General features: G+C 64.6%; 455 protein-coding genes, 3 tRNA genes and 1 pseudogene (2 of these 459 running past the window's edge). 211 read left to right on the top strand and 248 right to left on the bottom strand.

Annotated features, from left to right (window positions below; translation table 11 throughout):
* From FHY55_RS07400 to FHY55_RS07385, 4 genes are all read right to left on the bottom strand, one after another.
* Nucleotides 1–350, bottom strand: the 5' portion of a protein-coding gene (locus FHY55_RS07400) for a DUF2339 domain-containing protein (RefSeq protein ID WP_140013576.1). 2,485 nt of this gene lie to the left of the window's left edge; only the first 350 of its 2,835 coding nucleotides appear in the window; the start codon lies at nt 348–350; its stop codon lies beyond the left edge, outside the window.
* A gap of 66 nt (nt 351–416) precedes the next feature.
* Nucleotides 417–1,424 carry a YcjF family protein gene (locus tag FHY55_RS07395; RefSeq protein WP_140013575.1) on the bottom strand — a complete coding sequence of 336 codons (1,008 nt, stop codon included), beginning with the start codon at nt 1,422–1,424 and terminating at the stop codon, nt 417–419.
* Nucleotides 1,421–2,836, bottom strand: a complete 1,416-nt coding sequence (locus FHY55_RS07390; protein WP_140013574.1) for a YcjX family protein — start codon at nt 2,834–2,836, stop codon at nt 1,421–1,423. The genes FHY55_RS07395 and FHY55_RS07390 overlap by 4 nt, the downstream gene beginning before the upstream one ends.
* 88 nt (nt 2,837–2,924) lie before the next feature.
* Complete coding sequence (locus tag FHY55_RS07385; protein WP_140013573.1) at nt 2,925–3,296, bottom strand: hypothetical protein; 372 nt, start codon at nt 3,294–3,296, stop codon at nt 2,925–2,927.
* Nucleotides 3,297–3,373: 77 nt separating this feature from the next.
* Between FHY55_RS07385 and FHY55_RS07380 the strand changes: the two genes are divergently transcribed.
* A complete protein-coding gene (locus FHY55_RS07380) occupies nt 3,374–4,138 on the top strand; it encodes an alpha/beta fold hydrolase (protein ID WP_140013572.1) in 765 nt (254 codons plus the stop codon).
* Between the two features lie 24 nt (nt 4,139–4,162).
* On the opposite strand, the gene FHY55_RS07375 is transcribed toward FHY55_RS07380, so the two are convergent.
* The 3 genes from FHY55_RS07375 to FHY55_RS07365 form a co-directional block, all read right to left on the bottom strand.
* Nucleotides 4,163–4,342, bottom strand: coding sequence for a CTP synthetase (locus FHY55_RS07375; protein WP_140013571.1), 180 nt, complete (start codon nt 4,340–4,342; stop codon nt 4,163–4,165).
* 84 nt (nt 4,343–4,426) lie between these two features.
* Nucleotides 4,427–4,711, bottom strand: coding sequence for a hypothetical protein (locus FHY55_RS07370; protein ID WP_140013570.1), 285 nt, complete (start codon nt 4,709–4,711; stop codon nt 4,427–4,429).
* Between the two features lie 43 nt (nt 4,712–4,754).
* Complete coding sequence (locus FHY55_RS07365; RefSeq protein ID WP_140013569.1) at nt 4,755–4,937, bottom strand: hypothetical protein; 183 nt, start codon at nt 4,935–4,937, stop codon at nt 4,755–4,757.
* 639 nt (nt 4,938–5,576) lie between these two features.
* On the opposite strand from FHY55_RS07365, the gene FHY55_RS07360 reads away from it, so the two are divergent.
* Nucleotides 5,577–5,693 carry an entericidin, EcnA/B family gene (locus FHY55_RS07360; RefSeq protein ID WP_140013568.1) on the top strand — a complete coding sequence of 39 codons (117 nt, stop codon included), beginning with the start codon at nt 5,577–5,579 and terminating at the stop codon, nt 5,691–5,693.
* A gap of 131 nt (nt 5,694–5,824) precedes the next feature.
* On the opposite strand, the gene FHY55_RS20960 is transcribed toward FHY55_RS07360, so the two are convergent.
* The 3 genes from FHY55_RS20960 to lepA form a co-directional block, all read right to left on the bottom strand.
* Entirely contained in the window at nt 5,825–6,568 is a 744-nt protein-coding gene (locus tag FHY55_RS20960) for a DUF3800 domain-containing protein (protein ID WP_168222955.1), read from the bottom strand.
* Nucleotides 6,569–6,588: 20 nt separating this feature from the next.
* Nucleotides 6,589–6,786 (bottom strand): DUF2442 domain-containing protein, encoded by a 198-nt coding sequence (locus tag FHY55_RS07350; RefSeq protein ID WP_140013566.1) that lies wholly within the window; start codon nt 6,784–6,786, stop codon nt 6,589–6,591.
* 133 nt (nt 6,787–6,919) lie between these two features.
* On the bottom strand, nt 6,920–8,719 hold the full coding sequence (lepA, locus tag FHY55_RS07345; protein WP_140013565.1) for a translation elongation factor 4: 1,800 nt from the start codon (nt 8,717–8,719) through the stop codon (nt 6,920–6,922).
* Nucleotides 8,720–8,997: 278 nt separating this feature from the next.
* Here lepA and FHY55_RS07340 point away from each other — a divergent pair, with 278 nt between their 5' ends.
* The gene (locus tag FHY55_RS07340) at nt 8,998–9,315 is read left to right on the top strand and encodes a hypothetical protein (protein ID WP_254695446.1); all 318 of its coding nucleotides are present in this window, start codon (nt 8,998–9,000) and stop codon (nt 9,313–9,315) included.
* Here the strand turns inward: FHY55_RS07340 and FHY55_RS07335 are convergent, their stop codons facing one another.
* Complete coding sequence (locus FHY55_RS07335; protein ID WP_140013564.1) at nt 9,316–9,774, bottom strand: low molecular weight protein-tyrosine-phosphatase; 459 nt, start codon at nt 9,772–9,774, stop codon at nt 9,316–9,318. It lies immediately after the preceding gene.
* A gap of 30 nt (nt 9,775–9,804) precedes the next feature.
* On the opposite strand from FHY55_RS07335, the gene FHY55_RS07330 reads away from it, so the two are divergent.
* Both FHY55_RS07330 and FHY55_RS07325 read left to right on the top strand, forming a co-directional pair.
* Nucleotides 9,805–10,506, top strand: coding sequence for an NAD-dependent deacylase (locus FHY55_RS07330; RefSeq protein ID WP_140013563.1), 702 nt, complete (start codon nt 9,805–9,807; stop codon nt 10,504–10,506).
* Between the two features lie 90 nt (nt 10,507–10,596).
* Nucleotides 10,597–11,292: a nitroreductase family protein gene (locus FHY55_RS07325; RefSeq protein ID WP_140013562.1), complete on the top strand. Its 696-nt coding sequence runs from the start codon at nt 10,597–10,599 to the stop codon at nt 11,290–11,292.
* A 9-nt stretch (nt 11,293–11,301) separates the two neighbouring features.
* On the opposite strand, the gene FHY55_RS07320 is transcribed toward FHY55_RS07325, so the two are convergent.
* From FHY55_RS07320 to FHY55_RS07300, 5 genes are all read right to left on the bottom strand, one after another.
* On the bottom strand, nt 11,302–11,763 hold the full coding sequence (locus tag FHY55_RS07320) for a copper chaperone PCu(A)C (RefSeq protein ID WP_140013561.1): 462 nt from the start codon (nt 11,761–11,763) through the stop codon (nt 11,302–11,304).
* 39 nt (nt 11,764–11,802) lie between these two features.
* Nucleotides 11,803–12,150 carry a hypothetical protein gene (locus FHY55_RS07315; protein WP_140013560.1) on the bottom strand — a complete coding sequence of 116 codons (348 nt, stop codon included), beginning with the start codon at nt 12,148–12,150 and terminating at the stop codon, nt 11,803–11,805.
* Nucleotides 12,151–12,254: 104 nt separating this feature from the next.
* Nucleotides 12,255–12,545 (bottom strand): 50S ribosomal protein L28, encoded by a 291-nt coding sequence (gene rpmB / locus FHY55_RS07310; RefSeq protein WP_140013559.1) that lies wholly within the window; start codon nt 12,543–12,545, stop codon nt 12,255–12,257.
* A 107-nt stretch (nt 12,546–12,652) separates the two neighbouring features.
* On the bottom strand, nt 12,653–13,765 hold the full coding sequence (locus FHY55_RS07305) for a DUF2235 domain-containing protein (RefSeq protein ID WP_140013558.1): 1,113 nt from the start codon (nt 13,763–13,765) through the stop codon (nt 12,653–12,655).
* Complete coding sequence (locus tag FHY55_RS07300) at nt 13,752–16,043, bottom strand: xanthine dehydrogenase family protein molybdopterin-binding subunit (protein WP_140013557.1); 2,292 nt, start codon at nt 16,041–16,043, stop codon at nt 13,752–13,754. Before FHY55_RS07300 ends, FHY55_RS07305 begins: the two co-directional genes overlap by 14 nt.
* Before the next feature lie 136 nt (nt 16,044–16,179).
* Between FHY55_RS07300 and FHY55_RS07295 the strand changes: the two genes are divergently transcribed.
* Nucleotides 16,180–19,290 carry a valine--tRNA ligase gene (locus tag FHY55_RS07295; RefSeq protein WP_140016036.1) on the top strand — a complete coding sequence of 1,037 codons (3,111 nt, stop codon included), beginning with the start codon at nt 16,180–16,182 and terminating at the stop codon, nt 19,288–19,290.
* 29 nt (nt 19,291–19,319) lie between these two features.
* On the opposite strand, the gene FHY55_RS07290 is transcribed toward FHY55_RS07295, so the two are convergent.
* Entirely contained in the window at nt 19,320–20,591 is a 1,272-nt protein-coding gene (locus tag FHY55_RS07290) for an MFS transporter (RefSeq protein ID WP_140013556.1), read from the bottom strand.
* A 173-nt stretch (nt 20,592–20,764) separates the two neighbouring features.
* Between FHY55_RS07290 and thrS the strand changes: the two genes are divergently transcribed.
* From thrS to FHY55_RS07265, 5 genes are all read left to right on the top strand, one after another.
* Entirely contained in the window at nt 20,765–22,747 is a 1,983-nt protein-coding gene (thrS, locus tag FHY55_RS07285; RefSeq protein WP_140013555.1) for a threonine--tRNA ligase, read from the top strand.
* A gap of 334 nt (nt 22,748–23,081) precedes the next feature.
* Nucleotides 23,082–23,381: a DUF2282 domain-containing protein gene (locus tag FHY55_RS07280; protein WP_140013554.1), complete on the top strand. Its 300-nt coding sequence runs from the start codon at nt 23,082–23,084 to the stop codon at nt 23,379–23,381.
* 60 nt (nt 23,382–23,441) lie between these two features.
* On the top strand, nt 23,442–24,290 hold the full coding sequence (locus FHY55_RS07275; protein ID WP_140013553.1) for a DUF692 domain-containing protein: 849 nt from the start codon (nt 23,442–23,444) through the stop codon (nt 24,288–24,290).
* Nucleotides 24,287–24,988 carry a DNA-binding domain-containing protein gene (locus FHY55_RS07270; RefSeq protein ID WP_140013552.1) on the top strand — a complete coding sequence of 234 codons (702 nt, stop codon included), beginning with the start codon at nt 24,287–24,289 and terminating at the stop codon, nt 24,986–24,988. Before FHY55_RS07275 ends, FHY55_RS07270 begins: the two co-directional genes overlap by 4 nt.
* Nucleotides 24,985–25,551: a DoxX family protein gene (locus FHY55_RS07265; RefSeq protein WP_140013551.1), complete on the top strand. Its 567-nt coding sequence runs from the start codon at nt 24,985–24,987 to the stop codon at nt 25,549–25,551. Before FHY55_RS07270 ends, FHY55_RS07265 begins: the two co-directional genes overlap by 4 nt.
* Nucleotides 25,552–25,691: 140 nt before the next feature.
* On the opposite strand, the gene FHY55_RS07260 is transcribed toward FHY55_RS07265, so the two are convergent.
* Complete coding sequence (locus tag FHY55_RS07260; RefSeq protein ID WP_140013550.1) at nt 25,692–26,006, bottom strand: arsenate reductase family protein; 315 nt, start codon at nt 26,004–26,006, stop codon at nt 25,692–25,694.
* Nucleotides 26,007–26,209: 203 nt separating this feature from the next.
* Between FHY55_RS07260 and FHY55_RS07255 the strand changes: the two genes are divergently transcribed.
* Nucleotides 26,210–26,416 carry a cold-shock protein gene (locus tag FHY55_RS07255; protein WP_140013549.1) on the top strand — a complete coding sequence of 69 codons (207 nt, stop codon included), beginning with the start codon at nt 26,210–26,212 and terminating at the stop codon, nt 26,414–26,416.
* A 91-nt stretch (nt 26,417–26,507) separates the two neighbouring features.
* Here the strand turns inward: FHY55_RS07255 and FHY55_RS07250 are convergent, their stop codons facing one another.
* From FHY55_RS07250 to FHY55_RS07225, 6 genes are all read right to left on the bottom strand, one after another.
* Nucleotides 26,508–26,807: a hypothetical protein gene (locus FHY55_RS07250; protein WP_254695445.1), complete on the bottom strand. Its 300-nt coding sequence runs from the start codon at nt 26,805–26,807 to the stop codon at nt 26,508–26,510.
* A 111-nt stretch (nt 26,808–26,918) separates the two neighbouring features.
* A complete protein-coding gene (gene modC / locus FHY55_RS07245) occupies nt 26,919–27,989 on the bottom strand; it encodes a molybdenum ABC transporter ATP-binding protein (protein ID WP_140016035.1) in 1,071 nt (356 codons plus the stop codon).
* Nucleotides 27,986–28,678, bottom strand: a complete 693-nt coding sequence (modB, locus tag FHY55_RS07240) for a molybdate ABC transporter permease subunit (protein ID WP_140013548.1) — start codon at nt 28,676–28,678, stop codon at nt 27,986–27,988. Before modB ends, modC begins: the two co-directional genes overlap by 4 nt.
* Nucleotides 28,675–29,379, bottom strand: coding sequence for a molybdate ABC transporter substrate-binding protein (gene modA / locus FHY55_RS07235; protein WP_140013547.1), 705 nt, complete (start codon nt 29,377–29,379; stop codon nt 28,675–28,677). Before modA ends, modB begins: the two co-directional genes overlap by 4 nt.
* 60 nt (nt 29,380–29,439) lie before the next feature.
* Nucleotides 29,440–29,916, bottom strand: coding sequence for a dihydrofolate reductase (locus FHY55_RS07230; RefSeq protein ID WP_140013546.1), 477 nt, complete (start codon nt 29,914–29,916; stop codon nt 29,440–29,442).
* Entirely contained in the window at nt 29,916–30,749 is an 834-nt protein-coding gene (locus FHY55_RS07225; RefSeq protein WP_140013545.1) for a thymidylate synthase, read from the bottom strand. The genes FHY55_RS07230 and FHY55_RS07225 overlap by 1 nt, the downstream gene beginning before the upstream one ends.
* A 214-nt stretch (nt 30,750–30,963) precedes the next feature.
* On the opposite strand from FHY55_RS07225, the gene FHY55_RS07220 reads away from it, so the two are divergent.
* From FHY55_RS07220 to FHY55_RS07200, 5 genes are read left to right on the top strand one after another with little or no spacing between them, the layout of a single operon-like run.
* Nucleotides 30,964–31,941 carry a hypothetical protein gene (locus tag FHY55_RS07220; RefSeq protein ID WP_140013544.1) on the top strand — a complete coding sequence of 326 codons (978 nt, stop codon included), beginning with the start codon at nt 30,964–30,966 and terminating at the stop codon, nt 31,939–31,941.
* A 3-nt stretch (nt 31,942–31,944) separates the two neighbouring features.
* Nucleotides 31,945–33,336: a surface lipoprotein assembly modifier gene (locus tag FHY55_RS07215; protein WP_140013543.1), complete on the top strand. Its 1,392-nt coding sequence runs from the start codon at nt 31,945–31,947 to the stop codon at nt 33,334–33,336.
* Nucleotides 33,336–34,235: a DUF817 domain-containing protein gene (locus tag FHY55_RS07210; RefSeq protein WP_254695444.1), complete on the top strand. Its 900-nt coding sequence runs from the start codon at nt 33,336–33,338 to the stop codon at nt 34,233–34,235. Before FHY55_RS07215 ends, FHY55_RS07210 begins: the two co-directional genes overlap by 1 nt.
* Nucleotides 34,232–34,828 carry a DUF1287 domain-containing protein gene (locus FHY55_RS07205; protein ID WP_140013542.1) on the top strand — a complete coding sequence of 199 codons (597 nt, stop codon included), beginning with the start codon at nt 34,232–34,234 and terminating at the stop codon, nt 34,826–34,828. Before FHY55_RS07210 ends, FHY55_RS07205 begins: the two co-directional genes overlap by 4 nt.
* Nucleotides 34,825–35,613, top strand: a complete 789-nt coding sequence (locus FHY55_RS07200) for a DUF1194 domain-containing protein (protein ID WP_254695443.1) — start codon at nt 34,825–34,827, stop codon at nt 35,611–35,613. The genes FHY55_RS07205 and FHY55_RS07200 overlap by 4 nt, the downstream gene beginning before the upstream one ends.
* 522 nt (nt 35,614–36,135) lie before the next feature.
* Here the strand turns inward: FHY55_RS07200 and FHY55_RS07190 are convergent.
* From FHY55_RS07190 to FHY55_RS07180, 3 genes are all read right to left on the bottom strand, one after another.
* Nucleotides 36,136–36,633, bottom strand: coding sequence for a MarR family winged helix-turn-helix transcriptional regulator (locus FHY55_RS07190; RefSeq protein WP_140013541.1), 498 nt, complete (start codon nt 36,631–36,633; stop codon nt 36,136–36,138).
* 125 nt (nt 36,634–36,758) lie between these two features.
* The gene (locus FHY55_RS07185) at nt 36,759–37,025 is read right to left on the bottom strand and encodes a succinate dehydrogenase assembly factor 2 (RefSeq protein ID WP_140013540.1); all 267 of its coding nucleotides are present in this window, start codon (nt 37,023–37,025) and stop codon (nt 36,759–36,761) included.
* Nucleotides 37,022–37,429 (bottom strand): helix-turn-helix transcriptional regulator, encoded by a 408-nt coding sequence (locus FHY55_RS07180; RefSeq protein ID WP_140013539.1) that lies wholly within the window; start codon nt 37,427–37,429, stop codon nt 37,022–37,024. Before FHY55_RS07180 ends, FHY55_RS07185 begins: the two co-directional genes overlap by 4 nt.
* Nucleotides 37,430–37,525: 96 nt before the next feature.
* On the opposite strand from FHY55_RS07180, the gene FHY55_RS07175 reads away from it, so the two are divergent.
* Nucleotides 37,526–38,728 (top strand): pyridoxal phosphate-dependent aminotransferase, encoded by a 1,203-nt coding sequence (locus FHY55_RS07175; protein WP_140013538.1) that lies wholly within the window; start codon nt 37,526–37,528, stop codon nt 38,726–38,728.
* Between the two features lie 132 nt (nt 38,729–38,860).
* Here the strand turns inward: FHY55_RS07175 and FHY55_RS07170 are convergent, their stop codons facing one another.
* Nucleotides 38,861–39,472: a hypothetical protein gene (locus FHY55_RS07170; protein WP_140013537.1), complete on the bottom strand. Its 612-nt coding sequence runs from the start codon at nt 39,470–39,472 to the stop codon at nt 38,861–38,863.
* 107 nt (nt 39,473–39,579) lie between these two features.
* Here FHY55_RS07170 and FHY55_RS07165 point away from each other — a divergent pair, with 107 nt between their 5' ends.
* Nucleotides 39,580–39,882 carry an ATPase, T2SS/T4P/T4SS family gene (locus FHY55_RS07165; protein WP_168222954.1) on the top strand — a complete coding sequence of 101 codons (303 nt, stop codon included), beginning with the start codon at nt 39,580–39,582 and terminating at the stop codon, nt 39,880–39,882.
* 51 nt (nt 39,883–39,933) lie between these two features.
* Here FHY55_RS07165 and FHY55_RS07160 read toward each other — a convergent pair whose 3' ends face one another.
* Together FHY55_RS07160 and FHY55_RS07155 are read right to left on the bottom strand one after the other, a co-directional pair.
* Nucleotides 39,934–40,500 carry a hypothetical protein gene (locus FHY55_RS07160; RefSeq protein WP_140013535.1) on the bottom strand — a complete coding sequence of 189 codons (567 nt, stop codon included), beginning with the start codon at nt 40,498–40,500 and terminating at the stop codon, nt 39,934–39,936.
* Nucleotides 40,488–41,417, bottom strand: a complete 930-nt coding sequence (locus tag FHY55_RS07155) for an RHS repeat-associated core domain-containing protein (RefSeq protein ID WP_168222953.1) — start codon at nt 41,415–41,417, stop codon at nt 40,488–40,490. Before FHY55_RS07155 ends, FHY55_RS07160 begins: the two co-directional genes overlap by 13 nt.
* A 270-nt stretch (nt 41,418–41,687) precedes the next feature.
* Here FHY55_RS07155 and FHY55_RS07150 point away from each other — a divergent pair, with 270 nt between their 5' ends.
* Entirely contained in the window at nt 41,688–42,101 is a 414-nt protein-coding gene (locus FHY55_RS07150) for a hypothetical protein (protein ID WP_140013533.1), read from the top strand.
* 80 nt (nt 42,102–42,181) lie between these two features.
* The gene (locus FHY55_RS20465; RefSeq protein ID WP_168222952.1) at nt 42,182–42,337 is read left to right on the top strand and encodes a hypothetical protein; all 156 of its coding nucleotides are present in this window, start codon (nt 42,182–42,184) and stop codon (nt 42,335–42,337) included.
* A gap of 307 nt (nt 42,338–42,644) precedes the next feature.
* Here FHY55_RS20465 and FHY55_RS07145 read toward each other — a convergent pair whose 3' ends face one another.
* The 5 genes from FHY55_RS07145 to ppk2 all read right to left on the bottom strand — a co-directional run bounded on the left by FHY55_RS07145 (nt 42,645) and on the right by ppk2 (nt 47,883).
* Nucleotides 42,645–43,565 carry a DUF4123 domain-containing protein gene (locus tag FHY55_RS07145; RefSeq protein WP_140013532.1) on the bottom strand — a complete coding sequence of 307 codons (921 nt, stop codon included), beginning with the start codon at nt 43,563–43,565 and terminating at the stop codon, nt 42,645–42,647.
* 67 nt (nt 43,566–43,632) lie between these two features.
* Complete coding sequence (locus tag FHY55_RS07140; RefSeq protein ID WP_254695442.1) at nt 43,633–45,006, bottom strand: MATE family efflux transporter; 1,374 nt, start codon at nt 45,004–45,006, stop codon at nt 43,633–43,635.
* A gap of 120 nt (nt 45,007–45,126) precedes the next feature.
* On the bottom strand, nt 45,127–46,149 hold the full coding sequence (locus FHY55_RS07135; RefSeq protein WP_168222951.1) for a nickel/cobalt transporter: 1,023 nt from the start codon (nt 46,147–46,149) through the stop codon (nt 45,127–45,129).
* Complete coding sequence (locus tag FHY55_RS07130; RefSeq protein ID WP_168222950.1) at nt 46,131–46,790, bottom strand: DUF1007 family protein; 660 nt, start codon at nt 46,788–46,790, stop codon at nt 46,131–46,133. Before FHY55_RS07130 ends, FHY55_RS07135 begins: the two co-directional genes overlap by 19 nt.
* A gap of 181 nt (nt 46,791–46,971) precedes the next feature.
* Nucleotides 46,972–47,883 carry a polyphosphate kinase 2 gene (gene ppk2, locus FHY55_RS07125; RefSeq protein ID WP_140013529.1) on the bottom strand — a complete coding sequence of 304 codons (912 nt, stop codon included), beginning with the start codon at nt 47,881–47,883 and terminating at the stop codon, nt 46,972–46,974.
* A gap of 213 nt (nt 47,884–48,096) precedes the next feature.
* On the opposite strand from ppk2, the gene FHY55_RS07120 reads away from it, so the two are divergent.
* The 3 genes from FHY55_RS07120 to FHY55_RS07110 are packed head-to-tail and all read left to right on the top strand — an operon-like array spanning nt 48,097 to nt 49,123.
* Nucleotides 48,097–48,345 (top strand): hypothetical protein, encoded by a 249-nt coding sequence (locus FHY55_RS07120; RefSeq protein ID WP_140013528.1) that lies wholly within the window; start codon nt 48,097–48,099, stop codon nt 48,343–48,345.
* Nucleotides 48,342–48,722: a type II toxin-antitoxin system death-on-curing family toxin gene (locus FHY55_RS07115; RefSeq protein ID WP_140013527.1), complete on the top strand. Its 381-nt coding sequence runs from the start codon at nt 48,342–48,344 to the stop codon at nt 48,720–48,722. The genes FHY55_RS07120 and FHY55_RS07115 overlap by 4 nt, the downstream gene beginning before the upstream one ends.
* Entirely contained in the window at nt 48,719–49,123 is a 405-nt protein-coding gene (locus FHY55_RS07110) for a hypothetical protein (RefSeq protein WP_140013526.1), read from the top strand. Before FHY55_RS07115 ends, FHY55_RS07110 begins: the two co-directional genes overlap by 4 nt.
* Before the next feature lie 36 nt (nt 49,124–49,159).
* On the opposite strand, the gene FHY55_RS07105 is transcribed toward FHY55_RS07110, so the two are convergent.
* Nucleotides 49,160–49,741: a hypothetical protein gene (locus FHY55_RS07105; RefSeq protein WP_140013525.1), complete on the bottom strand. Its 582-nt coding sequence runs from the start codon at nt 49,739–49,741 to the stop codon at nt 49,160–49,162.
* 141 nt (nt 49,742–49,882) lie between these two features.
* Here FHY55_RS07105 and FHY55_RS07100 point away from each other — a divergent pair, with 141 nt between their 5' ends.
* The 3 genes from FHY55_RS07100 to FHY55_RS07090 all read left to right on the top strand — a co-directional run bounded on the left by FHY55_RS07100 (nt 49,883) and on the right by FHY55_RS07090 (nt 53,857).
* Nucleotides 49,883–51,838, top strand: coding sequence for a DNA topoisomerase IV subunit B (locus tag FHY55_RS07100; protein ID WP_140013524.1), 1,956 nt, complete (start codon nt 49,883–49,885; stop codon nt 51,836–51,838).
* Entirely contained in the window at nt 51,835–52,752 is a 918-nt protein-coding gene (locus tag FHY55_RS07095; protein ID WP_140013523.1) for an abortive infection family protein, read from the top strand. Before FHY55_RS07100 ends, FHY55_RS07095 begins: the two co-directional genes overlap by 4 nt.
* 421 nt (nt 52,753–53,173) lie before the next feature.
* Nucleotides 53,174–53,857, top strand: coding sequence for a hypothetical protein (locus tag FHY55_RS07090; protein ID WP_140013522.1), 684 nt, complete (start codon nt 53,174–53,176; stop codon nt 53,855–53,857).
* A gap of 66 nt (nt 53,858–53,923) precedes the next feature.
* Here FHY55_RS07090 and FHY55_RS07085 read toward each other — a convergent pair whose 3' ends face one another.
* The 3 genes from FHY55_RS07085 to FHY55_RS07075 form a co-directional block, all read right to left on the bottom strand.
* Nucleotides 53,924–54,130, bottom strand: coding sequence for a CsbD family protein (locus FHY55_RS07085; protein ID WP_140013521.1), 207 nt, complete (start codon nt 54,128–54,130; stop codon nt 53,924–53,926).
* A 150-nt stretch (nt 54,131–54,280) separates the two neighbouring features.
* On the bottom strand, nt 54,281–54,571 hold the full coding sequence (locus tag FHY55_RS07080) for a hypothetical protein (RefSeq protein ID WP_140013520.1): 291 nt from the start codon (nt 54,569–54,571) through the stop codon (nt 54,281–54,283).
* Nucleotides 54,572–54,709: 138 nt separating this feature from the next.
* Nucleotides 54,710–55,105 (bottom strand): cytochrome c, encoded by a 396-nt coding sequence (locus FHY55_RS07075; RefSeq protein ID WP_140013519.1) that lies wholly within the window; start codon nt 55,103–55,105, stop codon nt 54,710–54,712.
* Between the two features lie 222 nt (nt 55,106–55,327).
* Between FHY55_RS07075 and FHY55_RS07070 the strand changes: the two genes are divergently transcribed.
* Nucleotides 55,328–56,014, top strand: coding sequence for a hypothetical protein (locus tag FHY55_RS07070; protein WP_140013518.1), 687 nt, complete (start codon nt 55,328–55,330; stop codon nt 56,012–56,014).
* 104 nt (nt 56,015–56,118) lie between these two features.
* Nucleotides 56,119–56,559 carry a DMT family transporter gene (locus FHY55_RS07065; protein WP_140013517.1) on the top strand — a complete coding sequence of 147 codons (441 nt, stop codon included), beginning with the start codon at nt 56,119–56,121 and terminating at the stop codon, nt 56,557–56,559.
* Here FHY55_RS07065 and FHY55_RS07060 read toward each other — a convergent pair.
* The 6 genes from FHY55_RS07060 to FHY55_RS20460 all read right to left on the bottom strand — a co-directional run bounded on the left by FHY55_RS07060 (nt 56,556) and on the right by FHY55_RS20460 (nt 61,921).
* Nucleotides 56,556–57,356 carry a hypothetical protein gene (locus FHY55_RS07060; protein ID WP_140013516.1) on the bottom strand — a complete coding sequence of 267 codons (801 nt, stop codon included), beginning with the start codon at nt 57,354–57,356 and terminating at the stop codon, nt 56,556–56,558. The genes FHY55_RS07065 and FHY55_RS07060 overlap by 4 nt on opposite strands.
* A 133-nt stretch (nt 57,357–57,489) precedes the next feature.
* Nucleotides 57,490–58,170, bottom strand: a complete 681-nt coding sequence (locus FHY55_RS07055) for an ABC transporter ATP-binding protein (protein WP_140013515.1) — start codon at nt 58,168–58,170, stop codon at nt 57,490–57,492.
* A complete protein-coding gene (locus FHY55_RS07050; protein WP_140016031.1) occupies nt 58,163–59,410 on the bottom strand; it encodes an ABC transporter permease in 1,248 nt (415 codons plus the stop codon). The genes FHY55_RS07055 and FHY55_RS07050 overlap by 8 nt, the downstream gene beginning before the upstream one ends.
* Nucleotides 59,411–59,531: 121 nt before the next feature.
* On the bottom strand, nt 59,532–60,362 hold the full coding sequence (locus FHY55_RS07045; protein WP_140013514.1) for a hypothetical protein: 831 nt from the start codon (nt 60,360–60,362) through the stop codon (nt 59,532–59,534).
* Between the two features lie 10 nt (nt 60,363–60,372).
* Entirely contained in the window at nt 60,373–61,713 is a 1,341-nt protein-coding gene (proS, locus tag FHY55_RS07040; protein WP_140013513.1) for a proline--tRNA ligase, read from the bottom strand.
* Nucleotides 61,714–61,771: 58 nt separating this feature from the next.
* A complete protein-coding gene (locus FHY55_RS20460; RefSeq protein WP_168222949.1) occupies nt 61,772–61,921 on the bottom strand; it encodes a hypothetical protein in 150 nt (49 codons plus the stop codon).
* Nucleotides 61,922–62,118: 197 nt separating this feature from the next.
* Between FHY55_RS20460 and FHY55_RS07035 the strand changes: the two genes are divergently transcribed.
* The 7 genes from FHY55_RS07035 to FHY55_RS07005 all read left to right on the top strand — a co-directional run bounded on the left by FHY55_RS07035 (nt 62,119) and on the right by FHY55_RS07005 (nt 70,495).
* Nucleotides 62,119–62,421: a hypothetical protein gene (locus tag FHY55_RS07035; protein WP_140013512.1), complete on the top strand. Its 303-nt coding sequence runs from the start codon at nt 62,119–62,121 to the stop codon at nt 62,419–62,421.
* Entirely contained in the window at nt 62,414–64,207 is a 1,794-nt protein-coding gene (locus FHY55_RS07030) for a methyl-accepting chemotaxis protein (protein WP_140013511.1), read from the top strand. The genes FHY55_RS07035 and FHY55_RS07030 overlap by 8 nt, the downstream gene beginning before the upstream one ends.
* Before the next feature lie 153 nt (nt 64,208–64,360).
* Complete coding sequence (locus FHY55_RS07025) at nt 64,361–65,488, top strand: AI-2E family transporter (protein ID WP_140013510.1); 1,128 nt, start codon at nt 64,361–64,363, stop codon at nt 65,486–65,488.
* A 3-nt stretch (nt 65,489–65,491) separates the two neighbouring features.
* On the top strand, nt 65,492–66,166 hold the full coding sequence (locus FHY55_RS07020) for a DnaA/Hda family protein (RefSeq protein WP_140013509.1): 675 nt from the start codon (nt 65,492–65,494) through the stop codon (nt 66,164–66,166).
* 49 nt (nt 66,167–66,215) lie between these two features.
* Nucleotides 66,216–68,390 (top strand): RNA degradosome polyphosphate kinase, encoded by a 2,175-nt coding sequence (locus tag FHY55_RS07015; RefSeq protein ID WP_140013508.1) that lies wholly within the window; start codon nt 66,216–66,218, stop codon nt 68,388–68,390.
* 55 nt (nt 68,391–68,445) lie between these two features.
* The gene (locus FHY55_RS07010) at nt 68,446–69,987 is read left to right on the top strand and encodes a Ppx/GppA family phosphatase (RefSeq protein ID WP_140013507.1); all 1,542 of its coding nucleotides are present in this window, start codon (nt 68,446–68,448) and stop codon (nt 69,985–69,987) included.
* Nucleotides 69,980–70,495 carry a hypothetical protein gene (locus FHY55_RS07005; protein ID WP_140013506.1) on the top strand — a complete coding sequence of 172 codons (516 nt, stop codon included), beginning with the start codon at nt 69,980–69,982 and terminating at the stop codon, nt 70,493–70,495. The genes FHY55_RS07010 and FHY55_RS07005 overlap by 8 nt, the downstream gene beginning before the upstream one ends.
* A 50-nt stretch (nt 70,496–70,545) precedes the next feature.
* On the opposite strand, the gene FHY55_RS07000 is transcribed toward FHY55_RS07005, so the two are convergent.
* The 6 genes from FHY55_RS07000 to scpA form a co-directional block, all read right to left on the bottom strand.
* Nucleotides 70,546–70,947, bottom strand: coding sequence for a hypothetical protein (locus FHY55_RS07000; RefSeq protein WP_140013505.1), 402 nt, complete (start codon nt 70,945–70,947; stop codon nt 70,546–70,548).
* 37 nt (nt 70,948–70,984) lie between these two features.
* Nucleotides 70,985–72,022 (bottom strand): endonuclease/exonuclease/phosphatase family protein, encoded by a 1,038-nt coding sequence (locus tag FHY55_RS06995; protein ID WP_140013504.1) that lies wholly within the window; start codon nt 72,020–72,022, stop codon nt 70,985–70,987.
* Nucleotides 72,019–72,693, bottom strand: coding sequence for a molecular chaperone DjiA (locus tag FHY55_RS06990; protein WP_140013503.1), 675 nt, complete (start codon nt 72,691–72,693; stop codon nt 72,019–72,021). Before FHY55_RS06990 ends, FHY55_RS06995 begins: the two co-directional genes overlap by 4 nt.
* Nucleotides 72,694–72,724: 31 nt before the next feature.
* Complete coding sequence (locus FHY55_RS06985; protein ID WP_140013502.1) at nt 72,725–73,201, bottom strand: GNAT family N-acetyltransferase; 477 nt, start codon at nt 73,199–73,201, stop codon at nt 72,725–72,727.
* Nucleotides 73,189–73,788: a VOC family protein gene (locus FHY55_RS06980; RefSeq protein WP_140013501.1), complete on the bottom strand. Its 600-nt coding sequence runs from the start codon at nt 73,786–73,788 to the stop codon at nt 73,189–73,191. Before FHY55_RS06980 ends, FHY55_RS06985 begins: the two co-directional genes overlap by 13 nt.
* Nucleotides 73,789–73,964: 176 nt before the next feature.
* On the bottom strand, nt 73,965–76,091 hold the full coding sequence (gene scpA, locus FHY55_RS06975) for a methylmalonyl-CoA mutase (RefSeq protein WP_140013500.1): 2,127 nt from the start codon (nt 76,089–76,091) through the stop codon (nt 73,965–73,967).
* A 111-nt stretch (nt 76,092–76,202) separates the two neighbouring features.
* Between scpA and FHY55_RS06970 the strand changes: the two genes are divergently transcribed.
* On the top strand, nt 76,203–76,697 hold the full coding sequence (locus FHY55_RS06970; RefSeq protein WP_140013499.1) for a DUF4174 domain-containing protein: 495 nt from the start codon (nt 76,203–76,205) through the stop codon (nt 76,695–76,697).
* Between the two features lie 202 nt (nt 76,698–76,899).
* Here the strand turns inward: FHY55_RS06970 and FHY55_RS06965 are convergent, their stop codons facing one another.
* The 8 genes from FHY55_RS06965 to FHY55_RS06935 form a co-directional block, all read right to left on the bottom strand.
* Nucleotides 76,900–77,289, bottom strand: coding sequence for a hypothetical protein (locus FHY55_RS06965; RefSeq protein ID WP_140013498.1), 390 nt, complete (start codon nt 77,287–77,289; stop codon nt 76,900–76,902).
* Nucleotides 77,286–79,286 (bottom strand): acetyl/propionyl/methylcrotonyl-CoA carboxylase subunit alpha, encoded by a 2,001-nt coding sequence (locus FHY55_RS06960; RefSeq protein ID WP_140013497.1) that lies wholly within the window; start codon nt 79,284–79,286, stop codon nt 77,286–77,288. Before FHY55_RS06960 ends, FHY55_RS06965 begins: the two co-directional genes overlap by 4 nt.
* Before the next feature lie 153 nt (nt 79,287–79,439).
* Entirely contained in the window at nt 79,440–79,625 is a 186-nt protein-coding gene (locus FHY55_RS06955; protein ID WP_140013496.1) for a YMGG-like glycine zipper-containing protein, read from the bottom strand.
* Nucleotides 79,626–79,757: 132 nt separating this feature from the next.
* Complete coding sequence (locus tag FHY55_RS06950) at nt 79,758–79,958, bottom strand: YMGG-like glycine zipper-containing protein (RefSeq protein ID WP_140013495.1); 201 nt, start codon at nt 79,956–79,958, stop codon at nt 79,758–79,760.
* Between the two features lie 334 nt (nt 79,959–80,292).
* A complete protein-coding gene (locus tag FHY55_RS06945; protein WP_140013494.1) occupies nt 80,293–80,652 on the bottom strand; it encodes a hypothetical protein in 360 nt (119 codons plus the stop codon).
* A 66-nt stretch (nt 80,653–80,718) separates the two neighbouring features.
* The gene (locus tag FHY55_RS20865) at nt 80,719–80,844 is read right to left on the bottom strand and encodes a hypothetical protein (RefSeq protein ID WP_256377575.1); all 126 of its coding nucleotides are present in this window, start codon (nt 80,842–80,844) and stop codon (nt 80,719–80,721) included.
* A 220-nt stretch (nt 80,845–81,064) separates the two neighbouring features.
* A complete protein-coding gene (locus FHY55_RS06940) occupies nt 81,065–81,439 on the bottom strand; it encodes a DUF6497 family protein (protein WP_140013493.1) in 375 nt (124 codons plus the stop codon).
* A 215-nt stretch (nt 81,440–81,654) separates the two neighbouring features.
* A complete protein-coding gene (locus tag FHY55_RS06935; RefSeq protein ID WP_140013492.1) occupies nt 81,655–83,187 on the bottom strand; it encodes an acyl-CoA carboxylase subunit beta in 1,533 nt (510 codons plus the stop codon).
* A gap of 190 nt (nt 83,188–83,377) precedes the next feature.
* On the opposite strand from FHY55_RS06935, the gene FHY55_RS06930 reads away from it, so the two are divergent.
* Complete coding sequence (locus FHY55_RS06930; protein ID WP_140013491.1) at nt 83,378–84,610, top strand: multidrug effflux MFS transporter; 1,233 nt, start codon at nt 83,378–83,380, stop codon at nt 84,608–84,610.
* A 48-nt stretch (nt 84,611–84,658) separates the two neighbouring features.
* The gene (locus tag FHY55_RS06925) at nt 84,659–86,047 is read left to right on the top strand and encodes a short-chain fatty acyl-CoA regulator family protein (RefSeq protein ID WP_140013490.1); all 1,389 of its coding nucleotides are present in this window, start codon (nt 84,659–84,661) and stop codon (nt 86,045–86,047) included.
* A gap of 25 nt (nt 86,048–86,072) precedes the next feature.
* Here FHY55_RS06925 and FHY55_RS06920 read toward each other — a convergent pair whose 3' ends face one another.
* Entirely contained in the window at nt 86,073–86,318 is a 246-nt protein-coding gene (locus tag FHY55_RS06920; protein WP_140013489.1) for a YdcH family protein, read from the bottom strand.
* Between the two features lie 131 nt (nt 86,319–86,449).
* Between FHY55_RS06920 and FHY55_RS06915 the strand changes: the two genes are divergently transcribed.
* Nucleotides 86,450–87,685, top strand: coding sequence for an aspartate kinase (locus tag FHY55_RS06915; RefSeq protein ID WP_140013488.1), 1,236 nt, complete (start codon nt 86,450–86,452; stop codon nt 87,683–87,685).
* 153 nt (nt 87,686–87,838) lie between these two features.
* The gene (gene ptsP / locus FHY55_RS06910; protein WP_140013487.1) at nt 87,839–90,097 is read left to right on the top strand and encodes a phosphoenolpyruvate--protein phosphotransferase; all 2,259 of its coding nucleotides are present in this window, start codon (nt 87,839–87,841) and stop codon (nt 90,095–90,097) included.
* A 37-nt stretch (nt 90,098–90,134) separates the two neighbouring features.
* Here the strand turns inward: ptsP and FHY55_RS06905 are convergent, their stop codons facing one another.
* Nucleotides 90,135–90,617 carry a GNAT family N-acetyltransferase gene (locus tag FHY55_RS06905; RefSeq protein ID WP_254695441.1) on the bottom strand — a complete coding sequence of 161 codons (483 nt, stop codon included), beginning with the start codon at nt 90,615–90,617 and terminating at the stop codon, nt 90,135–90,137.
* 74 nt (nt 90,618–90,691) lie between these two features.
* Here FHY55_RS06905 and FHY55_RS06900 point away from each other — a divergent pair, with 74 nt between their 5' ends.
* Entirely contained in the window at nt 90,692–91,276 is a 585-nt protein-coding gene (locus FHY55_RS06900; RefSeq protein ID WP_140013486.1) for a flavin reductase family protein, read from the top strand.
* 509 nt (nt 91,277–91,785) lie between these two features.
* On the opposite strand, the gene kynU is transcribed toward FHY55_RS06900, so the two are convergent.
* From kynU to FHY55_RS06885, 3 genes are all read right to left on the bottom strand, one after another.
* Nucleotides 91,786–93,006 carry a kynureninase gene (kynU, locus tag FHY55_RS06895; protein ID WP_140013485.1) on the bottom strand — a complete coding sequence of 407 codons (1,221 nt, stop codon included), beginning with the start codon at nt 93,004–93,006 and terminating at the stop codon, nt 91,786–91,788.
* A gap of 36 nt (nt 93,007–93,042) precedes the next feature.
* Complete coding sequence (locus tag FHY55_RS06890) at nt 93,043–94,632, bottom strand: SulP family inorganic anion transporter (protein WP_254695497.1); 1,590 nt, start codon at nt 94,630–94,632, stop codon at nt 93,043–93,045.
* 157 nt (nt 94,633–94,789) lie between these two features.
* Complete coding sequence (locus FHY55_RS06885) at nt 94,790–95,581, bottom strand: fatty acid desaturase (RefSeq protein ID WP_140013483.1); 792 nt, start codon at nt 95,579–95,581, stop codon at nt 94,790–94,792.
* Between the two features lie 154 nt (nt 95,582–95,735).
* Between FHY55_RS06885 and FHY55_RS06880 the strand changes: the two genes are divergently transcribed.
* Nucleotides 95,736–96,605, top strand: coding sequence for an S-methyl-5'-thioadenosine phosphorylase (locus FHY55_RS06880; RefSeq protein WP_140013482.1), 870 nt, complete (start codon nt 95,736–95,738; stop codon nt 96,603–96,605).
* 21 nt (nt 96,606–96,626) lie between these two features.
* On the opposite strand, the gene FHY55_RS06875 is transcribed toward FHY55_RS06880, so the two are convergent.
* From FHY55_RS06875 to FHY55_RS06835, 9 genes are all read right to left on the bottom strand, one after another.
* Entirely contained in the window at nt 96,627–97,772 is a 1,146-nt protein-coding gene (locus FHY55_RS06875) for an iron-containing alcohol dehydrogenase (protein WP_140013481.1), read from the bottom strand.
* Entirely contained in the window at nt 97,769–99,148 is a 1,380-nt protein-coding gene (locus tag FHY55_RS06870; RefSeq protein WP_140013480.1) for an aldehyde dehydrogenase family protein, read from the bottom strand. The genes FHY55_RS06875 and FHY55_RS06870 overlap by 4 nt, the downstream gene beginning before the upstream one ends.
* Before the next feature lie 10 nt (nt 99,149–99,158).
* Entirely contained in the window at nt 99,159–99,572 is a 414-nt protein-coding gene (locus tag FHY55_RS06865; protein ID WP_140013479.1) for a type II toxin-antitoxin system VapC family toxin, read from the bottom strand.
* Nucleotides 99,565–99,972 carry a hypothetical protein gene (locus tag FHY55_RS06860; protein WP_140013478.1) on the bottom strand — a complete coding sequence of 136 codons (408 nt, stop codon included), beginning with the start codon at nt 99,970–99,972 and terminating at the stop codon, nt 99,565–99,567. Before FHY55_RS06860 ends, FHY55_RS06865 begins: the two co-directional genes overlap by 8 nt.
* A 64-nt stretch (nt 99,973–100,036) precedes the next feature.
* Nucleotides 100,037–101,401: a glutamine synthetase family protein gene (locus FHY55_RS06855; RefSeq protein WP_140013477.1), complete on the bottom strand. Its 1,365-nt coding sequence runs from the start codon at nt 101,399–101,401 to the stop codon at nt 100,037–100,039.
* 67 nt (nt 101,402–101,468) lie between these two features.
* Nucleotides 101,469–102,506 carry a TRAP transporter substrate-binding protein gene (locus FHY55_RS06850; RefSeq protein ID WP_140013476.1) on the bottom strand — a complete coding sequence of 346 codons (1,038 nt, stop codon included), beginning with the start codon at nt 102,504–102,506 and terminating at the stop codon, nt 101,469–101,471.
* Between the two features lie 43 nt (nt 102,507–102,549).
* On the bottom strand, nt 102,550–103,878 hold the full coding sequence (locus FHY55_RS06845; protein WP_140013475.1) for a TRAP transporter large permease subunit: 1,329 nt from the start codon (nt 103,876–103,878) through the stop codon (nt 102,550–102,552).
* Nucleotides 103,868–104,413, bottom strand: a complete 546-nt coding sequence (locus tag FHY55_RS06840) for a TRAP transporter small permease subunit (protein WP_140013474.1) — start codon at nt 104,411–104,413, stop codon at nt 103,868–103,870. The genes FHY55_RS06845 and FHY55_RS06840 overlap by 11 nt, the downstream gene beginning before the upstream one ends.
* Nucleotides 104,410–105,168 (bottom strand): N-formylglutamate amidohydrolase, encoded by a 759-nt coding sequence (locus tag FHY55_RS06835; RefSeq protein WP_254695440.1) that lies wholly within the window; start codon nt 105,166–105,168, stop codon nt 104,410–104,412. The genes FHY55_RS06840 and FHY55_RS06835 overlap by 4 nt, the downstream gene beginning before the upstream one ends.
* Nucleotides 105,169–105,262: 94 nt before the next feature.
* Between FHY55_RS06835 and FHY55_RS06830 the strand changes: the two genes are divergently transcribed.
* The 4 genes from FHY55_RS06830 (at nt 105,263) to FHY55_RS06815 (ending at nt 109,497) form a co-directional block, all read left to right on the top strand.
* Nucleotides 105,263–106,141 (top strand): MurR/RpiR family transcriptional regulator, encoded by an 879-nt coding sequence (locus FHY55_RS06830; protein ID WP_254695439.1) that lies wholly within the window; start codon nt 105,263–105,265, stop codon nt 106,139–106,141.
* A 206-nt stretch (nt 106,142–106,347) separates the two neighbouring features.
* Nucleotides 106,348–107,358 carry a TRAP transporter substrate-binding protein gene (locus FHY55_RS06825; protein WP_140013473.1) on the top strand — a complete coding sequence of 337 codons (1,011 nt, stop codon included), beginning with the start codon at nt 106,348–106,350 and terminating at the stop codon, nt 107,356–107,358.
* Nucleotides 107,359–107,423: 65 nt separating this feature from the next.
* Entirely contained in the window at nt 107,424–107,936 is a 513-nt protein-coding gene (locus FHY55_RS06820; RefSeq protein ID WP_140013472.1) for a TRAP transporter small permease, read from the top strand.
* A gap of 268 nt (nt 107,937–108,204) precedes the next feature.
* Nucleotides 108,205–109,497 (top strand): TRAP transporter large permease, encoded by a 1,293-nt coding sequence (locus FHY55_RS06815; protein ID WP_140013471.1) that lies wholly within the window; start codon nt 108,205–108,207, stop codon nt 109,495–109,497.
* A 51-nt stretch (nt 109,498–109,548) separates the two neighbouring features.
* Here the strand turns inward: FHY55_RS06815 and FHY55_RS06810 are convergent, their stop codons facing one another.
* Complete coding sequence (locus FHY55_RS06810) at nt 109,549–112,812, bottom strand: L-glutamate gamma-semialdehyde dehydrogenase (RefSeq protein WP_140013470.1); 3,264 nt, start codon at nt 112,810–112,812, stop codon at nt 109,549–109,551.
* A gap of 75 nt (nt 112,813–112,887) precedes the next feature.
* Here FHY55_RS06810 and FHY55_RS06805 point away from each other — a divergent pair, with 75 nt between their 5' ends.
* Both FHY55_RS06805 and FHY55_RS06800 read left to right on the top strand, forming a co-directional pair.
* Nucleotides 112,888–113,358 carry an Lrp/AsnC family transcriptional regulator gene (locus FHY55_RS06805; protein WP_140013469.1) on the top strand — a complete coding sequence of 157 codons (471 nt, stop codon included), beginning with the start codon at nt 112,888–112,890 and terminating at the stop codon, nt 113,356–113,358.
* Between the two features lie 122 nt (nt 113,359–113,480).
* Nucleotides 113,481–114,035, top strand: coding sequence for a thioredoxin family protein (locus FHY55_RS06800; RefSeq protein ID WP_140013468.1), 555 nt, complete (start codon nt 113,481–113,483; stop codon nt 114,033–114,035).
* A gap of 19 nt (nt 114,036–114,054) precedes the next feature.
* Here the strand turns inward: FHY55_RS06800 and FHY55_RS06795 are convergent, their stop codons facing one another.
* Nucleotides 114,055–114,624, bottom strand: coding sequence for a hypothetical protein (locus FHY55_RS06795; protein ID WP_140013467.1), 570 nt, complete (start codon nt 114,622–114,624; stop codon nt 114,055–114,057).
* Between the two features lie 387 nt (nt 114,625–115,011).
* On the opposite strand from FHY55_RS06795, the gene FHY55_RS06790 reads away from it, so the two are divergent.
* From FHY55_RS06790 to msrB, 4 genes are all read left to right on the top strand, one after another.
* Nucleotides 115,012–115,554 carry a sigma-70 family RNA polymerase sigma factor gene (locus FHY55_RS06790; protein WP_140013466.1) on the top strand — a complete coding sequence of 181 codons (543 nt, stop codon included), beginning with the start codon at nt 115,012–115,014 and terminating at the stop codon, nt 115,552–115,554.
* The gene (locus tag FHY55_RS06785) at nt 115,551–116,231 is read left to right on the top strand and encodes an anti-sigma factor domain-containing protein (RefSeq protein ID WP_140013465.1); all 681 of its coding nucleotides are present in this window, start codon (nt 115,551–115,553) and stop codon (nt 116,229–116,231) included. The genes FHY55_RS06790 and FHY55_RS06785 overlap by 4 nt, the downstream gene beginning before the upstream one ends.
* A 147-nt stretch (nt 116,232–116,378) precedes the next feature.
* Nucleotides 116,379–116,930 (top strand): fasciclin domain-containing protein, encoded by a 552-nt coding sequence (locus tag FHY55_RS06780; protein WP_140013464.1) that lies wholly within the window; start codon nt 116,379–116,381, stop codon nt 116,928–116,930.
* Nucleotides 116,931–117,076: 146 nt separating this feature from the next.
* Nucleotides 117,077–117,556 (top strand): peptide-methionine (R)-S-oxide reductase MsrB, encoded by a 480-nt coding sequence (gene msrB, locus FHY55_RS06775; RefSeq protein ID WP_140013463.1) that lies wholly within the window; start codon nt 117,077–117,079, stop codon nt 117,554–117,556.
* 145 nt (nt 117,557–117,701) lie between these two features.
* Here the strand turns inward: msrB and FHY55_RS06770 are convergent, their stop codons facing one another.
* The 4 genes from FHY55_RS06770 to FHY55_RS06755 are packed head-to-tail and all read right to left on the bottom strand — an operon-like array spanning nt 117,702 to nt 120,261.
* Nucleotides 117,702–118,421, bottom strand: coding sequence for a nitroreductase (locus tag FHY55_RS06770; RefSeq protein WP_371707475.1), 720 nt, complete (start codon nt 118,419–118,421; stop codon nt 117,702–117,704).
* Nucleotides 118,399–118,959, bottom strand: a complete 561-nt coding sequence (locus FHY55_RS06765) for a biotin transporter BioY (RefSeq protein ID WP_140013462.1) — start codon at nt 118,957–118,959, stop codon at nt 118,399–118,401. The genes FHY55_RS06770 and FHY55_RS06765 overlap by 23 nt, the downstream gene beginning before the upstream one ends.
* Nucleotides 118,956–119,573, bottom strand: coding sequence for an energy-coupling factor transporter transmembrane protein EcfT (locus FHY55_RS06760; protein WP_140013461.1), 618 nt, complete (start codon nt 119,571–119,573; stop codon nt 118,956–118,958). Before FHY55_RS06760 ends, FHY55_RS06765 begins: the two co-directional genes overlap by 4 nt.
* Nucleotides 119,548–120,261 carry an energy-coupling factor ABC transporter ATP-binding protein gene (locus tag FHY55_RS06755; protein ID WP_140013460.1) on the bottom strand — a complete coding sequence of 238 codons (714 nt, stop codon included), beginning with the start codon at nt 120,259–120,261 and terminating at the stop codon, nt 119,548–119,550. Before FHY55_RS06755 ends, FHY55_RS06760 begins: the two co-directional genes overlap by 26 nt.
* A gap of 319 nt (nt 120,262–120,580) precedes the next feature.
* Here FHY55_RS06755 and hemP point away from each other — a divergent pair, with 319 nt between their 5' ends.
* The 6 genes and pseudogenes from hemP to FHY55_RS06725 all read left to right on the top strand — a co-directional run bounded on the left by hemP (nt 120,581) and on the right by FHY55_RS06725 (nt 125,047).
* A complete protein-coding gene (gene hemP / locus FHY55_RS06750) occupies nt 120,581–120,733 on the top strand; it encodes a hemin uptake protein HemP (RefSeq protein ID WP_140013459.1) in 153 nt (50 codons plus the stop codon).
* Nucleotides 120,730–121,182, top strand: coding sequence for a hypothetical protein (locus FHY55_RS06745; protein WP_140013458.1), 453 nt, complete (start codon nt 120,730–120,732; stop codon nt 121,180–121,182). Before hemP ends, FHY55_RS06745 begins: the two co-directional genes overlap by 4 nt.
* Before the next feature lie 37 nt (nt 121,183–121,219).
* Nucleotides 121,220–122,476: an imelysin family protein gene (locus FHY55_RS06740; RefSeq protein ID WP_140013457.1), complete on the top strand. Its 1,257-nt coding sequence runs from the start codon at nt 121,220–121,222 to the stop codon at nt 122,474–122,476.
* A gap of 124 nt (nt 122,477–122,600) precedes the next feature.
* Nucleotides 122,601–122,874: pseudogene (locus tag FHY55_RS06735) on the top strand (bacterioferritin-associated ferredoxin); the annotation flags it as partial.
* On the top strand, nt 122,843–123,328 hold the full coding sequence (gene bfr / locus FHY55_RS06730; protein ID WP_140013455.1) for a bacterioferritin: 486 nt from the start codon (nt 122,843–122,845) through the stop codon (nt 123,326–123,328). The pseudogene FHY55_RS06735 and the gene bfr, both read left to right, overlap by 32 nt.
* Nucleotides 123,329–123,535: 207 nt before the next feature.
* Nucleotides 123,536–125,047 (top strand): di-heme oxidoredictase family protein, encoded by a 1,512-nt coding sequence (locus FHY55_RS06725; RefSeq protein WP_140013454.1) that lies wholly within the window; start codon nt 123,536–123,538, stop codon nt 125,045–125,047.
* Between the two features lie 64 nt (nt 125,048–125,111).
* Here the strand turns inward: FHY55_RS06725 and FHY55_RS06720 are convergent, their stop codons facing one another.
* On the bottom strand, nt 125,112–125,921 hold the full coding sequence (locus FHY55_RS06720; protein ID WP_140013453.1) for a DUF6635 family protein: 810 nt from the start codon (nt 125,919–125,921) through the stop codon (nt 125,112–125,114).
* 89 nt (nt 125,922–126,010) lie between these two features.
* Here FHY55_RS06720 and FHY55_RS06715 point away from each other — a divergent pair, with 89 nt between their 5' ends.
* On the top strand, nt 126,011–126,841 hold the full coding sequence (locus tag FHY55_RS06715) for a DUF3883 domain-containing protein (protein WP_140013452.1): 831 nt from the start codon (nt 126,011–126,013) through the stop codon (nt 126,839–126,841).
* A gap of 25 nt (nt 126,842–126,866) precedes the next feature.
* Here the strand turns inward: FHY55_RS06715 and FHY55_RS06710 are convergent, their stop codons facing one another.
* Genes FHY55_RS06710 through FHY55_RS06700 form a run of 3 tightly spaced genes read right to left on the bottom strand, consistent with a single transcriptional unit; the run spans nt 126,867 to nt 128,392 of the window.
* Nucleotides 126,867–127,301 carry an ion channel gene (locus tag FHY55_RS06710; RefSeq protein ID WP_140013451.1) on the bottom strand — a complete coding sequence of 145 codons (435 nt, stop codon included), beginning with the start codon at nt 127,299–127,301 and terminating at the stop codon, nt 126,867–126,869.
* Nucleotides 127,295–127,951 carry a trimeric intracellular cation channel family protein gene (locus tag FHY55_RS06705; RefSeq protein ID WP_140013450.1) on the bottom strand — a complete coding sequence of 219 codons (657 nt, stop codon included), beginning with the start codon at nt 127,949–127,951 and terminating at the stop codon, nt 127,295–127,297. Before FHY55_RS06705 ends, FHY55_RS06710 begins: the two co-directional genes overlap by 7 nt.
* 15 nt (nt 127,952–127,966) lie before the next feature.
* Entirely contained in the window at nt 127,967–128,392 is a 426-nt protein-coding gene (locus FHY55_RS06700; protein WP_254695438.1) for a hypothetical protein, read from the bottom strand.
* A 105-nt stretch (nt 128,393–128,497) separates the two neighbouring features.
* On the opposite strand from FHY55_RS06700, the gene FHY55_RS06695 reads away from it, so the two are divergent.
* Together FHY55_RS06695 and FHY55_RS06690 are read left to right on the top strand one after the other, a co-directional pair.
* Nucleotides 128,498–129,118, top strand: a complete 621-nt coding sequence (locus FHY55_RS06695; protein WP_140013449.1) for a LysE family translocator — start codon at nt 128,498–128,500, stop codon at nt 129,116–129,118.
* On the top strand, nt 129,115–130,389 hold the full coding sequence (locus FHY55_RS06690) for an SDR family oxidoreductase (protein ID WP_168222947.1): 1,275 nt from the start codon (nt 129,115–129,117) through the stop codon (nt 130,387–130,389). Before FHY55_RS06695 ends, FHY55_RS06690 begins: the two co-directional genes overlap by 4 nt.
* Before the next feature lie 3 nt (nt 130,390–130,392).
* Here FHY55_RS06690 and hemF read toward each other — a convergent pair whose 3' ends face one another.
* Nucleotides 130,393–131,271 (bottom strand): oxygen-dependent coproporphyrinogen oxidase, encoded by an 879-nt coding sequence (gene hemF / locus FHY55_RS06685; protein ID WP_140013447.1) that lies wholly within the window; start codon nt 131,269–131,271, stop codon nt 130,393–130,395.
* 82 nt (nt 131,272–131,353) lie between these two features.
* Between hemF and FHY55_RS06680 the strand changes: the two genes are divergently transcribed.
* Nucleotides 131,354–131,740 carry a hypothetical protein gene (locus FHY55_RS06680; RefSeq protein WP_140013446.1) on the top strand — a complete coding sequence of 129 codons (387 nt, stop codon included), beginning with the start codon at nt 131,354–131,356 and terminating at the stop codon, nt 131,738–131,740.
* 27 nt (nt 131,741–131,767) lie between these two features.
* Here the strand turns inward: FHY55_RS06680 and FHY55_RS06675 are convergent, their stop codons facing one another.
* From FHY55_RS06675 to FHY55_RS06665, 3 genes are all read right to left on the bottom strand, one after another.
* Entirely contained in the window at nt 131,768–132,721 is a 954-nt protein-coding gene (locus FHY55_RS06675; RefSeq protein WP_140013445.1) for a LysR substrate-binding domain-containing protein, read from the bottom strand.
* A gap of 1,047 nt (nt 132,722–133,768) precedes the next feature.
* A complete protein-coding gene (locus tag FHY55_RS20955) occupies nt 133,769–133,834 on the bottom strand; it encodes a hypothetical protein (protein WP_371707715.1) in 66 nt (21 codons plus the stop codon).
* Nucleotides 133,835–134,493: 659 nt separating this feature from the next.
* Complete coding sequence (locus FHY55_RS06665; RefSeq protein ID WP_140013443.1) at nt 134,494–134,982, bottom strand: LysM peptidoglycan-binding domain-containing protein; 489 nt, start codon at nt 134,980–134,982, stop codon at nt 134,494–134,496.
* Between the two features lie 151 nt (nt 134,983–135,133).
* Between FHY55_RS06665 and FHY55_RS06660 the strand changes: the two genes are divergently transcribed.
* Genes FHY55_RS06660 through FHY55_RS06650 form a run of 3 tightly spaced genes read left to right on the top strand, consistent with a single transcriptional unit; the run spans nt 135,134 to nt 136,586 of the window.
* Nucleotides 135,134–135,607, top strand: coding sequence for a DUF2269 domain-containing protein (locus FHY55_RS06660; RefSeq protein WP_140013442.1), 474 nt, complete (start codon nt 135,134–135,136; stop codon nt 135,605–135,607).
* A gap of 60 nt (nt 135,608–135,667) precedes the next feature.
* Nucleotides 135,668–136,051, top strand: coding sequence for an HdeA/HdeB family chaperone (locus FHY55_RS06655; protein WP_140013441.1), 384 nt, complete (start codon nt 135,668–135,670; stop codon nt 136,049–136,051).
* Nucleotides 136,052–136,055: 4 nt separating this feature from the next.
* Entirely contained in the window at nt 136,056–136,586 is a 531-nt protein-coding gene (locus tag FHY55_RS06650; RefSeq protein ID WP_140013440.1) for an adenine phosphoribosyltransferase, read from the top strand.
* A 118-nt stretch (nt 136,587–136,704) separates the two neighbouring features.
* Here the strand turns inward: FHY55_RS06650 and FHY55_RS06645 are convergent, their stop codons facing one another.
* The 12 genes from FHY55_RS06645 to coxB all read right to left on the bottom strand — a co-directional run bounded on the left by FHY55_RS06645 (nt 136,705) and on the right by coxB (nt 147,974).
* Nucleotides 136,705–137,931 (bottom strand): Hsp70 family protein, encoded by a 1,227-nt coding sequence (locus FHY55_RS06645; RefSeq protein WP_140013439.1) that lies wholly within the window; start codon nt 137,929–137,931, stop codon nt 136,705–136,707.
* A gap of 174 nt (nt 137,932–138,105) precedes the next feature.
* Nucleotides 138,106–139,524 carry an FAD-binding oxidoreductase gene (locus FHY55_RS06640; RefSeq protein WP_140013438.1) on the bottom strand — a complete coding sequence of 473 codons (1,419 nt, stop codon included), beginning with the start codon at nt 139,522–139,524 and terminating at the stop codon, nt 138,106–138,108.
* 31 nt (nt 139,525–139,555) lie between these two features.
* Nucleotides 139,556–140,383, bottom strand: coding sequence for an MBL fold metallo-hydrolase (locus FHY55_RS06635; RefSeq protein WP_140013437.1), 828 nt, complete (start codon nt 140,381–140,383; stop codon nt 139,556–139,558).
* A 65-nt stretch (nt 140,384–140,448) separates the two neighbouring features.
* Nucleotides 140,449–141,036 carry a GNAT family N-acetyltransferase gene (locus FHY55_RS06630; RefSeq protein ID WP_140013436.1) on the bottom strand — a complete coding sequence of 196 codons (588 nt, stop codon included), beginning with the start codon at nt 141,034–141,036 and terminating at the stop codon, nt 140,449–140,451.
* Nucleotides 141,036–142,265: a M16 family metallopeptidase gene (locus FHY55_RS06625; RefSeq protein ID WP_371707713.1), complete on the bottom strand. Its 1,230-nt coding sequence runs from the start codon at nt 142,263–142,265 to the stop codon at nt 141,036–141,038. The genes FHY55_RS06630 and FHY55_RS06625 overlap by 1 nt, the downstream gene beginning before the upstream one ends.
* Nucleotides 142,266–142,294: 29 nt before the next feature.
* Nucleotides 142,295–143,683: a threonine synthase gene (gene thrC, locus FHY55_RS06620; protein WP_140013434.1), complete on the bottom strand. Its 1,389-nt coding sequence runs from the start codon at nt 143,681–143,683 to the stop codon at nt 142,295–142,297.
* 10 nt (nt 143,684–143,693) lie between these two features.
* Nucleotides 143,694–144,356, bottom strand: coding sequence for an SURF1 family protein (locus tag FHY55_RS06615; protein WP_140013433.1), 663 nt, complete (start codon nt 144,354–144,356; stop codon nt 143,694–143,696).
* An 83-nt stretch (nt 144,357–144,439) separates the two neighbouring features.
* Nucleotides 144,440–145,261 (bottom strand): cytochrome c oxidase subunit 3, encoded by an 822-nt coding sequence (locus tag FHY55_RS06610; RefSeq protein ID WP_140013432.1) that lies wholly within the window; start codon nt 145,259–145,261, stop codon nt 144,440–144,442.
* A gap of 32 nt (nt 145,262–145,293) precedes the next feature.
* Nucleotides 145,294–145,896, bottom strand: a complete 603-nt coding sequence (locus tag FHY55_RS06605) for a cytochrome c oxidase assembly protein (RefSeq protein ID WP_140013431.1) — start codon at nt 145,894–145,896, stop codon at nt 145,294–145,296.
* A complete protein-coding gene (locus FHY55_RS06600; RefSeq protein ID WP_140013430.1) occupies nt 145,896–146,090 on the bottom strand; it encodes a hypothetical protein in 195 nt (64 codons plus the stop codon). Before FHY55_RS06600 ends, FHY55_RS06605 begins: the two co-directional genes overlap by 1 nt.
* Nucleotides 146,087–147,025 (bottom strand): heme o synthase, encoded by a 939-nt coding sequence (cyoE, locus tag FHY55_RS06595; RefSeq protein WP_254695437.1) that lies wholly within the window; start codon nt 147,023–147,025, stop codon nt 146,087–146,089. Before cyoE ends, FHY55_RS06600 begins: the two co-directional genes overlap by 4 nt.
* 85 nt (nt 147,026–147,110) lie before the next feature.
* Nucleotides 147,111–147,974: a cytochrome c oxidase subunit II gene (coxB, locus tag FHY55_RS06590; RefSeq protein ID WP_140013428.1), complete on the bottom strand. Its 864-nt coding sequence runs from the start codon at nt 147,972–147,974 to the stop codon at nt 147,111–147,113.
* A 163-nt stretch (nt 147,975–148,137) separates the two neighbouring features.
* Between coxB and tldD the strand changes: the two genes are divergently transcribed.
* The 11 genes from tldD (at nt 148,138) to FHY55_RS06535 (ending at nt 159,858) form a co-directional block, all read left to right on the top strand.
* Nucleotides 148,138–149,556, top strand: coding sequence for a metalloprotease TldD (gene tldD, locus FHY55_RS06585; protein ID WP_140013427.1), 1,419 nt, complete (start codon nt 148,138–148,140; stop codon nt 149,554–149,556).
* Between the two features lie 310 nt (nt 149,557–149,866).
* On the top strand, nt 149,867–150,958 hold the full coding sequence (gene dprA, locus FHY55_RS06580) for a DNA-processing protein DprA (RefSeq protein WP_371707710.1): 1,092 nt from the start codon (nt 149,867–149,869) through the stop codon (nt 150,956–150,958).
* Between the two features lie 131 nt (nt 150,959–151,089).
* Nucleotides 151,090–153,702 carry a type I DNA topoisomerase gene (gene topA, locus FHY55_RS06575; protein ID WP_140013426.1) on the top strand — a complete coding sequence of 871 codons (2,613 nt, stop codon included), beginning with the start codon at nt 151,090–151,092 and terminating at the stop codon, nt 153,700–153,702.
* A gap of 86 nt (nt 153,703–153,788) precedes the next feature.
* Complete coding sequence (locus FHY55_RS06570) at nt 153,789–154,055, top strand: hypothetical protein (RefSeq protein ID WP_140013425.1); 267 nt, start codon at nt 153,789–153,791, stop codon at nt 154,053–154,055.
* A gap of 148 nt (nt 154,056–154,203) precedes the next feature.
* Nucleotides 154,204–154,908, top strand: coding sequence for a CoA transferase subunit A (locus FHY55_RS06565; protein ID WP_140013424.1), 705 nt, complete (start codon nt 154,204–154,206; stop codon nt 154,906–154,908).
* A complete protein-coding gene (locus tag FHY55_RS06560; protein WP_140013423.1) occupies nt 154,908–155,549 on the top strand; it encodes a 3-oxoacid CoA-transferase subunit B in 642 nt (213 codons plus the stop codon). The genes FHY55_RS06565 and FHY55_RS06560 overlap by 1 nt, the downstream gene beginning before the upstream one ends.
* A gap of 183 nt (nt 155,550–155,732) precedes the next feature.
* On the top strand, nt 155,733–156,740 hold the full coding sequence (locus tag FHY55_RS06555) for a lysylphosphatidylglycerol synthase transmembrane domain-containing protein (RefSeq protein ID WP_140013422.1): 1,008 nt from the start codon (nt 155,733–155,735) through the stop codon (nt 156,738–156,740).
* On the top strand, nt 156,737–158,029 hold the full coding sequence (locus tag FHY55_RS06550) for an FAD-binding oxidoreductase (protein ID WP_140013421.1): 1,293 nt from the start codon (nt 156,737–156,739) through the stop codon (nt 158,027–158,029). The genes FHY55_RS06555 and FHY55_RS06550 overlap by 4 nt, the downstream gene beginning before the upstream one ends.
* Nucleotides 158,026–158,769 (top strand): SDR family NAD(P)-dependent oxidoreductase, encoded by a 744-nt coding sequence (locus FHY55_RS06545; RefSeq protein ID WP_140013420.1) that lies wholly within the window; start codon nt 158,026–158,028, stop codon nt 158,767–158,769. The genes FHY55_RS06550 and FHY55_RS06545 overlap by 4 nt, the downstream gene beginning before the upstream one ends.
* Before the next feature lie 70 nt (nt 158,770–158,839).
* Nucleotides 158,840–159,682: an SHOCT domain-containing protein gene (locus FHY55_RS06540; RefSeq protein WP_140013419.1), complete on the top strand. Its 843-nt coding sequence runs from the start codon at nt 158,840–158,842 to the stop codon at nt 159,680–159,682.
* Nucleotides 159,679–159,858 carry a VOC family protein gene (locus FHY55_RS06535; RefSeq protein WP_371707708.1) on the top strand — a complete coding sequence of 60 codons (180 nt, stop codon included), beginning with the start codon at nt 159,679–159,681 and terminating at the stop codon, nt 159,856–159,858. Before FHY55_RS06540 ends, FHY55_RS06535 begins: the two co-directional genes overlap by 4 nt.
* Nucleotides 159,859–159,954: 96 nt before the next feature.
* Here FHY55_RS06535 and FHY55_RS06530 read toward each other — a convergent pair whose 3' ends face one another.
* Both FHY55_RS06530 and FHY55_RS06525 read right to left on the bottom strand, forming a co-directional pair.
* Nucleotides 159,955–161,391: a UbiA family prenyltransferase gene (locus FHY55_RS06530; protein ID WP_140013418.1), complete on the bottom strand. Its 1,437-nt coding sequence runs from the start codon at nt 161,389–161,391 to the stop codon at nt 159,955–159,957.
* Between the two features lie 5 nt (nt 161,392–161,396).
* The gene (locus FHY55_RS06525) at nt 161,397–162,275 is read right to left on the bottom strand and encodes a lytic transglycosylase domain-containing protein (RefSeq protein ID WP_140013417.1); all 879 of its coding nucleotides are present in this window, start codon (nt 162,273–162,275) and stop codon (nt 161,397–161,399) included.
* Between the two features lie 372 nt (nt 162,276–162,647).
* Here FHY55_RS06525 and FHY55_RS06520 point away from each other — a divergent pair, with 372 nt between their 5' ends.
* The 3 genes from FHY55_RS06520 (at nt 162,648) to cpaB (ending at nt 164,307) form a co-directional block, all read left to right on the top strand.
* A complete protein-coding gene (locus tag FHY55_RS06520; RefSeq protein ID WP_140013416.1) occupies nt 162,648–162,839 on the top strand; it encodes a Flp family type IVb pilin in 192 nt (63 codons plus the stop codon).
* Nucleotides 162,840–163,059: 220 nt separating this feature from the next.
* On the top strand, nt 163,060–163,245 hold the full coding sequence (locus tag FHY55_RS06515) for a hypothetical protein (RefSeq protein ID WP_140013415.1): 186 nt from the start codon (nt 163,060–163,062) through the stop codon (nt 163,243–163,245).
* Nucleotides 163,246–163,473: 228 nt separating this feature from the next.
* Nucleotides 163,474–164,307, top strand: coding sequence for a Flp pilus assembly protein CpaB (cpaB, locus tag FHY55_RS06510; RefSeq protein ID WP_140013414.1), 834 nt, complete (start codon nt 163,474–163,476; stop codon nt 164,305–164,307).
* A 444-nt stretch (nt 164,308–164,751) separates the two neighbouring features.
* Here cpaB and FHY55_RS06505 read toward each other — a convergent pair whose 3' ends face one another.
* Nucleotides 164,752–165,102: a helix-turn-helix transcriptional regulator gene (locus FHY55_RS06505; protein WP_007803330.1), complete on the bottom strand. Its 351-nt coding sequence runs from the start codon at nt 165,100–165,102 to the stop codon at nt 164,752–164,754.
* Between the two features lie 63 nt (nt 165,103–165,165).
* On the opposite strand from FHY55_RS06505, the gene FHY55_RS06500 reads away from it, so the two are divergent.
* From FHY55_RS06500 to FHY55_RS06470, 7 genes are all read left to right on the top strand, one after another.
* Entirely contained in the window at nt 165,166–166,017 is an 852-nt protein-coding gene (locus FHY55_RS06500) for a cation diffusion facilitator family transporter (protein ID WP_007803328.1), read from the top strand.
* A gap of 415 nt (nt 166,018–166,432) precedes the next feature.
* Nucleotides 166,433–167,884, top strand: coding sequence for a type II and III secretion system protein family protein (locus tag FHY55_RS06495; RefSeq protein ID WP_140013413.1), 1,452 nt, complete (start codon nt 166,433–166,435; stop codon nt 167,882–167,884).
* Between the two features lie 5 nt (nt 167,885–167,889).
* Nucleotides 167,890–168,534: an OmpA family protein gene (locus FHY55_RS06490; protein WP_140013412.1), complete on the top strand. Its 645-nt coding sequence runs from the start codon at nt 167,890–167,892 to the stop codon at nt 168,532–168,534.
* Between the two features lie 390 nt (nt 168,535–168,924).
* Nucleotides 168,925–170,178: an AAA family ATPase gene (locus FHY55_RS06485; protein WP_140013411.1), complete on the top strand. Its 1,254-nt coding sequence runs from the start codon at nt 168,925–168,927 to the stop codon at nt 170,176–170,178.
* A gap of 26 nt (nt 170,179–170,204) precedes the next feature.
* A complete protein-coding gene (locus FHY55_RS06480) occupies nt 170,205–171,659 on the top strand; it encodes a CpaF family protein (RefSeq protein ID WP_140013410.1) in 1,455 nt (484 codons plus the stop codon).
* Nucleotides 171,660–171,674: 15 nt separating this feature from the next.
* The gene (locus FHY55_RS06475; RefSeq protein WP_140013409.1) at nt 171,675–172,643 is read left to right on the top strand and encodes a type II secretion system F family protein; all 969 of its coding nucleotides are present in this window, start codon (nt 171,675–171,677) and stop codon (nt 172,641–172,643) included.
* A 10-nt stretch (nt 172,644–172,653) separates the two neighbouring features.
* On the top strand, nt 172,654–173,649 hold the full coding sequence (locus FHY55_RS06470) for a type II secretion system F family protein (protein WP_140013408.1): 996 nt from the start codon (nt 172,654–172,656) through the stop codon (nt 173,647–173,649).
* Nucleotides 173,650–173,794: 145 nt separating this feature from the next.
* Here FHY55_RS06470 and FHY55_RS06465 read toward each other — a convergent pair whose 3' ends face one another.
* Nucleotides 173,795–175,141 (bottom strand): reverse transcriptase domain-containing protein, encoded by a 1,347-nt coding sequence (locus tag FHY55_RS06465; protein WP_140013407.1) that lies wholly within the window; start codon nt 175,139–175,141, stop codon nt 173,795–173,797.
* A 1,040-nt stretch (nt 175,142–176,181) separates the two neighbouring features.
* On the opposite strand from FHY55_RS06465, the gene FHY55_RS06455 reads away from it, so the two are divergent.
* Genes FHY55_RS06455 through FHY55_RS06445 form a run of 3 tightly spaced genes read left to right on the top strand, consistent with a single transcriptional unit; the run spans nt 176,182 to nt 178,150 of the window.
* On the top strand, nt 176,182–176,748 hold the full coding sequence (locus tag FHY55_RS06455; protein WP_371707706.1) for a tetratricopeptide repeat protein: 567 nt from the start codon (nt 176,182–176,184) through the stop codon (nt 176,746–176,748).
* A gap of 31 nt (nt 176,749–176,779) precedes the next feature.
* Nucleotides 176,780–177,637, top strand: coding sequence for a lipopolysaccharide assembly protein LapB (locus FHY55_RS06450; RefSeq protein ID WP_140013405.1), 858 nt, complete (start codon nt 176,780–176,782; stop codon nt 177,635–177,637).
* Between the two features lie 15 nt (nt 177,638–177,652).
* Nucleotides 177,653–178,150: a prepilin peptidase gene (locus FHY55_RS06445; protein ID WP_140013404.1), complete on the top strand. Its 498-nt coding sequence runs from the start codon at nt 177,653–177,655 to the stop codon at nt 178,148–178,150.
* A 6-nt stretch (nt 178,151–178,156) separates the two neighbouring features.
* Here FHY55_RS06445 and FHY55_RS06440 read toward each other — a convergent pair whose 3' ends face one another.
* Nucleotides 178,157–179,776 carry a hypothetical protein gene (locus tag FHY55_RS06440; RefSeq protein ID WP_140013403.1) on the bottom strand — a complete coding sequence of 540 codons (1,620 nt, stop codon included), beginning with the start codon at nt 179,774–179,776 and terminating at the stop codon, nt 178,157–178,159.
* 139 nt (nt 179,777–179,915) lie between these two features.
* Between FHY55_RS06440 and FHY55_RS06435 the strand changes: the two genes are divergently transcribed.
* Nucleotides 179,916–181,226 (top strand): ATPase, encoded by a 1,311-nt coding sequence (locus FHY55_RS06435; RefSeq protein ID WP_140013402.1) that lies wholly within the window; start codon nt 179,916–179,918, stop codon nt 181,224–181,226.
* Between the two features lie 57 nt (nt 181,227–181,283).
* On the opposite strand, the gene FHY55_RS06430 is transcribed toward FHY55_RS06435, so the two are convergent.
* Nucleotides 181,284–182,186 (bottom strand): hypothetical protein, encoded by a 903-nt coding sequence (locus FHY55_RS06430; RefSeq protein WP_140013401.1) that lies wholly within the window; start codon nt 182,184–182,186, stop codon nt 181,284–181,286.
* A 71-nt stretch (nt 182,187–182,257) separates the two neighbouring features.
* The gene (locus FHY55_RS06425) at nt 182,258–183,772 is read right to left on the bottom strand and encodes an MDR family MFS transporter (RefSeq protein ID WP_140013400.1); all 1,515 of its coding nucleotides are present in this window, start codon (nt 183,770–183,772) and stop codon (nt 182,258–182,260) included.
* Between the two features lie 104 nt (nt 183,773–183,876).
* On the opposite strand from FHY55_RS06425, the gene FHY55_RS06420 reads away from it, so the two are divergent.
* From FHY55_RS06420 to FHY55_RS06405, 4 genes are read left to right on the top strand one after another with little or no spacing between them, the layout of a single operon-like run.
* Nucleotides 183,877–184,488: a MarR family winged helix-turn-helix transcriptional regulator gene (locus tag FHY55_RS06420; protein WP_254695435.1), complete on the top strand. Its 612-nt coding sequence runs from the start codon at nt 183,877–183,879 to the stop codon at nt 184,486–184,488.
* Nucleotides 184,489–184,494: 6 nt separating this feature from the next.
* Nucleotides 184,495–186,894, top strand: coding sequence for a ligase-associated DNA damage response DEXH box helicase (locus FHY55_RS06415; RefSeq protein WP_140013398.1), 2,400 nt, complete (start codon nt 184,495–184,497; stop codon nt 186,892–186,894).
* Between the two features lie 39 nt (nt 186,895–186,933).
* A complete protein-coding gene (gene pdeM / locus FHY55_RS06410; protein ID WP_140013397.1) occupies nt 186,934–187,590 on the top strand; it encodes a ligase-associated DNA damage response endonuclease PdeM in 657 nt (218 codons plus the stop codon).
* Between the two features lie 55 nt (nt 187,591–187,645).
* Entirely contained in the window at nt 187,646–187,870 is a 225-nt protein-coding gene (locus FHY55_RS06405) for a hypothetical protein (RefSeq protein WP_140013396.1), read from the top strand.
* On the opposite strand, the gene folD is transcribed toward FHY55_RS06405, so the two are convergent.
* The 13 genes from folD to tolQ form a co-directional block, all read right to left on the bottom strand.
* On the bottom strand, nt 187,859–188,758 hold the full coding sequence (gene folD, locus FHY55_RS06400) for a bifunctional methylenetetrahydrofolate dehydrogenase/methenyltetrahydrofolate cyclohydrolase FolD (protein WP_140013395.1): 900 nt from the start codon (nt 188,756–188,758) through the stop codon (nt 187,859–187,861). The genes FHY55_RS06405 and folD overlap by 12 nt on opposite strands.
* Before the next feature lie 54 nt (nt 188,759–188,812).
* Entirely contained in the window at nt 188,813–189,124 is a 312-nt protein-coding gene (locus FHY55_RS06395) for a chorismate mutase (RefSeq protein WP_254695434.1), read from the bottom strand.
* Complete coding sequence (locus FHY55_RS06390) at nt 189,124–190,800, bottom strand: formate--tetrahydrofolate ligase (protein WP_140013393.1); 1,677 nt, start codon at nt 190,798–190,800, stop codon at nt 189,124–189,126. The genes FHY55_RS06395 and FHY55_RS06390 overlap by 1 nt, the downstream gene beginning before the upstream one ends.
* Nucleotides 190,801–190,992: 192 nt before the next feature.
* Entirely contained in the window at nt 190,993–191,577 is a 585-nt protein-coding gene (locus tag FHY55_RS06385; protein ID WP_140013392.1) for an MOSC domain-containing protein, read from the bottom strand.
* A gap of 175 nt (nt 191,578–191,752) precedes the next feature.
* Nucleotides 191,753–193,675: an ATP-dependent zinc metalloprotease FtsH gene (gene ftsH / locus FHY55_RS06380; protein WP_140013391.1), complete on the bottom strand. Its 1,923-nt coding sequence runs from the start codon at nt 193,673–193,675 to the stop codon at nt 191,753–191,755.
* Nucleotides 193,676–193,753: 78 nt separating this feature from the next.
* A complete protein-coding gene (gene tilS, locus FHY55_RS06375) occupies nt 193,754–194,998 on the bottom strand; it encodes a tRNA lysidine(34) synthetase TilS (protein WP_140013390.1) in 1,245 nt (414 codons plus the stop codon).
* The gene (gene ybgF, locus FHY55_RS06370) at nt 194,995–195,861 is read right to left on the bottom strand and encodes a tol-pal system protein YbgF (protein WP_140013389.1); all 867 of its coding nucleotides are present in this window, start codon (nt 195,859–195,861) and stop codon (nt 194,995–194,997) included. Before ybgF ends, tilS begins: the two co-directional genes overlap by 4 nt.
* Before the next feature lies 1 nt (nt 195,862).
* On the bottom strand, nt 195,863–196,384 hold the full coding sequence (gene pal, locus FHY55_RS06365) for a peptidoglycan-associated lipoprotein Pal (RefSeq protein ID WP_140013388.1): 522 nt from the start codon (nt 196,382–196,384) through the stop codon (nt 195,863–195,865).
* 115 nt (nt 196,385–196,499) lie between these two features.
* Nucleotides 196,500–197,822 (bottom strand): Tol-Pal system beta propeller repeat protein TolB, encoded by a 1,323-nt coding sequence (gene tolB / locus FHY55_RS06360; RefSeq protein ID WP_140013387.1) that lies wholly within the window; start codon nt 197,820–197,822, stop codon nt 196,500–196,502.
* Between the two features lie 144 nt (nt 197,823–197,966).
* Nucleotides 197,967–198,356 carry a hypothetical protein gene (locus FHY55_RS06355; RefSeq protein ID WP_140013386.1) on the bottom strand — a complete coding sequence of 130 codons (390 nt, stop codon included), beginning with the start codon at nt 198,354–198,356 and terminating at the stop codon, nt 197,967–197,969.
* On the bottom strand, nt 198,353–199,537 hold the full coding sequence (locus FHY55_RS06350; protein WP_140013385.1) for a hypothetical protein: 1,185 nt from the start codon (nt 199,535–199,537) through the stop codon (nt 198,353–198,355). The genes FHY55_RS06355 and FHY55_RS06350 overlap by 4 nt, the downstream gene beginning before the upstream one ends.
* 8 nt (nt 199,538–199,545) lie before the next feature.
* Complete coding sequence (gene tolR, locus FHY55_RS06345; protein WP_140013384.1) at nt 199,546–200,022, bottom strand: protein TolR; 477 nt, start codon at nt 200,020–200,022, stop codon at nt 199,546–199,548.
* A 1-nt stretch (nt 200,023) separates the two neighbouring features.
* Complete coding sequence (gene tolQ / locus FHY55_RS06340; RefSeq protein ID WP_140013383.1) at nt 200,024–200,719, bottom strand: protein TolQ; 696 nt, start codon at nt 200,717–200,719, stop codon at nt 200,024–200,026.
* Nucleotides 200,720–201,052: 333 nt separating this feature from the next.
* Here tolQ and FHY55_RS06335 point away from each other — a divergent pair, with 333 nt between their 5' ends.
* Complete coding sequence (locus FHY55_RS06335) at nt 201,053–202,030, top strand: AraC family transcriptional regulator (protein WP_140013382.1); 978 nt, start codon at nt 201,053–201,055, stop codon at nt 202,028–202,030.
* 75 nt (nt 202,031–202,105) lie between these two features.
* Here the strand turns inward: FHY55_RS06335 and FHY55_RS06330 are convergent, their stop codons facing one another.
* Nucleotides 202,106–202,819 (bottom strand): hypothetical protein, encoded by a 714-nt coding sequence (locus tag FHY55_RS06330; RefSeq protein WP_140013381.1) that lies wholly within the window; start codon nt 202,817–202,819, stop codon nt 202,106–202,108.
* 5 nt (nt 202,820–202,824) lie between these two features.
* Between FHY55_RS06330 and FHY55_RS06325 the strand changes: the two genes are divergently transcribed.
* A complete protein-coding gene (locus FHY55_RS06325; protein ID WP_140013380.1) occupies nt 202,825–203,634 on the top strand; it encodes a division plane positioning ATPase MipZ in 810 nt (269 codons plus the stop codon).
* Between the two features lie 49 nt (nt 203,635–203,683).
* On the opposite strand, the gene FHY55_RS06320 is transcribed toward FHY55_RS06325, so the two are convergent.
* Both FHY55_RS06320 and FHY55_RS06315 read right to left on the bottom strand, forming a co-directional pair.
* On the bottom strand, nt 203,684–204,865 hold the full coding sequence (locus tag FHY55_RS06320; RefSeq protein ID WP_140013379.1) for a hypothetical protein: 1,182 nt from the start codon (nt 204,863–204,865) through the stop codon (nt 203,684–203,686).
* Nucleotides 204,866–204,989: 124 nt separating this feature from the next.
* Nucleotides 204,990–205,391, bottom strand: a complete 402-nt coding sequence (locus FHY55_RS06315; RefSeq protein WP_254695493.1) for an Lrp/AsnC family transcriptional regulator — start codon at nt 205,389–205,391, stop codon at nt 204,990–204,992.
* A 196-nt stretch (nt 205,392–205,587) separates the two neighbouring features.
* Here FHY55_RS06315 and ald point away from each other — a divergent pair, with 196 nt between their 5' ends.
* Nucleotides 205,588–206,706, top strand: a complete 1,119-nt coding sequence (gene ald / locus FHY55_RS06310; protein ID WP_140013378.1) for an alanine dehydrogenase — start codon at nt 205,588–205,590, stop codon at nt 206,704–206,706.
* A gap of 25 nt (nt 206,707–206,731) precedes the next feature.
* Here ald and FHY55_RS06305 read toward each other — a convergent pair whose 3' ends face one another.
* Entirely contained in the window at nt 206,732–207,580 is an 849-nt protein-coding gene (locus FHY55_RS06305; protein WP_254695433.1) for a helix-turn-helix domain-containing protein, read from the bottom strand.
* 91 nt (nt 207,581–207,671) lie between these two features.
* On the opposite strand from FHY55_RS06305, the gene pobA reads away from it, so the two are divergent.
* The gene (gene pobA / locus FHY55_RS06300; protein ID WP_140013376.1) at nt 207,672–208,841 is read left to right on the top strand and encodes a 4-hydroxybenzoate 3-monooxygenase; all 1,170 of its coding nucleotides are present in this window, start codon (nt 207,672–207,674) and stop codon (nt 208,839–208,841) included.
* Between the two features lie 48 nt (nt 208,842–208,889).
* On the opposite strand, the gene cueR is transcribed toward pobA, so the two are convergent.
* The 5 genes from cueR to FHY55_RS06275 all read right to left on the bottom strand — a co-directional run bounded on the left by cueR (nt 208,890) and on the right by FHY55_RS06275 (nt 214,153).
* Nucleotides 208,890–209,273, bottom strand: a complete 384-nt coding sequence (cueR, locus tag FHY55_RS06295) for a Cu(I)-responsive transcriptional regulator (protein ID WP_140013375.1) — start codon at nt 209,271–209,273, stop codon at nt 208,890–208,892.
* Complete coding sequence (locus tag FHY55_RS06290; RefSeq protein ID WP_254695432.1) at nt 209,270–211,798, bottom strand: heavy metal translocating P-type ATPase; 2,529 nt, start codon at nt 211,796–211,798, stop codon at nt 209,270–209,272. The genes cueR and FHY55_RS06290 overlap by 4 nt, the downstream gene beginning before the upstream one ends.
* 70 nt (nt 211,799–211,868) lie before the next feature.
* Complete coding sequence (gene uraH / locus FHY55_RS06285) at nt 211,869–212,222, bottom strand: hydroxyisourate hydrolase (protein WP_140013374.1); 354 nt, start codon at nt 212,220–212,222, stop codon at nt 211,869–211,871.
* A 416-nt stretch (nt 212,223–212,638) separates the two neighbouring features.
* On the bottom strand, nt 212,639–213,613 hold the full coding sequence (locus FHY55_RS06280) for a type I glyceraldehyde-3-phosphate dehydrogenase (protein WP_140013373.1): 975 nt from the start codon (nt 213,611–213,613) through the stop codon (nt 212,639–212,641).
* Nucleotides 213,614–213,685: 72 nt separating this feature from the next.
* Nucleotides 213,686–214,153: a GNAT family N-acetyltransferase gene (locus tag FHY55_RS06275; RefSeq protein WP_140013372.1), complete on the bottom strand. Its 468-nt coding sequence runs from the start codon at nt 214,151–214,153 to the stop codon at nt 213,686–213,688.
* A gap of 146 nt (nt 214,154–214,299) precedes the next feature.
* Here FHY55_RS06275 and FHY55_RS06270 point away from each other — a divergent pair, with 146 nt between their 5' ends.
* On the top strand, nt 214,300–214,764 hold the full coding sequence (locus tag FHY55_RS06270) for an Rrf2 family transcriptional regulator (protein ID WP_140013371.1): 465 nt from the start codon (nt 214,300–214,302) through the stop codon (nt 214,762–214,764).
* 4 nt (nt 214,765–214,768) lie between these two features.
* Nucleotides 214,769–215,647 (top strand): NAD(P)/FAD-dependent oxidoreductase, encoded by an 879-nt coding sequence (locus FHY55_RS06265; protein WP_140013370.1) that lies wholly within the window; start codon nt 214,769–214,771, stop codon nt 215,645–215,647.
* A gap of 33 nt (nt 215,648–215,680) precedes the next feature.
* Here FHY55_RS06265 and FHY55_RS06260 read toward each other — a convergent pair whose 3' ends face one another.
* The 8 genes from FHY55_RS06260 to urtA all read right to left on the bottom strand — a co-directional run bounded on the left by FHY55_RS06260 (nt 215,681) and on the right by urtA (nt 225,007).
* A complete protein-coding gene (locus tag FHY55_RS06260; RefSeq protein ID WP_140013369.1) occupies nt 215,681–216,514 on the bottom strand; it encodes a bifunctional allantoicase/(S)-ureidoglycine aminohydrolase in 834 nt (277 codons plus the stop codon).
* Nucleotides 216,515–216,583: 69 nt separating this feature from the next.
* Nucleotides 216,584–217,357 (bottom strand): pyrroline-5-carboxylate reductase, encoded by a 774-nt coding sequence (locus FHY55_RS20860; RefSeq protein ID WP_140013368.1) that lies wholly within the window; start codon nt 217,355–217,357, stop codon nt 216,584–216,586.
* 328 nt (nt 217,358–217,685) lie between these two features.
* Entirely contained in the window at nt 217,686–218,387 is a 702-nt protein-coding gene (locus FHY55_RS06250) for an imm11 family protein (protein ID WP_140013367.1), read from the bottom strand.
* Between the two features lie 276 nt (nt 218,388–218,663).
* Nucleotides 218,664–219,359, bottom strand: coding sequence for an urea ABC transporter ATP-binding subunit UrtE (gene urtE / locus FHY55_RS06245; protein ID WP_140016021.1), 696 nt, complete (start codon nt 219,357–219,359; stop codon nt 218,664–218,666).
* A gap of 16 nt (nt 219,360–219,375) precedes the next feature.
* Nucleotides 219,376–220,116: an urea ABC transporter ATP-binding protein UrtD gene (urtD, locus tag FHY55_RS06240; RefSeq protein WP_140013366.1), complete on the bottom strand. Its 741-nt coding sequence runs from the start codon at nt 220,114–220,116 to the stop codon at nt 219,376–219,378.
* A complete protein-coding gene (gene urtC / locus FHY55_RS06235; RefSeq protein ID WP_140013365.1) occupies nt 220,113–221,339 on the bottom strand; it encodes an urea ABC transporter permease subunit UrtC in 1,227 nt (408 codons plus the stop codon). The genes urtD and urtC overlap by 4 nt, the downstream gene beginning before the upstream one ends.
* A 262-nt stretch (nt 221,340–221,601) precedes the next feature.
* Nucleotides 221,602–223,599 (bottom strand): urea ABC transporter permease subunit UrtB, encoded by a 1,998-nt coding sequence (gene urtB, locus FHY55_RS06230; protein WP_140013364.1) that lies wholly within the window; start codon nt 223,597–223,599, stop codon nt 221,602–221,604.
* 118 nt (nt 223,600–223,717) lie between these two features.
* Nucleotides 223,718–225,007 carry an urea ABC transporter substrate-binding protein gene (urtA, locus tag FHY55_RS06225; protein WP_140013363.1) on the bottom strand — a complete coding sequence of 430 codons (1,290 nt, stop codon included), beginning with the start codon at nt 225,005–225,007 and terminating at the stop codon, nt 223,718–223,720.
* A 352-nt stretch (nt 225,008–225,359) separates the two neighbouring features.
* On the opposite strand from urtA, the gene FHY55_RS06220 reads away from it, so the two are divergent.
* The 9 genes from FHY55_RS06220 (at nt 225,360) to ureC (ending at nt 231,058) form a co-directional block, all read left to right on the top strand.
* Complete coding sequence (locus FHY55_RS06220) at nt 225,360–226,217, top strand: urease accessory protein UreD (RefSeq protein WP_140013362.1); 858 nt, start codon at nt 225,360–225,362, stop codon at nt 226,215–226,217.
* A gap of 4 nt (nt 226,218–226,221) precedes the next feature.
* Nucleotides 226,222–226,524 carry an urease subunit gamma gene (locus FHY55_RS06215; protein WP_140013361.1) on the top strand — a complete coding sequence of 101 codons (303 nt, stop codon included), beginning with the start codon at nt 226,222–226,224 and terminating at the stop codon, nt 226,522–226,524.
* Between the two features lie 13 nt (nt 226,525–226,537).
* On the top strand, nt 226,538–226,699 hold the full coding sequence (locus tag FHY55_RS20455) for a hypothetical protein (RefSeq protein ID WP_168222946.1): 162 nt from the start codon (nt 226,538–226,540) through the stop codon (nt 226,697–226,699).
* Nucleotides 226,696–227,004 (top strand): urease subunit beta, encoded by a 309-nt coding sequence (locus FHY55_RS06210; RefSeq protein WP_140013360.1) that lies wholly within the window; start codon nt 226,696–226,698, stop codon nt 227,002–227,004. Before FHY55_RS20455 ends, FHY55_RS06210 begins: the two co-directional genes overlap by 4 nt.
* The gene (locus tag FHY55_RS06205; protein WP_140013359.1) at nt 227,001–227,294 is read left to right on the top strand and encodes an antifreeze protein; all 294 of its coding nucleotides are present in this window, start codon (nt 227,001–227,003) and stop codon (nt 227,292–227,294) included. The genes FHY55_RS06210 and FHY55_RS06205 overlap by 4 nt, the downstream gene beginning before the upstream one ends.
* A gap of 41 nt (nt 227,295–227,335) precedes the next feature.
* The gene (locus FHY55_RS06200; RefSeq protein ID WP_140013358.1) at nt 227,336–228,151 is read left to right on the top strand and encodes a cyclase family protein; all 816 of its coding nucleotides are present in this window, start codon (nt 227,336–227,338) and stop codon (nt 228,149–228,151) included.
* Nucleotides 228,151–228,555, top strand: coding sequence for a carboxymuconolactone decarboxylase family protein (locus FHY55_RS06195; RefSeq protein ID WP_140013357.1), 405 nt, complete (start codon nt 228,151–228,153; stop codon nt 228,553–228,555). Before FHY55_RS06200 ends, FHY55_RS06195 begins: the two co-directional genes overlap by 1 nt.
* On the top strand, nt 228,539–229,024 hold the full coding sequence (locus FHY55_RS06190) for a GFA family protein (protein WP_140013356.1): 486 nt from the start codon (nt 228,539–228,541) through the stop codon (nt 229,022–229,024). Before FHY55_RS06195 ends, FHY55_RS06190 begins: the two co-directional genes overlap by 17 nt.
* 324 nt (nt 229,025–229,348) lie before the next feature.
* Nucleotides 229,349–231,058, top strand: a complete 1,710-nt coding sequence (gene ureC / locus FHY55_RS06185) for an urease subunit alpha (protein WP_140013355.1) — start codon at nt 229,349–229,351, stop codon at nt 231,056–231,058.
* Nucleotides 231,059–231,204: 146 nt separating this feature from the next.
* Here ureC and FHY55_RS06180 read toward each other — a convergent pair whose 3' ends face one another.
* Nucleotides 231,205–231,570 carry a hypothetical protein gene (locus FHY55_RS06180; RefSeq protein ID WP_140013354.1) on the bottom strand — a complete coding sequence of 122 codons (366 nt, stop codon included), beginning with the start codon at nt 231,568–231,570 and terminating at the stop codon, nt 231,205–231,207.
* A gap of 172 nt (nt 231,571–231,742) precedes the next feature.
* Between FHY55_RS06180 and FHY55_RS06175 the strand changes: the two genes are divergently transcribed.
* From FHY55_RS06175 to FHY55_RS06135, 10 genes are all read left to right on the top strand, one after another.
* Nucleotides 231,743–231,967 (top strand): DUF1127 domain-containing protein, encoded by a 225-nt coding sequence (locus FHY55_RS06175; protein ID WP_140013353.1) that lies wholly within the window; start codon nt 231,743–231,745, stop codon nt 231,965–231,967.
* Between the two features lie 66 nt (nt 231,968–232,033).
* Entirely contained in the window at nt 232,034–232,648 is a 615-nt protein-coding gene (locus FHY55_RS06170) for a hypothetical protein (protein WP_140013352.1), read from the top strand.
* The gene (locus tag FHY55_RS06165; RefSeq protein ID WP_140013351.1) at nt 232,645–233,259 is read left to right on the top strand and encodes a hypothetical protein; all 615 of its coding nucleotides are present in this window, start codon (nt 232,645–232,647) and stop codon (nt 233,257–233,259) included. Before FHY55_RS06170 ends, FHY55_RS06165 begins: the two co-directional genes overlap by 4 nt.
* A 53-nt stretch (nt 233,260–233,312) precedes the next feature.
* Nucleotides 233,313–233,891 carry an urease accessory protein UreE gene (locus FHY55_RS06160; RefSeq protein WP_140013350.1) on the top strand — a complete coding sequence of 193 codons (579 nt, stop codon included), beginning with the start codon at nt 233,313–233,315 and terminating at the stop codon, nt 233,889–233,891.
* On the top strand, nt 233,851–234,549 hold the full coding sequence (locus tag FHY55_RS06155; protein WP_254695431.1) for an urease accessory protein UreF: 699 nt from the start codon (nt 233,851–233,853) through the stop codon (nt 234,547–234,549). The genes FHY55_RS06160 and FHY55_RS06155 overlap by 41 nt, the downstream gene beginning before the upstream one ends.
* 204 nt (nt 234,550–234,753) lie before the next feature.
* Entirely contained in the window at nt 234,754–234,924 is a 171-nt protein-coding gene (locus tag FHY55_RS20450; protein WP_168222945.1) for a hypothetical protein, read from the top strand.
* Entirely contained in the window at nt 234,921–235,550 is a 630-nt protein-coding gene (gene ureG, locus FHY55_RS06150) for an urease accessory protein UreG (protein WP_140013348.1), read from the top strand. The genes FHY55_RS20450 and ureG overlap by 4 nt, the downstream gene beginning before the upstream one ends.
* On the top strand, nt 235,547–237,055 hold the full coding sequence (locus FHY55_RS06145) for a malonyl-CoA synthase (protein WP_140013347.1): 1,509 nt from the start codon (nt 235,547–235,549) through the stop codon (nt 237,053–237,055). The genes ureG and FHY55_RS06145 overlap by 4 nt, the downstream gene beginning before the upstream one ends.
* Complete coding sequence (locus FHY55_RS06140) at nt 237,052–237,534, top strand: PaaI family thioesterase (protein ID WP_140013346.1); 483 nt, start codon at nt 237,052–237,054, stop codon at nt 237,532–237,534. The genes FHY55_RS06145 and FHY55_RS06140 overlap by 4 nt, the downstream gene beginning before the upstream one ends.
* A 458-nt stretch (nt 237,535–237,992) precedes the next feature.
* Nucleotides 237,993–238,511, top strand: a complete 519-nt coding sequence (locus FHY55_RS06135; RefSeq protein ID WP_140013345.1) for a GNAT family N-acetyltransferase — start codon at nt 237,993–237,995, stop codon at nt 238,509–238,511.
* Nucleotides 238,512–238,641: 130 nt separating this feature from the next.
* On the opposite strand, the gene FHY55_RS06130 is transcribed toward FHY55_RS06135, so the two are convergent.
* Nucleotides 238,642–238,821 carry a zinc-finger domain-containing protein gene (locus FHY55_RS06130; protein ID WP_140013344.1) on the bottom strand — a complete coding sequence of 60 codons (180 nt, stop codon included), beginning with the start codon at nt 238,819–238,821 and terminating at the stop codon, nt 238,642–238,644.
* A gap of 67 nt (nt 238,822–238,888) precedes the next feature.
* On the opposite strand from FHY55_RS06130, the gene FHY55_RS06125 reads away from it, so the two are divergent.
* Nucleotides 238,889–239,707 (top strand): RimK family alpha-L-glutamate ligase, encoded by an 819-nt coding sequence (locus tag FHY55_RS06125; protein ID WP_140013343.1) that lies wholly within the window; start codon nt 238,889–238,891, stop codon nt 239,705–239,707.
* A gap of 75 nt (nt 239,708–239,782) precedes the next feature.
* Here FHY55_RS06125 and FHY55_RS06120 read toward each other — a convergent pair whose 3' ends face one another.
* Nucleotides 239,783–240,157 carry an HIT domain-containing protein gene (locus FHY55_RS06120; protein WP_140013342.1) on the bottom strand — a complete coding sequence of 125 codons (375 nt, stop codon included), beginning with the start codon at nt 240,155–240,157 and terminating at the stop codon, nt 239,783–239,785.
* Between the two features lie 14 nt (nt 240,158–240,171).
* The gene (locus FHY55_RS06115) at nt 240,172–241,749 is read right to left on the bottom strand and encodes a DUF5928 domain-containing protein (RefSeq protein ID WP_140013341.1); all 1,578 of its coding nucleotides are present in this window, start codon (nt 241,747–241,749) and stop codon (nt 240,172–240,174) included.
* A 150-nt stretch (nt 241,750–241,899) separates the two neighbouring features.
* On the opposite strand from FHY55_RS06115, the gene FHY55_RS06110 reads away from it, so the two are divergent.
* The gene (locus tag FHY55_RS06110) at nt 241,900–242,718 is read left to right on the top strand and encodes a sulfotransferase family protein (protein ID WP_140013340.1); all 819 of its coding nucleotides are present in this window, start codon (nt 241,900–241,902) and stop codon (nt 242,716–242,718) included.
* Between the two features lie 323 nt (nt 242,719–243,041).
* Here the strand turns inward: FHY55_RS06110 and FHY55_RS06105 are convergent, their stop codons facing one another.
* Genes FHY55_RS06105 through nth form a run of 3 tightly spaced genes read right to left on the bottom strand, consistent with a single transcriptional unit; the run spans nt 243,042 to nt 245,076 of the window.
* The gene (locus FHY55_RS06105) at nt 243,042–244,037 is read right to left on the bottom strand and encodes an adenosine kinase (protein ID WP_140013339.1); all 996 of its coding nucleotides are present in this window, start codon (nt 244,035–244,037) and stop codon (nt 243,042–243,044) included.
* Nucleotides 244,034–244,432 carry a RidA family protein gene (locus FHY55_RS06100; RefSeq protein WP_254695430.1) on the bottom strand — a complete coding sequence of 133 codons (399 nt, stop codon included), beginning with the start codon at nt 244,430–244,432 and terminating at the stop codon, nt 244,034–244,036. Before FHY55_RS06100 ends, FHY55_RS06105 begins: the two co-directional genes overlap by 4 nt.
* Nucleotides 244,429–245,076 carry an endonuclease III gene (gene nth, locus FHY55_RS06095; RefSeq protein ID WP_140013338.1) on the bottom strand — a complete coding sequence of 216 codons (648 nt, stop codon included), beginning with the start codon at nt 245,074–245,076 and terminating at the stop codon, nt 244,429–244,431. The genes FHY55_RS06100 and nth overlap by 4 nt, the downstream gene beginning before the upstream one ends.
* Before the next feature lie 94 nt (nt 245,077–245,170).
* Between nth and FHY55_RS06090 the strand changes: the two genes are divergently transcribed.
* From FHY55_RS06090 to FHY55_RS06080, 3 genes are all read left to right on the top strand, one after another.
* Entirely contained in the window at nt 245,171–246,037 is an 867-nt protein-coding gene (locus FHY55_RS06090) for a bifunctional helix-turn-helix domain-containing protein/methylated-DNA--[protein]-cysteine S-methyltransferase (protein WP_140013337.1), read from the top strand.
* A 243-nt stretch (nt 246,038–246,280) separates the two neighbouring features.
* Nucleotides 246,281–246,916: an OmpA family protein gene (locus tag FHY55_RS06085; protein WP_140013336.1), complete on the top strand. Its 636-nt coding sequence runs from the start codon at nt 246,281–246,283 to the stop codon at nt 246,914–246,916.
* 129 nt (nt 246,917–247,045) lie between these two features.
* Nucleotides 247,046–247,816, top strand: a complete 771-nt coding sequence (locus FHY55_RS06080; protein WP_140013335.1) for a FadR/GntR family transcriptional regulator — start codon at nt 247,046–247,048, stop codon at nt 247,814–247,816.
* A 57-nt stretch (nt 247,817–247,873) separates the two neighbouring features.
* Here FHY55_RS06080 and FHY55_RS06075 read toward each other — a convergent pair whose 3' ends face one another.
* From FHY55_RS06075 to FHY55_RS06065, 4 genes are all read right to left on the bottom strand, one after another.
* Nucleotides 247,874–248,863 (bottom strand): P1 family peptidase, encoded by a 990-nt coding sequence (locus FHY55_RS06075; RefSeq protein WP_140013334.1) that lies wholly within the window; start codon nt 248,861–248,863, stop codon nt 247,874–247,876.
* A 115-nt stretch (nt 248,864–248,978) separates the two neighbouring features.
* The gene (locus FHY55_RS06070; protein WP_140013333.1) at nt 248,979–249,404 is read right to left on the bottom strand and encodes a hypothetical protein; all 426 of its coding nucleotides are present in this window, start codon (nt 249,402–249,404) and stop codon (nt 248,979–248,981) included.
* Nucleotides 249,405–249,412: 8 nt separating this feature from the next.
* Complete coding sequence (locus FHY55_RS20855) at nt 249,413–249,544, bottom strand: hypothetical protein (RefSeq protein WP_256377574.1); 132 nt, start codon at nt 249,542–249,544, stop codon at nt 249,413–249,415.
* Entirely contained in the window at nt 249,541–250,266 is a 726-nt protein-coding gene (locus FHY55_RS06065; protein ID WP_140013332.1) for a glucose 1-dehydrogenase, read from the bottom strand. Before FHY55_RS06065 ends, FHY55_RS20855 begins: the two co-directional genes overlap by 4 nt.
* A gap of 292 nt (nt 250,267–250,558) precedes the next feature.
* On the opposite strand from FHY55_RS06065, the gene FHY55_RS06060 reads away from it, so the two are divergent.
* Nucleotides 250,559–251,110 (top strand): hypothetical protein, encoded by a 552-nt coding sequence (locus FHY55_RS06060; protein ID WP_140013331.1) that lies wholly within the window; start codon nt 250,559–250,561, stop codon nt 251,108–251,110.
* A gap of 25 nt (nt 251,111–251,135) precedes the next feature.
* Here the strand turns inward: FHY55_RS06060 and FHY55_RS06055 are convergent, their stop codons facing one another.
* The 5 genes from FHY55_RS06055 to FHY55_RS06035 form a co-directional block, all read right to left on the bottom strand.
* Nucleotides 251,136–251,882, bottom strand: coding sequence for an SDR family NAD(P)-dependent oxidoreductase (locus FHY55_RS06055; RefSeq protein WP_140013330.1), 747 nt, complete (start codon nt 251,880–251,882; stop codon nt 251,136–251,138).
* The gene (locus tag FHY55_RS06050) at nt 251,875–253,326 is read right to left on the bottom strand and encodes an aldehyde dehydrogenase family protein (protein ID WP_140013329.1); all 1,452 of its coding nucleotides are present in this window, start codon (nt 253,324–253,326) and stop codon (nt 251,875–251,877) included. The genes FHY55_RS06055 and FHY55_RS06050 overlap by 8 nt, the downstream gene beginning before the upstream one ends.
* A 104-nt stretch (nt 253,327–253,430) precedes the next feature.
* Entirely contained in the window at nt 253,431–254,966 is a 1,536-nt protein-coding gene (locus FHY55_RS06045; RefSeq protein WP_140013328.1) for an ABC transporter ATP-binding protein, read from the bottom strand.
* A complete protein-coding gene (locus FHY55_RS06040) occupies nt 254,963–255,784 on the bottom strand; it encodes an ABC transporter permease (RefSeq protein ID WP_140013327.1) in 822 nt (273 codons plus the stop codon). Before FHY55_RS06040 ends, FHY55_RS06045 begins: the two co-directional genes overlap by 4 nt.
* Before the next feature lie 394 nt (nt 255,785–256,178).
* Nucleotides 256,179–257,126 carry an ABC transporter permease gene (locus tag FHY55_RS06035; RefSeq protein WP_140013326.1) on the bottom strand — a complete coding sequence of 316 codons (948 nt, stop codon included), beginning with the start codon at nt 257,124–257,126 and terminating at the stop codon, nt 256,179–256,181.
* A gap of 84 nt (nt 257,127–257,210) precedes the next feature.
* Here FHY55_RS06035 and FHY55_RS06030 point away from each other — a divergent pair, with 84 nt between their 5' ends.
* From FHY55_RS06030 to FHY55_RS06020, 3 genes are all read left to right on the top strand, one after another.
* Entirely contained in the window at nt 257,211–257,663 is a 453-nt protein-coding gene (locus FHY55_RS06030; RefSeq protein WP_140013325.1) for an NUDIX hydrolase, read from the top strand.
* Nucleotides 257,664–257,957: 294 nt separating this feature from the next.
* Nucleotides 257,958–258,314 (top strand): cupin domain-containing protein, encoded by a 357-nt coding sequence (locus FHY55_RS06025; RefSeq protein WP_140013324.1) that lies wholly within the window; start codon nt 257,958–257,960, stop codon nt 258,312–258,314.
* A gap of 15 nt (nt 258,315–258,329) precedes the next feature.
* Nucleotides 258,330–259,895: a 2-isopropylmalate synthase gene (locus tag FHY55_RS06020; RefSeq protein ID WP_140013323.1), complete on the top strand. Its 1,566-nt coding sequence runs from the start codon at nt 258,330–258,332 to the stop codon at nt 259,893–259,895.
* A 29-nt stretch (nt 259,896–259,924) separates the two neighbouring features.
* Here the strand turns inward: FHY55_RS06020 and FHY55_RS06015 are convergent, their stop codons facing one another.
* Complete coding sequence (locus FHY55_RS06015) at nt 259,925–260,944, bottom strand: ATP-grasp fold amidoligase family protein (protein ID WP_210410542.1); 1,020 nt, start codon at nt 260,942–260,944, stop codon at nt 259,925–259,927.
* Nucleotides 260,945–260,983: 39 nt separating this feature from the next.
* Nucleotides 260,984–261,673, bottom strand: coding sequence for a DUF2161 domain-containing phosphodiesterase (locus FHY55_RS06010; RefSeq protein WP_140013321.1), 690 nt, complete (start codon nt 261,671–261,673; stop codon nt 260,984–260,986).
* A gap of 213 nt (nt 261,674–261,886) precedes the next feature.
* Between FHY55_RS06010 and FHY55_RS06005 the strand changes: the two genes are divergently transcribed.
* The 6 genes from FHY55_RS06005 (at nt 261,887) to FHY55_RS05980 (ending at nt 268,539) form a co-directional block, all read left to right on the top strand.
* A complete protein-coding gene (locus FHY55_RS06005) occupies nt 261,887–262,924 on the top strand; it encodes a rod shape-determining protein (protein WP_140013320.1) in 1,038 nt (345 codons plus the stop codon).
* A gap of 41 nt (nt 262,925–262,965) precedes the next feature.
* Nucleotides 262,966–263,883 carry a rod shape-determining protein MreC gene (mreC, locus tag FHY55_RS06000; protein ID WP_140013319.1) on the top strand — a complete coding sequence of 306 codons (918 nt, stop codon included), beginning with the start codon at nt 262,966–262,968 and terminating at the stop codon, nt 263,881–263,883.
* On the top strand, nt 263,876–264,415 hold the full coding sequence (locus FHY55_RS05995; RefSeq protein ID WP_140013318.1) for a rod shape-determining protein MreD: 540 nt from the start codon (nt 263,876–263,878) through the stop codon (nt 264,413–264,415). Before mreC ends, FHY55_RS05995 begins: the two co-directional genes overlap by 8 nt.
* Nucleotides 264,412–266,328: a penicillin-binding protein 2 gene (mrdA, locus tag FHY55_RS05990; protein WP_140013317.1), complete on the top strand. Its 1,917-nt coding sequence runs from the start codon at nt 264,412–264,414 to the stop codon at nt 266,326–266,328. The genes FHY55_RS05995 and mrdA overlap by 4 nt, the downstream gene beginning before the upstream one ends.
* A gap of 13 nt (nt 266,329–266,341) precedes the next feature.
* Nucleotides 266,342–267,490 (top strand): rod shape-determining protein RodA, encoded by a 1,149-nt coding sequence (rodA, locus tag FHY55_RS05985; protein ID WP_140013316.1) that lies wholly within the window; start codon nt 266,342–266,344, stop codon nt 267,488–267,490.
* Nucleotides 267,491–267,600: 110 nt separating this feature from the next.
* Nucleotides 267,601–268,539, top strand: a complete 939-nt coding sequence (locus tag FHY55_RS05980; protein WP_140013315.1) for a glyoxylate/hydroxypyruvate reductase A — start codon at nt 267,601–267,603, stop codon at nt 268,537–268,539.
* Nucleotides 268,540–268,634: 95 nt separating this feature from the next.
* Here FHY55_RS05980 and FHY55_RS05975 read toward each other — a convergent pair whose 3' ends face one another.
* The 6 genes from FHY55_RS05975 to FHY55_RS20445 form a co-directional block, all read right to left on the bottom strand.
* Nucleotides 268,635–270,167, bottom strand: coding sequence for an AAA family ATPase (locus FHY55_RS05975; protein ID WP_140013314.1), 1,533 nt, complete (start codon nt 270,165–270,167; stop codon nt 268,635–268,637).
* A gap of 135 nt (nt 270,168–270,302) precedes the next feature.
* Nucleotides 270,303–270,941, bottom strand: coding sequence for an acyl-homoserine-lactone synthase (locus tag FHY55_RS05970; RefSeq protein WP_140013313.1), 639 nt, complete (start codon nt 270,939–270,941; stop codon nt 270,303–270,305).
* 117 nt (nt 270,942–271,058) lie between these two features.
* Nucleotides 271,059–271,775, bottom strand: a complete 717-nt coding sequence (locus tag FHY55_RS05965; RefSeq protein ID WP_140013312.1) for a LuxR family transcriptional regulator — start codon at nt 271,773–271,775, stop codon at nt 271,059–271,061.
* A gap of 418 nt (nt 271,776–272,193) precedes the next feature.
* Nucleotides 272,194–273,492, bottom strand: coding sequence for a crotonyl-CoA carboxylase/reductase (gene ccrA / locus FHY55_RS05955; RefSeq protein ID WP_140013310.1), 1,299 nt, complete (start codon nt 273,490–273,492; stop codon nt 272,194–272,196).
* Between the two features lie 108 nt (nt 273,493–273,600).
* Nucleotides 273,601–275,055 (bottom strand): 1-acyl-sn-glycerol-3-phosphate acyltransferase, encoded by a 1,455-nt coding sequence (locus tag FHY55_RS05950; protein ID WP_140013309.1) that lies wholly within the window; start codon nt 275,053–275,055, stop codon nt 273,601–273,603.
* Nucleotides 275,052–275,222, bottom strand: coding sequence for a hypothetical protein (locus tag FHY55_RS20445; protein WP_168222944.1), 171 nt, complete (start codon nt 275,220–275,222; stop codon nt 275,052–275,054). The genes FHY55_RS05950 and FHY55_RS20445 overlap by 4 nt, the downstream gene beginning before the upstream one ends.
* Before the next feature lie 21 nt (nt 275,223–275,243).
* Between FHY55_RS20445 and FHY55_RS05945 the strand changes: the two genes are divergently transcribed.
* The 4 genes from FHY55_RS05945 to FHY55_RS05930 all read left to right on the top strand — a co-directional run bounded on the left by FHY55_RS05945 (nt 275,244) and on the right by FHY55_RS05930 (nt 279,496).
* Nucleotides 275,244–277,211 carry a protein meaA gene (locus FHY55_RS05945; RefSeq protein WP_140013308.1) on the top strand — a complete coding sequence of 656 codons (1,968 nt, stop codon included), beginning with the start codon at nt 275,244–275,246 and terminating at the stop codon, nt 277,209–277,211.
* Nucleotides 277,212–277,397: 186 nt separating this feature from the next.
* Nucleotides 277,398–277,733, top strand: a complete 336-nt coding sequence (locus tag FHY55_RS05940; RefSeq protein ID WP_140013307.1) for an H-NS family nucleoid-associated regulatory protein — start codon at nt 277,398–277,400, stop codon at nt 277,731–277,733.
* A 59-nt stretch (nt 277,734–277,792) separates the two neighbouring features.
* Entirely contained in the window at nt 277,793–278,500 is a 708-nt protein-coding gene (gene deoD, locus FHY55_RS05935; protein ID WP_140013306.1) for a purine-nucleoside phosphorylase, read from the top strand.
* A 12-nt stretch (nt 278,501–278,512) separates the two neighbouring features.
* Complete coding sequence (locus FHY55_RS05930) at nt 278,513–279,496, top strand: aldo/keto reductase (RefSeq protein ID WP_140013305.1); 984 nt, start codon at nt 278,513–278,515, stop codon at nt 279,494–279,496.
* 27 nt (nt 279,497–279,523) lie between these two features.
* On the opposite strand, the gene FHY55_RS05925 is transcribed toward FHY55_RS05930, so the two are convergent.
* The gene (locus tag FHY55_RS05925; protein ID WP_140013304.1) at nt 279,524–280,372 is read right to left on the bottom strand and encodes an urea carboxylase-associated family protein; all 849 of its coding nucleotides are present in this window, start codon (nt 280,370–280,372) and stop codon (nt 279,524–279,526) included.
* A gap of 208 nt (nt 280,373–280,580) precedes the next feature.
* Here FHY55_RS05925 and FHY55_RS05920 point away from each other — a divergent pair, with 208 nt between their 5' ends.
* Nucleotides 280,581–281,105 carry a hypothetical protein gene (locus tag FHY55_RS05920; RefSeq protein ID WP_210410541.1) on the top strand — a complete coding sequence of 175 codons (525 nt, stop codon included), beginning with the start codon at nt 280,581–280,583 and terminating at the stop codon, nt 281,103–281,105.
* A 9-nt stretch (nt 281,106–281,114) separates the two neighbouring features.
* Here the strand turns inward: FHY55_RS05920 and FHY55_RS05915 are convergent, their stop codons facing one another.
* From FHY55_RS05915 to FHY55_RS05855, 13 genes are all read right to left on the bottom strand, one after another.
* Nucleotides 281,115–281,762, bottom strand: a complete 648-nt coding sequence (locus FHY55_RS05915; protein WP_140013302.1) for a hypothetical protein — start codon at nt 281,760–281,762, stop codon at nt 281,115–281,117.
* Between the two features lie 95 nt (nt 281,763–281,857).
* Complete coding sequence (locus tag FHY55_RS05910) at nt 281,858–282,637, bottom strand: succinate dehydrogenase iron-sulfur subunit (protein WP_140013301.1); 780 nt, start codon at nt 282,635–282,637, stop codon at nt 281,858–281,860.
* Nucleotides 282,638–282,648: 11 nt separating this feature from the next.
* A complete protein-coding gene (locus FHY55_RS05905; protein WP_140013300.1) occupies nt 282,649–282,966 on the bottom strand; it encodes a hypothetical protein in 318 nt (105 codons plus the stop codon).
* Nucleotides 282,963–283,778 carry a sulfotransferase domain-containing protein gene (locus tag FHY55_RS05900; RefSeq protein ID WP_140013299.1) on the bottom strand — a complete coding sequence of 272 codons (816 nt, stop codon included), beginning with the start codon at nt 283,776–283,778 and terminating at the stop codon, nt 282,963–282,965. Before FHY55_RS05900 ends, FHY55_RS05905 begins: the two co-directional genes overlap by 4 nt.
* Complete coding sequence (locus FHY55_RS05895) at nt 283,778–284,533, bottom strand: hypothetical protein (protein ID WP_140013298.1); 756 nt, start codon at nt 284,531–284,533, stop codon at nt 283,778–283,780. Before FHY55_RS05895 ends, FHY55_RS05900 begins: the two co-directional genes overlap by 1 nt.
* A gap of 42 nt (nt 284,534–284,575) precedes the next feature.
* Nucleotides 284,576–286,381: a succinate dehydrogenase flavoprotein subunit gene (gene sdhA / locus FHY55_RS05890; RefSeq protein WP_140013297.1), complete on the bottom strand. Its 1,806-nt coding sequence runs from the start codon at nt 286,379–286,381 to the stop codon at nt 284,576–284,578.
* Between the two features lie 50 nt (nt 286,382–286,431).
* Nucleotides 286,432–287,016 (bottom strand): hypothetical protein, encoded by a 585-nt coding sequence (locus FHY55_RS05885; RefSeq protein WP_140013296.1) that lies wholly within the window; start codon nt 287,014–287,016, stop codon nt 286,432–286,434.
* A 9-nt stretch (nt 287,017–287,025) separates the two neighbouring features.
* Complete coding sequence (gene sdhD, locus FHY55_RS05880; protein ID WP_140013295.1) at nt 287,026–287,397, bottom strand: succinate dehydrogenase, hydrophobic membrane anchor protein; 372 nt, start codon at nt 287,395–287,397, stop codon at nt 287,026–287,028.
* A 12-nt stretch (nt 287,398–287,409) separates the two neighbouring features.
* The gene (gene sdhC, locus FHY55_RS05875; protein WP_140013294.1) at nt 287,410–287,796 is read right to left on the bottom strand and encodes a succinate dehydrogenase, cytochrome b556 subunit; all 387 of its coding nucleotides are present in this window, start codon (nt 287,794–287,796) and stop codon (nt 287,410–287,412) included.
* Between the two features lie 280 nt (nt 287,797–288,076).
* The gene (locus FHY55_RS05870) at nt 288,077–289,111 is read right to left on the bottom strand and encodes a MaoC family dehydratase (protein WP_140013293.1); all 1,035 of its coding nucleotides are present in this window, start codon (nt 289,109–289,111) and stop codon (nt 288,077–288,079) included.
* Entirely contained in the window at nt 289,111–289,314 is a 204-nt protein-coding gene (locus FHY55_RS05865) for a DUF1737 domain-containing protein (RefSeq protein ID WP_140013292.1), read from the bottom strand. Before FHY55_RS05865 ends, FHY55_RS05870 begins: the two co-directional genes overlap by 1 nt.
* Nucleotides 289,315–289,318: 4 nt before the next feature.
* Nucleotides 289,319–289,879, bottom strand: a complete 561-nt coding sequence (locus FHY55_RS05860; protein WP_140013291.1) for an NnrU family protein — start codon at nt 289,877–289,879, stop codon at nt 289,319–289,321.
* Between the two features lie 42 nt (nt 289,880–289,921).
* Nucleotides 289,922–290,788, bottom strand: coding sequence for a CoA ester lyase (locus tag FHY55_RS05855; protein WP_140013290.1), 867 nt, complete (start codon nt 290,786–290,788; stop codon nt 289,922–289,924).
* Between the two features lie 332 nt (nt 290,789–291,120).
* Between FHY55_RS05855 and FHY55_RS05850 the strand changes: the two genes are divergently transcribed.
* A complete protein-coding gene (locus tag FHY55_RS05850; RefSeq protein WP_140013289.1) occupies nt 291,121–291,429 on the top strand; it encodes a hypothetical protein in 309 nt (102 codons plus the stop codon).
* Nucleotides 291,430–291,450: 21 nt separating this feature from the next.
* Here FHY55_RS05850 and FHY55_RS05845 read toward each other — a convergent pair whose 3' ends face one another.
* The gene (locus FHY55_RS05845; protein WP_140013288.1) at nt 291,451–292,203 is read right to left on the bottom strand and encodes a sulfite exporter TauE/SafE family protein; all 753 of its coding nucleotides are present in this window, start codon (nt 292,201–292,203) and stop codon (nt 291,451–291,453) included.
* A gap of 146 nt (nt 292,204–292,349) precedes the next feature.
* Between FHY55_RS05845 and mdh the strand changes: the two genes are divergently transcribed.
* Both mdh and FHY55_RS05835 read left to right on the top strand, forming a co-directional pair.
* Entirely contained in the window at nt 292,350–293,312 is a 963-nt protein-coding gene (gene mdh, locus FHY55_RS05840) for a malate dehydrogenase (protein ID WP_140013287.1), read from the top strand.
* Nucleotides 293,305–294,150 carry a putative nucleotide-diphospho-sugar transferase gene (locus FHY55_RS05835; RefSeq protein ID WP_140013286.1) on the top strand — a complete coding sequence of 282 codons (846 nt, stop codon included), beginning with the start codon at nt 293,305–293,307 and terminating at the stop codon, nt 294,148–294,150. Before mdh ends, FHY55_RS05835 begins: the two co-directional genes overlap by 8 nt.
* Before the next feature lie 6 nt (nt 294,151–294,156).
* Here the strand turns inward: FHY55_RS05835 and FHY55_RS05830 are convergent, their stop codons facing one another.
* Nucleotides 294,157–295,305, bottom strand: a complete 1,149-nt coding sequence (locus FHY55_RS05830; protein WP_140013285.1) for a glycosyltransferase family 2 protein — start codon at nt 295,303–295,305, stop codon at nt 294,157–294,159.
* Between the two features lie 161 nt (nt 295,306–295,466).
* Here FHY55_RS05830 and sucC point away from each other — a divergent pair, with 161 nt between their 5' ends.
* The 11 genes from sucC (at nt 295,467) to FHY55_RS05775 (ending at nt 307,359) form a co-directional block, all read left to right on the top strand.
* On the top strand, nt 295,467–296,660 hold the full coding sequence (gene sucC / locus FHY55_RS05825) for an ADP-forming succinate--CoA ligase subunit beta (RefSeq protein WP_140013284.1): 1,194 nt from the start codon (nt 295,467–295,469) through the stop codon (nt 296,658–296,660).
* Nucleotides 296,661–296,666: 6 nt separating this feature from the next.
* Nucleotides 296,667–297,269, top strand: a complete 603-nt coding sequence (locus FHY55_RS05820) for a hypothetical protein (protein ID WP_140013283.1) — start codon at nt 296,667–296,669, stop codon at nt 297,267–297,269.
* Nucleotides 297,269–297,781: a hypothetical protein gene (locus tag FHY55_RS05815; RefSeq protein WP_140013282.1), complete on the top strand. Its 513-nt coding sequence runs from the start codon at nt 297,269–297,271 to the stop codon at nt 297,779–297,781. The genes FHY55_RS05820 and FHY55_RS05815 overlap by 1 nt, the downstream gene beginning before the upstream one ends.
* Nucleotides 297,782–297,784: 3 nt before the next feature.
* Nucleotides 297,785–298,342 (top strand): hypothetical protein, encoded by a 558-nt coding sequence (locus FHY55_RS05810; protein ID WP_140013281.1) that lies wholly within the window; start codon nt 297,785–297,787, stop codon nt 298,340–298,342.
* Nucleotides 298,343–298,405: 63 nt separating this feature from the next.
* A complete protein-coding gene (sucD, locus tag FHY55_RS05805) occupies nt 298,406–299,287 on the top strand; it encodes a succinate--CoA ligase subunit alpha (protein ID WP_140013280.1) in 882 nt (293 codons plus the stop codon).
* A gap of 75 nt (nt 299,288–299,362) precedes the next feature.
* Entirely contained in the window at nt 299,363–302,329 is a 2,967-nt protein-coding gene (locus FHY55_RS05800; RefSeq protein WP_140013279.1) for a 2-oxoglutarate dehydrogenase E1 component, read from the top strand.
* A gap of 3 nt (nt 302,330–302,332) precedes the next feature.
* Entirely contained in the window at nt 302,333–303,895 is a 1,563-nt protein-coding gene (gene odhB, locus FHY55_RS05795) for a 2-oxoglutarate dehydrogenase complex dihydrolipoyllysine-residue succinyltransferase (protein ID WP_140013278.1), read from the top strand.
* 256 nt (nt 303,896–304,151) lie between these two features.
* Nucleotides 304,152–304,580 carry a hypothetical protein gene (locus FHY55_RS05790; protein WP_140013277.1) on the top strand — a complete coding sequence of 143 codons (429 nt, stop codon included), beginning with the start codon at nt 304,152–304,154 and terminating at the stop codon, nt 304,578–304,580.
* Nucleotides 304,577–304,948 (top strand): DUF4440 domain-containing protein, encoded by a 372-nt coding sequence (locus FHY55_RS05785; protein WP_168222943.1) that lies wholly within the window; start codon nt 304,577–304,579, stop codon nt 304,946–304,948. The genes FHY55_RS05790 and FHY55_RS05785 overlap by 4 nt, the downstream gene beginning before the upstream one ends.
* Nucleotides 304,949–304,969: 21 nt before the next feature.
* A complete protein-coding gene (gene lpdA / locus FHY55_RS05780; protein ID WP_140013275.1) occupies nt 304,970–306,364 on the top strand; it encodes a dihydrolipoyl dehydrogenase in 1,395 nt (464 codons plus the stop codon).
* 149 nt (nt 306,365–306,513) lie between these two features.
* Complete coding sequence (locus FHY55_RS05775) at nt 306,514–307,359, top strand: TerB family tellurite resistance protein (RefSeq protein WP_140013274.1); 846 nt, start codon at nt 306,514–306,516, stop codon at nt 307,357–307,359.
* Between the two features lie 15 nt (nt 307,360–307,374).
* Here FHY55_RS05775 and FHY55_RS05770 read toward each other — a convergent pair whose 3' ends face one another.
* Nucleotides 307,375–308,064 carry a GntR family transcriptional regulator gene (locus tag FHY55_RS05770; protein WP_140013273.1) on the bottom strand — a complete coding sequence of 230 codons (690 nt, stop codon included), beginning with the start codon at nt 308,062–308,064 and terminating at the stop codon, nt 307,375–307,377.
* Between the two features lie 45 nt (nt 308,065–308,109).
* Nucleotides 308,110–308,814 carry a M48 family metallopeptidase gene (locus FHY55_RS05765; RefSeq protein WP_140013272.1) on the bottom strand — a complete coding sequence of 235 codons (705 nt, stop codon included), beginning with the start codon at nt 308,812–308,814 and terminating at the stop codon, nt 308,110–308,112.
* Nucleotides 308,815–308,944: 130 nt separating this feature from the next.
* Here FHY55_RS05765 and FHY55_RS05760 point away from each other — a divergent pair, with 130 nt between their 5' ends.
* The 4 genes from FHY55_RS05760 (at nt 308,945) to FHY55_RS05745 (ending at nt 312,740) form a co-directional block, all read left to right on the top strand.
* Entirely contained in the window at nt 308,945–309,277 is a 333-nt protein-coding gene (locus tag FHY55_RS05760; RefSeq protein WP_140013271.1) for a TIGR02300 family protein, read from the top strand.
* A 79-nt stretch (nt 309,278–309,356) separates the two neighbouring features.
* Nucleotides 309,357–309,432: transfer RNA gene (locus tag FHY55_RS05755), tRNA-Ala, on the top strand.
* A gap of 202 nt (nt 309,433–309,634) precedes the next feature.
* Nucleotides 309,635–311,122 carry a site-specific integrase gene (locus FHY55_RS05750; RefSeq protein WP_168222942.1) on the top strand — a complete coding sequence of 496 codons (1,488 nt, stop codon included), beginning with the start codon at nt 309,635–309,637 and terminating at the stop codon, nt 311,120–311,122.
* 298 nt (nt 311,123–311,420) lie between these two features.
* Complete coding sequence (locus FHY55_RS05745; protein WP_140013269.1) at nt 311,421–312,740, top strand: hypothetical protein; 1,320 nt, start codon at nt 311,421–311,423, stop codon at nt 312,738–312,740.
* A 342-nt stretch (nt 312,741–313,082) separates the two neighbouring features.
* On the opposite strand, the gene FHY55_RS05740 is transcribed toward FHY55_RS05745, so the two are convergent.
* From FHY55_RS05740 to FHY55_RS05725, 4 genes are all read right to left on the bottom strand, one after another.
* A complete protein-coding gene (locus tag FHY55_RS05740; RefSeq protein WP_140016019.1) occupies nt 313,083–313,748 on the bottom strand; it encodes a recombinase family protein in 666 nt (221 codons plus the stop codon).
* Between the two features lie 97 nt (nt 313,749–313,845).
* Nucleotides 313,846–314,343, bottom strand: coding sequence for a hypothetical protein (locus tag FHY55_RS05735; RefSeq protein WP_140013268.1), 498 nt, complete (start codon nt 314,341–314,343; stop codon nt 313,846–313,848).
* A 172-nt stretch (nt 314,344–314,515) separates the two neighbouring features.
* A complete protein-coding gene (locus FHY55_RS05730; RefSeq protein WP_254695429.1) occupies nt 314,516–314,935 on the bottom strand; it encodes a hypothetical protein in 420 nt (139 codons plus the stop codon).
* A gap of 5 nt (nt 314,936–314,940) precedes the next feature.
* A complete protein-coding gene (locus FHY55_RS05725; RefSeq protein ID WP_140013267.1) occupies nt 314,941–316,857 on the bottom strand; it encodes an ATP-dependent endonuclease in 1,917 nt (638 codons plus the stop codon).
* 873 nt (nt 316,858–317,730) lie between these two features.
* Between FHY55_RS05725 and FHY55_RS05720 the strand changes: the two genes are divergently transcribed.
* The 4 genes from FHY55_RS05720 to FHY55_RS05705 all read left to right on the top strand — a co-directional run bounded on the left by FHY55_RS05720 (nt 317,731) and on the right by FHY55_RS05705 (nt 322,046).
* Nucleotides 317,731–318,762 carry a UDP-glucuronic acid decarboxylase family protein gene (locus tag FHY55_RS05720; protein WP_371707413.1) on the top strand — a complete coding sequence of 344 codons (1,032 nt, stop codon included), beginning with the start codon at nt 317,731–317,733 and terminating at the stop codon, nt 318,760–318,762.
* 37 nt (nt 318,763–318,799) lie between these two features.
* On the top strand, nt 318,800–320,578 hold the full coding sequence (locus FHY55_RS05715; protein ID WP_140013266.1) for a glycosyltransferase family 2 protein: 1,779 nt from the start codon (nt 318,800–318,802) through the stop codon (nt 320,576–320,578).
* Between the two features lie 52 nt (nt 320,579–320,630).
* The gene (locus FHY55_RS05710; RefSeq protein WP_140013265.1) at nt 320,631–321,521 is read left to right on the top strand and encodes a glycoside hydrolase family 26 protein; all 891 of its coding nucleotides are present in this window, start codon (nt 320,631–320,633) and stop codon (nt 321,519–321,521) included.
* Nucleotides 321,522–321,752: 231 nt separating this feature from the next.
* Complete coding sequence (locus FHY55_RS05705) at nt 321,753–322,046, top strand: hypothetical protein (RefSeq protein ID WP_210410540.1); 294 nt, start codon at nt 321,753–321,755, stop codon at nt 322,044–322,046.
* Between the two features lie 152 nt (nt 322,047–322,198).
* Here FHY55_RS05705 and rpiB read toward each other — a convergent pair whose 3' ends face one another.
* The 4 genes from rpiB to choX all read right to left on the bottom strand — a co-directional run bounded on the left by rpiB (nt 322,199) and on the right by choX (nt 325,657).
* Nucleotides 322,199–322,648, bottom strand: a complete 450-nt coding sequence (gene rpiB / locus FHY55_RS05700) for a ribose 5-phosphate isomerase B (protein ID WP_140013263.1) — start codon at nt 322,646–322,648, stop codon at nt 322,199–322,201.
* Between the two features lie 102 nt (nt 322,649–322,750).
* Nucleotides 322,751–323,788, bottom strand: coding sequence for a choline ABC transporter ATP-binding protein (choV, locus tag FHY55_RS05695; protein WP_140013262.1), 1,038 nt, complete (start codon nt 323,786–323,788; stop codon nt 322,751–322,753).
* A complete protein-coding gene (choW, locus tag FHY55_RS05690; RefSeq protein ID WP_140013261.1) occupies nt 323,785–324,624 on the bottom strand; it encodes a choline ABC transporter permease subunit in 840 nt (279 codons plus the stop codon). The genes choV and choW overlap by 4 nt, the downstream gene beginning before the upstream one ends.
* Nucleotides 324,625–324,736: 112 nt before the next feature.
* Nucleotides 324,737–325,657: a choline ABC transporter substrate-binding protein gene (gene choX, locus FHY55_RS05685; protein ID WP_140013260.1), complete on the bottom strand. Its 921-nt coding sequence runs from the start codon at nt 325,655–325,657 to the stop codon at nt 324,737–324,739.
* 99 nt (nt 325,658–325,756) lie between these two features.
* Between choX and betI the strand changes: the two genes are divergently transcribed.
* From betI to FHY55_RS05650, 7 genes are all read left to right on the top strand, one after another.
* Complete coding sequence (gene betI, locus FHY55_RS05680) at nt 325,757–326,329, top strand: transcriptional regulator BetI (RefSeq protein ID WP_140013259.1); 573 nt, start codon at nt 325,757–325,759, stop codon at nt 326,327–326,329.
* Nucleotides 326,326–327,834 (top strand): choline-sulfatase, encoded by a 1,509-nt coding sequence (gene betC, locus FHY55_RS05675; RefSeq protein WP_140013258.1) that lies wholly within the window; start codon nt 326,326–326,328, stop codon nt 327,832–327,834. The genes betI and betC overlap by 4 nt, the downstream gene beginning before the upstream one ends.
* A 7-nt stretch (nt 327,835–327,841) precedes the next feature.
* Complete coding sequence (gene betB, locus FHY55_RS05670) at nt 327,842–329,299, top strand: betaine-aldehyde dehydrogenase (protein WP_140013257.1); 1,458 nt, start codon at nt 327,842–327,844, stop codon at nt 329,297–329,299.
* Nucleotides 329,299–330,957, top strand: a complete 1,659-nt coding sequence (gene betA / locus FHY55_RS05665) for a choline dehydrogenase (protein ID WP_140013256.1) — start codon at nt 329,299–329,301, stop codon at nt 330,955–330,957. Before betB ends, betA begins: the two co-directional genes overlap by 1 nt.
* Before the next feature lie 32 nt (nt 330,958–330,989).
* Nucleotides 330,990–332,615 carry an acyl-CoA dehydrogenase family protein gene (locus tag FHY55_RS05660; RefSeq protein WP_140013255.1) on the top strand — a complete coding sequence of 542 codons (1,626 nt, stop codon included), beginning with the start codon at nt 330,990–330,992 and terminating at the stop codon, nt 332,613–332,615.
* A gap of 266 nt (nt 332,616–332,881) precedes the next feature.
* Complete coding sequence (locus FHY55_RS05655; protein ID WP_140013254.1) at nt 332,882–334,567, top strand: autotransporter assembly complex family protein; 1,686 nt, start codon at nt 332,882–332,884, stop codon at nt 334,565–334,567.
* A gap of 1 nt (nt 334,568) precedes the next feature.
* The gene (locus FHY55_RS05650) at nt 334,569–339,008 is read left to right on the top strand and encodes a translocation/assembly module TamB domain-containing protein (protein ID WP_140013253.1); all 4,440 of its coding nucleotides are present in this window, start codon (nt 334,569–334,571) and stop codon (nt 339,006–339,008) included.
* 114 nt (nt 339,009–339,122) lie between these two features.
* Here FHY55_RS05650 and FHY55_RS05645 read toward each other — a convergent pair whose 3' ends face one another.
* Together FHY55_RS05645 and FHY55_RS05640 are read right to left on the bottom strand one after the other, a co-directional pair.
* Nucleotides 339,123–341,636 (bottom strand): FAD-dependent oxidoreductase, encoded by a 2,514-nt coding sequence (locus tag FHY55_RS05645; protein ID WP_140013252.1) that lies wholly within the window; start codon nt 341,634–341,636, stop codon nt 339,123–339,125.
* A gap of 174 nt (nt 341,637–341,810) precedes the next feature.
* Entirely contained in the window at nt 341,811–342,797 is a 987-nt protein-coding gene (locus FHY55_RS05640) for a D-glycerate dehydrogenase (RefSeq protein WP_140016016.1), read from the bottom strand.
* Nucleotides 342,798–342,900: 103 nt separating this feature from the next.
* On the opposite strand from FHY55_RS05640, the gene FHY55_RS05635 reads away from it, so the two are divergent.
* The gene (locus FHY55_RS05635) at nt 342,901–343,434 is read left to right on the top strand and encodes an SH3 domain-containing protein (RefSeq protein ID WP_140016015.1); all 534 of its coding nucleotides are present in this window, start codon (nt 342,901–342,903) and stop codon (nt 343,432–343,434) included.
* A 10-nt stretch (nt 343,435–343,444) separates the two neighbouring features.
* Here FHY55_RS05635 and FHY55_RS05630 read toward each other — a convergent pair whose 3' ends face one another.
* The 3 genes from FHY55_RS05630 to hisC are packed head-to-tail and all read right to left on the bottom strand — an operon-like array spanning nt 343,445 to nt 346,385.
* Nucleotides 343,445–344,398, bottom strand: coding sequence for an extensin family protein (locus FHY55_RS05630; protein WP_140013251.1), 954 nt, complete (start codon nt 344,396–344,398; stop codon nt 343,445–343,447).
* Nucleotides 344,395–345,306, bottom strand: a complete 912-nt coding sequence (locus FHY55_RS05625) for a prephenate/arogenate dehydrogenase family protein (RefSeq protein WP_140013250.1) — start codon at nt 345,304–345,306, stop codon at nt 344,395–344,397. The genes FHY55_RS05630 and FHY55_RS05625 overlap by 4 nt, the downstream gene beginning before the upstream one ends.
* Nucleotides 345,303–346,385, bottom strand: a complete 1,083-nt coding sequence (hisC, locus tag FHY55_RS05620; protein WP_140013249.1) for a histidinol-phosphate transaminase — start codon at nt 346,383–346,385, stop codon at nt 345,303–345,305. The genes FHY55_RS05625 and hisC overlap by 4 nt, the downstream gene beginning before the upstream one ends.
* 237 nt (nt 346,386–346,622) lie before the next feature.
* Between hisC and FHY55_RS05615 the strand changes: the two genes are divergently transcribed.
* A complete protein-coding gene (locus tag FHY55_RS05615; protein WP_140013248.1) occupies nt 346,623–348,065 on the top strand; it encodes a hypothetical protein in 1,443 nt (480 codons plus the stop codon).
* Between the two features lie 31 nt (nt 348,066–348,096).
* On the opposite strand, the gene FHY55_RS05610 is transcribed toward FHY55_RS05615, so the two are convergent.
* Together FHY55_RS05610 and FHY55_RS05605 are read right to left on the bottom strand one after the other, a co-directional pair.
* Nucleotides 348,097–348,615, bottom strand: a complete 519-nt coding sequence (locus FHY55_RS05610) for a TIGR00645 family protein (protein ID WP_371707703.1) — start codon at nt 348,613–348,615, stop codon at nt 348,097–348,099.
* A gap of 224 nt (nt 348,616–348,839) precedes the next feature.
* Nucleotides 348,840–350,255 carry a homospermidine synthase gene (locus tag FHY55_RS05605; RefSeq protein ID WP_371707405.1) on the bottom strand — a complete coding sequence of 472 codons (1,416 nt, stop codon included), beginning with the start codon at nt 350,253–350,255 and terminating at the stop codon, nt 348,840–348,842.
* Nucleotides 350,256–350,475: 220 nt separating this feature from the next.
* Here FHY55_RS05605 and FHY55_RS05600 point away from each other — a divergent pair, with 220 nt between their 5' ends.
* The 6 genes from FHY55_RS05600 to FHY55_RS05575 all read left to right on the top strand — a co-directional run bounded on the left by FHY55_RS05600 (nt 350,476) and on the right by FHY55_RS05575 (nt 355,769).
* Complete coding sequence (locus tag FHY55_RS05600; RefSeq protein ID WP_140013245.1) at nt 350,476–351,333, top strand: DUF4394 domain-containing protein; 858 nt, start codon at nt 350,476–350,478, stop codon at nt 351,331–351,333.
* A gap of 110 nt (nt 351,334–351,443) precedes the next feature.
* Nucleotides 351,444–352,496, top strand: coding sequence for a DUF4123 domain-containing protein (locus tag FHY55_RS05595; RefSeq protein ID WP_168222941.1), 1,053 nt, complete (start codon nt 351,444–351,446; stop codon nt 352,494–352,496).
* Entirely contained in the window at nt 352,493–353,464 is a 972-nt protein-coding gene (locus FHY55_RS05590) for a hypothetical protein (protein WP_140013243.1), read from the top strand. The genes FHY55_RS05595 and FHY55_RS05590 overlap by 4 nt, the downstream gene beginning before the upstream one ends.
* A gap of 1 nt (nt 353,465) precedes the next feature.
* Nucleotides 353,466–353,840: a hypothetical protein gene (locus FHY55_RS05585; protein WP_140013242.1), complete on the top strand. Its 375-nt coding sequence runs from the start codon at nt 353,466–353,468 to the stop codon at nt 353,838–353,840.
* A 285-nt stretch (nt 353,841–354,125) separates the two neighbouring features.
* On the top strand, nt 354,126–354,818 hold the full coding sequence (locus FHY55_RS05580; protein ID WP_140013241.1) for a hypothetical protein: 693 nt from the start codon (nt 354,126–354,128) through the stop codon (nt 354,816–354,818).
* 48 nt (nt 354,819–354,866) lie between these two features.
* Complete coding sequence (locus FHY55_RS05575) at nt 354,867–355,769, top strand: hypothetical protein (RefSeq protein ID WP_140013240.1); 903 nt, start codon at nt 354,867–354,869, stop codon at nt 355,767–355,769.
* A gap of 114 nt (nt 355,770–355,883) precedes the next feature.
* On the opposite strand, the gene rpsD is transcribed toward FHY55_RS05575, so the two are convergent.
* From rpsD to FHY55_RS05560, 3 genes are all read right to left on the bottom strand, one after another.
* A complete protein-coding gene (gene rpsD, locus FHY55_RS05570; RefSeq protein WP_140013239.1) occupies nt 355,884–356,504 on the bottom strand; it encodes a 30S ribosomal protein S4 in 621 nt (206 codons plus the stop codon).
* A gap of 175 nt (nt 356,505–356,679) precedes the next feature.
* On the bottom strand, nt 356,680–357,807 hold the full coding sequence (locus FHY55_RS05565; RefSeq protein WP_140013238.1) for a Hint domain-containing protein: 1,128 nt from the start codon (nt 357,805–357,807) through the stop codon (nt 356,680–356,682).
* 132 nt (nt 357,808–357,939) lie between these two features.
* The gene (locus FHY55_RS05560; RefSeq protein WP_140013237.1) at nt 357,940–358,854 is read right to left on the bottom strand and encodes a lipid A-modifier LpxR family protein; all 915 of its coding nucleotides are present in this window, start codon (nt 358,852–358,854) and stop codon (nt 357,940–357,942) included.
* Nucleotides 358,855–359,005: 151 nt separating this feature from the next.
* Here FHY55_RS05560 and FHY55_RS05555 point away from each other — a divergent pair, with 151 nt between their 5' ends.
* Complete coding sequence (locus FHY55_RS05555) at nt 359,006–360,112, top strand: CaiB/BaiF CoA-transferase family protein (protein ID WP_140013236.1); 1,107 nt, start codon at nt 359,006–359,008, stop codon at nt 360,110–360,112.
* Nucleotides 360,113–360,236: 124 nt separating this feature from the next.
* Here the strand turns inward: FHY55_RS05555 and FHY55_RS05550 are convergent, their stop codons facing one another.
* The 4 genes from FHY55_RS05550 to FHY55_RS05535 all read right to left on the bottom strand — a co-directional run bounded on the left by FHY55_RS05550 (nt 360,237) and on the right by FHY55_RS05535 (nt 366,320).
* Nucleotides 360,237–361,640, bottom strand: coding sequence for an aspartate aminotransferase family protein (locus tag FHY55_RS05550; RefSeq protein ID WP_254695428.1), 1,404 nt, complete (start codon nt 361,638–361,640; stop codon nt 360,237–360,239).
* Between the two features lie 59 nt (nt 361,641–361,699).
* Nucleotides 361,700–362,398: a hypothetical protein gene (locus FHY55_RS05545; protein WP_140013235.1), complete on the bottom strand. Its 699-nt coding sequence runs from the start codon at nt 362,396–362,398 to the stop codon at nt 361,700–361,702.
* A gap of 101 nt (nt 362,399–362,499) precedes the next feature.
* Nucleotides 362,500–365,667 (bottom strand): chemotaxis protein CheB, encoded by a 3,168-nt coding sequence (locus tag FHY55_RS05540; protein ID WP_168222939.1) that lies wholly within the window; start codon nt 365,665–365,667, stop codon nt 362,500–362,502.
* A 179-nt stretch (nt 365,668–365,846) separates the two neighbouring features.
* Nucleotides 365,847–366,320 (bottom strand): Rrf2 family transcriptional regulator, encoded by a 474-nt coding sequence (locus FHY55_RS05535; protein WP_140013233.1) that lies wholly within the window; start codon nt 366,318–366,320, stop codon nt 365,847–365,849.
* A gap of 200 nt (nt 366,321–366,520) precedes the next feature.
* On the opposite strand from FHY55_RS05535, the gene FHY55_RS05530 reads away from it, so the two are divergent.
* Entirely contained in the window at nt 366,521–366,787 is a 267-nt protein-coding gene (locus tag FHY55_RS05530) for a hypothetical protein (RefSeq protein WP_140013232.1), read from the top strand.
* 75 nt (nt 366,788–366,862) lie between these two features.
* Here FHY55_RS05530 and FHY55_RS05525 read toward each other — a convergent pair whose 3' ends face one another.
* The 15 genes from FHY55_RS05525 to FHY55_RS20435 form a co-directional block, all read right to left on the bottom strand.
* The gene (locus tag FHY55_RS05525; protein WP_140013231.1) at nt 366,863–367,048 is read right to left on the bottom strand and encodes a DNA gyrase inhibitor YacG; all 186 of its coding nucleotides are present in this window, start codon (nt 367,046–367,048) and stop codon (nt 366,863–366,865) included.
* Nucleotides 367,045–368,073: a ribonuclease E/G gene (locus tag FHY55_RS05520; protein ID WP_140013230.1), complete on the bottom strand. Its 1,029-nt coding sequence runs from the start codon at nt 368,071–368,073 to the stop codon at nt 367,045–367,047. Before FHY55_RS05520 ends, FHY55_RS05525 begins: the two co-directional genes overlap by 4 nt.
* The gene (locus FHY55_RS05515; RefSeq protein ID WP_140013229.1) at nt 368,070–368,648 is read right to left on the bottom strand and encodes a nucleoside triphosphate pyrophosphatase; all 579 of its coding nucleotides are present in this window, start codon (nt 368,646–368,648) and stop codon (nt 368,070–368,072) included. The genes FHY55_RS05520 and FHY55_RS05515 overlap by 4 nt, the downstream gene beginning before the upstream one ends.
* Before the next feature lies 1 nt (nt 368,649).
* Nucleotides 368,650–368,868, bottom strand: a complete 219-nt coding sequence (gene infA, locus FHY55_RS05510) for a translation initiation factor IF-1 (protein WP_074254530.1) — start codon at nt 368,866–368,868, stop codon at nt 368,650–368,652.
* 124 nt (nt 368,869–368,992) lie between these two features.
* Nucleotides 368,993–369,388, bottom strand: a complete 396-nt coding sequence (locus FHY55_RS05505) for a low molecular weight phosphatase family protein (RefSeq protein WP_254695491.1) — start codon at nt 369,386–369,388, stop codon at nt 368,993–368,995.
* A gap of 65 nt (nt 369,389–369,453) precedes the next feature.
* The gene (locus FHY55_RS05500; RefSeq protein WP_140013227.1) at nt 369,454–369,933 is read right to left on the bottom strand and encodes a UPF0262 family protein; all 480 of its coding nucleotides are present in this window, start codon (nt 369,931–369,933) and stop codon (nt 369,454–369,456) included.
* A gap of 69 nt (nt 369,934–370,002) precedes the next feature.
* Nucleotides 370,003–370,695 carry a DUF4272 domain-containing protein gene (locus tag FHY55_RS05495; protein ID WP_140013226.1) on the bottom strand — a complete coding sequence of 231 codons (693 nt, stop codon included), beginning with the start codon at nt 370,693–370,695 and terminating at the stop codon, nt 370,003–370,005.
* A complete protein-coding gene (gene hisD, locus FHY55_RS05490; RefSeq protein ID WP_140013225.1) occupies nt 370,692–371,993 on the bottom strand; it encodes a histidinol dehydrogenase in 1,302 nt (433 codons plus the stop codon). The genes FHY55_RS05495 and hisD overlap by 4 nt, the downstream gene beginning before the upstream one ends.
* Nucleotides 371,994–372,014: 21 nt before the next feature.
* The gene (locus FHY55_RS05485; protein ID WP_168222938.1) at nt 372,015–372,533 is read right to left on the bottom strand and encodes a GNAT family N-acetyltransferase; all 519 of its coding nucleotides are present in this window, start codon (nt 372,531–372,533) and stop codon (nt 372,015–372,017) included.
* Nucleotides 372,530–373,012 carry a DUF2948 family protein gene (locus FHY55_RS05480; RefSeq protein ID WP_254695427.1) on the bottom strand — a complete coding sequence of 161 codons (483 nt, stop codon included), beginning with the start codon at nt 373,010–373,012 and terminating at the stop codon, nt 372,530–372,532. Before FHY55_RS05480 ends, FHY55_RS05485 begins: the two co-directional genes overlap by 4 nt.
* Nucleotides 373,013–373,218: 206 nt before the next feature.
* On the bottom strand, nt 373,219–374,241 hold the full coding sequence (locus tag FHY55_RS05475; RefSeq protein ID WP_140013223.1) for an acyltransferase: 1,023 nt from the start codon (nt 374,239–374,241) through the stop codon (nt 373,219–373,221).
* Nucleotides 374,242–374,392: 151 nt separating this feature from the next.
* Complete coding sequence (gene murA, locus FHY55_RS05470; protein WP_140013222.1) at nt 374,393–375,667, bottom strand: UDP-N-acetylglucosamine 1-carboxyvinyltransferase; 1,275 nt, start codon at nt 375,665–375,667, stop codon at nt 374,393–374,395.
* Nucleotides 375,660–375,830 carry a hypothetical protein gene (locus tag FHY55_RS20440; protein ID WP_168222937.1) on the bottom strand — a complete coding sequence of 57 codons (171 nt, stop codon included), beginning with the start codon at nt 375,828–375,830 and terminating at the stop codon, nt 375,660–375,662. Before FHY55_RS20440 ends, murA begins: the two co-directional genes overlap by 8 nt.
* Before the next feature lie 9 nt (nt 375,831–375,839).
* Nucleotides 375,840–376,841: an HEXXH motif-containing putative peptide modification protein gene (locus tag FHY55_RS05465; RefSeq protein ID WP_140013221.1), complete on the bottom strand. Its 1,002-nt coding sequence runs from the start codon at nt 376,839–376,841 to the stop codon at nt 375,840–375,842.
* A gap of 21 nt (nt 376,842–376,862) precedes the next feature.
* Nucleotides 376,863–377,036, bottom strand: coding sequence for a hypothetical protein (locus FHY55_RS20435; RefSeq protein ID WP_168222936.1), 174 nt, complete (start codon nt 377,034–377,036; stop codon nt 376,863–376,865).
* Between the two features lie 81 nt (nt 377,037–377,117).
* Here FHY55_RS20435 and FHY55_RS05460 point away from each other — a divergent pair, with 81 nt between their 5' ends.
* From FHY55_RS05460 to FHY55_RS05450, 3 genes are all read left to right on the top strand, one after another.
* Entirely contained in the window at nt 377,118–378,089 is a 972-nt protein-coding gene (locus tag FHY55_RS05460) for a hypothetical protein (RefSeq protein ID WP_140013220.1), read from the top strand.
* Between the two features lie 111 nt (nt 378,090–378,200).
* Nucleotides 378,201–378,275 (top strand) — tRNA-Thr (locus tag FHY55_RS05455).
* Nucleotides 378,276–378,628: 353 nt separating this feature from the next.
* Complete coding sequence (locus FHY55_RS05450) at nt 378,629–379,123, top strand: fasciclin domain-containing protein (protein ID WP_140013219.1); 495 nt, start codon at nt 378,629–378,631, stop codon at nt 379,121–379,123.
* Nucleotides 379,124–379,191: 68 nt separating this feature from the next.
* Here FHY55_RS05450 and fdhF read toward each other — a convergent pair whose 3' ends face one another.
* Entirely contained in the window at nt 379,192–381,990 is a 2,799-nt protein-coding gene (fdhF, locus tag FHY55_RS05445; RefSeq protein ID WP_210410539.1) for a formate dehydrogenase subunit alpha, read from the bottom strand.
* 259 nt (nt 381,991–382,249) lie between these two features.
* On the bottom strand, nt 382,250–383,926 hold the full coding sequence (locus tag FHY55_RS05440; protein ID WP_140013217.1) for an NAD(P)H-dependent oxidoreductase subunit E: 1,677 nt from the start codon (nt 383,924–383,926) through the stop codon (nt 382,250–382,252).
* Nucleotides 383,927–384,128: 202 nt separating this feature from the next.
* Here FHY55_RS05440 and FHY55_RS05435 point away from each other — a divergent pair, with 202 nt between their 5' ends.
* Nucleotides 384,129–385,586, top strand: coding sequence for a type VI secretion system contractile sheath domain-containing protein (locus tag FHY55_RS05435; protein ID WP_140013216.1), 1,458 nt, complete (start codon nt 384,129–384,131; stop codon nt 385,584–385,586).
* A gap of 36 nt (nt 385,587–385,622) precedes the next feature.
* Here the strand turns inward: FHY55_RS05435 and FHY55_RS05430 are convergent, their stop codons facing one another.
* From FHY55_RS05430 to FHY55_RS05420, 3 genes are all read right to left on the bottom strand, one after another.
* Nucleotides 385,623–386,363 (bottom strand): class I SAM-dependent methyltransferase, encoded by a 741-nt coding sequence (locus FHY55_RS05430; RefSeq protein ID WP_140013215.1) that lies wholly within the window; start codon nt 386,361–386,363, stop codon nt 385,623–385,625.
* The gene (locus FHY55_RS05425) at nt 386,360–388,237 is read right to left on the bottom strand and encodes an acyl-CoA synthetase (RefSeq protein WP_140013214.1); all 1,878 of its coding nucleotides are present in this window, start codon (nt 388,235–388,237) and stop codon (nt 386,360–386,362) included. The genes FHY55_RS05430 and FHY55_RS05425 overlap by 4 nt, the downstream gene beginning before the upstream one ends.
* A gap of 133 nt (nt 388,238–388,370) precedes the next feature.
* Nucleotides 388,371–388,865 carry an Lrp/AsnC family transcriptional regulator gene (locus tag FHY55_RS05420; RefSeq protein WP_254695426.1) on the bottom strand — a complete coding sequence of 165 codons (495 nt, stop codon included), beginning with the start codon at nt 388,863–388,865 and terminating at the stop codon, nt 388,371–388,373.
* Nucleotides 388,866–388,932: 67 nt separating this feature from the next.
* Between FHY55_RS05420 and FHY55_RS05415 the strand changes: the two genes are divergently transcribed.
* Together FHY55_RS05415 and FHY55_RS20730 are read left to right on the top strand one after the other, a co-directional pair.
* Nucleotides 388,933–389,568, top strand: coding sequence for a DMT family transporter (locus FHY55_RS05415; RefSeq protein ID WP_254695425.1), 636 nt, complete (start codon nt 388,933–388,935; stop codon nt 389,566–389,568).
* The gene (locus FHY55_RS20730) at nt 389,528–389,809 is read left to right on the top strand and encodes an EamA family transporter (protein ID WP_254695424.1); all 282 of its coding nucleotides are present in this window, start codon (nt 389,528–389,530) and stop codon (nt 389,807–389,809) included. Before FHY55_RS05415 ends, FHY55_RS20730 begins: the two co-directional genes overlap by 41 nt.
* Nucleotides 389,810–389,839: 30 nt before the next feature.
* Here the strand turns inward: FHY55_RS20730 and FHY55_RS05410 are convergent, their stop codons facing one another.
* Entirely contained in the window at nt 389,840–391,633 is a 1,794-nt protein-coding gene (locus tag FHY55_RS05410; protein ID WP_140013213.1) for an ABC transporter transmembrane domain-containing protein, read from the bottom strand.
* Nucleotides 391,634–391,801: 168 nt separating this feature from the next.
* Between FHY55_RS05410 and FHY55_RS05405 the strand changes: the two genes are divergently transcribed.
* The gene (locus FHY55_RS05405; protein ID WP_140016011.1) at nt 391,802–392,656 is read left to right on the top strand and encodes a GH25 family lysozyme; all 855 of its coding nucleotides are present in this window, start codon (nt 391,802–391,804) and stop codon (nt 392,654–392,656) included.
* A gap of 73 nt (nt 392,657–392,729) precedes the next feature.
* Here FHY55_RS05405 and FHY55_RS05400 read toward each other — a convergent pair.
* From FHY55_RS05400 to FHY55_RS05370, 7 genes are all read right to left on the bottom strand, one after another.
* A tRNA-Gly gene (locus tag FHY55_RS05400) sits at nt 392,730–392,803 on the bottom strand.
* 104 nt (nt 392,804–392,907) lie between these two features.
* Entirely contained in the window at nt 392,908–393,861 is a 954-nt protein-coding gene (locus FHY55_RS05395; protein WP_140013212.1) for a LysR family transcriptional regulator, read from the bottom strand.
* Nucleotides 393,858–394,838 (bottom strand): ABC transporter ATP-binding protein, encoded by a 981-nt coding sequence (locus tag FHY55_RS05390; protein ID WP_168222935.1) that lies wholly within the window; start codon nt 394,836–394,838, stop codon nt 393,858–393,860. The genes FHY55_RS05395 and FHY55_RS05390 overlap by 4 nt, the downstream gene beginning before the upstream one ends.
* The gene (locus tag FHY55_RS05385; protein ID WP_140013211.1) at nt 394,828–395,838 is read right to left on the bottom strand and encodes an ABC transporter ATP-binding protein; all 1,011 of its coding nucleotides are present in this window, start codon (nt 395,836–395,838) and stop codon (nt 394,828–394,830) included. The genes FHY55_RS05390 and FHY55_RS05385 overlap by 11 nt, the downstream gene beginning before the upstream one ends.
* Nucleotides 395,835–396,734, bottom strand: coding sequence for an ABC transporter permease (locus tag FHY55_RS05380; RefSeq protein ID WP_140013210.1), 900 nt, complete (start codon nt 396,732–396,734; stop codon nt 395,835–395,837). Before FHY55_RS05380 ends, FHY55_RS05385 begins: the two co-directional genes overlap by 4 nt.
* Nucleotides 396,735–396,744: 10 nt before the next feature.
* Nucleotides 396,745–397,755: an ABC transporter permease gene (locus FHY55_RS05375; protein ID WP_140013209.1), complete on the bottom strand. Its 1,011-nt coding sequence runs from the start codon at nt 397,753–397,755 to the stop codon at nt 396,745–396,747.
* A gap of 68 nt (nt 397,756–397,823) precedes the next feature.
* Nucleotides 397,824–399,395: an ABC transporter substrate-binding protein gene (locus FHY55_RS05370; protein ID WP_140013208.1), complete on the bottom strand. Its 1,572-nt coding sequence runs from the start codon at nt 399,393–399,395 to the stop codon at nt 397,824–397,826.
* Between the two features lie 395 nt (nt 399,396–399,790).
* Here FHY55_RS05370 and FHY55_RS05365 point away from each other — a divergent pair, with 395 nt between their 5' ends.
* The 5 genes from FHY55_RS05365 to FHY55_RS05345 all read left to right on the top strand — a co-directional run bounded on the left by FHY55_RS05365 (nt 399,791) and on the right by FHY55_RS05345 (nt 406,033).
* Nucleotides 399,791–400,909: a DUF917 domain-containing protein gene (locus FHY55_RS05365; protein WP_140013207.1), complete on the top strand. Its 1,119-nt coding sequence runs from the start codon at nt 399,791–399,793 to the stop codon at nt 400,907–400,909.
* The gene (locus tag FHY55_RS05360) at nt 400,909–402,465 is read left to right on the top strand and encodes a hydantoinase/oxoprolinase N-terminal domain-containing protein (RefSeq protein ID WP_140013206.1); all 1,557 of its coding nucleotides are present in this window, start codon (nt 400,909–400,911) and stop codon (nt 402,463–402,465) included. The genes FHY55_RS05365 and FHY55_RS05360 overlap by 1 nt, the downstream gene beginning before the upstream one ends.
* Nucleotides 402,462–403,145 (top strand): AroM family protein, encoded by a 684-nt coding sequence (locus tag FHY55_RS05355; protein ID WP_140013205.1) that lies wholly within the window; start codon nt 402,462–402,464, stop codon nt 403,143–403,145. Before FHY55_RS05360 ends, FHY55_RS05355 begins: the two co-directional genes overlap by 4 nt.
* 38 nt (nt 403,146–403,183) lie before the next feature.
* On the top strand, nt 403,184–403,855 hold the full coding sequence (locus tag FHY55_RS05350) for a flavin reductase family protein (RefSeq protein ID WP_140013204.1): 672 nt from the start codon (nt 403,184–403,186) through the stop codon (nt 403,853–403,855).
* A gap of 180 nt (nt 403,856–404,035) precedes the next feature.
* Nucleotides 404,036–406,033, top strand: a complete 1,998-nt coding sequence (locus FHY55_RS05345) for a TonB-dependent hemoglobin/transferrin/lactoferrin family receptor (RefSeq protein WP_140013203.1) — start codon at nt 404,036–404,038, stop codon at nt 406,031–406,033.
* Between the two features lie 82 nt (nt 406,034–406,115).
* Here the strand turns inward: FHY55_RS05345 and FHY55_RS05340 are convergent, their stop codons facing one another.
* From FHY55_RS05340 to FHY55_RS05325, 4 genes are read right to left on the bottom strand one after another with little or no spacing between them, the layout of a single operon-like run.
* Nucleotides 406,116–406,430, bottom strand: a complete 315-nt coding sequence (locus FHY55_RS05340) for an antibiotic biosynthesis monooxygenase (RefSeq protein ID WP_140013202.1) — start codon at nt 406,428–406,430, stop codon at nt 406,116–406,118.
* A gap of 32 nt (nt 406,431–406,462) precedes the next feature.
* Nucleotides 406,463–407,248: a heme ABC transporter ATP-binding protein gene (locus FHY55_RS05335; protein ID WP_140013201.1), complete on the bottom strand. Its 786-nt coding sequence runs from the start codon at nt 407,246–407,248 to the stop codon at nt 406,463–406,465.
* 4 nt (nt 407,249–407,252) lie between these two features.
* A complete protein-coding gene (locus FHY55_RS05330; RefSeq protein ID WP_168222934.1) occupies nt 407,253–408,350 on the bottom strand; it encodes an iron ABC transporter permease in 1,098 nt (365 codons plus the stop codon).
* A 46-nt stretch (nt 408,351–408,396) separates the two neighbouring features.
* A complete protein-coding gene (locus FHY55_RS05325; RefSeq protein ID WP_140013200.1) occupies nt 408,397–409,308 on the bottom strand; it encodes a hemin ABC transporter substrate-binding protein in 912 nt (303 codons plus the stop codon).
* 351 nt (nt 409,309–409,659) lie between these two features.
* On the opposite strand from FHY55_RS05325, the gene FHY55_RS05320 reads away from it, so the two are divergent.
* On the top strand, nt 409,660–410,391 hold the full coding sequence (locus tag FHY55_RS05320) for a SapC family protein (protein ID WP_140013199.1): 732 nt from the start codon (nt 409,660–409,662) through the stop codon (nt 410,389–410,391).
* Nucleotides 410,392–410,397: 6 nt separating this feature from the next.
* Here the strand turns inward: FHY55_RS05320 and FHY55_RS05315 are convergent, their stop codons facing one another.
* From FHY55_RS05315 to FHY55_RS05275, 9 genes are all read right to left on the bottom strand, one after another.
* Entirely contained in the window at nt 410,398–411,219 is an 822-nt protein-coding gene (locus FHY55_RS05315; RefSeq protein ID WP_140013198.1) for a TolB family protein, read from the bottom strand.
* Nucleotides 411,219–412,805 (bottom strand): glycoside hydrolase family 43 protein, encoded by a 1,587-nt coding sequence (locus tag FHY55_RS05310; RefSeq protein WP_140013197.1) that lies wholly within the window; start codon nt 412,803–412,805, stop codon nt 411,219–411,221. Before FHY55_RS05310 ends, FHY55_RS05315 begins: the two co-directional genes overlap by 1 nt.
* Nucleotides 412,802–413,854, bottom strand: coding sequence for an L-glyceraldehyde 3-phosphate reductase (mgrA, locus tag FHY55_RS05305; RefSeq protein ID WP_140013196.1), 1,053 nt, complete (start codon nt 413,852–413,854; stop codon nt 412,802–412,804). The genes FHY55_RS05310 and mgrA overlap by 4 nt, the downstream gene beginning before the upstream one ends.
* Entirely contained in the window at nt 413,851–414,972 is a 1,122-nt protein-coding gene (locus FHY55_RS05300; RefSeq protein WP_140013195.1) for a Gfo/Idh/MocA family protein, read from the bottom strand. The genes mgrA and FHY55_RS05300 overlap by 4 nt, the downstream gene beginning before the upstream one ends.
* 3 nt (nt 414,973–414,975) lie before the next feature.
* Nucleotides 414,976–415,725 (bottom strand): sugar phosphate isomerase/epimerase, encoded by a 750-nt coding sequence (locus tag FHY55_RS05295; protein WP_140013194.1) that lies wholly within the window; start codon nt 415,723–415,725, stop codon nt 414,976–414,978.
* A 22-nt stretch (nt 415,726–415,747) separates the two neighbouring features.
* Entirely contained in the window at nt 415,748–416,824 is a 1,077-nt protein-coding gene (locus FHY55_RS05290) for an ABC transporter ATP-binding protein (protein WP_140013193.1), read from the bottom strand.
* A gap of 3 nt (nt 416,825–416,827) precedes the next feature.
* Nucleotides 416,828–417,769, bottom strand: a complete 942-nt coding sequence (locus FHY55_RS05285) for a carbohydrate ABC transporter permease (protein WP_140013192.1) — start codon at nt 417,767–417,769, stop codon at nt 416,828–416,830.
* Nucleotides 417,762–418,652: a carbohydrate ABC transporter permease gene (locus tag FHY55_RS05280; protein WP_140013191.1), complete on the bottom strand. Its 891-nt coding sequence runs from the start codon at nt 418,650–418,652 to the stop codon at nt 417,762–417,764. The genes FHY55_RS05285 and FHY55_RS05280 overlap by 8 nt, the downstream gene beginning before the upstream one ends.
* Nucleotides 418,653–418,731: 79 nt before the next feature.
* On the bottom strand, nt 418,732–419,964 hold the full coding sequence (locus tag FHY55_RS05275; protein WP_140013190.1) for an ABC transporter substrate-binding protein: 1,233 nt from the start codon (nt 419,962–419,964) through the stop codon (nt 418,732–418,734).
* 203 nt (nt 419,965–420,167) lie between these two features.
* On the opposite strand from FHY55_RS05275, the gene FHY55_RS05270 reads away from it, so the two are divergent.
* Nucleotides 420,168–421,211 carry a LacI family DNA-binding transcriptional regulator gene (locus tag FHY55_RS05270; RefSeq protein WP_140013189.1) on the top strand — a complete coding sequence of 348 codons (1,044 nt, stop codon included), beginning with the start codon at nt 420,168–420,170 and terminating at the stop codon, nt 421,209–421,211.
* A 23-nt stretch (nt 421,212–421,234) separates the two neighbouring features.
* Here FHY55_RS05270 and FHY55_RS05265 read toward each other — a convergent pair whose 3' ends face one another.
* On the bottom strand, nt 421,235–422,587 hold the full coding sequence (locus FHY55_RS05265; protein WP_140013188.1) for an NAD(P)H-dependent oxidoreductase: 1,353 nt from the start codon (nt 422,585–422,587) through the stop codon (nt 421,235–421,237).
* 251 nt (nt 422,588–422,838) lie between these two features.
* Here FHY55_RS05265 and FHY55_RS05260 point away from each other — a divergent pair, with 251 nt between their 5' ends.
* From FHY55_RS05260 to FHY55_RS05245, 4 genes are read left to right on the top strand one after another with little or no spacing between them, the layout of a single operon-like run.
* Entirely contained in the window at nt 422,839–423,615 is a 777-nt protein-coding gene (locus tag FHY55_RS05260; RefSeq protein ID WP_254695489.1) for a transketolase, read from the top strand.
* Nucleotides 423,612–424,655, top strand: a complete 1,044-nt coding sequence (locus tag FHY55_RS05255) for a transketolase family protein (RefSeq protein WP_140013186.1) — start codon at nt 423,612–423,614, stop codon at nt 424,653–424,655. Before FHY55_RS05260 ends, FHY55_RS05255 begins: the two co-directional genes overlap by 4 nt.
* On the top strand, nt 424,648–425,550 hold the full coding sequence (locus FHY55_RS05250) for an NAD(P)-dependent oxidoreductase (RefSeq protein ID WP_140013185.1): 903 nt from the start codon (nt 424,648–424,650) through the stop codon (nt 425,548–425,550). The genes FHY55_RS05255 and FHY55_RS05250 overlap by 8 nt, the downstream gene beginning before the upstream one ends.
* Before the next feature lie 6 nt (nt 425,551–425,556).
* A complete protein-coding gene (locus tag FHY55_RS05245; protein WP_140013184.1) occupies nt 425,557–426,315 on the top strand; it encodes a glucose 1-dehydrogenase in 759 nt (252 codons plus the stop codon).
* Nucleotides 426,316–426,398: 83 nt separating this feature from the next.
* Here FHY55_RS05245 and FHY55_RS05240 read toward each other — a convergent pair whose 3' ends face one another.
* Genes FHY55_RS05240 through FHY55_RS05230 form a run of 3 tightly spaced genes read right to left on the bottom strand, consistent with a single transcriptional unit; the run spans nt 426,399 to nt 428,964 of the window.
* On the bottom strand, nt 426,399–427,355 hold the full coding sequence (locus tag FHY55_RS05240) for a LysR substrate-binding domain-containing protein (RefSeq protein WP_140013183.1): 957 nt from the start codon (nt 427,353–427,355) through the stop codon (nt 426,399–426,401).
* Between the two features lie 10 nt (nt 427,356–427,365).
* A complete protein-coding gene (locus tag FHY55_RS05235; RefSeq protein WP_140013182.1) occupies nt 427,366–428,211 on the bottom strand; it encodes a fumarylacetoacetate hydrolase family protein in 846 nt (281 codons plus the stop codon).
* Nucleotides 428,212–428,253: 42 nt separating this feature from the next.
* Nucleotides 428,254–428,964, bottom strand: a complete 711-nt coding sequence (locus FHY55_RS05230; protein WP_140013181.1) for a GntR family transcriptional regulator — start codon at nt 428,962–428,964, stop codon at nt 428,254–428,256.
* Between the two features lie 246 nt (nt 428,965–429,210).
* Here FHY55_RS05230 and FHY55_RS05225 point away from each other — a divergent pair, with 246 nt between their 5' ends.
* The 10 genes from FHY55_RS05225 (at nt 429,211) to FHY55_RS05180 (ending at nt 440,113) form a co-directional block, all read left to right on the top strand.
* Complete coding sequence (locus tag FHY55_RS05225) at nt 429,211–430,227, top strand: TRAP transporter substrate-binding protein (RefSeq protein WP_140013180.1); 1,017 nt, start codon at nt 429,211–429,213, stop codon at nt 430,225–430,227.
* Between the two features lie 125 nt (nt 430,228–430,352).
* A complete protein-coding gene (locus FHY55_RS05220; RefSeq protein ID WP_254695423.1) occupies nt 430,353–431,165 on the top strand; it encodes a TRAP transporter small permease subunit in 813 nt (270 codons plus the stop codon).
* Nucleotides 431,166–431,168: 3 nt separating this feature from the next.
* On the top strand, nt 431,169–432,761 hold the full coding sequence (locus FHY55_RS05215) for a TRAP transporter large permease subunit (protein WP_140013179.1): 1,593 nt from the start codon (nt 431,169–431,171) through the stop codon (nt 432,759–432,761).
* 77 nt (nt 432,762–432,838) lie between these two features.
* Nucleotides 432,839–433,927 (top strand): mandelate racemase/muconate lactonizing enzyme family protein, encoded by a 1,089-nt coding sequence (locus FHY55_RS05210; protein ID WP_140013178.1) that lies wholly within the window; start codon nt 432,839–432,841, stop codon nt 433,925–433,927.
* Between the two features lie 12 nt (nt 433,928–433,939).
* Nucleotides 433,940–434,881, top strand: coding sequence for a phytanoyl-CoA dioxygenase family protein (locus FHY55_RS05205; RefSeq protein WP_140013177.1), 942 nt, complete (start codon nt 433,940–433,942; stop codon nt 434,879–434,881).
* A gap of 46 nt (nt 434,882–434,927) precedes the next feature.
* The gene (locus FHY55_RS05200) at nt 434,928–436,421 is read left to right on the top strand and encodes a UxaA family hydrolase (protein WP_140013176.1); all 1,494 of its coding nucleotides are present in this window, start codon (nt 434,928–434,930) and stop codon (nt 436,419–436,421) included.
* A gap of 136 nt (nt 436,422–436,557) precedes the next feature.
* Entirely contained in the window at nt 436,558–437,574 is a 1,017-nt protein-coding gene (locus tag FHY55_RS05195) for a Gfo/Idh/MocA family protein (protein ID WP_254695422.1), read from the top strand.
* Nucleotide 437,575: 1 nt separating this feature from the next.
* Nucleotides 437,576–438,469, top strand: a complete 894-nt coding sequence (locus FHY55_RS05190; RefSeq protein WP_140013174.1) for an NAD(P)-dependent oxidoreductase — start codon at nt 437,576–437,578, stop codon at nt 438,467–438,469.
* Nucleotides 438,466–439,185, top strand: coding sequence for an SDR family oxidoreductase (locus FHY55_RS05185; protein ID WP_140013173.1), 720 nt, complete (start codon nt 438,466–438,468; stop codon nt 439,183–439,185). The genes FHY55_RS05190 and FHY55_RS05185 overlap by 4 nt, the downstream gene beginning before the upstream one ends.
* 10 nt (nt 439,186–439,195) lie before the next feature.
* On the top strand, nt 439,196–440,113 hold the full coding sequence (locus FHY55_RS05180) for a DMT family transporter (RefSeq protein ID WP_140013172.1): 918 nt from the start codon (nt 439,196–439,198) through the stop codon (nt 440,111–440,113).
* 7 nt (nt 440,114–440,120) lie between these two features.
* Here the strand turns inward: FHY55_RS05180 and FHY55_RS05175 are convergent, their stop codons facing one another.
* Nucleotides 440,121–440,855 carry an SDR family oxidoreductase gene (locus FHY55_RS05175; protein ID WP_140013171.1) on the bottom strand — a complete coding sequence of 245 codons (735 nt, stop codon included), beginning with the start codon at nt 440,853–440,855 and terminating at the stop codon, nt 440,121–440,123.
* 72 nt (nt 440,856–440,927) lie between these two features.
* Nucleotides 440,928–442,709 (bottom strand): IlvD/Edd family dehydratase, encoded by a 1,782-nt coding sequence (locus tag FHY55_RS05170; protein ID WP_140013170.1) that lies wholly within the window; start codon nt 442,707–442,709, stop codon nt 440,928–440,930.
* A gap of 111 nt (nt 442,710–442,820) precedes the next feature.
* Between FHY55_RS05170 and FHY55_RS05165 the strand changes: the two genes are divergently transcribed.
* Genes FHY55_RS05165 through FHY55_RS05150 form a run of 4 tightly spaced genes read left to right on the top strand, consistent with a single transcriptional unit; the run spans nt 442,821 to nt 445,025 of the window.
* Nucleotides 442,821–443,306, top strand: a complete 486-nt coding sequence (locus FHY55_RS05165) for a hypothetical protein (protein WP_140013169.1) — start codon at nt 442,821–442,823, stop codon at nt 443,304–443,306.
* Nucleotides 443,303–444,007 carry an AzlC family ABC transporter permease gene (locus FHY55_RS05160; protein ID WP_140013168.1) on the top strand — a complete coding sequence of 235 codons (705 nt, stop codon included), beginning with the start codon at nt 443,303–443,305 and terminating at the stop codon, nt 444,005–444,007. The genes FHY55_RS05165 and FHY55_RS05160 overlap by 4 nt, the downstream gene beginning before the upstream one ends.
* Nucleotides 444,004–444,330 (top strand): AzlD domain-containing protein, encoded by a 327-nt coding sequence (locus FHY55_RS05155; RefSeq protein ID WP_140013167.1) that lies wholly within the window; start codon nt 444,004–444,006, stop codon nt 444,328–444,330. The genes FHY55_RS05160 and FHY55_RS05155 overlap by 4 nt, the downstream gene beginning before the upstream one ends.
* Nucleotides 444,331–444,335: 5 nt before the next feature.
* The gene (locus FHY55_RS05150) at nt 444,336–445,025 is read left to right on the top strand and encodes an RraA family protein (protein WP_140013166.1); all 690 of its coding nucleotides are present in this window, start codon (nt 444,336–444,338) and stop codon (nt 445,023–445,025) included.
* A gap of 27 nt (nt 445,026–445,052) precedes the next feature.
* Here FHY55_RS05150 and FHY55_RS05145 read toward each other — a convergent pair whose 3' ends face one another.
* On the bottom strand, nt 445,053–445,283 hold the 3' portion of the coding sequence (locus FHY55_RS05145; protein ID WP_140013165.1) for an error-prone DNA polymerase. 2,748 nt of this gene lie beyond the right edge of the window; the window shows 231 of its 2,979 coding nt (coding positions 2,749–2,979); its start codon lies off the right edge, out of view; the stop codon is at nt 445,053–445,055.

Raw genomic sequence — 445,283 nt, 5'->3', positions numbered from 1 at the left:
TTGTCTCTGGAGGGCTCATAGCCCTCTTCCCACGGCATCTTGGGCCGCTCCGCCGCTGCCGCGCCCTCCGTTCCCGGGCCATCGCCTTGCTGCGCCCCCGCCCCGGGGGCCAGAGCCTCCCGCGCCGTTATGCGCGCCGCGTCTTCAGGGTCTTCGGCCTCTGCCGCGGCGGTTTGCATCGGCGCGGCCTCTTTTGGCGGAGCCTGCTGCGCCCCGCGCTTCAGCCCTTCAACCTCCCGCGCAAGCCTGTCGAGGGTGCGGTGAAGCCGCCCCAGCCCGGATTGAACCGCGATCAGCCAGATCACCAGACCGATGACGACAAGCGCCAACAACGCAACAACAACTTCCACAATCCGCCCTCACTGTCCCCGGTCGGGCAACAGTAACCCTTTGTTTCCCCGCAGGGAACCCGCGCGTCAGCTGTCCTCGGCGCTTTCGCCCCGCCCAAACAGCCCGGTCAGCGCCCGCCGCACCAGCCCCGTCACGCTCGGGCGCCGGCCCTCGCCAAAGGGCAGCGGGCGGCACACCTCCATCGCGGCCACGCCCACCCGTGCCGTGAGCGCGCCGTTGATGACCCCTTCGCCAAAGCGGCGTGACAGCTTGCTGAGCACCCCGCCGCCCGCGACCGAGCCAATCAGATCATCGCCCACCGCCACCGCACCGGTGGCGACCAGATGCGCCAGCACCGTGCGCGTCAGCCGCCACGAGCCGAACACCCCGGCGCGGCCGCCGTAAACCTCGGCAATTCGCCGGATCATCCGCATGTTCGAGGTCAGCGCAGTAAACACATCAGCCAGCGCCAGCGGCACGATCGCGGTGACGGTCGCCACCTGCCGCGCGGCGGCCTCCACCTCGGCCTGCGCGGCCATGTCGAGCGGCACCAACAGCTCGCGCTCGGCCAGCGAAAGCAGCGCATCGGCGTCAAAGGCATCGCCCCGCCGCTCGGCCAGCCTGTCGCGGCCCCATTTCGTGTCATCCCGCAGCGCATAGAGCTTGTCGAGCCGGTCCACCACCGCGCGCGCCTCTCTCAACTCGCCGCTCACCAAGGCCCCCGCCGCCGCCTTCTGAATGCCGTCCAGCCGCGCCAGCCGGGCAAAGGCCGCCAATTCGCGCAGCGCCATGATTGCCAGCGCAATGAGCGTCACCGCAATCAACGCCGTGGCGACGTAGCCCAGCACCGGCGCGCGCTCCAGCAGCCGCATCACGAAGTCCCATGCCGCGACCGACACCACCAGAGAGACCACGCCCACAAGCCCGGCCCAGAACAGCCTTGCAATCCGGCTCTTTGGCCGGGCCGAGGCCGCCGCCAGCCGCTGCATCGCCGCCCGCTCCTGCGGGATCATGTCGGGCACCGGCGGTGCCTTGTCCGGCCCCGGCGCGTCGTCTTCCACTTCAAAGACCAGCGGCCCTGATTTTTCGCTCATCGCAGCCTGTCTCCGATCAGGAACTCCGCCGCCCGGTCCAGCCGGATGTGCGGCGGCCCCTCGCCGGGGCTCAGTGAAACTTCGGCGGGGGCAAATTTCATCACTGCATAATCCCCGTCCAGCCAGCTCTCGCGCCCGCCCCGCGCGGCGCCCAGCAGTCGGCCCGGATCTTCCGGCAACGCGCCGGGATACATCGCCGCCTTCTTCCCGGTCTCCATCAGTGTGCCGCGCACCAGATCAATCTCGCGGCCCTCGTGGCTGCGCGTCTCCTCGGTCGTCGCCCTCAGCGCGGCAATGCTCATCGCCTGCGTCTTCGCCCCGGCAAAATCCGCCCGGTCCTTCGCCTCGCGCACCAGCGCCTCGGTGATCGCCGTCAGATTGCCGTGCTGCTTGTGATGCAAATGGTCGGCCTTTGTGGCGGCAAACAGGATCTTTTCCACCCGATGCCCGCCCAGCAGCCGCGTCAGCCAGCCGTTCCGCCCCGGCTTGAACGCGCCCAGAATATCGGCCATCGCCTGCCGCAAATCCTCCAGCGCCTTCGGCCCCGCGTGAATGGCCCCCAGCACATCCACCAACACCACCTGCCGGTCGATCTCGGCAAAATGATCGCGGAAGAACGGCTTCACCACCGCGCGTTTGTAGGCCTCGAACCGCCGCGCCAACTCGCGCCTGAGCGAGCCCCTAGGCGCCTCGCCCGGCGGCAACGGCGCAAAGGTCAGCGCCGGGCTGCCCTCTAGCTCACCCGGCAGCAAAAAGCGCCCCGGCGTGCAGTCTGAATAGCCCGCCTCCCGCGCCGCCTTCAGATAGTCGGCAAAGAGGTCCGAAAGCCGCTTGGCCACCGGTTCCTCCAGCTTCGCCGCGCCGTCCACAGCCTCCAGCGCCGCCACGAACTCCGCCCCCTGCTCTCGCGCCCGCGCCTTCTCCAGCGCCTGCGCCGCCCATTCGTCATAGCCGAGATCCAGCAGCCCAAGGTCGAGCAGCCACTCCCCCGGATAATCCACGATATCCAGGTGCACCACCTGCGGCCCGCGCAAGCCGCCCAGCAGCCCGCCCGGCTGCACCTTCAGGCTCAAGCGCAACTCGCTCACTGCCCGCGTGCTCTCGGGCCAATGCGGCTCGGGGCCAACCATGGCGGCAAGGTGGTCTTCATAGGCAAAGCGCGGCACCGTGTCGTCCGGCTGGGGCTGCAAATAGGCCGCGCTGATCGCGCCATCGGCGGCGGCGCGCAGCCCGCCCATCCGCGCGCGATCCATCAGGTTGGCCACCAGCGAGGTGATGAACACCGTCTTGCCCGCGCGGCTGAGGCCCGTCACCCCAAGCCGGATGCGCGGCTCCAGAAAGCCCCCGGTGACAACATGGCCCACCGTCTCGACGCTCCGCGTCACCCCATCCGCAATGGTGGAAAATACCACGCCTGCCCCTTTCACTCCGTTACCGGATACTTAGGGCAGCGCAGCCGACATGTGTAGGGTGGGCAATCTGCCCACCACCGGAGGCGCCTCAAATCCGCCCGCTCTCCCAGAGCCACCAGATCGCCAGGCCGGCAATGAGCAGAAAGTTGAACGCCAGCCACCCCAGAATGCCCAGCACCACACCCTTGCGCCGATCCGCCGGGTCAACCTCTTCGAGGAACCGGCGCACCACCTTCTCGGCCTTCGCCACCCGCGCGGCGTCATACTGAAAGGCGAACTTCGGCACCTCTATCCGCGTCGCGGTCTCGGCGATATAGGCCGCCTCACGCCGCACCTTCTTGGGCATCAGCCGCCCGCCCTTGCGCAGCTTCTCCGCCAGCGTCTCGCCGCGCCGAATGCCCAGCCGCTCGGCCATCATCTGCGCCAAGCCATCGGCCACCTGTTTCACCGGATGTTCCATGCGGAGGCTTCTAGCCGCCTGCGCGCGCGCCGAAAACCCCGCTTGAGCAGGCCCCGCGCCCGCGCTATGCCCGCCCCATGCTGGCCATCACCCGATACGAGGGCGACACCTCCGCCCCCACCCTGCTCATCGCCCACGGCCTCTTCGGCTCTGCGCGCAACTGGAATGTCATCGCCAAGCGGCTCTCGGGCCCGCGCCCGGTGATCTCCGTCGACATGCGCAACCACGGCGAAAGCCCGTGGTTTGACAGCCACAGCTACGCCGACCTCGCCGGTGATCTTGCCGAGGTAATCGAGGCCGAGGGCGCGCCGGTGGACCTGCTCGGCCACTCCATGGGTGGCAAGAGCGCGATGGTGCTGGCGCTCGCCCGCCCCGAGCTGATCCGCCGCCTCGTGGTGGCCGATATCGCACCCGTCGCCTACAGCCACACCCAGGGCCACCTGGTCGAGGCCATGCGCGGGCTCGACCTCACCGGCCTCACCTCCCGCTCGGAGGCCGACAAGCGCCTCGCGGCCAGCATCAACACCGCCTCCGTGCGCGCCTTCCTGTTGCAATCGCTGGACCTCAAGGCCAGCCCGCCCCGCTGGCGGCTGAACCTCAATGTGCTCGACCGGGAGATGGACAAGATCGTCGGCTGGCCCGCACCCGAGGGCGAATTCACCGGCCCCGCCATGTTCATCGCCGGCGCGGAGTCCGACTATATCCAGCCCGACGCCCGCCCCCTGATCAAGGCGCAGTTCCCGAAGGCCCGGCAGATCAAGATCCCCGGCGCCGGCCACTGGCTGCACGCCGAAAAGCCGCGCGAGTTTGAAGCCGCCGTCGAGGCCTTCCTCTCCGCGTAGGGTGGGCAATCTGCCCACCGCCGCCTATCCGGCCAAACGCTTCGCCACCAAAAAGGCCACCGGCACCGCCAGCACCGCGCCAAGCGCCGCTGCAATCAGGATCGGCCAGAGCGTGTCTTGCCCCATCACCAATGCGGCCACCACACAAGAGCCCGCCAGCGTGGTGCCGATGAGCGAATACAAAACCAAAGCAAGCCGGATCATCGCCAGCCTCCATATCAGGGCGCGTCTCGCCGCCACCCTGCCACCGGCCTCACATTCAAACCTTGATATGCGTCAAACGCCGCCTCAGGGGCAGTGCATCTTGCCCTTGGTCAGGTTGTAATCGCCGCTGAGCGAGCCCTCAGACACCTCGCAGCCCGTCGCCTGCTTCACCGCCATCGCCACGGCTGCCGGATATGTCTTGGAATTGGGCAGGCCGAAATTGGTGCGCACCACCTGAAACTCCGGATCATCGGCAAACACCTTGAAGGTGTAGCCCATGGCCTGCACCTTCTGCGCCGAATAGCCCGAAAGGTCTTCCTTCACGGTGTTGCAGCCCATCAGGGCAAGGGTGAACGCCAGCCATCGCATGGCCCCAGCCTGCCCCGCGCGTGGTTAACAAAGCCCTAACGGCTCAGACCTCGCGCACCTCCGTCTCTCGGCTGCGCCCACGCCACCGCGCGCCCAGCAGCACCAGCAGCGCCACCACAAAGACGGCCCCGGCAAGCCACGCCAGCCCGGTGAACAGCAAAAACAACGCCCCCGCCGCCGCCATAACGGCCAGCGCATACAGGGTCACTCGTCCACGGCTCGGCATTGCTCTCTCCTTCTCTGCATATGCTTCCAAACGCCGCCCACGCCCTGCCTGTTCCGCCTGAAAACGCGAAAAGGCGCCGCGACACGGCCTGAGCCCCGGCGCGACGCCTTCCTGAACGGTCCGGCCTTGCGGCGCTCCCGTTCGCATGCACCAGCCCTCGCGGGCCCTGCACAAGCGGGATCAACCCTCCCGGGCCGTCCCCCCATCCGGTCAAGGCTTGCGCCCCTCCCGGCCAACGCGATGGCTCTTTCGCCGCCTTCCCGGCTTGGCTTCAAAGAAACCGCCCCGTTTCGGCCAGCGTCCGGTGCTCTCGACACGCCCCAGCCTCGGGTCACCCCTCCGCCGATGCGCTCCAGCCCCGAAGGCCCCCGCGCCCCGCTCCGGGTCTTGCGACCCCTTGCGTTAACAAAACCGTCACACTCGGAGGGTGAGTCGGGCAAGGCAAATTTAGGTCCGAAGCGGATTTTTCTGGGGATAACCCGTTGGAATATGGTGTGAATAACCTGTGAGCCGCAGGGAATTGCGCCACAATCCCAACGCCTTGCCGCGCAAAACCCCGCCCGGAATTTTCCGCCCCGGATTCCCACGCCCGCGCCGAAGTGCTACTCTCCCGAAAAACAAACGCCCCGGAGCAGCCCCATGACCCGCATCACCTTTGCCCTCATCGCCCTCACCCTCCTCTCGGCCTGCGAAACCGTGAAGGGGGTCGGGAGGGATGTGACGAACACGGCGGACGCTGTGCAGAATGCGTTTTGAGGGGGGGCCTCACTTTGCTGTCATTAATGGTGGTAAAGTACGGACTGTGCGTGTATATATAGTCTATGATCTGAAACTGGGCACACCCAGTAGTAGGATCGTCCCGGCGGGCAGGAAACTGCCCGCCCTTTTTATATGCATACGATACCCAATTCATTTCGCCGCGTCGCATATAGGTTCAGCACTGGCTCCAATCGCCTATAATAGCTCCGAGCCCCCTTCTTTAGTATGTAGGAATTCGGCTGAAATCCTTGGAATAGAAAGTAGGCTGCCACGTCACATGATTGTATGAAAAGCGAGTGCTTACTATCTCTAGAAGATGGGTCCTCGATCACGCGCTCCACTGGGATATCTCGATACCCATCTCCGCTCTGGTTAGGTATTGGGTTGAACGCTGACATCTTTCTCATCAACTTATTCAAACGTTCACCCGAAGTTGCGTCAGTGTAGATCGTTCCGAAGGAGTCGGCGTGGCTGCCTGGGAAGTTGCCGTTCAGTAGTGTATTCTCGAAGCGTTGGAACAAAGTCCGCCAAGATGCACCAAAGACATCGAAGTCCGCGGGCTTTCCCAGCTTGTCCATTACGACTGACGTAAACCTTACGTACTCCTGCTTGCGGAGTTCATCTAAAAGGTTTCGAAGTATTCCTAAACGAATGTGTTTTGGAATATCAAAAGCCGAGTGCCGCAATAGCTTCACCGCGTGAATTTCTTCCCGCACCGGGAAACCATACACGTCTTTCAGGTTTCTCCGAAATTCCCTCATCGCACCATGGAACTGGCGCCAACGACTTTCATGCACAACCATCCCCGTAAGGCAAAAATAACGTGTTTGGACTACGTTGTTTCCGGGGTCGCCGCTTTCGTCAACATACATAAGGTACATTAAATTTCCAACTAACTAAGAGAGATATCCTCGTCCAGCCCTGCCCAATGCAGCCCGAACGGTGAAATTTCCACCGCCGCCCGCTCCTCAGCACTGGCCCCGAGCAGCCGTGGAAACCACGCCAAAGGCACGCCAATGGTGCGCCCGTCTTCCAGCGCCACCCACATCGCATCGTCGTCGAAATTCACCGAAACTGCACGGGTCGTCATGCCCGTAGGGTGGGTGAAACCCACCGCTCGGTCAATGGGAGGTGTATCAGCCCGATGCACTGCAATTGCAGGGTGTGGGCACGCAGTTTTCCAAGGAAAACCGCTTTCGCCCACCCGCTCAAAAATGGACAGCCTAGCTGTCCATTTTTAGAGCGCTGATAAATGCCTCCTGCGGGATATCCACCTTCCCGAACTGGCGCATCTTCTTCTTACCGGCCTTCTGCTTCTCCAGCAGCTTCTTCTTCCGCGTCGCGTCGCCGCCGTAGCACTTGGCCGTCACGTCCTTGCGCAAAGCACTCAACGTCTCCCGCGCAATCACCTTGCCGCCAATCGCCGCCTGGATCGGGATCTTGAACATGTGGCGGGGGATCAGGTCTTTCAGCTTTTCGCACATCGCCCGGCCCCGCATCTCGGCGCGGTCGCGGTGCACCATCATGCTCAGTGCGTCCACCGGCTCGTCATTCACCAGCACCGACATCTTCACAAGGTTGTCTTCCCGGTAGCCCACCATCTGGTAGTCAAACGAGGCATAGCCCTTGGTGATGCTCTTCAGCCGGTCGTAGAAATCAAACACCACCTCGTTCAGCGGCAGGTCATACACCACCATCGCCCGCCCGCCGACGTAGGTGAGATCCTGCTGGATGCCACGCCGTTCCTGGCAGAGCTTCAGCACCTCGCCGAGGTAATCGTCGGGCACGAGGATCGTCGCCTTGATGCGCGGCTCCTCCACGTGGTCCACATAGGTCAGATCGGGCATGTCGGCGGGGTTGTGAAGCTCCTTCATCTCCCCGTCCTTCATATAGAGATGATAAACCACGCTCGGCGCCGTGGTGATCAGCTCGATGTCATATTCCCGCTCGATCCGGTCGCGGATCACCTCGAGGTGCAGCAGCCCGAGGAAGCCGCAGCGGAAGCCGAAGCCCAGCGCGGCGGAGGTCTCCATCTCGTAGCTGAACGATGCATCATTCAGCGCCAGCTTCTCGATCGCATCCCGCAGGTCTTCAAATTCGGCGCTGTCCACCGGGAACAGCCCGCAGAACACCACCGGCACCGAAGGCTTGAAGCCCGGAAGCGGCTTGTCGGTGCCCTTCTTCTCGGTGGTGATCGTGTCACCCACCCGCGTGTCGCGCACCTGCTTGATCGAGGCGGTCAAAAAGCCGATCTCCCCCGGCCCCAGCTCGTCCACCGGCAGCAGCGCGGGCTTGAACACGCCCAGCCGCTCCACCGGATACACCGCATTGGTGCTCATCATCCGTATCCGGTCGCCCTTCTTCAGCACGCCGTCCTTGATCCGCACCAGCACAATGACGCCGAGGTAGGCGTCATACCAAGAATCCACCAGCATCGCTTTCAGCGGCGCGTCGCGCTCGCCCTGCGGGGCGGGCAGCAGCTTCACGATCGCCTCCAGCGTCTCGTGAATGCCCACGCCCGTCTTGGCGCTCACCCGGATCGCCCCGCTCGCGTCGATCCCGATCACATCCTCGATCTGCTCGGCCACGCGCTCGCAATCTGTCGCCGGAAGGTCGATCTTGTTGAGCACCGGCACAATCTCGTGGTCAGCATCAATCGCCTGATACACGTTCGCCAGCGTCTGCGCCTCAACCCCTTGCGTGGAGTCGACAACCAGCAGAGAGCCCTCAACCGCCCGCATCGAGCGCGAAACCTCATAGGCAAAGTCCACGTGGCCGGGCGTGTCGATGAGGTTGAGCACATAGGTCTCACCGTCGTCGGCCTTGTAGTCGATCCGCACGGTCTGCGCCTTGATCGTGATGCCCCGCTCCCGCTCGATATCCATCGAGTCCAAGAGCTGCTCCTTCATGTCGCGGTCCTGCACCGTGCCTGTCGACTGAATCAGCCGGTCGGCCAGCGTGGATTTCCCGTGGTCGATATGGGCAACGATGGAGAAATTGCGGATGTGTTTCAGGTCTGTCATTGCGGTGATATGCGGGGGTTTCAAGGCCCCGTCAAGCGGGCGTGCAGGGCGGCGCGGCCTTGCCCGGCCGGGCCGTGCGCACTCACGTCACCTCACAGCCGCCGGAGTGGGCCGTTTCCGCTCCGTGCACAATCTATTGGCCCTCGCCGCCCGCGCCCCACAAGACATGCCCAATTGAAAATTTCCCGGTTTCGCGCCATCCTATCGCCATCACGACCCCGTGCAGCCGGAGGCACATCCGGCACATTGGATAACCGATCGAACGAGGCAAACAGCAGATGAAATCCCTTTCCACTCTCCTCCTCTGTGCGGCGATGGCTCTGCCCGCCGTCACCGCCCTGCCCACCACGGCCGAGGCCAAGGTGCTCGAGCGCGCCTGCATCAAATCCGACCGGGGGGCCTCGCGCTCGCTGTGTTCCTGCATCCAGCGGGTGGCGGATTTCGAGCTCAGCCGCTCGGAACAGCGCAAGGGCGCAAAATTCTTCCGCGAGCCGCAGCTGGCGCAAGATACCCGCCAGTCTGACAACCCCGGCAATGAGATCTTCTGGAAGAAATGGAAGAAGTTCGGCAACTCCGCCGCCGCCTCCTGCTCCTGATCAGCCTTTGAGGCGCAGCTCTTCGATCATCGCGTCGCAGGTCTGCGCCACCATCTCGACAACCCCGTCAAACCCGCCCTCATAGTAAGGGTCGGGCACCTCTTCACGCCCACTCGGGCCGTGGCTGAGAAACAGCGACACCGGCGTGGCGTTGCCCGCCGGGCGCAGCGCTTCGATGTCGGCAAGGTTCTGGCGGTCCATCGCGTAAATCGCATCGAAACGATCAAAATCCGCCGCCGTGAACTTCTGCGCCCTAAGCGCACTCAGGTCATAGCCCGCTGCCTTTGCCGCCGCCTGCATCCGCCGATCCGGCGGCTCGCCCACATGCCACGCCCCGGTGCCCGCCCCCTCAACCTCCACCTCCAGCCCGGCCGCGCGGGCCTTGGCCTCAAAGATGCCGTGTGCGGTGGGGGAGCGGCAGATGTTGCCGAGGCAGACAAAGAGAACGCGATGAGTCATGCTGGCGAGGCTAACCGAACCTGAGGCCTCATGCGACCCATCACCATTCTCACCGGCGCCGGTATCTCTGCCGAGAGCGGCATCGCCACCTTTCGCGACCCGGGCGGCATCTGGGCACAGTATGACATCGAAGATGTCGCCACCCCCGAGGCCTTTGCCCGCAATCCGGGGCTTGTGCTCGATTTCTACAACATGCGGCGCGAAAAAGTGAGGGCTGCCAAGCCCAACGCGGCCCACCACGCGCTGGGAAAGTTGCAAAAGTCCTACCCCGGTGCGGTGCACATCATCACCCAAAACGTCGATGACCTGCATGAAAAGGGAGGCGCGGAGGTGATTCACATGCATGGGGCGCATCACACCGCACTCTGCGCCGCCTGCGGCCACCGCTGGCTTGCGCCGCCTGCCATGGCGCTGGAAGATCCCTGCCCCGACTGCCGCCAGCCTGCCACCCGGCCCGATGTCGTCTGGTTCGGCGAGGTGCCCTATCACATGGAGCGCATCGGCGAGATTCTTTCGCAAACCGCGCTCTTCGTTTCCATCGGCACCTCCGGTGCGGTCTACCCTGCCGCCGGCTTCGTCCGCCTTGCCCGCCAGTCCGGGGCCGAGACGCTGGAGCTCAACCTAGAGCCCTCCGAGATCACCCCGCTCTTCGACCAATCCCGCCACGGCCCGGCAACAGAGCTTGTCCCCGCATGGGTCGAAGAACGCCTCCAAGCCGCTCTACGGCCCTGAAGGCCCGCGCCCCAGCTGCGAAGAATGGCCGACAGGCCTTGATGAGCAGCCCCCGCGCCCGCAAACTCCGCCGCCAAGGAGGCCCCCAGAATGTTCTCAAAAGACCAGCTCGATTTCGAGCCCATCCCCCTGCCCGACCGCGCCGATCTGAGCGATGCCGAAAGCCTCGCCGCCGCCCGCGCCTTCCTCGCCAGCATGGAGCAGCGCCACACCGTGCGCGACTTCTCCCCCCGCCCGGTCGATCGCGCGGTGATCGAGGCCGCCATTGCCACCGCAGGCCGCGCGCCCTCCGGGGCGAACCATCAGCCGTGGCACTTTGCTGCCATAAAAGGGCCGAAGGCCAAGGCCGCCATCCGGGCGGCTGCCGAGAAGGAGGAAGAGGCCTTTTACGCCGGGGGAGGCGGGGATGAATGGCTGAAGGCGCTGGAGCCAATGGGCACCGACCCCGCCAAGCCGCATCTTGAGGTCGCGCCCTGGCTCATCGTGATCTTCGCCCAGCGCTGGGGCGAGTTCTCCGACGGCACCCGCTACAAAAATTATTACGTGCCCGAGTCGGTCGGCATCGCCACCGGCTTTCTGATCGCCGCGCTGCACCACGCCGGGCTGGTGGCGCTGACCCACACCCCCAACCCGATGAAGTTCCTCAACGAGCTGCTCGGGCGGCCCGCCTCGGAGAAGCCGGTGATGATTCTCGCCGTTGGCCATCCGGCGGAGGATGCGACGGTGCCGAAAGCGGCCAAGATCAAAAAGCCGCTTTCAGACATCATGTCGGTGATCGAGGCGTAGCCAGCGCCCTCAGTGGCCCATCTTCGAATGGTCCATGGCCTCCGGCTTGCGCTCGTTGTCCACCGGGATCTCCACCACCATCTCGCCGGCCTGCTCGAAGGTGAGCGTCACCGAGATGGTGCTGCCCTGTTCCAGCGGCGCGGTGAGGCCCATCAGCATCACGTGGTCGCCGCCACGGGCCAGCGCATGGGCGCCGCCAGCGGGCAGGGCAAAGCCCTCTTCCACTTCCATCATCCGCATCACGCCCTCGCCCATGTCCTTATGGGTGTGCAGCTCCACCCGGGCGGCGGCATCGGAGGCGGCGGCAATCAGCCTGTCATCCGCCTCGCCGGTGTTCATGATCTCCATGAAGGCCGCGCCGGATTTGGCCGTGGGGCTGGCAGAGCGGGCGTAAGCGTCCATCACCTTGATGTCTGCGACTGCGGGAGAGGCCGCCATAAGCGCGGCGAGGGTCAAAGCCTTGAGTTTCATCTGTCTTGTCCTGTCTTGAGTTTCTGTCGCGTGAAAATCTCAAGCCAGCGGCGGCCCCCGCGCCTCGAAAACGGCGCGCGCACGTCGCGCCGCATCCACCCTGTGTGCGAGCACCTGCACAGCGCTCACTTCGCCCGTGACCTGCACCGCCAGCGGCGGCGGCGGCACATGGGCCTCCACCATTGCGGCCAGCCCGTCGGGGCAAAGATGCGGTGCGCTCACCGGGTTGCCCTCGGCGTCCACATGCACAACCTGCGTGCCGAATCCGGTGCAGATCACCATCTGCCCCACGGCCGCGCCATGCCCGCGCGCCACGGACAACGCCTGCCCTGCCAGCAGCAGCACCGCCAGCATCAGCCCCGATATGACACGCCTCACCATCATCATCGCGCGCACCCTAGCCCCGCGCCGTCTCGCCGCAAGGGGCCAAAATGAAGCAACCCCGCACGGTGCTGCCACCGGCGGGGTTCACATCTTGCATTCGCAAAGGATCAGGCGGCTTCGGCCTGGGCCTTCTCGATGTCCTTCTTGATCTTCAGCGCCTTGCGCGAAAGATCTTCAGACTTGGCCTTCGCCAGAAAGGCGTCCAGCCCGCCGCGGTGGTCCACCGTGCGCAGGGCGTGGTTCGACACCTTCAGCTTGAAGGGGCGGCCCAGAATGTCGGAGATCAGCGTCACATCCTGCAGGTTAGGCAGGAAGCGACGGCGGGTTTTGTTGTTGGCATGGCTGACGTTGTTGCCAGTCATCGGGCCTTTGCCGGTCAGTTCGCAGACGCGAGACATGGTTTCATCCTCGTGCTCAAATGAGAGAGGCGCGGCCCGGGCTGGGCAGCGCGCCCCGAATTTCGTTTCGTGCGTTTAGGGGCAAAGCCGGGAGGCGTCAAGCCTCGTCAGGGGGCGTCCGGGCCGGAATCCTGCGTTTCCTTGCGCTTTTCCACCGAAGGCCCCGGCCCACCCGAGGCCGGATCGGCCATCAGCGGCGCATCGGGCCGCGCCGTGGGGTGATAGGATTCGCTCGGGTCTTCCATGATCACACGCGCCCGCCGCGACAGGAAGAGCTTGCCCCAGCCCGCAAACCGGCCCACCGAGGGCGCGTTGACGTCCTGCTCATACGCGCCCGCCCAGCCCTCCGGCATCGGCAAGCCGCAGTCCTCCAGCCGCCCCAGCATCCAGACCAGCGGAATATTCGCCAACGGCCGCGCCTTGAGGAAGGGGGTGATATGCCCGCCCACGTCGCCGTGACTGCCGCGAAACCACACCTGCTCCAGCCGCTCGCCCGGCCAGCCCTCGCGGCTGACCCACATCACCGGGGCATAGGCCAGCCGGGTTTCGTCCAGCGCCAACGCATGAAAGCCGTTCTTCACCGCCGCCCCGAGGTTGTGGTTATGAAAGGCATGGGCGTCATTGGTGAACCGCCAGAGCAATGGCAGCCGAACCCCGAGGCTCTTTACCGTGTCCCAGCAGCCCACCGCCTCGATCCGCACATCGTTGTGGCAATAGGCCAGCCGAAAGCGCAGCGCCGCCTCGCCCGCACCGCCCGCGCGATAGTGTCGCCACATCTGCCGGACGCCGCGCACGGTGGCATGGTTGCGCTTGAGCAGCCCCACCGTATCAATGCAGCCCGCCAGCGAGCGCACCGCATAGGCCCCGCGTGAATAACCGATCAGAAAGATCCGGTCGCCCGGCCGGTATCGGCTGGCCAAAAAGCCATAGGCCCGCTGGATCTGCCGGTTGATTCCCCGCCCGGCCACCACATCACCGGTCGAGCGCCAGTCGCGCCACTGAATGCCCGGCTCGTAATGCACCGAAAGCCGCGCCCGCGGCACCGCCTGCCTGAGCAGCTTGAAGGTCAGCCCCGCGTTCGTCTCATGCTTCGGGCGCAAGCTCGACATGGTGCCATCCAGCACCACCACATGGGCAACAGACTCCCGCGTGGCCGGGCGCGGCGTGTTCTTTTCGCGCCGCCCCGGCCAGAAGGAGCCTAGAAACTCACGAAGCGTCACCTTCCGCCTCTTTCAACAGCGCCCAAACCCGCTGCGGGGTGAATGGCACCTGCGCATTGCGCACGCCCTTGTCCCAAAGCGCGTCGATCACCGCGTTGGTTACAGCCGCCATCGCGCCCACCGTGCCCGCCTCGCCGCAGCCCTTCATGCCCAGCGGGTTCTGGATCGAGGGCACCGGATGCGCCTCGAAACCATAGAACGGCAGGTCGGCGGCACGCGGCATGGCATAATCCATGAACGAGCCGGTCAGCAGCTGGCCGTCCTCGTCATACACGGCGTTCTCCATCAGGATCTGCCCCACGCCCTGCGCCACGCCGCCATGCACCTGGCCCTCGGCCAGTGTCGGGTTCACGAGGTTGCCGAAATCATCGACCACCGTGTAGCGCTTCAGCTCCACCTGCCCGGTCTCCGGGTCCACCTCGACCTCGCAGAAATGCCCGCCGTTGGGGTAGCTGCGCCCGTCGAGCGTGGCCTTGCCCTCATGGCGCAGCAGATCCTCGCGGCCCTTCTCGCGTGCCATCTCGGCGGCGTCGATCATCGTCGGGCGGCGGTTGGAGCCGGGTGCGCCAAAGCTGCCATCCTCAAACTCCACCTCATCCACGCCCAGCTCTTCGGCCACGAAAGGCGCGAAGGCCTCTACCATCACGTTGACGGCAGCGATGGTGGCGTTGGTCTGGGTTGTCACCGAGCGCGAGCCGCCAGTGCCGCCGCCCGTGGCGATCCGGTCAGAATCGCCCTGCACCACCCGGATCTTCTCCACCGGAATGCCGGAGCGTTCTTCAAGGAAGGCCGCATAAACCGTCTCATGCCCCTGCCCGTTGGATTGGGTGCCCACCATCAGGTCCACCATGCCATCCTCGGCAAACTCCACCGTCGCGCCCTCGGTCGGATCACCGAGGATCGACTCGATGTAATAGGCCAGCCCATAGCCGCGCAGCTTGCCATTGGCCTCGCTCTCCGCCTTGCGGGCCTTGTAGCCCTCAAGATCGGCGGCCTTTTCCACATCGGCCAGCACCGCATGAAAATCGCCCACATCGTAAAGCTCGCCGCTGACGGATTTGTAGGGAAACTGGTCGGCGGCGATGAAGTTCTTGCGCCGCAGCTCCCACGGGCTGACGCCAAGCTGGCGCGCCGCCTCGTCCATCATCCGCTCCAGCACAAAGATCGCTTCGGGCCGCCCCGCGCCGCGATAGGCGTCCATCTGCGCGGTGTTGGTGTAATAGCCCTTGCAGCCCAGATAGGCCGTCTGGATCTGGTAGGTGCCGGGGAAGACGCGGGCAAAGAGGAACGACTGGATATATTGCCCGAAACCCGAGTTGTAGGCGCCCATGTTCGAGCGGTTCTCGCATTTGTAGGCGGTGATCTTCAGGTTCTCGTCAAAGCCCAGCTCGGCGATGCTCACAAGGTCGCGCCCGCCATGGTCGCTTTGCAGCCCCTCGCCGCGCTCGCTCATCCAGCGCACCGGATGGTCAAGGTACTTGGCGGCCCAGGCCACCACGCAATGCTCCGGAAATTCCTGCCCCTTCAGGCCAAACCCGCCGCCAACATCAGGATGCGTGACCCGCACGTTCTCCTCTGCCAGCCCAAGGTGCCGGGCAAGCGAGGCCTTCTGCCCCCACACACCCTGCCCGCTGAAACACAGGTGAATGCGCCCGTCGGCCCACTCCGCCCATGCGCCGCGCGGCTCCATCGAAACGATCATCACCCGGTTGTCGACGATTTCGAGCTTCACCCGATGCTTGGAGGCCGCCAGCGCCGCATCGGTGGTCTCTTCATCGCCCTGCGCCCAGTGATAGGCCATGTTGTCGGGCGCCTCTTCGTGCATCGGCTCGCCGCCGGGGGCCAGCTCCATATGCGCGGGCAGTTCCTCGAAATCCAACTCGATCGCCTCGGCGGCATCCTTCGCCTGCTCCGGCGTCTCGGCAATGACCACCGCAATCGGGTCGCCCACAAAGCGCATCCGCTCTTCCACCAGCACCGGGCGCTTGGCATCGGCCCCCTTGGAGCCGTCCACATTGGCCACCCGGGCGCCTTCCAGCAGCAGGTCCACCCCGTCGGCCTTCATCTCGGCCGCGCCGGCCACCAGCTTCACGCCCGGCATCTCGCGGGCCTCCTCCAGCCCCAGCGTAACCAGCTTCCCATGGCCCACCGGCGAGCGCAGGAAATGGGCAAACAGCGCACCCTCGGGCACCGTATCCTCAAGATACTGCCCGTGTCCGGTGAGAAAACGCTGGTCTTCCACCCGTTTGAGAGACTGGCTTTTTCCGAAAGCGTTCATGCTGCTGACTCCTCTTCGCTGGTCCGTGAGACACTAGCCTTCATGGCCGCACTGTCCAGAGCCAGCGCGGGCTTTCCCTCTCCCCGCCAAAGAGGTATCCCCTCGCCCCAAGCAAAGCATGAGCCGGAGAGCCGACATGGCAATGGAAAAGACGTTCGACGCAAGCGAAGCCGAGGGCCGCATCTACGCGGCATGGGAGAAGGCAGGCGCCTTCGCCGCCGGTGTCGCCGCGCGCCGCCCCGAGACCTATTCCATCATGATCCCGCCCCCCAACGTGACAGGCTCGCTCCACATGGGCCACGCCTTCAACAACACGTTGCAGGATATTCTCATCCGCTGGCACCGCATGCGCGGGTTTGACACGCTCTGGCAGCCCGGCACCGACCACGCAGGCATCGCCACGCAAATGGTCACCGAGCGCGAGATGGCCGCCAACGGCGAGCCGACCCGCGCCGAGATGGGCCGCGAAAAGTTTCTTGAGCGCGTCTGGCAGCAAAAGGTCGCCTCGCGCGGCACCATCATCGGCCAGCTCAAGCGCCTCGGCGCCTCCTGCGACTGGTCCCGCGAGGCCTTCACCATGGGCGGCGCGGCGGGTGACCCGGACGCCGGCCAAGGCGCACCCAACTTCCACGATGCCGTCATCAAGGTCTTCGTCGACATGTACGAAAAGGGCCTGATCTATCGCGGCAAACGCCTCGTGAACTGGGATCCGCATTTCGAAACCGCGATCTCCGATCTTGAGGTCGAAAACATCGAAACCCCCGGCCACATGTGGCACTTCAAATACCCGCTCGCCGGGGGCGAAACCTACGAATACGTCGAGAAGGACGAAGACGGAAACATCATCCTCCGCGAAACCCGCGACTACATTTCCATCGCCACCACGCGGCCCGAAACCATGCTGGGCGACGGTGCCGTGGCCGTTCACCCCTCCGATGAACGTTACGCCCCAATCGTCGGAAAACTCTGCGAAATCCCGGTCGGCCCCAAAGAGCACCGCCGCCTGATCCCGATCATCACCGACGAATACCCCGACCCAACCTTCGGCTCCGGCGCGGTCAAGATCACCGGCGCGCATGACTTCAACGACTACGGCGTCGCCACCCGCAACAACATCCCGCTCTACCGCCTGATGGACACCAAGGCGAACCTGCGCGACGACGGCGAGGATTACGCCACCTGCGCCACCCGCGCGCAAGCCATCGCCAATGGCGCGGCGTTCACCGAAGCCGAGGTCGACACCCTCAACCTCGTGCCCGATGACCTGCGCGGCCTCGACCGCTTCGAGGCCCGAAAGAAGGTCGTCGCCCAGATCACCGACGAAGGCCTCGCCGTCATGGTCCCCGCCCCGCCGGATGACGAGGGCGAAACCTGCTTTGACGGCGGCATGATGCCCTACGTCGAGAACAAGCCGATCATGCAGCCCTTCGGCGACCGCTCCAAGGTCGTCATCGAGCCCATGCTCACCGACCAGTGGTTCGTCGACGCCGAAAAGATCGTCGGCCCTGCGCTCGACGCGGTGCGCGGCGGCAAGGTCAAAATCCTCCCCGAGTCGGGCGAAAAGACCTACTACCACTGGCTCGACAACATCGAACCCTGGTGCATCTCCCGCCAGCTCTGGTGGGGCCACCAGATTCCGGTCTGGTATGGGCTCGACCTCTCCGCGCCCGACTTCAAGGATGACGAGAACGATGGCGCGCTCGATCATGTCGAGCTGATGCGCCTGCTCACCGAGGGCATGGTCCACACCGGCACCGTGCACCACTGCGCCGCCGACATCGCCACCGTCACCCACAAGTTCAAAGGCGAGCTGGCCGACACGCCCACCCCCATCAGCAACGCCCGCATCGTCGAAGTCGCGGGCCGCGCCGAGGCGATAGACGTGCTCGCCGCCTCGCTGGCCGAATACAACGTCAGCCAGGATCCCACCGTGCTGACCTACCCCGTCTGGCGCGACCCGGACGTGCTCGACACATGGTTCTCCTCCGGCCTCTGGCCCATCGGCACGCTCGGCTGGCCCGAGCAAACCCCTGAGCTGGCGAAGTATTTCCCCACCTCCACCCTCGTCACCGGGCAGGATATCCTCTTCTTCTGGGTCGCCCGGATGATGATGATGCAGCTTGCCGTCGTGGGCGAAGTCCCCTTCACCGAGGTCTACCTCCACGGCCTCGTGCGCGACGCCAAGGGCAAGAAGATGTCCAAGTCGGTCGGCAACGTGATCGACCCGCTGGAGATCATCGGTGAATACGGCGCCGACGCCCTGCGCTTCTCTTCCGCCGCCATGGCCGCCCTCGGCGGCGTCCTCAAGCTCGACACCCAGCGCATCGCCGGCTACCGCAACTTCGGCACCAAGCTCTGGAACGCCGCCCGCTTCGCCGAGATGAACGGCGTTTTCGAGGCAAAGCCCCAAGGCACCCCGCAGCCGCAATCCACCGTCAACCGCTGGATCATCGGAGAGCTGGCCAAAACCCGCGCAGCCGTAGATGACGCCCTGCAAAACTATCGCTTCAACGATGCCGCGCAGGCGCTCTACAGCTTCACATGGGGCACCTTCTGCGACTGGTACATCGAGTTCTCCAAGCCGCTGTTCGACACCGACGCGGCCGACGAAACCCGCGAAACCATGTCCTGGGCGCTCGATCAGGTGCTCATCCTCCTCCACCCGATCATGCCCTTCATCACCGAGGAACTCTGGGCCGAAAAAGGCCACGAAGGCTTCGTGATGCACGCCGAATGGCCCGAATACGGCCCCGAGCTGATCGACGCGCAGGCTGACACCGAGGTCAACTGGGTCATCTCCCTGATCGAGGCCATCCGCTCGGCACGCGCCCAAATGCACGTGCCCGCCGGCCTGCATGTGCCGCTGATCCAGGTGTCCCTCACCCCCGAGGGCGAAACGGCCTATGCCAACAACGAGGCCCTCATCAAGCGCCTTGCCCGCGTCGAGTCGCTCACAAAGGCCGACGAGATGCCCAAAGGCGCCATCACCATCGCCGTCTCCGGCGGCACCTTCGGCCTCCCCGTCGCCGACCTCATCGACATTGATGAAGAGAAGGCCCGGCTTGAAAAGACCCTCGGCAAACTCGCCAAGGAAATCGGCGGGTTGAACGGGCGGTTGAAAAACCCCAAGTTCGCCGAAAACGCTCCGCCCGAGGTGGTCGAGGAGGCGCAAGCCAACCTCGCCGAGCGGCAGGAAGAAGAAGCCAAGTTGAAAGAGGCCCTCGCTCGCCTCGCAGAGATCGGATGATGTAGGGTGGGCAATCTGCCCACCTTTCCTCAGACCTCCTTCATCGCAAAGGCCAGCGCCGCCCCCCCGGCGGCGATCACGGCAAAGACCGCCAGCACCACCCCCGGCCCCGTCACCGAGGCCAGCACGCCAAAGGCGCCGCCACACAGCAGCGCCACGCCCACGGTGGTGTTGGCCACCGCCGTGTAGCTCGCCCGCTGCGCCTCCGGCGCAAGGTTCACAAGATAGGTCGAGCGCCCGACGCGCACGCCGCGATAGCTCACCATAAGGCCAAACAGCACCAGTGGCGCTGCCCATGCCGTGCCCATCGCGCCCGCAAGCAGCACCGCCGCCGCCAGAAAGCCCGCCGCCACCGCGCCCGAAATCGCCAGCACCAGCCGTGAGGACCGGTCCGCCAGCCGCCCCCAGATCCAGCCCGAGATCAGCCCTGCCAGCGCCGAGGCCGCCAGCATCGCGCCCAAGGCACCCCAGCGGTCATCCCCTGCCTGCCCGGCCAGCATCACCAGGTAGGGCGGCGCAAGCGCGGTGGGCAAAAGCAGCACCCGGGCCAGCACGAAGCGGCGCAGGTCGGCATCCTCCCGCAGCAGCACCAACTGCCCCAAACCAGTCGCCTCGCCTTCGGCATCGCCGGGCCGGTCCTCCTCGCGAATTGTCGCAAATATGCAAGCCGCCCCCAGCCAGGCCGCCCCTGCCAGCGCAATCGCACCGGCCACAAGTTGAAATCTTTCAAGCAGCCCCAGCATCAGTAGGCCCGCAAACAGCAGCACCCCCGCCGAGGCAAGAGAGGCCGCAAAGCCCGTCACCGTGCCCCGGCGCGGCTTGTCCACCGTCTTGCCCAGAACATCCTTGTAGCTCACCGAGCACACGCTGCGCGCCACCGCCAAAACCGCCAGCGCCGCTACAATCACTACGCCTGCCGCCCAGCCTTCCAGCAAAAGCGCCGCCGCCAAAATCACCAGCGCCGCCACGCCCTGCCCCGCCGCGCCGCCAGCCCAAGCCCACTTGCGCCGCCCCATCGCCCGGATTCGCGCCGCGGTGAAAAGCTGCGGCACCAACGCCCCGGCCTCGCGCACCGGCACCAGCAGGCCCGTCAACGCCGCCGGTGCACCCAGCGCGCCCATCAGCCAGCTCAGCACCAGTTTCGGGTCAATCAATCCATCCGCCAGCTTCGAGAGCGACAGCGACGCCGCGTGGCGAAAGAAGTTTCCCGCCTCCGCCTCCCGCGCTTCCTGCGTGATATCCTCGGCCCGCTCCGGGCCATCCTCTGTCAGCGTCTCAAACGCCCGGTCTGCAATTGCCATGCAAGCTATACGCCCCAACGCCCCGCCGGTTCATTTTCTTGCCAAAAATACTCAATCCCGCCCGCGCCACCGGCCCGGCAGTTGACACTGCCCGCAACGCCCGCCAAAGAACCCCCACGACATAACCCGCAACCGGGCGTTCCGTGGGCGCCAAACCGACGAGGAGAGCCGATATGGCCCAAATCTCTCTCACCTTCCCCGATGGCAATGCACGCGACTACGAGGCCGGAGTCACCCCCGCCGAAGTTGCCGCCTCCATCTCCAAATCCCTCGCCAAATCCGCCATCTCCGCCATGGTCGACGGCAAGCACCATGATCTCGCATGGCCGATCGAGGCCGATGCCCAGATCGCCATCAACACCATGAAGGATGACGCCCCCGCGCTGGAGCTCATCCGCCACGACTTCGCCCACGTCATGGCCCGCGCCGTGCAGGCGCTCTGGCCCGATGTAAAGGTCACCATCGGCCCGGTGATCGAGAACGGCTGGTATTACGACTTCGATCGCGCCGAACCCTTCACCCCCGAAGATCTCGGCCAGATCGAAAAGAAGATGAAGGAAATCATCAACAAGCGCGATCCGGTCCGCACCGAGGTCTGGCCGCGCGACAAGGCCGTGGCGCATTACGAAGCCAACAACGAGCCCTACAAGGTTGAGCTGATCGAGGCGATCCCGGGCGATGAGCCGCTGCGGATGTATTGGCACGGCGACTGGCAGGATCTCTGCCGCGGCCCCCACCTCCAGCACACCGGCCAGCTTCCGGCCGATGCCTTCAAGCTGATGAGCGTCGCCGGGGCCTACTGGCGCGGCGACAGCAGCCGCCAGATGCTCCAGCGCATCTACGGCGTCGCCTTCAAGAACCGCGAAGACCTGAAGGCCCATCTCACCTTCCTCGAAGAGGCCGAAAAGCGCGACCACCGCCGCCTCGGGCGCGAGATGGACCTCTTCCACATGCAGGAAGAGGCCCCCGGCCAGGTCTTCTGGCACCCCAACGGCTGGACGATCTACACCGCCCTGCAAGACTACATGCGCCGCAAGCAGCGCGCCGGCGGCTACCGCGAGATCAACACGCCCCAAGTGGTCGACCGCAAGCTCTGGGAGGCCTCCGGCCACTGGGAAAAGTACCAGCACCACATGTTCCTCGTCGAAGTCGACGAAAGCCGCGATGGCGAGAACGACGATGCGACCAAGGCCAAGAACAAGGACCAGACCCGCATCAACGCGCTGAAGCCGATGAACTGCCCCTGCCACGTGCAGGTCTTCAACCAAGGCCTCAAGAGCTACCGTGACCTGCCACTGCGGCTGGCCGAGTTTGGCTCCTGCGCCCGCTTCGAGCCCTCTGGCGCGCTCCACGGCATCATGCGGGTGCGCGGCTTCACGCAGGATGACGCGCATATCTTCTGCACCGAGGAGCAGATTCAGGAAGAATGCGCCCGCTTCATCGACTTCACCGCCGAAATCTACCGCGAGCTTGGCTTCGACAACTTCGAAATCAAGTTCGCCACCCGGCCTGAAAAGCGCGTCGGCTCCGAAGAGAGCTGGGATTATGTCGAGAACGCCCTCGAAGGCGCCATCAAGGCCGTGGGCCGCGACTACACGCTTGAGCCGGGCGACGGTGCCTTCTACGGCCCCAAGCTCGACTTCTACCTGACCGACGCCATCGGCCGGGTCTGGCAATGCGGCACCTTCCAGGTGGACCCGAACCTGCCCGAACGCCTCGGCGCGGGCTACATCGGGCAAGACGGCGACAAGCACCGCCCCTTCATGCTGCACCGCGCCTGCCTTGGCAGCTTCGAGCGGTTCATCGGCATCCTGATCGAAAACTGGGAAGGCAAGCTGCCGTTCTGGCTCGCCCCCCGGCAGGTTGTCGTCGCCTCCATCACCTCGGAGGCCGATGATTACGTCAACGAGGTCGTCGCCGAGCTGCAGGCCAAGGGCATCCGCGCCGAGGCCGACATTCGCAACGAAAAGATCAACTACAAGGTCCGCGAGCACTCGGTCGGCAAGGTGCCCGTCATCCTCGCCTGCGGGGGCCGCGAGGTGGAAGAGCGCACCGTTTCTGTCCGCCGCCTTGGCGAAAAACAGACCTCGGTTCAAAGCCTTGCGGATATCATCGCAAGCCTCGCCGCCGAGGCCACGCCCCCCGATCTGGCGTAACATCCCTGACAGCCACGTGAGCGCCGCCCCGCACCCCGCCGGGCGGCGCTTTCATTTTGTAACCATATGTCGGCCCCTCACGGCTTTGTGGGGGCGAATGTTACAAAACACCGCAAGCACCTCACGATCTTAACTCCAAATTTTCAACGCCTTAGCCGTTTGAGCCAATTTTTCTGCACCGCAAAAACCCATGCCCCACATAACGGCCCCGTGTGTTCACAGGCCTGTCAATGGCGCGTGATCACCCGCAGCGACTAGCTTTTTGACATCCCCGGATGGATGACCCGGGGCCACGATACACCGTGAAAAACCAAACCAACCCAAGGGGATACCCATGTCCAAAACCGTCAAAACCCTCGCCGTTGCCGCTTCGGTCGCCGCTGCCATGACCGCCGCTCACACCGCCTCCGCGCAAGAGCAGGAAAAGTGCTACGGCGTTTCCATGGCTGGCGAAAACGACTGCGCCGCCGGCCCCGGCACCACCTGCAAGGGCACCTCGACCGTGGACTACCAGGGCAACGCCTGGACCCTCGTGCCCGCCGGCACCTGCGCCGACATCGAGCTGCCCGCCATGGGTGACACCGCTCGCATGGGCTCCCTTGAGCCGCTCGAGCGCGACCTGCCCAAGTCCTAAAGCCTTCGCGCCCGGCTCCACGGGGCCGGGCGCACCCCTCGTCCTTGCCAGAGGTGCCCCATGTCCTCACCAGATTTCCGCCTGCCCGCCGGGGTTGGCGTTGGCTACAAGGCCCAGCATTTCAATGACTTGGTGAATGACCCGGGCAGCGTGAGCTGGCTCGAAATCCACGCCGAGAACTACATGGGCGACGGTGGCCGCCCGCTGGCCCAGCTCCGCCACCTTGCCGAGCGCTTTCCCATCTCCGTCCACGGCGTTGGCCTATCCATCGGCGGCGAAGCCCCGCTGGACGCCGACCATCTCGCCCGCCTCAAGCACCTTTGCGACTGGCTCCAGCCCGCCAGCTTCTCCGAACACCTCGCATGGTCCACCCACGAGGGCGCCTTCCTGAACGATCTGCTCCCGCTGCCCTACACCGAGGCCACGCTCACCCGCGTCTGCGACCACATTGACCAGCTTCAGGCCATAATTGGCCGCGCGATGATGCTCGAAAACCCCTCCACCTACCTCACCTTCACCGAAAGCGAGATGGAAGAAACCGACTTTCTGGCCGAGATCGCCCGCCGCACCGGCTGCGGATTACTGTTGGATGTCAACAACGTATACGTCGCCTGCACCAACCAGCAGCGCGACCCGCTTGACTATATCGAACATTTCCCGCTTTCCGCCGTCCACGAGATCCACCTCGGCGGGCACGACGAGCAAGCCGATGAGCATGGCGACCCTCTGCTGATCGACAGCCACGATGCCCATGTGGTCGACCGGGTCTGGCAGCTCTATGCCGACACCATCCGCCGCTCCGGCCCCCGCCCAACCCTGATCGAATGGGATGCCGACATCCCCGACTATCCAACACTCGAAGCCGAGGCCGCCCGCGCCGCCGACATTCTCCAGCCGGTCGCCGCATGAGCCAATCCGCCTTCCATAGCGCCCTCCTCGCGCCGGATGCCCCCGTGCCCGACGGCTTGGTTGACCCAAAGGGCCGCCCCGCTGGCAAGCGCTTCGATGTCTATCGCAACAACGTTGTCGTCTCCCTCAGCGAGGCGCTGGCAGAGGCCTTCCCCGTCGTGCTCAAGATCGTTGGTGACGAGTTTTTCAGTGCAATGGCCGGCCACTACGTGCGCGCCGAGCCACCCCGCGATCCGCGCATCGCGACATGGGGCACCAGCTTCCCGGCCTTCCTCAAGGCCTTCCCGCCCGTCGCCCACATCGCCTACCTCGCAGATGTCGCCCGGCTGGAGCAGGCCCTGCGCGAAAGCTACCACGCGGCCGACAGCACCCCGGCCGACCCGGCTGAGATCACGCCGCAGAGCCGCCTCGTGCTGGCACCCTCCCTGCGCTCCGTCGCTTCGCCCTACCCCATTCACGCCATCTGGCTCTATACCCGTGGCGAAGGCCCCAAGCCCGAGGCGCAGGCCCAAACCGTTCTCGTCACCCGCCCGGGGTTTGACCCGCAGCTCACCCCGCTGCCCCCCGCCGCAGGTGCCTTTCTCGCCGCGCTTCTTCGCGGTGACACCCTCGAAGAGGCCACGCCCGATGGCCTCGACATCACCAGCACCCTCGCCGCCCTGATCTCTGGCGGCGCAATCACGGAGGTTCAGCCATGACCCGCCTTCTCAGCCTCTACGATGCCGCCGTCCTCCGCCTCGAAGGGGCCGCGCCTTGGCTTATCCCCAGCCTCGCCCGCCTCGTCTTCGCCGGGGTGCTGCTGGTCTATTACCTCAACTCCGGCCTCTCCAAATTTGGCGAAGGGGTGCTTGGCCTCTTCCGGCCCGACGCCGGGGCCTATGTCACCATCTTCCCCAAGGCGATGGAGGCGGTGAGCTATGACATCTCGCAGCTTGGCGTCTTTCACTGGGCCGTCACCCTCGCGGGCACATGGGCCGAGGTGCTGCTGCCGGTTGCCATCGTCATCGGCCTCTTCACCCGGCTGGCCTCTGCGGCGATGATCGGCTTCGTGCTCGTGCAAAGCGTGGTTGATGTCCACGGCCACGGCGTAAGCGGCGGTGATATCGGCGCGTGGTTCGATGTGTCCTCGGATGCCCTGCTGCTCGATCAGCGCGCCTTCTGGATCTTCGCGCTCGGCGTGCTGGTGCTACGCGGCGCGGGGCCGATCTCGGTGGATCGCGCGCTCACCGCCTTGCGCAGCCCCAGCGCGGCCCCCGCCTGACCGCACCCAACTGCGCGGCGCGTTAACCCTCCGCCATTTTGCAAAAATTCCCTGTGCATCAGATGTGCATAGGATGTGCATGAGATGTTGCCGGTTAACTTTTTCGGGTTAACGCCCCTCAAGCCGGACCATACGGGCATTCACGCAAAGCCCAGTTCCGCCCGCACATCCGGCCCCCAACCGAGCCAAAGCTGCCCGTCTTTTTCCACCACGGGCCGCTTCATCAACGTCGGATGCGCGGCCAGCAGGGCCAGCGGCTCCTCCGCCCGTTCAGCCTCGCTCAGCTGCCGCCACGTGGTCGATTTCCGGTTCACCAAAGCGTCCCCGAAGGTCGCCCAAAACCGGCCCAGCTCCTCTGGCGTAAGCGGATTTTCGCGCACATCCTGCAGCGCCCCGCCACTCGTTTTCACTGCTTTTCGGCAAGTATCGCAGGTTTTTAGCCCATAAATTTTCATCGCATTCGCCCCTTTTTTCGCCAGTACTTGCGAGAATCCCCGCAAATTACCCGCTTTGTCTTGCGTTTTTTACATCACGCCACAATCCTCTGACCTACGGAGACTTCACGACCGATACTGCCTCTAAAGCGGACCGGAAGACTGAAGACCGGACTGCATACGGCCCGCAGGTTAAGGGCCGGACTATAAGAGGGAGATACGGAATGCCCACCGGCACCGTGAAATGGTTCAATACGACTAAGGGTTATGGGTTTATTGCGCCCGATGATGGCGGCAAGGATGTGTTCGTTCACATCTCGGCCGTAGAGCGCGCAGGCCTGACTGGCTTGGCCGACAATCAGAAGATCAGCTACGATATGATCCCCGGTCGGGATGGCCGCGAAAGCGCGGGCGACCTCAAGCTGCTCTAAGCGGTAGCTCAGGCCAAGCACCTGACACCCAATGAAAAAAGGCCGTCGGATCACTCCGCCGGCCCCTCTCCTTACACTTGGCTGGCTGGCCCTATTCGTCGGGCTCAACGCCCTTGCCGCCATGCCAGAGGTAGCCCGTCGACGCTTTGCGGCGCACAACCTTCTGGCGCCGCACTGGGGCAGGCGTGGCCTTCATCGAAGCGTAGCTCACTTTCTGGTTCGGCGTGCCACAGCAGATCACGCCGCTGATGGTAACGGGCTGTAGCCCGGTCGGGCAAAAGTTCTCACCCGGGTAGGCATAAATACGGGGCGCATCAGGCTTGCCCTGCGCCATCACAGCACCCGCCCCAAGGATCAAACCGGCGACAGCCAGCGAAACACGTCCAAACATCATACCTCCTTCGCCCACCTCCGATGGGAGCAGACCGCCAATTCTCAGCAGTCTGAAGGCGTTTCTGCCACATTTCAATTTCCAGAATGGAAACGGTGTGTTGATAAATCGTTAAGCCACGCTCTCCGGCGCGACCGAAACCGCCTTGAGCACGGCAAACACCTCGCGCCCCGGTGCCAGCCCCAACGCCTCAACCGAGCGGCGGGTAATTCGCGCCAACACCACCTGCCCGCCCGCATCCAGCCGCGCAATCGCGCCCGGCCCCTCGCCAAGCCGAACGTCACTCACTGTCGCGGGCCAGACGTTCAGCGCCGATATGCCCTGCGGCCTTTCGGTCGCCAGCATCACGTCCCCCGCTGCGATATGAACCCGCAAAACCGAGCCTTCCGAGTGGCTTACCGCCGGAAGATGCAGCTTCAGCCCGCCTGCTTCCAGCTCTGAAAGCCCGTCATCGTGGTGCCGGATCACCCGCGCCTCCACCACCGAGCCAGCGGCCCGCGGGCCAAGCGGCGTCACCCGCGGATCTCCCAGCACCTCTGCCGCCGGCCCTTGCCGAAGCACCCGCCCGCCATCGAGCGCCACCACCGTGGTGGCCAGCCGCGCCACCTCGGCGGGCGCGTGAGAGACATAGAGCACCGGAACGCCCATCTCGTCACGCAGCCGCTCGAAATAGGGCAAAATCTCCGCCTTCCGGGCCTCGTCCAGCGCGGCAAGCGGCTCATCGGCCAGCAGCATCCGTGGCCCCGCCATCAGCGCCCGCCCAATCGCCACCCGCTGCCGCTCGCCGCCCGAAAGCGCGCCGGGGCGACGCCCCAACAGCGGCCCGATCCCGAGCATCTCCACCACCCGCGCCTCCTGTGGCCCGGCCTTGGAAAACCAGCGCCCATAGCGCAGGTTTTGCGCCACGGTGAGATGCGGAAACAGCCGCGCATCCTGAAAAATGCAGCCCATCCGGCGCTTGTGCGCGGGCAGGTTCACGCCAAGGGCGCGATCAAACAGCACCTCGCCATCCACCGCAATCCGCCCCGCCGCAGGCCGCGCCAGGCCGGCCACCGCATTGATAATGCTCGTCTTCCCGGCCCCCGAGCGGCCATAGAGCACGGTGATCCCCGGCGGCGCGGCAAACTCCACATCCAGCGTGAAGCCTCCCTGCGCCACCTTGATCGCCACCTCCAGCGTCATCGCCCGGCCACCCGTGCCGCCACCCGGCGCGAGAGCCACTCGCTCAGCAGCAAGGCCCCCATCGCCACCACCAGCGACACCACCACCAGCCGCCAGGCCGAGGCCTCCGCGCCCGGCACCTGCATGAAGTTATGCACCGCCAGCGGCAAGGTCTGGGTTTCGCCGGGGATGTTGGAAACAAAGGTGATCGTCGCGCCAAACTCGCCCATCGCCTTGGCGAAGGCCAACACCCCGCCCGCGATGACCCCGGGCAGGATCAGCGGCAATGTCACCGTGACAAACACCCAAAACCGCGAGGCCCCCAGCGTTGCCGCCGCCTGCTCCAGCTTCGGGTCGACCGCCTCGACCGAAAGCCGTATCGCCCTGACAAGCAACGGAAATCCCATGATCCCAGCCGCCAGCGCCGCGCCTGTCCAGCGGAAGGCGAAGACCACGCCAACCTCGGCCAGCGCCCCGCCCAGCCAGCCCTTTGTGCCAAAGGTCACTAGCAGCAGGTATCCGGTCACGACCGGGGGCAACACCAGCGGCAAATGCACCAGCCCGTTCACGATCTCGCGGCCCGGAAAGCGCCAGCGCGCCAGCGCCACGGCCACGAAGATGCCCGGCGGCAGCGCAAAGAGCGTGGCCCAGAAGGCCACCTTGAGCGAAAGCGCAACCGCCGCCCACTCCTGCGGGCCAAGCCAGCTCACTCTGACACCAGCCCAAAGCCGTGGCGGGCAAAAATCTCTGCGGCTTCAGCACCTTGCAAAAATGCCATCACCGGCGCACCCGCCTCTGTCAGCGCCGCCACCGGGTAGCGGATCGGCGGGTGGCTGCCCTCCGGAAACGTGGCCACCACCGCCACCCCCGGCTCCGCCAGCGCGTCGGTTGCATAAACAAGGCCCAGCGGCGCTTCTCCCAGCGCCACCAGCGCCAGCGCCGCGCGCACGTTGTCGGCCTGCACCACGCGCGGCCCCACGCTCTCCCAAAGCGCCAAACTTTCCAGCGCCGCCTTGCCGTAGATCCCTGCGGGCACGGCCTCCACCAGCGCCATGGCCACCCGGTCATCGCCCTTCAACTGGTCGATCCCGACGCGCAGGTCATCCGCCCGCGACACCAACACCATGGAATTGCTCAGTAAATCGGCCCGCTCTAGCGCCACGCCCTGCGCCTCCAGCCAGTCCAGCCAGTCCGGGTTGGCCGAGATAAACACATCCGCAGGCGCCCCCGCCTCAATCTGCCGAGCCAGCGCCGAAGACCCCGCGTAAGAGATCCGCGCCTCCCCGCCCCAGGCGGCCACCACCTCGTCCATCGCGCCCTTCAGCGAGGCGGCGGCGAACACCGTCACAGGCTCGGCCCGCAGCGGCAGGCAGGCCAAGGCAACCAGAGCTGAAAGGAAAATTCGTTTCATGGCGCAAACCCTAGCGCCCCGCCGTAGGGTGGGCAATCTGCCCACCACCCCACCAAGGTGCTATCGCCGCAGCCACTCGCGCAGCACGCAGCGCGGACCTTCCTCGCGCAGCACGGTTTCGCCCGCCAGCCGCCAATCGGCCTCGTCAAAGGCCGGCATGAAGGCATCCGCCCCCTCCACCTCCAGCTCGACCTCGGTGATCAGCAGCCGGTCGGCATCTGCCATGAAGGCCTTGAAAATCCCTTCACCGCCAATGCCATAGACCCGCCGATAGCCTAGCTCCTGTGCGTAATTCACGGCCACATCAGGCCGGTGAAACGTATCGACACCCAGGTCGGTGCGCGACGAGACCACAAGGTTCAGCCTGTCCGGCAAGGGCCGCTTCGGCAGGCTCTCCCAGGTTTTGCGGCCCATGATCACCGCACCGCCCAGCGTTTCACGCTTGAAAAACCGCAGGTCTTCCGGCGCCCGCCACGGGATGTCTCCATCCTTGCCGATTGCCCCGTTCCGGTCGCGTGCAACGATCAGGCTCAGCATTACACGGCCACCGGCGCCTTGATCGCGGGCGCGGGATCATAGCCCTCGATCACGAAATCCTCGAAGCGGAAGTCAAACAGGCTCTCGACGTCCCGCGCCAACCGCAGCGTCGGCGCTTCGCGCGGCTCGCGTGAAAGCTGTTCGCGCACCTGATCCATGTGGTTGGAGTAAATATGCGCATCGCCAATCGAATGCACGAACTCCCCCGGCTCATACCCCGTCACATGCGCCAGCATCACCGCCAGCAGGCTGTAGCTGGCAATGTTGAACGGCACGCCAAGGAACATATCCGCCGAGCGCTGATAAAGCTGCAAATGCAGCTTTCCGCCCAGTACCCGCACCTGCCAGAGCGTGTGGCAGGGCGGCAGCGCCATCTCGTCCACCTCGCCAGGGTTCCAGGCGCTGACGATCAGGCGGCGCGAGTCCGGCGTGGCCTTGATCCGCTCCACCAGCGTTGCAATCTGATCGACCGAGCGCCGCTCATAAAGCCGCTGCCCGTTCGCCACCGCATCGGTCGGCACAAGCTGCGGAAAATCGCGCCACTGGCGGCCATAGACCGGGCCGAGATCGCCGTTTTCATCGGCCCACTCGTCCCAAATGCGCACCCCGTTTTCCTTCAGATACCGGATGTTGGTATCGCCGGAGAGAAACCACAGAAGCTCATGGATGATCGACTTCAGATGCAGCTTCTTCGTCGTAACCAGCGGAAACGAGCGGCTCAAATCATAGCGCGCCTGCAACCCAAAGGCGCTGACGGTGCCCGTGCCGGTGCGGTCGCTCGATTGCTCGCCGCGCTCCAGCACCTCTCTCAAGGCATCAAGATACTGCTTCACCGATTCCCCCAGTTTGCTGCGCCCCTGCTCTACCACATCTCGCGGCCCGGCGAAAAGCGCCCCCCGGATGTGGTAAAAGCGCTCTAAGGGCGATAGTTCGGCAACGGTTGCGCCTTTCGCGGGCAGGTGACCTCACAAATCGTTGACTTCTTGGCCCAGCGCAGGAAACCTAGCCGCCAAATAAGAGCAGATACAAAAAACGGACGAGTCCACCATGCGCTCCAGCATTACCGCGATCACACTCCTTACCTCCCTTGCGGCCTGCTCGGGGGGCGACCTCAACCCGGTGACCAGCGGGCCTTCCGCTGGCGAAGAGACCGGATCCGACAGCGGCAGCCCGGCAAATGACAGTGCAGTCACCACCGGCACCACCACCCGCCGCCTTCAGGGCGATGTCACGGGCATAACGCTGAACGCCGACAATACGCTCACCATCGACAACCTGCCTTTCGACGGCCCGGAAGGCACTGTTGACGAGCGCTACACCTACATGGGGCTCGCTGCTGTGGAAGCCACCGGCAACCCCTTCCAGCAGTATGAAAGCGGCGACGAGACGGCTGAGACCAACCGGCGCAAGTACTTTGCAGTTTACGGCGCTGGCACCTACACCACAGCCTCCGCTGTCGCCACCGGCGATTACAACCGCTTCGGCTGGGGCGGTGCGCAGTATACACGCAACGGCGTGTCGGCCCCCGACATCGCACGAGATGGCGAAGCTGTCTACGAGGGCAACTATGCAGGCGTCCGGGTCTCCACCTACGGCACCGGCTCCGGCGACGTAACCTTCACCACCGCCACCGCCACGATCGAGGTCGACTTCCTGGACTTCGAAACCACCGGCGCGATCGAAGGCACCATCGGCGTGCGCAACGTTTACGACACTGCCGGAAACTTCCTTGGCACGCTGCCCTCCATCGCGCTGGCCACCGCCTCTGCCGATGATCAGGGCTTCATCTTCGACGGTTCTGCAACATCTCTAGACCGGACCGGCACCAACGCCGGCGACACGTTTGAAACCGGTTCGTGGGAAGGTGCCTTCGCCGGCCCCAACTCCGAAGAGATCGTTGGCCTGATTGTCATCACCGGACCGGCCTCCGAAACGGGCGTCGACGCGGGCGGCAACCCGGACCCGGACGTGGTCGATACCTTCGACGCGCAGGAAACCGGCGTCTTCATCGCAACGGATCCGTAAGCCATGCGCCCGGCCCGTGGCTTCGGGCTTATGCTGGGGCGCAGCTTGCTTGCGCTCCTGCTGCTGACGGCCCCTGCCCTCGCGCAATCGCGCACCGTAACACCGGAAGAAACCCGCAAGATCGCCGCCCAAGCGGTGCTTTCGGGGCAACCTGCCTACGGGCTCGATCTCGCCCGCGCCCTCCTCGCGCTCGACCCCGGCGATGTGGCCGCCGCCACCACCGCCAGCCGCGCCGCACGCGCGCTGGGGCGTTACGACGAAGCGCAATCCTATGCCCGCCAGGCCTGGAAATCCGCCTCGGGTGACAAGGAGCGCTACCACGCCTCCATCGCCATGGCGCAAGCCCTCGCCTCGGATGAAAAGCGCACCCGTGCCCAGTTCTGGCTGCGCCGGGCTGCCGAGTTCGCCCCAAGCGACGCCGCCCGCACCGGCGCACAGCGCGACTTTGCCTATGTGCGCGGGCGCAACCCTTGGCGCAGCTCCGTCACCCTCTCGCTGACGCCCTCTTCCAACATCAACAACGGCGCCGCCTCGGACCGGATCGAGATTGGCGGCCTCAGCTTTGCCCTCTCCGGCGATGCGCAGGCGCTCTCGGGCACCGAGCTGGCCCTCGGGCTTTCCACCGAATACCGCATCCGCTCAGGCCGCCGCACCATCCTGCGCTTTGGCGGCAGCGTGGAGGCCAAGCGCTACTGGCTGTCTGGCGAGGCACAGGATCAGGCACCGCAGGCCGACGCAAGCGATTATGCCTATACCTCCGCCGAGCTGTCCTTCGGCATCACCCGCGCGCCCAAACCCCGCCCGCGCGACGCGAAGGGCCCCGGCTTTGGCCTCTTCGACGCAGAGCTTGCCATCGGCAAAAGCTGGTATGGCGGCGAAGAGCTGCTCACCTACACCCGTGCCCGCCTTGGCCAAACCTTCCGCCTTGCGCCCAAAACCTCGGGCTGGGCGGCGGCGCTCGGGGAGTGGCAGGACCGGATCGACAACCCCGCCCGCTCGCTCTCTTCCAGCGAGCTCCAACTCGGCGTGTCGCATCGGTTCGACGCGGGCCGCTTTACCGTTATCGCCTCCACCAAGGAGGTGAACTCCGACAGCGCCCTCGTGGCCCATTCGGCCCGCAAGATCTCGGCCGCATTCCAACTGGCAGAGCCGGTCTTCACCGCCGAAACCACATTGTCTGCCGCCTTCGAACACCGGGACTATGAGGGCGCGCTCTTCGGCACCGAACGCGAAGATGACCGGCTCAAACTCGGGGTGAACTTCTTCTTCGCAGAGGCCGATTACTACGGCTTTGCCCCCGAGGTTGGCGTGAGCTGGGAGAAGAACGACAGCACCGTAGACCTTTACGCCACCGAAACCTTCGGCATCACCTTCGGGCTCAAATCCACCTTCTGATGGACCCCCGCATCCACATAGACGGAGGCACGCGCCGGCTTGAGCGCGGCATGGGCGACTGGGCCCGCCGCCGCCTGCCGGGTTGGCTGGCCGAGCTGGTCATGTTCACCCTCAAACAGGGCTGGGCCGCGCTTTTCGGCGGGCTGCTGCTGGTGGCGATCCTTGCCACAAAGGCCATCTGGCAGCCGGGCTGGCCAGTCGCCCGCTATGATTTTCTCGTGGTCTTCGCGCTCGCCACGCAGGTGCTCTTCCTCTGGGCGCGGCTGGAAACATGGGAGGAAGCCAAGGTCATCGCGCTCTTCCACCTCACCGGCACGGCAATGGAATTCTTCAAGGTGCAGGCGGGCAGCTGGTCTTACCCGGAGGCGGGCATGCTCAAGATCATGGGCGTGCCGATGTTCTCGGGCTTCATGTATGCCTCCATCGGCAGCTACATCGCCCGGGTCGCGCGGATCTTCGAAATGCGCTTCGCCCCCTACCCGCCGTTCTGGATGACGGTGGTGCTGGCGGTGGCGATCTACGTCAACTTCTTCGCCCATCACTTCCTGCCCGACATCCGCCTCGCGCTCTTTGCGGCCACCGTGCTGCTCTTCGCCCGCACCCGTGTCTGGTTCTACGTCGGCACCCGCCCGCTCTGGATGCCACTGCCGCTCACGGCCTTTTTGGTGGCGCTGATGGTCTGGGTGGCCGAGAATATCGGCACGGTAACCGGCACATGGGCCTACCCGGGGCAGCATTGGACGGAGATGGTGAGCTTTTCAAAGATGGGGTCGTGGTATCTGCTGCTCTTCGTGGCCTTCGTCACGGTCACCCTCGTGATGCGCGATTTCCTCTACCGCACGCCCCAACGCCCGCCGCGCCGCCCCCTGCCCCATGCCGAGGAGGAGGCCGCCACATGAGGCTCTTCGCGCTGCTCATCGCCCTCGCCGGCCCTGTCGGCGCCGATCCGGGCAGCGATCTGGCCACGGCGGCGGAGGAGCAGGTTGGCGTGACGGTGATCTACGATCCGGCCTATGTCGGGCTGGCGTTTCCCGGCGGCGACCTGCCGCGTTCGCGCGGGGTCTGCACCGATGTGGTGATCCGCGCCATGCGTGACGCCTGGGGCATCGACCTTCAGGCCGTGGTCAACGTCGATATGAAGGCGAATTTTGCCGCCTACCCGACGATCTGGGGCCTCAAAACCACCGATCGCAACATCGACCACCGCCGCGTACCCAATCTCGAAACCCTCTTTACCCGCGCCGGGGCTGCCCTGCCACTCACCTCCGACCCCGCGGGTTTTCGGCCCGGCGACATCGTCAGCTTTCGCCTCACCGGCTCAAACCTGCCGCACATCGGCATCATCGCAGCTGACCGCGCCACCGATGGCACCCCGCTTGTCACCCATAACATCGGCTGGGGCACGCGGACCGAGAACATGCTGTTCGATCACCCGATGACCGGCCATTTCCGCCTTGCCGAGCCCGCCCGCGCCTGGCTCGCTGCACGATGAGCCTGCGCCGCCCGTTCATTTTCTTGCGGCAAGTACTCCGGGGTGTGCGAGGGGCTGGCCCCTCGCTCGCCACCTGCGCCATGCTCGCCCTGCCCGCTGCGGCGCAAGACAGCTGCCGCCAGGCTCTCGCCCTCGGCCTCGATGTGTCCGGCTCCGTCGATCTTGAAGAATACCGTCTCCAGCTCGATGGCCTCGCTGAAGCGCTCTCTGACCCCGAGGTTGCCACCGCCCTGCTCACCGGCACCGATCGACCGGTGCTGCTGGCGGTGTACGAATGGTCCGACGAGAGCTTTCAGCGGCTGCTGATCGACTGGATCGCCATCACCACGCCCGACAGGCTTTCGGGTGTGGCCCAGCGCCTGCGCGAAACCCCGCGCCAGCCTGCGCCGCACACCACCGCCATTGGCGCGGCCATGCTGTTCGGCGCCGCCCTGCTCGCCCGGGCCCCCGCCTGCCCCAAGCGCACCATCGACCTCTCCGGCGATGGCAAAAACAACTCCGGCCCGCGCCCGCAAGACGTGCGCGACACACCGCCCCTTGCGGGGATCGTGGTGAACGGGCTGACAATCGGCCAACCCCCGCTCGATCACGCAACCCCCTCGCTGGGCGAGCTCTCGGCCTATTACAGGGCGCAGGTGATCCACGGGCCGGGTGCCTTTGTGATGACGGCGGAGGGGTTTGATTCCTATGCCGAGGCCATGGCCCGCAAGCTGCTCAAGGAGCTCGAAGGCGCCCCGATGGCCGCCCTCCCCGCAACCGGCCCCCGCCTCACCGCCACCCCCTGAGCCCGCAACCTCGCACAGCTCGCCTGCCAGTGGTCGTAGCACGCCTGCCTGTGGCTGCAACACGCCTGCCTATGGCTGCAGCACGCCTGCCAGCGGCCGCAGCTCGCCTGCGAGTCGCCGCAACACGCCTGCTCTCGCTTCAAGGAAGGCGACGACACGCCTCTCTTGTCGGATTTCCGCTGCACCGGCACCCTCGCCAAACGGCCGTTTCCCAGTCGCTCCCACAGGATTGCGACTGCATCTTCAACCTCACCGTATGGTGCCTCTGTGCGTGGCTTCGCGGGATGGCCGCTGCACCTCCGCAGGTGGCGGAAGCCAAGGCACCGGCGCACTTGCTGAATGCTGCGCGCCTGCTGGGTGCTGCGCGCCCGACCCGTTGCCAAGGCCGCTGCGCGGGCCGCTTTCGGTGGCCTCGCTTCGCTCGGCAAGCACCCGGCCAAGACCGTTCCTTACGAAACCCGCCCACAGTTGCCCGCGATGAGCCCACGCCGCGCAAACGCGTGCACGCCTAGAACGTCCCGCCTAGTAAATATAGCGGATCTGGTCGCCCCAATAGCGTTCCATCCGGCGGAGCGCGGCGGTGATCACCTCCAGCCCGTCCATGTCGATGGCCCCGCTGGTCTGCAAGCCCTCGGCATGGCGCTCGAAGAGCTCGGCCACCAGATCGCGAATATGGCGGCCCCGCTCGGTCAGACGCACCCGCACCGAGCGTCGGTCAATCTCGCAGCGCTGATGGTGCATGAAGCCCAGTTCCACCAGCTTCTTGAGATTGTAGCTGACGTTGGAGCCCTGATAGTAGCCGCGCGTCTTCAATTCGCCGGCTGTCACCTCATGGTCGCCCACGTTGAACAACAGCAGCGCCTGCACCGCGTTGATCTCCAGCACGCCGACACGCTCGAACTCGTCCTTGATGACATCGAGAAGAAGCCGATGGAGCCGCTCCACCAGTGCCAGCGTTTCGAGGTAGCCGCCCATGAAGCCCTGCCTCAGGCTGGGGGCGACGGGGGAATGGATGCTCATGGCATTCTCCGCCAGTTCTTGTCTGGCATTCCCTTACCGTGCGAAACCCTTAGAACTCGTTAAGTCCTGACAATTTTTCCGCAGATCATCGGCGCTTGCACCACGATCTTCGCGCAATCTGCCCCTTACGCCTCGCGCAGCTGCGCATCCGGCGCCACCCGGCGCAGCATTGGCAGGTGGTGCCCCGGTGCCGGCTCCAGCCCGGTGACCCAGCGCAGCAAGTCCTGATCGGCCTCATCCATCAGCGCCTCGAAGGCATCCAGTTCCGCCTCCGAAAGCCCGGCCATCTGGCTGTCGGCAAAGCCGCCCAACAGCAGGTCCATCTCCTTGATCCCCCGCCGCCATGCGCGGATCTTCAGGCGCTTCAGCCTGATCTCGCGGGTCTCGCTCACGCCGTGGCCCCCAAAGCTGCCTCCAACCGCGTCTCCAGCCGCTCCAGCCGCTGCGCCTGAAGCGACATCTCGCCACGCACCGCGCGGATTTCTGCCAGCAGGCCCGCCAGCTCGGCCGGCGCGGTGGCGGGCACAACGCCCTCGGGCAGCGGCGCATCAACCCCCGGGCCCTCGCCCGAAAGGAGCCAACGCATCGAAACGCCCAGCATCCCGGCCAGCATCTGCAGCTTGTTGGCCCGCGGCTCGCTGGCATCACCCTCCCAGTGCTTCACCGTCTTCACCTTCACACCCAGCCGCTCGGCCAGTTGCTTCTGGCTCCAGCCCAGCGCCTCCCGCGCCCCGGCCACCCGGTCGCCAAAAGTTGCCGTCTCTGCGTCAAACCAGCTGCCGCTTTCGCTTTCCATCTCGTGCCTTCTCCTCTTGCCACCGTTTTGGCGCTTGAACGCCCATCCGCCCGGGCCTACTACTCGGCCCCGTCCGCACTCAGACCGGAGCACCAAATGGCCTTCCTCTCCGACACGCTCACACGCGTGAAGCCCTCGCCCACAATCGCCGTCTCCAACCTCGCCGCCGAGCTCAAGGCCGCCGGCAAGGATGTGATCGGCCTCGGCGCCGGCGAACCCGACTTCGACACGCCTGACAACATCAAGCAGGCGGGTATCCGGGCTATAACAGAGGGCAAGACCAAATATACAGCCGTAGACGGCATTCCAGAGCTGAAAGCGGCAATCTGCGCCAAGCTGAAGCGCGACAACGGGCTGAGCTACGAGCCTGCCCAGGTCTCCGTTGGCACCGGCGGCAAGCAGATTCTCTACAACGCCCTGATGGCCACGCTGAACCCCGGCGACGAGGTGGTGATTCCCGCGCCCTACTGGGTGTCCTACCCCGATATGACCCTGCTTGCAGGCGGCGAGCCGGTGATTGCCGAGGCCGGGGCCGAGACAAACTACAAGCTCACCCCCGAGCAGCTTGAAGCGGCGATCACGCCCAAAACCAAGTGGCTGATCTTCAACTCTCCCTCCAACCCCACCGGCGCGGGCTACACGTGGGACGAGCTGAAGGCGCTGACCGACGTGCTGCTGAAGCACCCCCACGTCTGGGTGATGACCGACGACATGTACGAACACCTCGTCTATGACGACTTCGAGTTCTGCACCCCGGCGCAGGTCGAGCCGCAGCTCTACGAGCGCACCCTCACGGTGAACGGCGTGTCGAAGGCCTATGCGATGACCGGCTGGCGCATCGGCTATGCCGCGGGCCCCAAAGAGCTGATCGCCGCAATGCGCAAGATCCAGAGCCAGAGCACCTCCAACCCCTGCTCGGTGTCCCAATGGGCCGCCGTCGAGGCGCTGAATGGCAGCCAGGATTTCATCGCCCCGAACAACGAAACCTTCAAGCGCCGCCGCGACCTTGTGGTGGAGATGCTGAACGCGGCGGAGGGCATCACCTGCGCCACCCCCGAGGGCGCCTTCTACGTCTACCCAGACGTGTCGGGCTGTATCGGCAAAACCTCCGAAGGCGGCAAGCTGATCTCGAACGACGAGGAGTTCTGCACCGCCCTGCTGGAAGAAAAAGGCGTCGCCGCCGTCTTCGGCGCCGCCTTCGGCCTCTCGCCCAACTTCCGCGTCAGCTATGCAACTTCGGACGAGAACCTGAAAGAAGCCTGCACCCGCATCCAGGCCTTCTGCGCCGGGCTGAAATAACCGCCCCCGCACCCTGACCGATGAAAGGCCCGGCCCCACCGCCGGGCCTTTTTCTTTACCGAGCCTCCACCGAAGCCTGCCCGGACCCGTCGATCTGTCTGAGCCTCGCTGTCGACACGACATGCCGCCCCCTTATCTCATCATCAGGCGTCGCAAGGAGATCTGCCGCCGCTCAGTTTCCACGACCCGGACGTCTCCAGCCGCAATCGCGGCATGAGCATTCCGAAACCCGCAGTCGAACACATGGGTATATCCGTAGAACTCGAAGGTCTTGCGGCTGAGATCGGTCAACTCGCCAGTGATGAACTCACCGCGCGCTCCCATAAGGTAGGGGTCTGGGAAACTCGGGAAAACCCCGGTAAGCGTCACGGAGGTGCCGGGTTTGACCTCGAGGCGCCGCGCATCGTATCCATCGAGTTTCACCCCACCAATGGTGACATGAGTATGGTTCTCGATGCTGTCGCCCCAGCCCTGATCCAACAGCTCGTTTTCGGTTCCTGCTTCCGAGACCACCCAGGCAATCGCATCCCCCGCGCTGCCGGAAACGCAAAACCGGGCCGGGGTGCCGTTGTTGAGCGTCGCCGACAACGCCTCGCCCGAAGGCAAACCCGCCGGCCCGGATAGAAGCGCGAGCGTGGCCCCGTTCAGTGGTTCTTCCCCCGCAGGCTCGCCTTGAAGATCGGCGCAACCAGAGGCCCAAACCAAGGCAAGGAGTCCGAGAACGGGCCTGTTCAATGCTTTCATCTCGCACCTTTCGTGCTGCTCTTAGGGTGCGCAGCAACTACGCTCCCTGCCTCCATAGCCCGCCTCACAACCGTCCGGCCAGAGCCAGCGTGTACGTTGGCACCGTGATGCCCCTCAGCCGCACACTGCCCGCAGAAATCCGCGACGAGGCGACGGCGGCGATGGCCTGCCGGGCCGGGCTGATGGGGCGGATGGTGCTGGCGACCCTGCACACGAAGTCCGCCGCCTCGGCCCGCCGGCGGATGCTGAACCTCGGGGTGGAAGAGCATGTGCTGGAGGAGGTGCTGCGAGGGGTGCTGGCGCAGCGGCTGGAGGTGCGGGCTTGTGCGGGCTGCGGTGGGGCGGGGTGTGAGGTCTGTGGGGGGATTGGGGCTGCGTCACGGGAGGTGGGGGTGGAGTTCATAATTTGACCAACTTTGAGGCGGATACGCCCCAAAAACCAACTCAGATATTTCAAAATATCATCGGTTGAACGCATTTGTTAGCAGCGCGAGGCTACGTATTTTCTCTATCTCACCGAGCTTCAAGAGTTTTATGTCTTCAAGCTGGCGATCAATCTGAGAATACACCATACCGTTGTCCACATAAGGAAAATCACTGCTCTCTGAACAGTACAATAACGAGTCCAAGGCCGCACGAGCAGACCATTCCAGCTTCCGGACATCTCTTTCAACGGCATACTCACAACAGTATGAGAGGATACTCAACGCGTCTTGAGCAAGCGGATGGTAGATATTCCACTTACTGTCTTCTCCCGGAATAATGAAGTCAATCTTGGAAGAGGAATCCTTCCACGAAGAACGATCCTCGAGATCAGTTCTCAGGAGGGCCATTTTCCAAATCTTTTCTCTCGAGCTTGAAACCACCTCATCCATGGGCAGTCTCGCAGTTTCGAAATATCGCTCCATGAACGGACGGAGTCGCTCGAACGAAGCCATTCCAAACGCTACAGCTTGCACTGGGTCCACCTCGAGCAGCAACAATCCCACTTGTTTCTGATGTAGGTCAATTTTCTTTAGTACGGCCATATCGCAGTTCTCGGTCCGGTAAGAATACCGCCAGTGGAGTTGATTGCATCTTGGCAGGACCGGCAAATATTCGTTGTCGTATGAATACTTCTGGGAACCATACCATTTTTTGCGGCATGTTGAATAGCTGTAATCTCCGCATGAACGCCAGGTGAGCGTGCTGCCACTTCGTCGGCAGCCAAGGCCGCCCTTTGCGCTGGATCAAGGTCTCTAACACCGCCCGCCACGATGCGCGTACCTGATTCTGTGTTCATCACGGCTGTCGTTCGACTGCTTCTCGCTTTCGGATGGGTCAGAGTATTATGAATTTCTTGAGCTCTCCGGGCGGCTCGCATTTGCGCGAGGTTTTCCTTCAATATTGTCCGAGCTTGAAGGATGGTCCCGAAACGAGCTGCTCCATGGACACCGACAGCGCCTGAAATAGCAATCGATCGGTTAATCCATGGACTACGTCCTTCAACTTCGTTGCCCGATGCGGCCGAAGCTCGCCTAAGGTGCTCTTCGCGAAACTCTCTACCTTTGACAGCGGATGCATAGCGCGAATACTTTGCCCTTCGATATGCTGAAAAGTGATCGAACAGTGCCAAGGTCTCATCGATAGTCTCTTCTGTCGCGTCATCGGGCCAAGGTTCAATCTCGAACTCGCCTTCACCGCCGGGCGAGTCGCTGTCACAGCTGACTGAGTTTCCGCTGCTTGAGCACTCATTCCCCCCCGGATCCCTGCCGTTCACCGGATCTCCACCGGCATAGGCATAGCGATTGGCGCCCACCCCGGGTTCGGTCACCTCGAACCAGTCGGGCGAGAGGAACAGGCCGATCTCCGGGTCGTAGTACCGCGCGTTGAGGTACATCATCCCCGTCGTCCGGTCGCGGCGTTCGCCGATGTAGCTGTGGTCCTCCTCGGCGCCCACCTGCACCCTGAACTCCACCGCCCGGCCGTAGGGGGTTTAGAGGCTCTCGCTAGAGAGCTCGTCGCCGGCGGCGTCATCCGCCTTGGTCACCATCCGGCCCAAAGCCGAGGTCATCGGCGTGGATGTAGCGGGCCTCGCCGTTCACCAGGCTCACCCCGGCGGCCGGGTAGGTGACGACCTCGGTGTTCACCCCCGCCCCATCAGCACGCACCCCCCATCTGGCGCACCGCCCCGCCCCCTGCTATCCCTTCTGCGAGAACGAGGGACATGAGGCCGATGGCAGGCGAATTACCCGACTATTACTTCCGCGTGCGCGAAAACGGGGCGGTGGCCTTTCGCGTCGATACCGAAAACCGCCAGCGCCGGATCGAGATGGATCAGATCGCCGTGATCAACATCAAGAACGGCGAGGTGAAGCCCCATGGCGATCGCAAGCTGACCGAAGAGGATGTGGAGGCGATCACCGAGTGGATGACCGAGCGCACAGCGCTTCTGGCCCGCCGCGACATCGACGATATCCACCGCGCGGTGGATTACCTCAACATCACCACCCAATGGGTGCAGTCCAAGGCGGCTGACGAGCAGCTTGAAGAGGTCACCGACGCGCTCCTGCTGGCCATGCATGATCTGCGCTCGGTGCTGGTGCGCAAGAAGGCCGATCGGCTGATGCGGGCCCGGGGCGAAGGTTGAGCGCCCCGCGCGGTTGCCTGCCTTTCGATTTGCTGCCAATCTGCGCCCGCGCATCGTTAATCAATTTGAAAGGGACACCCATGATCCGCAAGACGCTGCCCCTCCTCCTGGTCCTGGGCCTCGCCGCCTGCGTGCAGCCCGCCCCCGAACCCGAGCCGGAGCCCGTGCTCGACGAGAACGGAGTCGAGGTTCTGCCGACCGACGACGTCATCACCGAAGACGAGCTGCTCTCCTAAGCGATCCGGGCGGGGCCACCGCGCGCCCCGCCCCCAAAGCCGCCGACCCGGGCCGTGAAGGCCGGACAACGCGCGCCCAAAGCACCCCCACGGGACGGCCCGACACCCCGGGGCCAGCCGGTACCGCGCCTGCGGTCCACCGCTAAACGTCGTCTTCGGTTGTGTGATATCTCTCCGGGCGAACCGCCGGGGCCACCCCGGCCCCCGCCATGCCAGCGCCCGGCCATCCCAGCCACTCGCCGGCCCTTGCGGCCCTCATCGCAGATGCGAAGAGCGACCAGAGGGCGCGATGAGCCGCCTCAGCGCCCTACTTGGCAAACCCCAGCTCCATCTCCGCCCGCCACAGCCGCTCCTCGGCGCTGGCGTCGGGCATCTTCAGGGCCTCCAGCACCTTCTCGTGCCCCGCCGCCAGCTCAAAATTCCGGCCCCAGCGCTTGTCGAGATGGATGAACTCCCAAATCTGGTCGAGCGTCATGCAGCCGTAACTCTCGGCGCGGTCATAGGCCTCGATCACGCGGGCCTCACGCTCTTCCGCGGTGGGCTCGGGCATATCCGAGCCCAACTCATGCACCGCCCGGCGGCGCAGGCCCCGGCCATGCACACCCGCCAACTCGTCGTATTGCTCGGCCCGCAGCCGAAGGCGGCCAAATCCCGGCGGCGCGTTGTGGCTCGGGTTCTGCGTATGCGTCACCTCCGCGCCGGGCGGCTGCATCGCCACCGAAAGCGCCGCGCCAAAGAGCTGGCCGCGCTGCGCGTCATCCAACACCGGAATCAGGAGCGACATCACATGCGGGTCGCCATGGCGAAACAGCACCGTCTCCCAGCCCGCGCCCCTGTCCACCGCGCCAACCTGACGGCGGCCAACGATGGGCTCGGCCCGGTTGGCCGGGATCTCCACAAGGTTCAGGCGGCGCAGATGGGCAAAGATGTTGTCCTCGCTCTTCTCGCCCTGATCCGGCCAATCCCACCAGACAACGGCAGGCACCCCGGCGCAAACATCCGTCACCTGTTCAACCGCATAAAGGTTGGGGCAGGCCACAAGATGCGGGCCACGGCTCAGCGCGGGCAGGTCGATCTCATCGCTGAACAGCGGCACGGCTTTCAGGCCAACATCGCGGATCCGCCCCGGCAGATCATCAAAATGCGCGCCGTCGATCACTGCAAAGATCTTGCCCTGTAGGCGGCGCAGCAGGCTGCCCAACTGGTCCTTCGGTGCGCTCTCACTCATCACGGGGCCTCCTGCTATCGGATCGCCGACATGCCTAGCACCGCTGATGCGGGCGGGAAAGGGGCGCTCAGGCCGGTGCGGGGCCTTCGGCGAAGCTCTCGCCAATCCGCACCGAGCGGCCCCAGAACCGCCAGAGCAGCAAAACGCTCGCCACCGCCAGCCCCATCGCGAGGCCAAACCACACGCCCATGCCGCCCCATCCCAGCGGAAAGCCAAAGGCCCAGGCCAGCGGCGCGCCGACGCCCCAGTAGGAGACGGCAGCAATCCACATCGGCACCCGAATGTCCTGCACCCCGCGCAAAAGGCCCATCGCCGTCACCTGCGCCCCGTCAAACAGCTGGAACAGCGCCGCCATCGCCATCAGGCCCACCCCGGTGGCGATGATCGCATCGCGCGCCGGTTCCTCCGGGTCCACGAAGAGGCCGATGAGCAGCCCGGGCACGGCAAGATACATCACCAGCGTCGCCAGCGCCCAGCCGATCGAGAGCGCGAGCGAAACCTGCGCCCCGCGCCGCAGCCCGGCTTCATCCACGCGCCCAAAGGCCTTGCCCGCGCGGATCGTGGCGGCGTTGGAGAGACCGAGGTGCACCATGAAGGTGGCACTGGCGATCTGTATGGCGATACCATGGGCGGCCAGCGCGATGGTGCCGATCCAGCCCATCAGCAGCGAGGAAAAGGCAAAAAGCCCGACCTCGGCCAGCAGCGTCAGCCCAATCGGCCACCCCAGCTTGAACACCTGCGCCAGCGCCGCGCCATCGCCCCGCCAGAGACGATGGAAGATGCCATGCTCGGGGAAGATCCGCATCGCGTAGAGCCCCAGCAAAAGGGCCGAAAGCAGGTGGCCGGTGAGCGAGGCCCATGCCGCGCCAACCAGCCCCAGTTCCGGCGCGCCCAGCTTGCCAAAGATCAGCACCCAGTTGAGAAACACGTTCACCACCGCCGCGACAATGGCGATCCAGAGCAGCACACTCGTGCGCTCCAGCGCCGAAAGGTAGCTCTTGAGCACCATGGTCAGCAGCGCGGGCAGCAGCGCCACGCCGGCGATCCGCAGGTAGCCCTCGGCCATTGCGGCCAGCTCCGGATCTTGCCCAAGCGCCACAAGGATCGGGCCAGAAAACCAGAACGCGGGCTGGAACGCCGCCCATGAAAAGGCCGAAAGCCAGAAGCCCATGCGGGTGACGCGCCTGAGCCGCTGCACCCCCTCCTCGCCGCGCTCGCTGGCCTCGGCAACCAGCGGCAGCACCGCCTGTGAAAAGCCGATGGAGAAGATGAAAGCCACGATCCAGAAAGTGCCCGCCAGCACCATCGCCGCCAGCCCGGGGACAGAATACCACCCCATCATCAGCGTGTCGGTGATCTGGATCGCCATCTGCGCCAGATGCCCGCCCACCAGCGGGAGGCCCAGCAGCAGAATCGCCTTGGCATGGCCCGTATATGTCATCTGATCGCGCATGGCCCCTGCTAGGCCTTCGGCAAGGCTGAGGCAAGACCCGTGCTGTCAGCAGCTTTCGCCGGCCTCATCCCGCCCGGAAACGGGCAGGCACGCCCCGCCCTGCGCGGCTCAGAGCGCCCGCAACAGCAACTGCCCGGCCACCAGCACCACCACGGCGCCCGCCGCAAGCTCCAGCACCGGCCCGGCCAGCCGGAGCGCCGCGCCGCGCCCCTCCAATGCGCTCCACGTGCCCTCGCGCAGGGTCACCGCCATGATCGCCACCGCAATGGTGACCAGCGCAGTGCCAATGCCCATGGCAAACGCCCCGGCAATCCCCGCGCCCGCAAGGCCGAGCCGCCATGTGATGACCAGCAAAAAGAGCGCCCCGGTGCAGGGCCGAATGGCGATACCAGCAATGAGGATGAGAATGTCGCGCAGGCTGCCTGCATTCTCCACCTGCGCCAGCGTCGGCCCATGCGCGTGGCCACAGCTTTCGCACACCGCGCCATCGCCTTCATGGGCGTGGTCATGGCCGTGTGCGTGGTCGTGTTGGTGATCGTGGCCGTGGTCGTGGCTGCGCGCGTGGTCGTGTCGGTCATCGTGGTCATGGCCATGCACGTGACCATCACCACCACCGTGCGCCACGGCCCCGCCCCGCGCACGCCGCAAAAGCCCGCGCAGGCCCCGCACAGCAAGCCACACACCGATCAGCGCGATGGCCCCGTAAGACGCGGGGGCCAGCACCTCTTCGGTCAGCCCCTCCACCCGGTCGCCGCCCCAGCCCAGCACCGCCAGCGCGCCATAAACCAGCGCCACCGCCGCGCCCGCCTGCGCCAGCGACGACAGCAGCGCCACCACCGAGAGCTTCACCAGCGGCACCCGCCGCCCCAGCCCGTAACCGCCGATCAGCACCTTGCCATGCCCCGGCCCGGCGGCATGCACCACACCATATGCAAAACACAGGCCAAGCAGCCCCCAAAGCGCCGCAGGCTGCCCGCCCTTCAGCGCCCGGATCGCCCCGGCCATGCTGCCCTGAAATTCCTTTTGCGCAGAGGCCGCCCAGCGCCCCAGCGCGTCAACCGCACCGCTCGCCCAAAGCCCCGCCAGCAGCAGCGCCAGCAAAATCGCCGCGATTACGAGCCAGCGTCGCACGCCACACGAACTTCCTGTGCAAACATATCGCCCACTGGCGGAAACTCCGCCTCATTCAGCCCCTGCGCCTGCGCCGCGCCCTGCAACTCGTCCAGCGCAGCCTGAAGCTGCTCGGCAGCGGCATCGAAATCGGGCACCCAAAGCTCGGCCTCGCAGCCCTCACGGCCGGTCAAAACCGTCTTCGCCGTCACCTCATAGGCCGAGTAATAGGTTTCGTCATAGGGCGACAGGATCACAACGCCCGCCGGATCCACCGGCTCCGCCAACCGCCGCAGATGGCTGGAAGACACCATGCCCTCCGAAAACCCCGCATCGATCTCCTCGGGCGGGCCCAGTGGCACCTTCACGCCATCCACCGTCAGATGCGTGTCGCCCTCAAAGCCCTCGGGCCAGTCCATGTCAAAGCCCTTCAGCGCCTCCAGCTCGGCCTCGGTGGCCTCGCCGTCGTAGTCGCTGTCAACGCCGCGCTCTTCGGTGATGTAAAGCGAGGTCAGCTCGTCATAACGCCAGTGCACCCGCACGGCCTCGATCAGCCCCGCCTCGTCAAAGATCACCTCAAAGCCGGTTTCGACAAAAACATGCGGATGCGCCCCCGCCACGCCGGGGAGAGCCAGTGCCAAAGCTGCAAGCAAGTGTTTCATGGCGGCGACCCTACAGCGGCCCCGAAGCCGCCTCAAGCGCCCCCCGCGCCCGCTCGGCAAGATGTGACCAGCCCCTCGCACGCCGCAGCCGCGCCACGGTCCGAGGGGCGCTCCACACCGCTGCGATGAGCAGCCGAAGGCCCCGAAGAGCAGCCCCCGGCCAGGCCCCGTCACCGAGCCGTCAGCCCCGCCGCAACTCCGGGTGAAGGGCCGCCCCAAGAATGTGATCGGCCCCCCGCACCACATGCGCCCCCGCGCTCACCAGCGCCGGGTCCGGCCCCTTCACCACCTTCATGTTGCGCCCCGGATAGTCGAGGCTCGCCAGAAAGTGCCGCATGCAAGCCAGACGCGCCCGCTTCTTGTCGGCACTCTTCACGATGGTCCAAGGCGCATCCGCCGTATCGGTGTAAAAGAACATCGCCTCCTTCGCCTCGGTGTAATCGTCCCACATATCAAGGCTCGCCTTGTCGATGGGGCTGAGCTTCCAGCGTTTCAGCGGATCGGTCTCGCGGGAGGCAAAGCGCGCCCGCTGCTCCTCTTTCGTGACCGAAAACCAGTATTTGAAAAGGTGAATGCCAGAGCGCACGAGCATCCGCTCCAACTCCGGCGTCTGGCGCATGAACTCCAGGTATTCATTGGGGCTGCAAAACCCCATCACCCGCTCCACGCCCGCCCGGTTGTACCAGGAGCGGTCGTAAAACACCATTTCCCCCGCCGTCGGCAGATGCTCGATATAGCGCTGAAAGAACCACTCGCCCTTCTCTCTCTCCGAAGGCTTGTTCAGCGCCACTACGCGGGCTTCGCGCGGGTTCAGATGCTCCATGAACCGCTTGATCGTGCCGCCCTTACCCGCCGCATCACGCCCCTCGAAGAGCACCACAATCTTCTGCCCGGTCTCGGCCACCCACTTCTGCACCTTCAACAGCTCGGCCTGAAGATCTGCCTTCTGGTGCTCGTAGCTGCGGCGCGAAAGCCGCTTGTCATAGGGGTAAACGCCCCGTTCGAAGGCTTGGCGCAGGCTGTCGGGCTGGGGCGCAGGCAGCGGCGCGGCGTCTTTCGAAAGGGCGGAGGTGATGGCGTTGTCTTCAGGCATGAATGGCTCCTTCTCTGTCCTGCCCCCGAGTCTACCCCGCCTCGCCCCACCCCGCCTTGACACCGCTCAAACCGGCAAGCGGTGGCAACATGCCCGGCCAAACCGCCAAACCAGTGCACCGCCCGTAGGGTGGGCAATCTGCCCACCACCCCCATGCTTGAAATTTCCGCCATAATAGCGCACATTAAAATGCACACTTAGGAGCACACCCAGATGAACCGCATCTTCGCCAGCCAAACCTGCACCATGACCGAGCTGCGCGAGCCCCAGAAGGTGCTCGACCGCGCCAACGGCAAGCCCGTCGCCATCATGAAAAACTCCCGCGTCGTCGGCTACCTCGTCCCCGAGGCCGCCACCCCCGAGGAGGAGCCGCGCGTGGCGACGATGGAGGAGGTGAGAGAGGCCATGGAAGCCACCTGTGAACAGGCCCAACCCGTGCTGGACTACTTGAAAGACAAATGACCTATCTGCTGCTCGACGCCGAGATCGTCGAGACCATCCACGACAAGGTTCTCAACCCCGGAGAACTCCCGGGCCGCGCCGTCGACAAATCCCTCGACGGTGCCCTCGCCCGCGTCGACAACCGCCTCTACTACGGCATGATCGAAGACGTCTTCGATCTTGCCGCCGCCTACGCCCAGGCCATCGCCTGCGGCCATTGCTTCAATGATGCCAACAAGCGCACAGCCTACCGTTCAATGCTCGTCTGCCTCAAGCTGAACGGCGTCACCATTGCGCACGGCACCGAAGAAGCAGGCAACAAGATCATCGCCCTCGCCCAGCGCAAACTCGACGACATCGACCTCGCCCGTTGGCTCCGTGAAAAGGCCCGCACATGACCCGCCTCCTCCCCGTAGTCTTCGCCCTGCTCACCGCCACCCCGGCCCTCGCCGAAAGCTACGCCTGCACCGTGCAGGATTTCACCACCTTCTCCCGCGATGACACCGGCTTCATCGAGGCCAACAAGCGCAAAACCTACGACCTCACGATCGACGGCGACACCATCACCCTCGCCATGCATTCGCAGGATTTCGAGAGCAACACCTACAGCTACACCGTCACCCGCCGCGCGTTCCTCGACACCATTGCCCGGCGGGCAGACAGCAGCGGCGTCAACCTGCTCGTTCTCCCGCCCCGTCCCGCAGCCACACTCGCGCGCGACGGCCACTTCAGTGCCACCCTCAGCGTGCAATCGAACCACTATACCAACAGCTGGCTGCTGGCCTGTAAGGCGCCCTAGGGCGCAGGTCTGACGAACCCCACCACAGCCTGCGGGTCAGATCACAAACAGGTTGAACCCCTGAAAGAGCAGAAACCCCGCATAGATCCCGATCCAGAGCTGCCCAAAAATCGCAACCCGCAGCCCCCAAGAGCGCACACCCGAAGCGATCAGACCCGCCGCCAGATACCAGAACCCGAGGGCCAGCAAAATCGCGCCCGCCTGCAAGGCACGGGTCAGCGGGTCCATGTCCTCCACAAGCGCCGGTAGTAGAAGAACCATCGGTATCGGAAAGATCGTAACCATCGCGACAGGCGTGATCAGGGCCAGCAAAATCGCCGGGATCACCCGAAGCAAACGTGGCCGCAAAGCCGCGCCCCAATGCCCGCGCTGACCGATAATCAGCGCTGCCAGCGTGCCCAGTGGCATTGCAACGCAAAGGGCCGCCAGCGCGACGGCCCAGGGCGGAAGCGGCTCAAATGGCACAGCCAGAAACCACCTCTCAGCGCCCGCAGAATGTGCCATGAGGCCCCAGGCGAGCAAACCCGCAAAAACCACGCCCCCCACGGCCAAGGCAAGCCGCGCCGTCTTGCGCGCGGCGGGCCGCTCGGCCAACGGGCCATCTCCAACATTCTCCACAGTCACACCACCTCGCACCAACCAACACTCCACCCTAGGCACACAAGCGGGCCGGTCAATCCTGCCCAACCCCGCTTCCACCTGCCGCCCCCATCCGCTACACTCTCCGCCAACCAAAAGCCCGAAAAAGAGCAGCACCACATGGCCGACGATATCCTCACGCCCCAGGACAAATCCACCTACGACGCCTCCTCCATTCAGGTGCTCGAAGACATGGAGCACGTCCGCCTGCGCCCCGGCATGTATATCGGCGGCAAGGATGACCGGGCGCTGCACCACATGGTCGCCGAGATCATCGACAACTCGATGGACGAAGCCGTCGCAGGCCACGCCACGTGGATCGAGGTGGAGCTGCATGAAAACGGCCATGTCACCGTGCGCGACAACGGCCGTGGCATCCCCATCGGCGCCCACCCCAAAGACCCGTCAAAGACCGCGCTCGAAATCATCTTCTGCACCCTGAACGCGGGCGGCAAGTTCTCGGGCGACAGCTACGAAACCTCCGGCGGCCTCCACGGCGTCGGCTCCTCCGTGGTCAACGCGCTCTCCGATTACCTCCGCGTGGAAGTCGCGCAGAATCGCGAGCTCTACGCGATGGAATTTTCGCGCGGCGTGCCCCAAGGCAAGCTGGAAAAGATCGGCGCCGCCCCCAACCGGCGCGGCACCACCGTCACCTTCCACCCCGACGCCGAGATCTTCGGCTCGCTCAAGCTCAAGCCGCACCGCCTGTTCAAGATGGCCCGCTCCAAGGCCTACCTCTTTTCGGGCGTCGAGATCCGCTGGAAGTCTGCCATCCCCGATGGCGACACCCCGATGGAGGCCAAGTTCCACTTCCCCGGCGGGCTGGCCGACTACCTCAAGGAGGCCATGGGCGAGGCAACCACCTACGCCGAGGCCCCCTTCGCCGGCACTGTCTCGTTTGAAAAGTTCAACGCGCCGGGCAAGGTCGAATGGGCGATCAACTGGACGCCCTCGCGCGATGGCTTCATCCAAAGCTACTGTAACACCGTGCCCACGCCCGAGGGCGGCACCCATGAGGCGGGCTTCTGGGCCGCGATCCTCAAGGGCATCAAGGCCTACGGCGAGCTGGTGAGCAACAAGAAGGCCACCACAATCACCCGCGAAGACCTGATTACAGGCGCGGGCGCGCTGGTCTCCTGCTTCATCCGCGAGCCCGAGTTCGTCGGCCAAACCAAAGACCGCCTCGCCACCACCGAAGCCCAGCGCATGGTTGAAAACTCCGTGCGCGACCACTTCGACAACTGGCTGGCGAGCAACACCAAATCCGCCGGCGCGATCCTCGATTTCCTCGTGCTACGCGCCGAAGAGCGCCTGCGCCGTCGGCAGGAAAAGGAAACCGCCCGCAAGACCGCCACCAAAAAGCTCCGCCTCCCCGGCAAGCTGGTCGATTGCTCCGCCACCAACCGCGACGGCACCGAGCTGTTCATCGTCGAGGGCGACTCGGCGGGCGGCTCGGCCAAGATGGCCCGCGACCGCCGCAATCAGGCCCTCCTGCCCCTGCGCGGCAAAATTCTCAACGTGCTCGGCGCCGCCTCCTCCAAGCTCGGCTCCAACAACGAGATCTCCGACCTGACACAGGCCCTCGGCGTGGCCCTCGGAAGCAAGTTCAACCTCGACGACCTGCGCTACGACAAGATCATCATCATGACCGACGCCGACGTCGATGGCGCCCACATCGCCTCCCTGCTGATGACCTTCTTCTTCACCCAGATGCGCCCGATGATCGATGCCGGCCACCTCTACCTCGCCTGCCCGCCCCTCTTCCGCCTGACCCAAGGCAGCAAGCGGGTCTATTGTCTGGATGAGGCCGAACGCGACGCATGGCTGGAAAAAGGCCTCGGCGGCAAAGGCAACATCTCCTCCAGCCGCTTCAAGGGCCTTGGCGAGATGGACGCGAAGGATCTGAAAGAAACCACGATGGACCCGAAGACCCGTCAGCTGATTAGAGTTACGATTGACGAGGACGACCCGGGCGAGACGGGGGATTTGGTTGAGAGGCTGATGGGCAAGAAACCGGAACTGCGGTTTCAGTATATTCAGGAGAATGCTAGGTTTGTTGAGGAGTTGGATGTTTGAACTCTGGCGAAGCGAATGAAATCTCCAAGGCGACAAGACTAGACATTTTTGACGCATTTAGACTGGATGAAGTATTTTTTGCTGGCCGCATGGACGATGTCGACTTTCTGGACAGAATCTATAACTTGGAAGAATTCCCTTCCTACGATGATAGGTACTCGAACGCCGCCGGCGACATTTGGCAGCACCGCCACAATAACTATGACTGGGAAAATGATTGGATTTTTTCGGATGCAAGGTTCAATCTAACTGGTTGCTCAGACGTAGAGTTTTTGAAGTTCATATGTGAGATGGCCCACCCTGTGGTTCGTCCCGACGCCGCCCAAGCCAAAAAAATTATTGATATTGCAAACGAACACCTTCGCCACGACGGCTGGAAGCTAATACCAGAACGGCAATTAGCCGGTAGATCAACCTATTCGCCGTCTAGAACAACTGAGTTTCATAGCGCCATCAAACGTGCGTCCACAGCTGCAGAAATCCTTGAATCGAGCTGGATGCAAAAAGAAATAGAGAGAATCCAAGCTTCGGTGGACCAAGACCCTGCGCTAGCAATAGGGACTGCAAAGGATCTCGTAGAGTCGTGTTGCAAAGCAATTCTGGAGGACTGCGACACCGACCTTAAACCGGAAAAGACCGACGACCTTCCTAAGCTATCAAAGAAGGTATGCACTGTCCTTAAGTTGGTTCCGGAAGGAATTTCCTCTGAAGTCAAAGGAGCCGAGATTATCCGAAGGACATTGAGCAATTTGGCGTCGATCACTAAAAGCGTAGCCGAGCTACGCGGGTTGTATGGGTCGGGACATGGGCGTGACGGACGGCACATTGGCCTCGAGCCACGTCATGCACGCTTGGCTGCGTCATCCGCAATTACCTTCGTTGAATTTGTTACGGAAACGCATTTAAAACATTGAAGCGCAAATAGGTAGATACGCACGTCGTTACTAAGATGCATCGCCTGTCTTAAGCAGTCCATCTTTAAGAGCTTCTACCAACTTTCCCAAACCGGGCAGCGCTGACCCGCGGGGTGGCGCGTCCCAACACCCGTCTGTGCCACTTTATCCCTCAGCCATGGCTCTCCCTCTCTACCGCGCGGCTCCCTATCCAAAGCGCCGCCCCGGGGGGCGGGTCGGCGCTGCCCGGCGCCTTACGGCGCGCACCGGGCGGGTCATACCCCTCACCCCAGGCGCTCCCTCACCATTCAACCACCGTCATCCTCGGGCCTGACCCGAGGACCTCCCCCACCTCAGCGCAAAATTGGCCGGAGATCCTCGGATCGAGCCCGAGGATGACCCCCCAACGGAACCCCCGCCTCCCCTCCCCCGTTGTCCTCCCATGTGGCAATGGCTCCAAGACAACCAACCCGCGATCCAGATCATCGTCAGCCTCACCACCACCGTGGTGTGGCTCGCCTATCTCCACATCTTCCTCGTCTCCTTCCGCCGCCAAACCCGCTCCGGCCTGCTGATCAACCGTGCCGGGCGCGATGGCCTCTCTGCCCGCTGCATCATCTCCAACCTCGGCTCCGAACCGGCCTATCTGACCGACGTGCTCGCCGAGGTCGAAATCGGTGACACCACCACCACCGCCAGCGTGGTCGACCGGCTGGAGATGTTTGAAGACAGCAACCAGTCCCAAACCGCCCAAGGCCCCATGGCCAGCGGCGCCTATATCGACATCGGCAGCTTCGAGGATATCTTCGAGCGGGTCCGCCAGCGCCACAGCAGTGAAGACATCGCCTGCAAGGCCGACCGCATAAAGCTGATTGCCGTCGCCGCCACCAGCCAGGCCCGCGATCTCGTGGCCGCCTACCGCAGCTTCGACATATCCGGCAGTGGCGAGCACGCGGTGCTCCGCCCGGTCGAGGTTGAGGCGCATCAGGTCCGCTCGTGGCTCCAGCGCCGCCGCCTCAAACGCCTGCTCTCGACGATCCAGCGCGGCGATCGGATGGAGCACTCCGCCTCTTCCGAGCTTTTCGCGCCAGCCAACCTGCCCGCCTCCCGGCACCCCGCTCCATAGCCTAACCCACAAAAAAGCCCCCCGCGCTTGCGCGCAGGGGGCGGTAACTCTTTACCTCAACCGAGGTCAGGCTGCTTTCAGCCCGGCACGCCAGTCGTCCACCTCTTTTTCGGCTTCCTCACGGGCGTAGCCATATTTCTGCTGCACAAGCCCCACGAGTTGTTCACGCTCGCCCTTGGCTTCCTGCAGTTCATTGTCGGTCAGCTCGCCCCACTTCTCGCGGGCGGAGCCTTGCCACTCTTTCCAGTTGCCTTGGATAACATCCCAATTCATAGCAGTACCTCCTTTCAGGTTCTGGTTGCACAACGCGACCCCACCACCCGAAGTTCCTTTAAACAAAGACGTAGGCACCCCGCCGCCGCACGGCAGAACGGCGGGGAAATCGCCCCGCCGCCTGCCTTGTCATTTGCCGTCAGAGCGCCTTCAGCAGGTCACGCCGGGCTGGCCGCAAAGCCCGCCATCGGTGCGGCCATCCATGATGCCGCTCGCATTCGCCTTGGCGGCCTCTTTCTTCGCGCGCTTCCGGGCGGCCTTCTTCGTCTTGTAGGAGGCGAACCCCACCCAGCATTTCTCGCCGCCCTTGCAATCGGTGTTCTTGATCGCCGCGCCCCAGTAGTTACCGGCCTTGTAAACATCGGTCTTCCATTTCGCTGCATCGGCAGCCCCCGCACCGAGCGCCAGGATCATCGCGGCCATCATCACATGCTTTTTCATCTCAATTCCTTTCGTTCGTATCTGTTTGGCACGGCCCAAAACGTCGGGCCTGTTGAATACATCGGAACCCCCGACGGCCAGAACAACCACCAGTTGATGACAAGTCCCGTCATGAAAGGAAAGATCGCCGAAATCCGGCTATTTCTGCAGCTTTTTCAGATACTCCACGAGGTCTGCCACCGGGCGCGACGTCATGATCGGCTGGCCGGTTTCCGCCTTCAGCGGCGTGTCGTCGCCGTCGAAGAGCTCGCCGTAGACCGGCATTGGCGAGCCGTGCGACACCAGCGGGTCGCGCCCGTCGATCCGTTTGACGACACGCGCCATCGGGAAGGTGCCGGAGTTGTTCAGCGACAGCTCCGTCAGGTTCACCGGTTGCAGCACCAGCGCGGGCGCCATCGGCCCCTGCCCATCGGCATCCAGCCCGTGGCAGGTGGCACAGTGCCGCTCATAGAGCAAACGCCCCTCATGCACATCCTGCGCCTGGGCCATGCCCGCCACCAGCGCCGCCGTGGCCGTGATCATCATCCATTTCATCGTCGATCCTCCTGATGTCTGCCCCGCGCCAATTTTGCGCCCGCCGCGCGGGCCGCGCCATGATCCCTGTCAAGTCGCACCGCCCGCTGCGTTTATTTTTACCACCCGGTCAAAAAATCGTATGCATAGGTTGTACATCACTTGTGCATAGGATGTTGCCCCCCGCTCTTCAGGGTTAACGCCTCTCTTGTCGCCCCCGCCGCACCCGTTAAACTCCGCCAGATGCGCCTGTTCCTCGTCCTCTGTTTCGCCCTGTTCGCCAGCTCCTGCGGCCGCCCGCTGACCGAGGCGGAAAAGGGATTTTTGCAGGAAATTCATGGCGATGGGGTCGATACCTCCCGGGTGCGCGTCACCACCTGGGGCAGCGTCGGCGCGATCGAACGCACCTACCTCTCCCGCCCCCGCACCACCTGCCGCGAGTTGATCCTGCCTCCGATGAAGGAGAAAACCTTCAAATCCCGCACCGCCGGGCTGGTCTTGTTCAACAAGGTTTTTCTCAACCCTGACTGGCACTTGGAAGATTACGTCGAAGGCTGGCCAGAGCGGTTGAACCTGCCCGCGGCGATGTTTCTGGCCCATGAGATCACCCATGTCTGGCAATGGCAAAACCGCCGCCTGACCGGCTATCACCCGCTGAAAGCCGCTGCCGAGCACAAGGGCAATATTGACCCCTATCTGTTTGATCCAGAAAGCAATCCCCGCTTTCTCGACTACCCCTACGAGCAGCAGGCCTCGCTGGTGGAAGAGTTCGTCTGCTGCCGCGCGCTCGATCCGCAAGGCCCCCGCACCGCACGGCTGCGCAGCCTTCTGTCGCAGGTCATGAACCCCGCCCCGCTGGAGCTGTCTCGCCCCGTCGGCACGGTGCAGCTCCCTTGGGAAGAGGCTGAAATTGAAGGGATATGTTCCTGAGCACGGCGCGGTAAACCGATCTTTCACCTTTTGCGCCACACTGGCCCCGTTGCCCCCATCGCGCGCCCGGCCTAGCCTCGCCGCAGAACACAGGAGACACGCCGATGGGTTACGCCAGTTCCGCCGCCATCATGCTCGCCGCTGGCATCGGCATTCCGATCCTTGCCGCGCTCAACGCCAGCCTCGGGCGGCACGTCGGCTCGCCTGCCTCGGCTGCCGTGGTGCTATTTCTGGTGGCCGTCGCCGTGGCCCTCGTGACAGCGCTCATCACTGGCCCCGCGCCGCTGGCCCGCTTCGCCACCGCCCCGCGTGAGGGCTTCATTGCCGGGGTCTTCGTGGCGTTCTACGTGCTGTCGATCACCTGGGTCGCGCCGCATTTCGGCATCGGCAACGCGGTGGTTTTCGTGCTGCTCGGGCAAATGGTGTCGTTTGCAGCGATCGACCACTTTGGCCTCTTCGGCGCAATCCAAACACCGCTGACGGCGTTGCGTGGCATGGGGCTGCTGCTCATGGCTGCAGGCGTAGTGCTGGTGCAAAAGGGTTAGCTGGGCCGCGCAATCATCACAGAGCCAGCGTCCGGCAGTTCCTTCAGACCCTCCAGCAGCACTACCTGCTGCGCAAGCGTCACCACAACGCCATCGGTGACAAGCTCCATGCCGATATCCCCGTCATCCGCGTCCGGGTCTTCCAGAAACAGAACATCCTCCACCGGGTCAAAAGCGGAGATCCGGGCGGTGTAGCTTTCGGGCTCAGAGGCATCGCTCTCCCCGCCCGCATCATCCGGTGCGGTGTCGGCTCCGGGGCCGGCAAGCAGCTGGTCTTCAACGCCGCCCTCTTCGGTGGCGTCACTCTCCTCAGCATCAAGCAGTTCGTCGCCATCAGCGCCCTCAAGCGCCTCGTCACCGGAATCCCCCTCAAGCGCGTCATCGCCCTCAAGGCCGTCCACCCCGTCGCCCCAATCAAGCGCGCCGCCCTTGGCCAGCAGAGCGCCATCGCCCGCACCGATCCGCTCCTCCTCAGCATCGCCTTCATCCTCGGCGGTGCCTTCATCGGCAACGGTCACCGCCTCATCGCCCTCAGCAATGTCCAGCAAATCCTCACCAGCGCCACCCTCAAGCAGGTCATCGCCTGCCTCGGCTTCCATCAAATCGTCGCTCGCATAGGAGCGGATCAGGTCATCCTCCTCACCGGTCGCGATCTGGTCTTCGCCCTCTCCTGTGTCCTCCGCATTGGCGTCCCGCCCGCCTTCGGTGCCGCCGTTGCCTTCATCGCGGCTCACGGCATCACCCATGAACCCCGCAAGGAGCATGAGAGGCATTGCCAGAATGAGAGACCAGTCCATGGGAGTCACCGTTCATCAGAGTTGACGGCAGCATAAACCATAACGCCCTGCGGATGGGGAAACAGTCTTGCCCGGATTCAGAAACGATAAGCCTCGGGAAACACTAGTATAACCTCGCGCGGACAGGGGTGCGTCAGCCCGCGACGAGGTGCCCTGCATCGAGGCGCACGATCCTGTCCATCCGGGCGGCCAGCTCAAGGTTGTGGGTGGCGATCAGCGCAGCAAGGCCGGTTTCGCGCACCAGCGTCATCAGCGCCTGAAACACCGTGTCCGAGGTGTCCGGATCAAGGTTGCCGGTGGGCTCATCGGCCAGCAGGAGGGCTGGCTTGTTGGCCAGCGCACGGCAAAAGGCTACGCGCTGCTGCTCGCCGCCCGAAAGCTCCCCCGGGCGGTGGCTGGCCCGGCCTTCCAGCCCGACCGTGCCCAACAGCTCCAGCGCCCGCGCCTCCGCCGCGCCCTGCTCCACCGCGTTGGCAAGCTGGGGCAGAACGATGTTTTCCAGCGCGGTGAACTCGGGCAGCAAATGGTGGAATTGATAGACAAACCCAACCTGCGCACGCCGCGCCTCGGTGCGCCGCCCATCGCCCAATGCGCCCATGTCTTCACCCAGCAGCCGCACGGCCCCTGCGGTGGGGGTGTCGAGCAGCCCGGCGATGTGCAGCAGGGTCGATTTGCCCGAGCCGGACGGGGCCACAAGCGCCACCACCTCACCCGCAGCCACCTCCAGCGAGGCCCCGCGCAGCACGTTGATCTCATTCGGCTTTCCGGCGTTGTATGTCTTCTCGATCCCCGCCAGCCCCAGAACCTCACTCATAGCGCAGTGCCTCCACCGGATCGAGCCGTGCCGCACGGCGGGCGGGGATGATCGTTGCCCCCCAAGACAGGGCCAGCGCCAGCCCCACAGCAAAGGCCACGTCACCGGCCTGCAACTCGCTTGGCACCCGGTAGATGCCCCGGATCGAGGCGTCCCACACCTCCGAACCGCTCATCCAGTTGATGAAGCTGACGATGTTGTTCACGTTCAGCGCAAAGAGGCAACCCAGCACCGTGCCAAGCGCCGTGGCCACCGTGCCAATGAGCGCGCCGCAGAGGAAGAACACCCGCAAAATCGCCCCCCGCGTCAGCCCCATGGTGCGCAGAATGCCGATGTCGCGGCCCTTGTTCTTCACCAGCATGATCAGGCCCGAGATGATGTTGAGCGCGGCGATCAGCACAAGGATAGACATGATGATGATCATCATGATGTCTTCAATCACCAGCGCCCGCAAAAAGTTGCCCCAGGCGTCCTTCCAACTCCACAGGATCATCCGGTCGCCCGCCGCCTGTAGCAGCGGCGTATCCCATGCTTTGATCTCCTCGGGGTCGTCCACCATCACCTCGATCTCACTCGCGGCGCCATCGAAGTTGAAAAAGCTCTGCGCCTCCTCAAACGGCAGGTAAACCCGGGTGCGATCAATGTCCCAGCGCCCGGCCTGAAAGATGTAAACCACCTCATAGGCGTTCACCCGCGGGGTCACGCCCATTGGGGAGCGGGTGCCGTTGGGGTTGATGATGCGGATCTTTTCACCCACCGTCGCGCCCAGCTCCTGCGCCACGCCCCAGCCGATGGCGATGCCCTCGTTGAAGCGGGCAATATCCCCTTCGCTCTGTTCGGGCTCCACGATGCGGGGCAGGTTCATCAGGTCATCCGCGCGGATACCATACACCTCCACGCCGGCATTGGCCGCTCTCAGGTTGGCCAGCACCTGCCCTTTGACCAACGGCGCAACCGAGGTCACCCCCGGCACTTCGGCAATCCGGTCGGCCACCGCGTCATAATCGGTGATCTGGCGGCTGGTGGCACCGTTCTCGTCAACGTAAACCGCCGCCCGCACAGAGGTATGGGCATTGGCGCCGATGATCGTATCAACAAAATCGGACCGGAATCCCGAGCGCACCGCCATCACCACGATCAGCGCAAAAACCGAAAGGGTAATGCCCCCCAGCGCGATCCAGCTCAGGATCGAAACGCCCCCGTCCGACCGCTGCGAGCGCAGGTAGCGCCATGCGATCATCCACTCATAGCGCGAGAATGGCGCCGTTTTTCCTGCTTTTCCGGCCACGTCGGGGCCTCCTGCCTGTTTGCGCGGGAAAATGCGGGGTGGGGCGGTCCGGGTCAAGCGCCAAAGGGGCCGATCACTCGTAGTAGATCGAGATCGGGCGCAGCAGCAGCGGCATCCCCGGCACCTTGCGATGCGACCGAGCCGGGATCACCGGATATCCACCTGTGCCGATATAGGGGTGCGCGGCATCGCGCTCGCGCCGTTCCAGCGCCGTCGCCACCCGCAGCAGCGCCGTAAACGGGTCTTCACCCTCGTCGGTCATCGGCGCCATCAGCACATCCCAATCGGTGGTGTCGGTGCGCTCGGCGTAATATTGCATCCACATGGTCAACTGGGAGAGATCGGGCCGAAAGACGCGCACCTCCTTGAGCACATCCGTTGTGCGAAAGAGCTGGTGAAGCGCCTCCAGAGAGCCATCGCCGGGGCGGGTTTCGGGCGCATCCCGATAGGCGGCCAGCATGGTGAGAAAGGTCTTAGGCGCAGCGATCGGAGTGCGCCCGGGCTTTTTGGCAGGCGCGGCCGGTCTGGGCTTGGGGGCAGGCTTGGGCCGCGGAATCTGGCCCGGTCCATGGCTGCTCTTCTCCGCCAGCCGCTCCTTGGCTCCCTGCGCCGGTCCGAACCTGTCGAACAGTTCGTAGAACAGCGCCACCCCCTCACGGTCCCCGCCCGCCGCATCGGTCAGGATATCATCCCAGCTCTTCAGCCCGGCCTCCGGGTAGGCTTCCCGAACAAACCTCTCGAAATGGTTGAAAAAATAAGAACCCTCCGGGTCCGGGCCCCCGCCGTGCAGCCGGTGGCTGTTCCACCCGTCCAGCCATGCCGCAAGCTCCCGCAACCCGCCGTAGCGCTCCATCCGGCCTTTCAGCAGGAGGAGGTTCTCGGCGAAGCCCTCGGGCGGAATCACGCCGGCACCCTCAGAGGTGCCCCTCGTAGATCCCCGCCAGCTTCTGCACGGCGGCCTCGGGGCTGAGCTCCTCGCTCTCGCCAGTGCGGCGGCTGGTCAGCTCCACCACACCATTCTTCAGCCCGCGCGGCCCCACGGTGATCCGCCATGGCAGGCCGATCAGATCTTGCGTGGCAAACTTCGCCCCTGCCCGCTCGTCGGTGTCATCCAGCAGCGGATCAAGTCCCAGTGTTTTCAGCGTGCCATAAAGCGCCGCGCTCGTCGCATCACAGGCCTCGTCGCCCGCGCGCATGTTCACGATCCCAACGTGGAAGGGGGTCACGCCCTCGGGCCAGATGATGCCCTTGTCGTCATGGCTCGCCTCAATGATCGCGCCCACAAGGCGGCTCACACCAATACCGTGCGAGCCCATGTGCACCGGCACCTTGGCCCCGTCCGGCCCCTGCACGTTTGCGCCCATCGGCTCGGAATACTTGGTTCCGAAGTAAAAGATCTGCCCCACCTCGATGCCCTTACCCGCGCGGCGGCGCTCCTCGGGGATCTCGCCGTATAGCGCTTCGTCATGGGTCTCGTCGGTGCGGGCGTAAAGGCTTGTGAACTCGTCACAAACCCCCTTCACCTGCTCGCGGTCATCATAGTCGATTTCGCGGTCACCCAGCTTCAGCTCGGTCACGCCTGCATCGTAAAACACATCGCTCTCGCCGGTGTCGGCCAGCACGAGGAACTCATGGGTATCGTCGCCGCCAATCGGCCCGCTGTCGGCCCGCATCGGGATCGCCGTCAGCCCCATCCGCTCGTAGGTGCGCAGGTAGCTCACCATGTGGCGGTTGTAGGCGTGCAGCGCGTCCTCCTTGGTGAGGTCGAAGTTATAGCCGTCCTTCATGTAAAATTCGCGGCCCCGCATCACGCCAAAGCGCGGGCGGATCTCGTCGCGGAACTTCCACTGGATGTGGTAGAGCGTCAGCGGCAGGCTCTTGTAGCTGGCCACATGGGCGCGAAAGATGTCGGTGATCATCTCTTCGTTGGTGGGGCCGAACAGCATGTCGCGGTCGTGCCGGTCGCGGATGCGCAGCATCTCCGGGCCATAGGCGTCATAACGGCCACTCTCGCGCCACAGGTCGGCAGGCTGCACCGTGGGCATCAGCATCGGGATATGCCCCGCTCGCGCCTGCTCCTCATGCACGATCTGCTCAAGCCGCTTGAGCACCTTGAAGCCCAGCGGCAGCCACGAGTAGATCCCGGCGGCCTGCTGGCGGATCATGCCCGCACGCAGCATGTAGCGATGCGAGGCGATCTGCGCGTCGGCAGGGGTTTCCTTGAGAACGGGAAGGAAGTAGCGGCTCAGGCGCATTATTGGTCCTCTGGGGCGATGTGTGTTGCCCCGAGGCTCTAGCCCATCGCGGGCGGGCTCACAAGATTTTGGCTTTGCGCGGCGGCTTGGGCGCGGGGCGGTCCTTCCCGGCGGCCTCCGGCTCTGGGCGCGACTCGGGCACCGCAACCTCGGGCTTGGGCGCGGGCGGCGGAACGGTAAGAGCGGAGAGCTTGAGATAACGGGTCATCGGGCAGCGGCTTTCATTCTGATGGCTCCAGACTGGACGCTGCCCTAGGGGCAAGCAATCACGCCACCAGTGAATCACGGCTTTTTCACAGCCCAATCGCGCGTGGCCCTCAATAAGTGGCAAAAGTTGCCGCGCGTTAAGCCAACAGAAAGGCGGAAGCCATAGAGCCTGTGCTGTGAAGCATTGAAATGATCCGCATGCGCAATAGCCTGGCCATAGTTCTTACTTTCATTGGCACCATCGCCATAACGCCCGTGGCTGCCATACTGGCCGCGCCGGTGGCCGACGGGCCGGTGCTGATCGTTCTGCCGCCATGGGCTGACGCCGAGGCCGTGCTCGCCGCCTCGGGTGGGCGGCTCATCGGGCCAACCCGTGCGCCATTCGCCATGCTCGCCGCCTACCCGTCCCCCACCGCTGCGCGCTCGGCCCCCGGCCACGGGGCCTGGGCCGTGTTCAACGGTGGCGCAATTGCCCTTCTCTGTGGAGCCTCCAATGCCTAAGTCCGCGCCCCTGCTTCTGACTGCCGATCAAGCGATCGACCCGAGCGTGGATCACGCCCTCGAAGAAGCCCGCGCCAACGCCGTCAAATTGCTGTCGCGCCTCACGCCAGTGATCTGGCTGTTGGCGCTCGCGGCAGAGTGGATGATGGGCGGCAACTTCATGGTGATGGGTCTCGCCGGAGGGGCCTTCACCCTGCTTGGGCTGGCGGCCCCCCGCTTCGCCCCCCGCGCCGCCCGCATCCTCGTGGCTCAATCCCTCACTGGCCTGGCGATCTCGCTCAACGCCGCACTCGCAGGGCACCCGATGCAGATCGACAGCCACATGACCTATTTCGCCGTGCTCGCCATGCTCGTTGCCATGGCGGATATCGTGCCCCTGCTGGTGGCGGCGGGCACGATCGCGGTGCATCACCTCGTGCTCACCTTCGCCCTCCCGGCGCTGGTCTACCCCTCCTCCGATCTGGCCCTCAATGTCGGGCGCACAGTGTTTCATGCCATCATCGTGGTGGCAGAAACCTCCGTTCTCACGCTGACAATCCTCAATCGCATCTCCCTGTCGCGAGAAGCCTCCCAAAAGGCTCGTGAAAGCCGGTTTGCAAAGGCGAGAGCCGAAGAGAGCAGCACAAAAGCCCTCGAAGAAGCCAGCCGCGCGACGGAGGCACTGGGGCAGGCGAAAGTGCAATCCAAGGCCGCTGCAAAGGCCCGCTCAGAGGCCGAAACGGCGCTGAGGGAGGTTGAAAAGCGGGCGGCCGAGGCGGCCGAAGCGGAGGCGCGCGAGGCCCGCACCGCGGCCGAACGCAACGAAGCCCTCGCGCGGTTGCTGGAAGTCTTCCGACAAAAACTCGCACGCATGGCCGAAGGTGACCTTGCAGTGCGCGTAACCGAAGATCTGGGCGCAGACTTTGACGACCTCGCCCATCACTTCAACGGTGCCGGCGAGCGGCTGTGCTCCACGATGAACGCAGTCATCTCTCAAGCGGCCTCGATCAATGAGCAATCCCGCGAACTGTCGTCTTCTGCCACAGATCTTTCGACTCGCACCGAAAAGCAGGCCGCAACCCTCGCACAAATCGCGGCCACCCTGAAGGAATTGACGCGCACCATCGAAATCGTGGCCAGCGAATCGCGCGATGCCCGCAAACAGGCTGAAAGCACCTCAACCGAAGCCGCCGAGGGCACAGGCATCATGGCCGAGGCGGTGGACGCGATGAACCGCATCGAAGAAAGCTCACGCGAAATCCACAAAATTACCTCTGTGATTGACGACATTGCCTTCCAGACCAATCTTCTCGCACTCAACGCCGGGGTGGAGGCCGCCCGCGCGGGCGAGGCCGGGCGCGGCTTTGCCGTGGTCGCTTCCGAGGTCCGCGCGCTGGCCCAGCGCAGCTCCGATGCTGCGCGTGAGATCAATGGCCTCATCTCCAACTCGGTTGGCGAAATTTCCAACGGCGCCTCACTGGTGAAGAACACCGGCACAGCGCTTGAAGGGATACAGGCCTCTGTCACCGGCATTGTCGAGCGCCTCCGCTCCATCGCCGATGCCACCTCCGATCAGTCGCGAGGTCTGAGCGAGGTGAACGAGGCCGTCTCCGAACTTGAGCGCGTCACCCAGCAGAATGCAGGCATGTTCGAAGAGACCACAGCCGCCAACGCCATGCTCGCAGGCAGCGCCGATGAGCTGAACGCGCTGATGAAGGGGTTCTCGCTTGCCGAAGACAATGCCTCGGTCGCCACGAAACCGCCTCAAGATATACCCGTCATGCCGCCCCTGCGCGCGGCCTCCTAACCCCCGGTCGCGCGCCCCACGCCGCGCAACAAGCCCTGCCTCGGCGCCAGCCGGGAGCCAACAACCACGGCACAGGCCCGCCCTGGCCCCAACCGCCCTTGCGCCTCGCCCGCCCACAGGCATTATGGGCCCGAAACGAGCACAGGGGCAGGTATGGCACTTCCCGTCGGCACACAGGCCAAATACTGGACACTCGCCGCCGTGGTTTTCTTCGGCGTGCTTTACGTGCTGGGCGACGTGATCCTGCCGTTCATCCTTGGCGGCGCGGTGGCCTACTGCCTTGATCCAGTAGCCGACCGGCTCGAAAAGCTGGGCCTGCACCGCATCGCGGCGGTCATCCTCATCTCAGTCGTCGCCCTGTTGATCTTCGTCCTCGGCGCGCTGCTGATCATGCCCACGCTGGTCGAGCAATCCATCGCCCTCTTCAAAGCCGCGCCGCAGATCTTCTCTGATCTGCGCAACTTCCTCACCACCCGCTTCCCCGACCTGATGGACGGAGAAAGCACCATCTCCAAGTCGCTCGCGAGCCTCGGCGAAACGATTCAATCCAAGGGCGGCGAGTTCGTATCTTCGCTGGTGGCCTCCGTCTCGGGCATCGTCAACGTGCTGGTGCTGCTCGTCCTCGTGCCCATCGTCGCCTTCTACCTCCTGCTGGACTGGGACAGGATGGTGGCCCGCATCGACGATCTGCTGCCCCGCGACCATGCCCCCACCATCCGCCACCTCGCCCGCGAGATCGACAAGACGCTCGCCGCCTTCATCCGCGGCCAAGGCACCGTTTGCCTCGTGCTGGGCATCTTCTATGCCGTGGCCCTCATGTCGGTTGGCCTCAACTTCGGCCTCGTTGTCGGGGCCGTGGCCGGGGCGCTCACCTTCATCCCATACGTCGGCGCCCTCGTTGGCGGCGCGCTGGCCATCGGGCTGGCGTTCTTCCAGTTTTGGGGCGAATGGTGGTGGATCGGCGCGGTGGCCATCATCTTCTTCTTCGGCCAGTTCCTAGAGGGCAACGTGCTCACACCCAACCTCGTCGGCCAGTCCGTTGGCCTGCACCCGGTCTGGCTGATCTTCGCGCTCTCCGCCTTCGGCACCCTCTTCGGCTTCACCGGCATGCTCGTAGCCGTCCCGGTGGCCGCCTCGCTCGGTGTTATCGCGCGCTGGGCCATCGGCCAGTACAAGCAGGGCAGGCTTTATCGTGGGCTCTATGATCAGGAGGCCGTGGCCGAGGCCCGAACGCCCGAAGAAACCTCCGCCGATATCGCCAAGTCCCGGCTGAAAGACTAGCCCATGCCCCGCCAGCTCCCGATAGATCTCCCGGTGATCGAGGCCACCGGGCGCGATGCTTTCTTCATCTCGCCCGCCAATGCCGATGCCGCTGCGCTGATCGACGACAGCCCGATGTGGCCAAACGGGCGGCTGCTGCTGAGCGGACCGGAAGGGGCGGGCAAGAGCCACCTCGCCGCGATCTGGGCCGCCGATACCTGCGCGACCCGGCTCGACACCCTCGGCCTTGCACAGCTGCCCCCGCCCGAGCCGGGCAGCTCGCTGCTGGTCGAAGACATTCACCTCATCCTCGGCACCCGCGAGCAGGAAGAGCCGCTTTTCCACCTCCTCAACCGCGCCGCCGCCGCCCCCGCCCGGCTGCTGCTCACGGCGCGCGAGCCGCTTCCGCCCCGCGCCCTGCCCGACCTCGAAACCCGCCTTCAGGCAACGCCCCGCGCGCGGCTCGCCGAGCCGGACGACATGTTGCTCACCGCGCTCCTCGTCAAACACTTCACCGACCGGCAGCTCACGCCAACGCAAAAACTGCTCGATTACCTGCTGCCACGCATGGAGCGCTCTGCCGCCGCCGCGCGCCGGCTGGTGATCGCGCTGGATCGGCACCAACTCGCCACAGGGCGCAAGCTCTCTCGCAAGCTGGCGCGCGAGGTCTTGGATGATGGCGGCTTTTCAGGCACATAGAAGGTAAGACCGTCATCCAGACGTGACTTTTCCAGCCTAAACCCGTGCCATGACCCAATCCGACTTCCTCACAGCCGCATATCCGGCCCCCGTCGAGCTTGACGCAGATGACCTGTCCGGGCCGTCGCGCTTCTATAACCGCGAACTCTCATGGCTGGGGTTCAATTGGCGGGTGCTGGAAGAGGCGGAAAACCCGCGTGTTCCCCTGCTCGAACGCATCCGCTTTGTCTCGATCTCGGCCACCAACCTCGACGAGTTTTACACCGTCCGCGTCGCCGGCTTGCGCGAGCTTGCCCGCGCCGGCAACACCACGCCCGCCGCCGATGGCCTCAGCCCCGCCGAGCAGTTGCTGCTCATCAACACCGATGCCCGCAAGCTCATGGCCCGCCAGCAAGAAACCTGGGCAGCGCTGCGCAAGGAACTGGAAGAAAACGACATTTCCCTGCTCGACGCCAAGAGCCTGAGCAAGGAAGATCACGCGTTTCTGGCCGATTACTTCCTCGCGCAGGTGTTTCCGGTGCTCTCGCCGCTCGCCATCGACCCGGCCCACCCTTTCCCGTTCATCGCCAACACCGGCTTCTGCCTCGCGCTCCAGCTGGAGAGCGAGAACTCGGGCCGCAAGCTTGATGCCATCCTGCCGATCCCCCATCAGGTCGATCGGTTCATCGCCCTGCCCGCGACAGAGGGCAAACACCGCTTTCTGCCGCTCGAAGCCCTGCTGCGCCTGCACATCGGCTCGCTCTTTCCGGGCTACCGCGAGAAGGGTTCCTGCACCTTCCGCGTGCTGCGTGACAGCGACCTTGAGCTTGAGGAAGAGGCCGAAGATCTCGTCCGCGAGTTCGAAACCGCGCTCAAGCGCCGCCGCCGCGGCGAGGTCATCCGCCTCAACATGTCCTCCGGCGCGCCCAAGGCGTTGAAGGCGCTCATCATGCGTGAGCTGGAGGTGGATGATGAGGAGGTGATCGAAACCAGCGGCATCCTCGGCGTTGCCGACCTCAAAGAACTGGTGATCGATGCCCGCCCCGATCTGCTCTGGCCCAGTTTCACGCCCCGCGTGCCCGAGCGCGTGCAAGACCACGAGGGCGACATGTTTGCAGCGATCCGCCAGAAGGACATGCTGCTGCATCACCCCTATGAAACCTTCGATATGGTGGTGCGCTTTCTCCAGCAGGCCGCGCGCGACCCGGATGTGGTGGCGATCAAGCAAACGCTCTACCGCACGTCAAAAAACTCGCCCATCGTCGAGGCGCTCTGCGAGGCGGCGGAAGACGGCAAATCGGTCACCGCGCTGGTCGAGCTGAAGGCCCGCTTCGACGAGGCTGCGAACATCCGCCAAAGTCGGCGGCTGGAGCGCTCTGGCGCGCATGTCGTTTACGGCTTCATGAACTACAAGACCCACGCCAAGATCAGCACCGTGGTGCGGCGTGAGGGCAAGGAGCTGGTGACCTACACCCACTACGGCACCGGCAACTACCACCCGATCACCGCCCGCATCTACACCGACCTGTCGCTCTTTACCTGCGACAAGGCGCTGGGCCGTGACGCGGGCAAGGTCTTCAACTACCTCTCCGGCTACGCCCAGCCCGGCGAGTTGGAGAACCTTTCGATCTCGCCGATCTCGCTCAAGTCCACCCTGCTGAAGATGATCGCCGCCGAGGCCGAGCACGCCCGCGCCGGCAAGCCTGCCGAGATCTGGGCCAAGATGAACTCGCTGATCGAGCCCGATGTGATCGATGCGCTCTATGCCGCCTCTCAAGCCGGGGTGAAGATCAGCCTCGTCATCCGTGGCATCTGCGGCGTGCGCCCCGGCATCAAGGGCCTGTCAGAGAACATCCGCGTCAAATCCATCGTCGGGCGCTACCTTGAGCACTCCCGCATCGTCTGCTTTGGCAACGGCCACGGTCTGCCCTCCAAGAAGGCGCGGGTCTATATTTCGTCGGCTGACTGGATGGGCCGAAACCTCAATCGCCGGGTCGAAACGCTGGTGGAATGCACCAACCCTACGGTGAAGGCCCAGATCACCGAGCAGGTGATGGCCGCCAACATGGCAGACACCGCGCAAAGCTGGGTGATGAAGCCCGATGGCAGCTTTTACCGGCCCGCGCTCTCCAAGGGCACCCAGCCGTTCAACTGCCACCGCTTCTTCATGGAAAACCCCTCCCTTTCGGGGCGCGGATCGGCGGGGGCTGGCGATGTTCCCGAGCTGACCCACTCCAAAGATTGACCTTCCGCGCGCGCGCCCTCTATCAAGTCAAGGCAAGCACTTCCGGGGAGAGGACATGGACGGATCAGGCGAGCAGCAACGAAGCCTCGGCCCTTTCGGACGCCCGATATTCGATCACCCCGATGCGCAGGCGCTCTCCCGCGTCGGCGTTATCGACATAGGCTCCAACTCCGTCCGCATGGTGATCTTCGATGGCGCGGCCCGCTCGCCCGCCTATTTCTTCAATGAAAAGGTGATGTGCGGCCTCGGCGAAGGCATGGGCGAAACCGGACGCCTCAACCCCGAAGGCCGCACCCGGGCGCTGGCCGCGATCCGCCGGTTCTATGCGCTGGCCCGTGGCATGGGAATCCCGCCGCTCACCGCCTGCGCCACCGCCGCCGTACGCAACGCCGATGACGGTCCGGAATTTTGCGCCGAGATCAAGGCGGCCACCGGGCTTGAGGTCTATGTGGTGGACGGCGAAGAGGAGGCCCGGCTTTCGGCACAGGGCGTGCTCGTGGGCTGGCCCGGCGCCACCGGCCTGGCCTGCGATATCGGCGGCTCCTCAATGGAGCTGGCCCTGTTGGAAGACGGCGGCGTTGGGGCACGTGCCTCCACCTCGCTCGGCCCGCTCCGGCTGAAAACCATCAAGGGCGGTCGCAAGGCCCGCAAGACCGAGATCGACGAAACGCTCGATCAGCTGGCCAAGGCCCTGCCCAAGCATAAGCGCCTCTACCTTGTCGGCGGCTCGTGGCGGGCCATCGCCAAGATTGATATCCACCGGCGGGGCTACCCGCTGCATGTGCTGCACGACTATCACGCCACCCCTGCCCAACTCCGCAAAACGCTGGATTGGCTGCGCGGGCGCGATCTGGAAGAGGTGCGCAGCGAAGTCGGCCTGTCCGCCGCGCGGATCGCTCTGGTGCCGGTGGCGGGCGAAGTGCTGCGGCGTCTGATGAAGAAATTCGGCACCAAGGAGGTGTGGATCTCGGCCTATGGCATCCGCGAGGGCATGCTCTACGAACAGATGTCAGACCTGATCCGCGCCCGCGACCCGCTGATCGAGGCCGCCCGCTTCGACGAGGCGCAAAACGCCCGCGTGCCCGGCTTTGGCCGCACGCTCTACGACTTCGTCATGCCGCTGTTCCGCAATGCCCGCGCCGACAAGCAACGCCTGATCCGCGCCGCCTGCCTGCTGCACGATGTAAGCTGGCGCGCCCACCCCGACTACCGGGGCGAGGTTTGCTTCGACAATGCCACCCGCTCCAACCTCGGCGGGATAGATCACAATGGCCGGATCTTCGTTGGCCTCGCCCTGCTCCACCGCTACCGCAACGCCGCCCCCGGCTCGCACCTTGAGCCGATGGTCGAGCTGCTCTCGGACCGTGACCGGCAAATGGCCGTAGTGCTCGGCAAGGCCATGCGCTTTGGCGCAATGTTCTCAGGCAACAACCCCGAAGCCATGTGCCGGATGGAATACCGCCCGAAAAAGAAAGAACTGAAACTGGTGCTCCCCCGCGCAACCGCCGACCTCTACGGCGAGGTGGCCGAGGCCCGGTTCAAGTCGCTGGCAAGCGAGTTGGGCTGCGAAATGCACGTCCGGCTCGCCGGTGACTGAGCCCCTTCCCACCACGCTTGCGCTGCCCTACTTCGACGGTGCCGAGGTGAAGGTGCTCGACCTCGGCCCACCCGTCTCCCCCGCACCCGAGGAGGCAACCCGCGCTCTTACCGCATTTCTGCAACTCACCCCGCAGGACCGATTGGCCGACAGCCTGCACGTCTATAACTACTATCTTGATTTTCATCAGGCCGTGGGCGGGGAAGACTGGCTGGATGATGAGATGGGCATTCCCGAAAGCCCCGAGGACATCTGGAGCCATGTCACCCCCGGCACAATCCACCTGACAGACGATCCGCGCCACCCGGGCCATGTCTTTCTAGTGATGGAGGCAAATTGCGCCTGGGAGCAGGAACACGGGCTGATGATGATCTGGCAAGACGGCACCGCCCTGACCAAAACCGGCGGCTACGACGGGCATGTCACCAACGAAACAGCCTATGCCAAGCCCGAGTTGGCGGGCACGGTCTACGCCGCAACCAACCCGGCCCTCACCACCCGGCGCTAAGCCCGAAATCTGCTCATTGCCAGCCCGTCGGGTAAGTAAACCCCTCCGCGCTACAACTCGATCTCGCCCTCCGGGTCGAAATCGGGCATCGGGCTGCGCGGGGCCTTTCGCTCCATCTCCTCGGGCGTCTTGCGACGGATGATGATGTCACCATTCTCAAGCCGCTCAGGCGGGTGATACTGATCGAACTCGCCGATCATTTCCGCCAGTTCCGCCATCTGCGGCCCGATCTGCTCGGCCAGATCGCGCATCACCGGCTCCATTTCCCGCGCCATATCTTTCAGCGCAGGCTCCATCTCTTCGGCAAGACCGCGAAAGAAGAGCAACATCCCCTCTTCCACGAGGTTAAAGCCCTCATCCATATCGCCACGAGGCCGGGGCTCGGCCTCCTGCGCAACAGCCGGGGCAAAGGCGAGCGTGCTCGCAAGGGTCAAGGCAGCAAGGTGTTTCATGGCCTCAATATAGGCACGCGCGCCCGGCGTTTCAAAGTCAGGTCACCAGATCGACGCTGACAGGGAAGTGATCAGAGGCCGCAAGCAGCGCCTCCCGCAGCTCGGGCAGCGCATAAATCGCCGGGTCATCAAAGGGATGCCAGATCCGCCAGCCCGCCGCCCGGCTGGCCAGCCCGGGCGACAGCATGAGGTAGTCGAGCAATGCGCTCAGATAGCGCTTTTCCTCACGAATGTAGAACCGGGCCGAAGTGTCATGGGCCTGCATCACGCCGCCCGCCATCGCCTGCCTTGCATGCGGGTCCACAAGCCGCATCGGCGCGGGCTGGTCCGCCCCCAGCACAATCTCCATCCCCGAACGGCCAAACAGCGCCTCGTATTCATCCAGCCCCGGGCCGTCGTTGAAGTCCCCGGCCACCACCAGCGCCTCGCCCTTCGCCAGATGCTGCTCCACCCGGCGGCGCAGCCAGATGGATTGCGCCAGCTGCTTGCGCCGGTTGGCGATGGAGATGCGCGTGGCATCGGCCTCCGAGCGCGCACCATGCGGGGCCTTGCTCTTGATATGCACGCCAATCAACCGCACCGGCTCGTCGATCCCTTTCAGCCGCAGCTCCGCCTCCAGCGGCGGCTTGGAAAACCGCACAAGGTCTTCGCGCGCGTCGATATCAAGGTCGATCCGGAAGGTGCCGTCAAACCGCGGGGCATCCTCGCTGCCCTTCTTGCCGGTCACCTGCCCCACCGGATCATGCCGCGCCTCTACCGTGTCCGGATCATAGAGCAGCGCCAGCTCCTGCTGCGTGTCGTTGTGAAACCCCACCAACGCCTTGCGTGCCCGCAGCCCGAAGAGCCGCGCAAACCCCTCCAAGGCGGCCTCCGTCCGGCGCGGCGCCTTCCAATCCGGCGCTTCCACGATCAGCACCGCATCGGCATCTAGCGCGGTAAACACAATGCCCAGCGCCTCCAGCTGCGCGGCACGCGTCACGTTCCATCGCGCCGACCATTCGCCATCAGCCAGCGGGGCGCCTTCCTCATCAAAGAGCGCGTTGAACCACTCCACGTTATAGGTGGCCAGTCTCACTTCCCGCTGATCTCTTCCCACGCCCGGTTGATCGCGATCATCCGCTTCTCGGCCATCCGCACCGCCTCTTCGGGCACGCCGCGCGCCATCATCACATCGGGGTGGCTCTCGCGCACCTGTCGCCGCCATGCCGCGCGAATTTCATCAGTTGGCGCATCGGGGCTGACCCCCAGCACCGCATAGGGATCGGATTCCGCATCCGGCACAAAGCGCGCCCGAAGCGAGCGAAACTCCCGCTCGCTCACCCGAAAAATCGCCGCCACCCGCGCCAGAAAGTCATCTTCATTGGGGTGATACTCGCCATCGGCCATGGCGATATGAAACAACCCTTCCAACAGGTCGGTCAGGGCGCCGTGCCCGTCATCGAACATCCGCGCGATCCGGGCAGCATAATCCTCAAAGCCTGCCACATCCTGCCGCGCAAGGTTGAAGACCCTCGCCGCATTGGCCTCCTCGGAGGGCGGAATGGTAAACACCTCGCGAAAGGCGGTGACCTCATCTTTCGTCACCATCCCATCGGCCTTGGCCATCTTCGCGCCAAGAGCAATCACCGCGATGGTAAAGCCCACCGTGCGCTCAGGCGCAGTGCGCAAACGGTCAAACACCGCCCCAAGCCCCTCGCCCGCGCGAAGAGCCGAAAGCGCATCACCTATACGGGACCAAATCGACATGGGGTCACCTTAACCACCTGCGCCGAGGGGGTCACAAAAATTTCTGCATCAGCACAAGGTCATGCCAGCGGTCAAACTTCCAGCCGACCTGCCGCAACCGGGCGACCTCCTGAAAGCCCAGAGCCGCGTGAAACCTTGCGCCGGCCTCATTCTCACCGCTCACGCCCGCAAAGAGCGAATGTACCCCCGCCGCACTGGCATGGGCACAAAGCGCCGCCATCAAGGCCCGCCCCGCGCCACGGCCCCAAGCCTCCGGCCGTACAGCGATCGAGTGTTCCTTGGTCCGCCCATAGCCAACGCCGCCGCGAAACGGCCCATAGCTGGCATAGCCCACCACCCGGCCCGCCTGCTCGGTAACCCAAAAGGGCGCCTGCTCCATCGCTGCGGCAATCTCGTCCGGCACCTTCTCGACGCTGTTGAAGGTCACCACCGTCTCGCGAACCACCCAGTTGATCAGCTCGCAAATCGGCCCCGCATCTTCCGGCGCGGCCCGCCTTACCTCAGCCACTTCACGCCCCCCGGCGTGTCAAACCGGGCTGCCATCCGCGTCGGCCCCCGCATGAACCGAAACCGCGTGTCCTCAAGCCCCAGCAGCTTCAAGTCCCGCGCCTCTGCATGGCCCACCAGCAACTCCGCCAGCCGCACGCCCACGTCCGGCAAGGCGGGCGCCGGATGCGGGCCCTGCCACTCCATCAGGGCGGGGTGCATGTTGTTCATCGGCAAAATGCCATCCTCCGGCACTGCCATCGACCAGCGATACGCGCCCCGCGTCAGCGCCAAAGGCACGCCCGCACCGGGATGCGCGGCCACCGCCGCGCCAAGGTCATCCACCCGGCACACCCAACGCGCAATCCGCGGCTGGCCCTCGAAACGATCAAGGTCAAACCACCGCGCCCGCCCCGGCTTGGGGGCCTCCGGGTCCACCGCGATGACCTCCAGATATTCTTCGCCCCCAAGCGACAACAGGGCATTATGAGTGCCAAAGGCCGCGTGCTGCCCACCCGGTGAAAGCGCCACAGCCAGCGCCTCCTCCACATAGGCCACCCCCTCCTCCAGCCGTCCGCACAGCACTGCGATATGGTCAAATTCAATCATGCCCGCATGAAAGCCACGCCCCGCCCCAAAGCACAAGCCGGTTCATTTTCTTGCTGGAAATACTCCAATGCGACGCGTGCAGAACAGCCCGCCGCACGGTGCAGAGGGCCGCGCCAGCCAGAGGCCGGGGGTGGTGGCGCGGGGTGGGCGGGCGGGAGCGCCGCCACCCCCGGCCCCTACCCCCGCGCCGCGCGAATGAGTTTCAGCACATCCTGCGCCGCTGTCGGAATGTTGGTTCCGGGCCCAAAGATCGCCTTCACACCTGACTTGTAAAGAAAGTCATAATCCTGCTGCGGAATGACCCCGCCGCAGATCACGATGATATCCTCCGCGCCCGCCGCCTTCAGCGCCTCCACCAGTTTGGGTGCCAGCGTCTTGTGCCCCGCCGCCTGGCTGGAGATGCCAACCACATGCACATCGTTGTCCACCGCGTCCTGCGCGGCTTCCTCCGGTGTCTGGAACAGCGGCCCCACGTCCACGTCAAAGCCGATATCGGCGAAAGCCGTGGCAATCACCTTGGCCCCCCGGTCGTGGCCGTCCTGCCCCATCTTCACCACCAGCATCCGGGGCCGGCGGCCCTCTTCCTCGGCGAACGCCTCTACCGAGGCCTGTATCGCGGCAAAGCCCTCGTCACCGTCATAGGCCGCACCATAGACGCCCGCCAAGGTCTTCACCTCGGCCCGGTGGCGGCCAAACACCTTTTCCATCGCCATGCTGATCTCCCCCACGCTCGCCCGCGCCCGCGCGGCCTCAACAGCCGCCTCCAGCAGGTTGCCGCCCTCGCGCGCCCGCCGCTCCAACTCGCCCAGCGCCGCATCGCAGGCGGCCTGATCTCGGCTCCCGCGAATGCGCTCCAGCCGCGCCACCTGATTTTCCCGTACCTTCACATTATCGACGTCGAGTATGTCGATCGGGTCTTCCTTGTCCTTGCGGTACTTGTTGACGCCAACAATCACCTCCTCGCCCCGGTCGATCATCGCCTGCCGCCGCGCGGCGCTCTCCTCGATCCGCAGCTTGGGCATCCCCGAGGCCACCGCCTTGGTCATGCCGCCCATCTCCTCGACCTCTTCGATCAGCGCCCAGGCCTTCTCGATCAGCTCATCGGTCAGGCTTTCGACGTAGTAGGAGCCCGCCAGCGGGTCGACGACGCGCGTCACCTGCGTTTCTTCCTGCAAAATCAGCTGCGTATTCCGCGCGATCCGGGCCGAAAACTCGGTGGGCAGGGCAATCGCCTCGTCCAGCGCATTGGTATGGAGCGACTGCGTGCCCCCAAGCACCGCGCTCATCGCCTCATAGGCCGTGCGGATCACGTTGTTGTAGGGATCCTGCTCCTGAAGGCTCACGCCGCTCGTCTGGCAGTGCGTCCGCAGCATCTTGCTGCGCTCACTCTGCGCCCCGAACTCCGTCATGATCCGGTGCCAAAGCGTGCGCGCCGCCCGCAGCTTGGCGATCTCCATGAAAAAATTCATCCCGATGGCGAAGAAGAAGCTGAGACGCCCGGCAAACTTGTCCACGTCCATCCCCGCCTCGATGGCCGCCCGCACATATTCGCGCCCGTCCGCCAGCGTATAGGCCAGCTCCTGCACAAGGTTCGCGCCCGCCTCCTGCATGTGGTAGCCGGAAATCGAGATCGAGTTGAACTTGGGCATCTCGTTGGAGGTGTATTCGATGATGTCCGAGATGATCCGCATGCTCGGCTCGGGCGGATACACATAGGTATTCCGCACCATGAACTCCTTCAGAATGTCGTTCTGAATGGTGCCCGAGAGCAGCGCCCTGTCATGCCCCTGCTCCTCGCCGGTCACGATGAAATTGGCGAGGATCGGAATGACCGCCCCATTCATCGTCATCGACACAGAGACAGTATCCAGCGGAATCCCGTTAAACAGGATCTTCATGTCCTCAACACTGTCAATCGCCACCCCGGCCTTGCCCACATCGCCCTCAACGCGCGGATGGTCGCTGTCATAGCCCCGGTGGGTGGCCAGATCGAAGGCGACAGAAACCCCCTGCTGCCCCGCATCCAGCGCCTTGCGATAAAAGGCGTTGCTCTCCTCGGCGGTCGAAAACCCGGCATATTGCCGAATGGTCCAGGGCCGCCCGGCATACATCGTCGCCTTCGGCCCACGGGTAAACGGCGCCTGCCCGGGGATGCTGCCCATATGGTCCAACCCGTCCACATCCGCCTCGGTGTAGAGGGGTTTCACCCGGATGCCTTCCAGCGTTTCCCAGTCAAGGCTCTCCAGCGGTTTGCCCCGCAGTTCCTTCTCGGCAATCGCCTTCCAATCGTCGGTCTTGCTCATCGGAGCCTCCCTTTCAGGTCCGCATCATCTCTTGTGGTCACATCACAGGGCCGCGTTGCCCCTTCGCATTCGGCGCGATGACGCCTATATCCTTGGCAACAGGAGAATTTCATGCGGCTCGCCCCCATTGCCCTCGCGGCGCTCATCACGTCCCCCCTTGCGGCACAGGAAACCGGCCCTGCCGTCATCTCCGAAGGTGCGGCGGAGGAGGCGGCAGAGGCTGTTGCCGCTGAAGTGGCAGGCGACGCGCGCGAGTTGCAGATCCTCGCGGCCTCCGAGGTGACGCTGGCAGATTTTCTCTGGCTGCGCAGGCCCATCGTCGTCTTTGCCGATACCCCCGCCGACCCGCGCTTCGCCGAACAGCTGGAGCTTCTCGCCGCCCGCCCCGGCGCGCTCATGGATCGGGACGCGGTGATCATTACCGATACCGACCCGGCCACCCTTTCACCGGTGCGCAAGCAACTCCGCCCGCGCGGCTTCCAACTCGTGCTGATCGGCAAGGATGGCGAGGTGAAGCTACGCAAACCCTTCCCGTGGGACGTGCGCGAAATCACCCGCAGCATCGACAAATGGCCGCTCCGGCGCGACGAATTGCGCAAGAAGTAGCGCGCACCGCTTCGAGGACGGGCCCCAAGATGGCCGACCGAACCCGGACTCGTGAGGAGTTGGGCAGTAAGACCAGAACCGGCAGCGACTTCTGAAGCTTTCTGGCGGTCCCCGGCCACGCGCCTACGCCCGATTCCGCCGGGATTTCTCACGCCAAGCGCCGCCGCTCCAGCACCTACCAGCTTATGCCGGCCCGGCGCGCTCACGTGTTAGTCACTTGCCCATGCGTGGCCCAGCCACCCAGTGCAAAAAGCAGGAACAGCATCAGCACCAAGGCTTCGGAAGGCGCAAAAATTCCGGCCAGCATCAGGCCGCAGGCCAGAACCATCATGCCCACCACGGCGCCGATCCCCCGTATCCACCAGTCCCGCCCGGCGGTCAGCCCTGTCATCCGGGTTACGATCATCGTCCAGGCCGCGAGGCCAGCCAGCCCGCAGACCAGCGCCATGCCCGCCAGCAGCGCAAGGCCTGCGCCGGTTTTGCCGTCCGGTGCCACCCCCCGGCCTGCAAGGTTGAGGATGGCCCAGGCCACAAAGACACCTGTAGCGAAGCCCACCGCATGGGCCAGAAGTGCGCGCAGTCCCGGGGTCATTCGAACTCCATAATCACATCGTCCACCGCAAGGCTGTCACCCGGCCCGGCGTTTATCTTGGCCACCTTGGCCGTTTTCTCGGCGCGCAGGATGTTTTCCATCTTCATCGCCTCCACAGTGCACAGCGCCTGCCCCTCCTGCACCTCATCGCCCTTGGCCACGTCGACCTTCACAATGAGGCCGGGCATCGGGCACAGCAGCATCTTCGAAGTGTCCGGCGGCAGGCGCTCGGGCATCAGCGCCGCCAATTCGGCCTGGCGCGGGGTCCAGACCTTCACCGGCACATCCGCGCCCCGGAACCGGATGCGAAAGCCGCTTGTCAGCTTGCCCACCTTCAGCACCATCAGCGCACCGTCGATCTTCACCCGGGCAAGGCTGTCGCCCGGCGTCCAGTCGGAGGCCACGCGATGCACGGTGCCATCCGAGAAGGCCACGGTTGCACCGGCCTTGTCGGCCGCGATCTCGGTCACCAGCGTTTCACCCGCCACCGAAACGACCCACTCAGAGCCAACGTGCCGCTCGTGGTTGTCCATGCGCCCCGACACGCGGCTTCGGCGAATTTCGGCCAGCCGATACATTGCCGCCGCCGCCGCCGCGACCCGCCGCTTATCAACGTCGCTCAGCTCAACACCTTGAAACCCATCGGGATATTCTTCCTCGATGAAGGCCGTGGTGATGTTGCCAGAAACAAACTTCGGATGGTCCATCACCGCCGCGAGGAACGGCAGATTGTGCCCGATCCCCTCCAGCTCGAAGCTGTCGAGCGCCACCCGCATCTCCTCGATGGCTTCCTCCCGCGTCGGGGCCCATGTGCAGAGCTTGGCGATCATCGGGTCGTAATACATGCTGATCTCGCCGCCTTCATAGACGCCAGTATCGTTGCGCACGGCCCGTGTCTCCTCGGTCACCTCCTCCGGCGGACGATAAGCCACCAGCCGACCGATCGACGGCAGGAAGTTGCGATAGGGGTCTTCGGCATAAAGGCGGCTCTCCATCGCCCAGCCGTTCAGCTTCACCTCGTCCTGGGTGAGGCTCAGCGGCTCGCCGTTGGCCACGCGGATCATCTGTTCCACAAGGTCCACGCCGGTGATCAGCTCGGTCACCGGATGCTCCACTTGTAGCCGCGTGTTCATTTCGAGGAAGTAAAAGTTCTTCTCGCCATCGACGATAAACTCCACCGTGCCCGCGCTGGTGTAGCCCACCGCCTGAGCCAGCGCGACGGCCTGCTCGCCCATCGCCCGACGCGTCTCCTCGTCAAGAAACGGCGAGGGCGCCTCTTCAATCACCTTTTGGTTCCGCCGCTGGATCGAGCACTCACGCTCGCCAAGGTAGATCCCGTTGCCATGGGCATCGCAGAGCACCTGAATCTCAATGTGGCGCGGCTGGGTGACGAACTTCTCAATGAAGATCCGGTCATCGCCAAAGCTGCTCGCCGCCTCGTTCTTCGAACTCTGAAAGCCCTCGCGCGCCTCCTCGTCGTTCCACGCGATCCGCATCCCCTTGCCGCCGCCGCCCGCGCTGGCCTTGATCATCACCGGATAGCCGATTTCGCCGCTGATCTTCACCGCCTCATCGGCATCCTCGATCAGCCCCATGTAGCCGGGCACCGTACTGACGCCCGCCTCCTGCGCGATTTTCTTGGAGGTGATCTTGTCGCCCATTGCCTCAATCGCCCCGACCGGCGGGCCGATGAAGGCCACGCCCTCGGCTTCCAGCGCCTGAGCGAACTTCGGGTTCTCGGAGAGAAAGCCATAGCCCGGGTGCACCGCCTGCGCGCCGGTCTGGCGGATCGCGTCCATGATCTTGTCGATCACGATGTAAGACTGGTTCGCGGCAGGCGGGCCGATATGCACCGCTTCATCCGCCATCTCCACATGCAGGGCATGCTTGTCGGCATCCGAATAAACGGCCACCGTCCTGATCCCCATCTTGCGCGCCGTTTTGATAACCCGGCAGGCAATTTCCCCCCGGTTGGCGATCAGGATCTTGTCGAACATCTTTACTGTCCCTCTTGTGGCTTGGCTTCGCGGAGCGGTGGAACGCAAAAAGCGCTCTCCGGGCGGCAGGCCCGAAGAACGCTTTGGTGAGCTTTCATGCTGTCAAACGCCCGCCCGCGCCCGGCACGGCGGCCGGTGCAAGCAGCGGTGTTATCAGAGGTCGTTGGAAATGGCGCCCACGCCCGCGCCAACCGCCGCCCCGACAACCGGGTCATTGTCCGTGGCCTCAGCGGCAACGGCCCCAACCCCGGCACCGACGGCGGCGCGCTCAAGGTCGTTGTCGCAGGCCGCGACGAGCAGAATTGCGGGAAGGGTCGCGCCCAGAATGATCTTGCGCATGTCTGTTTTCCTCTCAAACGATTGGCCCTGCCGCGTTGCGCGTCGCAGAGCAATTTCAGGTCTGAGAGAGAAACAAAGGCTTCGCCGGCCCGGTTCCACGGCCCGGCGAAATTTCGCTGGTTTTGCCGTAGCTTAGAACGCGTCGGCGATGTCGTCCGAGAGGGCGCCCACGCCTGCGCCAACAGCGGCCCCGACAAGCGGGTCGTTGTCGGTTGCGCTTGCGGCAACGGCACCGATGCCAGCGCCAACGGCCGCGCGCTGCACGTCGTTGTCAAGGCACCCGGAGAGGGCGAACACGAAAGGAAGGGCGGCGGCCCAGATGAGTTTTTGCATGATGTACTGCCTCGAGTTTTATTGTTTATGGGCAGCGTTTTACAGCAAAACACGGAGTCCGTGAAGCCAAATTCGTCACCCCCACGCCCAAGACCTTCGAAACAGGCGAACATGCGCCGCGCCGAAAAAGGGTGTGGCCTGACCCTAACGGGGCCAGACCACATAGAAGGGGAAGGGTAACGGTTTTGACTTATTAAGGCCGACGCAAGCTTGCTGGAGAACGCCGGGCCTGAAGCGACATTCGCAGTCAGGCCGCGGTCGAACAAGCGCACCGTGACGCAACGGCAGTTTTGAGCCGTTTCCCGCCAATTCCCCCTGGTCCGCCTCGGCAAAATCACGCCCAGCCCTCCTCTTCGAAGGCTTCGGGGAAGGCCCGCCGCGCTGCGGCTTCATCAATCTTCAGAAGGGCTTCGTAGCTTGCCGGATCAAACGGGTCTTCGGCAGGCACCACCTCGCGGCCGAAAAGCCAGCTCAAGCGGCCCGCATCAAGGTTGCCGCGCTCGAAGGGCTCCGCGCCAAACTGCTCCCACAGCGCCGCCATGAAGCCCGAATCGGCACGGCGATCGGCTGGCCGTCGGTCGGCAAAGCGTTCACGCGCCTTGAGAGGCGTTGCGCCACCTTTGGACGGACGTCGGATTACAAATTGAAAGTCAGTACCGGGGAGGCGGCCAGGAAAGCCGCGATGTTTGATCATGCGCCACGCTCCCGGATGAGCGGGCGGAGGGTTGGGGCAGGCCCGAAGGCCTGCCCCAATGTAGAATTAGTACTTCGAGTAGGTCGGCTCTTCGACCACAACTTCTTCCACAACAACTTCGTCCTGCTGGGCGCAGGCAGCCACGAAGGCAACGAGGCTGATGGCGAGAAGGGTTTTGATGCTCTTCGACATCTCTGTCTCCTAATAATCTGTGAGGTGCGCAGAAAGCGTTGACACTCCCCAGGTCCCTCATTCGAGTTCACAGCCAAATAGGTCTGGCCAAGCGTGAGGTTAATGCAATTATCAGAGGAAAAACAGGCCCATCCGTGCAGTTGAATCCCCTGTGGCGGGATTGCATCAAACCCCACCATGAAGGCGCGCAAACGCCTTGTTTTATTGGCATCTTGCATCATCATCGCCACTCGCACCCGGCCTCGGTGATATCATAGGAGGCAATAAATTGCGTGGCCTGCGGGTCCGGCTGACCCCGTTCCACCACCCGGTCCATCAATGCGATGACGATTTGGTCGACAGGTGATTCATGCCCCGCCGCCGTGGCCAGACCCGCACCGTTGCAGAGCGCGTCCATTTCCCCGGCCACGTCATCATAGCCCAGCGTTCCACCCTCGCGGGCGATCTGCGGGGCAAGGTAACGCATCACCAGCCACCGCTCTTCGGCACCCTCCGTACGGCCCACATGCACCTCAACCAGCGCATCGTGCAGCACGGCCCAATCCTCTGGCAGATCTTTCGCGATGGCAGGGGCGGCAAGGAACGGCAGCGCCAAAAGAAGCGCTCCGCGCCGGGGCCTCCCCTCCCCTGCGCGGAGCGGCCGAACGCGAACGTCCGGCTTAAGGCCGCGCGCCTTGCTCAGGCAGCTAAGACGGCCAATTCTTTTTGAAACTCCCGCCGGGCGGCGGCGGGAAGTCTGTCGTTTGTGCCATGAAAATATCATTCTGGCTATCCCCCTTACCTACAGGAATGCACGCAGCGGAATTCCGCTCAGAGCGGAATGTTGTCGTGCTTCTTCCAAGGGTTGGTCAGTTTCTTGTTTCTGAGAGATGCAAAAGCCCGCGCCACTCGCTTGCGGGTTGAGCGCGGCTGGATCACCTCATCTATAAAGCCCTTCTCCGCGGCCACGAAGGGGTTGGCAAACCGGTCCTCGTAATCCTTCGCGCGGGCGGCGATTTTATCCGGGTCGCCCAACTCGCTGCGGTACAGAATTTCCGTTGCCCCCTTGGCTCCCATCACCGCAATCTCGGCGGTGGGCCAAGCGTAATTGAAGTCGCCGCGCAGGTGCTTGGAGGCCATCACATCATAGGCCCCACCGTAGGCCTTGCGGGTGATCACCGTCACCTTCGGCACCGTCGCCTCGCCATAGGCGAACAGCAGCTTCGCCCCGTGTTTGATCACCCCGCCATACTCCTGCGAAGTGCCCGGAAGAAAGCCCGGCACGTCCACCAGCGTCAGGATGGGAATCTCGAAGGCATCGCAGAACCGCACGAATCGGGCGGCCTTCCGCGACGAATCAATGTCGAGGCACCCGGCCAGCACCATCGGCTGATTCGCCACCACGCCCACTGTCTGCCCTTCCAGCCGGATGAAGCCGGTGATGATGTTCTTGGCGAAGTCTTCTTGGATCTCGTAAAAATCCCCCTCGTCACCGATCTTCACGATCAGTTCCTTCATGTCGTAAGGGGTATTCGCGTTTTCGGGCACCAGCGTGTCGAGGCTCTTTTCCACCCGCGCCACATCATCGAAGAAGGGGCGCACAGGGGGCTTCTCACGGTTGTTCAGCGGCAGAAAATCCACCAGCCGCCGCACTTCCGTCATCGCTTCCACGTCGTTTTCGAAGGCCCCATCGGCCACGCTCGACTTCTTCGTATGGGTAGAGGCGCCGCCCAGCTCTTCGGCGGTAACCTGTTCATTTGTAACGGTTTTCACCACATCTGGCCCGGTGACGAACATGTAGCTGCTTTCCTTCACCATGAAGATGAAGTCGGTCATCGCCGGGCTATACACCGCGCCGCCTGCGCAGGGGCCCATGATGACGCTGATCTGCGGCACCACGCCGGAGGCCATGATGTTGCGCTGGAACACCTCGGCATAGCCTGCTAGCGAAGCCACGCCTTCCTGAATACGCGCCCCGCCCGAGTCGTTCAGGCCAATCACAGGCGCGCCGTTCTGCACCGCCATATCCATGATCTTGCAGATCTTCTGGGCGTGGGTTTCGGAGAGCGAACCACCAAAAACGGTAAAGTCCTGCGAAAATACATAGACCATGCGGCCATTGATCGTTCCCCAGCCGGTCACCACCCCGTCCCCCGCTGGGCGCTGCTCTTCCATGCCGAAATCGGTGCAGCGGTGGGCCACGAACATGTCAAACTCTTCAAAGCTGCCTTCGTCGAGCAGCAGCTCGATCCGCTCGCGCGCCGTCAGCTTGCCCTTGGCGTGCTGCGCATCAATCCGCCTTTGGCCACCGCCCGCGCGGGCTTCGGCCCGGCGCTCTTCGAGTTGCTCCAGAATGTCCTTCATGGCCATCTCCCCGGGTAATTTCGTTTTGCTATAGGGTCTCACGGACGTGGGACAAAGGGAAATTCGGAAAATTTGCAAACTATTGGCAAGGCACAACTAGCTAACTGCAAAACAGAATATTTCATGCGTCGAGCACATTTTTTCCGCCCAGATAGTAGACAAAACAGATCCCCCCGCCTAACTCCCCGCAATGAGTTACGGCAGCAAGGTCCGATTTGCGGACCGCACCACCCCACCGCATGTCTTCACCCTCGTGCTCGTCGCTTCGATGACCGCACTGACGATGAACGTGTTTCTGCCCTCGCTCCCCTCGATGGCCGCGCATTTCAACACCGAGTATCGGGTGATCGGCCTTGCCGTCTCACTCTTTCTTGCGGTCAACGCTGTCTTGCAAGTCATCGTTGGCCCCCTCTCCGACTGGTTCGGACGGCGGGTGGTGCTGATCGTCGCCATCACCATCTTCCTCGGCGCGACGCTCGGCTGCATCTACGCCCCTACGGTTGAGGTTTTCCTGTTCTTCCGCATGTGTCAGGCCGTTGTGGCCGCTGGCATGGTGCTGAGCCGCGCCATCGTGCGCGACGTGGTGCCGATGAATCAGGCCGCCTCGATGATCGGCTATGTCACCATGGGCATGAGCCTTGTGCCGATGATCGCCCCCGCCATCGGCGGCAAGCTCGACGAGTGGTTCGGCTGGCAGGCCAGCTTCTGGCTGATGTTCGGCTTCGGCGTGACGCTGCTCTGCCTCGTGCTGACCGACCTCGGTGAAACGCTGCACACCCGCAAGGCCCGCTTCTCCGAGCAGTTCCGCGGCTACCCCACCCTGCTCAGCTCCTACCGGTTCTGGGGCTACGCGCTGGCCGCCGCCTTCGCTTCCGGGGCCTTCTTCGCCTACCTTGGCGGCGCGCCCTTCGTTGCCACCGAGTACTTCGGGCTGCCACCCTCGCAGATGGGCTTCTTCTTCGGCTTTCCCGCCGTCGGCTACCTGCTGGGCAACGCCTTCACCGGGCGGTTCGCCAGCCGCTTCGGGATCAACCGTATGGTGCTCTGGGGCTGCATCCTTACGACCTGCGGTATCTCGCTGCACCTCTGCGTCTACCTCGCAGGGCTGCGCGACCCGTTTCTCTTCTTCGCCTTCTTCACATTCGTCGGGCTGGGCAACGGGCTGGTCATGCCCAATGCCGCGGCGGGGCTGGTGTCTGTCCGGCCAGATCTGGCCGGCTCCGCCTCCGGCCTCGGCGGCGCAATCCAGATTGCAGGCGGCGCAGCCCTCTCGGCGCTGGCCGCCGCCCTGCTCACCGAGGGCTCCACGCCCCTGCCCCTCCTTATCGTGATGGTGGCCACCTCCGTGGGCAGCCTCGTGTCGATCTGCGTGGTGCTGATGCGAGAGCGCCAGCTTGCCGGGTCGCCCGACGCCCTCACCTGATTTGCAAACACTGGCGCGGGCGGTGCGAATCTGCAAAATACCCGCACCATGCCCACGCAAAAGCTCTATGCCGGTGCCAAGCTGCGGGAAATCCGCACGCGGCTGAACCTCACCCAGAAGGCCTTTGCCGCCAAACTGGGGGTATCGCTGCCCTATCTCAACCAGATGGAAAACAACAATCGCCCGGTCTCCGCCCGGGTGGTTCTGGCACTGGCGCAGGAGTTCGGCCAAGACGTCACCGAGCTGTCGTCAGGCGATACCGAGCGCCTTGTCACAGACATGCGCGAGGCCTTTGCCGACCCGGTCTTCACCGACACGCCCCCCATGGCCGACCTCCGCCTGACTGCCTCAAACGCCCCCGCCCTCGCCCGCGCCTTCCTTGAGTTGCACCGCGCGCACCGGCAAGGGCAGGAGCGGCTGGCTTTGCTTGATGAAGCTATGGGCACCGGCGGCCCCGCACCGATTTCGCCATGGGAAGAGGTGCGCGATTTCTTTCACTATTGCGACAATTACCTTGATGCCATCGACCGCGCCGCAGAGCGCTACGCGGGCGACGGGACAGACCCGGACATGGCGCTCAAGCAGCTTGAAAAGGCTGGCGTAACCCTTTCGCTCACTGATGAAACCGCGCTGCGCCGGTTTGATGCCGAGGCCCGCCGCCTCACCCTGCCTGCCCGCGCCTCTGCGGCCACGCGGCGCTTTCAGATCTTTCACCAGCTTGCACTTATCACGCAAAACACGCTGCTGGAGGCCACGCTGGACCTCGCCCGCTTCCAAACCGACGAAGCCCGCGCCATCGCCAAGATCGGATTGGCCAATTACTTCGCCGGTGCTGCCCTGCTGCCCTACCGCGTCTTCCTTGAGGCCGCGCGCGACACCCGGCATGACCTAGAGCGCCTCGCAGATCGCTTCGGCGCCTCCATCGAGCAGGTCGCCCACCGCCTGTCCACGCTCCAACGCCCGGGAGCCAAAGGCATCCCCTTCTTCTTCGTGCGGGTGGATCAGGCAGGCACCATCACCAAGCGGCACTCGGCCACCCGGCTGCAATTCGCCCGTTTCGGTGGGGCCTGCCCGCTTTGGAACGTGCACCGCGCCTTCGAAACGCCGGGCCGCTTCCTGCGCCAATTGGCCGAAACGCCCGATGGGGTGCGCTACATCAGCCTCGCCTGTGATGTGTCAAAGCCCGGCGGCAGCTTCAACGCGCCGGTGCGGCGCTATGCCATCGCGCTTGGCTGCGAGGTCGCGCACGCTGCCGACCTCGTCTATGCCGACGGGCTCGACACCAGCCAACCGGCGGCCTTCGAGCCCATCGGAATTTCCTGCCGGATCTGCGAGCGCACCGGATGCCACCAGCGTTCGGTGCCGCCGCTGGAGCGCCGCCTGAGCGTCAACCACAACGCCCGCGGCCTGCTGCCCTACGAGATCGACACCGGCTAATCGGTGCAGGCAAAAGCCAGCCCGATCACGCGACAAGGTTGAGCGCCGCCGCCACCTGATCCTTCAGGTGCATCCGCTCCTTGCGCATTTCCAGCATGTGCAAATCGTCGGTCGGCTCCACATTGGTCTCGGCCCGGTGGATCGCGCGGTTCAGCTCGTGATAGCGCGCCACCATCCGGGCAAAATGCGCGTCATTCTGCTTGAGCGCCGAAATCTCGGCTTCGCGGCCCGGGAAATCTTCGTTCAGTTCATGCGGGGTGTTCTGCGACATGGTTTTCTCCTGTTTTGCCCCCACAGATTGCACCCGCAACCGCCCCCCCGCTTTGATATGGATCAGACAGCACTCTTGCGCTTTTCCGCGCCGTCACCTATCCCGCGCCGAAACCTGAACGAGACTGCGCCATGCCCCTTCTGGTGATGAAATTCGGCGGAACATCCGTCGCCTCGCTTGATCGTATCCGCCGCGCCGCCAAGCGCGTGGGCCGCGAAGTGGCCAATGGCTATGACGTGATCGTCATCGTCTCGGCCATGTCGGGCGAAACCAACAAGCTCGTCGGCTATGTCGAGGAAACCTCGCAGCTCTACGACGCCCGCGAATATGATGCGGTTGTCAGCTCCGGCGAGCAGGTGACGGCGGGCCTGATGGCGCTCACCTTGCAGGAAATGGACGTGCCCGCGCGCAGCTGGCAGGGCTGGCAGGTGCCGCTGAAAACCACCAACGCCCATGCCGCTGCCCGGATTGAAGAGATCCCGACAGATAATATCACGGCCAAGTTCGACGAAGGCATGAAAGTGGCCGTTGTGGCCGGCTTTCAAGGCATCGCCCCCGATGGCCGCGTCACCACGCTGGGCCGGGGCGGCTCCGACACCACCGCCGTTGCCTTCGCCGCCGCCTTCGGGGCCGAGCGCTGCGATATCTACACCGATGTAGATGGCGTCTACACCACTGACCCGCGCATCACCGACAAGGCCCGCAAGCTCGACAAGATCGCCTTCGAGGAGATGCTGGAGCTGGCCAGCCTTGGCGCCAAGGTGCTGCAAACCCGCTCCGTCGAGCTGGCCATGCGCTACAACGTGCGCCTGCGGGTGCTGTCGAGTTTCGAAGAACAATCCGATGAAGCGGGCACCCTGATCTGTGCCGAGGAGGATATCGTGGAAAGCAAAGCCGTAAACGGCGTGGCCGCAAGCCGCGAAGAAGCCAAGATGACAGTGATCTCCGTGGCCGACCGCCCCGGCATCGCCGCCGCCATCTTCGGCCCGCTCTCCGAGGCCGGGGTGAACGTGGACATGATCGTGCAGAACATCTCCGAAGAAGGCCGCACGGATATGACCTTCTCCTGCCCGATCAATCAGGTCGCCCGCGCCGAGAAGGCTCTGGGCGAGGCCAAGACGGCGGGGGAGCTGAACTTCCGCGAGATCGTGGCCGACACCGACGTGGCCAAAATCTCGGTTGTCGGCATCGGCATGCGCTCGCAATCGGGCGTGGCTGCCAAGATGTTCCAGACGCTGCGCGACGAGAACATCAACATCAAGGTCATCGCCACCTCCGAGATCAAGATCTCGGTTCTGGTCGACCGCAAGTACACCGAGCTGGCCGTGCAGGCCCTGCACGACGCCTTCGAGCTGGAGAAGGGCTGAGCCTCGCGCTTGCAGCCACAGAAAGCCGCAGGCACCCCGCATTAGCGTGCTTTGACGCACCGCCATGTCAAAACCCATTTCGCAACCGTGGCGTGATGCTCTATACCCGGTCTTCGGAACGGCCCGCGCGTGGGCCGCAAACCATGGGGCAGCATGCCAGACGCACATCAACCCGGCAGCCGGCGCCTTCTGAAGCGCCTGCGCGAAACTCTCGCCGAGGCCGGTGAGGGGCAGGAGCGGCTCGACAAGATCACCGCGCTGATTGCCTGCGAGATGAGCACAGATGTCTGCTCCATCTACCTTTTCCGCGATGCCGACACGCTGGAACTTTGCGCCACCGAGGGCCTGAAGCAAGAGGCCGTCCACCAAACCCGGATGCGGCTGGGCGAGGGCCTCGTGGGCCGGGTCGCGCTGCGCACCACGCCGATCAACACCGCCGATGCCCCTGCCGAGCGCGGCTTCCGCTACATGCCCGAAACGGGCGAAGAGCGCTATTCCGCCTTCCTCGGCGTGCCGATCCAGCGGCTGGGCGAGCGGCTGGGCGTGCTGGTAGTGCAAAGCCGCGAAGCGCGCGCCTATTCCGATGATGATGTCTATGGCCTTGAGGTCGTGGCGATGGTGCTGGCCGAAATGGCCGAGCTGGGCATCTTCCAAAGCTCCGCCGATGGCATGTCGGCCCGTCACAAGCACCCGGTGTTGTTCCGGGGCGGCACCGGGCAGGAAGGCGCGGCAGAGGGCCGGGTTTATCTGCACGAGCCGCGCGTGGTTGTCACTAACCCCATCGCCGATGATGCCGAGGCCGAGGTGATCCGCCTGCGCGAGGCGGTCGACAAGCTGCGCTATTCGGTTGACGAAATGCTTTCGGCTGCCCCGCTCGGTGAGGGCGACCAGCGCCAGGTGCTCGAAGCCTACCGCATGTTCGCCAACTCCAAGGGCTGGCTGAAGCGGATGGAGGAAGATATCGGCCGCGGCCTCTCTGCCGAAGCCGCGGTCGAAAAAGAACAATCCTCCGCACGCGCCCGGATGGAGCAGGTGCCAGATGCTTACCTGCGCGAGCGCCTGCACGACCTTGATGATCTCTCCAACCGGCTCTTGCGGCTGCTCACCGGGCAGGGGCAGGATGACGGCTCCGAAATGCCCGCCAACCCGGTTCTGGTGGCCCGCAACATCGGCCCCGGCGAACTGCTGGCCTATGGCCGCAAGCTGCGCGGCATCGTGCTGGAGGAAGGCTCCGTTGGTTCTCACGCGGCCATAGTGGCGCGTGCGCTGGCGATCCCGCTTGTGATCCACGCCAGCCGTATCACCACCGAGGCGTTGAATGGCGATCCGATCCTCGTCGATGGCGATCAGGGCATGGTCCACCTGCGCCCCGAAGAGACGGTGCAGAACGCGTTCCAAGACAAAATCGCCATGCGGGCCAAGGCCGTCGAGCGCTATGCCTCGATCCGTGACCTGCCCGCCACCGACAAATCCGGTGCCACCGTCGCGCTGCACATGAACGCCGGGCTGATGGCCGACCTGCCCTCCCTGCCCTCCTCCGGGGCCGAGGGCGTGGGCCTCTTCCGCACCGAGCTGCAATTTCTGGTGCGCAACTCCGTGCCCCGGCGCGGCGAGTTGGCCGCGCTCTACGCCCGCGTGCTCGACGCCGCGCAGGGCAAGCGCGTTGCCTTCCGCACGCTCGATATCGGCTCCGACAAGGTGCTGCCCTACATGAAGCCGCAAGACGAGCCCAACCCGGCGATGGGTTGGCGCGCCATCCGCGTCGGGCTCGACAAGGCCGGGGTGATGCGGATGCAGCTTCAGGCGCTTATCCGCGCCTCCTGCGGGCGGCCCCTTTCGGTCATGTTCCCCTTCGTGGCGCAGCTGTCAGAGTTTACCGAGGCGCGTGACCACCTGATGCGCGAGCTCGACCGTGAAGCGAGGCTCGGCCACACCCTGCCCGAGTCTGTCGAGGTCGGCGCGATGCTGGAAACCCCATCGCTCGCCTACGCGCCGCAAAAGTTCTTCGAGCTGGCCGACTTCATCTCCATCGGCGGCAACGACCTCAAGCAGTTCTTCTTCGCCGCCGACCGCGAAAACGAGCGCGTGCGCCACCGCTACGATTGCCTGAACGTGTCGTTCCTGAGCTTCCTTGAATGGATCGTCATGCGCTGCGACGCCACGGGAACCCCCGTCAGCTTCTGCGGCGAAGACGCAGGCCGCCCGCTGGAAGCCGCCTGCTTCACCGCCATCGGGTTGCGCTCGCTCTCCATGCGCCCGGCCTCCATCGGCGCGGTAAAGTCGCTGCTGCGTCGGATCGACCTGTCAGAGCTGCGCAAGGTGATCGAACTCGCCCGCACCGAGGGCGAGCAATCCGTGCGCGCCCGGGTGGAAGCCTGGCTGCTGGACAACACCGACCCCGAAGAGGGCTAGCGCGGCATGCCGGTGCCCTCGGCGCGGGATAGGCGCATCACGCGCCCCACTTCTCCACCGTGCCCGTAACACCCGCCCATTCTCCGACGCCCAGCACCCGCTCCGGGTTGGTCGGCGGCGGCATCTGCACGTCGTCCAGCTTGGCAAAGCCGAAGCGCGCGTAATAGGGCGCATCGCCCACCAGCATCACCCGCGCCCAGCCTGCCGCGCGGGCGCGCTCAAGGCTTTCTGTCATCAGCCAAGCGCCCAGCCCCTCGCCCTGCCGGGTTGCGTGCACCGCGATCGGCCCCAGCAGCAGCGCCGCCGCTCCGCCCACGCGAACGGGCCAGTAGCGTACCGCACCTGCCACGATGCCAAGAGAATCGCGCGCCACGAGGCAAAGCCCGGCCACCGGCGCCACGCCGTCCCGCAGCCGGTAGGACGACAGTGCCTCGCGCCCGGGCGCAAAGCAGCTGTCGTAAAGCGCCTCCACCTCCCAACGGTCCTCCGACCGCTCCTCGCTCAGCCCGTATCCGATCACGCCTGCCGCCTCTTCCGCACTGGCAGCCCCCTAGCATGCGGGCTACCTTCCCGCAAACGCCCCAAGGAGAGCGCATGTTCTACACTCCAGAAGACGGCCACGGCCTGCCCCACAACCCCTTCAACGCCATCGTCTCGCCCCGCCCGATCGGCTGGATCAGTTCGCGCGGCGCCGAAGGGCATGACAACCTCGCCCCCTATTCCTTCTTCAACGCGGTGGCTTACGTGCCACCGCAGGTGATGTTCTGCTCCACCGGCACCAAGGACTCGCTGATGAACATCCGTGAAACTGGGGTGTTCTGCGTCAACATCGTCGAATCCGCCGCCCGCGACGTGATGAACGCCACCTCCGCGGCGCATCTGCCGCAGGTGGATGAGTTCGAAAAGGCCGGTGTGGAGAAGGCCGAATGCGAAACCGTCGTCTGCCCCCGCGTGGCCAACGCCCCCGCCAACCTCGAATGTCGGGTGACCAAGCTCATCCAACTGGAGGGGAAAGACAATCACATGGTCATCGGCGAAGTGACCGGCGTGCACATCCGCGACACCTGCCTGAAAGACGGCCGCTTTGACGTAACCACCTTCCAGCCGCTCTCCCGGCTGGGATACCGCGATTACGCGGTGGTGGAGAACGTCTTCGAGCTGACCCGCCCCGACGACTGACGCCGCGCCCACCGCGCCGAAGCGCCAAAAGAGATTTCAGGCCTCCGGCGGGAGATATTTGGAGCAAGAAAATGAACAGGGCGGTGGCACGCTGAATGGGCCTTGCACCGCTCCCTGCCCGGGATGGGGCCAACTCGACCAAAGCGGCATCACCGCTGCCAGAGGGCACCCGATCTCACCACGGAACATTCATGGCCACTCCGGCAAACGCATTCAGGCCGTACCAAGCACCGAGCACAAACGGCTAAAATTTGAATCAAATGCGCGCTTTTGCGGCGCGCTGCTGGCGAACCCCGCCGCCGGGACGGTTCAGAACCAGCGACGGCGGGGCATTTCCTTGCACGGTCATCGGCTCTCCAGCCTGTACCGTGGGCCCATCATGGCGCGTTAACCTTAACTTTAAGTTACCGCTGCTCATTTTCTTGCTGGAAATATCTCCGGGGGGCGTGGGGGGCTGGCCCCCCACTGAACGGCGCGGTGCGGGGGCGAGCCCCCAACCATAACGACGGTCACGTCACCGCGCCCCGCTCGGCAAACCGCGCCTCGCGCCATTCGCCGCTTTCCAGCACCTCGGCCAAGGCCAGCACCGCCCGCGCCACCTCCTCAAAGCTCAGGTAGAGCGGCGCGAAGCCAAAGCGCAGCACGTCCGGCGCGCGGAAATCTCCGATCACCCCACGCGCGATCAGCGCCTGCATGATCTCGTAGCCATTCGCATGGCAAAACGACACCTGGCTGCCCCGTGCCTCCGCCGCGCGCGGCGAGGCAAGCTCAAGCCCCGGGCAGGCGGCCTCGACCCAGTTGATGAAGGCCTGCGTCATCCTCATGCTCTTTGCGCGCACTGCCCCCATCTCGACGCCTTCCCAATCCTCCAAAGCGCCCGCCAGCGCCCGGAACGACAGCACCGGCTGCGTCCCTGCAAGGAAGGCCTTCATCCCCTTTGCCGCCTCAAAGCCCGTCTCGAAGGCAAAGGGCCGCGCATGGCCCCACCAGCCTGTCACCGGCTGGCGGATGGCCCCATGATGGCGCGTGGCGGCGTAGACGAAGGCCGGCGCCCCCGGCCCGCCGTTGAGGTACTTGTAGGTGCAGCCCACGGCAAAATCGGCGCCCGCCGCGTCCAGCCCCACCTCCAGCGCCCCTGCCGAATGGGATAAATCCCACACCGCCAGCGCACCTGCCGCATGGGCCGCCGCCGTCAGCGCCGCCATGTCGCGCAACGCGCCACTGCGGTAGTCCACGTGGTTCACCAGCATCGCCGCCACTTCCGGCCCCAGCGCCGCCTCCACCGGCCCCTCGGCCAGTACCAGCCGCGCACCGGCGGCGGCACAGACGCCCTCGGCAATGTAGAGGTCGGTCGGAAAGCTCGTTGCCTCGGCAAGGATCACCCGCCTGTCAGGGCGCAGGGCAAGGCAGGCGTGCAGCACCTTGTAGAGGTTCACCGAGATCGTGTCGCAGGCCACCACGCAGCCCTCGCCCGCCCCGATCAGCCGCCCGATCCGCCCGCCCAGCGCCATTGGCAGCTCAAACCAGCCCGCCGCGTTCCACGACCGGATCAGCCCCTCGGCCCATTCCTCGCGCGCGGCCACATCGAGCGCGGCCAGCGCCGCGTGGCTGGCGGGGCCAAGCGAGTTTCCATCGAGGTAGATAACCCCCTCGGGGATCAGGTAGCGCCCGCGCCGGTCGGCGAGCGGGTCGGCGGCATCAAGCGCGCGGGCCTCAGCAATCATGTCCATGCCAAAGCCTCGCACGGCCCCGCCGGACCCGCCAGCCTAATGCGCGTCGCCAAACAGCCCGGTCTGCACCGGGTAGTTGGCCGCGACCTGATACTCCGGATCGTCCTCGCTCTTTTCCACGATCAGCCCGGTCTGGCCCAGCAGCTTGCGGCAATCGCGCGACAGGTGGCGCAGGTGCAGCTCCTTGCCCTCGTCGATGTACTTCTTGGCCATGCCTTCGATGGCCGAAAGCGCCGTCTGGTCGGCCACCCGGCTCTCGGCAAAATCGACGATCACAACGCTTGGGTCGCTCTTCGGCGTGAAAAGTTCCATGAAGCCATCCGCCGAGCCAAAGAACAGCGGCCCGATCACCTGATACACCTTCGCACCCTCCGGCGTGGTGTAGCTCTTGGCGGTGATCCGCTTGGCGTTTTGCCAGGCGTAGTGCAGCGCCGAAACGATCACACCCACAACCACCGCGATGGCAAGGTCTTCCAGCACCGTCACCACCGTCACGAGGATGGTCACGAAGCTGGCGAACTTGGTGCTCACTCGCATGATGCGGAAGGTGTTCCACGCGAAGGTGCCGATCACCACCATGAACATCACGCCCACCAGCGCCGCCAGCGGGATCTGCTCGATCAGCGGCGAGGCAAAGAGGATGAAGCTCAGCAGGAAGAGCGCGGCGGCAATGCCCGCCAGCCGGGTGCGGCCGCCGGATTTCACGTTGATCATGCTCTGCCCGATCATCGCGCAGCCGCCCATGCCGCCAAAGAAGCCGGTGACGGTGTTGGCCGCACCCTGCGCGAGGCATTCCTTCGAGGCACCGCCGCGCTGGTCGGTCATCTGGTTCACGAGGTTCAGCGTCAGCAGGCTCTCGATCAGGCCGATGGCCGCGAGGATCAGCGCATAGGGGAAGATGATATAAAGCGTCTCAAGGTTCAGCGGTGCCAGCGGCGAGCCATAAAGCCCCTCCCCCTCACCGAAGGGAATATGGAAGGGCGGCAGCGTGCCCGCGATCGAGGCCATATCGCCGACCCGCGGCACCGGAATGTTGAAGACGATCACCACAATCGCGACAATCCCGATCCCGGCCAGCGGCGCGGGCACCACGTTGGTCAGCTTGGGCAGGCCCCAGATGATCACCATCGTCAGCGCCACAAGCCCCAGCATCAGCGCCAGCGACCAGCCGCCAAGCCATTCGCCCTCGCCCCCGGGCACCTTGAACTGGCTCATCTGCGCGAGGAAAATCACAATCGCCAGCCCGTTCACGAAGCCCAGCATCACCGCATGGGGCACCAGCCGGATGAACCGCCCGAGGTTGAATATCCCGGCGGCAATCTGCATCAGCCCCATCAGGATCACCGTGGCAAAGAGGTATTCCACCCCGTGTTCCACCACCAGCGCCACCATCACCACTGCCAGAGCGCCGGTCGCCCCCGAAATCATGCCGGGCCGTCCGCCGAAGACCGCCGTGATCAGCCCCACGATGAAGGCCGCGTAGAGGCCCACCAGCGGGTGCACCTGCGCAACGAAGGCAAAGGCCACCGCTTCGGGCACCAGCGCCAGCGCCACCGTAAGCCCCGAGAGCACCTCGGTTTTCACGCGCCCCGCCATCGGCTCGTCGCCCTGCCGGAAGTCTCCCATCAGCCCCTTTGCAAAGGCGAAAAACGGGCTCTTGCCCGCGCGTGGCGTCTCACTCATGGTATATCATCCGGCTGATTGGCTGTTCGCTGCGCTGCGGCTAGCATGTTTGCGCTAGCGGCAAAACCCCCCGAAAAGCCGCTCTGGGCGGGTGTTGCGGCTATTTTCGCCCCACAACAGGCATCCGAGCCTCGGCATAACCCGCAACCCCGGCGTCGAGCCGGGCCGCCAGTTCGGGCAAGCGGCTGACCGGGACGCGCGGAAACAGGTGATGCTCGCGGTGATAGAACATCAGGTAGGCCAGCCGCGCGAGCACCCCGCGCTGGCTGCGCCCGGCCAACCCGCTGCCCTCCGTGCCCTGATGGGTGATCCAGACGGCAAAGAAGGCCGTCAGGCACTGCCCAAGCGCCATCGCGGCGAGGTGCAGCTTCAGCGCGGGCGGGCCAAAGAGCAACGCCGCCGTGGCAAATCCTGCCACGCAGCCCCAATCCACCAGCAACCGCCGCCGCCAGCGCCCACCCCCCTCGCGCCAGCAGGCCCGGTTCAGATCAACCGGGAAGCGCGGGCCGTAGGCGAGCACCTGCCAAAAGCTCATCGAGGTGCAATGCCCCTCGTGATCCTCCGCGCCCAGCGTGTCGGCATGGTGCTTCAGGTGGCAAAAGGCATCGGCATGGTTCGAGCCAAGCATCAACGCGCTCAGCACATGCATGATCACGTGGTCCCACCGCCGCGCCAGCCCGAGGTTGCCGTGAATCGCCTCATGGTTCAGCCGCAGGCAGCAGAGAAAAAACACAAAGCTCGCCGCAAGGCCGAGCGGCCAGAAGGCCCCGGAATATAGCCAGAGCGACAGCGCCAGCCACGGCACCGGCAGAGCGATCTCCACCGCAAATTGCCAGCGCCGCACCCGGGCCAGATCTTGCCACTCCACCCCCGGAGGGGCTCGCTCGATCATTCCTTCTTCCTCCCCAGCCCACCGCCCTGAAAACAGTCAGCGTTGCCTATGGGTCAGCCAAACCGTGCGGCAGGTCAAGCTATCCCTAACCCGGGGGTTGCAGCTTGGCCCGCAGAGGGGTCCACTCGGCACAACGCGGCAAGGAGAGCATGGCATGAAACGGATGATCGGAATTATCGGCGGCTCTGGCCTCTATGACATTGACGGGCTGGAAGACGCTCGCTGGCTCACCGTCGAAACGCCATGGGGCGCGCCCTCCGATGCCATCTTCACCGGCACCCTTGGCGGCGTCCCCCTCGCCTTCCTGCCCCGCCACGGGCGTGGGCATGTGCACTCGCCCTCCACCGTGCCCTACCGCGCCAATATCGCCGCGCTAAAATCGCTCGGCGTCACCGATGTGGTCTCCATCTCCGCCTGCGGCTCCTTCCGCGAAGAGATGGCACCGGGCGACTTTGTGCTCGTCGATCAGTTCATCGACCGCACAATCGCCCGCGAAAAGAGCTTCTTCACCACCGGCTGTGTCGCCCACGTGAGCATGGCCCACCCCACCTGCCCCACCCTCGGGGCCGGGGTGGCCGAAGCCGCCCGCGCCGCCGGGGCCAAGGTTCATTCGGCAGGCACCTACCTCGCGATGGAAGGCCCGCAGTTTTCTTCCCTCGCAGAGTCAAAGATGTATCGCGAAAGCTGGGGCGCCGATGTGATCGGGATGACCAACATGCCCGAGGCCAAGCTCGCCCGCGAGGCGGAGCTTTGCTATGCCTCCCTCGCCATGATCACCGATTACGACAGTTGGCACCCCGATCATGGCTCGGTCGACATCACAGCCATCCTCGCCACGCTCCACGGCAATTCAGCCCGCGCCAAATCCACCGTCGCGGGCCTCCCCGCCCGCCTCGGGCCAGAGCACGCGCCCTGCCCCCACGGATGCGACACCGCGCTGGAGCATGCCATCATGACCGCACCCCAAGCGCGCGACCCGGCCCTCGTTGCCAAGCTCAAAACGATTGCGGAGCGGGTGTTGTAACCCCCTCCGCAAAGCGCCTGCTCAGATCACCGCTTCAAACAGCGCCGTCACATTAGCCTCGGTCAGCGTCACCGGGTTGCCGCCGCAAGACGGATCTTCCAGCGCCATTGCCGTCAGTTCCGCGATCCGGTCACGGCCCACGCCCATCTCCGAGAGCTTGCGAGGGATACCGAGCGAGTCGTTGAACTCCTGCACGAAGGCGCGGAAGCCAGCGTAGCCGCCTTCGATTCCAAGGTAGCCCGCCGCCGCGTCAAACCGCGCGGTGATCTCCGGCGCGTTGAGGTCCAGCACCGCAGGCATGCACACCGCGTTGGTGGTGCCATGATGCGTGCTGTATACCGCCCCAATCGGGTGGCTCAGCGCATGAATGGCCCCCAGCCCCTTCTGGAAGGCCGTCGCCCCCATCGCCGCCGCGCTCATCATGTTGGCGCGGGCTTCGATATCGGTGCCATCGGCATAGGCGCGCGGCAGGTTTTCGATCACCAGCCGCATCCCCTCCAGCGCGATGCCCTGGCTCATTGGGTGATAATGCGGGCTGCTGAACGCCTCGACGCAATGGGCAAAGGCATCAAGGCCCGTGCCCGCGGTGATGTGCTTTGGCATCCCCACCGTCAGTTCCGGATCGCAGATCACCACGCTCGGCAGCACCTTGGGGTGGAAGATGATCTTCTTCACATGGGTCACGGAGTTGGTGATGACGCTGGCACGCCCCACCTCGCTCCCGGTGCCTGCCGTGGTCGGCACCGCGATGATCGGCGCAATCGCATCGGCATCCGCACGCGTCCACCAATCGCCAATATCCTCGAAGTCCCACACCGGGCGGCTCTGCCCGGCCATGAAGGCAACCATCTTGCCAAGGTCCAGCCCGGAGCCACCGCCAAAGGCGATAACGCCATCATGCTCGCCCTCGCGATACACCTTCAGCCCCGCCTCAAGGTTCAGCTCATTCGGGTTCGGGTCCACCTCCGCAAAGAGGCCACGCCCCAGCCCGGCGGCATCAAGAGTATCCAGCGCCTGTGTGGTAATTTCCATCGACTTCAGGCCCTTGTCCGTCACCAGCAGCGGCTTGCTGATACCGGCGGCAATGCAGGCTTCGGGCAGTTCAGCGATGCGCCCGGCACCAAAGCGGATGGCGGTGGGGTAAGACCAGTTTCCTGTGAGGCTCATTTCGTGACCTTCTTGAGGTGGTAGGATTTGGGACGGGTGAGGTTGTGATAGCCGATCACCGAAAGGCCGCCGCCCGTGCCGGTGTCCTTGCAGCCGGTCCAGCAGAGGCTCGGGTCGAGGTAGTCGGCGCGGTTCATGAAGACGGTGCCGGTTTCCAGCGCATCGCCAATCCGGGCGGCACGGTCCACATCGGCGGTCCAGAGCGAGGCGGTCAGCCCGTAGCGACTGTCATTCATCAGGCGCACGGCCTCTTCATCGCCGCTCACCTTCATGATGCCCACAACCGGGCCAAAGCTCTCTTCCCGCATGACCTCCATGTCATGGCTCACGTTGGTCAGCACCTGCGGCGTCAGATAGGCCCCGCCGTCATCCTCCGGCAGCGTCTCGATATGCGCCACCGCGCCCGCCGCAACCGCATCGGCAATCTGCGCGCGCACGACTTCGGCAAAACGCACGTTCGCCATCGGCCCCAGCGTTGTCGCCTCGTCCATCGGGTTGCCCAGCTTCAGCGCCTTGACCCAAGCCACCGCCTTCTCGACGAAGGCGTCATAAAGGCTCTCGTGCACATAAATTCGCTCGATCCCGCAGCAGCATTGCCCGGCGTTGAACATCGCGCCATCCATCAGCGTGTCGATGGCCGCATCCACATCGGCGTCTTCCATCACATAGCCCGGGTCTTTCCCGCCAAGCTCGGTGGATACCGGGGTAAAGGTGCCCGCCGCCGCCTGCTCCATCGCCTTCCCGCCGCCCACGGAGCCGGTGAAGTTGATGAAATTGAACGCCCGTTCACGGATCAGCGCATCGCTCACATCGTGGCTCAGGAAGAAGTTCTGAAACACATCCTCAGGCACCCCCGCCGCGTGGAAGGCCTTTGCCATGCGCTCGCCCACCAGCAGCGTTTGCGTGGCATGCTTCAGCACCACGGTGTTGCCCGCAATCAGCGCCGGGGCGACGGTGTTGATTGCCGTCATATAGGGGTAGTTCCACGGCGCCACCACGTAGACCACGCCCCAAGGCACCCGGCGGATGTAGCGCTTGAAGGTCTCATCCTCGCCCACCTCGATATCGGCCAGCGATGTCTCGGCGATCTCGGCCATGTAGCTGGCCCGCTCGTTGAAGCCGCCAAACTCGCCGCCATAGCGCACCGGGCGGCCCATCATATGGGCCAGTTCGGGCACGATCTCGTCGTTCATCTCGCCCACGGCGGCAACACCGGCCATCACCAGCTTCACCCGCTCCGCCAGCGGCCGCGCGGCCCAATCCGCCTGCGCCGCCCGCGCCTTGGCCACGGCCTCCCGGGCCGCTTCCAGCGTAAGCACAGGGCGTTCGGCAAACACCGATCCGTCGATCGGGGAAATGCATTTCAACGTTGTCATTCTGTCTCCTTCAGCAGGCCAGCGCCCGCACATGTCCTTCATTTGCATAGGTCAGGATCGGCCGGTCCCTAGTCAGGATAGTCAGGTTCTCTGAGCGCGCAGTGGCGATGATGATCCGGTCCGCCGGGTCGCTGGGCGGTGTCCCTGGCAAGGCCGCCGACTCCGCCAGTATCCGGGGGGTCAAAGGCGCAAGCGTCATCTCGCCCTGCTCAACGTAATCGTCAAACCAATCCGCCGGAGCCCGGGTCAGCCGAAGCCGGGACCGCGCCACCAACATGCCCAGCTCCCAGGCCGTGAATGGGGAAACGAAGCTGCGTTCCCCCGCCTCGCGTGCCGCATCGAGCCTGTTGTGGGCCGCCTCGGAGATCTCCGCGCCGCTGCCGGTCCAGATCACCGCGCAGGTATCCAAAAGCACTTCACTCATTGTAGAGCCTCGTCTCACCCGCCCAATCTCCCCATTCCGGCACCCCCGGTTCGGTCAGATCGGTGCCTACAGGGACAGTGACAGTGCCCGCCATGCAGCCAAATACGGGATGCGGGCCGGTCCCGGTCGCGTCGGGTCGGGCGTGCCCTCCCTGGCTCTCATCGCGCACAAATACCACCTCCTCGCCCTCGAGGCTCACCTCGGATGCCCTGAATCCGGCCGAGAGCCACGACCGCGCCTGGGTATGAGACTCCGCGTTGTTGCTCCACCACGGACGATAGGTGCGCGCCGAACGCGGAAGCCCGAAACCAAGAATACGCTCGACCTCAGCGAAACTCATCGGCACCGCCGCGCGGGCGCTACGTTCAAGCGCCTTGGTCAGAGGGTCATATTTCGACATCGCATCTCTCCGTAGTTACCTACGCAAGTTATGCATAGTTATAACTACGTCTTCAATAGTTACATCAGGCCCGCTCGAACCCGCGTTCGATTTCCCAATCCGTCACCGCCCGGTCAAACTCTTCCTGTTCCCATTCGGCGGCGCGGTAGTAGTGGTCCACCACGTCATCCCCAAAGGCAGCACGCAGCATGGCCGAGTCCTTCAGGGTCTCCATCGCCTCGCGCAGCGTGCGGGGCACCTCCTGCGCACCATCATCGGCATAGACATCGCCGTTCACCGGGTCCGCCAGCTCCAGCTTCTCCTCGATCCCGGCGATCCCGGCAGCCAGCAGGGCCGCCTGCGCCAGATAGGGGTTCATGTCGCTGCCCCCGATCCGGCATTCCATCCGCACCCCCTTGGTGCCCTCGCCACACAGGCGAAAGCCCGCGGTGCGGTTATCCACCGACCAGACGGTTTTGGTCGGCGCAAAGGTCCCCGGCGCGAAGCGTTTGTAGCTGTTCACGTAGGGCGCGAGGAAAACCATGATATCGGGCGCGTATTTCAGCAGCCCGGCGCTGAACTGGCGGCCAAGCTCACTCAGCCCATGCGGCGCATCCGCATCATAAAACGAGGCCTCACCGTCCTTCCAAAGCGACATGTGCACATGGCTGGCAGAGCCGACCATGCCAGCCTTCCACTTCGGCAGGAAGGTGGCCGAAACGCCATTCGCCCAGGCAATCTCCTTGGTGGCGTGCTTGGCGATGGTGTGGTTGTCGGCGCAATCCATCGCGCCCGCGTAGCGGATGTTCAGCTCCTGCTGGCCCAGCTCCGCCTCGCCCTTGGTGTTCTCCACCGGCACGCCCGCGCCCACGAGGTCGTTGCGCAGGGGCCGCATGATGCCCTCTTCCTTGGTGGTCTGGAACAGGTTGTAATCTTCGTTGTGCCCGTTGAAGGGCACCAGTGCGCGATAGCCCTCCTTCTGGTTGGTCCGGTAATCCTTCTCGAAGAGGAAGAACTCAAGCTCCGTTGCCATCGCCGCCGAAAAGCCCATCTCGGCCAGCTTTGCCGCCTGCGCGGCCAGCATGGCGCGGGGGTAATGCGGCACCGGGGCGTGGTGGTGATGGTCGAGAATATCGCAAATCACCATCGCCGTGCCTTCGAGCCACGGCACATGGCGCAGGGTGGCCAGGTCGGGGCGCATCACGTAGTCGCCATAGCCCGCCTCCCAACTGGTGGCCTTATAGCCATCAGGGGTGCTCATCACGAGGTCGGTGGCGAGCAGGTAGTTGCAGCAATGGGTCTCTTCCACCGAATGTTCGAGGAAGTTGCTCACATGGAAGCGCTTGCCCATCAGCCGCCCCTGCATGTCGACCAGCGCCACCAGCACGGTGTCGATCTCGCCGGTCGCGGCCATTTCTTTCAGGGTCTCAAGGGTCAGGTTGCCGGGCATTTTTCTATCCTTTCACGGGTCAGGGCGGCCCGCGACGGGACCACCCTGTTGCTCTCTTCAAACCAGATCAGCCGTTGGTGTAGGGCGGGCCAGCCTGATTGATGACGGAGTTGTATTCCTTGAAGATGCCAACGATCTTCTGCTGGATCTCGCCTTCCTCGGCAATCTCTTCCCAGAATGCCTTGGCGGCATTTTCCACCTCGGCCCACTCTTCCGCCGGCACGGTGCGCAGCTCCAGCTTGTCGCCGGTGGCGCGCAGCTTGGCCTCGCCGCCCCAGTACCACTGGTTGCGGTAGGTGTGGCCCGCTTCGACGCCCGCCATCACGAGGGTCTTCAGGTGCTCAGGCAGCTCGGCCCAGCGCTCTTGGTTCACGAAGTAGGAGCCGATCCACGCACCCGAGATGTTGTTGGTCAGGAAGTAGTCGGTCACATTGGCCCAGCCCACGGTGTAATCTTCCGTGATCCCCGACCATGCCATGCCGTCCAGCTCACCAGTCTGCACCGCAACTTCCGCATCCTCGTAAGGAATGTTCATCGGCACCACGCCGAACTGCGACAGGAACCGCCCGGCGGTGGGGAAGGTGTAAAGCTTCAGCCCATCAAGATCGGCGACCGATTTGATCTCTTTCTTGGTGTTGAAGTTGCACGGATCCTGCCCGGCAGCCCCAAGCCACTTCACACCAACCTTGGCGTATTCCTCTTCCCAGATCTCCTTGAGGCCGTACTGGTTGAACAGCACCGGCACGTCGAGGATGTGCTTGGTCGCAAAGGGGAAGTAGCCGCCAAACTGGCGCAGCGGCGTGGGCGATGCCATCGAGTCATCATCCGAGTGCACCGCGTCGATGGTGCCGCGCTGAAGCGCCTGAAACAGCTCGCCCGTGGGCACGATCTGGTCGGCGTAGAACAGCTCAATCTCCAGCTCGCCATTGGCCGCGTTGTTGATGTAATCGACCATCGGCTTGGTCACATGCTCACCCAGCGCGGCACCCGCATAGGTCTGCCAGCGCCACTTGATCGCCGTCTGCGCACGCACGATGGCCGGGGTGGCCAGCGCGGCGGGGGCGGCAATCGCCGCGCCCTTGAGGAAGGTTCTTCTCGAAGTCATTCTCTCTCTCCTTGTTGTGGGGGGCCGTTTTCCGGCCTCTGGTTCAGTTGTTGTAAATCAGGTCCGGCAGCCACAGCGCGATCTGCGGAAAGGCCATCACAAGGGCCAGCGCCACGGCCATCACGCCGACGAAGGGCACGATGGAGCGGTAGATGTCTTTCAACCCGATCTCCGGCGGCGCCATCGCCCGCATCAGGAAGAGGTTATAGCCGAAGGGCGGGGTCATATAGGCGATCTGGCAAGTGATCGTGTAGAGCACCCCATACCAGATGAGGTTGAAGCCAAGCTCACCCACCAGCGGCACGTAAAGCGGCGCAACGATCACCAGCATCGCCGTGTCATCAAGGAAAGTGCCCATCACCAGGAAGCTCAGCTGCATCAGGATCAGGATCACCCATGGGTTCAGCCCGAGTTGCTCGGTGAAGAGGCTCTCAATCGCCTTCACAGCGCCCAGCCCGTCGAACACCGCGCCAAAGGCGAGCGCCGCGAGGATGATCCACATGAACATGCAGGTAATGCCCAGCGTCTGGCGCAGACAGGTTTCAAACACCGGCCAGCTCATCCGCCGCTTCAGCACCGCCGCCAGCAGGGCCGCCAGTGCGCCGATCGCCGAGCTTTCCACCAGCGATGTGTAGCCGGTGACAAAAGGCACCATCATCACCGCGAAGATCGCCACCGGCAAAATCCCCGCCGTCAGCAGCCGCAGCTTTTCGGCCATCGGCACCGCGTCGCGCTCTTCCTTGGGCAGCACCGGGCCCAGCGCCGGGTTCGCCTTGCAGCGAATGTAGATGTAAATGATGAACAGCGCCGCCATCATCAGCCCCGGCACCACGCCCGCCAGCCAGAGCTGGCCCACCGGTTGCCGCGCGATCATCGAGTAAAGCACCAGCACCACCGAGGGCGGCACCAATATCCCAAGCGACGACCCGGCCTGAATGACCCCCGTCACCATGATCTTGTCGTAGTTCCGTTTCAGCAGCTCCGGCAGCGCGATCGTCGCGCCAATCGCCATGCCCGCCACGCTGAGGCCGTTCATCGCCGAAATCAGCACCATCAGCCCGATGGTGCCAATCGCCAACCCACCCGAGATGCCGCCAAACCAGACGTGGAACATCTTGTAGAGGTCATCGGCAATCTTGGACTCGCTCATGACGTAGCCCATGAAGATGAACATCGGCAGCGTCAGCAGCGGATACCAGCGCATCAGCTTGATCGCGGCGGCAAAGCCAAGGTCATAGCCGCCCCTGTCTCCCCAAAGCAGCACGGCGGCCACCACGGCCACAAAGCCGATGGCCCCAAACACCCGCTGCCCGGTGAAGAGCATGACCATCATGGTCGAAAACATCAGGATGGCGATCAACTCATAGGGCATCGCCGGGCTCCTGCTGGCTGTCATGGCGCTTGGGCTCGCCCGTGCGCAGGAAAAGGATGTCTTTCGCCAGTTCCGAAAGCGATTGCAGGATCATCAGCCCGATCCCGATGCACATCACCACCTTGATCGGCCAGATATAGGGCCGCCAAACCGACGAACTCCGCTCGCCGCCATATTGGAAGGCATACATCGTGCTTTCCACCCCGCCCCACATCAGGATGCCGAGATAGGTAAGCAAAAACAGCACGGTAACAGCATCAAACGCCGCCTTCCGGCGCGGGCTGAAATCACCGTAAAACAGGTCCATCCGCACGTTGGAGCCCATCTGCATCGCGTAGGGCCCGCCGAGGATGTAGTAGCCCACCATCACAAACTGGGCCATTTCCAGCGTCCAGAGCGAGGGGGCCCCGGCAAACTTGGTCCATGTCGACCAGAGCAACACGCCCATCAGCGCGAAGATGCCCCACATCATGATCCGGCCAAGCCCGTAGTTGAAGCGGTCCACCACCGCAACGAAGCCGCGCAATGCCCTCATTCCGCCGCCTGCCGATCTTCCGCCACGGCGGCAATCGCGGCGGCCAGCGCGGGCATCAGGTGCACCGCCATGTCGCGGGCGCGGGCCTCGGTGTCGATCAGGTCATTGCGGATTTCGATCATCAGCGAGGGCAGCCCCCGCGCCTCGCCATGCTTGCGCAGCGTGTAGGTCACGCCATCAGAGGCGGCATAGGGTTCGTTCAGCGCCGCGCGATAGCTGCCCTTGGCCTGCTCCACTTCCAGCGCCGCCTCGGCCATGCGAGAATCCTCGTGATAGAGAAAGCCCAGTTCCACCTCGCGCCGCTTGCCGCGATACACCGGGGTGAAGCTGTGGATCGTCACCAAAGCATCCCTCTGCCGGCTGTCGAGCACCTCGGCCAGCCGGTCATGAAACGGATCATGCAACGCCCGATGCCGCAACGCCCGCTCCTGCGGGCTGAGGCCGGCGTTGCCCGGAACCTCATAGATTTCGCTTTGCACCGGAATCGCATCATCAGCTTCCAGCGGGCGGTTCAGGTCGTACACCAACCGCGATGCGCAGGCCGAAACCAAGGGCGAGTCGAGCAGCGCGGCCAGCGCCCGAGACACATCCAGCGCGCCAATATCCCAAGCCGCATGGCTTTCGGCGGCCTCCGGGCTCAGGCCAAGGTCGCCCCAGGGCTGCGGAAAATCGCGGCTGGCATGTTCGCACACCAGCACCACCGGCCCGCGCCCCTCGGCGCGTGTCACCTCTACCGGCTCCCAATTTTCGGCCACTGTCGTCCCCCGTGTGAGATTTCGTAATCATCACTACAGGAATTTGTAGCATGTCAAGATTTTTCCTGTAGCATTCCCTACATTCGCCCTCCAGATGTACCGAAAGGAACAACCTCTGCACCCGAAGCCGCTGATCCGTGACCTGCTGAAGGAAAAACAGGCAGAGCTGACCGCCGCCGAACGCAAGCTCTCTGCGGTGCTGCTCGATGATTCCCTCGTCGCCGGGCTCCAGTCGATCACCCGGCTGGCCGAGGCGGCGGAGGTATCCACCCCCACCATCATTCGCCTCGCCCGCAAACTCGGGTTCGATGGCTTCCCAGACCTGCAAGACGCCATCCGCGAAGAAATCGCCGCCCGGATGAAGCGCCCGCTGGCCAAGCTCGAAGTCGGGCCCCGCCCGGGCGATCACATCATCGCCCGCTTCACCGAGGCCGTGGCCGCCAACATCAACCGCACCCTCGACCGGCTCGACCTTGCCACCTTCGATGCCGTCGCCGCCCTGCTCTCCGACCCGGCCCGCCGCCTGCATCTGCTCGGCGGTCGGATCACCCGCTCCAACGCGCATTACTTTTTCAACCACCTGCAAATCATCCGCCCCGGCGTGACCCTGCTCGACAGTTCGCCCTCCGTCTGGCCGCAGGCCCTGCTCGATATGGGCCCCGAGGCGGTACTGGTGGTCTTCGATATCCGCCGCTACGAGCGCGAGCTGGAAAAGCTGGCCGGCTTGGCGGTGGAAGCGGGCGCCGAAGTGGTGCTCTTCACCGACGCATGGGGCTCGCCGATCGAGCGTCACGCGGCCCACGTCTTCCGCGCGATGGTCGAGGTGCCCTCCGCATGGGATTCCACCCTCGCCATCAACCTGCTCATCGAAGCGCTGGTGGCAGAGGTGCAAACCCGCGCCGCCCGCTCTTCCGCCGAGCGGATTTCGACCCTCGAAGGCATGATCGGCGCCAGCAAGATCTTCCGGGGCTAGTCCGCCGCTTCCGACGAAGGCTCCTCGTGCAACACCCCACAGGGCGGGACTTGTCCCGCCGCCCGCTTGCCCCGATTTCCGCAAACTCCATTGAATAGTTATAAGATATAAGCAATTCTTCCCCACAGCGGAGCACAGCGATTCCGCGCCACACAACCGCGCCACCAAGGGGAGAGGAGCCCCGGCGCCACGGGAGGAGAAAACCGATGAAACTCAAAGCCCTGCTTGCAGGGGCGGCGCTCGCTGCCCTGAGCACCACCACCGCATCCGCGCAGGAGGTCACCCTGCGCCTCGCCCACTGGGTGCCGCCGACCCACCCGATCCAGACGCTGGGCATCGAACCCTGGGTCGAGTCCCTCAAGGAGGCCTCCGGCGGGCGGATCGACGTGCAGATCTTCCCCGCCCAGCAGCTCGGCGCCGCGCCCGACCACTATGACATGGCCCGCGACGGCATTGCCGACATTTCCTACACCAACCCGGGCTACCAGGCCGGGCGCTTCCCGATCTACTCACTGATCGAGATCCCCTTCCACATGGACAACGCCCAGCGCGGCGCAAAAGCCATGCACGAGTGGTATGCGCCGATCGCCGAGGAAGAGATGAAGGACGTCAAGTTCTGCCTCGCCAACCCGCATGATCCCGGCACCTTCCACTCCAAGGAGCCGATCCTCGAGCCCGGTGACGTGAACGGCCTCAACGTGCGCCCTGCCCACGCCACCATGTCCCGCTTTGTTTCCATGCTCGGCGGCGGCCCGGTGCAGGTGCCCGCCCCCGAGGCCCGCGAGGCCATCGCCAACGGCGCGGCAGATGCCATGACCTTCCCGTGGAACTCGGTCTGGATCTTCGGCATCGACAGCGAGCTGAAGCAGCACCTCGACATGCCTTTCTACGTCTCCGCCCAGCTCCTGCTGATCAACTGGGACACCTACAACGGCATGCCCGACGACCTGAAGGCGGTGCTCGACGATCACTGCACGCCGGAGTGGAGCCAGAAGTTCTCCGAAGGCTGGGCCGAAAACGAGGCCTCTGGCCGCGACAAGGCCCTGGCCGAAGGGTCTGGCCACTCCGTGAACGTGCCGACCGAGGAGCAGGTGCAGATGTGGAAAGACGCCGCCGCGCCGCTGATCGACACCTGGAAATCCGAGGCGGGCGATAATGCCGAGGCGATCTACCAGGGCTACCTCGACGCGCTCGACGCCAACGACGCGCGCTTCTGAGCAACCTTCCGGGCGGCACGCACCCCGTGCCGCCCGGCTGAACCCCGGCTGATTCCATGCGCAACATGCAACGCGCCCTCGAGCGCTTTTCCCACTGGGTCGAGATCGTGGCCGGCGTGATGATGGGCTTCATCACCCTGCTCGTGGTGGTCTCCGCCGTCACCCGCTATCTCTTCGCCTGGCCCCTGCCCGATGCCTTCGACCTCTCGCGCTACCTTCTGGGGGCTGCGATCATGTGGGGCTTCGCCTGCGTCGGCTTTCGCGGCTCGCACATCAAGGTCGACCTGCTGGCCGAGGCCCTGCCCACCCCGGTGCGGCGCTGGCTCGATGCGCTCGCCTGGTCGGTGCTGCTCTTCTTCACGGCGCTTCTCGCGTGGAAGCTGCTGGGAAGGGTGACATCCGCGGCGGGCTCCGGCGAGGCCACGATGGACCTGCGCCTGCCCGCCTGGCCGCTGATGGCCCTGATCTGGGCCGGGGTGGCCGTGAGTCTCGCCACTATCACCGCCCGCCTGCTCATCATCCTCTTCGGCCACGGCTCGCTGGATCATTTCGACAGCGCCGAGGAGCATGTGGAATGACGTCTACCGAGGCGCCACCCCGCACGGAATCACGGCGCAGCCGCCGTGCGAGCACCGGCCCGACCGGACTCAAGCCGAAGGCGCCGGTCGAGCGCCGGCCCGGCCCGCGGGCTGGCGCTTCCTGGCCGTTTGCCCATTTCTCGACCGTCCGAAGACCACCCAACCATAAAGCGCACCCGACCTGCCGTTGCAGCGCCACCCCCCGGCCCGGCGCTCGTCCGGCTCCCGTTCCCTGTCCCGCACCCCGACGCGCCGAAGGCCCCACCCTATGACCCCCGACCTCATCGCCATCGCAGGCTTCGCCGCCCTCTTCGCCATGATCCTCCTTCGGGTGCCCATCGGCGTGGCCATGGGGCTGGTCGGCGTCTTCGGCTTTGCCGGCATCACCGGCCTGAAACCCGCGCTCAACCTGCTGGCCCAGTCGCCGCTGCGCGTGGTGACCGACTTCAACCTCACCCTCATCCCCTTTTTCGTGCTGATGGGGGTGCTGGCCACCAACTCCGGCATGTCGTCAGAGCTGTTCCGGGCGGGCCAAAAGTGGCTCGGCCAGTTTCGCGGCGGCCTCGCGCTCTCCACCATCGGGGCCTGCGCGGGCTTCGCCGCGATCTGCGGCTCCTCGGTGGCCACGGCGGCGACCATGACCAAGATCGCCCTCCCCGAAATGCGTCGCGAGAACTACCCCGATCACGTCTCCACCGGCGTCATCGCCGCAGGCGGCACGCTGGGCATCCTCATCCCGCCCTCGGTGGTGCTCGCCGTCTACGGCTTCATCACCGAGCAGGACGTGGGCAAGCTCTTCATCGCGGGCGTCGTGCCGGGCCTGCTGGCGGTGCTGATGTACATGCTCACCGTGCGCCTCGCCTACGGCCGCATCCTGCCCGCCTCCGGTACCTTCGCGCTGCGCCCCGCGCTGGCCGCGCTCAAGGGCATCTGGGCGGTGCTGCTGCTCTTCATCGCCATCATCGGCTCGATCTACATGGGCGTGGCAACGGCGACAGAAGCCGCCGCCGTCGGCTCGCTGCTCACCGCCCTCATCGGCATCGGGCGTGGCAAGCTCTCGGCCCGCGCCTTGCTGAACTCGCTGATCGAAGCGCTGCGCACCTCGGTCGCCATCTACACCATCCTGATAGGCGCCATCCTCTTCGGCTACTTCCTCGCCGTCACCCGCGCGCCGCAGAAGGTGACCGAATGGCTGGTCAGCCTCGACATCGGCACCTACGGCACCCTCGCCGTGATCCTCATCGCCTTCGTGCTGCTCGGCTGCATCCTCGACGCGATGGCGATGATCATCCTCATGGTGCCCATCGTCTTCCCCGTCGTCACCGCGATGGGCTTCGACCCGATCTGGTTCGGCGTCATTATCGTGATGACGGTTGAGCTGGGGCTCATTACCCCGCCGGTGGGGATGAACGTCTTCGTCATCAACTCCATCGCCCGCGAAGTGCCGCTGACAAAGATCTTCCGGGGCGTCACCCCTTTCGTGCTGATGGACATCGCACGGCTCGTGCTACTGGTCGCCTTCCCGGCCCTGGTGCTCTGGCTGCCCGAAACGATGCGCTGACGGTCTGACACCGTAGGGTGGGCAATCTATCTGCCCACCACTCGCCCGCCCCTATTCCGACACCGCCGCCAGCAGCGCCGCATTGCCTCCCGCCGCCGTGGTATCCACGCAAAGGTGCCGCTCATGCATCACGTGCCCCACGTCAGGCATCCCGCGCACCAGCGCCACCACCGGCCCGTCGCGCTCGGCCAGCTTCACCGCAATCTCCCGCGCCTCCGCCTCCTCGCCCCAGAACAGCAGCGCCGACAGTGCGTCGCGCGCCAGCGCCTCCGCGACCGTCGCCACCACGGCGCGCCCGCCCAGCGCTTCAACGGCCCCCACTTGCGCGCGCGTGTCCGGCCCGCAGCACACAACGCCACCGCGCGGCACCATCCGCAGCCGGTTCGCCTCGCCCGTCGGGCCGGGCATCTCGATCATCTCTGCTGGCCGTTCCACAGCGCCGCCCTTGCGGAACCGCGGCAAATAATGCGGCCCGCCCGCCTTCGGCCCGGTGCCCGACAAACCCTCGCCGCCAAACGGCTGGCTGCCCACGATCGCGCCGATCTGGTTGCGGTTCACATAGACATTGCCCGCCTCCACCGCGTCCGACACCACCTGCACCCGCGTATCAATCCGCGTATGCAGCCCAAAGGTCAGCCCATAGCCCTGCGCGTTGATATCCTGCACCACCTTCCGGATCTGCCCGGCCTTGAACCGCGCCACATGCAGCACTGGCCCAAACACCTCACGCCCGCCAAGGTCGGCAATCCCGCCCACCTCGATCAGCGCGGGCCCCACGAAATTGCCATCCGGCGCTTCGAGCTGCTTCACCAGCCGCCCCTCGGCCTTCGCTGCCTCCACATAGGCGCGGATCTCTCCCGCCGCCTCGGCGTCAATCACCGGCCCCACATCGGTGTGCAGCATCCCCGGGTCGCCTACCGCCAGCGCATCCATCGCGCCGGTCAGCATCTCGATGAAGCTGTCCGCCACGTCCTCCTGCACGTAAAGGCAGCGCAGCGCCGAACAGCGTTGCCCGGCAGATTGGAAGGCCGAGGCCACCACATCGCGCACCGCCTGCTGCGGCAGAGCCGTGCTGTCGACGATCATGGCGTTCAGCCCGCCGGTTTCGGCAATCAGCGGCGTGCCCGGTGCCATGCCCTTGGCCATCGCCCGCGCAATCGCCTTGGCCGTGGCGGTGGAGCCGGTGAAGGCCACGCCGCTTACACGGGCGTCAGAGGTGATCGCCGCGCCCACCACGGCCCCGTCGCCGGGCACCAGCTGAAGCACCTCCGCAGGCACCCCGGCCTCGTGCAGCAAGTCCACCGCCGCCGCCGCAATCCGGGGCGTCTGCTCGGCGGGCTTGGCCAGAACTCCGTTGCCCGAGGCCAGCGCCGCCGCCACCTGCCCGGTGAAAATCGCCAGCGGAAAGTTCCAGGGGCTGATGCAGGCAAAAACGCCCCGCGCCTCGGCCTCCACCGCCTCGCCCGCGTAATACCGCAAAAAGTCCACCGCCTCGCGCAGCTCGCCCACCGCATCCGGCAGCGTCTTGCCCGCTTCTTCGATGAGCACCGCAAAAAGCGCCCCGTAATCCCGCTCATACAGATCCGCCGCACGGCGCAGCACCTCGGCCCGCTCGGCCACCGGCGCATCCCACGCGCGCGCGGTGCCCAGGGCCGCCTCGACCTTCTCGGCACTGGCATCGGCGACCGGCCCCACCGGCTTGGCCCCGGCAATCGCCGCGCCCACCTGCTCCAACGTGCCCACATCGCTCAGGTCGAACCCGCGAGAGTTCTTCCGGCCCGGAAACACCTCCGGCCCGGTCGGAATGCTTGCCCGCGTGCCGTCCCACGCCTCGAAAGGACAGGCAGCAACCATCTCGGGCGGCACGCTCTCATCCACGATCTGGTTCACGAAGGACGAGTTCGCCCCGTTCTCCAGTAGCCGCCGCACGAGATAGGCCAGCAGGTCCTTGTGAGTGCCCACAGGCGCGTAAATCCGGCAATGGGTGCCGTTGTCGGCCAGCACGAGGTCATGCAGCCGCTCGCCCATCCCGTGCAGCCGCTGAAACTCGAAAGCGCTGCGCGGGAGACCCTCGGCCATGTGCAGCACGGCGGCCACCGTATGGGCGTTGTGGGTCGCAAACTGCGGATAGATCCGGTCCGTCATCGCGAGCAGCTTGCGGGCGCAGGCAATGTAGCTGATGTCGGTCGCCGGTTTGGCGGTGAACACCGGAAAGTCTTCCAGCCCCTCCACCTGCGCATGCTTGATCTCGCTGTCCCAATAAGCACCCTTCACCAGCCGCACGGTGATCCGACGGCCAAGCTGCTCCGCGAGCCCATGAAGCCAGTCCAGCACCGCCCCCGCACGGCGGCCATAGGCCTGCACCACCACGCCAAAGCCATCCCAGCCCGCCAGCGCCTCATCGGCCAGCACCGCCTCGATCACCTTGAGCGAAAGCACCAGCCGGTCGGCCTCTTCGGCGTCGATGGCAAAGCCCATGCCCGCCTCTGCCGCTTGCCGCGCCAGCCGGGTGACAACCGGCACCAATTCCTCCATCACCTGCGCCTGCTTTGCCACCTCGTAGCGCGGATGCAGCGCCGAGAGCTTCACCGAAATGCCCGGGTTCTCGGCCATCGCGCCTTTGCAGTTCGTGGCAATCGCCGCAATCGCGTCAGCGTAGGCCTTGGCATAGCCCTCGGCATCGGCCCGGGTCATCGCCGCCTCGCCCAGCATGTCGTAGCTGTAGGTGTAGCCCTTCGCCTCCATCCCACTGGCCCGCTTCATCGCCGCGCCAATGCTCTCGCCCAGCACAAACTGGCGGCCCATCTCGCGCATCGCGCGGCCCACCGCGGCGCGGATCACCGGCTCGCCCAGCCGCTTCACCGCCCCGCGCAGCCGGGTGGCGATACCGGGGCGCTCATCCAGCACCTTGCCGGTAAGAAACAGGCCCCATGTGGACGCATTGACCAGCGGCGAAGCGCTCTTGCCGATGTGGCGGCCCCAGTCAGAGGGGGCAATCTTGTCTTCGATCAGATCGTCGATGGTTTCCGAATCCGGCACCCGCAGCAGCGCCTCGGCAAGGCACATCAGCGCCACGCCCTCATCGGTCGACAGGCCGTATTCAGCGAGGAACACCTCCATCAACCCGGGCCGGGCATCGCTGCGGATGCGCCGCACCAGATCGGCACCGCTGGCCGAAATCTGCGCCCGCGCCGCGCCATCCAGCGCCGCCGCATCCACAAGCCGGGCCACCAGATCCGGTTCCGGCTGGTGCTTGAGGTCATCAATCTGCCGCAGCGCGGCACCTGTGGCGGGGGTGAAGGATAGGATGCTCATGGGGCGATTATCATTCCTTTTCCGCAGACGATGTGTCTAAATTTGGCCGACCCACCCGCCAAACGGATCAAAAACATGCAGAAGATCGGACCAAACGCAGCGCTCGACCTCGACACGCTGGACGAATCTATCATCCGCGAGCTGGCCAGCGATGCCCGCCTCTCGATGACAGAACTCGCCCGCCGCGTCGGCCTCTCCAAAACCCCGGTGCTCGCCCGCGTGCGACGGCTGGAAGAGGCCGGGCTGATCACCGGCTACCACGCCACCCTGAGCTGGCCCAAACTCGGGCTCGGCTGCGTCACCTTCGTGCAGGTCCGCCTCACCGACACCCGCGAAAAGGCGCTCAAGGCCTTCAACGCCGCCGTCGCCCGGCTGACCGAGGTGGAAGAATGCCACATGATCGCCTCAGGCTTCGACTACCTGCTGAAGGTGCGCACGCAGGACGTGGCCAGCTACCGCGAAGTCATGGGCGAAAAGCTCTCCGAACTGCCCCACGTCGCCTCCACCTCCTCCTTCGTTGCCCTCGAAGTGGTGAAAGACGGGTAGCTCTTCGGCCCTCCGGGGCCGCTCATCGCATGGGCGAAGACGCCTCGAAGGGCGGATGAGCCCCCTCGACACCGCGCACCAGTGCCCTAGGCTCTGCTCGAAACGAACACCGGAGGATCCCCATGGCCGCACAGCCCCCCACCTGCGACTTCGGCGCAAAAGCGCCCGACTTTTCCCTGCCCAGCACCGATGGCAAAACCTGGAGCCTGGCCGATGTGGCCGGCGAAAAGGGCACCGTGCTGATCTTCATCTGCAACCACTGCCCCTATGTGAAGGGCATCATCGAGCGGCTGGTGATGGATGCACAAACCCTGCAAACCGCAGGCATTGGCGTGGCCGCGATCTGCGCCAATGACGCCACCAGCCACCCCGCCGACAGTTTCGAGAAAATGGCCGAATTCGCCAAGGCACATGCCTTCCCCTTCCCCTACCTTCATGACGAAAGCCAAGAGGTCGCCCGGGCCTATGGTGCCGTCTGCACGCCAGACTTTTTCGGCTACAATTCCGCAGGTGAATTGCAGTATCGCGGCCGCCTCGACGCCTTCGGCAAAAAAGCGGCCCCCGCCGACGCCCCGCGCGAGCTGGTCGAAGCCATGATGCAAGTGGCCACCACCGGCAAAGGGCCAGAAGAGCAAGTGCCGTCGATGGGCTGTTCGATCAAGTGGAAGGCGGAGTGAGCGGCCTTCGCTCGCAGCCTCACATCGGCTTTGGCGGTATCTTCAGAGATTCTATCTGGAATATCGTGCGCGCGTTGCCGCGCCGATAGACCACATCTCCATTAGTTATAGTGCCCGGAGGGGTATTCGCCTTGGCCTCCGCAAGCCGAATGACAAACCGCTCTCCGTTGCGCTGATACTCGCCACGGAAGCTCAAGTATCCAGATCGAGAAGGCAGATTTGTAGAGTCGCCGAGCGAGAGCGGCTTTATCGGCTGATAGCCATAGCGCGCCAAAGCCATCCGGACAGGTTCGACTGCATCCCTGCTCCCCAAGCCAACCGATTGAATTGAGCAGCCGTAAAGCCGGGCATCCCAAGTCCGGTCACCCGGGATGGGTGGACCAGCCTGAATTCGCGTGCGTGCAGTATACAAGCCGATGCCCTCCGATGTCTCGCCATTGTAGGCTGACAGGTATCTGATGCCATGCCTTTTGAAGGCCCTGTGCGCACTACTAATGCTGCCCATGGAAGCGAGGCACCCTTCCTCGAAGGCGGCCAGCGCATCCTGCCAGCGCGCACCTTTTCCCGAAGACGCCTGTTCCGGCGGCACGCAGCCCGCAAGCATCACAGCCGCAAGGGCGGCAACGCCAAGCCGCAAGAGCCGCCCATCCCTCGAAATTCTCATGCAAATCCACCCTCAGAACATACTGCGAATACCCGCTCAAAGCGGGCGTCAACCATGCCCCGCGCCCAGAGGGGCCGCAACCAAATACGGGCCATTGCACCGAAACGATGGAGGCCACAGGAAGTTTTTCGTCCGACAGTGAAACTCATCGCACCCCCACCCCGTGTCTTCTCTCACAGGCCGTTCTCGCGGTGCCATGCTGGAGGGCGCAGCCTCGGTCTGGTTTACGAGTGTGAAGGGAAGAGGCGTCCGCAGTCGGCAAGGGCTGCGGACGTCTCGCCATCGCGGAACGGGGCTGTTAGGGTCCGCGCCATGGTAACGACGGAAGATATCGAGGGGATGATTGCGCGATGCGGTCTGGGAGACCGTTCTGCCTTTGCCGACCTTTATCAGGCCACCAGCTCGAAACTTTTTGGCATCTGCCTCCGTATCCTCAAGGAGCGGTCCGAAGCCGAAGATGCGCTGCAGGAGGTTTACCTGCGGATCTGGCGGAAAGCCGATAGCTACACGGCGGGCGGGCCGTCACCCATGGCCTGGTTGTCGACGGTCACGCGCAACCTCGCCATCGACCGTCTGCGGGCCAAGGCCCCCCCGGCGGACGAACTTGAGGATGCGCCGCCACTGGTCGCTTCCGGCCCCACGCCCGAGCAATCGGCGGTGGCCGCTGGCGAGGCCGCCCGGATCGGCGCGTGCCTTGGCGAGCTGGAGCCCGAGCGCTCCGCTGCGGTGCGCGGTGCCTATCTTGAGGGCGCCACATATGATGAGTTGGCAAGCCGCTACAGCGTGCCACTCAACACGATGAGAACATGGCTGCGACGCAGCCTGATAAAACTGAAAGAGTGCCTCGAAAGATGAGCGAGACGGCCACATACGACGAAGACGACATCGCCCTCGCGGGCGAATATGTCTTGCGTCTGCTTGTGGCCGAAGAGGTCGCCGCCTTCGAAGCCCGTCTGGCCGCCGAGCCCGCGCTGCGCGATCTCGTCACCGAGTGGCAGGAGGGCCTCGCAACGCTGGCCGATGAGGTGGCCGAAACGCCCCCCGCCGCGCTCTGGCCCCGCATCGAAGCGGCAGCCTACGGCGAGGCCACCCCCGGCCGCGCGGGCATCTCGCCGTGGCGCTGGCTGACCGGCGGTCTCGTGGCCGCCCTCATCGCCGTTGCCCTCTTCTTCGCCGTGCCGCCCGGCCCCGTTGCGCCTCCGACCCATCAGGCGCAAATCTCCGCCGAAGACGGCTCGCTGGTGGTGCAGGCCGCACTCAGCGCCGAGGGCGAGCTGCACCTGATCCGCGAGGCCGGCACCGCCCGCCCGGGCCGTGCGCTGGAGCTCTGGCTGATCGCCGAGGGCGCGCCCGCACCGGTCTCGCTCGGCGTGCTGCCAGAGGCCGAAGACGTGCGCATCGAGGTGCCCGAAGCCCTGCGCGCCGCCTTCACCGGCGGCACCCTCGCCATCTCCGACGAACCCCCCGGCGGCTCCCCCACCGGCGCCCCCACGGGTGATGTTCTGGCGGCAGCGCAGGTGCAGGCGCTCTAAGCGAAGCGCGGAAATTTTTATTCTCAAAATCAGCGAGATACCACTTTTTCTCAGCTTCTTTTGAAACCAATCGCAAAGCCGCTCCGTAACTCTCTGCACAACCTCGCCGCAATGGCCGAGGCAAATGACAGATCAGGAGAGACCCAAATGAAATTCGCCAAAACGCTCGCCACCACCGCCGCCGCCGCACTCATCGCCGGCACCGCATGGGCTGCCAACCCGATGGTCGGTGGTGCCGACATGTTCGAAAACAAGAACATCGTCGAAAACGCCGTGAACTCCGCCGATCACACCACCCTCGTCGCCGCCGTTCAGGCCGCCGGTCTGGTCGAGACTCTCTCCAGCGAAGGCCCCTTCACCGTGTTCGCCCCGACCAACGCCGCCTTCGAGGCCCTGCCCGCCGGCACCGTCGAAACCCTGCTGAAGCCCGAGAACAAGGACCAGCTCACCAAGATCCTCACCTGCCACGTCGTGTCTGCCAACGTGATGTCTGCCGCGCTCTCCGAGATGATCATCTCCGACAATGGCTCCCATGAGATCAAAACGGTCGGTGGCTGCGTGTTCGAGGCCAAGCAGATGGGCACCAACATCATCATCGAAGACGAAAACGGCGGCATCTCCACCGTCACCATCGCCGACGTGAAGCAGTCCAACGGCGTCATCCACGTGGTCGACGCGGTGCTCCTGCCCAAGATGTAACGCACCGCAATTCGCCGCCGGAACCTTCGGGCCTCCGGCGGCGGCTCGGCACCTCTCCGTCCTCCGATCACCGCGGGGAGGTGCCACCGCACTTCAGCGAGAGCGCCCCGCGCCCGCCCCGCCCCAACCATCCAAAGGAGACCACCATGAACCGCCGCACATTCCTCTCAGCTGCCACCGCCGCGCTGCCCGTGGCCATGGTGCTCAGCCCCCGGCTCTTTGCCGCCACCGAAGGCAACTTCGAAATCACCCGGTCCGAGGCCGAATGGAAGGCCATGCTGACCGACACAGAATTTGCCGTGATGCGTGAAGAGGCCACCGAACGCGCCGGCACCAGCCCGCTGAACGACGAAAAGCGCGCGGGCACCTACATCTGCAAAGGCTGCGACCTGCCGCTCTACCCCTCCGAAACCAAGTACGATAGCGGCACCGGCTGGCCGTCTTTCTGGAAGCCTCTGGCAAACGCCATTGGCACCAAGGAAGACCGCAAGCTGTTTTCGGTCCGCACCGAATGTCACTGCCGCCGCTGCGGCTCTCATCTTGGCCACATCTTTGATGACGGCCCCGCGCCCACCGGCAAGCGCCATTGCCTCAACGGGGTGAGCCTCAAGTTCGTCGCCGCCTGATTCACGCAAAAAGCCTGCGCCACAGCCTTTCCCCCTAAGGTTCACGCAGGCCTGCCCGCCCCACGTTATCCCTAGTCGGGGCGGGCAACTTTGTTTTCGCTAAGGGCGTTCTGGCGCGGTTGAGGCCCCACGCCGGGCCACGGCGCTAAAACCCGCGCAACTCCGCGAAAACCTCCAACGGCTCACGCGCCGTGCGCACCGCATTCGCCGGATGGACCGGGTCGGCGCGGCCCAGCGCAATGCCGCACACCACCAACTCCCGCTCCGGCAGCGCCAGCGCCTCATGCACCACATCGCCGTAATGCGCGATGGCACCCAAACCACAGGTGGCCAGCCCCCGCCCCTCCGCCGAGGCCAGCAGCGCCATGATCGCCATGCCAAGGTCCATGAAGCAGCCCTTGCCCATCTCCCGGTCGATCGTCACCACAATGCCCACCGGCGCGTCAAAGAAGCGGTAGTTCAGGTCAAACTGCCGCCGCCGCCCCTCAAGGTCGCGCTTTTCGATGCCCAGCGCCTCATAAAGCGCATAGCCCGCCGCCCGCTGCCGCGCCTTCAAGTCGGGCGGCATCTTCTTTGGAAAGTAGGAGTATTCCGCCACCTGCGGCCGCCCCTCGGCAATCGCCTCGGCCAGCTTGGCTGACAGCGCCCGCAGCGGCGCGCCGGTGAGTGCAATGAAGCGCCCGGGTTGCAGGTTGGCGCCTGAGGGCGCGCGGCGGGCGTCGGTCAGGATCGCTTCCACCGTGCCGCGCTCCAGCGGGTCGGGCAAAAAGCCCCGCACCGAGCGCCGCTGTGCCAGCGCTTCGCTGACACTCAGCTCCCGGCGGGGTCGCCCCTCCACCGTATCAGCCCCGGCTGGGCAGAGCACCCGGGCGCGCCTTTGCCAGCGCCTGGGTCACGAGCGCGGCCAGGACCGCCTTGATGATGTCACCGGGGATGAAGGGCAGCGCCGCCACCGTCACCGCCTCGCCGAGGCCCGCAGGCTTGGCCACCATGTACCACAGCAGCGCAATCGCATAGAGCGCCACGATCCCACCCAGCACCGCGCCTGCGGCGGCACCATAGGCCACAGGCTGGCGGCGCATCCGCTCCATCACCAGCCCAGCCACGAAGGCCGCAACCGGGAAGCCCACGAAAAAGCCTGCCCAGGGCGTCATCAGCACGCCAAGCCCGCCACGCCCGCCCGCCAGAAGCGGCAGGCCAAGCAGCACCAGCAGGCAAAACAGCGCCGCCGCCGCCGCACCGCGCCATGCGCCAAGCACCGTGCCGCACAGCATGATGCCCAGCGTCTGCGCGGTGATCGGAATGCCCGAGGCCAGCGTCAGCTTGGGGATCAGCCCCAGCACCGCGATCAGCGCCGCAAACAGCGCAATCATCACCACATCGCGTTCCGAAACCCGTTTCATCGCTCAGCCCCTTCGCTTAATCCGCCGCGCGCTCTCAGCGCCTCGGCTACCCTGTCCGCATCATCCAGCGCCACACCGGCCAGCGGGGCGGCGATCCGCCAGCCCGCGCGGCGTCTTGGCGAGCGCGCCCGGTAACTCTCGGCCAGCGCCGCGCCCTTTTCGCTCAAGACCGGGATAAACCGGATCACCAGTGAAATGGCAAGCTCCAGCGGGCGGGTGCGCAGCCCCAGCCAGCGCAGCGGCGACGTCAGCCAATGCAGCACGCCCAGCATGTCCGCCAGCCGGGTCGTCATGGTCACAAGGTTGGCCAACGCCACCGCGCTCACCAGCCGCAGCACAATCACCGCCCCCTCCTGCGGCGTCCCCGTTGCCAAATGCCACAGGGCGATGAGCACCGCGAAGAGCCAGACCGGGCGGAGCGCAGCGAGGCCCGCCCGCGCAAAGCGCACGCCCGGCAGGGCATAAAGCGCAGCGACCCCGGCGAGCGCAGCGAGCTGCCCCGCGAGCGACGCGAGCAAAAACAGCCCCGTCGTCGCCACGCACAGCAGGCCCAGCTTCAGCCCCGCTGGCCAGCGATGGAACACCGTCTCAACCGGCGAGGTCAGTGAGATCATCGCCCATCCCTTCCATCGCCGCCCGAAACCGCGCCAGCACCTCGCCCGCAGGGCCATCAGCTGCCACCGCACCGGCTTCCAGCCAGATCACCCGGTCAAAGCCCTCCAGCGCCGCCGGGTCGTGAGAAATCATCACCACCCGCTGCTCCAGCGCATCGAGCCGCCCATGCAGCGCCCGCGTGGTCGGAATGTCGAGCCCCGCGAAAGGCTCATCGAGGATCAGCCACTCTGGCGCCATCGCCAGCACCGCAATGAGGCACAGCAAATGCCGCTGCCCCCCGCTCAGGCTGCCCACCGGCCTGTCCCACCAATGCGCCTTGCCAAAACTCTCGAGGGCAGCCCGCGCGGCAGCCTCGGCCTCGGCCTCACGCCGCCCCTGCTGCGCGAGCCCAAAGGTCACCTCCTCGCCGCAGGTCGGAAAGATGATCTGGTGATCGGGGTTCTGAAACAGAATGCCCACCCGCGCCAGCGCCGCCTTGCGGTCGGCAAACAGGTCATCCCCGCCCACCGCAATCCTGCCCGCGCTCGGCGCGATCAACCCGGCCAGCAGCCGCGCCAGCGTGCTCTTGCCCGAGCCATTGCGCCCGACAATCCCGATGCGGCGCTCGCGCAGCTCCAGCGTCAGCGGGCGCAGAATCTCCCGCTCCGCCACGCCATATCCTGCCCCATCCAACCGGATCTCGCTCATCACGCACCCCTTCTCATCCGCCCGCCCTAGCCCGAAACGCCCCGCAATTGAAGGGTCTGGAGGGCGGAATTAATCCGAGCAAAACAATCGGAATTGACATGCCTGAGCGATTCACTCAGAATTAACCCGACTCCCAGCCACCCCACCACAGGGCCAGCCCGGACACGTCGCACAATCGGAGACACCAGCGAACAGGCGGACCCATGAGAAACGCGCACCCAAGTGACCCATACACCTCCCTCCTCCAAAGCTTCTTCTGCCGCCACTACGGCGCCGGAGAGGCCCGGCTTTTTCGTCGGATGATCGGGGAGGCCCGGGCATGAACGCACATGTGAGCACCCCCGCCACCTCCCTGCCCCTGCACGATGCCCGCACGCTGACCCACGGCGGCATCCAGGCCATGATCGAGCTCGACGGGCAAACCTACTTCCTGCGCATCACCCGCGCCGGAAAGCTGATCCTGACCAAATGAAGCACGCGGTCCTCCCCAACCCGCGCGGGGCCGCGCCCGTGGGCCGCACCGCAGAGCTGGCCCCGCCCGAGCTGGCCGCCGTCACCTACCTGCGCATGGAGATGACCGGCGACAGCGCCGCAGTGGCCGAGGATTTCGCCCTGCTGCTTGGCCCGCAAGACGGCTCCGAGGCCCATGCCGCCTTTGCCCGGCTCGCCGCCGCGCTTGCGGCCCGGCCCCGCGCCTTCCCGCATCACGCGCCCGGTTGCCGCTGCTATGGCGGCGACGAAAGCGCCTTTGTCCAGCTGCTCTCAGCAGCGGCGGAGGGCGATGAAGAGGCCGCAACGGGCTTTGCCCTCCACCTCTTCTCTGGTCGCCCGCCCCTCGGGCTTCTGGGGGCCGCCGCCCTCGCCGGGCTGGCCTTCTCTCACATGGCCGGGGTGCTCGCCGCTCCCCGCGTAATCCACTGACACCAAACACAAAAGCCAACAGGACATTAAAAGCCACATGACTTCCAAGCTCAAAGCCACGCTCCTCGCCACGGCCTTCGCCGCGCCCCTCCCGGCGCTCGCCGGCCCCGCCGAGGTGCTCGCCACCTATGCCGACATCGCCCAGGCCGGCTATGAAGACAGCCTCGCCACCGCGACCACGCTGCAAGCCGCCATCGACGCGCTGATCGCCGATCCTTCCGATGCCACGCTGCAAGCCGCGAAGGACGCTTGGCTCGCCGCCCGCGTGCCCTACCAGCAAACCGAGGTCTTCCGCTTCGGCAATGCCGTGGTCGACGACTGGGAAGGCAAGGTGAATGCATGGCCGCTGGATGAAGGGCTGATCGACTACGTCGAAAACGGCGGCGCAACCGATGAAAACCCGCTCGGCGGGCTTAACGTGGTGGCCAACCCCACGCTGACCATCTCCGGCGTAAAGATCGACGCCACCGAGATCACCCCGGCGCTTCTGTCGGACACGCTGCACGAGGCCGATGAAGTCGAGGCCAACGTCGCCACCGGCTACCACGCCATCGAATTTCTGCTCTGGGGCCAGGATCTGAACGGCACCGAGCACGTTGCGGGCGAACGCCCCTATACAGATTACGCCACCGGCGACGCCTGCACCGGCGGCAACTGCGAGCGCCGCGCCGCCTACCTCAAGGCCGCAACCAACCTGCTGGTGAACGACCTTGAAGACATGGCAGCAGCCTGGGCCGAAGGCGGCGAAGGCCGCGAGGCCGTGCTGGCCGATGAAACCGCCGGTCTGACCGCGATCCTCACCGGCATGGGCTCGCTGTCCTACGGCGAGCAGGCCGGCGAGCGGATGAAGCTCGGCGTCATGCTGCACGACCCGGAGGAGGAGCACGACTGTTTCTCCGACAACACCCACAACAGCCACTACTACGACGGCTTGGGCATCCAGAACGTCTACCTCGGTGAATACCAGCGCGTTGACGGCTCCGTTGTCTCCGGTGAATCCCTCGCCTCCCTCGTCGCAGCGGCCGATCCGGCCTTGAATGCGGAGCTGACAGCAGCCCTCGCCCACACCATGCGCGAACTCGGCCAGATCAAGACCGCCGCCGAAGCGGGCTACTCCTATGACCAGATGCTCGCGGCAGGCAACGCCGAAGGCGAAGCGCTGGTGATGGGCGCGGTCGATGCGCTCGTCGCCCAGACCCGCTCCATCGAGCGGGCAGTCACCGCGCTCGGCCTCGATGGCATCGCGGTTGAAGGCTCCGACAGCCTCGACCAGCCCGACGCCGTGTTCCAGTAAAACCGGCCCGTTTCATTGGGCTGCTGCGCCAAAACCGCCCAAGTGAAACGCTCACAAAACACCCCCGGGGGCGCCCCGCCGCGCCCCCGCACGCCACAGCACAGCCAGCCAAGGGCCTGCCAAAATGATCGTCTGCCACTGCCAAAGCATTAATGATCGCGATATCCACGCCGCCATCGACTGGATGCGCGCCGCCGACCCGAAAACGATCATCACCCCCGGCAAGATCTACCACGCGCTCGGCAAACGCGCCGATTGCGGCGGCTGTATGCCCCTGTTTCTCTCCACCATGCGTGCTAATACCAACCTGGAGGTTCCGCCCGAATTGCGCGGCCTCAGAACAGATCGCATGAGAGGAAAGAGCGCATGAAAGGCGACGAAAAGGTCATCGAATACCTCAACGCAGCACTCCGGTCAGAGCTGACCGCCGTCAACCAGTATTGGCTGCACTACCGGATGCAAGACGACATGGGCCTCAAGGGCCTTGCCGACAAATCGCGCGAGGAGAGCATCGAAGAGATGCACCACGCCGACAAGCTCATCACCCGCATCCTCTTCCTTGAAGGCCACCCCAACCTGCAAAAGCTCGATCCGCTGCGCATTGGCGAGACCCCGAAGGAAATGCTGGAAGCCGACCTCGCCGCCGAGCACGAGGCCCGCACGCTCTACAAGGAAGCGCGCGACCATTGCGAAAGCGTGGGCGACTACGTGTCGAAAAACCTGTTCGAAGAGCTGATGGCCGACGAAGAAGGCCATATCGACTTTCTCGAAACCCAGCTTGATCTGCACGACCGCGTGGGCGAGCAGAACTACGCCCAGATCAACGCCTCCACCGCTGCGGACGCCGAGTAGCGCCTCGCCTCGTCATCCTCGGGACGCGCCCGTCATCCTCGGGCCTGACCCGAGGATCTCTTGCGGCGGGACATCCCCGGATCGAGCCCGAGGATGACAGCTTGAGGAGGGGCCGAATAATCCGGGGTCATCGCGCGTAACCACTGCATGATCCCGTCCCCCACCCGCCGTAGGGTGGGCGAAACCCACCAACCGAACGCGCCAACCATGCCCCTCCGCCTCTCCGCCCTCCTCGCCCTGCTGGCCACACCCGCCACGGCCCAAACCCTGGCCGACGATCACCTGCCCGTGGTCCCCCGCACCGAGGCCGAAGCCGTCCGTATCTCGGCCGTCACCGCCCCCGCCACCAGCTTCACCGCCGCCGAAGCCTTCGAACAAAACCCCGGCGGCGCGGCCACCGTCCGCCGTCGCGACAACGCCGATGCCTTCTCCCAACCCTCCGGCAACATCGACTTCGCCCGCGAGCTCGATTTCAAACTGGGCAACGGCCTGTTCCGCAAGCTCTGGGTCTCCGCCCCCGCCTCCACCCTCGCCTCCGATGGCCTCGGTCCGCTCTACAACGCCCGCTCCTGTCAGCGCTGCCACCTGAAAGATGGGCGCGGCCACCCACCCGTTGCGGGTGAAGATGACGGCACCACCATGTTCCTGCGCGTCTCCATCCCCGGCGGCCCGGAGGACGGCATCGAAGAGATCGCCGATTACATCGCCACCCTCCCCGAGCCCACCTACGGCGGCCAAATGCAGGACCATTCCCTGCCGGGCATCCCCGCCGAATACCGCCTCGGCATCACCTATTCGGAAATCCCGGTGCAGCTGTCAGGCGGTGAAACGGCCAGCCTCCGCGCCCCCACCTACACCGCCGAAAACCTCGGCTGGGGCCCGCTCCACCCGCAGGCCATGCTCTCCCCCCGCGTCGCGCCCCAAATGATCGGCCTCGGCCTGATCGAGGCGATCCCGGCCGCCGACATCCTCGCAAACGCCGACCCCGACGATAAAAACAACGACGGCATCTCGGGCCGCGCCAACATCGTCTGGTCGCTGGAGCATGACAAACCCATGCTCGGCCGCTTCGGCCTGAAGGCCGGGATGCCCACCATCCGCGAGCAATCCGCCGCCGCCTTCGCCGGTGACATCGGCATCAGCTCGCCCCTGCACCCCAGTGGCGCCGGTGACTGCGCCCTCGCCCAAGCCGCATGCCAACAAGCCCCTCACGGCGACACCGACGCCCGCGGCTTCGAGATCGGTGCCGACGGGCTCGACCTCGTCACCTTCTACTCCCGCAACCTCGCCGTCCCCGCCCGCGCCGCCGTCGATGACGCGCAGGTGCTGCGCGGCAAGCAGGTGTTCTACGAAACAGGCTGCACAAGCTGCCACACGCCCAAATTCGTCACCCACAGGCTCACCGACCAGCCCGAGCAAAGCTTCCAGCTCATCTGGCCCTATTCCGACTTTCTGCTGCATGACATGGGCGAAGGGCTGGCCGATCACCGCCCCGAGGCCCGCGCCACGGGCCGCGAATGGCGCACCGCGCCGCTCTGGGGCATCGGCCTGACAGAGCAGGTTTCGGGCCACACCCAGTTCCTCCACGATGGCCGCGCCCGCAATCTGCTGGAGGCGATCCTCTGGCACGGCGGCGAGGCTCAGGCCCAGCGTGACAAGGTGGCAACCATGCCCCCGGCAGACCGCGCCGCTCTCCTGCGCTACCTCAATTCCCTCTGAAATCAGCGCCCTGCCTGTCAAAACCTGACAAGACGGGCGGGCAAACGCGTGGCGCCCACAAACGTCAGGGCCGCATCGCCCGCCAAAGTGCCAGCGCAATATCGGTAAGGTCGCCCAGCCGCGCCACCGCATGTTCCCGGCTGAGGCCCGAGGCGCTCGCGGCCTGCCGCTCCAGCCGCGCCAACAGCCGCATCATCCGCCGCCGATGCACGCCCAGCCAAAGCTGCACCGGGTCCGCCAGTAGCCCGGCAAAGGTCGTCACCAGTGAGGCCGCCATCGCCAGCACAACCCCGGTCGCCACCACCTGCCACGGGTCCAGCGAGCGCGGAAACCAGCCAAAGTAAACCTGCCCCAGCCATTGCCCGGCCCAGTAATTCTCAATCGCCAGCGCCTGCGCCCGCATATCGGCCACCGGCCCCGCAAGCGAAATCACACCCAGCGTGGCCGAATGGAACAGCGCCCAGCCCGTCAGCAGCACAAAGAGCACCGTTGTGATCTCGGCCACCGCGTTGCGCACGCCCACGTAATCCTCCACCGCCTGCGCCACCACAGGCTCCGGCGCACCCGGCCCCACGCCCGCTGCGTCCAACTCGGCCACAAAGCCCCGCACCCGCGCCGCCACCTTCCGGCTCACAGCGGTTTCAAACAGCAACCGCCGCGATAGCAGCCACCCCGCCAGCCGCCGCGCCCGGCACAGCCGCGCAATCAGCCCCAGCAGCTTCACCAGCAGGAAGAGCGGCGCCAAAACCACGTTGACCGGCGCCCGCACCAGATCCAACCCAAAGGCCGCCCGATGCAACGCCAGCGTGCCACGAAACCCGAAAGTCTCCCGCACAAAGCCCCGCACCCTCACCTGTCGCGTCTCACCCGTCATGGCCCCTATGTGGGACGCCCGCGCCCCAAAGGAAAGCCCCACAGAGCAGCCCTTGCCGCCCTGCGCCAAGAGTCCTTACCCTGGCCATCATGGCAGAAGGACCGTGGACAGATGAAGAGAACGACGCGATCGTCGCGGATTACTTCGATATGCTCGCTGATGACCTTTGCGGGCGCGCCTACAACAAAGCAGCACATAACCGGGCCCTTCAGGCAAGAACCGGGCGCTCCCGCGGCTCTGTAGAGTTCAAACACTGTAACATCTCTGCTGCCCTCCTCGGTTTTGCCCAACCGATCCTCACCGGCTACCTGCCGCGGTACAACATTCAGGACTCTCTGAAAGAGGCAATCAACCGCTGGCTTACCCACCACCCCGAATGGATCGAGCGCCTGCCCCGCGCCGCGCCGCAAGGCATGGGCGAGCGTCCGCCGCTCTTTGCAGGCGTCGCTCCGACCCTGCGCAATGCTCCTCCAACGGAAGAGGAGGAGCAAGTCCGCGCCATAGCTCGGCATTTCGACGTGGCCGCTCGCGACGAAAGAAACCGCACCCTTGGAACTGCTGGAGAGGAACTGGCCTTTGAGCACGAGAAAGACAGTCTGCGCCGCGCTGGACGCGGAGATCTGGCAAAACAGGTCGTCTGGACAAGTCGCGAAGAAGGGGATGGCGCAGGTTTTGATATCGCGAGCTTCACCCCCGATGGTCAGCCACGCTTGCTGGAAGTCAAAACAACAAACGGGCCAGACCGCACCCCGTTTCATATCTCCCAAAATGAGTTGAATGTGGCCAGTGCCCAGCGCGAGGAGTGGCACCTCTTCCGTCTCTACAACTTCGCTCGAGCGCCGGGTCTCTTCGAACTCCGCCCACCGCTGGAGCACCACGTCACCCTGACGGCCACCAGTTTCCGCGCTGGGTTCGATTAGGAAAGCCGTCGCCTCACTTGCCGCCCTACCCCCGGTCTCCCCGCTGCCGGAGCCGCGTCTGGCGCAGGGTTTCCACCAGCATCGCCGCCAGCAGGGCAAACACCAACAGCCCGTTCGCCGCCGCCAGCCCGCCCAGCAGGCGCCATTCCAGCGGCAGCAGGATGTCTCCGAAGCCCAGCGTGGTGAAGGAAACAAGCGAGAAGTAAATTGAGGCTTCCAGCGTCACGAACACCCCCAGCCCCCAGAAGGCCAGCCCCCAGATCCAGACCGCGGCCGACATGACCAGAATGGTCCAGAGCATCACCGCCGAAACCGCCGCCACCAGTCGCGGCCCCTGCGGCGGGCGGATTACCCAAGCGTGGATGCGGGCCAGAAACACCTCAAGCCCCCAAAGCGACAGCGCCGCCACCACTGTTGTCAGCCCCATTATGGCCGAGCCCAGAACCAGCTGGATCAGCACTCCCCATCCCCCTCGATCTCGGAGACCTCCCGCCCGGGCCGGCCCCGGTAGCGTGGCAGCGACAGGCCCCACCACAGGCCCGCCGCCCTCAGCGCCAGCGCCACCGAAAAGCCCGCGCCCAGCGCGATTTCGCGGGCCACCCCGGCGCCATCGGCCAGCGCCAGCACCGTCGCGCCCGCCAGCGCCGCCGTCACATAAATCTCCCGTCGCAAGATCACCGGCTCTTCTCCGCCCAAGAGGTCGCGCAGAATGCCGCCAAAGCTCGCCGTCGCGACCCCCATGGCCACCGCCACCGAGGGCGCCGCCCCGGCCTCCAGCGCCCGCTCCGCGCCGGTCACGGCAAACAGCGCAAGGCCCACAGCGTCAAACCACAGCAGCACCCGGTAGCGCGAGGCCGGGATATGGGCGACGAAAAACACCGCCGCCCCCACACCCGCGCAGACCAGCAAAACCTCGGGCCGCTCCACCCAAAACACCGGCGACAGCCCCAGCACGAGGTCACGCACCGTGCCGCCGCCCACGCCGGTCACCACCGCGAGCAGCACAAAGCCCACCACGTCCATCTCCTTGCGCGAGGCCACCAACGCCCCCGTCACCGCAAAGACGCAAAGCCCGAACCAATCCAGAACCGCCGTCACCGTCTCAAACATGTGCCGCCCCTCACCTCAGCTCAGTAATCTGCTAATGAAGCTCTTGGGCTCAGGAAGCCGCTCTTCAATGTCGTCCCATGTCACATGCTTGCGGAATGCTCCACACTGGCTCGCGTTGCGCGGCCCGGCCTTGAGCACAGAAGCAATGCCTGCGCTCAGTTTTTCACTCGGCACACAGACTGCTTCCGCAAGCCAAACCAGCATCGGCGCGCATTGCCCGTGGTTGTAGAAGAAGCGAGCGTCCCGACCGCTTGTGATCTTTCGATTGTAAGCGCCGGGACTGTCATATTGGGCGAGCCACCCCAGGCAATGTTCTTTTTGGCTGGAATACCAAGCGTTTCCAAACCCAACGCCTTCAGAAAGCGCAAGCTCCAGAGCTTTGTGCTTGGGAGTGTCTTCCTCCAGAAGTTTAACGCGCCTGCGCAATTGTTTTGGCGTCATACCTTGACCCTGTTTTCTTACTCATCGTGCTCACCATGGCTAACTTGTCCACCCCATTGACGCCCCGTGCCCCCCGTGGCTTCCTCCCCTCCAAAGGAGACACCCATGCCCTTCGAACTCTGGCTCGCCTTCGCCGCCGCCTCCACCGCCCTGCTGCTCATCCCCGGCCCCACCGTCCTGCTGGTGCTCTCCTACGCGCTGTCACAGGGCCGCCGCACCGCGCTCGCCTGCGCCAGCGGCGTTGCGGCAGGCGACCTCATCGCCATGTCCGCCTCCCTCGCGGGCCTCGGCGCGCTGGTCGCCGCCTCCGCCACCGCCTTCACGATCCTCAAATGGGCCGGCGCGCTCTACCTCGCCTACCTCGGCCTCAAGCTCCTGCGCGCCCCCGCCGCCTCGCTTGATCGCCCCGAAGCCGCGCAGGCCCGCCCCGCCACCATCTTCCGCCACGCCGCCACGGTCACGGCGCTGAACCCCAAGAGCATCGCCTTCTTCATCGCCTTCGTGCCCCAGTTCGTCACCCCCGCCCAGCCACTGCTCCCCCAGTTCGCGATCCTCACCACCACCTTCGTCACCCTCGCCGCCGTCAACGCGCTGGCCTATGCGCTGGCCGCCGACCGGCTCCGCGCCACCATCCGCCGTCCCGCGGTGCTGACATGGCTCACCCGTGCAGGCGGCGGGGCGCTCCTTACCATGGCCGCGGCCACCGCCATGCTGCGCCGCGCGTGAGCGACACCAAGCACATCCTCCTGCTCGGCGCAGACGGTTTCATCGGCCGCCACGTCGCCTTCGCCGCCCGCGCCGCAGGCCACCGTGTCACCTGCATCGCGCGGCGCACCGCCGCGCTGAAGGCGCTGGGGTTTGAAACCTTCCACGCCGATCTCACCGCCGAAAAATGGCACTCCGCCTCAAGCTGGAAGGATCTCGCCCGCACCGCCCACGGCGTCATCAACTGCGCGGGCCTGCTCACCGGCTCGCCCTCCGCCATGGCCGCCGTCCACGAACACGCCCCCGCCGCGCTCTATGATGCCCTGCCCCACGGCAGCTTCCTCGTGCTGCTCTCCGCCGTAGGCATCGAGGCGCAAACCCCCTTCGCCCAAGCCCGCCGCACCGGCGAAAGCACCGCACAGCTCGCCTCCGAGAATGGCCGCCACCGCCTCACCATCCTGCGTGCGGGCCTCGTGCTCTCCGATGGGGCCTATGGCGGTTCGGCGGTGCTGCGCGGCCTCGCCGCCTTCCCGCTGCTCACCCCCGTCCTCGGGCGCGGCAAGCATCGCTTCAACCCCTGCCACGCTGAAGACCTCGCCCAGCGCCTCCTCGCCGCCACCGAAGAAGACAATGGCCCCAAGCCCATCGTCACTGGCGGGGCCGATACGCTCACGCTCAAGCAACTCACCGCCGCCACCCGCGCCCACCTCGGCCTGCGCCCCGTGCCCGCGCTGCCCATTCCCATGGCGATGGCCCGCCTCATGGGCAAGCTCGGTGACGCCATGCGCGCAGGCCCCTTCTCCACCACCGCCATCAACCAACTGGAACACGGCGTGCTGGCTGAAACCGCGCAGCCCCTCCGCGGCGCCTCCGAGTTCCTCGCCAGACGTCCGCCCTCGCCCGCCGACCTCTGGCACGCACGCCTCTACCTGCTGCGCCCCCTCCTGCGCCTCACCCTCCTGCTGCTCTGGCTGATCTCCGGCCTGCTCGGCCTCTTCGCCCCGCCCAGCGCCTACCTGCCAGACCTCGCCGCCACCGGCCTGCCGGACGACACCCTCATCACCGCCGCCCGCGCCTTCGGCGTGCTCGACCTTGCGCTTGCCGCCGCCCTGTTCCGAAACTGGCACCCGCGCCTCACCTTCTGGGCGCAATTCCTGCTCGTTACCGGCTACACCATCGGCCTCACGGCCATCGCCCCGCACCTCTGGCTCGATCCCTACGGCGCACTGCTGAAGAACCTGCCCATCCTCGCCCTGCTGCTCACCGCCCGCGCGCTGGATACCGAGCGCTAGCGGCTACACCCACTTCGCCATCGGCGGCAGGCTCATCAGCACGGCATTTGCGTCATGCCCCGTGGCCAGCCCAAACTTGGTGCCCCGGTCGTAGACAAGATTGTATTCGGCATAGAGCCCCCGATGCACCAGTTGCGCATCCTTCTCGGCCTCCCCCCACGCCATGCCGCGCCGCTTTTCTACCAACGGCACATAGGCCGGCAAAAAAGCCCGCCCGATATCCTGCGTCAGCGCAAAATCCCCCTCCCAATCGCCCGTGTTGCGATCATCCATGAAGATGCCGCCAACCCCACGCGCCCGGCCCCGATGCGGGATGAAAAAATACTCATCCGCCCAGGCCTTCAGCTCGGGGTAAAGCTGCGCCCCATGCGGGTCCAAATGCGCCTTCTGCACCCCATGAAAATGCGCCGTATCCTCATCGTATTCGATGCAGGGGTTCAGGTCGGAGCCGCCGCCAAACCACCAGGCCGAAGGGGTCCAAAACATCCGCGTGTTCATGTGAACGGCGGGGCAATGCGGGTTTTGCATATGCGCCACAAGGCTGATCCCCGAAGCCCAGAAGCGCGGGTCTTCCGCCACCCCGGGCACGCCCCGCGCCGCCATCGCCTTCTGCGCCGCCGTGCCCAGCGTGCCGAACACTTCCGACACGTTCACCCCCACCTTCTCAAAGACGCGCCCACCGCGCATCACGCTCATCAGCCCGCCGCCCGCGTCGCTGCCATCCTCGGCGGTGCGCACCGTCGGCGTCACTTCAAAGCGCCCCGCCGCACCCTCGCCCTCAAAGCTGTCCTCCAGCCCCTCGAACGCCGCCACGATCTCGTCCCGCAGCGCATGAAACCACGCCGCCGCCCGCGCCTTCTCGTCTTTCATCGCAGCATCCATGGCCTGCCTCCCCCTTATTCGTGATTTGGCGAATCCGCGCGGCGAGCCTAAACAGGGGCCCAAGCCATTGAAAGGACGCCCGATGCGGCATTTTCTGCCCCTGCTGCTCATCCCCCTCGCCGCCGCCTGCGCCACGCCCCGCGAGGCCTGCGAAAACCGCGCCACCAAGGATCTGCGGGTGATGAACGAGTTGATCGCCGAAACCCGCGCCAACGTCGACCGCGGCTATGCCATCGAGCGCGAGCCCTACGTGGCCACCAGCTTTCAAATGTGCGTCGGCTCCGCCAAGGAAAATGTCGGCATCAAATGGTGCCACCGCCCCGAAACCCGCTACCGCAACAAGCAGGTGGCCATCGACCCGGGCGCCGAGCAGCGCAAACTGCGCAACATGATCACCAAGCGCGACCAGCTCCAGCGCGAAGCCAGCGCCAAGATCGCCGCCTGCAAGCGGGCCTACCCGGCGGGCTGACGACACGGGATAGCTCGCGTGGCCCTGTCAGGTTGCCACCGGCGTTCCATCGGGATGCAGCAACCGCATCCCGGCAGCCAGCCGGTCTATGCGCTTGGCCTCCTCCATGACCGCCTCCAGAAACCACCTGAACTCGGCGGAACTCTCCCAGCCCTTCCGGCAAACCAGCCAGAACCTGGATCGGGGCATGATCGCCGTGTCGAACAGCGCCACCAATGTGCCACGCTCCAGCGGGTCAGACGCGAGGAAAGAGCCGGCGAGTGCCACATGCCCCGTGGCAACGGCCGTGTCCACCGCGCTGGCGGTGTCACTGCACATCACCGCGAAGTCGAGCGGCGGAGCCAGCCCCATCGCCCGAAACCACGCATCCCACGCGCTCTCACCCTGTCCAGGGTCCAGCATATATTCCACCCCGATCAACCCCTGGGCCGGCAGGTCTTCGGGCCGAAACAAGAAGCGCGCAGCCTCGGCCTGCACCAGCGGCGTGAACCATGTGCGCAGGGCTGGCTCCCAATGCAAATCGCCCTCCGGCTCCAGCGCCCAGCGCACAGCAAGATCGACGCAACCGCTGGCCACATCGCGCGTCTGCTTGCTGATGTCCCATGAAATCCGCACATCGGGCATTTGCGCCTGCGCCCTGGCGAGGGCTGGCATGACCCAGCTGTGCACGGCTTTCGCCGGGCCGGACACCCGCATCAGTGTCATGTCATCCGGCTCAAGCGCATTGTTCCACGCCCGGTGAATGCTCTTGAAGGCGGGCACGAGCCGGGCGCTTAAGGTCTTCCCCTTCTCGGTCAGTTCCACAGCGCGATGCTTGCGAATGAACAGGGCACCACCCAGTTCCTCTTCCAACTGCCTGATCTGAAAGCCTACGGCAGCCGGGGTCACCGCCAACTCTTTCGAAGCCCTTGCAAAGCTGAGGTTGCGGGCCGCGCACTCGAACGTCCGCAGTGCGGTGAGGGAAGGCAGGCGCTTTTTCATCTGGCACAAGAATATCTTGCCCAAGTCCTCAGGAGAACTCATTTGTCACCGGTCAGCAAATCTCACACGCTTCACCTGTTTCACGCCTGCAGGATCACCCGCCGCGCCGGTCGAAAGTCAGCCCTGCGGCCCGTGCGCCTGCGCCCCTCGACACAGCGGACGGAGCGTACCGATGACATTGATATCCCGATATTCCACTGCCGTATCCCTCACCGCACTGCTTGCAACGGCGGCCCATCAGCCCGCCCTCGCCCAGGGCACACCCGCGCAGCTCGGCGAAGTGAGTTTCGCCACAAGTTGCACCGAGGCCGCCGAGGCCGCCTTCGATACCGGCCTTAAACTGCTGCATCACATGATGTATCGCCAATCGGCAGCGGCCTTCGAGCAAGCCTCTGCCGCCGACCCCCATTGCGCAATGGCGCAATGGGGCATCGCCATGTCGAAGTTTCACCCACTCTGGCCGGGCGGCCCCACGCCTGAAGAAACCACGGCAGGGCGCGCCGCTGCCGCACGGCTGCTGGCGATGGACCAGGGCACGCCACGCGAGGCCGCGTTCATCAAGGCCGTGCTCGCGTTCTACGCGGGCGAAGACGTGCCCTACCCCGCCCGACTCGCCAGCTGGGCCAAGTCGCAACGGGCAGTTCTCGAAGCCCACCCCAGCGATCACGATGCGCAGGCCTTCGCCTCTCTGGCACAGATGACGGTCGCGCCGAAAGGCCCAGACGCCGTGCCCGAATTGATCGAGGCAGGGGCACGCACAGATGCGCTGCGCGCCGAAGCTCCACGCCACCCGGGCGCCTATCATTACTCCATTCACGCCTACGATCACCCGGCCCTCGCCGAGCGTGGCCTGGAGGTGGCCCGCGGCTACCTGTCGATCGCACCCGAAGTCCCGCACGCGCTGCACATGCCCACCCATATCTTCACCCGGCTCGGGCTCTGGGAGGAGTCCGCCGCGCTCAACGCACGCAGCGGGGCGGCGGCCATTGAGCACTCGGTCAGCGACGTGATCTCCAACCACTATCCGCATGCGGTCGATTACGGCGTCTACGCCCACCTGCAACTCGGCCAGACCGCGCAGGCCGCCGCTGTGCTCGCCGCTATGGAAAGCACTCCCAAGCTCGAAAACAACTTCGGCACGGCCTATGCCGCCGCCGCGACTGCGGCCCGCATGGCGCTGGAACAGGACGATTGGTCAGCCGCGGCGGCTCTGCCGACAGAGTTGCACCCCGCCGTCAGCTGGGAGCGTTACCCCCAGGCCGTCGCCATCCGCTGGTTCGCCATCGGCCTCGGTGCGGCCCGCGCGGGCGACGAGGCTACCGCCAAGGAGGCCTTGGCCGAACTGGGCAATCTCGGCACCATCATGGAAGACCGAAGCATGGGCTACTGGCTCGCGCTTCACGAGGCTCAGACCAAAAGCATCGAGGCATGGCTCGCCCATGCAGAAGGCCGTGATGAAGAAGCCATTGCCCTGTTGCGCGAAGCTGCCGATACCGAAGACAAGGTCGGCAAGGCCCCTGTCACGCCCGACCATGTTCTGCCTGCCCGTGAATTGCTGGGTGATCTCCTTCTTGCGACGGGCGATGCGAGCGGGGCGGCCCAGGCCTACGAAGCGGCGCTGCAAAGCTCTCCCAACCGCAGCCGCAGTTTGCGCGGGCTGGCGCAGGCTCGTGGAGATTAGCAGGTCACCTCGCCTCATTACGTCGGAACGCAAGGGCCGCACCGCTCCTCCCGCAGGGCGGCCCTTTGGCTTCGCACGCCTTGCCGTCCGGTCAAATATCGTTGCGCGGAATGCGCAGCACCTGCCCCGGAAAAATCAGGTTCGGATTGGCCAGCACATGCTGGTTCGCCTCGAAGATCGGCGCAAAATCCGCAGTGCCATACTGCGCCTGTGCGATTGAACTCAGCGTATCGCCCGGCTGCACCGTATAGGGCTGCCAGCCGCGGTAGCCGGGCAGGATGCGCGGGCCAAACAGCACCGGGATCGTCACCGAAGGGCCATTCTCATTGCCCGTATCATCGGCCAGCGTCACGAACAGCCGGTTGAGCTGAAAGCTGTTGCTCGCCGGTATCTCGATCTCCCCCTGAAACTGCCGCAGCCCCAGCGAGCCCACCGTTGTGAACCCCGCGTATTCGTCATGCCCCTCGGTCACGCTGATGGTCAGCGTCCCCTCAAAAGCGGCGGCGTTTCCGGCAATCAGGATCGTCTGTCCAACAAGGTCAAACGGCTGCGGTTGCTGAATATCAAGGGTCGGAGACATGGCAAACTCACTCCTCCGGCAGGGGCCGGAAACAAGGGGGCAAGCTCACGCACAAGCTTAGCACAAAATCGGCCCGTCCTCTACCGAACCGTTTGACCCGGCAGCCCCTTTGCCGCTTCATCCCCGGGCACGCCCACCGCAAGGACAGCACATGGACCCTTACCTCACCCTCAAGTGGCTCCACATCCTCTCCTCCACCGTGCTCTTCGGCACCGGGATCGGCACGGCGTTTCAAATGGTCATGGCCATGCGCACCGGAAACGCCCAGAGCATCGCCCATACCGCCCACCACGTCGTGCTGGCCGACTGGCTCTTCACCACGCCCGCCGGGGTGGTGCAGCCACTCACCGGCCTGCTGCTGATCCACACCCTCGGCTACAGCCTCACCGAGCCGTGGCTGCTGCTCACCTACGCGCTCTATCTCCTCGCCTTTCTCTGCTGGGCACCCGTGGTGCACCTGCAAATCCGCATCCGCACCCTCGCCCGCACCGCCGCTGCCACCGGCGCGCCCCTCCCGGCAGAAGCCCGCCGCGCCTATCGCATCTGGTTCGCCCTCGGCTGGCCCGCCTTCGCCGCGCTGATGGGCGTTTTCTGGCTCATGGTCGCCCGCCCGTCGCTCTGGTGACCCCTGTTCATCCCGGCCCCGCCCCGCTACCAATGACGCGACCGACACGGGAGACTTCACATGTATCGCACCATCCTCGCCGCCGCCCTCTGCGTCGCAACCACCGCGCCCGCCTTTGCCGAGGCCTTCATGATGGGCACCGGCCGCTGGACATGCGAGCGCGCCCGCGCCGCCTTCGTGACCCAGAACATCTCTGATCAGGGGCAGGTGGCAGGCTGGATTCTGGGCTATTGGAGCCACGCCTCCATCGGCCAGCCCACCGCCTTCCTCGACAAGATGCAGGAAGTCGGCGGCGGCAAGATCGTCGAGATCACCCTCGCCGAATGCCAGAAAAACCCCAACGCCATGCTGTTTCAGGTGACAGAGGCCATCGTGCAGAACTCCCTCAAGGAATCCGAAGAGGGCGCGGCTGAGGGCGCCACCGAAGGCGAAGCCTCCGAGTAAGCCGATGAAGACCGTCGCCGATTACATCCGCACTATCGCAGACTTTCCCCATGAGGGGATCATGTTCCGCGATGTCACCACCCTCTTCGCCGATCCGCGCGGCCTGCGCCTCTGCGTCGACCAGATGCTGCACCCCTACGCCGGCCAGCCGATCGACAAGGTGGTCGGGCTGGAGGCGCGCGGGTTCATCCTCGGCGGTGCCATCGCCCACCAACTCGGCCTGGGTTTCGTGCCGATCCGCAAAAAGGGCAAGCTCCCCGGCGCGGTCATCTCCGAGGCCTATACGCTGGAGTATGGCGAGGCGGTGATGGAGGTGCATGACGACGCAATCCAGCCCGGCGAGCGCATCCTTCTGGTCGATGACCTGCTCGCCACCGGCGGCACGGCGGAAGCCGGGATCAAGCTGGTCGAGCGCCTCGGCGGCGTCATCACCGGCTGCGCCTTCATCGTCGATCTGCCAGACCTCGGCGGCCGCAAACGCCTCGAAGGCCTCGGCATGGAAGTCCACGCCCTCACCTCCTACGAAGGCGAATAACGCGCGCGCCATCCCCCACACCGTAGGGTGGGCAATCTGCCCACCACCACCGCCTCGTAGGGTGGGCAATCTGCCCACCACCACTGCCCCGTTGGATGGCTGAACCCCACCGTCAGCCCTAGCCCGCCGCCGCCATCGCCAGCCCGTCCACCACCGCCGTGAACGCCTCCGAGCGCAGCACCTCCGCCCCCGGGCAAACGCTGCGCATCTCCGCCTCGACAAACCCCATCAGGCTCGAGCCGCCCACCAGCACCACCCGGCCCACCTCGCCGGGTGCCACCCCGGCCTGCGCCAGAACCTCCCGCGCCGCGCCGCCCAGCGCCGCTTGCGCTTCGCCCAGCACCTCGCCCATCCGCGCCGCGCTCAGCTCGGCCGCCAGCCCCGGCTCAACCATCCCCATGCCGATCCGCCCGGTGCCGGCATCATTCGCCGCAATCTTCCCGCGCTCCACCGCAAAGGCCAGCTCATGGCCGAGCTCGTCCTCCAGCACCGTCGCCAGCCGCCCCAGCCGCTTCGGCTCCACCGCCAGCTTCACCATGCCCGCCACCTCGCGCCGCACGTCCGGCGCATAAAGAAACGGGATCTTCGCCCATGTCGCGAGATCAACGAACACCGCACGCGGCACAGGCAGCAGGCCCGGGCCAAACTCACGGCGCAATTCGCCGCCCAGCCCTAACAGCGGCATCACCTCGGCGACCGAGACAACCCGGTCAAAATCCGTGCCCCCCAGCCGAATGCCGTGGCTGGCGACAATCTCCACCTCTTCGCCCGAGCGAAACACCGTAAAGTCGCTGGTGCCGCCGCCGATATCCACGATCAGCCCCACGCCACCCGCCGCGCCCATACCCTGACAGGCCCGCGCCGCCGCCTCCGGCTCGGGCATGAACTCGACCTCCTCAAACCCCGCTGCAAGATAGCACCCGCGCAGGTCGGCCTCCGCCTGCGCGTCCTTCTCCGCGTCCTCGTGAAACCGCACAGGCCGCCCAGAGAGTGCCCGGGTGAACCGCGCCCGGGTGAACTCTTCCGAGCGCTCCCGCACCTGCACCAAGAACGCCGTCACCACATCGGCCAGCGTCCGCCGCTTGCCCTCGATCAACCGCTTCTCATGGAAGAGCGGCACGCCTAGCACGCTCTTGAGCGCCCGCATGTAGCGCCCCTCTTCGCCGCCGATCAGCGCCGTGCCCGCCGCCGCGCCAATGCGCATCGCACCGCCCCCCTCGGGGAAGAACACCGCCGTCGGCAGCGTCTCCGCGCCTTGCTCCACCGGCAGCCGCCGCACCGCGCCGCCCGCATAGACGGCAGCCGCCGAATTCGATGTGCCAAAGTCGATCGCCAGCCTGTCCATCACCGCAGCTCCTGTCCGAAAGGCGCCGCAGCTACCCCAAGGCGCAGGCGCAGGCAAGCCCCCGCGCCCGGTCCGTTAATCGGCCGCGCCTATGTCATCTGACATCTGCATGGGTTGTGCATGGATTGTGCACAGGGTGTTGCCCTGTGCTTTTTGGGGTTAACGCCGCGCCACCTACCCCTGCCGCACAACCGCCCCGGGGTTCAAAATCCCCAGCGGATCGAGCGTTTTCTTGATCGCGCGCATCATCTCCAGCCGCACCGGATCGCCCCAGCGCTCCAGATCCCCCACCTTCGCCCGCCCCAGGCCGTGCTCGGCGCTGAAGGAGCCGTCCATATCTGCAAGCAGCTGATTTATAATGTCTTTCAGCTCCTCATAGGCGCTCTCGGGGTAGTCCCCCCGCGCCTTGCCCGCCCCCGGAAACACGTTGTAATGCAGGTTCCCGTCGCCCAGGTGCCCAAAGCAGTTGATCCTGAAATCCCCTGTCTTTCCAATCGCTTGCCCCGCCTGCTCAATGAACTCCGGCACCCGGCTCAGCGGCAGTGAAATATCGTTCGACACCACCGACCCAACCTTCCGGTTCCCCTCCGGCAAAGCCTCCCGCATCGCCCAAAATTCGGCCCGCTGCCCCTCGCTCGCCGCCACCACACCATCACGCACCAGCCCGGCCTCAAAGCCCTCCGCAAAGACCTGCTCCAGCAGCTCCTGCGCGCTCTGCCCGCCAAAGGTGCCGATCTCGATCAGCACGCTCCATTCGGGCACCTCGGCCCAAGGCAAGCGCACCTGCGGCAGGTGCTCGACCAAAAATTCCGGCCCCTGCGCCGCGATCAGCTCGAAGGCCGAAATCGCTTGCCCCGCAAGGGCTTGCGCCCGCCCCAGCAGCTCCAGTGCCGCCGCCGGGCTGGCCACCTCCAGCACCGCTGCCGACACATCCGAGGGGCGTGGAAACAGCCGCAAGGACGCGGCGGTAATCACCCCCAGCGTGCCCTCGGACCCAATCAGCAGGTTGCGCAAATCATAGCCGGTGTTGTCCTTGCGCAGCCGTTTCAGGCCAGACATCACCCGCCCATCGGCCAGCACCGCCTCAACCCCAAGGCACAGCTCCCGCGCATTGCCATAGCGCAGCACGTTCACACCGCCCGCGTTGGTGCCCAAAAGCCCGCCAATCCGCGCCGTCCCCTCGCTTGCCAGCGAGAGCGGAAAGAGCCGCCCGGCATCTTCCGCAACTCCCTGAATATCCTGCAAAATCGCGCCCGCTTCCACGGTCATCACGCCCTCTTCGGGCCAAATGCCGCGCACCGCCGTCATCCGCTCAAGGCTGAGCACCAGCGGCACCGGCCCTTCCGGCGCAACCTGTCCGCCCACCAGCCCGGTGCCGCCGCCATAGGGCACCACGCCCACCCGCTGCGCCGAAGCCAGCCGCAAGATGGCCGAAACCTCTTCCACCGATGCAGGGCACAGCACCGCCCCGGCGCGCCCCGTTAACCTGTCTCTCGGCTCTTCGAGGTAACGTTGCTCCACGCCGCGCACCACGCCCTCTGGCAGGGCCGCGCGGAAGGTTTCTACAATGTCGGGGGTCGCATCATTCAACATGAGAGCCATTACGCACGGCTCGGCGCAAAATTCAATCGAAGCCAGAGAGCACAACAGGCTGCAGCACCACGATGGTGGGCCGCGATGGCAGGTCTCGGAGCGACACGGTTAACGAACTGCCAATGCGCCGGTCGATCGCGAACTCTCCCGCCATGCCCTCCAGAAACTGCTCCAGCGAATAGCCCGAAAACCAGTGCATCGGCAGCACGATGGACGAGCGCAACCGGCTGACGATCCGCTGCATGGTGGCAATGTCCACCGTCATGCCCCCATCCACCGGCGCCATCACCACATCCAGCCGCCCCAGCGCGGCGTATTGCTCGGCGTTGGGCTCATGGTGCAGGTGCCCAAGGTGGCCAATGCAAAGGCCCGCCACCTCGAAAATGAAGATCGAGTTGCCATCCTCCTCGGTCCCGCCAAAGCCCTGCCGGATGTCCGTCGGCACATTGCGCACCAGCATTTCGCCGAGGTCCAGATGATGATCCGCAGGCCCCTCGGCATCGCCCCACCCCTTGAGCACATGGGGAATGCGCGGGTCGGGGTTGGGTGTCCAATGTGAACTGTGCGCATGGTTCATCGTGGCAACATCCGGCACAAAGTCTTCCGGGCCGAGGTAGCCGTTGTAGTCGGTCGCCACCGCCAGCCCGCCCGCCGTCTGGATCACGTAAACCGAGTGATCGACATAGGTGATCCGCACTGCATCCTCTTCCACCGGATCGGCCCAGGCGGCCTTTTGCACATAGGCCATCCCCGGCGTGTTCTGCGCCAAGGCAATGCAGTGCGAGGGTCGCCTGTCTTGCGCGGCGGCGGAGCTGGCGCAGGCGATGAGGCCTGCAAGGGCGAAGAGTGGTCTGAGCATGGGCGCGGCCTCCTGCGGCCAAGGCTAGCGCAAAATTCCCGCGCCGAACCGCCCCCACGAAAAGTTTATGCCCCCGCCTCCGTCCGCCCCCGGCGATCGCGGCGCAAATTGGCGTAAAGCACATGATTTCGCCACCGCCCGTTGATCTGGAGGTAACTCTGCGCCACGCCTTCATATTTGAAGCCGCATTTCTCCAGCGCGCCGCGCGAGGCGGCATTTTCGGGCAGGCAGGCGGCTTCGATGCGGCTCAGGTCAAGCACCGTAAAGCCATAATGCACAACCGCCTCAATGGCTTCGCGCATGTAGCCCCGCCGCTTGTAGGGCTCGCCAACCCAATATCCCAGCGTGCCCGATTGCGCCGGGCCACGGCGGATGTTGTCCAGCGTGATCGCGCCAAGCAGCGCTTCGCCGTCCCGCGCAAACAAGAACAACGGCACCGCCGAACCGCCGCCAATCGCGCGCTGCGCCCAGTAAACCCGGTTGGTAAAGCTCTTGCGCGAAAGGTGGTCGCTGGCCCAGGTCGGCTCCCAGGGCGTTAGAAACTCCCGGCTCTGCAGCCGCAAGTCGCTCCAGTCGCGATAATCGCCATGCGCGGGCGGACGCAGCAACAGGCGCGGCGTATCGACCCGAACCTTTCGCCGCCCCAGCCGCATCAGGCTGCCAAGCGCTCCTTCAAGCCCGACAGGCCGGGGGCACCCTCGGCAGGGCCATAAAGCGCAAGCGCCGCCGGCGCATCCGAGGCAAGACGCGTGCCAAAGCGGCGCAGATCGTCCAGCGTGACCGCGTCGATCTTTTCCACCGTCTCCGCCGTCGAGGGCACCCGATCCCAGATCGTCACCATTCGCGCCATCCGCTCGGCGCGGCTGCTCGGGCCTTCCAGCCCCATCAACAGCCCGGCCTTGAGCTGGTTGCGCGCACGCTCCAGCTCGGCGTGGCTCAGGTCATCGCCCGCACGGCGCAGCTCGTCGATCACCACCTCGGACAGCCCGGCAATGTCATCACCGCTGGTGCCCGCGTAAATCGTCATCAGCCCGGTGTCGCCATAGGCCCCGGCCTGCGCATAGATCGAGTAGCAGAGGCCCCGCTTCTCCCGCAGTTCCTGAAACAACCGCGAAGACATGCCGCCACCCATTGCGCTGGCATAGATCTGTGCGGTGTAGATGTCGGGGTCACGGTAGTTGGGGCTTTCCAGCCCCATGGCAAAATGCACCTGCTCCAGCGGGCGGATCTCACGATACTCGCCACCCACAAAGCGGGCGCCCTCCTCCACCCGGCGCGGGCGGGGGGTGAGGTGGCCAAAGGCCTTCTCGGCAAGCCGGACGATCTGGTCATGATCCACGGCGCCAGCCGCCGCCAGCACCAAATGCTCCGGGCCATAGTTCTCGGCCACAAAGCCCGCAAGGTCGCCCCGGCCAAAGGCCTGAATCCGCTCAGGCGGGCCAAGGATGGTGCGTCCCATCGCCTGCTCGGGATAGGCGGCCTCCTGCAGCCAGTCGAAGATGATATCATCCGGCGTATCCAGCGCCTGCCCGATCTCTTGCAGGATCACCCCGCGCTCCACCTCGATCTCACTCAGGTCAAAGGCGGGCTCCAGCACGATATCGGCAATCACATCCAGTGCCAGCGGCACATCGGCCTCCAGCACGCGGGCGTAATAGGCCGTCATCTCGCGCCCGGTGTAGGCGTTGATATAGCCGCCCACATCCTCGATCTCTTCGGCAATCTGCAAGGCGCTCCGCCGCGCCGTGCCCTTGAAGGCCATGTGCTCCAGAAAGTGGGCAATCCCGTTCTGCTCGGGCCGCTCATGCCGCCCGCCCGCGTTGATCCACAGGCCCAAGGAGGCACTCGCCAGCCCCGGCATCGCCTCGGTGACGATCCGCATTCCATTGCCAAGCCTGTCGATTTGCACGCTCACGCAGACCGCCTTTCCCTGATGAGAGCTTCGATGGCGCCAAGGTCGTTCTCAACCCGGGTCACCCGTTCCGACTTGTCATATAGGTCGGCCATGCGCTTGGGAAGGGCAGCGTGGATGCCACAGGCCTCCTCCACCGCCGCCGGAAACTTGGCCGGGTGGGCGGTGGCCAGCGTCACCAGCGGCGTCGCGCCAAGGTGGTCGCGGGCCACCCGCGTGCCGACTGCCGTATGCGGGCAGATCACCTCGCCGGTTTCCTTGAACATGCGGTCAATCTCCGCGCGGGTCTCGTCCTCGCTCACCCGCCCCGAGCTGTAGTGCTCGGTCAGCGCGCCCATGGCGTTCTCGCTCACGCGGAACTTGCCCGCCTTCAGTTCATCCATCAGCGCCGCCACCGCCGCACCGTCCTTGCCATAGGCAAACCACAGCGCCCGCTCGAAGTTGGAAGACACCTCGATATCCATCGACGGCGAGATAGAGGGTTTTACACCCGCCTTGGCATAGTCGCCGGTCTCAAGGCAGCGGTGCAAAATGTCATTCTGGTTGGTGGCCACGATCAGCCGGTCGATCGGCAGGCCCATCTGCTTGGCCAAAAAGCCCGCAAAGATGTCGCCAAAATTACCCGTGGGCACGGCAAAACTTACTTTCCGATGCGGGGCACCCAGCGCCACGGCGGAAGTGAAGTAATACACGATCTGCGCCAGAACCCGGGCAAAGTTGATCGAGTTCACCCCGGCAAGCCCCACCTCGTCGCGGAAGCTGAAGTCGGCAAACATCTCTTTCAGCATGCCTTGGCAATCGTCAAAATCGCCATCAACGGCCAGCGCATGCACGTTCGCCGCCTCCGGCGTGGTCATCTGCCGCCGCTGCACCTCGCTCACCCGACCATGCGGGAAAAGGATGAACACATCCACATTGTCGAGCCCCGCAAAGGCCTCGATCGCCGCCGATCCGGTGTCACCGCTGGTCGCCCCCACGATGGTGATCTTGCGCCCGTTGCGCTTCAGCACGGTCTGGAACATCTGGCCGATGAGCTGCATGGCGAAGTCTTTGAAGGCCAGCGTCGGCCCGTGGAACAGCTCCAGCAAAAAGTGATTGTCCGCCAGTTGCTTCAGTGGCGCCCGCGCCGGGTGGCCAAAGCCCGCATAGGCCCGCCCGATCAGCGCCTCCACCTCCTGCGGCGAGCCGAGCGCGTCACCGATGAAGGGCGCAATCACCCGCGCCACCGCCTCTTCGTAGCTCACCCCGGCCAGCGCCGCGATCTCGCCTTCGCTCATGCTCGGCACGGTCTCGGGCAGGTAGAGGCCACCGTCGCGGGCGAGGCCCGTCAGCATGGCATCTTCAAAGCTCAGAACCGGGGCCTGGCCCCTTGTGGAGATATAGCGCATTGGAAGTCCTTCAGGCGGTGCGGCGCTTGATACGCCACATCAGGAAAAGTGTCATCCCCAGCCACACCAGCGCGAGGCCAAACCATGTGACCGCGTAGCCGAGGTGGTCATTCGGAATGCCCACGGAGCTGACAGGCAGCGGGGTGATGGTGGAGCCGGGCCGCACCTCGCGGGCAACAATCAGCAGCGGCTCCGCCCCCAGCGCCTCGGCCAAGGCGGGCACATCGCGGGCAAACCACAGCGCGCCCTCCGGGTCGGGGGTGAAGCCATCCACCTCATCCGGCCAATGCAGGTTGCCCGTCACCGTGACCGCGCCCTGCGGAAAGGAGGCATCCGCCGAGATTACCTTGCGATAGCCGAGGTCCACCAGCAGCACCCGGCCCTCCGGCGTGGTCAGCGTGGTAACAAAGCGATGCACCGCCCCCACCTGCTTGATCGAGGCCAGCACCATTATCCCCTGTCCGCCCAGCGTGCCCTCGGCCTGCACCGGCAAAAAGCGGTCGGCCTCCGGGTCGGGCGCGGCGGGCACCGCAACCGGTGCGGCGGTGATCCGGGCGTCGATATCCGCCAGCATCGCCCCTTTCCACGCCAGCCGCCGCAGCTGCCACGTTCCGAGGCTCACCAGAATGGCGATGCCGCAGATGCCGAGAATGGCCGGGAAGAGGTAGCGCATGGGGTGTCCTTCAAAGCCGAACGCGGGCCGTCTCCAGCCCGCGCTCCGTATTCCGTAGGGTGGGCAATCTGCCCACCATCCGCTCAGCCGCCCCAGATGTAGACCGCGGCGAAGAGGAAGAGCCAGACCACGTCCACGAAGTGCCAGTACCAAGCGGCAGCCTCGAAGCCCACGTGCTTCTCCTGCGTGAAGTGCCCGGCGCGCAGGCGCAGGTAGCAGATGAACAGGAAGATCGTGCCGATCACAACGTGCGCACCGTGAAAGCCCGTCGCCATGAAGAAGTTGGCGCCGTAGATGTTGCCTGCGAAGCCGAAGGCCGCGTGGCTGTACTCGTAGGCCTGGAGCACGGTGAAGATCAGTCCCAGCACCACCGCAAGGACCAGCCCCTCGGCCATGGCCTTGCGGTTGTTCTCATGCACCAGAGCGTGGTGCGCCCATGTGGCGGCCATGCCCGAGCAAAGCAGGATCAGAGTGTTGATCAGCGGCAGGTGCCACGGGTCGAAAGTTTCGATGCCCACCGGCGGCCAAACGCCATCGACGGCGGGGGCCTGATCAATGTCGGGGTTCATCGGATACATCGCGTGCTTGAAGAAGCTCCAGAACCACGCGGCGAAGAACATCACCTCCGACATGATGAACAGGATGAAGCCGTAGCGCAGGCCGATGGCAACAACCGGGGTGTGGTCACCCACCTGGCTCTCGTCCACCACCTCGGACCACCAGGCAAACATGACGTAAAGCACGCCAACAAAGCCCAGCAGGAAAATCCAGGGCTGGTTGTTTTCAACCTGCGGAGACATCCACTGCACCGCCCCGAAGAGCATCACAAAGGCCGCGACCGCACCGGCGAAGGGCCAGATCGAGGGGTTCAGGATGTGGTAGTCGTGGTTCTTTTCGTGGGCCATCTTTGGTTCCTCGGACGGTCTCTGTATTCAGGTCAGTTGGCCCGCGGCGCCGGGTCGGACGCGTTGGGCGAAAGGGCTGCCTGCTCTTCGGGCAGGTCGATTTCGTAAAAGGTATAGCTCAGGGTGATCGAGTTTGTGAACTTCGCATCGCGGTCATTCACAATCTCCGGGTCAACATAAAAGCTCACCGGCATCTGCACCCGCTCGCCGGGCTGCAGCACCTGCTCGGTAAAGCAGAAGCAGTCGATCTTGTCGAAGTAGCCGCCCGCCACGAAGGGTGCAACGTTGTAGGTGGCTTGGCCAGCAATGGGCCGGTCGGTCGGGTTGTAGGCTTCGTAGAAGGCCAGGCCCGTTTCGCCGATCCGCAGGGTCATCTTCTGCTGCACCGGCTTGAACTGCCACTCCATGTCGGCCTCGATATTGGCGTCAAAGCGCACGGTGATCTCGCGGTCGAGCACAACATCGCTGCCCGACTCGGCCACCGAGGTGGTGCCGCCGTAGCCCGTGACCTTGCAGAACCAGTTGTAAAACGGCACCGCCGCCCAGGCCATCGCGCCCATGAACACCACAACGCCCACGGCATAAAGCGCCACGCGAGCGTTCTTTTGCTCGGGTTTCTGCTCGGGCCCGGCCATCAGTTGCCCGCCTCTGGCGTGGTCATCGCCGGGCGAACCGCATGGTCAAACCCTTCCATCGCGCCAATGCCACCCCGGGTCACCTTCACAAAGGTCAGCCCCAGAACAATCACCACAAGCGCAATCAGCGAAATCGCAACGCCCACGTTCCGGCCCAGCCGCCGCTGGTGAATCTCGTGTTCCGCCCGGATCATGCCGCACCCCCGATCACGCCCAGCGCCCGCAAGGCGGCGTCAGCCAGCAGGGCCCCGAAATGCAGCGCCAGATAGATCAGCGACAGCTTGAAAAAGCTCTTTTCCACCTTGTAGCCATCCGCCTGCGCAGCCTCGGTGCTCCGCCGCAGAATGTGCCACGCCCCCTTGGCAAAGAGCGCGTTCATCACCAGTGCGGTGGCAATGTAGGCCGGCCCGGCGATGGAGGTGAAGCCCAGCGCAATCGCCGAAGCGGCCAGCACGATGGTATAGATGAAGATCTGCCAGCGCGTTGCGTCATGCCCGTGGGTCACGGTGAGCATCGGCACCTTGGCGTCGGCATAATCCGACTTCATGAACAGGCACAGCGCCCAAAAGTGCGGCGGCGTCCAAAAGAAGATGAGGGCGAACATCAGCACGGCTTCAAGGCTAACCGAGCCCGTGGCGGCAACCCAGCCCACCATCGGCGGGAAGGCCCCGGCAGCGCCGCCGATCACGATGTTCTGCGGCGTCCAGCGCTTGAGGATCATCGTGTAGATCACGGCGTAGAAGAAGATGGTGAAGGCCAGAAGCGCCGCAGCGGCGAGGTTGGCCGCGAGGCCCAGCATCATCACGCTGAGGCCCGACAGGGCGACGCCAAGGCCCAGCGCCTCACCCGGCTGGATCTTCCCGGCGGGGATCGGGCGCTTTTGTGTGCGGCTCATCACCGCGTCGATATCCGCATCCCACCACATGTTCAGCGCGCCAGAGGCCCCGGCCCCGATGGCGATGAAGAGGATGGAGGTGAAGGCAATAAACGGATGCACCGGCACAGGCGCAACCAGCAGGCCCACCATGGCGGTGAAGACCACAAGCGACATCACCCGCGGCTTCATCAGGGCAACATAGTCCCCGAAGCCCGGCTCTTCCGTGCGCTCATATGCATTCACGTCGCTCAAATCGTCTGCCTCCCTAGCGGGCCCTGTTCGCATCGCCCGCGCAGTAGCAAGTGGCCGGGCAGCAGCTTGGCTGCCCGGTAACTGATCAGTCGGCCGAAGCCACCTTCACCGAAGGCTTGATCCCGGCGAATTCCTCGGTGGCCATCTCCAGCCACGCGGCATAGGCCTCTTTGCTCACCACCTTCACGGTGATCGGCATATAGGCGTGGTCCTTGCCGCACAGTTCGGAGCACTGGCCAAAGTAAACGCCCTCGCGCTCGGCCTTGAACCACAGCTCGGCGGTCCGGCCCGGCACGGCATCCTGCTTCACACCAAAGGCCGGCACTGTCCACGAGTGGATCACGTCCGCGCCGGTCACCCGGACGACGACAACCGTATCCACCGGAATCACCATCGCGTTGTCGGTGGCCAGCAGATACTCGTCCTCGGCGTAGCCATAGTCGGCCAGCTCGTCGCGCTGAAGCATCAGCGCATCAAAGGCGATTCCCTCTTCGGGATACTCATAGCCCCAGTACCACTGGTATCCGGTGGCCTTGATGGTCAGCTCCGGCTCCGGAATCTCTTGTTGCTTGAACAGCACCGGCAGCGAGAAGGCCCCGATAAAGACGAGGATCAAAATCGGTCCCAGCGTCCACGCGATTTCGAGCGGCGTGTTGTGAGTAAAGCTCGCAGGCGTCGGATTGGCCTTCTTGTTGAATTTCAGGATGATGATCGCAAGCAGCAGCACCACGAAAAGCGAGATGGCGATGATGATCACGTTCACCATGCCTTCCAGCCAGTGAATGTCACGCGCCAGCTCGGTGGCGGCGGGCTGCCAGTCAATCCCCTTCTCATGGGGCTTCCCGATCGTTTCGAGCCCCTCAATCCCGTCCTGGGCGTGGGCGGCAAGGCCGTAAAACGCCATCATCAGGCCGGTCGTCACGGCGGCAAGGAGCTTGAAAATCTTCATCGGCACGTCCCTTCGCTTGTCATGAAGCGCGTCTGCGGGGTGGCGTTCGCGGGGCCACCCGTTGTTCCTTCGCGCGTCTCAAACCATATTACGTCAGATCGCTCAAGCGGTTCCAGCGCGGCAATGTGGCGCGTGACCCGCAAAAATCACCCTTGGAGATACCATGTCCAGCAGCTTCCGCCCCTTTGAAACAAGCCTCGACGAAGCCGCAGCCCTTCGGGCGCTGCGTGCGGCGACCGATGGCGCAGATGATGGCGAGCTGTTCCTAGAGCGCCGCGCTTCCGAAAACCTCGTGTTCGAGGATGGCCGGGTAAAGACAGCAAGCTTCGATGCGTCGGAGGGATTCGGTCTGCGCGCCGTGAAGGGCGAAACCTCAGGCTATGCCCATTCCACCGAACTTTCCGAGAAGGCCCTGCTGCGCGCCGCCGAGACGGCGCGGCTCGCCGTGGGCGACGGCGGCGGCGTTCTTGCGCCCGGCCCCCAGGCCACCAACCGCAAGCTCTATGATGATTCCGACCCGATCGAAGGTGTCGAATTTCCCGTAAAGATCGACACACTCGCCGAGATAGACGCCTTCACCCGCGCGCTTGATCCCCGCGTTGTGCAGGTCTCGGCCTCTCTTTCGGCGGCGCTGCAAGAGGTGGTCATCCTGCGCCCCGACGGCACCAAGGTGTCCGACACAAGGCCGATGACCCGCATCTACGTGTCGCTCATCGTTGAAGAGAACGGGCGGCGCGAAAGCGGCAGCCACGGTGGCGGCGGGCGCGTGGCGCTCGGCGGGCTGATCGACCCGGCGATGTGGCAGCCCGCCGCCCGCGAGGCGCTCCGAATCGCGCTGGTCAACCTCTCTGCCGAGCCCGCGCCTGCTGGCACGATGGACGTGGTGCTCGGCCCCGGCTGGCCGGGCATCCTGTTGCACGAGGCCGTGGGGCACGGTCTGGAGGGCGATTTCAACCGCAAGGGCAGCTCCGCCTTTGCCGGTCTGATGGGTCAGCAGGTGGCCGCGCCAGGCGTGACCGTGGTGGATGATGGCACCATCCCCGACCGGCGCGGCTCGATCTCGGTGGATGACGAAGGCACGCCATCGTCGCGCACCACGCTCATCGAAGACGGTGTGCTCGTGGGCTACATGCAAGACCGACAGAACGCCCGCCTCATGGGCGTTCCCGCCACCGGCAACGGTCGCCGCCAAAGCCACGCCCACCCACCGATGCCCCGGATGACCAACACCTATATGCTGGGCGGCTCCGAGAGCCCCGAGAGCATCCTCTCCGGGCTCGAAGATGGCCTCTACGCCGTCGGCTTCGGCGGCGGGCAGGTCGATATTACCTCCGGCAAGTTCGTGTTTTCCTGCACCGAGGCCTACCGGGTGAAAAACGGCAAGGTCGGCGCGCCGGTAAAGGGGGCCACCCTCATCGGCGACGGGGCGACCTCGCTGAAGAACATCACCGCCATCGGCAATGACATGTCGCTCGATCCGGGGATCGGCACCTGCGGCAAGGCGGGCCAATGGGTGCCGGTGGGTGTGGGCCTGCCCACGCTCAGGATCGGCGGGCTGACGGTGGGCGGCGCGGCGGGGTGAGTTCGCCGCATTAACCCTGTTTCGGGCAGTTTGGCTGCCCGAAGCGGGCCCATTTTGGCAAGACAACGCCCGGAAGACGCCGAGCATTCCGGGCGGGCGCCTCTAACGCTCTAATATACAGCCACAAAATCAAGACCGAGCGGCGGGGCAGAGAGAAATTTCTCATTTCCGCCCAGAATCTCACGGCGCGTTAAGGGCCAGTTAACCACTTAAGTCTAAAACCAATCCTGCAAGCAGACGGAGCGACGTTGGCGTGGATTTGTTTTCTTCCCCACCCCCCCTCGCACCACCCACCTCGGAAGAAGATAGGCTGGCGTGGCTTCGTCTCTTGCGCTCACGGCGGGTGGGGCCCACCACCTTCTACCGGCTGATGGCCGAGCATGGCACCGCCGAGGCCGCGCTTGCCGCGCTGCCAGAGGTTGCCGCCGCCGCCGGTGTCCGCAGCTACCAGCCCTTCCCCCACGATCTCGCCGCCCGCGAGTTGGCCGCCGGCAAGCGCGCCGGTGCCCGCCTCATCGCCGCAGGCGAGCCACACTATCCCACCGCCCTGCGCGATTTGCCCGATGCCCCACCCCTGCTCTGGACTCAGGGCGACCTCACCCTGCTCAACCAGCCTACCCTCGCCGTGATCGGCGCGCGCAACGCCTCCTCGCTCGGCCGCCGCATGGCCGCCCGGCTGTCGTCCGAACTCTCCAAGGCTGGCCATGTGGTCGCCTCCGGCCTCGCCCGCGGCGTGGATACCGAGGCGCATAAGGCGGCGCTGGAGGGCGGCACCATCGCCGTGGTTGCGGGCGGGGTGGATGTGACCTACCCGCAGGAAAACGCCGCCCTGATGGCGCAGATCGCCGAGGGTGGCCTCGTTGTGTCCGAAGAGCCGCCCGGCCTCCAGCCGCAGGCCCGCCACTTCCCCAAGCGCAACCGCATCATCTCCGGCCTGTCGCGCGCCGTGGTGGTGGTCGAGGCAGGGGCCCGCTCGGGCAGCCTGATCACCGCCCGCATGGCGCTGGATCAGGGCCGCGAGGTGCTCGCCGTGCCCGGCCACCCGTTTGATGCCCGCGCCTCGGGCTGCAACCTGCTCATCCGCGACGGGGCCACCCTCGTGCGCGGCGCGGATGACGTGATCGAAGCCCTCGGCCCGCAGGCCGCGCCCCGCCCCCAATCCGCATCCGCCCCGGCCCCCGCACCCGCCGACCTGCCCCAGCCGCCCCGCCGAAGCCCGGCCAGCACCCGCGCCCTCCACGCCCGCATCCTCGGCCTCATCGGCCCCGCTCCCGTGGCCGAAGATCAACTCGCCCGCGATCTCTCCGTGCCCGCCCAGCGCCTCTCTGAAAACCTGCTCTCACTGGAGCTCGACGGCCAGATCACCCGTCAGCCCGGCGGGCTCATCATAAAGACTGCGTGATTTTTGCCGCCTCCACGCGCGCCCGCGCGAAGGCTCGGCGCGGGGCGTGAATGGCTCCATTGACAAGGCGGCAACAGCCCCCACATGTTGCGCGCCAGTCCGAGTCACCCCCCAGCCCCGAAAGGCCACCCATGCCAGTTGTCGTTGTCGAGTCCCCCGCCAAGGCCAAGACAATCAACAAATATCTGGGCTCCGATTACACCGTTCTGGCCTCTTACGGCCACGTGCGCGACCTGCCCCCAAAGGACGGTTCGGTGGACCCCGAGCATGAGTTCGAGATGAAATGGGAGGTGGCCTCCGACAGCAAAAAGCACGTGGCCGCCATCGCAAACGCCCTGAAGGATGACAACGCGCTCATCCTCGCAACCGACCCCGACCGCGAGGGCGAGGCGATTTCTTGGCACCTGCAGGAGGCTCTGACCAAGCGCAAGGCGATCAAGAAAGATACGCCGGTGTCGCGCGTGACCTTCAACGCCATCACCAAGGATGCGGTGACCGAGGCCATGGCCAACCCGCGCCAGGTCGATATGGAGCTGGTCGAGGCCTACCTCGCCCGCCGCGCGCTCGATTATCTCGTCGGCTTCAACCTCTCCCCCGTGCTCTGGCGCAAGCTGCCCGGTGCGCGCTCCGCAGGCCGCGTCCAGTCGGTCTGCCTGCGCCTCATCGTCGAGCGCGAGATGGAGATCGAGGCTTTCCGCGCCCGTGAATACTGGAGCGTGAAGGCCCTGCTCGACACGCCGCGCGGCCAAACCTACGAGGCCCGCCTCACCGTGCTCGGTGGCAAAAAGCTTGAGCGCTACGACATCGAAAACGAAACCGCCGCCGAGCTGGCGGTGCAGGCGATCAATTCGCGTGACCTCACCGTCAAATCGGTCGAGGCCAAGCCCAACACCCGCAACCCCTCGCCGCCCTTCATGACCTCCACGCTCCAGCAGGAGGCGAGCCGCAAGTTCGGCATGGGCGCCCGCGCCTGCATGGGCACCGCCCAGCGTCTCTACGAGGCCGGGCACATCACCTACATGCGGACAGATGGCATCGACATGGCCCCCGAAGCCGTGACGGCGGCGCGCGAAGCCATCGGCGAGCGCTTCGGCAAAGACTACGTTCCGGGCGAGCCGCGCATCTACAAGAACAAGGCCAAGAACGCGCAGGAAGCCCACGAGTGTATCCGCCCCACGGATATGACCAAGGATTCCAAGGCCCTGAACCTCGAACCCGAGCAGGCCCGGCTCTATGATCTGATCTGGAAGCGCACGTTGGCCTCCCAGATGGCCTCCGCCAAATTCGAGCGCACCACTGTTACCGTCGGCAGCGCCGATGGGCAGGTTGAGCTGCGCGCCACCGGGCAGGTGGTGCTCTTTGACGGCTTCCTGAAGATCTACGAAGAGGGCCGCGACGACGAGGTGGTGGATGATGACGACCGCCGCCTACCGCAGGTTTCCGAGGGCGAAGCCGCGGGCAAAAAGCAGATCACCCCAGAGCAGCACTTCACCCAGCCCCCGCCCCGCTACACCGAGGCCACGCTGGTGAAACGGATGGAAGAGCTGGGCATCGGCCGCCCCTCCACCTACGCCTCAATTGTCACCACGATTCAGGATCGTGAGTATGTCCGCAAAGACAAGAACCGCCTGATCCCCGAAGACAAGGGCCGGCTGGTTATTGCCTTTCTGTCCAACTACTTCCGCCGCTACGTGGGCTATGAGTTCACTGCCAAGCTGGAAGAAGAGCTCGACGAGATTTCCGCCGGTGACGCCCAGTGGCAAGCGGTGCTTGCCTCCTTCTGGCGTGATTTCAAAGCCGCGATCGAAGAGACCTCCGAGCTGCGCATCACCGAGGTGCTGGAAAAGATCAACGAGGTGCTCGAACCGCACCTGTTTCCCCCGCTCCCCGAGGGTGGCGACCCCCGCCTTTGCCCTCATTGCGGCAAGGGCCGGCTCTCGATGCGCACCGCCCGCTCCGGCGGCGCCTTCATCGGCTGTTCCAACTACCCCGAGTGCCGCTACACCCGCCCCTTCGGCCCGCCCGATCCGGAAGCCGAGAAAAGCGCGATCCCGCCCGAGGGCAAGTTGCTGGGCGAGGATGGCGGCGACAAGATTTGGGTGATGAAGGGCCGCTTTGGCCCCTACGTCCAGCGCGGCGAGGTGACGGAAGACAACAAGAAGCCCCCGCGCCAGTCGGTCCCCAAGGAATGGAAGCCCGAAGAGCTTGAGCTGGCCACCGCCGTCAAGCTGCTGGCCCTGCCCCGCCTGATCGGCACCCACCCCGAAGATGGCGTGAACGTCTGGGCCAACATCGGGCGCTACGGACCCTACCTGAAGCACGCCGAAAGCACGTCGGATCGGGGCGGCACCAATGCCAACCTCGAAGGGCTCGACGAGGTCTGGGAAGTCGGTATGAACCGCGCGGTGCAGCTTCTGGCCGAAAAGGTCGCCTCCCGGGGCGGGCGCGGCGCCGCGAAAACCCTCCGTGAGCTGGGCGAACATCCCGAGGCCGGTGGCGTCGTGGCAATCATGGAGGGCAAGTACGGCCCCTACGTGAAATGGGACAAGATCAACGCCACTCTGCCCAAGGGCGAAGACCCCGAGAAATTTACCATGGATGCCGCCGTTGAGCTGATTGCCGAGAAGGCCGCGCAGAAGGGCAAGAAGCGCCCTGCAGCAAAGAAGGCGACAGCCAAGAAAACAACGGCCAAGAAGCCTGCCGCCAAGAAGGCCCCGGCAAAGAAAACCGCGGCGAAGAAATAGCCTTCGCCACGGTATTTCCCCAATCTCGCGCCCCTGCTGCCCGAAACCGGAATTAACCCTGTTTTCGACGAGCAGGAGATGCGCAGATGTTCGACGGAATCCTCTCTTGGGTGCGGCCCAAGATCTTCTTTCCCATCGCAGCCATGGTCTATGGCCTGCTGCGCGTGGCAAATGCCTACGTCGACAGCGTGAACGCAGGCCACCCGATGACCATCGCGCATCTGGCGGGCTTTGCCGTCGGCGTGCTGCTGGTCTGGGGATTTGCCGGGCTGGTCGTGGGCTACGGCCTCGACATTCTGGAACGGCGCGTCGCACGCGCGGCCCGCGGAGAGGCGCCCGAAGCCGCTGAATAGCCCGGCACATCTGCCCGCCACAGCCCCGGCAAAGCCACCGCGCCACCGCCTCCCCCAACGCCCCACCCTGCCGCAGCGCAGCATAAGTTTCATTGACTCCCGCCCGGCGCGGCGTGAAAACGAGGGGACGACATCCAGAGGAGACACCATGCAAAAAGTCTATGGCTCCGCGGCAGAGGCGCTCGACGGCCTCCTGTTCGACGGCATGACGATCGCCGCCGGGGGCTTCGGCCTGTGCGGCATCCCCGAGCTGCTGATCGACGCCATCGTAGAGGCCGGCACCAAGGATCTGACGATCGCCTCCAACAACTGCGGGGTGGACGGCTTCGGCCTCGGCAAGCTGCTCGACACCAAGCAGATCAAGAAGATGCTCAGCTCCTACGTCGGCGAAAACGCCGAATTCATGCGCCAGTATCTCTCCGGCGAGCTTGAGCTGGAGTTCAACCCGCAGGGCACCCTGGCCGAGCGGATGCGTGCCGGCGGCGCTGGCATTCCCGGCTTCTACACCGCCACCGGCGTTGGCACCGTGATTGCCGAGGGCAAAGAGGTGAAAAACTTCGGCGGCAAGGATTACATCCTCGAAGAGGGCATCTTCGCCGATCTTTCCATCGTCAAGGCCTGGAAGGCCGACGACACCGGCAATCTCGTCTTCCGCAAGACCGCGCGCAACTTCAACCCGCCCGCCGCCATGTGCGGCAAGACCTGCGTGGTCGAGGTGGAAGAGATCGTGCCGCGCGGCTCCATCGACCCCGACCACATCCACCTGCCCGGCATCTACGTCCACCGGATCATTCAGGGCGAGCACGAAAAACGGATCGAACAGCGCACAACGCGCAAGCGGGAGGAAGCATGATGCCCAGCGAAACAAAAGGGTGGGATCGCAACCAAATGGCCGCCCGCGCGGCGGATGAGCTTGAAGACGGCTGGTACGTGAACCTCGGGATCGGCATTCCGACCCTTGTGGCCAATTACGTCGGCGACAAGGATATCACCCTGCAATCCGAGAATGGCATGCTTGGCATGGGCCCCTTCCCCTTCGAGGGCGAGGAAGACCCGGACCTGATCAACGCCGGCAAGCAGACCATCACCGAACTCAGCCGCACCAGCTACTTCGACAGCGCCACCTCCTTCGGGATGATCCGGGGCGGCAAGATTGCCGCCGCGATCCTCGGCGCGATGGAAGTGGCCGAAAACGGCGATCTCGCCAACTGGATGATCCCCGGCAAGCTGGTGAAGGGCATGGGCGGCGCGATGGATCTCGTCGCCGGTGTCGGCCGCGTCATCGTGGTGATGGACCATCAGAACAAGCATGGCGACAGCAAGGTGCTGAAGGCATGCACCCTGCCGCTCACCGGCACCGGCGTGGTTGATCGGATCATCACCAACCTCGGCGTGCTCGACGTGGTCAAGGGCGGGCTGAAGATCGTCGAACTCGCCGATGGCGTCACCGAAGAAGAGCTGCGCGCCGCGACCGAGGCCACCATCGTCTCCTAGCACCGGCGCATCGGCCCACCCGGCCCCCTTCGCAGCCGCGACGAGGGGCCTCCGGGGGCCAAAAAACCAACTGCCAGAAGGGCCGCCCCACATCGGGTGGCCCTTTTCCGTTCTACCGTTGTGAATTTGGAAACAACTTCACATTATCGCCCTATTCTGTTGCTACCCGAGCGAGCAATGACAATGGCAACGAGCAGCAATACCTCCGGCACCAAACGCCGCGCCACACCCCGCGTGGGGCGCGAGATGTATTTTGTGCTGCTCCTGCTTGGCCTCTTCGCCCTCGGCCTGCTCGGCCTCGCCCTTGCGGGCGGATGGCAGGAAAGCTGGGAGCAGGTCATGCAGCTTTCGGCGCTGCAACTGGCCGCGCTGCTCGCGCTCTCCCTCGTCAACTATCTCTTCCGTGGCCTGCGCTGGCATCTCTTCGCCCGCCGCCTCGGCATCGCCCTCGATCTCCGCGCCAGCATGCGCCACTTCTTCGGCGGTTTCGCGATGACGGCAACACCGGGCCGGGTGGGCGAGTTGGTACGGATGCGCTGGATCTCCCGCGAGGCGGGCTGGCCCTTCACCCGCTCCGCCCCGCTGGTGCTGGTCGATCGCGCCTCCGACCTTGCCGCGATGGGCCTCATCCTTGCCGTTGCCCTTTCGCTGTCCGCCATGGGCATCAAGGGGGCCGTCACCGTGGCCGCGCTGGCGCTGGCCGCTGCGGTGGTCGCCACACGCCCTGCCCTGCTCACCGCGCTCGTCACCCTCTGCTACCGCGCCACCGGCTGGCTGCCCCGGCTCTTTGCCCGCATCCGCACCGCCGCGCGCTCGCTCAAGCAGTTCTCCACCGCGCCGGTCATCGCAGGCTCGCTCACGCTGGGCCTCGCCGGATGGGTCGCCGAGGGCTACGCCTTCCACCTGCTGCTGATGTGGATGGGCGCCGACATCGGCTTTTTCTCCGCCGTGGCCATCTTCGTGTTTTCCACCCTCGCAGGCGGCCTCACCGGGGCCCCCGGCGGCGTGGGCGGGGCCGAAGCAGCGATGATCGCGCTGCTCGGGCTCCACGGCATCCCGCTGGAAGTGTCGGTGCCCGCCACCGCCATCATCCGCGTCACAACCCTCTGGTTCGCCATCGGCATCGGCCTTCTGGTCTTCCCCTTCGCCGAGCGGGCCTCTCTCAAAGCAAAAGCCAAGGCACACGCATGAGCTGGAAAAAAGACACCTGGACAGGCTGGGGCCGCGTCCTCTCGGCCACCGGCGAGCTGGCCCGCCCCGAGCGGAGCAGCGCCCTTGGCAAACTTGCAACGCAGGCTCCGGCCATCGGCAATTCGCGCTCTTACGGCGACGCTTCGCTGGTGAGCGAAGGCCGCGCCATAAACATGACCCGGCTCGACAAGATCCTGTTCTTCGACGAGGCCGATGCGCTGATCGAGGTCGAGGCTGGAATCACCATCGCCGATCTCGCCCGCATCCTCGCCCCGCGCGGCTTTTTGCCCGCCGTCATGCCCGGCACCGGCTTCGCCACCGTCGGCGGGTGCATCGCGATGGATGTGCACGGCAAAAACCACCACGGCGCAGGCAGCTTCGGCCAGCATGTGGCAGAGATCACCCTCGCCTCCGGCAAGGTGCTCACCCCCGACGATCCGCTCTTCAAGGCCACCGTCGGCGGACTCGGGCAAACCGGCCCCATCGCCTCGGCCAAGCTCAAACTTCTGCGCGCGAAGGTCGATGTGATGATGGTCACCGAGCGCCGGGCCGACGATCTTGAGGCCTTCCTCGACCTGCTCGACACCTCCGAGGCCACCTACACCGTCGGCTGGATCGACGCGACGGCGACAGGCGAGGCCCTCGGGCGCGGCATCCTCGAAGAGGGAGAAACCGGCGCAGGCCTCGTGCCCCCCGCCAAACGCGGCCGCCGGGTGCCTTTCAACGCGCCGGGGTGGGCGCTCTCCGCCCCCATCGTGCGCCTCTTCAACAAGAGCTATTACAACCGCGTGCCCTCAACCGGGCGCACCCTCGTCAAACCGATTGACGATTTCTTCTTCCCGCTCGACCGCATCCACGACTGGAACAAGCTCTACGGCAAGAAGGGCTTCCACCAGTTCCAATGCGTCGTGCCCCTCACCGCTCGCGCCACGCTGCGCACCATGCTCGACGCCATCGCAGGCTCCGGCCTCGCCTCGCCCCTCGCGGTGCTCAAGCGCATGGGCCCCGGCCGCGCCGGGCACCTGAGCTTTCCGATGGAGGGCTACACGCTCGCCGTCGATTTCCGCAATCGACCGGGCACCCGAGGCTTGATCTCCGAGCTGATCGCAGAGGCCAAGGCCGCCGGCGGGCGGATCTATTTTGCAAAAGACAGCGTGGCCCGGGCTGAGGACATGCCCGCCATGTATCCCGAGCTAACCGATTGGGCCGAGACGGTGAACGGGGTGGACCCGGACCACGCCTTCGAGACCGACCTGACAAAACGCCTGAACCTGAGGAACGCCAAATGACCGAAACATGGATTCTCCTCGGCGCAACCTCCTCCATGGCCCGCGCCATGGCCCGCCAACTGGCGGGTGAGGGCGCAAACCTCGTGCTCGCAGGCCGCGACATGGCCGACCTCGAGGCGCAGGCCACCGACCTCGCCCTGCGCGGTGCGCCCCGCGCCATCGCCGTCCGCTTCGATGCCCGCGATCCTGAAACCTTCGCGCCGCTGCTGGCCCGGGCCGAAGAGCTGGCAGGCGATGAGACGCTCTCGGCAGCGGTCTTCGTCGGCTCTATGCCGCCGCAAGACGCCATCGACGAAGACCCCTCCCTGATTGACGGCACGGTGACCGACAGTTTCACCGGCCCCGCCCGCTTCCTGCAACTGCTCGCGCCTCGGCTTGAGGCACGCGGCAAGGGCATCGTCATCGGCGTCGGCTCCGTGGCGGGCGACCGAGGCCGCATCGGCAACTACGTCTACGGCGCCGCCAAATCGGGCTTCGCCACCTATCTCTCCGGCCTGCGCAACCGCTTGGGGCGCTCCGGCGTGCATGTGATGACGGTGAAACCCGGCTTCGTCGACACGGCGATGACATGGGATGTCGAAGGCATGTTCCTCGTCGCCTCCCCCGCGCAGGTCGCCGCCCACATGCTCAAGAAGGCTCGCAAGGGCCGCAACGTGCTCTACACCCCCTTCTTCTGGCGCTACATCATGGCCATCATCCGCTCCGTCCCCGAGCCGATCTTCAAAAAACTCTCGGTCTGAGCGCTATCCGATGGCCCGCGCGGGCCCTAGCTGCTAGGCCGGACTCACCCCGCCAGCACTGGAGCCCCCGATGTCTGCCCTCACCGAAGACGGCAAGAAAGCCACCGCCGAAATCGCCGCCCGCCACGGCGTCTCCCCCGGCGCCGCCGAGGCGCTGCTTTTCGCGCTGGTGCAGGGGCAAGGCACGCAGGCCCAGTTCAACCACCCCGAGCTGGGCGGCATGGGGCAATGGTCGCAGGGCGGGATGACCATGGTGGGCGACATGTTCAACAACGCGCTGAAGGCGCAGGTCGATGGCCTCTGCGCCGATCTTTCCGCGCTGCTCCAGCAGAGCGGCACCTTTCAGCGCCCCGCCGCCAGCCAGAGCCAAAGTCAGAGCCACGGCACCAGCCTCTTCGTTTCCGGCGGCGCGGCCTCATCCGCTTGGCCGGAAGAACTCGGCGCACCCTCCTCGCAGGGCGCGCAAAACAACATGCGCTACGCCGTCTTCCCCGCCACCCGCAGGCTCGCCATTGAGCTGAACGGCAAGGTCGAGGTTTATGACACCGCCGACCACCAGATCTCCGGCGTCGGCCAACAGCAAAGCGGCGATCAGTCGCTGACCTTCACTAGCCAGCACGGCCTCGTGCGCCTGGCCGACCTGAAGAAGGTCGCCAGTGGCGCGGCAGAGGCAGAGGCACCGGAGCCTGAAGCCGAAGCCCCGGCTGCCCAACCGGAAGCCCCCATCACACCCTCTGCCCCCATGGCCGAGCAATCTGCACAGCCCACCCCGCCAACGTCCGCAGCCCCCGCGCCCGCCGACAGCGACACCATCATCGCCCTGATCGAAAAGCTGGCCGCGCTCAAGGCCAACGGCATCCTCACCGACGCCGAGTTCGAGGCCAAGAAGGCCGAGCTTCTGGCCCGCCTCTGACGCCCCAATCCATCGCCCACATCGCCCTCGTCGTGCGCGACTATGAAGACCTGAAGGCCAAGGGCGTCACCTTCGAGCGCGCCCCCAAAAAGGCCCCTTACGGCACTGTCGCCGTGTTCCGTGATCTTTACGGCACACTCTGGGATCTGGTGCAATTCAGCGACGGGGCGCGCTGAGAGCACCGCTTTTCGCAGCCTGCGGCCCCTCCTTGCTTGGGCGTGGCACCGCACCGGGGCGAAGACGTCTCTAAGGACGGATGAGCCCCGCCCTGCCTACCCGCCGAACCACTGCTGCCAGAGGCCCGCCGCCCAGAACATCAGCGACATGGTGAACAGCATCACCCCCAGCCCCACCCGGTCCCGCGCGGCAAAGACGATGGGGTCATAATCCATCTTCCCCTGCCAGCCGATCCGCACCATGCGGATGAGCCAATGGGCGAGAAAGGGCATGGCGGCCCACAGCAGCCAGCGGTCGGGGTAAAGCGCCTTGGCCTGCGGCGAGAGCGTGTAGATGAAAAAGATCAGCATCGCGCCAAACACGCCTATCCCGGCCACGTTCAGCAAATCATGCCGGTCAGGCCGCCCATAGCCCCGGCCCGGCAGGCGTTCGTCCCCCTCCGCCTTGGCCAGTTCGGTGATCCGTTTCACACAGCCCAGCGTGATGAAAACCGGAAAGACAAAGACCAGCATTGCCGTGGTAATCGCCACCTCGCCCGCGGCAGCCCCGGCAATGACGCGAATGGTGTAAAGCGAGGCCAGCACCACGATATCCACCCAGCGCATCCGCTTGAGCTTCAGCGAATAAGCCAGCGAGGTGAGGATATAAAGCACCACGATCCCGAAGAAGGCCCAGTTGAGCGCGGCGGCAAGGATCAGCGCGCAAAGGCCGAGCGCCCCGCCGATGATCATACCCACCCCGATTGGCACGGTGCCTGCAGCAAAGGGGCGGCGGCACTTGGTCTTATGCAGCCGGTCGGCCTCCAGATCGAGCAGATCGTTGACGATATAGATCGAGGAGGCCGCAGCCGAGAAGGCGACGATGCCAAGCAGCACCGGCAGCAACGTGGCAAGGGTGAACGCATGCGCGGCGATCATCGGCAACAGCAGCAGCACGTTCTTGACCCACTGATGCGGGCGAAGCGCTTTCATCAGGTCAGCCAGCCGCCAGCCGCCGCCATAGGTCACCACATTGCGGCCCTTCTCGGCCAGCCTTGCGGCCACCGAGGGCTGTTCGCCCACCATGATGACGTTTTCGGCGTGGTCCCACACCTTGGCATCCACCGGCGCGTTGCCCGCGTAGTCAAACCCGGCTTCGCCATAGGCCTCCACCAGCGCGCGGGCCTTTTCGGCGCCCTTCAGGTTGATCTCGCCGGTCGAGGCAAAGATCCGCGACGACAGGCCGTGATCCTGCGCCACCTGCCGCACCAACGCCTCGTTGGAGGCCGAGGCCAGCACCACCTCGCGGCCCGCAGCGGCAGAGCTTTCTGCCAGCGTGCGGATATCATCGTTCACCGGCATCAGATCGGTCCGCACCGGCGCAATATCGGCCAGCGCGGCCTTCAGCTTTTCCGGCCGCCGGAAATGGGCAAAGCTCACCGCCAGCGTGCGCAGCGGATCACGCCCCAACCCGGCCCAGAAGTTTTCCAGCAGCAGATCGGTCTTCAGAAAGGTGCCGTCGACATCCAGCACCAGCGGCTTGGCATCGCTCACCCCGCTTACCCTCCGGCAAAGACGCAACCGTCGCTCACCAGCTGCGGCGGGGTGAGGCACAGGCCCCGCGCCACCGTCCAGGCGGCCAGCACCTTGGGTACGTAATCGCGGGTCTCGGCATAGGGCGGCACGCCGCTGTTCTTCTTCACCGCGCCCTCGCCCGCATTATAGCCGGCCAGCACCAGCAGCGGATCGCGGTCAAACTCCTTCATCAGGAAGTCGAGATAGGCCACGCCGCCCTTGATGTTCTGCACCGGATCGGTGCTGTCGGTCACGCCAAAGCGGGCAGCCGTGTCGGGCATAAGCTGCATCAGCCCCTGCGCCCCGGCACTGCTCACAGCCTTCACCTTGCCCGAGCTCTCAATTCCGATCACTGCCAGCACCAGCGCGGGCGACACATCGGTGCCGATCGTCGCTTTCAAAATCTCGGAGCCGTACTTGTCGGAGATCTTCTTCATATGTGCCAGCCGGGGGGCCTTCACCGTCTTGCCGTCCGGGCCGCGCGTCAGCATCTGCACCGCCGCATCCAGCCGCCCAGGGCCCTTCGCGCTCAGCTCCGGCGAAATCTCCGTCCAAAACCAGCCATAGGCCGGCGCATTCGGCAAAGCCGTGGGGGCCACGCTGGCCGTCACCACCTCGCCCTCGCCTTCCTTGGCCACCGCAGGCTCGGCGCTGTCCTTGGCATCAGGCTTGGGAAGCGCGGCTATATACTCAGCCTGCGCCTTGGGGTCGATCTGCACGGTGATCCGTTTACCGGGCAGCCCCTTGCCCGCCTTCACGCGCTTGAATGTGAAATCGGGGTATCGCCCCGCGCCCTCCGCATATAACGGCCCGCAGAGGCAAACCCCTGCCAAGGCCAGAGCGGCCATAACTTGTTGACGCATGTTTCGCGCCTTTCCTGCTCAATAGACGTTTTGTCGTTTTGCCCGAGCCTCGCAAAAACCGGCTCACAAGGCTACCCGGCAGGAAACAAACGCCAGAGGACGCGGTGATTTTGCCGCAGTTCATCCTCAATCCGGCGTCCCTGCACACCCTTTATTAACCTTTTTATCATTATAAAGCAGCATCTTAGCAAGTTTTAACGCGATTTTCTGCACCGCTCCAAAATTGTACGAACCCCGCCAAATTCATGCCCCATTCGACGGGCTAATTAGCAGCCATACCGAGACGGGGATTGGGCCATTTCAGAGGCCGGTCCGAAATGATCCGACAAGGTAAACACTGGAAACGAGCGAAAATCCTTGGAGGGATATACTATGAAACTGTTCAACATGATCAAAAACTTCCGCAACGACGAAGACGGTGCTGTGACCGTTGACTGGGTTGTGCTGACCGCCGCCATCGTTGGCCTCGGCATCGCAGTCCTCGCCTCCGTCTCGAACGGCGTGACCTCGCTGTCCGGCAAGATCTCGAGCGCCCTCGAAGGCCAGAGCGTCGGCACCTACTAAGCCGACCGCAAGGTCTGAAGTTAGCCGCGTCTTCCACGGAAGGCGCGGTTTTCTTTTGTGTGTGCCTGCCCCGGGTGCAAGCTCGCCAGGGCCGGTCTTTATCCCACAAAGGCCTTTCTCAATTCCCAATCGTGCCACATTCGCTTGGCAGGCTAGAGACTGGGAAGGGCACCGAGCTATTACACGGCGATAATGCCGGCTGACCTGAGTGGATGAAAACATGCGAAACTTGATTGCGACTTTTGCACGCGAAGACGATGGCGCCGTTACAGTGGACTGGGTGGTGCTTACGGGGGCGATGGCCGTTCTTGGCGTAACAGTGGCGCTCATCCTCAAGGATGGGGCCATCAATCACTCCACCAGCCTGGGAAACAAGGTTGGCGCCATTTCAGTCCTGCGGGACTGATTTCGCCGCTCAGGAGCGGTCCGATCCGCGAAGCCGGATCGAGGCAATCATCGCCGGCCACAGGCCGGCGTTTCCTTTTTTCCAACATTCCATACTGCCGCCGTCGCCGCGCCCCGATCTTGCCAAATTCCTCAACGACAACGGAGCCACGAGCAAGTTTGACTCGCGGGCGGCGCGTGGGGCTCATCCGCCTCCCCCCGACCCGTGGCAAGTGAGAAAGGAAAAACCATGCGATTGGTTTTCGGACTGGTCCTGATCATCGGGGTCGCGCTGGCAGGTTTCGCTGTCTACATGGCGCAGGGTTACCTCGCCAAAACCACCGCCGAACGCAACGCGCTGATCGCAGCGCAGCAAAAAGCAAAGCCCACGGTCAACGTGATCGTGGTGAAAAAGGATAAAGCCTACGGCGAGCGCATCCTGCCAGAAGATGTAGTGTCAATCCGTTGGCAAAAAGACAGCCTGCCCGCTGGCCACTACCTTGAGATGGAAGAGCTCTTTCCGGTCGGAAAAGACCCGCGCACCGTCATCACTGCAATGAACAAATTCGAACCGGTGCTGAAATCCAAAGTGACCGAGCCGGGCGAAGATGCTGGCCTGACCTCGCGTCTCGGCAAGGGCATGCGCGCCTTCGCCATCAAGGTCGACCGCACGTCAGGCGTCTCGGGCTTCCTGCGCCCCGGCGACCGGGTCGATGTATACTGGACCGGCTCGATCAACGGCCGCGAGGCGACCAAGCTTATCGACACCAGCATCAAGCTCATCGCCGTCGACCAGACCTCTGACGAAGGCTACAGCAGCCCGTCGATCGCCCGAACCGTCACCGTCGCGGTCCGGCCCGATCAGGTGGCTGCCCTGGCCCAGGCGCAGAGCACCGGGCGGCTTACGCTCTCGCTCGTTGGCGCAGAAGATGACACCGTTTCTGCCGATATCGAAGTCGACCAGAAGAGCCTTCTGGGCATCAAGGACAAGGAAGTGCGTCAGGTCGAAGTGGAAAAGGTCTGCACCACCAAAGTCCGCAAGGGCGCCGAGGTGATCGAGCAGCCGATCCCCTGCACCAACTAAGCCAACACCCGGCGCGGTGCCCGTTCGGGGCCGCGCGGGCTCACTCACTTGCACAAAAGGCCCGGCCCTCACCTGAGGCGCCGGGCCTTTCTCTGTGCGGGGCAAATCGCGGTGGCGTGGGAGTTTCCGCGTCGTGGCAGGGCGTTGGGGGCCTCACCCGCAGGTCAACTTCCGGCACACTATCACACGCCCACGCCGCCCGGCTGCCCGAGTCTCGAATGCCATACGAAACCGACGCGACCCTATGCATTTCCTGAACCGCGTCGATACTCCACGCCGCGCAAACCCGCCCCGGTCCCCACGCACTTCACGACCCGAACCAGACACCGGGCGCAGTCTGTGTCAGCGTCGGCTTTGCGGGACAAAGGGTGCATTCGCTGCGGATGCGCAGATGGCTGCTTCAGGTTTGGCGCACCGATAGGACATTGCAGCAGGTCGCGCCGGTTAGTCCGTATAGCTTTGGCAGGCATCAACTCCGTTGGCTGTCGAGGCAAGTAGCTGATCTGCATCACGGATGAGATCGGCGACCCGCCTGTCCGCCAGACGATACCGAACGAAGCGGCCTTTGCTGCGGCGACTGACCAGCCCGCATTCCAGCAGACAGCGCAGATGGTTCGAGACGTTGGGCTGACCCAAACCCGTATGCCCGACGATTTCCTGCACGTTGCGTTCGTCCGACACCAGCGCATCGAGGATCGTCAGACGGCTGGGATCGCTTAGGCCCCGGAAGAGCTTTGCCCGCAGTTCCAGTGTATCGGGTGCCGAAAGATCGTCTTGAATGTTTTGCGCTGTCATATCATTATCCACTGATACGTTAGCAGCGTACCTTTTCGCCCGCCACCACAAAAAGGATCGCACATGAGCCAGCCCGATAACAGCAAGTTGGCGACAGCCTCCTCCCCGATCCGAATGCGGGTGCAAGGCATGGACTGCGCGAAAGATGCCGCCGAGATCGAGCGCGCGGCCCGGTCTGCGGGCGTGGCCGAAGGCGACGTGAAAGTGTCCGCCGCCACCCACATCATGACATTGCGGATCGCGGACGGCGATCTGCCGAAAGTGCGGCCCGCGCTCGACGCGACCGGCTACGGTTTCGAGAAGATCGAGGACGGCGATACATCGTCCGATCCGGCCTACAAGGACCCGAGCTATCGCCGCGCGCTCTGGATCGTGGTCGCGCTCAATCTCGGATACGGCGTGGTCGAAATGTTCGGCGGGTTCCTGTCCGGTTCGCAGGCGCTGAAGGCAGACGCGCTCGATTTTCTGGGCGATGGTGCGATCACGTTTCTGGGCCTGCTCGCCATCGGCTGGAGCCTGACATGGCGGGCGCGGTCGGCGATGATCCAAGGCGTGTTTCTGGGCCTTCTGGGCCTTGGCGTTGTCGGCAGCACGCTCTGGCGTGTCCTCAACCAGACCACGCCAGAAGCCGGGTTGATGGGAGCCTTCGCGGTAGGTGCGCTGATCGTAAACATCCTCGCGGTGCTGCCGCTGCTAAAGCACCGCAAGGGTGATGCCAATATGCGAGCCGTCTGGCTGTTCTCTCGCAACGACGCCATCGGCAACCTCGCCGTGGTCATCGCCGCCGGGCTGGTCGCGTGGCTTGGCAGTGCATGGCCCGACCTGATCGTCGCGTTCGCGATCGCGGGGCTTTTCCTGCATTCGTCGTGGATGATCATCCGCGATGCCCGGAGTGACTTGGTGGAAGCTGACTAACTCCATCATGGTGCGACGCGCCGGACGAAAGCCGACATTCGCGCGCCCCGCAGCATCGGTGAGTCTGGGCTCGAAGCGGACATTTGCTGCGCGACGCGGGAACGGCCGCTAGGCGTTCTGCCCCCGCCATCTGGGTCAGCAAACCGGCACAAAAGTCGGTTTCGCCTGACATTTGGCACCGAGCGCCTGCCCCAACGTCCGGGTGACCTCGGCTTGGTATTACCTTGACCGCTATACCTAGGGGCAACTCGCAAGGCGGCCCGCTACAAATAGCCCCCTGTTGCTGTGAAACTACATAAAGGAATCGCCACAACGCTTTGATTCTTGCAAAAAAACACAAGTCCTCGCAGGATGTGGTCACCACAAGTGGGCCATAAGGCTCCATTCCTATTAGTGACTATAGAGGCAGGGTCACATGAAACTTAGAACGCTTATGGCGGCGGGCCTTTTGGGCCTTGCTGCTTTCATTCCCCATATCGAGGGGGCAGCCGCCCAGACCCTACGGGTCATGTCGGGTTCGGCTTCTTCCAGTCTGAAAGTTCCAATGAACCGGGCCGTTGTCGTCGAGAGCGACGAGGCCTTCGCAGAGCTTTCCATTGCAAACCCCGGCATCGCGGACATCTCCACGCTGTCGGAGCGGACCATCTACGTGCTCGGCAAGGCGCCGGGCCGCACGACGCTCACGCTTCTTGCGCCCGATGGGTCGCTCATCACCAACGTCGAGGTTCAGGTCACGCCGGATATCTCCGAGCTGAAAGAACGTCTGCGCGAGGTGCTCCCCGGCGAGCACATCGAGGTGCGCCCCGCCAATGACGGGTTGATCCTTTCGGGCATCGTCAGCTCCGCGGCCTCTCTGGACCGCGCGCTTGATCTCGCCCAGCGCTATGCACCCCAGCGGGTGTCCAACATGATGTCGGTGGGTGGCTCGCAGCAGGTGATGCTGAAAGTCCGCTTTGCCGAGATGAACCGCTCCGTGTCCAAGTCGCTCTCCGCGTCCGTGGGCATCAACGGCGTCTCCGGCGGTGAGGGTCAGTTCGGCTCTGCCGGCGGCTCGGGCACCTACATCGACGGCAACAACCTGAGCAACCTGTTTGATGGCAACCCCAACACCCAGGTTACCCGGTCGGGCGAAAGCACCGGTGCCATCTCCTTTGGCTTCGGCGGTTCTAATGTCGAGCTGGCGATCCTTCTGGAGGCGCTCGAGACCCGCGGCTTCATCCGCACGCTGGCCGAGCCCAACCTGACGGCGCTCTCCGGCCAGAACGCCGAATTCCTCGCCGGTGGCGAGTATCCGGTGCCCGTGTCAAACGACAACGGCTCTGTCACGGTCGAATTCAAGCCCTTCGGCATCTTGCTCAACTTCACGCCCCGCGTGATCGGCAAGAACATCAACCTGCGCCTGACGGCAGAGGTTTCGGGTGTCGATCCCACCATCGGCTTCACCGATGCGGGCTTCACCGTCAACGGCTTCCGCACCCGGTCGACTTCGACCACCGTGGAGCTGCGCGACGGCGAGAGCTTTGCCATCGCTGGTCTGCTGCAGGACGACTTCACCGACGGCATCTCCAAGGTGCCATGGCTCGGTGACATCCCGATCCTGGGCACGCTGTTCCGTTCGTCGGATTACCAGCGCAACCAATCCGAGCTGGTGATCATCGTCTCGGCCCACCTGGTGTCGCCCACCACCGGCGAAGCCCTCGCGCTTCCCACCGACCGTGTGCGCCCCCCCACCGAGCGTGAGTTCTTCCTCGGCGGCAAAGATGCCATGCCCGCCAACGGCTCCTCCACCCGCACCTCCACCAAAGGTGGCGCAGGCGAAGTGGCCCGGCAGGACTTCTCCGGTTCCTACGGCTACGTGATGGAGTGAAGACCATGAAAAAGGCACTCACCTTCGGCATCCTCTCTGCTGCGCTTGCAGTGGCCGGATGCGACGAACCCGGCCAGGTGGCCGGGGCAGACCTCGACATCGGCGGCTTCGGCAACGCTTCGATGAACAACCATCTCGTTCACACCGGCCAACTCAATGCGGCCATCGAACTGAGCCGGAAGTTCGCCGCGGAAGCCCCGACAACGATCACCTTCGCCTTCAACTCCGCCGCACTCGACGCCTCGGCCCGGGCTGCGCTGGACAAGCAGGCACGCTGGATCGCCCAGTATCCGACGGTGCGCTTCCGCGTCTACGGCCACACCGACCTCGTCGGCTCGGCTGGCTACAACAAGGCGCTGGGCCTGCGCCGTGCCCGGGCGGCCGTCAACTACCTCGTGTCGCGCGGCATCTCCCGCTCCCGGCTTGAGGCGGTGGTCTCCTACGGTGAAACCCAGCCGCTGGTGCACACCCAGACCCGCGAGCGTCGCAACCGCCGCACGGTCACAGAGGTGTCGGGTTTCCTCGGCAAGCGCCAGCAGTATCAGGACGGCAAATACGCGCTGTTCTCCTACTCCGAAACGATCACCTCCGCGACAGAGCCGCACGAGCTGGTCATCATCGACGAAGGGGGCGACGCCGAAGAGCGTTAACCTCGGGGCGGGGATCTCCCCTGCCCTGCCTCTCACGCGGCAGGGGCCCCAAAACCGAAACAACCAACGCGCGCCGCACCCCGGCGCGCGTTTTTCGTTCCGGCAGCTTCGTTTCCAGACTTGCAACAAATGCTGTGGAGAAAGCAGCCGATTGCACCGAGTCCAAGAAACAACAAGCTTCCAAGGGGTTAATCCCCCCGCAGATACCCAACAATTTCGGCTTTTCAGCCGCAATCTTGCCTAACTTCGCGGGCATCAACTCTTCATTGGGAGCAGTGCGCGTATAGCGACTCGCGCAGGCACCCGGACCAGAGGGGGCGGAAGCCAGCAAAAGTTGCCCCTCCCCTCAACGGATATCCGGGTGTTGCCGTTAGTAAAGGACGTGAGGCAATGACGATGACAGCAGTTTTGCAGCCAGAACCGGCGCCGATCACTGCATGCACCGTGTCACGAGATGTGCAGAACTTCGATCTGCTCATCGAAGATATGGAAACCGAACTTGGTGAAAGCTGGGGCGACCTCGGCTTTGCAGATGCCTACTCATTCCTCGATCAGGATGAGGCGAAAGAGCTAGAGTTCTTCGCCATCGCCCTCGACTCGAGCGATGAGGGCAGCCTCCCCGAAATTACCTCGCTGATCAGCAAGGCCCGCGACAAGGGCGTCAAGGTGATCGTGATTGCCGAAGATGTCAGCCCCATCGTGCTGCACCAGCTGCTGCATGGCGGTGCGGATGATTTCGTGCCCTACCCGCTTCCCGAGAGTGCGCTGCACGAGGCCATCGAGCGCCTCCGCAAGCCAGAGCCCGCGCCGGTGCAAATGCAGGCGCCCGGTCAGGCAGGCGTGCCCACCGTTTATACCGCGAGCGACCGCAACGGCGTTGTGCTCGCCGTGCACGGCATGGCAGGCGGCACTGGCGCCACCACCTTCGCCGTCAACCTCGCCTATGAGCTGGCAACGCTGGACAAGGTCGCAAACCACCGGGTCTGCCTGCTGGACTTCGACTTTCAGTTTGGCTCCACCGCCACCTACCTCGACCTGGATCGCAAGGAAGCCGTCTTCGAGCTCCTCAACGACACCGCCTCGATGGACAGCGCCGCATTCCTCGCCGCGCTTCAAAGCTACAACGACAAGATCCAGGTGCTCACCGCACCCTCCGAAATGCTGCCGCTCGATATCGTCACGCCTGAAGATATCACCGCCGTCATCGACGTGGCCCGCTACAACTTCGACTTTGTCATCATCGACATGCCCAGCACGGTCTGCGCCTGGACGGAGACGGTGCTTGAAGCCTCGCAAATCTACTTCTCCACCATCGAGCTGGATATGCGCTCGGCGCAAAACGTGATGCGGATGATCCGCGCACTGAAGTCCGAGGATCTGCCGGTCGAGAAGCTGCGCTTCGCGCTCAACCGCTCGCCCAAGTTCACCGATCTCTCCGGCAAATCGCGGGTCAAGCGCATGGCCGAGGGGCTCGACATCGACATCGAGCTGATGCTGGCCAACGGCGCCAAGCAGGTGAGCGATAGCGCCGACCACGGCCAGCCGCTGGGTGAATTCGCCCCGAAAAACGCATTCCGCCGCGATGTTCAAAAACTCGCCCACTCCCTGCTCGACCTTGTCCGGGTCGAGGAGACAGCGGGCTGACCGCATAGACCTGAAGGAATAAGCCAATGTTCTCGCGCTACAAAAAGCAGGCTGGCCCCGACGCCGCAAATCAGGCCGCCCCGGCCGCAGCCGCCGCTCCCGCAGCAGCCGCCGCGCCCAAGGCCAAGATCCAGCGCGCCGCGATTGCTCCGCAAAAGCCGGGCAAGGTGTCTGCCGTGGCCACGCCCGAGGACAAGGAAAAGAAGCGCAAGGAGCGGATCTCCGAGATCAAGGTGGAGCTGCACAAGGCGCTGCTCGACAACCTCAACCTCGCCGCGCTCGAAACCGCGACCGAGAATGACCTGAAAGCCGAAATCGTCGCCATCTCCGCCGAAACGCTCGAGCAAATGGGCGTGGTGCTGAACAAGGAAGAGCGCGCGACGCTGCACCAGGATCTCTACGACGAGGTCACCGGCCTCGGCCCTTTGGAGCCCCTGCTCAAAGACGACGACGTCAACGATATTCTCGTCAACGGCCCCAAGCAGATCTTCGTCGAACGGGCCGGCAAATTGATGATGTCCGACATCACCTTCAAAGACGAACGGCACCTGCTGCGGATCATCGACAAGATCGTTTCCGCCGTGGGTCGTCGCGTCGATGAGAGCAACCCCTACGTTGACGCCCGTCTCTCCGACGGCTCGCGTTTCAACGCCATGGTCCCGCCGATCGCGGTGGACGGCTCGCTGGTGTCCATTCGTAAGTTCAAAAAAGAGAAGCTGGCGATTGACGACCTCGTCAAGTTCGGTGCCTTCACCGAGGAGATGGCCGCCTACCTTCAGGCCGCCGTGGCCTGCCGCCTCAACGTGATCGTGTCCGGCGGTACCGGCTCCGGTAAAACCACCACGCTCAACGCTCTGTCGTCCTTCATCGACGATGCCGAGCGCATCCTCACCATCGAGGACACGGCCGAACTTCAGCTCCAGCAAACCCACGTGGGCCGGATGGAAAGTCGCCCGGCCAACGTCGAGGGCAAGGGCGCGGTGACCCAGCGCGACTGTCTGCGTAACGCCCTGCGTATGCGTCCTGACCGCATCATCGTGGGTGAGACCCGCGGCGAAGAGGTGATCGACATGCTGCAGGCCATGAACACCGGCCACGACGGCTCGATGACCACGATCCACGCCAACTCGGCGCGCGATGGCGTGTCGCGTCTTGAGAACATGATCGCCATGGCCGGTATCGAAATGCCGCTGAAAGCCGTGCGCTCGCAGATCTCCTCGGCTGTGAACCTCATCGTGCAGGCTTCGCGCCTGCAGGACGGCTCGCGGCGGATGGTTTCGATCACCGAGATCACCGGCATGGAGGGCGAGGTTATCTCGATGCAGGAAATCTTCCGCTACGAGCGCCTCGGCCTTGCCTCCGACGGCAAGATCATCGGCCGCTTCAACGCCACCGGCGTCCGCTCCGCCTATTCCGACCGTTTCAAGTCCTGGGGCTACGACCTCCCGGCGACGATCTTCGAACCCATCGCCGCGCAATAAGGGGGAGCGCAGCACATGCAAATCTCAGCAGAACCGCTCATCTACGGCCTGATCTTCGTGGCCGTGATCGTGCTGGTCGAGGGCCTCTACCTTGTGGTCTTCGGCAAGTCGATCTCGCTCAACAGCAAGGTCAACCGCCGCCTCGACATGATGGAGAAGGGCGGCAACCGCGAAGAGGTGCTCGAACAGCTCCGCAAGGAGATGAAGCAGCACATGTCGACCAAGAGCATCCCGCTCTACTCGATCCTCGCGGACAAGGCCCAGAAGGCCAACATCGCCTTCTCCCCCGGTGCGCTGGTGCTGATCATGATGGGCCTCGCCGTGGTCGCCTTCGGGGCCCTCTCCGTCGCCTCCTCCGCCGGCTTCGGCATCCGCCTCATCGTCTCGCTGGTGATGGGCGTCGGCGGCGTCTACGTCTGGGTCAACCGCAAAGCCAAAAAGCGCCTCGGCCTCGTCGAAGAGCAACTCCCCGACGCCGTCGAACTGATGGTCCGCTCCCTGCGCGTCGGCCACCCCTTCTCCTCGGCGGTCAACATCGTCGCCAAGGAAGTGCCCGATCCGCTCGGCTCCGAATTCGGCGTCATCGCCGATGAAAGCGCCTATGGCCGCGACGTCTCCGAAAGCCTGAAGGATCTCGCCGAACGGATGGACATGCAGGATCTCCGCTTCCTCGCCGTCGCCGTGACCATCCAGCAGCAATCGGGCGGCAACCTCGCCGAAATCCTCGAAGGCCTCGGCAAGGTCATCCGCTCGCGCTTCAAACTGTTCCGCCGGGTCAAGGCGATCACCGCAGAAGCCAAATGGTCCGGCATGTTCCTGTCGATGTTCCCGATCCTCGCGATCATCATGATCAACGTCATCAAGCCCGACTACTACGATGACGTGAAGGACACCGCCGCCTTCATCCCCGCCTGCCTCGTCGTGGGCACCTTCCTCACCATCAACGTGATCTTCATGAAGATCATGGTGAACATCAAAGTCTGAGGCCGCGCCCATGGAACTCCTGCAACAAGCGAACGACTGGCTCATCGCCACCTTCGGCGAACTGGGCCCGCTCTACGCCATCGGCGCGCTCGGGCTGCTGCTGGTGCTGCTCACCCTGCCCTCCTTCCTGAAGCGGCAGGCCGACCCGATGGACAAGCTGAAGGGCACCGGCGGCAACCGCGCCGCGAAGGTCGACAACGGCAAAACCGCCACGCTGCGCACCAGGGACAAGAACGCCGAGAAGCTTGATAAATTCGCCTCCTTCCTCGAACCGCAAGGCGAGGAAGAGATGAGCGCCGCGCGCCTGCGGATGGTGCAGGCCGGCTACCGTGGCAAAAACGCGGTGCGGATGTATCACTTCATCCAGTTCTCGCTGGGCATCGGCGCGCTGCTGATCGGCCTGCTGGTGGCCATCATCTCCTCCTCCAACGGCGAGGTGTCGACCCAGCAACTCCTGCTGACAGTGCTCCTGCCGGGCTTCGCGGGCTACTACCTGCCCCGCTACTGGGTGAACAGCCGCCTCAAGAAGCGCCAGGAAGAAATCACCAACGGCTTCCCGGACTCGCTGGATATGATGCTGGTCTGCGTCGAGGCCGGCCAGTCGATGGACCAAGCCATCATCCGCGTCTCCAAGGAGATCGAACAGGGCTACCCCGCGCTGGCCGAAGAATTCGCCATCGTCGCCCATGAGATGAAGGCCGGTAAAGACAAAACCAACGTGCTGAAAGACATGGCCGAGCGCTGCGGCGTGCCAGACATCGCCAGCTTCGTGACGGTGATGATCCAGTCCGCCAGCTTCGGCACCTCGATGGCAGACGCCCTGCGGGTGTTCTCCGAAGAGATGCGCGACAAGCGGGTGATGCGCGCCGAAGAAAAGGCCAACGTCCTGCCCACCAAGCTGACGCTGGGCACCATGATGTTCACCGTGCCCCCGCTGATGATCATCCTGATCGGCCCGTCGGTCTATAAGATCTATGAAACGCTGAGTAATGCGACCTTCTTTTGAGGGGTAGCTCGAATTGCTATCAAGCGCCGCTCTTCTTGGGCGGCGCTTTTGCACTAATGGGGGCCTCTAACGGCCCCGATTTGTAGTTGATCTTGGTCACCGCCGCTGCGTCGTAGCTTCTCCACAGCAGACATCGGACGATCCATTATGATGCGGCGGACGTATTCCAACCTTTGGCGCAAGACATTTCAGCGGTGGAAGGAATACCGTATACTTTAGCCTTTTCGGATGGAACCAACCCTCGAGTATGGCGCCCCACGATCTGATTGTATTTTTCAACGCGCTTCGCGATACGTTCATCGAGGTATTGAAAAGAGGTTATATCATCACAAAAGGCAAAAGACTTTTGCCAGCCGTACAGCTTTTTGCCGAGAGCATATAACACTGAGCTTGGAGATTGCTCCGAAGGAAAAATGCCACCCTTGTCCTTGAAACGTTTGATGGCACCCTGAGATTTCGAAAGCGTCTCTTCAGCGTCACCGATGACACGTTTCACAGACGCAGAGCTCGGACTACAGCTTTTCGGATGCAACGTGCACCCCAAGAACCCAAAGCCGTCAGAACACTTTCCGGTTTCGGCTTTGTCGGCTGACTCTGTCGGCTCGTAGAGTTCGAAACCCATCCCTCCAAGCTTGAGTTTGGCCAAACTTACTGAGGCATTGAGTCTCTCCTGGGTGTCAGCAACGATCATGATGTCGTCGATGTAGCGGACCGCAGTTACGCCTACGTCCAATGAATTGATTTCATGATCCATCTCATACAACAGTACGTTACCCGCAAAGGCGGACAAAGAAGAGCCTTGGGCTACTCCACGACCATTTGAGGGGAAAAGGTCGGCATAACCATCGAGTTGATCCGCATTCGCCAGTTGCACGTCAAGACCATTGGCGAACAAATCCGCCAGTTCATCATCACCAGTTTCATTGCGCACAAACTCGACAACAGGTTCCTGTGGAATGTCGTTAAAAAAGCCTTTGATGTCCGAGCGGTAAAATAGTCTCGCTCCCTGAGACATAGCGGACATGATCAGATTGATAGCCTGCTCTACCCCTCCATGGGGCTTGATAAGACCACCAACCCCAAATTCAGAGGAATTTACGGCGTTGATCTTGCCAAGCGCAGGATTTGTGACGGTTAAGAAACGAGGATCGACCTCACTGGTGTCTCTCGCTTTGCGGGGCTGCAATATCTGCAATATCGCGCGTTGAACGAGGCGATTTTTCAGTGTCGCGATTGCAATGGGTCGCGGGTCTTTTTGGGCTTTCTCGCGCTTTTCCTTGTCGGCCAGCACGCCTTCAACCTTGTCAAAGACAAACTTCCCTTGCTGCAGCTCACGGATATAGCGCCTGATATAGCGCTGATGTTGATGCTCAAAGCGCGCAGCAGCCCCTTTAATTTCAGGGCTTCCTGAATTTAGGGCACTCTTCTTAACATGACGCCAAGCGGCAAACATGTTGCTCTCTGAACGGACGGCCTTAACTAAATCACCCATACGTTTCTCCGGTTCGGTCCCCCGCACATGCAACTCCGACCGTTGACGGGCACTTCATCCATCTCGCCTGTATATTCCCAGACAAGGGACACGTTGGCAGCCACGGCCACCTCGGTATCGCCACCATGACGCGCGATCCGCATGGACAGTGCCAGCTTCACGTCGGACGCCATCGCAACAATGGACGCTACGGCGAGCGCGAAACCGCACAAGCCGGTGAGCCAGCTCCAAGGAGCCGGTTTTTCGGGGAGAATCCACACATTTCGTCGCCTTCCACCTTAAAGGTTTTTGGGCGCTGTCAAGCGCTTTCCGCCCCGGCCCGGCCCGCCGCGTAGAATGCTTATCTGCTGCTTGGGGGCCAAAACTATGGGCACTCACAGCTTCAAAAGCAACGGTCGGGTTCAGACCATCCATCTCGCCTGTATATTCCCAGACAAGGGACACGTTGGCAGCCACGGCCACCTCGGTATCGCCACCATGACGCGCGATCCGCATGGACAGTGCCAGCTTCACGTCGGACGCCATCGCAACAATGGACCTAGTATAAATAGTGCATCGAAAAGTTCGTTTCAATAGATCAGTGCCGTTGATAAATTCACTTGCGAATTCGCTCCATAGCGGCAGTTCGATTTTCTTCATTGAGAACGAAAAATTGCTGCCGGAGACCCAAGTTCAGCTCTTCCCCGCCAGATTTGAACACTTCGCCGCTGCGGAGCATGTCTCGTATCCGCCCAAGGTGTTTCGAGCGCTCATCTGCCGGATCAACCCAAAAATGAGTGGAGTAAATCCTCCCCCACCGCCCCACCCCATTAACCATCCCACTATGTCAAACGACATGTGCATCACTTGTGCATAGCTTGTGCATCACTTGTGCTGAGGTGCTCTGTTACCCCCCGTGCGCCCCTTGCCCCACCGGGCGTTGCTGTCACTTTTTTGCCCCTTTCGCCGCCTGACGGCCGGAAGATGGCTTGTCACATGGGGGGATCACGCGCATCTTCGCGGGCAGAAAAACAACGCAGGCGAGCAGTCTCCTGTCACAGCTGGCAACATTCCCCAAGGCCTTCGCGGCCCTTCTCCTGCTCGCCTTGGCGGCCTGCGGGTCTGATCGGCTTTCGCAGTTGAATCAAGGCACTAAGGCCCCTGTGAGCCGGTCGTTCGAGGATCCGGACGGGTTGGTTGTGGGGCATCGTCTGATGAATGCCGGGGAGTATGAGCTGGCGCTCTCCGCCTATTATCGGGCCGGGGCCGAACAGGGGTTGACCGTTGATGTATTGAGCGCACTTGGCAGTGCAAATCTCAAGCTCGGTCGGCTTGGGCAAGCCGAGGATCTGCTCCGCCGCGCCGTCAAGAAGGACGAGAAATTTCCCCCTGCTTGGAATAACTTAGGCGTTATTCTGATGGAGAAAGGCAATTACGGAGAGGCCGCAAGGGTGTTCAAAATCGCCTTCGCGCTGGACAGTGGCAATTCCGCCGAGATCAAGAAAAACCTGAACCTCGCTATGGATCGCATAAAGATCCCCGGCTATGGTCCTGAAGAAGAACAAGAATACAATTTCGACTTGGTGCGCAGAGGCAGTGGGCAATACCTCCTTCTCGGCACACCGTGAGGCAGCAAGAGCAGTAAAAGGACGCAGCAAAATGCGCCAGAAAATCGCTATTTCCCTAGCACTTACCAGTGCCCTGGCCCTCTCGGCCTGCCAAAAATCGGCCGATGGAGAAGTCTCCCGAGCCATGGCCTCGGTAAACGCCGTAGACGAAAACGGCCTCTCCGACATCATGCTAACAGTCGCCGACCCCAACGAAGCCGTCAGCTATTTCAAGCGCGCCAGCAAGGAAAATCCCAAGCGGATCGACCTGTTACGCGGTCTCGCGATGAGCCTCGTCCGCGCCAAGAAGAGCACCGAAGCCGTTGCAGCATGGCGCCGGGTCATCAAACATGAAGACAGCACGCTCGACGATAAGGTCGATTTCGCCGACGCCCTTCTGCGCAACGGTGACTGGAAAGAAGCCGAGACCGAGCTCGACAGCATCCCCCCCACCCACGAGACCTACAAGCGCTACCGCCTTGAGGCCATGGTTGCTGACAGCAACAAGGAGTGGAAGAAGGCCGATAGCTTCTACGAAACAGCCGTGGGCCTTACGACAAAGCCCTCCGGTGTGCTTAACAACTGGGGCTATTCCAAGCTCTCCCGCGGCGATTACAAAGGCGCCGAGAAGCTCTTTGTTGAAGCGATTCAGTATGATCCCGAGCTCTTCACCGCCAAAAACAACCTCGTCCTCGCGCGCGGTGCCCAGCGCAACTACCGGCTGCCGCTGGTTCAGATGACGCAGGTCGAGCGTGCTCAGCTTCTGCACACCGCAGCGCTGGCCGCTGTGAAGCAGGGCGATGTGCAAACTGGCAAGGGCCTGCTACAGGAAGCAATCGACGCCCATCCACAGCACTTCGAAGAGGCCGTGCGGGCTCTCAGGGCGCTGGAAAACAACGTCACCAACTGAGCGCGGGGCCATTAGATGCTCGCCCCCGCCTACCCCAGCCTGTGGTTCTTCTGGCTGACCGCGCCGATCTGCTTTTTCGTCGCGTGGTCAGACATGGCGCGTATGAAGATCCCCAACAAGGCGGTTATCCTCACCTTGCTGGTCTTCGCCGTGGCGGGGCTCATCCTGCTGCCCTTCAGCGACTATGCATGGCGATGGCTTCATATCGTGGTGGTGCTGGCGATCGGCTTCGTGATGAACATGGTCGGCATGCTCGGCGCAGGGGACGCCAAGTTTGCTGCAGCCATGGCCCCCTTCATCGCGCTCGGCGATCTGTTCAACGTGATGATGCTCTTCGCTGCGATCATGCTTGCCGCCTTCGTCACGCACCGTCTCGCCCGCGCCATCCCGCCTGTGCGCAACCTTGTGCCGGAGTGGGAAAGCTGGAAGCGGAAGGACTTTCCTATGGGTCTTGCCCTAGGCGGTACGCTTGCGGCCTATCTGGCGATGGCGGCGAAATACGGCGCTCAGTAGCGCCGCTTAGCTCTTTCTGAAAAGCATGTAGAGCGGCGTGCGATCCACCTCCTCAAGCGTTACTCCCCGCTCTTCGATCCGCTCCAGCACCAGCTTGCGCACCGGCGGCAGAACCGGACAAATGGGCACCAGTATGTAATCGGCGCTGTCGAAGCCCGGGAGCCCGCCGTAGTACCAAGGTGCCCCATTTTCCAGCCGCTCGAACTCTCCAAAAAGCCAGATCGAAGAGAAGAGATCGGCGAAGAAAATCCGCTCTCCCCGATGACCACTGTCTTCGAGGCTCCGCGCGATTGAGTCGAACCAAGCCGGCACGCCGATCATGATCTCGCATTGGGCCAGCGGCTCGCCGTTAAGCAGTTGTGGCTCTTCCTGTTCAGGCCGCTCCGGCCAATCTGCGGTGCCGTCGCCCGGCAGGACCATCGGCACGCGCTTCGCGGCGCTATAGACCCTGATCTTAGCGGCTTTGAGATCGCCATGCAGCGTGGCGCGCGGCAGCAACTGAGCGTGGTCTTCGGCCTTTTGGCCAAGGTGGCGAAGCGGGCTATAGGCGAGGTTTATCGCCGAAGGGACTATCATCGCGAAGGCAGCCGCGGCTGTGAGGCCGACGGCATTATGCATGTCCCAGCCTAGGCCATTGCTTACATCGTGCGAGGGCCGGGCCGCGAAGAGAAGGATGCCGAGCAGCAGCAGCCACTGCGGGTCGTTCCCGTAATTCTGGAAGGTGACGTAGAAGAAGCCCGGCGTGAGCAGCAAGAGCAACATGCCCTCCGCCGACTTACCGCCCTGTCGCAGAAGGATAACGGCAGCCAGCAACACCAGCGAGCCGCCAAGATAGGCCGGCGCGGCGACCACGGCGACAAAGGGCTCACCCGGGTTGGAGCGCACTTCCGAAACGGAAACGCGCAGCAGATCCCGAATATAGGCCAGCCAGAAATCCAACCCGGCAAAAGCCGTGACAATGGCAGCCACCGTCAGCCCGGTGATCAACGCTACGAGCAGGGCCCGATGCTGCTTGTGCACCAGCAGCCCAATACCGACCGGGAGCACGAAGGCAGCGAAATAGGTGACCTTGCAAAGCGCCATGAACGACAGAGCCACGCCCACCACCAGCCCGTCGGCAATCTGGTTGCGGCGCTCCGGGACCGGAGGCAGCATGGCGATCAGGATGGCGAGGAAGGCTGCCGCCCAGGCCCAGCGGTTGTAGTGCATCGAGATCGACACGGAGCGCTGCGCCTCGCCATGCACCAGCGCAGTGGCCAGAACGACCAGAACGGCCCCGAACAGGTAGGGCCAGTAGCCCCCAAGCCGCGAAAGCCCGGCCCGCCACGCCAGCGGCACGAGGCATAACCCAACCAGCGCCTGCGCGTAAAGGATTGCATGGCCAACCCCGGCCCCCAGCTTCACGAAAAGTGCGATGGGAGCGAAAGCCATGAAGCCGATGGGTGTCATGAAATCGAGATGCGGCCACTCGCCTTCGGACATGCGAAAGACAATCTCAAGCAGATGCAGCGTGTCACCTTCATGCTTGCCTACCAGCAGTTCCCCACGCCACGCGGCAATTCCGGCCTGAATCACCAGAACGGCCAGCAGAAACGCGAACAACCTTCCCGAGTTTGTCTTTTTCATCACTGCTCTTGTCCATTTTTTGGCCACATTAGCGAGGCACAGTCTTGTTCACCACGGGTATTGTCCACGCTTTGGGCGGTTATCGGGCGAGACTCGGGGAAATAATGAGACGCGCGCCAAAAATGAGCAGGTGATCCGGATGAACATGGAAGTGGCCAATGTAATTGCGCCCCCCGCCCCCAAGCGGTTGGAAGACATGCAGTTGCCCCTGGTGATGATGCGCGACATCGTGCTGAAAACCATTTTCCGAAAGAACGTTGAAACCGTGGCCGAGATTGCCCCCGCAATCTGCCTGCCAATCCCGGTAACGCAGGAACTGGTTGATCTGGCCCGCACGCAAAAGCTGGTGGAGGCCACCGGCTCGATGATGGCCGGCGGTACGGGCGAAATGGGCTATCAGCTCACCGATGCTGGCAAGGCCCGCGCATTGGATGCCTTGGCGCAGTCTGAATACTACGGCGCAATGCCGGTGCCGCTTGAAGTTTATCAGGAGCAGGTGAAGCGCCAGTCGATCCGCAACATTCAGATCACCCGTCAGCAGCTCACCGATGCGATGGGCCACCTGATCCTGCCAAACGAGTTGCTGGACCATCTCGGCCCTGCGGTGTCAGCAGGCCGTTCGATCCTTATGTATGGCCCGCCCGGCAACGGTAAATCCTCGATCTCTAACGGGATTCGCGATGCCATGGGTGACAAGATCTTTGTACCCCGCGCCATTGAGTACGCCGGTCAGGTTATCACTGTGTACGACCCGATTGTGCATAATGCAGTCGAAGAAGAGGGCGATGATCCAAACTCCCTGCGCCGCACCTCGGGGCGGTTCGATACCCGCTACGTGCGCTGCGAGCGGCCCACCGTGATCACCGGCGGTGAGCTCTCGCTCTCCATGCTGGACCTCGTCTACAACCCCACCGCCCGCACCTATCAGGCGCCGCTTCAGCTGAAGTCGTCAGGCGGCATCTTCATCGTGGACGACCTTGGCCGTCAGGCCGAGCCGCCGCAGGCGCTGGTCAACCGCTGGATCGTTCCGCTGGAAGAAAGCAAGGATATCCTCGCGCTCCAATCGGGCGAGAAGTTTGAGGTGCCTTTCGACACGCTGGTGATCTTCTCCACCAACTTCCACCCCAATGAGATCTTCGATAAGGCGGCCCTGCGCCGGATCTTCTTCAAGATCAAAATCGACGGGCCGGAGCAGGAGGATTATCTCAAGATCTTCGCTATGGTCGCCAAGAAGCGCGGCATGCCGCTGGATCAGGACGCGCTCATTCACCTGCTCAAGGTGAAGTACCCTGAGATCGACAATGTTTACGCCAACTATCAGCCGATCTTCCTGATCGACCAGATGATCGCCATCTGCGAGTTCGAGGGCATCCCCTACCAGATGAGCCCTGAGCTCATCGACCGGGCCTGGGCGAACATGTTCGTCAAGGAAGAGAAAATCGTGCACTGAGGCGGACGCGTCAGCCACTAATCAGAAACGCGGGCCTTTGGGTCCGCGTTTCGCGTTTTACTTTGCGACAGCCTCCACCGCGGCGCCCAGCTCCCGCGCCACTTGCCGGGGGGAGGCACGGTGTGCCACGTCACGCATCCGCTCCAGCCCCTCCGCCCAGACCGGCCCGCCAAACTCATCACGTGCCTTCTTGAGCATGTCCTGCACGGCCTCCGGTGAATCGTTGGCAACGAAGTAGGGATAATCGGCACCAAGGTAGCTGACTGCGTCATCCACATCCGGTTGCAGGATGATGTTCGACTGGCAGGCCGCGGCGGTGAAACCCTTGGTGAAGGGCTTGCAAATGCCCTCCGGCGTGTCATCGGCGCGCACGGCGTAATGCAGGTTGAACTCTGGCAGCCGCGCCAGCACCGCCTCGAACTGCTCCGAGGTTTCGGCCTGAAGCACCTCGGCCTCCACGCCGTCGGGCATCGCCGTGTTTTCGGGCCGGCCGAGATACATCATCCTCAGGCGGTCAAGCGGCGCAAACTCCAGCTTTTGCAGGCGCACGTCCCAATGGTGGGTGACGTAGGCAACCCTAATGCCCGGCATCTTCTCCACCAGTTCCACCACCTGCTTGCGCGATGAGCCGATGTGCAGGTCGATTGCCGCCATGTGGCGAGAGCGCGGGGCCTTGTCGATCCAGTCTGCGGCGACGGCGACACCATTCGATTTGAGATGCTCAATCACCTCGTGATCGACATGCTGGATCATCGCTTTGCAGAGGATCACCACGCCCTCGGTAATGTCACGCACCGCCCCGATCTGCTCTCCTGTATCTCTCTGGGGCATTGAGCGAGCGGTGACGTCGAAGTCCTTTAAGTGGCGCTGGCCGATCTTTGCGAGTTGCATCGCCCGCATCGTTACTGAGCCGCGCTTTGCGTGGCCCTTGGCATAAAGGATCGTCACTGGAAGTGGCATTTTAACGCTCAACTGCTGCCTCACTCGCCCCCGTGATGGGGGATTAGGGCAGATCAGGCAACCGTTAACCGTCAGGCCTTGGCCGGGCCCTGCTCGAGCGGCAGTTCTCGCAATGCGAGCGAGACGAGGCAGGCGATCACCGCCACGCCCGCCGCCGTCCAGAAGATCGGATGCAGGGCCATAGAGAACCCGTGCGTCACCTCCTGCTGCGCTTCCGGCGGGAGGGCCGCCAATGTGGCGGCGCTGATGGAGCTGAGGCTGGCATCGTCCGGCAGGGCTCCGCCAAGGTTAGTCGCCAGCCCGCTGCCAAAAAGCGCGCCGAACGCCGCAGTGCCGATAGAGCCCCCGATGAGCCTAAACATATTGGCAGAGGCGGTGCCGACGCCGAGCATGTGCCGCGGCACGGCGTTTTGGATCGCCGCAACCCCGATGGAGAACACCGGCCCAAGGCCTAGACCAACGCAGACCATCGACACAGCCACCAACCAGAGCGGCGAGCCTTCCGAGAGAGTGGAAAGCGACAGCATCGCGGCCGCGAGGAGCCCGGTAGAGAGCGTGGGCATGATCTTGTAGCGCCCCGTGCGCCCCATGATCTGCCCAGCGGCCGTAGAGGACGCGATGAGCCCGGCCATCATTGGTGTCAGGAACAGGCCAGAAACGGCTGGGGAAACGCCCTGCACGACCTGAAGGTAAAGCGGGATGAAGGTGATTGTGCCAAACATCGCCACCCCCACCATGAAACCGACCGCGTTCACCACCAAAAAGGTATTGTTGCGGAAGAGCCCCAAGGGGAGGATGGGCTCTTCCGCACGCCGCTCGGCAATGACGAACCCGGCGCCAGCCGCCACGCCTAAAGCCACAAGGCCGAGGAACGCAGGGCTGTCCCAGGGGAGGACCGTCCCGCCGAGGTTGGAACCGAGCACTGCCACCGAAAGGACGGTGGCCAGAAGCCCGGCGCCTGCAAAGTCGAGTTTCGCCCTGCTCTCTCGCACCGGTGTTTCAAGTGCAAAGCCAAGAACGACAAAAGCCAGCAGGCCGACGGGGAAGTTCACGAAGAAAATCCAATGCCAGCTGAGCGCTTCGACGAGAAAGCCGCCAATGAGCGGGCCGATCACCGTGGAAACACCGAAAACCGCGCCCAAAAGCCCCTGCGCCTTGCCACGCTCGCGCGGCGGCAAGACATCGGCAACGACGGCCATCGACACCACGATCAGCCCGCCGCCGCCAAGCCCTTGCACAGCGCGCCCGGCAATCAGCATTTCCATCGACTGGGCAAAACCACAGATCGCGGCACCGAGGACAAAAACGAGGATGCCGCCCTGGATCACGATCTTGCGGCCAAAGAGATCACCCAGTTTACCACTGATCGGTGCGCCGATGGTGGATGCCAGCAAGAACGCGGTGATGATCCAGGTGATGTGATCCACCCCGCCAAGCTCCGCCACCATAGTGGGCATCGCGGTTGTCACGATGGTTTGGCCCAGTGAGGCAAAGAGCAAAGTGGCCGCTACAGCCACAAGAACCAGCCCAATGCGGCTCTTGTGCTCTTCGTTGCTCACAAATGTCTTTTCGTCTGCCGGTCGCACATGTATTTCCTTTCCATTCAAGCCAAAGGGCTTGGGAAAACTGCATAGCGCATATATGTGTCGTCAACATACATGTGTCAACAGCACGAAGCAGGAGGGCCGCCTTGGGCGACAGAGACACCGAAGTGGTGCGCAAGTTGGAGCAAGTCGGGGTTGATGAATCCCTGGCCCGAAGCGCACTTGATCTGGATGCAGTGTTACAGCGCTGGCGCCGCAGAGTGTTCAAGCGCGAGCTGGGCATCCGGGCAGTGCAGGAGCTTGGGCTGAAGGTCGAACTGGCAGAGCTGGATGCGCTTATTGCCGTGTGGCGGCCTTCGAATGAGTTTGGCGACGAAGTGTCGGGCGAAACCACCGTTGGCAGCGTGGCCAACCGCCTTGGCATAGACCCCTCTCGTGCCTCCCGCCTGACAACAGAGCTCATACGCAAGGGGCTTATCCGGCGCGGTGTCAGCCAAGAAGATGCCCGGCGGGCCATTCTTGAAGTCACGCCAGATGGCGGCCGCATCGTTAAGGCCGTTCGGGCCTTCAAATTCTATACCCTCGGGAACTTCTTGAAGAGCTGGACCGAAGAAGAGGTGCGCACCTTCGTGCCCCTGCTCGAAAGGTTTTCCAGCTGGTCAGATGCGCCGGAAGATCCGAGCGGGCGGATTGCCGCTGAAATAGCCGACCTTCGAAAGAGCCTCGCCGACCTCGCTGAAGCGCCGGAGGGCAGCTAAAGCCGCATGGCCGCTCTTCCACCGCGTTTCGCCAGCTGGTTTGAAAGCCATGACTGGCAGCCGCACCCCCACCAGTTGGAGATGCTCGCACGCGCTGAAGAGCCGGCTTCTTTGCTTATCGCCCCCACAGGGGGCGGCAAAACCCTCGCCGGGTTTCTGCCCTCCTTGGTTGAACTGGCCGATGGCGCGCACGAGGGGCTGCACACCCTATATATCTCGCCGCTCAAGGCGCTGGCCGCCGACATTCGCCGCAACCTGCGCCGTCCGGTGGAGGAGATGGGCCTGCCCGTCCGCATCGAGGACCGCACCGGCGATACCTCCGCCTCAGCGCGCAAACGTCAACGGGCCGACCCTCCGCATATTTTGCTGACCACACCTGAGTCGCTGGCGCTGCTGATCTCTTACGAGGATGCTCCCCGCATTTTTGCTGGCCTCACCCGCGTCGTTGTCGATGAAATCCACGCGCTGGCAGAAAGCAAGCGCGGCGATCAGTTGATGCTCGCGCTGTCGCGGCTTCAGGCCCTTGCCCCCGGCCTGCGCCGCGTTGGCCTTTCCGCCACGGTAGAAGACCCGCCCGCGCTTGCTCACCAACTCGCCCGTCATCCGGATCCCTGCCCCGTGATCCTCGCCGATCCGGGCCCCCTCCCCGACATTGCGATGCTCAACACAGCCGCCCCACCGCCCTGGGCCGGAGGCGGCGCGGCCCATGCCCTACCAGAAGTGCTGGAGGAGGTGCGCAAGCACCGCACCACCCTGATCTTCCACAACACCCGGGCTCAGGCCGAGATCTTTTTTCACAACCTCTGGCTCGCCAATGAAGAAGGCCTGCCCATCGCCATCCATCACGGCAGCCTCGCCCGCGAGCAGCGCCAGAAGGTTGAGGCGGCGATGGTATCCGGGGAGTTGCGGGCGATTGTGTGTACAGGCACGCTCGATTTGGGGATCGACTGGGGCGATGTAGACCTGATCATCCAGATCGGCGGCCCCAAGAACATCAAGCGGCTCGTTCAGCGCATCGGCCGGGCCAATCACCGCTACAACGCGCCGTCAAAAGCGCGGCTTGTGCCTGCCAACCGCTTCGAAGTGCTCGAATGCCGCGCCGCTTTGGAGGCCGTTGCCGCCCATGACCTCGATGGCGAGCCGCGCGGCCCCGGCCCGCGCGATGTGCTCTGCCAGCACATCCTCATCCGCGCCTGCGCCGGTCCGTTCGACGAAACCGAGCTTTTCGGCGAGGTGAAGTCGGTGGGAGCCTACAGCAATCTCAGCCGGGCCGCGTTTGATGACTGTCTGGATTTTTGCGCAACAGGTGGCTACGCGCTAAAAGCCTATGATCGTTGGCAGAAACTGATGCAACGCGATGGCCGCTGGACGCTACGCGACCCCCGCGCGGCGCAGCGTGTCCGGATGAACATCGGCACGATCCAAGACACTGAGCTGTTGAAAGTGCGCCTTCGCGGGCGCGGTGGCAAACCGCTGGGCGAAATCGAGGAGGGCTTTGCCGCGACCCTCACCGAGGGAGACACCTTTTTGATCGGTGGCGAGATCGTTCGCTATGAAGGGCTCAAGGAGATGACCGTCCAGGTCTCCCGCTCGGGTAACAAGACGCCCAAGATCGCTGTGTTCGGCGGCACCAAATTTTCGGCCTCGACCCGGCTGACCGAGCGCATTCTGGAGCTGATCCACGGCGATTGGTCTGCCCTGCCTCACCACGTGCAAGAGTGGCTGGCGCTCCAACGCAACGCGTCGCAGTTACCCCGCGGCGACAGGCTGCTTGTCGAGAGCTTTCCGCACGACAGCCGCGCTCACACATGCCTCTATGGCTTCGCCGGGCGCAACGCGCAGCAGACATTGGGGCTGCTGGTAACGCGCCGGATGGAAGAACTGGGGCTTGATCCGCTTGGCTTTGTGGCGACGGACTATGCCACGCTCATCTGGGGCCTTGAGCCGGTGGAAGACCCGGATCCGCTGCTCGCTCCGCAGGTGTTGCGCGATGCATTGGAGGGGTGGCTGGCAAAGAACGCCGTGATGAAACGCACCTTCCGTGCCTCTGCCACCATTGCTGGTTTGATCGAGCGCAACCTGCCGCAAAACCGCAAGTCGGGACGGCAGGCCACCTTCTCCTCCGATATCCTCTATGACACTCTGTTGAAGTATGACCCCGACCATTTGCTCATGCGGATCACCCGAGAAGAGGCGATGAAGGGGCTTGTAGATTTCGGACGTGTCGAAGAGATGCTCGCCCGTGTTGCCGGGCGGATCGACCATATGCAGCTGGATCGCGTCACCCCCATGGCCGCTCCCCTTTTGCTTGAAGTGGGCAAGGTGCCTGTTGCGGGCAAGGGGCGCGAGCGGCTAGCGGAAGAAGAGGCCGAAGCGCTCATGGCCAAGGTCGGGCTCGAGGGCTAGGGCTTGCACAAATCCAACATTCCAGCCTAAGAACGGATCATGAACGCCCACAGTTTCACCCTTGCCGGTTGCAGGCTTGAAGCGCGGCCATCCGGGGCGCTCTGGCTGCCGGATGCGCGGCTGCTGTGCGTCTCCGACCTGCATCTTGGCAAGTCCGAGCGCATGGCACGTCGCGGCGGGGCGCTGCTGCCGCCCTATGAAACGGAAGAGACCTTAGCGAGGCTGGAGGCGGAACTGGCTGCGCTGATGCCGCGTAGCGTGGTGTGCCTCGGAGACAGCTTTGACGATCTCGGAGCCGCGCTCGCGCTGCCAGAGGACATGCAGCTAAGGCTTCAGGCGATGCAGGCCGGGCGGCGCTGGATATGGATCGAGGGCAACCATGACCCGGGGCCGCTGGAACTGGGCGGCGAGCACAAGGCAGAGTTGGCAGAGGAAGGGCTGGTGTTTCGCCATATCGCAAGCCCTCGACCCGAAGCAGGCGAAGTCTCGGGCCACTACCACCCTAAGCACCGGCTGCCCCGCTCCGGCACTTCCCGGCCCGCCTTTGTCTATGATCAGCGCCGCCTGATATTGCCCGCCTTCGGCGCCTACACCGGCGGTTTGCGCTGCAGTACTCCGGTACTGCGGGGCCTTTTCAGCGCCCGCGCCATTGCCGTGCTCACCGGCCCACGGGCGTTGGCAGTGCCCTTGGAGTGATTGTCGCCGCAAACGCGCTACTATCCTTGATGAAAACCCATTCAAGGAGGACCACATGGACCCGACCATCGAAGGACGCCTGATCGCGCAACGCCAGGTCATCGCCATGCTCTTTGCAGGGCGCAGTCAGGATGAAATCCTGCACTGGCTCGAAGAGGCAATGCGCGACGGTCAGGAAGATCCGGGTGCCGTTACTGAAGAAGCCTTTGCCATCGAAGGTGCGCTGGCGGACGAACGCAAGGCGCTTGCACGGGAGGTACGGCTGCGGTCAGGCCGTTAGGCCCTCGGGCTCGGGCAGCCCATTTGCGCGGCAGCACGCCGTCACGGTATTGGCCAGAAGACAGGCGATCGTCATCGGCCCCACGCCGCCCGGCACCGGGGTAATGGCCGCAGCCCGCTCGGATGCCGCCGCAAAATCAACGTCGCCAATCAGGCGGGTCTTGCCCGGTTTGTCGGGATGCGGAATGCGCGTGATACCAACGTCGATCACCGTGGCACCCGGCTTCACCCAATCGCCCTTCACCATTTCGGCGCGCCCGACGGCGGCGATCAGCACATCGGCGCGGCGACAGACCTCTGCCAGATCTTTCGTGCGCGAATGTGCAATCGTGACCGTGCAATTGTCGCGCAGCAGAAGCTGCCCCATCGGCTTGCCAAACAGGTTGGAGCGCCCGATCACCACAGCATCAAGCCCGGTCAGATCACCCAGTTGATCGCGCAGCAACATCAGGCAGCCCAGCGGTGTGCAGCTTACCAAAGCCTCTCCGCCGGTGGCCAATAGCCCGGCATTGGCAACGCTCAGCCCGTCGACGTCCTTGGCCGGGTCGATCCGGGCCACGGTGCGGCGTTCGTCGAGGTGGTCGGGCACGGGGAACTGGCAGAGGATGCCATGCACCGCCGGGTCAGCATTGAGCTTGTCGATCAGCGCAAACAGCTCCTCCTCGGGGGTGTCCGCAGGCAGTTTGTGCTCAAAGGAGGCCATGCCAACCTCAACCGCCTGGCGGTTCTTGGCCTTCACATAAACTTCGCTCGCCGGATCCTCGCCCACCAAAACCACCGCAAGCCCGGGCGTGATGCCGTGGTCAGACTTCAGCCGAGCCACGTGGCTAGCCACCTTCTCCCGAACCGTTGCCGCGAAGGCTTTTCCGTCGATGATCTTTGCGCTCATGTGGCTCTCCATCTGGGTGCGTATTTGGCGATCGGCGACCGTGGCGCGAGGGGCCTAAAGGTCGGCTCCGGCAGTGCCGAGGTGTTCCTGCTCGCGGGCTACGTAGAAGTCGATCATCTGCTGCCACATCGCTCGCGCCAAGTCCGGGGCGAAGCCCTCCGCCTCGGCTCTCGCGCTGACCTTCTCCAAAACATCGGCCGCCCGCGAAGGCGCGGCTGCGGAAATACCCGCCAGCTTCTTGAGCGCCGGCACACAATCCACATGGGCCTGCCGCTCGGCCAGCAAGGCAATCAGCGCGCCGTCGATCTCATCAATCTGGGCGCGCATCTCGGCCATGTTGTCGATCTCGGCAGGGGGTTTGCGCATCAGAATAGTCCTTCCACCTCTCCGGCGTCGTTCAGCCCGATCGACTCTGCCGCCGGATGGCGTGGCAGGCCGGGCATGGTCATGATTTCACCGCATATCGCCACAACGAAGCCCGCGCCAGCCGAAAGCCGCACCTCTCTCACCGGCACCGAATGGCCCGTTGGCGCACCGCGCAGCCCCGGATCTGTCGAGAAGCTGTATTGCGTTTTGGCCATGCAGACCGGCAGGTTGCCAAATCCAGCCGCCTCCCATGCGTGCAACTGGTCGCGGATCTTTTTATCGGCCAGCACCTCATCGGCATGGTAGATGCGCGTCGCGATGGTTTCGATTTTCTCAAACAGCCCCATCTCATCGGGATAGAGCGGGGCAAACTGGGCCTGACCGCTATCGGCAATCTCGGCCACGCGGGTTGCCAGCTCTTCGGTGCCTTTCGAGCCTTCAGCCCAGTGCTTGCACAGAATCGCTTCGGCCCCCATCTCGGCCACGTAGTCCTTCACCGCCTCCACTTCGGCCTCGGTGTCGGAGACAAAGTGGTTGATCGCCACCACCACCGGCACGCCAAAACCCTTGAGGTTCTGGATGTGCCGCCCGAGGTTGGGGCAGCCTGCCTGCACGGCCCCCACGTTCTCCGCCCCGAGGTCGGCCTTGGCCACGCCGCCATTCATCTTCATCGCGCGAACCGTTGCCACCAACACCACGCAATCGGGCGTCAGCTCTGCCTTGCGGCACTTGATGTTCATGAACTTCTCGGCCCCGAGGTCAGCCCCGAAGCCGGCTTCCGTCACCACATAATCCGCGAGCTTTAGCGCCGTGGTCGTGGCGATTACCGAGTTGCAGCCATGAGCGATGTTGGCGAAGGGCCCGCCATGAACAAAGGCAGGGTTATGCTCCAGCGTCTGCACGAGGTTTGGCTGCATCGCATCCTTGAGCAACACGGTCATCGCTCCGCTGGCCCCGATGTCGGCACAGGTAATCGGGTCACGATCCCGGGTGTACGCCACGATGATCCGGCCCAACCGAGCTTCAAGATCGGCGAGGTCGGTGGCAAGGCACAGGATGGCCATGACCTCAGAGGCCACGGTGATGTCAAACCCGGTCTGACGGGAAAAGCCGTTGGCCACGCCGCCAAGGCCCACCACCACATCGCGCAGCGCGCGGTCGTTCATGTCGAGCACCCGGCGCCACGTGATCCGCCGCTCATCAATCCCCAGCGCATTGCCCCAGTAAATATGGTTGTCGATCATCGCCGACAGCAGGTTGTGGGCCGAGGTAATGGCGTGGAAATCACCGGTAAAATGAAGGTTCATCTCCTCCATCGGCACCACCTGCGCATAACCACCGCCCGCCGCGCCGCCCTTCATGCCGAAACACGGGCCAAGCGAGGCTTCGCGAATGCAAATCGCCGCCTTCTTGCCAATGGCGTTGAGCCCATCGCCAAGGCCCACTGTCGTCGTGGTCTTGCCCTCGCCCGCGGGCGTTGGGTTGATCGCAGTGACGAGGATCAGCTTGCCATTGGGGCGGTCTTTAAGGCCCTCAATGAAGTCTTGCCCCACCTTGGCCTTGTCATGGCCGTAGGGCAGCAGGTCGGCAGATGGGATCCCCAGCTTGGCCCCGATCTCCTGAATGGGTCGTTTCACTGCCTCGCGGGCAATCTCGATGTCGGACTTGACGCTCATGGGGCCTCCCTCCTCCGGTCGCGGTATTACTGACGTGGTAACGCTCACACCAGCCCGGCAGGGCGCGTTTTCCGACACATTCCAGCGCGGAAACGCCCAGACGCGGAAACCGAGGCGGCAGATTGGAAACTGAGCACCCTAACGCACGCCCTTTTACAGCGCGCACCACACAGCACCACGCTTTTCAGGCAACTAGTGCCCGGCCCATGCGGGCTGATCGGGTATGAAGACCGAAAGCGGATCCCCAAGCGCAATCCGCCCCTCACGCTCGATCCACGCCGTAACCCCGCGTTTGCCCATAGCGGCAGCCTTGAAGCCCTTCCCATGACCCGGATGAGTGTCTTCGATTTCCTTGGCCGGGAAGTTGCAGGGGCCGTTTTCCACATCAACCGTGATCGTCGCGCCAGAGGGCGCCTGAAGACGGGTGCCGGGCGGGATGTGAGAAAAATTGGGCAGACCGGAAACAACCAGCGAAGCGCCGATCAGATCAGGCGAGAGATGCTCTAGCTCCAAAGTTTCGGCAATTTCCGCCAGTTCTTCTTCCGAGACAATCGAAAGCTGCCGCGTGTTGCGAATGGTCGTGCCCCGCTCGGGATAAAGTGCCAGAACGCGCGAGCAGGAGGGCCGCGTTACCCCGCCATGGTCTTCGCCGGGAAAGCCCTCCAGCGTGGCGCCCACCGCCTTGAGCGGCTCCGAACGCAGCGTCGCCTCGCGGCTCTCGACCCAGCCGAGCCAAGCGACGGTTGCCACCGTATCGAGTTTCTTCAGCCCTGCCATCGAAGTGCTCCTTCCGCTTCTGCGGCGGACCCTATGCAAGAGCTGCCAGAAGGGGAAGAGCGCGCTGACCGGGCAGCCACGATCGGGCGCTGGGGGGCCTAAGACAAAGACGCCGCGCGAGGCGCGGCGTCTGAATTTGATATCAGCCCAGCTCTGAGCGGCTGGAGCTATCGCCTCAAGCCGATGGCTCAGGCTCCATGCCACCGCCTTTGCGCGGTTTGGTCTTTGGAACCGCCGTCAGCGAAGGCTTGTCATCCTGACCACCACCGGGCGTGGCGCCGGTATCGTCATCGTCGCCCCGGTTGAGCGGCTCACCGGCGATAACGCGGGTGATCTCATTGCCGGTCAGCGTTTCATATTCCAGCAGGCCCTGAGCCAGGTTCTCCAGATCCTGCGACTTCTCTGTCAGGATCCGCTTGGCCGTTTCATAGCCCTCATCCACCAATTCGCGCACCTTATCGTCGATGAGCTTCTGGGTGATCCCGGAATGGCTGGTCTGGCCCTGATAGCTGCCAAGGTGGCTTTGCTGCTCGTTGGCATAGTCGACATATCCCAGCTCGGGGTCAAAACCGAACTGCGTTACCATCGCGCGGGCAATCCGCGTGACCTGTTGAATGTCGGAAGAGGCCCCCGAGGTCACATTTTCCGGGCCGAAGATCAGCTCTTCCGCCACGCGCCCGCCCATCGCCATGGCGATCTTGGATTTGTACTTGGTGTAGCTCACCGAAAGCTGGTCACGCTCGGGCAGCGACAGCACCAAGCCCAGCGCCCGGCCGCGCGGAATGATCGTAGCCTTGTGGATCGGGTCGTGCTGCGGAACGTTGAGGCCCACAACAGCATGGCCCGCCTCGTGATAAGCGGTCAGCTTCTTCTCGTCCTCGGTCATGACCATGGAGCGGCGCTCGGCCCCCATCATCACCTTGTCCTTGGCGTTCTCGAAGTCTTCCATCGTCACAAAACGGCGACCCACGCGCGCGGCCATCAGTGCGGCCTCGTTCACGAGGTTGGCGAGGTCTGCGCCCGAGAACCCGGGGGTGCCGCGTGCGATGATGCGCAGGTCCACATCGGGGCCGAGCGGCACCTTGCGGGCATGCACACCAAGGATTTTTTCGCGGCCCTTGATGTCGGGGTTGGGCACCTGCACCTGACGGTCAAACCGGCCCGGGCGCAGCAGCGCGGGGTCGAGCACGTCAGGGCGGTTGGTGGCGGCGACGATGATGATGCCTTCGTTGGCCTCAAAGCCGTCCATCTCCACCAGAAGCTGGTTGAGGGTCTGCTCGCGCTCGTCGTTGCCACCGCCATAGCCCACGCCACGGGAGCGGCCCACAGCGTCGATCTCGTCGATGAAGACGATGCAGGGTGCGTTCTTTTTGGCCTGCTCGAACATGTCGCGCACACGGGAGGCACCAACACCGACGAACATCTCAACAAAGTCCGAACCGGAAATGGTGAAGAAGGGCACGCCCGCTTCGCCCGCGATGGCGCGTGCGAGAAGCGTTTTACCTGTACCCGGAGGGCCAACGAGCAATGCACCCTTGGGGATCTTGCCGCCAAGGCGCGAGAACTTCTGCGGGTTGCGGAGGAACTCGACGATCTCTTCGAGCTCTTCCTTGGCCTCGTCGATGCCAGCGACATCGTCAAACGTCACCCGCCCGTGCTTTTCAGTCAGCAGCTTGGCCTTGGACTTGCCGAAGCCCATCGCCCCGCCACGGCCACCGCCTTGCATCCGGTTCATCAGGAAAATCCAGATGCCGATCAGGATGATGAAGGGCAGCAGCGTGCCGATGTAGGCTAGCAGGCCGTTTTGCTGCTGCGCCTTGGCTGAGACCTCAACATTATTGTCGATCAGCACCTCGGTCGGGTCGACCTCGGGCGGAATGATCGTGGTGTAGGTGGTGTCATCCGTGGTGCGGACGCGCATCTCCTCGCCGTCGATGGTTACCTCCGTCACCGAGCCATCCTCGACCGCTTCGATGAAGTCGGAGTAGCTGAGGTTGCGCGACGACATAGTGGCGTTGTCGCCGGAGAAGAGGTTGAAGAGCGCTAGGATCAGAACAAACAGAACGACCCAGAACGCGATATTTCGTGCGTTGCCCATCAGGCAGACACCTCCCGGAAAGCTAAAATGCCGCGCGGGCGCGGTTCATCGCACAACATAGGGGTTTTTGCCCGGGGTTCAATCGGCCCGGAGGGTGGAAACAAGATGTTCCGCCCCGTGACATAGCCGCGCGGCCCAACCTTCGGGGCGCCCAGCCAGCGGGGCAGAGAGCAGCCGGTCTCCCAGCCAGAGCGCGGGCGAGGCCAGCAGAGACGCCCTTGGCAGGCCGGAGTCGCGCCAGTTTTCGCACTCTGCAAGGCCGATAGCTCCAAGTGCGGCCACATGGGCACCATCCGGCGGCTTGGGGCCGTGAAACTGCCAGCGCTTGTCCCATAGTGCGGCGGGCGGCGTGGCCACATCGGCCACTGCGGCATATTCGCGTGTGATCCGCCAAGTGGCGCCTTCGCTGGAAATCCGGCAGCCATGCAGCGTGCCGGCCTTGCCCTGCTCAAGCCCATCCAGCATAGCCGTGAGCGACTCGAACCGGGGGCGATAAACGGTGGAAGACACCCAGCAGAGCGCGTGAGCGAAGGCCCGCAGCACGGTTTCACGGGGGGCCGAAAGGCTGGCGGGGCTCGGCATCAGCAGGTCGCCCTGCTCGACGCTGGCGCGTCCGAGATAGGCCGCGGCGCCGTGGTTCAAGGCGTCCCGCGCCATGGCCATCTGGGACGCGGTGCGCACAAGGCGCTCCGGCGTCAGCCCGAGGCGTGATAGCTCCTTGGTCATCGCCCGCGCCTTCACCCTGTCGAACCGCAAGTCATCGTTGGAGGGATCATCTGCCCACGCTACCCCGCGCGCGGTCAGTTCCGCGCGCAGATCTTGGCGCGAAACCTCCAGCATCGGGCGAAGCCAGCTTATGCCAGCCGATCTGCGCAACGGTGCCATCGCAGCGAGCCCGTCCACGCCAGAGCCCCGCGCAAGGCGCATCAGCACGGTTTCTGCCTGATCGTCGCGTGTATGGCCCAAGGCAACATGCGCCAACTCGTTGCGCTCTGCCCAATCTGCAAGCAAGGCGCTCCGCGCTGATCGGGCCGCTGCTTGAAGGTTTCCCTCCCCGGCCCAGCCTTCCCAAGGCAGAATCTCGTGCGGCAGACCGAGAGAATGGCAAAGCTGCCCGGCCTGCTCGGCCTCTTTGCCGGACCCTTCCCGCAACTGATGGTCTACCGTCGCCGCAAAAAGCTGTATCTCGGGCAAGGCCTCACGCGTCAGGATCAGCAGCGCCGTGCTGTCACTTCCCCCCGAAAGGGCAATACCAAGCCGGGTTGGCGGCCCGTCCGTCCAAAGGCGCGAGTAAGCGGCAGAGACGTTTGCGGCGAAGCTCAACTGCACCCGATGGTGCGGCGGGCGGCGCCAGCGTCAAACGCCACGTCGCTGTTCGGGAAGCGTACCTGAACCTCGCCCAGCGTGGTGCAGGCCTCGGTGTTCTGGCCCAGATCGGCCAGCGAGGTGCCCAGCTTATAAAGCGCATCGGCAGCCATTGGGCCCTGCGGATCGGAGGAGTAGCTTTCAAGATAGGCGCGCGCGGCCTCTGGCACTTTCGACAGCTCATAAAGCGCCTCGCCGCGCCAGAAATGCGCAGCGCTGGTCAGCGGCCCACCCGGGTAGGATTGGGTAAAGGACGCAAAGAGGTCAACGGCGCTTTGAAAGCTACCAGAGTCGAGGGCCGCCTTCGCCCGGTCGAAATCGGCCTGTTCGGCCACGGCCATCGCGGGGCCGGTAGAGGGAGCGGTGGTGCCGCCGTTGCCGTTACCATTGTCGGGGGTGATCACAGCCTGCTGGCCGCCCCCGCCGCCACTCGCCGGGGCCGTACCCCCGAGTGGCAGCGTGTCACCAATTTCTCCGAAGTCGCAGCTCGGCTCGATCTCGCACACGCGAAATTCGAGGTCTCCGACCCGGTTGGTGCCATCGGCCACCACCCTGTCGATCCGGTTCTGCATTTCTTCGGTGCGCGACGTGAGCGCCTGAAGCTGGGCTTCAATGGCATTCACCCGGTCCAGCACCGAACCAGCCACAGCGCCACCTGAAGCGCCCTGCGTGGTCGAAAGCTCACGCTTCAGCTCCTGCATCGAAACATAGACAGTCGCCAGTTCCTGCCGGATATCCGCCAGCGTTTGCGCATCCTGCGCCACAGCAGGCAGGCCGCCGAATGCGACGAACGATGCGAAGAGAGCCCCCCGGAGCCTCATGTCAGAACCCCGCGCCGGCCGAAAGCACCGTGACGGAGCGGCGGTTCTTGGAATAACAGACCTCTGTCGAGCAGACTTCCAGCGGGCGCTCCTTGCCATAGCTGACAGTCTTCAGCCGCGAGCCGGCAACGCCTTGGGAGATCAGGTATTCCTGCACCGCATTGGCGCGGCGTGCGCCCAGCGCAAGGTTGTATTCGCGGGTGCCCTGCTCATCGGCGTGGCCCTCAACGATAGCGGCGTAGGAGCTGTTGGTGTTCAGCCATTGCGCCTGCGCCGTCAGGGTTTGCTGCGCCTCCGGCGAGAGGGTCGATTGGTCGACAGCAAACAGCACCCGATCGCCGACGCGCTGCGAGAAATACTCGGGCGAGCTGGGGTTGGATGCGGGGTTATTGGGATCGTAGGCATCAGCGCCCACCGTGCCGTCACCGCCAGCGCCCCCGGCTCCAAACCGGCCAGGGTCGGTACAGGCCGTCACGGCCAGCGCCAGGGCGATCAACCCGGATTTCACGAGGATATTGTTCATCTCGACTGCCTCTCTCTCATGGTGCGCCCTGTTGCGGGCGCTTTCCTTGTGACGTCTATACCACCCTGCGCGGGTGTTGGGAAACACCTGTGTTACCGCGCCGAAGCGCTCGCCCTCAGGGCAGAAGCGGCGACCAGGCCGGGTCAGACGCGGCGCCCGGGGTGGGCACACGCTTGAGGTTGCGGCCCGAGATATCCACCGAATAAAGTGCGCTTTCACCGCCCGCTCCGCTGCCCGAACGGGTGAACATGATCACCCGCCCATTGGGGCTCCACGTTGGGCCCTCATCGAGAAAGCTCGCCGTCAGCAACCGCTCTTCCGAGCCATCGGTGCGCATCACACCAATATGGAACCGGCCCTGATGCTGCTTGGTAAAGGCAATGAGATCGCCGCGGGGCGACCATACCGGCGTGCCGTAGCGACCCTCACCAAAGCTGATCCGTGTCGGCTCACCACCTGAAGCAGACATCTTGTAAAGCTGCTGGTTGCCGGAGCGGTCACTCTCGAACACGATCTGCGTGCCATCAGGCGAAAAGCTCGGCGCTGTTTCGATCGAAGGGGCGTTGGTCAGCGGTTGCGCTGTGCCACCGGGCGCGAGCTTGTAAATGTCGGTGTTGCCGCCACGCTCGAGCGAGAAAACAACCGTTTGCCCATCTGGCGCGAAGCGCGGCGCAAAGGTCATCGTGCCCGGCTGATCGTCGAGGATGCGGCGCTGCACCGTGCCCACGTCCATGATGTAGATCTTCGGGAAGCCGGTCTCGTAGCTGGTGTAGATCACCCGGTCACCGGTGGGCGAGAAGCGCGGGGCCAGCACGATGGAGGCGCTGTTGGTGAGGTACTGCACATTGGCACCGTCATAATCCATCACCGCAAGGCGCTTCTGGCGGGCGTTCTTGGGGCCTTCTTCATGGACAAAAACCACACGACTGTCGAAGTAGCCACCCTCGCCGGTGATCCGCGAATACACCTGATCGGCCACCTTATGCGCAATCCGACGCCAGCTTGTGGTGGTGCCGCCAAGTTGGAGGCCGTCACCGAGGGGGGCTTCGGAGAACACGTCAAACAGGCGGAACTTCACGTTCACCCGCCCGCCTTCTGCCACCGAAACCGCGCCAACGATCAGCGCCTGGGCGTTGATTGCCTTCCAGTCGGCAAATTGCACCGGTGCGTCGAAGTTGGAGACACCGGAGATGAAGGCGTCCTGCGGGATCTGGCGGAAGAGCCCGGTGCCCTGAAGGTCAGCGGCCACAACCTGGCTGAGCCGCGCGGCATATTCCTGCGCAGCCGCGTTTTCGGCGATGAATACTGGAATGGCGAAGGGCAACGGCTCGATCACGCCTTCGGTGATCTCGATCCGAAGCGGTCCATCCTGCGCGATGGCAGGTGTAAGACCGAGGGCAAGGGCAAACCCCGCCAAAAGGTGCGTTAACTTTTTCATGCCGCTCTCATTCCTCGCATTTCACCGCTCATGAAGCCTCTTAGGCTCCTGTTATTCAATATCGGCAGGTTCCTGCCATTCCGATCTGCGCGCCTCAGGCCTCCGGGGCGCTAAATTTTCCGCCAGTTGCACCGTCCCACGACATCACGACACGACCATGTTGCGCGGGTCAAAGGTTAACCGGATATTCCGCCACGCTTCATATTGTTCCGCCGGAAGGGCAAATCCTTGCCGTCCACAGATCAAAATCGCGCGCCGGGCCGCCTTATAGGCTTCTTCTGCGGCAGCTACATCGGCTCCGTCCCACTCGACCATCTCCAAGCTGCCGTCCACCAGCTTGCCCGCCCTGTCCAGCGAGAAGGCCACGGTGACAGACGTGCGAACTGCCTCGGCAGAGAGACCGCCGACGTTCCAGCATTCGGCAACCGGGATCATCTCCGAAAGGCGCGGCGCAGGCTCCTCTGCCGCCAGCGCATGCGATGAAAGGGCCAGCGCCCCGCATAGCAGCACGGCATGCACGCGGGGCCAGCTCATTTGATCCTCATCTTTTCGGGGTTAAAGACCATCTCGATCTCGGCCCATTCGCCATATTTCTCCGCCGGAAGCGGAAAGCCCCTCGCGCCGCAACGAATGATCGCCCGGCGCGCTGCTTCGAAGGCCTGACGCACGGCATCTCCGGAACCGCCTTCGGAGTCGGTCATGCGGATCGAGCCATTGTCGGGCGTGCCGTTCTCGTTCATCGCCACAAGCACCGTGACCGTCACACGCAGGGCATCGGTCGAAAGGCTGCCGACGTTCCAGCATTGCTGCACGGACACGCGCAAGGCGTCCTTCTCGCCCGCTGTCATCGGCGGACCGCTGCGGGAGGGGGCGCTGGTGGCAGGTTCGGAGGCGGCTTGCCCCTCGCTCACCGCATCGGCCACCGCGTCGGCAATGGCATCGGAAGTCTCCTGCGAGGTTTCGGCCCGCGCCGGCTCTGCCTCTGGCGTGCGGCGTGCAGGGCGGCTCTTGGGGCGGGGCGATCCGGTCGGGGCGAGGGCCACCACTTCGCCGCCCGCCGGTTCCTCCGCCTCGGTGACAATCTCGGTGTTTGCCGCTTCGGGCGCGGTGTCTTCCTGTGCCTCCTGCGCGGGCTCCTCCTCGGCAGGGGTCGGCTCAGCGGCCTCGGCCACCTCGCTATCCACCGCCGCATCGGGCTCGGGGGCCACGGCTGGCGTTGGCGCAACCCGCTGTGCCGGGCGTTCCTTGGGCCGCTTCGAGCTGTCGAGCACGAGGCTTGCCCCGGGGGTGTCATCGGGGTCTGAAACCGGTGCCTCGGGCGCGGGGGGCGCGGTTTCTGTCACCTCCGCTTCGGGCAAAGGCTCCAAAGCGGAGGTATCAGGGGCCTCGTCAGGCGCCACTTCGGCAGCACGCGGCGGCGGGGCCTCGGAGGGCTGAGGCTCGGTTTCGGGCGTGGGCGGCTCTGGTGTTTCGGGCTCGGCCACCTCGGGCGGCTCCGGCGTTTCGGGGGCCTCGGGCACCTCAGGCCCGGGCGTGGCCTCTTGGGTAGAGTTCGACACAAGCGCGGCATATTCATCGCCAGAGATCATGCTAACGTTGGTGACGGTCTCCGTCGGCGTATCCCAATGGATGATGCCGCCAACCAGCGCCCAGCCAATCAGGCCAAGGTGGCCCGCGCCGGAGATGATCGTGCTTTTGTCGAGGCTCTCGGGCATGGTGCCCCCTACCCGTCCGACCCGTCGAGCGTGGGTCCGCCAGTATCTGTCACCAAGCCGATGTTGCCAAAGCCACCGGCGTTGAGGGCCCCCATGATCCGCATGACGCGCTCGTAGGGAATGGCCCCGTCGGCCCGCAGGAAGACTTTGTCATCGGCGCGCTCAGCAGCAATCGCCCGCAGGCGCGTGATCAGCGCGCCCTCCTCAACCGGGGTGGTCTGAATCAGCGTTTCGCCCTCGGCTGTCAGCGTCACGGTCAGCGGCTCCTCCTGCTCGGAAGGCAACGCCTGCGCCGCCGTTTCGGGCAACTGGATCGGCACGCCCACGGTCAGCAGCGGCGCGGCGACCATGAAAATGATCAGCAGCACCAACATCACGTCAACGAAGGGCGTGACGTTGATTTCGCTCATCGCGGCAGCCCGGCCCCGCCCGCGCGATCTGCGCTTGCGATTGCCGCCGCCGGTGTTGATGACACCCGCACCCATCTCAGCTGTCCAACTGGCGCGAGAGGATGGTGGCGAATTCGTCGGCGAAGCTCTCGTAATTGCCGGCGATCCTGTCGCTGTCACTCGACAGTTTGTTGTAGAAAATCACCGCCGGAATAGCAGCCAGCAGACCGAGGCCCGTGGCCACAAGCGCCTCGGCGATACCGGGCGCGACCACGGCCAGATCGGTCGATTTGGAAATGGCGATCTCCTCGAAGGAGTTCTTGATGCCCCAGACCGTGCCGAAGAGGCCCACGAAGGGCGCGGTGGAGCCCACCGTGGCCAGGAACGGCAGGCCCTGATTGAGCCGGTCGGTCTCCTTGGCAATTGCCACGTCCATCGAGCGGTCAATCCGCGCCTGCGCACCGGCAATCAACGCCCCGTCTTCGCGGTGCGAGCGCCGCCACTCTATCATACCGGAGGCAAAAATCTTTTGGCTCGCGCCCTTTGGCTCTGTTCCGATCTGGTCGAACAGCTCGTCCAGCGGCTCGCCCGACCAGAACGCCCGGTCAAAGCTGCCCGCCTCTGACCGGCGAGACCGATACATCAGTATCTTTTCGATGATGATCTTCCACGACCAGAAGGATGCAATGATCAACATGATCATCACGATCTTAACTGTCAGGGTAGCGCGCATGAAAAGCGCAAGCAGGGAGAAGTCGATCTCCTGCGCCATAGCAGCTGTTTCGGAACCCATGTGCCTCGTTCCCGCCTCTTGTTATGTCGCCCCGCGCAGGGGGCCGCCCGATAGGGGCCGATCTGTCGTCGGCCTTCTGGCGCGAACATTACAGCGTTTGAAGCGCAAAAGCCAACACCATCGCGTGAACTGCGCAGGGTGGCGACGCGCCGCGCAGTTCCGGGGCGGCCTGAACAAAGCTTCCCTTGCGTCAATCCGTTGGACGGGCCCATACTTGGTCAGTCGCGCGCGGGGCCAGCCCCGAGCAGGCCTGACATTTGAGTTTCCGCATGCCCGCGTGAGGCGGCGGGCATTCGTCATTCATGGAGGACCATTGTCATAGACAGCAGCCCCATGCCCCCGCCCGTTCTGCGTGGTCAGCTCTCTGCCGCGATGTTTCCGCAAGAGTCCCGCGTCAACTCGTGGCGAGAGCACTTTGCCGAGCAGTTTCTGCGCCTCGACATCAGCCCGCTGGGCGATGCACCGTTTCGCTTTGACGTCGATCTGCTTTCGATGCCCGGCCTGACGCTCTCCGGGGGCACGGTCAGTGCGATGCGCTGCGCCCGGACGAAACGCTTGCTGGAAGACGAGAATGATGACCTGATCCTCCTCATCCCTCAACGGGGCAAGATGCAACTGAACGAACGTGGCCACGTGGCGGAGTTCGGCCCGGGAAGTGCAATGGTGCGGCACAGTTCCGAAGTGGCCGAAACTGTCTCGACGGCGGGTGAATTTCTGACCCTTAGCATTCCGCGCAGCGCGGTGGCCGCTCAGGTGGGCGACCTCGGGCGCCTCGGCTTTGCCGTGATCCCCGGGCAAACACCGGCGCTCGGGCTTCTGGATGGCTACCTGCGTATGCTCCTCGCGGGTGCCCTGCTGCCCGGAGAGACGGCCCCCGACGCGGCAGATGCTGCCCGTATGGCGGTGCGGCAGGTGCAGGAGCTTGTGGGGCTGGTTCTGGGTGGAAGCCGCGACCATTGGCAAATCGCCTCAGCTGCGGGCGGCGGGCTGACGGCGGCCAGAATTGCGGCGATCTCTGCCGAGATTGAACGCCATGCCACCGAGCCGGACTTCGGGATCGACACCGTTGCGCGCCGCCTGCAATTGTCGCCCGGGCATATCCGCAAGCTGTTGGCGTCGGAAGGGCTGAGCTTTTCCACCCGGCTGCGCAACATTCGGCTGGAGCGCGCCATGGCTGCCCTTCAGCAACGAGAGGACACGGCGATCACCGATATCGCCCTTGGCTGCGGATTTGGTGATATTTCTTACTTCAACCGGTGCTTCAAGGCCCACTACGGAATGACACCCGGAGAGGCTCGACACGCACGCTGATGCCGAAAGAATAACCCCGCCCGGAACACTCCCGAGCGGGGCAGACGGCTAAGACGTTACGCCACTCGCCCGGCCTCAAAGACCGAGCCGCTCCGCCTCCTCGGGGGCCTGTTGCTTCAATAGATCGAAAAACGCGTATTGGGTCAGAATGTTGATGGCTTTCAATTCATTGAAGAACTCTGAGTCGCTCTTCTGGTAGGCCTTCTGTGCTTCGAAATAGGTCTTGTACTGAGCCGAAATGTCCGGATCCATCGAAGCCTTGTTGTAGGCGCTGCTCACCTTGGCCTCGACCTGCGCCTTGGAACTGGCATCCATTTCGGCAATCTCGTGGCCAAGCTCCACCAACTCGGTAATCTTGGCCTCCTTCATGGCTGTGAAGTCAGCCTTGATATCCTCCGCAGGCGGCGTCCCTTCCACCATCTGCGCGGTTTCAGCGAGGGCATCGAGCCAAATCTGGCCAACCTTCTCTCCGACTTCCGATGGGTCAGCGATGGCGGGTTGGCTGAAGAGAAGAGCCGCAACGGATGCGATAGCAAGCAAATTTCGACGGGAAAGATAATTCATGGGTTCATCCTGAAAATACAGTGCAGGTTGAAGTCTAGGCGCAGCCGACGCCGCTGGCTTGGACAGACCGCGCACGCAGAGTTGGACAAAACGCGCCCCGGCCAGCAGCCACAACGATCTGCCAAAAATGCCCGATAGCCGCTTTTCCCGGCAGACTCCGAGATATAAGGTGCGCGCCAAAGAAGAAGGGGCAGAGGCCGCTGTGACGCGCGGCCAGAAGGGCAAGGGCCATGGCGCATATAATCGTCGTCGGCAATGAAAAGGGCGGGTCGGGCAAGTCCACGACCTCCATGCATATCTCCACTGCGCTTGCGCGGATGGGCAGGAAAGTGGGCGCGCTCGATCTCGATCTGCGCCAACGCAGCTTTGCGCGCTATCTCGACAACCGCCGGATCTTTGCCGAGAGCCAAGGGCTTGAGCTTGCCAGCCCGGTGCTGCGCGAACTGCCTCAGGTGGATCAGGCGAGCCTTGAAGACGGCGAGAACATCTATGACCGCAGGCTTTCGGCTGCCGTGGCCGGGCTGGAAGGCGACATGGATTTTATCCTGATCGACTGCCCCGGCTCGCACACCCGCCTCAGCCAGGTGGCGCATTCTCTGGCCGACACACTGGTGACACCGCTGAACGACAGCTTCGTGGATTTCGACCTGCTGGCCCGGATCGACCCGGCAACTGGCAAGATCCTCGGCCCCTCGGTCTATTCCGAGATGGTCTGGTCGGCCCGTCAGGTGCGGGCGCAGGCCGGGCTGCCGCCGATTGACTGGTTGGTGGTACGCAACCGGCTCGGCCCACAGGCCATGCACAACAAGAAAAAGATGGGCGACGCGCTCGATAAGCTCTCCAAGCGCATCGGCTTTCGCGCTTCGGCAGGCTTCTCGGAGCGCGTGATCTTCCGCGAGCTGTTCCCGCGTGGGCTGACGCTGCTCGACCTTGGGGATGTGGGCGTGGAGCGGTTGAACATTTCCAACGTTGCCGCCCGGCAAGAGCTGCGCGACCTGATCACCAACCTCAAACTACCCGGCGTCTCCGCCGACTTCTGAGGCGCGGCCCGGCATATAGGGGCGATCCTTTTCGTGGAAGTTCCGGTGCCTAGGACCGGCTACCGACAGCCGCCTGCACTGCCGCGAAAATATCTCCGGCTTCCCCTTTTGCTCGGGCCAGAGTGGGCGCGGTGATCTCGGCCTGCACCGCAGCCATGATATCGGCGGCCTGTGTCGGATCCTGCTTTGCGGCAAGCGGGCTTTCCTTTTTTACCGGCTTCGGCCCGGCCAGCTTTTCGGGAATGCCCCGGCCCGGCAGAGCGCGCTTCAACCCGCCGCTGTCGAGCGCAGCAAAATCGTCGATCCCGTCCCGGCGCGCTGTGTAGGTGCCGGTTTCTTCGCTGCTGCGCCCGATGGCCAGAACCTCACGCATCACGGCGAGCCCGTTTGACCCATCGGCCATTTCGGGCGCGTAGCTCGGGATGATCACCGCACCGTTGACGGGGTTCACCTCTGGCGCGTAATCGCTGAACAGATCATCGGCATCCTGTTCGGGCGCGGCATCCGCCGCATCCGTTGCATCGGCCGGATCGCCCGCCGCCAGCCGGCGCAAGCGGTTGCGCGCGAAAGCAAGCAAGATCATCCCCACGAGGGTGAAACCGGCAGCAATGAACACCACCTGAATAAGCTGCTCAAACTGCGGCCCGCTTGCCAGCGCAGTGGCGCGGTCAGTGCGGAAGGGGAAGATAATAACAACGTTCTCTGCCAGCGGACGGCCCGCTTCGGCAAAGCTGTCAGCAATCAGCGGCCCGAAGATATTGCCATGGCCCAGCGTGCCGCCAAGGGTGATCATCGGCCCAACTCCGCCCTCGCCGTCGATCTGCGCGACAAGGGTGTTGATCTCGGCATCGCCAATGGTTTCGCCGCCCGGCCCCTGATCATAGAGCAGCACGGCTGGCGCGGGGACTGCGGTATTTTCTGCACCGGCAGGATAGAGCGGAATCATCACGCCGAGCCGGTCGCCATCCGGGGTTGTGGCGATGAGGTCGTATTGCAGTTCAACATCAAGCTGGCCGATCACCCGGACTTCGCGAAGTGGGTGAACATCGGTCTCGCGGTTGAACTCCTCAATTGCCACAGGGGTGGGCACCTCGGAGGCCAATGCAACCTTGCGCTGTTCAACCTCATGCAGCTGCTTCAACAGGCCGACACCGGCGAGGCCAAAGCTCGCCAGCCCGATCAGCACCAATAGCCATGCCCCAATTTGAAGTTTGCGGATCTGCCTGCGCATCCCGATCCCTCGAAAATACCCCTATTGTTTCCTCAGGTGACACGGAAGCGTGGCCACAATGGGGCGACTGCGCGGAATGAGCGGGGCGCAGAGCTTGCATTTGAAAGGGTAATCTAGGGGGGGGTCAGGTCGGCAGAGCCGTTGTCTTGAACACCGTGCGCAGGGCGAAGCTCGATTGCATGCCCTGAACGCCGGGCAGGCGAGCAAGATACTGGCGGTGGATCCGCGCAAAATCTTCGGTGTCCTCAGCCACCACCTTCAGCAAGTAATCTGCCGCACCGCCGAGCAGGTGGCATTCCAGCACCGCAGGCACCCGGGCCACGCCCTTTTCGAAGGCGTCGAGGATGTCATCTGTCTGGCCCGCGAGTTTGATTTCGACAAAAACGGTGGTGGCCAGCCCCAGTTTGCGGGCGTCGAGCAGTGCCACGTAATCGCGGATCACCTTTGCCTTCTCCAACCGCTGCACCCGGCGATGGCAGGCCGAAGGTGAGAGGTTGACCGCCTCCGCAAGCTCCGCCGAAGTCATCCGCCCGCGCCGTTGAAGGGCCGAGAGGATTCGACGGTCGGTCTCGTCAATTTCCGTTTCCACGCACGTATCTCCCGCCCTTGGCCACATCGGCGCTGGTATTTGCGCGTCAAGCTGGCTGGGCAGGCGCGAAATGTCAAAGCTGTTGCACAGGGGGCGTGGCACGTTGGTGCTACAATCAGGAGGAGGAACCGCAATGCTCATCGGCTGCCCGATGGAAGTGAAGGCACAGGAATTTCGCGTTGGTCTGACGCCCGCCGCAGCGCAGGAGGCTGTGGCGCATGGCCATGAGGTGCTGCTGGAGCGTGGTGCCGGGGCGGGCGCGGGCTTTAGCGATGCAGACTATGAGGCCGCGGGTGCGCGGATTGCGACGACCGCGGAGGAGGTTTTTGCCGAGGCCGGGATGGTGGTGAAGGTGAAGGAGCCGCAGACCGCAGAGCGGGCAATGCTGCGTGAAGGGCAGATCCTGTTTACCTATCTTCACCTCGCGCCGGACCCGGAGCAAACCAAGGATCTGCTCGACAGCGGCGTGACCGCCATCGCCTATGAAACCGTCACCGACCGCGCGGGCGCCCTGCCCCTGCTCGCCCCGATGAGCGAGGTGGCCGGGAAGCTGGCGCCTCAGGTGGGCGCATGGGCGTTGCAAAAAGCCAATGGCGGGCGCGGTGTGCTGATGGGCGGGGTGCCCGGTGTGGGCCCTGCGGAGGTGGTGGTGATCGGCGGGGGCGTGGTGGGCACGCAGGCCGCCCGCGTGGCTGCCGGGATGGGCGCGCAGGTGACGGTGCTGGACCGCTCCCTGCCCCGCCTGCGCTACCTCGACGACGCCTTCCGCGGCGCCTTCTCCACCCGCTACGCCTCTGCGGCCACAACGGCCGAACTGGTGTCGCGGGCCGATATGGTGGTGGGCGCGGTGCTGATCCCCGGTGCGGCCGCCCCCAAGCTGGTGAGCCGGGCGGAGCTTGCGGGCATGAAGCCCGGTGCTGTGCTGGTGGATGTGGCGATCGACCAAGGTGGCTGCTTTGAAACCTCGAAGGCCACCACACATGACGCGCCGATCTACGAGGTTGACGGTGTGGTGCATTACTGCGTGGCCAACATGCCCGGGGCGGTGCCGCGCACTTCTACAATTGCGCTCGGCAATGCCACCCTGCCCTTCGTCATTGAGCTTGCCAACAAGGGTTGGCGCGCGGCTTGTGAAGCGGATGAGCACCTTTTGGCCGGGCTCAACACCCACGCGGGACGGCTGACGAACTACGCGGTGGGCCGTGCTCTGGGGATTAATGTGCTCTCACCCGGGTTGGCGCTGAAGCTTTGATGCGCGCGACGAAGCGGGGCGAACCCTAGGCAAGCGCGGCACGAAATCCGCGCGGGCTCACACCGGCTTCGCGGGAGAACACCCGCGAAAAATGCGCAGGGTCGGCGTAGCCAAGCCGGAAGGCGACCTGCTGGACAGGCAGATTGGTGTAGGTCAGCAGCCGCCGGGCCTCGCGGTGACTGCGGGCTGCGAGCAGCGCGCTGACCGGCTGGCCCGTGGCATCGCGGGTGATCCGGCTCAGGTGCTGCGGGCTGACGGCCAGCGCTTTCGCCACCTGCGCCACAGAGGGGCGCTCGGCATATTGTGCCTCGATCAGTGCCTCCAGCCGTCGAAAGAGCGGATGCGCCGCCCCCTCCCCCGTACCGGCCCGCTGCGCGAGATGACGGGCCACCAGCGCCAGAACCTGCCCGGCGAGCATGCGCAGCATCTGCGCACGGGCAAAGCTGCGGCCTTCGTATTCGCCAAATATCGCGCGCATCGGCGCGGCCAACACCCCCGCGCCGGGCTCTACCCGTGGCTGGCGAAGCTCGGCCCAGAGCCCCTCTGCCGGGCGCAGGATCTGATCGACCAGATCAGCCGGGAGAGTCAGCACCCAGCCCTCGGTGCCGGGATCGAAGCGGAAGCCATGCACCACGCCCGCGGGCATGTTCAACATGACCTGCGCGCCAAGCGCTTTTTCCTGCCCCTCCACAAGCGCCACGCCGCCACCGGAGGCCAGCAGCAACACCTGATGCAGACGCGCGTGGCGATGGGGAGAAAGCTCCCAGTCATGCAGGGCAGAGCGGGCCGCGATGGTCTCGCAATGCACCACATCGGCCATTTCGTCGGTCTCACCGAAGAGGTTGTAATTTGTGATCTCAGACGCGGGCTCCATGTTCGAAATATACAAGTCTTCGCGCGAGCCGTCCATTCGGCCCGCGCCCGATCCGCGGCATTGTGTGACACCACATGAGGGAGGAGACATCATGCGCACTCAGGTTGCCATCATCGGCGGCGGCCCCTCGGGCCTTTTGCTTTCGCAGCTTCTGCACAAGAAGGGCATCGACAGCGTGGTGCTTGAGCGGCGCTCGCGCGACTACGTGCTGGGCCGCATCCGTGCCGGTATTCTCGAAACCGGATTTGTCGGGCTGATGCGCGAAGCGGGCGTGGGCGAGCGGATGGACAATGAGAGCTATGTCCATGACGGCACGTTGATTTCTTACGGGGACGAAGAGTTTGAAATCAACTTCAAGGAACATACCGGCACCTCTGTGATCGTTTATGGCCAGACCGAAGTGACGCGCGACCTTTACGACGCCTGCCAGCAGGACGAAGGGCGGGTGCTTACCGAGGTTTCTGCCGTGATGCCGCACGACCTGAAAACAGATGCGCCCTATGTGACCTTCATGAAGGACGGCAAGGTTGTGCGGCTCGACTGTGACTACGTTGCTGGATGTGACGGCTTTCATGGTGTTTCGCGCCAGCAGATCCCCGAAGACGTGCGGCGGGAATATGAAAAGACCTACCCCTTCGGCTGGCTTGGCATCCTGTCAGAAACGCCGCCGGTGCATGAAGAGCTGATTTATGCCAACTCCGAGCGGGGCTTTGCCCTTTGCTCCATGCGCAACGAAAACCTCTCGCGCTACTACGTTCAGTGCCCGTTGACCGACAAACCCGAGGATTGGTCTGACGAGCGGTTCTGGGAGGAGCTGAAGCAGCGTATCCCGGCCAAACATGCGGCCAACCTCATCACAGGCCCCTCTATCGAAAAATCCATCGCGCCCCTGCGCAGCTTTGTCTGCGAGCCAATGCGCTGGGGCCGCCTGTTCCTGTGCGGGGATGCCGCCCACATCGTGCCGCCCACTGGCGCGAAAGGGCTGAACACCGCCGCCTCGGACATTCATTACCTGTATCATGGTCTAGTCCAATTTTATGAACAGAAGGATACCGAGGGGCTCGACAGCTACTCGGAGAAGGCGCTTGCCCGGATCTGGAAGGCCGAGCGTTTCAGCTGGTGGATGACAACGCTGCTGCACCGCTTCCCCGATCAAACCGAATTTGATCTGAAGATTCAGCGGGCCGAACTGGAGTTTTTGCGCTCCAATGAAGCAGCACAGAAGGTGATGGCAGAGAACTACGTTGGGCTGCCCTACTGAAGGGGTTGCGGGCGGCCCAGGCTGAACATCGGCAACGGCTGCCGCGCCTTACTGCTCCAACCCCTTGAGAATAGGGCAATCCGGTCGATGATCGCCCGCGCAGGCCTGCACAAGCTCGGTGAGCGTGTCGCGCATGGCGGTTAGCTCGGCAATCTTGGCCTCGATCTGGCCGAGATGCTCCTGCGCGACCGATTTCACATCTGCCGAGGCGCGGCCTGCATCTTCATAAAGCGCGAGGAGCGTGCGGCAATCTTCGATGGAAAACCCGAGGCCGCGGGCGCGCGCGAGAAAGTGCAGCTTGTGGATGTGGCTTTCGGAGAAGGAGCGGTAGCCGTTGGCCCCACGGTCGGGCGCGACGAGGCCGATATCTTCGTAGTAGCGAATGGTTTTGGGGGGCAGGCCCGCGCGGGTTGCGGCTTCTGAAATATTCATGCGGCGGCCCTCCTGAGCCTGAGCGCGTTGGCGACGACGGCGAGAGACGAGAGCGCCATGGCCCCCGCCCCGATCATGGGCGAAAGCTGCGGGCCGCCGAAGGGCACAAGGACGCCTGCCGCGACGGGGATGAGCAGCACGTTGTAGCCAAAGGCCCATACGAGGTTTTGGCGGATGTTTGCCATGGTGCGGCGAGAGATTTCATGCGCTGCGGTGAGCCCTTCAAGGCGGCCTGAAAGCAGCACCACATCGGCGGCCTCAACCGCCACTTCAGTGCCAGTGCCGATGGCAAGGCCAACATCGGCAGCCGCCAATGCGGGAGCGTCGTTGATGCCGTCGCCGACGAAGCCCACCGGCCCTTGCGCCTTGAAAGCCTCAATGCGGGTGAGTTTGCCATCAGGCAGCAGGCCACCTTCAGGCGCGTCGATGCCCAAGCGCGCAGCGACGGCCTTTGCCACGCGGGGGGAATCGCCGGAGAGGAGCGCGAGGGAAATGCCATTAGATTTCAGCGTTTTCAGTGCCTGGGCGGCATCTGGTTTGATCGGATCTGCGACGGTGAAAAGCGCAGCGACCTCGCCTTCGGCGGCGAGGAAGAAGGCGGTTTCGGCCCGGGCCTCAGCGGCTTCCAGCGCCTCGGTCAACGCGGGCGGGAGGGTGAGGCCCTCGGCTTCCATGGCCCGCGTGCCGCCCAACACCAGCGCCTTGCCCTCAACCATAGCGGTGAGACCGTAGCCGGGCTTTGCGGTGGCAGCGGTGGCGGGGGATAGGGCGAGCCCTTCGGCCTCGGCGGCGGCAAGCAGGGCCTTGGCCAAAGGGTGCTCGGAGCGGGCTTCGGCGGAGGCGGCGAGGCGGAGCGCTTCGGCGCGATCCATGCCGGAGGTGGTCACCGAGGTCAGCGCAGGGTGGCCCTCGGTGAGAGTGCCTGTCTTGTCGAACGCCAGTGTTTCAACGGCACCGAGCTGCTCTAGCGCCGCGCCGTTGCGGAAGATCACACCCAGCTCGGCGGCGCGCCCTGTGGCGACGAGGATAGAGACGGGCGTGGCCAGACCCATGGCGCAGGGGCAGGCGATGATAAGCACGCAGACCGCCGCCACGAGGGCGCGGGAGATGTCTCCGGTGGTGGCCAGCCAGAGCAGGGCGGTGAGGGCGGCGATGACCAGAACGGCGGGGACGAAGATGGCGGTGACCCTGTCAATCGTGCGCTGCACCGGCAGCTTGGTGGCTTGGGCCTGCTCCACCTGTGCGGCGATGCGGGCGAGCACGGTATCGGCGCCCACGGCGGTGGCACGGTAGCTGAGGGCGGTGGTGCCGTTGAGGGTGCCGCCGGTGAGGCTGTCGCCGGGGGCCTTGGCGACGGGCTGGGCCTCGCCGGTGATCATGGCCTCGTCGAGCCAGCCGCTGCCCTCTGTCACAACGCCGTCCACCGCCACGCGCGCGCCGGGCGCGAGGTGCAGGATGGAGCCGGGGGCAATTTCGGAAAGCGGCGTGTTTTTAAGGCCTTGTGGGGTTTCGACCGGGGCGGTTTCGGGCGTGAGCGCCATCAACCCGCGCAGCGCCGCACCGGCTTGGCCACGGGCGCGGGCCTCGAGCGTGCGCCCCAGCAGAATGAGGGTGACGATGACGGCGGCGGCCTCGAAGTAGACGTGGTTCGCCCCCTCGGGCAGCAGGCCCGGCGCGAAGGTGGCAAGGGTGGAATAGGCCCATGCGGCCCCTGCCCCAAGGGTGACGAGGGCGTTCATCTCGGGCGCGCCACGCAGGAGCGCGGGGATGCCGGAGCTGAAGAACAGGCGACCGGGGCCTGCGAGCACGGCGGTGGTGAGCAGGAATTGGACGATGCGCCAGGGGGTTACGCCGATCGTGGCGGCGACAAAGTGGTGCAGAGGCGCGTAGAGGTGGCCGCCCATTTCGATAAGGAAGACCGGGGCTGTCAGCAGGGCTGCGATCAAGGTGCGGCGGGCCATTGCCCGGGTTTCATTCGTTGCGTTGGGTGGGGTGGCAAGCTCTTGGCGGGATTGGAGAATTGCCGGGTAGCCTGCGGCAGCGGCGGCCTCCAGCAGCGGGGTTTCGGCGGGTAGGCTATGCGCGACGGTGGCGCGGCGGGTGGCGAGGTTTACGCTGGCCGAGCTCACGCCGGGGACTGCGGAAAGGGCCTGCTCGACTCGGGAGACGCAGGAGGCGCAGTGCATGTTTGCGATGTTGAGTTGGGTTGTTTGGAGAGCCTCCTCGCTGCGCTCATCGGTTTGGGGGCGGGCCTCATCGCTCTGCTCTTCGGCTGGGGCTGGCTCTGCGATTTGGGGCGTTTGGACGGTGGCCGGGTAGCCAGCTGCGGCCACCACCTCAGCGAGAGCCGCGGGAGATGTTTGCGAGGGATCATAGAGGGTTATGGCCTCATCCGGCGCACGGGTGACGGTGAAGGATTGCACCCCGAGCGCCTCCTGCAAGGCCGCTTCGACGCGGGCGGTGCAGGCGCCGCAGCCCATGCCTGAGATGCTGAGGCGGGCTGTTGCTGTGGTATCGTCGCGCATGGGTAAGGCTCCGGGGACGGGAGTGTCCGGCACCTTACATAGGGGTTCCAGTCACTGGAAGGTCAAGAGCCTAGCTGCCGCGATAGGTGGAATAACTGTAGGGCGAGAGCAGCAAGGGGACGTGGTAATGCGTGTCTTCCGTCATGGTGAAGCGGATCGGCACCTCGTTGAGGAACAGCGTGTCATCTTCACCCTGCATGGTGGCCTGAAGGTAGTGGCCCGCGTGGAACAGGAGCTCGTAAGTTCCTGTTTCAAAATCCTCTTTTGGGAGAATGGGCGTATCGGTGCGACCATCCTCATTGGTGACCATCTGAACGAGTCCGCGACGTTCGCTGCCCTCGATCCGGAACAGCATGACCACCAGCCCCTCTGCCGGCAGGCCGCGGGCGGTGTCGAGCACGTGGGTGGTGAGATATCCCGCCATTGGGCTGATCCTTGTGTTGGTTTGACTGGGGCGACCCTAGCAGGCTGGTGGGGGGAATGAAGCCCTCGTTGCTGTGCTGGAGTATGGCATGGAGGGGTTAAAGGTGGGCGGGGACGGCGCTCGGCAGAGAGCTCGGCCTAATTTATCCGTTTATTGCCAGTGACTTGGGAAACACTTGCATAGTTAGCCGGAGCAGAAATGCGCAGTTGCGGGAGCTTTAGGGGGGAGCGGCGGCTGTGCGGCTCCGCACGTAATGCCGGGATATTTGGCGTTAACTATGGTTAGTAATGATGCACAACCCATGCACATCCTATGCACACCCCATACCTACGAGAATACGAGCACCGCACGCCGTTAATGCGGTGTGACGGGGCCTTGAAACCGGCGCACGGAGGCGGGCGCGGCCAGTTGGCGCGTCAGCGGGTGCCCATACGCTCGGCCATGTCGAGCATCCGCGCGGAGAAGCCCCATTCGTTGTCATACCAGCCGAAGACGCGGGTGAGCCCGCTTGCCACGGAGGTTTCGCGCGGGGCGAGGATGAGGCTTTCGGGGCGGGCGCGCAGATCGGAGGAGACGAGGGGCTGATCGGTGGTGCCGATGATCGGCCCGGTGGCACCGGCGAGGGCGGCATTGACCGCCTCAGTGCTGGTGGGCTGCCGGGTGGTGACGGTGAGGTCGATGGCCGAGACGGAGGCGGTGGGCACGCGGAGCGCCCGGGCCTCGATGCGGCCCGCGAGGGCGGGCAGAACGCGGTCGATCAGCCGGGCGGCGGAGGTGGTGGTGGGCACCATCGAGAGGGCCGCCGCGCGGGAGCGCTCGGGGGCCTTGCGCGGCGCATCCACGGTGGGCTGGGCGCCAGTGTAGCAATGGACGGTCGTCATTTGGCCGGCTTCGATGCCAAAGGCCTCATCCAACACCCGAAGCAGCGGCGCGAGGGCATTGGTGGTGCAGGAGGCGTTGGAGACGATGCGCTGATTGGTGAGCGCCGCGTCGTTTGCGCCCATGACAACCGTGATGTCGGCCTCGTCGGAGGGACCGGAGACCAGCACGGTGCGCGCCCCTGCCGCCAAGCCCCGCTCGGCCACCGAGCGCTTGCCTGCCAGCCCGGTGCATTCGAGCACAACGTCGACGCCGGAAAGATCGAGCGTGGAGATGTCGGGCGCGGCGGTGAAGCGGATCGGCTTGCCGTCGATCACCAGCGCCTCGGTGGCGGTGGTGACCTTGCCGGGCCATGGGCCGAAGACGCTGTCATAGGCGAAGAGGTAGGCGCAGGTTTCCAGCGGTTCGATGTCGTTGATCAGCGCGAGGGTGATGCCGGGCCGGGAGGCGAGGAGCTGGCGGAGTACGGTGCGGCCGATGCGGCCGAAACCGTTGATGGCGATGGTGGGCATGGGGGCTCCGACTCGGTGGCAGGTTTGGCCGGAGGCTGCGACGGGCCGCCGCCGGGGGCAACCCCTGCCCTGCTATGCGGTATCGAGCCGGAACTTGAGAAACCTCTGGCCCGCGTGGGCGACTTCGCCCACAGGCGCGGCGCCCATCCGGCGGAGTGCCGAGAGGTGGCGACGGGAGGGGGCGAGCAGGAAGGTAACGAAGGGGATGCGCGGGTCGGCGCGGGCATGGTCCAGCGCCTGCGCGGCGATGCGGCGGCCCAGCCCGAAGGCAGCCGGGGTGAGGACGAGGCCGAAATCCCACTCGTCGCCCTCTTTCTGGAAGCCGCCCCAGCCGATGTAGCTCTCGCCGTCGAGAAAAGCCCAGTGGCCGAGGCCGTCACGCGCCCAGGTGGCCTCTTTCGCGGCGACGAAATCGGCCACGTCATCCGCCGCCCAGGGCTGGGTGAGAAGCGGCAGGTGTGCGGCGATGCGCGCATCGTTCATGTGGGCGAGCAGCAGGTCGGGGGCGATCTGGGGCAAGCGAGTGAAGACGAAGGGCATTGGCGGCTCCGGTGGGTTTGGCGATGGCCTAAGGGCGCTGGCGCGGGTTGGAAAGCCGGAGCGGTCCGGGATGACGAGGCTGTGAAGGGGATTGCATGGCGGGCTCGAATCGTAATATCAAAAGTTACGTTTAGTCGGAGGCAGTGATGAAACGCGATAGCAGGCTCTCTTCGGTGCTTCATGCGCTGCTGCATATGGCCGAGCATGACGGGCCGATGAGCTCGGAGGTGCTGGCCAAATGCATGAGCACCAACCCGGTTGTGGTGCGGCGCACCATGGGGCTGCTGCGCGAGGCCGGCTTGGTGACCTCGACACGGGGCGCGGCGGGCGGCTGGGAGGTGGCGGTGCCGCTGGAAAGCGTGACGCTGCGGGCGCTGCATGAGGCGCTGGGAGAGCCGACGGTGTTTGCCATCGGCAACAAGAGCGAGGCGCCCGGCTGCCTTGTGGAGCAATCGGTGAACGCAGTGATGGACGATGCCTTTGCCGCCGCCGAGGCCTTGCTGCTCAAGCGGTTTGAGGCGGTGACGCTGGCCGATTTGGCCGAAGAGTTTGGCGCGCGGTTTGCGGCGCATAAGGCTGCCGGACAGTCCGGCGGAGCTTTGAAAGGGTAAAACAATGACATTCGATGTGATCGTGATCGGCGGTGGCCCCGCCGGGCAATCTGCTGCGCTCCAACTCCTGCGGGCGCGGCGCTCGGTGGCGGTGGTGGACGCAGGCCGTCCGCGCAACCGGCGCGCGGCTCATGCGCAGGGGTTTTTCACCCGTGATGGCACGCCGCCGGGCAGCTTGCTGGAGATTTCGCGGGCGCAATTGGAGCGCTATGGCACGCTGGAGTGGGTTGAGGGCGGGGCGGTTGCGGCCTCTGGCGAGATGGACGGCTTCAGGGTGGAGCTGGCAGGGGGCCGGGTGCTGGAGGGGCGGCGGCTGGTGTTTGCCGTGGGGGTGCGGGATGACCTGCCGGAGATCGAGGGGCTGGAGCCGCTTTGGGGGCGGGAGGTGTTTCATTGCCCCTATTGCCACGGCTACGAGTTGGAGCGCGGCGACATTGGCGTCATCGGCAGCTCGGAGTTGAGTGCCCATGTGGCGGAGTTGATTACCGAGTGGGGCGAGGTGACGTTTTTGCCCGCCGGGGCGGTGCCCACGCCGGAGCAGGTGGCGGCGCTGGCGGCACGCGGGGTGCGGGTTGAGGACGCGGAATTGGTGCGGCTGGAGTCCGGGCCGGTGGCGCATTTGGCCGACGGGCGGGCGCTGCGGTTTGCCGGATTGTTCGCGGTGAGCCGGGTGTGGCCCGCGTCGCCCTTGCCGCAAGCGATGGGCTGCGCGGTGGAGGAAACGCCGATGGGGGGCGTTTTGGTGGTGGATGCGATGGGCGCGACCAGCGTGGCGGGGGTGTTTTCTTGCGGAGACGCGGCGAAGCAGCCGCATTCGATCGCGCTGGCTGTGGGGCAAGGGGCGTTTACCGGGGCGGCGGTGCACCGGAGCCTGGTGTTTTGAGGCGGGGCCGGGGTCGTGGGCAGATTGCCCACCCTACAGGTGGGGCACCGGCGGCAGGACGGCGTGGCGGTTGACGTCTTTGTAGAGCAGGTAGCGGAAGGGGCCGGGGCCACCGGCGTAGCAGGCTTGCGGGCAGAAGGCGCGCAGCCACATGTAATCGCCCGGCCCAACCTCGACCCAATCGGCATTGAGCCGGTAGGCGCCCTTGCCTTCAAGCACGTAGAGGCCGTGTTCCATGACGTGGGTTTCAAGGAAGGGGATGCTGGCGCCGGGTTGCAGGGTGACGATGGTGATGTGGAAATCAAACGCCAGATCGGCCGGGTCCACGAAGCGTGTGGTCGCCCATTCGGGCGCCGAGGGCATGGGCGTGGGCGTGATCTCCTGCTCGTTGCGGTGCAGGAAGGCGGGCGCGTCGAGCCCATCGACCGGTTGGTAGCGCTTGCGGTGCCAGTGGAAGACACAATCGCCCTCGCCTTCGGCGGTGAGTGACCAGCGCGCGGAAGGCGGGATGTAGCAGAAGCTGCCCGGGGTCAGCAGGTGGGTTTCGCCGCCGATGTCGAGCCGCGCCGCGCCGTGGGTCAGAAAGAGCGCCGATTGCACGCCCTCTTCGCCCTCCTCGCGGGTGGTGCCGCCGCCGGGGGCGAGTTCGGCGATGTAATGCGAGAAGGTTTCGGCAAAGCCCGAGAGCGGGCGGGCGAGCACCCAGAAGCGGGTTTCGCGCCAGCCGGGCAGGAAGGAGGTGACGATATCGCGCTGCACGCTGGCCGGGATCACCGCGTAGGCCGGGGTGAAGGTGGCGGCGGAGGCGAGTTTATCGGTCTGCGGCGGGAGGCCGCCGGGGGGGCGGGCGTAGCTGGGGCTGGTCATGGGTGGTCTTTCTGAGGTCGCGCCGGTTTAGCACCGGGCGGGGCGGGCTGGAAAGCCCCCTGCCCCGCGTCAGCCGATGGTGCGGGCGCGGGCGGTCGCGGCGGCGAGGCCTTGGGCGATGAGGTCGGCGAGCGGCGAGGCGCGCATGGCTTCGAGCCCGGCGGCGGTGGTGCCGGCGTAGTCGACCATCTGTTGCACATGTCCGGCGGGCGCGGGGCCGGTCGCCAGCATCTGCCCGGCGGCCAGGAAGAGTTGGCGGGTGGCGGCGAGCGCGGTTTCGGGGGCGATGCCCTCGGATTGCGCATAGGCCTGCACCGCCTCGGCGAAGAAGGCGACGAAGCCGGGGACGGGGCCGGTGATGGCGGTGAAGACGTCGACCTGGGCTTCGTCGGGGAGTTCGGCCGTGGTTCCGATGGCGGAGAAGAGGGCGTTGGCGAGGGCTTTGTCCGCCGGTGTGGCGCCGGGGGCGGCGGCCCAGGGGGAGAAGGCGAGGCCCAGGCCAGCGGCGGGGGAGGACATGGCGCGGATGGTGCGGGGGCTGCCGGTGAGCTCGGCGAGCCGGGCGAGCGTGACGCCGGCCATAGTGGAGAGCACGGGCTTGGTAGTGCTGAGGCCAAGCGCGGGTGCGGCGGCGGGCGGCACGCAGAGGAGGATCGCATCGGCCTCTTCAGCAGCCAAGGCGGGCGTGGTGGTGCGGCAGGGCAGGCCCTCTGGCGGGGTGCCGGTGGTGTTGGCGAGGATCAGCCGCTCGGCCGGATGGCCTGAGGCGAGCAGGCCGCGGGCGATCTCGCGGCCCAGCATGCCGGTGCCGATGAGGGAGAGGGTTTGGGGGATGAGGGTCATCAGAGGCCTTTCGTTGCTGGACAAGTGTAGCGCGAGAGGGCTCCGGGGGGGAATGTGTGTCGGCTGGGGGTCTGGCGCGCTGGGCGACAGTGGCGACCGCGTGCGCCGGTTGAGCGGCGCAAGCCGGATGGGCGGCGCAAGCCGGATGGGGGCTTTGTATGAAAAGCGGCTGTTCTTGGGTTGTGTAGCGAATAGCGGAGGGGAGCCCTTTGTGCAGATTCTCTGCGGTGCAGCTAGGGTCTGCTTCTTCGCTAGTGTTCTAACAAACTCGTTCTTTAGGGCACACTGCCAGACTTAAGGTCGATGTGACTCTTTGCTCTTGCGCAAGTCAAATCTCCTCGAAGTCGGTATGGCGCATCATTCCGGTCAAGTTCCGGGCCTTGGCCTCCTGCCAAAAAGCCTCGGAAGCAAAAGTTGCGCGCAAACATCTGAGTTCCTGCCAAAGACCCGCATCACCGATCTTATCCTTGAACACTCGGAATGGGTTTCCCGAGGTGCATGTAAACGGGATTGGATCGCCGTCGCCGGGCTTCGGGTTGCTTGACGCCACAAACTCCAAATTCTCGCTGGTTTCATCAACCGTGTTCAGAACCTGGCGGCAATTGAAAACAAAATAGTCGGACCTGGAATATGCGGCCCCAGACCTGTCCACGATCTCGACTGGCGAAAACTGATGCTGATCTGCGTCGAATTCGTCGACCAACATCTTGAAAGCATTGCTGACAAAGAAAAAGCCAAAGTTCGAGTAGTAGTCTGGAATTTTTGCGCCCGTATCGACGAGCAGTTTCTTGGGCAACATATCTTCCGGTATCTCAGCCCGAAACGGTGCCGCAAAGTCGTAGCCGTAAACGCTGAAGGTTCCGCCTTTCGCCATGACCTCCTTTGCGTAGGCAACCATTGCCTGGCCCTTGATGCCATCCAGGTATTGTTCGATGTCATCTGCCATTGCTGATCCAACCGAATGGCCATCCGGGTGAACCAGGTTTGCGTTGTCCGCTTCAAAGATATCGGTCCCGAGTACTGCGCCCATGGCCTACTCTTCTTCTGTGTTGCGTCGCAGAGGCGCTATAAACAGGACGTGTCAACAGGCCAATCAAGCCCCCATCATGGCGGGAATATCGAGCGGCACAAGTGATGACGCAGACATTGGACGTCCGAGACCAAACGGCAGCAAAGTCCCGCACAGCAGACCTTCAAACAGCGAACCGGCTGCCCATGGTGGCTGGGCGGTTCGCTCATGCAACACGCCGTTGATGCCATGAGACTGCCAGGCTCACGGTCCGGGAGCGCCATGCCGGTCGGAAACTCAGACGGAGACTTCGGCCATCAGCTCGCTCTTCTCGATCTCGCCACGCGCGCCGCGGGCGGTGACTTCGCCGCGTCTCAGCACCACGAAACGGTCGGCGAGGTTGTAGGCGAACTCGAAGTATTGCTCGACGAGGATGATCGCCATGTCGCCCCGGTCGCGCAGGTATTCGATGACCTTGCCGATCTGCTGGATGATGTTGGGCTGGATGCCCTCGGTCGGCTCGTCGAGCAGCAGCAGTTTGGGCTTGGTCATCATCGCGCGGGCGATGGCGAGTTGCTGTTGCTGGCCGCCGGAGAGGTCGCCGCCGCGACGGGCGATGAAATCCTTGAGGATCGGGAAGAGCTCGAAAACCTCATCTGGGATGAAGTGCTCTGACTTGGGCAGGCAGGCGTAGGCGGTTTCGAGGTTTTCCTTCACGGTGAGCAGGGGGAAGATATCACGCCCCTGCGGCACATAGGCCAGCCCGCGTTGGGCCATCTCGTGGGCGGGGAGCTTCCCGATCTCGGTGCCGTCGAAAGTGACGGTGCCGCCGGAGCGGGCATGGGTGCCGGAGATGGCCTTCATCAGGGAGGTCTTGCCGACGCCGTTGGTGCCCATCACGCAGGTGACCTCGCCGAGGCGGGCCTCCATGGAGATGCCGTGGAGGATCTGGCTATGGCCGTAGTGAAGCGTTAGGCCGTCGAGCTTGAGCATGTCGGGTTTGGAAGGATCAGCGGCCAAGATACACCTCGATGACGTCTGGGTTGGAGGTGACGTGGTCGAGCGAGCCTTCGGCCAGCACCGAGCCTTCGTGCAGCACCGTCACCTTGCATTCGAGCCGGCGGACAAATTCCATGTCGTGTTCGACCACCACCACGGCGCGGGTTTTGGCCGCTTCCTTGAGGATTTCGGTGGTGTGCTCGCGCTCGGCCAGAGTCATGCCTGCGGCCGGTTCGTCGACCAGCAGGAGGCGCGGCTCTTGCGCGAGCAGCATGCCGATTTCGAGCCATTGCTTTTGCCCGTGAGACAACTCGCCCGAGGTGCGCTCCAGCGCATCGGCGAGGCCGATTTCGCCTGCCAGTTCCTCGACGCGGCCCTCATCGGCGCGGGAGGGCTTCCAGAACAGGACGGAGGACCATCCGCGCTTGTTTTGCAGAGCCATGGTGAGGTTTTCACGCACGGTCTGATCTTCGAACACGGTGGGCTTCTGAAATTTGCGGCCAATGCCCGCCTGGGCAATCTTGGCCTCGTTCATGCCCACGAGGTTGCGGCTCATCTCGCCCCAGATCACCTTGCCCTCATCGGGTTTGGTCTTGCCGGTGACGATATCCATGAAGGTGGTTTTGCCAGCGCCGTTGGGGCCGATGATGGCGCGCAACTCTGCCTCACCGATGTTGAAGCTGAGGTTCCGGATCGCCTTGTAGCCATCGAAGGTGACGGAGATGCCGTTGACTTCCAGCAGGGTGCTCATTGGCCTTCCTCCTCGCGCTTGGCGCCCGCGTCGTGGCCGTAATCTGCGCCGTGGCGGTTGGACGGGAAGCGCTCTGCCACGAGGTCGAACAGCCCGCCGATGCCCTTGGGGGCGAAGAGGGTGACGAGAACGAAGGTGAGGCCGAGCAGAACCGTCCACCAGTCGACCCAGCTGATGGTGTAGAAGCCGAGCGGGATGTCGGGGGCCTGACCGCCGGTGAAGTAGGTGGAGACGAGGCTGACGAGGGCTGCGCCGATGACTGCGCCGTAGAGGCGGCCCCTGCCCCCGATGGCGACCCAGACGGCGAGGTAGATCGAGGCGATGGGGGCGATTTCGGCCGGGTTGATGATGCCCGCTTGCGGGTAATAGAGCGCGCCCGCGATGCCTGCGATGCAGGCGGTGAGGGTGAACATGGCCAGTTTGTAGGTTTCGACCGAGTAGCCCAAGAACCGCACGCGGGCCTCGTTGTCGCGGATGCCGCGGATGACCGAGCCGAACTTGCCGGAGACGACCCATGCGGAGAGCAGGTAGCCGAGGCCGAGCGCGAGGGCGGAGCCCCAGAGGAACCAGATCGACACCACGTCTTGCGAGGCCGTGACGCCGGGGAGGTTTTGCAGGCCGGAGAGGCCGTTGTTGCCGCGCAGGCCGGAGTCATTCTGGAAGAGGTAGAGCGCGAGGGCGAGGGTCATCGCTTGGGTCAGGATCGAGAGGTAAACGCCTGCGACACGGGAGCGGAAGGCGAGCCAGCCGAAGACGAGGGCGAGGAGGCCCGGCACGGCGACCACGAGGATGAGTTGCAGGGTCAGCGAGTGGGCGAAGGACCAGATGAGGGGGAATTCGGACGAGCCGACCACGCCGAAGATTTGCGTGCCGATGGCGTCGATCACCTCTTGCGGGGTTGGCGGAATTTCCTGCGCGGCCATGCTTTCGGTCACGATGAGGCGGGTGCGCTCATACATCAGCCACATGCCGATCATGTAGCCGCCGAGGCCGAAGAAGGCGAAGTGCCCGAGGGAGAGGATGCCGCAGTAGCCCCAGATCAGGTCCATCGCGACGGCGACGAGGCAGAGGCAGAGGGTTTTGCCCAGTGTCTTGACGAAGGAGGTGGAAATGAGGCCGAGGCCGAAGCCTTCGGAGGCCACGGTGACGGCGACGGTGAAGATCGCGAGGCAGGCGAGGAAGATGAGGATGGAGGGGTTACGGGCGATGAAGGAGCGGTTCATTGGGTGGCCCTCCGAACAATTGAGCTACGGAAAGAGCGAAGCACCCGGCCGCCAACGGCGGCCAGCGCCCGTCCCGCCCCCCGTCGTGCCAGAGGCACGCCTTCGGCGTGACGGGGCGGGCGCTTCGGTGACGTTATAGCGAACGGCGCCGGAGCGCGGGGCGGTGATGGCCGCGCTTGTTGGAAGGCGCCCCGTGCGGGACGGGCGCTGGCCTTGCTCTGTGACGTCAGGCGGGGGGTGCGGAGGGTCAAACCAAACATGCTCAATCCCCCGCCGCGCGGCCCTTGAGGGCGATGATGCCCCTTGGGCGGAACTGGATGAAGATGATGATGAAGATGATCATGTAGGTTTGCGCGGCGAGCGTGTTGGAGGGGTTCAGCCACTCGATGCCCTTCTGCAAGCTCCCGATCATGCCTGCGCCAAGGAGCGTGCCCCAGATGTTGCCGACACCACCGACAACGACGGTCATGAAGCTCTGCACGATGTAGTCGGCCCCGAGTTCGCTCGTCACCTTCGCATAGAGGCCGATGGCCACCCCGGCGATGCCCGCGATGCCGGAGCCGAGGCCGAAGGTGAGCATGTTCACGCGGCCCGGGTTGATGCCCATCGAGGCGGCCATGCGGGGGTTTTGGGTGACGGCGCGAGTCTCCAGCCCGAGGCGGGTTTTCTTCATCAGGAAGAGGAAGAAGAGCAGGAAGACGATGGCCAGCACGAAGATGGCGACGCGGATCATGGAGATGCCGATGATTTCGTTGATCTGCCATTGGCCGTCGAGCCAGCCCGGCGCGGTGAGCGGGCGGGCCTGGGTGCCGAAGATGTTCTTGGCGAGCTGCTGGAGGGCGATAGAGATGCCGAAGGTGGCCAGCAGGGTTTCGAGCGGGCGGTTGTAGAGCCAGCGGATCACCAGCCGCTCCATCGCCACGCCCGCGGCGAAGGTGACGGCGAAGGCGAGGGGAATGGCGACGATGATCGAAACCGTGTGGTTGGGGATGATCTGCTGCACCACGTAGCCGGTGTAGGCGCCCATCATGATGAACTCGCCGTGGGCCATGTTGATGACGCCCATCACCCCGAAGGTGATGGCCAGCCCGATGGCGGCGAGGAAGTAGATGGAGGCGAGCGAGAGCGCGTCGAGCCCGAGGTCGGCGGCGGTGTTGAGCGCCACCTTGGAATCGATGGTGCGCAGGGCCTTGGTGGCGGCGGTCGTCACCGCCTCGGAGGGCTCGGCGTATTCTTCGTAGAAGGTGAAACGGGCAAGGGCCTCGTCGATCTCGGCCTCGGTGGGCGCGGGTGGAACGGCGCCGGAGGCTTCGAGCGCCTCATAGGCGCGTTCGCGGGCGGCGTCGGTGTTCAGCTCTGCCAGCGGCACGCCGCCGACGGCACCGTCAGCGACATTGGCTTGCAGCACGTTGCGCCTGTCGGCGGGGTCGATCCGGGCAGGCAGACCGGCCTCGGCGGCGACCAGATCATAGGCTTCGCCGCGCGGCAGCTCTTCGGTGCCGGGGCGCAGGGTGCGGGCGACGTTGGCCGCCTCGGGGATTTCACCTTCCGCAAGGCGGCGGGTGGTGGCGACGAGCGGGTTGAGGGTGGCACGGGTGTCGACGTTGAGATCGCCCGCGACGCTTTCGATCGCGGCGACACGGTCGGCTTCTTCCTCGCCATAGGCGATGGTGAGAAGGGTCAGCAGCCGCTCTTTCTGGGCCTTCATCGACGGGTCCGGCTCGCCCTCGATGCTCTCGGCAAGGGGTGCGAGGTGCGAGGGGTCGGGGTTGCGGGAGATGGCGGTGAGCGCGTCTTGGCGCAGCGCGGGGTTCTCGTCTTGCAGCTGGAAGCGGACGAGGGCGGAGGCGATGAGGCCGCGCACGCCGGAGTTGGGGCGCAGGATATCGACCGTATCGGAGGGCACGGGCTCCAGCACTTCGCCGCTGTCGAAATCGGTAAGGATCACGGTGCGCTCGGGGCCCTTCTCGCCGGCGAAGAACCAGCCGTCGCTTTCGCGCTGATACATCTCGCGGGCTTCCCAGGTTTGCAGCACTTGCTGCATGCCGGGCAGGCCGGAGCCTGCGAGCGCGTCGATCACCGGCTGGATGGTGCGGCGGGAGGGCTTGGCGATGTCGGCGGCGTGTTCTTGCAGCAGGCTCTGGATCGGGCCTGGGGTGATTGCGTCAGCGGGGCTGTCAGTCGCCGTGTCCTGCGCCGAGAGCGGCGCGCCGAGGATGAGGGCGCCGAGGAGCGCCAGAGCCTTCAAGGCCTTGATCATGCTGGAAAGTCCCACCGCGCGTTTGTTCCTTGGGTCCGAAGGGGGCAGCGCGGGCCGCCCCTTTCGATGGCAATTCGGGCGGCGCACGAGGGGGCGCCGCCCGGCTGAGCGAGAGGGCTCAGTAGTTGCTTTCGAGCTGCACGCAGGTCGAGGTTTCGGTGTTGTACATGCCGCATTCGAGATCTTTCCAATCCGACTTCAGCACAGCCGATTCCGGCAGGAAGTCGGTCCAGGCGTCGCCCGGCACGGGATCGGTCTCGGAGATGATGTCGAACTGGCCATCCTCGCGGATTTCACCGATGAGCACCGGCTTGGAGAGGTGGTGGTTGACGCCCATCACGGCGGTGCCGCCGGTCAGGTTGGGGAACTCCTGGCCCCACATCGCCTCGCGCACGGGGTCGACATCGGTGGTGCCGGCCTCGGTGGCGGCGTTCACCCACATGTTGAAGCCGATGTAATGGGCTTCCATCGGGTCGTTGGTGACGCGATCCTCGGAGCCGATGAACTCATGCCACTTGGCGATGAATTCGGCGTTGGCCTCGGTGTCGGCGGACATGAAGTAGTTCCAGGCGGCGAGGTGGCCGACGAGGTTGGAGGTGTCGAGACCGGCGAGTTCTTCTTCACCCACGGAGAAGGCCACTACGGGAATGTCTTCGGCGGAGATGCCCTGCGCGGCCAGCTCCTTGTAGAAACCGATGTTGGCGTCGCCGTTGATGGTGGAAATCACGCCGACCTTCTTGCCGTCGGCGCCCAGCGCCACCACGTCGGACACGATCTTGGACCAGTCGGAATGGCCGAAGGGGGTGTAGTTGACGAAGATATCCTCTTCGGCAATGCCTTTGTCCTTCAGGTAGGACTCTAGGATGTTGTTGGTGGTGCGGGGATAGACATAGTCGGTGCCCAGCAGCGCGAATTTCTCGACGCCCAGCTCTTCAAGATAGTAGTCGGTGGCCGGAATGGCCTGCTGGTTGGGAGCGGCGCCGGTGTAGAACACGTTTTTGGAGGACTCTTCGCCCTCATACTGCACCGGGTAGAACAGAAGGCCGTTCAGCTCTTCGATCACCGGCAGCACGGATTTGCGGCTTACGCTCGTCCAGTTGCCGAAGATCACATCGACCTCGTGGACGGTGAGCAGCTCGCGGGCCTTTTCGGCAAAGAGCGGCCAGTCGGAGGCCGGGTCGACGACGACGGCTTCGAGATCGCAACCCAGCAGGCCGCCCTTCTCGTTCTGGTCGGCGACCAGCATTTCCATTGTCTCTTTCAGCGTGGTCTCGGAAATCGCCATGGTGCCGGAAAGCGAGTGCAGCACGCCGACCTTGATCGGGCAGCTCACCTCTTGCGCCGAGGCGGCGCCGGCGGTGAGGCCGAGGGCCAGCACTGAGGCGGCGGTTTTCTTGAAAGTTGTCATTTCATCCCTCCGTTCGGGGCGTGCGGGCGGGCTTTTGGCAGCACGCATCGAGACCCCGGAACCAGTTCTTGTTGCCAATTGCGCGGGCGGTCCGCCTGATCTCCCTCAGCGGTGGCTGCGCACCCGGATGTGGCGTCTGGGCCACCGTTGCCGGGCGAGGTCATGCTTCGTAGCGGAGCCCGAAAGGCGCAAATTTGCCGGTGCAGAAATTCAGCCCCCGTCCGGAAATGATTAAATCATGAGCGGCAAACGGGGCTATCGCCCAATAATTGCGCACATCACTTGACCTGAGGACAAGAACCGCTCTCGCATGTGGTCAGCCGCCGGGCCGCATGGTGAAAACGGCGGCAGGATGCAGACACGGGGACCGGCCATCACCATTGAGAGCAAGATAAGCGCGGTGCGGGCGAAACAGCCAAGGGCCGAGGGTGCGGCCCGGGTTTCGGCCCGGCGTGGTGCGGGGGGCAGCCGGATTGGTGATTTGCGGATGTCGGGGGCGCTGAAGCTGCTGTTTCCACAATCGCGGGGCGTGCTTCAGGCGATGCTGGTCAACTCGGCGGGCGGGATCACCGGGGGTGATCGCTTCAGGCTGGAGGCGGAGGCCGAGGCGGGCGCAGCGTTGAGCCTGACGACTCAGGCCGCCGAGCGGGCCTATCGCGCCCAGCCGGGAGAATGTGCCGATGTGTCGGTGCGGCTGAAGGCGGGTGCGGGCGCAGTGCTGCACTGGCTGCCGCAGGAGACCATCCTGTTTCAGGCTTGCGCGCTCAGGCGGCGGCTGCGGGTGGAGCTTGAGGGCGATGCGCGGCTGCTGTTGTGCGAGCCGCTGGTTTTTGGCCGCACGGCGATGGGTGAGAAGCTGACGGACGGCTGGCTCAGCGACCGGGTGGAGCTGTTTCGCGACGGGCAGCGGGCCTTTACCGATGCGACCCGGCTGGAAGGGGACATTTCTGCCCAGCTTGCGGGGCCTGCCACCGGCGCGGGCTGCCGGGCTTCGGCGCTGGTGGTTTATGTTGGCGCGGATGCCGAACATCAGCGCGATGCCCTGCGCGATGCCTTGCCCGAAGACGCACTGGCGGGCGCGTCGCTGATCGCAGAAGATATGATGGTGGCCCGATTCCTTGGCCCCGATGGCTTTGGCCTGCGCCGCCTGCTGATGCCCGCGCTGGACCGACTTAGCGGCAATACCCTTCCACGATCCTGGAGGCTCTAGAGAGATGCAACTCACCCCCCGCGAAAAGGACAAGCTCCTCATCGCCATGGCTGCCGAGGTGGCCCGCAAGCGGCTGGCCCGCGGCGTGAAGCTGAACCACCCCGAGGCGATTGCGCTGATCACCGATGCGGTGGTGGAGGGTGCCCGCGATGGCCGCTCGGTCGCCGACATGATGGAGGCGGGCGCGCAGGTGGTGAGCGCCGCGCAATGCATGGAGGGGATCGCCGAGATGATCCACGAGGTGCAGGTGGAGGCGACCTTTCCCGACGGCACCAAGCTGGTGACCGTGCATAACCCGATACGCTGATAAGGACCGAGACATGAAATACGCCATTACCCTGCTGGCCACTGCCTCCCCCGCCCTCGCCCATTCCGGCGCGCATTTGCACCCGCATGAGGCCAACTCGGCCCTGCCGTTGATGGCCGCGCTGGCGGTGATCGTGGCAGCGGGCTTCGCGGCCCTGCTCTGGAGCCGCAAATGATCCCCGGAGAGGTTATGACCGCGCCCGGCGAGATCGCGCTGAACGTGGGGCGCGAGGCGGTGACGCTGATGGTGGCCAACACCGGCGACCGGCCGGTGCAGGTGGGCAGCCATTATCATTTTGCCGAAACCAACGCGGCGCTCGACTTCGACCGCGACGCCGCGCGGGGGATGCGGCTGGACATCGCCGCAGGCACCGCCGTGCGGTTTGAGCCCGGGCAAGCGCGGGAGGTGCAGCTGATTGCGATTGGCGGCGCCCGGAAGATTTATGGCTTCAACCAGAAGGTCATGGGGGCGCTGGAATGAGCCCTGCTGCGCTGATCCGCCTGCAGATGCAGATGGCGGTGATGACCATGGAGGCCAGCGCCGTGATCTGGATGCGGATGATGGGCATGGCCGGGGCATGGAACGTGGCCGGCGGCGAGAACAGCCGGATGGTGCGCGAAAAGCAGGTGGCCTTTGTGAAGGCCGCGCAGGAGGCCTCGCTGGCCGCGATGGGGGGCCGCAACGTGGCCGCTGCCGCGCTGCGCCCGGTGCGGCGCAAGACCCGCTCGAACGTGTATCGGCTCGCCAAGCGGGGGCCGAAGCTGCGGTGAAGGGGTGACGGGAAGACCAACCGGAAAGGGAGTACTGAAAGATGTGTAATGCCTGCCTGATCGAGAATGTTCGCAAGAGCGCGATGAACCGGAGAAGCTTCTTTGCCCGCTCCGCCGCCGCCGGGGCCGCTGCGGTGGCTGCCGGGGCGATGGCCTCGAAGCCCGCGCTGGCGCAATCCAGCGGCAAGGTGGTGGACCTGACCTATACGCTGACGCCCGAGTTCCCGACCTTTGACGGGATGCCGGGGATCGAGATGGAGATCGACAAGGACTATGGGCCGGATGGCTACAAGGTTTGGAAGGTGAGCTTCTTCGAGCATTCCGGCACCCACATCGACGCGCCTGCCCACTTTGCCGAGGACGGCGACACGGTGGACATGCTGCCGCCCGAGAGCCTGATGTGCCCGCTCTGCGTGATCGACCTCAAGGCCAAGGCCGCCGAGGAGCCGAACGCGATGGTGGAGCCGGAGGATATCGAGGCCTGGGTTTCGGCCAATGGCGAGATCCCAGAGGGGGCCTGCGTGGCGATGAACTCGGGCTGGGGGGCGAAGATGGGCGAGGCGGCCTATCGGAATGACGGCGAGGGGAATTTTGCCTTTCCGGGCTTTGCCAAGGCGGCGACAGACATGCTGCTCGACATGGGTGTGGCCAGCATCGGGGTGGACACGCTCTCGCTCGATCCGGGCAATTCGGCGGATTTCGCGGTGCATTATTCGTGGCTGCCCGCAGGGCGCTACGGGATCGAGAACATGGCGAACCTCGATGCGGTGCCGGCGAGCGGGGCGACGCTGTTTGTTGGCGCGCCGAAGCATGGTGGTGGCACCGGCGGGCCTGCCCGCGTGATGGCGGTGGTGTGATGGCGACGGTGCCCCTTTTGAGCGACGAGGAGCTATCACCCCGCGCGGCGGCGGTGTTTGCCGCGATCCGTGAGGCGCGGGGCACCGATTACGTCAACAACTTCTGGCGCGCGCTCGCCCATGACGAGGACGCGCTGGAAGAGACATGGGGCAAGCTCTCGGTCCTGATGGGGCCGGGGGCGCTCGACCCGCTGGTGAAGGAGATGATCTACGTGGCGGTGAGCACGGCGAACGGGTGTTCGTATTGCGTGCACAGCCACACGGCGGCGGCGAAGGCCAAGGGGATGAGCGAGGAGATGCACGCCGAGCTGATCCGGGTGATCGGCGCGGCGATGATGACCAACGGGATGGTCACGGCGCTGCAGGTGCCGGTGGATGAGGTGTTTGATGCCGATGCGTCTTGAAGGCTCCTGCCGGTGTGGTGCCGTGCGCTTCTCGCTGCAAAGCCACACGCCGGTGCCCTACCAGCTTTGCTACTGCACGATCTGCCGCAAGACCGGCGGCGGGGGTGGCTATGCGATCAACCTTGGCGGGCTGGCCGACACGATGGAGGTGACGGGCGAAACGGCGGTGTATCGGGCCGAGATCGACCGGGGCGGCACCTGCGAGGTGTCGACCGGCGAGCGCAACTTCTGCCCGGGATGCGGCTCGGAGCTGTGGCTGTTCGACCCGACATGGCCCGACCTCATTCACCCGATGGCAAGCGCCATCGACACCCCCCTGCCCCCGGCCCCGCACCGCGTGCACCTGTTGCTGGCCGACAAGCCGGACTGGGTGCCGCTGGAGGCAGGGCCGCAGGACGAGACCTATGACGCCTATCCCGAGCTGAGCCTTGAGGATTGGCACAAGAAACATGGTTTGTGGGCGGGTTGAGGGGATGGAGCGAATTCTCAAAACCACCCGAAGTATCGTGCAAGAACCAGCAGCACACCGAGGGCTGCGATCAGCAGTTGGAGAAGGAGTTGGGGTTCGGACATTGCTACCTCGGCAATCGTTTCGTTGGGTCGGGACAGCCAGATTGTTACCAGATTTCTTGCCCGAATATTTGCACCGAGTAGCGCAACTGACTCTTGGTCAGTGGTTCGCTCCTGACAACCAACTGACTGAAAAAGAGAAGATTTTCAGGTTGGAACGATCACGAAATGTTTCAATCCAACCCTCTAGTTCGCTCCTTTAAGTCACTCAGCGGAGGCCGCCATGCCCACACAAATCCCCCGTTCCGACTATGCCGCGATGTTTGGCCCGACCACCGGTGACAAGGTGCGGCTGGCGGATACAGACCTGATCATCGAGGTGGAGAAGGATTTCACCACCTATGGCGAGGAGGTGAAGTTTGGCGGGGGCAAGGTGATCCGCGACGGGATGGGGCAGGCGCAGGTGACGCGGGCGGAGGGGGCTGTCGATACCGTGATTACCAATGCGCTCGTGCTGGATTATACCGGGATCTACAAGGCCGACATCGGGCTGAAGGACGGGCGGATTGCCGCCATCGGCAAGGCAGGCAACCCGGATACGCAGCCGGGGGTGGATATCATCGTTGGCCCCGGCACCGAGGCGATTGCGGGGGAAGGCAAGATCCTGACCGCGGGCGGCTTTGACAGCCATATCCATTTCATCTGCCCGCAGCAGATTGACGATGCGCTGCATTCGGGGCTGACGACGATGCTGGGCGGAGGCACCGGGCCGGCGCATGGCACGCTGGCGACGACTTGCACGCCGGGGCCTTGGCATATCGGCCGGATGTTGCAGGCGCTTGATGGCGTGCCGATGAACATTGGCCTCGCGGGCAAGGGCAATGCGAGCTTGCCGGGCGCGCTGGTGGAGATGGTGAACGGTGGGGCCTGTGCGCTAAAGCTGCACGAAGACTGGGGCACGACGCCGGGGGCGATTGATTGCTGTTTGAGCGTTGCTGACGACATGGACGTGCAGGTGATGATCCACACCGACACGCTGAATGAGAGCGGCTTTGTCGAGAATACCGTGGCGGCGATCAAGGGGCGGACGATCCACGCGTTTCATACCGAGGGCGCGGGCGGGGGCCATGCGCCGGATATCATCAAGGTGTGTGGTGAGGAGAATGTGCTGCCGTCCTCCACCAACCCGACGCGGCCTTTCACGGTGAACACGCTGGAAGAGCATCTGGACATGCTCATGGTGTGCCACCACCTCGACAAGTCGATCCCCGAGGACGTGGCCTTTGCCGAGAGCCGCATCCGGCGCGAGACGATTGCGGCGGAGGATATCCTGCACGACATGGGGGCGTTTTCGATCATCGCGTCGGACAGTCAGGCGATGGGGCGTGTGGGCGAGGTGCTGATCCGCACATGGCAGACCGCCGACAAGATGAAAAAGCAACGCGGGCGGTTGGCCGAGGAGACCGGGGAGAATGATAACTTCCGGGTGCGGCGCTACGTGGCGAAATACACGATCAACCCGGCGATTGCGCACGGGATGAGCCATGAGATCGGCAGCATCGAGGTGGGCAAGCGGGCGGATCTGGTGCTGTGGTCACCGGCGTTCTTTGGGGTGAAGCCGGAGATGGTGCTGCTGGGCGGGTCGATTGCGGTGGCGCAGATGGGCGACCCGAATGCCTCGATCCCGACGCCGCAGCCGGTGTATTCGCGCCCGATGTTTGCCTCGATGGGCCGCGCGGTGGAACGCTCGGCGGCGCTGTTCGTGAGCGAGGCGGCGGTGGCGGGCGGCCTGCGCGGGCAGCTTGGGCTGGCGAAGGATCTGCTGGCGGTAAAGGGCACGCGGGGGATTGGCAAGTCGGCGCTGAAGCTGAATGACGCGAAGCCGCAGATCGAGGTGCACCCGGAGACCTACGAGGTGCGGGCCGATGGCGAGTTGCTCACTTGCGAACCGGCGGAGCGGCTGCCGATGGCGCAGCGGTATTTCATGTTTTGAGGGCAGGCAGCAGCTCATCAGGGCCTTACGGTCTCTCTTCGCAGCTGCGATGAGGACGGCAGGGACCGAAGTGACGCCCCGGATATGGGGTGGTGGGCAAAATGCCCACCCTACGGCGCGGGTGGCGGTCGTCGCCCACCACAGGCTCAGGCGAAGCGCTCGATCACGTCGAATTCGTCTTCGTCCTCCGGCTGCACCGCGGGCTGGTTTTGCCTGACGGGCCGGGTGACGACGGTAGTGCTGCGGCTTTCACGGTAGAACGCAGGATCGTCGCGGATGTAGGCGGGCAAGCGGCTTTTATCGAGCACGCGGCGGGTGCTGTGGCGTAGGGTGACGGTGTAGGCCTCGCCTTCGACCGCAGCGTTGGGGCGGGCCTCGATCAGCGCGCGGCGCAGCTCGGCCTCGCAGGCCTTGAGCGCCTTGATCTGCGCCCGGATCGCGCCCAGCGCATCGGCCAGCGCGATGGGGGCAGCGGGGCGGGCGGTGGCGGGGAATGATTCGATGCGGCTCATGGCCCGATAGTGGCGCAATCGCGGTTAACAGGGCGTTACCCGCCAATGGCCAGACTTGCCGCCAGCACATGGCTGCCCTGCGCCCCGGGGCCTTCCCCCCTGCCCTTCCGATGTTAGGTTGAATGCAAGGGAGGAAACCCTGCAACCCGAACGACAGACAAGGTTTCCGCATATGACACATCAAGCTACAGACAGCGCCGACCAAACCGGCCTGCGCGCACGGCTCGACCGCTTTTTTGCCTCGGTCGGCATGGGCTTCAACGCCTATATGGAGAGCCGGTCGCGGATGCATCAGATCACCCGCCTCAACGCGCTCTCCGACCGGGAGCTGAACGCGATGGGCCTGAAGCGTGAAGACATTCCGCGGCATGTGTTCCGCGATCTGCTCTACAGCTGAGCCCCTGCCCTTCCATTGCGGGATTTTCCCGGTAGGCTCAGCGTGAAGCCTACCGGGAGTTTTGCTTTGCGCCACTCTGTTTGCCTCGGCCGCGCCGCCCTGGCCCTCGCCATTGCCACAGCCGCCACATCCATGGCCCTGCCCGCCCATGCCGCCTGCCCGGTGGGGGCCGATATGGACAAGGGCATTCGGTTTGAGGTGGCGAATGGCGATGTGGAAACGGCCAGGCGGGCGGATGATGCGGGGCAGGTGATTTCGAGCTATGGCGCGGACGGGTATGTGAGCGTGGTGCGGCTGGCCCATGGGGTTTATCCTTTGGAGATTGCCTCGTTGAACGGCGGCGTTCCTGCCGGCACGCCGGAGACCTTTGCCTATGCCACCTCTCCCCTGCCCACCCCCGCGCCGGGGCTGGAGGTTTCGCTAGAGGTTACGGTGACCGGCGAGGCGACCAAGCGCGAGCGGCATGATTACAGCTTTGGCGCGGTGGTCACATGGACGCTTGGCAAGTGCGCCTATGAGATGATCCCGGTTACGGCGCGGCACTTCAGCGAAGCGGGCAAGGAAATGAGCCGGGAGGTTGCGCATTACTTCCCCGCGCTCGGCCATTCTTACCTTGCCTCCTATGCCGACGAGGAGAGTGAGGACGTTTATACCTATGTGAACGTGGAGGCCGTGCGATGACGCGGGGCATGGGACTTGCAGGGGCGCTGGTGCTTATGGCTGCGGTGACGGTCACGAGTGCGGCGGGCGCGGCGGCCTGTCCGCAGGCGGAGGATATAGCGCGCGGGGTGCGGTTGACGCTGACGGATGGCGAAACGGAGGTGTTTCGTGCCACCAGCGAGGTGCTGGTGGAGAGCCGGTTGAGCCAGGGCGCGGACACAGCAACGCGGTTTACCTATGCGCGCGGCGTTTACCTTCTGGAATCCATCGATGTGACTGCCGCAGGCCCCCTGCCCGACACCCGCTCGACCTTTGCCCTCCCGGTTCTGCCCGCAGAGACGCCCGAGCCGCTGCCCGGCCATGGCTGGGGCGTGAGGATGGTGGCGACCTATTCCGGTGAGCTGGTGACCGAAATGCTCGGCATCCGCTTTGGCACCGAGGAAGAGGTTGTGATTGGCGACTGCCGTTACACGGCGGTGCCGGTGGAGCAGCGGATTTACGAGGATGGCGAGCTGGTGGCGCGGGAGACCCGCAGCTATCTGCCCGAGCTTGGCTTTAGCTATGCGGTCGCATGGTATGAGGATGACAACGTGGACCGCTATGAATACGTCTCCATCGAAGCGGTGGATTGAGCCCGCGGCACATGGGCGGCGACACTGGCGGCGCGAGAGGATGGAGAGAGTTTATGGCAGAGCTTGAGACGGCGCAGGAGGTGCGGCGCGGCGGTGGCGCAGAAGCGGGCGACCGAGTGCGGCTGAGTTACGATGCGCGGTTTTTGCGGCGCAAGGTGCTGGTGACGGAGGCCGGGGCCCGGGTGCTGGTGGATTTGCCCCGCACGACATCGCTGGATGCGGGCGATGCGCTGGTGCTTGCGAGCGGCGGGCTGGTGGCCGTGGAGGCGGACCAGGAGCCGCTGCTGGAAGTGCGCGGCGCAGAGCTGGTGCGGCTGGCTTGGCACATCGGCAACCGGCACACCCCCTGCCAGGTGGAAGAGGGGCGGCTGCTCATTCAGCGCGATCACGTGATGGCCGACATGCTGGCCCGCCTCGGCGCCGAGGTTGCGGAGGTGGAAGAGCCGTTTACGCCCGAAGGCGGGGCCTATGGGGAGGGGCGCACGCATGGGCATGACCATGGGGCGCAGCATGGGCCGGAGGGGCATGGCCACGGACATTCCCACGAGCATGGTCACGGACACGGGCACGGGCATAATCACGGGCACGGGCATGATCACGACCACGGACATGAGCACGCGCATGAGAGCTGAGGCCGCGAACCCGGGCGCGGCGGCGGCGGACGTGCTGCGGTTGGCGCAATGGTTTTCGCCCGGCTTTCCCGTTGGAGCCTTTGCATGGTCTCACGGGCTGGAAGCGGCGCTCGCGGAAGGCCGGGTGGACCGGGATGGCGTGGAGAGCTGGCTGGAGGGCATTCTGACCGATGGCGCGGGCCGCGCGGATGTGGCGCTGTTGGCCGAGGCCCACGGCGCAGAGGGCGCGGCGTTGGGTGAGGTGGATGCGCTGGCACGGGCCATGGCCCCCTCGGCGGAGCGGATGGCGGAGACGGTGGAACAGGGCACGGCCTTTGCCACCACTGTCTCGGCGCTCTGGCCGGATCTGCCGGTGGAGCCCGCCGCCTACCCGGTGGCCGTGGGCCGGGCCGCGGGCCTGCATGGCCTGCCGCTGGAGTTGACGGCGGTGATGTATCTGCAAGCCTTCATCGGCAACCTCGTGGCCGTGGCGACCCGCGCGGTGCCGCTGGGCCAGACCGAGGCGCAGGCGATCCTCGCGCGGTTGACGGGGCGCTGTGAGGCGGTGGCGCAGGCCGCGATTGCCAGTGGGCTGGAGGGCATGGGCACGGCGAGCTTTGCCGCCGATGTGGCGGCGATGCGGCATGAGGCGCTCTATTCCCGCGTGTTCCGGAGCTGAGGCGCCTCGGTGGCCTCGCTGCGCTCGGCGGAGGGCCTCTTCGGCTGCGCCTCATCGGCGGGGCGTGTTGCGCCGTGATCGCCTCAAAGCCGGGCCGCACTTGGGCTGCGCCCGCGGGATTGGATATTTGCAGCAAGAAAATGCGCATTGCTGTGTGTTTGGACAACCTTGCGCGCCTTCAGAGGCCGTGGGAATGATGGGGCGATGACCCTGCTTGCACTCCTTTTGTCCTTGGTGTTGACCGTGTTTGCGGCTCTGCATGTGCGGTGGGCGCTCGGAGGCCGGATTGCCTGCGCGGTGAACCGGCTGGCGGGGCTGGTCTTTGCGGCGCTCGGCGCTGGATTTCTCATTCTGACCTATGGAGCTTTGACATGACCCGGATGAACGGACCTTTGCGGATTGGCATTGGTGGCCCTGTGGGGGCGGGCAAGACGACGCTGACGGGGGCGCTGGCCAAGGCACTTGCGCCGCGCCATTCGGTTGGGGTCATTACCAACGACATTTACACCCGCGAGGATGCCGAGGCGCTGGTGCGGGCGCAGATCCTGCCTGCGGATCGGATCATCGGGGTGGAAACGGGCGGGTGCCCGCATACGGCGATCCGTGAGGATGCCTCGATCAACCTTGCTGCCGTGGCGGAGATGCAGAAGCGGCACCCCGATGTGGAGGTGGTGCTGATCGAGAGCGGGGGCGACAACCTTTCGGCCACCTTCTCGCCGGAGCTGGCGGACTTGACGATTTATGTGATCGACGTGGCGGCGGGCGAGGAAATTCCGCGCAAGGGGGGGCCGGCGATTACCAAGTCGGACATTCTGGTGATCAACAAGACGGACCTTGCGCCGCATGTTGGCGCCTCGCTGGAGGTGATGGAGCGGGATGCGACGCGGATGCGGGCGGGGCGACCGTTTTTCTTTTGCGCGATGCGCCATGGCGAGGGCGTGGAGGCAGTGATTGGCGAGATCCGGGCGCTGAGCGGGCTTGGCGAGGTGGCGGCGGAATGAACCCGCTTTATGACGCGCTGATTGCGCCCTGCGCGGGACGCGAGGGTGGGTTTTTGCTGCGTGCGGATGGCTCGGTTTTGCTCGGGTATCAGGATTTTCATGCCGATGTGGGGCGCTATGCCAATGCGCTGGTCGGCCTTGGGCTGGAGCCGGGCGACCGGGTGGCGATGCAGCTGGAGAAGAGCCCGGAGATGCTGGCGCTGGTGGGGGGCTGCATTGCCGCTGGGCTGGTGTTTTTGCCGCTGAACACGGGGTATCCGGCGGCGGAGCTTGAATACTTTGTCGAGAACTCGGGGGCGCGGCTGTTTTTGTGCGACCCGGGCAAGCGGGAGGCGCTGGGCGCGCTGGAGGCTTTTGCGAGGGTTGAGACCCTTGGACCGGGGGCGGCGGGGAGCTTTGCGGCGCTGGCGGCGGGGGCTTCTGCCGCGTTTGCGCCGGTGGCGCGGGACGAGGATGACCTTGCGGCTTTTTTGTATACCTCTGGGACGACGGGGCGCTCGAAGGGCGCGATGATCAGCCACCGGAACCTGCTGAGCAATGCGAGGGTGCTGGTGGAGGCCTGGAGGTTTACCGGCGAGGACGTGCTGCTGCATGCCTTGCCGATCTTTCACACCCATGGGCTGTTTGTGGCGACCAATGTGGCGCTGCTGGCGGGTGCGCCGCTGATCTGGCTGGAGAAATTTGACGTGGCGCAGGTGCTGGCGGCGCTGCCACGGGCGACGACGATGATGGGGGTGCCGACGTTTTACACCCGGCTGCTGGAGGATGCGCGGTTTGGGCGCGCGGTGGCGGGGCATATGCGGCTGTTCATCTCCGGCTCTGCGCCGATGCTGGAGGAGACGCATCGGCAGTTTGAAGCGCGCACGGGGCAGCGGATTTTGGAGCGCTACGGGATGACCGAGACCAATATGCTGACCTCGAACCCCTATGAGGGCGAGCGGGTGGCGGGCACCGTGGGGAGGCCGCTGCCGGGCGTGGAGCTGAAGGTGTGCGACCCTGTGAGCGGCGACACCGTGCCGGATGGCGAAGTGGGGATGATCGAGGTGCGCGGGGAGAACGTGTTTGGCGGCTATTGGCAAATGCCTGAGAAGACGGCTGCCGAGCTGCGCGCGGATGGGTTTTTTATCACCGGCGACTTGGGCGTGATGGATGAGCGTGGGTATCTGAGCATCGTCGGGCGCGGGAAAGACCTTATCATTTCCGGCGGTTACAACATCTACCCCAAGGAGGTGGAGGCGGTGATCGACGATGTGGCGGGCGTGCTGGAAAGCGCGGTGGTGGGCGCGCCGCACGCCGATTTTGGTGAGAGCCCGGTGGCGGTGATCGTGGCGGAGCCGGGGGCGTCGGTGGATTTGGATGCGGTGCAGGCGGCGCTGGGGGAGGCGCTGGCGCGGTTTAAGCATCCGCGGCACTTCGAGCTGGTGGACGCGCTGCCGAGGAACACCATGGGCAAGGTGCAGAAGGCGACGCTGCGGGAGAGATACGCGGGGGTATTTGCGGGATGAGCAGGAAGATTGCGGCGAGGCCGGAGGAGCTGGCGAGCTTTGAGCAACTCACCTCGATGTCGGGGCTGGCCTTCATGCGGGGCATCCTCAGCGGAGAGATTGCGGGGCCGCCGATTTCGGAGGTGATGACCTATTGGCTGGATGAGGTGGAGGACGGGCGCGTGGTGTTTCGCGGTGCGCCCGAGTTTGCCCACGCCAACCCCATGGGCGGCACCCATGGCGGCTGGTATGGCACGCTGCTGGACAGCTGCATGGCCTGCGCGGTTATGACGAAGGTGCCACAGGGCAGCTGGTATACGACGTTGGAATACAAGGTGAATATCACCCGCGCGATCCCGGTGGGCTGCGAGGTGCTGGCGATTGGCGAGACCCAGCATGTGGGGCGCTCGACCGGCGTTGCGCGGGGCGAGATCGTGGGTGTGGAGGACGGGCGGATTTATGCGACCGGCTCGACGACCTGCATGATCATGACGCGGTGAGGGGGAGCGGGACACGTCCCGCCCTGCGGGAGGTGGTGCGCTGGTGCGCCGCCTGATCGTTGTGCCTGAAGCGGATGTCGGCGTGGGGGCCTGCCCCCACACCCCCGGAGATATTTGCGGCAAGAAAATTGGCTTATGCACGAGGAAGAGCAGCCAATAGTGCGAGGCTCTGACCAGCGTTGGTTTTTCCGCCAATTCGCCGTGTTCTGCGCGGTTTTCCAATTTTGCTTCAGCGGGCGGTTGGACAGCAAATGCGCCGTTCGAAGGGATATGGGCTAGGCTGGGCTTGATGCCAGCCCCGTGCACTTGTAGCGCAGATAAGCATTTTTTTGAAGATTCGACGCTCAACGTCGGCTTTGAGCCCAAACTGCTCAATGCTGCGTTTCGCATGAAGGTCGGCTTATACGATGCTTGGATTTGATCACACTCGTTGAAATGCTATTAGAGAGGCCAAAGGAATGCAGAACTCCTCCGTAGAAATTGGTGGCTTCGAAGCGTCAGAAGCAGATCAACTCGGTGTCATATTCTTCGATGCAGTGCGCGATGGAGCGACTGAATTTTATAGCTTAGAGCAGCGACAGGCTTGGGCGTCAAAGACACCTTCGGGGCCGAGTTGGGTGTCGCGGCTGGCCGCTCAGAAAACGCTAGTTGCGCGGAAGGCGGGCCTACCCGTTGGCTTCATGACTTTAGATAGCGATGGCTACATAGATCTAGCTTTCGTCGCACCTGGATACCAACGGCAAGGTATCGGAGGGAGTCTTTACGCTCGGATCGAGGCATTGGCGCGTGAAGCCAATATCGCGTGCCTTCATTCTCAAGCGAGCTATCTCGTCCGAGGTCTTTTTGAGCAGCAGGGTTGGGAAGTCGTTCGCGAGCAGCAGATCGAACTGGCTGGCGTTACACTGACGAACTTTCTGATGGAGAAGCGCCTCGATGATCCAGTCAAGCGCACCGACGTTGCCGTAGATTCAGAGTAAAGCTGGCCTACAGGTTCGACCAATGAAGGGCAATTCTGTCCGCATAGCCGACTTCCAGAACTGAAGCGCCGGGTACCAATGCCCTCGCCTTCTTTGCTTGCAATGCGGGCAAGAAAATTAAGGGTGCAGGTCAGGAGGCCTTGGCGAAGCTTTCGTGGATGAACTTCTTGTCGCAGTAGCCGCATTCGACTTCGCCGGTTTCATGGCTAAGCGACAGCCAGACCCGGGGGTGGCCAAGTGCCCCTTCGCCGCCATCACAGGCGACGCGCCAGGCGGAGACCACTTCGGTTTCGGGGGCGTCGATCGGCATGTGTTGTCTCCTTGCGGGGGTCGCTGGGGCGGGCCAGAATTGGGGGCGAAAATAGCAGGATGGGGGTATGGCGCAAGTGGGCAACGGCATTGAGGATGCGCGGTGGCTTGTCGCGCCAACGGAGCGCGCGCGGCCCTTTCTGCGGCTGATGTCGGAGGCGGGCGCGGCGATGGGGGGCCGGGTGGTGGCAGAGCCGCTGCATGGACGGTTCGGGTTTTTCATCACGGCAAGCGGGCGGGCGCATCCGGTGCATGGGGCGGCCCTTGGGCTGAACAGCGATGCGGCGGCGCGGCTGGCGGGCGACAAGGATTATGCCGCCAAAGCGCTGGCCTACGCGGGCGTGCCGGTGCCCGAGCATGTGATTGTGCTGGCGGGCCGCGATGCGGCGCCGGGGCTGGCATGGGCGCGGGAGGAGAGCGGCTTTCCGCTTTGGGTGAAGCCGAATGACGGCCACGGCGGCGAAGGCGTGGTGCGGGTGGCGAATGCCGATGCGCTGAGCGAGGCGATGGCGCCGCTGCGTGCGGCGAACCGCCATGTGCTGCTTCAGGTGGATGTACCGGGCCGGGAGTTTCGGGTGATGGTGCTGGAGGGGCGCGTGGTGCTGGCCTACGAGCGGGTCGGCCCCGCCGGAGGGCCGGGCAACCTTTCAGCAGGCGCGGCGGTGCGCGAGGGCGGACCGGGGCCGGAGGCTGAGGCGCTGGCGGTGCGGGCGGTGGAGGCGCTTGGCCTGCGGTGGGGCGGCGTCGATGTGATTGTGGGAGAAGAGGCGGTGGTGCTGGAGGTGAACGCCGCGCCGGGGTTGGATGCCTATGCGCAGGCCGGGCCTGCGCAATGGGAGGCGGCGCGGCATGTGATTGGCGCCGCGCTGGAGGCTTTGGCGCGTTAGGTGGGGTTTGAAGGTTGGGTTTGGAGGTGGGCAGATTGCCCACCCTACGGTGGATGGCGCGGGGTGCGCCCCGGATCAGGCGGGGTTCAGCATTCGGCCAAGGGGGCGGCCGCCGAGGACGTGGACGTGAAGATGGGGGACTTCCTGCACGCCGTGGGATCCGGCGTTGGAGATGAAGCGGCAGCCCTCGGCATGCGCCGCGACCCCTTCCATCTCGCAGACCTTGCCGATGGCGCGGGTGAAATCGACGATCTCGGCCTCGCTGGCCGCTTGCGCGAAGTGGTCGTAGCTCACGTAAGCGCCCTTGGGGATGACCAGAACATGCACCGGGGCTTGCGGATAGAGGTCACGGAAGGCGAGGCTGTGCTCGGTTTCCAGCACTGTGTCGTTTGGGATCTCGCCGCGCAGGATCTTGGCGAAGATGTTCTCGGGGTCGTAGCTGTAGCCCATGAGCCGGGGCCTCCTCAGTCGGTAAAGAGATGCGGCGTGGAGGCAATTTCCCACGCGGTGTCGATCGGGATGTCGAAGAAGCGGGCGAGCGGGGGCACGTTTTCTTCGACGCTGGCGCTTTCGCGGATGCGGTCGAGGTGCTCGAAGCCGGCGTCGCGGATGCGCTCTTTTTCAAAAACGATATCGTAGCGGATTGTCGGCAGCAGCCGCTCCAGCGTGTCTTGCGGTGTCTGATCGCCTGCCAAGCCAACGCGGCGGGCGTGGCCGAGCAGGTAATCGTCGGTAAAATCGCACTCGATATCGAGCATCTTGGTGACCGACTTGTCGGAGTGGAAATCCTGCATCAGGTCGATGTTGGAGGGATCGAGGCAGATCACCAGCCTGTCACTGTCGTGGTAGTCAAACAGCATCCGCATCAGCGCACGGCGGTGGCGCGTGCGCTTTTCCAGCGTGGTCTGGATGCCGCCGAGATCGGGCAGATCGGTGCCCTCTTCGTTGAAGAGATACTCGATGACCGGAATGTTGGTGGTGGCCCGGACCCGCTCGCAGAGGCGCTTGGCGACGTGCCACTTTTTGCACAGGACGATCATCAGCTCGCGGCCACGGCCCAGGCTGGCCTCGGTCTCCCAGAAGCGGGGCGCAAAGCGGCGCCCGATCCGGCCCCGCCCGGAGAGGAAATGGAACAGCCGCCGCCCCTCGTTGGAGATCTGAAACTCCTGCCCTTCAGAGGCGTAGAGCATGCCCAGCCGCTCCTTGAGTTCACTTGCCTCGGGGCTGATCTTGCGGGCGAAGAGAAAATCCTGGCTGAGCAGCAGGTCGTAATGGTCGTTATAGAAGGTGACCGGCATGCCGTAGTCGGTGAACATCAGGAAGGTGAGCGTGCGGCAGCGGATCTCGTTTTCGGGGACGAGGTGACGCACGATGGTTTGGAAGAAGGTTTCATCCGGGATCCATGTGGAGCGGAAGAAGCGCATCACGTCGCGGCGCTGGCGGGTGAACTCCAGCACCCATTCCACCGTGCGGCGGCGCAGGCACCACCATTGCGAGCCGATCATCATCTGCAGATCGCCGGGCACATTGCGCGAAAGGCCCATGGCGCGTTGCAGCTCAAGGCTTTTGTAGAACAGCCATTTGTTCTTTCGTTCGTTGAGGAAGTGGCGGTAGATCAGCCGCTCCTCCTTCATCCCCGTCTTGATCCAGTCGGAGTTGAAGTAATCGAAGCTCTCGATGTAGTCGGCGTCTTCCCGGTCGAGGAACTCATGGGCGTATTCAGCCGATTTGATGGCCTGGCAATCGCCCGAGAGCATGTAAAAATGGGTGGCGCGTGGGAAGGCTTCGACCGCCGATTCCACGGTGTTCAACGTGGCCTGCACAAGGCTCCACTCGCCCCAGCCGCATTTGATCCGCTTGCGGGCGAAGGTGACATTGGGGTTGTCCTTCAGGGCCTCGCGGATACGGTTGAAGTGCTCGGGCTTGGAGCGGGCATCGAAGTGAATCGCCATGAAGTCGCCCACCGCCGTCAGGCTGCGGGCCTGAGCGATAACCGCGTCTGGATCCTTGTGACAGAGGAGGATGTAGGCGATTCTGGCCAATGTGGAAACTTTCTGCCCTGTTTTGAAACCACTGTTTAGGGTTAGTAGCGTAACCAAACATTGAAAAGACAGGGTTTCCTTGTAAATTTCCGCGACAATGATGCCGCAAGAGCAACTTGTGGCCGATTGCATTTCTGGAGGCAGTAAATCATGGGCTTTCCCGGCACGTGGATGACCGAGAGTGAGAGCGTTGTGTACCGGGTGGTGCCCAAGTGCGCCTGTTCGACGATCGGGCAGATCATGTTCTATTCCGATCACGGCAAGTTTTTTGACGGCGATATTCATGACAGCACAAGCGGGCTGCACAAATGGGCGCAGGAAGAGAGCCAGCCGCTGATCGAGGCGAATGTGACGGCGCATCAGAGCTACGCCTTCACCTGCGTGCGCAACCCCTACACCCGCATCCTCTCCAGCTTCTTTGACAAGATCTGCGGCATCCAGCGCAACGGCAAGCGCTACCGCGGCAAGCTGGTGCCGATGCTGATCCAGAAATACGGGATCGAGGTTGGCTCGCCGGAGGACGAGTTTGACTTCGACCAGATCAAGAGTTTCCGGCGGTTCCTGCTGTTTGCGCGCGATACCATTCGCTGGCGCCGCCCGATGGACCCGGACATTCACTGGAGCGCGATGGCCGGGCACGTGAGCACCTTCATCGTGAACGGTGGCACCTATGACAACATCTTCTGGACCGAGAAGTTCAACGAGGGGATGCAATCGGTGCTCGACGAGATCGAGGTGCCGCATGAGGTGAATATCGAGGATATTCCGAGATTTAACGAGAGCGAAGGGCACGGGCCCAAGCGGGCGCATCCGGTGGAGGATTACTTCGACGACCTGTCGATGCATCTCGTCTACGAGATCTACAAGCGGGACTTTCACCTGTTCAAATACGATTTCGAGAACCCGGGCAACAAGATGCCCACTGGCGAGATCGACCTTGAGGAGGTGCACGCCAAGCTGGGCGACTGACCGATCCGCCGCGCAGGGATGCAGCCTCGCACGGGGGGCTGTCTGCCCCCCGAACCCCCCGAGGAATATTTACAGGACCAATGAGGGGGCGGGTAAGGACTTGTTAACCAAGCTGGTGAAGACTGGGGCCACGGTACAGCCGGGGACGGCGATGACCGTGGACCGATGAGAGCCTTGCTCTGTCAGGGGCGGGTGCTGCCAAGTGCGGCGCCCGCCTTCTTCTTTTGGCATCTCATTGGTTCTGAAAATATCCTCGCCGAAGGCCTGTATCTCTTTTGGCCAGCCCTCTGCGCCGGGCGCTCCCGGCGCGGGGGAACTCTGCCTCAGAGCAGACCCGCGTCGTGGAACACCTCGCGCAGCGGGCGCTTGGGGCGGGGGCCGATGTGGCGGATGACTTCTGCCGCCGCCGTCACGCCCATGCGGCCCGACATTTCCAGCGTTTGGCCTGTGGCGAGGCCATAGAGGAAGCCGGCGGCGAACTGGTCCCCTGCCCCGGTGGCATCGACGGGCGTGACCTTCTCGACCGGCACCTCGACGCGCTCGCCCTCGCGGATCAGGATCACCGGGTCGCCCGAGCGGGTGCAGACCACGACGGGGCAGATCATTGCCGCCTCATCGAGCGCGGTCTGGAGGCTTTCGGTCTGGTAGAGCGATTTCCATTCGGCCTCGTTGCCGATGGTGTAATCCATGTCGTTTTCGATCAGCTCGCGGAAGCTGTCGCGGTGGCGATCCACACAGAACGGGTCTGACAGGGTGATGCCCGCTTTGCCGCCCGCGTGGTGGCAGGCATTGGCGGCGGCCATGAAGGCGCGTTTGCCCTTGTCCTTGTCGAAAAGGTAGCCCTCGAGGAAGAGATAACGGGTGTTCTCCATCACCGAGACGTCCACGTCATCCTCGCCGAACTCGGCGCCGCAGCCGAGGTAGGTGTTCATCGAGCGTTCGCCATCGGGGGAGACGAAGATCATCGAGCGGGAGGTGGGGGGCTGGCTGGCATCCTCGACCGGCGGGTTGGGGAAGGTGGTGCCTTCGAGCTCCATGTTCTCGGCGTAGAAGCGGCCCAGCGCGTCATCCTTCACCCGGCCGACGAAGGCGGTGGCCAGCCCCAGCGTACCCAGCCCCGCCAGCGTGTTGGCCACCGAGCCGCCCGGGGTTTGCACCCGGTCGGTCATTGCGGCGTAGAGCACCTCGGCGCGCTTGCGCTCGACAAGCTGCATGATGCCCTTCTCTATGCCCATGTTATCCAGAAAGCTGTCATCGCCGTGGGAGATGACATCGACGATGGCGTTGCCGATGCCGACGACGTCGTATTGGGTGGTCATTCAGGTGTCTCCGTGATGATGGCGTCGATTTCGGTTTCCACCAGCCAGTCGGGTTCCACGAAGGCGGAAACCTCGACAACAGTGAGGACGGGGCGGATGGCGGAGAAGATCTCGCCATGCACTTCGGCGGCCTCCCTCCAGCGGCTGATGTCGGTGAGCATGAGGCGGCAGCGGGTGACGTGCTCTGGCCCCGCGCCCGCCTCGGCCAGCGCCTTCAGGCTGATCTCGAAGCAGCGGCGAGTCTGCGCGGCCACGTCGCCGACCCCGTGGGTGCCGCCGCCCTCGGCGATGGGCGCGGTGCCCGCGACCGACACATGGTTGCCCACCCGCACGGCACGGGAGAAGCCCATGATCGGCTCAAGGTAGGAGCCGGAAGAGACAAGGGTGCGACTCACAGGGTCTTCTCCTCAAAAAGGCAGATGTCACGGATGAGGCAGGTGCCGCAGAGCGGTTTGCGGGCCTTGCAGGTGTAGCGGCCGTGCAGGATGAGCCAGTGGTGGGCGTGTTGCTGGTACTCGGCGGGGATCCGGTCTTCGATCGCGCGTTCGACGGCGTCGACATCCTTGCCGGGGGCGATGCCGGTGCGGTTGCCGACGCGGAAGATGTGGGTATCGACCGCCTGTGCCGGGTGTTTGAACCACATGTTGAGCACCACGTTGGCGGTTTTGCGGCCCACGCCGGGGAGCGAGACAAGCGCCTCGCGGGAGCTGGGCACCTCGCCGCCGTAGTCATCGACGAGGATCTGGCTCAGTTTCATCACGTTCTTCGCCTTCTGGCGGAAGAGGCCGATGGTTTTGATGTGCTCGGTGAGGCCGTCGAGCCCGAGGTCGAGCATCTTTTGCGGCGTGTCGGCCACCTCGAAAAGCGCGCGGGTGGCCTTGTTGACGCCCACGTCGGTGGCTTGGGCCGAGAGCGCCACGGCAACAACCAGCGTGTAGGCGTTGGTGTGCTCCAGCTCGCCCTTGGGCTCGGCCTCTTGCGCGGCGAAGCGGGCGAAGACCTCGGAGATCTGGTGATATGTCATGACGGGCGCAGGCATCGCCTTCCTATGCCCTGCCCGGCCCGCTCCCGCAAGTTCCGGGTCGCCCTGTGCGGCGATGCGGCTTAGCTGTAGGCTTGAAGGAGATGCGGCGATGAATGCACCCGTGAGAGAGATGGAAGAGAGCTACCACTATCAGGTGATGCGCCGGGCGCTCGATGTGATCGACGGGGCCGAGGGCAATTTGACGCTTGAGGCGCTGGCGGGGGAGATGCGCATGAGCCAAGCGCATTTTCAGCGGTTGTTCAGCCAGTGGGTTGGGGTGAGCCCGAAGCGGTATCAGCAATATCTGACCCTTGGCCACGCCAAGGCGCTGCTGCGCGAGCGGTTTACCACGTTGGAGGCGGCCGATGAGGTGGGGCTAAGCGGCTCGGGGCGGCTGCATGACCTGTTCTTGCGCTGGGAGGCGATGAGCCCGGGCGAGTATGCCAAGGGCGGTGCGGGCCTGGAAATTCGCTGGGGCTGGTTTGAAAGCCCTTTCGGCCCGGCGTTGGTTATGGGGACCGAAAAGGGGATTTGCGGCATTGCCCTGGCCGCCGAGATGGGGCCGGAGGCGGCGATGGAGGACCTGCGGGGGCGCTGGCCGGGGGCTGTCTTCACGGAAGATCCGATGGCGTTGCGGCCTTGGGTGCAGAGCGCCTTTGGCGCTGAGGGCCGGGTGGAGGAGACGCCGCTGTTTTTGATCGGCGCGCCGTTTCAGATCAAGGTCTGGGAGGCGCTGATGCAGGTGCCGACGGGCCATGTGACGACCTATTCGGAGATCGCCAAGGCGGTGGGCAACCCGCGTGCCGTCAGGGCTGTGGGTACGGCGGTGGGGCGCAATCCGGTGAGCTTTTTGATCCCCTGCCACCGGGCGATGCGCAAATCGGGCGGATTGGGCGGCTATCACTGGGGGCTGCCGGTGAAGCGGACGATCCTGGCGTGGGAAGCCGCGCGGCGCGAGGGGTTGGCGGCGGGGTGAGCGCGACGACGGCGCGGAGGTGCCTGCGCCGAGGCGCATCAGCCCCATGACTCACGTCACGTGACATCGGGGCGCGTGGCTGAAACATTGCCGCCCCGTCTCTGGCGACTTTCCGCTCACAGGCGGCAGATCACGTAAAATCCAGTTGGCTATGTCACGTTTTAACGGAACGAAGCGCTCAAGAGGGCGTTAAGGCCTCAATGTCCATGGGGACCACTCGATAAAACAAGGACTGTAGCAGACATGATCCGCAATTCACTGATGATTTCCGCCGCCACCGTGACCCTTCTTGCAGGGTGCGAAGGCGTTGGCCCGAAAACCCAGAACGGGGCGCTTGCCGGCGCTGCCGTGGGCGCGCTGGCTGGCGTGGCACTGGGCGATGATGAAGAGAGCCGCCGCCGCGGTGCCGTTCTGGGCGCGGCCGTGGGCGCAGGCGTGGGCGGTGCCATTGGCGCAAACCTCGACAAGCAGGCCCGCGAGCTGGACCAGAACCTCGACGGACGGATCGACGTGGTGAACACCGGCGACCGGCTGATCGTGACCATGCCGCAGGACATCCTTTTCGCCACCGACAGCACCGCGCTCTCGGCCGTGCTTCAGGATGACCTCTACACGCTGGCGCGCTCGCTGAACGACTACCCGAACACCACCGTGCAGGTGATCGGCCATACAGACAGCACCGGCGCGGCCTCTTACAACCAGGATCTCTCGGAGCGCCGGGCGCTGGCCGTGCGGAGCGTGCTGCTGAATGGCGGCGTCTCCTCTGGCCGTGTGCAGGCCATCGGGCGGGGCGAGCAGCAGAATATTGAGACTAATCAGACGCCTGAAGGCCGTGCCGCGAACCGCCGGGTCGAGATCATTATCATCCCGAACACCTGACGCATTTCGGATCGGGGCCTGTCCCTGCCCCGTTCCGTCTTTGCTCCCGCCGCCCCTATGGCGGGGGCACCTTGCCCCCTCCCCCCGGAACGTGGTCAAATCACTTGACCAATTCCGGGGGGCTTTTTCATGCCGTTCCAACCTGTCATCGCCGCCCGCCTGAGCGAGGCCGTGGTGGAGCAGATCGAGCTGTTGATCCTGCGCGGCGTGCTGCGCCCGGGAGAGCGGCTGCCTGCAGAACGTGACCTTGCCGAGCGCATGGGCGTGTCGCGGCCCTCGCTGCGCGAGGCCTTGGGCAGCCTACAAGAAAAAGGGTTGCTGGAAGCGCGGGCAGGCGCGGGTGTGTTTGTGGCCGAGGAGTTGCGCTCGGTCTTTCCGCCGGCGCTGGTGCGGCTGTTTGCCGGGCACCGGGAGGCGGTGGTGGATTACATCGGCTTTCGCCGCGATCTGGAGGGGCAGGCTGCCGAGCGTGCGGCGGTGCATGGGACCGAGGCGGACCATGCGGTGATTGCGCGCGCGCTGGAGGCGATGGAGGCGGCCCACGGGCGACGCTCCAGCGCCGAGGAAGAGGCAGAGCTGGATGCGGGCTTTCACATGGCGATTTTGGAGGCGGCGCATAACGTGGTGCTGCTCCACATGATGCGGGCGATGTTCGGGCTGCTGCGGGAGGGCGTTTTCTACAACCGGCAGATCATGTTCCGGAACCAGCCAACGCGCAGCCGCTTGCTGGAGCAGCATCGCTCGATTGCCGCAGCGATCCTTGGGCGCGACCCGGCGGCGGCACGGGCGGCGGTGGAGGCGCATCTGGACTTTGTGGAGCAGGCGCTGGCCGAGCAGGTGAAGGCCGAGGGCCACGAGGCCGTGGCCCGGCAGCGGTTGGAGAAGATGGGCGGCGCGTAGCGGCCTGCGGCTGTGGTGCGATGGTACGGTGATGCGATGGTGGGCAGATTGCCCACCCTACGCGAAGGCCTCCCGCCATGTGGGCAGCGTATCTCCCTTGGCGGGTGTGGCGGCATAGACGCCCCGGGCGATGGCGCGGGCGAGGCAGGTGGCCGCTGCGTGGCCGATGCGCAGACTGTCCCAATCCGGGTCCGTCAGGGCCTTGCGGCCGGTGGCGGCACCGAAGACGAGATCGCCATCAAACGGGGTGTGCGAGGGCACGAGGGCGCGGGCCATGCCATCATGGGCGGCCACGGCCATGCGCTGACATTGCGCAGAATCGAGCGCCGCATCGGTGGCGACGATGGCTATGGTGGTGGCTTCGCCTGCCAGCTTTTCCAGCGAAGGCTCAAAGCCCGGGTCTGTTGTTTCGGGGCCGCCGAGACCGCCGAACTCGCCCGCCATCTCCCAGGCCCCGGCCCAAAAGCGGGGGCCACGGCCCTCTACTGCCGAGCCAACCGCGTTGACCCCGACGACCGCGCCCACGGTGATGCCGCTCTCCAGCACCAGCGAGGCAGAGCCGAGCCCGCCTTTCAGCGTGGCCGTGGTCGCACCGGTGCCGCAGCCCACGGAGCCGAGTTTGAAGGTGGTGCCCGCCGCATCGAGTGCCATGCGGCCTAGGGACTTGTAGGGGTTTTCCTTCCAGCCCTTGTCGCCGCCGTTGAGCAGATCAAAGAGGATCGCGCCGGGCACGATGGGCACAACCGCCTCGCCCACCTGATAGCCCTTCCCTTGCGCGCGCAGCCCGTCAGCCACGCCCGAGGCGGCATCGAGCCCGAAGGCGGAGCCGCCGGAGAGCACCAGCGCATCGACCTTTTGCACCAGCTTGTCGGGGGCGAGCAGGTCTGTCTCCCGGGTGCCGGGCGCGCCACCCATGACGTGCACGGCGGCGGTGAAGGGATCATCCCCCACCAGTGCGGTGACGCCGGATTTGACCTGTGCGTTGGTGGCATTGCCGACGCGCAGCCCGGCGACATCGGTGATGAGATTGCGTGGACCCGGTTTCATCGTTACCCCTTCGTTCCCTTGCGGGATGTTCAAGCGGGTTTGCGGGCGCGGCGCAAGGGGGCGCGGCCTTCCGTTGTGCTGCACGGCGATGCGAGAGGCGGATGGGGCGGCGCGATCAGGCGGGGATGTCGAAGGCGCTGTGGTAGGTGAGGCGGGGGGTATCGGTGAGGCGGAAAGGGTAGCCGCCCATCGCCCGCTCGTCGATCACCACCACGGTGTCGGCCCCGGCGGTGATGTGGCGCACGTCGAGCAGGGTTTCGTCGGAAAATATCTGCTCCAGCAGAGGCTCCAGCCCGGTGCCGTGGCCCATTTGCACATAGGCCGGGTCGATAAAGGCTTCGGGGAGGTCAACGGTGAGCGGCGCGGGCGCGTCGGCCACGGGGCCCTCCATAGGGGGCATGACATAGCTCATCGCCTCTGGCTCGTTGCCGAAGGTGCCGGAAAACAGGTGCACGCGGCGGCGGCCTGCCAGCGGCGGGGCCGGGCGGCGCGCCTCGCGGCGGGGGGCGAGGCCGAAGAGGCGAAGGAGGAAGCGGCGCATGGGCCACCCTAGCCGCCCGCGTGGGCGGCGGGCAAGCGGCGCGACGCCAGCGGCAGACCCAACAGGAAGAGCGCGAAATAGCTTGCGGTGACCGCCGCCATGCCGTGCGTCGCCGCCCACCAGGCCGGAGGCAGGCTCATATGCAGCGCCCGCCATCCACCTCCAGCGTGGTGCCGGTGATCATGCTTGCCTCGTCAGAGCAGAGGAAGCAGGCGGCGTTGCCGAGGTCTTCGGCGGTGGAAAAGCGCCCGAGCGGGATGGTGGAGAGGAACTTGGCGCGCATCTCCGGGCTATCCTCGCCCATGAAGCTGGCAAGCAGGGGCGTTTCACCCGCCACCGGGCAGAGCGCGTTTACCCGCACGCCCTCGGGCGCGAGCTCCACCGCCATGGCCTTGGTGGCCGTGATGACCCAGCCCTTGGAAGCGTTGTACCAGTTGAGGCGCGGGCGCGGCGAGAGGCCCGCGGTGGAGGCGATGTTGAGCACGGCCCCCGCCCCCCTGCCCTTCATCGCGGCAATCACCGTGCGGGCGGAATAGTAGATGGACTTCATGTTGACGGCGGCGACCTTGTCGAAGTCTTCCTCGGAGACCTCCTCCATCGGCGCGGGAAGGTGGGTGACACCGGCGTTGTTCACCAGAATGTCGGCTGGGTGGCTCGTGGCGAGGGCCTCCCAGTCGGCGAGGAGGGTGACATCCATTGCGAGGGCCTTGCCGCCGATGTCATCGGCCACGGCCATGGCCGCCTCGGCGTTGATGTCGGTGACGAGCACCTCGGCCCCCTCGGCGGCGAACTTGCGCGCGATGCCCGCGCCGAAGCCAGAGCCGCCGCCGGTGACGATGGCACGTTTACCTGCAAGTCTCATGGTCTGTCCTCCCTGTTGGTGGCGGGATCAGAGGGCATGTGGGGGCGGGGTGCAAGGGGGGCACGGTGGCGCGGGTAGCTGGTGTTGGAGTGGGGGCGCTGCCCCCACACCCCCGGAGATATTTGCAGCAAGAAAATGAACAGGGGGAGCGCTTTAACCTTAATGCGGGGTCAACGTTGGCAGCGGGGCTTTGCGACCGAGTTCCGGGAGGTGGCATGACGGCCTCCAACCAGCTAGTTGGAAGCCGGTGCGTAAGCGCACGCAGACCCGTTAGCCGGAAGAACGAGTTGAGATGCTGAATGCCTCCATGCGATTCCCTTATTTCTTTGTGATGAACTATCTGGCGCTCTGCTTCGGCGGCCTGATCGCGGTGCCGCTCACGCTGCCCCTTCTTTTCTTCACGTTCGGGCTCGGCTTCCCCTTCATCCCGCTTACGCTCTACCTGGGTGCATTCCTTTACCCAGCCTTCGTGACGCCAGCCATTTTCAGCGGGCTCAGTTACGGCGCGCTCGTTCTCAATTCATATCGCCGCGTGCGTGCGGGCTGGGCTGTGCCGCTGGTTGCGGTCGGCACGGTGCTTGTTGCCTACGTTCTCTTTGTCACCAGCGCGGAACTGAACTGGCGGTGGCTGATGGCACGAGAGGCAGACAGGAACGGGCTTGAGAATGTGGATGCGAAGGAGGTCTTGGCGGTGCGGTTCTGGCGCGCCAACCTCGGGCTGCACTCGGATGAACGGATGTATTATTCGCCCCACGCTACGGCGAGAAAGGACGGCTTAACGTACATCTGGTCCTTCAGCGAGTCGCGTTTCGTTGCATGGCCGGGCCATCGCCGGATGCCGTGACGGGGCTGGTAACGATGTGATCGGCTCAGAACGTCGCTCGCCCGCCCGACTGGTCGAAGCAGGCGCCGGTGGTGAAGCTGGCTTCGGAGCTGGCGAGCCAGCAGATCATGGCGGCGATTTCATCTGGGGTGCCGAAGCGGTTCATCGGGATTTTGCTTTTCATGTAGGCGATGAACTCGGGGGTCATCTGGTCAAAGATCGGGGATTCCACCGCCGCCGGGGCGATGCAGTTGACGGTGACGGCGGTGTCGGCCAGTTCCTTGCCGAGCGACTTGGTGAGGCCGATGACGGCGGCCTTGGTGGCGCTGTAGGCGGGGGCGCTGGGGTTGCCCTCCTTGCCCGCGACGGAGGCCATGTTGACGATGCGGCCATAGCCTGCGGATTTCATCAGGGGCGCGGCGACACGGCAGCAGTAGTAGACGCCATGGAAGTTGAGGTTGGTCACCGCGTGCCAATCGTCCAGCGGATACTCCCACGTCGGCACGTTGGGGCCGGTGATGCCCGCGGAGCAGACAAGGATATCGAGGCCGCCCATCGCCTCGGCTGCGGAGTTCATCGCGGCTTCGACGCCTTGGGGGTTGGTCACATCGACGAGGGCCGGGGTGAGGCCCTCTGCCTCGGCGCGGGCGAGGGCGGCTTCGTTCACGTCCCAGACCGTCACCGTGGCCCCTTCGGCCTGCATCCGCAGCGCGGCGGCAAGGCCGATGCCGGAGGCGCCGCCGGTGATGATGGCTTTGCGGTTGGCGAAGCGATTGTTGAAGAGTTCAGCCATGTTTTGCCGCCACCGTCTTGAGTTGTGAAAATCCGTAGAGCGCCTCGAAGCCCTTTTCGCGCCCGTGGCCAGAGCGGCCGACCCCGCCGAAGGGCAGCTCGACGCCGCCCCCTGCCCCGTAGTTGTTGATAAAGACCTGACCGGCCTTCAGCCGCTTGGCCATGCGCATCTGCCGCGCGCCATTCTCGGACCAGATGGAGGCCACCAGCCCGTAGCCGGTGCCGTTGGCGATGGCCACGGCCTGCTCCTCGCCCTCGAAGGGGATCATCACCTGCACGGGGCCGAAGATTTCTTCCTGCGCGAGGATGTTGGCCGGGTCGGTGGTGGCGTAGAGACGGGGAGCGATGTAGTGGCCCGCCGCCGGGGCGCTTTGGGAGACATGGCCTTCGGCAAGGAGTTGCAGGCCCTCGTCACGGGAGAGGTAGCCTTGCACGATCTGCTTTTGGCGGGCGGAGATGAGCGGGCCGAGGTCCGCGTCTTCCAGCGCGGGGGCGGTAGTGAGCTTGGTGTAGGCCTCGGACATGCGGGCCATCGCCTCTTCCCAGAGCGGGCGTTCGACGAGGATGCGGGAGGAGGCGGAACAGGTTTGACCGGCGTTCTGGATCCCGGCGGAGAGCAGGAAGGGCATTGCGGCGTCGAGATCGGCGTCGGCGAAGACGATCTGGGGGCTCTTGCCGCCGAGTTCGAGGGTGACGGGGGTGATGTTATGGGCCGCCGCCTGCTGGATGAGCGTCCCGACGCCTGCCGAGCCGGTGAAGCTGAGGTGGCGGACGCCCGGATTACGGGAGAGCGCGGCGCCCGCCTCTTCGCCTGTGCCGGGAACGACATTGAGCGCGCCGGGGGGCAGGCCCGCCTCAACCGCGAGGCGGGCGAAGGCGAGGGCTGTGAGGCAGGCCTCTTCCGCCGGTTTGAGGACGCAGGCGTTGCCCATGGCCAGCGCCGCGCCGACAGAGCGACCGATGATCTGCATCGGGTAGTTCCACGGGATGATGTGGCCGGTCACCCCATGCGGCTCGCGCAGGGTGTAGACGGTGTAGCCGTCGAGGTAGGGCAGCGTCTGGCCCGCGATCTTGTCTGCCGCGCCGCCGTAGAACTCCATGTAGCGGGCCAGCGCGCGGGCATCGGCGCGGGCTTGGGTGAGGGGTTTGCCGACGTCGCGGGCCTCCAGCATTGCAAGGGCTTCGGCGCGCTCCTCGATCAGGCGGGAGAGGCGCAGGAGGGTGCGGCCCCGCTCAGCGGCGGTGAGGCCGCCCCATTCACCATCCAGCGCGGTTTGGGCAGCGGCGACAGCGTCGGAGACCTCGGCTGCGCCGCAGCGGGCGATGGCACCGATTTCAGCACCGGTGGAGGGATCTTCGATGGGGAGCGTGGCGGGGGCATCGTGCCACTGGCCCGCGATGAGGTATTCGCTGGGGTCGAACCAGCCTGCGGTGATGTCTGACATATGGGCTCCTCCGGTTGGGAGGTTAGGGTGGTGGCGCCCGGTTGGGAAGGGGGATGGTATACCATTTTGATGGTGTCTGGGTGGCGGTGGGCATATTGCCCAACCTACGCGGCGAGCACCGGGGCGGCCTTGATGAGTTGGCGCGTGTAGGGGTGCTCGGGGGCGGTGAAGACCTGCTCGGTGGGGCCTTCCTCCACGATCTCGCCGGCTTTCATCACCAGCACCCGGTCGGTCACGTTGCGGACCACCGAGAGGTCGTGGCTGATGAACAGATAGGACAGGCCGCGCTCGGCCTGGAGGCGGGCGAGCAGGTCGAGGATGGTGGCGCGGACCTGCACGTCGAGCGCCGAGACCGCCTCGTCGAGCACGATCAGCTCCGGGTGGGTGACGAGGGCGCGGGCGATGGCGATGCGTTGGCGCTGGCCGCCGGAAAACTCGTGCGGATATTTGTGGGCGTCATCGGGGTGCAGGCCAACGGCGGTGAGGGCTTCGGCGATGCGCGCGGGCAGGTCGGGCGGTTTGCCGGTGAGGTGGAAGGGCTCGGCGATGAGGCGGGCGGTGCGGTGGCGCGGGTTGAAGGAGCCGTAGGGGTCTTGGAAGACGATCTGGAGGCGGCGGCGCAGCTCGAAGCCCATGGCGGGCGAGACGGGCTGGCCATCGAGCGCGATGGTGCCGCCTTGCAGGGGATCAAGGCCAAGAATGGCGCGGGTAAGGGTGGATTTGCCGCAGCCGCTCTCGCCGACGAGGCCGAGGGATTCGCCTTGGCGCAGGGTGAAGGACACGTCGTTCACCGCGCGGAACGGGCCTTTGCGGGTGGGATATTCGCGGGTGGCGTTTTGGACCGAGAGGAGCGGCGTTTCTTCAATGCGGGTTGCGGCGCGGTTCGGCTGGTGGGCGGAGGCCTTCAGCAGGGCGGCGATGTAGGGGTGGCGGTGGTTGGTGAGGATGCGGGCGGCGGGCCCGTGCTCGACCACCCTGCCCTGCTTCATCACCGCGATCTCGTCGGCCATGTTGGAAACCACCGCGAGATCATGGGTGATGAGCAGGAGGGCCATGCCTTCGTCGCGGGTGAGGTCGCGCAAGAGGTCGAGGATCTGGGCCTGTGTGGTGACGTCGAGCGCGGTGGTTGGCTCATCGGCGATGAGCAGGCGGGGGCGCAGGGCGATGGCCATGGCGATGCAGACGCGCTGGCGCTGGCCGCCGGAGAGCTCGTGGGGGTAGCGGGTGGCGGGGATGTCTTGCAGGCCGACGCGATCGAGCTTTTCGCGGGCGATGGCGGCGGCCTCGCGTCGGGAGGCAGCGCCGTGGATGCGCAGGGTTTCGGCAACCTGTGCGCCGATGGGTTGCATCGGGTTCAGCGCCGTCATCGGCTCTTGAAAGATCATGCCGATCTCGTTGCCGCGCAGAGCGCAGAGGCGGCGTTCGGTGGCTTGGCGCAGGTCTTCGCCGTCCAGCATGGCGGTGCCGGTGGTGTGCGCCCCGTTCGGCAGGAGGCCGATGAGGGAGAGGGCTGTCATCGACTTGCCGGAGCCGCTCTCTCCGACGAGGCCGAGGATTTGGCCGGGGGCAAGGGTCAGGGAGACCTCGCGCAGGATGGGGGTGCCGTGGATGGCGAGGGAGAGGTTTTGCAGCGCGATCATTGGACGGCGCGCCTCAGGCGGGGATCGAGCATGTCACGCAACCCGTCGCCCATGAGGTTGAGGCCGAGGACCATAAAGACGATGGAAAAGGCGGGCAGCATGGCAAGGCGCGGGGTGCCGTAGAAGAAGGTTTGCGCATCGGCCAGCATTCGGCCCCAGCTTGGCGTGGGCGGCTGTGCGCCGAGGCCGACGTAGGAGAGGCCTGCCTCGGCGAGGATGCCAAGGGAGAACTGGATGGTGGCTTGAACCACCAGCAGGTTGGCGATGTTGGGCAGGATGTGCTCGGCGCTGATCCGGGCGCGGGATTTGCCTGCCACCCGCGCGGCGAGGATGAACTCGCGCTGCCACACGCCCAGCGCCGCGCCGCGCGCGACGCGGGCGAAGACGGGGATGTTGAAGATGCCGATGGCGAGGATCGCGTTGAGCGCGGAGGGGCCGAAGGTGGCGGTAATGAGGATGGCGATGACGAGGGAGGGGAAGGCGAAGGTAAGGTCGTTCGCGCGCATGATGACCTCGTCGAGCAGGGAGCCTCGCGTGGCGGCGGCGGTGAGGCCGAGGGGCACGCCGATGGTGAGGCCGATGGTGACGGCGACAAGGGCGACGGCGATGGAGGTGCGCGCCCCGGCCATGAGCATGGAGAGCATGTCGCGCCCGAGGTGGTCCGTGCCCAGCAGGTTGGTGGCGTTGGGCGCGGCGAGTTTGCCTGCGATGTCGAGGTCGAGGGTGGAGTGGGGTGTCCAGACGAGGGAGAGCAGCGCGGCGGCGGCGAAGACGGCGGTGAGAGTTGCACCGATGAGGAGTTGGGCGGGGAGCTTCATTGCGGCGCTCGGGTAAGGGGGAGTGCAGCGCGGAGCCGACCGTGGTGTGCTACGGTTTTGGGTGGCGTGGGGCGGCGCTGCGTGCGGGGTGTTGGGGTGCGTATCTGGATGGAGGCCGCGTTATAGGGCCCTGTGCGCAAAGAGTATTTAGCAATTTCGGTTATGGAGAGAATTTGCACGGAATCAAGGCGCAGCCGCCGTGCAGCGCCGTCCCGCCCCCCGGGGCGGCGCTTGGGTGAGGTTGGTTCTGCCCACGGAGGGAAGATGACAAACTCACCATAAAGCGCTCCGAACATACGTTGCATGCGCCCCCCCGCGGGACGGCGCTGCACGGCTTGCGTTGCGTTAGGGGGTGAGGGGGGGCTCGGCGCTCGTCCTGCCCCATGAGAGCGGTTCATCTGCGCCTCCTCAACCGTGGGTCGGCGAGGCCGTAGGCGATGTCGGTCAGGAAGGTTACGCAGATGACGGCAAAGACGAGGAGCATCACGGCGCTTTCGACCACGATAAGATCTCGCTGGGTGATGGCCTGAAAGATCAGGCGACCAAGGCCGGGGAGGTAGAAGACGTTTTCGATGATGATTGCGCCTGCGAGAAGGAAGGAAAACTGCAACCCGAGGATCGTCAGCACCGGTACCAGCGCGTTGCGCAGGGCGTGGCGGGTGAGGGCTTGGGCGCGGGTCAGGCCCTTGGCGCGGGCGGTGCGGATGAAATCTTGCCCCAGCACCTCAACCAGAGCCGAGCGCATGACGCGGGCGAGGATGGAGGCTTGCGGCAGGGCGAGCGCGATGGCGGGAAGGGTCAAAGCCTTCATCCCGGGCCAAAGCCCCGCGTCCCAGCCCGGGAAGCCGCCTGCGGGGAAGAGCGGGATCGTGATGGCGAAGGCGAGCACCAGCAGCATCCCGAACCAGAAGTTGGGCACCGCGATGCCGAGCTGGGTGACCCCCATGATACCGTAATCCGCCGCGCGGCCCCGGAAGGCGGCCGCCACCAGCCCGACGGGGATGGCGATAAGCGTGGAGAGCGCCAGCGCATAGGCGGCCAGTGGCGCCGACACCGCGAGACGGTCGACAATGAGCTCTTCGACCGGGACGCGGTAGGTGTAGGAGGTGCCCATATCGCCCTGCACCAGCCCGGTGATCCAGCGCAGGTATCGCTGCACCGTGCTGCCATCGAGGCCAAGCTCGCTGCGCAGGGCGGCGACGGTCTCTTCGCTGGCATTGAGGCCGAGCATGAAGGCTGCCGGATCGCCGGGGATCACCTCGAGCATGAAGAAGATCACCACGCTGGCCGCGACGAGCGAGAGCGCGAGGGAGATCAGGCGGGAGGCAAGGTAGCGGGCCATGGGAGGACGCTATGGGATTGATCGCGCGGGGGGAAGTGGCGGTGGCCCCTGCCCCGCCCGCCCGGCGCGTGCTATGGCGGCGGCATGACACAGTGGCGCCCCCTCCCTCGCATACGCATTCTTGCCATCGGCCTGGCTTGGCGCGGCTCCGCCCTGCTGGCCGCAGAGGTGCGTGACGATGCCGGGCGGCTCAAGGGCGTGCGCCCGCCGGGCGGAGGCGTGGAATTTGGCGAGCGTTGGGAAGAGGCGCTGGCGCGGGAGTGGGCCGAAGAGTTTGGCGTGCGGATTGCCGTGACCGGGCCGCCGGTGGTGATGGAAAACATCTACACCCACGAGGGCGAGTCAGGGCATGAGGTGGTTTTTGCCGCGCCGATTGCACTGCCGCCGGGGCGGCTCTTGGAGAGCGACTCGCTGGAGGTGCGCGAGGACAACGGCCTGCCCTTCACGGTGCGCTGGTTTGACTTCGACGGGCTGGACGCAGGCGGGCCGGCGCTTTTTCCGACCGGTTTGAAGCCGCTCATCCACCCGCCAAACTAGGCCGGCACGGGCCGCGAATGTGCCCAATGAGGGCCGGGGCAAATCTTCACTTCCCTTTTACCAAACGGGCAGTATAGTCGCCCTCATGACGCAAGAGCGCCACAACCAGCCGCGGGCCATCGCAATCGCCCGTCAGGAGGAAGCCCCCCGGCTTCCCCTTCTCGCTGTTGTCGCCCTGCCCCTTGCTGGCCTGCTTCTTCTGCTTACCTGCCTCTGAGCGTGCCTTTCCGGCGCGACCGCTCAGGGGTATAGACGCGCCGAAGCACCGCAACAGACGCCAGGGACACTTCCCCGATGAAAGCCATAAACCTCGCCGAGAAGCTCGCGCTCTTCGACTCCCATTGGGATCCGAAGGTGGTGGGCGATTACAACGACAACGAAGTGATGGTCGTGAAGATCAAGGGCGAGTACCCGTTTCACAAGCATGACGGCACCGACGACTTCTTCCTCGTTCTGGAAGGCGAGATCGTGATGGACTTCGAAGGTGCCGACCCGGTGAAGGCCGGGCCGGGTGAGCTTGTCATCGTGCCTGCTGGCGTCGTCCACCGGCCCCGAGCCGAAGAGGAGGCGAAAGTGCTCCTCATCGAGCCGAAGGGCGAACCGAATTCCGGGGATTCGGGCCGCGCGCCTGCCCCCAAGGACCGTATCTGAGGAGGAACGGGACCAATGAGCACCGACAACCGAGTAAAGATCTTTGACACCACCCTGCGCGACGGCGAGCAATCGCCCGGCGCGACCATGAGCCATGCCGAGAAGCTGGAGATTGCCAGCCTGCTCGACGAAATGGGCGTGGACATCATCGAGGCGGGGTTTCCGATTGCTTCGGAGGGCGACTTTGCCGCCGTCAGCGAGATTGCCCGCGCCGCGAAGAGCGCCACGATCTGTGGCCTCGCCCGCGCCAACTTCAAGGATATCGACCGGTGCTGGGAGGCGGTGAAGCACGCCAAATCTCCACGCATCCACACCTTCATCGGCACCTCGCCGCTGCACCGGCAGATCCCGAACCTGACGCAGGACGAGATGGCCGACCGCATCCACGAGACGGTGACCCACGCCCGCAACCTCTGCGACAACGTGCAGTGGAGCCCGATGGATGCCACGCGCACCGAGTTCGACTATCTCTGCCGGGTGATCGAAATCGCCATCAAGGCGGGCGCGACCACGATCAACATCCCCGACACGGTGGGTTACACCGCCCCGCGTGAGAGCGCCGAGTTGATCCGCAGGCTCATTGCCGAGATCCCGGGCGCGGGCGATGTTGTGTTTGCGACCCACTGCCACAACGATCTGGGCATGGCGACGGCCAACAGCCTCGCCGCCGTTGAGGCGGGTGCGCGGCAGATCGAGTGCACCATCAACGGGCTGGGCGAGCGCGCGGGCAACACCGCGCTGGAAGAGGTGGTGATGGCGGTGAAGACCCGGCATGACATCATGCCCTTCACCACCGGCGTCGACACCACCAAGATCATGCACATCTCGCGCCGCGTCGCCACGGTGAGCGGCTTTGCGGTGCAGCCCAACAAGGCCATCGTTGGCAAGAACGCCTTTGCCCATGAGAGCGGCATCCACCAGGACGGGATGCTGAAGAACCCCGAGAACTTCGAGATCATGCGCCCCGAAGATGTGGGCCTCTCCGCCACCAACCTCGTGATGGGCAAGCACTCCGGCCGGGCCGCGCTGCGCTCGAAACTGGCGGAGCTGGGCTATGAGATGGGCGACAACCAGCTGAAGGACGTGTTCGTGCGCTTCAAGGAGTTGGCGGACCGCAAGAAAGAGGTGTTTGACGACGATCTGGTGGCGCTGATGCGCGAGGCCAGCACCGACCCGGCGGCGGAATACCTGAAGGTGAAGTTCCTGCGGGTGATCTGCGGCACCGAAGCACCGCAATCGGCGGATATCACCCTGAGCGTGGACGGCGTGGACCAGCAGGCCACCGCCCAGGGCGACGGGCCGGTGGACGCGGCCTTCAACGCGGTAAAGGCGATTTATCCGCATGGTGCGCGGTTGCAGCTGTATCAGGTGCATGCTGTGACCGAGGGCACTGACGCGCAGGCAACGGTGACCGTGCGGATGGAGGAAGAGGGCGTGCTGGCCACCGGCGAGGCCGCCGATACGGACACGGTTGTGGCTTCGTGCAAGGCCTATGTGACCGCGCTGAACCGGCTGCGGGTGCGCAAGGAAAAGCTCGGCGGGAAGGACACCCGGGAAGTGAGCTACAAGGACGCGGGCTGATCCACGGTTCGGCCGTGCCGCTTACGGCCTTACGTGGACATGTTTTGTGATCCGGCAGAGGCCTGCCCGTGCTGGGCTGGCCTCTCATTTTCATCCGCCGCGTCCATCGCGCGCCGCAGCGCCCTGCGGTAAACCTCGCGCCACCCCTTTTGCGGGGTTTGCATGAACCAGCTTTGCCGCAAGTCCCATGCCATGTTTGCCGGGTGGTCTGGATCGGTGCCGAAGTCGCGCTGGACACCCCCGCGCGGGTAGACCGTCAGCTCGCCCATCCAGAGCGAGGTGCCGTCTGTTAGGAAATCCACCCGCATATGGTCAAACTGCGCGCCAATCTCATGCGCCAGCGCCAGCGCGGGCTCGATGGTTTTGGGCAATGGCTGCTCAAGCAGGGGATACTCGGGTTTGAACTGACGCGAAGAGCGCACCAGCTTGCCATCGTGGAGGTCGAAGACATCGGCACGGTAGCCGCCCTCGGGCTGGGGCATGATATGCGCCACAAACTGCGTTTGGCCGCCAAAGACAAAACACTTGATGTCTGCCGCCGGCGCGGCGCCGGCAAGGTCTTCCTCGATGAGAAGGCGTCGCGGCACGCGGTAGTAGCCCCACTGCCCCGCGCCGCGCCCGTACCCCTGCTTGAGAAAGCGCTTTGCCTTTGCCACCATTTCATCGCGCGGCGGCGCATCGGGCCCCAAGGCGATGTTGCGGCCCGAGCCATGGGCGGCCTTGAGATACCCCGGTTTCAGCCGCAGCGCCTCGGGAATGTCAGCGGGCCGGTTGCCTTGCCACAGCGTCCGCGCGGATGCGATTTTGTAGCCCTGTTCCGCCACCCAGTCTTTCGTGGCGAGCTTGTCGCTGGCGATGCGGAACAGCGGGTTTCGATCGAATATCTTGCGCCATGTGTACTTGTCGTTCAGGCAGGTCGGGAGCACCGGCGTCTGCACGCGCCCGGTGCTGCCCTCCATCTCGTCCAGCCATGCCAGAATGCGCCCGTGCCGCAACCGAATCCATTTATCGAGCGCGGCAAAGATCCTCGCGTCACTTGCTGACTGCACCTGATACATATTCAACCTCTTGATAGCCTGCGGAAATTTTCAGCCGAGGCCCTGTCCTTCCACTTTTCCGGCAACCGCCTGTGCGCCGTTCGGCGTCAGCGCGTAGATACCCTTGCCCACCCGTTTAAACCATCCGTAGTGATCGTCGGCCATCATCCGCGTGGCCTTTTCGACACCCGTGGCGCTGGCGACATGCGCCCCCTTGCAGGGGCCATTGGCGGCGAGGTGTTGGGCCAGCCGGATGCAATCCTGCCGGTAGGCGGTGACGATGGTGCCGTTGCGCGCCGCGCCGCCCGTGTTCGGGTCGCCTTCGCGGCGGGCGAACTCGCGCAGGAGGCGGGCCTTGCGGGGGGCGGATTTGCGCGGCTGGTAGGGCGCGGGATCGAGGGCGATTTGGGTGTGGCCGTCGGAGAGGCGGACGTAGATGAGGCCGAGGCCGAGGCGGCGGCAGAGGGTGCGGTGCTGCTTCATCGCCGCCATCCAGCGGCGGCCCGAGCCACGAGGGACGGCGAGATAGACGGCATCGGTGAGCGATTGGCGGGCGATGCCTTGGTGGATGAGGGCGAGCGAGAAGGCGAGCTTGAGCTCGACCACCACGGGGGCCTCATTTTCGCGCACCGCGACCACATCCGCCGCGCCCACCTCGCCTTTAACCTCGTAGCCTTGCGCTTCGAGGAGGGCTTTGACGGGGGCGTAGAGATCCTGCTCTTTTGGTTTTATCTCCGCCATGGGCTGACTTTAGCCCCAAGTTTCGCCGCTGCGAAGAGGGCCCGGGCCGCCGGGAGGGGCGAAGGGGCGCGGCACCCGGCAGCAACTTGCCGTGTTCGGCCATCGCGCCCCCTTGTCCCTCAACCGCCCAAGCCCCTATAAGCCGAAAGTTCCGTGGGGGCGGCTGAGTCGTGCCCCGAACGTGCTGTGGCATAGGGCAGGGGTGAACTTCGAATGGCTTTTCTGAGCGGTCTTTTCTCGTCGGATATGGCGATCGACCTCGGCACCGCCAACACATTGGTTTACGTGAAGGGCCGGGGGGTTATCCTCAACGAGCCTTCCGTGGTGGCCTATCACACCAAGGGCGGGCGCAAGGAAGTGCTGGCTGTGGGTGAAGACGCCAAGCTGATGCTGGGCCGCACACCCGGCAGCATCGAGGCGATCCGGCCGATGCGCGAGGGTGTCATCGCCGACTTCGACACTGCCGAAGAGATGATCAAACACTTCATTCGCAAGGTTCACAAGCGCACCACGTTTACCAAGCCAAAGATCATTGTCTGCGTGCCCCATGGCGCGACGCCGGTGGAGAAGCGAGCCATTCGTCAGTCTGTGCTGAGCGCGGGCGCGCGGCGGGCCGGGTTGATTGCCGAGCCGATTGCGGCGGCGATTGGCGCGGGCATGCCGATCACCGATCCGACCGGCAACATGGTGGTGGATATCGGCGGGGGCACCACCGAGGTGGCCGTGCTTTCGCTGGGCGATATTGTTTATGCGCGCTCTGTCCGCGTGGGCGGAGACCGGATGGATGAGGCGATTGTCAGCTACCTGCGCCGCCAGCATAACATCCTGATCGGGGACGCCACCGCCGAGCGGGTGAAAACCTCGATCGGCACGGCGCGGATGCCCGACGACGGGCGCGGGGCCTCGATGCAGATCCGTGGCCGCGATTTGTTGAACGGCGTGCCGAAGGAAACCGAGATCAATCAGGCGCAGGTGGCCGAGGCCCTCAGCGAGCCGGTGCAGCAGATTTGCGAGGCGGTGATGACCGCGCTGGAAGCCACCCCGCCCGACCTGGCCGCTGATATCGTTGACCGGGGCGTGATGCTAACCGGGGGCGGCGCGCTGTTGGGCGAGTTGGACCTTGCGCTGCGCGAGCAGACGGGGCTTGCCATCTCGGTGGCCGACGAGTCACTCAATTGTGTGGCCTTGGGCACCGGCAAGGCGCTGGAATATGAAAAACAGCTCAGGCATGTGATAGACTACGACAGCTGAGGCCGCACGCTGGGGAGCGGCCTTGCGGAAAGGCTGCCCGCTTGGCGAAGAGAGACACGAACATTGACTATGTCAGCCCGGTCAGGCGCATCCTGACCGTTGTGCTCGTGGTGCTCTGCTTCGGGCTCTTTCTGCTGTGGCGGATCGACAGCCCACGGGTGGAGCGGTTTCGCAGCAATCTGATCGACGCGGTGGTGCCGAGCTTTGAGTGGGCGAGTGTGCCCGCGACGAAGGTTGGCAACATGGCCGACAGCTTCCAGAGCTACAATCGGCTCTACGAGCAGAACCAGGAGCTGCGGCGCGAGTTGCAGCAGATGAAGGCGTGGAAAGAGGCTGCGGTGCAGCTTGAGCAGCAAAACGCCAAGCTGCTGGCGCTGAACAACCTGCGGCTGGACCCGCGGCTGACCAGCGTGTCGGGCGTGGTGATTGCCGATAGCGGCTCGCCCTTTCGCCAGTCCGTGCTGCTGAATGTGGGCCGGCGCGATGGCATTCGCGATGGCTGGGCGGTGATGGACGGGCTGGGGCTGGTGGGGCGGATTGCCGGGGTTGGTGAGCAGACCTCTCGTGTGATCCTGCTGACCGATGCCGCCAGCCGCATACCGGTGACGGTGCAGCCTTCGGGCCAGCATGCGATGCTGGCGGGTGACAACCGCGCCGCGCCGCCGCTGGATTTTATCGAAGATCGCGACACCGTGCAGCCGGGCGACCGGGTTGTGTCTTCCGGCGATGGCGGAGTGTTCCCGGCCGGGCTGCTGGTGGGGCAACTGGTGGAAGGGCGTGACGGGCGGCTGCGCGTGCGGCTTTCAGCGGACTACGAGCGGCTCGACTTTTTGCGGGTGCTGCGCAGCCACGAGGCCGAGGTGATTGCCGATCCCGGCGGGCTGATCCTGACGCATGAGGGCCAGCCGAACCCGCATCCAGAAGAGGTGAGCCAGGCCGAGGGAGGCTCGGATGGTTGACCCCGTCACAGCGCGCATCTGGACCTATCGCGCTGCCTTTTTGGGCCTGTGCATGGCCTTGGCCTTCTTCCGCCTGCTGCCGCTCGACACCACGGCGGGCGGCATGCCCGGCCCCGATGTGATGTTGGCGCTCACCTTCGCATGGGTGCTGCGCCGCCCGGCCTTTGTGCCCCCTGCCCTCATCGTTGGCGTCTTCCTGATGGCAGATTTCATCTTTCAGCGCCCGCCGGGGCTTTGGGCGCTGCTGGTGCTACTGGGCGCAGAGTTTTTGCGCGCGCGGCAGGGCCTTTCACGCGAGTTGCCGTTTCCGTTGGAGTGGGCAATGGCGGGCGTTTTGATGGTGGTGCTGATGGTGGCGAACATGGCGCTGCTGGCCCTGTTCATGGTGCCGCGCCCGCCGCTGGGGGTGGCGATGTTGCAGATGGGCATGACGCTTGTGACATACCCGCTGGTGGTGGCGGCTTCACACATGCTCTTTGGGCTGCGCAAGGCGGCACCGGGTGAGGTGGATGCGTTGGGGCACCGGCTATGAGGCGCGCGCCAAAGGATACCGAGGAAAGCGTTCGCAAGATCACCCGGCGCGGGCTGGTGATGGGCGGGCTGATGGGCGGCTTTGCCACGCTGCTGGCGGGCCGTATGCGCTACATGCAGGTGGAACAGGCCGACACCTTCCGGCTGCTGGCCGAGGAAAACCGGATCAAGTTTTCGCTCATCCCGCCGGAGCGCGGGCTGATCTTTGATCGCAACGGGCGGCCGATTGCGGTGAACGAACAGATCTATCGCGTGGTGATCGTGCCCGAGGATGCCGGCGATATCGAGAACACGCTGGCGCGGCTGCGCAAGATCATCCCGATCTCCGATGAGGAGATGGCGGAGGCGCTGGAGGAAATCCGCAAATCCTCGCCCTTCCTCGAATACACCATCGCCGACCGGCTGAGCTGGCAGCAGCTTTCGGAGGTGGCGGTGAACGCCCCTGCCCTGCCCGGCATTTCGCCCGAAGTTGGCCTTTCGCGGCATTACCCGATGCTCGAAGATCTGGCCCATGTGATTGGCTACGTGGGCCGGGTCAGTGACTATGACCTGAGCAAGATCGAAGACCCGGACCCGCTGCTGAAATTGCCGCAGTTTCAGATTGGCAAGACCGGCGTGGAATCCAAGTGGGAGGAGCCGCTGCGGGGCAAGGCGGGCAACCGGCGGATCGAGGTGAACGCCTCAGGCCGGGTGATGCGCGAGCTGGACCGGCAGCAAGGCGTTTCGGGCACCGATTTGCAGCTGACCATCGACAGCCAGCTGCAAAACTTCGTGCAGGCGCGGCTTGGCGATGAGAGCGCCTCGGCGATGGTGATGGATGTGACCAATGGCGATTTGCTGGCCATCGGCTCGGCCCCGTCGTTTGACCCGAACCTTTTTGTGCGCGGCATATCGGTGGCCGACTACCGAGGCCTCACCGAAGACGACCACCGCCCGCTGGCCAACAAGGCGGCGCAGGGCCTTTATCCGCCGGGCTCGACCTTCAAGATGGTCACCGCGCTGGCCGCCGTGGAGGCGGGCGTGGTGACGGCGGGCGAGACGTTTTATTGCCCGGGCCACAAGGAGGTTTCGGGCCGCCGCTTCCATTGCTGGAAACGCTCGGGCCATGGCTGGGTGGATCTTGATGCATCGCTCCAGCAGAGCTGTGACGTCTACTACTACGAGCTGGCGCTGAAGGCGGGGATCGAGAACATCTCGGCGATGGCCAAGAAGCTCGGCATTGGCGTGCGCCATGATGTGCCGATGAGCGCCGTGGCCGAGGGGATCGCCCCGACGAAGGCGTGGAAGGCGGAGCGCTACGATCAGGATTGGGTGGTGGGCGACAGTCTGAACGCCTCGATCGGGCAGGGCTTTGTGCTGGCCTCGCCGCTGCAACTCGTGGTGATGGCCTCACGGCTGGCCAGTGGCACACAGATCGAGCCGCGGCTCATCAAATCGGTCGACGGGCGCGAAACCGAGGTGAAGGGGCTGGAGCCGCTGGATATTTCGCCGACCGCGCTGCAACAGGTGCGCAAGGGCATGTACAACGTGGTGAACTCCTCCCGGGGCACCGCGCGGAGCAGCCGGATTGTGGCCGAGGGCATGACCATGGCGGGCAAGACCGGCACCAGCCAAGTGCGCTCGGTCGTGGTGCGCAACCAAGATGTGCCGTGGGAGCAGCGAGACCATGCGCTGTTTGTCGCCTTTGCGCCTTACGATAACCCGAAATACGCGGTTTCGGTGGTTGTGGAGCATGGCGGCGGGGGCTCGGCGGTGGCTGCGCCGATCGCCCGCGATGTGATGCTTCAGGCGCTCTACGGCGGGCTGCCGCCGCTGGAAGCCTACCCGAAGGCGAGCCGCTGGCAGGTGCAGGAAATGCGCAAGGATCTGAAGCTGCGCGAAGACCTGCGGCAGGAAGCCAGCGACCGGGCATGAGGGAGCGCGCGGCGTGAGCTATCTTGAATACAACCGCGAGACGGTGCCGACCGGCCTGAGCAAGGTGCTCTACATCAACTGGGCGCTGGTGGTGCTGCTTGTGGCCGTGTGCTCCGTGGGCTTCCTGATGCTCTTCTCGGTGGCCGGGGGCACGCTGAGCCCTTGGGCGGAGCCGCAGATGAAGCGCTTTGCCCTTGGCCTCGTGCTGATGTTTCTTGTGGCGATGGTGCCGATTTACTTTTGGCGCAACCTGGCCTTGCTGGCCTATCTCGGATCGCTGCTGCTGCTCGTGTTCGTTGAACTTTTTGGCGATATCGGGATGGGGGCGCAGCGCTGGATCGACCTTGGGTTCATGCGGCTTCAGCCATCGGAGGTGGCCAAGATCACCCTCGTGATGCTGCTTGCGGCTTATTACGACTGGCTGGACGTGGGCAAGACATCGCGGCCACTCTGGGTGGTTTTGCCAGTGCTGATCATCCTCGTGCCAACGGCGCTGGTGCTGCGCCAGCCCGACCTTGGCACCGCGCTGCTGCTTGTCGTCGGCGGGGCGATGGTGATGTTTTGCGCCGGGGTGCACTGGCTTTACTTCGGCGTGGTCTTCGCCTCGGGGGCGGGGCTTGTGACGGCGGTTCTGGCCTCACGCGGGACGGCGTGGCAGCTGCTCAAGGACTATCAGTATCGCCGGATCGACACCTTCCTCGATCCGGAGTCCGACCCGTTGGGAGCGGGCTATCACATCACCCAATCCAAGATCGCCCTCGGCTCGGGCGGATGGACAGGGCGCGGGTTGATGGAGGGCACGCAGAGTCGGCTCAACTTTTTGCCCGAGAAACATACAGACTTCATCTTCACCACGCTGGCCGAGGAGTTTGGCTTTGTCGGGGGCGTGTCGCTGTTGCTGCTTTACGTGCTGATCATCGTGTTCTGCGTGGCCTCGGCGCTGAAGAACCGCGACCGGTTTTCGTCCCTGCTGACGCTGGGGATTGCGGGGACGTTCTTTTTGTTCTTCGCGGTCAACATGAGCATGGTGATGGGCCTCGCACCGGTGGTGGGCGTGCCTTTGCCGCTGGTGAGCTATGGCGGCTCGGCGATGATCGTGCTGCTGGGGGCCTTTGGGCTGGTGCAGAGCGCGCATGTGCATCGACCGCGAGGGCGCGGATAGCTCTTTGCGGCCTTGCCTGACGGCGCGGCCGCGCATCGCATCTGCGAAGAGGGCCGCACGGGCCGATGAGCGGCTTGGCGGCGGGTGCGGGCGCAGATAGGGTCCGCGGCATGACCCTGAATATTCTCTTCTCCGCCCGCCCGACCTTCTGGAAGCAATACGAAGCCCCCCTGCCCCGCGCCTTGGCCGAGGCCGGGATTGACGCGCAGGTGTTTCAACCCGGCGACGTGGCGGCGGAGGATGTGGATTACATCGTTTTTGCGCCCAATGGCCCGGTAGAGGATTTTGCGCCCTTCACCCGCGCCAAGGCCGCCTTGAGCCTTTGGGCCGGTGTGGAGCAGATCGTGGGCAACGACACGCTGGCGATGCCTCTGGCGCGGATGGTGGACACTTCGCTGACCGAGGGCATGGTGGAATGGGTGACGGGGCAGGTGCTGCGCCACCATCTCGGGATCGACCGGCATATCGTGAACCCCGAACATGAGTGGAAATTCGTGATCCCGCCACTGGCGCGTGACCGGGTGGTGACGGTCTTGGGCACAGGTGCCTTGGGCACGGCCTGCGCCGAGGCGCTGGTGGCGCTGAACTTCAGGGTCAGGGGCTGGTCGCGGAGCGAAAAGCAGATTGCCGGGGTTGAGAGCTTTTCGGGCGATGCGGGCTTGATGGCGGCCTTGGAGGGCGCCGAGATTGTGGTGCTGCTATTGCCCGACACGCCCGCAACGGAGAATGTGATGGGCGCGCGCGCCTTTGCGGCGATGGCGGAGGGGGGATGTGTGATCAACCCCGGGCGCGGGCCGCTGATTGACGATGCGGCGCTTGTTGCAGCGCTGGACTCCGGGCAGCTGGCCCATGCGACGCTGGATGTGTTTCGCGAGGAGCCGTTGCCGGAGGGGCACCCGTTTTGGGCGCACCCCAAGGTAACGGTGACGGCGCATACAGCCTCGGAAACACGGCCATGGAGTGCGAGCCAGTCGGTTGCGGAGAATATCCGCCGGGCTGAGGCCGGGGAGCCGTTGATTGGCTTGGTGGATCGGGGCGCGGGGTACTGAGGCATCATCCTCGGGCCTGGCCCGGGGATCTCCCCGCCAAGAGGTCCTCGGGTCGAGCCCGAGGATGACGGTGCGCTTCTGCTGGCGGGATGGAGTTACTCCGGCGCTTCCGCCTCCAGCGTAAGCGGGGCCACGGGGGCCTCAAGATCTGCCGTGGTGAGCGGCTCGGTGGGCCGGGCGAGGCGGTTGCGGGTGCACCACAGAAGCCGCTCTTCGGCGCGGGTGATGGCCACGTAGGCGAGGCGTTTCCACAGCGGTTGGCCGGCCTCTTCGCGGCCCATGCGGGCGGCGACGAAGAGATCGGGGGCGAAGACCTGAACGGAGGGCCATTGTGACCCCTGCGCCTTGTGGATCGTCACCGCCGCCCCATGCAGGAAGGTCGCGCCCATGCGGGCGGCGTAGGGGATGAAGGGCTCTTCCTCGTCGGGCAGTTCGATTTTTACGATGGAAGCCGCAGAGACCTGCGGTTGCTCGGCCCCGATGACGTGGAGCTTGGAGAAACCCGCCTTCTTGCCCGGCCCGAGGTAGACGACCTGTGCGCCCTTGATCAAGCCACGCGCCTCAAGGTCGAGCCGCTTTTTGCGGTGCTTCATTGGCAGCTCGATCCCATCGCAGATCAGCGGCTCGCCGGGCAGCAGCGCGTCAGGCGGAGCGTGGTAGGCGGCGCGGAAGGCGTGGATGAGGCGGATGCGGGTGTTGTTGCGCCAGACCAGCACGGGAGAGCGGGCCATGAGCGCGGCCTCGACCCGCTCGGCCATCACCACGCGGTCGTCGGCACGGGCCTTGTCGGCCACCATCTGCTCGAAGTCCTGAAAGGACAGGGCGGGATCGGCAAGCGCGTGGGCGAGGTCTAGAATGGGGTTGTCATCGGCCTGCCGGTGGATGCGGTGCAGTTCGAGACGGCGCTTTTCGGGCAGGCGGTCGAAGACCATGTTGCCCGATTGCTTGACCGGCGCGAGCTGGGCCGGGTCGCCGAAGAGGACCAGCGCCTGAAAGATCTCGCGCAGGTCTTCGAATTGATCATCCGAGAGCATGGAGCTTTCGTCGATGAAGCCGATATCGAGCGGCTCTTCGCGGCGCTTCCAGCCGGTGATGAAGTCGGAGCCGCGAAGGCCGGCGGAGGCCAGCGCGGCGGGCACCGATTTGTGGGTTTGATAGACGGCAAAGGCGCGGTCCAGCGCGGCCTCTGTCAGGCCTTCCATCGGCTCGGGGCGCTCACCCTGCCCTGCCAGCCATTCAGCGATGCGTTCATACTCGGGGTCATAGACCGGCGTGTAGAGGATGCGGTGGATGGTGGTGGCCGCGACGCCGCGATTGCGGAGCACCGAGGCGGCCTTGTTGGTGGGGGCGAGGATGGCGAGGGTGCGGCGATCCTTGCGGGGTTTGCCCTCCCAATCGCCCGAGATCACATCCACCCCGGCTTCGGCCAGCGCATCGGCCAGCCGGGCGAGCAGCAGGGTTTTGCCCGAGCCGGCCTTGCCCATCACCGCCGTCACGCTGCCCTTGCCCTCGGCCATTGGGGTCGTTGTCTCGTTATCGAGATCGACACCGTGGCGACGCAGCACATCGGACAGGGTATCCCAGGCTTGGGCCTGATCGTCGGACAGGTGGAGTGCGGGGAGGGTCATGGGGCGGAGACTATAGCCTTTCGGGTGCACATTGAATCGCTTATTCGCTGCCTCTTCCCGCGGTCGAACGCGAAAAGCGCTGCAGGGTTCAACGATCAGAACCCGAAAGGCTTTAGTTGCTCCGCCCCCGGGCTGCTAGGCCGAAACCGCCTCGCGCGCGCCGGAAAGGCGGCCAAAGGCGCGGTCGAACCAGTGGCGGGAAAGCGCCGGGCTGAGGCCTGCCTTGCGTGCCATGGCGAGGCGGGTGGGCTCGGACATTTGCCACAGCCCGACAGAGATGGCCTCGCGCCCCGTGCCGGAGGTGCCGAGCACGGTGGGGGGCCAGCCAAGCCGGGCGTAGATGCGCACCATTCGGGCATCGAACACACCGACCGCGTCGGTCAGGTGAAAGCCCTGCCCCAGTTCGGCCCCGCCCAGCATGAGCGCGGCGGCCACCCGCCCCTCGGCCTCGGGCGCGAGGCAGAAACGGGTGCATTCCCAGATCAGCGGGTGGGAAATGGTGACGCCATCGGTGAGGTGGGTGAAGTGATCGTTCACCATGCAGGGAGCGATGGTGGGCAAAAACCGCATGGACCCGCCGTGGCTGCCATCGGCGCGTTGCCAGATGACATAGAGCGGGTTCATCGCGTCATAGCTATCCCGCTCCGCCCCATCGGCATCGACCGTGACCGCCCAGCCCAGCCGATCCGAGAATTGCCGGGCGCGGTCGCGGAACATGGTCTCACGCAGTTTGGGAAACTTGGAAAGCTCTTCACCGTAGATATAGCGCAACATTGGGACTCCCTCCGTCATGGTTGCTTGGAACGGGAGTCAGATTAGGAATTTATCGTTAAGGTTGTTAAGAAGCTAAATTCGACACGTTAAGATTGCATAAATCTTTTGCCGATCTGCTCAGAAAACCAGCCGTCCTTGCGCCAATGCGAGTGCCACCGCGTGGGTCGTGTTCATCGCGCCGAGCTTATAGCGGGCCCCTTCGATGTAGACGCGCAGGGTGTGTTCGGAGATTTCGAGGCTTTCGGAGGCTTGGGCCCGGCTGTAGCCGAGGGCCAGAAGGGTCAGCGCGTCGCGCTCGCGGGGGGACAGCGCTCTGGCGGTGGACTTGGCGGTGCCGCCATTCTCGATTTCGAGGGCTTTCTGGTTGAGATAATGGGCCGCAAGGATGAGGTCTCGGGTGTGGGCCTCGGTGAAGCGCGTCCACTTCGTGTCACTGGCGTTATGGGACACGGTAAACATGGCGAACTGCCCGGAGGGCCCGCGGATGGGCACGGTGTAGCCCTGATTGCCGACCCCGGCATTTTGCGCCTCGCCCATGAAATCGCGGCTGACTTTGCCCGACCAATCGAGCCGCCGCCAATCGACCGGGTGAAAACGCTGGTAGCAGCCCACAACCACCGGGTCGATCCGGTCATATCCGTTGGAAAGGTACTGATCGACCCAGTCGGTGGAATAAGTCAGCGCGGCGTATTGCCCGCCGGATGCGTTGACGGAGTGATAAACGACGTGCTCGACCTCGTAGATATCGCGCAGATCGAAGACGCTGGCTTGCACATCGTCAAGCGTGCTCGCCTGCTGCAAGCCCTCGATAAACTGTTCCAGCACAGCTGCCATCGCCGTCCGCCGAAGCGTCTCCCCTGAACGATGCAGGCGCGCAGCCCGTCTCATGACGCGCGACGTCGATCGTCTCCAGCAGCTTCCCCTCCAGCGCGGTCAGCTTGTTACGCTCTGCATAGGTCCGCAGATCGGCCAAGACGTCGAGTACCCACTCGTGTTTCATAGGCAGCCTCAATCCTAAAGGTTAACGATATATTAACACAACCCTAGCATGTGATTTCGCCCGGGAAAATTCGCGGAAAAGCGGTCCCCTGAAATGGGGAGATGGCAATTTCTATGCACTTAGTTGCGATGTTTAGTAAATCAGCCAAAGAAAATCGGGAGACTGGGCATCTCCCGATGAAAATAAAACACAACCTTAGCGAGCATTTCCCGCCGCGCAGGAGGGGTGCGCGGCGGGGTCTCGGAGCTGTGTTCAGAGGCCGTTGCCGCGGGCTTCGAGCGCGTCTTCGAGGGTGCGCAGGCCGGTCTTTGGGGCCTGCACCAGCACCGCCATGTTGCCGGGCTTGTGCTCGTTCTTCAGCATCTTCATGTGGGCTGCCGGGATCTCGTCCCAGGGGAACACCTCGGACATGCAGGGATCGAGCCGGCGCTCAACCATCAGGCGGTTGGCCGATGCGGCCTGCTTGAGGTTGGCGAAGTGGGAGCCTTGCAGGCGCTTCTGGTGCATCCACATGTAGCGCACGTCGAAGGTGGTGTTGAACCCGGAGGTGCCCGCGCAGATCACCACGATGCCGCCCTTTTTGACGACCAGCGTGGAGACAGGGAAGGTCGCCTCGCCGGGGTGCTCGAAGACCATGTCGACGCTGACGCCCTTGCCGGTGATATCCCAGATCGCCTTGCCGAACTTGCGGGCCTCCTTCAGCCACTCGTTATACTCGGGGCTGTTCACCGTGGGGAGCTGGCCCCAGCAGTTGAAGTCTTTCCGGTTGATGACGCCCTTTGCGCCCTGATCCAGCACGAACTGGCGCTTGCTCTCGTCCGAGATCACACCGATGGCATTGGCGCCCGCCGTGTTGGCAAGCTGGATCGCGTAGGAGCCGAGGCCGCCCGAGGCGCCCCAGACCAGCACGTTCTGGCCCGGCTTCAGCTCATGCGGGTGGTGGCCGAAGAGCATGCGGTAGGCGGTGGCCAGCGTGAGGGTATAGCAGGCGCTTTCTTCCCACGTCAGGTGGCGCGGGCGCGGCATGAGCTGCTGGGCCTGCACGCGGGTGAACTGGGCGAAGGAACCATCGCCGGTTTCGTACCCCCAGATCCGCTGGGTGGGCGAGAACATCGGGTCGCCGCCGTTGCACTCTTCGTCGTCGCCGTCGTCCTGGTTGCAGTGGATCACCACCTCGTCGCCGACCTTCCAGCGCTTCACCTTGTCACCGACCTTCCAGACGATGCCCGAGGCGTCGGAACCCGCGATGTGATAGGCCTCCCCATGCACGTCAAACGGGCTGATCGGCTGGCCGAGACCGGCCCAGACGCCGTTGTAGTTGACGCCTGCGGCCATGACGAGAACGAGCACCTCGTGGCTGTCGATCTCCCATGTGTCGACCACTTCCTTCTGAAACGACACATCCGGCTCGCCGTGACGCTCGCGGCGGATCGCCCATGCATACATCTTGGGCGGCACGTAGCCCATCGGGGGCATTTCGCCGATTTCGTAGAGTTCTTTCTCCTCGGCCTCGTAAGCGGCCTGCGGGGCTTCGGTGGTGTCCAGAGCCATGGTTTCTCTCCTCAGGTCGTTCTGCGGCGCAGAATCGCGCCTTGATCTCACGAGGTTCTACGAATGCCTGCGCAAGATTGCAATACGGCTGACGTCTAATTTGTAATTTTATGTCTCACTGGATTTTGGATCGGCGTCAGCCTGGGCAGTGTACTTCGCAGCTGCATCATCGGCAGGCAGGAGTCTGGAGCGTGGCAAGGTTGCATCTGCAGCATCTGTAACCTGCGCCAACTGCGGGGCAACGGAGGCCGCGTAGAAAGCAAAAAGTGCAGCTTCTTCACGGATAACGGCGATACCCTCCGGGGTTTCAGACAGCAGGTTGCGGTCGCGCAGGATTCGCAGGGCATTTTCCAGCGCGTAGGCCGGGTTGGCGCGGGGGACGTGCAGCACCACATCGGCGGCTTCCAACTGGCGGATCCGGGCGTTCCACCGGCGCTCCAGTTCGGCGCGCGACAGCGGCTCTTCGGCCTCGGTCAGCAGGGTGGCCAGCAGCGGCACCGGCAGCACCGGCATCACCGCCTCGATCCGGCGCATCAACTCGCCCCCCAACGCCTCGGTATCGCCGGGAAAGCTGGCCAGCGAGAGCGGATCGCCAAAGCTCACCGCCGCGTAGCCAAGATGGTGAGACATGCCCCGCACCCGAAGCACCAGCCGCCGGAGAAGCCAGCGGAAGACCACGCGGATGCGAGTGGGAAAGCCGCCGCCGCCCTGCGCGGCGATGAGCACGCGGTCTTCCAGCACCCTGTCGTAGTTGAGGGCGGTGGGCACGAAGACAACTTCGGTGCCATCCTGCGCGGCCTCGGTGATATAGGCCAGCAGCCCCAGCTTGGCCTCGCCGGGCGCGCCGGTGAGAGAAAGCCGCCCCTCGGGGAACATTGCCTGCGTCACATGGGCCCGCGTGGCCACTCCGACATAGGTGGCCAGCACCGTGCGATAGAGTTCGCCACGGGATTTGCGGCGGATGAAGTAGGCACCCATTGCCCGGATCAGCGTGCGCAGCGGCCAGACCCGCGCCCATTCTCCCACGGCATAGGAGAGCGTGGTGCGTTGGGCCACGAGGTAGGTGACGAGCACGTAATCCATGTTGGAGCGGTGGTTCATGACGTAGACGACAGTGGCGTCGGTCGGGATGGCCGCCAGCTTGGCCTCATCCAGCCGCGCAAGGCGGACGCGGAAGAGCGAGGTGGCCAGCCATTTGGCGGCGCGTATGGCAAAGCCGAAGTAGGCGAAGGCGGAGAAGCCGGGCACGATCTCGCGGGCGTAGCGGCGGGCCTGCTCGAATGCGACCTCTTCGGGGATGCCCTCGGCCTTGGCGTGCGCGGTGACGGCGGCGAGCACTTGGGGCGCGTAGGTCACACGTTGGATCGTGTCGCGCCGGCGGGCCAGTTTGAAGGGTTCGATGGGGCGGGCAAGGCGGGTGTTGAGCCGGGCCACGGCCTTCTCCAGCCGCCGCCGAAAGAACCAGCGGACGGACGGGAACAGGAAGTGCGAGGCAAAGGTGACGCCAGCAAACAGCAGGATCAGGAGAAAGAGCCAGAGAGGGAGCGAGACCGTCTGCGTCATGAGAAGAGAGTTGCAGGTGCCGCGCCCCGGGTAAATCCCCGGCAGAGGCCGCCGAATGCGCCGTGGTTTGGCAGATTTGCGGCATCCCTGCCCTCGCCGCGTTGCAGCGAATTGACAATGGTATAATCTTTCGCCAGAAACACGTCGAACGGAATATTCTTGCTCAACCGATTCATCGGAGGCCCATCATGTCGCAACCGCAGCAAAAAGACCGCCCATGGCTGTTCCGGACCTATGCCGGGCACTCCACTGCCACCGCCTCCAACGCGCTTTACCGCGCCAACCTCGCCAAGGGGCAGACCGGCCTTTCGGTGGCCTTCGACCTGCCGACGCAGACGGGCTACGACAGTGACGATCCGCGCGCCAAGGGCGAAGTGGGCAAGGTGGGGGTGCCGGTGGCGCATTTGGGCGACATGCGGGCGCTGTTTGCCGATATTCCGCTGGAGCAGATGAACACCTCGATGACGATCAACGCGACCGCGCCGTGGTTGCTGGCGCTCTACATCGCGGTGGCCGAAGAGCAGGGCGCGGATGTGTCGAAGCTGCAAGGGACGGTGCAGAACGACATCATCAAGGAATACCTGAGCCGTGGCACTTATGTGTGCCCGCCCAAGCCCTCGCTGAAGCTCATCACCGACGTCGCGGCCTACTGCTACACCAATGTGCCCAAGTGGAACCCGATGAACGTGTGTTCCTACCACCTGCAAGAGGCGGGGGCGACGCCGGAGCAGGAGCTGGCCTTCGCGCTGGCTACGGCGATTGCGGTGCTGGATGCGCTGAAGGGGCAGGTGCCGGAGAAGGACTTTCCGGTGCTTGTGGGGCGGATCTCGTTTTTCGTGAACGCGGGCATCCGGTTTGTGACCGAGATGTGCAAGATGCGCGCCTTCGTGGACCTCTGGGATGAGATCTGCCGGGAGCGCTACGGGGTGGACGACCCGAAGATGCGGCGCTTTCGCTATGGCGTGCAGGTCAACAGCCTTGGGCTGACGGAGCAGCAACCGGAGAATAACGTTTATCGCATTCTCATCGAAATGCTGGCTGTGACGCTGAGCAAGAAGGCGCGGGCAAGGGCGGTGCAGCTTCCGGCGTGGAACGAGGCGCTGGGGCTGCCGCGCCCGTGGGATCAGCAATGGTCGCTCCGGATGCAGCAGATCATGGCCTATGAAACCGACCTGCTGGAATACGGCGACCTGTTTGATGGCAACCCGGCGGTCGATGCCAAGGTGGAGGCGCTGAAGGAAGGTGCCCGCGCGGAGCTGGCGCAACTCGACGGGATGGGCGGCGCGATTGCGGCGATTGATTACATGAAGGCGCGGCTGGTGGAGAGCAATGCCGAGCGGCTGGGCCGGGTGGAAACGGGCGAAACCGTGGTGGTGGGCGTCAACCGCTGGGCCGAGGGCGAACCCTCGCCGCTGATGGGCGAGGATGGCGGCATCATGACGGTGGACCCGGCGGTTGAGGCCGACCAGATTGCGCGGCTCCAGGCCTGGCGCCAGGACCGGGACGCCGAGGCCGTGGCCAAGGCACTGGAAGCGCTGAAAGCCGCAGCGCAGGCAGGCGAAAACGTGATGGAGCCCTCGATTGCCGCGGCGAAGGCGGGGGCGACGACGGGCGAATGGGCCGGTGCGATGCGGGCCGTGTTTGGCGAGTATCGCGGGCCGACCGGCGTGGCGCGGGCGCCATCCAACCGCACCGAGGGGCTGGACGAGATTCGCGAGGCTGTTGACTTGGTATCGGACCGGCTTGGGCGGCGGCTGAAATTTCTCGTTGGCAAACCGGGGCTGGATGGCCACTCAAACGGGGCCGAGCAGATTGCCTGCCGCGCGCGTGACTGCGGGATGGATATTGCCTATGAGGGCATTCGCCTGACGCCCGAAGAGATTGTGGCCGCCGCGCAGGAACAAGAGGCGCATGTTGTGGGCCTGTCGATCCTTTCGGGTAGCCATTTGCCGCTCATTACCGAAACGCTGGAAAGAATGCGGGAGGCCGGACTTTCGCATATTCCGCTGATCGTGGGCGGTATCATTCCGGATGAGGATGCCAAGGCTTTGAAAGACATGGGCGTTTCCCAAGTGTATACGCCAAAGGATTTTGAGCTGAACCGGATCATGATGGATATCGTTGCACTGGCCGAGCCGCAGGAAGCGGCCGCCTGAGATTGCCGCGCGAGGGCGATTGGCCGGAATTCTGGGGCGAAATGGCTCTTGGAACTCTGACACTTTTAATTCATTTTTAATTCGCTTATGGTGGGCTCTTGCGGGCTGCCTGTATTTTTGGGCGCTATTTAACGTTCCCGCGTAACCACTCACACGATAACCGGAACAACTAGGAAGGGTTTCATAATGGCCGTAAGCCTCAAGGGGATGAACCGCAAAGAGCTGGAAAAGCTGAAAGCGGATGTCGAAAAGGCACTGGAAAAGGCTGCCGAAGAAGATCGCAAAGCTGCGAAAGCCGCTGCTGAAAAGGCCGCGTTGGCCCATGGGTTCAGCCTTGATGAATTGACCGGCGGTGCGGCGAAACGCGGCCGTAAGGGCGCCAAAGCATCGGGCCCGAAAGGCGCGCCGAAGTACGCCAATCCTGACGACAAGAGCCAGACGTGGACTGGGCGCGGCCGTCAGCCCGCCTGGATCAAGTCGGGCCTTGAGGCGGGAAAGTCGCTTGAGGATTTCGCTATCTGAGCCATCTTCTGTGCGGGGCGGACAGAAGAGCCGCCCCCTGACAGACAGAGGGACAGCGCATGACAGTGCATATCGGCGCAAAGCCGGGCGAGATCGCCGAGGTGGTCTTGCTTCCGGGCGATCCGTATCGTGCCCGTTGGGCAGCAGAAACCTTCCTTGAAAAACCCAAGTGCATCAACGAGGTGCGCGGCATGCTGGGATTCACCGGCACGTGGCGCGGCCATGCGGTGACGATCCAGGGCAGCGGCATGGGGATGCCTTCGCTGTCGATCTACGCAAATGAGTTGATCCGCGATTATGGAGCGAAAACGCTCATCCGCATCGGCTCCTGCGGGGCGATGCAGGAGGCCGTTGCGGTGCGGGACGTGGTGCTGGCCATGACGGCGAGCACGCTTTCGACCCCGTCGCGCGGGATATTTCGGGAATTGAACTTCGCGCCCTGTGCCGATTGGTCCCTGCTGCGCGCAGCGGCCAAGGCAGCGGAGGCGAAATCTATCACGACCCATGTTGGCGGCATCTATTCGTCGGATGTGTTTTATGACGAGCGCCCCGATTTGAACGAGCAAATGGAGCGTCACGGAATTCTGGCCGTCGAAATGGAGGCGGCCGAACTTTACACTCTTGCCGCCCGCTACGGTTGCAGGGCGCTTGCCGTGCTTACCGTTTCTGACCATCTGAAAACCCATGAGGCGCTTCCGAGTGATGCGCGCGAAAAGACTTTCGGCGATATGGTCGAAATCGCGTTGGAAGCGGCCTTTCCTGAATAAAGGACTCAAGAAATGAAGAAACGCAAACTTGGTGCGAACGGGCCAGAGGTTTCGGCAATCGGCTTGGGCTGTATGTCATTTGCTGGTTTTTTTGGCGAAACCGATCTGGAAACATCTGTCGCCTGCCTTGATACCGCATGGGCTGCCGGGATCGACTTTTTGGATACGGCGAACATCTACGGCATGGGCCGGTCGGAGAGCGCGATTGGCGAATGGCTGAAGGGCACCGATGCGACGCCGGTGATTGCCACCAAAGCCTCTATCGTGCCCAAGCCGACGCGGCACTATCGCAATGACGAAGACCACCTGCGCAGCGAATTGGAAAAGAGCCTTGAACGGCTGGGCGTGAGCAGTGTTGGCCTATTCTACGCCCATCGGCGAGAGCAGGAGCGGCCGGTGGAGGAGCTGGCTGAAACTATGGCCAAGTTTATGGAAGAAGGGCTGATTGGGGGCTACGGGCTGAGCGAAGTGGCGCCCGCCACCATTCGCCGCGCTCATGCGGTGAAGCCAGTGATGGCGGTGCAGAACGAATATTCGCTCTGGTCGCGCCAACCCGAGATGGGTGTGATTCAGGCCTGCAAAGAGCTGGGCGTGGCTTTTGTGCCTTTCAGCCCGCTGGCGCGCGGCGAGTTGAGCGACACGGTGCCTAACCCCGAGACCATGGCCGAAACCGACTTTCGCCGGAACAGCCCGCGTTGGCAGGAGCCCAACCGCAGCTATAACCAGAAGGCGCTGGACGGTTTCCGCGCCTATGCCGCTGGGCGGGGCGTGCCGACCTCGAAGCTGGCGATGGCTTGGGTGCTGGGCCGCGGCGATCATCTTATCCCGATCCCCGGCACGCGCACGGGCGCGCATTTGCAGGAATGGGTGGACGCCGCAGAGATGGAGCTGACGGCGGAGGATTATGCCGAGATCGAGGCGATCCTGCCGGTAGGGTTTGCCCATGGCGACAGGTATTCTGACGCGCAGACCATCGGGGTTGAGCGCTATTGCTAGCGGTGGGTTTCGCTCACCGATCCGCCCTCACGAACCGTGGGTTCGGTCGTAGCCGTTGACTGGCGGGCTCTGCCAGCCCTCCAGTGCGGCGGGCGGCGGGGCGAACACCTCGCAAAGGAGCGGGTAGCACTGGGCGGTATCAGAGCTGTGCTCTGCGCCGCAGTCGCCGCCCGGGCAGGCGGACAGCCCGGCGAGCAGGTCGATCTCGGCGAAGAGTTCGATGTAATCGCCTTGCCGCGCGGGCGTGGCCTTCATGAAATACTGGCCAGTGTCGGCAGTGAAGCCGGTGCACATGAAGACGTTCAGGACGTCGTGCACCAGAGGCTCGGCACCCTGGATGCCCTCCCCCGTCCATGCGGCGAGGGCGCGGGTGAGGTTGGAGTGGCAGCAGTGGTGGTACTGGCCTCCTGTCAGCAGGGTGTTGGTGTAGGGGTCGCAGCGGGTGCCGATGACATCATGCACCCGGCCGCCGAATTCATCTGCCCCATACCAGGCAAGGCTGTCGGCGGTGAGGGTGGCCATGGGACGAAGCGTGGGGAAGGATGACCACATGCGATCGCCCGTGGTGATATGCGTGCCATGCAGTGCCCGGGTTTTGCCCGAGTAGAAGCGCTCGGAAAGATTGGCGAGGTTCCACAGATTCAAATCGCCCACCTGCCCGCCCTCCGGACAGGAAATGCGCAGGAACTGGCCGGCCCGCACCGGAATGCAGCGCGCCTCGCGGGGCGGCACAAGCTCTTCGCCGGTTTTGCGGGCCTGCGCGCGGGCACGGCTGTATAGCCCAAGGTCCGGCTGCGGCAGGCTGTGCGGCGAATAGCAAATGACCGGCGGCACCGCGCGGGCGGCCTCGGCATAATCGGGCTCTTGTGTGCTCATGATGGGGCTCAGGGGATTGTGACTGCTCGGCGTGAATGTAAGCAGACAGTTGCGCCCAGTGAAAGGGCACGGGCGCAGCAGGCCGCGCAATCGGCGGGCATTAACTGGATTTCAAGGTAACAGGGGGATGACAGGGCGGAAGACAGCAGTCTAGGGTGGAGTTGAGCACGTACGACCCAACACCCGAATGGCAGTCAACGGAGGTATAATGCTTCTGCCCGCACTTGGTTCCGTCCTCTCCGCAATTTTTTTGTCCGGGCCTGTCGACGCCCCGCCGGAGGTACCCGCCAAGGTGATCCCGGCCTACGCAACGGCCAAGCTCATCAGCCCCGAGCCACATTCGGGCGACTTGAAACGCGGCTTTCTCAACGCCCTGAACAAGCAGTATCCGACGAACAACTGCCCTTCTGGCTTTCGCTCCAACCTGCGCAAATTTCCCGAGGTCGAGATTTGTGTGACCTACAGCGACTTTCGCGGGGCCTGCAAACGGCTGCGGGAAGATGCCTTCAATTGCCAAATGGCCTTTACCATCGGCGTTGCCTCTCCCACCCATCCGGGCGTTTTGGGCAAGCTGAAAAAGACCACCACCGAGATTGAACGGGAAGACCTGATCTTTACCCACGACTGGCGCGGCTGGCGCTGGCAGGCGGAGGGCGACGCGGTGGACGCGCTGGTGCCTGCCGAGTTTCGGGGCCGTCAGCCATTTTCGCGCGAAGAGGCAATGCGGCACTGACTTGCGCGCTCAGGGCTGGCGCGGGCAGACCATGCGGTGCGGCGGCGCGTCTATGTTTTGCGAGACTGTCGGCGGGATCACGTCCCAACGCATGTGCTGGTAGCTCCAGACCCGGGTAACATCATCTTGCTGAGACAGCGCGTGGACCTCGAAGTTATACTCGCGCCTCGGGTGGCGCAGGCTCCACGAAAAACTGTTGCGCATGAAGGCAGTGGCTCCATGCTTGGCCGCTTCGGCACACATCGCCCGGCGGCTTGTTAGCTCTCCTGCGACGACCATCGCCAAAGTGCCCGCAAGCAGCGCGACACCCAATGCCCAAACGGGGCGGGCACCGCGCCATTTGAGAAAGAGCAAACCGCCCAGGCCAGCGAGGAGAAAGCCACCGAGCGCCCAAGGTGCCAGCTCGGCGGCGAGCGCAGGGGCACGCAGGATGCGGCCCATCAGAAAGAGCGCGGAGGGAGGGAAGGCGGCGCCGGCAAGCGCGATCAGGGGGCTTCCGGCCATTGTGCCTGCCAGCAGGGCAAAGCCTGAGAGTTGAACAGCGATGCGCCCTGCCCTGCCCCGCGCGCCTTGATGGCGCAGCCCGGCACAGAACCAAAGCCAACCGGCTGCTCCGGCGAGCCATGCCACGACGGCGCAGGCAAGGAGCCAGAGCATCACGGCGCGTTAGACGAAAGACGCAACCGCCGGCGCCACGGGAGTGGTGCGGGCCGTGCCCTTACCACGCCCCACGGCGCTGACGGCAAGGCGCATCACACCACCCGCTCGACCATCATCTTCTTGATATGCGCGATGGCCTTGGCCGGGTTCAGGCCCTTGGGGCAGGTCTTGGCGCAGTTCATGATGGTGTGGCAGCGGTAGAGCTTGAAGGGGTCTTCCAGCTCGTCCAGCCGCTCGCCGGTGGCCTCGTCACGGCTGTCGATGATCCAGCGATAGGCGTGGAGCAGCGCGGCGGGGCCGAGGTAGCGATCGGAGTTCCACCAGTAGCTCGGGCAGGCGGTGGAGCAGGAGGCGCACATCACGCATTCATAGAGGCCGTCGAGCTTCTTGCGGTCTTCGATGCTTTGCTTCCACTCCTTCTCGGGGCGCTGCGTCTTGGTTTCCAGCCAGGGCATGATCGAGGCGTGCTGGGCGTAGAAATGGGTGAGGTCGGGGATGAGATCCTTGACCACCGGCATATGCGGTAGCGGGTAGATCTTCACGTCGCCCTTGATCTCGTCCATGCCATAGATGCAGGCCAGCGTGTTGATGCCGTCGATGTTCATCGCGCAGGAACCGCAGATGCCCTCGCGGCAGGAGCGGCGGAAGGTGAGCGTGGGGTCGATCTCGTTCTTGATCTTGATCAGCGCGTCCAGAACCATCGGGCCGCATTGGTCCATGTCGATGAAATAGGTATCGACCGCCGGGTTATTGCCCGAGTCCGGATCGTAGCGGTAGATCTGGAACTTCCGCACATTGGTCGCCCCTTCGGGCTTCGGCCAGGTCTTGCCGGTGGTGATGCGGGAGTTCTTGGGCAGTGTCAGCTGGACCATGGGTCAGGCTCCTATCCGTTCAGGATCAGCGGGAGACCTTCCCGCGTGATACAATTGATAGCTTCGGGGCGTTGGGCGGTGGCCACAACGATTTCGGTCGAGCGCGGCGAGATGCCGGTGGCGGCCTCCTGCGCCAGCGTCGAGATTTCGCCCGCGCTCATGTTGTCGATCAGGCATTCGGTCACCAGATCGGGCGGCACGCCGGGCAGCTTTTCCTGCACGATGGGGCGCACCACGCTCTTGGCCGCCTCCCGCGCGACGATGTCGACGGGGTTGGCGTCGCAGGCGGCGAGCAGGAGCATCAGCGGAAGGATGGCGCGGAGGATCATGGGTGGGCCCTTTCGTGCGGCTCGGCAGGAGCCGGGGCCTGAAGCCGCGCAAGCCAGCTGTCATCAGCCTCGTAGCCCAGCGCGGCAAGGTCGGCCCCGTAGCGCTCAGCGTAAACCTGCGCCACGGCGGGCGGCAACTCGGTTTGCCACCGCTTGAGCGCCCCTTCGCTTGCGACATGGCCCATGAGGTGGCGGGGGCGGTCATCGATCTTGGCCATTCCGCCAAAGAGCGACTGCTCCCAGAAGGCCTTTTTGGCGGTTTCCAGCTCGTCGCCCTCAAGCCCGAGGTGGGCCATCGCAGCGCCGAAGAGGGCGCAATCGGTATCTTCGATGAGGTCTTCGTACTTCAATTCGAAGACGCGCGGATCACCCCAGGGCCAGGCGCGCATTTCTTCCACGGTTTCGCGGTGCTTGCCGTCCATCTCGAAGAGCAGCTTGGCCTCGTCGTCTTGTAGCGCGTTCAGGTGCTGCTGGTAGCTCTTGCCGCCGAGTTCCTCGCGCGGCTCATGCAGCCATTTCTCGCCCTGCTTGGCGGCAAAGTGGTGATAGACGCAGCCCGAAAGCATGATGTCTCGCGGGTCGCGGATGACATGGACAAAGGCAACGTCGTCTCGCGCCCAGAGGTCAGGCGGGAAGTAGCCCGCCCAGTTGACGAGGAAGGCACGGCCCTCGGCGGGCACTTTCCACATCGCCTCGTCGCGCCAGATGCCGTGCCAATCGAGATCGAACGCCCAACCCATGGCCTGAATCGTACGGCGCATCCAGACGGTGCCGGACTTGTGGTGGGTGGCAAAGCACATGAGGCGGGCCATCAACGGGCGGCCTCCACCGGTTGGCCACGGCCCTGCACCTTGAGCGCGTAGGTCCAGATTTCCTCGGCCACGTGGGGCGGGTTCTGGCGGGTGAAGCCACGGAAGATGGTTTCTTCAAAGCGCACCTCGCCCAGCCATCCGGCAGCGCGGGGCAGGCAGACGGGGGTAATGCCGCGCTCGAAGCACCAGCGGGCCAGCCGCACGTCGACGAACTTCTGGCTGCCCGACATGTAGCTGTGCAGCGGAAAGTCCTCGCCGCGCATCACCGCCGCATTGGTGGCGATCTGGTCGACCACCGTGGGCTTTTCCAGCGTTTCGTAGAAGCGGAAGGGTTTGCGGTAGTCGGCGATGTTGACGGGCTTGTAGCGCAGGTATTTCAGCAGCTTGCTGGGCGCGAGGCTGAACTGCGGCTCGTAGTAGAGTGAGCCGTGATAGCCGCCCAGATACTTGCCGGGCCCAAGCGCCTCCATCGCGGCGATGGAGTTGGCCACGAAATCGGGCGGGTAGATCATGTCGTCGTCGATCATGAACACCCAGTCGGCCCCGCTCACATCGGGATAGAACTTGCCCACATCCTTCTGGTCTTCATCGGGGATGATCTGGGCGATCTTTTCCTCGCCCGCGAAGGCCTCCAGCGGGGCGTCATACTGGTTGAGCACAATATTCAACCGGTTGACCTGCGGCAGGATGGCCGCGACCACATCAGCGAGGTTGCTCTCGCGCGGCGGATAGGTGGCGAGGTTGGCGACGATCATGCCGCCCACCGGGATATGGTGCCCTGCCCCATCACGAATGCCTCAATAGACCCGCGCCTTGGGGGCGATCTTCTTGAGATCGATGCCGCCGTCTTCGTGCTTGGAGAGCGGGTCGAGGTGCACGGGGCGGTAGCTGAGGTTTACCTCGTTGCCCTCGACGGTGGCGAGGGAGTGCTTGCGCCACTCGTTGTCGTCACGGTCGGGGTAATCCTCGTGGGCGTGGGCCCCGCGGCTTTCCTTGCGGGCCTCGGCGCCGACGATGGTGGCGAGCGCGTTGGGCATGAGGTTGGTCAGCTCCAGCGTTTCCATCAGGTCGGAGTTCCAGATGAGGGAGCGGTCGGTCACCTTGATGTCGTCCATCTTGGCGGCCACGGCCTTCATCTTCTCCACGCCTTCGGCCAGCGTCTTGTCGGTGCGGAACACCGCCGCATCGGCCTGCATGGTGCGCTGCATCTCGTCGCGCAGATCGGCAGTGGAGATGGAGCCATCGGCGTGGCGCAGCTTGTCGAAGCGGTCGAGCGCGGCGTCGACGGAGGCGGTGTTGAGGTCGGGGTTGGCGCTGGCCGGGTCCACCACCTTTGCGGCGCGGATCGCGGCGGCGCGGCCGAATACCACGAGGTCGATCAGCGAGTTGGAGCCGAGGCGGTTGGCGCCATGCACCGAGGCACAGCCCGCTTCGCCCACGGCCATGAGGCCGGGCGCGATGGCATCGGGGTCATCCGCCGTGGGGTTCAGCACCTCGCCCCAGTAGTTCGTCGGGATGCCGCCCATGTTGTAGTGCACGGTGGGGAGCACCGGGATCGGCTCTTTCGTCAGATCGACCCCGGCGAAGATGCGGGCGCTCTCGGAGATGCCGGGCAGACGCTCGGCCAAGGTTTCAGGCGGCAGGTGGTTGAGGTGGAGGAAGATGTGATCTTTCTCCTTACCCACGCCCCTGCCCTCGCGGATTTCCATCGTCATGCAGCGGCTGACGACGTCACGCGAGGCGAGATCCTTGTAGGTGGGCGCATAGCGCTCCATGAAGCGCTCGCCCTCGGAGTTGGTCAGATAACCGCCCTCGCCGCGCGCGCCCTCGGTGATGAGGCAGCCGGAGCCGTAGATGCCGGTGGGGTGGAACTGGACGAACTCCATGTCTTGAAGCGGCAGCCCAGCGCGGGCGGCCATGCCGCCGCCGTCGCCGGTGCAGGTGTGGGCGGAGGTGGCGGAGAAGTAGGCGCGGCCATAACCGCCGGTGGCCAGCACTACCATTTTGGCGCGGAACACGTGAATGGTGCCGTCATCGAGCTTCCAGCAGACCACCCCCTGGCAGGCGCCGTCATCGCCCATGATGAGGTCGATGGCGAAATATTCGATGTAGAATTCGGCGTTGTGCTTGAGCGACTGGCCGTAGAGCGTGTGCAGGATCGCATGGCCGGTGCGGTCGGCGGCGGCGCAGGTGCGCTGCACGGGCGGGCCCTCGCCAAACTCGGTGGTGTGGCCGCCGAAGGGGCGCTGGTAGATCTTGCCTTCCTCGGTACGGGAGAAGGGCACGCCGTAGTGCTCCAGCTCGTAAACCGCCTTGGGCGCCTCGCGGGCGAGATATTCCATCGCGTCGGTGTCGCCCAGCCAATCGGAACCCTTCACGGTGTCATACATGTGCCACTGCCAGTGGTCGGGGCCCATGTTGGAGAGGCTCGCGGCAATGCCACCCTGCGCCGCCACGGTGTGCGAGCGGGTCGGGAAGACCTTGGTGACACAGGCGGTTTTCAGCCCCTGCTCGGCCATGCCGAGGGTTGCTCGCAGGCCAGAGCCGCCTGCGCCCACAACCACCACGTCATAGGTGTGCGTCTCGTATTCGTAAGCTGCCATGGTCTCGTCCTTGCGGTTGTCTCGGGCGCTTTCGCGTCAGGTTGTTTCTACTATTCGAACCATGAGAGCACACCCAGCTCCACCTGCCCCGGAGCGAGGTCGGGGGAGCTGAGGTCTTCCATCTGTTCGTAGCGGGCGCCGATGAGGGCGCTGAAGCTTTCGCCGCCGTCTGGCAGGAATGTGGAGTGAAGCGCGGCGCTGTCGACCCCGAAGTAGCGCGCCAGGCGTGCCAGTTCTTCGCCGTGCTGCGCGGGATCGTAAACCTGCGTTGCGGCGTATCTCAGTGTTGCCTCGCGGTAGCTGGCCGGATCGGCGAGGAAGGCGAGAGACAGGATTTCGCCGTCCAAATAGGTTGTGACCGACCAGGTGGCGAAGTCTTCTTCAACGAGGTGGTGATAGGCCGGGCCGGCCTGTGCAAGCTGCTCAAGCGTGCCGTCGGTTCCGATCATGATCCAATGCGGCTTGGCGAGCCCGGCCCAGACAGCCTCTGCCAGCTCTCTGTCTTCTCCGGCGTCTCCAGAGAGTTCGTAGAGCGGCAGGCTTGCAGAACCCACTGACTGCACGATCTGCGCCTCCAGAGCCGAGAGAGTCTCGGCGCTGGTTTGCAGTTGCATGTAGTCAGTAAATTCAGACATTGCCGCCCCTTAGAGCGCCAGCTTGATCAGCGCCAGAACACCGGCGGCGATCAGCACCCAGGTTCCGGCGGCGACGGCCATCAGCAGCAGTTTGCCAGCGACGCCGTGCACGTAGTCTTCTACCGCCTCGTCGATCTCCATCTTGATGTGCAGCAGCCCCATGGTGAGGCCGATGCCCAGTGCGAGGGCGACAAAGGGGTTGGCAAAATAGCTCTGCACCTCGTCAAAGCCGCGGCCCAGCCCGGCGCCGAAGATGAAAACGAAGAGCGGCACGAGGATCACGAGGCTCAGCGAGCTTGCCATCATCTTCCAGTGGTGCGCGGTGCCCTCGGAGCCAGAGCCGAGGCCGGTGGCGCGTTTGCGGTCGGTGATGAATTTCATCGTCTCTCTCCCTTACACCACGATGGCCGTGAAGAGCGCCAGAACGGTGGCGCCGATGAACATGCCCCAGCCGAGCTTTTCGGAGATCGGGACCTCAAGGCAGTAGCCGAAATCCCAGATCACGTGCCGAAGGCGACCGAGCATGTGATACCAGATCGCCCAGCTGGCGAGGAACATGATGATATCGCCGATGAAGCTGGTCATCAGCCAGTTGATCCAGTTGAAGGCAGGCTCCGAGAAGGCCGCGGCCAGCAGCCACCACACCACGAGAAAGGCGGTGCCGAAGGAGGCAATGCCGGTGATGCGGACCATGATCGAGGAGATCGAGGTGATCTGGGGCCGGTAGTACGGGCCGATCATGAAGGGCGAAAGCGGGCGGTCCCGGTTCATATCTGCCATGAACGCTCTCCTGTTGGGCGCTGTCACGGTGCGAGTGGCCGGACGCGGCGCAGTGGGTGGCGTGCCGCGCGGGTGGCCGTGCGGGCGTGCTGCGCCTTTCCATTGGCATTTTTCGTCGGGGGAGTCACGGGTTAAACCGATGAAAAACGGTCGGAGTTTGGGCGCTAACAGAGAGTTTTCTTTGGCTTGTGATCACGAATTTCCGGCGCGTGATCACAAATCCACGGGTTCTGGCCCGGCTTTGCCCTTCGCTCCTCAACCGCCCTCACCGCTTAAGGTTCTACCTCGGGATCAGTGCCCAGTAGTCGAGATCGAGGAGAACGTGGGGGAGGTACTTGCCGTCGTCGCCCTTTAGCTCACCGGCCCGGGTTTCGGCACCTTTGACCGCCACGAGCCGCAGGCGCAGCGCTCCGATGTCCTCGGTCAGCGCTGCGGTGTCGAGCACCTCTGTCCAGGCGCGCACTGTGTCACCCGCGAAGCAGGGGTTGGCATGGGCGCCGCCGTTGATCGCCACCAACATCTGCGCATTGGCCAGCCCGTTGAAGCTGAGGGCGCGGGTCAGCGAAATCACGTGGCCGCCGTAGATCAGCCGCTTGCCGTCTTCGCGGTTGGTAGCATCGAAATGCACCTTGGCGGTGTTCTGCCAGAGGCGGGTGGCCAGCATGTGCTCGGCCTCCTCGATGGTAACTCCGTCGACATGGTCGATCACCTCGCCCTCGGCATAGTCACCCCAACGGTGCGGCTCACCGGCGGCGATAAAGTCGTAGTCGGCGAAGGTGAGACCTTCGGGGATCACCAGATCCTGCGGCGCTACGACCTTTGCCAGCTCGGGGATCGTGGTTTCGGGTGCGGGGGCGTCTAGCTTGCCTTTTCGCACCATCACCCAGCGGACGTATTCCAGCACCGGCTCGCCGAGTTGATCGCGCCCGGTGGTGCGCACGTAGACCACGCCAGACTTGCCGTTGGAGTTTTGTTTGAGCCCGATAACCTCGGACTCGCTGCTCAGCGTATCCCCCGCATAGACAGGCTTCAGCCAACGGCCCTCGGCATAGCCGAGGTTGGCCACGGCGTTCAGCGAGATGTCGGGCACGGTTTTTCCGAAGACCACGTGGAAGGTGATGAGATCATCCAGCGGCGAGCCTTCCAGCCCGCAATCTGCCGCGAACACATCGGAGGAGTGCAAGGCATGGCGGGCCGGGTAGAGCGCGTGGTAGAGCGCCCGCTCGCCTTCGGCCACCGTGCGCGGCACCGCGTGGCGGATCACCTCGCCCAGCCTGTAGTCTTCAAAGAACCGGCCCGGGTTGGTTTTGCCCATCAGTGCTCTCCCAGCTTGGTATCGGGCGTGTAGGTGCCCTCGACCTCCTTGGTCACGGCCTGCCCGCAGCGCATCACACCGTTGGAGGCGTCAAAGCTGTATTGCGGGTCGCCATGCAGCGCCCAGCCCTTGTTTAGCGCGGCGGTGACCTTGTGGCAGAAGGCCGATGTGTCGTCTTCGGTGAGAAAGCGGTAGAGTTTCATAGAGTTATCCAAACACAGGGTAGCCGAGCAGGCCGTGGATCCAGCCGATCAGGCCGAGCAGCAGGATGGAAATGGCAAAGAACATCGCATCCTTGGCGATGGAGCCTTTTGGCGGCGGCGTCCACTCCGGCTCGGCGCGGTTGATGACCGCCATTTCCACCAGAGCCCAGATCAGCAGCGCGCCAAAGAGGATCACGGTGGCGAGGTCGCCGTTGACCAGCAGGTGGGCGAAGGCCCAGAGCGCGAAACCGCAGAGCATGGGATGGCGCATTTTGTAGAAGAGCGCGCCTTTGGAGGGGCCGGGCGAGGTGAAATAGAGCGCGACGAGCACCAGCAGGTTGTTGAGGTGGCGCAGCCAATAGGGCGGATACCAGATGTCGGGTGAGGCATCTGCCATGCGGATGCCGAAGGTCATCAGCACGACGGAGGCGATGAGGGCCAGTGCCATTGCCCCCTTGCCGCCATTGCCCATCGCCGCGCGGCGCTCTGGCGCGATGCGCTTGAAGAGGTGGGCGAGCCACCAGAGCGCAAGGCCGGCGATCAGGAGTATGAGCGGGAGTGCCATCTGGGTATGCTCAGGAAGTGAACCGTTGAGTTCACTTTGCCCTCATTCGGCCATCGCTGCAATGGCCTCTGCCTTGGCGAGCGTGGCACGGGCGGTTTCGATATGCAGGTTCTCCACGATCCGGCCATCGACCACCGCCACCCCCTGCCCGCTCGCCTCGACCTCTTGATAGGCCGCGATCTGACGGCGTGCGAGGTCGATTTCAGTATCCGATGGAGCGAAGGCGGCGTTGGTGATGTCCAACTGCGCGGGGTGAATCAGGGTTTTGCCGTCAAACCCGAGGTCGCGGCCCTGCGCGCATTCGGCCTTCAGGCCCTCGTCGTCCTTGAAGGCATTATACACCCCGTCGATCGCCACGATCCCGGCGGCGCGGGCGGCCATGAGGCATTGCTGGAGGGCGAACATCATTGGCAGCCGGTCCGCGCGGCTGCGGCAGTTCAACTCCTTGGCCAGATCGTTGGTGCCCATCACGAAGCCGCCCATGCCCGGGGCCTGCGCGATGGAAAGCGCGTTGAAGATGCCCATCGGCGTTTCCATCATCGCCCAGATCTTCGTGTTGCTGGCGCCTGCCGCGTCGAGTTGCGCCTTTACGGCGGCGATTTCGTCAGCGTGGCCGACCTTGGGCAGCAAGATTGCATCGGGGGCCAGCTTGCACATGGCCTCAAGGTCGGCCGCTCCCCACTGCGTGTCTGCGCCGTTGACCCGAACGATACGGGCACGCGGGCCATAGTCTGCCGTCGGGAGGGTCTTGGCCAGCAGCGCGCGCGCTTCCTCCTTGGCGTCCGCCGTCACCGCATCTTCAAGGTCGAAGATGATGGCATCGCACGGCAGGGTTGCCGCCTTCTCCAGCGCGCGGGGCTTGGAGCCGGGGATATAGAGCAGCGAGCGATAGGGGCGTGTGGCGGGCATTGATTCTCTCCGGGCGGGTTGCACGTGCAGAAAGACCAAATGCTGCGTCGCCGCGCAAGATCATTTCTGAAATTGAGACAGGATGGCAACTTTCGGTCTTGCCGAACAAGGGCCTTTGCCACCGTCGCGGAGGGTTAACGAGATGATCACCACTTTGGGCGCAGCATTCTGACCGAGTCGGGCGACTGGAGGGCCGTTCTTGGCAGGGCCGCCAAGACAGACGGCAATAATCAGTCCGACCTTGCAAGACCGGCGCCGAATGCGCCACCCATGCCACCGGCAAAGCCGGGCACGCCCGACATGGGACCACGCTGTCTAAAAGGGTTTGGACCATGAAAGAACTTCTCTTTATCGCCGCGGGCTTTGCCTGCCTCGCCGCCTCCGGGGCCGAGGCTCAAAACCGCAACTGCGCCAACCGTGAAAAGGTGGTTGCCCGCCTCGCCGATGGTTATGGCGAGAGCCGCCAAGCCATTGGGCTGGGCGCCAACAATCAGGTTGTCGAGACCTTCGCCAACCTGGAAAGCGGCACCTGGACGGTGGTTGTGACCATGCCGAGCGGCATCACCTGCCTCGTCGCCTCGGGCAAGGCCTTTGAACTGGTGGAAGAGGCGCTGATCCCTGCGGGTGAGAAAGACGCCTGATACCGCGCGGAAGCGCTGGCCTCAGGTCAGCGCGTCCCAGATCAGCTTGCCGCCGGTGAGCAGGAGCATCACGTAGGTGAGGGCAAAGAACGGCTTTTCGGGCACCACGTGATGCGCCTTCACCCCGAGCCATGCGCCAAGCACGGCGGCGGGGGCCAACCAGAGATCGAGCACCACGGTCTCTTTGGTGAAAACGCCGAGCGCCGCGTAGGGGATGAACTTGAGCAGGTTGATCGCCCAGAACACGATGACGGACGTCGCCTGATAGGTTGTCTTGCCCATCCCCTGGGCCAAGAGGAACACCGCGACGGGCGGGCCGCCCGCGTGGCTGAGGAAGCTGGTGAAGCCTGCAACCGCCCCTGCCGCCCCTCCGGTGACGGGATCGAACGGACGGTCGGGAATTTTGAGCAGACCCCACGACCGGGCCAGTTGATAGGCTACGAAAAGGATCGCAATGGCCCCGATCAGCAGGCGGAAGGTATCGGCATTGGCAACCTGAAAAAGCCAGATCGCCAGCGCGATACCCGGCAGGCTGCCAAGGCAGAGGGCCCATGCGGAGGGGGTATGCCACTGTTTCCAGAAGCTCTTGAGCGTAAAAACGTCAATCAGCATGAGCAGCGGCAGCAACAACCCGACGGCCATGCGCGGATCAATCGCAAGGGCGAGAATCGGGGCCGCAGCGAAGGCCGCGCCGGAGCCGAAACCGCCCTTGGAAATGCCTGCAAACATCACCGCGGGCACCGCCACGGCCATCACCCATGGATCAGGCCACATGCCTGCCAACTCCTTGCATCTTCTAGCCTTTCCGCCCGTGCCCCATGTGCAGGTGCGGCATGTTTGCTGCATTGCAGCCTTGCACGCCCGCAAGCCATTGGCTAGGCGTGGCGAGATTTCATGTCACCAATGAGGGACGACCCATAATGGCCAGACCGAAGATCGCACTTATCGGCTCGGGACAGATCGGCGGCACGCTCGCCCACCTTGCCGCAATGAAGGAACTTGGGGACGTTGTCCTCTTTGACATCGCCGATGGTGTGCCGCAGGGCAAAGCGCTCGACATCGCCGAAAGCGGCCCGAGCGAAGGCTTTGACGCCGCGCTTTCGGGCACAACCGATTACGCCGCCATTGCCGGCGCCGACGTCTGCATCGTCACCGCCGGTGTGCCGCGCAAGCCCGGCATGAGCCGCGACGACCTGCTCGGCATCAACCTCAAGGTGATGAAGTCGGTCGGTGAGGGCATCGCCGCCCACGCGCCCGACGCCTTCGTGATCTGCATCACCAACCCGCTCGACGCGATGGTTTGGGCACTGCAGAAATTCAGTGGCCTGCCCGCCAACAAGGTTTGCGGCATGGCTGGTGTGCTTGACTCCGCCCGCTTCCGCCACTTCCTGAGCCTCGAATTTGGCGTGTCGATGAAAGACGTCACCGCCTTCGTGCTCGGTGGCCACGGCGACACCATGGTACCCTCCGCCCGCTACTCCACCGTTGCCGGCATCCCGCTGCCGGACCTCGTGGACATGGGCTGGACCACGCAGGAGAAGCTCGACGCGATCATCCAGCGCACCCGTGACGGCGGCGCCGAAATCGTTGGCCTGCTGAAGACCGGCTCGGCCTATTACGCCCCGGCCACCTCCGCCATCGAGATGGCCGAGGCCTACCTGAAAGACCAGAAGCGCGTGCTGCCCTGTGCGGCCTATTGTGACGGCGAGATTGGCGTGAAAGACATGTATGTTGGCGTGCCGACCGTCATCGGTGCTGGTGGCATCGAGAAGGTTGTGGACATCAAGCTCAACAAGGAAGAGCAAGTGATGTTCGACAAGTCGGTTGAAGCCGTGAAGGGCCTTGTCGAGGCCTGCAAGGGCATCGACAGCTCGCTTGCCTGACGAAGGTTTCGTCTTTGCCGTCAGCGGTGCGGCCTACCTCCCGCTGACGGTGCGGGCGGCGGAGACCATCCGCCGCCACCATCCCGACCATCCGATAGACCTGTTCACCGATGTGCCTTGTGACGCATCGGTGTTTTCGCAGGTCACGATGCTGCAAACCTCAGGGTTTCGCCCCAAGTTCGAGGCGCTTCGCCGCTCGCGCTTTGACCGCTCAATCTATCTGGACGGCGACGTCATCTGCACGGCCCCGATGGCGGATGTGTTCGACCTGCTCGATCACTTTGACATCGCCGCCGCTCATGAGCCGAACCGCAACTCCGACTGGGGCCGAAAGCCATTTCGCGCAGCCATTCCGGCGGCCTTTCCGCAGATTAACTCGGGTTGCATCGGGCTGCGCGCCTCACCGCAAACGCGCGCCTTCATGCAGAGTATCGAGGCCGTCTTGACTGAAAGCGGATACGACCGCGACCAGCCGGTGCTGCGCGAACTGCTGTATCAAAGCGATCTGAGGTTGGCCGTGCTGCCGACCGAGTACAACCTGATCGAATTCACTGCGTTGGAGGCCATGGGGCGACGCACCGCTGCGCCCCGCCTTCTGCACCTGCCCCGCCTTCACAAGCATCTGCGCAAGCAACGCAGGCGGCGCGAGCTCCGCACGCTCGAGGAGGTTTGCGGCCCGCGCTATGCCCGCCACATCAAGCGCTTGATCGCCGCCGACCGGACCCTTGGAAATGACGGGAGCGCCACGCCGCTTCTGCGCAGTGGCTTGCTTGGGGCCATTCGCTTGCTGGTCAACGATATTCCCGCTGGCCTTCGCCGTCTCTTCGCGCGGTACTGAAGCCGTTCAGGCCGCCTGATTTGCAGCGATTTTCTTCATCAGTCGCTTGGCGTTCTCGCTGCCTAGCTTCAGATCGAAGGCGCGGAAGGAAAAATCGGCCTCGACCTCGGGGAAGACGCGGCGCATCGCCGCTTCTGGGTCGATCTTCATGGCGCTAAGGCGGCCATGCTCGGTGAGCGCGCGGGATTGATCCGGGGTCAGCCCGGTGATCTTGCGGAAAAACCGCAAAAGCTCGGGCATGGTGGAAATGTTATCTCGCACCTCACGGACCTGCCGGGCGCGCTCTTGGTGGAGCAGCTTGTCGATGGCCTCATCGCCCTGCTCGGCATAGCGCAGGGTTTTTGCGGCCCAATGCAGCGGCGTCAGCCCGTCGAAGTGCAGCACGTGCAGGCCGGTCGCCTTTTTGTGCTTGGCCCAGCCGTTGTTCTTGCCCGGCAGCTTGGCAGCGTGAACCTGCACCTGAACCTTGTGCCCGGTGCGCACCAGCGGCTTGCCGTGGGATGAGCCTGCCAGCCCATTGGCCAGAAACGGCGTCACCTCTTCCCCGTAGATCCGCTTGGCAATCAGCGGGGCCTGTTTGATCGGATGGCGGAAGACGCCGGAGAAGATATGGTCGGAGGCGTCGCCCTCCAGCCAGCAGCGTTCGACCGCGGGCACACGGAGCCAGACGTCATCGTCCTCCAGCCGCGCGATCTCTTCAGCGAAGGGGCGGGCCATGTGCAGGAATTCATCGGCGTCGAGGTGCAGCAGGTAGTCGGCCTTCACCTTTTTATAGGCTTGAGAGGCATTGACCGCTTGGCGGGCATTCTGGTTGGGCGGGCGGCCCCGGCCATTTGTGACTTCGTTCCAATAGGCCTCGGTGCAGCGAATGGCGTTGACCCTTGGGGTTTTTACCAGAAGCGGGCGCACGGGATCGTCGGGATCATCGAGATAGATGATGATCTTCTTGGCGCCGAGTTCGAGGTGGTGCGCGACGAAGGCCAGCACCAGTTCGGCGGGCTCCCGAACGGTGGCCGTAACGGCAAAGCTGGGGGTGCGGCCTGGTTTGCCTGCGGGCGAGGCCTCTGCTTTCGGGGTCGTGTTCATGTGGTTATGCATATCGCCCCGCTCGGGCTCTGGCCAGCCCCGGTGCGGGCCGGGCGGGGTGATTCTCATGGTAGCGTTAGCAGCTTGTTAACTTGTGATCACACAATTCTCGGCTGTGATCACAAAACGCATTAATCCTGCCCAACCCCTGCAATTGCAGGAAATTTTTGTTTGCCTGCCGCGCTGCCTGTGTCAAGGACAGGACAAACCGCAGCTTGAGGAACACCTTCATGAACATCCATGAGTATCAGGCGAAGGCCTTGCTTCGCTCCTACGGCGCCCCGGTCTCGGACGGCCGCGCCGTCCTGAAGGCCGATGAGGCCAAGACTGCCGCCGGAGCGCTCGATGGCCCGCTCTGGGTGGTGAAGGCGCAAATCCATGCAGGCGGGCGCGGCAAGGGCTCGTTCAAGGAAGCCGCTGCTGGCGAAAAGGGCGGTGTGCGCCTTGCCAAGTCGGTCGAAGAGGCGGCCGAGGAAGCCAAGAAGATGCTCGGCAAAACCCTCGTCACCCACCAGACCGGCCCGGCGGGCAAGCAGGTGAACCGCATCTACATCGAGGATGGCTCGGACATTACCTCCGAGTTCTACCTTGCTCTGCTGGTGGACCGGCAGACCAGCCGCGTGTCTTTCGTGTGCTCCACCGAGGGCGGCATGGACATTGAGGAAGTTGCCGCCGCGACGCCCGAGAAGATCTTGAGTTTCAGCGTCGATCCGGCCACAGGCTACCAGCCCTACCACGGCCGCCGCGTTGCCTTCGCCCTCGGGCTTGAAGGCGCGGCCGTCAAGCAATGCGTCAAGCTGATGGGCATTCTCTACAAGGCCTTCATGGAGAAGGACATGGAGATGCTGGAGATCAACCCGCTGATCCTGATGCCCAATGGCGAGTTGAAGGTGCTGGATGCCAAGCTCGGCTTTGACGGCAACGCGATGTACCGGCAGGCGGATGTGGCAGAGTTGCGCGACACCACCGAAGAAGACCCGAAGGAGCTTGAGGCGAGCAAGTACGACCTCAACTACATCGCGCTTGACGGTGAAATCGGCTGCATGGTGAACGGCGCGGGCCTTGCCATGGCGACAATGGACATCATCAAGCTCTACGGTGCCGAGCCCGCCAACTTCCTCGACGTGGGCGGCGGCGCAACCAAGGAGAAGGTGACCGAGGCCTTCAAGATCATCACCTCCGACCCCAACGTGAAGGGAATTCTGGTGAACATCTTCGGCGGCATCATGCGCTGCGACGTCATCGCCGAGGGCGTCATCGCCGCGGTGAAGGAGGTCGGCCTTCAGGTGCCGCTGGTGGTGCGCCTCGAAGGCACCAACGTGGAGAAGGGCAAGGAGATCATCAACAACTCCGATGTTGACGTGATCGCCGCCGACAACCTCTCCGACGGCGCCGAGAAGATCGTGAAGGCGGTGAAGGGGTAAGCAAGGGTGAAACTCATCGCAATCATGCTTGCCGGGGCTCTCAGCCTCGGCGCCTGCGTTCCGACCACCGATCAGGCCGGTGGGCCTGCAAGCACCCGGGACGGCTGGCGTGCCTCGGCACCCTATCGTGTGGATGGCGAAATCGCGCTGCTCGCTGACGCTTGCCTTGCCTATGTAGAGAGCAAAGTACTGACAGATCTTCAGCCGCGCGGATATAAGAAGAACCCAAGAAACTTCTACTACAAGGGTCTGCACAAGGATGATGCGCCAGCCAGCGTCGCGGCAGGCTTCATCACCAGTTCCACCCTGAACTACGATCGCAGATCCTGCCGTTTCAGTGTCGGCGCGCTTGGCGGGCGCGGCTCGGAGCAGCCCTTCTTGCGGCGTGCGAACGCGATCGTGTACTCGCACTTGCAGAGCAAGGGCTATCGCAAGTCAGGCTATCCCCTGCGATCCGGTGTCATGGTTGACATCTGGCTCAGGGAAGGGCGGGGCGTGAGGCTTTCGATCCTTGGCACACCGGGCAGTGAGGTCGCAGCGGTCACCGTTAACCCCGCGAGCGAGGCTGAAATTGCCAAAGCGGCTGCGCGGTCTGGGGGGCGACCCTGATGCACCGCGCCCTCCCCCTCCTCGCCTGCCTCGTCGCCACCCCGGTGGCGGCGGATGACTTCGTTGCACTGCACAAGATGACCCGGCAGCTTTCCAAGCCTGCGGGGGCGGAAGCGCAGAGCGGCGCATGGGCGGCCTGCCTTTTGGGCGGTGGCGATGAGGATGGGACAAAGGCCCTGTTCGAAGTGGCTGGGTGGAATGTCTTTTCCGACCCCGAGATCGGCATGGCCGAGATCAGCCACCCCAAGTCAAACATCTACGTCTCGCTCTACATGGACGGCGCAATCTGTTCGGTCGCCCATACCGCCCAATCCTCCGGTGATGCGGCGGTGCTGCTGGAAGACTTCCTGCAGGCCGCCGGTCTTTATCCGATGGAAGCCGAGGTTGAGGGCTGTGCGGGCTGGAAGATTGGCAGGTTCCGGAGCGTCGGCCTCACCTCCGGCGGGCAAGATCCTGTCTGCGTCGGCACGGGCAGCAACGACGTGCGTTTCTATTTCCCGGAGGGCAGCTGAGACATGCGCGCCGTCGTCCTCCTCCTGCTCACCGCAGCCCCGGCAAGCGCCGCTGTCGATGTGCCCCGCGCCTTCGAGCTGTTCGACGCCTACTGCCGCCCGGCAATGCAAGGGATCGAGGCTCTGCGCGAGGTGGCCAAGGTGCCCGGGCCTAATGGCGAACAGGTATTTGCGCAAACCGAAGATGGCTCGTGGATTACCTATCACACCGGTGAAGGCGACTTTTTGGTGACCGGCGGATACCGTTACGGCGCACAGAGCGAAATGCGCGATTGCATGGTGCAGCAGGTTGGCGGGATTGCCGGGCAAGAGCCTGTGGAACCGGTTGAAGCCGAATTTCTTGACCTAGCGCCGGGCGGAGAGGGCATTGCGATCTCGGGCGGGAAGGTGCTGGAAGAGATGCCAGCCGTAGGCCACTTTGCCATGATCCCCAAGGGTCATCGGAACGACCGGCGCGAATATGTGATTGAAGGCGCGATGGAGCCGCCAGAAGCGGTGATGATCGGCTCGATGGGCCCGGGCGTCTTTCGCCTCAACGCCTTCGCGGTGATCCCGCGATGAGCATGACACACAACACCCAGACGCCCGTGGCGGCGCACTGACACAGAAGCAAGGAAAACACCGATGGCCATTCTCGTCGATGAAAACACAAAGGTAATCTGTCAGGGCCTCACCGGCTCGCAGGGCACCTTCCACTCCGAGCAGGCCATTGCCTATGGCACCAAGATGGTTGGCGGCGTAACGCCGGGCAAGGGCGGGCAGAGCCACCTTGACCTGCCGGTCTTCAACTCGGTGCATGAGGCCAAGCACGAGACCGGGGCGAACGCCTCCGTCATCTACGTGCCGCCGCCCTTTGCTGCCGACTCGATCCTTGAGGCGATCGACGCTGAGATGGAGCTGATCGTTTGCATCACCGAGGGCATTCCGGTGCTCGACATGATGGCGGTGAAGCGCGCGCTGGAAGGCTCTTCGAGCCGCCTGATCGGCCCCAACTGCCCCGGTGTCATCACCCCTGACGCCTGCAAGATCGGCATCATGCCCGGCCACATCCACAAGCGCGGCTCGGTGGGCGTTGTCTCCCGCTCCGGCACGCTGACCTACGAGGCGGTGAAGCAGACCTCGGATGCGGGCCTCGGCCAGTCCACCGCCGTCGGCATCGGCGGCGACCCGATCAAGGGCACCGAGCATATCGACGTGCTCGACATGTTCCTGGACGATGACGAGACCCAATCGATCATCATGATCGGCGAAATCGGCGGCTCCGCCGAGGAAGAGGCCGCCGAGTTCCTCGCCGAACAGAAGAAGAAGGGCCGCTGGAAGCCGACTGCTGGCTTCATCGCCGGCCGCACCGCCCCTCCGGGCCGCCGCATGGGCCATGCCGGTGCGATTGTTGCCGGTGGCAAAGGCGGCGCGGAAGACAAGATCGAAGCGATGAAATCCGCCGGGATCGTGGTGGCCGACAGCCCTGCTGGCCTCGGTGAAGCCGTGCTGAAGGCGATTGGCTAGGGCCGCGCAACATACGCCAAAACTGGCCGCCGGCGGGCTCCTCCGCCTGCGGCCTTCAACCTGTCAGGTGCTCAGATGACCGACCAAAGCCCCAACGACCTTTTCCATGCCTCCAGCTTCATGCAGGGGCATAACGCCGCCTACCTCGAACAGCTTTACGCCAAATACGCCGATGATCCGAATTCGGTTGATGGCGCATGGGCCGAGTTTTTCCGGCAGCTGGGTGACGGCGAGACCGATGTGAAGGCCGAGGCCAAGGGCCCCTCTTGGGCGCGGGGCGATTGGCCGCCGGTGCCGGGGGATGAGCTGACAGCCGCACTCACCGGCGAGTGGCCGGCAGAGGCCACGCCCGAGGGCAAGGGCGCCGCGAAGAAGATCAAGGATGCGGCTGGCGCACAGGCCGCGCCGGTGAATGAAGAGGCGATCCGCACCGCCGTGCTCGACAGCATCCGCGCGCTCATGCTGATCCGCGCCTATCGGATCCGTGGCCATCTGGTGGCTGATCTCGACCCGCTGGGCATGCAGGACCAGACGCCCCACCCCGAGCTGGACCCGAAGAGCTACGGCTTTACCGATGCCGACATGGACCGGCCAATCTTCATCGACCAGGTGCTGGGCCTGAAGTTTGCTTCGCTGCGCCAGATCATCGACATCGTGCGCCGCACCTACTGCGGCACCTTCGCGCTGCAATACATGCATATCTCCAACCCCGAAGAAGCCTCCTGGCTGAAGGAACGCATCGAGGGGCTCGGCAAAGAAATCGCCTTTACCCGCGAGGGGCGGAAGGCGATTTTGAACAAGCTGGTCGAGGCCGAGGGCTTCGAGAAGTTCCTGCACGTGAAGTACATGGGCACGAAGCGCTTTGGCCTTGATGGCGGCGAGGCGCTGGTGCCTGCGATGGAGCAGATCATCAAGCGCGGCGGCTCGCTGGGCGTAAAGGAGATCGTGATCGGGATGCCCCACCGGGGCCGTCTCTCGGTGCTGGCCAATGTGATGGCAAAGCCCTATCGCGCAATCTTCAACGAATTTCAGGGCGGCAGCTTCAAGCCGGAAGACGTGGATGGCTCGGGCGACGTGAAATATCACCTTGGCGCCTCCTCGGACCGTGAGTTTGATGGCAACAGCGTGCACCTTTCGCTCACCGCCAACCCCAGCCACCTTGAGGCGGTCAACCCGGTGGTGCTGGGCAAGGCGCGCGCCAAGCAGGACCAGCTGGGCGACAAGGAGCGCACCCAGGTGCTGCCGATCCTGCTGCATGGCGATGCGGCCTTTGCCGGCCAGGGCGTGGTGGCCGAGTGCTTTGGCCTTTCCGGCCTGCGCGGCCACCGCACCGGCGGCACCATCCATATCGTGGTGAACAACCAGATCGGCTTCACCACCGCGCCGCATTTCTCGCGCAGCTCGCCCTACCCCACCGACATCGCGCTGATGGTGGAGGCGCCCATCTTCCACGTGAACGGCGATGACCCGGAGGCCGTGGTGCATGCCGCCAAGGTGGCCACCGAGTTCCGCCAGAAGTTCCACAAGGACGTGGTGCTCGACATCTTCTGTTATCGCCGCTTCGGCCATAACGAAGGCGACGAGCCGATGTTCACCAACCCGATCATGTACAAGCGGATCAAGGGCCACAAAACGACCCTGAGCCTCTACACCGAGCGGCTGGTGAAGGATGGCCTCATTCCCGAGGGCGAGATCGAAGACATGAAGGCGGCCTTCCAAAGCTACCTGAATGACGAATTTGAAGCCGGGAAAAACTTCAAGCCCAACAAGGCTGACTGGCTGGATGGCCGCTGGTCACACCTCGACCGGCGCGGCGAAGAGTATCAGCGCGGCGAGACGGCGATTGCCGAAGAGACCTTCACCGAGGTCGGCAAGGCGCTGACCACCGCGCCCGAGGGCTATGCGCTGCACAAGACAGTGCAGCGGATGATGGGCGCCAAGGCTCAGATGATCGAAAAGGGTGAGGGCATCGACTGGGCGACCGGCGAAGCGCTGGCCTTTGGCTCGCTGCTCACCGAGGGCTACCCGGTGCGGCTCGCCGGGCAGGATAGCACGCGCGGCACCTTCTCGCAGCGCCACTCGGCCTTCGTCAATCAGGAGACGGAAGAGCGCTACTATCCGCTCAACCATATCCGCGCCGGTCAGGCCGGGTATGAGGTGATCGACTCCATGCTCTCGGAGTATGCGGTGCTGGGCTTCGAATACGGCTTCTCGCTGGCCGAACCCAATGCGCTGGTGCTCTGGGAGGCGCAGTTTGGCGATTTTGCCAACGGCGCGCAGATCATGTTCGACCAGTTCGTCAGCTCGGGTGAAAGCAAGTGGCTGCGGATGTCGGGCCTCGTTTGCCTGTTGCCGCATGGCTACGAGGGCCAGGGGCCGGAGCACTCTTCGGCGCGGCTGGAGCGCTTCTTGCAGATGTGCGGGCAAGACAACTGGATCGTCGCCAACTGCACGACACCGGCCAACTACTTCCACATCCTGCGCCGCCAGATTCACCGCAGCTTCCGCAAGCCGCTCATCATGATGACGCCCAAGTCGCTGTTGCGGCACAAGATGGCGGTGAGCCGGCGGGAAGAGTTTACCACCGGGTCCAGCTTCCACCGGGTGCTGTGGGATGACGCCGAACATGGCAACTCCGACACCAAGCTGGTGGCCGACGACAATATCCGCCGCGTGGTGATGTGCTCGGGCAAGGTCTACTTCGATCTGCTCGAAGCGCGCGATGCTGCCGGGATCGACGATGTCTACCTGCTGCGTGTCGAGCAGTTTTACCCCTTCCCCGCGATCAGCCTCGTCAAGGAGCTGGAGCGGTTCAAGGGAGCAGAGATGGTATGGTGCCAGGAAGAGCCCAAGAACCAGGGCGCGTGGAGCTATATCGAACCGAACATCGAATGGGTGCTGGGCCGGATCAAGGCAAAGTACGGTCGCCCAGCCTATGTTGGACGGGCCACCTCGGCCTCTCCGGCCACCGGCCTCGCCTCGCAGCACAAAGCACAACAGGAAGCCCTCGTGAACGAGGCGCTCGGAATTGAAGGAAACTGATCAATGAGCACCGAAGTCCGCGTGCCCACTCTGGGCGAAAGCGTCACCGAGGCCACCGTTGCCACCTGGTTCAAGAAGCCGGGCGATGCTGTTGCCGCCGATGAAATGCTCTGCGAGCTGGAGACCGACAAGGTCACCGTTGAAGTGCCCTCCCCCGCCGCTGGCGTGATGGGCGAGATCGTCGCCGCCGAGGGCGAGACGGTGGGCGTTGATGCGCTGCTGGCAACCATTTCCGAGGGTGGCGAAGGCGCCGCCCCCGCGAAAGAAGAGCCCAAGGCCGAGAAGCCGAAAGCCGAAGAGGCCGCGCCTGCCGAGAGCGCTGGCGGTGATGCCGGCGGCGAAAGCGTGGACGTTATGGTGCCGACGCTGGGTGAAAGCGTTACCGAGGCAACCGTGGCGACATGGTTCAAGAAGGTGGGTGACAGCGTCGAAGCCGACGAGATGCTTTGCGAGCTGGAAACCGACAAGGTGAGCGTTGAAGTGCCCGCCCCCTCCGCCGGGACGATCACCGAGATCATCGCCGAAGAGGGCTCTACTGTTGAGGCGGGCGGCAAGCTTGCGGTGATGGGCGGGGCCTCGGGTGGCTCCTCCTCGGCGAAGCCCGCCGAAAGCGGCAAGAAAGAAGCCGCGCCCAAGGCCCCCGAAGCGGCCACCGCCGCCAAGGGCGCCGATGTGGAAAACGCGCCTTCGGCCAACAAGATGATGGCAGAGAAAGGCCTTTCGGAGAGCGACGTGAAGGGCACCGGCAAGGATGGCCGGATCATGAAGGAGGACGTGATGAAGGCCGTGCAGGCCGGCGTTTCGGCCTCCTCCTCCGCGCCCGCCCCCGCCTCCCCGCCGCGCGGCCCTGTTGCCGCCGAGGACGAGGCACGCGAAGAGCGGGTGAAGATGACGCGCCTGCGCCAAACCATCGCCCGCCGCCTGAAAGACGCGCAAAACACTGCCGCGATCCTGACCACCTACAACGAGGTGGACATGACCGAGGTGATGGCGCTGCGGAACGAGTACAAAGACCTCTTCCTCAAGAAGCATGGCGTGAAGCTGGGCTTCATGTCGTTCTTCACCAAGGCCTGCGTACATGCGCTGGGTGAGGTGCCGGAGGTGAACGCCGAGATCGACGGCACCGACATCGTCTACAAGAACTTCGTGCACATGGGCATTGCTGCGGGCACGCCGCAGGGCCTTGTTGTGCCAGTGATCCGCAACGCCGATGCGATGAGCTTTGCCGAGATCGAGAAGGCGATTGCCGAGAAAGGCGCCCGCGCCCGTGACGGCAAGCTGTCGATGGCCGAGATGCAGGGCGGCACCTTCACCATCTCCAACGGCGGCGTCTACGGCTCGCTGATGTCTTCGCCGATCCTGAACCCACCGCAGTCGGGCATCCTTGGGATGCACAAGATCCAGGAGCGGCCGATGGTTGTGGGCGGTGAGATCGTGATCCGCCCGATGATGTATCTCGCGCTCAGCTACGATCACCGCATCGTTGACGGCAAAGGCGCCGTGACCTTCCTCGTGCGGGTCAAAGAGGCGCTGGAAGACCCGCGCCGGTTGCTGATGGACCTCTGAGGCATGGCGGGTTTCGCCCACCCTGCAGGACTCTGTAGGGTGGGCGAAACCCACCGGTAGAAAGCGCGATGGCCTGGCTCACTCCAACAACCCTTACCTGCGCGGCCTGCGGTTTTTCCGGCGAGGTGAAGTATCTCAACGAGCGAACACCCGCAGGAGAACGGCGCAAAAGGCTGTTCAAGGTTGGCCCGTTCCGCAAATCGGCGGAAGCGCTGCACTGCCCATCCTGTAGCGCAGATATGATGGAGCTTGCCCCATGACCCTCCTCACACGCGCCGAAACCCTCGCCTTTGCACCCGAAACCGCCGATGCCCTGCGCCGTGGCGGGTTTACGCTAGGGCTGGTCTCTACCTCGGGCGTGTTGGCGCTTGGCACCTTTTCGGGCGGCGGCTTTCAGCCGTGGCTGCTGATCTTCGCCGTGCTGGCCATGCTGCCCGCCCTCACCCTGCTGGCCCTCTCCGCCGCCCTGCCCGCTCGGCGGGCCGTGGTGCTGCCGCTCACGTGGCTGCTCTGCGGCTTCCTGTTGATGCTGATCCGCGCGACCATGGCAGCAGCGGCGGGCTTTTGGTTTGCGCCGCTGGTCAGCGTGATTTCGGCAGTGGAAGTGACCGCGACCATCGCACTGGCGTGGTTTGCATGGCACCTCTTTCGCAGTGGCGCGCTTGCAGGAGAGGTGGCGCGATGACCGATCTTGCCGCGCTTCCCCCGCTGGAAGAGGCGATCTGGTCGGCCGCTTCGGGCTATGACCGAGCCGAGATTGAGCGGCTTCTGGCGCCCGACTTTTTTGAGCTGGCGCGTTCGGGCCGCCGCTATACCCGCGAAGAGCTGCTGACGGATACTTCGGAGGGCCGCCCTTCAAAGGTTGCGTTACACGGGCTTGAGGCGCGTGAGGTTGCCCCCGGCGTGGCGCTTGTTACCTATACCTCTGAGACCCGCTACCCGGACGAGACCCAATGGGCCGCCCGCTCCACCCTCTGGGCCGAAACGCCCGATGGGTGGCAGGCCCGCTTTCATCAGGGCACACCGCTGCCCGAGGGCGGCAACGCCCCCTGACACCCCCGCAAAGGAGACCCCATGTCTGCATATGACGTGATCATCATCGGCGCCGGCCCCGGCGGCTACGTCTGCGCCATTCGCTGCGCCCAACTGGGCATGAAGACGGCCGTTGTCGAAGGCCGCGAGACGCTGGGCGGCACCTGCCTCAACGTCGGCTGCATCCCGTCCAAGGCCATGCTTCACGCCAGCCACATGCTGCATGAGGCGGAGCACAACTTTGCCGAGATGGGGCTGAAGGGCAAAAGCCCCAGCGTCGATTGGAAGCAGATGCTGGCCTACAAGCAAAAGACGGTGGACCAGAACACCGGCGGCATCGAGTTTCTGTTCAAGAAAAACAAGATCGACTGGCTGAAGGGTTGGGGCTCCATCCCCGAGGCGGGCAAGGTGAAGGTGGGTGACGAGGTGCATGAGGCCAAGCACATCATCATCGCCACCGGCTCCGAACCTGCGAGCATCCCCGGTGCCGAGGTGGAGATTGACGAGAAGACGGTTGTCAGCTCCACCGGCGCGCTGGAGCTGGGCAAGGTGCCCGGTGAGATGGTCGTGGTCGGCGGCGGGGTGATCGGGCTGGAGCTTGGCTCGGTTTATGCCCGGCTTGGCAGCAAGGTGACGGTGGTGGAGTTCCTCGATGCGATCACCCCCGGCGCGGATGCCGAGGTGGCCAAGAACTTCCAGAAGATTCTGAAGAAGCAGGGGCTCTCTTTTGTGATGGGGGCCGCTGTCAACAAGGTGGAGACCAAGGGCGGCAAGGCCACGGTGCACTACAAGCTGCGCAAGGACGAGAGTGCCCATGAGCTGAAGTGCGACACGGTGCTGGTGGCCACGGGCCGCAAGCCCTACGTCGACGGGCTGGGACTGGACGAGCTGGGCGTGAAGATGACCAAGCGCGGGCAGGTCGAGGTGGATGACCACTTCCAGACCGCCGTGAAGGGCGTCTATGCCATCGGTGACGCGATCCCCGGCCCGATGCTCGCCCACAAGGCCGAGGACGAAGGCACCGCGCTGGCCGAGATGCTGGCGGGCCAGAAGCCGCATATCAACTACGGGCTCATTCCAGGCGTCATCTACACTGCGCCAGAGGTGGCGAGCGTGGGTGAAACCGAGGAGACGCTGAAGGAGAAGGGCAAGGCCTATAAGGTTGGCAAGTTCCCCTTCATGGGCAACGCGCGGGCCAAGTCGGTGCACCAGGCCGAGGGCTTCGTGAAGATGCTCGCCGACAAGGAAACAGACCGCATCCTCGGCTGCCACATCATCGGCCCCTCGGCGGGTGAGCTGATCCACGAGATCTGTGTGGCGATGGAGTTTGGAGCCTCCGCAGAGGACGTGGCCCGCACCTGCCACGCCCATCCGACCTTCTCCGAAGCCGTGCGCGAGAGCGCTCTGGCCTGTGGCGATGGGGCCATTCACGCCTGAGGCACATCCCCGCTGAAACAGGGCCGCGGTGGCAGCACCGCGGCCTTTTTCGTGCTCAAGTTGCGCCCCACGCCCGCCCAAATCGGCTGTTAACGCTTATGGCAAGGAATGGGCCAAAGAGCCCGGATTGTTGAGTAAAGCGAGAGGACATGTCGATGCGCAAGTTCGGGATAGTTGCGGCTACCGCCGCCCTGGCCCTGACGGCCAGTTCGGATGAAGCCCAGGCCCGCCGTGGCGGTGGGGCGATCTGGATGGAGAGCCAGCAGTTGCACTTCGTCGCACCGACGAACATCAGCTCGGGCAACGGCAATGCAATGGCGCTATGCCACCTCAGCACCAAGCATCACATCTTTCAGATCGGGTTCTGGCGCAGCATGAACGGCTACGCGCTTTCCTATGACGGTTGCAATGGTGAGCGGTTCGTTCCGGTCGATACCGCCCGGCTGGAGCGGATGATTGCGGCCGGCGACGTGCCCGCAGGCCTGCCCGCCGAGCCAAAAATGCAGACCGCCCAGCTTGTGACAGGCTTCGCCGGCTCTGCCGCTCTTGGCGCAACCTTCGGGCTGTTCGGCCTGCTCAAGATGCTCCGTGCCGCCGGGCGCCGCCGTCGCCGCAATGCGATGACAGGCGCGGGCGGCTTTGCCCAGCGGGTGCTGGACGTGATGTGCCATGCGGCAAAGGCCGATGGCGTGGTGGACCCGGAAGAGGTGAAGCTGATCGCCTTCGCCAGCGAAAAACTGACCGGCTCAGCCTACTCGCCCGACCAGATCGAGCAGCTCATCGGGATGGCGGGCACCAAGGTTTCGGACGATGACTTCAAGGCTTTCGGTGAGGGGCTGGATGCCCGACAGCGCGAAACCCTGATGCGCGGGGCGCTGATGGTGACTGTGTCGGATGGCACGATCAGCCACTCGGAAAAGGGCTTTCTGGCCCGGCTGGCCGCTTCGCTGGGCATCTCCGCGCTTGAGATGCAGGGCATGCTGCGGAGCCTCTGAGCGCCGCCCGCGCCCTCAGCTGGCCAGCATCCGCAGGCCGCCCGTTACATCCGAGCGCACCGCCAGTCGCAGGCCCGGCTCGTCGCCCGCCTTCAGCGCCGCCACGATCAGCCGGTGGTGGCGCGGCACCTCGGTGCGCCGCAGCCTGTCATAGAGCAACCGCATGGTCGGCCCCAGCTGGAGCCAGACGGTTTCGGCCAGAGCCAGCATCGCCGGGGCCTGAGCCCGCAGGTAAAGCGTGCGGTGAAACTCCAGATTGGCGCGAATGTAGCCCGCCGCATCGCCCCGCGCCGTGACCTCGGCGATTGTAGCATTGACCGCTTCCAGCCGCTCGATCAGCGCGATATGGGCGCGAGGCAGGGCGCGGGTGGCAAGCTCGGGCTCCAGCAGCGCACGAATCGCGGCCAGTTCCTCGATCCGGTCATTCGTCAGCACCGGGGTGGAGACACGGCCCGAGGCCGAGAGCGTTAGCGCCCCTTCCGCTGCCAGCCGCCGCACTGCCTCCCGTGCCGGTGTCATCGACACGCCAAACTCTTTGCCGACACCCCGGAGGGTTAGGGCGTGGCCGGGCAGAAGCTCGCCATGCATGATCCGGGTACGCAGGGCGCGGTAGACGCGGTCATGCGCGGCGGTCGCGGCACCGGAGGGCGCGGGAGCACCACGGCTGGGAGGGGCGGCATCTGCGGGGGGCGGTTGGATTAGCATGGCGCAACCGTGATCACGAATCTGCGGCCCGTCAACGGCAAACGGCTATCCCTTGAAGCCATAGCGGTGAAGCGCCGCACCCTCTTGGCGAAGCCAGCGGCGCGGTGCCTCATAGCCGGGGCAAAGCCGGGCGCAGACGGCCCAGAAGCGCGGTGAGTGATCCATATGGGCAAGATGGGCCACCTCATGGGCGGCGACATAGTCGAGCACCTCCGGCGGGGCGAGGATGAGCCGCCACGAGTACATCAGGTTGCCCTCATGGCTGCATGAGCCCCAACGCGAGCGGGTATCTCGCAGGGTGATGCGGCCGTGGGGGCGCCCCAGCGCGGCGGCGTGGCGGCTTGAGGCTTCGGCAAGGCGCTCGCGGGCGATCTCGCGCAGGAAGGCCCCAAGACGTGCGGGCAGGCGGGTGGCCCCTTCGGGCACCAAAAGCGTTTGAGCCTCAAGGCTTATTCGCCGCACCGGCGCAGCCTCGATACGGCGCAGCACCCCCTCAACCGGCAGCTCCGCGCCCAGTTCCACTGGCACAAAGGGGGCCTGCTCGGCCAGCCTGTCGCGGATCCATCCGGCCTTCTCGGCCGCAAAGCTGCGGGCCTCCCGCTCGGGCGCAAAGCGCGGCATGGTGAGCGTTACTCGGCCATCAACGCCTGACACCCGGAGCGACAATCGCCGCGCGCGCGCCGAGCGCCGCAGCGTAACCTCCACCTCGGCCTCGCCCGACCCCTGCCCCGGCAATGTGATCTTGCCCATGCCCCTGCCTCTTTTGCCCTGCACCAACCTAGCCCGCCGCCGCCCGGCAAGAAAGGCCGATACCCCCTTTACAGGCCCGCCGGGGCATGGCATTGGCCCCGCTCGAACCCCGAAGCATGTGAGGATTTCGATGCCTAAGGAAGAATGGGGCGTCAAGCGCGTCTGCCCGACCACCGGCAAGCGGTTTTATGATCTGGGTAAAGACCCGATCGTAAGCCCCTACACCGGCGAAGTCGTGGTGCTGGATACCGGCAGCAAGGCCCGCTCTGCGTTGAAGGGCGACAAGCCTGATCCGAAGTCTGTGGAGACTGAGGAAGAAGATGCCGATATCGCCGTGCTCGACGACGATGATGATGACGACAGCGATGTCGATCTCGGCGATGACGTTCTGGAAGATGACGACGACGACGATGTGTCGCTCGACGATATCGCCGACGTTGCGTCTGACGAAGAAGAGAGCTGAGGCGACGTCGGGAAATGTGGCGGGTGGCGATGTTTTCGCTTGATCCCCCCGCCGCGATTCCCTAAACGTCCGCCTCACCGGGGCCTTAGCTCAGTTGGGAGAGCGCTTGCATGGCATGCAAGAGGTCAGGGGTTCGACTCCCCTAGGCTCCACCATCCCTTTACAGTTCAACGCGGTAGCGGAACACTAGAGCGGTGTGACACACAGGTGTGACACACAATGCAGCTAGCAACCTACCTTTCTGTCTCCCGGCACGGCATCTTTTACTTCCGTTGGCCGATACCCAGTTCCGACCACCTAGCCCCCCGCAGCAGCGTTCGCATCTCACTTCACACGAGATGTCCGAAGCGGGCTGGCATGCTTGCCCGGCATCTTGCAGTCTGTGGAGTTGAGGCAGAACAACTGGTCAAGAAGTCGGTCATGGATCACGGAAAGCTGAGGTCTAAGGTCAGGGATTATTTCCGGGCACAGCTTGAGGACGGCAAGCGGCGGATCGACGCCGGAGGTCCACTGACCGACACCGAGAAGCAAGGCGTCTCGCAGTCTGTCTCAATGCTTGAAGACGGGAACCGCGAGTTCTGGCATCTCATGGGTTCGGATAATGCACGGGCGGAACTCGACGCGTTCTTCGCCGCAACCGATCTGCCGGTGGAACAGTACCGGGACCACATCCCAAGGGTGCTGGATGAAATCAGGAAGGCCCGGATTGGCGCGTACAAGGCGCTCTTGCAGTATGCTGAGGGGCTAGAGACCTACGACTTCACGGAGCCGATGAGCGCCGCTGTGAGCGCCCCTGACGCCCCGGAGGATGCAACGGGCTACCCCGGCATAAATGAAGCCGTGGAGACGTTCTTCCGGGTGCATGAGAAGTCCGCGAACTGGACACACGGCACAGTCGAGAAGCGCCGTGCCATGCTCGCCATCGCAGTCGAGTGGTTCGGGCCGGAGAGGTCCATGGCGAAGATCAGCAAGCGGGATGCAGCGGAGTTGAAAGAGGCCCTGCTGTCGCTTCCTGCGAACCGGTCGAAAGTGTCCCGTCTGCGTGGGCTGTCGCTGCGGGATGCCGTCAGGGTTGAAGGGCTGCCCCGGATTAGCAACGCCACGGTGAACGCTCACCTGAGCGCATTCAAGATTTTCTGGGATTGGGCGGAGAAGCATGACTACGCCCCGGAGGCACTGTTCCAGAGCATGACAGTGAGCGCCAAGGGGCACGGTTCAAAGGAACGGAAGCCGTTCGCGCAAGACGCTCTGGCGAAGGCATACGCGGCGCTCACTGATCGGCAGGGTGCGTTCTACAAGAAGACCAGCCATCGCTGGGCAACGCTCATTGCCATGTTCTCAGGTGCCCGGCTGAACGAGGTCTGCCAACTGCAAGTTGACGACATAAAAGAGGTACAGGGGATTTGGGTGTTCGACTTCAACGATGAAGGTGATGCCCACAAACGCCTCAAGTCCTCCGCTGCCAAACGCAGGGTTCCGATCCACAGCAAACTCATCGAACTCGGGCTTTTGGACTACCACCAGCAGCAACAGGCGACAGGTCAGGAGAAGATGTTCCCGGACTACAGCTACCACCCCAAGCACGGCTACGGCGGGAGCCTCAGCAAGTGGTTCAACCGGACCTTTACGCAGACCCTTGGTATCAAAACCGAAGCGCACGTATTCCACGGATTGCGCCACACCTTCGCAACTCGGCTGGGCCATGCTGATGTACCCACTGAGCGCATACAGTTCATCATCGGCCATGAGCGCGAAGGGGTGACGCATCAGGTCTACATGAAGGACGGCTACACCATCGAACAGACAAGGGATGCGGTGGAGTTGTTCCGGGTGGGGAAGGACTAGAGATCTAGAGCCTGCGGGCTACCACAAATTCTCTGGTGGCACAGGCTGATGATTGAGGTGCCCCTAGTTTACTAGACGCCTCAACTAACTTCTACGCCGGATCAAAGCAAAGCGACCCCGAAAGCAAACAGATGTCAGCATGACATTGGCACCTCGCGCCGCACCGCCCACCACAATATGTGGTGGTCGTAGGCGTTCTTATCTCTTTAGAGGAGGATTAAGCAAAATGGCACAACATGTTGTGTCTGTGCTAAGGACGCGCCATGGCGTTTGGTGACACTTACATGGTGCGCGGAGAATGAAGAACCCCGGCAACGGCATCCTTGCACAGTTCGGTGTGGACCCGGACGATTGCCCCGATCAAAGGGGCGTTCGGTCATGGGCGTTCGAGCCGTACCTTGAGTTATCCAGCGCTTTGGCTAGCGCTGAGCTCACAGCAGTTCTCAACGACCTACGTGACCACTGGATGCGAGGCTTCCAACGCAAACCAAGCCCAGTCGAACAGGGCAAGTTCGTCGGTTGCCTGCGCGCGATTTTGCTGAACCTCATGCGGGTCCGCACTGTGGACGCAGGCCTGACGGTGGGTATTTCAAGCAGCAAGGGGCCATTACAACAGGAGGTGCGATATCGACCCGGCTTCATGTCAGTCCAATATCATCGGCGCGCCCTTGGGCTGCTGCAAGATTGCGGACTTGTTTGGAAGGTCAAGGCTGGACATCGACAGAAGGACTACAGCGAGACGGCGCGCTATGCCCTGACCGAAGCAGCGTGCGGCCTGTTGCCTTTGCAGAGCATTACCGCCAGTGATTTTACCATCGGCGCGCGGGATGAGGTCATTAGGCTCAAAGATACCAAAGGTCGACTGACCCCATACACCGACACGCTCGAGACGCTATCGATGCGTGCCAACCTGCGCCGCTTGAATGATCTGCTAGATGGCACCGACATCGCCACAACCCGAGCGACCCAACCGTTGACCGACTTCGATGACAAGTACAGTGGGGAGAGAACCGCCCTCTACCGCGTCTTCAACAACGGTAGTTTCGAGCAAGGGGGGCGCTTCTACGGCGGCTGGTGGCAGCACGTCAAGAAATACCTGCGGCCCTTCATAACTATGGACGGGCAGTCCACAGTCGAAGCTGACTTCAAGGGTCTGCACCCGGCGATGCTGTTCGCCAATGCCGGACTAGATATCCCGCCTGACCCCTACGCCCTTGTGCCGGGCATCACCGCTAGTGAGCAACTACGCGACCATGCCAAGACCACGTTTCTAGCCCTACTAAACGCAGGCAGTAGCGGTACCAAGGAGCCGCGCAACTTCGACTGTGACGCACACGGCATGACTGCTGAGGAGTTTCAGAAGGCAGTAGTGGCGGCCTTCCCCATGTTGCCGGGTGTCTTCGGAACTGGGATCGGGCTTTACCTGCAACGCGAGGACAGTGACATGGCTGAGCAGATCATGCTGCACTTCGCTGCAAAAGGCGTGCCAGTGTTGCCCGTGCATGACAGCTTCATCATTGCCGCACAGCACAAGGAAGAAATAGTCCAGGTCATGCAGGCTGCATTTCATGACACCTATGGCCAGGATCCCACTATCACACTGACCGAAGCTACATAACAGTCGTGTACATTGGCCCTCCAACCTATGGCCTGGGAGGCCCTAAGCCCCCCCGGTTCCCCACTACTGGGTAAAATAAGGAATGGGTTGCGTGAAAACGTACGGCGCAACACCCGCCCAGCGTAATTAGTCAGGCCGACAAACCTCGCCCGCACTGCGACATCTTCCGACCGAGGAGCCACGGCGTGGCCGATAACCCTGAGGCCATTGCTTTCTGGTTGCCCGCAGATTAACGGAGAGCCCCGCCTAGCTGCCATCTGGCTCTTTTGTGAGCCGAGACACCCGGAGCACCCTGAGGGCTCTGTACGGCCCAAAAACTCAACGGCTCATCTCCCGTGTGAACTACTCTGCTGAACTCAGGCGATCTAGAACACGCTTCACCTGTGATGCTTGCCATTGCCCGCCCCTCGCTGTGGCAACTCGGGCCTTGTTCAGGTGATCTGCAATCTCTCGGAGCGGCTTCCCGGCCTCCCGCAGCGGCTCGATAATCCCAGCCACTTTGTCAGCACGTGCAGCGGCGTTCGCCTGAATGACCGCGTTCCGCTTCATCGTCTTGTCTCGAAGTCCGCCCAGCTTCTTGCCCTTAGCCTTTGCCTCGGCAAGCGCGGCCCGGGTGCGCATTGAGATGAACTCCCGCTCCTGTTCAGCCAAGGCAGCGTAGATATGAAGCTGGAACTTGTCGGCGTATGGCATGGAAGCGACACGGAAGGTCAGTCGCTTGTCGTCCATCAGCGCAGCAATGGCTGATACCTTGCGCGAGAGCCGGTCCAATTTGCTGACTAGGAGGGTCGCGCCAGTCTTCCGGCAGACGTCTAGTGCAGCCGTAAGTTCCGGCCTGTCGCTGTCCGCCCCGCTCAGGATGTCCGTGAAGGTTGCCACCACCGCGTAAGGCACCTCGCTGAACCCGTCGAGGAAAAGGCCGATGTCACGCTCCTGAGCCTCCAAGCCCAACCCGCTGCGCCCCTGCTCTTGGGTGCTGACCCGTTTGTAAACAACATATTCCTGCATCTTCACGCCTCGCTGGCAGATCGTACCTTGAGGCTGCATGGCAGGCTGTGTTGCAAATGTCAACGTTCGTTGTGAGTGTCACAAGGGGCCGGTGCAGTTACGATCTTGTTGGCCTGACAGCTTCCTCAGCGTCGCGTTGCACTTCTGGAGACAAGAGCACCCGACCGTGATCCTGTGCCTCGGTCAGCAATACTAAGTCCTCAGCAAAGATACTCTCAATCAACCCGTCATCGGGGATATGGAAACCGGGATAGTGCCGCCTCATGCCGTCCATCGCCCATTTTTGCAGTTGGACGCCATGGCTTTTGTCGTGGGCCGAACCATCCTTGTTTATGGCAGCGAAGTTCGTGCCCTTAACTCGAAAATGAAGGTGATCCTGAGTGTTCCGGACATGCGCCTTGTGGTGCATGATTGCCCGCCCCTTGCCCAAGTCCACATAGGGCTTCGCCTCGTTCAACAGGAGGCGAATGACAACCTCAGCAACGCGGTCTGAGGTGTCGAAGTGGTAGAACACTGTGCGGGTGCTCCGCTGCGCCTCAATCTCTGCCAGATGTTCCTTGAAGCCCTTGAGCCGCCTGCCGCTTCCACTTGTCATGCTGTCCACTCCTCTACCGCAACCGAGTTCTTCGGGTTTACTCCCCCTGCCCGGATACAGGCCCAAAGGGGGCCTATGGGGGAACATGGTTCGCGGGGAAGGATAGATACCCCCTCGCAAAAATGTGCCGTGAAATTGGGTCTGCCGTGCCGGGTCTGGCGAATTGTGCCTTCTACCCCTCTTCTCCTCCAGCACCCCTAACCCAGCTTGCGATGCTGTCGTGGAGCAACCAAGCAGATGGTGCCATCAGGGTTACCTCCGAAGAACCGTTGGCGGTGAATGCACTCAAGTCGTCATGCTCCTCCATTGCCCAGTCACCGATCACCTCACCGTCCACCAGCAGAACATCCCCCTTATTCGTTCCATCGTGGTAGCCCATCATGATGATCCCGTGCCGCACTTGGCCGCCTTCATCTATGAGTTCACAGACAGCCCAGAACTGCTGCGCGATGCTGCTCGCATCAGGACCAACGAACTCCCCAGTCTCGAATGTCCGGTACTTGAGGATACCCGTGAACTGCGCGTCTGTGCGCCTTGTCACTTCGCATGACAGTTCATCGTGGACCAGCGTGTCGAAGTGCATGGTCGACATGGCAACTAACCAAGGGTCTCGTTGATGCGTCTGAACAGCGCCTCGAAGGCATCCAACGTCTCGTCCGACAACGCCGCAACTCGCTTGGCGCGTTCTCGCAACAAAACCTCCGCCGGGGCATTGTGGTCATATCGCTCCACGCCCTCATGGCGGGCGATCTGACGCACAATGGGGTCAGTGCCCTTGAGGTCCGCCGTCTTGACCTTCTTGCCAAACGCAGCGTTGTAGAGCGCCACATAGTCGTCTTTGGCGAACAGGTCCTCAATGTCGGCCATCTTCCGCCCGGCAACCTCGCCTATGGTGATGATCCGCTTCTCTCCGAGGAAGCCCGCCTTGGCGAGGGCGGTGAGCTTTTGGTGACCCTCCTTCCGAGCGTCGACAACCACTGTAACGTCAAGGTGGTTGCCCAAGAGCGCGACAAATGCCGGGATCACGTCAGCACCACCCAGCGGCATGATGGACCAGCGTTTGTCGAGCCCATCGCGCTCGTCCTCAATTAGCCGCTCCGAGATGGCCTGCATGAAGAGGAAGTCTGACGGCCCCTCAACTACGAGGTTGTCCTTGGCGATGAAGAGGTGTTGGGCGATGTCGTAACCGAGCGCGGCCTGCAACGGGAACAGCGTATCGCTGTCGGTCGTCAACACGTCCGAGGTCGTGATGGAACCGGTTTCACGGCCCTTGTCTTCAACCAGCCGCGCCCGCTCAAGGTGGTCGGGCTGGATCATGAAGGGCGAGTGCGTGGTATATATCACCTGACAGCGCTTCGACAGCCGTTCCTCAATGAAGCGCAGAAAATCCTTTTGGGCCTTGGCGTGGAGCCCGAGGGCAGGCTCGTCAAGCAGGATGATGACCGGTGTGTTGTCATACTCGTAGCGCGAGAAGGCAGTCAGGAAAGAAAAGAACCACTGGAACCCTGATGACCGCTCATCGAAGGGCAACGAGAGCATGTGCCGGTTGTCATACATCCTCACGTGCATCTCGTCATGGACGGCATGTTGCCCGTCCTTCCGCTGCTCGGTCTCCTGCGAAATGTCGATCAGGACGCGCAGGTCAGTATTCGTGGTCCAGTACTGGAGCACGTCCTGAGAGATGGCGTTCGCCACGTTTTCAAGCTCGCGCCTGCGTGTTTCATAGTCCGGGTCCAGCAAATACTCCTGATCGCTGCCAGCCAGTTGAAGCAGGGAGAGTGCTGTCTGATCGTTCTCGTCCAAGGTCTCGGGGTCAGCTTCAAGGAGTTCACGGATGCGCACCCTCCCGGGGAGGCGGCTGTAGTCTGAGTAGAAGAAGAACTTGGGCACGCGGGCAAAGAGCAGTTGCCAGACCCGGGCTGTGAAACTCGTTTCCTCAGGCAGCAGTTTTTTCACGGCCTCGTTTAGAGCGGTGCAGGCGGTCTGAACCTGCTGGTCCTCACCGTTCTCCTCAGCCGTGGTTGCTATCGACTTAATAAGCGTGGCAAAGGTCTTTGCTCCGGCGGCTACCGTTGCAACCTTCTTGGGTAGGTCAATATCTTCGACGGCGTTGGCGACGGCTACGGCCTCGTCTACCTCGAACCCGTGATTGTAGAGGTTGTCGTAGCGGCGGTTCACCCTGAATTCGCGCGAGGTCAGAACACCCTCGCCAAAGACAGCGCTGACCGCCGCCATGTCGTCATCTTCCAACTCAAACACCGTCTGGATTGGCCTTGACTGTTCAAGGTTTTTGCCCTGCCGTTTGTGCATTTTCTCAAGCCAAGCGGGGTAGTGCTTGCCTATGCTGAAATTCACGCCCCCCTGAGCAGGCTTCAATCTCCGCAAGGCTTCGAGAAAGGCCGTCTTACCGCTCTCGTTCTTGCCAACAAGACAGGTGATATCCGGCTGTATTTCAACTGGCGTCGAGTTCAGCACATGCTTGAAGTGGTCAATTTGAACTGTCTTAAGCCGCATGCCCCAATTCCTTGGAATAATTCACCGAACCAATACTAGATATTGTAATGATCTCCATAACATTTCAAGCCCCGCAACTGGGAGGCTTGTGCTTCACATGTCGTAGCGAGCCGAGGAATACTTGACGCCACCCGGAGTGTGACACAAGGTGTGACACACAACGCAACACCACACTGATTTAGTGTTCAGTAACAGGGACTTGGTGATCTTCCGGGGTTTCCCCTAGGCTCCACCATTTCCCCCCTTGGTGATTTCCTGCCTCCGCTCGTAGGTCGTAGCTTTGTGGGAATCCGTCTGCTTTGGTGCGCAGGGCTGGTCGATTAGGCCGGCTAGGGCCGAACCGGTCGTGCACCATGCGACGGGCGCGTTTTTCCAAACCGATGAGGTGGCTCGTCAAGCCCTTGGTCTTCTGGATCGGCTCCTTGCGGTGGATTTTAGGCAACCCATGCTCGATTTGGAGACGTCCGCCGTGGTCGTTTCTGGCCTAGAGTCCCCTAACCCGGCCGAATCACTCGGTTTTTGTGTTGAGCAAAAAGCACCACAACCCTGAAGAAAAAGTTCCAATTTGGCACCACCTCAGCGTGTGGAGCTGGCGTCTTCGGACCTGTTCTTTTGGACAGGTGGTTCATTTCCAGAATCCACTAATGCTCTAAATTTAAACAAAATTATCCAACCACACATTTTTGTTGTCTCAGCGTCCGCAGCAAAGCCACCTTGATCAGCGAAAACTTGCTATAGTCCTTCTCCTGAGCCTTCGAAGAGAGGACGTGCTGGTGATGCTTGGCACGTCCAGATTGTGAACGAAGAGCTTGGCTTTCATGGTTTCCGGCGGTTCGGATCCCCGTTTTTGGGGAATTATCTGGGGGGATAACTGTGACACATATTCAAAAAGGGCCTTCGGCCACTTCGCTGTCTTCTGTAGGGGTGCGAGAACGCCGCATCATCGTTGCCGGTGGTGCCGGGTTCATTGGCTCGCACCTCTGTGACCGATTGATAGACGCAGGTCATTCCGTGCTGTGTCTGGATAATCTGATGACAGGCAGCATGGACAATATTGCCCATCTGGCCAGCCATCCGCGATTTCAGTTCCGGCGGCATGATGTAATTGAGCCTGCCATCGTCAAAGGCCCTGTGGCCGAGATTTACAACCTCGCCAGCCCGGCCTCTCCGCTGAAGTATCAGGAAGACCCGATACACACGTTCAAAACGTCCGTCTGGGGTGCATTGAACCTGCTGGAACTGGCCCGTGAAAAAGGCGCACGGATTTTGCAGTCGTCCACCTCCGAGGTTTATGGCGACCCCACCGTTAGCCCGCAGCCAGAAAGCTACCATGGCAATGTAAACACGACGGGCCCACGGGCCTGCTACGATGAGGGCAAGCGCGCTGCTGAAACGTTGTTTTACGAGATGTCGGCGCGGCATGGTGTGGAGGTTCGGATTGCGCGGATCTTCAACACCTACGGCCCGAGGTTGCAGGCGGGCGACGGGCGGGTTGTTTCCACCTTCATTGATCAGGCCCTCGACGGAGCCCCGTTGACCATCAATGGGGACGGAAGCCAGACACGCTCGTTTTGCTATGTCGACGACCTCGTAGAGGGGCTGATGCGGCTGATGGCCAACGATGAGGTGGGCTCTGCGCCGGTCAACCTCGGCAATCCCGATGAGCGCAGCATTTCGGATGCTGCTGCGCTGGTGCTGGCCGCAACTGGCTCGAAGTCGGAACTGACATGGCGGGCCATGCCGCAGGATGATCCACTGCGCCGATGCCCTGATATTTCCCGCGCTCAAGAGCTGCTGGACTGGCGCCCCACGGTCTCTTTTGAGGAGGGCCTGCAACGTATGATCGCCCATATGGTCTCCGAGCGGGCCCGACAAAGGCCGGCAGCCGGTGGTGGTGCCTCGTGAGGTGACACAGGCCGCACATACGCCCCTGCGGAACGCCATGCTCGCTCCGCTGATCGGCTCGCCCCGGCGGCGTATGGCCTACTTGGCCGTGACGCTGCTCTGGGTGGCTTCGGCAGGATGGTTCTGGGTTTGGTGGCTTTCTTCAGGGCATATGATCGAGCCGCTGCGGTATTGGGTTGTTTCCCTTTCCATGGGCTGGATCTTTGCGATGCAGCTCTACTTCCTGACGGTCTTTCACTTTGCCAGCCGATCTGTTGCGCCCGCTCCGCAGCCGGGCCAGTGGCGGGTGGCCATGGTGGTGACAAAAACGCCTGCAGAGCCCTTCTCCGTGCTCCGCCCCACGCTGGAAGCGATGCTGGCACAAGACTACCCGCATGACACGTGGTTGGCCGACGAAGCGCCCGATGCCGAAACCCGGGCCTGGTGTGCGGCGCGGGGTGTGCGCATTTCGTCGCGCGAGGGCCTGGCGGAGTATCATCGCACCGAATGGCCCCGCCGCACGCGGTGCAAGGAGGGCAACCTCGCCTATTTCTACGACCAATACGGCTATCAGGCCTATGACGTAGTCTCCCAGCTCGATGCCGATCACGTGCCCCAGCCCGGCTACCTGCGCGAGATGCTGCGGCCCTTTGCGGATCCGGCGGTGGGCTATGTTTCGGCCCCTTCGATCTGCGCGGCGAATGCCTCCGAAAGCTGGGCAGCACGCACCCGGCTCCATGCCGAGGCGGGCTTTCATGGAGGCTTTCAATGTGGCTACACCCGGCTGCTGACGCCCATGTGTATCGGCTCGCATTATGCGGTGCGGACCCGCGCGCTGGAGGCCGTAGGCGGGTTGGGCCCGGAACTGGCTGAAGATCACTCCACCACGATGATCCTTGCCGCAGGCGGCTGGCGTGGGGTGCATGCGGTGGATGCGATTGCCATCGGCGACGGGCCGGCAAACCTGCCCGATGTGGTCACGCAGGAGTTTCAATGGTCGCGTAGCCTGACCTCGCTGCTCCTGCGCCATACGCCCCGCTACCTTTCCGCGCTGCCATTGCGGCTGAAGTTTCTCTTTTTGCTATGCCAGAGCTGGTATGCGATCTTTGCCCTGACAATGGCGTTGCTCTACCTCGTGCCGATCTTTGCCGTGCTGTTTGATATGCGCATTGCCGATGTCACCTATCCGGCCTTCCTTGCCCATATCCTGCCACCCGCCGCCGTGATGCTGGCCTTTGCCTTCATGATGCGGCGCGACGGGGTGTTGCGCCCGGCAGACTCGCGGGTGTTCAGCTGGGAGCGGCTGTTCTTTCCATTTCTGCAATGGCCCTGGGTGCTTTGGGGCTGCGCCATGGCCGTGGCTGACAGGCTTTCGGGCCGGTTCGTGGATTTTCGCATCACGCCGAAGGGGGCAGCGGCCACGGCGAAGCTGCCGGGGCGGGTTATTGGCGTCTATGCGGTATTGGCCCTGGTGGCCGTGCTTCCGGTGTTGTCGATCGACGGTCTGACCGAGGCCCGGGGCTTCTACCTGCTGGCATTGCTCAACGCGGGCATCTACTGCGCCTTGCTGGCCGTCGCCCTGCACCGCCACATGCGCGAAAACGGCATTCCGCTGCGCAACCAGATTTCTGCCTTTCCCGGCCAACTCGCTACCGTCTCGACCGTCATCGCGCTTAGCGTAGCGGCGCTGGTGATGAGGGCGGGGGACGGCGTGGAGGCGCTGGCTTATGGGCTGGAGCCGCTAAGACTTGTGCAAGCGGAGTATTCGGTTGCCGGGGCCGGAATGGGCGGGCCCGGCACGCAGAGGCTGCGCTTTCGCTTCGGTTGGACGGATTGAGGACACGTAACAAAGGAGGCAGGCGCACGCGCCACGCCCAAGGGAGATAGTCATGATTAAGCACAGCGCGACAACACTTGCCGGAGCCCTCTCTTTGTTGCTGACCGCCGCGCCAACGGCTGCTCAGGACGTGCCCCCGGGCACCCTCCCGTTTGGTGTCTACGACCCGGACGGCGACTATGGCGATAGCGCGGAGGTGGTGATTGAGCATCTCTTCCTGCCTTGGGAAGATGTCTTTCTGCCGTCGCTCAACATGGCCGATGATTATGCCCTCGCCCGGGAGCGCGCGCTGCTTGTCACGCTGGAGCCGTGGACTTGGTCTCGCGATGAACGCAACAGCGCCCGCTACCTGCGCAACGGCATCTCGGAGGGGCTTTATGATGGCAACATAACAGCGGTCTGCGATGTGCTCGCCACCCTGCGCAGCCCGGTCACGCTGCGGTTCATGCATGAGATGGATGACGAGAGCGGGCAGTTCATCTGGTCAGACTGGGAGCCCGAGGCCTTTATATCGGCCTATCGGCAAATGATTGACCTCTGCCGCAGCCGTGCGCCCAACATTACTGTCATGTGGTCCCCTCTCGGCGACGAGGCGATGACGGAATATTACCCCGGCGATGACTACGCCGATCTTGTCGGCCTCACCGTGTTCGGGCTTCAGGCATGGGATCAAGCGAGGGAGGGCGGAGATCGCAGCTTTGCCGATATCTTCGCCCCGCGCTACGAGCGCGCCGCAGCCTATGGCAAGCCCGTGGTGGTGGCTGAACTCGGCTATGTTGGTGACGAAGTCTATGTATCCAATTGGCGCGATGCGGTGCGTCAGGAACTCTCCGAATATCCCAGTCTCGTCGGTGTTGTTTACTTCAACCAACGCGAAGTTCACCCGTGGCCAGAGGGATTCGGCCTGCCGGACTGGCGGATTAAGAACCAGATCCTCGAATAAGGCCTAAGGCGGCGGGTTTCCGCCGCCGGGACTCACTGCACTGAAACCCCACATCTTTTGCGCCTCCCGCCGCTCTGGCGGGAGTGAAACTTCTACTGCCTGTTCCTTGCCCTGCTCGTGCCGCACTTGATCCTTAAGCGTTTTTAAATGAGTTTCTGCGGCAATGAAAAAATCTTTGGACGGGCCCGCTCATGGGGCCGGACCGCGGATGGATTGAGGGACGAGCAGACTATGAAGGCTTTCCGACGGATGAACTCCGTGGTGGCAGGTGCTGCACTGGCGCTTGCCGGCGCGGTGGCGATGCCCCCCGAAGCACAAGCGGACCCGGCAGCCGTCAGGCTACCGCAGGTTAAGGTGACACAGCGGCACACGGTCGGCGGCAAGGGCGCAGCCCGGTTTGACTGGCTGGCGCGCGCCAACCCCAACCCGGCCCGACGGCCCAACCGTGTGGTGGTGGCTGGCTCGAGCCGATGGGTGTGCTCGCCCGCCGGAGGCGGCGCCAAATCGCGCTGCTACTCGCGCTAACCAGCGGTTTGAAGCTGGTGCGGAACGTCCCGGCGGGCATACGGCCGGGATGCAATGCTTCGAGCGATTAGGCGCGCTTTGGTTCGCGCACTGACCGGAAACCGCCGCTTGTTCGGCGGTGACTTCAGGGTGCGATCAGCCCCTTCCCTGCCTCAGCTTTCAGGCCCTTCAATCATCTCGACCCGCGTAGCGTGGCGGCCGCCTTCAAACTCCGCGTCGAGGAAGGCATCGACGATATCGAGAGCCAGCCCCTCGCCCACCACACGGGCACCGAGGGAGAGGATGTTGGCGTCGTTGTGCTGGCGGATCATCCGGGCCGAGAAGGTATCGGCGCAGACACCGCAGCGCACGCCGGGCACCTTGTTGGCAGCCATCATGATGCCCTGCCCGGTGCCACACAGGATAATACCCAGAGCGCAATCGCCAGAAGCCACCTGACGCGCCGCCGCCTGCCCGTGCTTGGGGTAATGCGTGCTCTCGGGCGTGGTGGGCCCGATGTCGACAACCTCCCAGCCTTTCCCGGCAACATGGGCGGCGATGTTCTGGCGCAGCGCAATAGCGGCGTGGTCGCTGGACAGGACGATACGTTTGTTGGCGGACATGGCGGCTTTCCCTTGCGTGGCGCTGCGACGGCCCTTGGGCGGGCCATCTTTGGCGCGAAAATACCCGAGGGCGCGGCAAGGTCCAGCGTGTAGAGTGCCGCGTCAGCCCGTTGGGGTGATGTCGCGCTCTGTGAGGCCCGCCAGAATGTCATCCTTCGAGAGCTGGCCGACGAGCGCGCCGTCTTCCGTAACGCCGACCGGCTCTGCCTGCGCCGTCACCGTCTCCAGACCGTCCCGCACGAGGCTGTCGGCGTCGATGGTAACGGATGGAGCGCCGGCGGCGGGCTGCATCAGGTCGCGCGCACGGAGCACGCCGAGCGGATTCATGTGCTGAACAAACTCGGCGACATAGTCGTTTTTCGGATCGCGGAAAATATCTTGCGGTGCGCCGGTCTGTACGATGCGACCGCCTTCCATGATCGAGATGTTGTTGCCCAGCTTGAAGGCTTCGTCGAGGTCATGGCTGACAAAGATAATCGTGCGTTTGAGACGTTGCTGCAGTTCCAGAAGCTCGTCCTGCAGCTTGGAACGTATGAGCGGGTCCAGCGCCGAAAAAGGCTCGTCCATCAGGAGAATTGGGGCATCGGTGACAAAAGCGCGGGCAAGGCCGACGCGCTGCTGCATCCCGCCCGAAAGCTCGCCCACCTTGCGCTCGGCCCAGTCGGTGAGACCGACCAGATCAAGCTGTTCGTCGATCTTGGCATCGGCCTCAGCCTTGGGCATCCCGGCCAGTTCCAGTCCTAGCCCCACGTTTTCACGCACCGAGCGCCAGGGCAGCAGGCCAAACTGCTGAAAGACCATCGCCACGTGGTGCATGCGGATGCGGCGGAGCGTGGGTTTGTCGGCGTTGGTCACGTCGACCATGCTTTGGCCGTCGTTCACATGAACCGCACCACGCACCACCGGGTTGAGCCCGTTCACCGCGCGCAGCAGGGTGGATTTGCCGGAGCCGGAGAGGCCCATAAGCACGAGGATTTCGCCCTCATTCACGTCGAGTGAACAGTTGTGCACGCCAAGCACCTGGCCGGTGGCCTGTTGGATCTCGCCGCGCTCCTGGCCCTCGTCCATCAATGGCAGGGCGCGGTTTGGCTTGTCGCCAAAGACGATGGAGACATTGTCGATTTTTACCGCTGTAGTCATTTGCGCGCCCCCACGTTGAGCATCCGGTCAAGCATGATGGCGACCACGACGATGACAAAGCCGCTCTCGAAGCCCAGCGCCGTGTTCACCTGCCCAAGCGCGCGCATCACCGGCACGCCAAGACCGTTGGCACCCACCAGCGCGGCGATGACGACCATGGAGAGCGAAAGCATGATGGTCTGGTTCAGGCCGGCCATGATCTGCGGGAAGGCATAGGGGAGTTCAACCTTCCAGAGCGTCTGCCGCGGGGTGGCACCAAAGGCGCGAGCGGCTTCCAGCAGGGTTTGCGGGGTCGAGGCAACGCCAAGGTAGGTGAGCCGGATCGGGGCGGGCAGCACGAAGATGACCGTGGCGATGAGGCCCGGCACCATGCCGATGCCAAAGAAGACGATGGCCGGGATCAGGTAGACGAAGGTGGGCAGGGTCTGCATCAGGTCGAGCACCGGGCGCAGGTAGGTATACATCTTGGGCCGGTGCGCTGCGGCGATACCTATAGGGACGCCGATGGCCATGCACACGAGGCAGGCCGAAAGCACAAGCGTGAGGCTTTCGGTGGTTTCCTCCCAGTAGCCCTGATTGAGGATGAAGAGGAAGCCGAGGAAGACGAAGAGGCAGACTTTCCAGCTTTTCTGGAGAAACCATGTGGCGACGACGAAGGCGGCGATGACGATGATCGCGGGCGGCTCCTGCATAACCCACAGAATGGCGTCGATCATGGCTTCCATCACTGCGGCAAAGCCATCCAGCAGCACTTCGCCATGGTCTCGTATCCAGTCGAAGACGACCTTTGCGCCCTTGCCGACAGGTATCTTGTACTCTTCCAGCCAGTCTTCCACTGCCCTTGTCTCCCTTCGTCTTCGGTTGGCCTAGCGCGCGCGCCGCGCTTGAATCAGTTGGCCAAAAGAGAACCGCCCGCGCGTGGCGGGCGGTTCGGTCTTATATTTGCGATTAGAGGCCCAGCGCCGCGCTTACGGCGGCCTTGGCATCACTGCCATCCATCGCGGTCACGCCATCAAGCCAGGTGTCGAGCACATCGGCATTGGCCTTCAGCCACTCTTCGGTGGCGTCTTCCGGATCGGCACCATCATCGAGGATCTGGCCCATGATGCCGTTTTCCATCTCGAGGGTGAAATCCATGTTGGCAAAGAGCTTGCCGAGGTTCGGGCATTCTTCCGAGAAGCCTTTGCGGGTGACGGTGTGCACCACGCCCTCGCCACCAAAGAAGTCTTCGCCGCCGGGAAGATACTTCAAGTCGAAGTTGGCGTTCATCGGGTGCGGCTCCCAGCCGAGGAAGACAACGTCCTGCTCGTCCTTATAGGCACGCGCGACCTGCGCCAGCATGCCCTGCTCGGAGCTTTCGACAACTTCCATATCGGCATCGCCGAGGCCCATCTTGTTCTCTTCGATCAGCGACACGAGGTAGGCGTTGCCCTCGTTGCCCGGCTCGATGCCGTAGATCTTGCCTTCCAGCGATTCGGCGAACTTGGCGATGTCGCCATAGCTCTGCAGGCCGCGCTCCCAGGTGTAGGCGGGCACGGCGAGGGTGTATTTGGTGCCTTCGAGGTTGACGTTGATCTGCTCGATCTCGCCCGATTCCAGGTAGGGCCCGATGGCGCCATTCTGGGCCGGCATCCAGTTGCCGAGGAACACGTCGACATCATCGCTCTCCAGCGAGGCGAAGGTGACGGGCACCGAAAGGATTTTTACGTCAACATCATAGCCCAGCCCTTCCAGCACGTGCTTGGCGGTGGCGGTTGTGGTGGTGATGTCGGTCCAGCCGACGTCAGACATGACGACGCTGTCGCACGCGGCAAAGGCCGAGGAGGCGGCGCAAATGGCGAGGGCGGATACGGCTGCGGTGGTTTTCATAGGTGTCTCCCAGTTCTTCGGAGGTCTCGGTTCACTTATTGATTGACCAATCAAACAATGACCGATTATCCCCGTATTGCAAGCCTTTTGGAGTCGGCGATGAGTGTAGAACCCAAGCGCAGAGCCCAGTTGGTGGAAGCGACGATACATGAGATCGGCGCTATTGGCTCGCTCGATGTGACCGTTGGCAAGATTGCCAAACGCGCCGGTGTTTCGGCGGCCCTTGCCTTCCACTACTTCGGCGACAAGGACAAGCTCTTCCTCGCCGCGATGCGCCATGTGCTCTCGGTCTACGCAGCCGAAGTGCGCGGGGCGCTGCTGGTGTCGGACGGTCCGCGAGAGCGGCTTGAGGGCATCCTGCGGGCCAGCTTCTCAAGCTGCAACTTCCGGGCGGATGTCATTTCGGCATGGCTCAACTTTTATGTGCTCGCCCGCCGCAATGACGAGGCAAGGCGGCTGCTTTCGGTCTATCACCGACGCCTGCGCTCCAACCTCCTGCATGACCTGCGCCCGCTGGCCGGCACTGCCGCGCCCGAAATTGCTGACCGAATCGGCGCGGTAATTGACGGGCTCTACCTGCGCTACGCCTCCAACCCTGACGATATGACCGGGCAAACAGCCACAGACCATGCCCTTGCGACCCTCTCGCACGAACTCGGAGCCCTCGCATGAGCCGCCCCAACTTTCTCATCATCATGGTCGACCAGCTGAACGGCACGCTCTTCCCCGACGGTCCCGCCGATTGGCTGCACGCGCCCAACCTCAAGCGGCTCGCGGCGCGCTCGACGCGGTTCAAAAACGGCTACACCGCCTCGCCGCTCTGTGCGCCGGGCCGTGCCAGCTTCATGAGCGGGCAGCTTCCCAGCGTCACCGGCGTTTATGACAATGCCGCCGAGTTTCCCGCCGACCTGCCGACATATGCGCACCACCTGCGCCGCGCGGGCTATCACACCTGCCTTTCCGGCAAGATGCACTTCGTCGGCCCCGATCAGATGCACGGCTTCGAGGAGCGGCTGACGACTGACATCTACCCTGCCGACTTTGGATGGACGCCCGATTATCGCAAACCCGGCGAGCGCATCGACTGGTGGTATCACAACATGGGGTCGGTCACCGGCGCGGGCGTGGCCGAGATTTCCAACCAGATGGAATACGATGACGAGGTTGCCTACAATGCGACCCGCAAGCTCTACGATCTGGCACGCGGCCACGATGAGCGCCCGTGGTGCCTGACAGTCAGCTTTACCCACCCGCATGACCCCTACGTCGCCCGCAAGCGGTTTTGGGACATGTATGAGGATTGCGAGCATCTGCTGCCCGAGGTGGGGGCCTTCGATTACGAAGAGCAGGATGCGCATTCCAAGCGCATTTTCGATGCCAACGACTGGCGCAGCTTCGACATCACCGAAGAGGATATCCGCCGCTCCCGCCGCGCCTACTTTGCCAACATCTCCTATCTCGACGAGAAGGTGGGCGAATTGCTCGATGTGCTTGAGCGCACCCGGCAGGAGGCCACGATCCTCTTTGTCTCCGACCACGGCGACATGCTTGGCGCGCGGGGCCTGTGGTTCAAGATGACCTTCTACGAAGGCTCCGCCCGGGTGCCGGTGATGATCGCCTCCCCCGAGATGGAGCCCGGGCTGGTGGAGGCGCCGGTGAGCAACATCGACATCTGCCCCACCCTCTGCGACCTCGCGGGCGTGAGCATGGAAGAGGTGATGCCGTGGACGGCGGGCGAGAGCCTCAAGCCGCTGGGGCAAGGGGTGGAACGGCAAAACGCGGTGGCGATGGAATATGCAGCCGAGGCCAGCTATGCGCCGCTCGTTTCGCTCCGCAAAGGCCGCTACAAGCTCAACCTCTGCGCGCTCGACCCCGATCAGCTTTTTGACCTTGAGGCCGACCCGCATGAGCTGGAGAATCTGGCGAGCAACCCGGCTCATTCCGAGGCCTATGCGGCGCTGAAGGCCGAAGCAGAGGCCCGCTGGGATTTGCCGCGCTTTGACGCCGAGGTGCGCCGCAGCCAGGCCCGCCGCTGGGTTGTCTACGAGGCGCTGCGCAACGGCGAATACTACCCGTGGGATTATCAGCCGCTGCAAAAGGCTTCTGAGCGCTTCATGCGCAACCACATGGATCTGAACACCGTCGAAGAAGACGCCCGCTTTCCGCGCGGCGAGTGAGATATCAATGACTTATGAAACGCAACCGACCGCCAGCCACTACGTGAACGGCGCCTATCTCGAAGACACCGCAGGCGAGGTTATCCAGGTGATTTATCCCGCCACAGGTGAGGTGGTTGCCCGCGTCCATGCTGCAACGCCTGCGGTAGTGAACGCCGCGCTTGAGGCTGCCACGGAGGCCCAAAAGACATGGGCGGCCATGACTGGGCGCGAGCGTGGCCGGGTGTTGACCGACGCCGCCCGGATCATGCGCGAGCGCAACCGCGACCTCTCGGTGCTGGAAACCTACGACACCGGCAAACCGCTTCAGGAGACGCTGGTGGCCGATGCGACGAGCGGTGCCGATGCGCTGGAGTATTTCGGCGGGCTGGCCGCCAGCCTGACCGGCGAGCACATCCAACTGGGCGAGGATTGGGTGTATACGGTCCGCGAACCGCTTGGCGTTTGCGTTGGCATCGGTGCGTGGAACTACCCCACCCAGATCGCCTGCTGGAAAGGCGCACCCGCGCTCGCCTGCGGCAATGCAATGGTGTTCAAACCGTCCGAAACCACCCCGCTTTGCGCGCTGAAGGTGGCCGAGATCCTCACCGAAGCCGGCGCCCCTCCGGGCCTGTTCAACGTGGTGCAGGGCATGGGCGAAGTTGGCGGGCAGCTGGTGACGGACCCGCGTGTTGCCAAGGTTTCGCTCACCGGCTCCGTGCCGACGGGCCGCAAGGTCTATGCCGCTGCGGCGGGCGAGATGAAGCATGTGACAATGGAGCTTGGCGGCAAGTCGCCGCTGGTGATCTTTGACGATGCCGACCTCGACAACGCCGTCAGCGGTGCGATCAATGCCAACTTCTATTCCACCGGTCAGGTCTGCTCGAACGGCACCCGCGTGTTCGTGCAGCGCGGGATCAAGGGGGCCTTCCTCGCCCGCCTCGCGGAGCGGCTGAAGGGCGCTGTGATCGGCGATCCGATGGATGAGGCCACCAGTTTTGGCCCGATGGTCAGCGCCCGGCAGATGGAGATCGTTCAAGGTTACATCGCCAAGGGCATTGAAGAGGGCGCGCGGCTGGTGGCGGGCGGCGAGCGCCTTGAGCGCGATGGCTTCTACCTCGCCCCCACGGTCTTCGCCGATGTGAAGGACGAGATGACCATTGCGCGCGAAGAGATCTTTGGCCCGGTGATGGCCGTGCTCGACTTCAAAAGCGAGGCCGAGGCAATCGCCCGCGCCAATGACACCGCCTTCGGCCTCTCTGCCGGGGTGTTTACCCGCGACATTTCCCGCGCGCACCGCGTCATCGGCCAGCTCAAGGCCGGGAGCTGCTTTATCAACTCCTACAATGACGCGCCGGTTGAGGCCCCGTTCGGCGGGGTGAAGGCCTCTGGCGTGGGGCGCGAAAACTCCAAGGCTGCGATCGAGCACTATTCGCAGCTCAAGTCGGTTTACGTCCGCATGGGCGATGTCGAGGCAGCCTTCTGATGCAGGCCGAATACGTTATCGTTGGCGCGGGCAGCGCGGGTTGCGCCATGGCTGCGCGGCTGGCCGAGGCGGGCCGCCGGGTGCTGGTGATCGAGCATGGCGGCACCGACTGGGGGCCATTCATCAATATGCCCGGCGCGCTCAGCTTTCCCATGAACATGAAGCGTTATGACTGGGGCTTTCAGTCAGAGCCCGAGCCACACCTCGGCGGGCGGCGCATGGCCACCCCGCGTGGCAAGGTGATCGGTGGGTCGTCTTCGATCAACGGGATGATCTATGTGCGCGGCCACGCCCGCGACTTCGACCATTGGCGCGACGAGGGGGCCGAGGGCTGGGGCTATGCCAATGTGCTGCCCTACTTCAAGCGCATGGAAAACTGGCATGACGGCGGCCATGGCGGCGATGCGGCATGGCGCGGCACCGATGGCCCGCTCCATATCACCCGGGGGGCACGTCTCAATCCGCTCACCCGCGCCTTTGTGGAAGCCGGAGTGCAAGCGGGCTACCCGCGCACCGGCGATTACAACGGCGCGCAGCAAGAGGGCTTCGGCCCCTATGACATGACGGTCTGGAAGGGCGAGCGCTGGTCTGCCGCAAAGGCTTACCTCAAGCCCGCGCTCAAGGGGCCGAATTGCGAGATGATCCGCGCCTTTGCGCGCCGCGTGGTGTTTGAAAATGGCCGCGCAGTTGGTGTCGAGGTGGAACGCGGCGGCACCATCGAGGTGATCCGCGCCGAGGCCGAGGTGATCCTCGCGGCCAGTTCCATCAACTCGCCAAAGCTGCTGATGCTCTCGGGCATCGGCCCTGCGGCGCACCTGGCCGAGCATGGCATCGAGGTTTTGGCAGACCGCGCGGGCGTGGGGAAAAACCTGCAAGATCACCTTGAGCTTTACGTGCAATATGCCGCGGCACAGCCGGTGAGCCTTTACAAGTATTGGAACCTGTTGGGCAAAGCCTATGTTGGCGCCCGCTGGCTGTTTACCCGCACCGGCCCCGGGGCCTCCAACCAGTTTGAGAGCGCTGGTTTCATCCGTTCTGCGGCGGGCGTGGACTACCCCGATATCCAGTTTCACTTTCTGCCGATCGCCGTGCGATATGATGGGCAAGCCTCGCCGGAGGGCCACGGCTTTCAGGCCCATGTCGGCCCGATGCGCTCGCCCTCGCGCGGGGAGGTCACGCTCAAATCCGCCGATCCAGCAGAGGCGCCGCGAATTTTCTTCAACTACATGAGCGAAGAGCAGGATTGGGTCGATTTCCGCCGTTGCATCCGCCTGACCCGCGAGATCATTCGGCAAGATGCCTTCAAACCCTACCTCAAGCACGAGATTCAGCCGGGTGAAGAGGCGCAGAGCGATGAGGCCCTCGACGCGGTGATCCGCGAGCACGCCGAAAGCGCCTATCACCCCTGCGGCACGGCCCGCATGGGGCGGCGCGATGATCCGCGTGCGGTGGTTGACCCCGAGTGCCGGGTGATCGGCGTGGAAGGGCTGCGGCTGGCCGACAGTTCGATTTTCCCGCGCATCACCAACGGCAACCTCAACGCGCCCTCGATCATGGTCGGCGAGAAGGCTGCCGACCATATCCTTGGCCGCGCTCCGCTGCCTCCTCAAAACGTGCAGCCATGGGTGCACCCCGACTGGCAGACCGCGCAACGCTAGCCGGGCCGCGCGGCGAAGCGTAGGATGGCCCCATGTTGCCGCCCCGCTCCCATTTGCCGACACATGAGGTCACCAACCAGCCCCCGGCCCGGGGCGACGCGGACCTCTGGGCCGATGATCCGGTTCTGCGAGAGGCCGTCGCGGCGGCGGGCGGGCAGGCAGAAGCGCTGGCCAGCTACGGCGCGGCACTGGGGCGGTCCGAGATGCGAGAAGCCGGGCGCGAGGCCAACCGCAACCCGCCCGAGCTGGTGCAGTTTGACGCGGGCGGGCGGCGGCTTGATGAGGTGCGGTTTCATCCGGCCTATCATCGGTTGATGGCCGCAAGCACTGCCGCGGGCTATGCGGCGGTGGCTTGGGAAGGCGCGGCGGGCGGGCATGCAACCCATGCTTCCATGGTTTACCTCGCCAGCCAGGTTGAGCCGGGGCACTGCTGCCCGCTCACCATGACCTATGCCGCCACACCCGCGCTGGCCGCGACGCCCGAGATTGCGGCGCTCTGGGGGCCCAAGCTGGTATCTCGCAGCTATGACGCCAGCATCGCGCCAGTTGTGCAAAAGCGGGGCGCAACGCTGGGCATGGCGATGACCGAAAAGCAGGGCGGCTCGGATGTGCGGGCCAACACCACCCGCGCCGAAAGTGACGGGGCGGGCTGGCGGCTGTTCGGGCACAAGTGGTTTTGCTCCGCGCCGATGTCAGACGGGTTCTTGACGCTGGCGCAGGCCCCCGGCGGGCTCAGCTGCTTTTTGGTGCCGCGCTGGCTGGAGGGCGAGCGCAATGCGGTGCGGCTGATGCGGCTCAAGGACAAGCTGGGCAACCGCTCCAACGCCTCTGCGGAGATCGAATACGAAGGGGCCTATGCCCTGATGCTGGGCGAGGAGGGGGCAGGCGTGCGCACCATCATCGAGATGGTGCACCACACGCGGCTCGACACCGCGATGGCCCCCGCCGGGCTGATGCGCGCCGCGCTTGTGGAGGCGCACCACTGGGCCAGCCACCGCACTGCCTTCCAGCGCCGCCTCATTGACGCGCCGCTGATGCAATCCGTTCTCGCCGATCTGTCGCTCGATTGGCAGGGCTGCACCGCTCTCGGCCTGCATGTGGCCGCCGCCTTCGACCGCAGCGGCGAAGAGGCTCGCGCCTTTGCCCGCATCGGGGTGGCGCTGGCGAAGTTTCTGGCCAACAAGCTCTGCCCGATGGTCTGCGTCGAGGCGATGGAGGTGCTGGGCGGCATGGGTTATGTCGAAGACACCCCCCTGCCCCTGCTCTATCGCGAGGCGCCGCTGAACGGCATCTGGGAGGGGTCGGGCAATGTTATCTGCCTCGACATTCTGCGTACCCTCGCCCGCGAGCCGCTCGCCGGAGAGGTGCTTCATGCTGAGCTCTCCGAGGCGCGGGGCGCATCATCTGCCTATGACGCGGCGCTGGCCGATCACCTTGCCCGCTGGCCCTCCGGACTGCCGACAGAGGCCGAGGCCCGCTGGTTTGCCGAGCGCACGGCCCTGCTGCTCACCGCCGCGATTCTGCTGCGCAGCGCGCCAGCCCCTGTGGCCGAAGCCTTTGCGGCCACCCGCCTCACCGGCCCGCGTGGGCGGATCGCCGGGGCCATTCCGCAAGCCGATGCGCCAGCCCTATTGGCACGGATCACCCCGGCAGGCTGACACCGGAACCGCGCCGCTGGCCTGCGCGTTAACCGTTATAGGAAGGTGCGCAAACAGCACCAAAACAGGGGCCAGACACATGGCAGGCTGGTTGCAGTTGCCGGGGTTTCGCCTAGAGTCCCGGCGAGGACCAAGGAGCGCGAAACACAGTGAAGCCCCCCCGTATCTGCCGTGCTGCGACCGCGTTATTCCTTTTCTTTTTCAGCGCATTAACTCTTCAGGCTGAAACCCGCATCGGGCTTTCCGTCGCGGGCGGCGACAGTGCGTTGCGCGATGAGATCATCGCCGTTCTCTCCACCCGTTCACTGCTTCTTGAAGGCGAGGCCGATCCGCAGGGGCTGGTGGCGGCGGCGCAGGCGGATTACCGCCACATCATCGCGGCGCTTTATGGCGAGGGCTACTACGGCCCGGTGGTTTCGATCCGGCTCGATGGGCGCGAGGCGGCACAAATGTCGCCCTTCGCGGTGCCCCGGCAGGTGGGGCAAATCAACGTGGTGGTAGAGCCGGGGCCGCAGTTTCGCTTTGGCCGCGCCGAGATTGCGCCGCTCGCCCCGCGCAGCAATCTGCCCGGCGCATTCAGGGCTGGAGAGCCTGCGAAGGTGCCGGTGATCGAAGAGGCGGGAGTGGCAGCAATCGACCGCTGGCGTGAGTTGGGTTACGCCAAGACCGAGGTCACCAACCAGCGCATCACGGCCAACCACCCGGCGCGGCGGCTTGATGTGTCGGTGGGGCTCAACCCGGGTCGCAAGCTGCAGTTCGGGCAGCTGGAGCCGCGCGGCAACGAGCGTGTCCGCACCGACCGGATCATCGAAATCGCCGGCCTTCCGCGCGGCGAAACCTTTCACCCCGATGAGGTCGACAAGGCCTCCACACGGCTGCAGCGCACCGGCGCGTTTCGCTCGGTCACCCTCAGCGAGGCGGCGCGCGCCAACCCCGATGGCACGCTCGACATCGAGGCGGAGCTTGTAGAGGCCAAACGTCGCCGGATCGGCTTTGGTGCTGAGTTGACGACGCTGGAAGGGGCATCGGTTTCGGCGTTTTGGCTGCACCGCAACCTGCTGGGCGGGGCCGAACGGCTGCGGTTTGACGGCGAGATCAGCAACATCGGCATGAGCGGTGACAATGGAGTGGATTATCGCCTCAGCGTGCTCTTTGGCCGCCCCGGCACTTTCAACCCCGATACAGATTTCTACATTCGCGCCGCGTTGGAGCATGAGGACGAGCCGCTCTACCTCTCTCAGAGCTTCGAGATCGAGGCTGGCGTGACCCGGATCGTGAACGAGGACTACAAGTTTCAGGGCGGGCTCGGGCTGCTCTACTCGCATACCGAGGATGATATCGGCACACGGGATTTTACCCTGCTTACCCTGCCCTTCAGCGGCACGCTGGACCGGCGCGACAACGACCTTGACCCGAAGAATGGCTACTTTCTCAACCTCGACCTCACCCCATTCATCGGCCTCTCCGGCTCGGGCAACGGCGCGCGGCTCTATGCCGATGCGCGGGGGTATCGCAGCTTTGGCGCGGAGGAGAAGATCACCCTCGCCGGGCGGCTCCAGCTTGGCTCGGTGATGGGCACAGATGTGACCGAAACGGTGCCAGATTTCCTGTTTTACTCCGGCGGCGGCGGCACGGTGCGGGGCCAGCCCTATCAGTCGCTCGGCGTAACCTTGCCCGGCGGTGAAGAGATTGGCGGGCGGTCCTTTCTTGGAGCCTCTGTTGAGTTGCGCGGGCAGGTCAGCGACAAGATCCAAGTGGTCGGCTTCTACGACTTCGGCCTTGTCAGTGCCGAGAGCTGGCCGGGCGACGAAGGGGAAAGCCATGCGGGCGCAGGGCTTGGCATTCGATACCAAACCGGGCTTGGCCCGATCCGGCTGGATGTAGCAACCCCGACGGGCGGCGACACCGGGGATGGCGTAGAGCTTTATATCGGCATCGGGCAGGCGTTCTGAGATGCGCACATTTGTTCTCTGCCTCCTCCTCCTGATCGCCCCGCTCACTGCCGCAGCGCAGGAAAGCGCCTCTGAAGAGGCCGACAAGGGGTATCTGACCAACCTTCTGCAAGACGTACTTTCTGACGCCGGTCGCCAAGTGGTGATTGATGGGTTTCAGGGCGCGCTGTCCTCCCGCGCCACGATTGATAGCATCACCATCGAGGATGATGCGGGCGCATGGCTTACCGTCGAGGGCATAGTGCTGGATTGGAACCGCGCCGCACTGCTGCGCGGGCGGCTTGAAGTTTCGGAGTTTTCCGCCGAGCGCATTGTCATGCCGCGTGCGCCGTTGACGGATGATACCCCCTCACCAGAGGCAACGCCTTTCTCGATCCCCGAGCTGCCGGTTTCGGTTGATATTGCCAAGCTGGCCGTGGAACGAGCTGAGCTTGGTGCCGCGCTACTGGGGCAGGATGCGGTGGTGAGCCTCGCGGGCGAGGTGCATCTGGCAGATGGCGGCATCGACGTGGATGTTCAGCTTGATAGGGTAGATGGCAAAGAGGGCGAAATTACCCTCATCGCCGATTATGACCCCGCCGCCGAGCAGGCTGTTGTGAACCTTGTCATGCGCGAGGGGCCAGCAGGCATCGCCGCAGGCATTTTGAACATCCCCGGTGCCCCGGCGCTCGATGTGACGTTGCAGGGCGAGGGCCCAGTGAGTGATCTTGCTTTGCAGTTGGCCGTGCAATCCGATGAGGAGGAACGGCTGGGTGGTACCATCGCACTTGCCGCCAGCGAGGCGGCGGATGCGCCCTTTACCGTCACGGTAGACCTTTCGGGCGATGTCACCCCGCTTTTCGCGCCCGGCTTGCGGGACTTTTTCGGCCAAGACATCAGCCTGCAGGCGCGCGTTGCCCGCGATGCGGATGGCGCGGTTTCCCTTTCCGGCCTGTCGCTGACGGCCCGCACCGCGACGGTGGAGGGTGATTTTCTGTTCTCCGCCTCGGGATGGCCCCGGCGAATGGCCCTGCAATTGGCCCTCTCCGATCCGGCGGGTGCCCCCGTGGTCCTGCCCTTTGGCGGCGGTGACACTTCGGTATCCAGCGCGACGATGCAGCTAAACTACGATGAGGCAAACGGGCGCGGCTTTACCGCCGCGGCAGAGGCAACGGGCGTGCGAACCACGGGATTTGTGGCCGAGAGGATGGAGATCGGCACCGATGGCCGCATCACCTCCGGTGACGCCGAAGAGATTGGCGCGGTCGCGGCCAATGTCACGCTCGACGCGCGGGGCCTCGCCCCGGAAGATGAGGCCCTGGCTCGGGCCATGGGCGAGGCAATCACCGGGCAGTTCACTCTAGCCTATGACGAGGGGCAGCCGCTGCGGATTTCCGGCCTCAACCTGACCGGCGCAGATTTTGGCCTGACCGGCAATGCCACCGTGGACGGGTTGGATACCGACCTTTCAACCGGGGTCGACCTGCAGCTGACCGCCGAAGACCTTGCCCGCTTTGGCCCGCTTGCCGGCGTGGAACTGACCGGCGCGGCGGCGCTTGGGATCACCGGCAATGTGGCCCTTCTTTCGGGCGGATTCGACCTTGGGCTTGCCGGCACAACCAGCGATCTCGCCATCGGGCAAGACGTCGTAGACAGGATGCTGGCCGGGGAAGGCCGGATTGATGTGAGCGTGTCGCGCAACGAAAACGGGATCAGCCTGCGCCGCGCCGAGGCCCGCACCGAACGTGCCGCGATCACCGCTAAAGGCACTGTGGCTACGGCGGTTTCGGCGCTTGATTTTACCGCAGAGCTGCCAAGCCTCGCACCGCTCTTTCCCGAGCAGGAGGCCAGCGGCGCGGCGCGGCTCAGTGGGCGGGTGGCCCTTGCGGGAGCCGAGTTGCAAACCGCCACAGTCGCGGCCCTGCTCACGGATGAGAGCGGCAGCGTCCGCCTGCCGATTGCAGGCGGGCTCGCCCTTTCGGGCGGCACGCTCGACATGAGCTATGGGGCCGAGGAGGGGCGCTGGCGGGTGAATGCGGCGTTCCGCGACTTCGTGACGGAGGGCTACGGGGCAGAGGCCTTCACACTTGAGGGCGCGGGCACGCTGGAGCAAACAGCACGTGGCGGGCTGGCACGCGCCGATGGGGCTCTGGCGCTTTCGGGCGAGGGCTTCACGGCGCAAGACGCTGATATGGCCCGCGCCTTGGGTGAGACGGCCCGGCTGGAAACCACGTTCGACTACGTTGCTGACGGTCCTCTGGCCTTGAGCGAAATCGCCTTCACCTCGGGCGAAACCACGTTGAACGGCGCCGCCACCCTCACCGCCCCCGCAGGCCAAGGGCCTGTTACCTTTGGCGCAACGCTCTTCACCCCCGCCCTATCTCGCTTTGAGGGCCTCGCAGGCCTGCCGCTCACCGGCGCGGCCACCCTTTCTGCCTCCGGCACCTACCGCCCCGGCAATGGCAGCGCGGATATCAGGCTCGATGGCACCACAGAGGGGCTGGGGATTGGCAACACGCGGCTCGACCCGGTGCTTGGCGGCGAGGGGCGGATCGGGGCCGATCTGGCCTATGCCACCAACGCCCCGCTGCGCGTAACCAACCTTTTGGTTGCGCTGGATGAAACCGAAATCACCGGCACCGCAACCTTGGCCCAACCGCTGGGCCAATCTGCGATCACCTATGACCTCACTGCAAACGCCCCTGCCCTGTCGCGCTTCTCCAGCCTTGCGGGGGTGGCACTTTCTGGTGCAACGCAAGCCACCGCCACCGGTCTTTTTGACCCTGGAACCGGCGCGCTCGATCTGGCACTGAACGGCACGGCGCAGCGCCTCGGCACCGGCAATGCCACGGTGGATGGCCTGATCACCGGCAGTTCCAGCTATTCCGCTCAGGTCAGCCGCGCGGATGCGGCGCAGGAGATCACCATCGAAGCGGCCAGCTTTGACGGGCCAAACCTCGACGTCAGCGCCAACGGCACGCCGAGCCGGATCACGCTTGAGGCGCGGTTGGCAAACCTTGGCCTGATCGCGCCTGACTTCGCCGGACTGGCCAGTGCCAGCGGCACTGTCACGAGTGCGGGCGGCACCATCGGGCTCGATATCAACGCCACCGGCCCCGGCGGCACCACGGCGGCAGTGAATGGCACGGTTGTGGGCGACACGGGCAACCTCTCGATCACCGGGCAAGCGCCCCTTGGCCTCGCCAATGCCTTCATCAGCCCGCAGCGGCTGAACGGCCCCGCCACGATTGATCTGCAGCTAAACGGGCCGCTGGCACTGGAAAGCCTCACCGGCACCGTCCGCACCTCGGGCGCGCGCGCTGTTGCGCCTTCGCTTGGCGTGTCATTGGAAAACATCTCCGGCAACGTCATCCTCTCGGGCGGCTCGGCGCGTGTGGAGGTTTCCGCGACCGGCGGACAGGGCGGCGGCATCGCGGTGCTCGGAACGGTTGGCCTGACGTCGCCACAAAGCGCTGATCTCACCCTCAATTTTCAGAGCCTCAACCTGCGCGATCCGCAGCTTTACGACACCTCCGTCAACGGCACCGTCACCCTTGCCGGGCCGCTCGCGGGCGGCGCGGGCATTACGGGGCGGCTGGAGCTTGGGCGCACCGAAATTCGGATCCCGTCGAGCGGGATTTCCGGGGTTGGGGACATCCCCGATATTACCCACGTCGGCGCACCAGCGGCGGTGCGCGCCACGCAGGACCGCGCAGGGCTGAACGAGACCGGCACGGGCACGGGAGGCGAGGCGGCTGGAGGCGGAGGCTTTGCGCTCGACATCACACTCGCCGCGCCCAACCAGGTGTTTGTGCGGGGCCGCGGGCTGGATGCGGAGTTGGGCGGCTCCCTGCGGCTGACCGGCACCACCTCTGAGGTCATCCCCATTGGGGCCTTCGAGCTGGTACGCGGGCGGCTCGACGTGCTCAGCCAGCGGTTTCAGCTGACAGAAGGCACGGCACGCCTGACTGGCTCGTTTGACGCAGATCTGCGGCTCGTCGCCAGCACCGAAACCGACGGCTACACCATCTCTGTTATCCTAGAAGGCTCGCCCTCGGACCCGCAGATCACCTTCACATCCGCGCCCTCCCTGCCGCAGGATGAGATCCTGGCCCAGCTTATCTTCGGGCGCGACCTCACCTCCCTTTCGCCCCTGCAGGCGCTGGAACTCGCGAGCGCTGTTGCCACGCTCGCCGGGCGCGGCGGCGCGGGGATCATGAGCCGTTTGCGCGACCAGTTCGGCCTTGATGATCTGGATGTAAGCCAGAGCGAAGAGGGCAACACCGCCGTGCGTGCGGGCAAGTATATCAGCGATAACGTCTATTCCGACGTGGTGGTGGAGAGCGACGGAACCACAGAGCTGAACCTTAACCTGCAGATCGGCCCGAACGTGAACGTGAAGGGCTCCACCTCATCGGACGGAAACGCGGGCATCGGGATTTTCTTCGAACGCGATTATTGATGGTGGGTCGGAACCCCGCCTACAGGCTGATCTTGCTGTAGGCGGGGCCATTCCACCGCGCCGCATTTAGCCGTCGGCGGGTCGGGCCGGGCCATGCCCGCGAAGGCAATCGCGCTAGCCGTCAACGCGAATGGTCTCATTCTTCGGATCATAGGGGCTGTCTTCCACCACCTCCACGTCCCAGAGCTTGTCCTGCATCTTGACCTTCAGCATGGTGCCCGGCTTCGCCAAGTCAGGCGAGACATAGCCCATGCCGATGCTCTTGCCGAAGGCCACTGAGTAGCCGCCCGAGGTGAGGCGGCCCACCTTCGTGTCGCCGTCATAGAGCGCCTCGCGGCCCCACGGGTCGGCATCATCCGGACCATCCACCAGCACCGTCACGCAGATGGAGCGAATGCCCTTGGCCTCCATCGCCGCCTTGCCGTGGAAGTCCTTGGTCAGGTCCACAAAACGATCCAGCCCCGCTTCGAGCGGCGTGGCATCGCGGCCCAGTTCGGTGCCGAACGCACGGTAGCTCTTTTCCTGCCGCAGCCAGTTTTGTGCACGGGTTCCGACCAGCTTCAGCCCGTGCTTTTTGCCGGCCTTTTCCAGCAGGTCAAAGAGGTAGTTCTGCATTTCGATCGGGTGGTGCAGCTCCCAGCCCAGCTCGCCGGTGTAGGCCACGCGGATCGCGCGCACCGGGCACATGCCCAGCTCGATGTTGCGATAGCTCAACCAAGGGAACCGCTTGTTCGACAGCGCAGTGTCTGGATCAGCGTCCTTGATGATTTCTCTCAGCACATCCCGTGACTTCGGGCCTGCAATTGCAAAGACGCCATATTTTGTTGTGACATCCTCGATGGCGATCCAACCTGTTTCTGCGGCGTGGCGCGCGGACCAGTCCTCCATCGCCTTGCGAAGATAGTCCGCGTCATAGTCGGTCCATGCGCCGGCAGAGACCAGATAGAACTCGTACTGGTTTTCCCTGACAATCGTATACTCAGTCCGGGTCGTTCCGGCGGGGGTCAGCGCGTAGGTGAGGTTGATGCGGCCCACCTTGGGCAGCTTGTTGCAGGTGAACCAGTCAAGGAAGGCCTCGGAGCCCGGGCCATAGAGGCGGTGCTTGGCGAAGGCTGTCGCGTCGATCAGGCCGACACCGTTGCGCACGGCCTCTGCCTCGGCCTTGGCATACTCCCACCAGCCGCCACGGCGGAACGACCGCGCGTCATGGTCGAAGCTCGACGGCGCATCTAGCGGGCCGAAGTAGTTGGGCCGCTCGAAGCCGTTAACGCAGCCAAATTGCGCCCCGCGGGCCTTCATCCGGTCATAGCAAGGCGCGGTGCGCAGCGGGCGGCAGGCTTCGCGCTCTTCGTCCGGGTGGTGCAGGATATAGACGTGCTCGTAGCACTCCTCGTTCTTGCGCGCGGCGTACTCCGTCGTCATCCAGCTGCCGTAGCGCTTGGGGTCGAGGCTCGCCATGTCGATCTCGGCCTCGCCCTCCACCATCATCTGCGCAAGGTAATAGCCGGTGCCGCCAGCGGCGGTGATGCCAAAGGAAAAGCCCTCGGCCAGCCACATGTTGCGCATCCCCGGCGCGGGGCCGACCAGCGGGTTGCCATCGGGGGTGTAACAGATCGGGCCGTTGAAATCGTCTTTCAGGCCAGACTCGGCACAGGAGGGCACACGCTCGGCCATGGCCATGTATTGATCGGCGATCCTGTCGAGATCGAGCGGGAAAAGATCGGCGCGGAAGCTGTCGGGAACGCCGTATTCGAAGCGGGCCGGTGCGCCGTGCTCGTAGATCCCCAAGATCCAACCGCCCCGCTCCTCGCGGGCGTAGGATTCATTGTCGGCATCGCGCACCACGGGGTGCTCGGGGTTGCCCGCCTCGCGCCATTTGACCAGCTCCGGATCCTTGTCCATCACGATGAAGGTGTGTTCGACCGGGATGGCGGGCATCTTGATGCCCAACAGCTTCGCGGTGCGCTGCGCGTGGTTGCCCGAGGCGGTCACGACATGTTCGGCGGTGATGACGACCTGTTCATCGCTTTCAACAAGGTTGCCGCCCTTTTCCACCATCTTGGTGCAGGTGACTTCCCAATGCGTGCCGGTCCATTCGAAGGCATCCGCCTGCATCTTGCGCACGATCTCGACGCCGCGCTGACGGGCGCCCTTGGCCATGGCCTGGGTCACGTCGGCGGGGTTAATGTAGCCATCCTCGGTGTGGTAGATCGCGCCCTTGAGGTCGCCGGTCTCGATCAACGGCCAGCGTTCCTTGATCTGCTCAGGCGTCAGCCACTCGTATTTCACGCCGCAGGTTTCGGCGGTGGAGGCATAGAGCATGTATTCGTCCATGCGCTCTTGCGTCTGGGCCATGCGCAGGTTGCCGACCACGGCGAAACCGGCATTCAGCCCGGTCTCTTCTTCCAGCGTTTTGTAAAAATCGACCGAGTACTGGTGAATGTGCGTAGTGGCGTAGGACATGTTGAACAGCGGCAGCAGCCCGGCGGCGTGCCAGGTCGAGCCCGAAGTCAGCTCATCCCGCTCGATGAGCATCACATCGTCCCAGCCCGCCTTGGCAAGGTGATAGGCAATCGAGGTGCCAACGGCGCCACCGCCGACGACAAGGGCTTTTACATGGGTCTTCATGGGGGCACGCGCTCCGGGCTCAGGTGTCTTGGGCCACTGTCACCAAATCGCGCCGCCCGTGCCATGGGGTTTCGACACCTTGGAGCCAAAAGCGACATTCGGGGGCTGAGACGGCAGGCGCGTGTCGCGCGGGGTGGGCGGGCGGGAGCGTGACATGCGCCTGCCCGGCCCGCCTCAGAGCATCGCGGGCACAACCTGATCGGGCGGGCGGTGGCCATCGGCGAAGGTCTTGATGTTTATCAACACCTTCTCGCCCATCTCCACTCGGCCCTCTTCGGTGGCCGAGCCCATGTGCGGGGTCAGTAGCACGTTGGGCAGCTCGTAGAGCCGCGGGTTGAGCTTTTGGGTTTTGTCGAACACGTCCAGCCCGGCCCCGGCGATCTCGCCCGCGCGCAGCATCCGGGTCAGCGCGTTTTCGTCAATCACCTCCCCGCGTGAGGTGTTCACGATCACCGCAGAGGGCTTGAGCAGTTTGAGCCGCCGCGCGGACAGCAGGTGGAAGGTGGAGGGCGTGTGCGGGCAGTTGACCGAGATCACATCCATCCGGGTGAGCATCTGGTCGAGGCTCTCCCAATAGGTCGCCTGCAGCTCGTCTTCCACCTCGGGGCGCAAACGGCGGCGGTTGTGGTAGTGCACTTGCATGCCGAAGGCAGCGGCCCGGCGGGCCACCGCCTGCCCGATCCGGCCCATGCCGAGAATGCCCAGACGCCGCCCGGCAATCCGCCCGCCGAGGTTGCCTGTGGGCGACCAGCCTTCCCATTTTCCGGCCGTCATGACAGCCGCGCCCTGCGGAATTTTTCGTGTAACTCCAATGATAAGCGCCATCGTCATGTCGGCGGTATCTTCTGTCACCACGCCGGGCGTGTTGCTCACCAGAATGCCGCGCTGCCGGGCGGTTGCCACGTCGATATGGTCAAACCCGGCGCCGAAGTTGGCAATGAGTTTCAGCCGCTCGCCCGCCTGCCCGATCAGGCCGCCATCTATGGTGTCGGTGATGGTGGATACCAGCACATCGGTGTTTTGCATGGCTGCCACCAACTCCTCGCGCGACATCGGGGTATCGCTTTCGCGGAGTTCCACGTCAAAGAGCTCGCTCATCCGTGTTTCGACGGTCTCGGGCAACCGTCGCGTTACGACAACACTCAGCCGCTCTGCGCCCATCTCCTGCATCCTCCCGCTTCTCAAGGACCATCCTTCCGCTAGAGTGTGCGCAAGAAAAGGCGCGACATACAAGCGCCGGATGAGGCAGAAAGTGGTAAGAGCCATGGGGCGGAAGACAGGCGTTTCCCGACACGGTCGGGCCTTTTTTCATTTATTTTTCTGTGCCTTGCTGGGCCTCGCCGTGACCACTGCCGCCCATGCGGCGGATGAGCGCGGGCCGGTGACAAACCTGCCCTTGCCGCGCTTTGTTTCGCTCAAGGCCGATGAGGGCAACGTGCGGCGCGGGCCTTCGCTAAGCCACCGGATCGACTGGGTTTTCACCCGCCGCAACATGCCGCTGGAAGTAACGGCCGAGTTTGGCCATTGGCGCCGCGTGCGCGACCGCGAGGGCGCAGGGGGATGGGTGCATTACTCGCTGCTGTCGGGCGTGCGCACCGCTTTGGTTGAAGATGACATGGCGGCCCTGCGGATGAGGCCCGACGACGAGGCCCCGATCAGCGCGCGGGCCGAAGCGGGCGTTGTGGCGCGGCTGAGCGAATGCAGCGCCGAATGGTGCTGGGTCATCGCCGGGGGCGAACGTGGCTGGGTGCGCAAAACAGCCCTTTGGGGCGTGAAGCGCGAAGAAATTCTGGAATAATTTCAGCGACCTAGCGGCAGTACGAGCCTGAGCGGTAGCGCGCGGTATCAAAGTGAAAATGATCGCGGTGATAGCGGTTGGCATTGGGGCCAAGCACGGTGCCAAACGGCCCGCAGGCGGCCTTGTGCATCACCCGAAGCGCCTTCGCCCACGACTTGGAGCCCCAGCCCTTGAGCACCGATACATAGGTGCCATCGCGCAGGGTGACGCCTGCAATATCAATCGCCCGGCCCTTGGCATGCTCGGAGAGCCGCCCGGATTTGGCGTTGTTGCGGTTGCGGCAGGCGTAATGCGCCACCACCTTGATCTGCTTCACGCCGCCGCCCTTTTTGCCGACGGCGGGCTTCAGCCCCTTTTGCACCCAGCGGTCGAGCGCTTTGGCGGTGCCGCAATCCATCGTCGCCGAGGTCGACAGCGAAACGCCCTGCACCGAGGTGACCTGCACCGGATTGGCGACACCGCAGCCATTGCCGGGCCGCCCGAAGCTGCTGATGGCCTGCCCTTTCACCGAATTGATGCCGCAAACAGAGCCCTTCTTGCGGAACTTTACCTCGGTAAGCGTTGCCTGCTCCTTAACGAGCCGGTCAATGTGCTTGGGCCGGGGCTGCGCCTGAAGCGCCTCGCGGGCCAGCGGGCCACGAATGACGCGCACCGCAGTGAGCTGCTCCGTGGCCGCTGGGGGGCGCGGCTTTGGCTGGTGCCCGGCGAGAGTTGGCGTGCCGAGCACAGGGGCAATCCAGCCCTCAGGACGGGGAAGCGGGCGTCGCTCCGAAACTTCGGGGCCAAGCACCCTGCCTGTGGGTTCGGGCCGCTCTTTTGGGGCAACGCCACGGGTGGAGACCACGGTTTTCGTTTCGGTTTCAACAGCTTCGCCGGGGCGCGGCAGCGGGCGGATGGCGCCGGTGGGCGCATCGGCAAGGGCTGGCGTGGCCGTGAGGAAGAGAGCGAAGGCAAAACGGATCATCGCTTGGCCCCCCGTCCGAAATCGGGCGCGTCCGTATCTTGCCCGGCCTCGATGATGCCTCGGCGGATGGCACGGGTGCGGGTGAAATAATCGTGCAATTGCTCGCCATCGCCGGTGCGGATGGCACGTTGCAGCGCAAAGAGTTCTTCGGTGAAGCGGCCGAGAATTTCCAGCGTAGCTTCCTTGTTGTTCAGGAAAACATCGCGCCACATCGTTGGATCGGAGGCGGCGATGCGGGTGAAATCACGGAAGCCGGCGGCGGAATACTTGATCACTTCACTATCGGTCACGCGGCGCAGATCATCGGCCACGCCCACCATCGTATAGGCGATGAGGTGGGGGCAGTGGGAGGTGACGGCAAGCACGAGATCATGGTGCTCTGGGTCCATCTCATCGACGTAGGCGCCCAGCCCTTCCCAATATTTGCGAAGGTTTGCAGCAGCTTGCGCGTTACCCCCTTCGGGCGGAACGAGTATGGTGAAGCGCTTGTCGAAGAGCTCGGCAAAGCCCGACCGGGGGCCGGAATGCTCGGTGCCTGCCAGCGGGTGACCGGGGATGAAGTGGACGTGATCCGGCAGGTGGGGGGCGACGGCGTCGATCACCGCCTTTTTGACCGAGCCGACATCGGTGAGGGTGCAGCCTTCGGCGAGGTGTGGGGCGATCTCTTTTGTGACCGCTTCCATGGCCCCGACCGGGACGCAGAGCACCACGAGATCGGCACCCTCCACGGCCTCGGCGGCGGTGTCGGTGATGCGATCGCAAAGGTTGATTTCTTTCGCGATTTCGCGGGTTTGCTCGGAGCGGGCGGTGCCGACGATTTCACCCGCGAGGTCGGCGCGGCGGGTGGCGTGGGCCATGGAGCCGGCGATGAGGCCGAGGCCGATGAAAGCGATGCGCTGGTAGATCATACGGCGGCCTTGAAGCTGGTGAGAGCGGCGATGACGGCGCGGCAGTCATCCTCGGTGCCGACGGTGATGCGCAGGGCCTCTGGCAGGCCGTAGCCGCCGACTTGGCGGGTGATAAGCCCTTGATTTCCGAGGTGGTTAAACGCCGCCTCTGCCTCTTCGGCGCTGGAGAAGCGAGCGAGGATGAAATTGGCCGAGGAGGTATCGGACGGGATGCCGATGGCGGCGAGACCGTTGGCGAGGAGGGCGCGGTTGCGGGTGTTTTCGCTGCGGGTTTTCTCTGTAAATTCTGTATCTTGCAGGGCGGCGACGGCACCGGAAATTTGCAGGTTGCTCAGGTTGAAGGGGCCACGGATGCGGGTGAGCGTGTCGATGATCTCTTTGGGGCCGAACCCCCAGCCAACACGCAGCCCGCCAAGGCCGTAGAGCTTGGAAAATGTGCGTGTCATCAAGACGTTATCGCGAGACGCGGCCAGCTCTGCGCCGCCATCGAAGCCTTCGACGAACTCGGCATAGGCCCCGTCGAGCACCAGCAGGCAACCCTTGGGCAACCCATCGGCCAGACGGGCCACCTCATTGCCCCCGATCATGGTGCCGGTGGGGTTGTTCGGGTTGGCGAGGTAGACGATTTTTGTCTTGTCGTTGCAGGCGCTTAGGATGGCATCCACGTCCGCCACGCGCTCGCGTTCCTTGGCCACAACGGGGGTTGCTCCGGCGGCGCGGGCGACGATGGGATAGACCGAAAATCCGTGCTCGGTATAGACGACCTCATCGCCCGGCCCGGCATAGGCCTGGGCGGCGAGGTGGAGGATTTCATCGCTGCCGACGCCGCAGATCAGCTGGTCGGCGGGCAGATCATGTGTTTCGGCGAGCGCATCCCGCAGGATCTTGTGGTCGGTTCCCGGGTAACGGTGCAGTCCTGCGAGCTCGGCGGCAATAGCCTCTGCCACCCGCGGCGAACAGCCGTAGGGGTTTTCGTTGGCGGACAGTTTCAGAGGGTTTTCAACACCTTGGAAGGTGCTCTTGCCGCTCTGGTAGAGGGCAATCTCTGAAATGCCGGGCTGGGGAATGGGTGCAGACATCACTTCCTCCGGTGCGCAGGGTCATAGCAATACCGGGGAAACATGCAAGATCGGAAGGGCTCGGGGGGCGTTAACCGCGAAAGCAGGGGGCAACATCTGATGCACATCCCATGCACATTCCATACCTATTCCGATAATGCATAGCTGTTTTTGGGCAAAACCTTACCGCACCGAGCGCCCTGCCCTTGCGCCCACCGCCTGACCAGATAGCATTGTGGCGCGACAAGACCTGCCGCCATGAAACACGCCGAGAGCATGACGGACAGCCCCGCCGCCTTACCGCCAGAGCAAGAACCCCTCACAGCCCGCCTGATCGGCGCGCTGCTGATTGCCGTGGTCGCGGTGAACCTCGCGCTTGGCCTCGGGCTGGAAACCGGCACCCATGCGTTGGCGGGCGGGTTTGCGGTGATCGTGCTGGCGCTGTTGGCGCCACAGGTGCGTGGCTCGCGCCATGTGTTTCTGACGCTGTCGGTGGGCCTTGCGCTGTGGTGCCTGCTCACCCTGCCCGCGCCCGGTGAGGTGCTTTGGCCAGCACTGGACCGCACCAGCTTTATCATGGCGTTCTTCTGTGCGCTGGCCACGCTGCAACATGTGGCGGCCCGCTCGGCGGCGATTGCGCGGGCGGCTGCCTTTTTGGCGAACCAGCCGCCGGGGCGGCGCTACCTTGCGCTTGCCTCGGGCACGCAGGTGTTTGCGCTGATGCTGAACTACGGCGCGCTTTCGCTGCTGGGCACCATGGCGCAGCGTTCGGCGCAGCAAGAGTCCGACCCGGCAATCCGGGCGCTGCGGGCGCGGCGGATGTTGCAGGGGGCGCAATGCGGCTTTTCCGCCTCTCTCTGCTGGTCGCCGCTGGCCTTTGCCACTGTCATCACAACGGCGCTGGTGCCGGGGGTGAAGCTGGGGACGGTGGTGATGACCGGCATCGGCTCTTCGGTGATCCTCGTCATCATCGGCTGGCTGGTGGACCGGCGGCTCAAGGGCAGCCTGCCTGCGGGCACGGTGGTGCCCAAGCGCAACGAGGCTGCCGCCCATGACACACGCGCGCTCTGGCCGCTGGCCTGGCTGCTGGCAGCGGTGGCGGTGCCTGCGCTGGTGGTGGATGCGATCTGGCATATCCCGCCCTCGCGCACGGTGCTGGGGCTGGTGCCGCTGATCGCCGTGGTCTGGGTGCTGGTGGAGACAACCCGGGGCGGCAAAATGGCGGAACTGGCCGCGCGGGGGCGGGCCTATGCCTTTGGCGACCTGCCCGGGTTTCGCAGCGAGTTGGTGCTGTTGAGCACGGCGGGCTTTATCGGCACCGCAGCGGGTGCCTTGCTGGCGCAGGCACTGGCGGGCACGGGGTTTGACCTTGGCGGGGTGCCCGCGCGGGTGCTGCTGGTTTTGCCGATCGTGCTGATCCCGCTTGCCGGGCAGATCGGGCTCAACCCGATCCTCTTTGTTTCACTCTTCGCGCAGCTCTTGCCCACGCCGGATGAATTGGGCGTGTCGACCATTTCGCTCGTCATGGCGCTCATCAGCGGCTGGACGCTGACCGCCCCCACCTCGCCCTTTACCGCCTCGGTGATGATCGTTTCGCGCTTGGGTGGCGTGAGCCCGCAGGTGGTGGCCTTCAAGTGGAACGGGGTGTTCGTTCTGGCCTCGGCGGTGGCGCTGGGGCTTTGGGTGCAGATCTTGGCGTGAGGGCGTGGTGGGCAGATTGCCCACCCTACTCTCAGCCCTTCTTGGAGCGGGCGGCGAGCCAATCCATCAGGGCCATGAGCACGCCGGAGGTGACGAAAGTGAGGTGGATGACCACCAGCCAGAACAGCTCCTGCTCGCCATAGACGGCATCGGCCTCGTCATTGCCGATTTCCATGAAGCGCTTCAGCAGGTGGATGGCCGAGATGGCGACGATGGAGCCGATCAGCTTCATCTTCAGGCCGGAGAAATCGACCGTGCCCATCCATGCGGGGCGATCCTCTGGGTCGCCGATATCGAGCTTGGAAACGAAGTTTTCGTAGCCCGAGAAGAGCACGATGAGCAGCAGGTTTCCGGCAAGCGAGAGGTCGATCAGGGTGAGGACCACGAGGATCGACTTGTCGGCGGACATGGTGAGCACCTGCGGCGCGTAATAGACCAGCTCGCGCAGGAAGATGAAGGTGAGCATCGCAAGGCAGATCGAGAGGCCGAGATACATCGGCGCCATCAGCCAGCGGGCGTTGAAGAGGCCGCGCTCGATGGTGCGCTCCAGCGGGTGGGTCTCGTCGGGCTTTGGCTCGGGCATGGCGGGGCTCATCAATAGAAACGGCTTGAGGCTTCATAGCCGCGCCGCCCGAAGCGGTGAAGGCGCGAGAGGTCGCAGGCGCGGGTGTGTTGCCCGAGAGACCCGGGGCCGCTCCTTGGGGCCTGTCGGCCCGCCATCGCGCGGGCGAAGAGGGCCTGAAGGGGCCGATGAGCGGCCCGGTGGTCAGGTGGTCAGGTGGCCAGCACGTTGCGGAAGGCCCATGGCACGCTTTCGTCGATGTCTTCGGGGAAGTGCTCCCAGCGGTCCTGAAGCGGGGTCCAGTCGGTGTAATGCGCCTCCACGGGGCCGAGGTAGGGGCGTTGCACCTCAAGGCAGCGGGCGTGGTCCATCTCGTCGGCCTCCACGATCCCGGCTTGCGGGTTTTCCAGCGCCCAGACCATGCCGGCGAGCACCGCGGAGGTGACCTGAAGGCCGGTGGCGTTTTGATAGGGGGCGAGATCGCGGGTTTCCTCGTTCGACAGGCGCGAGCCGAACCAGAGCGCGTTTTTCTCGTGGCCGTAGAGCAGCACGCCGAGTTCGTCGATGCCTTCAACGATCTCATCCTCGGTGAGGATGTGGTGCTTTTCCTGCTGTTTGCCGGAGCCGAACATCTCGTGGAGCGAGAGCACAGCATCGTCGCAGGGGTGGTAGGCGTAGTGGCAGGTGGGCCGGTATTCGGGGTGGTCGCCCTCGCCGACGGTGAAGAAATCGGAGATCGAGATCGCCTCGTTATGGGTGACGAGGAAGCCGAATTGCGGGCCGGGCGTGGGGCACCATGTGTGGACGCGGGTGATGGCACCGGGGCGCTCCAGCCAGATGGCGGCCTTGCAGCCGGTTTCCTGCCGGTGGCCGTTTTCGGGGAACCACGGCTCATGGGTGCCCCAGCCCAGCTCTGCCGGTTGGAAGCCCTCGGCGATGAAGCCCTCGACCGACCATGTGTTGACGAAAACGTTGCGGGGGCGCGGCAGGCGGCGGGCCTGCGTGTCACGCTCGGCGATGTGGACGCCTTGAACGCCGAGGCTTTGCATGAGCTTGGCCCATTGCGCGCGTGTGGTGGGCGCGGGGGCCTCCTTGCCGGTGTCTTTGGCCAGCGTCAGCAGGGCCTCCTTGACGAACCAGCTGACCATGCCGGGATTGGCGCCGCAGCAGTTGACGGCGGTGGGGCCGCCCGGGTTGGCGGCCGCCTCATCGCGCACCGCTTGGCGGAGGGCGTAGTTGGTGCGGGCGGCGTTGTCGCGGTCTTCAAAGTACCAGCCTGCCCACGGCTCGGCCACGGTGTCGATGTAGAGCGCACCGAGTTCGCGGCAGTGCTTCATGATGTCGAGCGAGGAGGTATCGACCGAGAGGTTGACGCAGAAGCCTTTGCCATCGGGAAAGAGGCCCGAGAGCACCTCCTTGTAGTTTTCCGGGGTCAGAGCGGTGTCGATGAAGTTGAGATTGTGCTGGCGCAGGAAGTTGTGTTGACGCGCGTCGGGCTCGATGACGAGGAACTGGTCGGCGTCATATTCGAAGTGGCGCTCGATCAGGGGCCATGTGCCTTTGCCGATGGAGCCGAAGCCGATCATCACGATGGGGCCGTCGATGCGGTGATACACGGGGTGGGACATGGGCAGGCTCCTTCAGGTTGCGCCCCCATGCATGGCAAAACCCGGCGGCGAGGCCAAGGGACCGGTGGAAGTTTCGGCCTTGATGGCGAATTTTGCGCAGGGGGCGTTCACATCGGCGTGATCGGAGCGATGGGCTGAAACTCCGGGCGGCGGGCTTTCGTGTCCTCTTTTGCAAACGCGGGGCACATCGCCCTGTGACACTCAAATCTCAGAGGACTTCATGACCAACACCCTTCTTTCCTCCGCTGCCGTCGTCCTTGCCCTTGGCGCCGCCCCTGCTTTTGCCGCCGGTCACGCTGGCAACATGGGCTATGCCCTGGCCGATGACGGCTCCACGCTGGTGGTGATGGCCGATATCGCCGCGCCCGGCGAGGTGCAGACCTTTGAGCTCGACAAACCGCTGCGCGCAATTGCCTACCGCCCGGTGACCGGCGACCTGCTGGGCTTTGCCGATGGCATGATCGTCACGGTGAACCCCGCTTCGGGCGAGATCAGCGACCTTGGCGCGACCTTTGACGAGAACGCCATGATTGGCGCGGATGGCTATGTGGCCTTTGACTTCAACAACAAGATCGACGCGGTGCGGGCCGTGGGCTCGGACGGGGCGAACCTTGTCTACTTCCCCGAGGGCTTTGGCGACAATGACGAGCGGGCAAACACGGTGAAGCGTTTTACCGACACCGCCTACGGCGAGGGCGATGCCAACGCCGGTGCGACGCCGATGATCTTTGCCAACGCCTACACCAACGCGATTGCGGGCGAGACCGCCGGCTCGACCGCGCAGTTTGCGCTCGACGCGGGCACCGACTCGCTGGTGACGCTGGCCAACAACGACGGCACGCTGGGCACCGTGGGCAAGGTGACCGTGGACGGCGAAGAGGTGGACCTGAGCGCATGGGGCGGGTTTGACATTCTGTCGCCCTCCGAGGGCGAAGATCAGGCCTATGCCGTACTCCAGATGGAAGGCGCCGAAAGCGCTGGCCTCTACGCGATCGACCTCGAAAGCGGCGCGGCGACGATGCTGGCCGACCTCGGCATGGGCGGCTTCTCGGGCTTTGCCGTCAGCCCCGGCATGTAATGTCTCCTGAGGACTGAGCAGGAAGGGCCGCCTGAGAGGGCGGCCCTTGTTTTTGGTCGAGTACAATCATACAAACGACCCTGTGTTGCGAGTAAAGGGTTTGAATCCAAGTGTTTGCTGGCACCTCTGCTGCTTCGGAGTCTGCTCTTTCGTTGCCTTCCCCGCAACTCTCGCCGGGCGTGCCGGTGAGGTTCGAGGGCGTGCAGCCTGTCAACGAGCAGCCGGGAGCTAACCTTTCAAACTACGTGCCCGATGGCCTCGCGGAGCCGTTGTTCGGCGTTTCCGTGACGCAAGCCCGTTCCCGCCCGCAACCGGGCGATATCCCTGCGACAGACTCTGAGCATTGGACCTACGCTGTACTTGATGCCGGCCGGATTCTGCATCTACCCGAACGGCTCGACGGTTCCGGGCTTCGCCACCGCTGCCTGTTCTCGGGCAGATCGCAGCAGGACATGGGCGATGTCGCGCCCTGGCTGGTCGAGCTGGACCCGACCAGCCCGCTGACCCGGGACCTCTTCAGCCGGGGCGAGGCGACACACCACCTGTGGAGTGCATATCCCGGCCTCTTCATTCGCACGCCCGCCCGGTTCGAAATGCTCTGGGCGCACCTGCGCAAATTCACCCGGCTACGGGACGAGAGCGGGCGCTGGCTCTACTTCCGGTTCTGGGAGCCCACGACCTTTTCCACACTGTCGGGCATCGCGCCGAGCGAAGAGCCGTGGCTGGGCCGGTTCTTCGGCAACCACCAGTTTTTCTGGCCCGACTCCGGGCAGGACGGGACGACCTGGTTCGGCTTCTGCCGCCGGGGCGAAGATGAGGTCGCCTCCCCCCTGGTCCTCGGCCCGGTGGTGTTGGCCGCCCTGGAGGCCGCGGTGCGCAGGCGCCGGGAGACCGAGGACGTGAAAGATGTTCGCGCGCGCCTTCGCAGTTCCGCGCCCGAGCTTGACCTTTCGGACGAATTCCTCGCCTCGCTTCGCAGCTGGCTGCAGGCGCGGGGGTTTCGTAGCCACGCGACCCTGCGTCCGGCGATGCACGGGCTGGCGCGCCGCTTTCCCGAGGGCAGCCCCCCCGATCCCGGCCTGCTGGAATTGCTCTCGGATCGACGCAAGGGGGCCGGTCTGCGACTGTGGCACATCGAGAACTGGAAAGGTGGTGGGCGATGAAGCGCCTGGTTCAAGCGGTCGCCGCGATAGTCCTGATCTGCGTTCTGCCCCTGGTGGGGCAGACGGAAAAAACAATGGAGACACCAATGGGGTCAGAGGCCCGGACAAGGTGCGTGGGCCGCTACGCGGTCGATTTGCCGGCAGAATTCGAACCGCGGGCGCTGGAGGCGAGCGTCGGCCTGCCGCGCGCCGTGGCGGTGACCGGGCTTGGGCCCGGCACAGAGCGCGACCTCAGGGCTCATGTCGAGGCCAGGCGCGCCGCCCTGGCCGCCGGTGTCGAGGAGCCCGAGGGCTTCTTCCGGCTGGCCGAAGAACGCAACCAGGGCGGCATGGCCCTTCTGTGGCGCAAGGCCTTCGACCCCGATCTGCCCACCTTCGACCCTGGCAGCGTGGGGTTGGAGGCCTATTACCTTCGCGAAGGGCACATGTTCCGGGCCCGGGTGGATGGCTTCCGTTCGCCCGAGGACCTGGGCCAGCTCGGCGAGGGGCCCGGCCAGCTTGACCTGCCCGAGATCGCGGCAGCCACCCGGCCGCGGGAGAGCACGGGGCTTCCGCCAGGCCCCGGCATCTGCGCGGAGCGGGCTCGGCTCGACATGCCGGTACGGGCCAGCGAGCACGTCACCGCTCGCTTTCATCACCCGTCAGGTCAGGGCGTGATCCTCACCTTCGAGCTGAGCCAGCACGCCAGCCTGCCGGCCCCGCCCTACGCCGACCTTATGACCAGCGCAGCCTCCAAGCCGCGCGAGGTGGCCGGCCTCAAGGGCGAGGAGGCGCGAGAGATCGAAACGGGCCAGGCGCGTGTGCGGTTTGAATTTTCCGGCGTGGCAGGCGAGAGCGTCGGGGAGCCCTCGCGCGCGATCCGTGTGCTGCTCATTGCCGCCGGGCAGCCGGGGCCGGGCGACGGCCTCGCGCAGGAGAATCTGGAGGCGATCTGGGATCGGGCCCTGGACAGCCTGGAGCGCCGCTAACATGCCCGACAGCGCCGTTGCCGGCTGCATCCAGAACATCGTTGCGCCGGTCATATTCATTCCCGGGATCATGGGCAGCCGCCTGCGCAATCAAGACGGCGACATCGTGTGGAATCCGGGCGTTGACACTTGGGAGCAGATCGGGAATGCCTTCGGGCTGGCCCGCCGGTTTGCGGCGGGCAAGCGCCGGCGCATCGTCGGCAGCCCGGACCAATACTTTCGTCGCGACCACGCGTCACCATCGGCGTCTCGCCCAGCCGTCCGCGCCCGACGGCTCGCGTGGCCGCCAACCGAAACCGCGCTCCGCTGCCTCAGTGGCTGCGCGACCGGTTTGCGCGCGGGCGGGCGAACGAACAGCGGGCGCTTCAGGAATTGAATGCGCAACTCAATACAACACCCATTCGGAGACGCTCTGGAACCGTCACGGTGCCGGACGGCCTTTCGGGTGGTCGCATAACCGAGATCAAAGATAGGATCGCAGTGTTTCTTTCACGTCAGATTCAGGCGTAGATGGAAATCGCAAAAGCTCGGGGACTGCCCTATCGCCTGGTGGTCGGAAACCGGACCCATGTGTCACCGACGATCCGCGAGCAGGCCGGCAGGCTGGGCGTGCGCATAGAGATCATCAGGCGGCCCTATCTTGGCCTTGGAGACCCTTAGCATGGACAGGAAAGAGATAACGGCGTGGCTTCGCAAGGAGCTCTTTCCGGCCCTGAAGGCAGAAGGGTTTTCGCAGCGCGATGGGTTGCGGCTCTGGCGGCACCACGAGGACCGGGTCGATATTTGCGAGCTGAGGTTTTTGACGGCAGATCAGGCGTATTTCATCGGCAGCACGCAGGAGTCGCTTTCGGTCGATCTGGGTGGCTTCTTCCGCTTCCTGCCGCGACCGCCGTGGTTGGAGATTCCCGAGAAGGCCGGTCTGCTGCGGCCAAAGACCTACGACGCTCATGTACGCGGCTGCCTCGTGAAGCACCTCGCGCAGGCGAACGGGCCAGATCGGTCCGATGTGTGGCACATTGGCCTTGTCGGGGACCGGTCGGACGCGGTGCTGGATGACCTGCGAGAGACCTGCCTCGCGGATATGCCCGGATGGTTTGACCGCCTAGGCGACTACGAAGACTTGCTGGACGTCCTTCACCATGGTGAAGAGACAGAGGTGCGAGACGGGATTACCAGCTTTGGTCACTTCGGCGCCAAGGGCAGCCCGGCACGTACGCTGCTGATCGCCTACATCGCACGTCACCTCGGAAAGACCCACCTGGCGCGAGAAGCCTTTGAGCGGGCGATCGAGCAGGAAGGCGACGGCCCACTTGCGGTTACCCTGAGAACCGACGTGAACAGCCTGTCCAAGTAAGAGACGGTGGCCCACGCAAGCGGCTTTGGACATGGAGACCCCTGACGGATGACCGGCTCCCTTGGAATGTTTCACTCGGTGGAAGGCACCGGCCTGGCTGACAGGGCCTCGCTATGCAGGTTTGTGCAGGGCCTTCCACCGGGCTTTGCGATCACGAAATTCGGCGAGTCAGAAATTGCCGCCGAACTGGAGGCCTATTCGCAGGAGGCCTTCGCGCAGTTCGCAGCGCATCCCTCGGACTATACTCATTTGCGGATCAAGGGGTTCAAGCTAAACCATTTCACCTCGCCGAACGGAAGCCGGGGTGATTTGCTGGTGCAGCCCACCGCACGCAGCCAGTCGAAGTCTCTCGAGGCGGCCGATCTGGCTTGGGAGGCGCTCATTCCGGATGCTAGGGGTTTTGCCTATCAGTACAGCAGTTACCCTGCGGAGCCGTCGGACCCGCGCTACGGCCGACCGGACAGTGAAAGCCTGAACCGTTTCGGCATGGTCGTTTACGCAGAGGTGCGCGACCCTGAGACCGGGCGCAGCGAGCCGGTGGGAGGGCTCGACGTGAACCTCTTGGGCAAGCTCGATCTCCTTCCTGGGTTGACCTATCGAGCGGCTCTGGGACGCGAGACACTGGCGCATTTCAGGTTGACGCCGGATGAGCTGGCAGCGGTGTGCCATGAGGTCACAGAGGGTGAGGCGGCGGACGGAACGCCGATCTGGCGCGTGCAGGTGCGCCCCGATCCGTGGGATTGGGAGGACAGCCTTGCCAGACAACGCCGCCTGAACCGGCCCGATGTCTTCTTTGACATCGGACCGATGCGGGAAAGATTTGTAGAACCCGTGGTTCTGGCGGACCCTGGGGCTTTCGACAGCATCGACGAGGAGGTGCGGAGCTGGGCGCTTGAGCATTTCCCCGAGCCGGCGACCCGGCGGCTGCGTGCGGCCGGGACTTCGGGCTGAGCGGAGCGAACCAGCACGCAGAGACGCGCCTCGGATGCGATCGACCTGATAGAAACGAAAAAGGGCCGCACCCTGTGGTGCGGCCCTCCTGTCCCTCGAACTTGTCGTTTTGACTTAGTTCTGAGCGTAGAATTCGATGACGAGGTTCGGTTCCATCTGGACCGCGTAGGGCACGTCCGACAGGCCGGGGGTGCGCACGAAGGTGGCGGTCATCTTGGAGTGGTCGGCCTCGATGTACTCGGGCACGTCACGCTCGGGAAGCTGGGTGGCTTCGAGCACGACAGCGAGCTGCTTGGACTTGTCGCGGACCTCGATCACGTCGCCCTCTTTCACACGGTAGGAGGGGATGTTGACGCGCTTGCCGTTCACCTTGACGTGGCCGTGGTTCACGAACTGACGGGCCGCGAAGACGGTGGGCACGAACTTGGCGCGGTACACAACGGCGTCGAGGCGGCGCTCGAGCAGGCCAATGAGAAGCTCGCCGGTGTCACCGCGCAGGCGCTCGGCCTCGGCGAAGATGCGGCGGAACTGCTTTTCGGTCAGGTCGCCGTAGTGGCCCTTCAGCTTTTGCTTGGCGCGGAGCTGCAGGCCGAAGTCGGACATCTTGCCCTTGCGGCGCTGGCCGTGCTGGCCGGGGCCGTATTCGCGGCGGTTGACCGGGGACTTCGGGCGGCCCCAGATGTTTTCGCCCATGCGGCGATCGAGTTTGTACTTGGCAGAGGTGCGTTTGGTCACCGTCTGATCTCCTTCTGTTAAGCGCGCCTCGGGCGCGACGAAGGGCGTTGTCCTTTGCCTTGCGGCTGACAGGGCATCCCCTTGCGGGGGCCACCAACACCAATTGAAACACCGGGGCGCGAACCCCGGTGGATGGCGGGCTTATACAGCCGCTTGTGGCCGAGTCAAGCGTGGCTCAGGCGGCCAGCCCGACATCGTGACGCAGGATCGCCGCCTCGGCGCAGGAGAGGGTGCGACGGGCGGGCGCGCCGTAATCATCCGGGCGCTTGCGCAGCCACGGCAAGCCGTCGAGCAGCCGCTCGCGATCGCCCGCGTCCAGCGTGCCGAAATCGGCCTCGGCGGGGTGAAAACTTTCGGTTTCCACACCATTGGCGAAGAGCACCTGATGACGATCCATCAGGATGTGCACATAGGTGACTTCGGTGAGGTGGTGATCGGTCGTGATGCCGCGCAGGCCGGAGAGGTCGCGCGCGCGCACCAGCACCTCGGGCGTGTTGTAAAGCGCCTGGGCTGCAGGGCCGCGAATGAGCATCCGGTGGTTGGGAGACACCAGCAGGTCGCCATCGGGGATATCGGGCCCCAGCACGCCAGCGCGGATGCGCATGGGCCGCAGTTGCGGCATGGCGAAGAGGCGGGCGCCTGTCATCCGGCGAGCGCCGGACCACATGACCGGCTGGGCGCCATCATCCTTGGTTTGCACCATGTCGCCTTCGCGCAGGTCCTGGACGGCCTTGTAGCCATCGGGGGTGGCAATGCGGGTGCCTGCAGTGAAGCAGATCACCCCGCCCTCTGCTGTCTCTCCGGGGGGCAGCGGCGTTTCGGCGGGCCGGGCGGCGGCGCTGACCCAGAGTTCGGTGCCCTCGGGCGGAACGCGGCCTGCAAACATCAGCAGGCCAGACGCACCGGGGACGGTTTCGATGAAGGTTGCCATCCATGCGTCCTGACCGTCGGTGACGGTGAAGCTGGCGTGGGACAGCAACGCATCCTCTGCGGTGACGGCGGCAATCGCCTCGGCACGGGCGAGCGACCGGCGGGCATCGTCGCCGCGTGTCAGCTCGGCCAGTGCCGTGCTATTGCCGGAAATCATGCGCCGCACCTTGCGTGCCGCGCGTTTGTGAAGGTCTGCCATGCCCGCAGCATCTGCGAGCGAGATCACATCTCCCGGGCCATCGACCCGAGTGAGCGCCCCGCACCAGCGCCATGTCGCACCCGGATGCAGGCTTGTCACCGGCGCGCCGGGATGCCCATCTGTTTCCGTATACGACCAGGGAATGACAAACGTGCCGAGAAAGCCCGTTTTCATGCCTGTATGCCTGCCATTTGTCTCTTATTATTAACAAAGCGTTAACACGGGCAGCACTCTGCCACCAAGAAAAATGTGCAGGGGAGTCAAAGGCGTGGCAGGGGAGTCACGATGTGACCGCCGCGCGGGATGTCAGAAAAACAGCCGAAGTTGCAGCGCGCCGACCATCTGGCCCTCGGTCTGGGCCTCGAACTCTTCGCTGAGGTAGGTCAGGCCGTAGAACAGGCCGTGGTTGTCGCCCTGCCAGTTCATCCCGGCGCGGAGGCGGGTGCGGGTGTCTGTCAGCTCGAAGCCGTCTTCTTCGGGCAGGTATTCTGACGAATAGACCTTGGCCATGTCGCCGCCGATGAGGAAGGACAGGCCCTGATCTTCGCGCGAGCGGATCACCTGATAGAGGTGGCCGGTGGTGATGTCGCGCGCCATCAGCGCCCCGCGCCCGTAGCTGCCGAAGGTGAGATCGGCGCCGACGCGGGCAAAGCTCTCGACCCCTGCCTGCACCTCAAGGAAGGGCCGAAGGCGCGCGTTGCCGAATGCCAGCTCGCGCGACAGCTCGGCGGACAGCGAGGCATAGGCGTTGTTGGGGATCTGGTCGTCCAGCACCTTGGAGCTTTCCAGCCCGAAGGTTTCGTGAATCGTGTTTTGCAGCTCACCCAGCCCGGTTTGCGGGCCGGTGAAGGTCAGATCGAGCCCGGCGCGCAGATCGCTGGCCCCCAGCTTGGAGTAGCTGTGCACGCCAAGGGTGAACGCGCCGACGAAGCGACGATCGTTGACGGCGGGCGCAGTGAGGCTTTCGGGGGCGATCAGCTCGGAGCGCAGGCGAAACTCCAGCAGCTGGCCAAACCGATCCGGCGCGACGCCCTGCCAATCCGGGCCATAGGCGATGGAGATGGTATAGGCCCCGGTGCGCCAGCGGTCATAGCCATCGCCCAGCACGTCATTGGTGAAGAGCCTCCCCCAGCCCAACAAGGCCCGCTCTTCGGCGTGGGCGGGCATGGCAAGCCCGGTGAGGGCGGTCAGGAGGGCCAGAAGGCGGGCAAGAGGTTTCATCGCGCGTTACCTGTTGTCGGAGGTTAGCAGTTTCCATACGCGCAACCACCGGCTGCCAGAAGGGGATCGTGAAAACCTTCCGTAGAAACGCAGTGTTTCCGCAACAGGGAAGTGGCGCTAGGGTGCCGCGACAAAGCTATGGGGAGGCAGGATGAAACCGCTTGAAGGGCTGAAGGTGATCGAGATGGCGCGGATCCTAGCGGGGCCGTGGATTGGGCAGGCGCTGGCCGATCTGGGCGCGGAGGTGATCAAGCTGGAGAGCCCGGACGGCGACGACACCCGCAAGTGGGGACCGCCCTTTGTGGAACGCGACGGCGACGTGAGCGCGGCCTACTTCTACTCGGCCAACCGGGGGAAGGTGAGCGAGGTGGTCGATTTTCGCAGGCCCGAGGGGCAGGCGCGGGTGCGCGAGTTGGTGGGCGGTGCCGACATTCTGATCGAGAACTTCAAGGTGGGAGGGCTGGCGAAATACGGGTTGGATTACCCGGCGCTGTCGCAGGTGAACCCGGCGCTGATCTACTGCTCGGTCACCGGCTTTGGGCAGGATGGGCCCTATGCGCATCGGGCGGGCTATGACTACCTGCTGCAGGGGATGAGCGGGCTGATGGATATTACCGGCGACCCGGAGGGCCAGCCGACGCGCTTTGGCGTGGCCGTCACCGATATTGTCACCGGGCTATACTCGACCATCGGCATTCTGGCCGCCGTTGAGCAGCGGCACAGCACCGGCAAGGGGCAGCACATCGACATGAGCCTGCTGGATTGCGCGGTGGCGATGCTGGCCAATCAGGGGATGAACTACCTCGCCACCGGGGTGCCGCCGGAACGCACGGGCAGTTGGCATCGCAACCTTGGCCCCTATCAGGTGGTGCCGGTGAAGGACGGGCATATCATCATCGCGGTGGGCAATGACGGGCAGTTCCGCCGGTTTTGCGGCGTGCTGGGGCTGGAGGCGCTGGCCGATGACGAACGGTTTGCCACCAACCCGGGGCGGGTGACCAACCGGGAGGTGCTGACGCCGGTGATCGAGGCGATGACCTCGGGCTGGGAGAAGGCCAAGCTGCTGGCGGCCTTCGAGGCGGCCACAGTGCCGGCCGGGCCGATCAACGATGTGGGCGAGGCGCTGGCCGATCCGCAGGTTGTGGCGCGCGGGATGCAGATTGATCCGGAGGGCGTGCCGGGGCTACGGGGACCGTGGAAGTTTTCGGACGCGGAACTGGCGCTGGAACGCACGGCACCGGTGTTGCCGAAAGGGTGAGGCGGGTGGTGGGCAGATTGCCCACCTGAGTGCAGGCTTAAGGGTCATCCCCCGGTCTGAGCCGGAGGATCTCCCGGGTGGCGAGAGATCCTCGGGTCAGGCCCGAGGATGACGGGGCGTTCGATCAACCGTGTTCGGCGGACACGTCCTTGAGGGCCTTCTCGACGCCGGTGAGGACTTCGTTCACCTGCTCTTCGGTGATGATCATCGGCGGGCAGAAGGCGACGGTGTCGCCTAGGTTGCGGGCGATGACGCCGTGGTTCATCAGCGCCGCGCCCATTGCCGCGCCGAGGGCGCCCACGGGCTTTTCTTCGCGGGCCTTGGCCGGATCAAGCTCCAGCGCGGCGATCAGGCCGATGCCGCGCATTTCGCCCACGAGGTCAAACTCATCGGCCAGCTTCTTGAGCCCGGCGCGCAGCGGCTCGCCCTGTTTGGCGGCATTGGCCACCAGCCCGCGCTCTTCGATGATGGCGATATTCTCCAGCGCCACGGCAGCGCCGACCGGGTGGCCCGCGCCAGTAACGCCGTGGCCGAGCGTGCCGATGCGGCCCGATTCATCCTGAATGGGCGCATAGGCGCGCTCGTTGAGGAGCACGGCGGAGAGCGGGAAATAGGACGAGGTGATTTGCTTGGAGCTGACCATGATATCGGGCTTGATGTCGTAGGTCTGGCTGCCCCAGAGGTTGCCGGTGCGCCCGAAGCCGCAGATCACCTCATCGGCGACCAGCAGGATGTCATACTTCGCCAGCACGGCCTGAATTTTCTGCCAGTAGCCCTTGGGCGGCACCACGACGCCCCCTGCCCCCATCACCGGCTCGCCGATGAAGGCGGCGATGGTATCGGGGCCTTCGGCTTCGATCATGGCCTCAAGGTCGGCGGCACAGCGGGTGGCGAACTCTTCCTCGCTTTCGCCGTCCTGCCCCTCTTTCCAGTAGTGCGGGCAGGTGGTGTGCAGGATGCCCTGAATCGGCAGATCGAAGCTGCGGTGGTTATAGGGCAGCCCGGTGAGCGAGGCGGAGGCGACGGTGACGCCGTGGTAGCCGCGCAGGCGGGAGATGATCTTTTTCTTCTCCGGCTTGCCCAGCGCGTTGGAGCGATACCAGAGGAACTTGACCACGGTATCGTTGGCCTCGGAGCCGGAGTTGGTGAAATAGGCCTTGCTCATCGGCACGGGGGCGATGCTCACCAGCTTTTCGGCAAGGTCGATGGCCGGGCCGTGGGAGCGGTGGGCGAAGGTCTGGTAGTAGGGCAGCTGCTTCATCTGGGCGGTGGCGGCCTCAACCAACCGCTCTTCGCCAAAGCCCACCCCGACAGACCAGAGCCCGGCCAGCGCCTCGACATAGCGCTTGCCCTGATTGTCGTAGACATAGACCCCTTCACCGCGCTCGATCACCGTTGGGCCGAGCTCCTGATGCAGCTCGGCGTTGGTGTAGCTGTGCAGGTGGTAGGCGATATCGCGGGCTTCGGGCGAGTTGGGCGTGTGGCGGTTCATGGCGTGGCCTTTCGATGCAATTTCGCGGCCCAGCATGCAGAGGCGCGGGCGGATGTCACCCCCCGAAGCGACGGGGGCCGCCACGGCACCGCGCGTTAACGCACGATCAGGGGCCGGGGCAGGCGAAAGCCCTGAAGGGCGGAGGGCGCATCATCGGCAATTCCGCGCTTGCTGGCCTGTGGCTCCTCGTGGGGCTGGGCGAGGTAGCGGGTGAGCAGGCCGGTGTAGAACTCAAGATCGTGTTTTTTGCCCTGAAGCGTTGCCAGCCGCGCCGCCACCCTCTCGGCCCCCTCCTTGCTGTCGGTGGCGGCCCCGTCGAGGCGGAGCATGTCGAGGCAGGGCAGGACCAGATCGAGCAAAGCACTGGCGGCAACGTAATGCAGCGCCGTCTCTGCGGCGCGTTCGGTGCGGTGCTGGGGCTGGAGCATGGCCTGCACCGCCCCGAAGGCACGCTGGAAGCGGACCCAGACCTTCTGGATGCCGTTGAACACGGCCTGCGTCGCCACACGCACTCCGACGAGCGACAGGTGGGAGATGGCAATATTGACCTCGCCATCGGCAAGAAGCCCGCGCTCGTGCGAGGTTGGCAAAAATGGCATGAGCTCAGCCACGAAGCCCGGGGTAAAGGCCTGTTTCAGCGGTTGGGGCACGTTGAAACTTGTGCGGGTGCGGCTTCCCGGCAGGTTGAACTCGACCCGCTCGGCAAACCACTCGCCTGTCTGGGTATCTCTGAAGAGGGAAATCGCAATTTGGCTAAAATTTTCGCCGTCTTCGAAGCCATTACCTGTCACCATCTCGCACGCCTTGTCGCAACCATCTCGGGAGGTGGCGATCATCGTCCAAAATTAGTTACCACAGGGTTAACGCCGGAGCTCAGACGGTAGGAGATCGGCAATCATTTGCGACGGCGCAGAACGCCAAAGGTATGTGAAATCTTGCCCGCGTCGTCGCGCAGCACGCGGCACTTGCTGTGATAGGGGATGCGGCTCCCATCCTGCCGCTGGATCTCGCCTTCGAACTCGAAGTCTTCGCCCTGCTTCATGGCCCTGTCGAGCAGGCTCCTGACGCGATCCGCGCTTTCCGGGGTGAGGTGCTTCAGCGCCGTCGCGATCTCGGGCTGCTCGGTTCGATCCACCCCAAGCAGGTCGTAGAGTGTGGGATTCCAGTAGTTTATGCCATTCTGGATATCGTAGGAATAAACGCCAAGCCCTTCGTCAGAGGTGATCTCGTTGTAATGGCGCAGCAGCATGCTCTCGGTTTGCATGCGGGAGAAATCGCGCACCACGCCGATCAGGCCGACGACATTGTTCAGCCGGTCGGTGACAACTGTGCCCGAGCTTTCGAGCACCGCCAAGCGACCATCGGGGCGGATGACGCGGGCGGTAAAGTGGAAGCCGGAGCGCTCTTCGAGAGCCTTGTCGATGCGGCCGCGCACAACTTCACGGTCGTCGGGGTGCAAATATCCGATGGCCCGATCAAGCGACATCGTTCCGGTTTCCGGGGGGAGGCCGTGGATGTGATAAACCTCTTCCGACCATTCCACCTCGGTATCGGGAAATTGAACCCGCCAGGTGCCGATCTTGCCAAAACGGCGCAGCGTGTGGATGAGCGAGGTTTCGAGGGTGCTTTCGAGCGGGATGACCATGACCACAATCCCGATCAACTCATCGGTGCCGCTGGTGAGCGGGACAATGGTGAGCGTGAAGTTCCGCTGACCGCTGGAGAACTGCCGCGAGACGTTCTTGCGGTTAAGCAGGGCTTGCGAGCAAAGGTCGACAACGGGGGGGAAGCCTTCGGGCAAGTGGCACTGGGAGATGTGGCCCATGGACTGGCCGCGGGTGCGCAGCTCGAATTGCTCGACAGCCCGGCGCGAAGCGTGGCGGATCAGCAGGCCCTGATCGAGCATGAGCATGGTTGTAGGCAGCCCATCCACGATGCCGTTCAGCTCCGCCGTGGTGCGTTGCAGCTCGGTGGAGTTTACGATCAGCTCCTCGTTGACGGTGATCAGCTCTTCGTTGGTTGATTGCAGCTCTTCATTAGAGGTTTCGAGCTCTTCATTGGTGCTTTGCAGCTCTTCGTTGGAGCTTTGAAGCTCTTCGTTGAGCGACTGCAACTCTTCGTTGGAGGTTTGCAGTTGCTCCATCGTCACGTTCAGCGCCTCGCGGGTGCGGGCAAGCTCGGTTTCGATGTAGGTGACGTAATCGCCCTGCTCTTCCTCGGTTGCCTCGGGGGTGGTGCGCATCTCGGTTTCGATGGCCAGCAGCACGTAGGGCTCTTCACGGCCCTGCGGCTCCATCGGATAGACCACGAGCCGCGCGTGGTTGAACCCCTGCCCCTCGATACGGTGCCATTGGCCGGTGCGGGACTTCATATTTTTTCGGGCCACCAACAGAAGAGTGGTGCTTTCATTGGCGAGCGGGGCCTTCAACAGGCGCAGGCTGAAGCCTTTGAACACGGAATCGGTGATCTGGCAGAAGGGGGCAAGATCGCCATAGACCTTCAGAACGGCACCCTCAGCGCTTACCAGCACCGCCGTTTCGGCGAAGCTCTGGACCAGCGCGTGAAAGTTGCTCCAATCGTGCAGGTTGTCGCCGCCCTTTGCCTTGTCTTGCGTCAGGATCCTGCGGCTGGACCGGATGGCATGGGTGGAGCCGAAGTTGGTCATATCAATCGGCGGGGTGCTGCGCTTGGCGTAGATCTTGGCTGCCGGATCGAGCTGGATGAAATGGCTTTCGATGGTGCCAGCGGTTTCGGAAGTGCCCAGAAACAGCATGCCATCGGCGGAAAGCGCATATTGAATGCGCGAGAGCACGCGGTCTTGCAGGGTGTTGTCGAAGTAGATCAGCACGTTACGAATGCTGACGAGGTCGATCGACATGAACGGCGCATCCTGAAAGATGTTGTGCCGTGTGAACATGACGCAATTGCGCAGGCTCTGTTTGACGATCACCCTATCGCCGGAAATGTCGAAGTATTTCTCAAGCAAGTCGGGCGGAATGTCATCAGCGGCGCTGCTTGGATAGGAGCCGCGCCGCCCCACCGCGAGGGCGTGCTCGTCGATGTCGGTGGCAAAGATCTGGAGGCTGTCCTTGCCCAGCGCGTCGAGCCCGCCGGCTGCCTCGGCATAGAGCGCGGCGATGGAATAGGCCTCTTCGCCGGTGGCGCAGCCGGGCACCCAGATGCGCATCTTGGCGCCCGGTTTTGCGGTGACCCGATCCTGCAACACATCGCGCAGCACCGCGAATTGCTCGCCATCGCGGAAGAAGCGTGTCACCGAGATCAGCAGATCCTTGTAGAGCGCCTCCACCTCCTCCTGACTGCGGCGGCAGAAATCCACGTATTCGGCCTGCGAAGTGATGCCTTTGGCCACCATCCGGCGGTGCACACGGCGGTTGATCGTGCTTTCCTTATACTGGCGAAAGTCGACCATGGTGTGGGCCAGCAGGATTTGGAAGAGGTCGGCGTTTTTGGTCGCCTCCTCGCCCATTTTCTTGAGCTCTTCGAGATCGCGCGGCTGGCTGAGGATCTTTTCGAGGTGTTGGCCGATTTGTTGCGGTGTCAGCACCAGATCGACGCAGCCGGTGCGCACGGCGCTGACCGGCATGGAATCATACTTTGCTGAAGCGGGCTCCTGCGCGATGGTGATGCCGCCCGCCTCGCGGATCGCCTGCACCCCGTAGCTGCCGTCGCTTCCGGTGCCCGAGAGCACCAGCCCCATGCAATGCGCACCCAGCCCCTCGGCCAGCGCATTGAAGAGCCTGTCGGCGGAGGGTTTGGGGGTGGCAGGGTGGCCGGACGGATTAAGCCGCAACAGCTTGCCATCTTCAAACCCCACGTCGCTTCCGGGTGGCGGGATATAAATCGTGTCGGCCTTGGGCTCTATCGGGCCTGTTATTTCCCTGACGTCAAGGTTGGTTTCACGCGAGAGCAGCTTGACCAGCATGCTCTCATGGCTGGGCGACATGTGCTGGGCCAGCGCAAAGGCGCAATTCAGCCCTTTTGGGAGGTTTTGCAGGAAGAGAGACATCGCCTCCAACCCACCTGCCGAAGCTGCGATCCCCACCAGGACTGGTGGTTCTTTCGGTGTCTTACCCATCGTTCCCCAGGCACTCTGAAAACGAGGCGCGAAAGTGCCTCGGGCGTTTTTCTAGCACCGGTTGTGGCGGGTGGCCATGCTATTTGGGGCTGAAGAGCGCCGGTTTATGCGGCGTGCCAGAGGGGAGCGCGGGCGGCAACGCACTGCTAGGGCGAGACCCTGCACTCTGGTACCACAGGCGCGCCGGCTTGCTGGGAAAACAACACCTCCAAGCCGCTGTCACCGGCCACCAGATGCTCCAGCGTCACGTCATCGAGCGCCTCATAGAACGCGGCAAGCGCCTGCTCCAGCGCCGGGCGCAGGCGACATGCGGAAATCAGCGGACAGGTGTTGTCATCTTCCGAGAAACACTCGGCAAAGGGCAGCGCGGCCTCGAAGTGGCGAAACACCTCGCCCACGCGCACCTTTTCGGGCAGTGCGGCCAGCTCGACCCCGCCTGACCGCCCACGGGTGGCGCGGACGTAGCCGTGGCGATGCAGCACGGGCACCACCTGCATGAGGTGATTGACCGAAACATCACAGGCCCGCGCGATATCAGCAGAGCGGTGCTGGCGGCCCGGATAGGTTGCGCAGAACATCAGCACGCGCATGGCAAGGTTGGTTCGGGTCGTCAGGCGCATCTGGCGAGATTCCTCATTGCGTGCCTGCAGGTTAGCTGGGGCCGAACCGCGCTCACATGACATGGATCAAACAGCGGTGGGGCGTGCGGTGCTGTCGGGAAGCGTTATTCACCTTCGCCTAGGGTCTCCCCGGTTCGCGCGCAGCCATGGCGAGGGCCGCCGACGCGCATGACATCAGCAACAGAAAAGAGACCGACACAATGCACGATCCCTTCAAGAACCGCTCTCCCAGCCTCTCGGGGCCCGCGACCGATATCATTCCGATCACCCCGGCTGACGGCACCGATCTGCCCAGCGTTTGCGTGGCGCTCTACGTGGAAACCGGCGGCACCCTTGCCATCACCACCCAGGCCGGGGCCGCGCGCAGTGTGACGGTGGGCGACAGGGCGATTTTGCCGGTGGGCACGCGGCAGGTGGCGGCCACGGGCACGACCGCCAGCGGGATTCATGGGTTTGTTGTCAACTGATCCAGTGTGAAGAGGTGGCGGGTGGCTGTTGTGGCCCCTGCCCCAGCCCTCCCCGCGCCCGATGTCGCGGCGGCGCTAATGCGGCTTGGGCGGGGTCTCGTCACCGCTCAGGCGGAGCGCCTCTTCGATGTCTTCAGGGTCGTCCGAGGGCACCGCGTAGGCACCGGTGAGCCATTTGCCGAGGTCGAGATCGGCGCAGCGGCGGGAGCAGAAGGGGCGGTACTTCGGGTCGGTGTCCTTGCTGCAGATCGGGCAGGTCACAGGGCCTCCTCGGGCAGGGTGAGAGAAAGCGGCAGGCGCTCGCGCTTTCTTTGCATCTCATACTGGCCAAGCGGCGTCCACCCGGCGAGCACCGTCTCGATCGGGTCGGCGCGGAAGGCGGCCTTGATGCTTTGCTCCAGCTGCTTGCGCTGCCCCTTGGGCATGGGCGCGAAATCCACCACGATGCGCCCGCCGAGGCCACGCAGCCGCAGCGCACGCGGCAGGGCCTTGGCGGCGGCGATATTGGCCTTCAACGAGGCGGCGGGAGACATATCTGCGCCGGTGTTCACATCCACCGCAACCAGCGCGCGGGTGGGCTCGACATAGAGCGTGGCGTCCCCTGCTTGCTCGCGCGGCCCCTGAAGCGCGGCGAGCGCATCGAGCACGCCGTGGCTTTCGAAGCCGCCGGGCTCGGTTATCACCTCGGCAGGCTCGGTCCACTCGCGCCAAGCCAGAAGATGCGGGCCGTCGCCGGGGTAGATCTCGCCCAGCTCGCCCTCAGAAAGCGCGGCTTCGGCGGTGGCCAGCATGGTGGCAACGTCCTCGGCAATTTCGCTCTCCTCGGCCCCGACGCAGGACGAGCGCAGGATCAGCCCCCAGTCGCGGCCTTCCAACGCTTCCAACGCAGCAAGTTTGAGCCTGTCGCGCTCGTCCTCGTCGCGGATCGAGCGGGCGACGTTCACCCCCGGGGCATCGGGGGTGACGATGACGTATCGCGATTTGAAGGTGAGGCTGCGGGTGACGGGCGGGGCCTTTTCAACCTCGGCAAAGCCGGTGACCTGCACCACCAGCGCCTCACCGGGTGCGATGCCCTTGGCTTGACGCAACCAGAAGCGCTGGCCCTGCGCAGCGAGGAAGATGCCCCCCTGCCCTTTCGCCTGACGCTCCGCCTTGGCGCGCCAGATCGCGCCAGGCCGGACGGTGCCGGGGGCTTCGATGAGCAGATCGTGCAGGCGGCCGTCGACCATGAGCGCGGCGGCTTCGCGGCCAGCCACGTGATCGAGAATGATCTGGCGTCCCTTCATGATGTCTCCCCATAAAGCGGGTAGCCTGCGGCGACCAACAGTTGCGCGGTTTCTGCTACCGGCAGGCCCATCACGGCAGAGTAACTGCCGGAAATCCACGGGATAAAGGCCCCGGCCGGGCCCTGAATGGCGTAGCCGCCAGCCTTGCCCTGCCAGTCGCCGGTTTCGAGGTAGGCGAAGATCTCGGCCTGCGAAAGGCGCTTCATCCTCACCGATGTGACCACGTCGCGCTGCCACATCCCGGCCTCGCTGCGCACGGCCAGCGCGGTGATGACGCGATGCCTGCGGCCCGAAAGCGCGCGCAGAAACCCCGCCGCCTCGGCCCGCCCCTCGGGCTTTCCGAGGATGCGGCGGCCAAGGGCCACGGTGGTATCGGCGGTGAGCACGATTTCACCCGCGCCGGGAGGCAGCGCCTCGGCCTTCTCGACGGCCATGCGGCTGCAATAGGGGCGCGGAAGCTCCCCCTTGGCCGGGCTTTCATCGATATCGGCGGCGCGGATTTCGTCGGGTGTGATCCCGAGTTGGCCCAGCAGCTCGCGACGACGCGGGCTGCCGGATCCGAGGATGAGTCGCATCTTACCGGAAGCGGTAGTTGATGCGGCCCTTGGTCAGGTCATAGGGCGTCATCTCAACCTGCACCTTGTCACCGGTGAGGACGCGGATCCGGTTTTTGCGAAGTTTTCCTGCCGTATGCGCAATGATTTCATGGCCGTTTTCCAGCTCGACCCTGAACGTCGCATTAGGCAGGAGCTCCTTCACGACACCGGGAAATTCGAGCAGTTCTTCCTTGGCCATGGTCACTCCATTGTTGCACTGTTGCCGCACTGTGGCGGACGCGGCACTAGATGCGCTCAAAGGGGCAACAAATCAAGCGGAAATCGAGTTCCCTCGGGCGCTTGTGACCTTTTTGACCGGCAGGCTACTTTTGCGTCGGCGGGCCGAAGCGCTGCCTCATCCGGTCAAGCAACTGGTCGCGCACCTGACGGTAAACGCCCATCTTGGCCTCCCGGGTCTCGCCAAGGCCGGAGGGGTCCATGATGGGCCAGTATTCGACATCAAGGTGGAACACCCGCGTCATCTCCAGCGCCTGCCGCTGGGAGGCCGGGGAGAGGGCGACGATAAGATCGAACCCCGAAAGATCATCGCCCCATTGCTGCATTTCCTCGAAGCTGCGCGAGCGATGGCGGTGCAGCTCCACCCCGATCTCGTCGCAGACGGCGATGGCAAAGCCGTCGACATCGAGGTCGTTGTAAACCCCGGCTGACTGCACATAGGCATCGTGGCCGTAGAGCTTTTTCATCAAGCCTTCGGCCATTGGCGAGCGCACGGCGTTATGGTCGCAGCAGAAGAGAACCGAGGAGGGGAATGCCTTGCCCAAGCCTAGCTCCCGAAGTGCAGAACGCAGATGAGGGTGAAGAGGCGGCGGGCAGTGTCGGTATCGACCTCGGCCTTGCCCTCCAGCCGCTCCTGAAGCACCCGAGCGCCCTCGTTGTGGATGCCGCGGCGGGCCATGTCGATGGCCTCGATCTGGTGGGGGGGCAGCTTTTTGACCGCGTCGTAATAGCTTTCGCAGATCTGCCAGTAATCCTTCACCACCTGCTTGAACGGCGAGAGCGAGAGGTGGAAGGCGCCGATCTCGTTGTCCTGCTCGTCGGAGATGTCGAACACCAGCCGACGCTCACGGATGCACAGGTGCAAGCGGTAGGGGCCGGGGGGCATTTCATAGCCGTCTCGACCCGTTGGGATAAAGCTGTTGTCTTCCAGCAGGTCGAAGATGGCCACCTTGCGCTCCTGCTCGATCTCCGGCGTGGGAGGTGGCAGGTTGTTGTCGTCGATCTCTATCTGGCAGATGCGGCTCATGGGCGCGTGTCTCCGTGGCTTCGGAAAGAAGTAGCGCCTGCGGGCCGTTACTGCAATGCAGCGAAGGTCTCAGGTGTCGGTTGACACGTCATCCCACGGTTGCCCGCCGTGCGCGCCGATGAGCCAGTTGAGCGCATGATGGCGCTCCCAGATGACATCGGGGTAAAGGCCTGCGGGCGGCGGGGTGCCATCGAGCCGGGCCTGACGGGTGGCCCAGTGGTAGCGATAGATTAGATCGGCCGCATCGAGCAGTTCGGCCTGCGGGCGCAGCTTGGCGCGGGCGCGCAGCCCCTCGGTGCCGAGGCTGCGGAGCGTGTCGGCCATGCGGGGCACGTCCATGATTTCGCTGGGATATTTCAGCTCGTCGTAGATGCCCAGCGCCCAGAGCATCACCTCCACCGTCTCGTAGCGCCATGCAAATTGGGCGCGCATGCTTTGGTCTGGCTCCGGCGCGTCCATGAAGGCCTGCTCAGCCGGGGTGAACCAGCCCTCGGCCCCGAACTGGACGGTGAGCGAATGGCCCAGCGCGGCATCGCCGGTTTCGCCTTTCACGGCGACGATGGCCAGCGCGATGGTGCGGCGGATGACCTCATCGTCGCTGCGGCGAATGCTTTGCGCCTCGGTCTCGATCTGCGGGAGCGAGGCAAGGTAGGGGACACCCTCTTGCGCGAGCTGCGCGATCGAGGCGGCCTTGCGATCCTCCGCCTCGCCCGCATGGAGCGCGGTGGCGAGGAGGAGCGCGAGGAAGGCGGCGCGGATCATCGGTTGAGTTTGTCCAATCGGGCGCGGACGGAGAGGCCGTGGGCTTCGAGGCTCTCGGATTTTGCGAGGATTTCCGCCGCTGGGCCGATGGCGCGGAGGGCTTCGGGGGTCAATTTGGCCAACGTGGTGCGCTTGAGGAAATCCATCACCGAGAGGCCCGAGGAGAAGCGGGCGGAGCGGGCGGTGGGGAGCACGTGGTTGGGGCCGCCGATGTAATCGCCGATGGCTTCGGGGGTCCACTGGCCGAGGAAGATGGCGCCGGCGTGGTTGATTTTTTCGCTGAGTTTCTCGGGGCTTGCGACGCAGAGCTCGAGGTGTTCGGGGGCTATGCGGTCGGACAGGTCTGCCGCCTCGTCGAGGCTGCGGACGGTGATGACGGCGCCGTTGTCGCGCCAACTTTCGCCTGCGATTTCGCGGCGCTCGAGGGTTTGCAGGCGGGTGTCGATGGCCTGTGCAACGGCCTTGCCGAAATCGGCATCGGTGGTGATGAGGATCGACTGGGCGGAGGCGTCGTGCTCGGCTTGGGAGAGCAGGTCGAGGGCGAGGAAATCTGGGTCGTTTTCGGCGTCTGCGATAACCAAGATTTCAGAGGGTCCGGCGATCATGTCGATGCCCACTTTGCCGAAGACCCGGCGCTTGGCGGCGGCGACGAAGGCGTTGCCGGGGCCGGTGATTTTATCAACCGGAGCAATGGTTTGCGTGCCATAGGCCAGCGCCGCCACGGCCTGCGCCCCGCCGATGCGGTAGATGGTTTTCACCCCGGCGAGGCGGGCGGCGTAGAGGACGAGGGGGTTGGCTTCGCCGCCGGGGGTTGGGCAGGCGATAACGAGGCGGTCGACGCCTGCGACCTGGGCGGGCACGGCGTTCATCAGCACCGAGGAGGGATAGCTGGCGAGGCCGCCGGGGACGTAGAGGCCCGCTGCTGAAACAGGGCCCCAGCGCCAGCCGAGGGTAGCCCCATCCGGGTCGGTCCACTGGGCGTTTTCGGGCATCTGGCGGACGTGGTAGGCGCGGATACGGTCTGCCGCCAGCTCCAGCGCGGCGGCCTCGGCGGGGGGCACGCGGGCGCAGTGCTCTTCGATCTCGGCCTCGGAAAAGGCAAGGGTTTCAGGGGTTAAGCTGAGGCGATCGAACTTTTCAGTCAGCTCGATCACCGCCTCATCGCCGCGGGCGCGGACGTCGGCGATGATCGCCGCGACGGCCTCGTCCACATCGGGCGCATCCTCGCGCTTGGCGTTCAGCAGGGCCTGAAACTGGCCTTCGAAATCGGCAGCGGTGGTATCGAGAAAGACGGGCATGGGCTCTCCTTTGAGAGCCTCTTACCCGCCTGCCGGGCCGCTCTCAAGACGGTCCAGCCGCAACATCATATGCAGCTCGTCGTGGTAACTTCCGTTAACGCAGAGCGCACGGGGGCTGCGACCCACCTCGACGAAGCCTTCGCGCAGGTAGAAGGCGTGGGCGCGGGGGGCGGCGGAGGAGACATAGAGCTCCACCTGCGCCACGCCGCTCTCACCGGCCAGCGCAAGGGCCGCGCCGAGCAGATCGGAGGCCAGCCCGGTGCCGCGATGGGCGGGCTGGAGATAGACCGACATGACAAAAGCGCGGTGGCCGATCTTGGGGCCGTCCTCACGCATGAAGAGCAACATGCCGACTAGCTCATCGCCCGCAAACGCGCCGAAATTGTCGCCCATTTCCAAGCGATTGGCATAGTCGAGATCGGTCTTGCCCTGCGCTTGCGAGAGGTCTTCGCCAAACGCTTCGGGGGCCAGTTCAAGCGCTTCGAGCCGCAGGGCGCGGAAGCCTTCCGCGTCGGCTGGCCCAAGCCGCCGGATGCTCACTCTTCTGGGTGCTCCGGGGCCTTGCGGGAGGGGGCGACATAGGGGCGGGTGACATCCTTGAGCACCACGTCGAGGCACTCGACGGAAAGGCGGATCGCCCCATCGCCCGCCAGTGTGAGGGTGAGCGTGCCGGTGCCGTCTTCGCCCTCTTCCCAAGCGATGGCCAGCAGTGACAGGATTGTATCGGGCTCGGACCGGTCGATTCCCATTGTTGCCACGCCCAGCACATCGCCCACGCGCAGCACCGACTGCACCCGCTCATAAGGGCGCTTGCGGGCCTCGGCGCGGGCCTTGTCTTCCCAGCGGAAGCGGTTGAGCAACAAGGCAAATTCGCGGCTCGCCTTGTCATACTTCATCTCGGTGATCGGAAAGACCGCATCTTGCACCAGCGCAGAGACGATGGGCACGGAGCCGTCATCCATTGCGGCGAGGTAGATCGGGCGGTCTGCCCCGTCTTCAAACTTGGCGTCTTCAGCCACGATGAGCCTCCGGGGGCGGAATTGCAGGTAATTCTTGCATCACCTGAAAGACATAGGGGTTTCGGCGCAGCCTCACAAGCCGCCCCTGCCCCACCGTCCCGGCAGGTTAACAGGCGGCGATCTGTTAAGGAGAGTTAATGGGCCACAAGCGATGCACAAGTGATGCACATCCCATGCATACGCGGTTTTCGCACGCTTCGGCGGGGTTAACCCGTCGCACCGTGCAATGGCGCAGAGGGCCTGATGCGCTGCGTGCGGGCGTTGCCATAGCGGCGCAACGGTGCCTCCAGCCAGCGGAAACTTGCAGCCGCCAGCGCAAGGGAAATGACCAGGGTGGCCAAGAAAGTGACGAGAGGTGGCAGCGCATCACGCAGCAGCACCGACAACGGGTAGTGCCAGAGATAGACGCCATATGAGAGTTGGCCGAACCAGACGAGGGGACGCAGGCCAAGAACACGCGCCACGACCCCGGCGCGCCCCGAGAGCAGGGCCATCAGAAGCACGGCCGTGGCAAGCTCGGTGAACGTGATCCAGAGCAGAAGGGCGCCGTAGCTGCGAAACACGGCCACCGTGACCGCCGCCGCAAGCACGAGCAGCGCGGCCGCACAGGCAACGGGCGCGTGATGCATTTGGCGGCGCGGCATGGTGGCGAGAAGCCCGCCGAGAAACAGGCCGGAGCTGTGGGCGAAGGGGCTATAGAACCCGCCGCCCCAGTCCCCGCTCAACGCAAAGACGACCCGGCAGAGCGTAACGGCAAGAAACCCCGCCATCAGCGCGGCCTGGAGTTGTCGGGCGGAGCGCAGGACGAAGGCGAGCAGAGCGAGCAGGACATAGAACTGCATTTCGGCGGCGAGAGACCAAGTGTGCACGCTGTAGCTGGCGTAGCCCAGCACTGCCCTGTCGGTATTGCCCAGAAAAAGCGCCGCGTTCAGCAGCGCGGCGGGGCTGCCCAGCCCGACAAGCCAAAGGGCCAGCGCAAGGATGGCGCAGAAGGCAAGGAGCAATGGCCAGAGCCGCCAGAGCCTGCGGGAAAGAAAACGGCGGAAACCGTCGGGTGAGAAGCTTTCGATCTGCGGGACAAGCAGAGAGGTGGTGAGGAAGCCGGAGAGAACGAAGAACAGATCAACCCCGAGAAACCCGCCACCGAAGCCCGGCAGGTTGGTGTGAAAGGCCAGCACCACGATGGCGGCAAGAGCGCGCAGGCCGTCTATTTCCCGGTGATATGTCATCGGCCCCGATCCGTTGTCTGACGCAGATTGTCAGACAAAGGTGGCTAAAGGCCGGCGGTGATGTGTCTTGGCGAATAAATGCGCCCAAGGCGGGAGTGCCGGGAGCCCAACCAAACATGCTCTGTGCCTTGGCCGCGGACGGTGCCGGCGGTCAGTCGCCCTCTTGCAGACGCTCGATGTGAGCGCCGACGCCGGAGAGTTTGCGCACGACGTGCTCGTAGCCGCGGTCGAGGTGGTAGACGCGGCTGACGACGGTTTCGCCCTCGGCGGCGAGGCCGGCGAGGATGAGGGAGACCGAGGCGCGCAGGTCGGTGGCCATCACCGGGGCGCCCTTGAGCTTTTCGACGCCGGTGACGGTTGCGTGGCCGCCCTGCACATCAATGTTTGCGCCCATGCGGATCAGCTCGGGGGCGTGCATGAAGCGGTTTTCGAAGATCTTCTCTTCCAGCACCGAGGTGCCCTCGGCGGTGCACATCAGGGCCATCATCTGCGCCTGAAGGTCGGTCGGGAAACCGGGGAAGGGTTCTGTCACCACATCGACGGCGCGGACGCGGCCATTCTTGCGCTTCACCTTCAGGCCGCGGTTGGTTTGGGTGACCTCGATGTCGGCCTCCTCCAACTTGTCGGCAAAGGCCCCGACCAGCGCGCGCTGGCCGCCCAGCAGCTCGACCTCGCCGCCGGCGATGGCGGGGGCGAGCATGTAGGTGCCAAGCTCGATGCGGTCGGTGACGACGGGGTGGGTTGCGCCGTGCAGGCTGTCGACGCCCTGAATGGTGATGGTGCCGGTGTCGGCCCCTTCGATCTGCGCGCCCATCTTGGTGAGGCAGTTCGCAAGGTCGACGATCTCGGGCTCGCGGGCGGCGTTTTTGAGCACGGTTGTGCCCTTGGCCAGCACGGCGGCGAGCAGGGCGTTTTCGGTGGCGCCGACGGAGACGAGGGGGAAGGTAAACTCGGCCCCGGTGAGGCGACCGCCGATGGCCTTGGCGTGGACGTAGCCATCGCGCAGATCAAGCTCGGCGCCCATTGCCTCCAGCGCCTTCAGGTGCAGATCAACCGGGCGTGCCCCGATGGCGCAGCCGCCGGGGAGCGACACAACGGCGTGGCCATCGCGGGCCAGCATGGGGCCGAGCACGAGGATGGAGGCGCGCATCTTGCGGACGATATCGTAATCGGCCTTGTGGTTGTTGATGTCGTGCGAGGACATGGTGAGCACCTTGCCCTCTTGCAGCGAGGTGACCTCGCAGCCGAGCGACTGGAGCAGGGCTGTCATGGTGCGGATGTCGGAGAGGCGCGGCGCGTTGGTGAGCGTCAGCGGCTCTTCGGAGAGCAGCGTGGCCGGCATGAGGGTGAGACAGGCGTTCTTTGCGCCCGAGATCGGAATATCTCCCGAGAGGGCACCGTTGCCCTTGACCACGATTCTATCCATTGTCGCCCTCTTTACCGCTCGGCTCTGCCGTTTCGTTTGTTGTCTTGCCGGATTGCGCCCCAGACCGTGCCTTGGCCTGCGCCTTGCGGCGGGCCATGTTGGCCTTGAGCGCCTGCTTCAGCCGCTCTTCGCGCGACGCTGCCGGTTTGTCGCTTTTGCTCATGAAAGAGCTTTAGGACAAGGGGCGGGCGGCGTCCATCCCTTGGCGGGCGATCCAGTGGCGGGCGTTGTCGATGATGCGCTGCCCGGTGGGCGAGAGGATGCCGTGGGCGTCGACCACCGACAGGCCGGAGGCGAAGTTGGCGCGGTCGGCCTCGGCGGCCTTGAGGGCTTCGGCCTTTTCCTCGGCGCTTAGCAGGCCGGAGGCGGCGAGGCCTTCCATCGCCCAGGCCATCCGGGCGGAGACGAAGGTGGCGTGGTAGATGCCATCCATCGGGCGCGGGTCGGCGCGCAGGGGCGAGGGGAAGCGCTCGTCGCCGGGGTTCAGGACGAGGGGCTCTTCGATGGTGAGGCCGAAGAGGAGGGAGTGGGCGCTTTCGTGGGCCAGCACCTCGGCGATGGCGAGGCGGGTGGTGTGGAAGCGCGGATTGAGCAATAGAAGGCCCCAGAACTGGTAGTGCGATGCGCCATCGAACTGCACGGTGGCCCCTTCTGGGGCGGTGGCGCAGACGACGTGATGGACAATGGTGGTGATCTCGGCGTGGAGCGCGGGCAGGCCGTGGCGCAGGAGGTCGAGGCCTGCGGAGAGGCGGGTGGCAAAGGCGGTGGCGGTTTCGGGCGGGACGGGGGCGAAATTGGCGGCTTCTTCGCCCATCTGCCGGTTCATCAGGTCATCGAGCGCCCCTGCTCCGCCGCGTGGCGAGACATGGAAGGGTGCGCGGCCGGTCTGAACATCTGCCAGCAGCGCCTCGGCCTCGGCCTCCAGCCCTGCCTCATGCCCGTCCAGCAGGGCGGTGCCGATGATGTAGTAGCGGGCGAAGGCCTCGGGGCCGACCCGCTTCGTTTTAAGCAGCCGGGCGGCCTCGGCAAGGGGTGCGGCGGCGGGGTGGCCCGCCTCGGCGCAGGATTCGGAGAGATGCGTGAGGCTCGCGGCAAGCTCACGGTGCATTCGCACATCGGCAAAACCCGCCCGATCGGCATCGGGCGGGAAGGCCAGCAGGTTTTCAGGTGTCATGTCGGCTGGTGCCGCTCAGGGTCAGGCCAGGGTAACGCCGCCACCGCCTTTCTTGCCGATCTTCATATCCATCGGGCTAGTGACCTTGTTCCCGACAGCTGCGCCTCCACCCTTGCCACCCATCTTGAGCCCACCGGAGCCTTCGGCTTCAAGGCGGAAGCCAAGTAGTTTCTGCTGTTCAATCTTGATCGTCATTGAAAGATCCTTTCACAATCCATAGTGCCAGATTAACCTTTACGTCACCCAGCCTGTCAATACGTTGAATTGAGACCAAAGATGCCCGGCCTGCCCCGCCTTGTGATTTATGCGACCGCCCGGCGGCTGAATACTTTCAGAGAAATTCGGGCGAAGGCCCCCAAGGCGGGCTTCAAAGTGAAGCTGATGGGCTATGAGGCGGCGGCGCGGCGGGGGCGGCTGCCGGCGGGAAGTGCGATCTTTACCGATTTCGAGCGGATGTCGCCGCCGTGGCTGGAAGTGGCCGCCACGTTGCGTGCGCGTGCCGCGGCAACGGGTGCGCCGGTGCTAAATAACCCTGCGCGCTTCCTGCCTCGCGCGGCGCTTCTGAAAGCGTTGCAACGCGCGAGCGTCAACCGGTTTGGCTGCTGGCTGCCCTTGCTAGGCGAGCGGCCGGAGCGGTTCCCGTGCTTTTTGCGGACGGGCTGGGCCCATCGGGGTGTGATCGGCGACCTTCTGGAAGATGCGGCGATGGCGGACGCCGCGCTAGAGGCTGCGCTGGAGGCCGGGCACACGTTGCACGACCTGATGTTCATCGAATACGCCGGGCTGGCACGCGAGGGCGGCGTTTTTCGCAAGCGGGCGGCCTATGCGGTGGAGGGTGAGGTGACCCCGGCGCTGACGGTCAGCCAGCGGCATTGGGTGGCCAAGTCGGGCGAGTTGGGTGCGGCCAGCGCCGCGCAATACGCCGCCGACGAGGCCGAGATGCACGCTTACCCGCACAACGAGATGGTGCGCCGGGTGATGGACTTGGCCGGGCAACAGTTTGGCCGGGTGGACTTTGGCCTGACCGAAGAGGGCGTGGCGGTGTTTGAGTTGAACACCAATCCCTACATCCGCTTTGGCACCGGCCACCCCGACCCGGAACGGGTCAAAACGCAAGAAGGCATAGAGCGGCGGCTGATGGAAAGCCTCGCCGGGCTCGCCGCGCGCGGCACCGGTGCCCCGCCCGCGCAATTGAAGGGAGCCTTCGGCTGGCGCGCAAGGTTGAAAATGTCGCCTAAAATGCCGTGAGGGGGGCTTGCATCGGAGCGCGACTGATGTAAAAGCCCCCACACGCTGCGCGTCGGCGCTTCGGGCAAGGGGCCTCTGAGTCTGCCGAATGGATCGAACGCAACAAGAGATGCTGTGGTAGCTCAGTGGTAGAGCACACCCTTGGTAAGGGTGAGGTCGAGAGTTCAATCCTCTCTCACAGCACCATCTCTCTCTGCTCAGATCGACCTGCGGTCCAACCCGCCCTGCGGCGACCATATTCTTTTTGGTCTTGATGCCCTCTTCGCCTTCACGGCCACGGCTTTCGCCCCCTCCCCAAAATCAGCGAGTGTTCGGGGCCATGGCTTATACCTAGAGTTGTTTCTGTCGGAACTCCCTCCCGCACCGCGGCCTTGCCGACAGCGCCCGCCTTTCCCCTGAGGCGGGCGCGTTTTTTATGGCATGGCGCCGTGGGCTGCGGGTGTTCCTGTTGAAAAAGTGAACCGCCGCGAGGTTGGGGGCGTAACCTGTTCAACTCCGCACAGGCTGCGGGGCTTTTGGGAAACAGTGAGGACCAGACAATGAATATCATCACACTGACGAAGGCCGCAGTGGTTTCGGCGGCGCTGGCCGTTTCGGGCTGCACCACAACCGGCAGCACCAGCGGGCCGGACATCGTGGAGGTTGCGCAATCGGCCGGGAGCTTCGAGACGCTGGTGGCGGCGGTTTCGGCGGCGGGGCTGGTTGAGACGTTGCAGGGGCCGGGGCCCTACACCGTTTTCGCGCCGACGGACGAGGCCTTTGCGGCGCTGCCTGCGGGCACGGTGGACGACCTGCTGAAACCGGAGAACCGTGACACGCTGACGGCGATTCTCACCTACCACGTGGTGCCGGGCGTTGCCGAGGCCTCCGACCTTGCGGGGCGGCGGGTGAGCGTGCTGACGGCCAATGGCGGCAAGCTGCGGATCGACGGCAGGCACGGCGGCGTGCGGGTGAACGACGCCATGGTTGTGAGTGCTGACGTTCAGGCCTCCAACGGCGTGATCCACGTGATCGACAAGGTGCTTTTGCCCTGAGCCTGCCACCACGGCGCCGATAGGCTGCAGCGATGCGAAGGGCGGGGGCCGAGGCCCCTGCCCTTTTTCTATGCGCTTTCGGCGGCGCGGATGCGGGCGGCGGCGAACTTGAACTCGGGGATCTTGCCGAAGGGGTCGAGGCTTGGGTTCGTCAGGAAGTTGGCGGGCGCGTCGCGGAAGCAGAAGGGGATGAAGAGCATGCCCTGTGTAACATCCCGGTCAGCCCGAAGGGTGAGGGTGATGTCGCCGCGGCGGGTTTCGACCGTGACTTGCTGGCCACGCTCAAAACCCATGCGGCCAATGTCGCGCGGGTGCATCGACACCACCGGCTCCGGCTCTTGTGCGTTGAGCGCGTGGCTGGTGCGGGTCATAGCGCCGGTGTGCCAATGCTCCAGAAGGCGGCCGGTGGTGAGCACCAGCGGGAACTCGTCATCGGGCAGCTCGTCGGGCGGGACGAGGTCGGTCGGGACGATGCGGGCGCGGCCATCTTCGGTGGGGAAGCCCTCGGTGAAGATGACCTCCTGCCCGGGCTCGTCCTCTGCCGCTGCCGGGTAGGTGACGGAGCCTTCGCGCTCGATCCGCTCCCAGCTGATGTTGGCGAGCGAGGGCATGAGGGCGGCCATTTCGGCGTAAACCTCGGGCACATCGGTGTAGGTCCAGCCGCAGCCGATGCCATTGGCGACATCGCGGATCAGCTCCCAATCCTGCCGGGCCTCGCCGGGGGGCGGCAGCACGGGGCGGCCGAGTTGGACCTGCCGGTTGGAGTTGGTGTAGGTGCCCAGTTTCTCGGCCTGCGAGGAGGCGGGCAGGATCACGTCGGCGTGCCATGCGGTTTCGGTGAAGAAGATATCCTGCACGACGAGGTGTTCGAGGCTGGCCAGCGCGGCGCGGGCGTGGTGCTGGTCTGGGTCGGACATGGCCGGGTTTTCGCCCTGCACATACATGCCCTTGATGTCGCCGTCATGGATGGCGTGCATGATCTCGACCACGGTGAGGCCCCGCACATGGTCAAGCGGGCGGCCCCAGGCGTCTTCGTATTTTTCGATCAGCTCGGGGGCTTCCACCGATTTGTAATCGGGGTAGAACATGGGGATCAGGCCCGCGTCGGAGGCGCCCTGCACGTTGTTTTGCCCGCGCAGCGGGTGCAGGCCGGTGCCGGGGCGGCCGACGTGGCCGGTGATCAGCGAGAGGGCGATGAGGCAGCGGGAGTTGTCGGTGCCGTGGACGTGCTGGGAGATGCCCATGCCCCAGAAGATGATGCCGCGTTCGGCACGCGCGAAGGCGCGGGCGATGGTGCGGATTTCGTCGGCATCGACGCCGCAGATCGGGGCCATCTCTTCCGGCGTGAAGCCTTTGACCTTTTCTTTCAGCGCCTCGAAGCCGGAGGTGTTGCCTTGGATATACTGCTCATCCGTCAGCCCCTCTTCGATGATCGTGTGGATCATCGCGTTCAAGAGCGCCACGTCGCGGCCCGGCTTGAAGATGACGCCGTGGGTGGCGTGGCGCATGAGGCGTTGGGAGCGCGGGTCCATCACGATGAGGGTCGCGCCGTTTTTGGCGGCCTGTTTGAAGTAGGTCGCGGCGACCGGGTGGTTTTGCTCGGGGCGGGCGCCGATGATGATGATGCAGTCGGACTTTTCGGCATCGGTGAAGGGAGCGGAGACGGCGCCGGAGCCGACGCCTTCCATCAGCGCGGCCACGGAGGAGGCGTGGCAGAGGCGGGTGCAGTGATCGACGTTGTTGGTGCCGAAGCCTTGGCGCACGAGCTTCTGGAAGAGGTAGGCCTCTTCGTTGGTGCCCTTGGCGGAGCCGAAGCCTGCCAGCGCCGCGCCACCGTCACGGTCGATGATGGTTTTCAGGCCGCCTGAGGCTTTTTGCAGCGCCTCTTCCCATGTGGCCTCGCGGAAGACCTCGTGGATGCGGTCAGTGGAAAGCTCGGCCTTGGCGTCTTTCGGCGCGTCGTCGCGGCGGATCAGGGGCTTGGTGAGGCGCTCGGGGGAGAGCACGTAGTCATAGCCGAAGCGGCCCTTGATGCAGAGCTTGCCGCGGTTGGCGGGGCCTTTGCGGCCTTCGACCTGGATGATCTTGCCGTCCTTCACGGAGAGTTCGGTTTGGCAGCCGACGCCGCAGAAGGGGCAGACGCTTTCGACCTTTTTCTCGGCGTATTCGGTGCGCTTGGTAGCCTCGTCGTTGAGCAGGGTCTTTTCCATCAGCGCGCCGGTGGGGCAGGCCTGCACGCATTCGCCGCAGGCGACGCAGGAGGAGAGGCCCATCGGGTCGGCCTGGTCGAAGACGGGGAGGTTGTGGGTGCCGCGCGAGGCCATGCCGATGACGTCGTTCACCTGCACGTCGCGGCAGGCGCGCTCGCAGAGGGTGCAGGAGATGCAGGCATCAAGGTTGACGGCGATGGAGGGGTGGGAGGCGTCGCGGAAGATGGAGTCGACCGGGATTTCGGATTTGGCGCCGGGGCGGGTTGAGGGGAAGTGGGTGTCTTGCAGGCCAGCGAGTTCGGCCTGGGACCAGAAGTGGGCTTCGGGGTCTGGCGAGGTGTCGCGCGAGGGCATGTCGGAGGCGAGCAGGTCGAAGACGAGGCGGCGGTTGGTTTTGACGCGGTCGGTGCCGGTTTGGACCTTGAGCCCTTCGGAGACGCGGCGCTTGCAGGAGGCGGCAAGGGTGCGCTCGCCCTCGATTTCCACCATGCAGGCGCGGCAGTTGCCGTCGGAGCGGTATTCCGGATCGTCCTTGTAGCAGAGGTGCGGGATGGCGGTGCCTTCACGCTTGGCGACCTGCCAGATGGTTTCATGCGCCTCGGCGGTGACATCCTTGCCGTCGAGGGTGAAGCTGACGGTGGTGGGGAGGTCTTTCATTGGGGGGTCTCCGGTTGGAGCGTGTTCTGGTTGCGAGTGGTGCCCGCCCGGTGCGCGCCGTAAGGCGCCGGGCAGCGCCGGCCCGCCGCCCGGGTCGACGCTTCGGTGAGGCCGGGGGCAACCTCGGCGGGAAGATGAACGCTGAACCATAAAGTGCCACGAACGGGCGTTGGTGCGCCAACCCGCGGGCCGGCGCTGCCCGGCTTGGGGTGCGCGTGGGGGGAACGGGTGGTGGGCAGATTGCCCACCCTACGGGGGCTCATGCCAGTTCCTCCGGGAAGTAGCGGATGAGGTGGCGGATGGGATTGCCCGCCGCTTGGCCGAGGCCGCAGATGGAACTGTCTGTCATCACGGTGATGAGGTCGTTCAGGAGGTCTGTCGAGGGGGTTTCTCCCGCGAGGATTGCCGCCGCCTTGGCGGTGCCTGAGCGGCAGGGGGTGCATTGGCCGCAGCTTTCATGCTCGAAGAAATGGGTGAGGTTGAGCACGGCCTCCTTGGCGGAGTCCTCCTGAGAGAGGATCATCACCGCGTGGGAGCCCATGAAGCCGCCGTCTTTCTCGAATTCTCCGAAGTCGAGCGGGCGGTGGGCCTCTGAGGCGGGGAAGATGCCACCCGAGGCGCCGCCGGGGAGGAAGGCCTTGAGGGTGTGGCCGGGGGCCATGCCGCCGCAGTGCGTGTCGATCAGCTCTTGCAGGGGGATGCCGGCGGGGGCGAGTTTGACGCCCGGATTGGCGACGCGGCCCGAGACGGAGTAGCTGCGTAGCCCGTTGTTGTCTTGGCCATAGCCCTGATCGACGAACCATGCTGCGCCGTTGGCGAGAATGTCGGGCACCCAAGCGAGGGTTTCGACATTGTGGTTGAGCGTGGGGCGGCCAAAGAGGCCGACTTCAGCGATGTAGGGCGGGCGGTGGCGGGGGAGGCCGCGCTTGCCTTCGATGCTTTCGATCATCGCGCTCTCTTCGCCGCAGATATAGGCCCCCGCCCCACGGCGGATTTCGATCGGCACATGGGCGAGGCCCGCGTGCTCGAGCGCCTCGACCTCGGCTTTGAGGATGGCGAGCACCGCCGGATATTCATCGCGCATGTAGATGTAGATGCGTTCACAGCCGACGACATGGGCGGCGATCAGCGCGCCCTCCAGCATACGGTGGGGTTTGCGCTCCAGCCACCAACGGTCCTTGAAAGTGCCGGGCTCGCCCTCGTCGCCGTTCACCGTCATCAGGCGGGGCCCTTCGTAGCCGCGCACAAAGCCCCATTTGCGGCCTGCCGGGAAGCCCGCGCCGCCGAGGCCGCGCAGACCTGCATCGGACATGGTGTCGATGGCGGCATCGGGGGTGATCTCCCCCGCCCTGACCTTCTCATACACAGCATAGCCGCCGCCCTCGCGGTAGGCCTCCAGCCCCTCGTAATCGGGGATCACCGGGTCGAGCGGGCCGGTGGCGGCTTCGATCAGATTGTCTGGCGTGGCATGATCGACAGCGCGTTTGCCGACCTGCCCGGCGGGGGCACGATCACAGGCCCCGATGCAGGGCACGGGCTGGATGCGGATGCGCTCCGGGTCGGTGCTGGCGCGCAGGGTTTCGATCAGCTTGGCAGAGCCGGCGAGCGAACAGGTGAGCGACTCGCAGACGCGGATGGTGACCGGTGCGGGGGCGGCCTCGCCCTCCTTCACCACGTCGAAGTGGTGGTAGAAGGTGGCGACCTCGTAGACCTCGGCCTGGGCCAGTCGGAACAGCTCGGCCAGCGCGGCGAGATTGGCTGCCGAGAGATGGCCGCAGCCGTCCTGGATAAGGTGCAGCGCCTCGATCAGCATGTCGCGGCGGCGGGGCATGTCGCCCAGCAGGCGTGTCACCTCCTCCAGCGCCGCCTCCTCGACCTGCCGCCCCTTGGGCTGGCTGGCATCGCGGCGGGCAAACTCTCTGCTGGCCTTGTTCATCGCGGCTGGCTCTCCTCCTGTTGTGCCCCATTCTATCGCACGGGCCTGCCCCGGGCAAAACACCGCCCCCGACCAAGAAGGCGGCGGAAACGTCACGCCGGGCGGGCGGATCGGAAACAGGCGGGGCGGGCCGGAAACCTGTGGCGAGGGGGCATGGCGCGCGCGGTGGGGTCAAGGCAGCCGATGGTATCGGTGGGGTTGATTGGCGCGGGCCGTGGGCGCAGGCTGGGGGCCGGAGGTGCTGGCGATGTGGGCCTTTTTGCGCAGGGTGTTCGGCGGGCGGCGGCACGGGGAGGCTGCCGACCTGTCGGAGTTTGCCGCGATGCTGGACTGGGCACCGCCGCCGCGGGAGTCCACAGCCGCGCGGGCGGCGATGATCGAACGGTTGACCCAGAGGCTGGCGGTGGAAGCGCTGCGGCGGCCCGCGTGCGTCTCCCCAGACCCGGAAGCCACGCTGCGTGCGCTCATCGGGGAGGTCGACGCAGCCCTTTCGGCCCAGGTGAACGAAATCCTCGCCCACCCCGAGATGCGGGCGCTGGAGCGGACCTGGCGCGGGCTGGCCGGGCTGGCGCGGCAGCTGCCGCCGGGTGGACTGGTGCAGCTCAGGGTGCTCGACGTGGCGGAAAACGAGCTAGACACAGCGGCGGAGCGGCTCAAGGCGCTGCTCTTCGACGGCGTGTATGCCACCTCCGGCGCAGTGCCCTTTGCCGTGCTGGTGGTGGACCGGGCCTTCGATCATCGTGACGCACCACGCCTCGCCGCGCTGGCCCGGCTCGGCGCGGCCTGCCAGATGCCGGTGCTGACGCAGGCGGCGTTGACGCTGTTCAAAGGCGGGACGGTGCCGCGCTGGGACGTGCTGGAAACTGCCTTCGACGGGCCCGGGCACGCGGAGTGGCGGGCGCTGCGGGACCGGCCGGAGAGCCGCTATCTCTGCCTCGGCCTGCCCGGCCTTCTTGGCCGCCTGCCCTGGGGTGACAGGACTGCCCCGGTCGAGGCTTTCGTCTTCGAAGAGGCCGGCCCGCCCTGCTGGGTCAACCCGGCTCACGCCATGGCGGCCAACATCGCGCGTTCGGTCGCCGTGCACGGCTGGGCCACGGAGATTCGCGGGCAGGAGGGCGGTGGGCTGGTGGAGTGGCTGCCGCAAACCGGGGCGGCGGGGCTTTCGCCCGTCGAGGTCAATCTGGACGAACGGCAGGAGGCGCATCTGGCGCGGCTCGGACTGGCGGCAGCGTTGAGGAGCAAGGGGCAGATGGCGGCCTGCTTCTTCGGCGCGCAGACGCTGGCGCTGCCGCCCGATGGGGACGCGCGGGTTCTCAGCCGCCTGCCCTACCTGCTCTTCGCCACCCGCTATGCCCAGCACGTGATGCGGATGGCCGCCGATGCGCCCGAGGGCGAGGCGGCGGAGCGCTTCGAGGCGCGGGTGCGCGGCTGGTTCGCCGGGCAGGTGCGGGCGGATATCGGGGCGATGACCGCCGAGGAGATGGCGCGCCATCCGTTGCAGGCGGTGAGTTTCGACGTCGCGCCGGGAGAGGCCGCAAGAGCACGGCTGGTGATGACACCGGGGCACAGGCTGGAGGGCGGGGCCAGCCCGGTGCCGTTGGAGCTAACCTTGCCGTTCAAAGCGCACCAGCCGCCGCCGAGCGCCAGACAAAACATGTAATGCGCCGCAAGGCGCTCAATTGGATCGCGTCGGGCCTCAGGCGGCAGGCTTGCGATAGAGCGAAACATGCATCCGGCTGTCGGCGGTGAAGGGCTCGCGGGCCCAGCCGCCCCAGCGGTGCTCCAGCATGAGGCCGGCGAGGCGGGCCATCAGGTCGATCTCGGGCGGGGCGGCGACGCGCATCACCAGCGGCACGAGGCGGTTGCCTTCGGCGCTGATATGGATGCGCTGCATGTCGAGCCGTTGGTTCACCGCGTCCCATGTGGCGGCCTCGATCATGGCGCTCTCCATGTCCATCGCCTTGGTGGAAACGCGCTGGCCGTTTGTGAACCCGGCGAGGTCGGGCACGAAGGCTTCGACCAGGAAGCTGCCGCCCGGCTCCAGGTGACGCGCGGCATTGGCGAAGAGGCGCACCTGCGCCTCCTGCGTGGTGAGGTTGAAGAGCGTGTTGAAGACGAGGAAGGCATGGGAAAACTCGCCCGGCACCCGGGCCTCGGCCATGTCGCCCACCAACACCTCCAGCGCCTCCCCGCCCGGCTTGGCGCGCAGCTTCTCGACCATCTCGGGCGCGCCTTCGATGCCCGCAACGACGTGCCCGCGTGCGGCCAGCGGCAGGGCGACGCGCCCGGTGCCGATGGCGAATTCCAGCACCCTTCCCTGCCCCGCCAGCCCAGAGATAAGCGCGACGCTGTCTTCCAGTGTGTCCGGTAATATGCCTTCGTCGTAGCCCTCGGCGTTGAGCGCGCCGAACGTGGCTTCGTCGAAGGTGAGGCTCACGCCCAGTCCCAGGGGCGGGTAAAGCTGCCGAGGGCTTCGGCCACCCTGGCCTCGTCGGTCTGGCCGGTTTTCTTCAGCTTGGCGACGAGCCCGCGCTTCTTGTCTTCGACCACTTCGGCGACTTCCGCCCCGGTGCCCTCGAGCGCCTCATTATAGATCCGGGTGATCGCCATGCGCCGCAGGTCGGGCTTGAAGACCTTGCCCACCGCCGTTTTCGGCAGTTCGGACAGGATTTCGAGGTATTTCGGGTAGGCCGCGCGCTCGTGGATGCGCTCGTTGGCGTATTCGATCAGCTCCTGCTCGGTGACATTGGCCCCGCTCACCAGCTCGACATAGGCGCAGGGCAGCTCGCCCGAATGGGCGTCGGGCTGACCGATGGCGCCTGCGAAGGCCACCGCCTCGTGACCGGCCAGTGCATCTTCGATTTCTGCCGGGTCGATGTTGTGGCCGCCGCGGATGATCAGATCCTTGGCGCGGCCGGTGATCCAGAGGTAGCCCTCTTCGTCGATCCGGCCCAGATCGCCGGTGCGCAGGTAGACATCGTGGTGGAAGAGTTTGTGGTTCTTGTCCTCCTCGGTATAGGTCGAGCCCGGGAAGACGCCGGGGGAGGACACGCAGATTTCGCCCACGTCATCGGTGCCGCATTCGGTTGGCCCGTCCGGCGTGTCACAGAGGATTTTCACCTCGGTGTAGGGAAACGGGATGCCGACGGAGCCGATCTTCTTTTCGCCCGAGGGCGGGTTGCAGGAGACGAGGCAGGTGCATTCTGTCAGCCCGTAGCCCTCGACCACCTCGACGCCGGTGGCCTTTTCGAAGCGGTTGAACAGCTCGACCGGCAGCGGCGAGGAGCCGGAGAAGGCGGTTTTGACGGTGGAGACATCGGCATCGACGGGCCGCTGCATCAGCGCCGAGAGCGCGGTGGGCACGGTGATGATGAAGCTGATTTTCCAGCGTTCGATCAGCTTCCAGAAATTATCGAACACCCCGTCGCCGCGATAGCCTGCGGGGGTGGGGAAGACGACATGCATGCCGCTGGCGATGGCGGCCATGAAGATGACGTGGCAGGCGAAGACGTGGAACAGCGGCAGCGGGCAGAGCACGTTATCCTGCTCGGTGAAGAGCAGTTCGTGGCCGATCCAGCCGTTGTAGACCATACCCGAGACCTTGTGCTGGGCCACCTTGGGCATGCCGGTGGTGCCGCCGGTGTGGAAATAGGCGGCGACGCGGTCTTCCTTGGGGTCGGGGAACTCCAGCGCATCCGGGCGCTGCTTGGCCAGCTCGGCGTTGAAATCCATCACATTGGCGTGGTGGCCGTGGTCGACCTTGGGGCGGATGAAGGGGATGATGAACTTTTTCAGCCCGGTGACGTAGCGCAGCAGGTCGACCTCGAGCACGGTGGTGACGTTCGGCGCATGCTTGACGGCCTCGGCCGCCTTCTGGGCCACGTCGGACTTGGGGAAGCTCTTCATCGTCACCAGCACCTTGGCGCCGGTCTGGCGCAGGATGGCGGCGATGTGATCGGGCTCCAGCAGCGGGTTGATCGGGTTGACGATACCCGCCACCGCGCCGCCGAGCAGGGTGACCACGGTTTCATTGGCGTTGGGCAGCAGGTAGGCGACGGTGTCGTTGGGGCCAACGCCCAGCGACCGGAAGAGGTTGGCGGCCTGCGTGGTTTTGGCGTGCAGCTCGTTCCAGCTGAGGGTTTCGGCCTTGGCACCGGGGTCGGAGAAGATCTGGTAGCTGAGCGCAGGGCGCGCGCCGTGCTTGGCCTTGGTGGCCGAGATGAAATCGTAGATCGTGGCGGGCATGCCCCGCTCTTCCCAGGTCATCTGGTTTTCGATCGCGCGCAGATCTGCGGTGCTCTGAAAGCTCATGGTCGTCCTCCCCGTCGTGGCGGGCCGTTTTCGGCCTCGTCCAGTGCAGCGAGTGTGGGCGAGAGCCGCGCCGGGATCAAGCGCGATGGGGATGTGACGTGGGGTTGCGGGGTCGCGGGGAGGTGCCGATGGGCTAGGGCGCAGTGAGCAAGCCGCGGGCACGATCGACCACGGGGGCCGATTGCACCACAGAGCTATTGGTTGCGCCAAAGGGCACAAGCCGATCGATCACCGCTTCCATCTCGGACACGTCGCGCACATGGGCACGGGCAACGAAGCAATCCTCGCCCGAGACCCGCTCGCAGTGGACGATCTGAGGCGTGGCGTCGATGGCCTGCACCATCTCCTCCATCCGGCCGGGTGCTGGGCGAGCGCGGATCAGTAGGGTGAGCGCGAAGCCGAGGCGCGACGGCGCGACATGCGCGTGGTAGCCGGTGATCACCCCGGCCTCCTCCATCCGGCGGACCCGTTCGGCCACGGCGGGCGGCGACAGGCCGACCCGACGTGCGAGTTGCGCACGTGGCATTCGGGCATCCTCCATCAGCAGCCGGAGAATCGCCCGGTCAGCCGCATCAAGCGCGTAGCTTTCGAAACGACGATGGCTGGCAGCTTTGACCGATGAATCCACGGAAATCTCCTCCTAATAGCTCTGACCGGTCATATCCGGCGCAGTATTTGCCTTCGATACTGCCGCCATGAAAGCTCTGCGCCAAGCCCCTGCCTCCGTTCCGCCCCACGCCTGGTTTGGCGTGTCGGCCCTGTTCCACTATCTTGGGCCCGCCTTTGCGGTGCTGCTCTTCCCCGCCGTCGGGGTGCTGGGCGTGGCCTGGTTCCGCATCACCTCGGCCGCGCTGATCTTCGCCCCCGTCACCCGCCCATGGCGCGTTTTGGCGCGTGCGCGGGGGCGGGAGCTGGCGCTGATGGCGGGTCTCGGGGCGACGTTGGCGGTGATGAACTCGGCCTTCTACCTCGCGCTGGAACGGTTGCCGATGGCGCTGGTAGCGGCAATCGAATTTCTTGGCACTGTCGGCCTCGCCCTCTGGGGACTGCGCAGCGGGCGCAACTGGGGCGCTCTGGGGCTGACCGTGGCGGGCGTTGCGCTGCTGCTCGATCTGCCGGGGCTCCTTGGCGCCACGCCGGGGTGGCGGGCAGAGTTGGCGGGGCTGCGCTGTGCTGAACGGCGGACTCTTCATGCTTTACGTGGTGCTGGGCCACCGCGCCTCGGAGGACGGCGCGGCGGGCGGGATCGAGCGGCTGGGCGCGGCCATGTGCCTTGGCGCTGTTTTCGTAATGCCGATCGGATTGCTGCAGGCCACCCGCGCTTTCGGTGATCCCTGGCTGGTGATCGCGGGCGTGGGGGTTGGCCTCTGCTCCTCGGTCATCCCTTACGTCTGCGACCAGCTGGCGATGGCGCGGCTGCCCCGGGCGAGCTTTGCGCTGATGCTGGCGCTCCTGCCCGCGATGGCTGCGGTGATCGGTGCTCTCGTGCTGGCGCAGGTGCCGGGGTGGGAAGAGCTTTTGGGCGTGGCGCTGGTGGTGGCGGGTGTGGCGGTGCACCGGCCTGCGCAGTGACGACACGACAGATACGCCACGACTTCGGAGTTATTCGGCCGCCAGCCCTTCGGTGAACTGGAGCCGGGCCAATCGGGCGTAGAGGCCGCCTTGGGCGACGAGGGTGTCGTGGGTGCCGGTTGCGACGATCTGGCCCTTCTCGAACACGAGGATGCGGTCGGCCTTTTTCACGGTCGCAAGGCGGTGGGCGACGATCAGCGTCGTGCGCTCTGCCGAGAGGGCCTCGACGGCTTGTTGGACCAGTTGCTCGCTTTCGGCATCGAGTGCCGATGTGGCCTCGTCGAGCAGCAGCACGGGGGCGTCGCGCAGGATGGCGCGGGCGATGGCGATGCGTTGCTTTTGGCCGCCGGAGAGCATGGCGCCGCGTTCGCCCACATAGGTGTCATAGCCCTCGGGCAGATCGGTGATGAACTCGTGGGCGGCGGCGGCTTTGGCGGCGGCCTCCACTTCGGCGCGGCTGGCATCGGGGCAGCCGAAGAGGATGTTTTCGGCCACAGTGGCGGCGAAGATCACCGGGTCTTGCGGCACGAGGGCAAGCTGGCGGCGCAGGGCCTCGCGGGTGACAGCATCGAGCCGCGTTCCATCCAGAGTGATCTCGCCGGAGGCGGGATCGTAGAAGCGCAGCAGAAGCTGGAAGATGGTGGATTTGCCTGCCCCGGAGGGGCCGACGAGGGCGATGGTTTCGCCCGGCTGCACGTTGAAGGACACGCCAGAGAGCGCGGCCTCGCCGGGGCGCGTGGGATAGTGGAACACCACGTCGCTGAAGCCGATGGCACCGCGGGCGCGGCCCTCAAGCGCGAGCGGCTCTGCCGGGTCTGCCACCGAATCCTCGGCAACCAGCAGCTCGATCAGCCGCTCGGTCGCCCCGGCGGCGCGTTGCAACTCGCCCCAGATTTCAGAGAGCGCGGCCACGGCGCCGGCCATGATGCCGGCGTAGATGACGAATTGCACAAGCTCACCCGCCGTCATCACGCCATCGCGCACATCGCGCGCGCCGATCCAGAGCACGCCGAGGATGCCACAGAACACCACGAAAATGATGATCGCCGTCATCGCCGCGCGCACGGTGATGCGTTTTTTGGCGGAGGAGAAGCTCTGCTCGGTCACCTCGCCGAACTGATCGCGGCTGGGGGCCTCGTGGGTGAAGGCCTGCACGGTTTGGACCGCCAGCAGGGCTTCGGAGGCGTTGCCGGAGGAGGCGGCGATCCAGTCCTGGTTTTCGCGGCTGAGGCTGCGCAAGCGGCGGCCCAGCACGAGGATGGGGATGATGACCACGGGGATGATGCCGAGCACCATCAGCGAGAGCTTGGGCGTGGTGAAGAACATCAGGATCAGCCCGCCGACGAAGAGCAGGATATTCCGCAAAAACCATGAGGCCGAGGAGCCGATCACCGAGAGGATCAGCGTGGTGTCGGTGGTGATGCGCGAGAGCACCTCGCCGGTCATCAGCTTTTCGTAATAGGCCGGGCTCATGCCGATCATCCGGTTGAACACCGCCTTGCGGATGTCGGCCACCACGCGCTCGCCCAGCCGTGTGACCAGCCAGTAGCGCAGCGCGGTGCCGAGCGCGAAGATGGCGGCGATGCCGATGGCGGCGAAAAAGTAGCGATCGAGCAGGGCAACATCGGCGGTGCCGAAGTTGTCGACCACCCGGCGTGCGGCGAGGGGAAGGATCAGCGAGACGCCGGCGGTGAGGATCAGCGCACCGAGCGCGGCGAGGGCCATGAGCTTGTAGGGCGCGAAGAACGGCGCGAGCGCACGCAGCGCGCCAACGCGGCGCGAGCCGGGACGATCATCGGGGTTGGTCTGTGGGGCACGCGCCATGTGGTCTCCTCTTAGGCCGAAGGGAGTAACGGGCGCGCGGCTGGGCGGCAAGAGGGGCAACTTGCCGCGCAGCGCCCGCGCGGGGTGCAAACTGTGATGTGCAACGCAGCGCAAATCGGCTTAGGCTCGCTATAAAGCGGCGGCAGGGGCAGGAGAGCGGCAATGGCGATGAGATGGCAAACCGGGCTTGGGCTTGCAACGGCGGCGGTGCTGCTGTGGGGCTGTGGAGGCGGCAGCGGGCGGATCGACGCGCCGGAGGGCGCAACGGTGCCCGCGCTGGTGCAGGGCGAGCGCGCGACGGTGACATATGTGAGTGCCAGCCGCGCTCCGGGGATTCCGCGTGGCTTTGGTGATCTGGACCCGCATGAGTGGTCTGGCCCCTCCCCTGCCAATTTTCAGGTGCATGGCATCGACGCCGCCCGCTATCAGGGCGAGATCGACTGGACACCGGCGCGGCAGGCGGGCGTTTCCTTTGCATGGCTGAAGGCGACCGAGGGCGGCGACCATCTGGATCCGGGCTGGCAGCTCAACGCGCCGAGCGCGCGCCGCTCCGGGGTGCCGGTGGGGGGCTATCACTTTTACTACTTCTGCACCGATGCACGGACGCAGGCGGAGTGGTTCATTCAGAACGTGCCGCGCCGCAAGGGAGACCTGCCCCCAATGCTGGACATGGAGTGGAACCACCTCTCCCCCACCTGCAAGAAGCGCCCGCCAGCAGATGAGGTGCGTGCCAGCATCCGCGAGTTCTCCCGCATCGTCACCGCGCATTACGGCACCGCGCCGGTGGTTTACACCACGCCAGACTTTTATCGCCGCAACGATCTTGGCCAGCTCCGGAGCACCGAATTTTTCTTGCGGGCGGTCACGGCACACCCTTCCGAGCATTACCCAGAGGAGCGCTGGAGCTTTTGGCAATACAGCGGCACCGGGCTGGTGCCGGGTGTGGCGGGCAAGGTGGACCTGAACGCCTTTGCAGGCTCGCGCGCCGAGTGGCGCAGCTGGCTGGCGCGGCGGCTGCAGTAGATCACGAGGGACGCGCGCCGCGCTGCGGCTGCGTGGACCCGGGCGGATGGCCAAAAACGACTGAGGAAATTTTTGGAGCGGGCGGCGGGAATCGAACCCGCGTCATTAGCTTGGAAGGCTAAGGTCTTACCACTACACAACGCCCGCGCCGGTCGTGTGGTGGGTATTTCATAGGTGTTTCAGCGTCAAGGGGTATGTCTGCCGGGATGGCCGGAACTCGCCCGTTTGGAGCCGAGGTGGCGCGCACGCTCTCAGGTTTCTGAGCGGGGCACGGGGCGGGCGGCGAGGCCTGCGTCTTCGAGGTGATCGAGCAGCGCGGTTTCTACCGGGGTCATATGGCGCTCGACATCAACCACGGAAAACACGTCGATCACCGGCGGCGTGGCCTGCACCGGGATTTGCCAGAGCCGCGCGCCGTAGCGCAGGGCGTGGGTGCGGGCCATGCATCCGATGGCGGTGCCGCTTTCGATCAGTTCCGAAAGGTCGATGATGCCGGTGGCGGCGGCGATGAACTTGCCGCCGATGCCGTGGCGCACGCGCCAGAGCGCCAGCGCAGAGAGAGCGCCTGCCATTCGGTCTTCTTCGTAGCCGACCACATCGGAGGCGGCCAGCGCCTCGGGGTCGATCACCGACTGGCGGAACAACGGGTGCTTGGGGCCGCAGTAGACGCCAAACTCCTGCGGTTGGATCGGATGGGCGCGCACCCGCTGGATGGCCGGGTCGATCTGGGTGCAGAAGCCTACGGAGGCTATGCGCTGCTGTAATGCCTGCGAGACCTCGTGGCAGGAGGCGGAGCGGATCGACAGGGTGACGCGGGGGTGCTGCTGGCGAAACTCTTCGAGCACCGGGGTGATGGCATCCATCTCGAGGTGAGAGGAACGGCAGACCACGACATTGCCGGAAAGCGAGCGCCCGCCTTCTGCCGCCAGGTCGTTGAGCCGCACCACGCCGCCGTAGATTTCCAGCGCCTCGCGGTAGACCGCCTCGCCCTCACGGGTAATCAAGAAGGTCTGGCCGCTGCCGCGCTCTACCAGACGCAGCTCCAGCCGTTCTTCCAGGCGACGCAGGGCGGCCGAGACGGAGGGCTGAGAAACGTTCAGGCGCACCGCGGCAGCCGTGATCGAACGCTCCTGCACGATGACCATGAAGGTCCGCAGGAGGTTCCAATCCAGCTGGAGAGCCAGTCGGTCGAGCGGGAAGCTCATGCCGTGAGTGCGCCTTTCGTCTGGTCTGCGAAGTGACAGCGCGCCTGCCGACCCGGGCCGAGTGGCAGGGGCTCGGGTGGCAGCGTGTCACAGGTGCCCATCTTAGCAATCGGGCAGCGGGTGTGAAAGGCGCAACCTTTGGGCACGGCGGTGGGGCTGGGGATGTCGCCCGTCAGCCGCGCGCGCTCGGGGCGCTCCACGGCAGAGGGCACGGGCACCGCCGAGAGCAGGGCGCGGGTATAGGGGTGGCGCGGGTCGTTGAAGACCTGCTCTACCGGCCCCTCTTCGACGATCTTGCCGAGATACATCACCGCCACCCGGTCGCACAGAAAGCGGATGACGGCGAGGTTGTGCGAGATGAAGAGCTGGGTGAGCTTGGGGCGGCTGACGCGCAGATCCTTCAGAACGCCGAGGATTTGGGCCTGCACCGAGACGTCGAGTGCGGACGTCGGCTCGTCGAGCACCAGCAGGTCGGGATCGAGCACGAGGGCGCGGGCGATGCAGACACGCTGCTTTTGCCCGCCGGACAGCTCATGCGGGAAGCGGTCGTGGAACTGCGGGGGAAGGCCCATGGAAATGAGCATGTCCGAGACCTTGGTGCGCAGCGCCTCGCCGCGCAGGGTGGTGTTGAGGATCAGCCCCTCCGCCACGGCGCGGCGGATGGTCATGCGCGGGTTGAGCGAGGAATGGGGATCCTGAAAGATGATCTGGGCCTTGTGCCGCAGTGCCTTGAGCCCCTTTTGCCCGGCGGCGCGCACATCAATGCCGTCGATGTCGATCTCGCCTGACGTTGCTTCGACCAGCCGCATCACCGTTTTGCCGACGGTCGTCTTGCCCGAGCCGCTCTCGCCCACGAGACCGAGGGTTTCGCCGGGCTTCAGCGTCAGCGAGACGCCATCGACGGCGCGCACCACCTGCCCGTTGGCGAGCGGGAAGTGCACGTCGAGATCGCGGATGGCGAGCATGTCAGTGCTCATGGGCGGGCTCCTTGATGTCGGTCGGCTCGTAGAGCGTGCAGGCGACGTTGTGGCCGGGCTCCACCTCGCGGAAGGCAACCGGCGCGGCGCAGGCGGCGTGGGCCTTGGGGCAGCGGGCGGCGAAGCGGCAGCCCGGCGGCGGGTTCAGCAGGTCTGGCAGGGAGCCGGGGATGGAGGCGAGCTTGTCGACCGGTTTGAAGGGGTGCGGCAGCGCGGCCAGAAGGCCCTGGGTATAGGGGTGCGAAGGCGCGTCGAAGATGCGGCGGATCGGGGCGTCTTCGACGATCTTGCCGGCATACATCACCGCGACGCGGGAGCAGACCTGCGCCACAACGCCGAGGTCGTGGGAGATCATGATCATCGTCAGCCCCATGTCTTCGACCAGTTCGGCCATCAGGTCGAGGATCTGGGCCTGAATGGTGACATCGAGCGCCGTCGTCGGCTCGTCGGCGATGAGCAGCTTGGGTTTGGCGGCCAGCGCCATGGCGATCAGCACGCGCTGGCGCATGCCGCCGGAGAGCTCGTGGGGATAGGCGCGGAACTGGCGGTCGGGGTTGGGCAGGTGGACCTTTTCCAGCATCTCCAGAGCCAGCGCGCGCGCCTCGGCCTTGCTGGCCTTGCCGCCCGATTGCGCGCGGATCGCATCGACCAGCTGGGTGCCGACGCGGAACACCGGGTTGAGGTAGGTCATGGGATCCTGAAAGATCATCGCCACGTCCTTGCCGCGAACGCCGCGCAGGGCACGATCGGACAGGCCGAGCAGCTCGCGCCCTTCCAGCCGCACAGAGCCGGAGGTGATGCGGGCGGGCGGCGTGGGCACGAGGCCGAAGGCGGCGCGGGTCAGCACCGATTTGCCGCAGCCGGTTTCGCCCACCAGCCCGAGCGCCTCGCCGGGTTTCAGCGCAAGGCTCACCCGGTCGATGGCGTGGTAGGTGCCGTCGAAGGTGTCGAAGACCAGCGAGAAATCGTCGATTTCGAGTGTCGGTGCGGGTGTGCTCATCGTTGCCTCGGGTCCAGAACGTCGCGCAGGCCATCGCCAAGCAGGTTGAAGCCGAGCACGGTGAAGTAAATCGCCAGCCCCGGAAACAGCGAGCACCACCACCAGTCGGGCAGGTAGGAACGCCCGGTGGAGATCATCGCGCCCCATTCGGGGAAGGGCGGCTGTGCGCCGAGGCCGAGAAAGCCCAGCGAGGCGGCCCCGAGGATGGCGAGGCCCATATCCATCGAGGCCTTCACGATGATCGGCGAGAGGCAGTTGGGCAGCACATGGACAAAGACCACCCGGAGCGGACCGGCGCCCAGCGCACGGGCGGCGTCGACATAGGTTTCGTTACGCTGGCTCAGGGTTTTGGCCTGCACCAGCCGCACGTAGCCGGGCCACCAGACCAGCGAGAGCGCCAGCATGGCGTTGCCGATGCCGGGGCCCAGAGCGCCGACGATGGCGATGGCGAGGATGAGGCCGGGGATCGACAGGAAGATATCGGTGATCCGCATGATGGTTTCGGCCAGCCAGCCGCCCGCCATGCCTGCGATAAGGCCGAGCGGCACGCCGATCAGGATGGCGATGCCGGTGACGGTGAGGCCGATTTGCAGCGTCGTGCGGGCACCGATCAGCACGCGGGAGAAGATATCGAGCCCGACCTGATCGGTGCCGAACCAATGCTCGGCAGAGGGCGGCAGCAGCTTGGCCCCGAAATCCACCGCGCCGTAGGCATCTTCGGGATAGGGGGCCAGCAGCGGGCCGAAGGCGGCGATGAAGAGAAAGATCGCCACGATCACCAGCCCGACCATGGAGGAGAAGCTGCGCGAATAGGTGCGCACCAGCCGACGCGTTTCGCGAAAGCGCATCGGGCGGGCGGACACCGGCTCAGCGGGGGTTGCGGTGGTGGTGGACATCAGCCCCTCCTCAGACCTGATTGCGCACGCGCGGATCGAGCAGCGCATAGGCGAGGTCGATCAGCAGGTTGGTGAACATGAAGGCCGCGCCCAGAATGAGCGTTACGGCCATGATTGGCTCGAAGTCCGACGACACGGCGGCCTTGGCGGCGTAGAGCCCGACGCCGGGAAAGTCGAACACCCCTTCGACCAGCACGGTGCCGCCCAGCATCCAGCCGAAGCGCAGGCCGATCATTGCCAGCGTGGGCAGGATGGCGTTTTTCAGCGAGTAGACGGCGATGATGCGGAACGGGCCGATGCCTTGGGCGCGGGCGTTGGTAACGTAGTCACGGCCCAGCACTTCGAGCATCTCGGCGCGGTTGACGCGGATGATGGCGGCCAATGCGGGCAGGCTCAGCGCGAGCGCGGGCAGCACCATGTGCCACATCGCGGTGAGCGCCGTGCCCGGATCGCCGTTGAGCAGCGCATCGACGGTGATCATGCCGGTGATCTTGGGGGGCACATCGTCGAACACGCCGAGGCGTCCGCCGAGCGGAAAGAGATCAAGCTCCAGCGCGAGATACCATTGCAGCATGAGGCCGAGCCAGAACATCGGCAGCGCGGCGCCGGAGACGGCGAGCAGGCGAATGCCGTGGTCGGTGGCCTTGTTTTGCCAGACCGCCGCGAGCACGCCGAGCGGGATGCCGAAGACGATGGCGATGGTGATGGCGAAGAGCACAAGCTCGACCGTGGCCGGAAGAAACTGGGCGATATCGCGGGAGACCTCGCGGCCCGTGTAGACGGAAGTGCCCAGATCACCGCGCGCCAGTTGGCCGAGGTAGATCATGAAGCGCACGGGCACCGGCTTGTCGAAGCCACGTTCGGCCCGGACCTGCTCGACCATCTCTTGCGAGGCATCCGGCCCCGCGGCGAGGCGCGCCGGGTCGCCGGGGGCGACATTGGCGATGGTGAAGGTGATGACCGCGAGGCCGAGGAGCATCACGACCATCAGGCCAAGGCGTTTCAATATCAGTCTGCGCATCGGGGTTTGGTATCCTCAGGTATCCGGGCGGCACAAAAGGCCGCCCGGACTGGTTGCCGTGAGTGGATTTACGGCTGGATGTAGAGCGGGTAGAGATCGACCTCGCCGGTCATGCGGATCGGGCTATCGACATAGCCTTGCACATAGGTCCGGTAGGCGAACTGGCGCTGGCGGAGCATCCCGAAGATCTCTGGCTGAAGATCGGCGATGCGCTGCTGGATCTTGGCGTAGATCGGGGCACGCTCTTCCCAATCGGAGATGCGGCGGGCCTCTTCGATCATCGCTTTCAGCTCCTCGTCTTCAAGGAAGTGCGAGCCGTAGTATTTGCCGTGCGAGGACGGGTGATACTGGATCGCAACCGCATCCGGGTCGGTCGAGACCGGGGTGGCGAAGATGGCCAGCAGATCGGGGCTTTCTTCGATGGAGGAGGCGCGTGCCACCATGTTGGGCCAGGTCAGCGGCACCATTTCGAGCTCGATGTTCAGCTCCTTGAGGCTGTTGAGCAGCGACAGGCCCATCTGGCGTTGCTGTTCGAGGCCCTGCACATAGACATACTCAAGCGTGATGCCGCCCTCGGGCCATTCGGTTTTGCCGAGATACTCCTTGGCCTTCTCGATGTCCTTGCGCGGCATGTCGATCTCGACCTTGCCGCGGATCGCATCGGCAAAGGGCGAGGTTTGGAGTTTGGCGTTGCCGTTATAGACTTGGACGAAGGTTTCGTAATCAAACGCATGGGCGACCGCCTTGCGCAGGTTTACGTCTGACATGTACTCGCCCTGGGTGTTCATTTTCAGCCCGAAGGTGGTGAGCGCGGGGGTGGAAGAGACCTCGATATCGGGGCGTGCGCCGACGACTTCGAACTCTTCCGGCGTCAGATCCGTCACCAGATCGGCCTCGCCCGACATCAGCGCCGCACGCTGCGAGGAGCTTTCCTGAATCAGGCGGTAGATGATGCCGCCCATGTCTTCGGCCTCATAGGGGAAGCCCTTCCAGTAGTCGTCATCCCGGCGCAGCCAGTAGGCGGTGCCTTGGTCGAAGCGTTCCAGCTCGTAGGGGCCGGAGCCGGCGTCGTTCTCGGAGAGCCAGGCCTTGCCGAAGTCGCCGTCGACCACGTTGGGCTCGACCTGTGCGGGGTTCACCACGAACCACCAAGGCAGGAAGGAGAGGAAGGGCGCGTAGGGACGATCGAGGGTGAACTCGACTGTGTGCTCGCCGGTGGCCTTGATGTTCTCGGGCTTGAGGATGTCAGACAGCATCCATGCGACGCCCTCGTTCATCTCCAGCACGCGCTGATAGGAGTAGACAACGGCTTCGGCGGTCACCGGATCGCCGTTATGGAAGGTGGCACTCTCGGCGAGGTTGAAGGTCCATGTGAGGCCATCTTCGGAGGTCGTCCAGTCGGTTGCCAGCCAAGGCTCCACCTCGGGCGGGTTGCCACTGTATTTGACGAGGCCGTCATAGAGCGCCTGCGTCATCATGCGAATGGAATAGTCGTAGGACTGGCCCGGGTCGATATGCGACACCGCCTGACGTCCGCCGATCACCATCCAGAACTCGCCATCACGTTTCTCGGCGGCCTGAACCGGCGACACGAGCGTCGCGGCGAGGGCCATGGCCGAAGTCAACATTCTCAGTTTCATGTCTACTCTCCGTCTGAGAGGCCCACGTGAGGCCACTGAAGGTCATTGGCTGCCCGTCGAACCGGGCGGCCTGTGGGGACCATCAATTCAGAAGCGCTCTAGGAGGCAAAACAGCGAATGCGAATGGCCGCCATTGGCTGAGCCTATGGTCTGGCCGCCTGCGGATCAGAATCTGGTGCTTGGCCGGGGAAAACGCACAAACAAGAGGCAGCGCCGGGCTCGGAGGGCGTGAATCGGCGCTCAAGATAGCCCGCGCGAATTTGGACCATAGCGAAAGGCTATTTGCAGAAAGGCGGTTTGGAGGCGGAAGTTCTGCTCAGTAACGGGCCGGATTGCGGCCATGGACAGGCGCGCGCTCCTCTGGCGCGGGGCCTGACGGTTTGAGAGGATGTGAAATGAACACTCTGGCCCAGAGAACCCCCAGCCAGACGCACCGTGTTTTGTCGGCCGAGGACATTGAGGCCTTGGCCGTTGGCGCGTGGATCCTGGGCACCGGCGGCGGTGGCGACCCCTATCAGAAGCTGCTGAACATGCGCCTGCTCTATGAGGCCGGGCGCGAGGTGACCTTGGTTGACCCGCTTACGCTGGATGATGACGCCGTGGTGGCCGTGCTTTCGAACATGGGCGCGCCACTGGTGGGGCAGGAGCGGCTCTCTGACCCTGAGTTCGCCCTCAAGCCGTTGCGGATGATGGAGGAATACCTCGGCCGCAAGTTTGATGCGGTGATGGCGCTGGAGATTGGCGGCGGCAACGGGGTGCACCCGATGATGGTGGGGGCGCTGACCGGCTATCCGGTGGTGGACGCCGACACCATGGGCCGGGCCTATCCGGAGGCGCAGATGACCTCTGTCGCGGTGGCGGGCCTGCGCTGCTACCCGCTGACGATGGCCGACATTCGCGACAATGAGGTGATTATTCCGCGTGCCGCCTCGTGGCGCTGGATGGAGCGGATCAGCCGCAAGGCCTGCACCGAGATCGGCTCTGTCGCCGCCACCTGCAAGGCACCGCGCTCGGGTGCCGAGGTTAAGCAGCATGGGGTGCTCTACTCCGTTTCCAAGGCCATTGCGCTGGGCTCCAACGTGCTGAAGGCGCGGGCGGCCCACACCGACCCGATCGAGGCGGTGCTTTCGGCCACCGAGGGCAAGCGGCTCTTTGCGGGCAAGATCGTGGATATCGAGCGCCGGGCGACCGAGGGCTTCTTGCGGGGCAAGGCCCGGATCGAGGGGCTCGATGATTTTGCCGGCAAGGAGATGGTGGTGCATTTCCAGAACGAATTTTCGGTGGCCTATCTTGACGGCGAGCCGGTGGTGATGACGCCTGATTTGATTTGCCTGCTCGACACCGTCTCGGGCGATGGCATTGGCACCGACGTCTTGCGCTTTGGCCAACGTGTCAGCGTGCTGGCCCTGCCCGCGCCCGGCGTCTTTCTCAGCGAGAAGGGGATTGCCGCCGTGGGGCCGAGGGCCTTCGGTTTTGATCTCGATTTCACATCCGTCTTCAAGGAGCCCAACTGATGAAACGCATTGGCATCGATGTCGGCGGCACCAATACGGATGCGGCCCTGCTGGACGGGGACCGGGTGATTGCCGCGGTCAAGACCTTCACCACCGCTGATGTGACCAGCGGCGTGCGCACCGCGCTGAAGGAGGTTATCGAAAAGGCTGGGGACGAGGCCCGCGATGTGGTGGCGGTGATGATCGGCACCACGCATTTTACCAATGCGGTGGTCGAGCGGCGCAACCTCGGACGGGCGGCGGCGCTGCGCGTTTCCCTGCCCGCCTCCGCCAGCCTTGTGCCGTTCTGCGATTGGCCGAAGGACTTGGCCGCGAAGGTCAACGGCGGCGTCTATCTGGTGGAGGGCGGGCACGAATATGATGGCCGCCCGCTGGTGCCGATGGACGAGAAGGCCGTGGCCGAAGCGGCCCGCAAGATGGTGAAGGACGGGATCGAGGCGGTTGCCGTTTCTGCCACCTTCTCGCCGCTGACCACCGAATGCGAAGATCGTGCCGCCGAGATTTTGAAGGCCGAGGCGCCTGACATCCACGTGACGAAATCCTCCACGCTGGGCCGGATCGGCCTGCTGGAGCGCGAGAACGTGGCGCTGATGAACGCCTCGCTGATCGGGCTGGCGCGCGACACCACCAAGGCCTTTGTGGATGCGGTGGCCGAGAGCGGGCTGGGTGCGCAGCTTTTCATCACGCAGAACGATGGCACTGTTGTGAAGGCGGAAGCCGCACGGGAGTATCCGGTGTTCTCCTTTGCGTCCGGGCCGACCAACTCGATGCGCGGCGCGGCTTTGCTGGCCGGGCTGGAAAACGCGATGGTCTGCGATGTGGGCGGCACGACCGCCGACATCGGCTGCCTCGTCAACGGCTTTCCGCGTGAGGCCAACAATGTGGTTGAGGTGGGCGGCGTGCGCACGCTGTTCCGGATGCCCGACCTGCTTTCTATCGCGGTGGGCGGCGGCACCAAGATCGGGCGCGACCCGGTGACGGTTGGCCCCGAGTCCGTTGGCTATCGGCTGAGTGAGCGGGCGCTTGTGTTTGGCGGCGACCAGATCACCGCAACCGACATTGCGGTGGCTGCGGGCCTGATCAGCCTTGGCGATCCGTCCAAGGTGGCCGATCTGCCCGCCGACTTTGTGCAGGCCGCGCTGGGCAAGATGCACGAGAACATTGCCGAGGGCGTGGACCGGATGAAGACCGATGCCACCGAGGTGCCGCTGCTGGCGGTGGGCGGCGGCGCGATGCTGATCCCCGAGAAGGTGCCGGGGATTTCCGAGGTTATCCATGTGGAGCACAGCGGCGTGGCCAATGCCGTGGGCGCGGCGATGGCGCAGATTTCGGGCGAGACCGACCGGATCTATCGCGACATGGACCGCGACGAAGCGATTGCCCATGCCCGCAGCGCCGCGATTGCAGCCGCGGTGGAGGCCGGGGCGGAGGAAAGCTCGATCAAGGTGATCGACGTGGAAGATCTGCCGCTCTCCTACCTGCCGGGCCGGGCGATCCGGACCCGGGTGCGCGTGGTCGGGGAAGCTGCCGCGCTGAAAGAAGAAGAGCCCGCATGAGCCGCCCCTCCATTGGCCTGCTCGTCATCGGGCAGGCCCCCCGCCCTGCCCTGCTGGCCGAGTTTCGGCATGTGCTGCCGGAGTCGGCGGCGGATATCTCGGTGCTGGGCGCGCTGGATCATCTGGACGATGCGGGCCTTGCCGCCGCCGCGCCCGAGAGCGATGCCGACACGCTTTATACCACGCTGCCGACTGGGCGCTCTGTGCTTGTCAGCAAGGCGGCGGTGACCGAGGGCATGGGCGCGCGGCTGAACGACCTTGCGGCGCAGAATGTTGACGTGGCGATTGTGGCCTGCACCGGGCGGTTCAAGACGCTGGAAGCCCCAGGCGTGCATTTTGCGTCCGACCTGATCGGCGGCGCGGTGGCGGGTTGCCTGCCGCCCGGCGCGGGGCGGCTTGGGGTGTTTATCCCCACGCCGGCGCAGGCCGAGGCCAGTATCGAGCGCTGGAGCAGCGCCGGGCGGGAGTGTGTTGCCGTGCCGGTGCAGCCGGATGCCGATGACGCCACCATCCGCGCGGCGGCGGAGGAGATGGCGAACCATTCCGTTGATCTCGTGGTGCATGACTGCATTAGCTACACCCGCGCCAGCCGGTTGCTGGCCGCCAGCATCCACCGCAAGCCCGCCATTCTGGCCGCCGCGATCTGCGCCCGTTTTGCGGCAGAACTCGCCGGGGCCTGACAGGCCGCTGGCTGCAAAACACCACAGGAGTCACCGCAATGGAATTTGATCTGGCCCGGCTGACCCCGAAGGAGCGCTACAAGCTGCTGAGCTCGACCGTGACGCCACGGCCGATTGCGCTGATCTCCACCATCGACACAAACGGCGTGCTGAATGCCGCGCCCTTCAGCTTTTTCAACGTCTTCGCGGAAGACCCGGCGACCTGCGTTATCGGGCTTGCGCGGCATGATGACGGCAGCAAGCGGGACACAGCGCGGCTGATCGAGGAGCAGGGCGAGTTTGTGGTGAATATGGTCGACATGGATATCGTCGACCGGATGAACATTTGCGCGATAGATTTTGAGCCCGGGGTGGATGAGTTTGAGCGCGCCGGGTTTACCCCTGCGCCCAGCCGGTTGGTGGCACCCCCGCGCATTGCAGAGTCGCCGGTGTCTTTGGAATGCCGCCGAACCGTGACGCTGCAACTCAGCAAGAGCCGCGACCTTGTGGTGGCCGAGATCCTGACGATGCATGCCCGTGATGGGCTGATCGACCCGGACAGGCTGTATCTCGACGGGGAGAAATACCGCCCGGTTGGCCGCCTCTATGCCGACCTTTATGCGACGGTGGACGACACGTTTTCCAAGCGCCGGTGGCAGCCCGATGAATGGGAAGAGGCGCAGGAAGATCTGGCGAGGTCTTTGGGCGCGGGAGCGGCGGGCGGAAGCTGACTGGCCCCGTATTTCTTGAATGAGCGGCTCGTTACACCCTGCGGCGACTGGCGGGATCTGCCGGGCGGGCAACCCGCGAGAATACTTGACAGTTTCCATCAGATTACTTAGGGGCCATTGAGACGCGACCCACCCCGACGGCAGGCCGAGCACAGATTTGCCACGGCGGAAGGGGACCAGATGCGCCAGATTTCACTTTATTCGACTACGGCCTTCATTGCCCTCACGGGCGCGGCGACGGCGCAGGAGCTGGCTTTTACGCTGGACCCGATCTACGTGAATTCCGCCGCCCGCAGCGAGCGGCTGGTGCTGGATACGCCGGTTGCCGTCTCGACCCTGAGCGGCGAGGCGCTGGCCAACCGGCAGGCGGGCGACTTTCAGGAATTGATCGGGGACATGCCCGGCGTCACCATCGGCGGCGGCCCGCGTGCGATTGCGCTGGAGCCAAACATTCGCGGCTTCACCGATGACCAGATCGTGCTGCGCTTCGATGGCGGGCGCTTCAACTTCAACCAAGGTCATCGGGGGCGGTTTTTCCTTGATCCGGCGCTGGTGAAACGGGTGGAAGTGGTGCGCGGCGGGGGCTCCACGCTCTATGGCTCGGGCGCGCTCGGCGGGGTGATCTCGGTGGAGACGGTGGATGCCGACGACCTGCTGGAAGAGGGGCGCACCATGGGCGCGCGGGTTGGTATGGGATATTCCACCAACGGCGGGCAATGGCGGGCCAATACGGCGGTTTATGCCGATTGGGGGGCGTGGGATGCGCTGCTGTTTCTGGGCACGCGCGACACCTCGGGCAACTATGCGGCGGGCGGGGGCGAGGAAATTCCGTTTTCGGCGCTCGATCAGCAGAATGGCATGATCAAGCTGGGCTTCGAGCCCTCGGCGGACAGCCGGATCGAGTTTAGTTTTTCGGACTATCACGACAGCGCCCTCACCCTTGCCTCGGCCAATGGCGCCCCCTCAGGCTCGAACCCGGAGGTGGACCGAGATGCCAGCGAGCAGAGCTTTCGGCTGAGTTGGGAGTTTGACCCCGAAGGCAACGATGCGGTGGACCTTTCGGTGCTGTTCTACGGCGACCGGTTGAAGATTACCGAAGATCGCGTGAGCGCCCCGCGCCATGATGAGACGACCTATGACAGCCTCGGGCTGGAGGTGACAAACCGCGCGCGGCTCACGCTTGGGGTGCCGGTAGAGATTGTGTACGGGTTGGAGCTGTTTCGCGAGAGCCAGGAGGGCACGCGGGACGGCGCGGCGCGCTCCACCTTCCCGCCCGCCAGCGCGATGACCACCGGCGTTTTTGCCGAGGCGACCTTTGAGCTTTCGCCGCAGTTCGATGTGATCGCCGGGCTGCGCTATGACGTTTATGAGCGCGAACCGGGGGATGCGACGCTGGAGGATGTGCGCGAGGAGTTCTTCTCGCCGCGGATTGGCGTGAGCTATCGCCCGACCGAGAATTGGCAGGTTTTTGCAAACCTCTCCCGCGCCTACCGCGCCCCCTCTCTGAGCGAGCTTTACAACGACGGGCTGCACTTTCCGGGCAATCCCTTCGGCTTTCCGCCCGACAACTTCTTTGTGCCCAACCCCGATCTGAAGCCCGAGGAATCGACCCAGTTCGAGATTGGCACCCGGTTTGAACAGGGCGGGCTGCGGCGGGCGGATGACAAGCTGAGCTTCTCGGTCAGCCTCTATAATGCGGAGGTAAAGAACTACATCGAGCAGACGGTGGATATCTTTGCCGGGACGACCACCTCAAGCAACGTCGACGGGCGGCTTTGGGGGCTGGAGGCAGAGGCGCGGTATGACACGGCGGCATGGTTTGTTGGCGGGGGCCTGTCGATTGCACGGGGCGAGGGCGCGGATGGCGACCCGCTGGCCTCGATCCCGCAGGACCGGGTGACGCTGGAGGCGGGCTATCGGCCTGCCGACGACTGGCTGTTTGGCGCCAAGGCAACGCTGGCCGCAGAACAAAACCGCGTGCCCGCGGGCGGCGCGGTGGGCGAGAGCTGGGAGACGCTGGACATTTACGCCGCATGGACGCCCGACAGCGCGGGAATGGCGGGCAGCAGCCTGCGGATCGGCATAGATAACCTGTTTGACCGGCATTACACGATTTACCCCAATGAGCTGCCGCAGGCGGGCCGCTCGCTGGAAGTTTCGGCGACCTTCACCTTCTGATCGCCGCCCCGCGAGCACAGAAAGCAAAACCGCCGCGTGCCAGAGGGCGCGCGGCGGTTTTCTTTGGCGTGGGGCCTGCGGCTCAGGCGATGTGCTGGATCGGCGCAAATCCTTCGAAGTTGGGGTGCCCCTCGTAGAGCTTGCCCTGCCCGCCCGCCTTGGCGTGAGAGGCGCGAAACTGATCGGACCGGGTCCAGGCGCGGAAGGCATCTTCACTGTCCCAGACGGTGTGGGAGGCATAGAGAATGGTGCCATCCTCGCGCTCAGGGCCCTTGAGCATGTGGAACTCCTTGAAGCCCTCCATCTCCTTGAGGTGCGTTTCGCGCCCCAGCCAGAGCGCCTCGAAGGCCTCGGCGTTCTCGGCCTTCACGGTAAAGCGGTTCATCGCAAGATACATGGGGTGTCTCCTTTGGTGTGTTGTCAGATGGGTCAGCCCGCGGGGCGGGCGGTGTGGGGCAGAAGGAAAGTGGCGGGTGCGGCCGGGGTGGCGTTGACGCGCAGGGCGCAGCCGTAGGCATCACAGAGGCGGGCATCTGTCAGCACCTCGGCGGGCGGGCCTTGTGCCAGTTTGCGGCCCTGAGACATGAGCATAACCTGATCGGCATACATGGCCGTCAGGTTGAGATCATGCATCACCGCGATAACGCCGCCGCCACGGGCCGCGTAGCCCGCCATCAGCTGCATCACCTCAAGCTGGTGGCCGATGTCGAGGCTGCTGACGGGCTCATCAAGCAACAGCCAGCGCGGCCCGTCCGGCCCGACCGGCTCCCAGACTTGGGTGAGGACGCGGGCGAATTGGACACGCTGCTGCTCGCCGCCGGAGAGCTCATTGTAAAAGCGCCCGGCAAAGCCTGCGAGCCCGACCTGCGCCAGCGCCTCCTCCACCCGGCCGGGTGGCGGCTGGGTGGCGCTGGCGGACATGCCAAGGCGAATGATTTCGTGCACGGTGAAGGGAAAGGCGATGTGACTGCTCTGGGGCAGGACCGCCCGACGTGCGGCAAGCTGCCAGCCCGGAATGCAGGTTATATCGCGCCCGTCGAGGGCGATTTGCCCGGTGCTGGGCACCTCCTGCGTGAGGGCCTTCAGGAGGGTGGTTTTGCCGGAGCCGTTTGGCCCGACGATCACCGTGACCTCGCCCGGCTGCGCGGTAAGAGACACGCCGCGCAGGATTGGCTTGCGGGCGAGGGACACGGCGATATCGGTTGCTCGGAACATCGCGTTACATATCCAGCAGGCTGCGGTTGCGCAGCAGGATCCACAGAAAGAACGGGCCGCCGAGGGTGGCGGTGACAATGCCGATGGGCAGCTCGGCGGGGGCGATGACGACGCGCGAGATCATATCTGCGCCGATCAGCAGACACGCCCCGAGCAGGGCCGAGGCGGGCAGCAGGTAGCGGTGATCGGGGCCGATGGCGAGGCGCAGCAGGTGCGGCACGACGATGCCGATGAAGCCGATGCCGCCCGACACGGCCACCGCAGCGCCGGTGGCGGCGGCGACCGAGAGGATGGCGATGTTTTTCATCCGCTGGACGGGGATGCCGAGATGAGCCGCCGGGGCCTCGCCCAGTGCCAGCGCGTTGAGCGCACGGGCCAGAAACGGCGTGGCGGCCAGCGCGAGCGCGATCAGCGGTGCGGCGAGGGCCACCTTGCTCCATGTCGCCCCGGCCAGCGAGCCGAGGCCCCAGAAGGTGAGATCGCGCAGTTGCGCGTCATCCGCCATGTAGACGAGAACGCCCGAGACCGCCCCGGCCAGCGCCCCGAGGGCGATGCCCGCAAGCAGCATGACCGCCACCGATGTGCGGCCCCGGCTGGTGGCGATGCGATAGAGCAGCAACGTGCTGACCCAGCCGCCCAGAAAGGCCGCGACCGGCACGAGGTAGTAGCCGAGGGCCGCTTGCAGGGCCGCGGGCAGCAGGCCCCCCAGAACGATGGCGGTGATCGCCCCCAGCCCGGCCCCTGCCCCGACGCCGACAAGCCCCGGATCGGCCAGAGGGTTGCGGAAGAGCCCCTGCATCACCGCGCCCGACACCGCCAGCGAGGCCCCGACGAGGATGCCCAGCGCGAGACGAGGCAGGCGGATATCGAACAGGATGAGCGCCTCGCGCGTGCCGATCTCTTCGCCCGTTGCCAACTGGCCCAGAGCCGCAAGCAGGCTGGTGCCAGACGCGCCGGTGCCGAGGCTTGCGAGGGAGACAAGCGCCAGCAGGGCAGCAAGGGCCAGCATGGCCAGCGCGGCGCGGCGTTGCCTGTCGCCTGCGGGAGGGGCCAGTCGGCGGTGGCGGGCCGGGGTGGCCGGGGCGTTCATCACATCGGCCATGGGGACTGCCTTGTGGCGCTTGGGGGGAGGTGCATGGGCGCGGAGGTCATGGGCGGGTGGCGGCGATGGCTTCACTCAGCGCCCGGACCGCTTGCGGTGTGCGCGGCCCGAAGCCGAGCAGGAGCAAGCCCGGCTGCCGGAGCACCGCGCCGGATTTTGCGGCAGGGGTTTGACCGAGGATGGGGTGAGCGAGGATGTCATCCACCGCGCCGCCGTGATCGCCGCCCCGCTCCATCATCAGGATCACCTCGGGCGCGGCCTCCAGCACGGCCTCATCGGCGACCTGCTTGTAGCCCTCGAAGCCGGTGAGCGCGTTTTGCGCACCGGCAAGGGTGATGATGCCCTCTGCCGATGTGCCACGCCCCGCCGCCATCAGCCGCCCGCCCTGCATGGAGAGGAGGAAGAGCACGCGCACCGGCGCATCGCGCTGCGCGGCCCGGGTCGCCTCGACCAGGTCTGCCTCGACCTGTTGCGCCAGTGCCTCGCCCTTGGCGGGCACGCCGAGTGCGCCAGCGACGACCTCGATCTTGCGCCGGATCGCTGCGCCATCGTAGCCGTCGGGCACCAGAACGAGGGGGATTTGCGCCTCGGCCAGCACATCGAGCGCCTCCTGCGGGCCGCTGTTCTGTTCAGCGAGGATCAGATCGGGCGCGAGGGATAGCACCCCTTCGGCGGAGAGCGCGCGCACGTAGCCCACATTGGGCAGGGCCTGCGCTTCGGGCGGGAAGGTTGAGGTGCTGTCGCGGGCGACCAGCCTGCCCTGCTCGCCCAGCGCATAGACGATTTCGGTAACAGCGCCGCCGAGGGAGGCCACCCGCGCGGGGCCATCCTGCGCGGCGCCGGGCTTGGCCGCTGCGAGAGCGAGGAGCAGCGCGAGGGCGAGCCGCCGCAAGGCGGCAAGCGGGCCGGAGAGCGGGCGCGGGAGCAGGCGGAAATTTCCAGAGGGTTTTATCAGCATGGCGACCTTCCTGCATGGCTTTGGCCTGCATGGTTTTGGATTGGGTCGCTGGCGCCGCTGTACGCGCGGCAGTGCTGGCATGGGCCTGTGGCCCTGCTGCGATGTTTACTGCGCTTGCGCCGCCACCTCAAGGCCCGCCGCCACAGCCTTGTGCGGCCTGCTCTGAACCGTCCGACTGCCGAAGGAACTGGCATCCGCCGAGTAAGCCGGTTTGACCCGAGACCCAGTGGAAGCACCTGCCGCGAGGCGGTGTTTTCTTTTGTGCAGGGCGCTTTACGGCCCCAATCCCTTTGAAAGCCCCGCAGCCAGCCGTTACACCGGGGCAAGCATTTTACAGGTGAGGAACGGGCGATGGCCAAGCAGCTACTTTTTTATGATACCCCCGCAGCGGTGAACGCCGCGCGCCACGGCAAGATGAGCGTTGATCTGAAGGGCGATTACGGCTTTGCCCGCGAGGTCAACTCGGTGCCGATCGCCGCCGCCGAGTTTGCCCTTTGCGCCGCCGAATACCCGATTGTCTTTGCTGGAGAGGCCTCTGCGCCGGTGCCCTCCGTTATCCTCGGGCTCGACGGCTCCAAGAATGCCTTTGTCGGGGCGGACGGAAAGTGGCTTGGCACCTACCTGCCTGCCTATATCCGCCGCTACCCTTTTGTGCTTTCGCATCAGGATGATGCTGGCACGCAGACGCTGCATGTGGACGAAGGCTGCGCCGGACTGAACAGCAAGGGCAAGGGCGAGGCGCTCTTTGACGGCGACAAGCCCTCGGAATACTTGCAGAACGTGCTGAAGTTTCAGCAGGATTACCACACCCAGCATCAGCGCACGCAGGCCTATGCCAAGCGGCTGGCCGAGCTGGAGCTGCTCAAGCCGATGCAGGCCAATTACACCACGCCCGAAGGCGAAAAGCGCACCTTGCAGGGGTTTTTCACCGTCGACCGGGAGAAGCTGAAGGCGTTGGACGAGGCGGCGGTGATGGAAATGTTCCGCACCGACGAGCTGGAGTGCACCTATCTGCACCTTCAGTCTGCCCGCAACTTTGCGACCCTGGCCGAGCGCGTGGGCAAGGCCGCGGCCAAGGCCTGATACGGGTCAGGGCCGGGCGTAGCGCACGTAGGCGAAACGGCGGGCATCGGGGGCCCATGACGGCACGTTGAGGCTGCCCTGCCCGCCGTAAAAGGCGCAGAGCCGTTTCGGCGCGCCTCCCCCGTCGGCGGGCATGAGCCGCAGCTCGACATCGCGGCCAAAGGGGTGGCCCTCGGTGCCCGCTGGATAGGCGAGGTAGAGCACATGCTTGCCGTCTGGCGAGGGGTGGGGAAACCAATCGACGCTTGCGCCGCCTGTCATTTCCTCCGGGTCGGTGCCATCGGCCCGCATGCGCCAGAGGTTCATTTGCCCGCCCCGGTCGGAGTTGAACCAGATGTGCTTGCCATCGGGCGTGTAGTCGGGCCCGTCATAATGACCGCCGCCTGCGATCAGCACGGTTTCATCACCGCCTGCAGCGGGGATGATGGCGATGCCGAAAGTGCCCTCTCGGCGGCAGGTGTAGGCCATCGTATCGCCATCGGGGGACCAGCCGTGCCACCAGCTTGGGGTGAGCGTGGTGATGCGCGCGGGCGGGCCGCCGGAGGACGGCAACCGGTAGATACAGGAGGCCTCGGTGCTGCTGCTGTCAGAAATCGCCAGCCAGTGGCCATCGGGCGAGAGGCCGTGGTCGTTGTTGCAACGGGTGTGCCCGCGGGTGTCGATCTCCACCAGATCCGGCGCGTCGAGGGGCACGCGGTAGAGCCTGCCCTCGGCGTTGACGATCAACGCATCATCGGCCCAGTTGGGGGCTTCGATGTGGCGGTCGGTTTCAAGCAGGGTTTCGCTCTTGCCTGTTTCGAGGTCGAAAATCTCCAGCGCGGCGAACATCAGGTGGGGTCGTAGGAGAAGCGGGTGAAATCCGCCGTGCGGCCATGCCCGGTGATGTCGAAACAGACCATGCCGACGAAGGCCCCGGTGAAGGAGCCATGTTCGCCCCGCCCGCCCTCGTCGGAGATCACGCTGGCATCCAGCTCTGGCCCGAAGGGCTGCCAGTTGCCGCCGCCCTGCCGGTAGAGGAATTGTTGCTTGGCGTGATCCACCTCCACCGCAAGCTCCACCGGGCCATCGGCCAGAGGCACGGGCGCGGCGGGGAACTGCATGCGCCCATCGGGCCAGTCGCCGGGGCAGGACATGAGCATGAGGCAGCGGCCATGCTCCTCGGTGAAGGAGACGGCGGCGAAGTGGAATTTGTAGCGGTTGTAGTAGGTCGTGAGGCCTGCGGCCTGCTGGTAGGTGGTTGGGTCGAAGGCTTCCAGCGTGGTGGAGGCGCGATACTTCAGGTGCTCCTGACGCCGGGCGACGAGGCTTTGCTCGAACCAGCTGCCGATGCTCTCGCGCCCGATCAGGCGCAGGGCCTCGCCTGTAAGGGTAAAGATCCGCTCGGGCTCTGGCGTGCGCAACCATTGGAACTCGGGCGGCAGGGCGTTGGTGAACTTGCGCTCAATCGCCTGCGGCTGGCGCTGCTCCACGTCAGACGGCGCGGGCACCTCCAGATGCGCGAGCGTGCCGCCGCCTTCGACATAGAGCCAATCGTCGCGCCACTCGCATTTCTCGATGCCGGTCTCGCGGCCGAGCGGCGAGAACCGGCCGGGCAGCGGGCGTGAGCAGAGGAAGGTGTGGTAGGTCTCGCCCTGCGGGGTTTCCACGATTTGCCCATGTCCGGTGCGTTGCAGCGGCGCATCGGGGGCGTCCTTTGCCGTCAGCAGGTGCGTGTCGGGATGCAGCTCGTAGGGGCCGAACACCTCGCGGCTGCGGGCCATTGTGACGGCGTGGTTATAGCCAGTGCCGCCCTCGGCCACGGTGAGGTAATACCAGCCGTTGCGCTTGGAGAGGTGCGGCCCTTCGGTGAGGCCGAGCGGGGAGCCCTTGGAGATGACCTTGATCTCGCCTTTCAGCCCCTCCTCGGGGTGCCATTCCTGACAGAGGATGCCATCGAAAGCGCTGGTTCTTGGCTTGCCGCCGATGCTCGCGCTGACGTGGTTCCACTGGAGCACCAGCCAGTATTTGCGCCCGTCGTCATCGTGAAAGAGCGAAGGGTCGAAGCCGTGGCTACTGACATAGGTCGGGTCACTCCACGGCCCCTCGATGGAGGGCGCGGTGACGATGTAGTTGTGGGCGTCCTTGAAGTTGCCGTCGTAGCGTTTGACGTCGGTGTAGACGAGCCAGAACAGGCCGTCGGCGTAGCTGAGGCAGGGGGCCCAGATGCCGCAGGAATCTGGATCACCCCGCATGTCGAGCTGGCTGGCGCGGGAGAGCGGGCGGCAGGCGAGATCCCAGTTCACCAGATCCTTGGAGCGGTGAATTTGGACGCCGGGATACCACTCGAAGGTGGAAGTGGCGATGAAGTACTCATCCCCCACCCGGCAGATCGACGGGTCGGGGTTGAAGCCGGGGAGGATGGGGTTGCGGATCATCGCTGCGCGGCTCCCTTGGTTTGCTCGGCGGATTGTGCCCAGAGGTTGATGGCCTCTTCGTCGGCGTATTCGTCGATCTCTGCCAGTTCGGCCTCGGTGAATTCGAGGTTGCCCACCGCTCCGACGCAATCGACCACTTGGCTCGGCTTGCTCGCGCCGATCAGCGCGGTGGTGATGCCGCCGCCGCGCAGCACCCATGCAATCGCCATCTGCGCCAGGGTTTGCCCGCGCCGTTCGGCGATGTCGTTTAGCTTGCGGATGTTTTCTATCGCACGGTCGGAGAGCATCTCGCTGCGCAGCGATTTGCCCTGCGTGGCGCGGCTGCCCTCGGGCACGCCGCCGAGATACTTGGCCGTCAGCATCCCCTGCGCCAGCGGGGTGAAGGCGATGGAGCCGATGCCCAGCTCGGCGAGCGTGTCTTTCAGCCCGTCGCGCTCGACCCAGCGGTTGATCATGTTGTAACTCGGCTGGTGGATCAGGCAGGGGGTGCCGAGATCTTTCAGGATCGCCACAGCCTCCCGCGTCCGCTCGGAATTATAAGAGGAAATCCCCGCATAAAGCGCCCGCCCCGAGCGCACGATATGGTCGAGCGCACCCATCGTCTCTTCCAGCGGCGTGTCGGGATCGAAGCGGTGGGAGTAGAAGATATCGACGTAATCCAGCCCCAGCCGCTTCAGCGACTGGTCGCAGCTCGCCACCAGATACTTGCGGCTGCCCCACTCGCCATAGGGGCCGGGCCACATGCCGTAGCCTGCCTTGGACGATATGATCAGCTCGTCGCGGTAGGGGGCAAAATCTGTCCGCAGGATCTCGCCAAACGCCGCCTCCGCCGCGCCCGGCCTCGGGCCGTAATTGTTGGCGAGGTCGAAATGGGTGATGCCGTGATCAAACGCTGTTTGGCAGATTTGTCGCTTTGTCTCATGCGGCGCATCATCGCCGAAGTTGTGCCAGAGGCCGAGCGAGATGGCGGGCAGTTTGAGGCCTGATTTGCCGCAGCGGCGATAGGCCATCCGCTCGTAGCGGTCTTCGGCGGCGGCATAGACGCTCATGCCAGCAGGCCCTGTGCGGCATCGGGGCCAAGGGCTTCGGGGCGGGTGCAGGTGGTGGAAATATCAAGCGCCCTGCCCTCTTCGCCTGCCTCGAGGATGGAGGTCATCACATCGACGACATGGGTGGCAAAGTCATCCGAGCAGCGGTGCGGGCGGCCTGCGAGGATGGCCTGCGCCATATCGGCCAGCCCGGCGGTGCGGTAGTTGGCCCGCGTGCCCTCGTTGGACTTGCCGAAGGGGTGCTGCCACTCGCCAGAGATGTTTGTGAAAGCGCCTTTTTCTGTCACCCGCACCTCACCGCCGAAGAAGTTGGGATCGGGCACATGCAGGGTGCCCTCGGTGCCGTAAAGCTCCATGTTGGAATGGCCGTGTTGCCACACGTCCCAGCTTGCAATGAACGTCACCTGCGCGCCGCTCTCGAATTGCAGGATCGCGTGGATCGTTGTTGGCGTTTCCACCTTGATCTTCTCACCGTGGCGCGGCTGCGAGGTGATGGTGCGGTATTCATTGGCGCTGGAGCTCATCGCCACAACGCGCTTCACCGGGCCGAGCAGTTGCACGAGGTTGGACACGTAGTAGGGGCCGATATCGAGCACCGGGCCGGCGCCGGGCTGGAAGAAGAAATCGGGGTTGGGGTGCCAGCTTTCCATGCCCGGAGACTGCACGAAGCAGGTGCCGGAGGTGATGCGGCCCACGGCCTCGCTATCGACCAGATGGCGCGCAAGCTGGTGGGCGCCGCCGAGGAAGGTATCGGGCGCGGAGCCGACACGCAGGCCCTTTTCGCCCGCGATCTTCTTCAGCGCTTCGCCCTCTTCCAGCGTCAGCACGAAGGGCTTTTCGGAATACACATGCTTGCCAGCCTCAAGCACGCGTTTGGACACGTCGAAATGCGCGTTGGGGACGGTGAGGTTGACGATGATGTCGACATCATCGGCGGCCAACAGCCCTTCGATGCTTTCGGCGCGCAGGCCGAACTCTTCTGCGCGTGCCTTGGCGGCCTCTTCGCTCAGGTCGGCGCAGGCGCGCATTTCGATGCCGTTGAACAGGGGGGCGAGGCGCATGTAGGCGGCGGAGATGTTGCCGCAGCCGATGACGCCGATTCCGAGTGTGTCAGCCATGGCTCAGAATCCCTTTACGGCTTCGATGGAGCGGGTGGCGAAGCGCTTGGCGTCATTCGGCTTGTCGTGCTCCATCACGAACAGGTCCACGCCTGCGCCCTTGAGCGCGGCCATGATGGCGGGCCAATCCATTGTGCCGTGGCCTACATCGGCCCAGCCGTCCTCGTCCTCGTTTTGGCCGGAGGGGGCGATGTCTTTCACATGGGCGGTGGTGATCCGGTCGGCCTGCGCCTCGATCCAGAGCAGCGGGTCGGCCCCGCCGCGCACGACCCAGGCGACATCCATCTCCCACTCGATCTCGGGGGCCATGTCGAGGATCACCTGCATGGGCACGGTGCCCTCCTGAAGGCCCTGAAACTCCCAGTGGTGGTTGTGCCAGCCAAAGCGCAGGCCCGCATCGCGCACCCGCTTGCCTGCCTCGTTGAGGCGGTTGGCGAGATCCTTCCACTCGGCCATTCCGGCACCGTTGCGATATTCATCGGTGGGCGCGGGGCAGAAGACGCGCTCCATCCCCAGCACCTTGGCGGCGGCGATGGATTTGTCAAAATCCTCCTCGAAGCTGCCCAGCGGGAAGAAGTGGCCGGAGGGCATGGTGAGCCCGTTTTCGTCGAGCAGGGCCTTGAAGGCGTGGGGGTCTGCGTAGACCCCGCCGAAGCCCTCGACCTGTGTGTAGCCAAGCGAGGCGAGCAGCTTGAGCGTGTCTTCCATCGGGCCAGCGTCACGCGAGGAATAGAGTTGATACGAGATATCCATGGTCAGTCCTGTGAGTTCCGGCTTAGAGCCGGGCTTCGGTTGTCTTGTCAAAGAGGTGGCAGCGCTCGGGGGAGAGGCCCAGCGGCAACGGGTCGCCCGGGGCGATCTCGACCTGCCCGTCGAGCCGCACCCAGACATGCCGCCCGCCCACGTCACAGCGCACCAGCGTGTCGGAGCCGAGCGGCTCGACCAGCTCTACCGTGCTGTCAAAGCGGAAGGGCTTGCTCTCTGCGATTTCGCGGTAGGCCACGTGCTCGGGGCGGATGCCCAGCATCGCCGCCCCGTCGCGCGGGCCGTCTTGCCAGGTGTAGCCCTCAAGCGGGATTTCCAGCTCGGCGGAGTGGAAAACCCCGCCGCGCAGCTCGCCGTTGAGGAAGTTCATGGTTGGGGAGCCGATGAACTGCGCCACGTAGAGGTTGGCGGGGCGGTTGTAGATTTCGTTCGGGGTGTCGAGTTGCAGGACCATCCCCGATTTCATGATGGCGATCCGGTCGGCAAGGGTCATCGCCTCGATCTGGTCGTGGGTGACGTAGATCATGGTGTTGCCCAGCGTCTGGTGCAGCTGCTTGATCTCGACCCGCAGATCGGCACGCAGCTTGGCGTCGAGGTTGGACAGCGGCTCGTCGAAGAGGAACACATCGACATCGCGCACCAGCGCACGGCCAATCGCCACCCGCTGGCGCTGCCCGCCGGAGAGGGCGGAGGGCTTGCGATCCAGCAGCGGCTCGATCTGGAGCACCTGCGCTGCGCGGTTTACCCGCTCGGTGATCTCGGCCTTGCTCACCCCGGCGTTCTTGAGGCCAAAGCTCAGATTGCCGCGCACTGTCATCTGCGGGTAGAGCGCGTAGCTTTGGAACACCATGCCGATGCCGCGCTTGGAGGGCTCTTCCCAGGTGACGTTTTTCCCGCCGATCCAGATTTGCCCATCGGTCACATCAAGCAGCCCGGCGATGCAGTTGAGCAGGGTAGACTTGCCGCAGCCGGAAGAGCCGAGGAGCACGAGAAATTCGCCGTTGACCACTTCAAGGTTGAGGTCTTGCAGCACCTTCACGGCGCCGAACGACAGGTCGAGGTGTTTGATTTCGATTGAGTGTTCCATGCCTCAGCCTTTGACCGCGCCAGCGGCGATGCCGCGCACGAAGAGTTTTCCGGAGATGAAGTAGATGACGAGGGGCACCAGACCGGTGAGAAGGGTTGCCGCCATGTTGACGTTGTATTCCTTCACGCCCTGCACCGAGTTGACGATGTTGTTGAGTTGCACGGTCATCGGGTAGAGGTCTGGCTTGGTGTAGACGACGCCGAAGAGGAAGTCGTTCCAGATGCCGGTGACTTGCAGGATCATCGCGACAACGAAGATCGGTAGGCTCATCGGCAGCATGATTTGCAGGTAGATCTGCCAGAATCCCGCCCCATCGACCCGCGCGGCCTTGAACAGCTCTTCGGGCAGCGAGGTGAAATAGTTGCGGAAGAGCAGCGTGAGGATCGGCATGCCGAAGACGGAGTGCACCAGCACCAGCCCGGTGAGCGAGCCGTAGAGGCCGATTTCGCGCAGGATGATGACGATGGGGTAGAGCATGACCTGATAGGGGATAAAGGCCCCGAAGATCAGGATGGTGAAGAAGATATCCGCCCCCTTGAACCGCCAGTTGGCGAGCGCGTAGCCGTTGACCGAGGCGATGAGGATGGAGAGGAACACGGAAGGCACCGTGATGCGCACCGAGTTCCAGAACCCGCGTGAAAGCCCGTCGCAGTTGAGGCCGGTGCAGGCCTCGGCCCAGGCCTTCACCCAGGGCTCGAAGGTGATTTCGACCGGCGGGGCGAAGATGTTGCCGAGGCGAATTTCGGGCATCCCCTTCAGCGAGGTCACCACCATCACCCAGAGCGGCAGCAGGTAGTAGAGCGCCACGACGATCAGCGTGCCGTAGATGAAGATGTTGCGGCGCGAGAAGCGGCGGCGCGGCTTGGGGCCACGGGGGCCGGAGAGCGCGGGCGCGGCGGCATCGGCCCCGGACACGGTGGCGGAGAGGGTTGCGGGGTTAGACACGCTTCTTCCCTCCAAATTCGAGATAGGCCCAGGGGATGATCACCACCAGCACGGCGAGCAGCATCATGGTGGAGGCGGCAAAACCCTGACCGAGGTTTTGGCCTTGGAACATGTAATCATAGACGTATTTGGCGGGCACATCCGAGGCGATGCCGGGGCCGCCGCCGGTTTGCGCCACGATCAGGTCGTAGAGGCGCACGATGCCGGAGGCGATGATGACGAGGGTGGTGATGAAGACCGGGCGCATCATTGGGATGACGATGAAGATGTAGGTTTTCCACATCGGGATCCCATCTACCCGCGCGGCCTTCCAGATTTCTTGGTCGATGCCGCGCAGGCCCGCGAGCATCAGGCACATCACAAGGCCGGTGCCCTGCCAGAGCCCGGCGATGAGCACGCCGTAGATGACGATGTCGGCGTTGTAGAGCGGGTCGAAATCGAAGCTCTCCCAGCCCATTGCCCGGATCACCGACTGGATGCCGAAATCGGGGTTGAGGAGCCATTGCCAGACAAGGCCGGTGACGATGAAGGAGAGAGCGAAGGGGTAGAGCAGGATGGTGCGGAAGGTGTTTTCGAACCGGATTTTCTGGTCGAGCAGAGCCGCCAGCACGAAGCCGATCACCAGCGAGAACACCACCATGCAGGCGCCGTAGATCAGCAGGTTTTCGATTGCCACGTTCCAGCGCTCGGTGCCCCAGAGGCGCTCGTATTGCTGCAAACCCACCCATTTCTCGCGGGGCAGCAGCTTGGAATTGGTGAAGGAATACACCACCGTCCAGATCGTGCCGCCGGTGAAGACGACGAGCGCCGTCAGCACCATCGGGATGGCGGCGATCTTGGCGTTTATGTTTCGAAAGAGCCCTAACGGGCGGGCCGAGGCCATAACGCTCCCCTCTCGCGCTGGTCGGTTTCAGCCAAGGGGCCGGGCCGCTTGCGCAGCCCGGCCCCGGGTGGACGCCGTATCAGTCCTTGTTCGCCACGATGTCGACAAAGCGGGCCTGAGCATCGGCGGCGCTGATCGACGGATCCTGGAAAAACTGGACGAAGAGGTCGTTCAGCTGGTTGTTGGTGTCTTCGGTGTTCAGCTGGTTCACGTCGGGCATGGTTTTGCCGTCGGCGAGCAGCTGGAGACCTTTCTTCATGCAGTCGTTGGCATTGGCGAGGTCCACATCACCCCGGATCGGCAGAGAGCCTTTCTTGAGGTTGAAGGCCACCTGCGTTTCGGGCTTCAGCAGCGTTGCTGCCAAGGCATCCTGCGCGGCTTCGGTCTCGGCATCGCCGGTTTCGGGGAAGTAGAAGGCATCGCCGCCGGTCGAAAGCACCTCGATCACGCCAAGGCCGGGCAGGCAGGTGTAATCTTCGCCCGCAACCTCACCGGCCACGGCAAACTCACCCTGCGCCCAGTCGCCCATGATCTGGCCGCCTGCGGCATCGGTGATGACAAGGTTGGTCGCTTGGTTCCAGTCTTGCACGTTGGAGCCTTCGACCATGCCGCGCATGTCTTCGGCGGCCTGGAACACGCGCGCGAGCTCTTCACCCGCCGCCATTTCGGCATCGCCCTCGCCGTAGACCTGTTGCAGCACATCCGGCCCGGCCAGCGTGGCCATCAGCACGTTGAACGCGCCCGACGATTGCCAAGGCTGACCGCCCAGCGCCATCGGCTGGATACCCGCTTCGCGCAGCGCCGGTGCGGCGGCCACGAACTCGTCCCAGTTGGTTGGCACGTCCACACCGGCCTTCTCAAAAGCGCCGTTGGAGAGCCAGAGCCACTGCCAGGAGTGGATATTGACCGGGGCGCAGTAGATCTTGCCATCGACGGTGCAGGACTCCAGCAGCGACGGCGGGTTCACGATGTCCATCCAGCCCTCGGCCTCGGCCACGTGGGTCATGTCGCGCAGGAGACCGGCCTCGATCAACTCTTCGGCCTGCCGACCGTGGTTGAACTGGAAGGCGCCCATCGGGTCGCCGCCGATGATCCGGCTGACCATCACCGGGCGGGCGGTGCCGCCGCCGCCGGCAATCGCGCCGTCGACCCATTTGTGCTCGGTCTGGCCTTCAAACTCGGTGGCAAACTGCTGCACGGCAGCCGCCTCGCCGCCCGAGGTCCACCAATGGGTGACCTCCAGATCGGCAGCAGAAAGAGCGGAACCCGCGCAAAGCGCCGTGCCCGCCATCAGGATGGTGCGAAACGTCATTTTATTCCTCCCTGCGGGCCTTGCCTTCCGGCGGCCCATGTCTGTCACGCGCCGTCCTCTTCGGCGCTTGTAATCGTTTACACGTTCAGAGCTTTGTGCCCCGCGCTTGCATGTAAACGATTACATGGATATTTTCGCCCAGAGCCGCCCTTGTCAAGCGCGGGTTCATCGCTAAACGACTGCGACGCGAGGGATTTAATTCGATGGCTCAAAAAACGGTCAGAATTCGGGATGTTGCACGGGCTGCCGGGGTTTCCACCGCGACGGTGAGCCGGGCGCTATCGAATCCCGATCTGCTGACTGAAAGCACACGCAAGGCGGTTGAAGATGCGGTGCGAATCACCGGCTACCGGGTGAACCACGCCGCGCGGAACCTGCGGATGCAGCGGGCGGGGGCGGTGCTGGTGCTGGTGCCCAACCTCGGCAACCCCTTTTTCAGCACGATCCTTGCAGCGATCTCAGAGAGTTTTGCGGGCAGCGATACCTCGGTGCTCATTGCCGATACCGCGAGCGGTGAATCCGGCGGGCGGGAACTTGCCGGGTACTTCCTCGACGGGCGGATCGACGGGATGATTTCGCTCGATGGCGGGTTGGCCCGGAGCGATCTTGCCGCCTTTGATGCAGCGGGCGTGGCTGACCGGATCGTTTTTGCCTGCGAATGGGTCGATGGGGCCACCCTGCCCTCTGTGCGCTCCGACAATGAGGCGGGCGCACGGCTGGCGGTGCAGCACCTCTATGATCTTGGCCATCGCGACATTGCCCATGTGACCGGACCGGCGGGCAACGTGCTGACCAAGGCGCGGCGCGCGGGAATGCTGGCAGAGCGCGCGCGGCTTGGCCTGCCCAGCCGGGACGACTGGATCATCCGGGGGGACTTCTCGCTGGCCTCGGGCCGGGAGGCCGCGCAGCGGATCATTGCCATGAAGGAGCGCCCCTCGGCTGTGTTCTGCGCCTCCGATCAGGTGGCCTTTGCGCTGATGTCGACGCTGATGGCGGCGGGCGTGCGGGTGCCGGAGGATATTTCGGTGGTGGGGTTCGATGATATTGATCTCAGCAAGGTCTATACCCCTGCGCTCACCACCATCCGGCAGGACCGGCATGCCCTTGGGGCACGGGCTGCGCGGCTGCTGCTGGAGCGGATCGCAGCCACGAACGACCCGCTTGCAGCCGATGATGGCAGCTGCGTCGAGATGGTTGGCGTTGAATTGGTGGCCCGTCAGAGCACCGCCGCACCGGGAGAGGCCTAGGCCCGTTTGCGGGCGAGGCTGATTTAGCCCCCTGCCCCCTGCGAGAGCAGGCGGCGTTGCTCTTGCCGCAGGCTGTGAATGTCGAGATCGTCAACGATATCAACATCATCGAGGCTCACCACCTGATCGCGGCGGACCGAGCGCTTGAGCCTCACGTGATGCGCAAGGCCGATGGGCAGGGCGTTGAGCGCGACTGACTCGCGCGCCGGAATGGCCTTGGCCCAAACCTTGAAGCCGCCCTCGCCATCGAGATAGTCGCCCGCCTCAAACGCGCCCTTGGCCGTTGCCACCGCATCGGCCCGGAACAGGCGGGACTCCCCGGTTGGCTCGTGCCGCAGGCAGGCCGATAGCACCGACACCGCCGTTTCCAGCCCGATGAGGTGGAAGGGCCGCCACATCGAGCCATACCAACCGCTCTTGTCGGTCATCAGCCCGTATTGGTTGAAGCACTGGCGGGTGTATTCATTGGGGGCGCGGAAGGTGACGAACATGCCGTATTGGATGTTGTTCAGCACGGTGCGCCCATCGGGCTCGCGAGAGGCGGCGATGTCGACGATGCCCTCTTTCTCCAGCTGCCCGCCTTCGCTCACCGGCTTGAACACTTCGGCAAGGTCTTGCAGCCCGGCGGGCGGGAAGGCGAGGCCGTTGACCGGGCAATCCATCCCGGTGGCATTGGCGACCGCCGCCATTTCGATGGCCGCTTTCGTTCCGTCGGTAAAAGAATTGTACATCTTCGGATTGAAGTCGCCCGAGGCCACCTGCTCGGGGGTGAAATCGAAGTAGTCCCAGACGGTATCGGGGGTGGAGTAGCGGTAGGAGGGGCAGAAGTTCATCCCCTTGCCCGCCGCCACCAGCTCGAAGCCGCAGCTGTTGACCCAATCCACCAGCTCGCACATTGCCGCCGGTTGGTCGCCATAGGCCATAGAGTAGACAACCCCAGCCGCGCGGGCCTTTTCGGCCAGCAGCGCGCCGACCATCACATCGGCCTCGACGTTGACCATAACCACATGCTTGCCGGCCGCGATTGCCGCCAGCGCGTGGCGGGTGCCCGCAAGCGGGTGGCCGGTGGCCTCGATGATGCATTCGATCTCGTCGCAGGCCACCAGCGCGGCGGCATCTTCGGTGATCCATGTGCGGCCACTCGCGAGCGCATCTTGTGCCGAGGTGGCTGCGAATTGCTCGCGCGGCCAATGCACCCGCTCGAACGAGCCGCGGGCTTTTTGCACATCGAGATCGGCCACGCCGACCACATGCAGCCCCTTGATGTGCCGGGCCTGCGCGAGGATCATCGAGCCGAATTTTCCGGCCCCGATCAGCCCGACGCGGACCGGTTTTCCTTCAGCGACCCGTGCCGCCAGCTTGCTCGACAGGTTCATGTCCAACTCCCTTGTGTTGGCGGCAAACTAGGCGTGCCCGCGCGGGCGTATCTATCAATTTCTCCTATGCGGTGATTAAGCAGGGCTTCACCACAGTTTAAGAATACGTCGTTGTTTGCCGTCGAGCACCCTGCCAGAACCCTCGTTGGAGAACCGGAGCGCAAAGGGAGGAGCGGCCAGTGGAACATGCGGCAGGATCGAACGTGAGCCTTGCGCGCCGGGCCTGGGCCATCCGACGCAATGCGCTGCGGATGGGCGAGGTGCAGGGGCAGGGATATATCGGACAGGCGCTGGGAGCGGCCGACGTTCTGGCGGTGTCTTACTTTCATGCCATGCGCTATCGGCCCGGCGATCCCGACTGGGAAGGGCGGGATCGCTTTCTTCTCTCCATCGGCCATTACGCCATCGCGCTTTATGCGGCGATGATCGAGGCCGGGATTCTGCCTGAGGACGAGATTGAGACCTACGGGATGGACGACTCGCGCCTGCCGATGAGCGGCATGGCGGCCTATACGCCGGGGATGGAAATTACCGGCGGCTCGCTCGGCCACGGGCTGGGCATTGCAGTGGGCATGGCGCTGGGGCTGAAGCGCAAGAAGAACGACGCCTTTATTTACAACATGTTGAGTGACGGCGAGTTGGGCGAGGGCTCCACTTGGGAGGCGGTGATGGGCGCCGCCGCATGGAAGCTCGACAACCTCATCGCCATCGTCGACTTCAACAACCAGCAGGCCGACGGGCCGACCACGGAGGCGCTGGCAACAGGGCCGGGCACCGAGGCCGCCAAGTGGCAGGCCTTCGGCTGGCACGCCGAGGAGGTGGACGGCAACGACATTGACGCTGTTGTGGCGGCGTTTGACCGGGCACGGCACCTGAAAGAGCCGAGGCCCCGCGCGATCATTTGCAATACCAAGATGTGCAAGGGCGTGCCCTTTCTGGAGGAGCGCGAGATTACCCATTTCGTCCGCGTGGAGCCCGAGGAATGGGCCAAGGCGCTGGCCCATCTGGACGGGGAGAAGCCCGCATGAGTATCGGCCCCAACTCCCGCCGCACGCCCGCGCATATTGCCCGGCCCAAGCCCGCCGAGCGCGGTGCGCGCACCTCTGCCATGATCGCCTCGCTGGATGCCGAGGGCCGCGACACCATCGCCGCGCCTTTTGGCCACGCGCTCGTTGATCTGGCCAAGAGCCGGGATGATATTGTTGGCCTTACCGCCGACCTGAGCAAATACACCGATCTGCATGTGTTTGCTGAGGCCTACCCCGACCGGTTCTATCAGATGGGCATGGCCGAGGCGCTGCTGATGTCTGCCGCAGCGGGCATGGCGCGGGAGGGCTTTACCCCCTTTGCGACCACCTATGCCGTCTTCGCCTCGCGCCGGGCCTATGACTTTATCGTCATGGCGATTGCCGAGGAGAACCTGCCGGTGAAGATCGTCTGCGCCCTGCCCGGCCTTACCACCGGCTACGGCCCCAGCCATCAGGCCACTGAAGACCTCGCCATCATGCGCGGGATGCCGAACATGACGGTGCTCGACCCTTGTGATGCGGTGGAAACCGACCAAGCGACCCGTGCGCTGGCCGATCATCCAGGCCCGGCCTACATGCGCCTGCTGCGCGGCAAGGTGCCCAACGTGCTGGGCGAATACGGCTATGAGTTTGAGCTTGGGAAGGCCAAGGAAATAAGGGACGGCCGTGATGTGCTCTTCATCTCCTCCGGGTTCATGACGATGCGCTGCCTCGACGCCGCCGCCGCGCTGGAGAAGGACGGGGTGAGCTGCGCCGTGCTGCATTCGCCCACCATCAAGCCGCTGGATGAGGCCACGATTTGCGCCGAGGCCGCCAAGGGCGGGCGGCTGGTGGTGACGGCGGAGAACCACTCCGTCACCGGTGGGCTGGGGGAGGCCGTGGCCGGGGCGCTGGCCCGCAACCAAGTGCATGTGCCCTTCCGGCAGGTTGCCTTGCCTGATGAGTTTCTCGACGCCGGGGCGCTGCCTTCGCTTCACGAGCAATACGGGCTATCGGTGCGTAGCATCACCACAAGGGTAAAGGGCTGGCTCAATGACTGACACGAACACTGGCACGGCAATCATCGGCCTCGGCGTCATGGGGCGCGGCATGGCGAAGAACATCCTCGCGGCAGGCATTCCGCTGACGGGGTTCGACATGGCGCAGCCTGCGCTCGACGCGCTGAAAGAGATGGGCGGCACCCCTGCGGCCTCTGCTGCCGAGGCCGCCAACGGGGCTTCGCTGCTGATCCTCATGGTGGTCAACGCCGCGCAGGCCCGTGCCGCGCTGTTTGAGGCCGGGGCTGCCGAGGCGCTCTCTCCCGGCGCGACCGTCATGCTCTCTTCTACCGTAGCCCCCTCTGCCGCCCGCACCATTGGCGAAGAGCTGGCCGCAATGGGCCACCACCTGCTTGATGCGCCGGTTTCGGGCGGGCAGGTCGGGGCCGAGGCGGGCACGCTCACCATCATGGCCTCGGGCTCTGCCGCCGCGTTCGCGCGCGCCGAAAAGGTGCTGGAGGCCACCGCTGGCACGCTCCACCGACTTGGGGATGAGCCGGGTATGGGCGCGACCTACAAGGTGGTGCACCAGCTTGCGGCCGGGGTGCATATTGCCGCCGCCGCCGAGTTGATGAGCTTTGGCGCGAAGGCGGGCTGTGACCCGGAGAAGCTGCATGAGATCGTCATGGCCTCTGCCGGAGCGAGTTGGATGCTCGGCAATCGCGGGCCGCGAATGATGGAGGCCGACCCTGAAGTGACCTCCACCGTCGATATCTTCATCAAGGATCTCGGGCTGGTGGAAGAAACGGCCAAGGAAGCTGAAGCCCCCGTGCCGCTCGCCGCCCTCTCGCTGCAACTCTTCTCCGCCGCCCGCGCCCTTGGCCACGGCAAGGCGGATGATGCGCTTGTTATCCGCGCCTATGAGGCGCTTACCGGAAAACCCGTTCACGAAAGCTAAACGCCAATGCCCGATCTTCTCACCGGAAAAACTGCCATCATCACCGGCGCCGCCTCTCCGCGCGGCCTTGGCAAGGCCACCGCGCGGCTCTTTGCCGAGCATGGGGCCCGGGTGGCCGTGCTGGACCTTGATGCCGATGCGGCAGCGGGTGCGGCGGCGGACCTGCCCGGCGAGGGCCACATCGGGCTGGCCTGCAATGTGACCGACAAGGAGGCCTGCGAGGCAGCCTTTGCTGCGGTTCTGGAGGGTTTCGGCGCGGTGGATATCTTGGTGAACAACGCCGGGATCACCCAGCCGCTGAAGTTCATGGAGATCGCACCCGAGAACTACGACGCGGTGCTGGATGTGAACCTGCGCGGCACGCTTTATATGAGCCAGGCCGCGCTGCCGCATATGCGAGGGCGCAAGAGCGGCTCGATCATCAACATGTCGTCCGTCTCCGCTCAGCGCGGCGGCGGCATCTTTGGCGGGCCGCATTACTCGGCGGCCAAGGCTGGGATACTGGGGCTGACCAAGGCGATGGCCCGCGAGGCCGCGCCCGACAATGTGCGGGCCAATGCCATTTGCCCCGGCTTCATTGCGACCGACATCACGGCGGGCAAGCTGACCAACGAGATGAAGGCCATGGTGCTTGACGGTATCCCGATGGGCCGCGCCGGGGAGGCCTCTGACGTGGCGGGCTGTGCGCTGTTCCTTGCCTCGGACCTTGCGGCCTATGTCACCGGCTCGGAGGTGGATGTGAACGGCGGTTCGCTGATTCACTGAAGGTTGCTTGGGGGGGCTCATCCACGGGCTCGCCCGTCTCTTCGCCCCTGCGAAGACGCCTCGAAGGGCGGATGAGCAGCCCCCTACCCCGCCAGTTCCGTTGCGCTCTCGAAGCTTTCCACCGTCAAATGGTGCCGCGACACGATTTCTTCCACCTCGCGCCCATGCCGCTCGGCCTCTTCCGAGATCCATCCAAGGAAGATCTGCACCGCTTTTCGGTTCAGATAGCGGCTCGGGCAGATCGCCCAATGGGCAGGAAACCGCAGCACCGGCAGATCGGGCGTGACCGGCACCAGCCGCCCCTCCGCCACTTCGGCGCGCGCCACGGCCAGCGACTCCAGCACAATGCCCATGCCGTCCAGCGCCAGTTGGAGCGCCATGGACGAGCGGTCCATCAGCAGGCTCTTGCGGTTGGCGGGGGTTTCGATGCCGTTGCGCAGCAACCATGTGTCCCACTGGCAGAGGTTGCGGGCGGAATCGATAAACCGGCCCGTCTCCAGCGGGTTGCCCCCCAGTGCGGCCAGATAGGCCGGCGTTGCCAGCGGCAGAATGTGATCGTCCACCACAGGCTCCACATGCATGCCACCCCAGTTGCCGGTGCCGTAGCGAATGTCGAGATCCATGATTTCGCGGTCAAAATCGGTGGGGTCGGGGGCGGCGTCCACGCGCAACTCCCACTCCGGGTGCTTCTCGACGAAGCGCGAGAGCCGGGGGCCGAGCCAGAGCACGCCGAAGCTGGGCGCCACGCGCAGGTTCAAGCGCCGGGTCTCCCGCGAGCGCCCGAGGTTTTGCCGCGCATCCTTCAGCATCCGCAGCGCGGTGCCCGCCGATTGATAAAGCTGCTCGCCCTCCAGGGTAAGCGACAGTTGCCGCCCGTCGCGGCGAAACAGCTTTACGCCGAGCTGTTGCTCCAAGAGCTTGATCTGCTGGCTGACGGCGGAGGGCGACACCGAAAGCTCTTCGGCAGCGCGGGAGAGCGTGCCCCGCCGCGCCACCGACTCGAAATAGAGGATGGCATTCAGGTTTTCCGTTCGTGCCATCCCTGTTCCCTTACTCTGCCGCCACGGTCTCCTGCCGCTGGCGGCCAAGGCCCTCCACCTCGATCTCCATCACGTCGCCGGGCTTGAGGAAGCGCTGCGGCTTCATGCCCATGCCCACGCCCGAGGGCGTGCCGGTGGCGATGATGTCGCCGGGCTGGAGCTTCATGAAACGGCTCATGTAGCTGATGATTTCGGCCACGGTGAAGATCATGTCATCGGTGTTGGAATCCTGCACCGTCTCGCCGTTGAGATCGAGCGAAACGCGCAGCTTTTGCGGGTCTGCCACTTCGTCGGCGGTAACGAGGTAGGGGCCGGTCGGGCCGAAGGTGGGGGCGGATTTGCCCTTGATCCACTGGCCGCCCTTCTCGATCTGGAATTCGCGCTCGGACACATCGTTGATGGTGCAATATCCGGCCACGTAGCTCAGAGCATCGGCCTCGGAGACGTAGAGGGCCTCTTTGCCGATCACGACGCCAAGCTCGACTTCCCAGTCGCTTTTGACGGAGTTGCGCGGGATGACGACCGTGTCGAAGGGGCCGCTCAAGGCGCTGCTCGCCTTCGAAAAGATGATCGGCTCCTTGGGCGGCTCCGCGCCGGTCTCTTCGGCGTGTTTGGTGTAGTTCAGGCCGATGCAGAAGAAGTTGGGCACCGAGGCCACGCAGCTGCCGATCCGGCCGGGCTCTTCGACCACCGGAAGGCTTGCCACGTCGAGCGCGCGGATCGCATTGAGCGCTTCGAGTGAAACGCCCTCGCCCGCAAGCTCGCCGACTTTGCCGGACAGGTCGCGGACCTTGCCTTCACCGTCGAGAATGCCGGGCTTTTCCGCGCCTGCGGGGCCAAAACGCAAGAGTTTCATAGAGTCTCATTTCCTTTGTTGAGTGTTCACTGTCCGGGGCCGTCACTTGACGTTGGGAGCGGGCTCCGGGGCATTTGCAGGTGCGCCGGGCTGCAACTCGCCGACGCGGGTGTTGGTATCGAAATGTCGGCGGATCTGGCGGCGCAGCGCGTCGAGGTGGGCCGAAATGGTGACTTTGACCTTGCGCTTGTCGCGGTCGCGCAGGCCCTGAATGATGCCGTTGTGCTCGTCGAACACACGTTGCTGGCTGCGCCCGATCCGGCTGCCCAGAAACCGCGCGCGCCAGAGCTTGGCGAGATAGGTGCCGTGGGTTTCTGCCAGAGCCGGGTTGCCGGAGGCGCGGACGATGGCGCTGTGAAACTCCATGTCGATTTCGAACAGGTCGATCTCGTCGGTGGTTGGGGCGAGTTCCTCCATCCGGGCCTGCACAGCGGCGGCGGCATCTATCTCGGCCTCAGTGGCATGCGCCACGGCAAGCTCGCCGGAGAGCAGCTCCAGCGCCTTCAGCACTTCGAGGTTGTCCACGACCTCTTTCCATGTCGGGTCGGCCACGATGGGGCTGCGCGAGGGGCGCAGCTCGACCAGACCTTCCAGCGACAGAATGCGAATCGCCTCGCGCATCGGCGTGCGGCTTACGCCCAGTTCTGCGGCGTTGTCGCGCTCCTTTATGGAAGCGCCCGGACGCAGCGCGCCCCTTAGTATTTCACGCCGCAAACGCTTCGCGATCTGCTCCGGCAGCAGTTTATCCGCCATATTCCGCCTCTTCCCCGCGATTCCCTCCACGGCACGGGCAGAACTTGGGCAAACGCCGAATGTTCAACCATAAAAAAGTGCCTCTCCGGAAAATTTGGTATACCAAAAGTCGTTGATTGTCGACCACGCTTCGGCTAGCGTCCCGCTCCAGATGGTATGCCATCTTTCGCCGCGCGTTGGAGGACGCGCCGTATGAAAAGCGGTTCATCCCGGGGAGGGAAAGGGCCGCGCAGGGAGGATAACTCTATGAAACTTTCGACCGTTTTCACGACGGCCACCGCTGCTGCCCTCATGGCAGGTGCCGTGTCCGCGGAGCCGATCACGCTTCGGATTCAGACCCACTACGCCACCGAGCACCCCACCGGGCAGGCGCTGGCCACCTGGATTGATGATGTTCAGACCATGTCGGGCGGCGATATCACCGTCGAGATGTTCTACTCTTCGTCCGTGGTTGCCACGACCGAGACCTTCGACGCCGCCATCAACGGCATCGTCGATTGCGACGCCACCGGCGGTGCCTACCAGACCGGCAAGAACCCGGCGTTCCAGTTTGTCGGCGACATCATGGGCGGCTACGACACCCCGTGGCAGCAGTACTCGTGGCTCTACTACGGTGACGGCTACGCCGCTGCGCAGGAGCTCTACAACGCCCAGGGCATGCAGCTTATCGGTTGGTCGATCTACGGCCAGGAGAGCCTTTCGTCTTCCAAGCCGATTGCCGGCTTCGAAGACCTGAAAGGCTGGAAGTTCCGTTCGCCCCCGGGCATGGAAACGGAGATCTTCGAAAAGCTCGGCGCTTCGCCGATCGTGATGGACTTCACCGAGATCTTCACCGCGCTGGAAACCGGCATCATCGACGGTGCCGACGCCTCGGGCCTGGCCAACAACGTGGGCCTCGGTCTCTACGACATCGTGAAGCACGCCACCTACCCGGGCTTCCACTCCATGCCCTCTGACCACCTTGCCTGTAACAAGGATGTCTGGGACGGCATGACCGAGCAGCAGCGCCGCATCATCGACACGGCATGGCAGAAGCTCAGCTTCCAGATCGCCCTCTCCAACGAGAAGGCCAACGCCGAAGCTGCTGCGATGCTCACCGAGCAGGGTGTGACTCTTCACGCATGGTCCGAAGCAGACCGCGCCGAGTTCCGCAAGGCCGCTCAGGTTGCATGGGACGACTGGGGCACCCGTTCGCCCGAGGCTGCTGCCCTGCTGGAAAGCCACAAGGCCTACCTCTCGCAGCTCGGCCTGATCAGCGAGTAATCGTTTGGTCCGGGCGCGCTGCGAGGTGCGCCCGGACACACCGATGAGCCCCGCCCGCCGGGGCTCATCGCACCTTCGCAGCACAATCGCTGCACCTGAAACATGACCGCTTGGGGAGGCGCGCCGTGTCGGAAATTCTCGAAAAAGAAAGTGTTTGGCTCGGATCGCTCCGAGGCCCGGTGCGGATGGCCGCGATTGGTTTTACCGCCGCGACCTTGCTGATCTGGCTCTGGCTGGTGGTCAACAACCTGATCTCCGAAGACGCCTATGGCATGCATGAAATGATCCGCCCGGCAGGCAAGCCGATTGTCTGGGCGATGCTTGGCAGCCTACTTGGCGCCATTCTCTTCGGGTCGATCTACCTTTCGGACTTCATTGGCGCTATCGAAGACAAGCCTGGCGGGTTTTTCGACATTCTGTCGCTTGTGACTTCGCGGATGGCGATGATCATGATCGCGCTGATCGTCATCGTCATGTTTTACGAGGTGGTCTCGCGCTACGTCTTCTCGCGGCCGACGCTTTGGGCCAACGAGCTTTCGCTCTGGATCGCGGGCGTGGTCTTTCTGTTTGCCGGGCAATACGCCATGCAGCAGCGCAGCCACATCCGCATCTACGTGATTTACGACATCATGCCCCGCTGGGCGCAGAAGACCGCCGATTGCGTTTCGGTCGGCCTCATCCTCGGCTTCACCTTCGCCCTCGTCTGGGGCGGCTACGGCGATGCCAAGACCCGCCTGCTGCGGATGGAGACCTTCGGCACCGCGTGGGATCCGCCCATTCCGGGCACCATGAAGGCCGCCATTCTGTTCATCATCTGTCTCGTCGCCGTTCAGGCCGTCTCCAACCTCATCGCGGATTGGAACAAGGCCCCCGAGCACCACACAGACGAGCTTGACGAGCAAGAAATCGAAAACATCCGCAAGACGCTGGAGGACTGATCCATGGTCGATATCGGCACCCTCAGCCTGCTCGTCCTTGCAGGCATGTTCATCCTGCTTGCCATCGGCATGCCCCTCGGCTTTGCCTCCGCCTTCCTTGCGGTGGTGACGCTGATCCTCAAATTCGACGTCGACATCCTGTTCCGCGACTTCGGCAAGGGCCCGTTTTCGGTGCTTGGTCAGGCCGTCTACCGGCAGATGACGAACTACGTTCTGATCTCGATACCCTTGTTCATATTCATGGCCGCCCTGCTGGAGCGAACGGGCATTGCCAAGGACATGTATAACTCGCTGAACGTCTGGCTCTCCCGGATGCGCGGCGGCATCGCCATCGTCACCTCTGTCATGGCCGTCATCATGGCCGCCATGTCGGGGATCATCGGCGGCGAAGTGGTGCTGCTCGGCCTCATCGCCCTGCCGCAGATGCTCCGCCTCGGCTACAACCAGAACCTCGCCATCGGCACGATCTGTGCCAGCGGCAGCCTCGGCACCATGATCCCGCCGTCGATCGTGCTTATCTTTTACGGTCTGGTGACGGAAACCTCGATCAAGGCGCTGTTCACCGCCTCCTTCCTGCCCGGCTTCATGCTGGCCAGTTTCTTCATCGTCTACATCCTGATCCGCACCAACCTGAACCCCTCGCTGGCCCCGCTGCCGCCCGAGGAAGAAGGCGCCGTTGTGGGCAAGGAAAAGGGCATGCGCTTCCTCGGCTTCCTCGCCTATTTCGGCCTCTGGATCACCGGCGTGCTGTTCCTGCGGGCGGTGTTCTTCTGGGCCACCGGCGAGGGCTACGTGACAGAAGGCGTCGATCCGATCGCGCTCGGTATGGTCTATCACATGCCCTGGATCGCGCTGGCCTTCGCACTTTGCGGCGCCGCTGTCTTCCTCGTGGGCCGCGAACGCACCCGCGAGGGCTGGGACATGGGCAAGGGCCTCGTCGCCCCGGTCATCGTCATCGGCGTGGTGCTCGGCTCGATCTACATGGGCATCACCGGCATCACTGAGGCCGCCGGCATGGGCGTGGTGGCGGTGTTCACCATCTCCGTCCTGCGCCGAGAGATGACCTTCGATATCGTCTGGGACAGCCTGATGCGCACGCTCAAGTCCACCGGCACGATCATCTGGGTGACCATCGGTGCGGCCGCACTTGCTGCGGCCTACACGCTCGCGGGCGGGCCGACCTATGTGGCCAACCTGATCGTTGCCGCCGAACTGCCCACAATGGGCGTGATCCTGGCGATGATGCTGATCTTCCTCATCATGGGGATGTTCATGGATTGGGTTGGCATCGTGCTGCTGATCATGCCGGTGTTCCTGCCGATCGTGCTGAAGCTGCCGGTTGAGGATATTGGCATCTTCGGCGAGCTGAACCCGCGCCACGTGGCGATCTGGTTTGGTGTGGTGTTCTGTATGAACATGCAGGTCAGCTTCCTGTCGCCACCCTTCGGCCCTGCGGCCTTCTACCTGAAGTCCGTGGCTCCGTCGCACATCACCCTCACGGCGATCTTCCGTGGCTTCCTGCCCTTCATCTGCCTCCAGCTGCTGGCCCTCTCGGTGCTGCTGATCTGGCCGCCGATCGTCTCGGTGTTCCTCTGAGGCATTGCTAAACGCCGGGGCGACAAAGCCTCGCCCCGGCGCTTCCATTTTTCAGGCCGCAAGGAGCTTGCAATTCCATGGCCCAGATCGACCGCCTTCAGGCCGACCACTACATCATCCCACTGCCGCAAGTGCTCGAAGACTCGATGCACGGCGCGATGGAGAATTTCGAGGTCATCATCGCCCGCGTCACCGACTCTGACGGCGCGGAGGGCGTGGGCTACACCTATACCTGCGGCGTGAACGGCGGCGCGATTGCCGATATTCTCACCCGCGAGATGGCCCCGCGCGTGGCGGGCCGCGACGCCGACGTGATTGAAGCGATCTGGAAGGATCTCTGGTGGGCCTGCCACTACGGCGGGCGCGGCGGCCCGACTGTTATGGCCCTCTCCGCGCTCGACATGGCGCTGTGGGATTTGAAGGCCAAGCGCGCCGGTCTGCCGCTCTGGCGGCTTCTTGGTGGGTATGACGCACGTGTGCCCTGCTACATGGGCGGGGTCGATCTGCATCTGTCGCCGGAAGAGCTGGTGGAGCAGACCCACCGCAACTTCGAGGCCGGGCACCGCCACATTAAAATCAAGTGCGGCCGCGATGCGCTGCGCGAGGACGTGGCCCGAATGGCGGCGATGCGAGAGGCCTTTGGCCCGGATATGCCGCTGATGACCGACGCCAACATGAAGTTCACCGTCGATGGTGCCATTCGCGCCGCCCGCGCCTTCCGCGAGTTTGACCTGACGTGGTTTGAAGAGCCGATCCCGCCAGATGACCCGGCTGGGCACGCCCGCATTCTCTCCGAGGGGGGCATCCCGCTAGCCACGGGTGAAAACCTGCGCACGCTCTGGGAGTTCAAGACGCTGATCGACAGCAAGGGCGTCAGCTACCCTGAGCCTGACGTCACCGGCTGTGGCGGTGTGACCGGCTTCATGAAAATCGCCGCGCTGGCCGAGGCCCATCATCTGCCCGTCACCAGCCACGGCGCCCATGACGTCACAGTTCACCTGCTCGCCGCCTGCCCCAACCGCAGCTTCATGGAAACCCACAGCTTTGGGCTGAACGACTACATCGAGACCCCGCTGACCGTGGTGGAAGGCCATGTCACCGCGCCCGAGGCACCGGGCCACGGCATGGCCTTCGACTGGGACAAAATGGACGCCTGCCGCGCCTGAGGAGAAGCCAGAATGCTCACCCAAGCCCAGATTGACACCTTCAACACCGAAGGCGTGCTCGTCGTCGAAGATGTGCTCCCTGCTTCCGTGCTGGAGGGTGTGAAGACCGAGTACACCGCCCTGCTCGACCGGCTCTACGAGGGTTGGCACGCCGAGGGCCGGGTGCCCGCGCCGGAGGGCATGGACTTTTGGCAGAAGCTGCTGGTGAGCTACGAGGCGGGGTGCGAGTGGTTTCAGCCGATGGATATTACCCTGCCCGGCGGCGCGTTTACCGCCGACACGCCGATGCATCAGGGCCCCGCGGTTTTCGAGATGCTCCGCTGCGAGCGGTTGCTGGATATGGTCGAGGCGCTGATCGGGCCCGAGATCACTTCCAACCCGATCCAGCATGTTCGCCTCAAGCCACCCTCACGCACCCTGCGCTCGGGCGAAACCACCGCCCATATTCAGGCCACCGATTGGCATCAGGATCGCGCCGTGGCCCATGCAGAGGGCGACAACACGCATATGGTGACTGTGTGGCTGGCGATCTCCGATGCCACGCTGGAGAACGGCTGCCTTCAGGTGGTGCCCGGCAAGCCGCAGATGTATCCGCACTGCCCGCAAAAGCAGACCTCCATCGCCCCCGGCCTGCTGGACGAGAGCAAGGCCCGCCCCCTGCCGGTAAAGGCGGGCGGCGCGGTGATTTTCCATCCGCTGACGCCCCATGCCTCGCTGGATAACGTGGCCAATGATTTTCGCTGGTCCTTTGACATCCGCTACAACGTCACCGGCCAGCCCACCGGGCGCGCCCACTTCCCCGATTTTGTGGCCCGCTCGCGGGCCAAGCCGGAAAGCGAGTTGAAGGACTGGCGCGTCTGGAAGCAGATGTGGGAAGACACCCGCGCGCGCCTCGCGCCCGAGCCGCATATCCCGATTCACCGATGGGACGGCAACGCCCCCGTCTGCGCCTGATCCACCCCTGTAGGGTGGGCAATTTGCCCACCATCCCGGAGCCAATATGAGCCAAATCGTCCGTCTTTCGCCCGATGATAACGTCGTCACCGCCATCAGCCCGCTGGAAGTGGGCACAGAGGGTGCCACTCAGCTGATCCCGCGTGGCCACAAGATGGCCGTGGAGGATATCGCCAAGGGCGCGCCGGTGCGAAAATATGCACAGGTGATCGGCTATGCGGCGGAGGAGATCCCGGCAGGGGCGCATGTGCATTCGCACAATCTCGAATTTCGCAACGTCGACACGGCCTACGAGTTTTCCACCAACCTGCGGCCTGTCGAACCGGCGACGCAGCGCGACACCTTCAAAGGCTACCGCCGCGCCTCCGGCAAGGTCGGCACCCGCAATTACATCGCCGTGCTGACCTCGGTGAACTGCTCGGCCACCGCAGCCCGGATGATCGCCGCGCATTTCACCCCGGACACGCTCCAAGCCTACCCCAACGTTGATGGCGTGGTGGCTTTCGTTCACGGCACCGGTTGCGGCATGGCGGGCGATGGCGATGGGTTCGAGGCACTGCAACGCGTGATGTGGGGCTATGCCAAGAACCCCAACATCGGCGCTGTGCTTATGGCGGGGCTGGGCTGCGAGATGAACCAGATCGATTGGCTGATCGAAGCCTACGGCCTTGAGCCGGGGCCGCGCTTTCAGACCATGAATATTCAGGATGTCGGCGGCCTGCGCAAAACCGTGGAGCTGGGCATCAAGAAGATCGAGGCGATGCTGCCGATCGTCAACGAAGCCGAGCGCGAGGAATGCCCGGCCTCGGATCTTACGGTCGCGCTGCAATGCGGTGGCTCCGATGCGTGGTCGGGCGTCACCGCCAACCCCGCCGTGGGTTACGCCTGCGATCTGCTGGTGGCGCAGGGCGGCACCGGCGTGCTGGCCGAGACGCCCGAGATCTACGGCGCCGAGCATTTGCTCACCGCCCGCGCGGTGGACCGTGCGACCGGCGAAAAGCTCATTGGCCTCATCAAGTGGTGGGAGGATTACACCGCTCGCAACAAGGGCTCGATGGATAACAACCCAAGCCCCGGCAACAAGAAGGGCGGGTTGACGACCATTCTTGAGAAGTCGCTCGGCGCGGCGGCCAAGGGCGGCACCACGCCGCTGACTGGCGTTTACAAATATGCCGAGGAGGTCACCGCCAAGGGCTTCACCTTCATGGACAGCCCCGGGTATGACCCGGCCTCGGTGACGGGCCAGATCGCGAGCGGCTGCAACCTCGTTTGCTTCACCACCGGGCGCGGCTCCGCTTTTGGCGCAAAGCCCAGCCCGTCGATGAAGGTCGCTACCAACACCGAGATGTTCAACCGGATGACCGAGGATATGGACGTGAACGCCGGCCGCATCCTCACCGGTGGCGCTTCCGTCGAAGAAGTGGGCCGCGAGATTTACGAGATGTGGCTGCGCATGGCCTCGGGTGAGCAGAGCAAGTCTGAAGCGCAGGGGCTTGGCGACTACGAGTTCGTCCCTTGGCAGATCGGGGCGGTGATGTGAGGGGGCTCGCCGCAATTCAGGGCGAAGAGCGGGCGATGCTCGCGATGAGCCACATGCGGCTCGTCCGTCCTTCGAGACGTCCTCGCCCGTGACCGCTCCGCTGCCTCTTTGCATCGTCGGTGCAGGCTCTATTGGCATGCGCCACGTCGAGGTGAGCACCGCTTCGCCCGCCGTGGAGATCACCGCCGTGGTGGAGCCCTATGCGCCCCGCCGGGCGGAGTTGGCTGCGCAGGGCCTTTGCGCTGTGGGTTCGTTGGATGATGTGCCGCCGCACACCCGCGCCGCCGTCATCGCCACCCCCACGGGCGACCACGCCGCAAGCGCATCGGCCTGCCTTTCACGCGGCTGGGCCGTGCTGGTTGAAAAGCCCACCGCCGCCACGCTCGACGAGGCCCGCGCCGTGGTGGCCGAGGCGGAGGCGGCTGGCCTTCCGCTTTTCACCGGCCACCACCGCCGCTGCCACCCCTTTTCCATCGCCGCCCGCGAGGCGCTGGCTGACATCGGCGAGCTGGTCGGCGTGCAGGGGCTTTGGAGCCTGCGCAAGCACGACAGCTACTATGATGTCGACTGGCGCCGCGCCCCCGGTGCAGGGCCGCTGCTGACGAACCTCACCCATGAGATCGACCTGCTGCGCTTCTTTGTGGGCGACATGACAGAGGCCACCGCCCTGCTCTCCTCCGCCCGGCGCGGCTTCGTGATCGAGGACACTGCCGCCGTGGCCTTCCGCTTCGCCAACGGGGCGCTTGGCTCTTTCCTGATCTCCGACGCCGGGGCCTCGCCCTGGTCTTTCGAGGCGGCGAGCTATGAGAACCCGGCCATCGCCGGGTCGGGCGAGGATTACATTCGTATCGTCGGCACCGAGGGCGCGCTGGCCTTCCCTTCTCTCACCCGCTGGGGGCGGTCCGGGCCGGGTGAGATTGAGTGGTCGAAGCCGCTGGTGCGGGAAGTGGGCGCGGGCTTTGGGCGGATCGACCCGCTGCTCGCCCAGATCGAGCGCTTCGCTGCTGTCGTCGCAGGCGGGCAGGACAGCGTGCTTTGCACCGGCGCCGACGGGATCGCTGCGATGGAAATGACACTTGCCGCCGCCCTATCGGGCAAGAGCGGCAAGCCAATCACCCCGGCAGAGGTGCCGGGCGACTACACGGGAGTATGAGATGAGCAAGGAAACCATTGGCTTCATCGGTCTCGGCCTCATGGGCCGCGCCATGGTGGGCTGTCTGCAAGCGGCGGGCCACCCGGTGATTGCGCTTGGCAACCGGGACCGCAGCGGGATTGAAGAGGCGATCTCACGCGGTGGCTCAGAGGCCGAGAGCGCCCGCGCGCTGGCCGAAGCTGCGGACATCGTGATGCTCTGCATGGGCACGTCCGAGCATGTGGAAGGCCGCATCTATGGCGAGGACGGCGTGCTGGCCGGGGCCAAGCCCGGGCAGGTGGTGATCGACTTTGGCACCTCGCTGCCCGCCTCCACCCAGAAGATCGCCGCCGACCTTGCCGAGAAGGGCGCGACCTATCTCGACGCGCCGCTGGGGCGCACCCCGGCCCATGCCGAGAAGGGGGAGCTGAACATCATGTGCGCGGGAGACAAGGCCGCCTATGACAAGGTGAAGCCGGTGCTCGACACGCTGGGAGAGAACGTCTTTCACCTCGGCAAATCCGGCAACGGGCACACGATCAAGCTGATCAACAATTTCTATGCGATGACAACGGCTTCGGCCATGTCGGAGGCCTTTGCCATGGCCGATGCGGCGGGCATTGAGCGCGGCGCGCTTTATGACGTGATGGCCGCCGGCCCGAACCATTCGGGCATGATGGACTTCATCAAGAACTATGCCACCGGCGGCCAGATCGACCTGGCCTTCTCCGTCACCAATGGCGCGAAGGACGTGGGGTATTATCGCCAGATGGCGGCGGACCTCGGGCTCAACAGCCGGATGTCGACCGCCACAGACGCCACCCTGCGCGAGGCCCGCGACGGTGGCTCGGGGGATATCATGGTGCCCGAACTGGTCGATTGGATGGGCGACAACCTCGGAAAGGATCCGAAATGAGACTCGCAGGCAAGAAAGCCTTCATCACCGCCGCCGGCCAGGGCATTGGCCGGGCGATTGCTGAAACCTTTGCCCGCGAGGGCGCCAAGGTGGTGGCGACCGACCTGAAGGCCGACCTGTTGGAAGGGCTGGATGCGGACACCTTCGCGCTCGACGTGCTCGACCGCGCGGCTCTGACCTCGGCCATCCAGGCCGCCGCGCCTGACATTTTGGTCAATTGCGCCGGGGTTGTTCACGCGGGCACCATCGAAGAGGCAAGTGACGGCGACCTCGACTTTGCCATCAACCTCAACGTCCGTGCGCAGATGCACGCGATTCAGGCCGCGTTGCCGATTTTGCGGGGCAAGGGCGGCGGGGCGATTGTGAACATCGCCTCAGTGGCCTCCTCGATCATGGGGGTGCCCAACCGCTTCGTTTATGGCACGTCCAAGGCCGCTGTGCTGGGGCTCACCAAGTCGGTCGCCGCCGATTGCATAACCGACGGCATCCGCTGCAACGCGATCTGCCCCGGCACCGTTGACAGCCCCTCGCTGCACGAGCGCCTGCGGGCCACCGGCGATTACGAGGCCGCGATGAAGGCCTTCGTTGCCCGCCAGCCGATGGGCCGCATCGGGCTGCCGCAGGAGATTGCAGACCTTGCTCTTTATCTTGGCAGCGATGAAAGCCGTTACATGACCGGGCAGTGCATCGCCATTGATGGCGGAATGTCGAACTGAGGCGCAATCCTTGAGCGAGCCGTTACCCAGAGAAGACCGCACCGCCGCGGGCGTTGTCACCATGCTGCTTGCGGTGTGCTTTTTCATTTGCATCGACACCTCGGCCAAGTGGCTCACGCTCACCGGCCTTCCGGTGCTGATGGTGGTTTTTGCGCGATATTTCGGGCATTTCGTTTATGCCTGCGGGATCTACCTGCCGCAGGAGGGCTTTGCCTGCTTTCGCTCGCGCGCACCGCTCAAGCAACTGCTACGGTCCTGCTTTTTGTTCGGCTCCACGCTCCTCAACTTTTTCGCGCTGAAGTATCTGCCGATCACGGTGACGACGACGATCATGTTTGCCGGGCCGATCGTGGTGACCCTGCTGGCCATCCCGATCCTTGGCGAAAAGGTGGGGCTGCGCCGATTTCTCGCCGTGGCAACAGGGTTTTTGGGGGTGCTGGTGGTGATCCAGCCATGGGGGGCCGAGTGGCACCCGGCGATGTTCTTCTCGCTTGGCGCGCTTTGCATGGCTTCGATGTATTTCGTGATGACGCGGCTTTTGGCGGGGATCGAAACCAACGCCACGCATCAGGTGTGGTCTGCCGGGCTCGCCTCTGCGGTGCTCGCGCCTTTCGCTTGGTCGGCATGGACATGGCCCGAAACGACGACCCAATGGATCGTGCTGTTCGCCATCGGCGTTTTCGGCCTGCTCGGCCATGTCCTCGCCACCACGGCGCACCGCTGGGCGGATGCCTCGATCCTTGCGCCGATGGTATACAGCCAGATCTTTCTGGCTGCGGTGTCCGGTATTCTGGTGTTCAGCCAGTGGCCGACGATCTGGACGCTCGCAGGCGGCCTTATCATCATCGGCTCCGGCCTTTACATCTGGCAGCGCGAGCGCGCCGTGCGGAAGCGCCAGATTATCGACGCCGCCCACCCGAACTTCTAACCGCCGATCAGCCCCGCCCGATGTAGGGCATGTTGGTTGCCATCACCGTCATGAATTGCACGTTGGCCTCCAGCGGCAGCTCGGCCATGTGCAGCACAGAGCTGCCCACGTGGCTGACATCCATCACCGGCTCAACCTCGATGGAGCCATCGGCCTGAGGCACACCCTTTTGCATCTTGGCGGCCATCGGCGTCAGCGCATTGCCGATGTCGATCTGCCCGCAGGCGATGTTAAAGGGCCGCCCGTCGAGCGAGATGGAGCGCGTCAGGCCGGTGACGGCGTGTTTGGAGGCGGTGTAGGGTGCCGAGCCCCAGCGCGGCACATAGGCCGAGACCGAGCCGTTGTTGATGATCCGCCCGCCCTGTGGCTCTTGCTTGCGCATGACGCCAAAGGCGGCGCGCGCGGTGATGAAACTGCCGGTGACGTTCACGTCGATCAGCTTGCGCCACTCGGCCACGTCGATCTCGTCGATCGGCGCGCCCCCGAGGCTGACACCGGCGTTGTTGAACACCGCATCGACCCGGCCCCAAGCGCCCATGGCTTGCGCAAACGCCGCCTCGACGGCCGCTTCATCGGTTACGTCACAGGGCAGCACCAGTGCCTCGCGGCCGTTTGCCGTTTCTTCCAGCGCCTCTTTGCGCCGCCCGATCAGGCCAACCTTCCAGCCCGCGTCAAAGAACGCTTCTGCGGTGGCGCGGCCCACGCCGGAGCCGCCGCCGGTGATGATGATGCTCTTGGTCATGAAGTCCTCCCTTCGGGCGGGTCATTTTCCCGCCGGTCGTCTCCGCTGTAGGGTGGGTAGAACCCACTCCCCCTAGTGATTGTCGCGTGGCAGCGCTTCGCGGACCTTTTGGTAGGCCGTTGCCAGCTCAAGGCAGCCGCCCTGCGCCAACTGCCCAACGTGGGTGCGGTAGATCTCTTGCCACGGCGTTTGATGCTCCAGCTTCGGCGGGCTCCAAGCCTCTTTGCGGGCGGCCCACTCGGCATCGTCCACCACCGCATCCATCCGGCTTGCCCCCAGATCGAGGCGCACGGTGTCGCCCGTTTCGAGATAGGCCAGCCCGCCGCCGACCACCGCCTCGGGCGAGGCGTTCAGGATCGACGGGCTTTCGGAGGTGCCCGATTGCCGCCCGTCGCCCACGGTGGGCAGGTGGTTGACGCCCGCTTTCAGCATCGCGTCGGGGGGCTGCATGTTTACCACCTCGGCGGAGCCGGGATAGCCCACGCAGCCGACGCCGCGAATGAAGAGGATACAGTGCTCGTCGATTTCCAGTGACGGGTCGTTGATCCGGTCGTGATAATCCTCGGGGCCTTCGAACACGATCGCCCGCGCCTCCAGAATGCCCTCCTTGCCGGGCTCACTGAGGAAGCGCCGCTGGAAATCTTCGGAGATCACGCTGGTTTTCATCAGCGCCGAGTCGAAGAGGTTGCCGGACAGCACCTTGAAGCCCGCCTGCTCTCGCATCGGCTCAGCGCAGGTCTTGATGACCCGTGTATCCACGCTCTCGATGCCAGCAAGGTTCACCCCCATGGTGTTGCCCGTTGCGGTCATCGCGCCCTCGTGGATGCGCCCGGCCTTCAGCAGCTCGCCCATCACCGCAGGCACCCCGCCCGCGCGGAAGAAGCTTTCGCCAAGGTATTCGCCTGCGGGCTGCATGTTTACCAAGAGCGGGGCGTCAAAACCGATGGTCTCCCAATCCTTCACGTCCAGTTCGACGCCCGCGTGCCGGGCAATCGCCTGCAGGTGCGGCGGCGCGTTGGTGGAGCCGCCGATGGCGGTGCAGACCATGATCGCGTTTTCGAAGGCCTCGCGGCTGAGGATGTCGGAGGGCTTTAGGTCATCCAGTACCATCTGCACGATCCGCTTACCGGTTTCATAGGCCATTGCCATGCGCTCGCGGAAGGGCGCGGGGATGGCGGAGTTGCCGGTGAGCGACATGCCCAGCGCCTCGGCCATCGCGTTCATGGTGGAGGCGGTGCCCATGGAGTTGCAGTGGCCCAGCGAGGGCGCAGAGGCGCAGACCCGGCCCATGTATTCGTCGTAGTCGATCTTGCCTTCGGCCAGCAGGCGGCGGCTCTCCCAGATGATCGTGCCCGAACCCGCGAGTTTGCCCTTCCACCAGCCATCCAGCATTGGGCCGCCGTTGAGGGCGATGGCCGGAATGTCCATTGTGGCCGCGCCCATCAGCATGGCGGGGGTTGTCTTGTCGCAGCCGGTGGTGAGCACCACGCCGTCAATTGGGTAGCCGTGCAGCACCTCGACGAGGCCAAGGTAGCTCAGGTTGCGATCCAGCGCCGCCGTGGGGCGTTTGCCGGTTTCCTGAATCGGGTGCACCGGAAATTCCATCGGGATGCCGCCGCCATCGCGGATGCCCGCCTTGATCCTGTCCATCAGGAAGACGTGGATCTTGTTGCAGGGCGCCAGATCGCTGCCTGTCTGGGCGATGCCGATGATCGGGCGTTCGCCCTGAATCTCTTCGCGGGTGAAGGCCTGGTTCTGGTAGCGCTCGACGTAAAGCGCCGTCATCCCCGGGTTGTTGGGGTTGTCGAACCACTCTTGGCTGCGAAACCGTTTGTTGGCGCGAGTGTCACTCATGGCTGGGGCCTCCCTTGTGTTCAGGGCCTCCCCGCCCTGCGACTTGCTTGCGGCAACTTCACGGTTTGGTATACCAAATGCAAGGGCATTCTCGGCCCGAGGGAGGAACTCGTGACCATTCGCACCGCCACCTGCGCGGCCTTGCTTCTCTGCGGCCTCACCGCACCGCAGGCGCAAGCCGCCAGCGCCGACCTGTCGCTCGACGCGCTGATCGACTGCGCCCGCGGCCCTGCTTCGTCTGGCGTAATGTGCATCTCGGAGGCGCTCGAACCCTGTGATGCCGTGGTGCCCGAAACCCCTGCCGTCGCAGCCCTGTGCTACCAGGAGGCGCGGCAAAGCTTCGAAGCCGATTTTCCCGCCGCGCTCGACGCCGTCGAGGCCAAGGAAGGCGAGGCAACAGGGGCCGAAGCCCGGATCGTCGTGCGTTACGAGGTGCTGACCCGCGCCCTGCTGTGCGACCGGGATACGGAACTGCTGGCGCTCAAGGGCGGGACCGAGGGCGAGATCACACGGCAAAAGGCCCGCTGCATGACGCTTGTCACCGGCGACACATGGCTCAGGCTCAGGCTGACAACTGCCCCCCGCCCCAAACCATGACACCCCGCGCGGCCTTCTGGCGCGGCTATCTCGACTGCGCCCCCTTCATCCTCATCGTGGTGCCCTATTCGATGATGTTCGGCGTGGTGGCCCGGGATGCCGGGCTGGACGTGCTGCAAACCTTCGCCATGTCTGCCATCGTCATTGCCGGGGCCTCGCAGTTCACCGCGCTGGCGCTGTTGCAGGATCAGGCGCCGGTCTTCATCGCCCTGCTCGCCGCACTGGCGGTAAACCTCAGGATGGCAATGTATTCCGCCGCGCTGGTGCCCCACATTGGCCATGCGCCGCTGGGGCTGCGGGCGCTGGCGGCCTATCTGATGGTCGATCAGGCCTTCGCCGTAGCGGTGCGCACCTATGAGGAACGGCCCGAGATGAGCCCGCCCGCGAAGGTGGCCTATTACTTCGGCTGCATGGCGCTGATCTGCCCGTTTTGGTACGGCTCCACGCTGGCCGGTGCGCTGCTGCGCGAGGCGATCCCGGCCAGCTGGTCGCTCGATTTTGCCGTGCCGGTCTGCTTCATCGCGCTGGTTGCGCCGCTGCTGCGCTCGCTGCCGCATATGGCTGCCGCCTTTGTGGCCTGCGCGGGCTCTGTCGCCTTTGCCGGGCTGCCATGGTCGCTGGGCATCTTCATGGCCGCGCTGCTTGGCATCCTCGCCGGGGCGCAGGTGGAACTGGCGCTCAAGCGGAGGGCCACGGCATGATTTCGGAGACGGGATTTTGGGTGCTCACCGCCCTGCTGGGCCTCGGCACCTTCCTGATCCGCTTTTCCTTTTTGGGCCTGCTGGGCGGGCGCCAGTTGCCGGATTGGGCGCTGCTGCACCTCAAATATGTGGGCGCTGCGGTGTTTCCGGCGCTCATTGCCCCGCTGCTGCTCTGGCCGGACGCCACGGGCGGCACCACAGACCCCATCCGCCTGCTTGCCGCCGCTGCCGCCTTTGCGGCCGGGGTGAGATTTGGCGTTGTACCCGCCATCGTTGCGGGCATGGGCAGCCTTTACCTTTTGCAATTCATAACCGGAGCCTGACTGACATGATCGAAGAGCCCCCTCTCCTGCGCATTCGCCGGACGTTTCCCCGCCCCACCGCCGCGCAGATCGACGCCTTTCGCGGTGTGCCGACCGGCTTTATCTGCGATGCGATGGACGGCAAGGGCGCACTTGGCACGGCGATTTCGCCGCTCGACTTCGGCCAGCCTGCAATCTGCGGCCCGGCGCTGGTGGCCAACAACGGCCCCGCGGAGATTTTGGCCACGGTGGCCAGCCTTGGGCTGATCGAGGCGGGTGACGTGGTGATCTCGGCGGTCGAAGGCCATCAGGGCTGCTCGGCGGCGGGCGACCAGATCACCGGAATGATGAAGAACGCTGGCGCGGCGGGCTTTGTGACCGATGGGCCAATGCGTGACCGTGAGGGCGTGATGGCCCACGGCATGCCCTGCTGGTGCACCGGGCTGAACCCCAACTCCCCCTATGGGCACGGCCCCGGCACGGTGGGCATGGGGGCCGCGATTGGCGGCCAGTATGTGCAAAGCGGAGACCTGATCGTGGCCGATGAGAACGGCGCAGTGGTGATCCCCTTGGCCCGGATTGACGCGGTGGCGGCAAAGCTGCCGGAGGTGAAGAGCGCGGAAGATGAGTTGGAGGCGAAGGTGAAGGACGGCCTTAGTGCGCTTGTGGATCTCGATGAGATGGCCGCCGAGGGCAAGGTGCTGTTCGAGGATTGAGTTTGACCGGCCCCCGCGGCGAGCAGCCTAGACCGTGCTGCTTTCGCAGCTCTTCCCGCCGGCGTCCCAACGGTCTTGCCGCACCCTGAACCCACGCCCGGTGCCCGGCCCTGCCATTGCGGGGGCGGGGCCACCGGCTTCGGGGGTCAGCACCGGCCGCAGCAGCGCCACCGGGTGAGCGCGCAGGCTCAGGCGCATTGCGACGTAATCCTCCACCACCTCTTCCCCGAGGCTCATCTGCGGCAGCACAGCTGCCGC

It is taken from the genome of Oceanicola sp. D3 (assembly GCF_006351965.1).
Lineage (GTDB): Bacteria > Pseudomonadota > Alphaproteobacteria > Rhodobacterales > Rhodobacteraceae > Vannielia.
Note: the sequence above shows the minus strand (reverse complement) of the source record. Positions and strands in the feature narration are given on the sequence as shown.

Coding starts and splice junctions, on each gene's coding strand:
- FHY55_RS07395 (WP_140013575.1), bottom strand. CDS start 1,424: ATGAGCGAAAAATCAGGGCCGCTGGTCTTTGAAGTGGAAGACGACGCG.
- FHY55_RS07385 (WP_140013573.1), bottom strand. CDS start 3,296: ATGGAACATCCGGTGAAACAGGTGGCCGATGGCTTGGCGCAGATGATG.
- FHY55_RS07380 (WP_140013572.1), top strand. CDS start 3,374: ATGCTGGCCATCACCCGATACGAGGGCGACACCTCCGCCCCCACCCTG.
- FHY55_RS07375 (WP_140013571.1), bottom strand. CDS start 4,342: ATGATCCGGCTTGCTTTGGTTTTGTATTCGCTCATCGGCACCACGCTG.
- FHY55_RS07370 (WP_140013570.1), bottom strand. CDS start 4,711: ATGCGATGGCTGGCGTTCACCCTTGCCCTGATGGGCTGCAACACCGTG.
- FHY55_RS07365 (WP_140013569.1), bottom strand. CDS start 4,937: ATGCCGAGCCGTGGACGAGTGACCCTGTATGCGCTGGCCGTTATGGCG.
- FHY55_RS07360 (WP_140013568.1), top strand. CDS start 5,577: ATGACCCGCATCACCTTTGCCCTCATCGCCCTCACCCTCCTCTCGGCC.
- FHY55_RS20960 (WP_168222955.1), bottom strand. CDS start 6,568: ATGTATGTTGACGAAAGCGGCGACCCCGGAAACAACGTAGTCCAAACA.
- FHY55_RS07350 (WP_140013566.1), bottom strand. CDS start 6,786: ATGACGACCCGTGCAGTTTCGGTGAATTTCGACGACGATGCGATGTGG.
- lepA (WP_140013565.1), bottom strand. CDS start 8,719: ATGACAGACCTGAAACACATCCGCAATTTCTCCATCGTTGCCCATATC.
- FHY55_RS07340 (WP_254695446.1), top strand. CDS start 8,998: ATGAAATCCCTTTCCACTCTCCTCCTCTGTGCGGCGATGGCTCTGCCC.
- FHY55_RS07335 (WP_140013564.1), bottom strand. CDS start 9,774: ATGACTCATCGCGTTCTCTTTGTCTGCCTCGGCAACATCTGCCGCTCC.
- FHY55_RS07330 (WP_140013563.1), top strand. CDS start 9,805: ATGCGACCCATCACCATTCTCACCGGCGCCGGTATCTCTGCCGAGAGC.
- FHY55_RS07325 (WP_140013562.1), top strand. CDS start 10,597: ATGTTCTCAAAAGACCAGCTCGATTTCGAGCCCATCCCCCTGCCCGAC.
- FHY55_RS07320 (WP_140013561.1), bottom strand. CDS start 11,763: ATGAAACTCAAGGCTTTGACCCTCGCCGCGCTTATGGCGGCCTCTCCC.
- FHY55_RS07315 (WP_140013560.1), bottom strand. CDS start 12,150: ATGATGATGGTGAGGCGTGTCATATCGGGGCTGATGCTGGCGGTGCTG.
- rpmB (WP_140013559.1), bottom strand. CDS start 12,545: ATGTCTCGCGTCTGCGAACTGACCGGCAAAGGCCCGATGACTGGCAAC.
- FHY55_RS07300 (WP_140013557.1), bottom strand. CDS start 16,043: ATGAACGCTTTCGGAAAAAGCCAGTCTCTCAAACGGGTGGAAGACCAG.
- FHY55_RS07295 (WP_140016036.1), top strand. CDS start 16,180: ATGGCAATGGAAAAGACGTTCGACGCAAGCGAAGCCGAGGGCCGCATC.
- FHY55_RS07290 (WP_140013556.1), bottom strand. CDS start 20,591: ATGGCAATTGCAGACCGGGCGTTTGAGACGCTGACAGAGGATGGCCCG.
- thrS (WP_140013555.1), top strand. CDS start 20,765: ATGGCCCAAATCTCTCTCACCTTCCCCGATGGCAATGCACGCGACTAC.
- FHY55_RS07280 (WP_140013554.1), top strand. CDS start 23,082: ATGTCCAAAACCGTCAAAACCCTCGCCGTTGCCGCTTCGGTCGCCGCT.
- FHY55_RS07275 (WP_140013553.1), top strand. CDS start 23,442: ATGTCCTCACCAGATTTCCGCCTGCCCGCCGGGGTTGGCGTTGGCTAC.
- FHY55_RS07270 (WP_140013552.1), top strand. CDS start 24,287: ATGAGCCAATCCGCCTTCCATAGCGCCCTCCTCGCGCCGGATGCCCCC.
- FHY55_RS07265 (WP_140013551.1), top strand. CDS start 24,985: ATGACCCGCCTTCTCAGCCTCTACGATGCCGCCGTCCTCCGCCTCGAA.
- FHY55_RS07260 (WP_140013550.1), bottom strand. CDS start 26,006: ATGAAAATTTATGGGCTAAAAACCTGCGATACTTGCCGAAAAGCAGTG.
- FHY55_RS07255 (WP_140013549.1), top strand. CDS start 26,210: ATGCCCACCGGCACCGTGAAATGGTTCAATACGACTAAGGGTTATGGG.
- FHY55_RS07250 (WP_254695445.1), bottom strand. CDS start 26,807: ATGTTTGGACGTGTTTCGCTGGCTGTCGCCGGTTTGATCCTTGGGGCG.
- modC (WP_140016035.1), bottom strand. CDS start 27,989: ATGACGCTGGAGGTGGCGATCAAGGTGGCGCAGGGAGGCTTCACGCTG.
- modA (WP_140013547.1), bottom strand. CDS start 29,379: ATGAAACGAATTTTCCTTTCAGCTCTGGTTGCCTTGGCCTGCCTGCCG.
- FHY55_RS07230 (WP_140013546.1), bottom strand. CDS start 29,916: ATGCTGAGCCTGATCGTTGCACGCGACCGGAACGGGGCAATCGGCAAG.
- FHY55_RS07220 (WP_140013544.1), top strand. CDS start 30,964: ATGCGCTCCAGCATTACCGCGATCACACTCCTTACCTCCCTTGCGGCC.
- FHY55_RS07215 (WP_140013543.1), top strand. CDS start 31,945: ATGCGCCCGGCCCGTGGCTTCGGGCTTATGCTGGGGCGCAGCTTGCTT.
- FHY55_RS07210 (WP_254695444.1), top strand. CDS start 33,336: ATGGACCCCCGCATCCACATAGACGGAGGCACGCGCCGGCTTGAGCGC.
- FHY55_RS07205 (WP_140013542.1), top strand. CDS start 34,232: ATGAGGCTCTTCGCGCTGCTCATCGCCCTCGCCGGCCCTGTCGGCGCC.
- FHY55_RS07200 (WP_254695443.1), top strand. CDS start 34,825: ATGAGCCTGCGCCGCCCGTTCATTTTCTTGCGGCAAGTACTCCGGGGT.
- FHY55_RS07190 (WP_140013541.1), bottom strand. CDS start 36,633: ATGAGCATCCATTCCCCCGTCGCCCCCAGCCTGAGGCAGGGCTTCATG.
- FHY55_RS07180 (WP_140013539.1), bottom strand. CDS start 37,429: ATGGAAAGCGAAAGCGGCAGCTGGTTTGACGCAGAGACGGCAACTTTT.
- FHY55_RS07175 (WP_140013538.1), top strand. CDS start 37,526: ATGGCCTTCCTCTCCGACACGCTCACACGCGTGAAGCCCTCGCCCACA.
- FHY55_RS07170 (WP_140013537.1), bottom strand. CDS start 39,472: ATGAAAGCATTGAACAGGCCCGTTCTCGGACTCCTTGCCTTGGTTTGG.
- FHY55_RS07165 (WP_168222954.1), top strand. CDS start 39,580: ATGCCCCTCAGCCGCACACTGCCCGCAGAAATCCGCGACGAGGCGACG.
- FHY55_RS07160 (WP_140013535.1), bottom strand. CDS start 40,500: ATGGCCGTACTAAAGAAAATTGACCTACATCAGAAACAAGTGGGATTG.
- FHY55_RS07150 (WP_140013533.1), top strand. CDS start 41,688: ATGGCAGGCGAATTACCCGACTATTACTTCCGCGTGCGCGAAAACGGG.
- FHY55_RS20465 (WP_168222952.1), top strand. CDS start 42,182: ATGATCCGCAAGACGCTGCCCCTCCTCCTGGTCCTGGGCCTCGCCGCC.
- FHY55_RS07145 (WP_140013532.1), bottom strand. CDS start 43,565: ATGAGTGAGAGCGCACCGAAGGACCAGTTGGGCAGCCTGCTGCGCCGC.
- FHY55_RS07140 (WP_254695442.1), bottom strand. CDS start 45,006: ATGACATATACGGGCCATGCCAAGGCGATTCTGCTGCTGGGCCTCCCG.
- FHY55_RS07130 (WP_168222950.1), bottom strand. CDS start 46,790: ATGAAACACTTGCTTGCAGCTTTGGCACTGGCTCTCCCCGGCGTGGCG.
- ppk2 (WP_140013529.1), bottom strand. CDS start 47,883: ATGCCTGAAGACAACGCCATCACCTCCGCCCTTTCGAAAGACGCCGCG.
- FHY55_RS07120 (WP_140013528.1), top strand. CDS start 48,097: ATGAACCGCATCTTCGCCAGCCAAACCTGCACCATGACCGAGCTGCGC.
- FHY55_RS07115 (WP_140013527.1), top strand. CDS start 48,342: ATGACCTATCTGCTGCTCGACGCCGAGATCGTCGAGACCATCCACGAC.
- FHY55_RS07110 (WP_140013526.1), top strand. CDS start 48,719: ATGACCCGCCTCCTCCCCGTAGTCTTCGCCCTGCTCACCGCCACCCCG.
- FHY55_RS07100 (WP_140013524.1), top strand. CDS start 49,883: ATGGCCGACGATATCCTCACGCCCCAGGACAAATCCACCTACGACGCC.
- FHY55_RS07090 (WP_140013522.1), top strand. CDS start 53,174: ATGTGGCAATGGCTCCAAGACAACCAACCCGCGATCCAGATCATCGTC.
- FHY55_RS07085 (WP_140013521.1), bottom strand. CDS start 54,130: ATGAATTGGGATGTTATCCAAGGCAACTGGAAAGAGTGGCAAGGCTCC.
- FHY55_RS07080 (WP_140013520.1), bottom strand. CDS start 54,571: ATGAAAAAGCATGTGATGATGGCCGCGATGATCCTGGCGCTCGGTGCG.
- FHY55_RS07075 (WP_140013519.1), bottom strand. CDS start 55,105: ATGAAATGGATGATGATCACGGCCACGGCGGCGCTGGTGGCGGGCATG.
- FHY55_RS07070 (WP_140013518.1), top strand. CDS start 55,328: ATGCGCCTGTTCCTCGTCCTCTGTTTCGCCCTGTTCGCCAGCTCCTGC.
- FHY55_RS07065 (WP_140013517.1), top strand. CDS start 56,119: ATGGGTTACGCCAGTTCCGCCGCCATCATGCTCGCCGCTGGCATCGGC.
- FHY55_RS07060 (WP_140013516.1), bottom strand. CDS start 57,356: ATGGACTGGTCTCTCATTCTGGCAATGCCTCTCATGCTCCTTGCGGGG.
- FHY55_RS07055 (WP_140013515.1), bottom strand. CDS start 58,170: ATGAGTGAGGTTCTGGGGCTGGCGGGGATCGAGAAGACATACAACGCC.
- FHY55_RS07050 (WP_140016031.1), bottom strand. CDS start 59,410: ATGATCGCATGGCGCTACCTGCGCTCGCAGCGGTCGGACGGGGGCGTT.
- proS (WP_140013513.1), bottom strand. CDS start 61,713: ATGCGCCTGAGCCGCTACTTCCTTCCCGTTCTCAAGGAAACCCCTGCC.
- FHY55_RS20460 (WP_168222949.1), bottom strand. CDS start 61,921: ATGACCCGTTATCTCAAGCTCTCCGCTCTTACCGTTCCGCCGCCCGCG.
- FHY55_RS07035 (WP_140013512.1), top strand. CDS start 62,119: ATGCGCAATAGCCTGGCCATAGTTCTTACTTTCATTGGCACCATCGCC.
- FHY55_RS07030 (WP_140013511.1), top strand. CDS start 62,414: ATGCCTAAGTCCGCGCCCCTGCTTCTGACTGCCGATCAAGCGATCGAC.
- FHY55_RS07025 (WP_140013510.1), top strand. CDS start 64,361: ATGGCACTTCCCGTCGGCACACAGGCCAAATACTGGACACTCGCCGCC.
- FHY55_RS07020 (WP_140013509.1), top strand. CDS start 65,492: ATGCCCCGCCAGCTCCCGATAGATCTCCCGGTGATCGAGGCCACCGGG.
- FHY55_RS07015 (WP_140013508.1), top strand. CDS start 66,216: ATGACCCAATCCGACTTCCTCACAGCCGCATATCCGGCCCCCGTCGAG.
- FHY55_RS07010 (WP_140013507.1), top strand. CDS start 68,446: ATGGACGGATCAGGCGAGCAGCAACGAAGCCTCGGCCCTTTCGGACGC.
- FHY55_RS07000 (WP_140013505.1), bottom strand. CDS start 70,947: ATGAAACACCTTGCTGCCTTGACCCTTGCGAGCACGCTCGCCTTTGCC.
- FHY55_RS06990 (WP_140013503.1), bottom strand. CDS start 72,693: ATGTCGATTTGGTCCCGTATAGGTGATGCGCTTTCGGCTCTTCGCGCG.
- FHY55_RS06980 (WP_140013501.1), bottom strand. CDS start 73,788: ATGATTGAATTTGACCATATCGCAGTGCTGTGCGGACGGCTGGAGGAG.
- scpA (WP_140013500.1), bottom strand. CDS start 76,091: ATGAGCAAGACCGACGATTGGAAGGCGATTGCCGAGAAGGAACTGCGG.
- FHY55_RS06970 (WP_140013499.1), top strand. CDS start 76,203: ATGCGGCTCGCCCCCATTGCCCTCGCGGCGCTCATCACGTCCCCCCTT.
- FHY55_RS06965 (WP_140013498.1), bottom strand. CDS start 77,289: ATGACCCCGGGACTGCGCGCACTTCTGGCCCATGCGGTGGGCTTCGCT.
- FHY55_RS06960 (WP_140013497.1), bottom strand. CDS start 79,286: ATGTTCGACAAGATCCTGATCGCCAACCGGGGGGAAATTGCCTGCCGG.
- FHY55_RS06955 (WP_140013496.1), bottom strand. CDS start 79,625: ATGCGCAAGATCATTCTGGGCGCGACCCTTCCCGCAATTCTGCTCGTC.
- FHY55_RS06950 (WP_140013495.1), bottom strand. CDS start 79,958: ATGCAAAAACTCATCTGGGCCGCCGCCCTTCCTTTCGTGTTCGCCCTC.
- FHY55_RS06945 (WP_140013494.1), bottom strand. CDS start 80,652: ATGATCAAACATCGCGGCTTTCCTGGCCGCCTCCCCGGTACTGACTTT.
- FHY55_RS20865 (WP_256377575.1), bottom strand. CDS start 80,844: ATGTCGAAGAGCATCAAAACCCTTCTCGCCATCAGCCTCGTTGCCTTC.
- FHY55_RS06935 (WP_140013492.1), bottom strand. CDS start 83,187: ATGAAGGACATTCTGGAGCAACTCGAAGAGCGCCGGGCCGAAGCCCGC.
- FHY55_RS06930 (WP_140013491.1), top strand. CDS start 83,378: ATGAGTTACGGCAGCAAGGTCCGATTTGCGGACCGCACCACCCCACCG.
- FHY55_RS06925 (WP_140013490.1), top strand. CDS start 84,659: ATGCCCACGCAAAAGCTCTATGCCGGTGCCAAGCTGCGGGAAATCCGC.
- FHY55_RS06920 (WP_140013489.1), bottom strand. CDS start 86,318: ATGTCGCAGAACACCCCGCATGAACTGAACGAAGATTTCCCGGGCCGC.
- FHY55_RS06915 (WP_140013488.1), top strand. CDS start 86,450: ATGCCCCTTCTGGTGATGAAATTCGGCGGAACATCCGTCGCCTCGCTT.
- ptsP (WP_140013487.1), top strand. CDS start 87,839: ATGCCAGACGCACATCAACCCGGCAGCCGGCGCCTTCTGAAGCGCCTG.
- FHY55_RS06900 (WP_140013486.1), top strand. CDS start 90,692: ATGTTCTACACTCCAGAAGACGGCCACGGCCTGCCCCACAACCCCTTC.
- kynU (WP_140013485.1), bottom strand. CDS start 93,006: ATGGACATGATTGCTGAGGCCCGCGCGCTTGATGCCGCCGACCCGCTC.
- FHY55_RS06890 (WP_254695497.1), bottom strand. CDS start 94,632: ATGGGAGACTTCCGGCAGGGCGACGAGCCGATGGCGGGGCGCGTGAAA.
- FHY55_RS06885 (WP_140013483.1), bottom strand. CDS start 95,581: ATGATCGAGCGAGCCCCTCCGGGGGTGGAGTGGCAAGATCTGGCCCGG.
- FHY55_RS06880 (WP_140013482.1), top strand. CDS start 95,736: ATGAAACGGATGATCGGAATTATCGGCGGCTCTGGCCTCTATGACATT.
- FHY55_RS06875 (WP_140013481.1), bottom strand. CDS start 97,772: ATGAGCCTCACAGGAAACTGGTCTTACCCCACCGCCATCCGCTTTGGT.
- FHY55_RS06870 (WP_140013480.1), bottom strand. CDS start 99,148: ATGACAACGTTGAAATGCATTTCCCCGATCGACGGATCGGTGTTTGCC.
- FHY55_RS06865 (WP_140013479.1), bottom strand. CDS start 99,572: ATGAGTGAAGTGCTTTTGGATACCTGCGCGGTGATCTGGACCGGCAGC.
- FHY55_RS06860 (WP_140013478.1), bottom strand. CDS start 99,972: ATGTCGAAATATGACCCTCTGACCAAGGCGCTTGAACGTAGCGCCCGC.
- FHY55_RS06855 (WP_140013477.1), bottom strand. CDS start 101,401: ATGCCCGGCAACCTGACCCTTGAGACCCTGAAAGAAATGGCCGCGACC.
- FHY55_RS06850 (WP_140013476.1), bottom strand. CDS start 102,506: ATGACTTCGAGAAGAACCTTCCTCAAGGGCGCGGCGATTGCCGCCCCC.
- FHY55_RS06845 (WP_140013475.1), bottom strand. CDS start 103,878: ATGCCCTATGAGTTGATCGCCATCCTGATGTTTTCGACCATGATGGTC.
- FHY55_RS06840 (WP_140013474.1), bottom strand. CDS start 104,413: ATGAGGGCATTGCGCGGCTTCGTTGCGGTGGTGGACCGCTTCAACTAC.
- FHY55_RS06830 (WP_254695439.1), top strand. CDS start 105,263: ATGTACCGAAAGGAACAACCTCTGCACCCGAAGCCGCTGATCCGTGAC.
- FHY55_RS06825 (WP_140013473.1), top strand. CDS start 106,348: ATGAAACTCAAAGCCCTGCTTGCAGGGGCGGCGCTCGCTGCCCTGAGC.
- FHY55_RS06820 (WP_140013472.1), top strand. CDS start 107,424: ATGCAACGCGCCCTCGAGCGCTTTTCCCACTGGGTCGAGATCGTGGCC.
- FHY55_RS06815 (WP_140013471.1), top strand. CDS start 108,205: ATGACCCCCGACCTCATCGCCATCGCAGGCTTCGCCGCCCTCTTCGCC.
- FHY55_RS06810 (WP_140013470.1), bottom strand. CDS start 112,812: ATGAGCATCCTATCCTTCACCCCCGCCACAGGTGCCGCGCTGCGGCAG.
- FHY55_RS06805 (WP_140013469.1), top strand. CDS start 112,888: ATGCAGAAGATCGGACCAAACGCAGCGCTCGACCTCGACACGCTGGAC.
- FHY55_RS06800 (WP_140013468.1), top strand. CDS start 113,481: ATGGCCGCACAGCCCCCCACCTGCGACTTCGGCGCAAAAGCGCCCGAC.
- FHY55_RS06790 (WP_140013466.1), top strand. CDS start 115,012: ATGGTAACGACGGAAGATATCGAGGGGATGATTGCGCGATGCGGTCTG.
- FHY55_RS06785 (WP_140013465.1), top strand. CDS start 115,551: ATGAGCGAGACGGCCACATACGACGAAGACGACATCGCCCTCGCGGGC.
- FHY55_RS06780 (WP_140013464.1), top strand. CDS start 116,379: ATGAAATTCGCCAAAACGCTCGCCACCACCGCCGCCGCCGCACTCATC.
- msrB (WP_140013463.1), top strand. CDS start 117,077: ATGAACCGCCGCACATTCCTCTCAGCTGCCACCGCCGCGCTGCCCGTG.
- FHY55_RS06765 (WP_140013462.1), bottom strand. CDS start 118,959: ATGAAACGGGTTTCGGAACGCGATGTGGTGATGATTGCGCTGTTTGCG.
- FHY55_RS06760 (WP_140013461.1), bottom strand. CDS start 119,573: ATGATCTCACTGACCTCGCCGGTTGAGACGGTGTTCCATCGCTGGCCA.
- FHY55_RS06755 (WP_140013460.1), bottom strand. CDS start 120,261: ATGAGCGAGATCCGGTTGGATGGGGCAGGATATGGCGTGGCGGAGCGG.
- hemP (WP_140013459.1), top strand. CDS start 120,581: ATGAACGCACATGTGAGCACCCCCGCCACCTCCCTGCCCCTGCACGAT.
- FHY55_RS06745 (WP_140013458.1), top strand. CDS start 120,730: ATGAAGCACGCGGTCCTCCCCAACCCGCGCGGGGCCGCGCCCGTGGGC.
- FHY55_RS06740 (WP_140013457.1), top strand. CDS start 121,220: ATGACTTCCAAGCTCAAAGCCACGCTCCTCGCCACGGCCTTCGCCGCG.
- bfr (WP_140013455.1), top strand. CDS start 122,843: ATGAAAGGCGACGAAAAGGTCATCGAATACCTCAACGCAGCACTCCGG.
- FHY55_RS06725 (WP_140013454.1), top strand. CDS start 123,536: ATGCCCCTCCGCCTCTCCGCCCTCCTCGCCCTGCTGGCCACACCCGCC.
- FHY55_RS06720 (WP_140013453.1), bottom strand. CDS start 125,921: ATGACGGGTGAGACGCGACAGGTGAGGGTGCGGGGCTTTGTGCGGGAG.
- FHY55_RS06715 (WP_140013452.1), top strand. CDS start 126,011: ATGGCAGAAGGACCGTGGACAGATGAAGAGAACGACGCGATCGTCGCG.
- FHY55_RS06705 (WP_140013450.1), bottom strand. CDS start 127,951: ATGTTTGAGACGGTGACGGCGGTTCTGGATTGGTTCGGGCTTTGCGTC.
- FHY55_RS06700 (WP_254695438.1), bottom strand. CDS start 128,392: ATGACGCCAAAACAATTGCGCAGGCGCGTTAAACTTCTGGAGGAAGAC.
- FHY55_RS06695 (WP_140013449.1), top strand. CDS start 128,498: ATGCCCTTCGAACTCTGGCTCGCCTTCGCCGCCGCCTCCACCGCCCTG.
- hemF (WP_140013447.1), bottom strand. CDS start 131,271: ATGGATGCTGCGATGAAAGACGAGAAGGCGCGGGCGGCGGCGTGGTTT.
- FHY55_RS06680 (WP_140013446.1), top strand. CDS start 131,354: ATGCGGCATTTTCTGCCCCTGCTGCTCATCCCCCTCGCCGCCGCCTGC.
- FHY55_RS06675 (WP_140013445.1), bottom strand. CDS start 132,721: ATGAAAAAGCGCCTGCCTTCCCTCACCGCACTGCGGACGTTCGAGTGC.
- FHY55_RS06665 (WP_140013443.1), bottom strand. CDS start 134,982: ATGTCTCCGACCCTTGATATTCAGCAACCGCAGCCGTTTGACCTTGTT.
- FHY55_RS06660 (WP_140013442.1), top strand. CDS start 135,134: ATGGACCCTTACCTCACCCTCAAGTGGCTCCACATCCTCTCCTCCACC.
- FHY55_RS06655 (WP_140013441.1), top strand. CDS start 135,668: ATGTATCGCACCATCCTCGCCGCCGCCCTCTGCGTCGCAACCACCGCG.
- FHY55_RS06650 (WP_140013440.1), top strand. CDS start 136,056: ATGAAGACCGTCGCCGATTACATCCGCACTATCGCAGACTTTCCCCAT.
- FHY55_RS06645 (WP_140013439.1), bottom strand. CDS start 137,931: ATGGACAGGCTGGCGATCGACTTTGGCACATCGAATTCGGCGGCTGCC.
- FHY55_RS06640 (WP_140013438.1), bottom strand. CDS start 139,524: ATGTTGAATGATGCGACCCCCGACATTGTAGAAACCTTCCGCGCGGCC.
- FHY55_RS06635 (WP_140013437.1), bottom strand. CDS start 140,383: ATGCTCAGACCACTCTTCGCCCTTGCAGGCCTCATCGCCTGCGCCAGC.
- FHY55_RS06630 (WP_140013436.1), bottom strand. CDS start 141,036: ATGCGGCTGGGGCGGCGAAAGGTTCGGGTCGATACGCCGCGCCTGTTG.
- FHY55_RS06625 (WP_371707713.1), bottom strand. CDS start 142,265: ATGCGGATCGTCACCGAGGCGATGCCGGGGCTGGCGAGTGCCTCCTTG.
- thrC (WP_140013434.1), bottom strand. CDS start 143,683: ATGCGCTATATCTCCACAAGGGGCCAGGCCCCGGTTCTGAGCTTTGAA.
- FHY55_RS06615 (WP_140013433.1), bottom strand. CDS start 144,356: ATGCGCTACCTCTTCCCGGCCATTCTCGGCATCTGCGGCATCGCCATT.
- FHY55_RS06610 (WP_140013432.1), bottom strand. CDS start 145,261: ATGGCCCACGAAAAGAACCACGACTACCACATCCTGAACCCCTCGATC.
- FHY55_RS06605 (WP_140013431.1), bottom strand. CDS start 145,896: ATGGCCGGGCCCGAGCAGAAACCCGAGCAAAAGAACGCTCGCGTGGCG.
- FHY55_RS06600 (WP_140013430.1), bottom strand. CDS start 146,090: ATGATCCGGGCGGAACACGAGATTCACCAGCGGCGGCTGGGCCGGAAC.
- coxB (WP_140013428.1), bottom strand. CDS start 147,974: ATGAAGATTTTCAAGCTCCTTGCCGCCGTGACGACCGGCCTGATGATG.
- tldD (WP_140013427.1), top strand. CDS start 148,138: ATGTCCAGCAGCTTCCGCCCCTTTGAAACAAGCCTCGACGAAGCCGCA.
- topA (WP_140013426.1), top strand. CDS start 151,090: ATGCCAGTTGTCGTTGTCGAGTCCCCCGCCAAGGCCAAGACAATCAAC.
- FHY55_RS06570 (WP_140013425.1), top strand. CDS start 153,789: ATGTTCGACGGAATCCTCTCTTGGGTGCGGCCCAAGATCTTCTTTCCC.
- FHY55_RS06565 (WP_140013424.1), top strand. CDS start 154,204: ATGCAAAAAGTCTATGGCTCCGCGGCAGAGGCGCTCGACGGCCTCCTG.
- FHY55_RS06560 (WP_140013423.1), top strand. CDS start 154,908: ATGCCCAGCGAAACAAAAGGGTGGGATCGCAACCAAATGGCCGCCCGC.
- FHY55_RS06555 (WP_140013422.1), top strand. CDS start 155,733: ATGGCAACGAGCAGCAATACCTCCGGCACCAAACGCCGCGCCACACCC.
- FHY55_RS06550 (WP_140013421.1), top strand. CDS start 156,737: ATGAGCTGGAAAAAAGACACCTGGACAGGCTGGGGCCGCGTCCTCTCG.
- FHY55_RS06545 (WP_140013420.1), top strand. CDS start 158,026: ATGACCGAAACATGGATTCTCCTCGGCGCAACCTCCTCCATGGCCCGC.
- FHY55_RS06540 (WP_140013419.1), top strand. CDS start 158,840: ATGTCTGCCCTCACCGAAGACGGCAAGAAAGCCACCGCCGAAATCGCC.
- FHY55_RS06525 (WP_140013417.1), bottom strand. CDS start 162,275: ATGCGTCAACAAGTTATGGCCGCTCTGGCCTTGGCAGGGGTTTGCCTC.
- FHY55_RS06520 (WP_140013416.1), top strand. CDS start 162,648: ATGAAACTGTTCAACATGATCAAAAACTTCCGCAACGACGAAGACGGT.
- FHY55_RS06515 (WP_140013415.1), top strand. CDS start 163,060: ATGCGAAACTTGATTGCGACTTTTGCACGCGAAGACGATGGCGCCGTT.
- cpaB (WP_140013414.1), top strand. CDS start 163,474: ATGCGATTGGTTTTCGGACTGGTCCTGATCATCGGGGTCGCGCTGGCA.
- FHY55_RS06505 (WP_007803330.1), bottom strand. CDS start 165,102: ATGACAGCGCAAAACATTCAAGACGATCTTTCGGCACCCGATACACTG.
- FHY55_RS06500 (WP_007803328.1), top strand. CDS start 165,166: ATGAGCCAGCCCGATAACAGCAAGTTGGCGACAGCCTCCTCCCCGATC.
- FHY55_RS06495 (WP_140013413.1), top strand. CDS start 166,433: ATGAAACTTAGAACGCTTATGGCGGCGGGCCTTTTGGGCCTTGCTGCT.
- FHY55_RS06490 (WP_140013412.1), top strand. CDS start 167,890: ATGAAAAAGGCACTCACCTTCGGCATCCTCTCTGCTGCGCTTGCAGTG.
- FHY55_RS06485 (WP_140013411.1), top strand. CDS start 168,925: ATGACGATGACAGCAGTTTTGCAGCCAGAACCGGCGCCGATCACTGCA.
- FHY55_RS06480 (WP_140013410.1), top strand. CDS start 170,205: ATGTTCTCGCGCTACAAAAAGCAGGCTGGCCCCGACGCCGCAAATCAG.
- FHY55_RS06475 (WP_140013409.1), top strand. CDS start 171,675: ATGCAAATCTCAGCAGAACCGCTCATCTACGGCCTGATCTTCGTGGCC.
- FHY55_RS06470 (WP_140013408.1), top strand. CDS start 172,654: ATGGAACTCCTGCAACAAGCGAACGACTGGCTCATCGCCACCTTCGGC.
- FHY55_RS06465 (WP_140013407.1), bottom strand. CDS start 175,141: ATGGGTGATTTAGTTAAGGCCGTCCGTTCAGAGAGCAACATGTTTGCC.
- FHY55_RS06450 (WP_140013405.1), top strand. CDS start 176,780: ATGCGCCAGAAAATCGCTATTTCCCTAGCACTTACCAGTGCCCTGGCC.
- FHY55_RS06445 (WP_140013404.1), top strand. CDS start 177,653: ATGCTCGCCCCCGCCTACCCCAGCCTGTGGTTCTTCTGGCTGACCGCG.
- FHY55_RS06440 (WP_140013403.1), bottom strand. CDS start 179,776: ATGAAAAAGACAAACTCGGGAAGGTTGTTCGCGTTTCTGCTGGCCGTT.
- FHY55_RS06435 (WP_140013402.1), top strand. CDS start 179,916: ATGAACATGGAAGTGGCCAATGTAATTGCGCCCCCCGCCCCCAAGCGG.
- FHY55_RS06430 (WP_140013401.1), bottom strand. CDS start 182,186: ATGCCACTTCCAGTGACGATCCTTTATGCCAAGGGCCACGCAAAGCGC.
- FHY55_RS06415 (WP_140013398.1), top strand. CDS start 184,495: ATGGCCGCTCTTCCACCGCGTTTCGCCAGCTGGTTTGAAAGCCATGAC.
- pdeM (WP_140013397.1), top strand. CDS start 186,934: ATGAACGCCCACAGTTTCACCCTTGCCGGTTGCAGGCTTGAAGCGCGG.
- FHY55_RS06405 (WP_140013396.1), top strand. CDS start 187,646: ATGGACCCGACCATCGAAGGACGCCTGATCGCGCAACGCCAGGTCATC.
- folD (WP_140013395.1), bottom strand. CDS start 188,758: ATGAGCGCAAAGATCATCGACGGAAAAGCCTTCGCGGCAACGGTTCGG.
- FHY55_RS06395 (WP_254695434.1), bottom strand. CDS start 189,124: ATGCGCAAACCCCCTGCCGAGATCGACAACATGGCCGAGATGCGCGCC.
- FHY55_RS06390 (WP_140013393.1), bottom strand. CDS start 190,800: ATGAGCGTCAAGTCCGACATCGAGATTGCCCGCGAGGCAGTGAAACGA.
- FHY55_RS06385 (WP_140013392.1), bottom strand. CDS start 191,577: ATGGCAGGGCTGAAGAAACTCGATACGGTGGCAACCGTCGCTTGGCTC.
- ftsH (WP_140013391.1), bottom strand. CDS start 193,675: ATGGGCAACGCACGAAATATCGCGTTCTGGGTCGTTCTGTTTGTTCTG.
- ybgF (WP_140013389.1), bottom strand. CDS start 195,861: ATGAGGCTCCGGGGGGCTCTCTTCGCATCGTTCGTCGCATTCGGCGGC.
- pal (WP_140013388.1), bottom strand. CDS start 196,384: ATGAACAATATCCTCGTGAAATCCGGGTTGATCGCCCTGGCGCTGGCC.
- tolB (WP_140013387.1), bottom strand. CDS start 197,822: ATGAAAAAGTTAACGCACCTTTTGGCGGGGTTTGCCCTTGCCCTCGGT.
- FHY55_RS06355 (WP_140013386.1), bottom strand. CDS start 198,356: ATGAGCTGGCCCCGCGTGCATGCCGTGCTGCTATGCGGGGCGCTGGCC.
- FHY55_RS06350 (WP_140013385.1), bottom strand. CDS start 199,537: ATGCCCGAGAGCCTCGACAAAAGCACGATCATCTCCGGCGCGGGCCAC.
- tolR (WP_140013384.1), bottom strand. CDS start 200,022: ATGGGTGCGGGTGTCATCAACACCGGCGGCGGCAATCGCAAGCGCAGA.
- tolQ (WP_140013383.1), bottom strand. CDS start 200,719: ATGGGTTCCGAAACAGCTGCTATGGCGCAGGAGATCGACTTCTCCCTG.
- FHY55_RS06335 (WP_140013382.1), top strand. CDS start 201,053: ATGCCCCCGCCCGTTCTGCGTGGTCAGCTCTCTGCCGCGATGTTTCCG.
- FHY55_RS06325 (WP_140013380.1), top strand. CDS start 202,825: ATGGCGCATATAATCGTCGTCGGCAATGAAAAGGGCGGGTCGGGCAAG.
- FHY55_RS06320 (WP_140013379.1), bottom strand. CDS start 204,865: ATGCGCAGGCAGATCCGCAAACTTCAAATTGGGGCATGGCTATTGGTG.
- FHY55_RS06315 (WP_254695493.1), bottom strand. CDS start 205,391: ATGACTTCGGCGGAGCTTGCGGAGGCGGTCAACCTCTCACCTTCGGCC.
- ald (WP_140013378.1), top strand. CDS start 205,588: ATGCTCATCGGCTGCCCGATGGAAGTGAAGGCACAGGAATTTCGCGTT.
- FHY55_RS06305 (WP_254695433.1), bottom strand. CDS start 207,580: ATGGAGCCCGCGTCTGAGATCACAAATTACAACCTCTTCGGTGAGACC.
- pobA (WP_140013376.1), top strand. CDS start 207,672: ATGCGCACTCAGGTTGCCATCATCGGCGGCGGCCCCTCGGGCCTTTTG.
- cueR (WP_140013375.1), bottom strand. CDS start 209,273: ATGAATATTTCAGAAGCCGCAACCCGCGCGGGCCTGCCCCCCAAAACC.
- FHY55_RS06290 (WP_254695432.1), bottom strand. CDS start 211,798: ATGCGCGACGATACCACAGCAACAGCCCGCCTCAGCATCTCAGGCATG.
- uraH (WP_140013374.1), bottom strand. CDS start 212,222: ATGGCGGGATATCTCACCACCCACGTGCTCGACACCGCCCGCGGCCTG.
- FHY55_RS06280 (WP_140013373.1), bottom strand. CDS start 213,613: ATGCCCACCATCGCCATCAACGGTTTCGGCCGCATCGGCCGCACCGTA.
- FHY55_RS06275 (WP_140013372.1), bottom strand. CDS start 214,153: ATGCCCTTCGTCTTCACTCGCTTGCCCCAGATCGCCCCCGACCTGCTG.
- FHY55_RS06270 (WP_140013371.1), top strand. CDS start 214,300: ATGAAACGCGATAGCAGGCTCTCTTCGGTGCTTCATGCGCTGCTGCAT.
- FHY55_RS06265 (WP_140013370.1), top strand. CDS start 214,769: ATGACATTCGATGTGATCGTGATCGGCGGTGGCCCCGCCGGGCAATCT.
- FHY55_RS06260 (WP_140013369.1), bottom strand. CDS start 216,514: ATGACCAGCCCCAGCTACGCCCGCCCCCCCGGCGGCCTCCCGCCGCAG.
- FHY55_RS20860 (WP_140013368.1), bottom strand. CDS start 217,357: ATGACCCTCATCCCCCAAACCCTCTCCCTCATCGGCACCGGCATGCTG.
- FHY55_RS06250 (WP_140013367.1), bottom strand. CDS start 218,387: ATGGGCGCAGTACTCGGGACCGATATCTTTGAAGCGGACAACGCAAAC.
- urtE (WP_140016021.1), bottom strand. CDS start 219,359: ATGCTCAAGCTCGACGGCCTAACGCTTCACTACGGCCATAGCCAGATC.
- urtD (WP_140013366.1), bottom strand. CDS start 220,116: ATGAGCACCCTGCTGGAAGTCAACGGCATCTCCGTCACCTTCGATGGC.
- urtC (WP_140013365.1), bottom strand. CDS start 221,339: ATGAACCGCTCCTTCATCGCCCGTAACCCCTCCATCCTCATCTTCCTC.
- urtB (WP_140013364.1), bottom strand. CDS start 223,599: ATGATCAAGGCCTTGAAGGCTCTGGCGCTCCTCGGCGCCCTCATCCTC.
- urtA (WP_140013363.1), bottom strand. CDS start 225,007: ATGACAACTTTCAAGAAAACCGCCGCCTCAGTGCTGGCCCTCGGCCTC.
- FHY55_RS06220 (WP_140013362.1), top strand. CDS start 225,360: ATGCAGACACGGGGACCGGCCATCACCATTGAGAGCAAGATAAGCGCG.
- FHY55_RS06215 (WP_140013361.1), top strand. CDS start 226,222: ATGCAACTCACCCCCCGCGAAAAGGACAAGCTCCTCATCGCCATGGCT.
- FHY55_RS20455 (WP_168222946.1), top strand. CDS start 226,538: ATGAAATACGCCATTACCCTGCTGGCCACTGCCTCCCCCGCCCTCGCC.
- FHY55_RS06210 (WP_140013360.1), top strand. CDS start 226,696: ATGATCCCCGGAGAGGTTATGACCGCGCCCGGCGAGATCGCGCTGAAC.
- FHY55_RS06205 (WP_140013359.1), top strand. CDS start 227,001: ATGAGCCCTGCTGCGCTGATCCGCCTGCAGATGCAGATGGCGGTGATG.
- FHY55_RS06200 (WP_140013358.1), top strand. CDS start 227,336: ATGTGTAATGCCTGCCTGATCGAGAATGTTCGCAAGAGCGCGATGAAC.
- FHY55_RS06195 (WP_140013357.1), top strand. CDS start 228,151: ATGGCGACGGTGCCCCTTTTGAGCGACGAGGAGCTATCACCCCGCGCG.
- FHY55_RS06190 (WP_140013356.1), top strand. CDS start 228,539: ATGCCGATGCGTCTTGAAGGCTCCTGCCGGTGTGGTGCCGTGCGCTTC.
- ureC (WP_140013355.1), top strand. CDS start 229,349: ATGCCCACACAAATCCCCCGTTCCGACTATGCCGCGATGTTTGGCCCG.
- FHY55_RS06180 (WP_140013354.1), bottom strand. CDS start 231,570: ATGAGCCGCATCGAATCATTCCCCGCCACCGCCCGCCCCGCTGCCCCC.
- FHY55_RS06175 (WP_140013353.1), top strand. CDS start 231,743: ATGACACATCAAGCTACAGACAGCGCCGACCAAACCGGCCTGCGCGCA.
- FHY55_RS06165 (WP_140013351.1), top strand. CDS start 232,645: ATGACGCGGGGCATGGGACTTGCAGGGGCGCTGGTGCTTATGGCTGCG.
- FHY55_RS06160 (WP_140013350.1), top strand. CDS start 233,313: ATGGCAGAGCTTGAGACGGCGCAGGAGGTGCGGCGCGGCGGTGGCGCA.
- FHY55_RS06155 (WP_254695431.1), top strand. CDS start 233,851: ATGATCACGACCACGGACATGAGCACGCGCATGAGAGCTGAGGCCGCG.
- FHY55_RS20450 (WP_168222945.1), top strand. CDS start 234,754: ATGACCCTGCTTGCACTCCTTTTGTCCTTGGTGTTGACCGTGTTTGCG.
- ureG (WP_140013348.1), top strand. CDS start 234,921: ATGACCCGGATGAACGGACCTTTGCGGATTGGCATTGGTGGCCCTGTG.
- FHY55_RS06145 (WP_140013347.1), top strand. CDS start 235,547: ATGAACCCGCTTTATGACGCGCTGATTGCGCCCTGCGCGGGACGCGAG.
- FHY55_RS06140 (WP_140013346.1), top strand. CDS start 237,052: ATGAGCAGGAAGATTGCGGCGAGGCCGGAGGAGCTGGCGAGCTTTGAG.
- FHY55_RS06135 (WP_140013345.1), top strand. CDS start 237,993: ATGCAGAACTCCTCCGTAGAAATTGGTGGCTTCGAAGCGTCAGAAGCA.
- FHY55_RS06130 (WP_140013344.1), bottom strand. CDS start 238,821: ATGCCGATCGACGCCCCCGAAACCGAAGTGGTCTCCGCCTGGCGCGTC.
- FHY55_RS06125 (WP_140013343.1), top strand. CDS start 238,889: ATGGCGCAAGTGGGCAACGGCATTGAGGATGCGCGGTGGCTTGTCGCG.
- FHY55_RS06120 (WP_140013342.1), bottom strand. CDS start 240,157: ATGGGCTACAGCTACGACCCCGAGAACATCTTCGCCAAGATCCTGCGC.
- FHY55_RS06110 (WP_140013340.1), top strand. CDS start 241,900: ATGGGCTTTCCCGGCACGTGGATGACCGAGAGTGAGAGCGTTGTGTAC.
- FHY55_RS06105 (WP_140013339.1), bottom strand. CDS start 244,037: ATGACCACCCAATACGACGTCGTCGGCATCGGCAACGCCATCGTCGAT.
- nth (WP_140013338.1), bottom strand. CDS start 245,076: ATGCCTGCGCCCGTCATGACATATCACCAGATCTCCGAGGTCTTCGCC.
- FHY55_RS06090 (WP_140013337.1), top strand. CDS start 245,171: ATGAATGCACCCGTGAGAGAGATGGAAGAGAGCTACCACTATCAGGTG.
- FHY55_RS06085 (WP_140013336.1), top strand. CDS start 246,281: ATGATCCGCAATTCACTGATGATTTCCGCCGCCACCGTGACCCTTCTT.
- FHY55_RS06080 (WP_140013335.1), top strand. CDS start 247,046: ATGCCGTTCCAACCTGTCATCGCCGCCCGCCTGAGCGAGGCCGTGGTG.
- FHY55_RS06075 (WP_140013334.1), bottom strand. CDS start 248,863: ATGAAACCGGGTCCACGCAATCTCATCACCGATGTCGCCGGGCTGCGC.
- FHY55_RS06070 (WP_140013333.1), bottom strand. CDS start 249,404: ATGCGCCGCTTCCTCCTTCGCCTCTTCGGCCTCGCCCCCCGCCGCGAG.
- FHY55_RS20855 (WP_256377574.1), bottom strand. CDS start 249,544: ATGAGCCTGCCTCCGGCCTGGTGGGCGGCGACGCACGGCATGGCGGCG.
- FHY55_RS06065 (WP_140013332.1), bottom strand. CDS start 250,266: ATGAGACTTGCAGGTAAACGTGCCATCGTCACCGGCGGCGGCTCTGGC.
- FHY55_RS06060 (WP_140013331.1), top strand. CDS start 250,559: ATGCTGAATGCCTCCATGCGATTCCCTTATTTCTTTGTGATGAACTAT.
- FHY55_RS06055 (WP_140013330.1), bottom strand. CDS start 251,882: ATGGCTGAACTCTTCAACAATCGCTTCGCCAACCGCAAAGCCATCATC.
- FHY55_RS06050 (WP_140013329.1), bottom strand. CDS start 253,326: ATGTCAGACATCACCGCAGGCTGGTTCGACCCCAGCGAATACCTCATC.
- FHY55_RS06045 (WP_140013328.1), bottom strand. CDS start 254,966: ATGATCGCGCTGCAAAACCTCTCCCTCGCCATCCACGGCACCCCCATC.
- FHY55_RS06040 (WP_140013327.1), bottom strand. CDS start 255,784: ATGAAGCTCCCCGCCCAACTCCTCATCGGTGCAACTCTCACCGCCGTC.
- FHY55_RS06035 (WP_140013326.1), bottom strand. CDS start 257,126: ATGGCCCGCTACCTTGCCTCCCGCCTGATCTCCCTCGCGCTCTCGCTC.
- FHY55_RS06030 (WP_140013325.1), top strand. CDS start 257,211: ATGACACAGTGGCGCCCCCTCCCTCGCATACGCATTCTTGCCATCGGC.
- FHY55_RS06025 (WP_140013324.1), top strand. CDS start 257,958: ATGAAAGCCATAAACCTCGCCGAGAAGCTCGCGCTCTTCGACTCCCAT.
- FHY55_RS06020 (WP_140013323.1), top strand. CDS start 258,330: ATGAGCACCGACAACCGAGTAAAGATCTTTGACACCACCCTGCGCGAC.
- FHY55_RS06010 (WP_140013321.1), bottom strand. CDS start 261,673: ATGGCGGAGATAAAACCAAAAGAGCAGGATCTCTACGCCCCCGTCAAA.
- FHY55_RS06005 (WP_140013320.1), top strand. CDS start 261,887: ATGGCTTTTCTGAGCGGTCTTTTCTCGTCGGATATGGCGATCGACCTC.
- FHY55_RS05995 (WP_140013318.1), top strand. CDS start 263,876: ATGGTTGACCCCGTCACAGCGCGCATCTGGACCTATCGCGCTGCCTTT.
- mrdA (WP_140013317.1), top strand. CDS start 264,412: ATGAGGCGCGCGCCAAAGGATACCGAGGAAAGCGTTCGCAAGATCACC.
- FHY55_RS05980 (WP_140013315.1), top strand. CDS start 267,601: ATGACCCTGAATATTCTCTTCTCCGCCCGCCCGACCTTCTGGAAGCAA.
- FHY55_RS05975 (WP_140013314.1), bottom strand. CDS start 270,167: ATGACCCTCCCCGCACTCCACCTGTCCGACGATCAGGCCCAAGCCTGG.
- FHY55_RS05970 (WP_140013313.1), bottom strand. CDS start 270,941: ATGTTGCGCTATATCTACGGTGAAGAGCTTTCCAAGTTTCCCAAACTG.
- FHY55_RS05965 (WP_140013312.1), bottom strand. CDS start 271,775: ATGGCAGCTGTGCTGGAACAGTTTATCGAGGGCTTGCAGCAGGCGAGC.
- ccrA (WP_140013310.1), bottom strand. CDS start 273,492: ATGGCTCTGGACACCACCGAAGCCCCGCAGGCCGCTTACGAGGCCGAG.
- FHY55_RS05950 (WP_140013309.1), bottom strand. CDS start 275,055: ATGACGCAGACGGTCTCGCTCCCTCTCTGGCTCTTTCTCCTGATCCTG.
- FHY55_RS05945 (WP_140013308.1), top strand. CDS start 275,244: ATGTCGCAACCGCAGCAAAAAGACCGCCCATGGCTGTTCCGGACCTAT.
- FHY55_RS05940 (WP_140013307.1), top strand. CDS start 277,398: ATGGCCGTAAGCCTCAAGGGGATGAACCGCAAAGAGCTGGAAAAGCTG.
- deoD (WP_140013306.1), top strand. CDS start 277,793: ATGACAGTGCATATCGGCGCAAAGCCGGGCGAGATCGCCGAGGTGGTC.
- FHY55_RS05930 (WP_140013305.1), top strand. CDS start 278,513: ATGAAGAAACGCAAACTTGGTGCGAACGGGCCAGAGGTTTCGGCAATC.
- FHY55_RS05925 (WP_140013304.1), bottom strand. CDS start 280,372: ATGAGCACACAAGAGCCCGATTATGCCGAGGCCGCCCGCGCGGTGCCG.
- FHY55_RS05920 (WP_210410541.1), top strand. CDS start 280,581: ATGCTTCTGCCCGCACTTGGTTCCGTCCTCTCCGCAATTTTTTTGTCC.
- FHY55_RS05915 (WP_140013302.1), bottom strand. CDS start 281,762: ATGCTCTGGCTCCTTGCCTGCGCCGTCGTGGCATGGCTCGCCGGAGCA.
- FHY55_RS05910 (WP_140013301.1), bottom strand. CDS start 282,637: ATGGTCCAGCTGACACTGCCCAAGAACTCCCGCATCACCACCGGCAAG.
- FHY55_RS05905 (WP_140013300.1), bottom strand. CDS start 282,966: ATGATCCTCCGCGCCATCCTTCCGCTGATGCTCCTGCTCGCCGCCTGC.
- FHY55_RS05900 (WP_140013299.1), bottom strand. CDS start 283,778: ATGGCCCGCCTCATGTGCTTTGCCACCCACCACAAGTCCGGCACCGTC.
- FHY55_RS05895 (WP_140013298.1), bottom strand. CDS start 284,533: ATGATCGTCGCCAACCTCGCCACCTATCCGCCGCGCGAGAGCAACCTC.
- sdhA (WP_140013297.1), bottom strand. CDS start 286,381: ATGGCAGCTTACGAATACGAGACGCACACCTATGACGTGGTGGTTGTG.
- FHY55_RS05885 (WP_140013296.1), bottom strand. CDS start 287,016: ATGTCTGAATTTACTGACTACATGCAACTGCAAACCAGCGCCGAGACT.
- sdhD (WP_140013295.1), bottom strand. CDS start 287,397: ATGAAATTCATCACCGACCGCAAACGCGCCACCGGCCTCGGCTCTGGC.
- sdhC (WP_140013294.1), bottom strand. CDS start 287,796: ATGGCAGATATGAACCGGGACCGCCCGCTTTCGCCCTTCATGATCGGC.
- FHY55_RS05870 (WP_140013293.1), bottom strand. CDS start 289,111: ATGGGCAAAACCAACCCGGGCCGGTTCTTTGAAGACTACAGGCTGGGC.
- FHY55_RS05865 (WP_140013292.1), bottom strand. CDS start 289,314: ATGAAACTCTACCGCTTTCTCACCGAAGACGACACATCGGCCTTCTGC.
- FHY55_RS05860 (WP_140013291.1), bottom strand. CDS start 289,879: ATGGCACTCCCGCTCATACTCCTGATCGCCGGCCTTGCGCTCTGGTGG.
- FHY55_RS05855 (WP_140013290.1), bottom strand. CDS start 290,788: ATGCCCGCCACACGCCCCTATCGCTCGCTGCTCTATATCCCCGGCTCC.
- FHY55_RS05850 (WP_140013289.1), top strand. CDS start 291,121: ATGAAAGAACTTCTCTTTATCGCCGCGGGCTTTGCCTGCCTCGCCGCC.
- FHY55_RS05845 (WP_140013288.1), bottom strand. CDS start 292,203: ATGTGGCCTGATCCATGGGTGATGGCCGTGGCGGTGCCCGCGGTGATG.
- mdh (WP_140013287.1), top strand. CDS start 292,350: ATGGCCAGACCGAAGATCGCACTTATCGGCTCGGGACAGATCGGCGGC.
- FHY55_RS05830 (WP_140013285.1), bottom strand. CDS start 295,305: ATGAGAATCACCCCGCCCGGCCCGCACCGGGGCTGGCCAGAGCCCGAG.
- sucC (WP_140013284.1), top strand. CDS start 295,467: ATGAACATCCATGAGTATCAGGCGAAGGCCTTGCTTCGCTCCTACGGC.
- FHY55_RS05815 (WP_140013282.1), top strand. CDS start 297,269: ATGCACCGCGCCCTCCCCCTCCTCGCCTGCCTCGTCGCCACCCCGGTG.
- FHY55_RS05810 (WP_140013281.1), top strand. CDS start 297,785: ATGCGCGCCGTCGTCCTCCTCCTGCTCACCGCAGCCCCGGCAAGCGCC.
- sucD (WP_140013280.1), top strand. CDS start 298,406: ATGGCCATTCTCGTCGATGAAAACACAAAGGTAATCTGTCAGGGCCTC.
- FHY55_RS05800 (WP_140013279.1), top strand. CDS start 299,363: ATGACCGACCAAAGCCCCAACGACCTTTTCCATGCCTCCAGCTTCATG.
- odhB (WP_140013278.1), top strand. CDS start 302,333: ATGAGCACCGAAGTCCGCGTGCCCACTCTGGGCGAAAGCGTCACCGAG.
- FHY55_RS05790 (WP_140013277.1), top strand. CDS start 304,152: ATGACCCTCCTCACACGCGCCGAAACCCTCGCCTTTGCACCCGAAACC.
- FHY55_RS05785 (WP_168222943.1), top strand. CDS start 304,577: ATGACCGATCTTGCCGCGCTTCCCCCGCTGGAAGAGGCGATCTGGTCG.
- lpdA (WP_140013275.1), top strand. CDS start 304,970: ATGTCTGCATATGACGTGATCATCATCGGCGCCGGCCCCGGCGGCTAC.
- FHY55_RS05775 (WP_140013274.1), top strand. CDS start 306,514: ATGTCGATGCGCAAGTTCGGGATAGTTGCGGCTACCGCCGCCCTGGCC.
- FHY55_RS05770 (WP_140013273.1), bottom strand. CDS start 308,064: ATGCTAATCCAACCGCCCCCCGCAGATGCCGCCCCTCCCAGCCGTGGT.
- FHY55_RS05765 (WP_140013272.1), bottom strand. CDS start 308,814: ATGGGCAAGATCACATTGCCGGGGCAGGGGTCGGGCGAGGCCGAGGTG.
- FHY55_RS05760 (WP_140013271.1), top strand. CDS start 308,945: ATGCCTAAGGAAGAATGGGGCGTCAAGCGCGTCTGCCCGACCACCGGC.
- FHY55_RS05750 (WP_168222942.1), top strand. CDS start 309,635: ATGCTTGCCCGGCATCTTGCAGTCTGTGGAGTTGAGGCAGAACAACTG.
- FHY55_RS05745 (WP_140013269.1), top strand. CDS start 311,421: ATGAAGAACCCCGGCAACGGCATCCTTGCACAGTTCGGTGTGGACCCG.
- FHY55_RS05740 (WP_140016019.1), bottom strand. CDS start 313,748: ATGCAGGAATATGTTGTTTACAAACGGGTCAGCACCCAAGAGCAGGGG.
- FHY55_RS05735 (WP_140013268.1), bottom strand. CDS start 314,343: ATGACAAGTGGAAGCGGCAGGCGGCTCAAGGGCTTCAAGGAACATCTG.
- FHY55_RS05730 (WP_254695429.1), bottom strand. CDS start 314,935: ATGTCGACCATGCACTTCGACACGCTGGTCCACGATGAACTGTCATGC.
- FHY55_RS05725 (WP_140013267.1), bottom strand. CDS start 316,857: ATGCGGCTTAAGACAGTTCAAATTGACCACTTCAAGCATGTGCTGAAC.
- FHY55_RS05715 (WP_140013266.1), top strand. CDS start 318,800: ATGCTCGCTCCGCTGATCGGCTCGCCCCGGCGGCGTATGGCCTACTTG.
- FHY55_RS05710 (WP_140013265.1), top strand. CDS start 320,631: ATGATTAAGCACAGCGCGACAACACTTGCCGGAGCCCTCTCTTTGTTG.
- FHY55_RS05705 (WP_210410540.1), top strand. CDS start 321,753: ATGAAGGCTTTCCGACGGATGAACTCCGTGGTGGCAGGTGCTGCACTG.
- rpiB (WP_140013263.1), bottom strand. CDS start 322,648: ATGTCCGCCAACAAACGTATCGTCCTGTCCAGCGACCACGCCGCTATT.
- choV (WP_140013262.1), bottom strand. CDS start 323,788: ATGACTACAGCGGTAAAAATCGACAATGTCTCCATCGTCTTTGGCGAC.
- choX (WP_140013260.1), bottom strand. CDS start 325,657: ATGAAAACCACCGCAGCCGTATCCGCCCTCGCCATTTGCGCCGCCTCC.
- betI (WP_140013259.1), top strand. CDS start 325,757: ATGAGTGTAGAACCCAAGCGCAGAGCCCAGTTGGTGGAAGCGACGATA.
- betC (WP_140013258.1), top strand. CDS start 326,326: ATGAGCCGCCCCAACTTTCTCATCATCATGGTCGACCAGCTGAACGGC.
- betB (WP_140013257.1), top strand. CDS start 327,842: ATGACTTATGAAACGCAACCGACCGCCAGCCACTACGTGAACGGCGCC.
- betA (WP_140013256.1), top strand. CDS start 329,299: ATGCAGGCCGAATACGTTATCGTTGGCGCGGGCAGCGCGGGTTGCGCC.
- FHY55_RS05660 (WP_140013255.1), top strand. CDS start 330,990: ATGTTGCCGCCCCGCTCCCATTTGCCGACACATGAGGTCACCAACCAG.
- FHY55_RS05650 (WP_140013253.1), top strand. CDS start 334,569: ATGCGCACATTTGTTCTCTGCCTCCTCCTCCTGATCGCCCCGCTCACT.
- FHY55_RS05645 (WP_140013252.1), bottom strand. CDS start 341,636: ATGAAGACCCATGTAAAAGCCCTTGTCGTCGGCGGTGGCGCCGTTGGC.
- FHY55_RS05640 (WP_140016016.1), bottom strand. CDS start 342,797: ATGGGCGCAGAGCGGCTGAGTGTTGTCGTAACGCGACGGTTGCCCGAG.
- FHY55_RS05635 (WP_140016015.1), top strand. CDS start 342,901: ATGGGGCGGAAGACAGGCGTTTCCCGACACGGTCGGGCCTTTTTTCAT.
- FHY55_RS05630 (WP_140013251.1), bottom strand. CDS start 344,398: ATGATCCGTTTTGCCTTCGCTCTCTTCCTCACGGCCACGCCAGCCCTT.
- FHY55_RS05625 (WP_140013250.1), bottom strand. CDS start 345,306: ATGATCTACCAGCGCATCGCTTTCATCGGCCTCGGCCTCATCGCCGGC.
- hisC (WP_140013249.1), bottom strand. CDS start 346,385: ATGTCTGCACCCATTCCCCAGCCCGGCATTTCAGAGATTGCCCTCTAC.
- FHY55_RS05615 (WP_140013248.1), top strand. CDS start 346,623: ATGAAACACGCCGAGAGCATGACGGACAGCCCCGCCGCCTTACCGCCA.
- FHY55_RS05605 (WP_371707405.1), bottom strand. CDS start 350,255: ATGTCCCACCCCGTGTATCACCGCATCGACGGCCCCATCGTGATGATC.
- FHY55_RS05600 (WP_140013245.1), top strand. CDS start 350,476: ATGACCAACACCCTTCTTTCCTCCGCTGCCGTCGTCCTTGCCCTTGGC.
- FHY55_RS05590 (WP_140013243.1), top strand. CDS start 352,493: ATGAAGCGCCTGGTTCAAGCGGTCGCCGCGATAGTCCTGATCTGCGTT.
- FHY55_RS05585 (WP_140013242.1), top strand. CDS start 353,466: ATGCCCGACAGCGCCGTTGCCGGCTGCATCCAGAACATCGTTGCGCCG.
- FHY55_RS05580 (WP_140013241.1), top strand. CDS start 354,126: ATGGACAGGAAAGAGATAACGGCGTGGCTTCGCAAGGAGCTCTTTCCG.
- FHY55_RS05575 (WP_140013240.1), top strand. CDS start 354,867: ATGACCGGCTCCCTTGGAATGTTTCACTCGGTGGAAGGCACCGGCCTG.
- FHY55_RS05565 (WP_140013238.1), bottom strand. CDS start 357,807: ATGAAAACGGGCTTTCTCGGCACGTTTGTCATTCCCTGGTCGTATACG.
- FHY55_RS05560 (WP_140013237.1), bottom strand. CDS start 358,854: ATGAAACCTCTTGCCCGCCTTCTGGCCCTCCTGACCGCCCTCACCGGG.
- FHY55_RS05555 (WP_140013236.1), top strand. CDS start 359,006: ATGAAACCGCTTGAAGGGCTGAAGGTGATCGAGATGGCGCGGATCCTA.
- FHY55_RS05550 (WP_254695428.1), bottom strand. CDS start 361,640: ATGCTGGGCCGCGAAATTGCATCGAAAGGCCACGCCATGAACCGCCAC.
- FHY55_RS05545 (WP_140013235.1), bottom strand. CDS start 362,398: ATGGTGACAGGTAATGGCTTCGAAGACGGCGAAAATTTTAGCCAAATT.
- FHY55_RS05535 (WP_140013233.1), bottom strand. CDS start 366,320: ATGCGCCTGACGACCCGAACCAACCTTGCCATGCGCGTGCTGATGTTC.
- FHY55_RS05530 (WP_140013232.1), top strand. CDS start 366,521: ATGCACGATCCCTTCAAGAACCGCTCTCCCAGCCTCTCGGGGCCCGCG.
- FHY55_RS05520 (WP_140013230.1), bottom strand. CDS start 368,073: ATGAAGGGACGCCAGATCATTCTCGATCACGTGGCTGGCCGCGAAGCC.
- FHY55_RS05515 (WP_140013229.1), bottom strand. CDS start 368,648: ATGCGACTCATCCTCGGATCCGGCAGCCCGCGTCGTCGCGAGCTGCTG.
- infA (WP_074254530.1), bottom strand. CDS start 368,868: ATGGCCAAGGAAGAACTGCTCGAATTTCCCGGTGTCGTGAAGGAGCTC.
- FHY55_RS05505 (WP_254695491.1), bottom strand. CDS start 369,388: ATGGCCGAAGGCTTGATGAAAAAGCTCTACGGCCACGATGCCTATGTG.
- FHY55_RS05500 (WP_140013227.1), bottom strand. CDS start 369,933: ATGAGCCGCATCTGCCAGATAGAGATCGACGACAACAACCTGCCACCT.
- FHY55_RS05495 (WP_140013226.1), bottom strand. CDS start 370,695: ATGATCCGCGCCGCCTTCCTCGCGCTCCTCCTCGCCACCGCGCTCCAT.
- hisD (WP_140013225.1), bottom strand. CDS start 371,993: ATGCCCGTCTTTCTCGATACCACCGCTGCCGATTTCGAAGGCCAGTTT.
- FHY55_RS05475 (WP_140013223.1), bottom strand. CDS start 374,241: ATGACATATCACCGGGAAATAGACGGCCTGCGCGCTCTTGCCGCCATC.
- murA (WP_140013222.1), bottom strand. CDS start 375,667: ATGGATAGAATCGTGGTCAAGGGCAACGGTGCCCTCTCGGGAGATATT.
- FHY55_RS20440 (WP_168222937.1), bottom strand. CDS start 375,830: ATGAGCAAAAGCGACAAACCGGCAGCGTCGCGCGAAGAGCGGCTGAAG.
- FHY55_RS05465 (WP_140013221.1), bottom strand. CDS start 376,841: ATGACACCTGAAAACCTGCTGGCCTTCCCGCCCGATGCCGATCGGGCG.
- FHY55_RS20435 (WP_168222936.1), bottom strand. CDS start 377,036: ATGACGATCAAGATTGAACAGCAGAAACTACTTGGCTTCCGCCTTGAA.
- FHY55_RS05460 (WP_140013220.1), top strand. CDS start 377,118: ATGCCCGGCCTGCCCCGCCTTGTGATTTATGCGACCGCCCGGCGGCTG.
- FHY55_RS05450 (WP_140013219.1), top strand. CDS start 378,629: ATGAATATCATCACACTGACGAAGGCCGCAGTGGTTTCGGCGGCGCTG.
- fdhF (WP_210410539.1), bottom strand. CDS start 381,990: ATGAAAGACCTCCCCACCACCGTCAGCTTCACCCTCGACGGCAAGGAT.
- FHY55_RS05440 (WP_140013217.1), bottom strand. CDS start 383,926: ATGAACAAGGCCAGCAGAGAGTTTGCCCGCCGCGATGCCAGCCAGCCC.
- FHY55_RS05425 (WP_140013214.1), bottom strand. CDS start 388,237: ATGAGCTTTCAGAGCACCGCAGATCTGCGCGCGATCGAAAACCAGATG.
- FHY55_RS05415 (WP_254695425.1), top strand. CDS start 388,933: ATGAAAGCTCTGCGCCAAGCCCCTGCCTCCGTTCCGCCCCACGCCTGG.
- FHY55_RS20730 (WP_254695424.1), top strand. CDS start 389,528: ATGCCGATCGGATTGCTGCAGGCCACCCGCGCTTTCGGTGATCCCTGG.
- FHY55_RS05410 (WP_140013213.1), bottom strand. CDS start 391,633: ATGGCGCGTGCCCCACAGACCAACCCCGATGATCGTCCCGGCTCGCGC.
- FHY55_RS05405 (WP_140016011.1), top strand. CDS start 391,802: ATGAGATGGCAAACCGGGCTTGGGCTTGCAACGGCGGCGGTGCTGCTG.
- FHY55_RS05395 (WP_140013212.1), bottom strand. CDS start 393,861: ATGAGCTTCCCGCTCGACCGACTGGCTCTCCAGCTGGATTGGAACCTC.
- FHY55_RS05390 (WP_168222935.1), bottom strand. CDS start 394,838: ATGAGCACTGACATGCTCGCCATCCGCGATCTCGACGTGCACTTCCCG.
- FHY55_RS05385 (WP_140013211.1), bottom strand. CDS start 395,838: ATGAGCACACCCGCACCGACACTCGAAATCGACGATTTCTCGCTGGTC.
- FHY55_RS05380 (WP_140013210.1), bottom strand. CDS start 396,734: ATGTCCACCACCACCGCAACCCCCGCTGAGCCGGTGTCCGCCCGCCCG.
- FHY55_RS05375 (WP_140013209.1), bottom strand. CDS start 397,755: ATGCGCAGACTGATATTGAAACGCCTTGGCCTGATGGTCGTGATGCTC.
- FHY55_RS05370 (WP_140013208.1), bottom strand. CDS start 399,395: ATGAAACTGAGAATGTTGACTTCGGCCATGGCCCTCGCCGCGACGCTC.
- FHY55_RS05365 (WP_140013207.1), top strand. CDS start 399,791: ATGAACACTCTGGCCCAGAGAACCCCCAGCCAGACGCACCGTGTTTTG.
- FHY55_RS05360 (WP_140013206.1), top strand. CDS start 400,909: ATGAAACGCATTGGCATCGATGTCGGCGGCACCAATACGGATGCGGCC.
- FHY55_RS05355 (WP_140013205.1), top strand. CDS start 402,462: ATGAGCCGCCCCTCCATTGGCCTGCTCGTCATCGGGCAGGCCCCCCGC.
- FHY55_RS05350 (WP_140013204.1), top strand. CDS start 403,184: ATGGAATTTGATCTGGCCCGGCTGACCCCGAAGGAGCGCTACAAGCTG.
- FHY55_RS05345 (WP_140013203.1), top strand. CDS start 404,036: ATGCGCCAGATTTCACTTTATTCGACTACGGCCTTCATTGCCCTCACG.
- FHY55_RS05340 (WP_140013202.1), bottom strand. CDS start 406,430: ATGTATCTTGCGATGAACCGCTTTACCGTGAAGGCCGAGAACGCCGAG.
- FHY55_RS05335 (WP_140013201.1), bottom strand. CDS start 407,248: ATGTTCCGAGCAACCGATATCGCCGTGTCCCTCGCCCGCAAGCCAATC.
- FHY55_RS05330 (WP_168222934.1), bottom strand. CDS start 408,350: ATGGCCGATGTGATGAACGCCCCGGCCACCCCGGCCCGCCACCGCCGA.
- FHY55_RS05325 (WP_140013200.1), bottom strand. CDS start 409,308: ATGCTGATAAAACCCTCTGGAAATTTCCGCCTGCTCCCGCGCCCGCTC.
- FHY55_RS05320 (WP_140013199.1), top strand. CDS start 409,660: ATGGCCAAGCAGCTACTTTTTTATGATACCCCCGCAGCGGTGAACGCC.
- FHY55_RS05315 (WP_140013198.1), bottom strand. CDS start 411,219: ATGTTCGCCGCGCTGGAGATTTTCGACCTCGAAACAGGCAAGAGCGAA.
- FHY55_RS05310 (WP_140013197.1), bottom strand. CDS start 412,805: ATGATCCGCAACCCCATCCTCCCCGGCTTCAACCCCGACCCGTCGATC.
- mgrA (WP_140013196.1), bottom strand. CDS start 413,854: ATGAGCGTCTATGCCGCCGCCGAAGACCGCTACGAGCGGATGGCCTAT.
- FHY55_RS05300 (WP_140013195.1), bottom strand. CDS start 414,972: ATGGCTGACACACTCGGAATCGGCGTCATCGGCTGCGGCAACATCTCC.
- FHY55_RS05295 (WP_140013194.1), bottom strand. CDS start 415,725: ATGGATATCTCGTATCAACTCTATTCCTCGCGTGACGCTGGCCCGATG.
- FHY55_RS05290 (WP_140013193.1), bottom strand. CDS start 416,824: ATGGAACACTCAATCGAAATCAAACACCTCGACCTGTCGTTCGGCGCC.
- FHY55_RS05280 (WP_140013191.1), bottom strand. CDS start 418,652: ATGGCCTCGGCCCGCCCGTTAGGGCTCTTTCGAAACATAAACGCCAAG.
- FHY55_RS05275 (WP_140013190.1), bottom strand. CDS start 419,964: ATGACGTTTCGCACCATCCTGATGGCGGGCACGGCGCTTTGCGCGGGT.
- FHY55_RS05270 (WP_140013189.1), top strand. CDS start 420,168: ATGGCTCAAAAAACGGTCAGAATTCGGGATGTTGCACGGGCTGCCGGG.
- FHY55_RS05265 (WP_140013188.1), bottom strand. CDS start 422,587: ATGAACCTGTCGAGCAAGCTGGCGGCACGGGTCGCTGAAGGAAAACCG.
- FHY55_RS05260 (WP_254695489.1), top strand. CDS start 422,839: ATGGGCGAGGTGCAGGGGCAGGGATATATCGGACAGGCGCTGGGAGCG.
- FHY55_RS05255 (WP_140013186.1), top strand. CDS start 423,612: ATGAGTATCGGCCCCAACTCCCGCCGCACGCCCGCGCATATTGCCCGG.
- FHY55_RS05250 (WP_140013185.1), top strand. CDS start 424,648: ATGACTGACACGAACACTGGCACGGCAATCATCGGCCTCGGCGTCATG.
- FHY55_RS05245 (WP_140013184.1), top strand. CDS start 425,557: ATGCCCGATCTTCTCACCGGAAAAACTGCCATCATCACCGGCGCCGCC.
- FHY55_RS05240 (WP_140013183.1), bottom strand. CDS start 427,355: ATGGCACGAACGGAAAACCTGAATGCCATCCTCTATTTCGAGTCGGTG.
- FHY55_RS05235 (WP_140013182.1), bottom strand. CDS start 428,211: ATGAAACTCTTGCGTTTTGGCCCCGCAGGCGCGGAAAAGCCCGGCATT.
- FHY55_RS05230 (WP_140013181.1), bottom strand. CDS start 428,964: ATGGCGGATAAACTGCTGCCGGAGCAGATCGCGAAGCGTTTGCGGCGT.
- FHY55_RS05225 (WP_140013180.1), top strand. CDS start 429,211: ATGAAACTTTCGACCGTTTTCACGACGGCCACCGCTGCTGCCCTCATG.
- FHY55_RS05215 (WP_140013179.1), top strand. CDS start 431,169: ATGGTCGATATCGGCACCCTCAGCCTGCTCGTCCTTGCAGGCATGTTC.
- FHY55_RS05210 (WP_140013178.1), top strand. CDS start 432,839: ATGGCCCAGATCGACCGCCTTCAGGCCGACCACTACATCATCCCACTG.
- FHY55_RS05205 (WP_140013177.1), top strand. CDS start 433,940: ATGCTCACCCAAGCCCAGATTGACACCTTCAACACCGAAGGCGTGCTC.
- FHY55_RS05200 (WP_140013176.1), top strand. CDS start 434,928: ATGAGCCAAATCGTCCGTCTTTCGCCCGATGATAACGTCGTCACCGCC.
- FHY55_RS05195 (WP_254695422.1), top strand. CDS start 436,558: ATGCGCCACGTCGAGGTGAGCACCGCTTCGCCCGCCGTGGAGATCACC.
- FHY55_RS05190 (WP_140013174.1), top strand. CDS start 437,576: ATGAGCAAGGAAACCATTGGCTTCATCGGTCTCGGCCTCATGGGCCGC.
- FHY55_RS05185 (WP_140013173.1), top strand. CDS start 438,466: ATGAGACTCGCAGGCAAGAAAGCCTTCATCACCGCCGCCGGCCAGGGC.
- FHY55_RS05175 (WP_140013171.1), bottom strand. CDS start 440,855: ATGACCAAGAGCATCATCATCACCGGCGGCGGCTCCGGCGTGGGCCGC.
- FHY55_RS05170 (WP_140013170.1), bottom strand. CDS start 442,709: ATGAGTGACACTCGCGCCAACAAACGGTTTCGCAGCCAAGAGTGGTTC.
- FHY55_RS05160 (WP_140013168.1), top strand. CDS start 443,303: ATGACACCCCGCGCGGCCTTCTGGCGCGGCTATCTCGACTGCGCCCCC.
- FHY55_RS05155 (WP_140013167.1), top strand. CDS start 444,004: ATGATTTCGGAGACGGGATTTTGGGTGCTCACCGCCCTGCTGGGCCTC.
- FHY55_RS05150 (WP_140013166.1), top strand. CDS start 444,336: ATGATCGAAGAGCCCCCTCTCCTGCGCATTCGCCGGACGTTTCCCCGC.